Origin of the sequence: Halomonas profundus, assembly GCF_020865425.1 — a bacterium.
Taxonomy (GTDB): Bacteria; Pseudomonadota; Gammaproteobacteria; order Pseudomonadales; family Halomonadaceae; genus Vreelandella; species Vreelandella titanicae.
This window is the reverse complement of the sequence record NZ_CP086344.1, coordinates 861,713-1,323,085: the sequence shown is the minus strand read 5'-3', so window position 1 is coordinate 1,323,085 and position 461,373 is coordinate 861,713. Positions and strand designations below refer to the sequence as shown.

General features: G+C 54.3%; 382 protein-coding genes, 4 pseudogenes and 1 riboswitch (2 of these 387 only partly in view). Of the genes and pseudogenes, 155 read left to right on the top strand and 231 right to left on the bottom strand.

What is annotated here, in order from left to right; translation table 11 throughout:
• Positions 1-736, bottom strand: the 5' portion of a protein-coding gene (gene ribA, locus LMS44_RS06005; RefSeq protein ID WP_498947109.1) for a GTP cyclohydrolase II RibA. The gene continues 368 nt to the left of window position 1, outside the view; 736 of the gene's 1,104 nt are visible here — the first part of the coding sequence; its start codon is at positions 734-736; its stop codon lies off the left edge, out of view.
• Positions 737-851: 115 nt separating this feature from the next.
• Here ribA and LMS44_RS06000 point away from each other — a divergent pair, with 115 nt between their 5' ends.
• Positions 852-1,715: a RibD family protein gene (locus LMS44_RS06000; protein ID WP_476489416.1), complete on the top strand. Its 864-nt coding sequence runs from the start codon at positions 852-854 to the stop codon at positions 1,713-1,715.
• Positions 1,716-1,775: 60 nt separating this feature from the next.
• Here the strand turns inward: LMS44_RS06000 and LMS44_RS05995 are convergent.
• The 4 genes and pseudogenes from LMS44_RS05995 to LMS44_RS05980 all read right to left on the bottom strand — a co-directional run.
• Positions 1,776-2,618, bottom strand: a pseudogene (locus LMS44_RS05995) (lysylphosphatidylglycerol synthase transmembrane domain-containing protein); the annotation flags it as partial.
• Between the two features lie 85 nt (positions 2,619-2,703).
• A complete protein-coding gene (locus LMS44_RS05990) occupies positions 2,704-4,656 on the bottom strand; it encodes a glycosyltransferase (RefSeq protein ID WP_278369084.1) in 1,953 nt (650 codons plus the stop codon).
• Positions 4,653-5,051: a 6-pyruvoyl trahydropterin synthase family protein gene (locus tag LMS44_RS05985; protein WP_190373715.1), complete on the bottom strand. Its 399-nt coding sequence runs from the start codon at positions 5,049-5,051 to the stop codon at positions 4,653-4,655. Before LMS44_RS05985 ends, LMS44_RS05990 begins: the two co-directional genes overlap by 4 nt.
• 26 nt (positions 5,052-5,077) lie before the next feature.
• The gene (locus tag LMS44_RS05980; protein ID WP_278369085.1) at positions 5,078-6,097 is read right to left on the bottom strand and encodes a zinc-dependent alcohol dehydrogenase; all 1,020 of its coding nucleotides are present in this window, start codon (positions 6,095-6,097) and stop codon (positions 5,078-5,080) included.
• Between the two features lie 360 nt (positions 6,098-6,457).
• On the opposite strand from LMS44_RS05980, the gene LMS44_RS05975 reads away from it, so the two are divergent.
• Together LMS44_RS05975 and LMS44_RS05970 are read left to right on the top strand one after the other, a co-directional pair.
• Positions 6,458-7,186 (top strand): CDP-alcohol phosphatidyltransferase family protein, encoded by a 729-nt coding sequence (locus LMS44_RS05975; protein WP_041157840.1) that lies wholly within the window; start codon positions 6,458-6,460, stop codon positions 7,184-7,186.
• A 268-nt stretch (positions 7,187-7,454) separates the two neighbouring features.
• The gene (locus tag LMS44_RS05970) at positions 7,455-8,108 is read left to right on the top strand and encodes a phosphoribosyltransferase (protein ID WP_278369086.1); all 654 of its coding nucleotides are present in this window, start codon (positions 7,455-7,457) and stop codon (positions 8,106-8,108) included.
• Between the two features lie 92 nt (positions 8,109-8,200).
• Here the strand turns inward: LMS44_RS05970 and LMS44_RS05965 are convergent, their stop codons facing one another.
• From LMS44_RS05965 to LMS44_RS05955, 3 genes are all read right to left on the bottom strand, one after another.
• A complete protein-coding gene (locus LMS44_RS05965; RefSeq protein ID WP_041157838.1) occupies positions 8,201-8,530 on the bottom strand; it encodes a four-helix bundle copper-binding protein in 330 nt (109 codons plus the stop codon).
• A gap of 146 nt (positions 8,531-8,676) precedes the next feature.
• A complete protein-coding gene (locus tag LMS44_RS05960) occupies positions 8,677-9,147 on the bottom strand; it encodes a GFA family protein (protein WP_041157837.1) in 471 nt (156 codons plus the stop codon).
• A 205-nt stretch (positions 9,148-9,352) separates the two neighbouring features.
• Positions 9,353-10,312: a LysR family transcriptional regulator gene (locus LMS44_RS05955; protein WP_278369087.1), complete on the bottom strand. Its 960-nt coding sequence runs from the start codon at positions 10,310-10,312 to the stop codon at positions 9,353-9,355.
• 108 nt (positions 10,313-10,420) lie between these two features.
• On the opposite strand from LMS44_RS05955, the gene LMS44_RS05950 reads away from it, so the two are divergent.
• The gene (locus LMS44_RS05950; RefSeq protein ID WP_498947105.1) at positions 10,421-11,380 is read left to right on the top strand and encodes a sodium-dependent bicarbonate transport family permease; all 960 of its coding nucleotides are present in this window, start codon (positions 10,421-10,423) and stop codon (positions 11,378-11,380) included.
• Here LMS44_RS05950 and LMS44_RS05945 read toward each other — a convergent pair.
• Together LMS44_RS05945 and LMS44_RS05940 are read right to left on the bottom strand one after the other, a co-directional pair.
• The gene (locus LMS44_RS05945) at positions 11,353-14,535 is read right to left on the bottom strand and encodes an efflux RND transporter permease subunit (RefSeq protein ID WP_498947103.1); all 3,183 of its coding nucleotides are present in this window, start codon (positions 14,533-14,535) and stop codon (positions 11,353-11,355) included. The genes LMS44_RS05950 and LMS44_RS05945 overlap by 28 nt on opposite strands.
• Before the next feature lie 6 nt (positions 14,536-14,541).
• A complete protein-coding gene (locus tag LMS44_RS05940; RefSeq protein ID WP_278369090.1) occupies positions 14,542-15,729 on the bottom strand; it encodes an efflux RND transporter periplasmic adaptor subunit in 1,188 nt (395 codons plus the stop codon).
• A gap of 507 nt (positions 15,730-16,236) precedes the next feature.
• On the opposite strand from LMS44_RS05940, the gene LMS44_RS05935 reads away from it, so the two are divergent.
• Together LMS44_RS05935 and LMS44_RS05930 are read left to right on the top strand one after the other, a co-directional pair.
• The gene (locus tag LMS44_RS05935; RefSeq protein ID WP_022520552.1) at positions 16,237-17,196 is read left to right on the top strand and encodes an AraC family transcriptional regulator; all 960 of its coding nucleotides are present in this window, start codon (positions 16,237-16,239) and stop codon (positions 17,194-17,196) included.
• A gap of 442 nt (positions 17,197-17,638) precedes the next feature.
• On the top strand, positions 17,639-18,205 hold the full coding sequence (locus LMS44_RS05930) for a manganese efflux pump MntP (protein ID WP_159176334.1): 567 nt from the start codon (positions 17,639-17,641) through the stop codon (positions 18,203-18,205).
• Between the two features lie 121 nt (positions 18,206-18,326).
• Here the strand turns inward: LMS44_RS05930 and LMS44_RS05925 are convergent, their stop codons facing one another.
• From LMS44_RS05925 to LMS44_RS05910, 4 genes are all read right to left on the bottom strand, one after another.
• Positions 18,327-19,214, bottom strand: coding sequence for a sigma-70 family RNA polymerase sigma factor (locus LMS44_RS05925; protein ID WP_022520554.1), 888 nt, complete (start codon positions 19,212-19,214; stop codon positions 18,327-18,329).
• Positions 19,215-19,229: 15 nt separating this feature from the next.
• On the bottom strand, positions 19,230-19,658 hold the full coding sequence (locus tag LMS44_RS05920) for a RidA family protein (protein ID WP_039859290.1): 429 nt from the start codon (positions 19,656-19,658) through the stop codon (positions 19,230-19,232).
• 66 nt (positions 19,659-19,724) lie between these two features.
• Entirely contained in the window at positions 19,725-20,183 is a 459-nt protein-coding gene (locus tag LMS44_RS05915) for a carboxymuconolactone decarboxylase family protein (protein WP_498947100.1), read from the bottom strand.
• Positions 20,184-20,388: 205 nt separating this feature from the next.
• A complete protein-coding gene (locus LMS44_RS05910) occupies positions 20,389-21,954 on the bottom strand; it encodes an MFS transporter (protein WP_022520557.1) in 1,566 nt (521 codons plus the stop codon).
• 93 nt (positions 21,955-22,047) lie between these two features.
• Here LMS44_RS05910 and LMS44_RS05905 point away from each other — a divergent pair, with 93 nt between their 5' ends.
• A complete protein-coding gene (locus tag LMS44_RS05905; protein ID WP_022520558.1) occupies positions 22,048-22,836 on the top strand; it encodes a helix-turn-helix transcriptional regulator in 789 nt (262 codons plus the stop codon).
• 52 nt (positions 22,837-22,888) lie between these two features.
• On the opposite strand, the gene LMS44_RS05900 is transcribed toward LMS44_RS05905, so the two are convergent.
• On the bottom strand, positions 22,889-23,821 hold the full coding sequence (locus tag LMS44_RS05900; protein ID WP_022520559.1) for an AraC family transcriptional regulator: 933 nt from the start codon (positions 23,819-23,821) through the stop codon (positions 22,889-22,891).
• A 112-nt stretch (positions 23,822-23,933) separates the two neighbouring features.
• On the opposite strand from LMS44_RS05900, the gene LMS44_RS05895 reads away from it, so the two are divergent.
• Positions 23,934-25,151 (top strand): MFS transporter, encoded by a 1,218-nt coding sequence (locus tag LMS44_RS05895; RefSeq protein WP_190373723.1) that lies wholly within the window; start codon positions 23,934-23,936, stop codon positions 25,149-25,151.
• 118 nt (positions 25,152-25,269) lie between these two features.
• On the opposite strand, the gene LMS44_RS05890 is transcribed toward LMS44_RS05895, so the two are convergent.
• A complete protein-coding gene (locus LMS44_RS05890; RefSeq protein WP_022520562.1) occupies positions 25,270-25,620 on the bottom strand; it encodes a MerR family transcriptional regulator in 351 nt (116 codons plus the stop codon).
• Between the two features lie 80 nt (positions 25,621-25,700).
• On the opposite strand from LMS44_RS05890, the gene LMS44_RS05885 reads away from it, so the two are divergent.
• A complete protein-coding gene (locus LMS44_RS05885; RefSeq protein WP_022520563.1) occupies positions 25,701-26,516 on the top strand; it encodes an aminotransferase class IV family protein in 816 nt (271 codons plus the stop codon).
• A gap of 295 nt (positions 26,517-26,811) precedes the next feature.
• On the opposite strand, the gene LMS44_RS05880 is transcribed toward LMS44_RS05885, so the two are convergent.
• Positions 26,812-27,660 carry a LysR family transcriptional regulator gene (locus LMS44_RS05880; protein WP_190373725.1) on the bottom strand — a complete coding sequence of 283 codons (849 nt, stop codon included), beginning with the start codon at positions 27,658-27,660 and terminating at the stop codon, positions 26,812-26,814.
• Between the two features lie 139 nt (positions 27,661-27,799).
• Here LMS44_RS05880 and LMS44_RS05875 point away from each other — a divergent pair, with 139 nt between their 5' ends.
• Entirely contained in the window at positions 27,800-28,468 is a 669-nt protein-coding gene (locus LMS44_RS05875; protein ID WP_022520565.1) for an FMN-dependent NADH-azoreductase, read from the top strand.
• Between the two features lie 86 nt (positions 28,469-28,554).
• Here LMS44_RS05875 and LMS44_RS05870 read toward each other — a convergent pair whose 3' ends face one another.
• On the bottom strand, positions 28,555-29,091 hold the full coding sequence (locus LMS44_RS05870; RefSeq protein WP_230804505.1) for a YdeI/OmpD-associated family protein: 537 nt from the start codon (positions 29,089-29,091) through the stop codon (positions 28,555-28,557).
• A gap of 151 nt (positions 29,092-29,242) precedes the next feature.
• Positions 29,243-30,007 (bottom strand): SDR family oxidoreductase, encoded by a 765-nt coding sequence (locus LMS44_RS05865; RefSeq protein ID WP_230804507.1) that lies wholly within the window; start codon positions 30,005-30,007, stop codon positions 29,243-29,245.
• Between the two features lie 473 nt (positions 30,008-30,480).
• Here LMS44_RS05865 and LMS44_RS05860 point away from each other — a divergent pair, with 473 nt between their 5' ends.
• Both LMS44_RS05860 and LMS44_RS05855 read left to right on the top strand, forming a co-directional pair.
• Entirely contained in the window at positions 30,481-32,133 is a 1,653-nt protein-coding gene (locus LMS44_RS05860; RefSeq protein WP_278370788.1) for a sodium:solute symporter family protein, read from the top strand.
• A 74-nt stretch (positions 32,134-32,207) separates the two neighbouring features.
• Positions 32,208-32,339: a putative transporter small subunit gene (locus LMS44_RS05855; protein ID WP_022520569.1), complete on the top strand. Its 132-nt coding sequence runs from the start codon at positions 32,208-32,210 to the stop codon at positions 32,337-32,339.
• Positions 32,340-32,430: 91 nt separating this feature from the next.
• On the opposite strand, the gene ilvY is transcribed toward LMS44_RS05855, so the two are convergent.
• Positions 32,431-33,309: an HTH-type transcriptional activator IlvY gene (gene ilvY, locus LMS44_RS05850; protein WP_009287237.1), complete on the bottom strand. Its 879-nt coding sequence runs from the start codon at positions 33,307-33,309 to the stop codon at positions 32,431-32,433.
• 243 nt (positions 33,310-33,552) lie between these two features.
• Here ilvY and ilvC point away from each other — a divergent pair, with 243 nt between their 5' ends.
• Positions 33,553-35,025, top strand: a complete 1,473-nt coding sequence (gene ilvC, locus LMS44_RS05845; RefSeq protein WP_022520570.1) for a ketol-acid reductoisomerase — start codon at positions 33,553-33,555, stop codon at positions 35,023-35,025.
• 104 nt (positions 35,026-35,129) lie between these two features.
• Positions 35,130-36,647 carry an ATP-binding cassette domain-containing protein gene (locus tag LMS44_RS05840; RefSeq protein WP_278370787.1) on the top strand — a complete coding sequence of 506 codons (1,518 nt, stop codon included), beginning with the start codon at positions 35,130-35,132 and terminating at the stop codon, positions 36,645-36,647.
• A 49-nt stretch (positions 36,648-36,696) separates the two neighbouring features.
• Here LMS44_RS05840 and LMS44_RS05835 read toward each other — a convergent pair whose 3' ends face one another.
• Together LMS44_RS05835 and LMS44_RS05830 are read right to left on the bottom strand one after the other, a co-directional pair.
• Positions 36,697-36,867, bottom strand: coding sequence for a hypothetical protein (locus LMS44_RS05835; RefSeq protein WP_162836261.1), 171 nt, complete (start codon positions 36,865-36,867; stop codon positions 36,697-36,699).
• A 172-nt stretch (positions 36,868-37,039) separates the two neighbouring features.
• On the bottom strand, positions 37,040-37,258 hold the full coding sequence (locus LMS44_RS05830; RefSeq protein ID WP_141224352.1) for a hypothetical protein: 219 nt from the start codon (positions 37,256-37,258) through the stop codon (positions 37,040-37,042).
• Between LMS44_RS05830 and LMS44_RS05825 the strand changes: the two genes are divergently transcribed.
• The gene (locus LMS44_RS05825) at positions 37,258-38,520 is read left to right on the top strand and encodes an AGE family epimerase/isomerase (protein ID WP_498947094.1); all 1,263 of its coding nucleotides are present in this window, start codon (positions 37,258-37,260) and stop codon (positions 38,518-38,520) included. The genes LMS44_RS05830 and LMS44_RS05825 overlap by 1 nt on opposite strands.
• A 92-nt stretch (positions 38,521-38,612) precedes the next feature.
• Here LMS44_RS05825 and LMS44_RS05820 read toward each other — a convergent pair whose 3' ends face one another.
• Complete coding sequence (locus tag LMS44_RS05820) at positions 38,613-39,644, bottom strand: aldo/keto reductase (RefSeq protein ID WP_161463328.1); 1,032 nt, start codon at positions 39,642-39,644, stop codon at positions 38,613-38,615.
• A 5-nt stretch (positions 39,645-39,649) separates the two neighbouring features.
• Entirely contained in the window at positions 39,650-40,864 is a 1,215-nt protein-coding gene (locus tag LMS44_RS05815; RefSeq protein ID WP_340146784.1) for an MFS transporter, read from the bottom strand.
• Positions 40,865-40,973: 109 nt separating this feature from the next.
• Here LMS44_RS05815 and LMS44_RS05810 point away from each other — a divergent pair, with 109 nt between their 5' ends.
• Positions 40,974-41,897: a LysR family transcriptional regulator gene (locus tag LMS44_RS05810; protein ID WP_498947092.1), complete on the top strand. Its 924-nt coding sequence runs from the start codon at positions 40,974-40,976 to the stop codon at positions 41,895-41,897.
• Between the two features lie 489 nt (positions 41,898-42,386).
• Here the strand turns inward: LMS44_RS05810 and LMS44_RS05805 are convergent, their stop codons facing one another.
• The 5 genes from LMS44_RS05805 to LMS44_RS05785 form a co-directional block, all read right to left on the bottom strand.
• Positions 42,387-43,070: a DUF899 domain-containing protein gene (locus tag LMS44_RS05805; RefSeq protein WP_498947090.1), complete on the bottom strand. Its 684-nt coding sequence runs from the start codon at positions 43,068-43,070 to the stop codon at positions 42,387-42,389.
• A 136-nt stretch (positions 43,071-43,206) separates the two neighbouring features.
• Positions 43,207-43,977, bottom strand: coding sequence for an aminoglycoside adenylyltransferase family protein (locus tag LMS44_RS05800; protein ID WP_498947088.1), 771 nt, complete (start codon positions 43,975-43,977; stop codon positions 43,207-43,209).
• A gap of 537 nt (positions 43,978-44,514) precedes the next feature.
• Complete coding sequence (locus LMS44_RS05795) at positions 44,515-44,901, bottom strand: DUF6559 family protein (RefSeq protein WP_498947086.1); 387 nt, start codon at positions 44,899-44,901, stop codon at positions 44,515-44,517.
• Between the two features lie 273 nt (positions 44,902-45,174).
• Complete coding sequence (locus LMS44_RS05790) at positions 45,175-45,768, bottom strand: hypothetical protein (protein ID WP_498947084.1); 594 nt, start codon at positions 45,766-45,768, stop codon at positions 45,175-45,177.
• 161 nt (positions 45,769-45,929) lie between these two features.
• Positions 45,930-46,268 (bottom strand): low molecular weight protein tyrosine phosphatase family protein, encoded by a 339-nt coding sequence (locus LMS44_RS05785; protein WP_039859338.1) that lies wholly within the window; start codon positions 46,266-46,268, stop codon positions 45,930-45,932.
• 208 nt (positions 46,269-46,476) lie between these two features.
• On the opposite strand from LMS44_RS05785, the gene LMS44_RS05780 reads away from it, so the two are divergent.
• The gene (locus tag LMS44_RS05780) at positions 46,477-48,288 is read left to right on the top strand and encodes a DUF4153 domain-containing protein (RefSeq protein WP_498947082.1); all 1,812 of its coding nucleotides are present in this window, start codon (positions 46,477-46,479) and stop codon (positions 48,286-48,288) included.
• A gap of 343 nt (positions 48,289-48,631) precedes the next feature.
• On the opposite strand, the gene LMS44_RS05775 is transcribed toward LMS44_RS05780, so the two are convergent.
• A complete protein-coding gene (locus LMS44_RS05775) occupies positions 48,632-48,919 on the bottom strand; it encodes a hypothetical protein (RefSeq protein WP_498947080.1) in 288 nt (95 codons plus the stop codon).
• A gap of 17 nt (positions 48,920-48,936) precedes the next feature.
• Positions 48,937-49,476 (bottom strand): GNAT family N-acetyltransferase, encoded by a 540-nt coding sequence (locus tag LMS44_RS05770; protein WP_498947078.1) that lies wholly within the window; start codon positions 49,474-49,476, stop codon positions 48,937-48,939.
• Between the two features lie 275 nt (positions 49,477-49,751).
• Between LMS44_RS05770 and LMS44_RS05765 the strand changes: the two genes are divergently transcribed.
• Genes LMS44_RS05765 through LMS44_RS05755 form a run of 3 tightly spaced genes read left to right on the top strand, consistent with a single transcriptional unit; the run spans position 49,752 to position 51,251 of the window.
• Complete coding sequence (locus LMS44_RS05765; protein WP_498947076.1) at positions 49,752-50,573, top strand: aldo/keto reductase; 822 nt, start codon at positions 49,752-49,754, stop codon at positions 50,571-50,573.
• Positions 50,574-50,610: 37 nt separating this feature from the next.
• Positions 50,611-51,024, top strand: a complete 414-nt coding sequence (locus LMS44_RS05760; protein ID WP_498947074.1) for a hypothetical protein — start codon at positions 50,611-50,613, stop codon at positions 51,022-51,024.
• Positions 51,021-51,251, top strand: a complete 231-nt coding sequence (locus LMS44_RS05755; protein ID WP_498947072.1) for a hypothetical protein — start codon at positions 51,021-51,023, stop codon at positions 51,249-51,251. The genes LMS44_RS05760 and LMS44_RS05755 overlap by 4 nt, the downstream gene beginning before the upstream one ends.
• A gap of 107 nt (positions 51,252-51,358) precedes the next feature.
• Here LMS44_RS05755 and LMS44_RS05750 read toward each other — a convergent pair whose 3' ends face one another.
• Complete coding sequence (locus LMS44_RS05750; protein WP_009287227.1) at positions 51,359-52,255, bottom strand: DMT family transporter; 897 nt, start codon at positions 52,253-52,255, stop codon at positions 51,359-51,361.
• Between the two features lie 168 nt (positions 52,256-52,423).
• Between LMS44_RS05750 and LMS44_RS05745 the strand changes: the two genes are divergently transcribed.
• The gene (locus LMS44_RS05745) at positions 52,424-53,305 is read left to right on the top strand and encodes a helix-turn-helix domain-containing protein (protein WP_022520598.1); all 882 of its coding nucleotides are present in this window, start codon (positions 52,424-52,426) and stop codon (positions 53,303-53,305) included.
• Positions 53,306-53,735: 430 nt separating this feature from the next.
• Here the strand turns inward: LMS44_RS05745 and LMS44_RS05740 are convergent, their stop codons facing one another.
• From LMS44_RS05740 to LMS44_RS05725, 4 genes are all read right to left on the bottom strand, one after another.
• Positions 53,736-54,218 carry a GNAT family N-acetyltransferase gene (locus tag LMS44_RS05740; RefSeq protein WP_022520599.1) on the bottom strand — a complete coding sequence of 161 codons (483 nt, stop codon included), beginning with the start codon at positions 54,216-54,218 and terminating at the stop codon, positions 53,736-53,738.
• Between the two features lie 76 nt (positions 54,219-54,294).
• Positions 54,295-54,765 carry a GNAT family N-acetyltransferase gene (locus tag LMS44_RS05735; RefSeq protein WP_022520600.1) on the bottom strand — a complete coding sequence of 157 codons (471 nt, stop codon included), beginning with the start codon at positions 54,763-54,765 and terminating at the stop codon, positions 54,295-54,297.
• Positions 54,766-54,873: 108 nt separating this feature from the next.
• Positions 54,874-55,758 carry a DMT family transporter gene (gene yddG / locus LMS44_RS05730; protein ID WP_498947070.1) on the bottom strand — a complete coding sequence of 295 codons (885 nt, stop codon included), beginning with the start codon at positions 55,756-55,758 and terminating at the stop codon, positions 54,874-54,876.
• A 90-nt stretch (positions 55,759-55,848) separates the two neighbouring features.
• The gene (locus LMS44_RS05725; RefSeq protein ID WP_498947068.1) at positions 55,849-56,580 is read right to left on the bottom strand and encodes an AraC family transcriptional regulator; all 732 of its coding nucleotides are present in this window, start codon (positions 56,578-56,580) and stop codon (positions 55,849-55,851) included.
• Between LMS44_RS05725 and LMS44_RS05720 the strand changes: the two genes are divergently transcribed.
• Complete coding sequence (locus tag LMS44_RS05720) at positions 56,579-56,755, top strand: hypothetical protein (RefSeq protein ID WP_498947066.1); 177 nt, start codon at positions 56,579-56,581, stop codon at positions 56,753-56,755. The genes LMS44_RS05725 and LMS44_RS05720 overlap by 2 nt on opposite strands.
• A 36-nt stretch (positions 56,756-56,791) precedes the next feature.
• On the opposite strand, the gene LMS44_RS05715 is transcribed toward LMS44_RS05720, so the two are convergent.
• From LMS44_RS05715 to LMS44_RS05700, 4 genes and pseudogenes are all read right to left on the bottom strand, one after another.
• The gene (locus tag LMS44_RS05715; protein WP_498947064.1) at positions 56,792-57,325 is read right to left on the bottom strand and encodes an AAA family ATPase; all 534 of its coding nucleotides are present in this window, start codon (positions 57,323-57,325) and stop codon (positions 56,792-56,794) included.
• 82 nt (positions 57,326-57,407) lie between these two features.
• Positions 57,408-57,632 carry a hypothetical protein gene (locus tag LMS44_RS05710; RefSeq protein WP_263366086.1) on the bottom strand — a complete coding sequence of 75 codons (225 nt, stop codon included), beginning with the start codon at positions 57,630-57,632 and terminating at the stop codon, positions 57,408-57,410.
• Between the two features lie 53 nt (positions 57,633-57,685).
• A pseudogene (locus tag LMS44_RS05705) lies at positions 57,686-57,942 on the bottom strand (type II toxin-antitoxin system Phd/YefM family antitoxin).
• 796 nt (positions 57,943-58,738) lie between these two features.
• Positions 58,739-60,376, bottom strand: a complete 1,638-nt coding sequence (locus LMS44_RS05700; protein WP_190373751.1) for an alkaline phosphatase D family protein — start codon at positions 60,374-60,376, stop codon at positions 58,739-58,741.
• Between the two features lie 375 nt (positions 60,377-60,751).
• Here LMS44_RS05700 and LMS44_RS05695 point away from each other — a divergent pair, with 375 nt between their 5' ends.
• Entirely contained in the window at positions 60,752-61,057 is a 306-nt protein-coding gene (locus tag LMS44_RS05695; protein WP_190373752.1) for a hypothetical protein, read from the top strand.
• Between the two features lie 356 nt (positions 61,058-61,413).
• Here LMS44_RS05695 and LMS44_RS05690 read toward each other — a convergent pair whose 3' ends face one another.
• A complete protein-coding gene (locus LMS44_RS05690; RefSeq protein ID WP_223827998.1) occupies positions 61,414-62,298 on the bottom strand; it encodes a LysR family transcriptional regulator in 885 nt (294 codons plus the stop codon).
• 107 nt (positions 62,299-62,405) lie between these two features.
• Between LMS44_RS05690 and LMS44_RS05685 the strand changes: the two genes are divergently transcribed.
• On the top strand, positions 62,406-63,425 hold the full coding sequence (locus LMS44_RS05685; protein ID WP_498947061.1) for an NADP-dependent oxidoreductase: 1,020 nt from the start codon (positions 62,406-62,408) through the stop codon (positions 63,423-63,425).
• Here the strand turns inward: LMS44_RS05685 and LMS44_RS05680 are convergent.
• Positions 63,392-64,327, bottom strand: coding sequence for a LysR family transcriptional regulator (locus tag LMS44_RS05680; protein ID WP_498947059.1), 936 nt, complete (start codon positions 64,325-64,327; stop codon positions 63,392-63,394). The genes LMS44_RS05685 and LMS44_RS05680 overlap by 34 nt on opposite strands.
• A gap of 160 nt (positions 64,328-64,487) precedes the next feature.
• On the opposite strand from LMS44_RS05680, the gene LMS44_RS05675 reads away from it, so the two are divergent.
• The 3 genes from LMS44_RS05675 (at position 64,488) to LMS44_RS05665 (ending at position 65,386) form a co-directional block, all read left to right on the top strand.
• Entirely contained in the window at positions 64,488-64,727 is a 240-nt protein-coding gene (locus LMS44_RS05675; RefSeq protein ID WP_498947057.1) for a hypothetical protein, read from the top strand.
• A gap of 156 nt (positions 64,728-64,883) precedes the next feature.
• Positions 64,884-65,135 (top strand): type II toxin-antitoxin system Phd/YefM family antitoxin, encoded by a 252-nt coding sequence (locus LMS44_RS05670; RefSeq protein ID WP_498947055.1) that lies wholly within the window; start codon positions 64,884-64,886, stop codon positions 65,133-65,135.
• On the top strand, positions 65,132-65,386 hold the full coding sequence (locus tag LMS44_RS05665) for a Txe/YoeB family addiction module toxin (protein WP_022520614.1): 255 nt from the start codon (positions 65,132-65,134) through the stop codon (positions 65,384-65,386). The genes LMS44_RS05670 and LMS44_RS05665 overlap by 4 nt, the downstream gene beginning before the upstream one ends.
• A 255-nt stretch (positions 65,387-65,641) precedes the next feature.
• On the opposite strand, the gene LMS44_RS05660 is transcribed toward LMS44_RS05665, so the two are convergent.
• From LMS44_RS05660 to LMS44_RS05620, 9 genes are all read right to left on the bottom strand, one after another.
• Positions 65,642-66,097 (bottom strand): GNAT family N-acetyltransferase, encoded by a 456-nt coding sequence (locus tag LMS44_RS05660; RefSeq protein WP_498947052.1) that lies wholly within the window; start codon positions 66,095-66,097, stop codon positions 65,642-65,644.
• 89 nt (positions 66,098-66,186) lie between these two features.
• Positions 66,187-66,771: an HD domain-containing protein gene (locus LMS44_RS05655; protein WP_498947050.1), complete on the bottom strand. Its 585-nt coding sequence runs from the start codon at positions 66,769-66,771 to the stop codon at positions 66,187-66,189.
• 119 nt (positions 66,772-66,890) lie between these two features.
• The gene (locus LMS44_RS05650) at positions 66,891-67,253 is read right to left on the bottom strand and encodes a DUF1304 domain-containing protein (protein WP_041157803.1); all 363 of its coding nucleotides are present in this window, start codon (positions 67,251-67,253) and stop codon (positions 66,891-66,893) included.
• A 63-nt stretch (positions 67,254-67,316) separates the two neighbouring features.
• Positions 67,317-67,742, bottom strand: coding sequence for a GNAT family N-acetyltransferase (locus LMS44_RS05645; protein ID WP_236557256.1), 426 nt, complete (start codon positions 67,740-67,742; stop codon positions 67,317-67,319).
• A gap of 396 nt (positions 67,743-68,138) precedes the next feature.
• Positions 68,139-69,290, bottom strand: a complete 1,152-nt coding sequence (locus LMS44_RS05640) for an IS91 family transposase (RefSeq protein WP_498947048.1) — start codon at positions 69,288-69,290, stop codon at positions 68,139-68,141.
• Positions 69,283-70,140, bottom strand: a complete 858-nt coding sequence (locus LMS44_RS05635; protein WP_498947046.1) for a tyrosine-type recombinase/integrase — start codon at positions 70,138-70,140, stop codon at positions 69,283-69,285. The genes LMS44_RS05640 and LMS44_RS05635 overlap by 8 nt, the downstream gene beginning before the upstream one ends.
• A 418-nt stretch (positions 70,141-70,558) precedes the next feature.
• Complete coding sequence (locus LMS44_RS05630) at positions 70,559-70,747, bottom strand: tautomerase family protein (protein ID WP_498947044.1); 189 nt, start codon at positions 70,745-70,747, stop codon at positions 70,559-70,561.
• A gap of 372 nt (positions 70,748-71,119) precedes the next feature.
• Complete coding sequence (locus LMS44_RS05625) at positions 71,120-72,307, bottom strand: pyridoxal phosphate-dependent aminotransferase (protein WP_039859267.1); 1,188 nt, start codon at positions 72,305-72,307, stop codon at positions 71,120-71,122.
• A gap of 10 nt (positions 72,308-72,317) precedes the next feature.
• Complete coding sequence (locus tag LMS44_RS05620; protein ID WP_022520621.1) at positions 72,318-72,995, bottom strand: TetR family transcriptional regulator C-terminal domain-containing protein; 678 nt, start codon at positions 72,993-72,995, stop codon at positions 72,318-72,320.
• A 324-nt stretch (positions 72,996-73,319) separates the two neighbouring features.
• Here LMS44_RS05620 and LMS44_RS05615 point away from each other — a divergent pair, with 324 nt between their 5' ends.
• The 4 genes from LMS44_RS05615 (at position 73,320) to LMS44_RS05600 (ending at position 76,567) form a co-directional block, all read left to right on the top strand.
• On the top strand, positions 73,320-74,090 hold the full coding sequence (locus LMS44_RS05615) for an ABC transporter ATP-binding protein (protein WP_022520622.1): 771 nt from the start codon (positions 73,320-73,322) through the stop codon (positions 74,088-74,090).
• 71 nt (positions 74,091-74,161) lie between these two features.
• Complete coding sequence (locus tag LMS44_RS05610; protein ID WP_498947042.1) at positions 74,162-74,938, top strand: type 2 periplasmic-binding domain-containing protein; 777 nt, start codon at positions 74,162-74,164, stop codon at positions 74,936-74,938.
• A gap of 66 nt (positions 74,939-75,004) precedes the next feature.
• Positions 75,005-75,724 (top strand): ABC transporter permease, encoded by a 720-nt coding sequence (locus tag LMS44_RS05605; protein WP_027959867.1) that lies wholly within the window; start codon positions 75,005-75,007, stop codon positions 75,722-75,724.
• 9 nt (positions 75,725-75,733) lie between these two features.
• Positions 75,734-76,567, top strand: a complete 834-nt coding sequence (locus LMS44_RS05600; protein ID WP_278370766.1) for an ABC transporter permease — start codon at positions 75,734-75,736, stop codon at positions 76,565-76,567.
• A 153-nt stretch (positions 76,568-76,720) separates the two neighbouring features.
• Here LMS44_RS05600 and LMS44_RS05595 read toward each other — a convergent pair whose 3' ends face one another.
• Both LMS44_RS05595 and LMS44_RS05590 read right to left on the bottom strand, forming a co-directional pair.
• Entirely contained in the window at positions 76,721-77,488 is a 768-nt protein-coding gene (locus LMS44_RS05595) for a class II aldolase/adducin family protein (protein ID WP_278370765.1), read from the bottom strand.
• Between the two features lie 53 nt (positions 77,489-77,541).
• Positions 77,542-78,498: an NAD(P)-dependent oxidoreductase gene (locus LMS44_RS05590; protein ID WP_278370764.1), complete on the bottom strand. Its 957-nt coding sequence runs from the start codon at positions 78,496-78,498 to the stop codon at positions 77,542-77,544.
• A gap of 213 nt (positions 78,499-78,711) precedes the next feature.
• A riboswitch (TPP riboswitch) is annotated at positions 78,712-78,874 on the top strand.
• Positions 78,875-78,962: 88 nt separating this feature from the next.
• Between LMS44_RS05590 and tenA the strand changes: the two genes are divergently transcribed.
• The 3 genes from tenA to LMS44_RS05575 all read left to right on the top strand — a co-directional run bounded on the left by tenA (position 78,963) and on the right by LMS44_RS05575 (position 83,532).
• Positions 78,963-79,646 (top strand): thiaminase II, encoded by a 684-nt coding sequence (gene tenA, locus LMS44_RS05585; protein ID WP_278370763.1) that lies wholly within the window; start codon positions 78,963-78,965, stop codon positions 79,644-79,646.
• 31 nt (positions 79,647-79,677) lie between these two features.
• Complete coding sequence (gene thiC, locus LMS44_RS05580; RefSeq protein ID WP_278370762.1) at positions 79,678-81,582, top strand: phosphomethylpyrimidine synthase ThiC; 1,905 nt, start codon at positions 79,678-79,680, stop codon at positions 81,580-81,582.
• A gap of 240 nt (positions 81,583-81,822) precedes the next feature.
• Positions 81,823-83,532, top strand: a complete 1,710-nt coding sequence (locus LMS44_RS05575) for a hypothetical protein (protein ID WP_278370761.1) — start codon at positions 81,823-81,825, stop codon at positions 83,530-83,532.
• A 134-nt stretch (positions 83,533-83,666) separates the two neighbouring features.
• Here LMS44_RS05575 and LMS44_RS05570 read toward each other — a convergent pair whose 3' ends face one another.
• The 5 genes from LMS44_RS05570 to LMS44_RS05550 all read right to left on the bottom strand — a co-directional run bounded on the left by LMS44_RS05570 (position 83,667) and on the right by LMS44_RS05550 (position 87,894).
• Complete coding sequence (locus LMS44_RS05570) at positions 83,667-83,852, bottom strand: CsbD family protein (protein WP_039859265.1); 186 nt, start codon at positions 83,850-83,852, stop codon at positions 83,667-83,669.
• A 123-nt stretch (positions 83,853-83,975) separates the two neighbouring features.
• Positions 83,976-85,100 carry a DUF2955 domain-containing protein gene (locus LMS44_RS05565; protein ID WP_278370760.1) on the bottom strand — a complete coding sequence of 375 codons (1,125 nt, stop codon included), beginning with the start codon at positions 85,098-85,100 and terminating at the stop codon, positions 83,976-83,978.
• Positions 85,090-86,151: an HlyD family secretion protein gene (locus LMS44_RS05560; RefSeq protein WP_498947037.1), complete on the bottom strand. Its 1,062-nt coding sequence runs from the start codon at positions 86,149-86,151 to the stop codon at positions 85,090-85,092. The genes LMS44_RS05565 and LMS44_RS05560 overlap by 11 nt, the downstream gene beginning before the upstream one ends.
• Positions 86,152-86,383: 232 nt before the next feature.
• Positions 86,384-86,896: a porin family protein gene (locus LMS44_RS05555; RefSeq protein ID WP_027959874.1), complete on the bottom strand. Its 513-nt coding sequence runs from the start codon at positions 86,894-86,896 to the stop codon at positions 86,384-86,386.
• A 77-nt stretch (positions 86,897-86,973) separates the two neighbouring features.
• Entirely contained in the window at positions 86,974-87,894 is a 921-nt protein-coding gene (locus tag LMS44_RS05550; protein WP_027959875.1) for an EamA family transporter, read from the bottom strand.
• Positions 87,895-88,080: 186 nt separating this feature from the next.
• Between LMS44_RS05550 and LMS44_RS05545 the strand changes: the two genes are divergently transcribed.
• Entirely contained in the window at positions 88,081-89,265 is a 1,185-nt protein-coding gene (locus LMS44_RS05545) for an acetate/propionate family kinase (protein WP_278370758.1), read from the top strand.
• Positions 89,262-91,442 (top strand): phosphate acetyltransferase, encoded by a 2,181-nt coding sequence (gene pta / locus LMS44_RS05540; RefSeq protein WP_009287205.1) that lies wholly within the window; start codon positions 89,262-89,264, stop codon positions 91,440-91,442. Before LMS44_RS05545 ends, pta begins: the two co-directional genes overlap by 4 nt.
• Positions 91,443-91,530: 88 nt before the next feature.
• Here the strand turns inward: pta and cyoE are convergent, their stop codons facing one another.
• The 6 genes from cyoE to LMS44_RS05510 all read right to left on the bottom strand — a co-directional run bounded on the left by cyoE (position 91,531) and on the right by LMS44_RS05510 (position 97,469).
• A complete protein-coding gene (cyoE, locus tag LMS44_RS05535; protein WP_141439715.1) occupies positions 91,531-92,454 on the bottom strand; it encodes a heme o synthase in 924 nt (307 codons plus the stop codon).
• Entirely contained in the window at positions 92,412-92,732 is a 321-nt protein-coding gene (cyoD, locus tag LMS44_RS05530) for a cytochrome o ubiquinol oxidase subunit IV (protein ID WP_022520636.1), read from the bottom strand. The genes cyoE and cyoD overlap by 43 nt, the downstream gene beginning before the upstream one ends.
• A 1-nt stretch (position 92,733) precedes the next feature.
• Positions 92,734-93,354, bottom strand: a complete 621-nt coding sequence (gene cyoC, locus LMS44_RS05525) for a cytochrome o ubiquinol oxidase subunit III (RefSeq protein ID WP_009287203.1) — start codon at positions 93,352-93,354, stop codon at positions 92,734-92,736.
• Positions 93,354-95,330: a cytochrome o ubiquinol oxidase subunit I gene (gene cyoB, locus LMS44_RS05520; RefSeq protein ID WP_009287202.1), complete on the bottom strand. Its 1,977-nt coding sequence runs from the start codon at positions 95,328-95,330 to the stop codon at positions 93,354-93,356. The genes cyoC and cyoB overlap by 1 nt, the downstream gene beginning before the upstream one ends.
• Positions 95,331-95,333: 3 nt before the next feature.
• A complete protein-coding gene (gene cyoA / locus LMS44_RS05515) occupies positions 95,334-96,341 on the bottom strand; it encodes a ubiquinol oxidase subunit II (protein ID WP_027959877.1) in 1,008 nt (335 codons plus the stop codon).
• Between the two features lie 345 nt (positions 96,342-96,686).
• The gene (locus LMS44_RS05510) at positions 96,687-97,469 is read right to left on the bottom strand and encodes a DeoR/GlpR family DNA-binding transcription regulator (RefSeq protein WP_022520638.1); all 783 of its coding nucleotides are present in this window, start codon (positions 97,467-97,469) and stop codon (positions 96,687-96,689) included.
• Positions 97,470-97,779: 310 nt separating this feature from the next.
• Here LMS44_RS05510 and LMS44_RS05505 point away from each other — a divergent pair, with 310 nt between their 5' ends.
• The 8 genes from LMS44_RS05505 (at position 97,780) to LMS44_RS05470 (ending at position 105,727) form a co-directional block, all read left to right on the top strand.
• Positions 97,780-98,625: an outer membrane protein OmpK gene (locus LMS44_RS05505; RefSeq protein ID WP_278370756.1), complete on the top strand. Its 846-nt coding sequence runs from the start codon at positions 97,780-97,782 to the stop codon at positions 98,623-98,625.
• Between the two features lie 54 nt (positions 98,626-98,679).
• Positions 98,680-99,963, top strand: a complete 1,284-nt coding sequence (locus LMS44_RS05500; protein ID WP_278370755.1) for a NupC/NupG family nucleoside CNT transporter — start codon at positions 98,680-98,682, stop codon at positions 99,961-99,963.
• A gap of 85 nt (positions 99,964-100,048) precedes the next feature.
• Positions 100,049-100,843 (top strand): deoxyribose-phosphate aldolase, encoded by a 795-nt coding sequence (gene deoC / locus LMS44_RS05495; RefSeq protein ID WP_009287197.1) that lies wholly within the window; start codon positions 100,049-100,051, stop codon positions 100,841-100,843.
• The gene (deoA, locus tag LMS44_RS05490; RefSeq protein ID WP_278370754.1) at positions 100,843-102,198 is read left to right on the top strand and encodes a thymidine phosphorylase; all 1,356 of its coding nucleotides are present in this window, start codon (positions 100,843-100,845) and stop codon (positions 102,196-102,198) included. Before deoC ends, deoA begins: the two co-directional genes overlap by 1 nt.
• Positions 102,195-103,439 (top strand): phosphopentomutase, encoded by a 1,245-nt coding sequence (locus LMS44_RS05485; protein ID WP_278370753.1) that lies wholly within the window; start codon positions 102,195-102,197, stop codon positions 103,437-103,439. Before deoA ends, LMS44_RS05485 begins: the two co-directional genes overlap by 4 nt.
• A 29-nt stretch (positions 103,440-103,468) precedes the next feature.
• On the top strand, positions 103,469-104,194 hold the full coding sequence (deoD, locus tag LMS44_RS05480) for a purine-nucleoside phosphorylase (protein ID WP_008957683.1): 726 nt from the start codon (positions 103,469-103,471) through the stop codon (positions 104,192-104,194).
• Between the two features lie 12 nt (positions 104,195-104,206).
• The gene (gene cdd / locus LMS44_RS05475) at positions 104,207-104,626 is read left to right on the top strand and encodes a cytidine deaminase (RefSeq protein ID WP_278370752.1); all 420 of its coding nucleotides are present in this window, start codon (positions 104,207-104,209) and stop codon (positions 104,624-104,626) included.
• Between the two features lie 357 nt (positions 104,627-104,983).
• A complete protein-coding gene (locus tag LMS44_RS05470) occupies positions 104,984-105,727 on the top strand; it encodes a LuxR C-terminal-related transcriptional regulator (RefSeq protein WP_498947030.1) in 744 nt (247 codons plus the stop codon).
• Between the two features lie 20 nt (positions 105,728-105,747).
• On the opposite strand, the pseudogene LMS44_RS05465 reads toward LMS44_RS05470, so the two are convergent.
• The 18 genes and pseudogenes from LMS44_RS05465 to pigA all read right to left on the bottom strand — a co-directional run bounded on the left by LMS44_RS05465 (position 105,748) and on the right by pigA (position 131,045).
• Positions 105,748-106,483: pseudogene (locus tag LMS44_RS05465) on the bottom strand (IS5 family transposase).
• Positions 106,484-106,743: 260 nt separating this feature from the next.
• Positions 106,744-109,479, bottom strand: coding sequence for a prodigiosin ligase PigC (gene pigC, locus LMS44_RS05460; RefSeq protein WP_278370750.1), 2,736 nt, complete (start codon positions 109,477-109,479; stop codon positions 106,744-106,746).
• A gap of 64 nt (positions 109,480-109,543) precedes the next feature.
• Positions 109,544-110,809 (bottom strand): hypothetical protein, encoded by a 1,266-nt coding sequence (locus LMS44_RS05455; RefSeq protein ID WP_498947027.1) that lies wholly within the window; start codon positions 110,807-110,809, stop codon positions 109,544-109,546.
• Positions 110,809-111,576, bottom strand: coding sequence for an ABC transporter ATP-binding protein (locus LMS44_RS05450; protein WP_278370748.1), 768 nt, complete (start codon positions 111,574-111,576; stop codon positions 110,809-110,811). Before LMS44_RS05450 ends, LMS44_RS05455 begins: the two co-directional genes overlap by 1 nt.
• Positions 111,577-111,654: 78 nt before the next feature.
• Positions 111,655-112,890: an ABC transporter permease gene (locus tag LMS44_RS05445; protein WP_278370747.1), complete on the bottom strand. Its 1,236-nt coding sequence runs from the start codon at positions 112,888-112,890 to the stop codon at positions 111,655-111,657.
• Complete coding sequence (locus LMS44_RS05440; RefSeq protein WP_278370790.1) at positions 112,887-114,107, bottom strand: ABC transporter permease; 1,221 nt, start codon at positions 114,105-114,107, stop codon at positions 112,887-112,889. The genes LMS44_RS05445 and LMS44_RS05440 overlap by 4 nt, the downstream gene beginning before the upstream one ends.
• Before the next feature lie 42 nt (positions 114,108-114,149).
• Positions 114,150-114,935, bottom strand: coding sequence for an outer membrane lipoprotein-sorting protein (locus tag LMS44_RS05435; protein ID WP_278370746.1), 786 nt, complete (start codon positions 114,933-114,935; stop codon positions 114,150-114,152).
• 57 nt (positions 114,936-114,992) lie between these two features.
• Positions 114,993-117,881, bottom strand: a complete 2,889-nt coding sequence (locus tag LMS44_RS05430) for an aminotransferase class III-fold pyridoxal phosphate-dependent enzyme (protein ID WP_278370745.1) — start codon at positions 117,879-117,881, stop codon at positions 114,993-114,995.
• 14 nt (positions 117,882-117,895) lie between these two features.
• Positions 117,896-119,647 (bottom strand): fatty acyl-AMP ligase, encoded by a 1,752-nt coding sequence (locus LMS44_RS05425; protein WP_278370744.1) that lies wholly within the window; start codon positions 119,645-119,647, stop codon positions 117,896-117,898.
• Between the two features lie 88 nt (positions 119,648-119,735).
• Positions 119,736-120,437 carry a hypothetical protein gene (locus LMS44_RS05420; RefSeq protein ID WP_278370743.1) on the bottom strand — a complete coding sequence of 234 codons (702 nt, stop codon included), beginning with the start codon at positions 120,435-120,437 and terminating at the stop codon, positions 119,736-119,738.
• A gap of 428 nt (positions 120,438-120,865) precedes the next feature.
• Positions 120,866-121,657, bottom strand: coding sequence for a 4'-phosphopantetheinyl transferase family protein (locus LMS44_RS05415; protein WP_278370742.1), 792 nt, complete (start codon positions 121,655-121,657; stop codon positions 120,866-120,868).
• Entirely contained in the window at positions 121,654-121,992 is a 339-nt protein-coding gene (locus LMS44_RS05410) for a RedY/HapK family protein (RefSeq protein WP_278370741.1), read from the bottom strand. Before LMS44_RS05410 ends, LMS44_RS05415 begins: the two co-directional genes overlap by 4 nt.
• A gap of 99 nt (positions 121,993-122,091) precedes the next feature.
• On the bottom strand, positions 122,092-124,860 hold the full coding sequence (locus tag LMS44_RS05405) for a beta-ketoacyl [acyl carrier protein] synthase domain-containing protein (RefSeq protein WP_278370740.1): 2,769 nt from the start codon (positions 124,858-124,860) through the stop codon (positions 122,092-122,094).
• Positions 124,853-126,472: an acyl-CoA synthetase family protein gene (locus LMS44_RS05400; protein ID WP_498947022.1), complete on the bottom strand. Its 1,620-nt coding sequence runs from the start codon at positions 126,470-126,472 to the stop codon at positions 124,853-124,855. Before LMS44_RS05400 ends, LMS44_RS05405 begins: the two co-directional genes overlap by 8 nt.
• A 133-nt stretch (positions 126,473-126,605) precedes the next feature.
• On the bottom strand, positions 126,606-128,546 hold the full coding sequence (locus tag LMS44_RS05395; RefSeq protein WP_278370738.1) for an aminotransferase class I/II-fold pyridoxal phosphate-dependent enzyme: 1,941 nt from the start codon (positions 128,544-128,546) through the stop codon (positions 126,606-126,608).
• A 21-nt stretch (positions 128,547-128,567) separates the two neighbouring features.
• A complete protein-coding gene (locus LMS44_RS05390) occupies positions 128,568-128,813 on the bottom strand; it encodes an acyl carrier protein (protein WP_278370737.1) in 246 nt (81 codons plus the stop codon).
• A gap of 38 nt (positions 128,814-128,851) precedes the next feature.
• Positions 128,852-129,871 carry a methyltransferase gene (locus LMS44_RS05385; RefSeq protein ID WP_278370736.1) on the bottom strand — a complete coding sequence of 340 codons (1,020 nt, stop codon included), beginning with the start codon at positions 129,869-129,871 and terminating at the stop codon, positions 128,852-128,854.
• A gap of 4 nt (positions 129,872-129,875) precedes the next feature.
• Positions 129,876-131,045: a prodigiosin MBC biosynthesis dehydrogenase PigA gene (gene pigA / locus LMS44_RS05380; protein ID WP_445533550.1), complete on the bottom strand. Its 1,170-nt coding sequence runs from the start codon at positions 131,043-131,045 to the stop codon at positions 129,876-129,878.
• An 899-nt stretch (positions 131,046-131,944) separates the two neighbouring features.
• Here pigA and LMS44_RS05375 point away from each other — a divergent pair.
• The gene (locus LMS44_RS05375) at positions 131,945-132,541 is read left to right on the top strand and encodes a hypothetical protein (protein WP_278371047.1); all 597 of its coding nucleotides are present in this window, start codon (positions 131,945-131,947) and stop codon (positions 132,539-132,541) included.
• 663 nt (positions 132,542-133,204) lie between these two features.
• Here LMS44_RS05375 and LMS44_RS05370 read toward each other — a convergent pair.
• The 3 genes from LMS44_RS05370 to LMS44_RS05360 form a co-directional block, all read right to left on the bottom strand.
• On the bottom strand, positions 133,205-134,194 hold the full coding sequence (locus LMS44_RS05370) for a LacI family DNA-binding transcriptional regulator (RefSeq protein WP_278371048.1): 990 nt from the start codon (positions 134,192-134,194) through the stop codon (positions 133,205-133,207).
• Between the two features lie 87 nt (positions 134,195-134,281).
• A complete protein-coding gene (locus tag LMS44_RS05365) occupies positions 134,282-135,331 on the bottom strand; it encodes a Gfo/Idh/MocA family protein (RefSeq protein ID WP_278371049.1) in 1,050 nt (349 codons plus the stop codon).
• Positions 135,328-136,107 carry a ThuA domain-containing protein gene (locus LMS44_RS05360; protein WP_278371050.1) on the bottom strand — a complete coding sequence of 260 codons (780 nt, stop codon included), beginning with the start codon at positions 136,105-136,107 and terminating at the stop codon, positions 135,328-135,330. Before LMS44_RS05360 ends, LMS44_RS05365 begins: the two co-directional genes overlap by 4 nt.
• Before the next feature lie 272 nt (positions 136,108-136,379).
• On the opposite strand from LMS44_RS05360, the gene LMS44_RS05355 reads away from it, so the two are divergent.
• Positions 136,380-137,504, top strand: coding sequence for an aminotransferase class V-fold PLP-dependent enzyme (locus LMS44_RS05355; protein ID WP_278371051.1), 1,125 nt, complete (start codon positions 136,380-136,382; stop codon positions 137,502-137,504).
• Between the two features lie 43 nt (positions 137,505-137,547).
• Here the strand turns inward: LMS44_RS05355 and LMS44_RS05350 are convergent, their stop codons facing one another.
• Both LMS44_RS05350 and LMS44_RS05345 read right to left on the bottom strand, forming a co-directional pair.
• On the bottom strand, positions 137,548-138,237 hold the full coding sequence (locus LMS44_RS05350) for a CBS domain-containing protein (RefSeq protein ID WP_027959889.1): 690 nt from the start codon (positions 138,235-138,237) through the stop codon (positions 137,548-137,550).
• Between the two features lie 165 nt (positions 138,238-138,402).
• Positions 138,403-139,833 carry a hypothetical protein gene (locus tag LMS44_RS05345; protein ID WP_027959890.1) on the bottom strand — a complete coding sequence of 477 codons (1,431 nt, stop codon included), beginning with the start codon at positions 139,831-139,833 and terminating at the stop codon, positions 138,403-138,405.
• Positions 139,834-139,945: 112 nt separating this feature from the next.
• Here LMS44_RS05345 and LMS44_RS05340 point away from each other — a divergent pair, with 112 nt between their 5' ends.
• Positions 139,946-140,965 (top strand): J domain-containing protein, encoded by a 1,020-nt coding sequence (locus LMS44_RS05340; RefSeq protein ID WP_027959891.1) that lies wholly within the window; start codon positions 139,946-139,948, stop codon positions 140,963-140,965.
• 59 nt (positions 140,966-141,024) lie between these two features.
• Positions 141,025-141,456 (top strand): hypothetical protein, encoded by a 432-nt coding sequence (locus tag LMS44_RS05335; protein WP_022520651.1) that lies wholly within the window; start codon positions 141,025-141,027, stop codon positions 141,454-141,456.
• On the opposite strand, the gene LMS44_RS05330 is transcribed toward LMS44_RS05335, so the two are convergent.
• The gene (locus LMS44_RS05330; RefSeq protein WP_278371052.1) at positions 141,373-143,907 is read right to left on the bottom strand and encodes a mechanosensitive ion channel family protein; all 2,535 of its coding nucleotides are present in this window, start codon (positions 143,905-143,907) and stop codon (positions 141,373-141,375) included. The two genes, LMS44_RS05335 and LMS44_RS05330, sit on opposite strands and share 84 nt — an antisense overlap.
• A 127-nt stretch (positions 143,908-144,034) precedes the next feature.
• Between LMS44_RS05330 and LMS44_RS05325 the strand changes: the two genes are divergently transcribed.
• Both LMS44_RS05325 and LMS44_RS05320 read left to right on the top strand, forming a co-directional pair.
• Positions 144,035-145,045, top strand: coding sequence for an amidoligase family protein (locus LMS44_RS05325; RefSeq protein ID WP_009287187.1), 1,011 nt, complete (start codon positions 144,035-144,037; stop codon positions 145,043-145,045).
• A 74-nt stretch (positions 145,046-145,119) separates the two neighbouring features.
• Positions 145,120-145,803 carry a gamma-glutamyl-gamma-aminobutyrate hydrolase family protein gene (locus tag LMS44_RS05320; protein WP_035538585.1) on the top strand — a complete coding sequence of 228 codons (684 nt, stop codon included), beginning with the start codon at positions 145,120-145,122 and terminating at the stop codon, positions 145,801-145,803.
• Here the strand turns inward: LMS44_RS05320 and tpx are convergent.
• A complete protein-coding gene (tpx, locus tag LMS44_RS05315) occupies positions 145,800-146,300 on the bottom strand; it encodes a thiol peroxidase (protein ID WP_022520654.1) in 501 nt (166 codons plus the stop codon). The two genes, LMS44_RS05320 and tpx, sit on opposite strands and share 4 nt — an antisense overlap.
• 136 nt (positions 146,301-146,436) lie before the next feature.
• Between tpx and LMS44_RS05310 the strand changes: the two genes are divergently transcribed.
• Positions 146,437-147,153 (top strand): glutamine amidotransferase, encoded by a 717-nt coding sequence (locus LMS44_RS05310; RefSeq protein WP_278371054.1) that lies wholly within the window; start codon positions 146,437-146,439, stop codon positions 147,151-147,153.
• Between the two features lie 24 nt (positions 147,154-147,177).
• Here the strand turns inward: LMS44_RS05310 and nfi are convergent, their stop codons facing one another.
• The 3 genes from nfi to LMS44_RS05295 form a co-directional block, all read right to left on the bottom strand.
• On the bottom strand, positions 147,178-147,864 hold the full coding sequence (gene nfi / locus LMS44_RS05305) for a deoxyribonuclease V (RefSeq protein ID WP_009287185.1): 687 nt from the start codon (positions 147,862-147,864) through the stop codon (positions 147,178-147,180).
• 135 nt (positions 147,865-147,999) lie between these two features.
• Positions 148,000-149,715: a DEAD/DEAH box helicase gene (locus LMS44_RS05300; protein ID WP_009287184.1), complete on the bottom strand. Its 1,716-nt coding sequence runs from the start codon at positions 149,713-149,715 to the stop codon at positions 148,000-148,002.
• Between the two features lie 91 nt (positions 149,716-149,806).
• Positions 149,807-149,995: a hypothetical protein gene (locus LMS44_RS05295; RefSeq protein ID WP_039859330.1), complete on the bottom strand. Its 189-nt coding sequence runs from the start codon at positions 149,993-149,995 to the stop codon at positions 149,807-149,809.
• Positions 149,996-150,248: 253 nt separating this feature from the next.
• Here LMS44_RS05295 and LMS44_RS05290 point away from each other — a divergent pair, with 253 nt between their 5' ends.
• Both LMS44_RS05290 and LMS44_RS05285 read left to right on the top strand, forming a co-directional pair.
• Positions 150,249-150,446 (top strand): CsbD family protein, encoded by a 198-nt coding sequence (locus tag LMS44_RS05290; RefSeq protein ID WP_141439734.1) that lies wholly within the window; start codon positions 150,249-150,251, stop codon positions 150,444-150,446.
• Positions 150,447-150,599: 153 nt separating this feature from the next.
• Positions 150,600-151,088 (top strand): PRC-barrel domain-containing protein, encoded by a 489-nt coding sequence (locus tag LMS44_RS05285; protein ID WP_022520659.1) that lies wholly within the window; start codon positions 150,600-150,602, stop codon positions 151,086-151,088.
• Positions 151,089-151,211: 123 nt separating this feature from the next.
• Here LMS44_RS05285 and LMS44_RS05280 read toward each other — a convergent pair whose 3' ends face one another.
• Both LMS44_RS05280 and LMS44_RS05275 read right to left on the bottom strand, forming a co-directional pair.
• Positions 151,212-152,204, bottom strand: coding sequence for a glutathione S-transferase family protein (locus LMS44_RS05280; RefSeq protein ID WP_022520660.1), 993 nt, complete (start codon positions 152,202-152,204; stop codon positions 151,212-151,214).
• A gap of 89 nt (positions 152,205-152,293) precedes the next feature.
• Positions 152,294-153,217, bottom strand: a complete 924-nt coding sequence (locus LMS44_RS05275) for a LysR family transcriptional regulator (RefSeq protein WP_022520661.1) — start codon at positions 153,215-153,217, stop codon at positions 152,294-152,296.
• A gap of 435 nt (positions 153,218-153,652) precedes the next feature.
• Here LMS44_RS05275 and LMS44_RS05270 point away from each other — a divergent pair, with 435 nt between their 5' ends.
• Positions 153,653-155,350 (top strand): peptidoglycan DD-metalloendopeptidase family protein, encoded by a 1,698-nt coding sequence (locus tag LMS44_RS05270; protein WP_022520662.1) that lies wholly within the window; start codon positions 153,653-153,655, stop codon positions 155,348-155,350.
• An 85-nt stretch (positions 155,351-155,435) separates the two neighbouring features.
• Here LMS44_RS05270 and LMS44_RS05265 read toward each other — a convergent pair whose 3' ends face one another.
• Positions 155,436-157,070, bottom strand: coding sequence for a L,D-transpeptidase family protein (locus LMS44_RS05265; RefSeq protein WP_022520663.1), 1,635 nt, complete (start codon positions 157,068-157,070; stop codon positions 155,436-155,438).
• 105 nt (positions 157,071-157,175) lie between these two features.
• On the opposite strand from LMS44_RS05265, the gene LMS44_RS05260 reads away from it, so the two are divergent.
• The 6 genes from LMS44_RS05260 (at position 157,176) to LMS44_RS05235 (ending at position 164,238) form a co-directional block, all read left to right on the top strand.
• Positions 157,176-157,898, top strand: coding sequence for a murein L,D-transpeptidase catalytic domain family protein (locus LMS44_RS05260; protein WP_027959903.1), 723 nt, complete (start codon positions 157,176-157,178; stop codon positions 157,896-157,898).
• Between the two features lie 170 nt (positions 157,899-158,068).
• Positions 158,069-159,193: a CZB domain-containing protein gene (locus tag LMS44_RS05255; RefSeq protein WP_278371057.1), complete on the top strand. Its 1,125-nt coding sequence runs from the start codon at positions 158,069-158,071 to the stop codon at positions 159,191-159,193.
• 103 nt (positions 159,194-159,296) lie between these two features.
• Positions 159,297-160,316: a patatin-like phospholipase family protein gene (locus tag LMS44_RS05250; protein WP_009287178.1), complete on the top strand. Its 1,020-nt coding sequence runs from the start codon at positions 159,297-159,299 to the stop codon at positions 160,314-160,316.
• A 343-nt stretch (positions 160,317-160,659) separates the two neighbouring features.
• Positions 160,660-162,012, top strand: coding sequence for a NarK family nitrate/nitrite MFS transporter (locus tag LMS44_RS05245; protein ID WP_009287177.1), 1,353 nt, complete (start codon positions 160,660-160,662; stop codon positions 162,010-162,012).
• Positions 162,013-162,137: 125 nt separating this feature from the next.
• Positions 162,138-163,415 carry a nitrate regulatory protein gene (locus LMS44_RS05240; RefSeq protein ID WP_022520667.1) on the top strand — a complete coding sequence of 426 codons (1,278 nt, stop codon included), beginning with the start codon at positions 162,138-162,140 and terminating at the stop codon, positions 163,413-163,415.
• A 130-nt stretch (positions 163,416-163,545) separates the two neighbouring features.
• Positions 163,546-164,238, top strand: a complete 693-nt coding sequence (locus LMS44_RS05235) for an SDR family oxidoreductase (protein WP_022520668.1) — start codon at positions 163,546-163,548, stop codon at positions 164,236-164,238.
• Here LMS44_RS05235 and LMS44_RS05230 read toward each other — a convergent pair.
• A complete protein-coding gene (locus tag LMS44_RS05230) occupies positions 164,224-164,388 on the bottom strand; it encodes a hypothetical protein (protein ID WP_159176282.1) in 165 nt (54 codons plus the stop codon). The genes LMS44_RS05235 and LMS44_RS05230 overlap by 15 nt on opposite strands.
• Between LMS44_RS05230 and LMS44_RS05225 the strand changes: the two genes are divergently transcribed.
• From LMS44_RS05225 to LMS44_RS05215, 3 genes are all read left to right on the top strand, one after another.
• Entirely contained in the window at positions 164,387-165,379 is a 993-nt protein-coding gene (locus LMS44_RS05225; RefSeq protein ID WP_027959907.1) for an LLM class flavin-dependent oxidoreductase, read from the top strand. The genes LMS44_RS05230 and LMS44_RS05225 overlap by 2 nt on opposite strands.
• A 23-nt stretch (positions 165,380-165,402) precedes the next feature.
• On the top strand, positions 165,403-165,897 hold the full coding sequence (locus tag LMS44_RS05220; protein WP_022520669.1) for a GNAT family N-acetyltransferase: 495 nt from the start codon (positions 165,403-165,405) through the stop codon (positions 165,895-165,897).
• A 257-nt stretch (positions 165,898-166,154) separates the two neighbouring features.
• Complete coding sequence (locus LMS44_RS05215; RefSeq protein WP_278371059.1) at positions 166,155-167,819, top strand: methyl-accepting chemotaxis protein; 1,665 nt, start codon at positions 166,155-166,157, stop codon at positions 167,817-167,819.
• A gap of 168 nt (positions 167,820-167,987) precedes the next feature.
• Here the strand turns inward: LMS44_RS05215 and LMS44_RS05210 are convergent, their stop codons facing one another.
• Complete coding sequence (locus LMS44_RS05210) at positions 167,988-168,557, bottom strand: DUF1415 domain-containing protein (RefSeq protein WP_027959910.1); 570 nt, start codon at positions 168,555-168,557, stop codon at positions 167,988-167,990.
• A 77-nt stretch (positions 168,558-168,634) separates the two neighbouring features.
• Positions 168,635-169,330 carry a GntR family transcriptional regulator gene (locus LMS44_RS05205; RefSeq protein WP_022520673.1) on the bottom strand — a complete coding sequence of 232 codons (696 nt, stop codon included), beginning with the start codon at positions 169,328-169,330 and terminating at the stop codon, positions 168,635-168,637.
• Positions 169,331-169,508: 178 nt separating this feature from the next.
• Here LMS44_RS05205 and LMS44_RS05200 point away from each other — a divergent pair, with 178 nt between their 5' ends.
• The 9 genes from LMS44_RS05200 (at position 169,509) to LMS44_RS05160 (ending at position 180,460) form a co-directional block, all read left to right on the top strand.
• Entirely contained in the window at positions 169,509-170,078 is a 570-nt protein-coding gene (locus LMS44_RS05200; RefSeq protein ID WP_009287174.1) for a chromate transporter, read from the top strand.
• Entirely contained in the window at positions 170,075-170,605 is a 531-nt protein-coding gene (locus LMS44_RS05195; RefSeq protein ID WP_027959912.1) for a chromate transporter, read from the top strand. Before LMS44_RS05200 ends, LMS44_RS05195 begins: the two co-directional genes overlap by 4 nt.
• A gap of 87 nt (positions 170,606-170,692) precedes the next feature.
• Positions 170,693-171,643, top strand: a complete 951-nt coding sequence (locus tag LMS44_RS05190) for a Bug family tripartite tricarboxylate transporter substrate binding protein (RefSeq protein WP_190373788.1) — start codon at positions 170,693-170,695, stop codon at positions 171,641-171,643.
• Between the two features lie 27 nt (positions 171,644-171,670).
• Positions 171,671-172,168 carry a tripartite tricarboxylate transporter TctB family protein gene (locus LMS44_RS05185; RefSeq protein ID WP_027959914.1) on the top strand — a complete coding sequence of 166 codons (498 nt, stop codon included), beginning with the start codon at positions 171,671-171,673 and terminating at the stop codon, positions 172,166-172,168.
• 41 nt (positions 172,169-172,209) lie between these two features.
• Positions 172,210-173,703, top strand: a complete 1,494-nt coding sequence (locus LMS44_RS05180; RefSeq protein ID WP_230806211.1) for a tripartite tricarboxylate transporter permease — start codon at positions 172,210-172,212, stop codon at positions 173,701-173,703.
• 8 nt (positions 173,704-173,711) lie between these two features.
• On the top strand, positions 173,712-175,319 hold the full coding sequence (locus tag LMS44_RS05175; RefSeq protein WP_190373789.1) for a gamma-glutamyltransferase family protein: 1,608 nt from the start codon (positions 173,712-173,714) through the stop codon (positions 175,317-175,319).
• Positions 175,320-175,448: 129 nt separating this feature from the next.
• A complete protein-coding gene (locus LMS44_RS05170; RefSeq protein ID WP_278371062.1) occupies positions 175,449-177,311 on the top strand; it encodes an ABC transporter ATP-binding protein in 1,863 nt (620 codons plus the stop codon).
• A gap of 165 nt (positions 177,312-177,476) precedes the next feature.
• The gene (locus LMS44_RS05165; RefSeq protein ID WP_278371063.1) at positions 177,477-179,153 is read left to right on the top strand and encodes a methyl-accepting chemotaxis protein; all 1,677 of its coding nucleotides are present in this window, start codon (positions 177,477-177,479) and stop codon (positions 179,151-179,153) included.
• 140 nt (positions 179,154-179,293) lie between these two features.
• The gene (locus LMS44_RS05160) at positions 179,294-180,460 is read left to right on the top strand and encodes an EAL domain-containing response regulator (RefSeq protein WP_278371064.1); all 1,167 of its coding nucleotides are present in this window, start codon (positions 179,294-179,296) and stop codon (positions 180,458-180,460) included.
• A 7-nt stretch (positions 180,461-180,467) separates the two neighbouring features.
• Here the strand turns inward: LMS44_RS05160 and LMS44_RS05155 are convergent, their stop codons facing one another.
• Positions 180,468-182,708 carry an ATP-binding protein gene (locus LMS44_RS05155; protein ID WP_278371065.1) on the bottom strand — a complete coding sequence of 747 codons (2,241 nt, stop codon included), beginning with the start codon at positions 182,706-182,708 and terminating at the stop codon, positions 180,468-180,470.
• An 18-nt stretch (positions 182,709-182,726) separates the two neighbouring features.
• Entirely contained in the window at positions 182,727-183,245 is a 519-nt protein-coding gene (locus LMS44_RS05150; protein WP_223828005.1) for a putative pterin-binding protein, read from the bottom strand.
• A 166-nt stretch (positions 183,246-183,411) separates the two neighbouring features.
• Here LMS44_RS05150 and LMS44_RS05145 point away from each other — a divergent pair, with 166 nt between their 5' ends.
• Positions 183,412-184,125, top strand: coding sequence for a response regulator transcription factor (locus LMS44_RS05145; protein WP_009287164.1), 714 nt, complete (start codon positions 183,412-183,414; stop codon positions 184,123-184,125).
• A gap of 296 nt (positions 184,126-184,421) precedes the next feature.
• Positions 184,422-184,670, top strand: coding sequence for a hypothetical protein (locus LMS44_RS05140; RefSeq protein WP_008957723.1), 249 nt, complete (start codon positions 184,422-184,424; stop codon positions 184,668-184,670).
• A gap of 166 nt (positions 184,671-184,836) precedes the next feature.
• Here the strand turns inward: LMS44_RS05140 and arfA are convergent, their stop codons facing one another.
• From arfA to LMS44_RS05110, 6 genes are all read right to left on the bottom strand, one after another.
• Complete coding sequence (arfA, locus tag LMS44_RS05135) at positions 184,837-184,986, bottom strand: alternative ribosome rescue factor ArfA (RefSeq protein ID WP_008957724.1); 150 nt, start codon at positions 184,984-184,986, stop codon at positions 184,837-184,839.
• 110 nt (positions 184,987-185,096) lie between these two features.
• Positions 185,097-185,915 carry a 2,5-didehydrogluconate reductase DkgB gene (gene dkgB, locus LMS44_RS05130; protein ID WP_041157778.1) on the bottom strand — a complete coding sequence of 273 codons (819 nt, stop codon included), beginning with the start codon at positions 185,913-185,915 and terminating at the stop codon, positions 185,097-185,099.
• A gap of 93 nt (positions 185,916-186,008) precedes the next feature.
• Positions 186,009-187,724: a bifunctional protein-serine/threonine kinase/phosphatase gene (locus LMS44_RS05125; protein ID WP_278371067.1), complete on the bottom strand. Its 1,716-nt coding sequence runs from the start codon at positions 187,722-187,724 to the stop codon at positions 186,009-186,011.
• A 206-nt stretch (positions 187,725-187,930) separates the two neighbouring features.
• The gene (locus LMS44_RS05120) at positions 187,931-188,740 is read right to left on the bottom strand and encodes a formate/nitrite transporter family protein (protein ID WP_008957727.1); all 810 of its coding nucleotides are present in this window, start codon (positions 188,738-188,740) and stop codon (positions 187,931-187,933) included.
• A 68-nt stretch (positions 188,741-188,808) separates the two neighbouring features.
• Complete coding sequence (gene cobA, locus LMS44_RS05115; protein WP_278371070.1) at positions 188,809-189,708, bottom strand: uroporphyrinogen-III C-methyltransferase; 900 nt, start codon at positions 189,706-189,708, stop codon at positions 188,809-188,811.
• Positions 189,668-192,433 (bottom strand): nitrate reductase, encoded by a 2,766-nt coding sequence (locus LMS44_RS05110; RefSeq protein WP_278371071.1) that lies wholly within the window; start codon positions 192,431-192,433, stop codon positions 189,668-189,670. The genes cobA and LMS44_RS05110 overlap by 41 nt, the downstream gene beginning before the upstream one ends.
• Positions 192,434-193,191: 758 nt before the next feature.
• On the opposite strand from LMS44_RS05110, the gene LMS44_RS05105 reads away from it, so the two are divergent.
• The 3 genes from LMS44_RS05105 to nirD are packed head-to-tail and all read left to right on the top strand — an operon-like array spanning position 193,192 to position 197,522.
• Positions 193,192-194,517 (top strand): NAD(P)/FAD-dependent oxidoreductase, encoded by a 1,326-nt coding sequence (locus LMS44_RS05105; RefSeq protein WP_278371072.1) that lies wholly within the window; start codon positions 193,192-193,194, stop codon positions 194,515-194,517.
• The gene (gene nirB, locus LMS44_RS05100; protein ID WP_278371074.1) at positions 194,518-197,025 is read left to right on the top strand and encodes a nitrite reductase large subunit NirB; all 2,508 of its coding nucleotides are present in this window, start codon (positions 194,518-194,520) and stop codon (positions 197,023-197,025) included.
• A gap of 59 nt (positions 197,026-197,084) precedes the next feature.
• Positions 197,085-197,522, top strand: a complete 438-nt coding sequence (gene nirD, locus LMS44_RS05095; protein WP_278371075.1) for a nitrite reductase small subunit NirD — start codon at positions 197,085-197,087, stop codon at positions 197,520-197,522.
• Positions 197,523-197,692: 170 nt separating this feature from the next.
• On the opposite strand, the gene LMS44_RS05090 is transcribed toward nirD, so the two are convergent.
• From LMS44_RS05090 to LMS44_RS05055, 8 genes are all read right to left on the bottom strand, one after another.
• Positions 197,693-199,312: a hypothetical protein gene (locus LMS44_RS05090; RefSeq protein ID WP_027959930.1), complete on the bottom strand. Its 1,620-nt coding sequence runs from the start codon at positions 199,310-199,312 to the stop codon at positions 197,693-197,695.
• Between the two features lie 192 nt (positions 199,313-199,504).
• Complete coding sequence (locus LMS44_RS05085) at positions 199,505-199,903, bottom strand: hypothetical protein (RefSeq protein ID WP_278371076.1); 399 nt, start codon at positions 199,901-199,903, stop codon at positions 199,505-199,507.
• Between the two features lie 74 nt (positions 199,904-199,977).
• A complete protein-coding gene (locus tag LMS44_RS05080; protein ID WP_278371078.1) occupies positions 199,978-201,111 on the bottom strand; it encodes a hypothetical protein in 1,134 nt (377 codons plus the stop codon).
• A 28-nt stretch (positions 201,112-201,139) separates the two neighbouring features.
• Positions 201,140-202,252, bottom strand: coding sequence for a hypothetical protein (locus LMS44_RS05075; protein ID WP_249362090.1), 1,113 nt, complete (start codon positions 202,250-202,252; stop codon positions 201,140-201,142).
• Between the two features lie 28 nt (positions 202,253-202,280).
• Positions 202,281-203,393, bottom strand: coding sequence for a hypothetical protein (locus LMS44_RS05070; RefSeq protein WP_249362089.1), 1,113 nt, complete (start codon positions 203,391-203,393; stop codon positions 202,281-202,283).
• Positions 203,394-203,426: 33 nt separating this feature from the next.
• On the bottom strand, positions 203,427-206,912 hold the full coding sequence (locus LMS44_RS05065) for a toxin VasX (RefSeq protein WP_278371079.1): 3,486 nt from the start codon (positions 206,910-206,912) through the stop codon (positions 203,427-203,429).
• Positions 206,913-206,923: 11 nt separating this feature from the next.
• Positions 206,924-207,847: a DUF4123 domain-containing protein gene (locus tag LMS44_RS05060; RefSeq protein WP_138799785.1), complete on the bottom strand. Its 924-nt coding sequence runs from the start codon at positions 207,845-207,847 to the stop codon at positions 206,924-206,926.
• Between the two features lie 2 nt (positions 207,848-207,849).
• The gene (locus LMS44_RS05055) at positions 207,850-209,961 is read right to left on the bottom strand and encodes a type VI secretion system Vgr family protein (RefSeq protein WP_138799784.1); all 2,112 of its coding nucleotides are present in this window, start codon (positions 209,959-209,961) and stop codon (positions 207,850-207,852) included.
• Positions 209,962-210,205: 244 nt separating this feature from the next.
• Here LMS44_RS05055 and LMS44_RS05050 point away from each other — a divergent pair, with 244 nt between their 5' ends.
• A complete protein-coding gene (locus LMS44_RS05050; RefSeq protein ID WP_022521768.1) occupies positions 210,206-211,138 on the top strand; it encodes a cation diffusion facilitator family transporter in 933 nt (310 codons plus the stop codon).
• 157 nt (positions 211,139-211,295) lie between these two features.
• Here LMS44_RS05050 and LMS44_RS05045 read toward each other — a convergent pair whose 3' ends face one another.
• The gene (locus LMS44_RS05045) at positions 211,296-212,465 is read right to left on the bottom strand and encodes an MFS transporter (RefSeq protein WP_022521769.1); all 1,170 of its coding nucleotides are present in this window, start codon (positions 212,463-212,465) and stop codon (positions 211,296-211,298) included.
• Positions 212,466-212,602: 137 nt separating this feature from the next.
• Here LMS44_RS05045 and LMS44_RS05040 point away from each other — a divergent pair, with 137 nt between their 5' ends.
• A complete protein-coding gene (locus LMS44_RS05040) occupies positions 212,603-213,991 on the top strand; it encodes an aminotransferase-like domain-containing protein (RefSeq protein ID WP_138799782.1) in 1,389 nt (462 codons plus the stop codon).
• A 53-nt stretch (positions 213,992-214,044) separates the two neighbouring features.
• Here LMS44_RS05040 and LMS44_RS05035 read toward each other — a convergent pair whose 3' ends face one another.
• On the bottom strand, positions 214,045-215,619 hold the full coding sequence (locus LMS44_RS05035) for an aldehyde dehydrogenase (NADP(+)) (protein WP_022521771.1): 1,575 nt from the start codon (positions 215,617-215,619) through the stop codon (positions 214,045-214,047).
• A 28-nt stretch (positions 215,620-215,647) separates the two neighbouring features.
• Positions 215,648-216,403, bottom strand: a complete 756-nt coding sequence (locus tag LMS44_RS05030) for a FadR/GntR family transcriptional regulator (protein WP_171051118.1) — start codon at positions 216,401-216,403, stop codon at positions 215,648-215,650.
• 497 nt (positions 216,404-216,900) lie between these two features.
• On the opposite strand from LMS44_RS05030, the gene LMS44_RS05025 reads away from it, so the two are divergent.
• On the top strand, positions 216,901-217,218 hold the full coding sequence (locus LMS44_RS05025) for an NIPSNAP family protein (RefSeq protein ID WP_138799781.1): 318 nt from the start codon (positions 216,901-216,903) through the stop codon (positions 217,216-217,218).
• Positions 217,219-217,239: 21 nt separating this feature from the next.
• Here the strand turns inward: LMS44_RS05025 and LMS44_RS05020 are convergent, their stop codons facing one another.
• From LMS44_RS05020 to LMS44_RS04945, 16 genes are all read right to left on the bottom strand, one after another.
• Entirely contained in the window at positions 217,240-218,925 is a 1,686-nt protein-coding gene (locus tag LMS44_RS05020; RefSeq protein WP_138799780.1) for a thiamine pyrophosphate-binding protein, read from the bottom strand.
• Positions 218,926-219,038: 113 nt separating this feature from the next.
• On the bottom strand, positions 219,039-220,556 hold the full coding sequence (locus LMS44_RS05015) for a tripartite tricarboxylate transporter permease (RefSeq protein ID WP_138799779.1): 1,518 nt from the start codon (positions 220,554-220,556) through the stop codon (positions 219,039-219,041).
• On the bottom strand, positions 220,556-221,026 hold the full coding sequence (locus tag LMS44_RS05010) for a tripartite tricarboxylate transporter TctB family protein (RefSeq protein WP_138799778.1): 471 nt from the start codon (positions 221,024-221,026) through the stop codon (positions 220,556-220,558). The genes LMS44_RS05015 and LMS44_RS05010 overlap by 1 nt, the downstream gene beginning before the upstream one ends.
• 69 nt (positions 221,027-221,095) lie before the next feature.
• A complete protein-coding gene (locus LMS44_RS05005) occupies positions 221,096-222,079 on the bottom strand; it encodes a Bug family tripartite tricarboxylate transporter substrate binding protein (protein ID WP_138799777.1) in 984 nt (327 codons plus the stop codon).
• A gap of 204 nt (positions 222,080-222,283) precedes the next feature.
• Positions 222,284-223,609 carry an enolase C-terminal domain-like protein gene (locus LMS44_RS05000; RefSeq protein WP_138799776.1) on the bottom strand — a complete coding sequence of 442 codons (1,326 nt, stop codon included), beginning with the start codon at positions 223,607-223,609 and terminating at the stop codon, positions 222,284-222,286.
• Positions 223,610-223,661: 52 nt separating this feature from the next.
• The gene (gene garD, locus LMS44_RS04995; RefSeq protein ID WP_138799775.1) at positions 223,662-225,230 is read right to left on the bottom strand and encodes a galactarate dehydratase; all 1,569 of its coding nucleotides are present in this window, start codon (positions 225,228-225,230) and stop codon (positions 223,662-223,664) included.
• Complete coding sequence (locus LMS44_RS04990; protein ID WP_051051997.1) at positions 225,211-226,773, bottom strand: tripartite tricarboxylate transporter permease; 1,563 nt, start codon at positions 226,771-226,773, stop codon at positions 225,211-225,213. The genes garD and LMS44_RS04990 overlap by 20 nt, the downstream gene beginning before the upstream one ends.
• Positions 226,774-226,790: 17 nt before the next feature.
• Positions 226,791-227,234 carry a tripartite tricarboxylate transporter TctB family protein gene (locus tag LMS44_RS04985; RefSeq protein WP_138799774.1) on the bottom strand — a complete coding sequence of 148 codons (444 nt, stop codon included), beginning with the start codon at positions 227,232-227,234 and terminating at the stop codon, positions 226,791-226,793.
• Between the two features lie 117 nt (positions 227,235-227,351).
• Positions 227,352-228,407, bottom strand: a complete 1,056-nt coding sequence (locus LMS44_RS04980) for an ABC transporter substrate-binding protein (RefSeq protein ID WP_138799773.1) — start codon at positions 228,405-228,407, stop codon at positions 227,352-227,354.
• 76 nt (positions 228,408-228,483) lie between these two features.
• A complete protein-coding gene (kdgD, locus tag LMS44_RS04975) occupies positions 228,484-229,395 on the bottom strand; it encodes a 5-dehydro-4-deoxyglucarate dehydratase (protein WP_138799772.1) in 912 nt (303 codons plus the stop codon).
• A gap of 191 nt (positions 229,396-229,586) precedes the next feature.
• Positions 229,587-230,597 carry a 3-dehydro-L-gulonate 2-dehydrogenase gene (gene yiaK, locus LMS44_RS04970; RefSeq protein WP_138799771.1) on the bottom strand — a complete coding sequence of 337 codons (1,011 nt, stop codon included), beginning with the start codon at positions 230,595-230,597 and terminating at the stop codon, positions 229,587-229,589.
• A gap of 80 nt (positions 230,598-230,677) precedes the next feature.
• On the bottom strand, positions 230,678-232,186 hold the full coding sequence (locus LMS44_RS04965) for a tripartite tricarboxylate transporter permease (RefSeq protein ID WP_138799770.1): 1,509 nt from the start codon (positions 232,184-232,186) through the stop codon (positions 230,678-230,680).
• Between the two features lie 15 nt (positions 232,187-232,201).
• Entirely contained in the window at positions 232,202-232,717 is a 516-nt protein-coding gene (locus tag LMS44_RS04960; RefSeq protein WP_138799769.1) for a tripartite tricarboxylate transporter TctB family protein, read from the bottom strand.
• A 19-nt stretch (positions 232,718-232,736) separates the two neighbouring features.
• Positions 232,737-233,681 carry a Bug family tripartite tricarboxylate transporter substrate binding protein gene (locus LMS44_RS04955; RefSeq protein ID WP_171051117.1) on the bottom strand — a complete coding sequence of 315 codons (945 nt, stop codon included), beginning with the start codon at positions 233,679-233,681 and terminating at the stop codon, positions 232,737-232,739.
• Positions 233,682-233,717: 36 nt separating this feature from the next.
• The gene (locus LMS44_RS04950) at positions 233,718-235,058 is read right to left on the bottom strand and encodes an enolase C-terminal domain-like protein (RefSeq protein WP_278371094.1); all 1,341 of its coding nucleotides are present in this window, start codon (positions 235,056-235,058) and stop codon (positions 233,718-233,720) included.
• A gap of 323 nt (positions 235,059-235,381) precedes the next feature.
• Positions 235,382-236,143 carry a metallophosphoesterase gene (locus tag LMS44_RS04945; RefSeq protein ID WP_422156339.1) on the bottom strand — a complete coding sequence of 254 codons (762 nt, stop codon included), beginning with the start codon at positions 236,141-236,143 and terminating at the stop codon, positions 235,382-235,384.
• Positions 236,144-237,341: 1,198 nt separating this feature from the next.
• Between LMS44_RS04945 and LMS44_RS04940 the strand changes: the two genes are divergently transcribed.
• Positions 237,342-238,103, top strand: a complete 762-nt coding sequence (locus LMS44_RS04940; protein ID WP_022521788.1) for a M48 family metalloprotease — start codon at positions 237,342-237,344, stop codon at positions 238,101-238,103.
• 97 nt (positions 238,104-238,200) lie between these two features.
• Here the strand turns inward: LMS44_RS04940 and speG are convergent, their stop codons facing one another.
• Positions 238,201-238,752 carry a spermidine N1-acetyltransferase gene (gene speG, locus LMS44_RS04935; RefSeq protein ID WP_422156336.1) on the bottom strand — a complete coding sequence of 184 codons (552 nt, stop codon included), beginning with the start codon at positions 238,750-238,752 and terminating at the stop codon, positions 238,201-238,203.
• Between the two features lie 75 nt (positions 238,753-238,827).
• Positions 238,828-240,048 (bottom strand): NAD(P)/FAD-dependent oxidoreductase, encoded by a 1,221-nt coding sequence (locus LMS44_RS04930; RefSeq protein WP_422156334.1) that lies wholly within the window; start codon positions 240,046-240,048, stop codon positions 238,828-238,830.
• A gap of 114 nt (positions 240,049-240,162) precedes the next feature.
• Between LMS44_RS04930 and ltaE the strand changes: the two genes are divergently transcribed.
• Complete coding sequence (gene ltaE, locus LMS44_RS04925; RefSeq protein ID WP_022521791.1) at positions 240,163-241,170, top strand: low-specificity L-threonine aldolase; 1,008 nt, start codon at positions 240,163-240,165, stop codon at positions 241,168-241,170.
• Positions 241,171-241,199: 29 nt separating this feature from the next.
• On the opposite strand, the gene LMS44_RS04920 is transcribed toward ltaE, so the two are convergent.
• From LMS44_RS04920 to LMS44_RS04900, 5 genes are all read right to left on the bottom strand, one after another.
• The gene (locus LMS44_RS04920) at positions 241,200-241,814 is read right to left on the bottom strand and encodes a LysE/ArgO family amino acid transporter (RefSeq protein WP_022521792.1); all 615 of its coding nucleotides are present in this window, start codon (positions 241,812-241,814) and stop codon (positions 241,200-241,202) included.
• Positions 241,815-241,969: 155 nt separating this feature from the next.
• Positions 241,970-243,142 (bottom strand): mannonate dehydratase, encoded by a 1,173-nt coding sequence (gene uxuA / locus LMS44_RS04915; RefSeq protein WP_035538601.1) that lies wholly within the window; start codon positions 243,140-243,142, stop codon positions 241,970-241,972.
• Between the two features lie 42 nt (positions 243,143-243,184).
• Positions 243,185-243,913 (bottom strand): FCD domain-containing protein, encoded by a 729-nt coding sequence (locus LMS44_RS04910; RefSeq protein ID WP_027959959.1) that lies wholly within the window; start codon positions 243,911-243,913, stop codon positions 243,185-243,187.
• A gap of 18 nt (positions 243,914-243,931) precedes the next feature.
• Positions 243,932-245,749: a glycoside hydrolase family 2 protein gene (locus LMS44_RS04905; protein WP_233973824.1), complete on the bottom strand. Its 1,818-nt coding sequence runs from the start codon at positions 245,747-245,749 to the stop codon at positions 243,932-243,934.
• A gap of 23 nt (positions 245,750-245,772) precedes the next feature.
• Positions 245,773-246,819 (bottom strand): TRAP transporter substrate-binding protein, encoded by a 1,047-nt coding sequence (locus tag LMS44_RS04900; RefSeq protein WP_200890223.1) that lies wholly within the window; start codon positions 246,817-246,819, stop codon positions 245,773-245,775.
• A gap of 172 nt (positions 246,820-246,991) precedes the next feature.
• Here LMS44_RS04900 and LMS44_RS04895 point away from each other — a divergent pair, with 172 nt between their 5' ends.
• The 4 genes from LMS44_RS04895 (at position 246,992) to uxaC (ending at position 252,737) form a co-directional block, all read left to right on the top strand.
• Positions 246,992-247,516: a TRAP transporter small permease gene (locus LMS44_RS04895; protein ID WP_009287128.1), complete on the top strand. Its 525-nt coding sequence runs from the start codon at positions 246,992-246,994 to the stop codon at positions 247,514-247,516.
• Position 247,517: 1 nt separating this feature from the next.
• Complete coding sequence (locus tag LMS44_RS04890; protein WP_009287127.1) at positions 247,518-248,816, top strand: TRAP transporter large permease; 1,299 nt, start codon at positions 247,518-247,520, stop codon at positions 248,814-248,816.
• A 61-nt stretch (positions 248,817-248,877) separates the two neighbouring features.
• Positions 248,878-251,253 (top strand): glycoside hydrolase family 31 protein, encoded by a 2,376-nt coding sequence (locus tag LMS44_RS04885; RefSeq protein ID WP_498946987.1) that lies wholly within the window; start codon positions 248,878-248,880, stop codon positions 251,251-251,253.
• A 74-nt stretch (positions 251,254-251,327) separates the two neighbouring features.
• On the top strand, positions 251,328-252,737 hold the full coding sequence (gene uxaC / locus LMS44_RS04880) for a glucuronate isomerase (RefSeq protein WP_498946985.1): 1,410 nt from the start codon (positions 251,328-251,330) through the stop codon (positions 252,735-252,737).
• Positions 252,738-252,766: 29 nt separating this feature from the next.
• Here the strand turns inward: uxaC and LMS44_RS04875 are convergent, their stop codons facing one another.
• The 11 genes from LMS44_RS04875 to LMS44_RS04825 form a co-directional block, all read right to left on the bottom strand.
• Complete coding sequence (locus LMS44_RS04875; RefSeq protein WP_427768453.1) at positions 252,767-253,726, bottom strand: ABC transporter substrate-binding protein; 960 nt, start codon at positions 253,724-253,726, stop codon at positions 252,767-252,769.
• 20 nt (positions 253,727-253,746) lie between these two features.
• On the bottom strand, positions 253,747-256,155 hold the full coding sequence (locus LMS44_RS04870) for a TonB-dependent siderophore receptor (RefSeq protein ID WP_498946983.1): 2,409 nt from the start codon (positions 256,153-256,155) through the stop codon (positions 253,747-253,749).
• 93 nt (positions 256,156-256,248) lie between these two features.
• The gene (locus LMS44_RS04865) at positions 256,249-257,235 is read right to left on the bottom strand and encodes a FecR family protein (RefSeq protein WP_498946981.1); all 987 of its coding nucleotides are present in this window, start codon (positions 257,233-257,235) and stop codon (positions 256,249-256,251) included.
• A gap of 9 nt (positions 257,236-257,244) precedes the next feature.
• A complete protein-coding gene (locus LMS44_RS04860) occupies positions 257,245-257,769 on the bottom strand; it encodes a sigma-70 family RNA polymerase sigma factor (RefSeq protein WP_498946979.1) in 525 nt (174 codons plus the stop codon).
• Between the two features lie 133 nt (positions 257,770-257,902).
• Complete coding sequence (locus LMS44_RS04855) at positions 257,903-258,766, bottom strand: ABC transporter substrate-binding protein (RefSeq protein ID WP_278371108.1); 864 nt, start codon at positions 258,764-258,766, stop codon at positions 257,903-257,905.
• 63 nt (positions 258,767-258,829) lie between these two features.
• Complete coding sequence (locus tag LMS44_RS04850; RefSeq protein WP_278371109.1) at positions 258,830-261,292, bottom strand: TonB-dependent siderophore receptor; 2,463 nt, start codon at positions 261,290-261,292, stop codon at positions 258,830-258,832.
• A gap of 94 nt (positions 261,293-261,386) precedes the next feature.
• Positions 261,387-262,412: a FecR domain-containing protein gene (locus LMS44_RS04845; protein ID WP_278371110.1), complete on the bottom strand. Its 1,026-nt coding sequence runs from the start codon at positions 262,410-262,412 to the stop codon at positions 261,387-261,389.
• Positions 262,413-262,967: a sigma-70 family RNA polymerase sigma factor gene (locus LMS44_RS04840; RefSeq protein ID WP_190373824.1), complete on the bottom strand. Its 555-nt coding sequence runs from the start codon at positions 262,965-262,967 to the stop codon at positions 262,413-262,415. It lies immediately after the preceding gene.
• A 74-nt stretch (positions 262,968-263,041) separates the two neighbouring features.
• Complete coding sequence (locus LMS44_RS04835) at positions 263,042-264,286, bottom strand: MFS transporter (protein WP_278371111.1); 1,245 nt, start codon at positions 264,284-264,286, stop codon at positions 263,042-263,044.
• A complete protein-coding gene (locus LMS44_RS04830) occupies positions 264,283-265,314 on the bottom strand; it encodes a methyltransferase (RefSeq protein WP_278371112.1) in 1,032 nt (343 codons plus the stop codon). The genes LMS44_RS04835 and LMS44_RS04830 overlap by 4 nt, the downstream gene beginning before the upstream one ends.
• Complete coding sequence (locus tag LMS44_RS04825; RefSeq protein WP_278371113.1) at positions 265,311-267,314, bottom strand: TonB-dependent receptor; 2,004 nt, start codon at positions 267,312-267,314, stop codon at positions 265,311-265,313. The genes LMS44_RS04830 and LMS44_RS04825 overlap by 4 nt, the downstream gene beginning before the upstream one ends.
• A 119-nt stretch (positions 267,315-267,433) precedes the next feature.
• Between LMS44_RS04825 and LMS44_RS04820 the strand changes: the two genes are divergently transcribed.
• The 3 genes from LMS44_RS04820 to LMS44_RS04810 all read left to right on the top strand — a co-directional run bounded on the left by LMS44_RS04820 (position 267,434) and on the right by LMS44_RS04810 (position 269,016).
• Positions 267,434-268,315 carry an AraC family transcriptional regulator gene (locus tag LMS44_RS04820; RefSeq protein ID WP_278371114.1) on the top strand — a complete coding sequence of 294 codons (882 nt, stop codon included), beginning with the start codon at positions 267,434-267,436 and terminating at the stop codon, positions 268,313-268,315.
• A gap of 116 nt (positions 268,316-268,431) precedes the next feature.
• Positions 268,432-268,713: a type II toxin-antitoxin system RelE/ParE family toxin gene (locus LMS44_RS04815; RefSeq protein ID WP_041157732.1), complete on the top strand. Its 282-nt coding sequence runs from the start codon at positions 268,432-268,434 to the stop codon at positions 268,711-268,713.
• Positions 268,714-268,740: 27 nt separating this feature from the next.
• Positions 268,741-269,016, top strand: coding sequence for a HigA family addiction module antitoxin (locus tag LMS44_RS04810; protein WP_039860845.1), 276 nt, complete (start codon positions 268,741-268,743; stop codon positions 269,014-269,016).
• Positions 269,017-269,062: 46 nt separating this feature from the next.
• On the opposite strand, the gene LMS44_RS04805 is transcribed toward LMS44_RS04810, so the two are convergent.
• Both LMS44_RS04805 and fhuB read right to left on the bottom strand, forming a co-directional pair.
• Positions 269,063-270,724 (bottom strand): multidrug ABC transporter permease/ATP-binding protein, encoded by a 1,662-nt coding sequence (locus LMS44_RS04805; protein ID WP_233973835.1) that lies wholly within the window; start codon positions 270,722-270,724, stop codon positions 269,063-269,065.
• Positions 270,725-270,776: 52 nt separating this feature from the next.
• Positions 270,777-272,777, bottom strand: a complete 2,001-nt coding sequence (fhuB, locus tag LMS44_RS04800; RefSeq protein ID WP_230805910.1) for a Fe(3+)-hydroxamate ABC transporter permease FhuB — start codon at positions 272,775-272,777, stop codon at positions 270,777-270,779.
• A 187-nt stretch (positions 272,778-272,964) separates the two neighbouring features.
• Between fhuB and LMS44_RS04795 the strand changes: the two genes are divergently transcribed.
• The gene (locus LMS44_RS04795) at positions 272,965-273,909 is read left to right on the top strand and encodes a siderophore-interacting protein (protein WP_278371116.1); all 945 of its coding nucleotides are present in this window, start codon (positions 272,965-272,967) and stop codon (positions 273,907-273,909) included.
• Positions 273,902-274,525, top strand: coding sequence for a cytochrome b (locus LMS44_RS04790; RefSeq protein ID WP_278371117.1), 624 nt, complete (start codon positions 273,902-273,904; stop codon positions 274,523-274,525). Before LMS44_RS04795 ends, LMS44_RS04790 begins: the two co-directional genes overlap by 8 nt.
• On the opposite strand, the gene LMS44_RS04785 is transcribed toward LMS44_RS04790, so the two are convergent.
• A complete protein-coding gene (locus tag LMS44_RS04785; protein WP_278371118.1) occupies positions 274,511-276,157 on the bottom strand; it encodes a cyclic peptide export ABC transporter in 1,647 nt (548 codons plus the stop codon). The two genes, LMS44_RS04790 and LMS44_RS04785, sit on opposite strands and share 15 nt — an antisense overlap.
• 210 nt (positions 276,158-276,367) lie before the next feature.
• Between LMS44_RS04785 and LMS44_RS04780 the strand changes: the two genes are divergently transcribed.
• The 5 genes from LMS44_RS04780 to LMS44_RS04760 all read left to right on the top strand — a co-directional run bounded on the left by LMS44_RS04780 (position 276,368) and on the right by LMS44_RS04760 (position 283,755).
• The gene (locus LMS44_RS04780) at positions 276,368-277,480 is read left to right on the top strand and encodes a GNAT family N-acetyltransferase (RefSeq protein WP_278371119.1); all 1,113 of its coding nucleotides are present in this window, start codon (positions 276,368-276,370) and stop codon (positions 277,478-277,480) included.
• A 23-nt stretch (positions 277,481-277,503) separates the two neighbouring features.
• Positions 277,504-278,799 carry a lysine N(6)-hydroxylase/L-ornithine N(5)-oxygenase family protein gene (locus LMS44_RS04775; protein WP_278371120.1) on the top strand — a complete coding sequence of 432 codons (1,296 nt, stop codon included), beginning with the start codon at positions 277,504-277,506 and terminating at the stop codon, positions 278,797-278,799.
• A 65-nt stretch (positions 278,800-278,864) separates the two neighbouring features.
• Complete coding sequence (locus LMS44_RS04770; protein WP_192539498.1) at positions 278,865-279,809, top strand: alpha/beta hydrolase; 945 nt, start codon at positions 278,865-278,867, stop codon at positions 279,807-279,809.
• Positions 279,810-279,979: 170 nt separating this feature from the next.
• A complete protein-coding gene (locus LMS44_RS04765) occupies positions 279,980-280,879 on the top strand; it encodes an ABC transporter substrate-binding protein (protein WP_278371121.1) in 900 nt (299 codons plus the stop codon).
• A 527-nt stretch (positions 280,880-281,406) separates the two neighbouring features.
• Positions 281,407-283,755 carry a TonB-dependent siderophore receptor gene (locus LMS44_RS04760; RefSeq protein WP_278371122.1) on the top strand — a complete coding sequence of 783 codons (2,349 nt, stop codon included), beginning with the start codon at positions 281,407-281,409 and terminating at the stop codon, positions 283,753-283,755.
• A gap of 561 nt (positions 283,756-284,316) precedes the next feature.
• Here LMS44_RS04760 and LMS44_RS04755 read toward each other — a convergent pair.
• From LMS44_RS04755 to LMS44_RS04710, 10 genes are all read right to left on the bottom strand, one after another.
• Complete coding sequence (locus LMS44_RS04755) at positions 284,317-295,422, bottom strand: non-ribosomal peptide synthetase (protein WP_342411038.1); 11,106 nt, start codon at positions 295,420-295,422, stop codon at positions 284,317-284,319.
• Positions 295,419-301,982 carry a non-ribosomal peptide synthetase gene (locus LMS44_RS04750; RefSeq protein WP_342411037.1) on the bottom strand — a complete coding sequence of 2,188 codons (6,564 nt, stop codon included), beginning with the start codon at positions 301,980-301,982 and terminating at the stop codon, positions 295,419-295,421. Before LMS44_RS04750 ends, LMS44_RS04755 begins: the two co-directional genes overlap by 4 nt.
• Position 301,983: 1 nt before the next feature.
• Complete coding sequence (locus LMS44_RS04745) at positions 301,984-308,433, bottom strand: non-ribosomal peptide synthetase (RefSeq protein ID WP_278370933.1); 6,450 nt, start codon at positions 308,431-308,433, stop codon at positions 301,984-301,986.
• A 124-nt stretch (positions 308,434-308,557) separates the two neighbouring features.
• Positions 308,558-311,749, bottom strand: a complete 3,192-nt coding sequence (locus tag LMS44_RS04740) for a non-ribosomal peptide synthetase (protein ID WP_278370934.1) — start codon at positions 311,747-311,749, stop codon at positions 308,558-308,560.
• Between the two features lie 25 nt (positions 311,750-311,774).
• Positions 311,775-316,397, bottom strand: coding sequence for a condensation domain-containing protein (locus LMS44_RS04735; RefSeq protein ID WP_278370935.1), 4,623 nt, complete (start codon positions 316,395-316,397; stop codon positions 311,775-311,777).
• 11 nt (positions 316,398-316,408) lie between these two features.
• Entirely contained in the window at positions 316,409-317,185 is a 777-nt protein-coding gene (locus tag LMS44_RS04730) for a 4'-phosphopantetheinyl transferase family protein (protein ID WP_278370937.1), read from the bottom strand.
• Positions 317,163-317,903 carry a thioesterase II family protein gene (locus LMS44_RS04725; protein ID WP_278370939.1) on the bottom strand — a complete coding sequence of 247 codons (741 nt, stop codon included), beginning with the start codon at positions 317,901-317,903 and terminating at the stop codon, positions 317,163-317,165. The genes LMS44_RS04730 and LMS44_RS04725 overlap by 23 nt, the downstream gene beginning before the upstream one ends.
• Positions 317,893-318,138: an MbtH family protein gene (locus LMS44_RS04720; protein ID WP_278370941.1), complete on the bottom strand. Its 246-nt coding sequence runs from the start codon at positions 318,136-318,138 to the stop codon at positions 317,893-317,895. Before LMS44_RS04720 ends, LMS44_RS04725 begins: the two co-directional genes overlap by 11 nt.
• Positions 318,139-318,383: 245 nt before the next feature.
• On the bottom strand, positions 318,384-318,602 hold the full coding sequence (locus tag LMS44_RS04715; protein ID WP_223828009.1) for a FecR/PupR family sigma factor regulator: 219 nt from the start codon (positions 318,600-318,602) through the stop codon (positions 318,384-318,386).
• A 111-nt stretch (positions 318,603-318,713) separates the two neighbouring features.
• A complete protein-coding gene (locus tag LMS44_RS04710) occupies positions 318,714-319,241 on the bottom strand; it encodes an RNA polymerase factor sigma-70 (protein WP_233973851.1) in 528 nt (175 codons plus the stop codon).
• A gap of 255 nt (positions 319,242-319,496) precedes the next feature.
• Between LMS44_RS04710 and LMS44_RS04705 the strand changes: the two genes are divergently transcribed.
• The 4 genes from LMS44_RS04705 to fhuF all read left to right on the top strand — a co-directional run bounded on the left by LMS44_RS04705 (position 319,497) and on the right by fhuF (position 323,899).
• Complete coding sequence (locus LMS44_RS04705; protein WP_414727638.1) at positions 319,497-321,119, top strand: ATP-binding protein; 1,623 nt, start codon at positions 319,497-319,499, stop codon at positions 321,117-321,119.
• Positions 321,120-321,229: 110 nt separating this feature from the next.
• On the top strand, positions 321,230-322,027 hold the full coding sequence (locus tag LMS44_RS04700) for an inositol monophosphatase family protein (RefSeq protein WP_035538915.1): 798 nt from the start codon (positions 321,230-321,232) through the stop codon (positions 322,025-322,027).
• A 167-nt stretch (positions 322,028-322,194) separates the two neighbouring features.
• Complete coding sequence (locus LMS44_RS04695; RefSeq protein WP_278370945.1) at positions 322,195-322,962, top strand: ATP-binding cassette domain-containing protein; 768 nt, start codon at positions 322,195-322,197, stop codon at positions 322,960-322,962.
• A 148-nt stretch (positions 322,963-323,110) separates the two neighbouring features.
• Positions 323,111-323,899, top strand: coding sequence for a siderophore-iron reductase FhuF (gene fhuF, locus LMS44_RS04690; protein ID WP_141439808.1), 789 nt, complete (start codon positions 323,111-323,113; stop codon positions 323,897-323,899).
• Positions 323,900-323,923: 24 nt separating this feature from the next.
• Here fhuF and LMS44_RS04685 read toward each other — a convergent pair whose 3' ends face one another.
• The 5 genes from LMS44_RS04685 to LMS44_RS04665 all read right to left on the bottom strand — a co-directional run bounded on the left by LMS44_RS04685 (position 323,924) and on the right by LMS44_RS04665 (position 330,744).
• Positions 323,924-325,576 (bottom strand): multidrug ABC transporter permease/ATP-binding protein, encoded by a 1,653-nt coding sequence (locus LMS44_RS04685; protein ID WP_141439809.1) that lies wholly within the window; start codon positions 325,574-325,576, stop codon positions 323,924-323,926.
• A 170-nt stretch (positions 325,577-325,746) separates the two neighbouring features.
• Entirely contained in the window at positions 325,747-326,835 is a 1,089-nt protein-coding gene (locus tag LMS44_RS04680) for a DUF1513 domain-containing protein (RefSeq protein WP_278370948.1), read from the bottom strand.
• A 3-nt stretch (positions 326,836-326,838) separates the two neighbouring features.
• A complete protein-coding gene (locus LMS44_RS04675; protein ID WP_278370949.1) occupies positions 326,839-327,864 on the bottom strand; it encodes an imelysin family protein in 1,026 nt (341 codons plus the stop codon).
• Positions 327,865-327,887: 23 nt separating this feature from the next.
• Positions 327,888-329,357, bottom strand: a complete 1,470-nt coding sequence (locus LMS44_RS04670; protein WP_278370950.1) for a di-heme oxidoreductase family protein — start codon at positions 329,355-329,357, stop codon at positions 327,888-327,890.
• A gap of 91 nt (positions 329,358-329,448) precedes the next feature.
• Positions 329,449-330,744 carry an imelysin family protein gene (locus LMS44_RS04665; RefSeq protein WP_138799719.1) on the bottom strand — a complete coding sequence of 432 codons (1,296 nt, stop codon included), beginning with the start codon at positions 330,742-330,744 and terminating at the stop codon, positions 329,449-329,451.
• A gap of 208 nt (positions 330,745-330,952) precedes the next feature.
• On the opposite strand from LMS44_RS04665, the gene LMS44_RS04660 reads away from it, so the two are divergent.
• Positions 330,953-331,819: a LysR family transcriptional regulator ArgP gene (locus tag LMS44_RS04660; RefSeq protein ID WP_027957195.1), complete on the top strand. Its 867-nt coding sequence runs from the start codon at positions 330,953-330,955 to the stop codon at positions 331,817-331,819.
• Between the two features lie 206 nt (positions 331,820-332,025).
• Entirely contained in the window at positions 332,026-333,831 is a 1,806-nt protein-coding gene (locus LMS44_RS04655; protein WP_138799718.1) for a sensor domain-containing diguanylate cyclase, read from the top strand.
• Between the two features lie 16 nt (positions 333,832-333,847).
• Here LMS44_RS04655 and LMS44_RS04650 read toward each other — a convergent pair whose 3' ends face one another.
• Positions 333,848-334,405, bottom strand: coding sequence for a cytochrome b (locus LMS44_RS04650; protein ID WP_009286892.1), 558 nt, complete (start codon positions 334,403-334,405; stop codon positions 333,848-333,850).
• Positions 334,406-334,534: 129 nt separating this feature from the next.
• Complete coding sequence (locus LMS44_RS04645) at positions 334,535-335,407, bottom strand: LysR substrate-binding domain-containing protein (RefSeq protein WP_138799717.1); 873 nt, start codon at positions 335,405-335,407, stop codon at positions 334,535-334,537.
• Positions 335,408-335,508: 101 nt separating this feature from the next.
• Between LMS44_RS04645 and LMS44_RS04640 the strand changes: the two genes are divergently transcribed.
• Positions 335,509-336,387, top strand: a complete 879-nt coding sequence (locus LMS44_RS04640; RefSeq protein ID WP_138799716.1) for a DMT family transporter — start codon at positions 335,509-335,511, stop codon at positions 336,385-336,387.
• Between the two features lie 125 nt (positions 336,388-336,512).
• Here the strand turns inward: LMS44_RS04640 and LMS44_RS04635 are convergent, their stop codons facing one another.
• Positions 336,513-337,958, bottom strand: a complete 1,446-nt coding sequence (locus tag LMS44_RS04635) for a hypothetical protein (RefSeq protein WP_159176220.1) — start codon at positions 337,956-337,958, stop codon at positions 336,513-336,515.
• Between the two features lie 325 nt (positions 337,959-338,283).
• Between LMS44_RS04635 and LMS44_RS04630 the strand changes: the two genes are divergently transcribed.
• From LMS44_RS04630 to LMS44_RS04620, 3 genes are all read left to right on the top strand, one after another.
• Positions 338,284-338,664, top strand: a complete 381-nt coding sequence (locus tag LMS44_RS04630) for a septal ring lytic transglycosylase RlpA family protein (protein ID WP_027957199.1) — start codon at positions 338,284-338,286, stop codon at positions 338,662-338,664.
• Between the two features lie 242 nt (positions 338,665-338,906).
• Positions 338,907-339,905 (top strand): NADP-dependent oxidoreductase, encoded by a 999-nt coding sequence (locus tag LMS44_RS04625; protein WP_138799714.1) that lies wholly within the window; start codon positions 338,907-338,909, stop codon positions 339,903-339,905.
• Between the two features lie 261 nt (positions 339,906-340,166).
• On the top strand, positions 340,167-342,722 hold the full coding sequence (locus LMS44_RS04620) for a glucose/quinate/shikimate family membrane-bound PQQ-dependent dehydrogenase (protein WP_414121190.1): 2,556 nt from the start codon (positions 340,167-340,169) through the stop codon (positions 342,720-342,722).
• A gap of 91 nt (positions 342,723-342,813) precedes the next feature.
• Here the strand turns inward: LMS44_RS04620 and LMS44_RS04615 are convergent, their stop codons facing one another.
• Positions 342,814-344,877 (bottom strand): TonB-dependent receptor family protein, encoded by a 2,064-nt coding sequence (locus LMS44_RS04615; RefSeq protein WP_414121192.1) that lies wholly within the window; start codon positions 344,875-344,877, stop codon positions 342,814-342,816.
• Positions 344,878-345,031: 154 nt separating this feature from the next.
• Between LMS44_RS04615 and LMS44_RS04610 the strand changes: the two genes are divergently transcribed.
• On the top strand, positions 345,032-345,205 hold the full coding sequence (locus LMS44_RS04610; RefSeq protein ID WP_009722289.1) for a YqaE/Pmp3 family membrane protein: 174 nt from the start codon (positions 345,032-345,034) through the stop codon (positions 345,203-345,205).
• An 82-nt stretch (positions 345,206-345,287) separates the two neighbouring features.
• Here LMS44_RS04610 and LMS44_RS04605 read toward each other — a convergent pair whose 3' ends face one another.
• From LMS44_RS04605 to LMS44_RS04595, 3 genes are all read right to left on the bottom strand, one after another.
• Positions 345,288-345,770 (bottom strand): nucleoside deaminase, encoded by a 483-nt coding sequence (locus LMS44_RS04605; protein ID WP_278370957.1) that lies wholly within the window; start codon positions 345,768-345,770, stop codon positions 345,288-345,290.
• Positions 345,771-345,805: 35 nt separating this feature from the next.
• Positions 345,806-347,068, bottom strand: a complete 1,263-nt coding sequence (locus LMS44_RS04600; RefSeq protein WP_233973862.1) for a dicarboxylate/amino acid:cation symporter — start codon at positions 347,066-347,068, stop codon at positions 345,806-345,808.
• A gap of 63 nt (positions 347,069-347,131) precedes the next feature.
• A complete protein-coding gene (locus tag LMS44_RS04595; RefSeq protein WP_039858993.1) occupies positions 347,132-348,076 on the bottom strand; it encodes an AraC family transcriptional regulator in 945 nt (314 codons plus the stop codon).
• Positions 348,077-348,286: 210 nt separating this feature from the next.
• Here LMS44_RS04595 and LMS44_RS04590 point away from each other — a divergent pair, with 210 nt between their 5' ends.
• Entirely contained in the window at positions 348,287-349,027 is a 741-nt protein-coding gene (locus LMS44_RS04590) for an SDR family oxidoreductase (RefSeq protein WP_022523629.1), read from the top strand.
• A gap of 404 nt (positions 349,028-349,431) precedes the next feature.
• Positions 349,432-349,638 (top strand): cold-shock protein, encoded by a 207-nt coding sequence (locus LMS44_RS04585; RefSeq protein WP_007111402.1) that lies wholly within the window; start codon positions 349,432-349,434, stop codon positions 349,636-349,638.
• A 139-nt stretch (positions 349,639-349,777) separates the two neighbouring features.
• Here LMS44_RS04585 and LMS44_RS04580 read toward each other — a convergent pair whose 3' ends face one another.
• Both LMS44_RS04580 and LMS44_RS04575 read right to left on the bottom strand, forming a co-directional pair.
• On the bottom strand, positions 349,778-350,644 hold the full coding sequence (locus LMS44_RS04580) for a putative RNA methyltransferase (RefSeq protein WP_278370960.1): 867 nt from the start codon (positions 350,642-350,644) through the stop codon (positions 349,778-349,780).
• 36 nt (positions 350,645-350,680) lie between these two features.
• Complete coding sequence (locus LMS44_RS04575) at positions 350,681-351,610, bottom strand: DMT family transporter (RefSeq protein WP_027957209.1); 930 nt, start codon at positions 351,608-351,610, stop codon at positions 350,681-350,683.
• 97 nt (positions 351,611-351,707) lie between these two features.
• On the opposite strand from LMS44_RS04575, the gene LMS44_RS04570 reads away from it, so the two are divergent.
• Positions 351,708-352,643, top strand: a complete 936-nt coding sequence (locus tag LMS44_RS04570) for a LysR substrate-binding domain-containing protein (RefSeq protein ID WP_278370962.1) — start codon at positions 351,708-351,710, stop codon at positions 352,641-352,643.
• Here LMS44_RS04570 and LMS44_RS04565 read toward each other — a convergent pair.
• Positions 352,636-353,394, bottom strand: a complete 759-nt coding sequence (locus tag LMS44_RS04565; RefSeq protein WP_027957211.1) for a helix-turn-helix domain-containing protein — start codon at positions 353,392-353,394, stop codon at positions 352,636-352,638. The genes LMS44_RS04570 and LMS44_RS04565 overlap by 8 nt on opposite strands.
• Before the next feature lie 159 nt (positions 353,395-353,553).
• On the opposite strand from LMS44_RS04565, the gene LMS44_RS04560 reads away from it, so the two are divergent.
• From LMS44_RS04560 to LMS44_RS04540, 5 genes are all read left to right on the top strand, one after another.
• The gene (locus LMS44_RS04560; RefSeq protein WP_498946955.1) at positions 353,554-357,027 is read left to right on the top strand and encodes an acyl-[ACP]--phospholipid O-acyltransferase; all 3,474 of its coding nucleotides are present in this window, start codon (positions 353,554-353,556) and stop codon (positions 357,025-357,027) included.
• A 232-nt stretch (positions 357,028-357,259) separates the two neighbouring features.
• A complete protein-coding gene (locus LMS44_RS04555) occupies positions 357,260-357,604 on the top strand; it encodes a DUF952 domain-containing protein (protein WP_138799703.1) in 345 nt (114 codons plus the stop codon).
• Between the two features lie 340 nt (positions 357,605-357,944).
• Entirely contained in the window at positions 357,945-359,531 is a 1,587-nt protein-coding gene (locus LMS44_RS04550) for a flavin monoamine oxidase family protein (RefSeq protein ID WP_476489055.1), read from the top strand.
• Positions 359,532-359,544: 13 nt separating this feature from the next.
• On the top strand, positions 359,545-359,946 hold the full coding sequence (locus tag LMS44_RS04545) for a c-type cytochrome (protein ID WP_138799702.1): 402 nt from the start codon (positions 359,545-359,547) through the stop codon (positions 359,944-359,946).
• Between the two features lie 58 nt (positions 359,947-360,004).
• Positions 360,005-360,499, top strand: a complete 495-nt coding sequence (locus LMS44_RS04540) for a RidA family protein (protein WP_022519607.1) — start codon at positions 360,005-360,007, stop codon at positions 360,497-360,499.
• Positions 360,500-360,598: 99 nt separating this feature from the next.
• Here LMS44_RS04540 and LMS44_RS04535 read toward each other — a convergent pair whose 3' ends face one another.
• Complete coding sequence (locus LMS44_RS04535; RefSeq protein ID WP_498946952.1) at positions 360,599-360,907, bottom strand: alpha/beta hydrolase family protein; 309 nt, start codon at positions 360,905-360,907, stop codon at positions 360,599-360,601.
• A gap of 39 nt (positions 360,908-360,946) precedes the next feature.
• Between LMS44_RS04535 and LMS44_RS04530 the strand changes: the two genes are divergently transcribed.
• Positions 360,947-362,109 (top strand): IS3 family transposase gene (locus tag LMS44_RS04530; protein WP_174788252.1). Its coding sequence is split into 2 segments (ribosomal slippage): positions 360,947-361,220 and positions 361,220-362,109, totalling 1,164 coding nucleotides; the frame shifts between segments, so codons are not numbered across the junction.
• On the opposite strand, the gene LMS44_RS04525 is transcribed toward LMS44_RS04530, so the two are convergent.
• Both LMS44_RS04525 and LMS44_RS04520 read right to left on the bottom strand, forming a co-directional pair.
• A complete protein-coding gene (locus tag LMS44_RS04525; protein ID WP_498946950.1) occupies positions 362,106-362,756 on the bottom strand; it encodes an RES family NAD+ phosphorylase in 651 nt (216 codons plus the stop codon). The two genes, LMS44_RS04530 and LMS44_RS04525, sit on opposite strands and share 4 nt — an antisense overlap.
• The gene (locus LMS44_RS04520; protein WP_022519610.1) at positions 362,753-363,124 is read right to left on the bottom strand and encodes an antitoxin Xre-like helix-turn-helix domain-containing protein; all 372 of its coding nucleotides are present in this window, start codon (positions 363,122-363,124) and stop codon (positions 362,753-362,755) included. Before LMS44_RS04520 ends, LMS44_RS04525 begins: the two co-directional genes overlap by 4 nt.
• Before the next feature lie 227 nt (positions 363,125-363,351).
• Here LMS44_RS04520 and LMS44_RS04515 point away from each other — a divergent pair, with 227 nt between their 5' ends.
• The gene (locus LMS44_RS04515; protein ID WP_022519611.1) at positions 363,352-364,128 is read left to right on the top strand and encodes a glutamate racemase; all 777 of its coding nucleotides are present in this window, start codon (positions 363,352-363,354) and stop codon (positions 364,126-364,128) included.
• A 16-nt stretch (positions 364,129-364,144) separates the two neighbouring features.
• Here the strand turns inward: LMS44_RS04515 and LMS44_RS04510 are convergent, their stop codons facing one another.
• From LMS44_RS04510 to LMS44_RS04485, 6 genes are all read right to left on the bottom strand, one after another.
• On the bottom strand, positions 364,145-364,576 hold the full coding sequence (locus LMS44_RS04510; RefSeq protein WP_022519612.1) for a helix-turn-helix domain-containing protein: 432 nt from the start codon (positions 364,574-364,576) through the stop codon (positions 364,145-364,147).
• 92 nt (positions 364,577-364,668) lie between these two features.
• A complete protein-coding gene (locus LMS44_RS04505; RefSeq protein WP_159176213.1) occupies positions 364,669-366,396 on the bottom strand; it encodes a mechanosensitive ion channel family protein in 1,728 nt (575 codons plus the stop codon).
• A gap of 189 nt (positions 366,397-366,585) precedes the next feature.
• Positions 366,586-367,119 carry a GDYXXLXY domain-containing protein gene (locus LMS44_RS04500; RefSeq protein ID WP_022519614.1) on the bottom strand — a complete coding sequence of 178 codons (534 nt, stop codon included), beginning with the start codon at positions 367,117-367,119 and terminating at the stop codon, positions 366,586-366,588.
• Complete coding sequence (locus tag LMS44_RS04495) at positions 367,116-368,186, bottom strand: DUF4401 domain-containing protein (protein WP_278370969.1); 1,071 nt, start codon at positions 368,184-368,186, stop codon at positions 367,116-367,118. The genes LMS44_RS04500 and LMS44_RS04495 overlap by 4 nt, the downstream gene beginning before the upstream one ends.
• Positions 368,183-369,154 (bottom strand): DUF2157 domain-containing protein, encoded by a 972-nt coding sequence (locus LMS44_RS04490; RefSeq protein ID WP_498946946.1) that lies wholly within the window; start codon positions 369,152-369,154, stop codon positions 368,183-368,185. Before LMS44_RS04490 ends, LMS44_RS04495 begins: the two co-directional genes overlap by 4 nt.
• 58 nt (positions 369,155-369,212) lie before the next feature.
• A complete protein-coding gene (locus LMS44_RS04485; protein ID WP_230804677.1) occupies positions 369,213-370,868 on the bottom strand; it encodes an FMN-binding glutamate synthase family protein in 1,656 nt (551 codons plus the stop codon).
• Between the two features lie 174 nt (positions 370,869-371,042).
• Here LMS44_RS04485 and msrP point away from each other — a divergent pair.
• The 3 genes and pseudogenes from msrP (at position 371,043) to LMS44_RS04470 (ending at position 374,570) form a co-directional block, all read left to right on the top strand.
• Positions 371,043-372,058, top strand: a pseudogene (gene msrP / locus LMS44_RS04480) (protein-methionine-sulfoxide reductase catalytic subunit MsrP).
• Complete coding sequence (gene msrQ, locus LMS44_RS04475) at positions 372,058-372,675, top strand: protein-methionine-sulfoxide reductase heme-binding subunit MsrQ (RefSeq protein ID WP_022519619.1); 618 nt, start codon at positions 372,058-372,060, stop codon at positions 372,673-372,675. Before msrP ends, msrQ begins: the two are co-directional and overlap by 1 nt.
• A gap of 101 nt (positions 372,676-372,776) precedes the next feature.
• Positions 372,777-374,570, top strand: coding sequence for a S8/S53 family peptidase (locus LMS44_RS04470; protein ID WP_498946943.1), 1,794 nt, complete (start codon positions 372,777-372,779; stop codon positions 374,568-374,570).
• An 88-nt stretch (positions 374,571-374,658) separates the two neighbouring features.
• Here LMS44_RS04470 and LMS44_RS04465 read toward each other — a convergent pair whose 3' ends face one another.
• Complete coding sequence (locus LMS44_RS04465) at positions 374,659-375,237, bottom strand: NAD(P)H-dependent oxidoreductase (protein ID WP_498946941.1); 579 nt, start codon at positions 375,235-375,237, stop codon at positions 374,659-374,661.
• Between the two features lie 187 nt (positions 375,238-375,424).
• Here LMS44_RS04465 and LMS44_RS04460 point away from each other — a divergent pair, with 187 nt between their 5' ends.
• Positions 375,425-376,327 carry a LysR family transcriptional regulator gene (locus LMS44_RS04460; protein ID WP_498946939.1) on the top strand — a complete coding sequence of 301 codons (903 nt, stop codon included), beginning with the start codon at positions 375,425-375,427 and terminating at the stop codon, positions 376,325-376,327.
• A 9-nt stretch (positions 376,328-376,336) separates the two neighbouring features.
• Here the strand turns inward: LMS44_RS04460 and LMS44_RS04455 are convergent, their stop codons facing one another.
• From LMS44_RS04455 to LMS44_RS04440, 4 genes are all read right to left on the bottom strand, one after another.
• Complete coding sequence (locus tag LMS44_RS04455; protein WP_498946938.1) at positions 376,337-377,206, bottom strand: alpha/beta hydrolase; 870 nt, start codon at positions 377,204-377,206, stop codon at positions 376,337-376,339.
• A 31-nt stretch (positions 377,207-377,237) separates the two neighbouring features.
• Complete coding sequence (locus LMS44_RS04450; RefSeq protein WP_498946936.1) at positions 377,238-379,646, bottom strand: TonB-dependent siderophore receptor; 2,409 nt, start codon at positions 379,644-379,646, stop codon at positions 377,238-377,240.
• Between the two features lie 83 nt (positions 379,647-379,729).
• A complete protein-coding gene (locus LMS44_RS04445) occupies positions 379,730-380,704 on the bottom strand; it encodes a FecR domain-containing protein (RefSeq protein ID WP_022519625.1) in 975 nt (324 codons plus the stop codon).
• The gene (locus LMS44_RS04440; RefSeq protein WP_498946933.1) at positions 380,701-381,225 is read right to left on the bottom strand and encodes a sigma-70 family RNA polymerase sigma factor; all 525 of its coding nucleotides are present in this window, start codon (positions 381,223-381,225) and stop codon (positions 380,701-380,703) included. Before LMS44_RS04440 ends, LMS44_RS04445 begins: the two co-directional genes overlap by 4 nt.
• A 487-nt stretch (positions 381,226-381,712) precedes the next feature.
• Between LMS44_RS04440 and LMS44_RS04435 the strand changes: the two genes are divergently transcribed.
• Complete coding sequence (locus tag LMS44_RS04435; RefSeq protein WP_223828013.1) at positions 381,713-383,077, top strand: metal-dependent hydrolase family protein; 1,365 nt, start codon at positions 381,713-381,715, stop codon at positions 383,075-383,077.
• 8 nt (positions 383,078-383,085) lie between these two features.
• Positions 383,086-383,829 (top strand): hypothetical protein, encoded by a 744-nt coding sequence (locus LMS44_RS04430; RefSeq protein WP_159176208.1) that lies wholly within the window; start codon positions 383,086-383,088, stop codon positions 383,827-383,829.
• Between the two features lie 200 nt (positions 383,830-384,029).
• Here LMS44_RS04430 and LMS44_RS04425 read toward each other — a convergent pair whose 3' ends face one another.
• Positions 384,030-384,689 (bottom strand): NADPH-dependent F420 reductase, encoded by a 660-nt coding sequence (locus LMS44_RS04425; RefSeq protein ID WP_022519630.1) that lies wholly within the window; start codon positions 384,687-384,689, stop codon positions 384,030-384,032.
• A gap of 100 nt (positions 384,690-384,789) precedes the next feature.
• On the opposite strand from LMS44_RS04425, the gene LMS44_RS04420 reads away from it, so the two are divergent.
• A complete protein-coding gene (locus LMS44_RS04420) occupies positions 384,790-385,683 on the top strand; it encodes a LysR substrate-binding domain-containing protein (RefSeq protein WP_190373869.1) in 894 nt (297 codons plus the stop codon).
• Between the two features lie 9 nt (positions 385,684-385,692).
• Here the strand turns inward: LMS44_RS04420 and LMS44_RS04415 are convergent, their stop codons facing one another.
• Positions 385,693-386,547 (bottom strand): helix-turn-helix transcriptional regulator, encoded by an 855-nt coding sequence (locus tag LMS44_RS04415; RefSeq protein ID WP_190373870.1) that lies wholly within the window; start codon positions 386,545-386,547, stop codon positions 385,693-385,695.
• 143 nt (positions 386,548-386,690) lie between these two features.
• On the opposite strand from LMS44_RS04415, the gene LMS44_RS04410 reads away from it, so the two are divergent.
• The gene (locus tag LMS44_RS04410; RefSeq protein ID WP_190373871.1) at positions 386,691-387,857 is read left to right on the top strand and encodes an MFS transporter; all 1,167 of its coding nucleotides are present in this window, start codon (positions 386,691-386,693) and stop codon (positions 387,855-387,857) included.
• 68 nt (positions 387,858-387,925) lie between these two features.
• On the opposite strand, the gene LMS44_RS04405 is transcribed toward LMS44_RS04410, so the two are convergent.
• Both LMS44_RS04405 and LMS44_RS04400 read right to left on the bottom strand, forming a co-directional pair.
• Complete coding sequence (locus LMS44_RS04405; protein ID WP_027957228.1) at positions 387,926-388,822, bottom strand: NAD(P)/FAD-dependent oxidoreductase; 897 nt, start codon at positions 388,820-388,822, stop codon at positions 387,926-387,928.
• Between the two features lie 147 nt (positions 388,823-388,969).
• Entirely contained in the window at positions 388,970-389,419 is a 450-nt protein-coding gene (locus LMS44_RS04400) for an Rrf2 family transcriptional regulator (protein WP_027957229.1), read from the bottom strand.
• A gap of 265 nt (positions 389,420-389,684) precedes the next feature.
• On the opposite strand from LMS44_RS04400, the gene LMS44_RS04395 reads away from it, so the two are divergent.
• Genes LMS44_RS04395 through LMS44_RS04385 form a run of 3 tightly spaced genes read left to right on the top strand, consistent with a single transcriptional unit; the run spans position 389,685 to position 392,845 of the window.
• Positions 389,685-389,903: a DUF1656 domain-containing protein gene (locus tag LMS44_RS04395; protein WP_022519635.1), complete on the top strand. Its 219-nt coding sequence runs from the start codon at positions 389,685-389,687 to the stop codon at positions 389,901-389,903.
• 23 nt (positions 389,904-389,926) lie between these two features.
• Positions 389,927-390,811, top strand: a complete 885-nt coding sequence (locus LMS44_RS04390; protein ID WP_190373872.1) for an efflux RND transporter periplasmic adaptor subunit — start codon at positions 389,927-389,929, stop codon at positions 390,809-390,811.
• A 3-nt stretch (positions 390,812-390,814) separates the two neighbouring features.
• Positions 390,815-392,845, top strand: a complete 2,031-nt coding sequence (locus LMS44_RS04385) for an FUSC family protein (RefSeq protein WP_498946929.1) — start codon at positions 390,815-390,817, stop codon at positions 392,843-392,845.
• A gap of 107 nt (positions 392,846-392,952) precedes the next feature.
• Here LMS44_RS04385 and LMS44_RS04380 read toward each other — a convergent pair whose 3' ends face one another.
• The gene (locus LMS44_RS04380; RefSeq protein WP_498946927.1) at positions 392,953-393,846 is read right to left on the bottom strand and encodes a LysR family transcriptional regulator; all 894 of its coding nucleotides are present in this window, start codon (positions 393,844-393,846) and stop codon (positions 392,953-392,955) included.
• A gap of 109 nt (positions 393,847-393,955) precedes the next feature.
• Between LMS44_RS04380 and LMS44_RS04375 the strand changes: the two genes are divergently transcribed.
• A complete protein-coding gene (locus LMS44_RS04375; protein WP_498946925.1) occupies positions 393,956-394,792 on the top strand; it encodes an oxidoreductase in 837 nt (278 codons plus the stop codon).
• A gap of 86 nt (positions 394,793-394,878) precedes the next feature.
• Here LMS44_RS04375 and LMS44_RS04370 read toward each other — a convergent pair whose 3' ends face one another.
• Entirely contained in the window at positions 394,879-395,811 is a 933-nt protein-coding gene (locus LMS44_RS04370) for a LysR family transcriptional regulator (RefSeq protein ID WP_190373876.1), read from the bottom strand.
• A gap of 141 nt (positions 395,812-395,952) precedes the next feature.
• Here LMS44_RS04370 and LMS44_RS04365 point away from each other — a divergent pair, with 141 nt between their 5' ends.
• Positions 395,953-396,345, top strand: coding sequence for a RidA family protein (locus LMS44_RS04365; protein ID WP_071695507.1), 393 nt, complete (start codon positions 395,953-395,955; stop codon positions 396,343-396,345).
• A gap of 13 nt (positions 396,346-396,358) precedes the next feature.
• On the opposite strand, the gene LMS44_RS04360 is transcribed toward LMS44_RS04365, so the two are convergent.
• Positions 396,359-397,291 carry an AraC family transcriptional regulator gene (locus LMS44_RS04360; RefSeq protein ID WP_190373877.1) on the bottom strand — a complete coding sequence of 311 codons (933 nt, stop codon included), beginning with the start codon at positions 397,289-397,291 and terminating at the stop codon, positions 396,359-396,361.
• Positions 397,292-397,457: 166 nt separating this feature from the next.
• Here LMS44_RS04360 and LMS44_RS04355 point away from each other — a divergent pair, with 166 nt between their 5' ends.
• Positions 397,458-398,201, top strand: coding sequence for an SDR family oxidoreductase (locus LMS44_RS04355; RefSeq protein ID WP_022519833.1), 744 nt, complete (start codon positions 397,458-397,460; stop codon positions 398,199-398,201).
• 142 nt (positions 398,202-398,343) lie between these two features.
• Here LMS44_RS04355 and LMS44_RS04350 read toward each other — a convergent pair whose 3' ends face one another.
• The 3 genes from LMS44_RS04350 to LMS44_RS04340 are packed head-to-tail and all read right to left on the bottom strand — an operon-like array spanning position 398,344 to position 403,119.
• Entirely contained in the window at positions 398,344-398,910 is a 567-nt protein-coding gene (locus tag LMS44_RS04350; RefSeq protein ID WP_190373878.1) for a sugar O-acetyltransferase, read from the bottom strand.
• 28 nt (positions 398,911-398,938) lie between these two features.
• On the bottom strand, positions 398,939-402,001 hold the full coding sequence (locus LMS44_RS04345; protein ID WP_498946921.1) for an efflux RND transporter permease subunit: 3,063 nt from the start codon (positions 401,999-402,001) through the stop codon (positions 398,939-398,941).
• Positions 401,998-403,119: an efflux RND transporter periplasmic adaptor subunit gene (locus tag LMS44_RS04340; RefSeq protein WP_498946919.1), complete on the bottom strand. Its 1,122-nt coding sequence runs from the start codon at positions 403,117-403,119 to the stop codon at positions 401,998-402,000. Before LMS44_RS04340 ends, LMS44_RS04345 begins: the two co-directional genes overlap by 4 nt.
• 213 nt (positions 403,120-403,332) lie before the next feature.
• Between LMS44_RS04340 and LMS44_RS04335 the strand changes: the two genes are divergently transcribed.
• The 5 genes from LMS44_RS04335 (at position 403,333) to LMS44_RS04315 (ending at position 407,924) form a co-directional block, all read left to right on the top strand.
• Entirely contained in the window at positions 403,333-404,148 is an 816-nt protein-coding gene (locus LMS44_RS04335; protein WP_009286854.1) for a MipA/OmpV family protein, read from the top strand.
• Positions 404,148-404,834: a response regulator transcription factor gene (locus LMS44_RS04330; protein WP_498946917.1), complete on the top strand. Its 687-nt coding sequence runs from the start codon at positions 404,148-404,150 to the stop codon at positions 404,832-404,834. The genes LMS44_RS04335 and LMS44_RS04330 overlap by 1 nt, the downstream gene beginning before the upstream one ends.
• Complete coding sequence (locus tag LMS44_RS04325; protein ID WP_009286852.1) at positions 404,803-406,167, top strand: ATP-binding protein; 1,365 nt, start codon at positions 404,803-404,805, stop codon at positions 406,165-406,167. The genes LMS44_RS04330 and LMS44_RS04325 overlap by 32 nt, the downstream gene beginning before the upstream one ends.
• Positions 406,168-406,216: 49 nt before the next feature.
• Positions 406,217-406,642, top strand: coding sequence for a Rid family hydrolase (locus LMS44_RS04320; RefSeq protein WP_039858846.1), 426 nt, complete (start codon positions 406,217-406,219; stop codon positions 406,640-406,642).
• A 130-nt stretch (positions 406,643-406,772) separates the two neighbouring features.
• Positions 406,773-407,924, top strand: coding sequence for an alpha/beta hydrolase (locus tag LMS44_RS04315; RefSeq protein WP_498946914.1), 1,152 nt, complete (start codon positions 406,773-406,775; stop codon positions 407,922-407,924).
• Between the two features lie 847 nt (positions 407,925-408,771).
• Here the strand turns inward: LMS44_RS04315 and LMS44_RS04310 are convergent.
• Positions 408,772-409,131, bottom strand: coding sequence for a winged helix-turn-helix transcriptional regulator (locus LMS44_RS04310; RefSeq protein WP_138799637.1), 360 nt, complete (start codon positions 409,129-409,131; stop codon positions 408,772-408,774).
• A gap of 213 nt (positions 409,132-409,344) precedes the next feature.
• Here LMS44_RS04310 and LMS44_RS04305 point away from each other — a divergent pair, with 213 nt between their 5' ends.
• Genes LMS44_RS04305 through LMS44_RS04295 form a run of 3 tightly spaced genes read left to right on the top strand, consistent with a single transcriptional unit; the run spans position 409,345 to position 411,697 of the window.
• Complete coding sequence (locus LMS44_RS04305) at positions 409,345-409,974, top strand: NADPH-dependent F420 reductase (RefSeq protein WP_498946912.1); 630 nt, start codon at positions 409,345-409,347, stop codon at positions 409,972-409,974.
• Positions 409,975-409,986: 12 nt separating this feature from the next.
• Positions 409,987-411,006 carry an alcohol dehydrogenase catalytic domain-containing protein gene (locus LMS44_RS04300; protein ID WP_138799635.1) on the top strand — a complete coding sequence of 340 codons (1,020 nt, stop codon included), beginning with the start codon at positions 409,987-409,989 and terminating at the stop codon, positions 411,004-411,006.
• Positions 411,007-411,016: 10 nt separating this feature from the next.
• Positions 411,017-411,697, top strand: a complete 681-nt coding sequence (locus tag LMS44_RS04295) for a beta/alpha barrel domain-containing protein (RefSeq protein ID WP_498946911.1) — start codon at positions 411,017-411,019, stop codon at positions 411,695-411,697.
• Positions 411,698-411,811: 114 nt separating this feature from the next.
• On the opposite strand, the gene LMS44_RS04290 is transcribed toward LMS44_RS04295, so the two are convergent.
• A complete protein-coding gene (locus tag LMS44_RS04290; protein WP_179917458.1) occupies positions 411,812-413,113 on the bottom strand; it encodes an IS1380 family transposase in 1,302 nt (433 codons plus the stop codon).
• 145 nt (positions 413,114-413,258) lie between these two features.
• Here LMS44_RS04290 and LMS44_RS04285 point away from each other — a divergent pair, with 145 nt between their 5' ends.
• Positions 413,259-413,678, top strand: a complete 420-nt coding sequence (locus LMS44_RS04285; protein ID WP_498946909.1) for a beta/alpha barrel domain-containing protein — start codon at positions 413,259-413,261, stop codon at positions 413,676-413,678.
• Positions 413,679-414,178: 500 nt separating this feature from the next.
• Here the strand turns inward: LMS44_RS04285 and LMS44_RS04280 are convergent, their stop codons facing one another.
• Both LMS44_RS04280 and LMS44_RS04275 read right to left on the bottom strand, forming a co-directional pair.
• Complete coding sequence (locus LMS44_RS04280) at positions 414,179-414,349, bottom strand: DUF2790 domain-containing protein (protein WP_171051106.1); 171 nt, start codon at positions 414,347-414,349, stop codon at positions 414,179-414,181.
• An 89-nt stretch (positions 414,350-414,438) separates the two neighbouring features.
• Positions 414,439-414,711 carry a hypothetical protein gene (locus LMS44_RS04275; protein ID WP_138799633.1) on the bottom strand — a complete coding sequence of 91 codons (273 nt, stop codon included), beginning with the start codon at positions 414,709-414,711 and terminating at the stop codon, positions 414,439-414,441.
• Between the two features lie 94 nt (positions 414,712-414,805).
• On the opposite strand from LMS44_RS04275, the gene LMS44_RS04270 reads away from it, so the two are divergent.
• A complete protein-coding gene (locus tag LMS44_RS04270) occupies positions 414,806-415,987 on the top strand; it encodes an AAA family ATPase (RefSeq protein WP_498946907.1) in 1,182 nt (393 codons plus the stop codon).
• 71 nt (positions 415,988-416,058) lie between these two features.
• Here the strand turns inward: LMS44_RS04270 and LMS44_RS04265 are convergent, their stop codons facing one another.
• Positions 416,059-417,171 (bottom strand): MFS transporter, encoded by a 1,113-nt coding sequence (locus LMS44_RS04265; protein ID WP_022519817.1) that lies wholly within the window; start codon positions 417,169-417,171, stop codon positions 416,059-416,061.
• A 455-nt stretch (positions 417,172-417,626) separates the two neighbouring features.
• On the opposite strand from LMS44_RS04265, the gene LMS44_RS04260 reads away from it, so the two are divergent.
• Complete coding sequence (locus LMS44_RS04260) at positions 417,627-418,055, top strand: DUF2231 domain-containing protein (protein ID WP_022519816.1); 429 nt, start codon at positions 417,627-417,629, stop codon at positions 418,053-418,055.
• Entirely contained in the window at positions 418,052-419,347 is a 1,296-nt protein-coding gene (locus LMS44_RS04255) for a PQQ-dependent sugar dehydrogenase (protein WP_190373889.1), read from the top strand. The genes LMS44_RS04260 and LMS44_RS04255 overlap by 4 nt, the downstream gene beginning before the upstream one ends.
• 156 nt (positions 419,348-419,503) lie before the next feature.
• Here the strand turns inward: LMS44_RS04255 and pip are convergent, their stop codons facing one another.
• Positions 419,504-420,454, bottom strand: coding sequence for a prolyl aminopeptidase (pip, locus tag LMS44_RS04250; protein ID WP_022519814.1), 951 nt, complete (start codon positions 420,452-420,454; stop codon positions 419,504-419,506).
• A 194-nt stretch (positions 420,455-420,648) separates the two neighbouring features.
• On the opposite strand from pip, the gene LMS44_RS04245 reads away from it, so the two are divergent.
• Entirely contained in the window at positions 420,649-421,155 is a 507-nt protein-coding gene (locus tag LMS44_RS04245) for a hypothetical protein (RefSeq protein WP_022519813.1), read from the top strand.
• A 119-nt stretch (positions 421,156-421,274) separates the two neighbouring features.
• A complete protein-coding gene (locus LMS44_RS04240; RefSeq protein WP_022519811.1) occupies positions 421,275-421,571 on the top strand; it encodes a DUF1330 domain-containing protein in 297 nt (98 codons plus the stop codon).
• 95 nt (positions 421,572-421,666) lie between these two features.
• Here LMS44_RS04240 and LMS44_RS04235 read toward each other — a convergent pair whose 3' ends face one another.
• From LMS44_RS04235 to LMS44_RS04225, 3 genes are all read right to left on the bottom strand, one after another.
• Complete coding sequence (locus LMS44_RS04235; protein ID WP_022519810.1) at positions 421,667-422,656, bottom strand: virulence RhuM family protein/type II toxin-antitoxin system death-on-curing family toxin; 990 nt, start codon at positions 422,654-422,656, stop codon at positions 421,667-421,669.
• A gap of 231 nt (positions 422,657-422,887) precedes the next feature.
• Positions 422,888-425,014: a TonB-dependent siderophore receptor gene (locus LMS44_RS04230; RefSeq protein ID WP_498946903.1), complete on the bottom strand. Its 2,127-nt coding sequence runs from the start codon at positions 425,012-425,014 to the stop codon at positions 422,888-422,890.
• 292 nt (positions 425,015-425,306) lie between these two features.
• Complete coding sequence (locus LMS44_RS04225) at positions 425,307-426,506, bottom strand: Bcr/CflA family efflux MFS transporter (RefSeq protein ID WP_190373891.1); 1,200 nt, start codon at positions 426,504-426,506, stop codon at positions 425,307-425,309.
• A 210-nt stretch (positions 426,507-426,716) separates the two neighbouring features.
• Here LMS44_RS04225 and LMS44_RS04220 point away from each other — a divergent pair, with 210 nt between their 5' ends.
• The gene (locus LMS44_RS04220; RefSeq protein WP_498946901.1) at positions 426,717-427,235 is read left to right on the top strand and encodes a cupin; all 519 of its coding nucleotides are present in this window, start codon (positions 426,717-426,719) and stop codon (positions 427,233-427,235) included.
• 317 nt (positions 427,236-427,552) lie between these two features.
• Positions 427,553-428,482 (top strand): LysR family transcriptional regulator, encoded by a 930-nt coding sequence (locus tag LMS44_RS04215; protein WP_190373893.1) that lies wholly within the window; start codon positions 427,553-427,555, stop codon positions 428,480-428,482.
• Here the strand turns inward: LMS44_RS04215 and LMS44_RS04210 are convergent.
• The 4 genes from LMS44_RS04210 to LMS44_RS04195 form a co-directional block, all read right to left on the bottom strand.
• On the bottom strand, positions 428,479-429,894 hold the full coding sequence (locus LMS44_RS04210; RefSeq protein WP_190373894.1) for a YfcC family protein: 1,416 nt from the start codon (positions 429,892-429,894) through the stop codon (positions 428,479-428,481). The genes LMS44_RS04215 and LMS44_RS04210 overlap by 4 nt on opposite strands.
• A gap of 55 nt (positions 429,895-429,949) precedes the next feature.
• The gene (locus LMS44_RS04205) at positions 429,950-431,131 is read right to left on the bottom strand and encodes a M24 family metallopeptidase (RefSeq protein ID WP_498946899.1); all 1,182 of its coding nucleotides are present in this window, start codon (positions 431,129-431,131) and stop codon (positions 429,950-429,952) included.
• A 187-nt stretch (positions 431,132-431,318) separates the two neighbouring features.
• Positions 431,319-432,713, bottom strand: a complete 1,395-nt coding sequence (locus tag LMS44_RS04200; RefSeq protein ID WP_498946897.1) for a YfcC family protein — start codon at positions 432,711-432,713, stop codon at positions 431,319-431,321.
• Between the two features lie 70 nt (positions 432,714-432,783).
• Complete coding sequence (locus LMS44_RS04195) at positions 432,784-433,908, bottom strand: M20 family metallopeptidase (RefSeq protein WP_498946896.1); 1,125 nt, start codon at positions 433,906-433,908, stop codon at positions 432,784-432,786.
• Between the two features lie 172 nt (positions 433,909-434,080).
• On the opposite strand from LMS44_RS04195, the gene LMS44_RS04190 reads away from it, so the two are divergent.
• Complete coding sequence (locus LMS44_RS04190) at positions 434,081-435,016, top strand: LysR family transcriptional regulator (protein ID WP_035538973.1); 936 nt, start codon at positions 434,081-434,083, stop codon at positions 435,014-435,016.
• 155 nt (positions 435,017-435,171) lie between these two features.
• Here the strand turns inward: LMS44_RS04190 and LMS44_RS04185 are convergent, their stop codons facing one another.
• Genes LMS44_RS04185 through LMS44_RS04175 form a run of 3 tightly spaced genes read right to left on the bottom strand, consistent with a single transcriptional unit; the run spans position 435,172 to position 441,008 of the window.
• On the bottom strand, positions 435,172-436,686 hold the full coding sequence (locus LMS44_RS04185) for an MFS transporter (protein WP_498946893.1): 1,515 nt from the start codon (positions 436,684-436,686) through the stop codon (positions 435,172-435,174).
• A 38-nt stretch (positions 436,687-436,724) separates the two neighbouring features.
• Positions 436,725-439,829, bottom strand: coding sequence for a multidrug efflux RND transporter permease subunit (locus LMS44_RS04180; protein ID WP_022519779.1), 3,105 nt, complete (start codon positions 439,827-439,829; stop codon positions 436,725-436,727).
• Between the two features lie 18 nt (positions 439,830-439,847).
• Positions 439,848-441,008, bottom strand: a complete 1,161-nt coding sequence (locus LMS44_RS04175; RefSeq protein WP_022519778.1) for an efflux RND transporter periplasmic adaptor subunit — start codon at positions 441,006-441,008, stop codon at positions 439,848-439,850.
• Positions 441,009-441,138: 130 nt separating this feature from the next.
• Between LMS44_RS04175 and LMS44_RS04170 the strand changes: the two genes are divergently transcribed.
• Positions 441,139-441,912, top strand: a complete 774-nt coding sequence (locus LMS44_RS04170; protein ID WP_244317813.1) for a response regulator — start codon at positions 441,139-441,141, stop codon at positions 441,910-441,912.
• Complete coding sequence (locus LMS44_RS04165) at positions 441,909-442,988, top strand: ATP-binding protein (RefSeq protein WP_022519775.1); 1,080 nt, start codon at positions 441,909-441,911, stop codon at positions 442,986-442,988. The genes LMS44_RS04170 and LMS44_RS04165 overlap by 4 nt, the downstream gene beginning before the upstream one ends.
• A 288-nt stretch (positions 442,989-443,276) precedes the next feature.
• Here the strand turns inward: LMS44_RS04165 and LMS44_RS04160 are convergent, their stop codons facing one another.
• The gene (locus LMS44_RS04160) at positions 443,277-443,744 is read right to left on the bottom strand and encodes a VapA/VapB family virulence-associated protein (RefSeq protein ID WP_101148383.1); all 468 of its coding nucleotides are present in this window, start codon (positions 443,742-443,744) and stop codon (positions 443,277-443,279) included.
• A 241-nt stretch (positions 443,745-443,985) separates the two neighbouring features.
• Here LMS44_RS04160 and LMS44_RS04155 point away from each other — a divergent pair, with 241 nt between their 5' ends.
• Complete coding sequence (locus LMS44_RS04155; protein ID WP_233973909.1) at positions 443,986-445,617, top strand: FAD-dependent oxidoreductase; 1,632 nt, start codon at positions 443,986-443,988, stop codon at positions 445,615-445,617.
• A gap of 16 nt (positions 445,618-445,633) precedes the next feature.
• On the opposite strand, the gene LMS44_RS04150 is transcribed toward LMS44_RS04155, so the two are convergent.
• From LMS44_RS04150 to LMS44_RS04110, 9 genes are all read right to left on the bottom strand, one after another.
• Positions 445,634-448,780 (bottom strand): ATP-binding protein, encoded by a 3,147-nt coding sequence (locus tag LMS44_RS04150; RefSeq protein ID WP_022519772.1) that lies wholly within the window; start codon positions 448,778-448,780, stop codon positions 445,634-445,636.
• 750 nt (positions 448,781-449,530) lie between these two features.
• Positions 449,531-450,454, bottom strand: a complete 924-nt coding sequence (locus LMS44_RS04145) for a bifunctional helix-turn-helix transcriptional regulator/GNAT family N-acetyltransferase (RefSeq protein WP_022519737.1) — start codon at positions 450,452-450,454, stop codon at positions 449,531-449,533.
• A 176-nt stretch (positions 450,455-450,630) separates the two neighbouring features.
• Positions 450,631-451,440 carry a sulfite exporter TauE/SafE family protein gene (locus LMS44_RS04140; protein ID WP_138801317.1) on the bottom strand — a complete coding sequence of 270 codons (810 nt, stop codon included), beginning with the start codon at positions 451,438-451,440 and terminating at the stop codon, positions 450,631-450,633.
• Between the two features lie 125 nt (positions 451,441-451,565).
• Complete coding sequence (locus LMS44_RS04135) at positions 451,566-451,964, bottom strand: hypothetical protein (protein ID WP_425336965.1); 399 nt, start codon at positions 451,962-451,964, stop codon at positions 451,566-451,568.
• 233 nt (positions 451,965-452,197) lie between these two features.
• Positions 452,198-452,365 carry a hypothetical protein gene (locus LMS44_RS04130; protein ID WP_425336964.1) on the bottom strand — a complete coding sequence of 56 codons (168 nt, stop codon included), beginning with the start codon at positions 452,363-452,365 and terminating at the stop codon, positions 452,198-452,200.
• A 434-nt stretch (positions 452,366-452,799) separates the two neighbouring features.
• The gene (locus LMS44_RS04125) at positions 452,800-453,000 is read right to left on the bottom strand and encodes a LysR family transcriptional regulator (protein ID WP_171051215.1); all 201 of its coding nucleotides are present in this window, start codon (positions 452,998-453,000) and stop codon (positions 452,800-452,802) included.
• A gap of 97 nt (positions 453,001-453,097) precedes the next feature.
• Positions 453,098-454,639: an MFS transporter gene (locus LMS44_RS04120; RefSeq protein WP_212751703.1), complete on the bottom strand. Its 1,542-nt coding sequence runs from the start codon at positions 454,637-454,639 to the stop codon at positions 453,098-453,100.
• A complete protein-coding gene (locus tag LMS44_RS04115; RefSeq protein ID WP_342411139.1) occupies positions 454,633-455,727 on the bottom strand; it encodes an HlyD family secretion protein in 1,095 nt (364 codons plus the stop codon). The genes LMS44_RS04120 and LMS44_RS04115 overlap by 7 nt, the downstream gene beginning before the upstream one ends.
• 41 nt (positions 455,728-455,768) lie before the next feature.
• Positions 455,769-457,208, bottom strand: a complete 1,440-nt coding sequence (locus LMS44_RS04110; RefSeq protein ID WP_342418058.1) for an efflux transporter outer membrane subunit — start codon at positions 457,206-457,208, stop codon at positions 455,769-455,771.
• A gap of 82 nt (positions 457,209-457,290) precedes the next feature.
• Here LMS44_RS04110 and LMS44_RS04105 point away from each other — a divergent pair, with 82 nt between their 5' ends.
• A complete protein-coding gene (locus tag LMS44_RS04105; RefSeq protein WP_138801320.1) occupies positions 457,291-457,947 on the top strand; it encodes a TetR/AcrR family transcriptional regulator C-terminal domain-containing protein in 657 nt (218 codons plus the stop codon).
• 64 nt (positions 457,948-458,011) lie between these two features.
• The gene (locus tag LMS44_RS04100) at positions 458,012-458,335 is read left to right on the top strand and encodes a hypothetical protein (protein WP_159176146.1); all 324 of its coding nucleotides are present in this window, start codon (positions 458,012-458,014) and stop codon (positions 458,333-458,335) included.
• 130 nt (positions 458,336-458,465) lie between these two features.
• Here the strand turns inward: LMS44_RS04100 and LMS44_RS04095 are convergent, their stop codons facing one another.
• Positions 458,466-458,852: an NUDIX hydrolase gene (locus LMS44_RS04095; RefSeq protein WP_138801322.1), complete on the bottom strand. Its 387-nt coding sequence runs from the start codon at positions 458,850-458,852 to the stop codon at positions 458,466-458,468.
• 264 nt (positions 458,853-459,116) lie between these two features.
• Here LMS44_RS04095 and LMS44_RS04090 point away from each other — a divergent pair, with 264 nt between their 5' ends.
• Positions 459,117-459,872, top strand: a complete 756-nt coding sequence (locus LMS44_RS04090; protein ID WP_138801323.1) for an SDR family NAD(P)-dependent oxidoreductase — start codon at positions 459,117-459,119, stop codon at positions 459,870-459,872.
• A gap of 129 nt (positions 459,873-460,001) precedes the next feature.
• Here the strand turns inward: LMS44_RS04090 and LMS44_RS04085 are convergent, their stop codons facing one another.
• Positions 460,002-460,856 carry an AraC family transcriptional regulator gene (locus LMS44_RS04085; RefSeq protein WP_498946886.1) on the bottom strand — a complete coding sequence of 285 codons (855 nt, stop codon included), beginning with the start codon at positions 460,854-460,856 and terminating at the stop codon, positions 460,002-460,004.
• A gap of 285 nt (positions 460,857-461,141) precedes the next feature.
• Between LMS44_RS04085 and LMS44_RS04080 the strand changes: the two genes are divergently transcribed.
• A protein-coding gene (locus LMS44_RS04080) for an NAD(P)H-dependent oxidoreductase (RefSeq protein WP_138801325.1) crosses the window boundary here: on the top strand, positions 461,142-461,373 show its beginning. The gene runs 326 nt beyond the window's last position; only the first 232 of its 558 coding nucleotides appear in the window; it begins with the start codon at positions 461,142-461,144; its stop codon lies off the right edge, out of view.

Here is a 461,373-nt window from a genome sequence, read left to right as displayed (position 1 = left end):
TGGCTTGAATATCCGCCACGGCGTTGCGTAGCTGCTCGCCGCAATCGCAACGCAGACTGCCGAACAGGTCACCGGTTAAACACGCCGAGTGCAGGCGTAGCGGCACCGCGCCTTCCCAGCGCTCCGGTTTACCGATCACCACAGCAACGTGCTCACGCAGGCCGTCCGGCTCACGGAAAAGCACAAAGCGGCTGTCGGCAGCATCCTCGAGGGGGATATTCGCTTCGCTCACCCGCTTGAGCATGCCCGGCGCCCCAGCAAGGCATTGTGTAGCGTCTTCAGCGCTGACTTGCAGCAGGCGTCCTTCTGCCAACTGCTGCTCAATGGTCGCTGTAGCCTCTTGGCTAACAAAAGCGCAGAGCGCTGCGGGAATCAGCAGGGCTCTGCGCATCAGCGTCACGGCGCCTAGTTCGGCTATTCCGGCGGGCTTTAACCCGCTCAGTAACCCACCCGCAGGTTGTGAAAGCGTTTCCGCCGAGGCCAAGCCATTCAGCTCATTGGTGCTAATGTGAGCTACCAGCGGTAGGCTGGCGGCCTCGGCGGACAAGTTCATGCCCATCGCCGTCAGGCGGTGACGAGTAAGCACCAGCGAAGGCCGCTCGCCTGCTAGCAAAGCCAGCGCTTCGACCGATTCACTGCCTTCCAGCGCCTGCACGAGCAAACGCTGCCCACTGGCATTCACCACCACTGGCAATCCACGGCGGATGTCGAAAATAGCGCGTTCAATCTGGTACATGTAGGCCTCCTGGCTTCCTTACGAGGGGGATGGCGCACGCTCGCGCTGAGCTATTTGCTCTGAACTGAATGAATGGCTGCCCCGAACGGCTTGCTCTTAACCAAGAAGCGCCCGCATGATGAAGCGAATCTTTAAGCGCGGAGGCGTCATGCCCGAATCTCATGTCAACACGATTACACTGGCCGACGCCTGGAATTGGCTGTTGGCACTGCGTCATCGGCGTCCTAGCGATGTGGCGATTAAGGTGTCGCCAACCGGCGAGTGGCAAACGGCTAAAGCGATCACCGCTGAGGCGCGAGAGCTGCTCGATTGCCTGACCCCGCTGGCCAGTCGACCGGCGTGGGTGGTGGCGCAGCTGGGACAGAGTATGGATGGCCGCATTGCCACGGAAAGTGGCCACTCCCACTACATCAACGGCCATGAAAGTTTGGTTCACCTGCATCGTCTGCGCGCTTTGGTCGACGCAGTGGTGGTCGGCGCGGGTACCGCCAGCGCCGATAACCCGCAGCTGACCGTGCGCCATGTTAGCGGCACTAACCCGATGCGGGTGGTGCTGGATCCACGCGGCCGCATTCCCAGCGACTTGGCACTGCTGAACACCAATAACGCCCCGACGCTGCATATCATGGGGTCTGAGCTGCAGGCAACGGCGAGCGTGGCCCACGTTGAACGTTGCGTACTGCCGCTGAATGCCAGCGGTCAGTTCAATCCCAAAGATGTTGTCACCCTGCTGGCCGAAAAGGGCTTGCCGCGGGTACTGATAGAGGGTGGCGGCATTACGGTGTCTCAGTTTATCGAAGCGGGTGCCGTTGACCGTCTGCATCTGTTGGTCGCCCCGCTGCTGATCGGCTCCGGTAGGCCAGGGCTGCAAATGACGCCTATTGAGACCCTTGAGAGTGCGCTGCGCCCGCCCATGCGGACTTTCCGCTGCGGTGACGACACGCTGTTCGATCTGCGACTGCGGGATACTACCGCCTGAAGGTTGCGCTTTTTCACGACGACTCAGCGCCACCCAGATACCCGGTAGGCTCGCCAGCAACACCAGCACCCCGTAAGCCAATGACACCGCCACGCCTTGAGCGGGTGGCAGGCCGACCAGCGCCCAGACCCCGGCAGCGGCGCCTTCACGCAATCCCCATCCGGCTACCGAAAACGGGATCAGCATGGCCAGTAGCAGTACCGGTGTCAGCGCCAGCACTTGCAGCGACGGTAGCTCAACGCCAATCGCCCGAGCCGCACAGACCATTACCAGACCATAGCTCAACACAATCACCAGAGACGAAAGCAACTGCTGGGGCCACACGCCGTGCCGCAACAAACCACGCCTTACATCGCGCACCAGGGCTTGACACCAGCTCGGCAGCCTTGTCAGCCCATGGCTAAAACGTTGGCGCAGCAGCAGGCCGCTGGCGATGAGCGCCGCAAGAGCGGCGAATGCGCTTAACCCCACCGCTGTGATCACTGACTCACCCAGCGCGGCATGCCAGAGCGGTGAGAAAAGCAGCGCGGTTAGCGTTAGCATCACCACGGCGACCTGCCCCGAGGCGCGCTCAATAATCACCGCTCGCCAGGCGCGCCCCCTAGACTGCGCTTGAGTGGCATGGCGGTGCGCCCGCCCGGCGTCGCCTAATACACCGCCGGGCAACAGCTGATTGACCAGTAGGGCCAGGTAGTACTCCCGTAGCGCGTAAGCAAACCGCAGCGGTACATCAATAAGACCCGCGGTAAACTGCCAGCGCCAGGCGCAAAGCATGATCTGTAGCGTGCTGATGGCTAACGCCAGCACGACCCACTCCGCGGAGAAACGTTGCACCTCCGCCACAATCGCCTGGGGCTCCACCCACAACGCCACCGCACCCAGCAACGCTATGCTGACCACCATGCGGCGTAGCCATGGGCTTCTCCGCGCCAGCTTTTTATAACAAGCCCCCAGTCGAGTGAACATACCTTGATCAGGCCCCATAGGATTAGGCCTCTTCCCTGGGGTTGGCAAACAGAGGCGTAGCAAACAGGTCGCGGTGCCCCACCCAAATACCCCGTTCGCCATTGGCCACCGCCTGCTGGCGCTGCTGTAACCAGGTGGCAATACGCGCCGCCGCTTCCGGGGCTTGCTCGGTGGCAGCTTCGGCCCAGCCTTCGAGTAGCGCCATCATTAACGGCTGCTGTTCTTGACTGCCAGCAGCGAGCTGCCACGGTGTTTCAGCTTGTTCAATGCGATAATCAGCCCTCTCTAACGCGGCAACTAATGCCCCGTGCGCCTGCCCGCCTAGTGCATCACCTAAACCTTTATCGCGCTGCTGGTGAGCCATAAACATCGCCTGCAGCCAGCGGTCTTCGTCATCTAGCACCGGCGCGCCTTGAGGGTCAATAAAGTGCCACTCACCGGTCACGCTTAGCGCTATCAGCAGCGCCTGCTGCTGCCCAGCAATGCGGGTCACCAAGGCATCGATCCATTGTTGGGAGACCAGATCTAGCAGCGCCGATGCGGTGACGAGGTACGCGTCGTCAAGTGGCACCTCGGCAAGCGCCTCCAGCGATATGCAGTACGTCTCAATGGCCACGGGCTGCCCTTGGCTATTGCTTAATCCGGCAGCACACTGGCGCGCCTGGGCTAACAAAATGGCGTCGTGATCGATCAGCTTCCAGCGCTGGTGGCCATTCAGGCACGGCGCCAGAAAGCGCATGTTACTGCCCCGGCCGCAGCCAAGATCCGCTATCAGCGGCGCCGGAGTACGCGCGCTCAGCCACTTCGCGGCAAGCTCAGCCAAGGGCTGGCTACGGGAATCGACATCAGCCGCCTCCCGCAGCGTCAGCCAGTCGGACGCAAACTGGCTGCCTGGGCGCAAATTTGGAGAATCGGCGGGCGCAGTTAACGCCGTGGCAAACTTAGCCCCCGCTTCTTGCCAGTCGCTTAACGCATCCCGGGCCTGGGCCGCTCCCTGGCGCAGTTGGTGGCGTAGTTTGTCGTCATGGCAAAAACGGCTGAGGGCATCTTGAAGCGCGTCGACGTCACCCGGTTCAACGCTCAAACCAGCGCCTGCAGGCAAGGTATCGCGAAGCGCACCACCGGTAGTGGTAATCACTGGCAGGCCGTGGGCCAGGGCTTCGGTGACCACCATGCCGTAGCCTTCATACCAAGAGGGCAGTACCAGCGCATGGGCGCTGCGATAGGCCGCTTCCAGCGTAGCGCCATCGCACTCGCCGTGAAGCCGTACGCTGTCTTGCAAGCCGTTCTGATCAATCAGTTGCTGTACACGCTGGGTAAAAGTGGCATCCCGGGCGCCACCGTAGCAGTCGCATTGCCAGTGATCGCCGCTAACGCCCGCCAATGCCTTTACCAGAATATCCTGCCCTTTGCGCGGCGTTAACGTTGCCACACATAGCAAACGTAGTAGCTCACCCGGTTCTGCTGCGGAGCTGATCGGCGCCTGGGCAACACCCGGCTCAACCACAGTGACACTGGGATTGAGTGGCATTTCATAGTGAGCCGCCAGCTCAGGTAAGCGCCGGGCGGTAAAGTGACTGGTGACGATAATCCGCGCCACGTGGGCAAGCGCGTTTAACTCGCTGCGATGAAAGCGCTGCTGATCAGCCTCATCAAGGCCCAACTCATCGCCTAAGGGGTGGTGCAGCAACGCTGTGATTTCCAGCCGCTGGGCATGTTGGGCAACCACCTCCGGCAGCGCTCCCATGGCCAGGCCATCAATCACCACCGCCGCCTGATCGGGAAGCGACGCTAGGGCCTGAGTGAGCGCTTCTGCTGCCTCGGCATCCGCATCAGGAAACGTGCCAGCCAAGCCGACGACGTCAATTTCCCATCCCTGGTCACGCAGGGCCGAGACAATTTGGGCGTCGTAAATATAGCCGCCGGTACGCTGAGCAGGGTCACCGGCAACGATAAGGTTAAACCGCTTACTCATAGAGCGCCTTCATAGCTTGCCCAGGCTACATGGGATTCATGTAGCTTGATCTCCATATGGGTAATCCCTTTGGCGGTGATGCCCATTTTGCCCTCACCAATCGCCTTGGCGAGCTGGTCAAAGATCACCTTGGCCATAAACTCGGTGGTGGTATTTTTACCCGCGAACTCGGGCACTTCATCCAAATTACAGAAGTTGTAATCCGCCAGTACTGATTTTACCGTTTCGCTGGCAAGGCCGATATCGATCACCAGGCCGTCCTCATCCAGCTCGGGGCGCTGAAAAACTACGTCGACAACATAGGTAGCCCCGTGGGTACGCTGGGCAGGGCCAAAGATCTCACCATTAAAGCTATGGGCAATCATAAAGTGGTCACGAACACATAAACGGAACATAAAAACTCCAATGATAAGTAAATAGGTTATGAGGAGTAGCGCAGGCGGTGACAGAGCTCAACGCTACCACGGCCAAACAACTGAGGAGCAAGCGTGGGCAGTTGTGCAAAGTCGCTTTCACCGCTGATTAGCGCATCCAACCGCTCGTCTACCAGCAGGCTCAGCGCTAATTGAAGGCGGCGCTGGTAGTCCCAGCGTGGGCGTAACTTGGGCGGCAGTTGACCTACTTGGCTGGCCTTGAGCGTTAGCCGCTGGGAGTGAAAAGCTCCGCCCAATGGAATCGCAATATCCCCCTCGCCAAACCAGCTCATTTCGATAATGCGCCCTTCGCTGCCCGCTAACGCCAGTGCTTGGCGCAAGCCGGCAGACTGGCCGCTGGCGTGAATCACGCAATCTTGATCATGGAGAGCTTGTTCGGGAGTGCAGAAGGTGGCGCCCAACTGCTCGGCGAGCTGGCGACGCTCAGGGTTAATATCGACTAACTGAACGGTAACACCAGGCACCTGAGCGCACAGGTACGCTACCAGCGCACCGACGACACCGGCGCCCATAATAGTGATTCGCTCACCCAGCATCGGCTCGGCGTCCCACACGCCATTGATGGCGGTTTCCATATTGGCCGCCAAGACGGCACGTTTAGCAGGCACATTGGTGGGTACTTCCAGCACTGCCGAAGCAGGCACAATGTAGTGATCCTGGTGGGGAAACAGGCAAAAAACGGTTTTATCCAGGAGAACGCTTGGCCCCTGCTCAACGCGGCCAACGCTGCAGTAGCCATATTTGACCGGGGCAGGAAACTCACCCGACTGGAAGGGAGCCCGCATGCGCGAGAATTCGCTTTCAGGCACACGACCATTGAACACCAACGATTCGGTGCCGCGGCTGATACCACTGTATAAGGTACGTATATGCACCTCATCCTGGGCGGGAGGACTTAGTTGTTCACGCCTCATCTCGCCTTGTGCTGGGTTGGTCACCCAAAAGGCGGTGGCCCAGGTTTTTTTAGCGGCATTGGGAGCTTTGCCAACATCGTCAAGCGCCGACATGAGCGTTCCTTTTCGTTACGAGCCCACTTGATTCGGGCTCTCTTTCATTCCGTTGAATGTGGCGTGGCACCATTGCGCTGCAAGTTAGGGGTAAGAGACACGCAGTGTGTCTCAGCCCCCGAGTATAATGTGTGGCCATGCATTGCATGGCCTTAGGCAGAACAGTTTTCAATGGTTCACCATCTTCAGCGTAGCGGGTGAAAAGAATATATTCGATTAACCATTTGGAACAATTGAAACTAACCCGTCTATTTCTTGATCTTATGGACAACACTACCTTCTTCTACAAGAATGGTACATATAAAAATAGTTGCATCATTTATTTCAACTGCGGATAGCGACGCCGCTTCGTGAGCCACCATGCCGCTTTTTTCCAACGCTTCTTCTTACACCCTGCCTAAGCGTCTCTATGGCGCTGCAGAACTACTGCTGGGCAGCTTGCTGCTAATTGCTGTAGGCAAAGGCTTACCACTTTTAATGGCTACTCCGGCCAATTGGTGGGTGGCCTTTGCCTTCTACACGTTTATTTCCGCTCTGGTCATCATCTTCTGGCCCCACGGCGCACTGGGTTGGGCTAACCGGGTCACGTTGGTGCGTGCGGTTGTGGTTTCATTAGTGGCAGGTGCGCTCGCCGCCAATGCCTTTGTAGGGGCAATCTGGCAATGGCTGGCGATCGCGGTGATCGCCCTACTGCTGGATGGCGTTGACGGCTGGATAGCCAGGCGCACCAAAAGCCACACCCGATTCGGGGCGCGCTTTGATATGGAGTTGGATGCCCTGCTGATTTTGCTACTGTGCGCAGGTTTGTTGCGGCTGGAATCACTGGGGTTTTGGGTGCTGTTGATAGGCGCAATGCGCTACCTGTTTATCGCCGCCAGTTGGCAGTTCCCGTGGCTTTCAAAACCGCTGTTTGCAAGCTTTCGCCGTAAAGCCGTTTGTGTCTGGCAGGCGGTGGCGCTACTGCTAGCATTAACGCCACTAACCTCCCACCTTGTTGCCAGCCTGCTGGCCATTAGTGCATTGATCTCATTGCTCTATTCGTTTGGTGTTGACGTGTGGTGGCTGTATCGAAAAACACAGCGCTCCTAGCCCACTGCATCTTGTTAGCGAGCCGCTTGGCGACTCAGGGAAATAACGGTTTGGATAAGCTGTTTCCTCCTGACTATAGTCATTGTTAGGCTATCTTTTCGCCTTTCGTGTACTGAGAGACTCTTATGGATCACTCAGCAACAGTTCCCCACGGCCCTTCTGAATTCCGCCGCGCACGTGCCCCCATCACGCGATGACTTTGTCCCCAGGGAGAGCTAGGCACTTATCCTTTTGGAGTTTAGGCTGTTTTGGAGTTGAGAAGCCACACATGCACAAGCATCAAGAGCTTTTTGATGATCGACGCGCAGCAGGGCGAAAGCTTGCTTATGTATTATCCGACGCGCGTTATGACCTAGTGCTGGCATTACCTCGTGGGGGTGTACCAGTTGCTTACGAGGTAGCGGCAGCACTTAAACTTCCGCTTGATGTGGTCATCGTGCGTAAGATTGGTGCGCCTGGGCAACCCGAGATTGGGCTAGGCGCTGTCGTCGATGGCGACCCACCTCAAGTGCTGTGGACACCGGATTTGCTGCAGATTTTTCAGCCTTCTGAAAGTTATCTGGAAGCTGAAGTACAGCGCCAACTAAGCGAGATAACCCGCCGTCGTCAGACTTATATTGGTAACCAGGCGCCCATTAACGTTAGCGAACGTCACATATTATTGGTGGATGATGGTATCGCCACCGGTGGAACAGCTAAAGCAGCCGCCAGAGCACTACGCCAAGCAGGAGCCGCTTCCGTTACCTTGGCAGTGCCTGTCGCCCCGCAGTCCACGCTGGATAAGTTGGCTACCGAGGTCGACGATTTGATCTGTTTAGCTACTCCCGAGCCATTTATTGCCGTTGGCCTTCACTATCAAGATTTTACCCAAACCAGCGATGACGAAGTGATCTCCCTATTGCAGAAGGCTCACTCTCTTTAACGCATTCTTTGATATAGATTAAAGTACAAAAAAGCCAGCTTTCATACGCAGTGAAAGCTGACTTGTTTAATTGTTGAGGCTTTTATGCGGCCTTAGGCAGCCATCGCAGCACACTCATTGGCGCAATGTTGGCACGCTTTGGCGCACTCCTGACAATGCTTAGCATCGTGTTTGGCACACTCATTTCCACACGCTTTACAAATATCAGCACATATCCGACAGATTTCCTTGGCGTATTCACTACCCTGGGCCATAAAGGAGGCTGCCAAGCGGCATATCTGTGCACATTGACGATCTAAACGGATGCACTCAGCCATCATTTTTACATCATCTTCTTGCAAGCAGGCAGTGGCACAAGAATCACAGTAGATCGCGCAGATATTGCACGCTTCAATACATGGCTTATATTTTTCAAATTCCATCTTTCTACCCTCCTTGTCATCAAACGAGCACTCGGCCTACTCCTGCACAGGCGTGACAAGCCGTATGTTGAGTTCCTGAAGAACTCGTCTAATAGAGTAGAACAGAGAGCTTGCAACACAAGCGCAGCAAGCGGCGTCACTTAACTCTAACACTCCAACCTCAGGCGCTGGTGCCACTCAGCAAGGCTTTCATCGGGGTATTCGTCGAAGCATTTATCTTGGAACTGCCCATTGACCTCGACCCAGTCGGCCCGACTTCCCAGCATCATGTGCGTTTTCCGGGGAGGGGTCGGCAAGTCCGTATCAATCGCCGAAGCGAAAGGGTGTACCAGCTCGGGCCATTCGGGGTCATAAACCCACAGCGACGATGCACAGTGCTTGCAGAAATGCCGCTCTCCCGTGCTCTGCTCCCCCTTAATGAAGGCGCGGTAGACAGTAATATGCTCTTCGCCGCTAACGTTGAGCGTTTTGCTTTCTCCACTGAGGTTGATTGCGTACCCACCCCCGCCAGCCGTTTTGCGGCACACAGAACAGTAACAGCGATTAAAAGGATAGGGGTGGTTTGACTTCACACTGAACGTCACTGCCTGGCAGTGGCATGATCCTTTGAGCAGCATAGTTACCTCCGTTTGCAGCGGTTACCCAAGACAAATATCAAGGTGCGACTGCATGAACCGAGTGCGATCTTAAGTACTCTCTTTAGTACTCTCTTAAGTACTCTCTTAAGTTCTCTCTCAAGCTCTATCTTAATATCTTAGCTTAGCGCATAGGATCTACGTCGCTTTCAACGGGGATAATTGACGCTGTTTGTGAGTCAATGCATCAGCGTTCAGGCTTTAAGGCTTGGAGCAATTCAGCCACGGCCATCTCCCCTTCGGGCTCGTCAAACGCTTGTGCCAGCGAAGCTTGTACATAGCTCAAAAAACGAATGGCGGCGGGGGGTAAGCGGCGTTGCCGTCTGACCACAAAGTGCCAACGACTTTTCAGCGGAAAGCCCTGCAACGGCAGCTCTTGGACGCCGTTGGGCGAATCTGCAACAACGTGGCGAGACAGCACCGCTAGACCCATGTTTGACGCCACCGCTAGCCGAATAGCCTCGTTACTGGCGACCTGCTGGGTAGAGCGTAGCTCAATACCCGCACTGTACAGCCAGGCTTCAAAGGTATGCCGAGTCGCAGAGCCCGGTTCGCGCAGCAGAAATCGCTCCTCTTTGAGTGCGTCCATGCTGAGACCTTCTACGCCTGCCCAGCGGCAATGCTGCGGCCCCACCACTACCAATGGATTGCTCAGAAAAGGCGCGGCTAACACATCGTCATCAATGGGCGGGTGGCTAAATACGTAGATATCATCCTCATGGCGCTCAAAACGATTGAGCATCTGCTGGCGATTACCTATCTCCACCGTGACATCTACCTGGGGGTTAGCCTGACCAAACGGCCCTAACAGCCGTGGCAGTACATATTGCGCGGTGTTCACCAAGCCGATACTGAAGTGTCCGCGCCCTCCGCTGTTGTACTCCTCCAGGTACTGACTAAACACATCAGCACGGCTAAGCAAGTCCTGGCTGAGTTGATAAAGCGCCTGACCAACCTCAGTGGGCACCAGGCGCCCTTCCTCGTGGCGCACAATCGGTTCACCGACAATTTCTCTCAGCCGCTTTAGCTGCTGAGACACCGTGGGTTGGGTCAGGTGGAGCCGATTTGCCGTGGCCGTCAGTGAGCCTGTGCGAACCACGTCGGCATAGACCTGTAGCAAGCGAAAAGTGAGTTGTCGTACTTTCATAGCCAGCCCCATAGATAATCATCTATGACTATATAAATCTTATTTGTTTTCATCAATCTCTTTGGATCGCTAAAGTAACTGCTTTAAAACCCATCAAGGAGATTGTCCGTGCCGGATATTGTGGTGATGTTTTTTGTACTAGGTGTGGTTGCCGGTGTGGTGCGCTCCGATCTCAGTATTCCCAAAGCCGCTTATGACATATTGAGCCTACTGCTGATGCTGACCATTGGCCTTAAAGGCGGCATGGCGCTGCATGGCAGTTTGAGCATATCGCTGCTGGTCGAGTTATCTGGCGTCACTCTGCTGGGGATCATCATTCCACTGCTTATCTTTCCGGTGGTTCACTATTTAGTACGGCTATCCATCGCCGACAGCGCCAGCCTTGCAGCCCACTATGGCTCCGTTAGCGCCGGTACGTTCGCCGTGGCCCTGGCGTATACTGAAGCGCATAGCCTAATAACAGGTGGGCAGGTGACGCTTTACCTGGTACTGCTCGAACTACCGGCCATCATGCTGGGCCTGTTGCTCTACCGGCGCTTCAGCCGTAAAAAGGCCGCTGACACAACGTCAGAGCCGATCAAAACTTCCGGGCTGTGGCACGAGACTCTGACCAATCGCGGTGTAATCCTGTTGGTGGGCGGTGTGCTTATTGGCTGGCTATACGGCCCAAATGCAGGTGAGTCAGTCACCGGGCTGTATACCAAAGCCTTCCATGGCATTCTGGCGCTGTTCCTGTTGGAGATGGGCTTGGTCGCGGCAGAAACACTGCGCAGCCTGCGGTGGGGGCACAGCCGTCTGATTATATTCGCGCTCGCGGCACCTATCGTGCTTTCCTGCTTTGGCCTGCTAATGGCGTACTGGCTAGGGCTACCCGCTGGATCAGCGGTTATTCTAGCCAGTCTCTCCGCCAGTGCCTCTTACATTGCCGCCCCCGTTGCTATTCGCTCCGCCATTCCAGATGCCAACATTGGCCTTGCCATGCTGGCATCTTTGGGGCTCACCTTCCCTTTTAACGTGTTAATGGGCATACCTCTCTATCATCAACTTTGGGCATGGCTGGTAGGGTGAGGTGAAGTGTCCAATGTAGCGCTATGATGGCTGACCAATGGGCCAGACAGTTTACGCAGCGCCACGTAGAACACCGGCGTGAGGAACAAGCCAAACAGGGTGACGCCGATCATGCCGGCAAACACCGCAGTGCCCAGCGCCGCTCGTACCTCGGCGCCTGCGCCGGTGGCAACTACCGAAGGCAACACCGCCGCGGTGAAAGCGATCGAGGTCATGATGATCGGCCGCAGGCGCAACCGGCAAGCTTCCAGGGCCGCTTCCACTACGCCCTTGCCCTGCAGTTCCAGCTCCCGGGCGAACTCCACGATCAGGATGGCGTTCTTACAGGCCAGGCCAATCAGCACCACCAGCCCCACCTGCACGAAGATGTTGTTGTCACCTCCGCCAAACCAGACACCAATCAGCGCCGCGAGCATCGACATGGGCACGATCAGAATCACCGCCAGCGGTAGCGTCCAGCTCTCGTAGAGGGCCGCCAACACCAGGAATACCAGCAGGATCGACAGCGGGAAGACCACTAGAGCCGCATTACCCTGGGTGGATTGCTGGTAGCTCAGGTCGGTCCACTCCAGCGCCATGCCCGGGGGCAGCACCTCTTCCGCCAGGGCGTTGATGGCATCCATCGCCTGGGCGGAAGAAAGCACGCGGGGGTCAAATTCGCCGGCCAGGTCTGCTGCTGGGTAGCCGTTGTAGCGCAGCACCGGGTCGGGCCCGAAGGTTTGCGTGATGTTCACCATCGTGCCGATAGGCACCATTTCTCCCTGGTCGTTGCGGGTGCGCAGGCGGGCGATGTCCTCCACGCTGGCCCGGAAGGGGGCGTCCGCCTGGGCGATCACCTGCCAAGTGCGGCCAAAGCGATTGAAGTCATTCACATAGGTCGATCCAAGATAGGTCTGCAGGGTGTCGAACAGCTCGGTCAAGGGCACGCCCTGGGCCTTGGCCCTCAGCCGGTCCACTTCGGCATCCAGTTGCGGCACGTTGGATTGATAACTGCTGATCGGAAAGCCCATTCCCGGCGTTTGCGAAATAGCCCCCTGGAGCTGGTTCACCGCCTGCTGCAGCGCCCCATAGCCAAGATTGCCACGATCCTCGATAAACAGCTGGAAGCCCGACCCATTGCCTAGCCCCAGAATCGGTGGCGGCATGAAGGAGAACGCAAAGCCTTCTTTCAGGCCGCCAATGCCCTGATTAATGCGGGCGTTTATCTCCGCGGCGCTAAGGCTGCGCTCACCAAAGGAACTGAGGGTAAGAAACGCCACTCCGGTGTTGGAAGTGTTGGTGAACTGCAGCGCGTTAAGGCCGGGAAAGGCAATGGCGTGCTCCACGCCCTCGGTCTCCATGGCAATATCCACAACATCCTGAAGCATCTGGTCGGTTCTCTCCAGAGACGCCCCTTCCGGCAGGATGACGCCCGCAATCAGGTACAGCTTGTCTTGCACCGGGATAAACCCGGGCGGCACTGCCTTGAACATCACGCCGGTACCCAGCAGCAACAGCGCGTAGACCACAAACACCGCGCCACGATGCTTCAGGGAACGAGCCACGCCGCCCTGGTACTTGTTGGAGCTGGCGTTAAAAAAGCGGTTAAAGGGACGGAAAATCCAGCCGAACAGCTTATCTATCACGCGGGTGAGTCGATCTTTGGGCGCGTCATGGGGCTTGAGCAGCATCGCCGCCAGCGCGGGCGACAGGGTCAGCGAGTTGACGGTGGAGATCACCGTGGAGATGGCAATCGTCACCGCGAACTGGCTATAAAATTGACCGGTCACCCCCGACAGGAAGGCCATGGGAATAAACACCGCACACAGCACCAGCCCCACGGCGATAATGGGCCCGGAGACTTCTTTCATGGCCTGATGAGCAGCGGCCTGGGGCTTCAGGCCCTCCTCGATGTTCCGCTCCACGTTTTCCACCACCACGATGGCGTCGTCCACCACGATACCGATGGCCAACACCAGCCCAAACAGGGTGAGCGTGTTGATGGAGTAGCCCAGCAGGTAAAGCGCCCCGAAGGTACCGATCACCGATACCGGCACCGCCAGCAGCGGGATAATGGAGGCACGCCAGGTCTGCAGGAACAGCGTGACGACCAGCACTACCAGCAACACGGCTTCCAGTAGGGTGGCTATCACTGACTTTATAGAGTCATTAACAAAGATCGTAGTGTCGTAGACCGCTTCGTACTCAACACCTTCAGGGAACTGCTCGGACAGCTCCTCCATGGTAGCGATCACCTGCTCTCGGATATCCAGCGCATTGGCACCCGGTGCCTGGAATATTCCCACACCCACCGCGTTGTTGCCGTCCAACTGCGAGCGCAGCGTATAGTCCCCGGCGCCCATTTCCAGCCGGGCCACATCCGAAAGCCTGAGTATCTCGCCGCCCTCGCCGCGCTTCAACACGATGTCGCCAAACTCCTCTACTGTTTCCAGCCGCCCTTGGGCGTTGATCAGGGTAAGAAAGTCACTATCTTCAATGGGCTCAGCTCCCAACTGCCCGGCGGAGACCTGTACATTTTGTTCACGCATGGCCCCCACCACATCACTGGCCGTCAGGCCACGGGCAGCTATTCGATCAGGATCGAGCCACGCCCGCATGGCGTAGTCCCCTCCGCCGAAGATTTGCGCGTCCCCGATCCCTTCGATCCGGGCCAGCCGGTCACGGACATTCAGTCGCACATAGTTGCGCAGGTAGAGGGTGTCGTATTCACCGCTGGGCGAGGTCAGGTGAACGACCATCAGAAACGTTGGCGACTGCTTCTGGGTGGTGACGCCTTGCCGACGCACGGCTTCCGGCAGTCGGGCTTCCGCTTGGCTGACGCGGTTCTGCACCCGAACGGCGGCCTGCTCAGCATCGGTACCAGGGCGGAAGGTGACGGTCATTTGCAGCACACCGTCAGAGCCCGCCACGGACTTGAGGTACATCATATCCTCAACGCCGTTGATGGCTTCTTCCAGTGGCGTGGCGACCGTTTCGGCGATCTCCTTCGGGTTAGCGCCGGGGTAGACCGTGCGAACGACCACTGATGGCGGCACCACGTCGGGGTACTCGCTAATGGGCAGGTTGGGTATGGAGATCAGCCCCACCGCTAGAATAATGATCGACAGCACCGCTGCAAAAATCGGTCGATCCACAAAGAAACGCGAGAAATTCATGGCGGTCTAGTCCTCCCTGGCAGCAATGGCGGGTTGGGCGTCAGCAGCCGGGGCGGCGGGCACCGTTTGGGGGCTCACTTCCATACCCGGCATGAAGACTTTTTGCACCCCGTTGACGATCACCCGGTCGCCGGCAGCAAGCCCTTCGCTGATGACCGTGCGTTCATCCACCCGGCGCCCTGTGTCGACCTGGCGACGCTGGGCGAGGTTGTTCTCATCCACCACGTAGACGTAGCGGCGATCCTGGTCGGTCAGGACCGCCTTGCCATCCACCAGCAACGCTTGGTCCAACCGCGCGACCGGCATTTCGACCCGCGCAAACTCCCCGGGCCGAATGCGGCCATCCGGGTTGTCCAGCACTGCCCTGAATTGCAGGGTACCGGTGTTGGGGTTCAAGCGGTTGTCGATAAAGTCCAGGGTGCCTTTGTACTGGCGCTGAGGGTCGCCGCCCAGCTCGATATTCAGGCTGTTCGACGCGTCACCGGTGAGAAGTGTCTGGCTGGCAAACGCGGCCTGCTCGTCGGCCTCAAAGTAGACGTGGATCGGATCAATGGTGACCAGCGTGGTCAACAGACTCTGGTCGGCGTTGGCTAAGTTACCGCGAGTGACCATCGCCCGACCGACGCGGCCACTGACCGGTGCTGTAATGCGGGTGTATTCAAGGTCAAGCTCGGCGGTCTGCAACGCTGCCTCAGCAGCATCGACCATGGCACGCGAATTACTCAGGGCCGATTGACGTTGGTCATGCACTTCCTGGGAAATGGCCTGACGCCCTAGCAACACCCGGGCACGTTCAGCTTCACTGCCAGCCTGAGCCTGCTGGCTCCTGGCCTGGGCAAGATCCGCTTGGGCGGCGTTAACACGGGCCTGGTATGGGCGTGGATCGATCAAGAACAGCAAATCTCCCTGCTCTACCAGCTCTCCCTCCTCGAAAGCGACTTCCTGGATATAGCCGCTGACTCGCGACCTTAATTCAACCGTTTCAGCCGCTTCCACCCGCCCGGTGAATGACTCACTCAACACCACTGGCTGAGCGGTCACTTCTGCCACCTCGACTTCTGGGGGTGGCGGGGGCGATGCAGAAGCCGCCTCCTCACTCTTGGCTTCGCAGCCGGTAAGCAAGGCCATCAGCAGCAGGAACAGGAATATCGCCCGGCTGCTTGCAAAGCGGGTTCTTAGAGACAGACTTCCCATGATTACTTGCTCCAGTGGCTATCGGACGCCGATAGCAGCATTCGTTATATAACGCCTCACCGCGTTGGCGGTTGGCATTTAATTAGTCGGTTCAGCACGATCCATTTCGACATTGCCCTACGGCTTCCACCGTGAGGGGGAGTCTCAGACCGGTAGCGTTCTTGAAAGACGCTCTGGTCATACGGAGGGCAGGCAAGCCCGCAGCACCAGGCTGCGGGCTTAGCGCCCATCAGACGCTACCTACAATAGGCGGTACGAGCGCGAGGGAGGTATCGTGTTCCTGCGGAAAGCTTGCCTGTTTCTGTCACGGGCAGAGAGCGGCCCAATAAGCAGGCCCAATCAAACAAACGAACGATTTTCGGACTTGCACAGCATGACGGTCAGGTGACAGCTGATGCGGGTTGTCGATTTCTACGGGGTACTTGCCTGATCCTGCAGAATCAAATGAAAAAGCCTACGATTTATAAATCGAAGGCATATACTGCGAACTAATAGGGAGGAAAGCCATTGACCACTATCTTGCCTGAGCAGATTGTCCAGCTCAGCGACAACCTATCGCAACAGTTAATCAGCGTTGCCCGTCGCTGGAGCCCACTTGAAGAGCTTCAGGATACGGCGATTGCCGAAGTGCAACTGGTGCGCGCTGACGCCCCTACCAGCTTTCACTGTGCGGTATACGAGCCGTGTCTGTGTTTTGTCATTCAAGGCAGCAAGACCGTGCTACTAGGTGACAAGGAGATCGTCTACACCGGGCCCAGCTACATGGGTAGCGCCGTTTACCTACCGGTGGTAGGCAGGATTGACCATGCCACCCCGGAAAAGCCCTACTTGGCGGTAAAAGTCTCAGTGGATCCCCAGGAGGTAGCAGGACTGATACTGGAACTGGGCGACACAGCGCCGCCCGCGGGAAATGATACTATCTGCTCCGAGACGGACTGCGGATTAAAATCGGCCCCCATGGATGCACGCATGCAGGGTGCACTTTATCGATTGTTGAGCCTGCTCGACTCCCCGGAAGACATCAAGGTGCTTTCCCCCTTAGCCCGTCGGGAGTTGATCTATCGGGCACTCATGGGTGCCATGGGGCCTCACATGCGCCGGTTTGCCGCCTCCGACTCCCAGGCTAACCGGATTGCGCGGGTCATCTATGCGCTTAAAGAGCGCTACACGCAACCGCTCAAGATCCGTGAACTGGCAGCAACCGCCAACATGAGTGAATCGACGCTTTACCATAGCTTCCGGCAAGTCACACGCATGTCGCCCCTGCAGTACCAGAAGAAACTTCGCCTGCACGAGGCCCGACGACTCATGCTGGCCGAGGGGCTCGAGGCGGCCACCGCCAGCTACCGGGTAGGTTATGAAAGCCCTTCCCACTTTAGCCGCGAATACAGCCGCATGTTCGGCGCGCCACCCCGAGCTGATGTTATTCAACTGCGGGCAGCGGGAACAGCACCGCAGACTGCATGACTTCCAGTGTAATCGGCTTCTGGTTTTCCCGATGATTCTGATAACGGCTATTTAGTCTTTTATAACTTCAAGCCACTTAATATTGAATTATTGCAACTAAATCACCAACAACAATAACGCTATAGATAACTATAAACCTTTAACCTTAAAAGCACATCACAACGTCATTAAACATGACGAACACAATAGATTCACATCTTTATCACAAGTCACACAAGTATATTAAAAGCAAACAAAATCAGCTAACACACACATTGTTAGCCAAGGCTATGTTAGTTCACTATTACAAACTTTATTTTTAAAGCTCTGTCTTGTTTGTTTAATAAATCGTGGTAGGATTCATCGCTATTGAATACCCGACTTTTACACTCAAGCATAGTATTACTACTCTGCCACTGGGTACATGTGCACGGTACTTTTCCAGCGAGCGAGTTCACACTCCATGACACCAATTACCCTGCTGTTTCTAGCCGTATCCATGTCGGCAGATGCCTTCGCCGCCTCCATCAGCAAAGGCGCCGAGCTTCAAAAGCCACGGTATCGTCACGCCATCGGGATTGGCCTGGTCTTTGGTGTGATCGAAGCCATTACCCCGGTACTCGGCTGGGTAGCGGGCAAGGCATCTCAGCAGTATGTGCAAGCCTGGGATCACTGGGTGGCCTTTACCCTGCTGACGCTTATCGGCCTTCACATGATGCATGCCGGGCTCAAAAAGGAAGACAAGATAGAGCACCGCAAACAGACGCTCTGGTTATTGGTGTTGACCGCCTCTGCTACCAGCATTGATGCCATGGCTGTGGGCGCCAGCCTCGCCTTTATCGATGCCAATATCATCGCCACCAGCCTAGCTATCGGCCTCGCTACTACGGTAATGGCCTCTATAGGCACTTTTCTGGGCAATAAGCTTGGCAAGTTCGTCGGTCACTGGGCAGAACTTATCAGCGGTATTGTGCTAATCGGAATTGGCTTAGCAGTATTGGCCGAGCACACAGCTTTTTTTAATGCTTAACCAGCAATTTATAACCTTGATCTCTTTTAAACCTGAAAGTCCTTCTTAAGCGATTGAGCTTTTACACATGAAGCTGCCGTAAAAGAAAAGCTTGAGAAAAATCTATTTACTTAACTAAAGACTAAAGCTGCGGTAGCTGGTCAGCCAAGTGGCGTAATTTATCCGGATTACGCACAACGTAAAGTGCCTGGATACGACTATCCACGACCTCCAGAGTCATAACCTGAGGTAGCCCATCGTGTTCGATCGTTAACCACCCCGGAAGCCCATTGACAATTACATGACTTACCCAGCAAGGGTTGGATGACGTCGACTTGTGGGCCAAGCCTGCAAAGAACCGGCTTATTTTATCTGCGCCGATAATGAGTCTGCGTACAGCAACTCTCTTGCCGCCTCCATCGGCATGCAGCGTCGCGCTGCCGCTCAACAAAGCCTTCAATTCGGTGACGTCGCCACTGCGTGCTGCTTCAAAGAAGCGTTGGGTCAGTTGGCTGTGCTCTCCAGCCGCCACCTGATAGCGCGGGCGTGCGGCCCGCACCTTTTTTCGAGCCCGGCTGGCAAGTTGGCGACAGCTTGTTTCACTACGTTCGAGGCTGATGGCGACCTGACCAAAATCCAGCCCGAACACATCGTGCAGTAGGAAAGCAGCCCGTTCCAAAGGCGACAGCCGCTCCAGCGCCAGCATCAGGGCGAAAGAGACATCGCTGGCTAGCGCCTCGGGGTCCACCGGAGTATCCAACGTTTCCACCAGCGGTTCAGGCAACCAGGGGCCCACATAAACCTCACGTTGTCGATGAGCGACCCTAAGGCGATCAAGACAAAGCCGGCTGGTGACAGTGGTCAGGTAGGCACGCACATCGTTCACCGAAAGGTGGTCAGTATCATGCCAGCGCAGGTAGGCATCCTGTACCACATCTTCCGCTTCGCTCACCGACCCCAGCATTCGATAGGCGATACCGGTCAGATAACGGCGCCAGTGATTAAACTGGCGCGCAGACTGTTCCGTCATGGTGATTGGCTCCCGCTACTCAAGCACGGCGGTCGCGTCCACTTCAAACAGCATGCCATCCAGCGCTAACCGCGGTACCGGCACAAGTGTTTGCGCAGGCAGCGCATCGCCAAAGGTCTCCTTCACATAGCGGGTCATAACCTCCAACATCGAAGGATCATAATTGACGACATAGGTGTTAATACGAGTAACCTGTTGCGGGCTCGCATCAAGTTCTTGCAACACAGTTCTAAGGTTGCGATAAGCTTGGGCAACTTGATCCGCAAACGACTCAGGCAGTACTCCCTGGGCATTTTCGCCTCCCTGACCGGCAATGTAGGCAACCCGGCTGCCTCCGCTGGCAACCACCGCGTGGCTATAGCCGTTAGGTGCAGGATCATAAAGTTCATCAGAATTGACGATGGTTGTTGTCACTCCACCTGCGTGAGCTGTGTTCAGCGCCATAGCGATAATTCCCCATTTAAAGCGTTTGATGATGCAACAAAACATATCACTACCCCTCAGCTCTGATCACTGACGGCTTTGGGTTTCATTCGGATGAAGCGAACGAAACCCCACACTAATGCGGTTCCAGACGTTAATCGCTCCAATCAGTAAGGTAAGGTCAACGAACTCTTTCTCGGTAAAATTCGCCACGCCCTGCTCGTAATCCTTCGTAGGAGCGCCTGTGTCGGGTAGCTTTGTCAATGCCTCGGTCCAGGCCAACGCCGCCCGTTCCCGTGGCGTATAGAGAGTGGACTCGCGCCAGGCAGACAGCAGGTAAAGGCGTGCCTCGCTCTCACCCGCTGCGCGGGCATCGCTGGTGTGCATATGCAGGCAAAATGCACAGCCATTGATCTGAGAGGCGCGTATTTTAACTAGCTCAATCAGACTAAATTCCAGTCCACAGTGGCGAACGTACTCCTCTAGCTTAGTCATCGCGGTAATGCCCTCTGGAGAGGCTTTAAAGGCGTTCAGGCGTGTTTCCATTGTCTTGCTCCTCTGTTTTATATGGAGTGGAAAGCTATCCACCGGTCGTTCTACAGAGGTAGACGGAACAGCCTTAATGTTTGTGACATGGTGAGAAATAATTTAGAAAATAAAACGCCTGGGAGACGAGGAGTACGCCAAAGCATTGGCTAGTGGCCAGGGCATTTCGGATACTTATCGCTATCTCCCCTACCCTGTGGGCCACTCAATCACTCTCTTTTCCAACGGCTTTCACATGCCGTAGAGTAACGGCTGATATCAACGCAAGCGCCAAAAGGGTGGCGCCACTTACTGCGGCGGCCATATTCATACCTTGCGTAAACGCAGACTGGGCTTGCTCAAGTATCCCATCGGGAAGTCGTTCAGCAACTGACGTTGTTGCCCACAAGCTTTCTCCAAGGGCACGGGAGATATCGTCTGGCATCCCGTTAGGAATCGCACTGGCAATCTGCACGCGATACAACAGGGTCGCCATGCTGCCGAGAAGTGCTACGCCTAGTGCCACCCCCAACTCTTGAACCATCTCGGACATCGACGATGCAGACCCGGTTTTTTCCGGAGGTGCAGACCCTACCACCAAGTCTGTGCCCAGCGCGGCGATGGTACCCAGCCCCAGGTATACCAGTGAAAATCCGATTACGACCTGGAGTACCTGAACGGAGAGTGGGTCTACTTGAGCCAGAAAACCACAACCGATGCTTGAAAGCATAAGCGCTAAAGCAATAACAAACGCTGGCCGAATTCGGCGCGCAAAGATAGGGGCAAGGATACCGGCTAGTACCATCATCAGCGCTGGCGGCCCCATCCACAACCCAGCAATCAGCGGCGTGTAGCCCGCCACTAGCTGAAGATATTGGGTAACTAAGAGCATCATTCCCGCCACGCCCACCAGCCCTATCAGGAGTATAAAAAGGGCGGCAGTGAAGGTTTTACTGGCAAACAGTTTGAGATCAAGCAGTGGATCGAGAAGCTGCTTTTGGCGACGCACAAAGAACAGTGTTCCCACTACGCCTAGTGCGAGAGTAACCAATACCAGTGGCGTCAATCCTGCTTTAGAGAACTCCTTTATGGCATAGATACTTGGCAAAATTGCTATCAACAGCAACAGGACACTCAAAAGATCCAGACGGCCTGCCTGTGGGTTACGGTACTCCGGCAGGAGTAATGGGGCAGTTAACAACAGTATGATGACGATGGGCACGGCAATTAGGAAAGCGGCTCCCCACCAAAAGGGTGCTAACAGCAACCCACCGACCACCGGGCCTAACGCCATACCCAGTGCGAACATGGTTGCCCATATACCGATCGCCAGTGCCCGCTGGTGCAAATCAAAAAACATATTGCTAATCAGGGCCAACGTAGAAGGCATCAGGGTTGCTCCGGCAATACCCAGTGCTGCCCGCGCCACAATGAGCCACTCGGCATTGGGTGCATAAGCTGCAAACACCGACGCGACCGCAAACGCAGAGGCTCCCATCATCAGTAGCCGACGTCGGCCAATCCGATCCCCTAGCGTGCCCATAGTGATCAGAAAACCGGCGATCATGAAGCCATAGGCGTCCATAATCCACAGCGCCTGGGTACTGCTTGGCTGTAGCTCTACCGCCAGGGCTGGAAGCGCCAAGTAGAGAATAGTTACATCGAGCCCAAGCAGCATGGTGGGCAGTGCCAATACCGCAAGCCCCGCCCACTCTTTAAGGCCAGCCTTGTTATAAGGCCGTCCTCCTGCAACCGTATAGAGAGGGGTGTGAACATCACAATTGAATGACATGTAGCCTCCGACTTCATCATGGAAGCAGGCATTCTCAGACACTCAATATGGGGTTACAATATAGCCAATTATCCTATTACCAAAGGTAATAGCATGTCGAATCATAGGCTTGAACGAACACAGAGTGATCTCACCGAATTCATGCTGCGGCATCGTCGCAAATTGACGCCCGCGGACGTTGGACTTCCCACCAGCGGGCGAAGGCGTACACCGGGCCTAAGGCGAGAAGAGGTTGCGGCGCTTGCTGGGGTAGGACTGACTTGGTACACGTGGTTTGAGCAGGGCCGTGACATTAAGGTCTCCGAACGCTTCCTGCTCAATATCTCCCGTGCCCTGAAACTGGATGACGCCGAGTGCTGTCATCTTTTTCTGTTGGCACACCGCCGAGCGCCGCCAGCAGAAGCGTATCAAGAGCAGAGCATATCTCCCCGGATACGATCGCTGATGGATGATCTCTCTCGCCCTAGCTACGTCATGAATCTGCGCTGGGATGTTATTGGCTGGAATGCGCAGGCCGATAAGCTACTTCAGTTCAGCAGCCGAGAGGCGTCTGAACGCAACCTGCTAAGGATGGTATTTACCGCCCCCGATCTACGCCGACGACTTCCTGACTGGCAACTGGATGCCTCGCATATGCTGGCGCAGTTTCGTTGTGACTTAGCTGTCGCCCCTGAAGACCCGATCATGCAAACGCTGATCGACGAGCTTTGTCAGTTATCTCCAGACTTTCGGCGCTGGTGGGAAGCTTCAAGTATGGAAGGCTACCATCGAGGAATCAGCAGCCTCCTCGATACAGAGGGCGGGCATCATACTTATACCCATGAGACGCTAATCGTTGATGAGCACCGTCATCTCAAGATGGTTGTTTACTTCGACAGCTAAATCGTTCCTATGCCATCTTCTTTCACGGAATATTGAAGAGAAGACTCAACCGTCACACGGTCTCTGCTTCACGCGCCTCACTCGGCGGGTGGCCAATAATGCGTTTGAACGCGCGACTGAATGAGGCTTCGGAGTCATAGCCAAGCCGGTTCGCGGCCACGGCGATGCGCATATTGTCCCGCGCTATCCACTGTCGAGCCTGAAACATCTTTACCCGCGCCACATACTTGGCGGGAGTCACCCCTAACATCCGGCTGAACTTATCGTTAAAGCTTGAGCGCGAAGCTCCCATGACATCCGCTAACTCGGCGACTGACCAATCGCGCTCCGGCTGCGTATGGATGGCTACCAGCACCTTGCCGAGTTGTGGGCAGCGCACGGCTGCAATCCAGCCGCTAGAGTCGCTGCAGGCACACTCAATCCAAGCACGAATAATAGTGGCGGCCAGCACATCGGCCAAACGGGCAAGTATGCCGCAGGCACCGATTCGATCCAGGCTAATTTCTCGCTCCATTGCCTCCAATAAGGCAGGTACCGAGGGATCACGTTTAGCCAAATCGCTAGCGCGCATCATGTCAGGCATTATCGCAATCAGAGGGTGTAGCGGGTCGAGATTGAAGTGCATGGCGCCACAAAAAAGCACATCCGGCTCAATATCACTCTCTTTTGACTCACTGTTCACCAGATAAATATTCTCGGAGACCGGCCTACGAGCCAACGTAGCCTTATCCACTGCAGGCACGTCCTGCGAGCTGGCCATTACGTAGGACGCTCCACGCGGAAAGAGCACCGCATCGCCAGCGTTCAGGTATGTCCACTCGGTTGTCTCGGTACGCAACCAACACCCGCCTTGAGCCACAAAAAGAAAAAGTGCTGCTGGCTGGGCAGAGGTTGCGACGGCCCAAGGGGCGCGCAGCAGGCAGCGCCCATACTCCACGCCCTCAAGGCGCAGGCCGAGCAGAATTTCAGTTAAGGTGTCGCGCATATTAATGAACCCGGTTTGGACAAATAGTCATGCTTTACGGATTTTATATCATAGAAAAGCCAAACCCTTAATTTTACACTGCAGCTTCAACTAACACTTTAGTAGGCCTGCAATGAACGACACTACTTGCTCCGCCAGCCCGTCATTACTAACGGCAACACCCACCGCTGAACCTACCTCAGCCAATTGGATGGGCATTGTCAGCCTCGCGCTGGGGGTTTTTGGTTTAGTGACTGCCGAATTTTTACCGGCCAGCCTGCTGACGGCCATGGCAGCGGATCTCAACATCTCCGTTGGCGCCGCGGGCCAAGCGGTCACGGCTACTGCTGCAGTAGCTGCGCTTGCCGCGCTAACAATCCCACTTCTGACCCGCAATTTTGATCGTAGGTTTGTGCTGCTTGGTTTATCGCTGCTGCTCGTCGTTTCCAACGTCTTGGCGGCAACGGCGAATAGCTTTTTTGTTTTAATTTTTGCTCGAGTACTGCTGGGAATTGCCTTGGGAGGGTTCTGGTCGATGGCCGCTGCCCTGGCAATGCGCATGGTGCCCGACAATCTGTTTGCACGCGCCATGTCTATTGTTTTGACCGGCGTGTCTGTCGCTACCGTTTGCGCAGCCCCTCTGGGCGCCTATATTGGTGGTCTCTGGGGGTGGCGCAGTGCGTTTATTGCCGCTAGTTGCCTTAGTCTAGTGACGCTCGTGACTCAGCTTTTCGTCATTCCTGCCATGCCGCCAAAAGACAACCCAAGCCTGCGCACTCTCTTCCAACTGCTCACACGCACGCAGGTTCGCGTTGTGCTGTTAGCCGTAGTGCTGATGATTTCAGGCCATTTTGCCGGATTTACCTACATACGACCGCTCCTTGAAGAGGTGGCGCAGCTATCCGTCAGTGCAATCTCTGCGGTACTACTCGGCTTTGGCATTGGTGGTTTTTTTGGCAATTTCGCCGGTGCATTTATCGCGGAGCGTAGCGAGCGCAACGCCATTATGTTTGGTGGGGCACTCATTATTGCGATCACCATTACGCTACTGTTCGCGGGTAGTTTGGCCAGCGTTACTGCCGTGTCTATCGCACTGTGGGGGTTTGCTTTCGGCGCTTTTCCCATCGGATTTCAAACCTGGATAGTTCGTGCCGCGCCGGATCAAGTTGAAGCTGCAGGGGGCTTGATAGTTGCCGCCTTTCAGGTTGCTATCGCCAGTGGCGCTATAGGCGGCGGCATACTAGTGGATTACCTCGGCGCGCTGGGTGGGCCCCTATTAGCCCTGATCACTACCAGCCTGGGAACCCTGCTTGTGCTGTCATTTGGGCCACGCTCACAAAGCCCGGCCTGATAGCAAGAGAGCCGGGAGTAGTGAGACTTCCCGGCTCCTCAGTTGACTAGACCACCCAGCGGAAATGCGGTGATTCAAGCGTTACATGCCTCTTGCAGTTCCCGTTACCCACTGTTCATCACCGTTCAATATCGCACAGGAAACTCTCCAGAATGGCACGGCTTTGGGCCAGTTTGGCTGCTTTCTGGTCGGCAAACTCAATTTGTTCGTGCAAGACATTGCGTAGTTCGTCACAGGGCTCGAAGACTGGGCCCTCCCCTCTCACACACGGTAGGAATTGCTTGATGGTTGCCAGAGTCATGCCTGCTGAACCGAGCAGTTTGATCCGCTCGACAGTGCGAATCTCACCCTGCCCGTAATGACGGTACCCATTGGTGGCGCGCGTTGGCTTAAGCAAACCTTCCGCTTCATAGTAGCGCAGCATGCGAATGCTTACTCCGGTGCGTTTTGCCAGCTCGCCTATTTTCATTTCACTCTATTGACTCTTACAGCGCTGTTAGGGTTTAGGGTAGTGACTCCTCACTGCAAGTTCAATCAGGAGTTAATGCCATGTTCACTAACACCAGCACTTTTCAGGCCCATATTAATGGGCAACCAGCCACTCTTTCAGAGCTGATACCCCTGGCCTTTGCAGGGTTTGCCCATTTCACGGCCATGCAGGTACGAGATCGAGAGGTCAAAGGGCTAGATCTTCATCTTGCCCGCCTGCAGAAAGCGTCAAAAGAGTTTTTTGGAAAGATGCTTCCCGAGGAGCAACTGGTCTCCTACATCAAAACAGCTATTGATAAAGGCCCGAAAGACCAGTCATTAACGGTCACTCTCTTCTCCCGCCATGGCGAATTCACCGCGGCCAGCATGGATGCGGAGCCAGACGTGCTCGTCCGTAGCAGCGCACCGGCTAATGGCCCTAAAGGGCCGTTGAGGCTGAGTAGGGTAGATCACGAGCGACCTCTAGCTTCTATCAAGCACGTTGGTGAGGCGGGCAAAACCTACTATCTACATCAAGCTCTGCGCCAGGGTTTCGACGATGCAGCCTTTGTCGACCGCCATGGGCGATTGAGCGAGGCAACCATCTGGAACCTTGCCTTCTGGGACGGTGAGACGGTGATCTGGCCACAGGCAACGATATTGCAGGGCACCATGATGGGTATTGTTCAACGCCAACTAAACCGCCTCGGTATTGCCCAGCGCCACGAGGAGATCACCATTGAGCGTCTTCAGGAACTGCCCGGTGCCGCGGTGATGAATTCATGGACACCTGGGATCGCAGTCACTGCCATTGCTACCACTGCTTTTGCAGAAATAACCCCGTTCATCAGTCTGCTTCATAAAGCCTACCAAGCTGAGCCCAACAGTGTGTTGTAGGGGGTCTTTCCATATAGCGCGGAATCTGAGACAACACCATCGATTTTCCAGCGTTGTCTCAGCAAGCTCTTCGGCAAAGTGCATTGCACATTGCCCCCCGCCACCACAAGAGTGAACACGGCCTTTCCGTTCAAACGTTGCAATCAACAGACCAGTTGCTCGCTCAATGCTGGTAAGCGCACCTTTATTTAACAAAAGGCTTTCAAGGGCCGGCATGTAGGCTCGCTTGTATGTGTTGAATTGCCATGCCTTACTCACTCTTATAAGGGTAGATTTAGCAAACACAATGTTAAATTTAATTAACTTTAGACTTAAGCCAATCGACAAAGGCCTGCATTTTGGCGCTATGCTGCCAACTTTGGGTCGGGATGTAGTAACACAGCATTGAATCAACGCCTTGATACGACATTGGCTGCAATGTGTTAGCTTTCACAAAGTCAGAAACCAGAGTCTCTGAACAAAACACCAGCCCTTTCCCAGCAATAGCTTCATACACGCCATAGAGCTCCTGATCAAAATATCTTATTTCAAAGTTTGGAAGAGACTCCCCATTTTCCATTAACCAGCTTTCCCAAGGTGAATCCGGTAATTTACTATTCTTCCATTTAGTCAGGTAGACAATAGGAGGCTTACCCGCTGTGATAGAGTTGATAAAAGAAGAGCCTCCATACACGTTAAAACGTTCTTTTTTCAATAAGCTTGACTCATCAACACGGGTTACGTCTCCCAAACGGATAGAGAGGGCATTAACTTTAGATGCCACCACTTCACCTGTTGATATTTCAACATCAATATTTTGATAGATTTTATTGAAATCATGTAATAACGGAATTAACACCAGGGCAGCAAAGGATGAAGTGGTATCAACATTCAGTCGTGATGCCCCTGACTTTATATTATCTAGCGCAGTCTGAATTTTCTGCAGACCTGCTGTTGTTGCCTCAGCGAGCTGGTGCCCCTCTGAAGTTAATATCACTTTTCGGTTTTTTCGGTTAAACAGCCGCACTCCCAACCTACTCTCAAGGTTGCTGATGTGGTGCGACACACCTGCTGGCGTTATCGACAGCTCCTCAGCGGCATCTTTAAAGCTCCCCAGTCGAGCTGCTGCTTCAAACACCTTAATCGCTTGCAATGAAGCCTTCACCGCCAGCCCCCCATTTTGGACTCAAACCCGTTTCTCAATAGGTAAGTTTTATTCATCTATCGAGCCAGTTTATTCATTTGTCGCAGTATTGGCAAAAAGGCAGCATAGCCACTCCACATCACTATCAGTCGAGCCCACTATGCACACATTACTTCATATAGACGCCAGCGTACGCAAGACGTCCAACCCAAACCCCGACCACAACTCAATATCAAAGCGCATTGCTATGCAGTTTGTTGATAAATGGAGGTCTGCTAAAAGTACAGATAATTACATTTATCGTGATATTGGCTTAAATCCACCAGCTTTCATTGACCAAGACTGGATAGGCGCTGTGTTTACTCCGGATGACCGAAAAAGTTCTGAGCAACTCGAAAAACTGGCTTTATCAGATCAGCTATTTAACGAGTTATCTCAAGCGGATGTCATTTTAATATCTTCACCTATGTACAACTACGGCATGCCCGCCCCTCTTAAAGCATGGTTCGATCAGGTAATGCGTATAAATAAAACATTTAGCTTTGACTTGGCTCGTGGCGACCATCCTATAGAGCCACTTTTGTCTGGAAAAACACTTATTTTAGTGACCTCATGCGGAGAATTTGGGTTTGGGCCAGGAGGTGAACGTGAGCATATGAATCACCTCGGGCCACATATTAAAACATTGGGCAGATACTTGGGTGTCGAGTCATTTTATGAAATAACGTCAGAGTACCAAGAATTTGGGGACGAAAGGCATCAGGAATCAGTTGCTAATGCGCTTAAAAATGCAGGATTACTAGCGACTGATTTGGCTAGCAAAGCATAAATCCTTAAGCAGTAGCAGGGCAGTGCAATATGCGCTGCCCTGCTTAAAAGCTATTAATCTTGAACAGTAATACAGAAACTGCAACGCTAACCTGCCGTTTTAGGTGGGCTAAACGCTTTACTGTAATAGCCAGATGGATCGAAGCAGCAAACGCGGCGCTTTCCAGAAGCAAGCATGTCGCAAGCATCTAGAATCCGCTTCGCTCGGGTCTTGGACTGCTTGGCGGACATAATCCAATGAATCCAGTCCAGGCGAGCAATCGTCGTGGTATCGCTCCAAACGGCTTGAGCTTCTGGAGACGCTGCAAGGGCATCCTGCAAATCAGCGGGCACCTCGGGTTCAGGCTCCTGCTCTACGGGCGTAATCTCAAAGGTGACATCGTCGCCACTATTAACGCCTGCCGATTCAAGCAGCTCTTTACTTACCCGCAACCAATGGCTCAATTGGCCGTCCGGTTCAAGAGTAGCCTGGAAGGCATAAGTATTGAGGGTGCCCTCTACCGTTGTCCTACCTCGCCGTGGGAGCTTCTCACTCACGCTTTTGGGCAGCACGACAAAAGCCCATAAATTATCGCTATCCTGCTTGGCCGGACGAAGAAGCGTTGCATTAAACTGAGATGTCATAGCTCTTTGTGTCCTATTTTTAATGTGGCAATTAATAGCACTCCAATCAAAAGGGGCAGCCCCTCCTCCAGAGCAGGCTGCCTGTGACATGGTGCTGCTGCATAGCTCATGGCCTCCTCACTCTGATTATAGTCAGAGTGAGGCCCTATCTTCAGACGCGATTTATTGATACTCCGCCATCTGCCAACAGTGCCGTTCCGGTCGTAAAGCTTGATGCATCTGAAGCCAGGTAGAGTGCGGATTGAGCAATTTCTTCAGGCTTTGCCGTCCGCTTCATTGCATGCAGGTTGGCTACGAACGCTAACGCTTCGGGGGTATTGGCAAACTCCTTGGCGGCAGCGGTATCCGTTCCCCCCGGCAGTAACGCATTCACCCGAATGTTATCAGGGCCATACTCGCAGGCGAGCACCTGCGTCAGCCCTATTAGTCCCGCTTTACTGGCCGCATAAGCCGCCATGCCAGGCATTCCGGCGCTATAGCCAACAAATGTCGAAGTAAAAATTAACGAGCCACCGCCAGCCGACCGCATGGCAGGCAGTTGATACTTAGCGGCCAGAAAAGCGCTTGTTAAATTAGTCGTGATTACCTGATTCCAATCAGCCAATGACATCTCGGGCACCGGCCCCATCGCGCCTAAAATGCCTGCGTTGTTAAATGCCGCGTCCAGTTGACCAAACCGCGCGAGTGTCTCATCAACGAGCTTTCTGGCGAAAGACTCATCACCTACGTCGCCGGCAACCGCTAACGCTTGGCCACCCTCTTCTTTTATTGCGCTGACCAGCACCTCCAGCTCTGACTCTCTTCTGGCCGCTACCACGACAGTAGCTCCCTCCCTAGCGAAAAGCCGGGCAGTCGCTCTACCAATACCTGCGCTGGCACCAGTAACAATGGCAACTTTATTTTCGAGTGCACCCATCTTTATGACCTCCATCACTGTTCAGAAAAAGGGGAAATTCCCCCACCAACAGCGAAGATCATAAGAAGCCTTTTACCTGGCGCCGACCCGAAACTTGCTACATTGCGCAGGTACTAAAATGCTGAGCATACCTGTGGCCTTTTCAGGGCACGGCGTAGCTGACCCGCCTGCTGATTCCCGACGAGCCGGGCTTCAACCTGTACTGTTCGAGCTTAAGGGAGTAGGGTAGCCCTCCGGATCGACTCCCCCAGCGCTTTGTTGCGATTCACTGTGGAAGTCCATCTGCCTCCCTATTTAAGGCGTTTCCAGCGCCTGACACTTGCACGACCTGATCGCCAACCGCGATATCATCTCGCTACAGACATACCTAGAAAGATGTTCTGTTTTTTGCTTACGTCCTGTCGCGGCCACTCCTTCAAGGGAACTGTGGTTGCTATTTAGGATGCTAGGGCTGCAAAGCCTATGGGTATTCAATGAACGAAGAAAGTTTCTATCAATTCTCGACCGTGACTGTGCTCGCCTTGTTGGCGTTTTTTTACGGCGGCACTTACCTGCTGACCTTGCTGATCAAGAAGAAAAAGGAAAATACTGACGCCTTTATGGTGTCTAATCACCAGATCGGCTTTGGCCTTGGCGCTGCCAGCATGACCGCCACCTGGATCTGGGCAGCCTCGTTCTACGGCGCCGCCACCTCGGGTTATACCTATGGCATTTCCGGCCCTTTACATTACGGGCTGTGGGGCGCGCTGATGATTCTGTTTATCTACCCCTTTGGCCGACGTTTTCGCAAACTGGCGCCCAATGCGCACACCCTGGGTGAGCTTATCCATGCCCGCCATGGTTCTTCCAGCCAGCTGATTCTTGCCTCCTCCAACATCCTGGGCAGCATCATCAGCCTGATGGTCAACTTCACCGCTTCCGGCGCGCTGGTTTCGGTGCTTTCGCCCCTCTCTTTCCAGGCCGGTGTGGTTATTGCTGGGGTCGGGGTGCTCTCCTATACGCTGTGGTCAGGCTTCCGCGCCTCAGTGCTGACGGACTTTGCCCAACTGATGGCGATGATGGCCGTGGCCATCCTGATTATTCCAGCGGTAATGTTTGCTCTCGGCGGCCCGGAAACGCTGTCAGACGGCATGAGTCTTCTTACGCCAGAACAAGCCAACCTGTTCTCGATGGACGCGATCCTCAATCAAGGTGCGCCCTTCTTTGTAGCGGTGCTGGCATACGCCATTGGCAACCAGACCATTTCCCAGCGCCTATTCGCCGTGCGTGAAGATCATATCAAACCGACCTTTATCACCGCGACCATTGGTTATGGTGCCATTGTCATTGGTCTTGGCATGATCGGCTTGATGGCATTGATGACCGGCATGGAGCCGATCGATGGCGACATGAACAATCTGATTCCGCAGATGGTTTCAATGTACCTCTCACCGGTGTTTATCGGGTTGTTCTTTATTCTGGTGATCGGTTCGCTCTCCTCCACTGCTGACTCGGATCTTTCCGCCATGTCGGCGATTGTGATGGCCGATGTCTACGGTAAAAACATTGCCAAAAACAAGCCCGACCCGACCAAGATGCTGTTTATTGGCCGGTTAACCATGATCGTCGCGACGCTGATCGGGGTGGTTCTTGCCAGCTTCTCGATGGACATTCTGATCATGCTGGTCTTCGTTGGTGCGCTGTGGGGTGCAATTGTGTTCCCGGTCATCGCCAGTTGCTTCTGGGATCGAGTCACCAACAAGGCCTTCACCTCCGCTGTCATCGCGGGCTTGGTGATGTTCTGTGTCGCACGATTCGAGCTAGTACCGATGATTGGCGTCACTGCGGGGCTGTTTGAACTACTCGCCGCCGTCGGCGGTGGTGTGGTGCTCGGTCTGATGGCCTTCGGCTTCTGTGGGCGCAGAATTGGTTTGGTTTTCGGCACACTCTGCGCCATTGTGCTGGCCTACTTCTGCGTCGGATTCCTGCGGGACTACACCGTGCTGCTGGCTTCCTTAATGGCTTACGGCGTCAGCACCATCTTCTGCATCGCGGTCAGCCTGATGAGTTCCAGTAAGTTCGACTTCTCGCAGATCGATCAGAAAGTGATCAACTACGACCCGACCAAACCTGCGACGCAAGGCTAAGTCCAGCGCCACGCTAGATTCATCACTTCATCCGCTGGTGCGCCAAGCGCACCAGCCAGACAATAGGAAAGCGCATGCAAACCTTTATCTTGGCGTTATATGTACTGATCTGGCCGTTGATCTCACTTGTCATCTTCGCGGTGATTGGCATCGCCACCGTCAAAGACATTCGCATTGCACGACGTGATAAGCGTGAACTGGTGTGATGTAGCTCTTCATCGATGAACAGTAACAGTGGTTAAGGAAAATAGAGGCAAGGAAAAGAGATGCGGCAAAGGATTGCCGTGGTTTGTAACCCTACATCAAGCTCCAAAATGCATCGACCAGCGGGTTTTTTAAGTTTTTCTTTAACGTAAACAAGCCAATATCGTAGGGTTCCAGCTCAGGCTTCACATCAAGCACCCGAATACGATCCTTCAATGGGCTGTTATCGAGCACAATTTTTGGCACTACGCCAATGCCGAAGCCCAAGCTCACCATACTTACAATCGCCTCATTGCCCGTGACCTGTGCATAAATGCGCGGGGCAATATCGCGTTGGCGAAACCATTCGTCCACACGAGTTCTTGAGACACCGCTTTCAGATAAAATCATCGGGATATTCGCCCACTCTCCGGGTGCGGTTGGCGAGGTCGTGGGAATATTTGGCACTTGCTGCTCAAGTGGTGCGATAAATAACAAAGGCGATGTGGCAATGGGCTTGAATGCTAACCCGCGAGGTAAGTTTGCGGGGCGTGCCGCGATGCTGAGGTCTTCTTTACCGTCCAGAACATGCGCAATCGCGTGTTCTGGATCCCCCGTGCGCAGCTTTATTTCAATCGCAGGATAGGCGATACGAAAGCGACGCAGCAGCTCGTACAGAAAACTGTAGCTCGCGGTGACTGAACCGTACAAGCTGATTTCACCGCTTAATTGATCAGAGTTGTCAGTTAACTCATGGCGGATCAAGTTCCACTGGCTGCTGGTATCGCGCGCGTATTTAAGAAATTTCTGGCCTTCCTGAGTCAATGCCACGGTTCGATTGTCGCGATTAAACAGCGGTACACCCAGCTCGTCTTCTAAATGACGAATGTTGCGCGACAGCGCAGAAATGCTGATATGACACTCATCGCTGGCGCGTCCAAAATGCAGCGTTTCTGCCAGGGCAAGGAATTGTTTTAAAAGTTTAATATTCATAATAAGACCGACGCTCCGCGACTGCGCTTGTGGCGATGTCCGAATACTAACCGACAGTTGCGAAAAATGGGACGTGTTATTGCAAATATATCAATTTAAGAAAGAGTCACTCTTCTATACATTACCTCTCATCACATGCTCTTACCGACATGGCGCTAGCGTTTCCCCCTAGCGACGGTGTCACCTTTTTAATATCGGTGTACCTTACACCGACACATTGATCATAAAATTAGGATGCTAACGATGGCTAACTATTTCAATACGTTACCGCTACGCGAGCAATTGGCTCAGCTAGCGCAATGCCGCTTCATGCACACCGCTGAGTTTGCTGATGGCGTCGAAGCGCTAAAAGGCAAAAAAATGGTGGTTATCGGCTGTGGCGCACAAGGCCTTAACCAAGGTTTGAACCTACGTGACAGCGGCCTAGATGTTTCTTATGCACTGCGTCCTGAAGCCATTGAGCAAAAGCGCCAGTCCTGGAAAAACGCCACTGAAAACGGTTTTGTGGTAGGAACTTACGAAGAGTTGATCCCCACCGCAGACGTTGTTTTGAACCTCACCCCTGATAAGCAGCACACTTCAGTAGTGAACACAGTGATGCCGCTGATGAAGGAAGGCGCCTGCCTGTCTTACTCTCACGGTTTCAACATCGTAGAAGAAGGCATGAAAATTCGCGACGACTTAACCGTCATCATGGTGGCACCGAAGTGCCCTGGCTCTGAAGTTCGCGCTGAATACGTGCGTGGTTTCGGTGTTCCCACCTTGATCGCTGTTCACGAAGACAATGACCCCAAAGGCGAAGGCCTTGCGCTCGCCAAAGCTTACGCTGTAGGTACTGGCGGCCATAAAGCGGGCGTGCTGATGTCCTCTTTTATCGCGGAAGTGAAATCCGATCTGATGGGCGAGCAAACGATCCTTTGCGGCATGCTGCAAACGGGCTCCCTGCTTTGCTTCGACAAGATGGTCGAAGAAGGTATCGACCCGGGTTACGCCTCTAAGCTGATCCAGTACGGCTGGGAAACAGTCACCGAAGCGCTGAAGTACGGCGGTGTGACAAATATGCTAGATCGTCTTTCTAACCCAGCGAAGATTAAAGCGTTCGATCTTTCTGAAGAGTTAAAAGACATCATGCGTCCGCTGTACAACAAGCACCAAGACGACATCATGAGTGGCCACTTCTCTAAAACGATGATGGAAGACTGGGCGAACGATGATGCGAACCTTCTAAAATGGCGTGCAGAAACGGCTGAAACGAACTTCGAGAAAACACCCGCTGGCGATGTAGAAATCTCTGAGCAAGAGTTCTTCGACAACGGCATTTTGATGGTCGCTATGGTGAAAGCCGGTGTTGAACTTGCTTTCGAAACCATGACAGCGGCGGGCATCATCGCTGAATCGGCTTACTACGAGTCGCTACACGAAACGCCGCTCATCGCGAACACCATCGCGCGTAAGAAATTGTACGAAATGAACGCGACTATCTCTGATACGGCGGAATACGGTTGCTACCTCTACAACCACGCCTGTGTGCCACTGTTGGCAGACTTTATGAAAGGCATCAAATCCGATGTGATCGGTAAAGGGCTTTCGCTAGACGACAACGGCGTTGATAACGCACGCCTGATCGAAGTTAACACCGCCCTTCGTTCACACCCCGTAGAAGCCGTTGGCTCGGTTCTTCGCGGCTACATGGCTGACATGAAAAAAATCGTTTAATCGCCTGATTAACCGATAGACGTTTAAGCCGCCAAAAAAAGCCGAGATATCATCACGATATGCTCGGCTTTTTTGGTACCTCGAACAGCGTAAGGAAGAGAGTAATGGATTCGTTAACCCGCCTAGACAATATACGCCTATCAAAAGCGACGGTTAGCTTTGATGATCGTTTCACACTAAGCGAGATTGATTGGACCATTACGCCAGAACAGCATTGGGTTATCACTGGCCCCAATGGCGCAGGTAAATCCGCCCTTGCTGCTGCGCTCGCGGGCATTGGTGACATCCAGAGCGGAAGCATTCAAGGCCTTCCCAACAACGTGGAAATCGTCTCTTTTGAAGCACAGGCAGAGCTCATCGCCCAAGAGTTGAAAAAAGACGACGCCGACATTATGGACGTCATTTCACTCGGCACTCCCGTCAGTGAAATGATTTTCGACCATTGCCAAGACACTGAACTTGCCCAATCCTTGGTCGAAAAGTTTGGCCTAGGGAAACTGCTCGAGCGCGCGTTTCGCAAACTTTCCACCGGCGAAACCCGTAAAGTCATGTTGATTCGCGCTTTGGCCAATAAGCCTGATTTACTTATTTTAGACGAGCCCTTCGATGGCCTGGATGTCGATACCCTCGCCATGCTTCAAGCACATCTAGCGTCTATCATCGACACCGTTCCCATGGTCATGGTGCTGAATCGCTTTGATGAAATGCCCGACTTCATCACCCATGTGGCCTACTTAGATAAAGAACGTGGGGATAAAGACCGTTCGGATAACAATAGTGGGAATAAAAAGAGAGGGGATAAACAGAGTGGCGACAAAGGCCGCTTGAAGCTCACGGTAGATCGTCTGGACGACGCCGCCTTTAATGAGCTCTACCAATTACTGCATTTGAAAACCACCGACCTAAGCGTGCCGGAGGCCGACCCCACCAATAAGCTACCCGCTCTCGACCCGAGCCAGCCATTAGTAAAACTAACGCAAGCGACCATCCAATACGGCGACACCGTGATTGTCGATAAGCTCGATTGGACGATAGAACGGGGCCAGCATTGGCAACTGAGCGGCCCTAACGGTAGCGGCAAAACCTGCGTTTTATCGTTGATCACCGGCGATCATCCGCAGTGCTATACCAACGATATTTTCGTGTTTGGTTTCCAGCGCGGTAACGGCGAAAGCATCTGGCAGATTAAACAGTTTATCGGCTATGTATCCACTAACCTGCAGTGGGAATACCGGGTTAGCACCAGCTGCAAAAACGTGATTATTTCCGGTTTCTACGACAGCATCGGCATGTACACCAAGCCCACTGACAGCCAGAAAAAAATTGCCGACCAATGGCTCGAACTACTCGGCATGCAAGACCGCGCCGACCAGCCGTTTAACAAACTCTCGTACGGCGACCAGCGCCTGCTACTCATTGCCCGCGCCATGGTCAAACATCCGCCCCTGTTGATTCTAGATGAACCTTGCCTTGGCCTGGACGACATAAACCGCCAACTCGTCCTCGCCCTGATCGAGAAAATCTGCCAGGGCTCAGAAACCACCGTGCTCTACGTCAACCACCACGCGGAAGATCAGATAACAGGCATAGAGCATTATTTAGGGCTGGAGAAAAATAACTAATTTTTCAAATAGTTAAGATCATTAACTATACTGAAAAATGGCCAGCCAGCTAGTCTTTTTTGTCTATCGTTACCTCAATCGATTTGCTATCGCCAGCAAACCATTTCTGAACATACAGAGTGCCCACGATAGGCGCCGTTCCTTCATCAGGCACTTCTTTATAGCGAACGCTGTTTTTGGTTTCTTTCTCGTATTCAAACATAACTACTTTCTTCGACATGAAACATATCCAGTAAATAATAATTAGGACTTGGGCGACTAATGTCGCTCAACAGGCTTGTTAGGTTTTGGAATTAATCAGTCTCAAAGCGAACGGTTACTTTCGATCCGCACACCTGAGCGACGCAACGCGCATAGCCTTCAAGAGATCATCGACCTTGTGATGATATAGATCAAGGTCTACGTTGGATGCAGGCGCAGCCTGTTGCCGTGCCTTCACGCATCACACGGAGGTGAATATTGTTAGCAAGCTCAGGATCCACGCCCAGTCGCAGACACTGCCCGGTAGCAAGGCCGCCTTCGTCAGCGGCCAAACGATCCACCCCAACGGTGGCACCATCGTCAATGGCTGAGGCGAGCGCCCTCTTGATCACATAAAGATATGGATGCAATGAACCACGGCACAAAGCCCCATGACACCGATCAAAAGCCCCAGCGCTGGCTCGATAGCGCCACCCACCACTTCTGGCTGACCCGCGAAGGGCTCGCGCTGTTTGAGTTCCACCGCCAGGCGCGTCTGGACTCCGGCGGCTTCGCACCGCTCGATGGTGACGGGCGCATACCCGACGACGCCGTGGCCGACACCATGCTTACCGCGCGCATGGCACATAGTTGTGCCTTAGCAGCGCTACAGGGCGTGCCGGGCGCTGCCGCGCTGGCCGAGCATGCTATTCGCGCGTTGGAAGGTAAGCTGCACGACGAGCAACACGGCGGCTGGTTTGGCGCCGACCCCGCCACCAGCGACGACCGCACTAAGCAGTGCTATATCCATCACTTCGTCGCCCTCGGCGCTGCCACTGGGACCCACGCCGATATTCCCGGCGCGGCTGCTCTGCTCGAAGAGGCCATTGAGGTGATCGACACCCGCTTCTGGTCGATGGATGAGCAAGCTTTCGTCGAGAGTTTCAGTCAGGACTGGAGCGAACTGAGCGACTACCGCGGCGGTAACAGCAACATGCACGGCGTAGAGCTGTGCTTGGCGCTAGCCGATGTGCGCGACGAACCGCTGTGGCTTGATCGGGCGCTGGCCATCGTCGAACGACTGATTCACCGCCACACGACTCCCCGGGAATACCGCATCCTCGAGCATTTTCACGGCGACTGGTCGGAGTGGCCGGAACACAACGCCGACCGTCCTGACGACGGCTTCTCCCCCTATGGCGCTACGCCGGGGCACGGCTTTGAGTGGTCGCGTTTGATGCTGCACCTGGAAGCATCGCTGCAATCCCGCGGCCGAACGGTTCCTGCCTGGCTGTTCACCGACGCTGCGGCGCTATTTGACGCCAGCCTGCGCGACGGCTGGAATACCGACGGCGCCCCGGGGCTGGTATATACCGTCGATTGGGAGGGTAACCCGCACTCCCTGCGGCGACGCCACTGGACCCACGCCAAGGCGGCGGGCGCGGCGGCCGCGTTCCTACAGCGCACCGGCGAGGCCCACTACGAGCACTGGTATCGGCAACTCTGGGATGCGATCGACACCCTCTTTATCGATCGTAAACGGGGCGGCTGGTACCAGGAGCTCAGCGGTGAGTTGCAGATCGACCCCGCCGAAGGCGACGTCAAACCCGATCTCTACCATGCCTACCAGCCCACGTTGCTGCCACGGTTGCCCTTAGCCCCCAACCTAGCGTTAACCGTCCACCGGTTGTAACTGGTTGTAATAAATAGTGCAACGTTCACCCGAGGTGGTCCCCCCTCAGTCGCCGTGCCTGTCGTGGGCCCGGCTTTTTCAGTTTATTTCAGTCATACCAGTGGTGGATTACGCTCAGCGAACTGGCCGTTCCAATAGGGATAATAGGGGTAAGGTGGAGTTACCGCGCTCGCCACGTCTAATCGTGCAACCTGAGACTCATCAAGGCGCCAGCCAACCGCACCAAGATTCTGCCGTAACTGGGTTTCGTCCCGGGCACCTATCAAAACCGATGACACCGTCGGACGGCGCAGCAACCAGTTAATCGCTACCTGGGGCACGCTCTTGCCGACTTCGTCAGCGATCTCGAATAGCACGTCCAGTACCCGGTACAGTCTTTCATTCGGCACAGGTGGCGCGAATCCTTCGGTCTCGTGAAGACGGCTCCCGACGGGCAGTGGTTGGCCGCGACGAATCTTACCGGTCAGGCGGCCCCAGCCCAGCGGGCTCCACACCAGAGCACCCAGGCCTTGATCCTGCCCCAATGGCATCAGCTCCCACTCGTAATCTCTGCCCACCAGGGAGTAATACGTCTGGTTCGCCACGAAGCGCGCATAGCCATAACGCTCAGCAACGCTTTGGGACTTCATCAACTGCCAGCCAGAGAAATTGGACGCCCCCAGGTAGCGAACCTTGCCAGCCCGCACCAGATCATCCAGTGCGGACATCACCTCCTCCACCGGGGTCATGGCATCGAAGTGATGCAGTTGCAGCACATCGATATAATCGGTTCCCAGCCTTTTTAGTGCGCGCTCGGTGGCGCGGATCAAGTGGTGTCGAGAGCTGCCCACGTCATTGGCGTCATCCCCGCTGCGTAGTGACAGTTTCGTGGACACGATCACCCGGTCACGACGGCCTTTGATCGCCGCACCAAGGATCGCTTCCGATGCACCATCGGAATAAACATCTGCGGAGTCGAACAGATTGACCCCAGCGTCCAAACATATATCGATCAGCCGCTTCGCTTGCTCAACATCGGTATTGCCCCAGGCACTGAACAGCGGCCCCTTGCCACCGAAGGTGCCGGCCCCGAAACCCAATGCAGGCACCTTGAAACCAGACCGCCCTAGATAACGATATTCCATCACACTCACTCCTGTTCGCAGGAAATTGCCGGGGCGGGCCGAAGGGACTCGCCATGCTCACGTTTGATGGCCCAAACGGCCACCGCCAGTCCGGTAAGAGCAACCAGTGCGGCGGCGCCAGGCACGGCGGTAAAGCTGCCGCTGCGCTCAATCACCACACCGCCCAAGCCCGCACCAATGGCATTGCCCAGATTGAACGCACCGATATTGAAGCTGGACGCCAGGCTGGCCGCGCCTTCCGCCCGGTTAAGTACCCACAGTTGCAAGGGCGCCACCGTAGCGAAACCGGCCATGCCCAGCAGGCCGACGAAGACCACCGTTGTCCACTGATAGCCGAGCGCAAAAGGAAACAGACCCAGCACCGCCGCCAGCACTGCCAATGTGATAATCAGGGCCGGTGCCAGCCCCCGATCCGCGAGACGCCCGCCGAGCAGGTTACCGACGATCATGCCAACGCCGAATACCAGCAGAATCAGCGACACCGCATCCTGGGAGAAACCGGCGATGCCGGTCAGCATCGGCTGGATGTAGGTAAACACGGTGAACACCCCGGCGATGCCAAGCGCTGTCATCAGCAACCCCAGCAACACCGTGGGTCGACCGATCGACGCCAGACTCTTTTGCCAACCCAATACCTCTCCGTCACCGCTGTCGCGAGGCACCATGAGGGCGATCACCAGGGTCGCCAGTACGCCCACACCGGTGATTGCCCAGAAGGTGGTGCGCCAGCCATATTCGTGCCCCAGCCAAGCGCCAGCGGGCACGCCCAGCAGCGTCGCCACGGTCAAGCCGGTGAACATCGTGGCGATGGCACTGGCCCGTTTGTCCGGCGCCACCAGGCCAGTGGCGACCACCGAACCGACGCCGAAAAAAGTGCCGTGTGCTAGGGAGGTCACCACCCGGGCAACCATCAGCATCGAGTAGTTCGGAGCCAGCGCGCAGGCCAGGTTGCCGAGGGTAAAAATAACCATCAACGCCACCAGCACCTTCTTGCGAGGCCAGCGGGCACTGGCAATGGTGAGCAACGGCGCGCCCACGAACACACCCAGGGCATATCCGGAGATCAGCAGGCCCGCTTGGCGGATGCTCACATCCAGATCGGCGGCCACTTGCTCCAGCACCCCCATGATCACGAACTCGGTGGTGCCGATGCCGAAGGCACCAATGGTCAAAGCGTAGAGCGCCCAGGGGATCGGGCGCGAAGAGGTTGAAGTCATCATCAAAACGTCCATCAGGGAATGATGAGGCGAATGCTAGACCTGCATCACCCTCCTTGATACCTTTAGGATCTTTAATGACTTTCAATATTTTATTGATAATGAGACCATCATGGATCGTCTAAGCGACATCGCTCTCTTTCTTCGCGTGGTGGATCTGGGTACGATCAGCGCCGCCGCCCGCAGCCTTGACCTCTCGGTGGCCGTGGCCAGTCAACGTCTGCAGCGGTTGGAAAAGGGCCTCAATGTACGACTACTGCACCGCACAACCCGACGCCTTCACCCCACCCCCGAGGGGTTGGCGCTGGCGGAACAGGGCCGCGATCTAGTGGAGGGGCTGGAAGCACTCACCCAGGATCTACGCAGCGGCGCCGACAACGTCACCGGCACCCTGCGCGTCACCCTACCCCACTCCTTCGGGCGTCAGTACATTTCGCCGCTGTTGCCCGAGTTCCTTAACCGCTACCCCCGCTTGAACCTGGATGTCAGCCTGACGGATCAAGTGGTCGACCTGGTCGGCGAGGGCTATGACATGGGTATTCGCATCGGCATTCTGGAAGACTCCAGCCTGGTGGCCCGGCGCTTGGCCGACGACGAGCGGGTACTGTGCGCCTCTCCCGACTACCTGAAACGCCACGGCACCCCACAACACCCCGGCGACCTGGCCGATCACCAATGCCTGGTACTTTCCAGCAGTCGGCGTCGGCAGGACATCTGGCATCTCACCGACAAACAAGGGCAAAGCGAGGCGGTACAGGTAGGCGGCCGCATACGCAGCAATCAGGGTGAAATGCTCACCGAGGCGGTACTCGGCGGCCTGGGCATCGCACAGCACTCGGTGTGGCACATCCACGAATACCTGCACAGCGGTCAATTGAGCGTGGTATTGCCGGATTACCGGTTAACGGAAACCAGCATCTACGCGGTGATGCCCCAGCGCCAGTTGGTGCCACCTCGGGTGCGGGCGTTTGTGGCGTTTCTGGGAGAGCGGCTCGCTGAACATCCTGTCTGGGCGTTGCGGCGGGAAGATCAGTAAGTGTCAATAATCCGAAGAAGCCATTTCCGCGTCTCCGTTTCCTCCCTCAGTGCGATGGCTGCTAAAAATAACCACATGGTATGGAGGCTCGGGGGGCGTTAGCATTTTTTGTCATAGCTCTCTTTAGACATTTTTAACTGTCGAAAAGGCTTCAGTGAGACACGCCACAATTCGATCAGCGCACACTCCTAAGGAATCAAGATCGGGGTCATAGATGGTGACCTCCGTGCCAACGCATTTGGGTGATGAGAGGGGTTGCGTTAGGAGAGTGGTGATCACTATAAGCTATGGCCCTCCAGCAAACACTTGGCCCCCAAGCTACGGGTATTTATTGATTTTATGGTTGAAGAGCTTTTTAAGGCTTTTTTTTCGGTTCCTTATAAGATTGCAAACCGAGGTGATCAGACTGAAGCAGAACGGCCTTTGAAACGCATGCACGATCTGCAAAAAACGCCTCGCTTCAATGGTTGATTAGCTCACATATGAGTTTCAGCCGTCATACTCGTCGTGGCGGCGGTTCCACACATACGGCTTCGTCTGTGGCCAACCTTCCGGTGAGTCCTCCCAGGTTTCCTGGCGACCAAACGGCGTCAAATCCAGGTATGTCCAGTGGCTACCTAAATATTCGACGCCACGGGCACCGGTAAAGTAGGTACGATAAATGTCGTTTCCATCGCGAAGGAAGACACTCGCGCCATGCCTTTCGCCCTCTTCTGTCGTTGCGCCGACATCTTCGTTGAAGTCGCTTCCGTAAGAGGAGTACCAGGGAATCGTCCAGCCCATGCGCGTCTTATATTGATTGATTTTCTCTAGCGGAGCGCGTGACACCATGACCAGCGAGGTGTCACGTGCATGGAGGTGCGCCGGGTGCGTCATGGCATCGGCCACCCACGAGCACCCATCACACCCCGCCTTCCAATCGGGGGCAAACATGAAATGGTAAACAATCAGTTGACGTCGCCCAGCGAACAAGTCAAGGAAGGACACGCTGCCCTCATCGCCCTGGAAGACATAAGGCTTTTCCATTTTCACCATGGGCAGCTTGCGCCGTGCAGCGCTCAAGGCATCACGTGCCCGGGTGTGTTCTTTTTCTTTAATGAGCAATCGGTTGAGTGCCATCTCCCACTCTTCAGGTGAGACAACTTGCGGTAAAGGGTGTTTAGTTGTTGGCATATTTGGCCCTTCTTCTTTAAAGCCCGTTTGTTCTCGCTCCGCAGAAAGATCTAATTCATGGGTTGATACCAATAGCCGACTCAGTGCTTGAGTAGCACCATAGTCACCTCCCTTTCGGTAAGGGTCAGCGCTTCTATCAATGCGGGGTGGCAAGGCACGTTTCGATGGATTGCCGCATGGAAAAAATTAGCGCCTGGAACTCCCCCTGCTTCCCCTGCCATTGGTCGACGACCTTTCCGAGGTAGCCTTGCTTAGCGTAGTCCAATAAAGCCGCATCTTCCTTTGCCAGCTGTTCCTTTGCCCACTCTGCTGCCACATCTTTTGAAGCAATATCACCCGTTGCTACGGTCAGCCACATGCGAGACAAGGTTAAGAGCACATTGCGTTCATCACCTGCTGTCTCTGCCAGCAACGTAGGCAAGGAATCACGAATCGCTCTTTGGACATCAGCCATTGGCACTGGCTCAAACACCTCAGCGGCGTTGATCCCATATAGCGGCAGGCTGTTATCGATCACCTTTTTCAGCACAATCGCCAGATCAGGATCACAGGCTGGTTTCGGGATGTGCCCTGCCTCGAACTCATCCCGCAACCACTCACCGTATATAAGTTCCGCCCGCGGCGGGAACCGCCAGGGCACAACATCAGAGATCGTGATGACCGTCAGCTCTACTGGCCTGGTAGCTTGTGCATTGCCAATCGTGCCAGAGACCTCCATCAGCTGCGCAACCAGAGCCTCCCTCTGCTTACAGGTTGGTGAGTCGCTCACTGCCACCAGAACATCAACATCGCTGTTACGCTGTAAGCCATCGGCAACGGCAGAACCAAAAAGATAAATACCCACGATCGACTCGCCAAGCACGTCTTCCGCGATGGATTGCGCTTGTTGTGCTTCATATGGAATCACGGGTCACACCACTTTTGCTGGAATGTAGTTTCCTACACTGACGAAATGCGGCGATGGTAAAAATCGAACCAGATAGAGAGTGTTTTTGAGTTTTTAGGTGGCCCAATATCTTCATCAAACATAAGCTTATGACCTTGGGTGTTACTACCCCAAACTCATGCAGGCCCCACGGTCACGGTTTATCAGTGATTCTCTAAAAGATATTAACTCCTCGACGCTGATAGTCGTGAACAATCTCGGCGAAACCTTCACAATCTACATAGCCAAAGTAGGAATGTTCTCACGCATCACGAGCAGATAATTCATCAGGACAGTGGCCTAATGAAAAACAAGCTGGACAAGTTCATCGGCCACGGGACTGAGCTTATAGGCGGCTTTGTGGTGACCAGCACTGGCTGCTTGATGCGGCAGCACACACGACTTTTCAAACAGCTTTAGCTTTTAAGATGGCTATCGGCTTGCTGGAACAATGCATTGGCAGCTTTAACATATTGGCTAAAACAGATGCAAGTAGCCTCGCCATGGGCTATTACTGGCTCACTGACCGCCGCCATCTCCTCCGCCGCCAGAGCAATCGATGCTAGACGCGTCACCTCCAAAACTCGCTGACGCTGCTATTACGCTTGAACAGTTGAACTCAGTACTACCCGAAAAGTAGGCACCGCCGACCTCTTCACGCAGCTTTTCATAGCTGAAATTTTCATGTAGCTCGCTCTGATAAACGACAAATTCTGGATGATTGGTATACATCGCCAGCGCGTAGTGCTGATGCTGGCTATTTAGCCCCGCACGCTCAATACTCCGCCTTACCTGCAGCTGTGTGTAATATTCCTGGCGGCCATAATCGTTGACCAAAACGTTAGGTAATTTCTCTATGTAGATTTTAATAGCACGCTTCTTCTTAAAGTTATCGAGTAGCCCCACCCTTAACCTCCGTTTTTTAATAAATACCAGGAAACCTCTGGTTAACTATTACGCTTGGCCATACTCTATTAAGGATCGGCTCGTGCACGAGTCCAATCAAAGTACTCATTTACAACCCGAAAATTCGCACGCGAATCCGATTCTTTTTAATAGGCTGTGGCCTTACCTGGCCTGCGCACGCCGACTTTTCAGAAAAAGCCTAGGCATTAGTCTGACTCTATAGGCAACAGATTTTAAACGTCCCCTGTGCGCTCGTTAAGACGCTCTGTTTACTCATGGCCCAAGCAAACCCTGTGACACCGCAAAGAGTGCGAAGAGAGGAATCGCCACGACCGTTGCGGCCGCATCAAATGTAATGGCAACAGGCGTTGCGATAACACGCCCGGCTGTATCGATGGGGCCCCTGGGCATGCTCATACTGACTTGATACTCCTTTTCGAGCTTTTCAAGCGGCAAACTTCCTTCAATGGTATATCGCTCGCCTCTAATCTCCCGTATCAAGTGGAAGCTATCGGTGACGGGGTTTTTCGTAAAGCCCAATGCGGTTAATTGACTGACAAGTTCGGCTGAAGGGTTCTGTTCATGCAGTGTGAGCTTAATGCTGCCGGTCACCACATTGGAGCTAGAGAGCGAGAAGCCGCTAAATTCGGGAAGAAACTCAACTTCTCGGCTAAGCACCAGCGCCTGGCCAAGTTGCTGCTGAGAGGGAAACAAAAAAGCTTCACACCGCGTAGTGACCACTAAGTCGTTCGTTTCTTTATTAACGTAGAAGCCGTTAACGGCCATCAATCTCTCTGGCTTGGGCTCCCACAGTTTTGTGGTGCATCCCGCTAAAAAAATACATAGAACGATCACTACTCGATACATGCTTCCCTCCTGGTTATGGTCTATGGCAGTAAAAGTAAACTTTACCTGACCAGAGCTTTAAAAAACCAGGTTTTTTATAAGTATAATTTCATATAAACCTGAAATGAACGGAGAGCGACTCGTCAGCGCTATTATCAATCCTACGGCGCACCAGCTCCTCGCTATGTTTCGACTGCCGACAACCGCACATATTCAGGAACCCTTTCCTTGAGCAAGGTGATGAGTTCAGGCTGCATTAACTCGTAGTGATCGGGAATATCCAGGCAAACTAACCTTTTCCCCTTGAGTAAATCCCCGTACGTCTTGGCGACTTCATCCCGATGGCTCTTTTCCATCACCAGGACGATGTCAGCCCACTCAATTAAGCGCCAAGAAACCGGCGTTTTAGCACTCGAACTTGTTCCAGCTCCGATTGCTTGAACACCGGGGTAAGCTGAAAAGATACGTTCAGCCGTCGGACTGCGGAGTCTATTTGCGCTGCATATAAACAGAAGATTCAAAGCTCCTCCCTGGCCCGGCTTTACGACGTGCCTAAAGCACAGCATAATTAATTAGCAGTATTTCGTTCCGTCTATTTTTGCACTTTGCAACCTTTGTAACTTTCTCACGTTATTATAGTTGCTTAGGGCCAGCTAGTTACTTAGGGCTCGTTAGCTGCTTAGAAGAATTACGGCCCCCACGCCGCCACTCAACCGTAGAAGAGCTGTCATGGACGATAATCGCCTAAATACCCTGGACCGGGCCACCAGCCTGGGCTTGATTTTTCTCGCCTTTGTACAGGGTTGTGCGCTCTATGTGCTGCATTTGGCTATCGACCATGAGCACTGGCTGGTCGCCGACCAGCGCTGGCTTAAGGCGCTCTACACCGTCGCGGTCGCCTTGCCAGCTTTCTATCTGATCAGCATCGTGCGACTGCGTGATCGCATCAACTTCCTGCCGCTGCTGCTGGCTCCCCTACTGTTTTGGCTGGGCTGGCACCTTGGCTGGGTTGAGCAGGTGCCCGAGCCGCAGCAGTGGGGAGGCCACCCGTTTACCTTTGCCTTTTGCATGGCCGTAGGAGTTGCCTTGTTTATTCTTGCGCTGTTCTTTCGTAGCAGCGCCGCCAGTGGTACTTGGCCAAAAACCTATCAGCCCATGCTGGATTATTCATGGGAACACGCCCTGACAATCGCCCAGCTAGGCCTGTTCATTGGCGTTTTTTGGAGCTTGCTATCTTTGTGGGCAGCGCTCTTTTCAGCCATTGGCTTAGACTTTTTCAAAACATTGTTCCAAACACCCGCTTTTTTCTATCCAGTCACCTGGCTGGTGATTGGCATGGGGCTGGTGATGATCCGCAATCGCTTTCGCTTTATCGCGAGCGTAAGACTGATGTGCGAAGCGCTTATCAAGGCGCTACTGCCGCTGGTTGCTTTAATATTATTGATGTTCTTTGTGGTGCTGCCCTGGACCGGACTGCAGCCGATATGGGATACCGGCAGAGCCGCGCAAATACTTATGGCGCTGATGTTGACCCTGCTGCTGTTCTTCAACGCCGTTTTCTATCAAACCGATAACAAGCTGCCCTATCCTATATGGTTACGCAGCGCCGTTATGCTCGCCGTCGTATTGCTGCCGATAGGTAGCCTGCTGGCCGCCTGGGCGCTCTGGCTACGAATCGACCAATATGGACTCAGCTTGGATAGGCTCTGGGCGGCACTGCTGCAAGTGCTAACCGCGGCCTTTACCTTCAGCTATAGTTTGATTCTGCTGTGGCGACGGCAAGCAGCAGTACCCAATCTACAGCGCGCCAATGTTGGCTTGGCCCTGCTGGTGGCCGGGGCGCTGATCGTGGTTAATACGCCGCTGGCGGATATGCGCCACTGGGTGGCCCAGCATCAGGTCAAGCGGTTGATAGACGGACGCACCACCGTGGATGCTTTCGACTACCGCTATCTACGCTTTCACCTCGGCCAGCCGGGCAGTTTGGCATTACAAGCACTCGCTGACAGCGAGTTTGCCCAATCGCGACCTGAGCTGACACGGCGTATTGAGCTCTCGCTAAAACAAACCAATCGCTGGAACCAGGATCCACTCGTGGATACCCACAACCTGGATGATGTCGCCCAGCAGTTTAGCGTGAACCCTGAAGACGCCACGCTACCCGAGCCACTGCTCGCCTTGTTAATTGAGCAGGGCTCAGCTTGCCTAAGCCAGGTTGAACCCTGCCAAGCGTTGCAGGTAAGCAATGGATCAGGGTTCCAATGGCTTATCTACGCGCACTACAGCTCGCATGGACAGGTCTATACCGAGCACAATACAGGCTGGCAGCATGTAGGCACGCTGACTGAGTTAGGCGCAGCGCAGGATGAAAATGCTGACGACTGTCGACATACCAAACCGTCAACCGATTTACAGCCCATACCAGGGTCGTTAAACGCCTATCAGAGTGGTATCTGCCTATATAGCTTGCAGCCCAGCCTCGAAAGCGTCAGGCAACAAATACAAGCCCGCGCAGAGGCAAGCGATGTTTGGATTGATTAAGGTGGCTGCTCCCCGCATTGACTACGGTTTACGCGGGGGCTAAAGCCTTACCTCCACGGCTGGATCAGTGCCGGGTTCTAACTGCTCACCGACCCAGAGCCGATGCAATCGGGTTTTGAGAATATCGCCAGGTCCAGAGATGAATTTAGGTTGTCCGAAGTGAGTCATTACTTCGTGCTGGCGCTCTAGTGCACGACGATCCTGCGAGACAACTGGGGCCAGGAACAACCGAATGGCCGCTTGTTTAAGCCAACTTGGCACTGATCCCAACAGCAGGATATAGTCACCCTGTTTGGCGACACCCGTCGTGAAGTTAGCAGGGTGCGGGGGCGATTTACATTTGTTAAATTCCAGTTGCGCCGACCGTGGCGAGGCCCAGGGAAAGAGCCGACACTGCTAACAACCTAGCCCACCACAGAGTGAACTGCCTGCGAAACAGGTTTAGAACAAACAGCATACTTCCTACTATCCCAACTAAAACACCTACTCCAACGACTATCGCCCCTGGCTCGCCACCGAGGAAGTAGGCGCGCATGATTTCTGGAAACAAACTCCAGGCAAAAGGGAGGAGCAAAGCAACTGCAATACTTGCTAAACCAGTAACTAATGCCGCGACTTCGAGCCTAAACATAGAACTCCAATATGTATTTAACGCCGCTTATCTTTGGTGATTAAACCGCCGAGAAGCTGGGTGACGAACCGCACTTCCTCAAGCTGCACGCCGCCAAGCTCGAAGTTCTTTGGGGCTGCCCCGTCATGGGCAAACCCGACTGAGCGGTAGAACTTAATTGCCCGTTCATTCTGAGGGAAGACCCACAAGGTGCACGACTTGAAACCTTGCTCAAGCATAAGCTCTTTCGCCCGAAGCCAGAGCACTCGCCCCACTCCCGTTGACCAAGCCGTTGGAGATACATAGATAGCCCAAACTTCAGCTTCACTCTTGTGCGAACCGATATCTCGGCATTGTCCAAAGCTCAGCCAGCCTTGAACAACACCAGCTTTCTTGGCAACAAGTAACTCGGGATCACCTGCGGCTATGCATTCATCCCACATCGCTGCACGGCGCTCTATCGATAGCGAGTCTAGATAATCAGCTGGAACAATAGACCTATATGCGGCGCGCCAAGCTTCGATATGAATCTCAGCAACAGTGCGCGCATCTTCAGGATTGACGTGTACTACGTCCATAACGTTAATCTTTTAAGATCCGGGGATGATAAGACTCAGTTTTAACTACCTCCAAATGTACGCCTCTAAAAACGGACGTTAAGACGAGCGTGTAGTATAACGCGAGTCTCACATTAGCGAAGGTTCGCAGTTTCAGATCAATAGGCTGCCTGATAGCGTAGAGCGAACAGGTTTGCGCAAGGTGCTGACTTTGTTACATGAACTGCGATGGCGGCGGGCAGTCAAAACCCTATCAGAGCAGTATCACAGCAGGAGATACAGTAGGAGATAGCGATATGCAGACGATTGAGCTAGGTGGAGTAAGCGTACCCCGTATAGGCCAGGGCACCTGGCATATGGGCGAGAATGCCGGACAACGGCAGGCTGAGGTCAGGGCGCTGCGTGAAGGTCTGGATCTGGGCATGATGCTGATCGATACCGCAGAGATGTATGCCGAGGGCGGTGCTGAAGAAGTCGTTGGCCAAGCGATCCGTGGCCGGCGCGATGAAGTGTATCTGGTCAGCAAGGTCTACCCGCACAACGCCAGCACCAAGGGCGTTCAGGGTGCCTGCGAGCGCAGCCTGCGCCGATTGGGCACCGACACTATCGATCTATACCTGCTGCACTGGCGCGGCCAGTACCCGCTGAGCGAAACAGTGGAAGCCTTCGAACGGCTGCGCGAACAGGGCAAGATCCTGCGCTGGGGTGTGTCGAACTTCGACATTGACGACTTAGCAGAGCTCAACGAGCCAGCTTGCGCCACCAATCAGGTGCTCTACAATCCCGAAGCACGCGGCATTGAATACGACCTGCTGCCTTGGCAAGCACAACAAAACATGCCGCTCATGGCCTATTGCCCGATCGGGCAAGGCGGCGCGCTACTGCATGATGCCGCCCTGCAACGCATCGCCGGCAAACACAGCGCCACCACCGCGCAAGTCGCCCTCGCCTGGGCACTGCGCCACCCAGGCGTGATCGCTATTCCTAAAGCCGTAAATCTGGAACACCTCAAACAGAACTTTGATGCCGATAAAGTCAGACTCGACGACGATGATCTGGCACAGATCGATGCCGCCTTTCCTCCGCCAGCGCGCAAGCAGTCATTGCAGATGGTGTGAGGAAGAGCCATTAACGGCCCAGCACTGGAGCGATGTCATGTCACTGCCCGCCCCACAACCAAACGCCTGGATTCGCTTTCTCGCCCACCTGCTGTTTATTCTGGCGGCGTGGACGCTGTTCATTAAATACCTGTTTCCCATTGGGTACGCGCTGGCATACGGCGAGCCCTGGGCAAGCTATATCTATTGGGATCTTTGGCCACTGGCGCACGTTTGGCTAGGTTGGGCGCTTCTCGAACGGCCTAGCTATACGCGTGCATTGGCGGTGGGCATGTCCGTCATTGAAATCCTCATCATCTGTACCCTGTTCGTCCGTTTTCTCGCCGACCCTGAGTGGTCGATCTGGCGTACCAACTGGTTTGTGAATAAGGTATTTGTGCTGACATGCTTTGTGCTGGTGTTGGCTGCCACGGTGCCGGTTCAAAAAAACCTGAAGGAGCGACCGCTATGAAGCATCACATCAAGCATCGCATCACGCGCAGACAAAGCCTTACGCTCATCGGCGCCACGCTCACCGCCATGACTCTCCCAACCGTATCACTTCTTGCCAACACGGGCGGGATGCAACAGAAGACCTTTGCGAGCACGGACAAAACGCTGCCGTTATCGGCATGGGCACTTGGCGAACATTCAACGTTGGCAGTGATCCGAAGCTGCTCAATGTGCGTACCGAAGTAGTTAAGGCATTCTTCGAGCATGACGGCGGACTGATCGACTCTTCGCCCATGTATGTCTCGGCGCCTCCAACCACCGCAACTGAAATGCAGTGCCCTCTTTATTAGTCACTAAACAGGCTGCCGCCACCGCCAAACCAAACGATGGGCATTAAACATCAGCAGGTTGCCACTCACAATCATTGCTAACCCTATAAGTGCATCCGCATGCCACTGGTAACCCTCGAACACCGTTGACAGCGCCAGCGCAACCAAAGGAAACAATACCGTCGCATAAGCCGCCTTACCGGCACCAATACGGCCGACCAGCATAAAGTAGGCACCAAAGCCTCCCACCGATCCTATTACCGCCAAATAAACCAGGGCACCTAGATATCTCGGTTCCGCTGGCAGGCTGAAACTGGCTCCCTGAGCCCAGGCAATCAGCCCCATTAACATCCCCCCATACAGCATAGCAAAGGCGTTGGTGGTGTTGATTTTCAAGCCGCATCGCTGGTGCCTGACCGACACCATGTTACCCAGCGAAAACCCGTAGGTACCCAGCAACGTCAAACCAATGGCGCCCAGCAGTTCCCACGTAGCCTCAACTGTGACCAGATCCTGCCAGAAAATCAGCGCCATGCCCGGCAGACCAAGGGCCAAAGCCAGGTAAAATACCCGCGGAACCGGTGTGCGAAAGAACAGGTAGCCATTGGCCGCATTAAACAGTATCGACATAGAAAACAGGATGGCAATTAGGCCGCTGGGCAGATAACCCGCAGCGGTATAGAAGCAGTAGAAATTCAAACCAAAGACACAGCCCCCCTGCAACAGGCAGAAAAGATGATCCCTGGTATGCAGAGCCTGGCGTCGGCGCAACAATGTAAGCCCGGCCAACAGCACCAGCGCGGCGATGAGAAAACGATAGAATACCGAGACCGGCACCGCCACCTCGCCCACTTGCCAAGCGATAGCCAGCCAGGTCGAGCCCCAGATAAGAACTGTTGAGATATACAGAAGGCTATTCATGGCTTGCCATTCCCAGAGTGGTTAGTGTCAGCCATAGTATCGGCTCACCCCGGCTGGCTAGCTTGCCTGCGTTTGCGCCAGTTTGTCTATTCTTGCGGTTGAATGGTTCGCTGAATTGAGTTTCGTGCTGAGCCTGAGTACTGTTAACGCAGTTCCCAGGAGCCGCCCATGTTCACCGACACTTTGAGCCACTATCCCAGGATGAAACAGACGCAGGCGCGTCTAGTAAGTAGCACCCAGCTAAAAAATGGCATGGCGCTGGCCCGTTGGAGTAACCAAGAAGACCGTATTGAGAAAATTCACTCAAACCACCACACTCTGAGCGTTTATCTGAACGGCGCGGAGAACTCCCTACGCAGGCAGGGATCACAAACCATTGCCAGCGAGACCAGCAATAGCGTGTGTTTAATGCCCGCCAATCTGATCACAAGTTGGGACGTGCATGGGCCTATCTCACTACTGCATTTCTATTTCAGCGACACTCACCTGAGTCAGTTGATCGAACAGGTATGGGATAAAGATGGCCGAAGCGTGCAACTGGACGAAATCGACTTCGCCCAGGATGCCCTGCTCACTCAGCTGTTTTGCACCACCCTTGGCCAGAGCAACTGGCAAGACCCGCTGGATCAATTAGCGCTGGATTCCGCCACCCAAACGGCATTGATACACACCCTACGCCACTATAGCCAGCGCCGACTGCCAACTCTGCGCCCAACCGGTGGACTACCTGCGTGGCAATTAAAACGAGTGGTGGAGTTCATTGAGCATCACCTGAACCAACCCCTTACGCTGGCATGCATGGCGGGTATCACTGGCTTAAGTGACTACCACTTCGCCCGCATGTTCAAACAAGCCACTGGTTACCCACCACATCGCTATGTGCTGCACCGTCGTCTTATCCGGGCGCAATACTTGTTGGCGGAAACATCGCTAAATATGACTGAGATCGCACTACGCTGCGGTTTTGGCTCCAGCAGTCATTTCAGCAACCGCTTTCGCGCAGAGACAGGTGTCAGTCCTACTGAGTATCGGACGCAACAACGTAGCTAGGATTCTTACGAAGACTGCCTGCTACCCGCCCCGCTTTAGGACTTTGTCGCCGTCGCGTTTTTCTTTCAGCGCTATGCAGCGCTCAACTGGGCCGGGGGCTATATTGGAGACGCTTTCATTGCCCAGGCCATGCTGCTGGTATTGATGGCGTTAACGGGATGGGGAATTGATAACGCGCCACGCGCAACAAACTCACCAGTTGCTATAGGTATAGCCATCAGCCTCTTCGGCCTGATCATAATGCCGCTGATGGCGCCGCTAAGCGGCGGCACCTGGCGGAAGTGTTCGGCATTCATGCCGCCCCCACAGCAGTTACCACGCTGGGCCTAGTCCTTATCATATTCCAGGGTTTCGCCCTATGGAGTGGCGACGAAGAAGCCAAGGAAAGGGCGGCCACCAGACGCGAACTGCTGCGACTTGTTATATCTTGTTAACTAACTGCAAAGTCTTCAAGCGCTTTTCCTGTCAAACGGTAGCCTATCCATTCATTTTGCGGTTTTGCGCCTATTGACTCATAGAACTGGATCGCAGGTTCATTCCAGTCAAGTACGTTCCACTCGAAACGGCCGCATTTTTTCGATATTGCAATGTTAGCAAGATACTTCAAAAGTGCTTTGCCAGCCCCGACGCCACGATATTTTTGAGTAACGTACAAATCTTCAAGATATAGCCCATGCTTACCGAGCCATGTTGAGAAATTGAAGAAATAGACCGCTAAGCCAATAGGTTCGTTATTGAAATAACAGATAACGGCCTTAGTCGTCGTATTATCGCCAAACAAAGCGTTTTCTATATCCGCGACTGTCGCTAGCACTTCATGCTCTGCTTTTTCATAAATCGCAAGTTCTATGACAAATTTATGGATTAAAGCCGAGTCTTCAATGGTAGCTTGCCGGATTTCCACTTCTGACATTACCTACCTCCGTATCTTGTAATAATGTTTGTGTTCCGCTTGCTGCGTCACCAATTCGCACGCAACCGCTCTCGCGCTACTCTACGCTGGCGTTATATAAGATCACCTCATCTCCAGCCCCATAGCCGCTAATCACGGCCGCGCGGGAGACTCCCAGCGTGGATTGATACAGCTTCTCTGCGAAGTTGCCTTCCGAAGTGGTCACCATCACCGCCCCCACATCGCAGCCCTGGCGACGCACGTGGGCCTTGAACGGCGCTAGCGACTCCACAATGAGCTGCTTACCCAGCCCCCTACCTGCTGCTTCCGGGTGAATGCCGATTTGCTCCAGCTCGATGATGCTTTTTTCCCGAAAGCCGTTCTTAACGCACCAAAGGATATAGCCACGCACCAGACCGTCCACCTCCACCACGTAGTAAACGCCCCGTGGATAGGTGTTAAACGACGACTCAATCCACAGCGCGTGATTTTTCTCACGGGGGAAACACGCTTGGTACACCTCGGCGATGGCGGCAATATCGTTTTTTTCTGCTGCTCTTACGGTCATTCTAAAGTCCTTTTTTCTTTGAGAGCCCGTTGCTATCGGCTCATACCCGCCCTTTCTGGGGCTTACATCATGACTTTTTCGAATCCAAAAAACTCTAGCTTATGTACCTTACTGCCTACCCGCACCCCGATGCTTCGCGCGACCTGCGATCACAGAACCAATGACGATGAGCACGCTGGCACTCAATACGGCCACCGTGGCCTCGCCGTATCCTGCCAGGATCAGTAACACCACCGAAATGAGTGGCGCGCTGTAGGCTAGGGTGCCAAGTAGCTGGATGTTCCCGTGTTTGACGCCATAGTCCCAGGTAAAAAATGCGATTCCAACCGGCCCGAGTCCCAGCCCAACCACGCCTACCCATTGCATCAAGCCATCCGGCCACACCGTCTCTTCCCACAGCATATGGCACCCTAAAGCCAGCAGTGCCGTCACACCGCAGAACCAACCGACGGCATCGGTTGGCACTGAACGTACCAATCTGCTGAGCACGGAGTAAGAAGACCAAATCAATGCACACGCCAGCGCTACCAGATAACCGGGCAGGTTCTCCCAAGCAAATCCGCCTGCATTTCGGCTGATCAACAACCAACAACCCACCAGCGCCACCAAGGCGCCAACGATAGACTGAGCTCGCATCCTCTCGTCCGGTAATAGGGCAGACAGCAGAACGATCAGTAGCGGCCAGAGGTAAGCCAACAGGCTGACTTCCACCGCCGGTGCTAGCGTCATCGCCTTGAAGTATGCAAAGTGATAACCGAATAACCCGACGATACCGATACACCAGGCAAACGGCGACTGGCGTATATACCGAACGCCCGTATGGCCAGCCAAGACCCAACGTCCACCCATCAACAGAAACGCAATGCCGAAAGTCATGGCCATCAGCTGGAACTCTGGAATATCTCCGCCGGATAGCTTGGTCAGCAAAGCCAAAGTACCCCAAAGCAGAACGGAAATGGATCCGATCCAGGTAGCGGCATTCACGGTTGCCATATCACTCTCCCCCCCGAGATTCTCATGCGTTAGCAGTGACGGGAGAGCGTATCCATGGCATCGATGGGGATCTTTTGAATCCTGGCGGAATTATGTCGAGAAACGGCGGAAGTGGCTAGGCGGTTTGCCAAAGTGACGTCTGAAGCGGTCGCTGAAGGCCGATAACGACGAGTAGCCTACCGCATCAGCCACCCGCTGAACGCTGAGGCCTGACTGTTCCAGAAGTCGCCACGCCTCTTTCATCCGCACTTCTGTGAGGTATTGATGAGGCGTCATGCCCACCTGATGGCGAAAAAGATCGTTCAACTGCCGAATACTCAGATGGGCCACGTTAGCAACCTCTGCCATGGAAATCGGTTGGTGGAAGTGATCATCCAGAAACTGTTGCGCTGCGTGAACCCTGCGATCCAGTTTCAATTGACCTCCATGGCGCTCCTGCAGCAGCTGTATCAGTAACAGCAGCATGTGATGCTGGGTAACGTTCGATCCAGCCCCGCTCATGGCCTGAGCATGTAGGAACTGGACGTAATGGCGCAATGCCGAATCAAGCTCCACGAAACAAGGCAGCTTATCTAGCGCAGGAGCCAGCCCCTCAGGCAAATCGGCCACCAAAAACCGATTATCTTCTGTTGCAGCAAACCCATGGCCGCTTCCTGAAGGGATGATGGCCGCACGGTGCTGTGCCACCTCCCCCGCCATGGAATCTACTGACAGAAACAGCGTGCCGACCAGGGGCAATACCAGTTGATGATGGTCGTGGGAGTGACTTTTCACTTCATCATCATAGGTACGTATGTGCAGGCCAATATCTGGATATTTCATGACCTTACTCAGTAATCGTGGGCATATTCACTTCCTTGACCTGATTCCCCCAGCCTTAGGCTGTGAGCCTTTAGGCAACGTTCGCTTGGTGGATGGAAATGGCATCCAGCGAGAGGATTCTCTTGGCTCGGCGCATATCGATAGTGATGATGCTGTAGTTCAGCAGTCTTGGTAAAGCGTGGGGAAGAAAACCGTCAACAACAATGACAATTTAAAGGCTATTTACATGCTGTAAAACGAACTTCACGCGCTCATCAATAGTGTCACGCGGCACTTCCAGCGTTTTGTAACCCCATTGCGAATACCAGCTTTTCATCCCCTCGAATACCTTGAGGGACTCCTCGAACGTTTGATCACGCTCTGAATCTGTACCGTAAATGTCTTCCCATGGCGGCAGAAGAAAAACAACGGGATTATAGGGGAACAGTTGAACATAGTTGGCGATGCCCGCCCGTGACAACGCGCTCTCCGCATCAAGCATGTACAGCGCATCCAGCACCCCACGATCAAAGAACGTGGCCTGCTCGCCAACAGCGACACTTCGGTACTTTTCAATATCGGATTTCAGAATATCCTGAGCGAAAGAGACCGGGTCTGGCCGAGGTGATAGCTCCGCCGCCAACCGTTCCTTGATGATGCTTCGGGCAGACTCCGGTATGACGCGATAGCCCCGTTTCTCTATGGCATCAAGGAGCGTGGTTTTGCCACCACCGGGGCCGCCGGTGAGTACGAATCGATGGTTCATATTATTTCTAATGCTAAAGCGCAGAGGTGACTTTGACGTATCGAAGCAAAGGAACCCGAGTGACGCGACTGGTTAACTGTTCTCAAGCATGTGAGCACGAAACTGCCGCTCCTCTCGCATGACATAGAGGATGATAGCCCGCTGTCATCCTCACGATAAAAACACGACACGGTGGAACCACTAACTCCCTGTATACCGAATCAAGAAGCTCTAGAGGAATCCGCCTGGATTGGGGAAAATCTTCCAAACACTCGGTCTTATCAAAAACTTCTTGGATCAGATAACTTGCGGCAGCAGAATTATCCAGGGCAATGTACTCAGCAAGCGCATCCAGTTCCTGAAGGGCGGGCTCCGTTCAGATTACTTCAGCCATTTACTCTTTTTTCCCTGGCCTCACTCTGGCTGTACGCTCTTCCCTCAAGCACAGCACGCTCTCCGTGTGAGAGCCCTTTAAGCAATTCAAGCCGACGCTGCATAAACTCAGAATCCTGCACATCGACAAGATATGCCGATGGCTTACCATGCTCCGTGATCAGTATCGGCTATTTGGACAGATGCAGGTCAGCCAGAATCTTTGTGGCTTGGCGCTTGAGATTTGTAACAAGCTCAACTTTCATGGGTTCACCCTGAGTCAGGCTCTAATAATGCCACTATAGTATCACTTCTCAGAAGTCGCAGTCCCAGCTAACGCCGCCCAGCATGCGCGACTACGGAATGGAGGCGAAGCCGCAATGCAGTAACCGTAGCTGTGACTGGCATGGTTAGATTCTGTCCTTGTAACTCGGTAAACTTTCAAGATAGCCCCGAAGTCCGATATTGCCCTTGAGAACCTGATTCCGTTTTAGAATAGAGTCTACGTCTGCGAGATCAATAGGATCTTGCTTTCCGTCAGGCCAATTTGCGAAATCATGAATAATGATTGCAGAAGCAGGTTCAATCCCCAGTTGCCTATTGGGTTTCGGCTCGTCTCGGTAATAATTTGGCAATAGCGGGGTCGGCGTTTTTAAACATTCATAGAACCGATGCCGCCAATATTCCTCTTGATCTTCACAAGCGAGCTTATGCTCCTCGCACACAATTAACTGTTTTAGCCGCCTGTACTGTTCAATATGCCGAGCCGACGTTAACCAGTTAAGTCGATTCGATTTCGGCGGCTGAATCTCCTGACCGTTACAGGACAGTGCTTCGTATGCACGTGATAGCGTGAGAGTCGCCTGCTCTAAAAACTGTTGGCTCCCTATGGGTTCGCCAAGAAAAGAAAATGGCTGCTGCTGCCGCTAGGGCTGAACAACCTGCAAATAAGGTAGTAAGTGTAGGCACCCAGTCGATTCCTGTCATACATATTCCAAAAAATCTAATGGTAATGGTAATCGGCGCCGGAGAGCAGCGAAGAATAACCTACGCTTTCACACCCTATACTAAATTAATATATTTTTGATGTAGATCATCTCCTTCGGAACCACAGCGGTACAGGTGAGCGCCGATAGTTAATTCTCCATCCCAGGTATCTGCATTGATAAGTGCGAAATTATTTTTCCCTGCCACAGTATAGAGTTGTTCGAACTCTCCATCATAACCGCTGATCTTAGCTGAGCGCTGCATAGCTATAGTAGCTAGCGAGGGCGCGGGGGAACGTGATATAGCACTGGAGGTTACATTAAATAAATTGGCTTTTGAGTACTTACTAGAGTGCGTAATTCGATATGCACTCGCACAGTGGACATCGCCACTCAGTATGATGATGGGTATTTGATGCTTATCAGAGATTTTCAGTAGCAGGTCTAGAAATTTCTTTCGCTCATCATGGTTCGTTTCGTGTCCCCACTCGTCCATGAAGTCGTCTTTCACGCTACCTACATCAAAGATATTTGCTACCTTCTCATTCCAGTGCACAACAGGTACGGGAGAGATGATGAATACCGCTTTCTTGCTCGCGATTTTTCGTGATGTCATCCATGCTTTAAAACGCTCAAACTGTGCCTTTCCAAGCAACTTATAGGTATCCCGTTCGCAGTCATGGTGTCCTCGCAGATCTAGCGCGTAGAAAGCGAAATCTCCATGCTCGAAGCCATAGTCCCACTGTGTTTCATCCAGGTTTTCCAGGTTCAGCTTGGTTGAGGGGTTATGGGAATGCTGGTATTCCCAGTACACCTGGGAGGCAGCTCGAAACATCAGCATAACTAGCTGATAGTCTTTCTCCGGCTCGTCATCCCGTAACATTCGAGCCAGTTTCTCTTCACGTTCGTTCTGAGTCAGTGAGCCCCAACCATCCATAATCTCATGATCATCCCAAATCATGTATTGAGGAAAACGTCGATAGACCGCTCTTAAATTTTCAAAATTCCAATATACTCTATAATATGTTCGATATAACTTTACGAAATATTCTACTAACCCTTTTTCATCAAGCTTATCACTCGCATCCGAGTATTTATCAATTAATGCTTTTTTATTATCTTTCAACCATCCCCAAACATCTTGAATGTGAGTCTCCTTATTAGTATCACAATAAACTTGGTCTCCACCTCCAACAACAAAATGAGCCTTACGGTCAATTAATACATCATAAAAACTTTCCCAAGCCCCTTCGCTTGAGGGCTTAAAGCTATAGGGATCATGGCATGAATAAAATCCAAACCTCAAACTACTCATCTGTTCAGGAAGAGTACGAAAGCAGTATTTATGATCGCCTCCAAGTTCAACCCTTCTTTCACAAGTCTCATCCCCTATCAAATAATAGTAATATTTCTTATCCGGCAACAAATCATCAAAATTAAAACATGCGAGCAGGCCCTCATCTTCACGAAAAACTTTATTCTTTAGCCCCACCACATACGAGTGTTCTTTATCTATAGCCTCAGGAGATTTACCTGACAAGCTGTATACATCTTCTTTTAACTTCTCCTCACTGACAAGCATCCACCACTTTCCAGCTTTATAAGCTCGCGCCCACAATTTCACTTCTGCGCAAGAGGTATGGCCAACGATAGCCATTGAATTTATTTTTGGCTTTACTGACTCATAGTTATCTGGATCAAGAAGTATAGACATAGCATCACCCTTGTATCTCAATGTTCCCTATTTTTATTTTTAAATTAGCAATCATTGAAATTCCATTTCGATTACCATCCCCAATTCCAACTGAGATTCAAACCAGCTTTAACTTAACCTATTGCCCTACCCATAAGCAAAGGCGAAATTCATACGTATAATCTACTCACCATATTCTATAAATCGCCCTTGCATCTCTCCCTCCTCCTAGAGTCCACCAACGAACAGCTTGACGGGGTGCCGGTGAAATCCGACTGAGCTGGCTCAGGGCGTAGCAACTAATGCTGCCGAGCGCTGATCCCGCTGTACCTGATCCGGCTAATGCGCTGCTGCTTACTTGAGTTGCGGCGCGGGTACCGGCGTAGGGATCAAGCGATGGCCCCGGCGCATCTTCACACCACCCTTCCGCGCCATTTCCTCGATCTTTTCCGCCTGCCCTTCGGGTCATTACCATTAGAGGCAACATGGACTACCGCTTTACTGATCTCTACTGCTTTCCAGAAGGATTGGCACGCCTATATTGAGCACGATGTTGGCCTGTTGCGAAGCGCTGAAACGCTGCCGAAAGCGATGCAAAACTGCTGTTCGCTAACTCCAGAGATCTGTATGTATCAAGTCCTAGGCATTCAAAAAATGTCTCGTTTATTTGCTCTATTTTGCCTAGTTATTTTAAGCACCTAAGTTTGTGCGCTTATTCGAGATATTTAGTGATGCTGCCACTTCTTGCGCTGTAGCCAAAGCATTGCAACGACAGCTTGGCATGGGTCAGGCCCCACTGTTTCAGAGTATTTATAAATCACCCTTGGTCAGAAAGTTTTTCCCTCCTATGGATGGAGACTGGCAGGTAACCATCCGTTCGAACTGGCATTTGGTTTTGCGCCAGACCACAGGGCTATTGGCACTGTAGCGGCAAATTCCCAGGGTAGCTGTGCGTGGCTCGGATCGCTGACGCAAAGGAACGGAGAACGACAATCCTGGTGAGCTTTCGGCCAGCAGCCGCCGTCAAAATGGCGCTCACCGAAACGACACAAAGCTGTTCAAAGTCGTTCGATCAACATATCGATAAAGGCGCGTACAGCGGGGTTGGTGCTACGACTCTGTGGCCATAGCGCAATGATATTATGCCGCTCTACATCGAAGTCGGGCAGGATTGGTACCAGTTCCTCTCGCCTAACCCGCTGGGCAGCCATGAAACTTGCAACCATCCCGATACCTGCACCCGTGGCCATAGCAGCTATGACGGCTTCGCTTGAATCAACGATAACAGGGGAAGATGGCACTATTTCGATCTCCTTCTCGCCGATCCGGAACGGCCAGCGAAACATTTGCCCCGTACTTTGGTAGCGCAAATTGATCGTTTCGTGCCCCACCAGTTCATCTGGATGCTCGGGAGCACCATACCTAGCCAGGTAGTCTGGCGAAGCGTAGCAAGAGAGCCTGTAAGGCGAGAGTCGCCTGGACAACAGTGACGAATCCGCAAGGTCACCGATCCGCACTGCAAGATCAATGCTCTCTTCAACCATACCGACGATGTGGTCGCTCAGCCGCAGGTCGATCGTTACCTTCGGGTAGTGTCTTCGAAAATCCGTAATAGCAGGAGCAATCAGATGCAGACCCAGTGGAAGTGATGTCGCAATTCGTAATGTGCCTGCGGGCTCGGAACGAGCGGACTTCACTACCTGCTCTATCTCTTCTGCTTGGCGCAGCAGCTCTAGCACACGCCCATGCAAGTCGCGGCCCTCGGCCGTGAAAGACAGCGAGCGTGTCGTACGAGTGAAAAGAGAGACGCCGAAGTGACGCTCCAACCGCTGGATGCTTTTGCTTATCGCAGAGGGCGAAACAGACAGCGAGCGCGCCGCAGCGGTGTAGCTGCCTAAGGAGCCGGCGCGTGCAAATGCGATAAGCCCTGTGAGGCGTTCCAATCCGATTTGTTCCTTCATGGAATTATTAAAACGAATCTACGCACCATTATCAATGACAAGGAACTTCCTTACTATTTGCCATGTGACTATTCTTGAGTGAGGTTGTGATGAACGACATGATGAAAGCAGTGCAGCTGCATAGTTTCGGTGGCCCAGAGGTCTTGCTTTACGAAGATACGCCCCGACCCGAAGTACAAACCGGTGAAGTGCTTATTCAGGTTAATGCGGCAAGTCTTAACCCACCAGACCTTTACCTGCGCGACGGCTATCGGGCGCTACCTCCAGAATGGCAGCCTAGCCCACATTTCCCGTTGATATTGGGCACTGATGTGTCAGGGGTCGTTGCTGCCATTGGCGACGAGGTTTTCAAGGTCAGCGTAGGTGACCACGTCTTTGCAATGGTGCGTTTCCCCGAAGACCTGATGACGGGCAGCGGCGCCTATGCCGAATATGTCAGCGTTCCTGAAAGCCACCTAGCGTTGAAGCCAAAGGGCATTTCTCATGTCGAGGCAGCAGGTGCCCCAATGTCACTGCTTACTGTCTGGCAGTTTCTGGTTGATCCTGGTAATGACCTACCCAATCCATTCCAGGCATTTCGGCATGTGCCTGTCCCACTCGAAGGCAAGACCGTCTTGATCAATGGAGCTAGCGGTGGCGTGGGGCATCTAGCGGTTCAAGTCGCTAAATGGAAAGGGGCGCGTGTGATCGCGGTTGCTTCAGGTAAGCATGAAGAGCTTCTTCGCGAGCTGGGTGCTGACGACTTCATTGATTACACCAAGGCAGCCGCCGAAACGGTCGCTCATGATGTAGATCTGGTGCTTGACGCTGTGGGTGGCCCGAACATGGAACGCTTCCTCAGCATTATTAAACCAAGCGGCTCGCTCTTTCTGGTCAACCCCTTGGGCTTTTCTGCCAGGAATGAAGCCGACAAGCTAGGGATTACGGTTTCCTCACTACAGGTGCACTCAAACGGAATGCTGCTGGCACAGGCCAGTCGCTTGCTCGACGACCGTACCATTCGGATCGTGATCGACAGTACCTATTCGTTGGCAGAAGCATCGGCTGCACATCAGAGAGCTATGCAAGGCGGCGTTCAAGGTAAGGTCGTGCTTGTCGTTAAACAGTAACCGGCCAAGCGTTGTTTCTGAGCGCGAACCACTTCTGTCAGAAAATCCATCAAGGCATGAATCCTCACTACGCCTCGTAGATCCGGGTGCATCAGAAACCACAAACCGTATTCCAGCTCGGGGATGGGATCAGTGAGCTGGATAATGTCCGGATCTTCGTCCGCCAAATAACAGGGCAGAACACCCAGCCCCATACCGGAGCTAACAGCGCTGAGTATATTGACCAGCGTATCGACACGGTAGACACAGGCCGCTTTCAGCGCGTTGTTGTCCATCCACTGATCCAGTGCTGAGTCCTGCAATCGCGGACCAGCACCAATCCAGGGCTGGCTAGCAAGGGCCTTGATGGAAGCTCCTGGTGACAGATTGAGGCTTCGATGTCCGTAGACCGCCTGCCCTATGGCCGTCAGCGGTCGCCCAATCAGATTTTCAGGAGGAGCATTGGACGGGCGGATGGCGACGTCAGCTTCTCTGCGTGTCAGATTGAATAGCTGGTTGGATACGGCGACGTCCAGCACGATGCCTGGATATTTATGCTGAAACTGCGTGAACAGAGGAGAGAGCAGCCCCATCAACAAAGAGTCCGTTGTGGTGAGCCAGATTTCCCCTCTCGGCTCCAAGTCGCGCCCAGCGACTTTACGTTCGGCAGCCAAGGCTGCTTCATCCATGATTCTGGCGGTTTCAGCGAGCTCTTCTCCAGCAAGCGTTGGCCGGTAACCGGTTCGGCTTCTTTCAAAAAGAGAAACACCAAGGCGCTGTTCGATATCACCCAGCCGTCGGAAAACCGTAGCGTGACTGACGCCCAAGGCGCGTGAGGCACCCGATAGCGAACCTGCAGTTGCGATTGCCAGGACGACCTCAAAGTCGTTCCACGCCAGGTGACTTCTTGTTTTCTGTGTCATGGCAGAAGGTTGCCTGAGATTCTTACCTGTTCGTTTTTGCAAAGTTAATAATCACTTTCATGGAATACCTTGCAGCTTAGAACAAGCTTAGCATGCACCTGAACACATGAGATAACCCAATCGCCCCGGGAACAGGGACGATATGATGGAGGTCAGGCGCATGATGAACTCAACAAAAGTCCAGAACCTGCAACACCACGGCTCGTTACCCCGCTGCGATAACGATGCCGTGTCAGAAGGAAGTGCCGACAATTTGCTCAAGGGAAGCATCCCTTCCAGATACCGCGATGGGCGGGGAGGCGTCGATCTTGAGCGTGTGCGGCTGGATCAGCAAGAAGCTCGACGACAGGTAATCCAGGCGATGGTACGACGTATCGAAAAGCTATGGCGTCTGCGTTGAGACAACGCATTAGCAAACAAGCTGCCAACACGCGTAACTCTCCAATGGATTCGAATCCGCAAAGCGGCGGAAAACCGAGCGCTGTGCAGTTGATTGTCAAGCCTCACTACGTACTATATCCTGTACACTAACAACATCCTGTACAGGAGCAACCTTATGGATGCTATCAGCTACACAGCCGCTAGAACCAATCTAGCAAAAACCATGGAGCAGGTCTGTGAAGACCATTCACCTATGATCATCACCCGAAGCAAGGCGCAATCCGTGGTAATGATCTCTCTCGAAGACTATGAGGCGCTGCAAGAGACAGCCTATCTTCTGCGCGCACCTAAGAACGCCCGCCGTTTGCTGGAATCCGTTGCCGAATTGGCACAAGGTGGTGGTCAGGAGAAGGAACTTCTTGAATGAAACTAATCTTCTCCGAGAGCGCCTGGGAAGACTATCTGTACTGGCAGAAAACCGACAAGAAGATTCTTAACCGAATTAACAAGTTAATCAAAGAGACCAAACGAGAGCCATTTGAAGGGGTCGGCAAACCAGAGCCTCTCAAACACAGTCTCGCCGGTTATTGGTCTCGGCGAATCAACGAAGAACACCGAATGGTTTACAAAGTCACGGATGACGCTTTGCTAATTGCCCAACTCCGATATCACTACTGATTTAACGCAGCATTAAGGTGTAAGCAACGCTGCCACCTAACCTAAAACATTGTGCCGTAAAAACGACACCCAGCCTTGAGCTGAAAATGCCAAGCGTTGCGATTCACTCTTAAACGCTTTGTTATGACGCTGAGCTTTGAGTCAGTTAATTTAATCGTGTGCCATAACGTTTTGTTAAGGGGTGGGCTTTAGCCCGTCCCAGCGAGCACAGTGAACGGTTTGAACCACTTGTTGGATGGTGCCAATATGACCTCACTATTTATTAGGGAAGTATTCAAGTATCTCATCTTCCGCATCATCAAATAGACCAGTTGAACGCCAGCCTAGGTGTCGATAAAAGCCATATGAACGAGCTTTCGCATCGGATGAACACCCGAGGAAAAGTCGTTCAAACCCGAAAGAGTTGAAAGACTCAATCATTTTATTCAATAGTGCTTTGCCAACACCTTTACTTTCATATTCTGGCAATAGTGCCAAAACAACAATTTCTCCGGTTTCGCTATCACCGACGCAATAGCCAATAATCTTTCCTTCACTAACACCAACGTAACCAGGTAAGGAGCCATCGCTAATTCCTGCTTTCCAGCTCTCTAAAGTAATACCGAGTTCTTCCAATTGTTCGACAGAGAAAGCGTTTTCTCTCGTCTTTCCTCTCAAGGCAATGCATTCGGCCGCATCGTCAGGTGTTGCCATCCTGTATGCAACTTTCATTAGGAGCTCCATTTTAGTGCTTGGTTGTAGATCTAACGCCGTTCAGCACGCGCGGCTACGAAATGAAGGTGTCGCCGTGACGGACCTGGTTAGGAGTTCTTTAGCCAGCCTTGATCCACGGCGTACTCAACCTTTGAAATAAACCAGTCGTATATTTCTGAGTTTTCCTGCTCTATGAACCCATGCATTTTCAGCACTTGGCTCTTCCGTATGCCATGGTCTCTCCAGGCACGACCCTCGCTCGTTACATTGTGCAGAAAGGGTAATAGACGGTCGATGACTTTCAGAAGCCTTGCTTCCTTAGTTTCCCCAGTCTCTTGCTCTTCCCAGAGCTCTGGAAGAGCTCCGATTGGGTTACCGGGATGAGAAGCCAGTTTCTCGATATATTTACGCTCTTCAATGTGGGCATCATTGCGGTTTGCGCTATAGAGAAATGTATCTCCTGCACCAATCTCACCAAGATCATGCACCAGGGCCAGTTTGAGTAATTTTAAGAGGTCAAAGTCTTCCTGTGACTGCTCCGCAAAAGCCCAGCAAGCCATCGCTAGGTGCCACGAATGTTCTGCTGAGTTCTCAACTCGCTCTCCACCGTTGATGTAGGTTTTGCGGTTTACCGATTTTAACGCATCAAACTGAAGTAAAAATTCCGATATCTGAGTGACTTTTTTGGTCACGTACTCCTCCTAACTCCGAGCACAGCGGCGACCTTGGAATGGTGACGAAGGAGCCATGTAAAGGGTATCCGGCGGTCGCAGGCCGCGTACTGATGCGAATTGTTATGGCGAACCTGCACTTAATGATTAGCGAAAAGAACTAAAAGCAAGCCAATTGCGCCTGGCAATGCCTGCACAAATAGAATTTTCCGGCTCGCTGTTGCTGCGCCGTAGATTCCGGCCACAACAACGCACGCCAAGAAATATAACTTGAAATCGTATCCTGCCGCACCTTGAAAGATACCAACCAAAAGACCGACTGCAATAAAACCGTTATAAAGACCTTGATTCGATGCCAAAACCTTTGTCGTTGCGGCTTGCTCTTTGGAATGACCAAAGACTTTAAGGCCCATCGGCTTATCCCAAAGAAACATCTCCAATATCAAGAAATATCCGTGGAGCAAAGCTACCAATAACACTACCAAATCAGTAATCATTGCCATGTGCACTTACCTACTTTTGAGACATAACACCACAATCACGCGCTTGTCGCGTGCATTGCATTGTTAAACCGTTCGTTGGCATGACGTATCGCCAGAAAATTCGAGAGTGAGTCTCAGCATATCTTTATGCTGAACTCCATTTTCAAAGATTGGCTCAGGATAGTTCTTCAAAAAGAAACCCTTATCAATACAGTCCACTCTAAAACCCTGCCTTTGGTAGAAGGTCAGTTGGTAACCGAAAGTACCGGTTCCGACCTCTAGGCCCTTTGCACCTGACTCCTGCATTTTATCGATAACTGTTTCCAAAAGTCGCGTTCCGATGCCACGCTGTTGATGCGATGGAGAAACAGCAATATTCATCAATTCCAATATTCCTGCTCCGATTGGCTTGAGAACACAAGATCCGATCACCTCGTCGTTGGTATATGCAACAAAACACCTTGCCTGATCCAGGTACTCTTTGATGGCCTTTTCAGATGGATCTGCCAAAAGAAGTAGATCTATCGGAACCTCTGAAGGTGGAACTTCGTCTATTCGCAACGGTATTTACACCCCCGAAACTCGGTATTAGGTTTAACAGTTAAGCATTTATTCGCCGTGCGAAGCATGGCGAATAAATGCCTGTTGGACTAAGGCGCGTCCATCAGGCAGCTATTTAATAGGGGATTGTATTGATCAGCGTGCGGCCTGAGGTACCAAGCCGTGCATTGGCATGTCTGGGGTAACGCGCTCTGATCGTGAGTTTCGCCATCATTTCAGCACTTCCAAATCTAATTTAACCCAATGTAGCGCGCCTGATGGCTAAAATCCATCATCGGGACGAGCTTATCCATGACCCGCTAGCGAGCCGGTTAGCCAAGTCGGTTGTCGTCGTAGGGCGTTACATCATGCTCGATAGTGTTGATCCTTATGATTAGACGGTTGATCGTAGGTGTGGCGCTGGGGTGTGAGCGTCCCGATCATCCGCAATGTGGGTTGCTTGCAATGTGGACAGGTGTAGGCCAGCTCCGCATCGCTGGCAGCCATATCGGCATCCGGTGCTTGCTCAACCACAGCTAGCGCTCGACGAACCTGCATCAGACGTTGCCGACGGCAGCGATTGGCCAGAAAACCGTAGTGACGCACCCGCATCAGTCCTTTGGGCAGGATGTGGAGCAGGAAGCGACGCACGAACTCCTCGCCATCGAGGATGAGTTGCTTATGTCGGTCGTGGTCGCGGTAGTCCTTGTAGCGTAGGGTCACCTGGTGCTCATCGACGGTCAGAATACGCGCGTTGCTGATGGCGATCTGGCGCGTGTAGCGCGCCAAGTAGCGAACTACCGTATGAGTGTGTTCAAGGCAGTCCTTGCTGTAAACCACCCAGTCAGTGGCCATCAGCGTGTTCAGTTGAGCATCGACATCTCCGGGCCGGTTTACCCGGTGGAGATCGCCTGCATGGGCGGCCTTGCGCAGAGCGCTCACCATGTGCCCGCGAAAGTGGCGTGACAAGGCCCGCACCGGGAACAAGTAGTTGCTATGGGCTCCACGCCAGCGGCCATCGTCACCCAAGGCACCGCCTGGAACCAAACAGTGCAGATGCACATGCTGGCTCAGGTTCTGGCCCCAAGTGTGAAGCACAGCGATCATCCCCATTTCGCCGTCAAGGCGTTTGGGATCTCGTCCAAACGTGCGTAACGTCTGCCAAGCACTCTGGAACAGCAACCGGTGAATCACCTCGGGATGAAGCTGAACCCAGCCATTAAGGCTATGCGGCAACGTGAATACGACGTGGTAATAGCGCACCGGCAGGATATTGGCCTGCTGACGCTCGGCCCATTGCTCCATGGCGCGGCCTTGACACTGTGGGCAGTGACGATCACGACAGCCAAAGTAGCGTGGCTGTACATGAGCGCAGTCGGAGCACTGTAAGACCATCCCGCCCATCGCCTCCGTTCGGCAGGCCAGCAGATGGGTACACACCCGTTGACGCTGGCGATCAAGACCGGTTGGGTCGAGAAAGCGGGTCAATGCCTGTTGCAAGGTAGCGGCCTTAGTCATGGCTCACCTCCAAGGCGGCCACCAGGTCAATATGACACTGATCTCCCCCTTGCTGGCTCGGTAGCCAGTGCAGGTAGCGCATCGTCGACTGGAGGTGACGGTGGCCCAGTAGTCGCTGGAGCTGATGGACGGGCAGGCCCTGCTCCAGGACATGGGTGGCATAGGCATGGCGCAGACTATGGATGCCACCGACCCGCTCGACCCCGGCCAAGCGCTTGGCTTGGGTAAAGGCCTTCTGCGGCGCACTGGAGTGCAGTGCTTGATCGGGAAACAGAGCGCTCGGGAACAGCCATGTGACTGGCCGGTAGGCGCGCCAGTAATCGCGCAAGCGATCAAGCAGAGTCACCGGTAGTAGCACCATACGATCCTTGCCGCCCTTGCCCTGCGTCACACGGAGTTGGTAACGCTGGCTGTCGATGTCACTAACTCGCAGGTGGCAGACCTCGGTTACACGCAATCCGCAGCCGTAGCACAGTTCGAGCATCATGCGATGCTTGGCGTTTTGGCAGGCGGCCAGGATCCGCCGAACCTCGTCGCGGGTCAGCAGTTCTGGAATCCGCTGCGGTTTTTTGGGGACGGTGAGCGGCACATCAAACGAAGGCCACTGCAACACGTGCAAATACAGGAACCGCACGCCGTGCAGATAGACACGGCAACTGGCGGCGGACAAACCACGCTCCTGAACCAGGTGATTAAAGAAGTGTTGCAGGTCGTCGGTACTCAACGTGTCTGGCGGGCGGTGGAAATAACGTGCTAGTTCAGTGACCACCATCAGGTAGGTGTTGTGGGTACGTTGCGCAAAGCCACGCTGACGCATGGCCGCGATCATCTTCTGTCGCAAGGCAGTCATCGTCGTCACTCCTGTTGTATGACCCACGTGGGTCAATCAACAGTGTGGCCCGATGAGGCAAAAAACGTGGTTCGTCGACAGCTACCGCGAAGCGGTTTAGTTCAACTGTGATTATACACCCCGCTGCATAAGCTCAATAAACGTTTCGGCGCGTTCATTGAGCTTATGTAGCCACCAAAATTAACTCTACCCCATTGATTCTTCAGGTAGCAAAGAAAATTTCGGCAGTACACCCAAGATTCGGGTGCTTGCGCGTTTTGGTTAACTCGACAACGCTGTATATAAGCACACATTTTGTAGGGAGCGGCCCCTATGAAACTGATGGAGCGGGTGAAGGCTACCCTCAGAGTCAAACGCTATACGGATTCAATATCTCGACCTGCCCCACTGATCACCATTGTCCATTCGGGAAAGCTGCTCAGGAACGATCAGAATGTAGCTTCCCACCTTTGGCCCAATGCTCATCATCAAAATTTTGAAGGAAGATTGTTACTGCCTCAGGGCTGGTTCTATATGCTTCTGAAAATGCTTCGGTTATACGCTTAACTAAGAGCTCACGTTGCTCTTTAGTCCTGCCTGGAGACTGCTGAACGGTTACGATTGGCATATAGATCTCCTAATAAAATCAAAGATATATATAGGTTTAAATGAGGCACCCTGAGCAACCTTATTCAACCTGACGGCTCTTCCATTGAAGTTCTATCAACTATATCTTGACTCTACTCCACTCTTTCACAACCAAGCAAAGCCTAATTCGGCAGTATCAACCTTCCCCTTGCATTTCCCCCACCCGCCTCCTGCACTCCACCAACAAAAAGCTTGACGGGGTGCCAGTGATATCAGGCTGGGATCGCGCAAGGTGAGCATTTTGCTGCCAAGCGCTGATCCCGCTAAACCTGATCCGGCTAATGCACTGCCTGTGCAGGCACCGGAGTAGGGGGTTAAATATCACAGTCAACGCATTCTTATATCTTGTCTGTTACGCCTCAAGGTGATGCCCTTCCAGGCTTCGACAAAGCGCTGCCAACCTGTCGACCGCCTGCATCAACACCTCATCCGGCACTGTCAGCGCCAGTCGAATTAGAGATGTAGCACTCTCGCCAAAGGAAGCGCCCGGCATCACCGCCACACCCTGCTCTTCGAGAAGGCGCCAAGCGAAGGCCTCGCCGTCCATACCTGTTTTGGAGATATCGATCATCAGGAACATGCCGCCCTGGGGCAGGCTTGAAGACAGCATGGGGATTTGGCTGATAGCTTCGTGCAGTAGTTTGGCGCGACGTCCCAGCGCTTCGCGCAGACGCTCGGCGGTATCGAAATGCTGGCGCAGGGCTACCTCGGTCATATCAGCGATAAATGGCTGGTTGCCAAACAACATGGTTTCAGAGATGGGCAGCAAGCGGCGCGAGAACTCCACCGGCCCAATTGACCAACCACTACGGAAACCCGTTGCCGCATGGCTCTTGGAGATCGATGACACCACCACGGTTCGCTCTCTTAGGCTGTCGATTTCCAGCGGTGAGACAAAATCACCGTCGAAAATCAACGCTTCATAAACCTCATCACAGAGAATCCACAAATCGTGCTTGATACACAGCTCGCCCAGCTGCACCAAGGTCTTACGATCCAACACCGCGCCGGTAGGATTGTGCGGAGTATTGAGCATTAGCACCCGACTTTCCGGAGTAATAGCGTCGGCCAGATCATCGGGCTGCATGATAAAACTATTCGCCATACGCAGCGGTACTGGTTGTAAATGCGCACCTGCCGCGCGAATAACCCCTTCATAGGTGGCATAGTACGGGTCGCCACTCAACACACCATCGCCTTCACCGACCAGTGCCAGAATGACAGCGAACAATGCAGTTTGGGTGCCGGGAAAACACAGCACGTTCTCTTCGCTGATAGAAGGAAGGCGTGGTGCATAGGTGTCGATAAGCGCATCGACCAATCCCGGTTCACCACGCCCGTTAGAATAGCGCGTTCGCCCCGCCCGCAAAGCATTGATGCAGTGTTCGACAAGAGCCGGGTCTGTGGTGATATCCGGCTCACCGATGCTCAGCTCAATGACCTCTTTGCCTTTGGCTTGATGCGCTCTGGCGGCATTGTGCACCGCCCATTTGTCACCGCCAAGTTCATAAAGACGGTCGGTAATCGCTGCGTAGCGCATGAATAAATCCCTATTGTGTTGCGGGTTGAGAAGACGATTTGTCGACAGCGACATACTGCATCAGTGTGTTATTGGGCAGCGCTAGAATGCCTTCGGCGGCGCTCAACGCGATCTTAGGTAGCAACGCTGTGTCATATAGGCCGTGACCCAGCCCCCCTTCAAGCCACAGGCCATCAATCAGCGCATTCAGCGCAATAGCGTAGTGTTTACAGGTAACGGGGTCTGCCGGACGCTCCAGCGCTAAAAGTACCGGATGGATCAATGTTTCCAGCAAAGCCAGGAATTCTCGATAGCTTTCGCGGTGGATATCGGAATATTCCGGCTCGGTTCGCACGCGACCAATGAAGGTTGCCCACAGTGCGACCTTTCGAGACGACAGGTTCGGCGAGGTTACGTTAGCGACGATAAAGCGTGCCAAGCGCCGCTCTGGCACTTCGCCCGCTTGCTCAGAAGATTCCTCGGCTTCACCCGTCAGTTGGCCAATCAGGTAGGCATAAGCAGCACTCACCATGGCATCTTTAGAGCCGAAGTAATGCCTAATCAGCCCAGCCGTTACCCCTGCACGTTCGGCCACACGACGCGCGCTGGCACCATTCATTCCGTGCTCAGCAATACAGTGCAGCGTGGCTTCGAGTAAGCTGCGCCGCCGTGCATCCATAGACCAGCGCTGAAATGATTTCCTACTCATAATTCCCTTCGTTTCCGCTAAGAAACATCCGCCTAGGCATTTAATGCCACGTAAATTACTTCACAGGATCTACTTCGCATTGTTTCCAGCACATAAGTTAAGCAACTGAATAACCTTGTGAGATCGATACAAAACCTGCCTCAACAGTCGATCACCAACAGCAACCGACTCACCTTTCGTTGAACATTGATGCTTTGAATCTGACCGTACTTGGCTTACAGTTATACTGTCGTATAACAAGGAACTAATTGCAAGCGCCTGCTAAATGATGAAGATGTTTCCCCTCCGGGAGGCAGATGGGCGCCCCCAGAGACGAGACAATCAATGGCAAACGTACCTGCAATAGAGATCCGTGATCTTCACAAACAATTTGGCTCTCTCAAGGTCCTCAAGGGCATCTCCCTGACCGCACGCCAAGGCGATATCGTCGCCATCATTGGTGGATCAGGCTCGGGAAAGTCCACACTACTTCGCTGCATTAATCTGCTGGAGCACCCTACCTCGGGCGAGATAGCTATCCAGGGTGAACCCTATCGCATGAAGGACGCCCGCCATGGCGGTCTTGAAATCGCAGACCGTCGCCAGGTTCAGCGTATTCGCGCTCACCTCGGCATGGTTTTCCAGAACTTCAACCTGTGGCCACACCGTACGGTTCTGGAAAACGTGATCGAGGTGCCTATTCATGTGTTGGGCATGAAGCGCGACGAGGCCATTCATCGCGCTGAGGAACTACTCAACCGAGTGGGACTTGGCAGCAAGAAAGACATATATCCGGCCGTCATGTCCGGCGGGCAACAGCAGCGCGCAGCGATTGCTCGCGTGTTGGCCGTCGACCCGCTGGCCATGCTGTTCGATGAGCCCACATCAGCACTCGACCCGGAGCTGGTCGGCGAAGTGCTATCCGTGATTCGTGACCTAGCAGCCGAGCATCGCACCATGCTGCTGGTGACTCACGAGATGGCGTTTGCGCGTGATGTGGCCACACATGTGGTGTTCCTGCGAGAGGGCATAATCGAAGAACAGGGCCCTCCTGATCAGATTTTTGGTGACCCTCGCTCACCACATTTGAAGCAATTCATCAGTTCGGTGGCCTGACCGCCACCGATATCCCACCACTCCTGCAGATAATCTGGAAGACAACCCCGAAAACAACAGAGGTAATCCCCATGTTCAAGACATTCACTGCTACCGTCGGCCTTATCGGCCTGAGCATTTTCGCTGCCCCTGTGTTGGCAGATAGCTACAAGATCGGGCTATCCGCAGAGCCTTATCCTCCCTTTTATTCACCAGATGCCAGTGGCAACTGGTCAGGCTGGGAAATCGATTTCATCGAGGAGCTGTGTGACCGCCTGGATGCCAAGTGCGAGATCAAGCCAGTGGCCTGGGAAGGCATCATTCCGGCCCTGAAAACCGGCAAGATTGACATGATCATCGGTTCAATGTCGATCACCCCTGAACGTGCCGAACAAATCGCCTTCTCGAATAAGTATTACTCCAGCCCCACCGGCATCCTGGCGCGCAAGTCCACTGACATAGGGCCTACTCCCGAAGGCCTGGAAGGCGCCTACCTGGGCATTCAGTCGGGCACCAACCAAGAGCAGTATGCACGCAAGCATTTCGCAGATAGCGCCAACCTGAATGTCTATCAAACCCTCAACGAAGAGCTACAGGATCTGGTCGCTGGCCGTATTGATGCCATCGTCGCCGACACCCTGGCGGTACAGACCTTTATCAACTCTGAGACTGGCCAATCCTGCTGCGAATACCGCGGCGAGGTGGCCAGCGACCCTGCACTCATGAGCGAAGGCATGGGAGTAGGCCTGCGCCAGAGTGATACCGAACTTCGCGAACGGGTCAATTCAGCCATCGACGCGATGCGCGCCGATAGCACCTATGAAGAAATTAGCGCCCCTTACTTCGACTTTGATATCTACGGCAGCTAATCCCCACCAGCAAAGGCCGCCCACCCAGGCGGCCTTTGCTTTCCAATTTCACAAGGACAAGCCACTATGACGACTGTCTTCGATTTAAGCTTGTTGGCCTATGAACCTCCCGGCTGGGGCAAGGTGCTGCTCGTCGGGTTCATGCGCTCGATCCAGCTGGCGGCGGGTGGCTATTTGCTGGGTATCCTGATCGGCATCGCAGGTGCCGCTGGCAAACTGTACGGCAACAAGGTCGTTCGCGACCTGTTTGAAATCTACACTGTGGTCATTCGTGCCGTGCCCGAATTGGTGCTGATGCTGCTGTTCTACTATGTCGGCACCGATCTTTTAAGTCGTGCTTCAACCGCCATGGGGTTTGGCAGCGTCGATATCGACGGCCTGACCGCCGGGATTCTGGTAATAGGCTTGGTACAGGGCGGCTATGCGACCGAAGTCTTTCGCGGGGCCATTCTCGCCGTCCCCCGCGGGCAGACCGAGGCGGCCCACGCCTTTGGCATGTCGCCCGCCCAGGTGCTGCGTCGGGTCACGCTGCCAGCAATGACACCACATGCCCTGCCCGGCATGGCCAACCTGTGGATGATTGCCACTAAAGACACCGCCCTGCTTGCCGTCATCGGCTTCAGCGAGCTCACACTGGTCACCCGGCAGGCCGCTGGCGCTACGCAGCATTACATTATGTTCTTTCTGGCCGCGGGCGTGCTGTATCTGGCGCTAACGCTGATATCAAACGTGGCCTTGCGCCGCTTCGAACGCTACGCACGGCGTGGTCTTGTCTCTACACGCTGAACTCAAGGAATGCCTGTGTCTGACCCTCAAACTCTGGCGTCGCTTACCCGACCGTCGCGAACGCCCACGTTAACCAAACTGCCGGGCCTACTTGAGCCTCACCGTATTATCCTGCTTTTGATATTCATCGTCGGTCTGGTGGCCGCGATTCAACTGATGGACTGGAGCTGGCTACCCCGCTACTTGCCCAAGCTCTGGGAAGGCCTGCAGATGACTTTGATCATGCTGGTATCCAGCGTGGTGGTGGGCTTTATGATTGCTTTGCCTTTAGGGCTTGCGCAAGTCAAAGGTGCGTGGCCACTGAGATGGCTAGCCACCGGCTTCTGCACCGTCATCCGTGGCACGCCGCTGCTACTGCAGCTGTGGCTGTTCTATTTCGGGCTGGGAGCGCTGTTCGGTCAGTTCCCGGAAATCCGCGACTCCTGGGCCTGGGACTACCTGCGCCAGGCCTGGCCCTATGGCTTCATTGCCCTCACGGTGTCATTTGCCGCCTATCAGGGTGAGGTTATGCGCGGTGCCTTTGCCGGTGTGCCGCATGGCGAGCTGGAAGCCGCCAAGGCTTTCGGCATGTCGCGTCGCAAGGTTTTTAGCCGTGTCTGGTTTCCGCGTGCTGTTCATCGTGCTCTACCAACGCTGACGGGCGAGATCATCCTGCAACTGAAATCCACACCGCTTGTTGCCACCATCACCGTGATGGACTTGTATGCCGTAATCACCCAAGTGCGCCAGACCACTTACCTGACTTACGAACCGTTACTCTTCCTGGTCGCCGTCTACCTCTGCCTGAGCGGCGTCTTGATCGTTGGGCTGCGCTGGCTGGAAAACCGCGTACCACAACACTAATGGTCACGGGCCTGTGCGAGCATCACGTTTGTCAACGCTAATTCAGGACGTGGTATAACCGAAAAGGGGCCGTCCAGCAGCCCCTTTTTGCTTGTATTGATATTCGTATAGTTCTGATACTGGCTTGCTTGCCGTGCTGGCAACCGCGCCGATTTAGTCTTTATAGCTTGGATCCAGCGCCTCAAGCGTGCGCAGGTGCGCGGCCCATTCGAGTTCAAGATCGCCGTCTTCATGAATAGTCTGGTCGTATTGGCGCGCCACGTGGCGCGCCACCTCTTCTGGCACCAGCCGTAAGGGCTGGCCAGTAGACTGCGCCGCCACCTGTAGCTCACAGGCACGCTCAAGATAAAACATATTGTTGAACATCTCTGCAGCCGACGCACCGGTCGTCAGCAGGCCATGGTTACGCAACACCAATGCCGGGTTGTCGCCAAGGCTTGCCACTATTCGCTCACGCTCAGCCAGGTCCAGGGCAATGCCTTCATAATCGTGGTAAGACACCCGTTCGTGAAACTGCAGCGCAATCTGGTTAAGCCGTGTTTCAAGGCCCGACTCCAGCGACGACACCGCCACGCCAGCGCGCGTGTGAGTATGCATCACCCAGGCCGCATGGTGGCTAGCAGTATGAATCGCGGAATGGATGGTGAAACCAGCCGGATTCACTTGTTCTGGGCTGTTATCAATCTTATGGCCATAAACGTCAATCTTCACCAGCGAAGAAGCCGTAATCTCCTCCCAACGCCAACCGTAAGGGTTGATCAGGAAACGTCCCTTCTCACCAGGCACCCGCGCGGTAATATGGGTGTAGATCAGATCCGTCATGCGATAGTGGGCGGCCAGACGATAGCAGGCTGCCAGCGCGATGCGGGTTTCTTGTTCGGCGTTGCTCGTCGTGGTGCGTTGAGGCTTATCGAGACTCATCAGGTGTTCCTTTGCAGCAAAGTGATTGTCATGCAACGTGTTTAGCGTTTACGTCAGTAACCGCGCGCCCGATCAACGCCCATGGCAAGCGGCTGCCCATCGCGAAGGGCGCGGGCGGTGTCGACAACCTGCCCTGCGACCACCTCTGGCAACGAATCACTGGCAATGTGTGGCGTGATGCGTAGGCACTCATGCTGCCAGAAGGGATGATCCGCAGGCAGCGGCTCTGCACGGAACACATCCAGGCTCGCCCCACCCAAATGGCCGTGTTCGAGCGCTAGGAGAAGATCGTCCTCGACCAAGTGCTCACCCCGACCGATCTGCACCAACCAAGCGTCTTTGGCGAGCTTCGCGAACAGCGCCTTGTTAAGCACGTTTTCAGTGGTAGCCGTCAGTGGCAGCACATTGATCAGATAATCGGCGCCATCCGCTGCCGCCATGACAGCCCCGTCACCTGTCAGATAGGTCACGCCTTCAACCGGGGCTTGTGGCTCGCTGCGGCAGGCTACGTGTATAGAAAAGCCAAGCGCGGCCACCGCTTTCACCACGGCGCGCCCCATGGTGCCGTGTCCCAGCACCGCCACCTTTCTTGATGCTGGCGCGCGCATCGTCAATGGCGCCCAATGCGCCTTGGCAGCATTTTGCTCCAGGGTGGTGAACTCACGCTCACGATGGAGCACCTCATGCGCGGCAAAACCCGCCATCAAGTCGGCCTGATGTGGATCCCGCACCCGGGCGATATGTACTTCATCGCTCAGGCCAGGATGCGCCAGCAGGGCATCAACACCGGCACCGATAGACATCGCCAGCTCAAGATTAGGATAGCTCTCGAAAGCCTCGTCATTGGGCAACCAGCAGATCGCAAAACGCACATCTTCGGGGTTATCGATCTCATGGGGATGGCGCAGGACGACATCACTCGCTTCATCGCGCAAGGCGTTACCATAAATGGCATCAAGGTCGAGCGAATCACTGAGATAGACGCCTAAAATCGAGTTCGTGTTGGTCATGCAACTTCCTACGGTTCACATTCGAAATAGCAGTGGCTGTAAAACAGCCCCTTGTTACTCAACTGTATAATAATTCACGTACCGATGCCATGAAACGCCATTACAGCACCTAAACTCTCATCGCTGTAATGATGCTAATAAATTGTTTCCCGATAACTTTCCATGTCATACACCCTTGCATCTCCCTCACCCGCCTCCTACACTCCACCAACGAACAGCTTGACGGGGTGCCGGTGAAATCCGGCTGAGATGGCGCAGGGCGTAGCAATTAATGCTGCCGAGCGCTGATCCCGCAGAACCTGATCCGGCTAATGCGCTGCTACTTACACAAGTTCGCAGCGAGGGTACCGGCGTAGGGATCAAGCGATGGCCACGGCTGCTCTCTCACGATCGCACGCCGCCCTTCTGCGCCACTCCCTCGATCTTTTTCGCCCGCCCTCCGGATCATTACCACCGGAGGAGTCATGGGCTACCGCTTTACTGATCTCACTACCACTTGCCAGAAAGATTGGCGCGCCTATATTGAGCACGATTTTGTGCGCCAGCTAGGCACCGCCACGCTGCCCGAGGCGTCGTTTCGCCACTATTTAAAGCAGGACTACCTGTTTTTGATTCACTTCGCCCGCGCCTATGCGCTGGCTGCCTACAAAAGCCCCACCCTCGCCGATCTTCGCCAAGCCCATGAAGGCTTGAAAGCCATTGTGGATGTGGAGCTGGGCCTGCATGTGGGCTTTTGTCAGGAGTGGGGGATTTCCGAGCAAGAACTGGCCGAACTCCCCGAAGCCAGAGCCACCCTGGCTTACACCCGCTATGTTTTGGATACCGGCAACCGCGGCGACCTGCTGGATTTGCACGTGGCGTTGGCCCCCTGCCTGGTGGGCTACGGCGAAATCGCCAACTGGCTAAACGCCCAGCCTTCCACCCTGCGCGGCGCGCAAAACCCTTTTGATGCCTGGATTGCCATGTACGAAGGCGAGGAGTTTCAGGCCGCCATGCAGGCGGAGCTTGAATGGCTGAATATCCGCCTTACCGACATTACCCCCGCCCGCTTTGCCGAACTGAGCAAGATCTTCCGCGACGCCACCCGCCTGGAAATCGACTTCTGGCAGATGGGCCTAGAGCTGATAGACCAAGACCTCACCCACTAATTCAGCAAAACAACACAAGGAAACAACCGTAATGACTAAGACCGTAACAAGCAAAACCAGCCACTTTTTAGCCGAAACCGCCCAGGTCGATGCCGCCGCCATTGCGCCGCTGCCCGGCTCACGTAAGGTATATATCGAAGGTTCGCGCCCGGATATCCGTGTGCCGTTCCGGGAAATTTCACTGTCGCCGACCAAAACCACCGGTATTGATGAAGAGAACCCGCCACTGCTGGTGTACGACACTTCAGGCCCCTATAGCGATCCGGATGCTAACAATGACCTGCGCCGCGGTCTGCCGGAACTACGCCGAGCCTGGATTGAAGAGCGTGACGATACCGAATTTCTATCAGGCCCCACGTCTGATTACGGCAACCGCCGCGCCAACGACCCGACGCTTGCCCAGCTGCGCTTTGATCTAACCCGCACACCACGCCGAGCAAAACCGGGCAAGAACGTGACCCAGCTGCACTACGCCCGCCAGGGCATTATCACCCCGGAAATGGAGTTTATCGCCTTGCGCGAAAACCAGCGCCGTCAAGCGCTAGGTACCGCTGAAGTAGAGCGCATTCTGGGCCATCAGCACAAAGGCCAGAGCTTTGGCGCCAGCCTACCGGAAGTAATCACCCCTGAGTTTGTGCGTGATGAAGTCGCCAGAGGGCGGGCGATTATTCCCAATAACATCAACCACCCAGAAAGCGAGCCGATGATTATTGGCCGTAATTTCCTGGTCAAAATTAACGGTAATCTGGGTAACTCAGCGGTGACTTCTTCTATCGAAGAAGAGGTAGATAAGATGACCTGGGGCATCCGCTGGGGCGCGGACACCATTATGGATCTCTCCACTGGGCAGAACATCCACGAAACCCGCGAGTGGATTTTGCGCAACTCTCCGGTGCCGATTGGCACAGTGCCTATCTATCAAGCGCTGGAAAAGGTCAAAGGCGTGGCCGAAGACCTCACCTGGGAAGTCTTCCGCGATACGCTGATCGAGCAGGCCGAACAGGGCGTGGACTACTTCACCATTCACGCGGGCGTACTGCTGCGCTATGTGCCGCTCACCGCCAAGCGGGTCACCGGCATTGTCAGCCGCGGCGGCTCGATCATGGCCAAATGGTGTTTGTACCATCACCAGGAGAGCTTCTTGTACACCCACTTCGAGGAGATCTGCGAGATCTGCAAGCAGTACGATGTGGCGTTCTCCCTCGGTGATGGCCTGCGTCCTGGCTCAGTGGCCGATGCCAATGACGAAGCACAGATGGCGGAGCTAAAAACCTTGGGCGAGCTGACCCATATTGCCTGGAAGCACGATGTGCAGGTGATGATCGAAGGCCCCGGCCACGTGCCCATGCACCTGGTGAAAGAGAACATGGATAAGCAGTTGGAATACTGCGACGAAGCGCCCTTCTATACCTTAGGCCCGCTGGTAACCGATATAGCCCCCGGCTACGACCACATTACCTCGGGCATTGGGGCGGCAATGATCGGATGGTTTGGCTGCGCTATGCTCTGCTACGTCACCCCCAAAGAGCACCTGGGCCTGCCCAATAAAGACGACGTCAAAACCGGCATCATTACCTACAAGATTGCTGCCCACGCGGCGGATCTCGCCAAGGGCCACCCTGCAGCACAGCGGCGGGATAATGCGCTCTCTAAGGCGCGCTTCGAGTTCCGCTGGGAAGACCAGTTCAACCTGGGGCTAGACCCGGATACTGCTCGGGAGTACCACGACGAAACCCTGCCCAAAGACTCCGCCAAGGTGGCGCACTTCTGCTCCATGTGCGGACCAAAGTTCTGCTCCATGAAGATCAGCCAGGAGGTGCGCGATTACGCCAACGAACATGGCCTAAACGGCGATCAGGAAGCGGTGATGAAAGGCATGGAAGAGCAGGCAGAGAAGTTCCGCAACAAAGGCAGTGAGCTGTATCAGGAAGTTTAAAATAGCGACTTACTGAACAGCATTGTGACTATATGTGGCCCTTGAGTCTTAGCAAAACTCAAGGGTCACATTAATATCTAATCGCCACAGGCCAGCCACTGAATTTGCTCTAACAGTATTTAAAAGTAATTACCGTCCAAGTAGATTAATTATACATTGCTCGTGTATGATTCTCATTTGCGCAGCGCTCTGTTACGGCGTTCTATTTAAAACCAACACCATTCAAAGAACCGATTCCAGATGAAAACCAAACTTTCCTTGGCGGTAACCGCGGCTCTGCTCAGCGCAGGCTTATTAACCGGCTGCAGCGATGATAACGAACCAACGGCCGCAGGCACACAGGAGGAGGCGCCGAAAAATAATGCAGCTCCCATGCTGAAATATATTCCGGCTGACTCTCCCTACTTCATGGCAACACGTGAAGCAATGCCTGAACAAGATGCTTTTGATCGTTATCAACGCATGCAACCCAAGGCTAGCATTGAGTCTAGTCTGGATGAGCTACGCGAGACACTGCCCGAGATAGACGATGAAGTGATGCATTCGTTGATGACGGTATTGATCGCCATGAGTGAAGAGCTGGTCGATGTTGAAACGCTGGACGATGTCCATGCGCTGGGCCTGAAAATGAACCCTCAGGCCGCCCTCTATGGGTTGGGTATCTTGCCTGTTTTGCGTATGCAACTGCAGGATGAAGATGCCTTCCGCGAAACGCTGCAGCGCATTTTGACCAAAGCAGACATTAACCTGAGTACGGCCACCACCAACGACACCGAATACTGGGTGCTGACGCCTGAGGGGCCCGTCAAGGCGATTCTAGCCATTGACGACCAGCAACTGCTGGTGTCTGTGGTACCACAGAATGCTAGTGACGAGCTGCTAGCACAAGTGCTGGGTAACACTCTGCCCGACAGCAGCATCGGTGATACCGATGCACTGGCAGAGCTTGAAAAGCGCCATGGCTTTACACCTTACGGCGCAGGGAAAATCGACTCCTCACGCCTACTTAATGAGCTGAGCACCCCCACTCACTCAGGTACTCAGGCACTGATGGAAGCGGTTGATGCCGAGCAATTGGATTTATCCGCCTGCCAGGCAGATATCGACCGTATCACGAACCGCTTCCCTGGCCTTGTAATGGGCTCGCGCGAGAACGATCTTGACCGCATGGAAATGAACCTGATTCTAGAAACCGATGAGGATATTGTCAGCGACCTGCGCACCCTGACGACTCAGGTGCCGGGCCTAGGTAGCACAGAAGGTATGGCCAGCTATGGCTTAGGTCTGAACATGCCGCTGTTGGTTCAGACCGTTCAGAAATATGCTCAGGAAGTGCGCCAGAACCCCTTCAGCTGTGATGAACTACAAGATCTGAACAGCTCCTGGAATGAGATCAACATGGCGATTAACAACCCGATCACCATGATGATTGGTCAGTCACTATCTGGCTTCAGAGCTCGTATCAACAGTCTGACAATGACAGACGGCGAACCTACCATGACGGGGCTCCTGACGCTTGCTTCACAAAATCCTCTTTCCCTGCTTTCTGCCGCAAGCTCTTTCGCGCCGGAGTTAGGGACTCTAGGGCTTGAACCCGGTGGGGAAGCCAAGCAAGTCGAGAGCATGATGCTGCCCCCTGAGGCACCGGAACTCTACGCCGCCATGTCTGACACGGCTATTGTACTGGGCGCTGGTATCAGTGATTCGGCGACACTGCAGAAAGAGCTGGAAGCCCCTGCCTCAGAGCGCAATCTGCTTGTTCATGGACACATAACAGGCGAGTTCTACCATTCACTGGCCGACTTTGTGGAACAGATACCATCAGATGATTTGTCAGCGTCCGATATTGATATGCTCAAGCAATATGGTGACATCTACAAAAACATGGAGTACTGGTTCAGAGTAGATGACGCTGGCGTGGAAATGAGTTTATCGCTGGAATTAAACTAAGATCAGGCCGCTTCAATAATGCGAAAAACCTGCTAGTGGGTTAGCGGTTTTTTCGTTTGAGCAAGACAACTGTTTAAAACCACTTAAACGCCAACAGGGGGCCGAAGCCCCCTGTTGGTATCAGTGTTACATAACTAGCGCTGTTTTTTCTGGCTCTCCTTGGCGTCGCCTTTGCCTTTTTGCAGTTCGCCTTTAGCCTGCTGGGCCTTACCTTTGGCTTCAGTTTTAGCGCTTCCTGTTGCCTTGCCCGCGGCTTCTTTCACTTTTCCCGCTGCTTTGTTGGCCGTTCCTTTCGCTTTATCTTCTTTACCAGTTGCCATGACGAACACCTCTAATCCGTTAGTAGGGAAAACGCCGTGTGTGAAAGGTGCGAGTAGCACGGCTAATCACACGTCGACACATTCATCAGAGTAGCCTTTATTAAAAAAGTTGCGCTAATTAATTTAGGCCGGGTTGTTGGCGGGTAACCGCGTTGGTGCCCAGCGGTTCAACACGAAGTGCAGGGAAGCCATAGCCAGAAGCGTAAGAACCAGTGCCACACTCATGGAAGAGAAGCGATAGAGCGCGCTATACACCAGATCCTGCTGCGGGCCTAACGACTGGCCAAACAGAATCCCCAGAGTGGTCAGTCCACCAAAGCCAATCCCTGAACCGCCCCCTTCATGGATATGCTCCCGAGCGAAAAGCATTAACCCCAGCCAGTAGAGCAACACCACCAGCAGGAAATGGTGGCTCTGGGTATATAAGAATAACTGCATTAATAGAGCCAAGTTGCACCCTAGTAGGGTTCCTATGGCTCGCTTACCGGCTGATACTTTCGCTCCAGAGTACCCCAGCGTAAACAGCACCAGGATGGTCGCCATCTGCGCAGAGAGCGACCCTTGCAAGTCGAACATCTGAAACACTACAAATGAGAGCGTGGCGGTTAATCCACCGATTAAAGTTTCATGGCGAATTTGCGAGGGTGTTTTGGTAACCCTGGGCGGCGGTTTGCGGGCTTCCACGTCGGGAAACAGCGTATGCATCAGCATGGCAATAAACACCGCCAAACCACTGGCGACGAGATTACAGGCCAGTAAATCGCTCAAGTCCACATTGGGGTAGCTGGCGAAGTGAAGCAGAATGCTGAGCGTCAGCACACCGTTGGCGCCAAACAGAAACAACGGCCCTTTCGCCATCAGGTTAAAGCGAAACAGAAAAATGCCCATCACCACCAGGGTCATCACTACCGGCATATGTTTGAGCAACCCCACCACCAGGCTGACTTCAAGTACGTTAAGCGATACATTGGCTAAAAACTGGCGAATAATATGGCCATTAAGAATCGGTACCATGCCCAGCAAGAACATCGGGAAAACGGTAAAAAACACGCCGTAGTTCCAACCCATGAGCTGGCTGACCACAAACCCCAGCGTGCCACCACCGGCCACCCGCAAGCACTGACGCAGGCCGTTTTGGGTTAACACCGGGCGAGCAGTTCCCTTGGCATTAGCCCGGTCACGCTTCCCCCACCAACCTTGAAACGGGGTCAACAACAGGCGCTTAATATGCGGGCTCTTAATAAACATAGTGCAACCAGCTGATCAGATGTGCCTGTAACCATACAAATGGTTTGGCCAAAGCAGCATCTCCTGGCTGAAGCTGCACCGTGGCGCGGGCGCCGCTGGGTAATAAATTCGCGATTGGCTGAGTTAGCACTAGGTGTACACGCATCCGCTGGGCATCGCGTATCCAGCGGTCGGTGGTGGGAATATCAGCCAGTTGACCATCGGCAGCCAACTGTCCTTCACGAACACCGGCATCCATGGCGAGCACTTGCGCATCAAATACCTGACCTGGCCAAGCATCAAACACTACTTGCGCTGCGTCACCAGGTGCCGCATGGCGCAGGCTCTTTTCGCGAAAATCGGCAATGACATCTATCGCATCCGCCACTACTGCTACCGCTGGCTGCCCCGCCTGAACGTAGTCGCCTACGTCTAGCTGCAGGTTGGAAACACTTCCAGCTTGCGCGGCGCGCACCTGGGTATGAGCAAGATCCAACTGCGCCTTGGAAAGCGCATTGTCTGCTTGGCGCAAACGCAGATTCGTCTCGCCGGCCTCGCCCAGTTGCACTTCCAGACTGACGATTTTAGCCCTGGCTGCTGCCACACTGGCCTGTGCGGTACGCTCAGCAGCCACCTGCTGTTCGTACTGTTGGCGCGATACGCTCTGCTGCGCCACAAGGGTTTCAGCACGCTGAAGTTCTCCCCGACGCTCGGCAGCCGTCGCCTCAGCGGATGCCAACTCCGCTTGAGCAGAGGTAAGCTCTGCTTCCAACTGGGCATTCTCCCGCTCGGCCTGTTCGCGATTAAGCTGCGCCTGCTCAACGGCTAATCTAAACGGCGTCGGGTCGATCTGAAACAGCACATCGCCTTTTGCTACATGCTGGTGATTACTGACCAGCACCTCACTCACTGGGCCGCTGAGTTCGGGCGCTATTCGCGTGACCGGCCGCATCACCCTCGCCTCCGGCGTCATAGGCATAAAGCTATCGGCCACCAGAAAATAGATAAAAAGCAGTACAAAGGTAGCAAGGGCTACCCTCACCCATCGGGCAAATATTTGATCGGGGGTCATGCAGAGCTCACTTGTTAGCCACCAGGAAACCACCTGGCCAGCGCCTCTCAACGGGCGCGCATCGTGTAGGGAATCACATAGGGGACTTTAGTCTAACAATCAATTAGCGCGCTAACAATATATCTATGTCTATCTACTGCTACATAAACGCTCTCTACAAGCCTATAAACAAAAACCCCATGGCATAAAGGCCATGGGGTTTAGTCATTCGCTACGCTGTTACGCTAAGGATTTAGAACCGGTAGCGTAAACCTACGCTTGCAGCATCAAAGGAGTAAGCTGATTTATCCAGGTAGCGCATATAGTCCGCGCTGAGGGAGAGGTTTCTGGCCACATCCATCTCAGCGCCTGCGCCGTAGGAGAAGTCGCTTTCGCTGTCGCCGCGGTCAAACTCTACTTCCGTAAAACCCGCCAGGCCATAAAGACGTACTTCAGGTGCTATGGGAATAATCCCTTTAGCATAAGCACCCGCTACATAGTCTAATTCGGCACCACCGTCGGAACCGCCCGTACCTAAATGACCTTCAATGCCAAAGTAGTCATTGAACTGGGCACCGCCGCGCAGGCGTAAGCCTACGTCATCACGGGACGAGCCTCTGTCTGGATCCAGACTCCAGAACATGGCATCAGCGCCCAGGTAAGCTTGCGGATAACCGGTAGACTGTTGTGCTTGAGCAGTGGTTGCAAATGCGCCTGCACCCACCAGGAGTACCGCCGATGTAAGTGACAACATGGACATCTTCATAGCTTGCACCTCAGTTAAAAAACAGTGTTTCCTTACACATTTGTATTGTGATTCATAACTATGAAGAACGCAAACATTTACCGCCCCTTGGATAAGCTCAGCACGACAATACCGCCAACGACGACTGCCCCACCTACCAACTGGCCGGGGCTAAGCATTTGCCCCAACACAAAGTAACCCAGCACCAGGGAGGCAACCGGTTCGATATTCATCACCGGTGCGTTGCGTGCCATATCGAGTCGCGGCACAAAAATAAACAGCGTCGAAAACGCCGAACCATACAGCAGACCAAGCAGCGTCAGCCCTAGCCAGCCGGTACTGTTATCCGGCAGGCTCATACCCCCTGGCACTACACCGGCGATGCCGCCAATGATCATGACAATAAACACGGTCTGCATGGTCAACAGGCTGCGCAGGGTACTGCCCACTCCTGCAAGGCGGTGCTCGGTAACCCACAGCGCGCAGGCAAATACGAAGGCCGCCATTAATCCAAAACCAATGCCTGCTATCCACCCCGGCCCCATGCCATCGGCGCTGGCAATCCATGAGGGAATATCCAGCACCACCAGTAAGCCGATTAAAATCGTGCCCATGATCAGACAGCTACGCAGAGTAGGACGCGGGCCGCCCAACGCCCAACTGAGCAGCGCCAGCTGAATAGGAAAGGTATTGACCAATAGCAGTGCGATCACCACAGGCAGCCTGGCCACCGCCGAGTAGAGGCTAACGCTTTGGATCGCAATCAGTAGCCCCACGGTCAGTTGCCACGGCCAAGATCCCGCGGGCAGCCACAAGCGCTTTTTCTGCACGATGACTAGCGCCACTAAAATCAGGCAGGCAACCCCCGAGCGGGTTAATACCGCCAGTAACAGACCGGTGCCATTATCAAACGCCAGCCGAGCTGAAACGTGATTGGCGGCGAACATGGTGGCCACGGTCATCATTAACAGAATGGCCAAATGGCGCGGCAGTAGTTTCGGCAAAGAGGACGCTGACATAAGAACGGTACGGCTCGTTATAGGGGTGAAGGTGTAAGATGGCGAGTAGCCAGGTAGGCAAAGATCCCAGCATGCCAAGCTTTTGCCTAGAAGGCTAACGAAAGCCTGACGCTGCTTTTGCGCACTGCAACATGTTAAACTAAAGTCTACCCCTTTGCTCAATAACCTCCTAGCGAAAAGGTTTTTATGAACGCACCGGTGCTGGTCATTAACTGCGGTTCCTCCTCTATTAAATACGCGTTGATTGATTCCGACCCTCAGGCACCGCGACTTGAGGGCATAGCGGAACGCTTGGGTAGCGAGGATGCACGCCTCAAGGGCAAAAACAGCGCCGGTGATCGTTTCAACCAACCACTTCCTGGCGCTGACCACACCCAAGCACTTAACGCGATCCTTGAGCGTATGGAGGGCCGATTACCAGCGGCGGTGGGCCATCGCATCGTGCATGGCGGCGAGCACTTCACCCAGGCCGCACTCATCGACGCTAGTGTCATTGCGGCTATCCAAACCACCGCAGCACTTGCCCCCCTTCATAACCCAGCAAATTTAGCAGGTATTGCGGCGACCCAGAACGTCTTTCCAGACCTGCCCCAAGTGGCAGTGTTCGATACCGCTTTCCACCAAACCATGCCGCCGCGTGCTTACCGGTACGCACTACCAGAAAGCCTCTACGCTGAGCATGGCATTCGCCGCTACGGCTTTCATGGCACCAGCCATGCTTATGTTAGCCAGCGGGCGGGCGAACTGAGTAGCCGTGGCACAGGCGGCTGGCTGACTGCCCACCTGGGCAATGGCTGCTCCACCAGCGCGGTGTGGAACAATCAAAGCCAGGATACCAGCATGGGCCTTACCCCACTGGAAGGCTTGGTGATGGGCACCCGCAGTGGCGACGTTGACCCTGGCCTGCACGCCCACCTGCACCGCCAACTGGGCTGGTCGCTAGACAAAATCGACGACGTGCTCAATAAAGAGAGCGGCCTACTGGGCCTTTCAGGCTTAACCAACGACATGCGCGAAATTGAGGAGGCTGCTGAACAAGGGCACGCCACCGCACAGCTGGCGGTAGAGGTATTCTGCTACCGGATCGCTAAATCTCTGGCGGGGCTCTCCTGCGCCCTGCCCCAGCTTGATGGGGTTATTTTCACCGGCGGTATCGGCGAAAACTCGCCGATTGTACGTCGCCGTGTGCTCGCCCTATTGCCCCACTTCGGCTTTGCGCTGGATAACGACGCTAACGAAGCGACTATCCGCGGCAAAGAGGGCAAGCTGGATAGCGCCAGCCATGAAGGCCCCCAGGTGTGGGTGATCCCTACCGATGAAGAAGGCCGCATTGCCATGGAAACCCGCCACTGCCTAGAGACACGTGTATGACTCACCCCGACCAGCCACAAGCGATTCTGTTAGTGCCTACCAGCCAGGGCGTCGGGCTTACCTCCGCCTGTCTGGGGTTAATTCAAGCGCTGGATACAATCGGCCTGAAAGCCGGGTTTTTAAAGCCGTTTATGCAGAACGAGCTGAACGGCCCAGGCCTGGATCGATCCACCGCATTGGTTTCCCGGGCACTCAATCAGCGCCCGCCTTCGCCGATTTCCCAGGCACGCCTTGAGCGCTTGCTGCGCGACGACCAAATCGATGAGCTGATGGAAAATGCCGTCGAGCTCTATGAACAGGTTGTTCAACAGGCCCACCGCGATGGCAGTACCCTAGACCTAGTCGTGGTAGAGGGCGTAGTGCCCACCCAGCACACCACCTACGCCACCCAAACCAACGCCCAACTCGCCAATGCGCTTAACGCGCGGATTATTCTTGTCGGATCCGGTGATTTAAACGAGCCCCAGGCGCTGGCCGAGCAGCTTGATATGCACGCCCGCAGCTTTGGCGGGGTTAGCTCCAGCCGCACGCTGGGCGGCATTTTGATGCGCATGAAAAATCTGCCCTACGCGCAGGAAGATGATCTTTCTGCAGCACCGGGCACCTTCAAACCGCAGTTGGAAGAGTCAGTGCTCGCTGAGCTGCGCCAGTACTCCCCCGCCCTGGCGACCGATAAATTCCACCTGATTGGTGTGGTGCCTTACAGCAAAACGCTTAGCGCCCCGCGCACTCTGGATGTGGCCCGAGCGCTTAATGCCAAGTTGTTGAACGAAGGCGAGGCAGCCAGCCGTCGGGTACTCTCCACTAGCCTCTGCGCCCGCAGTGCTGCCAACGCACTGCATATTTTCACCCCGGGTAGCCTGGTAGTGGCCTCCGGTGACCGCGACGATGTGGTGCTGGCCTCAGCGCTGGCGACCATGAACGGTATTCAGCTAGCGGGCGTACTGTTGACCAACGGCTTTATGCCCAACGACAGCATGATCGAGATGTGCCGCCCCGCGCTCAAAACGGGTCTACCGGTCTTGGCAGTAGAAACCGACAGCCTGACCACAGCACAGCACCTCAGCCAGCTAAGCAGCGAAATCCCTATGGACGATTTCGAGCGCGCCGAACAGGTGGCCCGTTACGTCGCAGCCCATATGGATCTTGAGTGGTTGAAAGCCCACCTGAGCAGCGGTTATACCCGCCGCCTTTCACCTTCAGCGTTTCGCCACCAGTTGGTTAAACTTGCCCAGTTGGCTAAAAAGCGCGTAGTGCTGCCGGAGGGGGATGAACCGCGCACCGTAGAAGCGGCAATAATCTGCCAGCGCCGCGGCATTGCCGACTGCGTACTGCTGGGTAAGCGCGACGATATCGAAAATGTAGCGCGCAACCGCGGTCTGACACTGCCAGAATCGCTGACGATTGTTGACCCTGAAAGCACCCGTGCGAACTATATTGGCCCGATGGTCGAGCGTCGTCGTGGCAAACTCAACGAGCTAACCGCCGAAGCGCAGTTGCAAGATAACGTGGTGCTCGGCACCATGATGCTGCAGTTAGATGAAGTCGACGGACTGGTTTCCGGCGCCGTACACACCACCGCCAACACCGTGCGGCCCGCCTTCCAGTTGATTAAAACCGCGCCGGAGTATAATCAAGTCTCGTCGATCTTCTTTATGCTGCTGCCCGAGCAGGTGGTGGTCTACGGCGACTGCGCGGTGAATCCCGACCCAGACGCTGAAACCCTGGCCGAAATCGCTCTACAAAGTGCCCGCTCCGCTGAAGCCTTCGGTATCGAGCCACGTGTCGCCATGATCAGCTACTCCACCGGCGACTCCGGCACCGGCGCGGATGTGGATAAAGTCCGCGAAGCCACCCGGATTGCTAAAGAACGCGCGCCGCACCTGGCCATCGACGGCCCGCTACAGTACGACGCCGCCGCTATCGAGAGCGTGGGCAAACAGAAAGCCCCCGACTCGCCAGTGGCAGGTAAAGCCACCGTGTTTGTGTTCCCCGACCTCAACACCGGCAATACCACCTACAAAGCAGTGCAGCGAAGTGCCCGCGTCGTGAGCGTTGGCCCCATGCTGCAAGGGTTGAACAAGCCAGTGAATGACCTTTCCCGCGGCGCACTGGTCGACGATATCGTTTACACCATTGCACTAACCGCCATTCAGGCCAGTCAGCGGGAAAGCTGAGTTACAGAAACTTTCCCTAGCCAATAAAAACGCCCCAAGCAGATAACTGCTTGGGGCGTTTTATTAACGGCTTAACGGTATGTGAGGGCTAAACCCACATCGGCACCATCGATTCCAGCACCATGACTAAACTCATCGCGGTGATGGTAAGGATAGAGACGCCAAACACCTTTTTGGCCCAGCGCACATCGTCATCTAAACGGTAGCCGCGCAGTGCCAAGTAGAGCCAGTAGCCGCCCATGGTCAGCGCCACGCACAGATATCCCGCGCCCGCTTGGCTGGCCAGCCCTAGCGCCAACGAGGCGGGTATAAACGCCACGATGTAGCCCAGGATATGGTGTTTTGCCATTTTCACTCCGCGCACCACCGGCAGTACCGGAATCGACGCGCGGCGGTAATCGGCGTAGCGGAAGATCGCAATCGCATAGGAGTGCGGCATCTGCCACAGACAGAAAATCACCAGCAGCATAATGGCACCGCTGTCGAACTGACCGGTCACGGCGCAGTAGCCTACCACCGGCGGCATGGCGCCGGAGAGGCTGCCTACCAAGGTGCCGTACTCCGAGCGGCGCTTCATATAGAGGCTATAAAGCCCCACATAAACGCCCCAGCCAATCACCGCCAAGGCAACGGTTAACCCGTTGGTGCCCAGCGCCAGACACACCACTCCCGACACACCCAGCAGTGCCGAAACGCCCAGTGCCTGGGTAATAGAGATGCTGCCTCTTACCAGGGGGCGATGGCGCGTACGCGCCATCAATGCATCAATATCGCGGTCAATAACGTTGTTACACGCACAGCCCGACGCGATGATTAACGCAATCCCCACCATGACCGAGACAAAGCTGAGCCACTCGAACTGGCCTTGGGCGGCGAGAAAATAGCCGCCTAGGGTGGCAATCAGGTTGCCGCCGATAATGCCCGGCTTGGTCAGCTCGAGCAGATCCCGCCAGCGGCTGGGCGCTGAGATTAGCCGATCATCATGTTGAGATGCAGATGCTGCATGATCCACAGCGAGCCTCCTACCACTAGGACGAGAATCGTCAGTGTGAAGACGAAGGACATCAGATTCCAGCCTTCGTCGGCTTTGGTACTCATATGCATAAACATGACCAGTTGCACCAGTATCTGCAACACTGCGGTCACGGCTATCACAATCACGGTAGCCAACACGCTAAAAGCGCCACTCATCACCACCGCAAAAGGGATAATGGTCAGTATCAGCGACAATACCAGTCCTGTCACATACGACTTAACGCTGCCATGGGCATTGGTTGAACTTGCACTCATCTCACAACACTCCCATCAGATAGACGAATGAGAAGACACAGATCCAGACAATATCGAGGAAGTGCCAGAACAGGCTTAGGCACAAAATCCTCGGCCGGGTCATATCGTTCAACCCTTTGGTGTAAAGCTGTACCAACATCACCAAAATCCAGATCATGCCAAACGTAACGTGCAACCCGTGAGTACCGACTAGGGTAAAGAAGGCCGATAAAAAGCCGCTACGGTCCGGACCGTACCCTTCATGGATTAGATGCTGGAATTCATAGACTTCCATCCCCAGGAAGCACAAGCCCAGTAGAAAGGTAATAATCAGCCACACTTTCACTTGGCCAACACGGTTGGCATGCATTGCCAAAACGCCCATACCGAAAGTGAAACTACTGATCAGCAGTGCAAAGGTTCCGAAAAGGATCAAAGGTAATTCAAAGATATCAGCGCCAGTTGGCCCACCCGCCGTGCCCTTCATCAGCACGGCGTAAGTGGCGAACAGTGACCCGAAGATCACCAAATCGCTCATTAAGTAGACCCAGAAACCAAACAATTTCGTGCCCGAGGCATCGTGATGCTCTTCTTCGTGCTCTACCGGGTGGTGCGAGCTATGATTTAGCGTATCAGTCGACATTACGCTTGCGCCTCCACGCGTTGTTGATGCTCACGTTCGATTCGCTCAACTTCAGCAGCGGGAACGTAGTAGTCGATATCGTCGTTAAATACCCGTGCCATAAAGCTGATGAATACACCCACGGCGCCGACGCCGGCTAACCACCAGATATGCCACACCAGCGCAAAGCCGATGACCAGCGCAAAGAAGCTGATAACTGGCCCGGCCACGGTATTACGAGGCATATGAATATCGGTATAGGGGGCTTCTTCAAGCTGCTCTTCGCTACGCTGCTTTTGCGACCAGAAGCTGTCGATATCGCCCACTTCCGGCAGACGTGCAAAGTTGTAGAACGGCGCTGGAGAAGAGGTTGACCACTCCAAGGTGCGGCCATTCCAGGGGTCGCCGGTGACATCAGCGTTCTGTTTGCGGTCACGAATACTCACCCAGAACTGGATGATGGTGCAGACAATGCCCAGCATAATGATTACCGCGCCTACCCAAGCCAGAATCATCCACGGCTGCCATTCGGGGTTGGCGTAGGACTGCATGCGGCGCACGGCACCAAAGAAGGCCAGTACGTAAAGCGGCATAAAGGCGACGTAGAAGCCGATAAACCAGCACCAGAACGACCGCTTGCCCCACTTTTCGTTCAAAGTGAAACCGAACGCTTTGGGGAACCAATAGGTAAGCCCTGCCATCATGCCGAACACCACGCCGCCGATAATAACGTTGTGGAAGTGCGCAATAACGAACAGGCTGTTATGCAACACAAAGTTAGCTGCGGGCACCGCCAGCATAACGCCGGTCATACCGCCTAGGGTAAAGGTGATAATAAAGCCCAGCGTCCATAGCACCGGCGAAGTGAGTTCCAGGCTGCCGCGGAACATGGTGAACAGCCAGTTGAACACTTTCACCCCGGTAGGAATGGCGATGATCATTGTCATAATGCCGAAGAAGGCGTTGACGTTGGCGCCCGCCCCCATGGTGAAAAAGTGGTGCAACCAAACCACAAACGAGAGCAAGGTGATCGAAATGGTCGCCCACACCATGGTGGCGTAGCCGAACAGCCGCTTACGGGCAAAGGTCGCAATCACTTCAGAGAACACGCCGAAGGCTGGCAGAATCAGGATATAAACTTCCGGGTGGCCCCAGGCCCAGATGAGATTGACGTACATCATCATGTTGCCGCCAAAATCATTGGTAAAGAAGTGCATACCCAAATAGCGATCCAGCGTTAGCAGCGCGATGGTCGCGGTCAAAATTGGGAAAGAAGCAATGATCAGCACGTTGGCGCACAGCGAGGTCCAGGTGAAGATCGGCATGCGGAACATCGTCATGCCTTTGGTGCGCATTTTAATGATGGTCACGAAAAAGTTAATACCGGTCAGCGTGGTGCCTATACCGGATATCTGCAACGCCCATATCCAGTAGTCGACCCCCACCCCGGGACTAAACTCGATCCCCGATAACGGCGCGTAAGCGAGCCAGCCGGTTTTGGCGAATTCGCCCACCACCAGCGAGATATTGACCAGTATCGCGGAGACCGCAAACAGCCAAAAGCTTAAGTTATTCAGGAAAGGGAAAGCAACGTCGCGGGCACCAATTTGCAGCGGCACCACCAGGTTCATCAAGCCGATGACCATGGGCATGGCGACAAAGAAGATCATAATCACGCCGTGGGCGGTAAAGATCTGGTCGTAGTGTTCGGGGGGTAAATAGCCCGCTGCATCCCCGGCGGCCATCGCCAGCTGGGTGCGCATCATTATCGCATCCGAGAAGCCGCGCAGCAGCATCACCAGAGCGACGATGAAATACATAATGCCGAGCTTTTTATGGTCAACGGAGGTAAACCACTCGTTCCACAGCCAGCCCCACTTACGGTAATAGGTGATTAAACCAAACAGTGCGATCCCACCAATGGCCATAAAGGCCGCGACGACCATGATGATCGGCTCGTGGTAGGGAATTGACTCTAACGTGAGTTTTCCAAACACGGCTTAACCTCCCACTTCTACGCTAGAGGAGTGGCTGCGCATGGCATTATCCTGACTAGCATGGTTGTTAGTGACATGACCTGATTCGGCCGCGTGATCGGCAGTCTTCTCATTTTCGCCATCGTAGGAGTCAGCATGATCGCCGCCCATCTGATGCTCGCCGCCGGTATGGAAGCTTCGTAAGATGCTTTCATACAGCGATGGTGAGATGGCTGAGAAGTACTCAACCGGATTCGATTCGCTAGGTTCCGCCAACGCTTCATAACCTTCTGGGTAGGTCAGCGTTTGTGGAGCAGCGCGTACCGTTTCCACCCAGGCGTCAAAATCCTCGGGGTTGGTCACCTTGGCTTCAAAGGTCATGCCAGAGAAGCCCGCGCCACTGTAGTTGGTGGAACGACCAGGGTAGCTACCAATTTCATCGGCGATGAGATGGACATCGTTATCCATGCCCGCCATGGCATAAATCTGGCTGCCAAGATGGGGGATAAAAAAAGCGTTCATCACTGAGCCTGAGCTGACCCTAAAGCGCACCGGTGTATCTACCGGAAAGGCCACTTCGTTAACACTGGCAATACCCTGCTCGGGGTAGATAAACAGCCACTTCCAATCAAGCGCCACCGCCTGTATTTCGATCGGCGCCACATCGCTTTCCAGCGGTTTGTGGGGATCAAGGCTATGGGAGGTCTTCCAGGTCAACAGGGCGAGCACCGCGATAATCGCACAGGGCACGATCCACACCACCGCTTCAATCACGTTGGAGTGCGCCCAATCAGGCGTGTATTTAGCCAGGCTATTACTACGCCGGTAACGCCAGCCAAACAGCAGCGTCATGACAATCACAGGAATAACTACAATCAACATTAGGCCAAAGGCGGTCAGAATCAGTGTGCGCTGCTCAGCGCCAATCTGGCCTTTTGGGTCTAGCAGCGCTGAACTACAGCCTGCTAGAAACAGACACAGCGCAAGGAGCACTAGAGTGCCTCGCCTGCGCCAAAGTGAGCGTCGTTGCATGGTGTGATCTCGTCAGAGGTTGTTTAAAACACTAGCTAGCCATGTCGCCCTTCTACATAGCAGGCTAACTACCACCCCATACTCTTCCCAAAACATGCTCTGCATGGCGCTCTTGAAAACGTGCTAGGAAAACGCTCTCAAGGACAGTGCACACGTGACGCTGGGCGCCATTGCTCCGGGAAAAATATGCGTCGCCGGATGGGAATTGGCGACGAGCCTCGCTGGCCTAAGCACTAAAGGCTTAAGCAGTTAAGACTAAAGTATTTTCTATTGATCGAGATCATGAAAGAAGTGGCGCATTGCCGCACCCAAGGTATTGACTGGGATGAGCAAGGGGGAAATCGCTTACGCCACTGTGACGGTGGGAACCACTATCTCAGGTACAACGCGGCCATTTTTTTTAAGCAACTGCGGGGCGCCCTCTTCGTCGGTAACCACCACATCAAAATCGTCCAGAGCAGCGAAATAGGCCGGGCGAACTACGCTGAACTTACTGGCATCTACCACCAACAGGCGCTGCATAGCGGTGGCAATGGCAGCCTGTTTAGGCGCCACTTCGTGAAAGTGAAAGCAGCTAACACCACGCTCTAAATCCACCCCTGCAGCGGAGATCAGCGCCTTATTAATGCCTAACCGCTCGATAGCAGCAGTCATATTGTCGCTACCGAATGACTGCGAGGTGGCATAAAACAGCCCGCCTAGTAGCACCAAGCGCACGTTGGGCAGGGCGGCAACGGCATTGGCAACATTAAGCGCATAGGTCACTACCGTCAGCTCTCGGAAATGACTTAACTGGCTCAGCAGCGGCATTAGCGTTGAGCCGCAGTCGATAAACAGCGTATCGCCCTCTTCTATGTAAGCTAACGCCCGCTGACAAAGCCGATACTTGGCCTGGTAGTGGCTAGCCTGCTGTTCGGTCAAGTCATAAATAGGCGTTACGCCAGGGTAGTTTGCCATCACTAGGCGTCCACCCAGCAGGCTAATGGCAGTATCCTGAGTCGTCAGATCGCGACGGATGGTCATTTCGGAAACATCGCATAGCTCTGCGGCATCGCGCAGATGAAGAGTACCGCCACTGGCAAGCGCTTCCTGAAGCTTGGCAAGGCGCAGCGCACTACGGCCATTCATGGTGGGCATCTCCTGGCAAACCCCTCTTGTTGTGATTTTCGCAACGAGAGCATCGGTGTTGCGTCCATTTTCATTTCTATGCTGAGCGAGCGGCGGCGTAATTTCCACTGCTACGACGGCTATTGGTGCTATTAGTGCCACAATGAGAGCCATATGACATTTAAATAGCGTTGATGTGACAACTCTTGCAAATCAACGTTAGAAAAATAACACTAAATGTTATAATTTTAACATTAACGCCAGCCCGCACGACTACAACCTCGGATAGCCACACCCAAGTGGCTCCGCGACAACCAATGTTGAGGCTCTCATGACTGCTCGTACACACTCTCGCCCCCCTTCGTCTAAGATCGCGCTTGGCGCTGGCGTATTAGGGGCCATACTCACTACGCCGCTAATGGCAGACGAGGCTGCTCAGTCGCATCCTCTAGATCGACTGTGGTCATTCGCCAACGTTTCGGTTAACTACCTGGACTGGTCAAACGGTACCGAGGCGCGCACCGCTTCCAACGCGGCGAAAAGCGACTTTATGTTTCTCGAAATCGAAGGCGGCGCTGGCTTTAGCTGGGGCGAGTTCTACGGCTTCTTTGATTTCGAGAACCCCACCAACGACCAGTTCGACGAGTCCAGCGGTGGTAAAGACAACTTCCGCACCGCGGGTAAAGTGACCTCACACATTTACCTGGGTGACAGCCCGCTGTCGATTTACGCCCACCTGTATGACTTCCGCGATTACGGTTATAACAGCCGCGAGCAGGATCAGATTCTTGGTTTGGGTTACCGCACTACCTTCGACAATGGCCTGTGGTTCAAGCCTTTTATCGGTGCTGCGAGGGTACAAAGTAACAGCTATACCGGCATGAACGGCTATATGGCAGGCTGGGTCGCGGGTTATGATTTCACTGCACTCAACCAGAACTTCAGCGTCACCAACTGGCACGAACAGACCTTTGGTCGCGACGATGAGTATCTGGAGCAGAACTACGTGGGCGATACAGCGGGCAGTGTAGGCACCAACGGTGCACTGAGCCTATGGTGGCATCCGAGTGATTTGATCACCACTGGCATTCAGTATCGCTACTCTGACAATAAGTTGGGCACCCCCAACAATTATCAGAATGCGATGATCTACTCCGTCAAGCTCAACTTACTTTAAACGCGTTACTGTCTATAAAAACGTTACTTACGCGCTGACGCGAAGGATCCCCATATGACACTCCTTATGAGCTTGGTGGGTATGGTCACTCTGGTGGCCATTGCCCTGATCTTCTCCTACGACCGTAAATCGATCCGGCTGCGTACCGTGCTGGGCGCCTTTGCTATCCAGGCGGGTATCGGTGCCTTTGTACTTTACGTGCCGTTTGGCCAAGCGGTGCTGCAGGCCATTTCGTCCGGTGTTAGCCAAATATTGGTGTATGCCAACGACGGTATCGGCTTTCTGTTCGGTGGCTTAGCCGATGTGGATAATGTCGGCTTTGTATTTGCGATCAAAGTACTCCCCGTCATTATCTTCTTCTCCTCGCTAATCGCCGTGCTCTACTACATCGGCATTATGCAGTGGGTGATTCGCATCTTAGGTGGTGCCCTGCAAAAAGCCCTGGGCACCTCACGGACTGAATCACTTTCTGCAACGGCAAATATTTTCGTCGGCCAGACCGAAGCACCGTTGGTGGTGCGTCCGTTTATCGCCCGCATGACGCCTTCGCAGCTGTTTGCCGTTATGTGTGGTGGTCTGGCATCGGTCGCCGGTTCAGTATTGGCGGGCTACGCCGCGCTGGGTATTCCCATGGAGTACTTGGTAGCGGCCTCCTTTATGGCGGCGCCGGGCGGGTTGCTGTTCGCCAAGCTGATCATGCCGGAAACCCAAGACGTTACCGACAGCGACAGCGTTACCAAGGTGGAAGAAGAGATTGAAGCCCTGGAAGATAAACCTGCCAACGTCCTGGATGCTGCTGCATCGGGCGCTACCTCGGGTTTAATGCTGGCCGCCAACGTGGGCGCGATGCTGCTGGCATTTATCGCCCTGATTGCCCTGATCAACGGCATCCTGGGTGGCATTGGCGGCTGGGTGGGCTTTGACTCGCTGAGCCTGGAGCTGATCCTGGGCTGGCTGTTTGCCCCGCTGGCCTTCCTGTTGGGTGTACCCTGGGAAGAAGCGACGCTGGCTGGCTCATTCATTGGCCAAAAATTAGTGGTCAACGAGTTTGTCGCCTACATCAACCTAGCGCCTTACATTGATGGGGAACAGGTGGTAGCTGCGACGGGTCAGATGATGACACCGCACACCATGGCGATCCTCTCTTTTGCGCTGTGTGGCTTTGCGAACCTCTCCTCCATTGCGATTCTGCTGGGTGGCCTGGGTAGCATTGCCCCTACCCGCCGCAAAGAGATTGCTCGTTTTGGCGTCAAAGCCGTATTGGCCGGTACACTGTCCAACTTGATGTCGGCCTCGATTGCTGGCTTCTTTATCGCCCTAAGTAACGCCACTGCTTAACGCAGCGGGTTTTACTGAAGGTGGCGGGCACTGCGGCTTTATCCGCAGTGCCCGTTTTTATCTTTTACTGATTTGTGAGAATTCCATGACTGCGACCGCCTCCCCCCATATCGTCCAAGCCGCCCGCCAAGCACTCACCCTCATGGATCTGACGAGCCTGAACGACAACGACACGGACAGCACCATTGAAGCGCTCTGCCAGCAGGTGAAAACGCCCTTTGGCACCCCTGCCGCGGTCTGCGTATACCCACAGTTTATTGTCACCGCCCAGCGTGCCCTTACGGCTCACAAGCTAAACGAGCAGGTGAAGATCGCCACGGTCACCAATTTCCCTAATGGCGACGACGACATTATGGCCGCCGCCCGTGAAACCCGCGATGCGGTTGCCTCCGGCGCCCATGAAGTTGATGTGGTATTTCCCTACCGCGCGTTGATGGCAGGCGACGAAGAGACCGGCCTTGAGCTGGTAGAAATGTGCAAAGCCGCCTGCGCTGGTCAAGCACTGCTCAAAGTGATCATTGAGTCCGGCGAGCTCAAAGAACCTGCGCTGATCAAACGCGCCAGCGAACTGGCCATTGAAGGCGGTGCGGATTTCATTAAAACCTCGACCGGCAAAGTAGCCGTTAACGCTACACTGGAAGCCGCAGAAATTATGCTCAAAGCCATCAAGGCCAGTGGCCAAGACGTTGGTTTTAAAGCAGCAGGTGGCGTCAAAACCGCCGAAGACGCAGCAGAATATTTGGCTCTTGCTAACGATATTATGGGCTCAGGCTGGGCGACGCCCGCTCACTTCCGCTTTGGTGCCTCTAGCCTGCTGGGCAATCTGCTGGCTACGTTGACCGGCAACACCAACGCGGCCACCACTGACGGAGGTTACTAATGTCTGCCAACGCCACTCAACACACCCTGCTCCCCCAGGAGCTGATTCGCCTAAAGCGTGATAACCAGCCGCTGCCCGCGGAAGAGATTAAAGCCTTTGTGCAGGGCATTGCTGATGATCGCATCAGCGACGCCCAGATAGGCGCCTTCACCATGGCAGTATTTCTCAACGGCATGAGCCGTGAAGAAGTCGTTGCGCTGACCACCGCTACCCGCGACTCCGGCCACGTGATGCAGTGGAGCGACCTCAACCTGCCCGGCCCGATTGTCGATAAGCACTCCACCGGCGGCGTAGGCGATTTGGTTTCGTTGGTGCTCGGCCCCTGGGTGGCCGCCTGTGGTGCCTTTGTACCGATGATTTCCGGTCGCGGCTTAGGTCACACTGGCGGCACCCTGGATAAACTCGAATCGATCCCCGACTACGACCCCTACCCCGCACCAGAGCGTTTCCGCGAGGTGGTTAAATCCACTGGCGTAGCGATTATTGGCCAAACGGGTGATCTCGCCCCCGCCGACAAGCGCATCTACGGCGTGCGTGATGTGACCGCCACGGTGGAATCGATTCCGCTGATTACCGCCTCTATTCTAGGCAAGAAGCTGGCTTCCGGACTGGATGCGCTGGTGATGGACGTTAAAGTCGGCAGCGGTGCCTTTATGCCCACGCCGGAAAAATCCCGCGAGCTGGCCAAAAGCATCGCTAATGTAGCGACTCAGGCAGGCACGCCCACCACGGCGCTGCTCACCGATATGAGCCAGCCGCTAGCCCCCTGCGCCGGTAACGCCGTTGAAATCGTCGAGACACTGGCCCTGTTGCGCGGCGACCGCCCCAACAGCCGCGTGATGCAAGTCACCCGTGAACTGGCCGTAGAAATGCTGATTGCCGGCAAGCTCGCGGGCTCCCGTGAAGAAGCGCTCACTCAGCTTGAGAAGGCGCTAACCTCCGGTGCTGCTGCTGAAGTCTTCGCCCAGATGGTGCGTGAGCTTGGTGGCCCCAGCGATTTTATGGAGCGCTCTGAGCACTACCTGGCCAAAGCTGAAGTGATTAAGCCGGTATATGCTGAGCAAGCCGGAGTGGTTCAGCGTATTGATACCCGCGCCGTGGGTATGAGCGTGGTGGAGCTGGGCGGTGGCCGGCTGCGTAACGATGCCAGCGTCGATCACAGCGTCGGCTTCACCGATATCGTCGAAATCGGCGAGAGCGTGGACAGCCAACGCCCCATCGCCATGGTACACGCCCGCAATGAAGCCGCCGCTGAACGTGCCGCCGAGCAGCTGCGCGCGGCGTTTACGATTGGCGAAGGCGCTGCCAACGCCGACACTCTGCTGCAAGACACCTTCCGTGGAGAAACCTTATGAGCCGCGCGATTTTACTGGTACTCGATTCGTTTGGGATTGGCGCCGCCCCGGATGCCGCCACCTTCGGCGATGAAGGTTCCGACACCTTGGGTCATATCGCCGCCGCCTGCGCCCGTGGCGAGGCGGATAACGCCAATCGTTCCGGCCCACTCAAGCTGCCCAACATGGCCAAGCTGGGGCTATTTCACGCCCACCGCGATGCCACGGGCAGCGTTGCCGAAGGCGTCACGCTGCCGGAAAACCTGGAAGGCGCTTACGCCCATGCCAAAGAAATTTCCAGCGGCAAAGATACCCCCTCCGGCCACTGGGAAATCGCTGGTGTACCGGTGCGCTTTGAGTGGGGCTACTTTCTGGATAAAACCGACAGTTTCCCCCTTGAGCTGCTCGACGCCATCGTGCAAGAAGCCGACCTCACCGGGGTGATTGGCAACTGCCACGCGTCAGGCACCGAGATCATCGCCCGCCTGGGTGAAGAGCACATCGCTACCGGCAAACCCATCGTTTATACCTCGGCGGATTCGGTGTTCCAAATTGCCGCCCACGAAGAGCATTTTGGCCTTGAACGGCTTTATAAGCTGTGCGAAACCGTCCGAGAGCTGCTGGAGCCTTATAACATTGGCCGCGTCATTGCGCGTCCGTTTATCGGCGAAGACAGCAACACCTTCGCCCGCACCGGCAACCGTCGCGACTACAGCGTTGAGCCGCCCTCTCCCACCGTGCTGCAAAAGCTTGATGATGCCGGCGGCGAAGTGGTCTCGATTGGTAAAATTGCCGATATCTACGCCCACTGCGGCATTACCCACAAGGTAAAAGCCAGCGGTCACGATGCATTGATGGACGCCACGCTCAAAGAGATCGAGCGCACCAACCAACGCGACGAAGGCGAGCGCGCCATGATCATGACCAACTTTGTCGATTTTGACTCGGTCTATGGCCATCGCCGCGACGTGCCGGGCTATGCCGCCGCACTGGAAGATTTCGACGCCAAGCTGCCTAAGCTGCTGGCTGCGCTAAGCGAAGATGACCTGCTGATTCTCACCGCCGATCACGGCTGCGACCCCAGTTGGCACGGCACCGAGCACACCCGCGAGTACATCCCCATTCTGATACATGGCCCCGGCTTTACCCCCGGCCCGCTGGGCGAGCGCGGCACCTTTGCCGATATTGGCCAAACCCTGGCCGACTTTTTCCTGCTACCGGCCATGGCCGATGGCAAAAGCTTTCTACCCGACGCCGCTTAACGACTAGCGCCGCTTAAAGGAGACCTTTGATGGCAACCCCACATATTAACGCTGCTCCCGGTGATTTTGCCGATACCGTACTGATGCCCGGCGACCCGCTGCGCGCCAAATACATCGCCGATACTTACCTGGAGAATGTGCGTCAGGTCAACGACGTGCGCAACATGTTTGGTTATACCGGCACCTATAAAGGCCGCGAGATTTCCGTGATGGGCCACGGCATGGGCATTCCGTCGGTCTCCATCTATGCCAAAGAGCTGATCACCGACTACGGCGTTAAATCGCTGATTCGTGTGGGCTCCTGCGGCGCGGTGCGCGACGATGTCAACGTCCGCGATGTGGTCATCGGCATGGGCGCCAGCACCGACTCCAAGGTCAACCGCATGCGCTTTAACGACCACGACTTTGCTGCTATTGCCGACTTCGAACTGACTCAGCACGCGGTGGCTGCCGCCAAGGCCAAAAACGTGCCGGTCAAAGTGGGCAACATCTTCTCTGCAGACTTGTTCTACAACCCGCAAACCGAAATGGCTGAAATGCTCAAGCGCTACGGCATTGTCGGCGTCGAGATGGAAGCCGCAGGTCTTTACGGCGTCGCCGCTGAGTTTGGCGCCCGCGCCATGACCATCTGCACCGTATCGGATCACATCCTGAAAGGCGATTCGCTCTCCAGCGCAGACCGTCAAACTACCTTTGACGACATGATGCTGATTGCTTTGGACACCGTGTTACGCGACGACGCAGCCCGCGCTTAAGAGGAAGTTGTGATGAGTCAGCAAACGGATGAAGTATCAGAAGAGATCGTTGAGAAGTTATTCAGCGCGCGGGCTAACGCCTATGTGCCCTACTCTAATCACCCGGTGGCGTCGTTGATGGTGACCCCTGACGGTCAGCAGTTTGCGGGCGCTAATGTGGAAGTGGCGCACTACAAAGGCCTGTGTGCTGAAGCCTCGGCCATTTCCGCCATGGTGACCGCAGGCCAACGCCAGCTGGCGACCGTCTACGTCATGGGCCCCGCTGATCACCTCTGTACGCCCTGCGGCGATTGTCGTCAGCGCATTCGCGAGTTCGCCACGCCAGAGACTCAGATCAAGGTGCTATCCGGCAGCGGCGAATTGATGAAAACCTACACCATGGAAACGCTGCTGCCCGACGCCTTTGGGCCGGAGCAACTGCCACCGCTCTAAGCATTAGCCATAAGCGACTGAAGACTGATTTTTAGTCACTTATGGCATTAATACTCTTCAGTTTTAAAATCCTATCTTTATAGCCTTATCAAATTTACTCGAAAAGAGACGGGCTCAGTTTTATTAACATCTATATTTACAGCACAAAACCATCCTGCTATGTTTAATAATAATCAGTTCAATTTAAGTGGATTGAGTTTTTTTGACCTGTCGAGACATTAAGACAATGCGCCGGTGTCCACTGTTACTGAGCAAGATCATATCAATTATTTAATGATCGGAGCTCATTCACATGATGGTCACCTTAGCAAACTCCGGCAGGTGAATGAGAGTACACAGGCAGTGCAAGGAGATTCCATGGCCAAAGTATACTCAAAGACGAAAACACTGGATCCATATAACACTCAGCTTTTATTGGGACACCTTTCAAACTGTCTTCGGGGTGGGAGTGAAACCTCCATAACCAAGGCGATCCAGTGGCTTCAAAGCCTTGCTGATTGCGATAAGGCTATCGCAGCCCAACTTTGCCAGCCCCAGAAACTCCCACAGGTTCGTCAATTCATCAACCTTGGATACCCTCTCGAATGGATCAATCTATATAAAAGGGAGCAGTTTCAAAAACACGACCCAGTAGTCATGCATGGCATCAGATCTTCTCGGATATTTTCATGGTCCGACTCGTTTGACTCAAGGGAGTGCAACAAAACTTTGCTCGATGCCTCTATTAGCCACGGCCTAGACAATGGGTTTGCTTGTAGCTTTATAAGCCCCGATCACAGCCAAGTAACGTTTTTATCCCTCTCCAAGCCGAGTAGAAAACTGGATGCGCCACTAGAGTTCGCTATCGACAGCCTGATTCCTGCTTTACATTTCGCGTTCTCAATGTCACCTCCAGTGACAATGACCAAGCTGACAGCACGAGAAATGGAAGTAATTAGTTGGTCGAAGGAAGGAAAAACTGTCTGGGAAATCAGTGTTATATTGAATCTGTCGCAAGCAACTATTAAGTTTCATTTTAAAAATATCTATAAGAAACTTGAGGTCTCCAACAGAGCTCAAGCAATATCAGTGGCTATCGCAGCAGGACTGATAACACCATAGGCTTAGGGTATGTTGACGTTTCACATGAGTAGCCATAAAAACCACAGCCCAATGCCACCATACTTTCGTAGTTCCGCTTGAGCTTGTCGTAGCGCGTCGATATGATGCGATACGGCTTCAACCGCGCAAATGCATTCTCTACAAGATGACGATAGCGATATAACCCTCTGTCTAAACTGCTATTTTCTATCTTTGAATTGCGCTTGCGTGGAGTCACCGAGTCCTCCCCCTTGGCGTCGACTTGCTCACGGGTACGCTCACGGTCATACCCCCTGTAGCCACTAATGCTCCTCCTGTTGGCAGCTCAGCAACTGTGCCTCGGTGTTGTCATTTACCCCACCTCCGGTGATCCTGAAGGCAAACGGTAGCCCATAAGCGCCAACGGCTAGGTGAATCTTGCTTGTGTTGCCCGCGCGGCTTTTACCAATGGCTTGTAATTCTTCTGTCGCAGCCCCTGTGCTGTCTTGATGGGCCTTGATATAGGAGCCATCAATGAAAAACCACTCAGTATCTGGATCTTCCACTAACCGATTAAAAACAGTCATTGCCCGCGACTGACCAAGCATTAAAGCGCTTATTGACCGTATTCCAGTGCCCAAAGCCGTCGGGTAAATTGCGCCACTGGCAACCGGTACGCATTCGGTAAAGGATGCCTTCTACCATAATTCGCAGGTCAGGCTTGTCATAGATACTTTGTTGAAGCAGGATAGGTTTCAGCTTCGACCAGTGTTCATCCGTGAGCCTCAGTCGGGGTATGGCAAGCTCGCAGTCTGTTGGTGTCGGAACCTGTATTCTGCGAGTTTACCCTATCCTGCCAATGCTATCCCTCCAAATGTTAGCAGGCCCTATTACAAAATCTCGAATTTGCTAAGGATCACCTGTGTCCCAGGAACACAGGTGACCCATGGAAGGAAGCTACGAGATCTGCGACCAATGTCGCAATAGATGCATTCAAATGGCCAAATCTCACATGGTGTATGATCGATACGAGGAATCATTGACCTTCATTCACTTTGTCACCCTACTTTCTTTGGTCGTGCCGAGAGCTCGTCTTGAGCAACAGAGGACTGCTCGGTCACCCTAATCACCCCAGAGTTACCGTCCAGATACACAAGATCTCCAGTCTTGATCTTTTGAGTCGCATTTTTGACGTTCACAACCGCAGGAATGCCGAATTCGCGGGAGACAATGGAGCTATGGGACAGCGTAGAGCCGATATCAGTTATCACTCCGGCCGCAAGTAAAAAAAGAGGTGTCCAGGAAGCATCAGTGTACTTTGTGACTAAGATTTCTCCTTTCTGAAGTTCTTCCGCCTGCCGATCTAGATCAGTGACCACCCGCGTACGCGCGACAACAACACCGGGGCTGGCCGCCAGACCATCCAGAACTTCACCTTCGGCAGCCCCCTCACCTGCCCCCTCGTTGTATTCGGGCATATGACCGCCGATAATCGACATCGGGGGCTCCTTCATACGTTGATTGAGCATATGCTCGCGACGGTTATGCTCAATGAGTGCGGGGCTGAGGGCTTGCTCCGCGGATTTCTCACCGGCGATGTAGGCACGAAACTCATTGAAGTCCACATATGGAAGGTCATCGACAGATACCAAGCCATGCTCGCTGAGACGCTGCAGAACCTCCATAATGATCTTTCGGTAGAACCATGTCTCCGCGATGAACGTCGGCCGTGTAGCTTCCCGCCGTTCTGCCGTTCTGCCGTAGGCGGAGATCACGAACCGGAATGCCATGCGAGCTTTTAGGGGAAGTCCCGATAGGCACCTACGGGTTTCTTCCGCACGCTCGTCGCCTACCTTAACGAGGCGGGACTCCAGATTTATCTCGTTCAAAAGATACATGCGAATGATTTTTAGCAAGTAAACCGGGTCATCATGCCAACGCGGTATACTGAGATCGAACTCTTGCCGTCCACGAGAACCGAATTCGAACAAGAATCTCGCGAAAGGCCCTTCCCAGAAGAGTTTTCCTTTCGAATCGCGCTTCAATGCATCGGGAAGCTCTTCTGCCGATACCGATTGAAAGATCCTCCTCAGAGACGACGAGTTCCGCACATGCTCGGCCAAGTCTCGCAAGCCACGCGTTATCTCGATGGTTCGGAGGTTGTTCATTGATGCCTTGATCCGGTTCTGAAGGCCAGTCCCCTTCTGATCCAGCCAGCGCTCGCAGAGGTCGGAGAGTGCGTCATAAAGGGCGAAGGACTGTATGAAAAACGGCATATAAGCTTTACATCCGACCAAGAAATTCTGGTCAATTCGCATCAGTTCCGCATTCAACTGCGGAAGGGTCATCGATTGGAGGTCGAGCTTAAGGAAACGCTCGGTTTCCTTCTGCCTTAACTCAACGATGCGCCGCACCGTACGCCTCGCTGACACCATGTTGTAACCCTGAACACCGAGCCAATAGAGGCTACTCTTCAGGTAGGCCAAGCCACGCACCGCCGCCCCGTAAGGGTTCCGATAACGCGTCAGATCAACTTCGTCGGTCGCATGCCGCTCCGTGAACGTCACCGGATCGCGGGTTGGCGGGCACTGTGTCAGAAGCCGAGCCGAAGACGAAATATTCAGATAGACGTGGCCCAGAATGTAGCCCATGGAATGAGCAGGATCACCGATATCCAACAGGCCTATACGCTTGATCGCCGGACCGTGGATATTGTGCTGGTAGAACCGACAGAAGGATAGACCGAGGGGGGACATCAAGCCAGTCACAATCTCACCCGTATCCATCCGAGAAAACATCGCATTCTCGCGCACTGACTCGGTAGTTTCTTCAGAGTCGGCGTATAGACGCTTGCGCGACGAGGGCGCAACGAGTGTAATAGGCCTAGCTTGCAGTATCCACAACTTATCTTCCATCCACGCCCATTCCACGTCCATTTCGCACCCATAGTGCTTGCGAATCCGGTCGGCCTCGCGCGCCAGTTCCAGAGCCTGAGCGTCAGTTAACGAGGGAGCATCAATCGCCGCCGTTGGCACCTCTCGCAGCTCAGCACCTCCGTTTACGGCGTGCCCATACATCCATTGTTTACTTCGAATGTTTGCTTCCCGAACGACTTGGCGCGCACTATCTATCACGTAGGTGTCAGTTGTCACCTGTCCGGTGACAACGCCTTCGCCAACTCCCCAACAGGCTTCAATCACAAAGCGCTCAGAGTTCCCGCTGACAGGATCCGCAGTGAAAACCACACCAGCCACATCAGCGTCGATCATTGACTGAATCACAACCACGATTCCGTCGTCAACTGCTCCGGAATCGCCGCAACGATCGCGATAGACACGGGCTCGGGCGGACCATAGCGATGCCCAGCACCCCTTAACCGCATTACACAGAGCGTCATCACCCTGAACATAAAGGAAAGTATCATGCTGTCCGGCATAGGAGCGTTCAGCGCCGTCCTCTCGCAATCCCGAAGAACGGACTGCCACCTGCCCCCGCCCTAAGCAATCGTAAGCACTCACGATTTCATCCCGCAACGTTTCAGATAAAGGGCTGTTTACAATCCGAGCCTGTAACTCAAGGCAAACATCCTCAGTGACTTCCGAGAAGCTCTCTAGCCAATCCCGCAATCCCGATTCAACAAGAAAAGTATAGTAGGCGTCCGCTGTCACACACCACGCTTTAGGCACAGCAAAGCCGGCGGAAGAAAGTTTATTCAGCCCATCCCCTTTCCCCCCGAAACAGCGAGCATTCTCGCCCTCAACCCTTCCAATCTCACACACATGCCGATAGTCCATAGTTCTGCCCCCTCCTAATGCCTGACTGCGGCGCTACGCCGCGCTGATGTGTTCTAGTGACAGATCAGAAGAACCATTCAAAACGTAGATAGGCGTCCTCGCTATAGCCTTGCGGCGCCAGCTCAGGCCCCAGCGGCACTCCCGAGAACTCATCCTTTTTGCCCCCTGTCGAAAACCCGACCCCAGCACTCAGCAAGAAATCCTGCCTAACTTCCTGTTTCAGCCTGATCCGGTTAAAGTTGCTGCCATCATTCAGGTTCCACACCGCGTCCAGCCCAAGGCTCAACCGCGGTGTCCACTCGATAGAGCCCCCAAAAGCTAAGTAGTCCCTTCCTATAGCGAACAGGTCTCCCCGCTCCAAGCGCCGCAGCACATCCTCATCAAGCCTCTCGTAACTACCATCGGCAACGCCGAAGCCATTGCGATAGTACTCCACGTAGCCGTAGCAGGTGCGCTCCCAACAAGTCCAAAACCGATCTAGATTAGCGAGCCCACTGAAAACTGTTTCCTCGCCGTCGGTACGCGACGCGTTCGCTTCCAATCTCCATACCGCGCCGCGCCAGTCCCTGGCGACACTGGCACCGAACACTGGGCGCCCGTAGTGATGAGCAGCCATCAGGGTGGCCTCACTTTCGAGACCTATCCATTGTCGTCTTGCCGCATACGTCGCCGCTGCATGACTGACTGCCTGGGTATCCAACTCCCGCCGTGCCACCGCAGCGGCTTGAACTTCCCCGCCATCGGCTGTCATGTACTGACTAAACAGCATGTCTTCGCCAGGTTTGTAATCTTTGTCTAGTGCTCCCGGGGCGAAAGGACTAACCAAGTCGTTCACCTGAAAAAACAGCCCACTACCCCAGGTAATCGCCTGTCGGCCGATGGCACCGGAAAAGCGCATAGTCCCCCCCCCAATAGCCAAGCGGTCCAACCTTTGAACAACCTGGTGACGGCCGTTTTCGCTGACGGTATCGCTGAGTCGAAGCAGGCGGTGATCGTCTTCGGGGATAATGCGGCTAGTTTCGAACAAGGGCACGTCCTGCCGCGAAAGCTCCTCTCGACGCTCGACCGTGCTGCCATATTCACCGAGCAATTCATAGTGAACTCGGAAATCAAAGTGCCGACTACTTCCCTCCAGCTTCAGTCGCAGATTCGAGGTTGCCTCACTGCCCCCCCCCCTGTCCTCAGCAGCTCGGATATCTTCTGCATGATAGCGCTCGACTCGACCACTGCCTTTGAGATGGCCGCCATAATTCCAGGTCCACTCCGCAGCGGCCGGGCAAGCCACAGTTGCAAATGCGACAGCTATCAAAACAACAATCCAGCGCTCCATCACTGCTGCTCATCCGCTTCCAATCGCCCATCGCATAACCGCACCACCCGTCCGGCATAAGACATAACTTGAGGGTCGTGGGTAGACAATACGAAGGTCATTCCATGAGTGGAGTTGAGATCCCGCATGAGTTCGAGCAGCGATTCCGATGTTTTGGAATCTAAATTGGCGGTAGGCTCGTCGGCGAGCACGAGTTTGGGACGGGACGCCATTGCACGCGCTACAGCCACTCGCTGCTGCTGACCACCGGAGAGCTCGCCAGGGCGTCGATCGGCCATATCTCCCAACCCGACACTGCCCAAGGCATCCCGGGCCCTGCTCTCGCGCTCCGCCTTGGGTACGCCCTGAACCTGAAGCACCATCTCCACATTCTCCTGTGCGGACAGCACGGGAATCAGGTTGTAGGCCTGAAACACGATCCCGACGTGGTACAAACGCAACTCCGCCAGGCGATCCTTGTCGAGTCCCTCCAGTGCCTGGCCCGCAATTGCAACGCTTCCAGCGGTCGGAGTATCAAGGCCGCCGATAAGATTCAGGAGCGTCGACTTCCCGGATCCTGAAGGTCCGCACAGACACACGAACTCTCCATGAGTCACCATCAAATCGACGCTGTCTAACGCTTTGACTTCAATTTCACCGGATATGTAGATCTTGCTCAATCGTTGACAAACCACGATCTCCCGAGACGGAGTCTGATCCACGGAGACGGGAAAAATCTTTCTCTTTGAAGCCGTTTTAGAGACCATATTTTCTGTATCCGTCGACATAAACATTCTCCTTTTGCTGGAGGCAGGCACCTGCCTTAAACTTATGTTGCAATTTCGCTTAAGACTGTCGATTCACTGTTATTGGTTGAGGCCTTCGATGGGGGTACGGCGGGTCGCCCACCAAGCAGGATACAGGGATGCTAATAATCCCAGCGCCAGAACCAGAACTACCGCGAACAACTGATCGTCTAGCGCCAAAACAGGTACAATCAGGTTTCCGAGCCCTGTCAGGTCACCGCTTCCCGCGAATATGGAAAGATTGATCCCGTTGGGCATTGCCGCTAACGTCAACAAAACCAATACGTTGCCTGCCACCACACTGATTATTAGCAACAGCATGGATTCGCTCAGAACAAGCGCCATCAACTTTCTCCGTCCGAGACCAAGTGCTTGTACCAAGCTGAATTCCCGCGCACGTTCAGTTACAGCCATGGTCAAGGTGTTTACCACCCCGAAAGCCATCGAGATAACCACTACACCGAACCAAATGGACGTTATGCCTTCGACAACCTGCAGACGGGCCATAGTTAGCGGCAATGCTTCCTGCCACGTTCTAGCTTCCAAGTGCGGAACCACGTTCGCAAACGCTTCGCCAAGCGCATCGATATTGATCCCCGAAACTGGCTTGACCGACACTTCCGAAATACTTCCATGCAGTTCAAGAAAATCCTGTGCGACCTGTCGTCCAGCAAACACAAACGCTTCTTCCGTGGACTCTAGCTTCGCCGAGAAAATACCGACAACCCGGAATCCTCGATCCACTACTTGGTTATCTGGGTTTTGGCTCAGTAGGACGATACGTCGGCCAACGCTGGTTTCGAGACGCTCGGCCAAGCGCTGCCCTAGGAGCACTCCGACGTCGTTCTCTCCCTCCAGATAGCGTCCCTGCACGACCGCATCGGCGATAAACGACACTCCCCGCTCCGACTCAGGATCGACCCCCACTAGCGACACACGAGCAGAGGCGTGCTCGCTGCTTATAACAGAAGGCACACGTATCCGAGCCGCCCAGCTGTCGATCATTTCGCCATCAAGCAGTTCCCTGAGCGCGCCCTCTGGGTATGGGATGCTGTGATCAATACTCATGTCATTCCAGTACGCAGAATCCCGGACTTGGACGTAGCCAGTAAGCGTTGCAACCGCGTCCTCCACAAGCTGTTCGTTCCAACCGCGCATAAACGAAGCCACAATAATCATCGACCAAATACCGAGACTGATGGCGAGCAATAAAATCGCAGTTCGCCGAGGATTACGCCAAAGGCTGCGCCAAGCCATCGTCAAAATTAACTTTGAGGTACCGCTGAATATTTTCATACTGCACTCATTGCATCGACGGGTTTTAGGCGGGTGATACGCCCGGCCGGATAAAGCGCTGCCAGTAGAGTTAGCACTGACACGATTAACGGCCCGGCAATCACCGACAGAGGAGTAAGCCTGGGATGAATCACAGACGGCAGGTGGAATTGCGATGCAAGCTCGCTTGCCCCGGGAATGGCGAGCCCGTTAAGACGTAGATATTCCACCGCAGCACTACCGAGGAGAAGTCCGATCGATACTCCAAGGCCGACAAGCAGCGTTGTTTCCAACATGATGAGGGAGGCGATACGCCGGGTGCTGACACCCAACGCCAGCATCACGCCAAACTCACGGATCCGTTCCATGACCGACATTAGGAATGTTGTGAGAATGCTCAACACCACGATAATCACCAGTACCAAGTACATGATCCAGGCGCCGGCCTGATCCAATGCAATAGCCTGTTCGAGCCCGGGTATGAGACGCTGCCACTCGACAACTTCTAGAACTCCTCCGTTCGGCAATAACGCCTGAGTCGCAGCGCTCGCGGCCTCTAGTTGCGCCAAAGGAATGTTGCCGACCACAATGGCATGCACATCATCCCGCAAGTCGAAAGTGGATTGAAACGCGGGCAGCGGCATGTGCACCGTGCCTTGATCAAGCTCTTCGGCGCCGCTGTCAAAGATGCCCACCACCTCAATAGCAGCAACCGCGAGCGATCCGTGCCGCCCCTGCCCCAGAAAGATAAGCTCTTCGCCTACCTCCACTTGAAGATTGCTCGCCAGTGGTTTACCCAGCACGGCCTCCATGGCCTCAGGCTTTTCCAGATAACGGCCCTCGACAATAAGATGAGGAACGGTGGACACCCGCCCCTCTTCCGTTGGCATTACGCCAACGACTTCAACCCCCTGAGAGCGTTGCTTCGAGGAGATCAATCCCAGCCCATACGCACGAGCGGCAACCGCGTTGGTATCGAGCCGCTCAGAGATTGCTGCCAGCAACGAATTCGGATCAGCTATAGTGTCATCCATGCGACGGTCGTCTTGATATCCGATGCGCTGGACTTGGAACGATCCGGAAAACACACTAAGAGTATTCTCAATGGCAATCGCATAGGTGCTATATTGGATTGCTAGCATGAATACCAAAACGAGTGTCGCGAAGGTAATGGCGCTTACTGTCAATAGCGTACGGCGACGTTGACGCCATACATTGCGCCAAGCAAGACGCAGCATCATTATCTAGCTCCTTTTTCTAGTTATTCCTAGATTCACGCGTCACAATCTTGGATTACGCAGGCTCGCGACCGAGAATAGACGGGGAGATATCTCCATATCGAACTCTGCTTCTTCGATGATTATTTCGGTCCACTCCCCCGGTTGATCCGAGCTCTCCATCCGCTGCCTTGCCGCAACCATTCTGCCGCCCATAAACACCACCTCGTTGGTTTTCATCTCCTTGACCAACTCCCCTTGTTGATCGAAAAAGGCTTGCCTCATCAGTATGAAATCGTCCCGGATGTCCAACTCCACATGGCCCCATACGACCGGAGAATGCTCATGGGGTGTGAGTTCTAAACGGAAGATCCTATGATCTCCCTCCATCGATTCACCGACGAGCTTGTGCGAGTAGTCCTGCAAAATGCTATCGGATCGAGAGATCTCATTGTTCGAGAAATCCGACCCCATCCATTGCTGGCTCATCATGGAGCCTGGCACCCGCACCACCCGGCTCACTTTCGGCGAGAAGCTCCACATTGCTCCATCCATTAACAGAGAACCCGCACCAGCGTCTCGTTCTGGAGCCAGAACGCGAACGAGCGATTTATCATGCCCGGCTGTCCAAACCCGTACTGCCATCTCACGTTGCCAGTCGGGACGAGTGACGATCATGCGCAGAGTCGACTGCGAGGTATCGCCGCGCCACTGCTGGAGCGTGGCTTCAACCAGTTCTCTTGCCACAGGAACGGATGTCGCTTCATCGTCTGCCGCTGCGGATACTGCAATAACCCAGAAGCCAACCAACACGAGTAGGCGGCACCAAAAAGTGTTTACGGATTTCATGAAACAACTCCCTTATCGATATTTCGCTCGCAGCCGAGCTCGAGTAGTACTGCTTGCTTAAACAAAACGGGTAAGCTCCCGTCCACTGCCGAAGCCTTCGGGCGGATTCAAGTTTGAACTCCGATGCAAGAAGTCACGCAAGCGCCCCGATGAAACTAAGCGTCCAAAGCTTCTAGGCGCCGCCGCAAATACTCCGTGCTTCTTCGCGAAGAACTCCAGATCGATTACGCTCTGAATCCCCGGCCGCTGGAGCGAAGCAAGTCCCAAGGCCCCTTCCAAGCCGATGAGGATGGTTTCCGCCATGCACGCATAAGCCTCCCCGTGAGCCAGTCCGTAATTGCCGATATTCGGACTTCCTGGGAGCTCCACCACGCCGCCATCAATTAACAGCACATCCAGGCGATCCAGGATCCGTTGCGATACATTCCGTGGCCGAGACAGGTCGCAAACAATAGTTCCGCTTTTGAAGTGCTCTGGCTGAAGAAAGGGCTCCGGAGAGTTAGTCGAGACAAATGCAACGTCAACGCCAGCCAGTTCTGTAAGTCGCCGACCGATGACGATCAAGCCATACTGTTCGGCATATGAGAGCAAGTCTTCAGGATCGGTATCACGTGCCATGCGTTGATAAAGAACATCCAGAATGCTGCCTTTTTGAGGAGGTTCCCCGACACCTGCCAACGCTTGCCATGAGCGAAGCACATCTTTCATAATCAAGCGCAAATGGGAGGACATAACTTCCGGTGCTGTGCTCGGATTACCTGTTAACAGCAACGAACCGGCCCGTGTCAGCAGAAGCGATACAAGTGCCGAGCCTACAGAGCCGCCGGCCCCCACCACCGCGACTTTCATCTTGGGCCACCCAGCACCCAAGGCGAGCAAGGCTCGTTCCGCATTCTGAACACCAGCTACCGCGGTGTACGCATTACCCGTGGTGACAGCTAAACCACCCTGGGCAAACTGCTCCCCACCGTTGCTTAAGATAGACGTGTAGGCCCCTAGACCGATCAAGTGAGCGCCCCTAGTTGCGGCAAGGTCATAGGCTTCTTTGATTGCCGCTTGACTGTCCCTACGTGGCATCTCTAGCAACTGGGTCGTGGTATACGGAACCATGATAAAATCCACATCGATATCTTTGCCCGCCAAGCTTCTAACGTGCGCCTGCGAGGAGACGAAGCTGCCAAAGTTCCCGGACACACTTCGTTCAAAGGCAGTTAGCGCAGTACTATTGAGACTACGCAACGTCGGATCGTAGTCAGCGTAACTGTCTGAGGTTAGCGGGTGGAGGAGAAATGCGACGGTATTGCCGGACGTATGACTCAAAGGCCTACCCGGTACAGTCTGGTTCGGACTCGCACCGGGATCTTGTCCAGCCAGCAAGCCTTGATAGAACCGGCCCGTGTCCCCTGTGCTCAGCACTGCCAAGGCACGATCTAGCGCGGCTATCGCGATATCGCATTCTTCCCTTGTAGCCATCAGCGGGGGCTCGATGCGCAATACGCTGTCGGAATTCAACGTAGCTGCAAACCGGACTTTTTCAACATTGAGGATATACGCCGCCAGAAACGAGACCAGTTCTTCCTGGTCGGCGGCAACGCCGAGCAGATTACTATCCCATCGGGATCGCTCAAGTCGCAGCGACAAGCCGAGCAATAATCCACGGCCGCGAACTCCTGCAATAAGCCCCGGGTAACGCGCCTGCAAAGCACACAGCTGGGCTTTCAGGTACTCACCGATCTCACGCACATGAGTTAGCAGTGCATTGTCGTTTTCGGTCAAGAGCTCAATCGTCGCAAGACCGGCGGCCATCGCGAGGGAGTTACCGGCAAATGTCGACGAATGGCGGCAGCCGAACTCCCATGTATAATGCTCCGCTCGGCAAAGGCATGCGCCGACAGGCACCAAACCGCCGCCGAGCGCCTTCGAGAGCGCGATTATATCCGGATCGCTTTCTGCGGAAGCGAACAAGGTTCCAGTACGACCAAGTCCGGTCTGCACTTCGTCAGCGATATAGAGAACGCCGTACCGGTAACAGAGCTCACGCACCGCCTGAAGATAACCTGGCTGTGGCTCGACTACGCCTCCCTCGCCCTGAATAGGTTCGACGATAAAAGCAGCGAAAGCCTCCGGTTTGCTAGCAAGTACCGCTTCCAGCGCTAGGATATCCCCATATGGTACTCGAGAAAATTCTGAGCTCGGCAGATGAAACGGCTGCTGGTACTTGGCACGGCCGGACGCCGACAGCGCTCCCCGGGTTTTCCCGTGAAATGCACCATCGGTTGAGAGGATAGACGGGCGCCCAGTGGCACTGGTAGCAATCTTGATTGCTACCTCTAAACTTTCAGCGCCGCTATTGCAGAAAGTCACGCGTTCCAGTCCGGGAGGGGCGACCTTGACCAGCTCGCGAGCCAAAGCGCCTGCCAGACCCAAGAGGGAGGGCTGAGCCATCGCCGGCTCCTCTCGCTTATAACAAGACGATAGCGCCTGCCATACGCGATCTGGATTATGTCCGAAAGGGAGGGCTCCGAACTGAGCTATAAAGTCGAGATAAGATTGGTCGCCCTTGTAGAGATAACTGCCTTTGGCACGAGTGAACTCATGATCGATGTAAAACTGCCGCATTAGATTGGCGAGATGCGGGTTAACGTAGCGTGCGAAATCATGCTCGTCCACATTCGTGGAAGCGCTCTCTTCCGGCGACTCGCCGTGCAGCCGTTCGGTAACGTAATCAATCAGTTGCTCCACTGACTGTATATGCCAAAGATCGTCTTCGTTGATACAACACCTCATGCTCTCCTCTATCTGCCCGATGAGGCTAAGTGCAGTTACCGAATCAATCCCAAGCGCAAGCAGATCCTCATCCGTATCAATTGCCCCCGGAGAAACTCGGGCTGCTTGTGCAACAAGCCCTATCATCGTTTGTCTCACGGAAGGGGGGAAGTTATTCATCGTTAATGACTCCCTCAAATGTCAGCCGTGGCCAACTTTGGTTTCAAGAAGTCCTCCACGTACAGCGCTTCGTCCGAAGCGCCTGCGAGATACATTTCGCAAGCCTGCTTCCGCTGCTTTTTGCCGCTTGTTGTGCGCGGTAGAACCCCGCGCCGGATAAATACCAACTGCGCCAAATCGACCTGAATGTTTCTCAGAACCTGCCTACGCATTCGTTGCGCAGCCTTGGCATAATCCTCCGGTTCGAGGTTCCTTTTCGTGACTTCCTGCATGAGCACAATGTGTTCCTGCGAATTATCGCTTATGGCAAAAGCCACACCATCACCCATGAGTTCGGCGATATCGCTATCCTGGAGAGCTGAGTGCTCCACATCTTCTGGACTGATGTTTCTTCCGTTATAAACAATCAGATCCTTCAATCTGCCAGTGACATATAGCTGCCCTTCCAAGATAAAACCCAGATCTCCTGTTCGGAGATAGGAGGGGGCTTCTTGACCGTGGAGGGACGCATGAAACGTTGCCACGGATAAGGCTTCCTTACCCAAATAACCACGCGCAACACTAGCGCCGGCCACCCAGATCTCGCCTATTCGCGCATCCGGCAATTCACGTCTCGACTCGGGGTTTACGATTCGCACATCCAGGGCGGGGGCGGAAACATCTCTCACGGCTCCACATGCAACGAACGCTCGCCCTTCCGCTGCGGGGCGAGCCTCATGGACTTCGGTTAGCGAGCGAGGATCTACGGTAATGGTGCGATGCGCGGAGTTTGCGTCATACGAGGAGACACAAAGTGTCGCTTCGGCCAGTCCATAAGCCGGGACATGCGCCTCCGGGCGAAAACCGAAAGTTATGAAACGCCGACTGAAGCGCTGCAGCGTGGCATGCCGTACCGGCTCGGCACCATTAAACGCCACTCTCCAACTGCTGAGATCCACCCCGCCTATTTGTTCGTCAGAAATTTGCTTGACGCAATGTTCGAAGCCGAAGTTTGGTGCACCAGCAACATCGCAACGATAGTCGCTGATCATTTGTAACCACAGGCTGGGCCTTTTCACGAACGTCTGGGGGGATATGATTATTGCTGACGCGCCCGTGTAAAGCGTTTGCACGATGACGCCGATCAAGCCCATATCGTGGAAGAACGGCAACCAGCTTGCGAATACGGAGTCTTGCCTGATATGCCAACGCGCCTGTAGGATACGGCTGTTATGAATAAGGTTAGCATGGTCAACCATTACACCTTTAGGATTACCCGTAGATCCGGAGGAGTACTGAATAAACGCGAGATGCGACGGATTCGAGTCAATCCATAGATCGTCGGCATCACCATCTAGCTCTTCGACACAGACCACGACTACGTCGTCCATGCCTTCTTCCGATAGGAACCCCTTAATACGTGCCTTCCAGGCAGTGCTGACCAGGATGTGTGAAGCACCGGAATCTCTAACCAGATGCTTAACACGCAGGAGATGATGTCGGCTCCCAGCCGGTAGTGTGGAGGGTACCGGGATCGCCGCAGCGTATTGGCAACCAACAAACGCCTTAATGAACTCCCCGCCGGTTGGAAACAATAGCAGGACAGGCTTCTGTACCAGCCCCCGGCTCTCAAGCCAGGCAGCTATTGCTCTTCCCGACCTATCCAGATCCCCAAACGTTATGGATTCAGTCAACTTCCCGTCATATCCAAGAAAGCTAAACGCACGCTTTTCTTCTAATTCAAAGGAATTCTTAATCAATAATTGAACAAGCGTCATGATCGGCATCACTCCTTCTCCTTCCTGGTATCAGCCGCCGCGGCAAGGCCATGCCCAGCTTACTTTCAAGCCTGGATCGACATAAAAAGCTAGTGCTCTAGCCCGCCGCCCAAGCGCTCCTCGTGAAATCAACAATACTGTCGGCACTTCTTCTTGGATTCGTGCCACATCCACCTGATCCACGACCCAAGCGCGCGAAGAAAATGACTCGCCCAGGTGTCGACAAACTAGCCTGTAGTGCCTGACGCGCATCCTCGTGCTGCAACATCACACTGATCGGATGGATTGCCAGCCCTAGCTCCTCGGCACGAAGCCATACTTCAAGGAGCCGACTGCCAGCCTGGAAGAGTTCTTGTTCCTGTGACCGAGCACAAGGCAGAGCGGCAACCAGCAGGTGAGGCGAACCGGCTACCAGATCCGCTAACTGCGAGGCCATTCGGCAAGGAGTCCCAAACAAGCGCAGGCACTGCATCACGGCGGGGTCGAGAACCCACCGCATTAGTCGCTGGCGAGCTTGAGACATTGGCCCCATCAAACTTCTGAGAAAGAAACCGTCATCCGCAGATTTGTTCTCGTTGAAATGGATATAGCGAAAGGTCTCCCTCCAAGCGGAATAGCAGGAGAAATCCCTCACGGCAAACCGGCGCACCAGGGCGGCAACCGCTTCGCGCTTGCGACGATCCGACTCTATGGCGATATTCAGGTCAAGTTCAGCATCTGTTGGGGCAATCAGCCGTGCCACTTCCTCAACCGTGCAAGGACGCCCAAGGTATTGCTGCCGCTGTGTCCGCCTGGACATTGCGATCCTCTTTAAGCGATCAAGCTCAAGCTTCTTCCCCTGACCGGAACGCCTCAGGGCAATCAAAGCCAGCGCTCGAATTTGCTCAGTTTCCTCAATACTTGCCGTATCGGCGTAGCGGTTACGCTTGTCTAGCCAGGTAACATCGCTTTCGATCCCCTGCGCTCTCAAAGCCGCACACAACAGCTGAGAGAACATTCCGCAGCTGATTAACATTTCCGCGTCCAAAGCGGGGAGTGCTCGAAGCTGCCTCCTGCAATCAATAGCCAGCAAGACATACACTTCCTCCTGCCTCGGTCGAGAATCTAGTATCCTCGCCGCCAAGCAGGGCGACACACCGAGCAGACGCCAAGGCTGCGAATTATGCGAAGACGGAGACCAGCGCGCCACGTCAACCGCCTCTGTCAGCAAGGAAGCCCACTGGTATGTCATCGCGCGCCCCCCGCCAAACCAACTGTAAGAGGCGATATCGGCGTCCCAACGACGACCACACCATAGCCATCCACAGCTACGCCATAACCAGCCAATCCCATCGCTCGCCCCAGTTGCCGGTGCAGTCGAGGAGAACTCTTCCATGTTAAGCGCCCCTCCTGATCGATTCGCTGCAACTCTAGATCATGGAACCATCCAAACACCCCACGCCCATGGGCTTTCATGAAGGCTTCCTTGAAGCACCACGCCAGCGTCAGCCAACGACGCTCTCCCCCAGGGCTGATTATCGAATCACGACCTTTTTCACTAGCAGTAAATGCCATGTCTTCGGCCGCGGGGCTGAAGGCGCGAAGTTTCTCGACATCTACTCCGACCGGCGCCGCGCTCACCACCGCCACAGCGACATCCCAAGAGTGGCTAATGCTGACATATGCTTCTTTTATAGAGGCAACAGGCTGGCCTTTATTGCACGCCCTATTGCTGTTTTCGATCGTGATAGCTGATAACTCATCTACCCGGTCAAATGTCTGCCAGGATCGCAGTGCAACCTTTGCCGCATAGCGTCCCGCAAGCCATTCGTGTCTGCGCTTATTCACGGGCATCCCCTCTGCGCGTGCTAGCTCACGCTCGTTGAATGCCTCCCAAGGCGTATCATTTCCGGAGAACTGCTCAACTGCTACCATCACAATCCGCCATGATCCAAGGGCAAGAGTTCGATACCTAGCGCATTCCAAGCCGCTATGGACATGGGAAGTGGCGACATCCAGCCATACACTTGTTTGGTTCATTCAGCCACCCCCTCGTCCACAGCATGCGGATAGCCGTCGCCAAGCTGTTCGCCAGCCACCTCTTCCACCACATCGGCCATCGTAGAAAACTCGCTTTCGAGCGATTTGAAGGTCGGCGTTGACATATCGGCATCGAATGCACTTCTGCTGCTTACTCTGATGATCTCGACATAGTGAAACGGAGCCGTCGAGGCCTCACTCACCCGATGCACGTCGAATGCAATAACGCTCGTAAGCTTGTGGCAGGCAACATAATCCGAGTTGACCACCCAGCGCTCGAACTCGCGGCGCAGAGCTGGGTCGCGAAGGCGAATCTTATGGATCACTACTTCCATGGGATTTGCTCCTTCATCACGTACAAACGATTTAAGCCTAGACTCTCGAACCATGGCGCCCAGAGAAGAAACGAGCGATGCGTAAACTGCTTCAACCCTTTACGACGAATCATCCACGCTTTCCAACAGGAGATGAAAATTGATTCCGCCCGTTCCGAAAGAACTGACTCCAGCTCGCCGGCGGCCATCGCACGGCCGCCAGGGCTCGGCGGCCGTGACCACCTGTGCCGGTACCTTGTCCAACGGCAGTTTGTTATTCAACGATCCGCGCAGAATAGTCGGTGGCAAAGTGCCATGGTGCATAGCCAACACAGTTTTGAGCAGCCCGGCCGAGCCGGAGGCGGCGAAGGTATGCCCGATATTCGATTTCACTGAGCCAATCCTTAGCGGCAGATTACGTCTACCGACCTTGTAGACGGAGTTGATAGAGCTGACTTCCGCAATATCCCCTAACCGTGTTCCGGTACCGTGCGCTTCAACGTACTGAACCGTTGCGGGCGTGTAACCCGCCTGCTTGAAAGCGCGGCTGATGGCCAAGGATTGACCATCAACATCGGGCGCTGTCATTGACACAGCATCCGCGGAAGCGCCGATGCCTGTGATACAGGCATAAACGTGATCGCCGTCGCGCGTAGCGTCGCTAAGGCGCTTCAGAACGAACATGCCGGCTCCATCGCCAGGAGAGAACCCATCGGCTCCTTCAGCGAATGGAGCAATCCGCTCGCGCGAGAGCATCATCTGTGAAGCGCAGAGAACTATATCTCTGGCGTTAACCGGCAGCTCGACCCCCCCCGCCACGATCAGATCGTAGCGACCCTGCCGCAAGGTCAATATGGCGTTGCTTAGTGCCGCCATCGATGAAGCGCAGGCCGCCTCCACCGCGACAGGCACCGCATCGAGCGAGAAACAGTTAGATATCAATGACGCGGCACCACTCGCCAGGCAACCATCTAGCGTGAACTGGTCGATCTCGATGCCATTTCTAGCAGCGTCCGACTTGACTTTACAGCGGCTTGAATTCGGCGCGTCTCCTTGCAGCACATTCACCAGCTCTCGCCGATGTAGATCGCAGACTAGCTGACGTTCGCGGTTCAAGGTAAGGGTGGTGCCGATGAAAACGCCCACACGCCCCACCCGATCACGCTTGTCCTCAAGGCGGTAATCCGCCAATGCCTCTGCTGCGACTCCAAGCGCATGTTGCTGCGCTCTGTCCATGGCGGCTGCCCGTTTAGGGAAAATACGGAAGCTCGCAGCCTCGAAATCCCTGTACCTGAGATCAGAGCCATACTCGGCGTAGCTGGACAAAGCACGCGCGGAGCCACCGCTAAAGTACAATGCCCGAGGTAAAACGCTGTCGGGCACAGGGCGGATCGAATCGACGCCATTACGCAGCAAGTTCCAGAACTCAGCGCTATCGGCGGTCGATCCAAACGCCCCCCCCAAGCCCACAATCGCAATCGGCTCCGGCTTAGCAACCGGATGGCTAGTAAGATTTGCTTGCTTGACGAGTATTTGCGAACGCACCCGATCAAGCAGAACAAGCTGCCAGTTCAGGCCGGTCACGCTGGAACCGATGATTCCCGCTGTTCGCCCCGACTCGCTATCCGACTTCCAAGACCTCTTACCATCGCAATAGCTTAGGCCGCCTGGAAGCGGCAAGCGTGTCCGCGGCCCGGATGTCATACCGGGAAGCTCTTCGCGTTCCATCGCAAGGCTCACGGCAGCAACAGCAGTCAGCGCCGAGTTCGCCAGCGTGTAGCCGAATGCCGTAACGCTGGAACCAAGATAGGTCGAGGAAACGCCCGCAGCTCGTGGCTGGGCTGCCAGCGCCTCAACCACGTGTTTACCGATATCACCAATACCCGGCAATACGCAATCTACGTACTGCAACTCGCCCACCGAGAGTCCAGCCTGTCGGCAGGCTTGCGAGAGAGCACATTGCGCCCGTGTTGTATCTGCGGAGTACCGAAAACCGTTCGCAACCCCGCCCGGTGCTGCCGCAATGCCCCCTAGTACGCTGTAAATCCGGTTACCATCGCGCTCAGCGTCAGATAAACGTTTAAGCAGCAGCGCTGTGGCGCCTTCGCCGATAGGTACCCCTTGAGCTTCCTCATCGAAAGGTCGCGCGCCTGGGCATCCCAAGAACCCCTTTTTCTCCAGCGCAAGCGGTAACAAAGGGCTTTCCAGTCGCTGACCGGCAGTGACAATTGCAGCATTACACTTCCCACTCCGGAGCCCAACCAGAGCGGCCTCCAGTAGGGCATAACCCGTAGCGTCAGCACTTTCCATGCACTGAACCTGCCCCCGCAGCGATAAGAGAGAAGCGATTCGAGCCGGCATGCTGCTCGCCATCTCTCCCACCTTGTCGTGAGAAGACGTACCGAAGCGAACCTGTAGCCTCATCAACAAACTCTCCAACGACTCGTCCGCATTGGCCGCCTGGATTAGCTCGTGCGCGACTCGTACGCCCTCCACTTTCAGTGCATTGGCGAAAGTGCTATCGAAACCGAAACAGCTGCCGCAATAGACATCGACGTCATCGCGCGGCCAGTCGCCTTCTTTGTAACCGGCGTCATGAACGCACTCTTCCACCGCCCGCAAGAGCGTTAACATCATTTTGGAGACTGCTTTGCGATAGGCCGGAGGAATACGAAAACGTTTGTAGTCGAAAGAGAGCTCCTCGAAGAACGCTCCGTGCCACCGAGCGAGCGCTTCTTCCACGCAAGGTTCTGTCAGCCAGTATCGCTCCATCGGAACCGGTTGGTAGCACGGATCGCGATCTACCAAGCGCCGCCAAAAAGCCTCTTTACCGGCAGCCTGGGGATACATGCAGCCAAGGCCTACAATAGCAATAGGCTCCTCACGCATTAGTGGCTCCCTTGACTCTGGCCGTCACAGGGTCGGCGTCGTTAACAACTCGCGCTCGGCGTTCCTCCGCCCATGTTCTCGCAAGTCCGCGGTAGTCAATCTTGCCGTTAGCGTTGCGTGGAAGCTCAGCTAGACGGTGCGCGCGCCGTGGGATCATGTACCTTGGCAGTCTGTCGCGGCAGAACGTTTTTATGTCTATTACAGTCGGTGCATGCTCATCGCTCTGAGCAACAAAGTAAGCGACGATCACATCCGACCCCCACTCAAACTCAGCCACTACAGCAACCTCGGCGAGTCCAGGCATACGCTCCATGGCCGACTCGATTTCACCCAGCTCAACGCGGTTGCCCTGAACCTTGATCATCCTGTCTCGCCTGCCATGATATCTGATCAACCCATTTTCAAGGCTCACCAAATCGCCCGTCGCGTGGCGTCTGCATCGGTGATAAGCGCGGTTCTCCGAAAACTCCATCTGCCAATAGCCAGGTGTCACGCATGAACCCGAAACAACCAATTCGCCAAGTTGCTTGTCACCTGCCACCGGGCAACCGTCACTATCGACAATGGCCGCCTCCACGCCGGGGAGAGTACGGCCAATGTAAACCGGTCGTTCTAGCAAAAGATCCTCTGGGCGAACCTTGTGGTACAGGCAGACGTTCGTTTCGGTAGGCCCGTACAAGTTGTAGAGCTGACAGGACTCCGACAACAATGACCTCAATGTTCGCAGTTGCTTGATAGGGAACACCTCGCCTGCGAATAAGACGTAACGTAAAGAGCGAGCCGACCTCGAACAGAAGGCTTCGCGATTCACTAACAAGGTGAGCACTGAGGGCACGCTATACCACACGCTCACGTTGTACCGCCTAATGCCTTCCAGCAACCCGGACACGTCGCGTTGCTCGGACTCGGGTATTATCCAAATAGCGCCTCCTGAGGCCGCAGCGGCAAAGACGTCGAAAGTACTCAGGTCGAAATGGAATCCGGCATGATTGGCAAAGACGTCATGCTCCGACAGGGAAAACTCTTGCTGCGCCCAGCTCAAAAAGCAGTGGAGATTGCCGTAACTGATCTGCACTCCTTTCGGAGTCCCGGTTGAACCCGAGGTAAACAAGATAGCAGCAAGATCCTCTGAGGCGGGATAGCGAGGTGTCACGAAAGCTCTGCTTTGATCCAAGGTCGCCACACTGATCACGGCTGGCGCGCCTTTTCCGACAGTTAGCGTGTGCGAAGGATCATCCAGCACGACAATCAGCCTGAGAGAGCTTAGCTGTAAGTCAGCGAGCTCTTGAAGGTGCGCATAGTCAGTGACGAGCACTTGGGGATTAGCGCTCGCTAGTATCTTTTTCGCCCGTTCAGCCGGCTGTGCCCCATCCAAAGGCACATAAACGCCTCCTACTTCCATAGCGGCATACAGCGCAACCAGATATTCTGGGCACTTCGGGAGCCAAATCGCGACCCGCTCTCCCGCCTCTAAGCCACTCGACGCAAACTGAGCGGCCCAACGCCGAACGCGCAAGTAGAGCTGGCTATACGAAAGGGCTGCATCGCCAACGAGCGCCGGCCTTTCAGAAAAGCGTCGAGCAGCAAACCTCAGGTAATCTATGACCGACATATGCGAGTTGTTGTCCATGCTTCTGTCCTCTAGCTCGTGGCTCGCTAGCCTCGTGACTTTTCTTTTCCGTTTCGATGCAGTAATGAGTGGGCAAAGCCCGCCCGTTCTCCGAATTACTCCGCTACATTACGTTCTAGGCAGCAACAGGAACCCCTACCTCCTGTGCAGCGTCAACCAATATTTCCGCTGCAAGATCCAGATCCTCTGTTGTGTGTTCACTGGTCACGCTGATCCGAAGCCGGGCGTCGCCCACGGCCACACCCGGAAACACCACCGTCTGGCAGTACATCCCGCGAGCTCTGACCGCTCGGCCTAACTCCAGCGTTACCTGATCGCTCCCCACCACAACGGGAATAATCGCACTCGCCGATTGCTCCAAGTCAAAGCCTGCCTGCTGTAGCATGGAACGTAAGTGGTGAATATTTCTCCACAGTTGACTCAGACGTTGCGGCTCGGCCTGCATCACGTCGATGGATGCGATAACACCCGCCGCAACGGGCGCTGGAATCGTGGCCGCGAAGACGTACGAGTTCGAATAGAACCTAAGGTACTCAACAACTGCCTCATCCCCGCAAACAAAGCCTCCGACACCCGCCAAGGCTTTACTCATCGTTCCTAGTTCTAGATCCACCTGCCCCTTCAAGAAGAAGTGCTCAGTGGTTCCCGAGCCAGTTCTCCCGAGTACCCCCGTCGAGTGGGCGTCATCAATCAACACCTTCGCCTCGTAGGCCTTGGCAAGCTCGACCAGCCTTGGCAGATTTACAATGTCGCCATGCATACTGAACACGCCGTCCGTAACAATCAGCTTCCCGCCCTGATGCTCACGACTTTTCTCCAGCGTTTCCTCAAGGCTTTCCATGGTATGCTGATAGATTCTTCTACCCGCACCAGAGAGTTTGCAGCCGTCCTGGATGCTCATGTGATTGATAGCGTCGGTGAACACTAGATCACTAGGGCCTGCCAGTGCCGATATGCAACCGAGGTTGGCGGAGTAGCCGGATGGATAAACGATACAAGACTCACGGCCTTTCCATTCTGCGAGGCGTCGCTCTAATTCCTTATGCAGAACGTTCGTTCCGCCGATTAATCGACATCCGGTATTAGTAGAACCATAGGCACGAGCCGCGTCGGCTATGGCTTCAACGACCTGCGGGTGGTTCGCCAAACCCAGATAGTTATTGGAAGCGAACATAAGAAACTCACGAGACTTGCCTGCCACCTCATCGTAAATAACCGCCCGGTTACGACAGGTTGATTCTAAAGCCATGCCATACCAATACTGCTCGCTTTTCTGCTTGTGGCGGTAGAAGCGGGAAAACTCTCTCGTCTTATGAAACAAGTCTCGATCTACCAAACCAACGAAATCTCTCATCGTTCGGTCGTCATAATCGACGGGATCCGTCGTGGACTCGAAGGTATGAGAAGGCTGCGGACTCTCCAAATATGCGTCGTCGGGTACGGCCACATCGTTGTCATATAGCGCTGGCTGGTCAGGGAGCGGATGCCCGTCCAGCAGCGTCCGCAAGTGCTCAACCACATCGTGAATGGTCACCGAATCACCAGGAAAATCGGCCGGATTTTCAAGCCCGGCGACCTTTGCAAGATCGGCGGTTATACTGGCGTACGTGATCGAATCAATACCTAATTCACCTTCAATATCCGCTTCCATTTTCAGCTCCGCCGAACCGTATCCCGTATGGTGACGAAAGACTGTCAGCACACGAGATATCACAGCATCACCTTCGGATAGGAGCCCCTCAGCCGTATGCTGCAGGCTGTCTGCATAAACCGATTTACCCTCGTCGCTAAGACGCTGATAGACGTGCCTCACAACCTGCGTTATAGATGAAAGCCCTGCAGGGATATCTCGCTTAGCTATCCCGCAAGCCTCGTACACATCTGTCAAAATGCTCGCCAAGCTAACTGAGTCAATGCCAAGCTCTGCCTCCAGATCAGCATCAGCTTGAAGATTTTCCTCCGCGTACTCGGTATGTCGCTCGAATGACGTCATAACTACATCCCAGACGGCCTCATCCGCTTCAATCCGATTCACCTCTGTAGTAGTCGCGCCCATACAACTTCTCCTTCCTTAGTGTTACCTGGTTTTCCCGATCCTTTCCGCCAGCGAAATCATGCTTCGGACGTCGCCAAAATTTTCTGGCGTTACTTCACTAATCGGGACTTGAAAACCGGTTTCTCGACGAATAAGATCCACTATGTCGAATAAGCAACTTGAATCAATTATGTTTAATTCGAGCAGCGGTGTATCTAAAGAAAGATCCAGACTTTCTCCGCCGAGATAGTTTTTCTCAATATGGACAACAATTTTTTCTCCGAGCACAATACCCCCAGCATGTTATTGACTATTATCGTATTCGCTTAAGGCTTCTGGCCTACAAAGAGAGTTCTCGAGCCGGATATATCCACCACCCTTACATCCACGAAGCCTGCATCCTTAAACCTCTCAATATACTGACTACGTGTGGATTCTATACCGCCGTCAGTGGATACCAACATATTGATTGACAACAAGGAGACAAATGACGGCCCCGCCTCGTCGTCGTCAAGTGGCGTCTCACTTGCCACAAACACTCCCCCCGAAGGCATTGCCTTTAAGACATTTTTCAATATCTTAATCTGCAACTCGGGCGCGAAGTCATGCAACATCCACCCAAGATGTACGAGGTCGTAATTATGCTCGCGCAAAGTACCCAAAATAACATCGCCTTCGATCACACCGATTCGATCGCTATAGCCTCGTTGCGCAAGCTGCTCTCTGACGAAATTCGCCGCTTTAGGTAATTCACAGATATCGATATCAAGATGCTGGTTGGCATCCGCAACCGCCATCGGCAAATTTCCTATGCCACTGCCTATATCTAGAAAGCGTTTATAAGGAGTTATATCAAACCCCTGAACGAAACCCTCAACAAACGGTTTCGCTAATATCCCAAGGAACCGTTGAAAGTCGACGACATCCCTCGGATCATTGTAAAGAATGTCGAACCAGCTTCGATTATCCCCAAACACCGCTTCGCGCTGATCGAGACCGCTGCGCACCGCCGCAGCCAAGTTGGCCCAAAGCGGGTAGAGGAATATGTCAATGTGCCGTGCCAACCACCCCAACCACTCCGAGGAGTCGCTGACTAGGTATTTCGATGCAGTCTCTGTCAGCGCGTACGCTTCACCCTCGCGTGTCAGCAGCCCCATCGCGTGCAGCGCGATAAGCAAACGTTTACCGGATTGCTCCGGAATATCCGCACATGCGCAAATTTCCCGAATCGTGGCAGGCCTTTCCCGAAGCGTATCGAAAAGCCGGAGTTCAAGCGCTGCGGTGATGGCCTTCGCCTTAAAGAACCCCATCATCAAATCAACGATTTCATCCTTGCTCGGTTCCATGTTGCTATCCTGCTAACGGTGAGTGACTGCGAAGCCCCATATGCCTCGCCAAAACTTCCCTCTGTATTTCAGAGGTGCCGGAAAATATTCGTGCAGGAAGAGAGTCTAGAAGTAGGCGGTCAACTCCGGCCTCACGGAGCACACCGCCCCCCCCAAACAATTGAATCGCATCCAAGCCACCTTGAACCGCACTCTCTGATATCCAGAGCTTAGACTGCGCGACGGCCTCTTCGTAAGGCTCACCCTGATCGTAAAGCCAGCCTGCTCGATAAAGTAATAGACGTCCCGCCTCAAGACGGAGCTTATAGTCGACAAGGCGATTGGAAACTGACTGGTTGTGACCAATAGGACGCTGATACTGTCGTCTCGACTGGGCATAGTGAATGCACTTTGCTAGGACTCGCTGCATGTAACCGACATAAGCCGCAAACAAGCACGCCCGCTCCCACGTCATTGAATCGTGAAAAATCGAAGCCCCCGCCCCTTCCGGCCCCAGTCGAGATGACTCGTCCACAATGCAGTCGTCCAAGTAAAGCGAGCCCCATGGACTAGTCACCAAACCAGTTTTCGAGCCTTCAGGTACAACCTTCAGGCCTGGATTATCAGCCTCGACCAGGAAAGCACTGATCCCGAAATAGGATTGGCTTGGATCCGTAGCAGCATAGACGAGGAATAAATCAGCTACCGGTGCGTTTGTGATAAAACACTTCTGTCCGTTCAACACATAGCGCCGTCCATCGCGCTGTGCATGTGTCCGCAAGGCGTAGGCGTCGGATCCGGATTCAGGTTCAGTTATAGCGTTTGCTGCGATAAGTCGCCCCGACGTAACTTTAAGTAAGTAGTGGTCACAGATATCATCGGAGCCATGGCGCCATATCGGAACAGCACACGCGAACATATGAGCGCATAAGGAAAAGACTAGGCCCATATCAGCGCACCCCTCCCCCAAGGCCTCAATGGCAAGCATTGTATCGAGCGCCCTCAGACCAGACCCACCCCACTGCTCCGGAACCGGAAGACCGGCCAAACCAAACTCCGCTGCCTCGTGCCAAACAGCCCGATCGAAGCGACCTTCGGCCAGCCTAGCCTCTGCCGATACCGAGAGGACGTCTTCAGCGAATCCCCGAACGTGCTCGGCATATCTCCTTTGCTCCTCGCTCACTCGAAAATCCATCTTTCCCCCAAATGATTTGGCATACTAAAGACGACCCTACAATTCCCACGAAAAGCACAACCACTACCGCCCTTGGTACAAACTCAACCCCAAAACATCAGCAGTGACTCGGAATCCGATCATCGATAGTTAAGTAGCTTTATTAAGCATTAAGACTTCAATATTCATTAACAATAAAGGTAATAGCTGCATCCTAGACTGCCTAGCTACCCGTTCGGATAGGTACAACCCATCGCGCCCGACGAAGCTTTATGGATTCAGAACCCGCTAGGGGAGAACGCCCTCTCACAGCGTGACAGCCCCCATTTCAATGGGCGGCAATACTGGTATCTCCACTTTTTGGATTCATCACATTTTGCCGGGAACCGCAGCACGGAGCTTCAGAAAGAAGTACGCCGTGTACTGATCTCTAATAGGCCATTCGCTAGCCGAGAGAGGATCCCGGCCAACTCACTACACCTGCTGATTAACCGCTCTTTCCATTTGGTGCGAGATCGCGATATAACATTTTTAGTCATCTTTTTTTATTAGGAGTCTAGTGTTAGCGTTAAACACCATGATGGTCACGGGTAGGGATAGATTTCGTTGGCAGCGCAGCAAAATTCTATTTGTTACGAATATCAAGCACTCTATAAATCTGCCACTGGCTCTCACCCAGGTCTTGACGAGCGTGAATCTGGTATCGTTAACTTGATGTCAGCTGTAAGCATCCCAAACTCTGCTTCATTTTGGACAGTAGCAGAAAGGGTATCGGCACTTCCCCTGATTCTTACAAGGGTTCAAAGTGCTGCCATTATTCTATGAATCCAGGGTATTAGGAAACCAGCATGAGAAAGAGGGAAGATGCTAGGCTAAACTAGCTTCTGCCTCACCACTCCAATGATAAAGGAATTTCGTGGATGAAGATCGAATGGGAAGCTCCTAGACCGAGGCGGGGATTCGCTGGTGTGGTCGATAGAGTTTTAGGGCCCGGTGCGACGCCTGCAGAGCTTATGTTACAACTTACATTTCCGCTCATCGCGGCGATCGCTGCTCCAATCTATGCCTACCAAGTAACCAGAGACTGGTCGCTTTTACAGTATGCTGTCTCTGCTTTGCTTGCCTTTGATATAGTGGGTGGTGTTGTTACAAATTCAACTTCCTGTGCCAAGCGCTGGTACCACCGCCCCAGACAAGGACTAAGAAAGCATCTTCAGTTCATTTTTATCCATTTTATTCATTTGTTTATGTTTTCTTGGCTTTATTTGCCCCTGAGAATCGACTGGTTTTTTGTTTTCGCCGGATTATTGATTGGTTCTGCTCTATTGATTCTATTGGTTTCTCAATACCTTCAGCGTCCGATCGCACTTATAACCTATTCCGTCGCCTTGCTCCTTTCATTGTACGCTCTCCCTCAGCCAGTAGGTATGGAATGGTTCCTGCCATTATTCTATCTGAAACTTCTTGTTGCCCACCTCCCCAAGGAGGAACCTTACAGACCGGATACATTGGTCTGAACTATACCGGCCTCCCTTGTCGGCTAAAGAATACTAGCAACCTGCTAGCGGCTTATGGGGAGGGCATTATCCCCAGCGAGCTTCTATGGCTCTCTATCGCTTTTCGACACGATTTAGCAGCCCAGCTCGGATCGACCAACTTGAACTGATATCAACTCTAGGATCTGGCGGCGCTGATTTTGCTTGTATCCTACCCTGCTTACAAATAGAAGAGCGCTTTGCCCAGGGCCACTATTGATGTCATATTTCTGCATGCAGCGGCCATCTTAGTCGTCGGGGCTTTGGCATGCTGACGTTTCTGTTTCTAGCGCTTCACCTTCACTGCTCTTTTGTACTCGTAGTAAAGGCGCATTTGCAGACCGAAAATCTCGAAAAACAACTTATACTGCTGCCATCACTCACGGGGTTAGCAAGAAATCCGCGTGTGATGAACTGGGTATTAGCTGCGGACATCCCATCGCTGGACAACAGAGAGCGCAGTAAGGCCCGACGGATGCACAACCACTCGTCGCCCAACACCAGCGAATACGCTGCCTGAGGCTGAACGTCAGGCTATGTTAGCACTCTGTAACAGCTAGGAAATTGCCCATTTGCCACCGACGAAATAGTGCCACTTCTAGCGGATCAGGGCCGTTACCTAGGGCCGGAGCAACTACCACCGCGCTAACTCGTTTCCCGTAGCACCAGCGCCACCGGCAGCGATACGTGCCGGGGCGCTTCTCCCGCCCTTGCTTCCGCCAGTAGTGCCATGCTCGTCGCCGCTATCTCGGCAATATCCTGCCGTACGGTGGTGAGCCCGGTGGCGAGGGTGGGCAGGTCATCAAACCCCGTTACTGCGACATGAGCAGGCACCTCGATCCCGCGGTCTTCCAGCGCGGCCACACAGCCCAACGCTAGTTCGTCGGTGGCGCATACCAGCGCATCAAAAGGCAGTGGTTGGGCACCCTCTTGATCTAAATAGCGATTTAAATAGCGATAGCTGTTAAGAGAGTCTGACGCCAAGCGGTGCGGTAGGCTGATCAAGCGTTCGGCAAGCCCAGCCTCTGCCAACGCCCGCCGGTAGCCCTCCAAACGGCTATGGGGACGCGGCACCTCTAGCTCGCCGCCCATAAACGCCAGCCGCCTGCGACCCTGGGTAATGAGGTGGTGGGTCATCTCATATAGCCCCTGCCGATCGTCCGGGGCGACGGAAAAGCCTTCCCCGGCATCACCTATGCGCACAAAAGGAATAGCAGCGGCCTTAAGCAGTGCCGGGCGCTCATCGTCTGTGGCTTCACCAAGCAAAATAGCTGCCCCCGCGCGTTCGGGTAATTCGGCGGTTTGCTGGTGATTAAAGAACACCGGCACCATACCCTGCTGATGAAGGGCCACGGTAAGGTGCTGGTAGAGCAAGATATAGTAAGGGCGCAGCTCGATATCCTGACGGCCGAGAGAGATGCCTACCACCGCCGTTTTACCGCTTATTAGCTGACGAGCCGCGGCGCTGGGTTGGTAGGCCACTTCTTGGCTAATCGCCAAGATTTTCTCACGCAGGGCGTCACTGAGCCCTGGCTTGCCGTTCAGGGCCCGGCTAACCGAGGCAATCGATACCTCGGCCCGCCGGGCAATTTCTCGAATGGTGGCCGTTTGGGCGCTTTGTTTGCTCTTTATCACCGAATCTCTCAACGACTATTTCCCCGCCCTATCACTCATCTGGAAGGCTGTCAGTGTGCCGAAAAACGCCCTGTGTTGCGACGCTGATTACACTGCAATTTCCAGGCTGCGATCTTCCTGACTGGAGATAACACAGGCATCAAGAACGGTTTGAATCGCCGCGCCGCGGGCAAAGTCCGGCTGGTCGTTTTGACCACTGCGGATGCTTTCCACAAAACGCTGATAGATACTGGGTGTTGGTGGTGCCTTCACTGTGCTCCAGCGCGCCGGGTGAACGTCACCGTCCAAACACACCTGCACGTCGTCTTTTGAGGCGTCTAAATCGACGCGAATAGCACCTTTATCGCCGTGTACGCTCAAGGTTAACGAGTTATGGTGCCCGGTCGCCCAACGGGTGGCTTGAATGGTGCCCTTGGCCCCATTGGCAAACGTCACTCGCATTAGCGCGGTGTCGTTGGCATCCAACAAATAGTCACCAATCCGGTTGTCTGGAGCTTTTTCAAAACAGGTCAGTTCGCAGTTAACGCGAGTAATATCGCCGACCGGAAAGCTGGCAAAATCAACAATGTGAACGCCCACATCGCCCAGTACACCTTTGCTGCCATGGGCTTCCGAGAGCCGCCATAGCCACTGGCTCTCCTGATCCCAGCGCCCCCACTCATTGCTGACCAGCCAACTTTGCCGGTAGCTGGCATCTACGTGGCGAACTTGACCAATCGCCCCAGCGGTAATCAGCGCACGAGCGTGCTGAATGGCCGGGGCATCGCGATAGCTAAAATTGACCATATTGATGACCTTGGCGGCCTGCGCCGCTTGGGCCATTTCATGCGCATCATCCGCATTCGTCGCCAGCGGCTTTTCGCACAGAATGTGCTTACCTGCGGTGATCGCGGCCAGTGACGTGCGCTTATGAACACCATCTGGCGTGACATTGCTAACGGCTTGGATATCTTCCCGCGCCAGCATAGCTTCCAGGTCGTCATACGCATCGGCGATACCAAAACGGCCAGCAAAGTCGCGGGCCTTGGCCAGCTCCATATCGCACACCGCCACTACTTCCACCCCCTCGATCCGGCTAAAGTGCTTGGCGTGTTCCCCCGCCATACTGCCAGCGCCAATTATCGCTAAACGGATCATTTGAAGCCCTCCTCGCCAGGTTTATGCAGCCCTTCGCCTTTGATTTCCACCGGGTTGGGGGCCTGGTCGGCAGGAATATTAGGGCAGCTATCGATCCAGCGGGAGCCTTCCGGGCGCGCCCATTTCACAGCGTTCTTCAGCACGGTTTTTACTTGTTCGTTGTAATAGATCGGATAGGTTTCGTGACCTGGGCGGAAGTAGAAAATCTTGCCGTTGCCGCGCTTGTAGGTCAGCCCTGAACGGAATACCTCACCGCCCTCAAAGGCGCTGATAAAAATCACTTCATCGGGGTTTGGCACCGCAAATGGCTCGCCGTACATTTCAGTATGCGGCAGTTCGATATAGTCGCCCAGGCCCTGAACGATAGGGTGACCAGGGTTAACGACCCACAGCCGCTCGCGCTCTCCCGCTTCCCGCCACTTGAGTGAGCAGGTCGTGCCCATCAGGCGTTTGAAGATTTTTGCGTAGTGCCCAGAGTGCAGCACTATAAGTCCCATCCCCTGCAACACGCGCGCCTGCACGCGATCGACGGTCTCTTCCAGCACATCGCCGTGAGCAGCGTGGCCCCACCACAGCAGCACATCGGTATTCTCGAGAGTCTCTTCACTTAAACCCTGTTCGGGATCTTGCAAGGTAACCGCGTTGGCGTGGATACCCTCCGCTTCGTTTAAACCTTCCGCGATGCAGTGATGCATACCTTCTGGATAAATTCGCGCCACGACTTCATTGGTTTGTTCGTGGACGTTTTCACCCCAAACGGTAACGTTAATGGTCATCTATTCTCCTTAGCCGTAGCTGGTTAACAGCACAAAAGCAGCTTAAAAGTGCTGCATCACCCACAAAGTAAACGCTTACCCCGTCGACGTAAACGTTTACTCGCGTGCAACTTTAGTCGCTATCCCGTTTATAGTGCCTAGACCATCATCATTGGCATCGCGACGAAGTTATCCGTATTCTGAAACGCAACCTCGCGCTTTAGCGTGACTCACGATGCGTGTTTAATGATTTGCTTCTAACAACAGGCTGTTTCTAAAAACAGGAGAACGCCATGGCTGGTTTACTACCCAACGTCGACCCCGACGGCTTGCTTGAATACTCGGTGGTCTACACAGACCGTTCGCTGAATCACATGTCACAGCAGTTTCAAGGTGTGATGCGGGATATTTCAGCCACGCTGAAAGAGGTGTACAACGCCCAAGCGGCCGTTATCGTGCCCGGTAGCGGCACCTTTGGCATGGAAGCGGTGGCGCGCCAGTTTGCCGTTGACCAGAAAACCTTGGTTATTCGCAACGGCTGGTTCAGCTACCGCTGGACGCAAATTATTGAGATGGGTCGCTTAACCGACCAGCACACGGTGCTTAAAGCACGGCGTCTAAAGGCCGATGACCCGCGCTCGCCTTTTCAGCCAGTGCCCATTGAGGAGGCCGTCGCGCAGATTCGTAGCGAAAAACCTGCCGTTGTGTTCGCCCCGCAAGTCGAAACCTCTGCGGGCTTGCTACTTCCGGATGACTATATTCAAGCGCTCGCCGAAGCCACTCACGAGGTAGGTGGCCTGTTTGTACTGGATGCCATTGCCGCGGGCACTCTGTGGGTGGATATGCAGGCACTCGGCATTGATGTGGTGGTAAGCGCGCCGCAAAAAGGCTGGAGCGGTTCGCCCTGCTGCGCCATGGTAATGCTCTCGGAACGTGCCACGCAGCGCTTGAGTGAGACCCAGAGCAACAGCTTTGCCTGCGATTTGGGCAAGTGGCACAGCATTATGCAGGCCTATGAAAATGGCGGGCACGCCTATCACGCCACCATGCCTACCGATGCACTGCGGCAGTTACGGGACATTATGCAGGAGACCCGTGCCTACGGCTTTGCCAAGGTAAAAGAGGAGCAGCAGGCGATTGGCCGGGAAGTCCGCGCCATGCTTAACCGCCACGGTTTTGTGAGCGTTGCTGCGGAAGGTTTTGAAGCCCCAGGTGTGGTGGTGTGCTATAGCGACGACAGTGGCTTAGTGGGCAAGCTTGCCCAGGCGGGCGTGCAAGTGGCGGGCGGCGTACCATTAATGTGCGATGAGGGCGATAACTTCCAAACCTTCCGCATCGGTCTATTTGGCCTCGATAAGCTGCACCACACAGAGCGCAGCGTGAACAGCTTAGAGCAGGCGATTAAAGCAGTGGTGTAAGGTAAAGAAGGCAGAGCCCGCTATTTTAATAGCGGGCTTTAGGTCACATATAGCCCACGCCCCGCGGCATCATGCCCAGATGATTTTCAACTTGGGTAACCCCAGGCACGTTTTCCGCAGCAACGGTTACCGCCTGCTTCTGTTCAAGGGATTCGACTAGTCCCCATACCTCCACAGCACCGCCATCCACAATCACGCTAATGCCTTCAACTTGTACGCCGGTATTATTCTCAACTTCTTTGAGAATAGCCTCACGAATTTGACGATCATCCGTGGGCGACTGGGTTGGCGCCACTGCGGCATTGGCGATACCCTGGAGCAAGTTAGCACGGCTAACAATACCCACTAACTTGCCATCACGTAGCACAGGCACCCGCTTGATATGATGTTTTTCCAGCATTCGCGCAATGGTATGCAGCGGCGTGTTCTCTTCCACGGTCATTGGATTCGGGGTCATGACCTCGTGGGCTTTACGACCATGGGACTTAACATAGTCGCCAGCATCCTTGCCGCCGGTAAACAGCGATAACCACCAGGAGTGTCCGTGATCACTGTCACTTTTTACCCGGCGCATTAAATCACCTTCGCTGACAATGCCAATCACCCGCCGCTCACTATCTACGACAGGCACCGCACTAATACGGTGCTTGAGCAGCAGTTGCGCAATTTCACGTACTTCGGCGTCAGGCCCCACACTCACCACTTTGGGCGTCATAATATCGATAGCTTGCATTGTACTCCTCCTTGAGCTCAACCTTTAAAGACTGAGCCGCAGATGCAGATTATCCTGCTTGTTCTTTGAGCCTAGCTCGCTGCTGAAGATTTGCCCATGCTGGCTAGCGATCTCAAAGAACGCATTGAGGCTGCGTTGACCTGGCGCAGTTTATTGGCACTTTTGTTATTCGCTTTCCTTCACCACGCTGCTCTCTTCGACTTTCTCGACATCGACAATGCCCGAGCGGCTAACGACAACCTTCCAGCGGGCCAAGTAAGGGCTATCCTCACTGCCCGTCTCCCGAACCACTAAGTTAAACAGATGACGGCGCTCGACGCCCTCGCGAACTGCTTGGCCATCTTTTAAACGGTAGATGTGATGCTTGCCCTTACTCATTAGTCGCGTAAGCATCGAGATATCCAGATTGAGCGTTTCGCGGGTATGCTCGTAGCCGCTCAAAAAGCGCGTAGGCGACATACGTGAGCTTGAACGATAGTGCAGCACCACTTCTTCACGCTGGGCTACCGTACGGCGGCGCATCTGCTTGATATCATCGCCCAGCGATGCGTAGCGCTTGTAGTCAAACCACTCCAACTGGCGGCCCACCACGGCGTTGCGCGTGGGGTCTAAATACTGGCGCCGCCACTTGGGACGGCCTTTACGCAGCCAGCGCCACAGGGTATTGCGCAAATCATCCTTAAACACTTCGCGCAGGGCGTAGAGCAGCGCCATGGCTAATACGAACAGCGCGGTGATATCTCCCAGAGCATTACGCAACTGCAGCACGCCTAACGATACAAAGGCCATTACCACGGCGGTGGCAAGCGCTTTGACCGCTTTTTGCTCGCCGCCACCCAGCTCCAATGCCTCTTGTTTCAGGGTAATCGGGTGCTCAATCAGGCGCCGCAACAAGCGCATTTTATTCGACATCCGCGTGGGATCAGCCATCACGCGCTCGGCGTTGTACTGCTGTTCGCGGCGATACTCGCCCTCCCGGTGACACACGCTAATAAAACGTCGGCGAATATCGGTAAACTCTCCGCCGCGGGGCATGTGTGCCACCAGCGCCAGCAGCTGTTGTTCGGTAAACCAGGAGAGGTAGTTATCGATATTGGCAAAGTACTTATATAGACTTTCGTCATCAGGCTGGTGGCGACGCAGCCGCTTGAGAATACCATCGCTCAAGTCGATCATCTCATGCAGTTGGTCACGTAGGGCAACGGCACTCTCTTGCACCTCACTGTTCTCTTCGCGCTCCTCTTGGCGAGCATGGCGCAGCTTATTGGCATTCACCAACATTGCTCGAGTAGTGCGCTCCATCGCTTCCACGTATTGATAGGCGTAGAGACTCAAGCTCAACCGATACGAGTCGCTGCCGAGCCGATTACGGCTGGCCAGCCGACTGTGCACCAGCGGTAAGAGATACTCGTCACTGTAGTAGGTGCGCGAGACATTGATAGCGGCATGATAAAAGGCTTCTTCTGAGATAAGCTGGGTGCTTAATCCCAAATCGCCAGGCACAAAAAGATAGACGTCGAGGTTATGCGATGTCTCTTCCTTGAGCCGCCGGGTAAGACGCAGCTGAAAGCTGTTTTTACGCTCAACGTTGATCAACTCATCAATCTCCTACTCCTTTGCCTAACGCGATGATATACCATGGCTAACTTGATCATGGCGCTATCTAAAGCCACCCCTCTGCTCACCTCTTCACCTATGGAGCTAGGAAATGTCCATTGCCCGTTTTTCACCCTTTGAGCTGCTGCTATTAAAGAGCCGCAGCCAAGTGGATACGGCAACCCTGCTGCTGTTGGCCTGGGTGCTGGTGCACCGTCAACATGTTTCAGAGGGGCAGCGGCGCCGCCGCCTGGCTCAGGTGACCGCACAGTTTCGCCACGGGCATGAGCTGGGGCCAGTAATGAGTATTGCCCGTAGCCAAGACTTGCAAGCGATCCAACTAGCTGCCGAGGTGGTTCGCAAAGAATGCGGCACAGAACGCAGCCTGAGCGTTATTCATCAAGCGATTACCGTCGCCACTGACGACGGCGAGCTGTCCCTGGCCAACCACTATATTTTGCGTTTTTTGGCCGACCTGCTAAGTATCGCACCAATGACCTTGAATACTCTGTTTAAAGAGCTCACCGGCACACCCCTTGCCACACCCGAAGACCCCAGCCGTGATGCTTACTGGCAGGCACACGACCCAGATTATCATGCCCGAAAAGCACGCGAAGCCGAGGCCGCTGAGCAGTACCACCAACAGGCCAATGCTCGGGCCGAACAGCAGCAACAACAGAAAGAGCGACGCCACCAGCAGAAGCAACAAAAACAGCAGGAGAAACAGCAACGCCAGGAGCAGGCTCGCCAAGCCCGCGAACAGGAACAGCAGCGCCAGCGTGAACAGACGCGCCAACAGGAGCAGGAACGGCAACGGCAACAACAGCAGCGCGAACAGGCCGAGCGCGAACGGCGCCGCTCTCGCCAGCAAGATTCTCGTCACCAGCATCGCCAACAAGAGCATCGCCAGCAGCGCGCCTCACCGCCGCCCGATCGCACCACGCGGGCGCTTTCGGTGCTGGGACTTACCCCAGGTGCCACCCGGGTAGAGGTTCGCCACGCCTATCGGCGGATGGCGCAGCTCCACCATCCAGACCGCTTCTATTCGGAAAGTGAACAACAGGTCGCCTTGGCCTCAGCGCGGTTTCAGCGTATTAAAAACGCCTATGATTATTTGATGCAAACTTACTAAGACCATGTAACGCTAGACGTTTCGCAGGATGCACTGGCCCATGAGAATAAATTGACCCTATGCGCGATTTGTACCAGCGCCTCGCGGTTTCCCCCGAGGCCAACGAACAAGAAATCAGCCAAGCCGTGGCTAGCTGCCAGCATAGCGCGCTACGCCAGGATGCCGAGGCGGTGTTCGCGGTTGCCGAACGCCGCGAAACCTACGATACGCTGCACGACACCGTCAGCGATATCGGAAAGCTACGAGCGCGCCTGGGGCTCAGCCACGGCGCCCACTGGCAGGGCGATGTCGCCAACGACTTTTCGCTGCCGCCGGATCACGCCATTTCCCGTCACGACGAACTGGTCGACCGCGTTAGCCACGCGGTCTCGTTGTACAACCGTTGGCGCCGCTGGCGGGGCCCGTGGCTACTCATCGCCGTGTTCGCCACCGGGGCTGGCATAGGAATCGCTCTGGGGCTTGCCCTGTGCCTGGGGCTTTTGCCGATGTGACGCAGTACGATTATTCGTATTATCGTGCCTGCGTGCCTGTTCATCCTGGCGAATCTCAGCTTTTGTCGGACGCGGCGCGGGCTTCGGAGGTGTTGGTTTCTTATGCTCCTGTGGGTTGAAGTCACTTGCTTGCGTCGCGCTATGCTTGCCTTGTTCACTCTCAGGCGAAGTGTTTTCTTGCCCAGCTTGTTCTTGCGAGCCCTCTTCTAAAGAGAATGAAGTACCCGCGGTCGCCTCCATGCGGTCTTCAGCGCGTGCTTCCATACTGACACTAAGACGCGGCACGCCCAGGTCAATCTCTTGAGCTTCCATACGCTGCTTCAGCAACAGGTTAAACGCCCGCGAGACATCCCACTGCATCTCCGGCGCGGTGCGAAAGCGCATGCGTAAAATGGGGCAGCCATCTTCAAAACCCTGAACGCCCTGCATCTCCAGCGGCGACCAGATGTAGTGGCGCATCATCGGATCACGGCGCAGCTCCTGGGCAGTCTCCTGCATCAGCGTAATCGCATCGTCGATTTTCATATCAAACGGAATGCGTATTCGCATCAGCGCGATGCCGAACTGGCGGGACATGTTATGAATCGACTCAATGCGGCTAAAGGTGATGATGTGCACAATGCCATCCAAATCGCGTAGCCGCACAGTGCGCAGCGTCAGCCCCTCGACCGTGCCCATATGGTTATTGATCTGCACGAAGTCATCGACCGCTAACGAATCTTCGATCAAGATAAAAATACCGGTAATCAAATCCTGCACTAACGTTTGCGCACCAAAACCGATCGCCAGACCGATCACACCAGCACCCGCCAGCAGCGGTGTGACGTTGACACCCAAATTAGCCAACCCGGCGATAACGGCAATAATCAGAATTGTTACAAAGATGACGTTGCGGATCATCGGCGTGATGGTTTGCGCCCGGGCCTGATTGACCCGCCGCCCACGTGAACGGGCTGACGATGTTAGCGCTCGCTGAATGGCGGTATCGGCAAATATCCATACCAGCCATGCAAGCAATACCGTGGCCCCCAAGCTAACCAGCGCTTGGCCAATCCGCGCGCTGGCCACGGCTTGTTGGCCCAAACCGAAGAACGAACTGCCCCACACCTGCATTGAGAGTTCGGCAAACACCATCCACGAGCAGATGTGCGCCAACACGAAGCCGAAGCGCTCTAAACGTTTGCGATATTGGCTATAACGGCGGCGGTGGCGACGCTTGCCCATCCGTTCCGCTTGGCGGCGCAGCAACCCGGTGACTACCAGTGTCAGTACCAGCAGGCTGGCGGAAATAATCGAGCGCGCCAGAGCAGTGCCCACATCGCCCACGGTGATAAAAATCGCCAGCAGCGAACCGCTCACCAGCAGCAGCGCGGGTATGTGCCATAGCCCCCCCAGGGAGCGAATCATTTCGACCGCGGTGCTGGCGTCACGCCGCTGCTTGAAGGGCCGGTTGCAAATCAGGTGGCGCACGGGGCGCTTAAACTTGAGAATAAACCGCGCTGCAAGCAACGCCGCGAGCATATTGGAAAGCACAGAGGCTAGGCTCGACAGCTCGCTACCCAGCATTTCAACGAGACGAGTGGAGTTGACCGCGTCGCCAAGCGCAATCAAAGCACCAATCACAAACAGCCCGCGCAGCGCACGCTGTTGAAGCAGTTGAACCGCAGTAAAACGATGGCCACGGCTAAAGAACGCGATGACTGTTTCAAACACCACCGATAGCGCCCTGCCACACAGGCAGATATAGGCCACTACCAATACCAGCGTACGCCCAGGGCTATCGGGCAGCACCTGGCCAATCCCCAAGGTAATGGCAAACGACAGTGCCCAGGGCAGCATGCGGCGCAAAAAGTGCACTGCCATCAGCCAGCCCTTGGGATCCCGAGGCAGATCCAACGGCCACTCACGCCGGGTAGCGATCATGCGCCCAAAGGCAATCATCAGCACCAACAGTACGCCCCAAACCAAGGCCAGCACCGCCCCTTCGGCAACCGCTCGAATCGCCTCCCCCTGGTCGGCATCATCGTTAAGCGCGCGCAAATCATCTACGCCCTGAACCAGCTGGCGTGACCACTGATCAACCGGCGAATCCCCCGCCTGGGCCTGATCACCCAGGTCACTTAAGGTATCGGCGAGAGCACCCAGTAATCCCTGGCGTACTACGCCCTCATCTGCGCTGGCAGCGTCTGCGGTTACTTGCAATTCGCGTAGCGATTTAAGCAACTCTGTGCGCCGCTCTTCGTTTTCAAGCATGGTGATGACGTCAGTGAGCGACTTCTGAAACTCTTCACCGCTAACGTCAGCGCTTTCCTCTTCGGAACCGCTGCTCAGGCCGGGCAGCGACACCGTTTGCGCCTGGGCTTGAGTGATTGCCATGCTCGTCATTGCTAGGCTTGCCAATACAAACAAGACAAAACCTATTAACGAATTGATTAACCAGTGCTGTCGCACGCCTTACTCCTGAAAATTAGCTTAGATGGCGTCCTGCTTATCATTTGCCGCCGCTATTAATACGCTCAGTCTCAACGCGTGACTATGATAGGCTGAAGACTTAAACGTTCACCTCAAGGACGCCGAGATGACGCTACAAGCTCCACCTAACCGCTTAAACAGCCAGGGGAAAATTCGGCACGTTGGCATTGAAATCGAGTTCGCTGGCCTGCCGCCCCGAGACACGGCGATGATCGTACGTGAACTGTTTGGCGGGGAGCTTAACGTGGTAAGCCCCCATCGGCTACTCGTTGAGGATACCCGCTGGGGAGAATTTGGTATCGAGCTCGACACCCAATACGCGCATCCCGACAAATCGCTGGCCGACGACCCTCACCCAGAAGATAGCGAGTGGGCGCGCCATCAGCATCAACGCCGGGTCGAGTTCCATCACAAAACCCGCGAGCTGATTGGCGACATGGTCACAGGCCTGGTGCCTACCGAAATCGTTTGCCCACCGATACCTTGGAATGAGCTGGAAGATTTAGACGCGCTGTTCGAGACACTACGAGAGCATGGCGCTAAGGGCACCGATGCCAGCCTGCTGTATGGGTTCGGCTTACACCTAAACCCTGAAGCGGAGCGTTTCGACGTTGACTATTTGCTAGCCATGCTGCGTGCGTACCTGCTGCTAGCTGGCTGGCTGCGCGACGAAATTAAAGTCGATATTACCCGTGAGATGCTGCCCCACGCGAATCCATTTCACAAAGCCTATGCGTTAAAAATACTGGATAGCCACTATTCGCCTGATCTCGACACGTTAATTGACGACTACTTGCACCATAATCCCACGCGCAATCGCGAGCTGGATATGCTGCCGCTATTTGCCTATCTACGCCCCGACCACTCTCATGAATTGCTGCATACGCAGCTTACCAAGCCGCGCCCCACCTTTCACTACCGCTTACCCAACGCTCAGCTTTCCCAGCCGGGGTGGGGCTCAGTGACCGAGTGGAATCGCTGGGTGGAAGTCGAGAAACTTGCCGCTAATTCTGAGGTGTTACTCGCTCGCTGCGCTGAATATATCGCCGACCATAACCGACCGATGCTGACCCGCGTAAAAGAAAAACTAGTTCGTTTGCTTCGCCGCGAACACTGATTGTGTTGTAGAGCCCAGCTATATAAAACCCGTTTAGCATTCTTCATTTCCTGTCACAGTGAGTAACTATCCACATGACTCGGCCGCTTATCGGAATTACTACCTCTGACCAAAAAAGCCACTTAGCGTGGTGGTTTGATTGGTTCGCCGTCTGGCGGCATGGCGGCAAACCGTTGCGGTTATCGCCTTCGCGCCCGCAGCCGGAAAGCCTGGACGGCTTGATCATTGGCGGCGGCGACGATATTCAGGCCCACCTCTATGGTGGCGAAGTACAATTAGATGTTCGTTTAGACCCTGCAAGGGATGAGCTGGAGCTAGCCCTGCTTGAACGTTTTATTCCGCTGCATACACCGGTGCTGGGTATTTGCCGAGGGGCACAATTAATCAACGTGCATCTTGGTGGCACACTGGATCCTGATATCTACACCACCCACGAAGGGTTAAAACGGCGACGCACCGTTCTGCCGCGCAAAACCGTTGATATCGTGGGGGCAAGTAAGTTGCATCGCCTGCTAGGAGTTACCTGGTGTCGGGTTAACAGCCTGCATCATCAAGCCGTTTATCAGGCAGGCAGAGGGATTGAAATCGTTGCACGCGACCGGGATGGCCTAGTGCAGGGCATTGAGTCACCGGAGCACGACTTCTTGATTGGCGTGCAGTGGCACCCGGAGTGGCTGATTTTCAATCGCCCCCAGCAGCGCTTGATTCGCGCGCTGGTGAGGGCGTCAGAGCGGCATGCTACACGGCATACGAGCTAGCTCAGCACCGCCAAGGCAGCATCATAATCAGGCTCGTTCTTCAACTCGCTCACCAGCTCGCTGTGCAGCACCCGGTTATCGGTATCCAGTACGACGACTGCACGGGCGCAAAGGCCTTCCATGGAGTTGTTGCACAGTGCTACGCCCCAGGCTTCGCGAAACTCGGGGTGGCGGAAAGTAGACAGCGTTTCGACGTTATCCAATCCTTCCGCGCCACAAAAGCGTTTGGCTGCAAAGGGTAAATCCGCTGAGACGACCAATACCACGGTGTCGGCAAGGTTAGACGCCAGCTCGTTAAAGTGACGCGTGGACATGGCACAAGTGGGCGTATCCACACTGGGGATGATATTGAGCACTTTACGCTTTCCTGCGTACGTATCGAGCGTAACGTCTTGCAGATCGGTGTTGGTCAGCGTCATCGCCGGTGCCGCCTGCCCTTTTGCTGGCAATGTGCCAGCCACATCCAGCGGTTCGCCTGCGCGGGTAACCTGTTGCATTATTGTCTCCTTATGATGTTCATAATTAATGCGTTCTTACCATTTAAGCAGCCATGGTAGGCTATCTTCACGCCTTTGCGCTCTTCCTGAAAGGCCTTTGTTCAATGTTTGCGTTTCATCATACCGAGGGAGTGATATGGCCTGTGTATTGATCGTTAAAACCGGCGACGCTTTTCCGGAAGTCGTCGACCAGCACGGTGATTTTGAAACGCTATTTATAAAGCAGCTTAGCACCGCGCTGTCCGCGCATTTAGAACTACAGGTGTGGGATGCAACCCGCCAACCCAGTGCTCCTGAACTTAATACACTCGCGGGTATTGTGATTACAGGTTCGCACAGTATGGTCAGCGAGGCCGAACCCTGGAGCGAAGCACTGAAGCCGTGGCTGAAGGAGGCGCTGGCAAACGACATTCCCATGCTAGGCGTTTGCTATGGCCACCAGTTAATGGCCGCCGCTTTTGGTGGCGTGAGTGACTACCATCCGGCAGGCCGCGAATCGGGCACGCGCACCGTGCGACTCACCCAAGCGGGCCAGCAAGACCCGCTGTTTAGCCAACTACCGGAAAGCTTTGCCGCCCACCTGACCCATGCCCAGTCGGTGATGCAGGCGCCCCAAGGGTGCACGGTGCTGGCCCATAACAGCCACGACGCCCACCAGGCGCTACGCTACGGCCCGCGCCAGTGGAGCGTGCAGTTTCACCCGGAATTTACGGCGCCGGTGATGCGTGCCTACCTTGAACGCCAACGCGCCACCCTACGCGACCAAGGCGAAGAGCCCGACACCCTGCTGGCGAACATTACTGACTGCCAAGAGGCCTCCAGCCTACTGCGACGTTTTTTGGCGTTTGTATAGCCCTTAGCCATTGGCAATCGAAAGCTACTTACGCTGATCACGCCGAGAGGCCAGCCGATCTGCCAGCCGCGTTGGCTCAGGTAGCTTGGTACGCCCCAAGCAGCGCAACACCCAGGCCAGCGAGGTTTCTAAAGTGATCCGGTGGCCAGGTGATACGTACACGGGCTTGACCTTGGTGCGGGAACGCAAAACGGCACCAATGGTTTCCTGCCCCGCGGAGAGTGGCACCCAGTCGCCGCGCTGCTCGCCCACCTCGGCGTGTTGGCCATATAGGCGTGACTTGGCAATACCGATGGTAGGTAGATCGAGCCATAGCCCTAGGTGAGCCGCCACGCCTAACCGGCGTGGGTGTGCAATCCCCTGGCCGTCGACCATCACCAGTTCAGGCATCACGCTGAGTTTTTCAAACGCGCCTAGCGCGGCGGGGATTTCTCGAAACGAAAGCAAGCCGGGGATATACGGCATTCGGGTGGGCTCGCGATGGACGACCTGTTCCACCACGCTTAAATCGGGTGCGGTGGCAGGATCCCATTTCAATACCACCACCGCTGCCCGAGTGATTTCGCCGCCCTCTTCGAACCCAATATCCACCCCGGCGATATGCGTTATCGGCGCTAGGCGATCAGTAAGTTCCAATCGCCTCGCCAACTGCAACTGCAGCGCCATCGCTTCCTTGGGTGCCAGATTCCATTCGTGTAGTGGTGCGGACATGGTTTCCTCCTTGAAACGGTTAATGGTGAATAAGGTAGCAAAAAAACGCCCTCGCGCCAGTAACGGTACGAGGGCGTCGAGATCTTCTCAGTTGCCGCTTGGCGGCAGCTGATTAATCCTTACAGTGGTGAAGACTTAGGCGCGTTCGCGACGACGAACCGGCGCATCGCCTTCGTCGCGACGGCGGCGCGGTGCACGCTCTGCCGGTGCGCTGTCTTCGCTGATTTCCAACGGACGACCGGCCACACGGGCACGGGCCATCTTGGTCAGAATCGTCGAGGGCAAGCCGCTCGGCAGTTCGACCACAGAGAAAGCGTTGCGAATATCGATACGACCGATACGCGCGCCTTCAATGCCGCCTTCGTTGGCGAGGGCACCGACTAGTTGGCCAGGCTTGACGCCATCTTTATGACCAACCGATACGCGGTAGCGCGTCATACCTTCAGTTGGTGCACCAGTGCGTTCGCGGCGTGCTCCCGGCTTACCGCCAGACGCTCCATCACGCGAGGGCTTCTCTTTGCGCGGCGCCTGAAGGCGACCGATCGGCGCTTCGTCAGCACGCGCCATAGCGGCAAACGCACAAGTCAGCTCGATCGGGTCATGGCCTTCTTCGATCAGACGCTCAATCAGCGCACGCTGCTCTTCGGCGCCCTTCGTTAAGGAGGCGATAACACGCTGATAGAAGACGTCATCGCGATGGGCACGAATAGCGGCTTCATCAGGTAGCGGCATTTCGGTCATTTTCTGACCGGTTGCCTGCTCCATCCAGCCCACTTTGCGGCCTTCACGGAAGCCAGCAAAGGTAATCGCGATACCGCTACGGCCCGCACGACCGGTACGGCCAATACGGTGCGTATAAGCCTCTGCATCTTGAGGCAGATCGTAGTTGATAACGTGAGTGATACGCGACACGTCAAGACCACGGGCAGCTACATCGGTAGCGATCAGTACGTCGACTTTGCCACGCTTCAAGCGCGTAATAGTACGCTCACGCAGGCTCTGATCGAGATCACCGGACAGGCCAGCAGCGTTAACGCCACGAGCAGTCAACTGCTCAACGAGCGTGGTACAAGCGGCACGGGTACGTACAAAGACGATGGCCCCATCGACCGGCTCGACTTCAAGAATACGCGAAAGAGCTTCAAGCTTAGCGCCACCATCAACACGCACAATGCGCTGTTCGATGTTTTCGCCGGTCGTGGTGCCCGACTCAATCGCGACTTTCACTGGGTTAACCAAGTAACGGTTAACGATGCGCTCGATTTCAGTGGGCAGTGTCGCTGAGAAGAACACACGCTGAGCATCTTTCGGGGTATCGGCAACCACGCGTTTTACGTCGTCGATAAAGCCCATGCGCAACATTTCATCAGCTTCGTCCAGCACTAGGGCGGAGAGGCCATCAAGCTTCAGGCTACCGCGGTCCAGGTGGTCGATAATCCGGCCGGGGGTACCGACAACCACTTGCGCGCCACGCTTAAGGGCGCCCAGCTGTTCACGGTACTCTTGGCCACCACATAGGGTCGCAACTTCGAGACCTTTCAGGTTTTGGCCATATTTACTAAACGAGGCAGCTACTTGCTGAGCCAATTCGCGGGTTGGCGCCATAACCAACACTTGGGGCTCACGGCGAGTCAGCTCTAAACGTGACAGTAACGGTAATGCAAACGCTGCGGTTTTGCCGGTACCCGTCTGGGCCTGGCCCAGCATATCGCGGCCTTCAAGCAACGCAGGAATAGTTTGTGCCTGAATCGGCGAGGGAACGAGGTAGCCCTGTGATTCAACAGCAGACAGAACGGCAGGCAAAAGAGCCAGATCGCCGAAGCTCGGCGAGGCGACAGAAGTCGAGGTCATTAATCACACCTTGGTAGGCCGGCAAGTACCGGCAAAAAACATCATAAGCGTCTCTGACTCAGTCATCGCACAACGACATGAAGAATGGTCATTATCGATAACAGGCACCGCCGTAGCGGTCAAAGCCATCAGTGGAGTCGGAGACGCCGGTCGCACCTAGCATCCGGTTGGCAAACAACGCATTAGCGGGCCAACCGTTGTGGCGACCTTCTGCGCCGATTTCACCCGTTTGGTGAAATACTGGAGGCGCGCCATCTACACAGCAATGAACATCTAGCAATTGGCGAGATGTTCCCGCAAGCGACACTACAAATAACTATTAACATCTACTCATTAATAACTATGCAGTTAAACGCTTACCGTCGTGATGGAGGGGTCAACACATGCGAGGAGCGCGCATCCTACCATTGCATTTGGCGTCTGACCAGTACTTTTAACTTACACCACAGTGAAACAAGGACTTGCGCTCATGCACATATGGTCTAACCTGAAAAAGTGCCTAATCAAGTTCACTATTCTCAAGGAGCGATGCAATGAACTGGGATCAAATTGAAGGCAAATGGAAAGAGATGAAGGGTAAGGCACGCTCAAGCTGGGGCGAGCTCACCGACGATGAGTTGGATCAGATCGGTGGTAAAAAGGATCAATTGATAGGCAAGCTTCAGCAGAAGTACGGCCTAGAGCGCGAAGAAGCAGAGCGTCAAGCCGATGACTGGGCTGATAAGCAGTAATAGCCTTATAAGCCCCCTTTAATTACACCATTTCCGTTTTGGTAGGTCGGTTTTTTAGCAACACAATGTGCTGGTGGTTCTGGTTATGTTATCCCCTCCAGTACCTGCAGCCACACAGATCTATTATCTATCGTAGCCACATGGAGAGATGCTATGCGTAAGACAATCCTCACAACCGTTATCGGTACCGCCCTTATGGGCAGCGTTGCCATGAATGCTCACGCACAGGATGAGCCCCAGGGCATGTATTCTGCCGACGACATTCTTGATGCAGAGGTCTATTTTGCCGGCGGTTCCGGTGAAGAGATTGGTGACGTCGATGACATCCTGTTTGATGAAGAGATGCGCATTACCGCGATTGTGATCGAAAGCGGTTCAGTACTGGGCCTCGGCGGCCGCGAGATCGTTGTTGATACCGACTACTTCACCCTCGAAACCGAAACGGACGCCGATGGTGATACAGAACATCGCATTATGGTCGAAGCCAGCCAGGAAGAAGTCGAAGCCTTCCCGGCTTACAATAACGAGTGGTGGGAACAGACTAAAGCCAACGCTCGCGATGCCTGGCAAACTACCCAAGAGGGAGCTGAAAGCGCTTGGCAGCGTACCCGTGAAGCGTTAGATATCGATGATAATGGCTAACGGTTCCCCATTGTTTTTAATAGCAACGTTTTTAATAGCAACGAAACGCTAGCAGTAGAATCTCAGCATTAGAAAAAGGGCTGCCCAACTGGGCGGCCCTTTTTGCTAGCTAGCGATACGCATCTATTTACGCCGCACGCCCTGCCCCGGTAAACGCTCCCGGTCGTGAGACCGTTCAAGGTCGAGTAGGGGCCCAGCAGGTACGATTCGCGTTGGGTTAATCGTGTCGTGACTATAATAGTAGTGGCGTTTGATGTGATCCATATTGACAGTCTCCGCCACTCCCGGCCACTGATAGATTTCCCTCACGTAATTGGAAAGATTGGGATAATCTTCAATGCGCTTAAAATTGCATTTGAAGTGGCCATAGTAAACCGCGTCAAACCGGATCAGCGTGGTAAAGAGACGAATATCCGCCTCGGTTAACCACTCCCCCGCCAAGTAACGATGCTCGGCCAAGCGTGCTTCCATACGCTCTAGACCGTCAAACAACGCCTTCACGTGCTTCTCATAAACCGCCTGTTCGGTGGCAAAGCCTGATTTATAAACGCCGTTATTAATGTGGTCGTAAACATCGGCGTTTACGTCATCAATGACACCGCGCAGATCTTCTGGGTAAAAATCCAGGTCGTTGCCGGTCAATTCATCGAACGCACGGTTAAAAATACGTAGCAAGTCTGCAGACTCATTATTAACGATGGCGCTGCGCTGTTTGTCCCATAGCACGGGCACGGTGACACGCCCGGTATAGTGGGGGTCGGTCATGGTATACAGCTGGTGATGGTAGTCGACGCCGTTAACGGGGTCGCCACTGGCACCTTCGTCCTGACGGTACGTCCAGCCTTGGTCGAGCATCAAGGGGCTAACATGGGACGTGCCGATCAACGGCTCTAGCCCTTTCAACTTACGCATAATCAGCGTGCGATGCGCCCAGGGGCAGGCTAGCGAGACATATAAATGATAACGCTCTTTTTCCGCTGGGTAGCAGTCACCGTCAGTCTCCGGATGGCTGCCCACCCAGTCGCGAAGCTGAGCGGACTCACGAACAAATTCGCCGCCGTGTTTTTTAGTGTCATACCACTGGTCTTGCCACTTGCCATTTACCAGTAATCCCATTGGGCGTCTCCTGAAAGTCATTAGAGGTGCTAACAATTACGTTCTTTTCTTCAGCATACGCCCGCTTCAGGAACGCTCAAGCGGATGTTTTACGGCCTTTCATTCGAGTCAGTCGAATCATTCAGCGCGCATTCGCTCACCACGGCCTGTTTCAGTGCGGCGGCCATCGCATGAGCCGCTGGCCCTGCCCGGTCTCGGTCGCGAAAAATCATCTGAATCGGCACTTCACGAATACCGCCCGCGGGTAGTGGCAGCGGCTTTAATTGCCCGCTGTTTAACTCCTCCGCAATTCGTGTTTCCGGCATCCAGGCAAACCCCAAGCCACGCCTTAGCATATCCAGTGAGGTATTGAGGTGGCTGACGGTCCAACGCTGCTCGGCTTTCAACCAGCCAGCATTGGTTGATTGGCGCAGCGCTGAATCACGCACCACCAACTGCCGATACTGGGCTAGATCGCGCAAATCCAACGAGCGGCCCAATTTATGTAGCGCATGCTGGGGATGCGCCACGGCAACAAAGCGCACCGTGACCAACGGCTCGCCCAAGAAGCCCTGCGCCTCAATGCCGGAGACTACCAAGTCTGCGCGGCCATCATAGAGCATCTCAATGCCGCCATTGAGAACACTCTCGTGCAACTGCACGCGCACCTGCGGGTACGTTTCAGAGAATCGCTCTAGCGCTTTAGCTTGAGCAGCAGCGGGAAACACCTGATCGATTGCCACTACCACTTCCGCTTCTAAACCAGCGGCTAGCCGGGTGGCGACATCTTCAAGTGACGCTGCGCTCTCTATTAATTGACGCGCGCGCCGAAGCAGCAGCTCGCCCGCTTCGGTTAACCGTACTTGTCGGCCAATAGGCTCCAGCACCTGCACGCCTAGCTGCTCTTCTAATTTATGAACGGCATGGTTCAGCGTGGAGGGGCTTTTATGTACCGCCTCTGCCGCACGCGCAAATCCACCGTGGTCAACCACGGCGGCCAACATTTGCCATTGTGAAAGTGTTACCCGGGACATTTCGATTTCCTCAACGCAATACAGCGAAACAATGCGCTTAATGTTCGAAAAAACATGGCTAGAATGCCAGGAAACAGCTAACACTTCCGCCCATGCTTACAAAATGCTTGAGATTAACTGCTGGTCGCAGGTAAAAGAGCACGTCATTTCTATCCAGCGGGAAAATATTTGACACAGATTATACTTTAGCTTTTAAAAGCGTAGTTTTCGTCTATAGTTAACACAGATTATTTAGTTAGCACGCCTCACTGGTTACATTTGTTAGCAAACGCTGTTTATAAATAGTAATCTCTGTCTGTTAGTGCTATTTTTGTATTTAATTACGCTTTATGTATAGATATACAGTCTATGCACCCCTGCCTCCATGGGGTATGGTTTCCGGGTTTATTCGCTTAATAGTTACTTTTAATCACGAACTCGGCGGTCCATTTACCCATGTTGCGAATCCTCCATTCGCTGCCCCGTACGCACAAATTATTACTGTTACCCGTGGCCACAATGGTCACCGTGCTGGGCACACAAAAGTTATTGACGACATACCAAGATTTAACTCAACTAAACACACCGCTTGAAAGCGTGCTAGTACCGCTCCCAAGCGACTCTACTCCGGGCGTCCCTTCCCTGCATCAAGAACGCACCCCGGTAGCAGATGCGATCGATCGCGCCTCGCGCGCCCTCGACGCGACCCGCGAAAATATCCCCCTCAGTGAACTCACCGCAACCGAGATCGTTGATCTTGACGTCATTGCCAGCGCAGAGGCCGACATGGCGAACCAGCCGGCTTTGGGCGGCGACGTCACGGTACCGAATACCGCAGCACTGGAAAGCGGTGGTCTCGATGACGGTGCGCTGCATATGGCAATTGTGCTAGGCACATTGGCTAGCGGCATGCTGGATAATAATGTAGACAACAGCTCTTCCGTCGAAATTGCCGACGCTACCTCTTATGAGGATTATGGCGTTGAGCTATTCGATGATATCTCCTTTCTGGATTTAGAGCTGGCAGCTGAAGAGCCCTTTGTACCTGAGTGGGAAACCCACATTGTTGAATCCGGCGAAACTTTTGCCGTACTGGCACAAAACGAATTAGGCCTAGGCTATAGCGAAGTGATGGCTCTGCTGGAGGATTTACCTGACCCGCGCATGCTAACCAATTGGCGCGCCGGGCACAGCTTTGATTATCAGCTGGATGAAGATGGGCGTTTATTGTCGCTACGCATGATGAAAAACACCCGTGACGGCATACTGCTGGAGAAGGACGCAGACCACTTCGCCATCACCACGATTGAACGCCAAGGAGAACCTGTTCAGCGCCTCTATGCCGGTAGCGTCAGCGGTAGCTTTGCGCGCTCCGCCCAGGCGACAGGTTTGAACAGCGGCTCGGTAACAGAACTGACGAAACTACTCGAAAAGAAACTCGATTTTCGGCGTGACAGCCGCCGCGGCGATCGTTTCCAGGTACTGGTCGAGTCAGACATGATCGATGGTGAAACTTTAGATTCCCGTGTATTGGCTGTTCATTACAACGGCGAACGCATGGACTTAACCGTTGTGCGTAATGCCAGCGACGATAACTTCTATACACCTGAGGGTGGTAGCCTGGATCCTGCCTTTGCGCGCCACCCGTTTGAAGGCAACTACCGTTTAAGCTCTAGCTTCAATCCGCGCCGTAAGCATCCAGTAACCGGCCGCACTAGCCCGCATAACGGTACCGATTTTGCTATGCCGATTGGCACGCCGGTAACGGCTCCCGCTAACGGTGTTGTGGAACGAGTGAGCAACCATCGCGCCGCAGGACGCTATGTCGTCATCCGTCATGACAATGGCTACCGGACGCGCTACCTGCACCTCTCCCGGCCGCTGGTGAAGCAAGGTGAACGTGTAACAATGGGCGAGCGTATCGCGCTATCAGGCAATACAGGCCGCAGCACCGGCCCTCACCTGCACTACGAAGTCATCGTCAACAACTCACCGGTCAATGCGATGACGGTTCCCCTGCCCGAAAACACCAGCTTGAGCGGCGATACGCTTATTGCGTTCCAGAATCAGGCAGCACCCATATTGGCGGCGCTGGAAAGCGGCGAAACAGGCCCGGTTAGCGTGGCTAATTATCGGCAGGAGAGCGACGACTAGCGACCGCTATATAGCTACCGTGTACTCAAACGCAAAACACCGCCACTGGGCGGTGTTTTGCGTTGGCTTACGTATTTTCAACTGTCTAGACTGACCGCTGCAGCGCGACCAGTAGCGTTGCATCCCGGCGGTAGATATCAGGTCTAAACTCCACCTCGCCTTCGGCATTTGGCCACGCGGTCAAATAATGCAGCGCAATGGGAATACGCTGAGATAAGCTCACATTGCGATCACTCCCTCCTTTTAACAGCGTACTCATTTGATAACGACTGCCGGTGTCTTGCAGCAGCATTTGCGCCAGCTCAGTCACACCTTCAACCCGAATACAGCCTGAACTAAGTGCACGCTGATCACGCCGGAACAATCCACGCGCGGGGGTATCGTGCAAATAGATCATGTCATCGTTGGGAAACCGTACCACGACGCGACCTAGCGGGTTACCTGTACCCGCTACCTGACGCAACATAACGCCGCCAGGACGCTGCCAGTCGATCTCCTCCGCAGCAAGCGGTTCGCCCATGGGGCTAATCACCTGGATGTTTTTACGCGCCAAGTAGTCGATATCGGCACGCACCTGGGGCAACACATCCTCGCGCATGATCGTCGGCGGGATTGTCCAGGAAGGATTAATGGTTAAATGGCTGATCGTAGAGTGGATAATCGGCGTCTCGCGCCGCGGGGTTCCTACCACCACACGGGCGTCCCAGTGCTGGCCGTTAGGGCGCACGTAGTGCATCCGGTAGCCTGCAATATCAACCCATACTCGTGGCTCAGCAGATTGCATCGGACGGATCCACCGCGCGCGCTCTAAATTGACCCGCAGCTGGTCGATTCGCGACGCCACTGAGGTGTTCAACGCCAAGCGAGTTTGTTCGCCCACTACACCATCTTCCTGCAGCAAATGACGGCGCTGGAAACGCCTCACAGCGGCTTCCAGCGGTGCATCAAAGGCACGCCGATTCGACCCGGCTTGTACACCGATTAATGGATAGGCGCTGCTATCCGCCACCTGTAACTCAGCCTCTCCCCATAGTGCCAGGCGCTGGCGCAGCACGCTCACATCGTCGGCTTCATCGCCTGGCCGCAACGACTCTTCTCGCGCAGCCAAGTAGGGCACGCTGCCCAGGTTAGCCAACTGATAATGCTGCTTCAAGGCATCGCGCAGTTGCTGATATTCAGCAGACGAGGGCCGAGCCAGCGCGATCGCGTTATCAAGCGAGCGGTCATCGACGGCATGCACCACACGCAGCAGTGAGTAGCGACGTTCAGGGCGCGGCGCATCCCACTGGGGTTCGACATCGCGCGGGTTCACCTTACCGCGTTCTAAATGATCCAGCGCCAGCAGCAACGCTCGAGTTGCTTTAATATCAAACGACGCCTGAGCGGCTTGACTGCTTGCCTGACTGCGCTGGAACTCATCAATCAGTGTATCAGCGTGGTAATCCTCGGGTGTTAGACCATCGGTTTCCAAGCTATTCAACGCAGCAACCAGAGACTCAACCGCCACGGCTGCCTGCCAGGCGGGCTGCCCATCGCGCAGTTGATAAAACTCAGTAACGGGTAGCCGCTGCGCCTCAACCGCGCTTAATTGCTGGGCTAACGCCTGTTGTAACGGCGCTGAATCCGCATTCGCATAGCTAATGCCTAAAGGGCTGTGGGTAAGCGTGAGACAAAGAGCGACCCCTATCGCCCATTGTCTTAGTGGCTGTATCTCGTTCATCGCCCTCTCCTTGCGTTACTATAGTCTTCCACATCGCCGACCCTGTTTTTTATATTAGTCGGCTAATCTTTATAATGACTTATATTGCTCGTAGGATCGACTTTTATGGCTCTTCGTTTAAATGTTGCCACGTTATTATTTTCTCTCCCTTTTACATTATTTACATTACCGCTCCACGCTGCCAGTTTCTTCGCCCAAGTTGATTCAACGCCACCTCGCGGCATACTGCCTTTACACCATCAGTTGCTGCAGCTCGCCCCCCAGGCCTCGCCCGATGCGCTGCGTTTAGCCGCCCAAGCGCTTAACTGCGCCGAGCCTAATGCCGAGCGCTTGGCAGTGATCGATTACTCGCTGCCATCTACCGAGCCGCGCTTGTGGGTATTTGATTTGCGCCAGCATAAGCTACTCTTCGAAGAGCTGGTCTCCCACGGCCAGGGGTCTGGCGACGCCCAAGCAGAGACGTTTTCCAATACCCCCGATAGCCATCAATCCAGCATTGGCCTATTTCGCACTATGAACAGCTACTATGGGCGCAACGGCTATTCACTGCGCCTGGAGGGTCTGGAACCCAACGTCAATGACTTGGCGTTTGAGCGCGCTATTGTGATCCACGGCGCGGACTATGTAAGCGACGCCTTTATCACCCAAACGGGGCGGCTCGGGCGCAGCCATGGCTGCCCGGCGGTACGCGAAGACGTCACTTACCCGCTGATCGACAGTCTAAAAGAGGATCAGTATGTGTTCGCTTATTATCCCGATGCCGAGTGGCTGGCCACCTCCGCGTTTTTAGGCTGCACGGCCACCGCCGCACAGCTAGCCCGGCGCTAATGTTACCCAGACTCTTAATGAGGGGAACGTTAACAACCTCAGTCTTACAGGCAATCAGTAGCTGAATTTTATCATTTTCGGCCGCTAAATCAGGCGCACAGGGGAACCCTCTGCAATACTTTGTGACAAATTAACACAAAATATTGCTATCTGCCGTAGGTGTCTCTGCCATGTTCACCTTTATGCACCCGTACCAAAAAATTCGCCGCCTGGAACAGGAAGTTGCCGAGTTACGCACTCAGCTTGACGCTGCTACCCCCTCCCCCAGTTGTCGATTATTGAGCCTGATGAAACCGGCACAATCCATCGGCATGCTGCAGGCAAGAGGCGCGGATATGCTGGCTTCTCTCAATAGTGGCATACAGGAGTACGCGGATCAGCTTGCCGGCGAGCGGGCCACCCTAACGGAAACGGTTAATTTAATTGCCACCGCTGAACAGGCGGTCAGTAGCCTTGACCAACGCTGCCACGACACTGAACGTACCGAAGCGTTACCCCCATTAGTGTTAGCTAAAACTCTGCACGCCTTAAGCCAGCTACAGGTCGCTCTCGCCCGTAGTGCAGGCCACGCCCAGGCGTTAGCGGTAAGTACGGCCCTCGAAACGGCCCATAGCCAAGGTCTGCTTGGCAGCACCGATGCCGCTAGCCAGCAATCTCCAGGATTGGCAGCCATTGCAGACGATGTCCACCGCTTAGCGTTGACTATGCACAGCTTGAGCCATCAGCTCAGCCTACTGATGGAGCAAATTAATAGCCAGGTAAGAGAACACTCGCAGGCCGTAGTGAAAAAACGTCTGGCCGACGAGGAGATTACCCATTCCGCGCAAGCAGCCAATCAGGCAGTACATCAGCTTGCTGACCAAGCTCAGCATATGCACAAGGTGATTCATCACAATGCCACCGCTGCGTTTTTACACTCCGCGAAGCTTGATCATGCGGTGTGGAAGTGTCGGCTTTATAAGCAGCTCCTCTCTGCCAACACAGACACTCCCCTAGAAGACCATCACCAATGCCGTTTAGGGCGCTGGCATCAACATGGAGAAGGTCACCAACGTTACGCCCGCACTGAGGCCTATCGAGCGCTGGCGGCACCCCATCGCCGTATGCATGACAGTGGCGAGGAAGCACTTAAGTTTGCCCGCCTGGGCGACCGCAATGGTCAACTGGCCGCCTTGGGAGTCATGGAAGAAGCCAGCCAGCAGCTCGCCCTGCAGTTGGACAACCTCATGGAGCACGCCATGTATGAGGCGCCCTATTCAACCAATCATCACTCACCGCTTGCGGGCGCACCTTAAATAGCCGTTGTACGCTAAATAGCCTTTCGTCTTATCTAGCCGCCTATGCCATGCTGGTTGCAATAAAACCACTTTCCTCACCAGCAGCAATGGGAAAAAGCATATGGCACAGGTCAAAAAGCTAGATCTCGCGTTACAAGGCGGTGGCGCCCACGGGGCTTATACCTGGGGTGTCATTGATCGCCTACTGGCAGATGACCGCATTGAGATTGAGGGCATCAGCGGCACCAGCGCCGGAGCAATGAATGGCGTGGTAATGGCCGATGCGCTCACAAGAGGCGATAAAGAGACCGCTCGGCAAGCACTGCACGACTTTTGGCAAGCGGTGAGTCGCGCGGGTATGGCCAGCCCCATCCGCCGCTCTCCCTTGGACATATTGACCGGCAACTGGAGCCTGGATCACTCGCCCGGTTTTATTGCGATGGACCTATTAAGCCGTGTGGCCTCCCCCTACCAACTCAACCCACTCAATATAAATCCGCTGCGCGATATCGTGGCCGAACATATTGATTTCGAGCGGGTTAGGCAATGCCAACAGCTTAAGCTGTTTGTCGCGGCCACTAACGTACGCACGGGTAAACAGCGGGTGTTCCGCCGTGAAGAGATGAGCGTTGACGCGGTGATGGCCTCCGCTTGCTTGCCCTTTATATTCCAAGCAGTGGAGATCGACGGCGAAGCGTATTGGGATGGTGGCTACATGGGTAACCCCGCCCTGTTTCCTCTCATGGAGGAGTGCAGCGCACGGGATATTCTGCTGATACAAATCAACCCAATCAGCCGTAACGAAGTCCCCACCTCGGCATCGGCCATTATGAATCGCCTCAACGAGATCACCTTTAACTCAGCACTGATTAAAGAGATCCGTATGATTGCGCTGCTTAAGCATACCCTCGATGAGCAAGGCATTGAAAACTGCTACCAGCAGGCGTTGTTCCACCGCATTAGCGGCGAGCAGGCACTTGAGGGCCTCTCTGTCTCCAGCAAATCCAATTCTGAGTGGCCTTTTCTATGCCATCTTTTCGAGCAGGGACAAGCTGCCGCTGAACGTTGGTTAAGCGAACACTTTGAAGCGATTGGTAGCCACTCCACACTGGATATTGATGCCGTCTATTTACATGAATAATGGCTGCACGTTCAGTCCGCCCATTGCACCCTTCTAGCACCAAGATGCCGCAAAATCGGCGTTGCATGCCCAATCATGCAGCATAGACTTGATCACTCATCTCTAACACGCACAACAAAAAATAAATTAAGATATTGATTTTTAGCAATAAATATTCAGCTGGCAAACTACCTGCATAACTCCTACCAGTGGTGGTAGGCGTGGACCAGGCCCAACTGGGTACGAGTGCGTCGAGCCTGACCTTCAACGATGAAGGCATGTTCTCGTCAATTGTTTGCGTAACGCGCTAACTTGTTTGCGTTGCGTAGCGACTAACTCGTTTTATGCCCCGTGAGGCCATCCCATGGACATACGCAACAAAGCCAACCGTATTCGGCTGCTTAACTTCTCGACTCCTCAGATGCGCGCTTTCCACTTTTCATGGTTCGCGTTTCATATCTGTTTCTTCGGCTGGTTCGGCATCGCCCCTCTTATGGCGATTGTTCGAGAAGACCTTTCACTGACTCAAACACAAATCGGCAATACGATTATCGCTTCGGTAGCGATTACGGTCATTGTGCGCCTTGCGATTGGCGTACTGTGTGACCGCATCGGTCCGCGTAAAACCTATACCGGGCTACTGATATTAGGCGCTATTCCGGTGATGGGCATTGGCTTGGCCGATAGCTTTGAAACCTTTCTATTGGCGCGCTTAGCCATTGGGGCCATTGGCGCCTCCTTCGTGATTACCCAGTACCACACCTCGATGATGTTCGCCCCCAATGTGGTCGGTACCGCCAACGCTACTAGCGCAGGTTGGGGAAACCTGGGGGGTGGCACCACGCAGATACTGATGCCACTAATCTTCTCGGGCATGCTGATGCTGGGCGTTAACGAAGCCTTTGGCTGGCGTTTAGCGATGATGGTGCCTGGTGTAGTGATGTTCTTTACCGGCATTGGCTACTGGTTCTTTACCCAGGATGCCCCCAACGGCAACTTCAGTGACCTGCGCGCACGCGGCGAATTGCCTGAAGCTTCAGGAGAAAATGGTGCCGCGCAAAGCTTTCTAGCCGCCGCCAAGGATATTCGTGTTTGGGCGCTGTTCGTTGTCTATGGCCTCTGCTTTGGCGTGGAACTGACGATCAACAATATTGCCGCCATCTACTTCTTTGATAAGTTTGATCTTACCCTGGCCACCGCGGGTCTGATTGCCGGTCTGTTTGGTTTAATGAATATTTTTGCGCGTACTTTAGGCGGCGTCTTCTCGGATCTTTTCGCTAAGCAAGGGGGCTTGAAAGGACGCGTTCGCTGGCTGTTTATTGCCTTGGTTTGCGAAGGTATTGCGTTGGTAGCGTTTTCGCAGATGCACGTATTAAGTCTAGCGATAGGTATAATGCTGGTGTTCAGCCTGTTTGTGCAGATGGCGGAAGGCGCTACTTTTGGCGTGGTGCCGTTTATCAACAAAAAGGCGCTGGGTGCCGTGGCGGGCATAGTCGGCGCTGGCGGTAATGTGGGCGCGGTAGGCGCTGCCTTTCTGTTCCGCAGCGAAAGCCTGACCTATCAGCAAGGTCTGTTCTATTTAGGCCTCACTGTACTGATCCTGGCTTCATGTGTGTTGGTGGTACGCTTTAGCGATGCTACCGAAGCAGAAGAGGCCAAAGCGTATAGCGACGCAGTAGGTGATGATGTAGGCGCGGGCGCTCTGTCGTTACGCTAAGCGCTTTCCAGTACACTCATACTTCCATAACGTTCCTGTTCACTCCCATACGCTTCGGCATGGTATGGGAGAATAACGGTATGGGAGTGTTCACATTTAGGCGGCGAGTCACCAAGGAAATTTCTATGTCTTCAGCGCAGCAACTGCTCTTAACCGCCATCCGTTGCGATATCGACAACCTTACCCACCTTGCCACCACCGCCGATATTGTCGGCGACATCAGCCGCTTTATTCATATGCTCCAGCGTGAACGGGGCGCATCGACGATTTACCTTGTTTCCCAGGGGCAGCGCTTCAAAACCCGCCGCGACACCTACCGGCAACACAGTCAGCAGGCCGAAACACTAATGCGCCAACGGCTGGAAGCGCTCAGTGAGGAGGCCCGCCCCCAGGCCGCCGCGCGCTTACTGCGCCGGATTGCCGCCGTCTGGTACGCGCTTGACGAACTTGGCGCGCTTCGCCAGGCCATTGATACCTTTGCTATCACCCCCGATGCAGCGACCCAGGCGTTTAACCAGTTGACCAGTGGTCTACTAGCCATTGTGTTTGAGGCCGCAGATACCTCTATCGATCCCGATATTACCCGCACGCTAGTAGCGATTTTCCACTTAATGCAAGGCAAAGAGCTGGCGGGCCAGGAGCGCGCCTGCGGCGCCTTTGGCTTTACCCATGGCCACTTCGACGAGCCTCACCGTGCCCTGCTAAACCAACTAATGTCGGATCAACAGCGCTGCTTCGACACCTTTGTAGAGTTTGCGACACCCGAAGCGCAGCAGGCATGGCAGAAGGAGCTTTCACCGCGAACGCTGTCGGGTATTTGCCATCTGCGCGATATCGCCTGCCAGCGCTCGTCGGCAAAACAATCACCACCCAAAGAGACACCCGATAAGCTGGGTGAAACCTGGTATGAACTCACCACGCTGCGCATCGACTCAATGAAAACGGTTGAAGATGCGCTGATTGAACAACTGAGCATGCTCTGCCACCGCAAAATCGGCCAGGCTGAGGAGGCTTTAGAAAAAGCCAAGGCACAGCCCTGCCACCCTACACCCGCCCCCTGCGAGCAGCTGTTGGCGCTGAATGGAGCGCAACCATTAGGTGACCTGACCGCCAACGCTCTCACCTCCCCCCTGGGCCGCTCGCTGATCGAGCTCACCCAAGCCCAGGCCAGCCGCTTACAAGGGCTCAGCGATGAGCTTGAAAATACCCGCAAAGCGCTACGAGAACGCAAGCTGATTGAACGCGCCAAAGGTCTCATCATGGCCCACCAGGAGATGAACGAAGAGGAGGCCTACCGCTTTCTGCGGAAAACCTCAATGGATCAAAGCAAAAGCATGGCAGATATGGCTCAAGCGATACTGGATCTCTCAGCGATGCTAAAACGCAACGATGCTAAAACATAAAGTAGATGGGCTCCTCGTTAGCAGTCAGTTAGCAGCACAATACCAAGCTGCTTAAGCCTATATTTGCAGGATGCTGTCACCTTAGCCATGCTAAAAGCTCACTTGACTGACCAAGCAAGGAGCGCACCCCATGCAACACCGCGTGCTATTAATTACCGGCGCATCTAGCGGCATCGGTGCGGCCACCGCTCGCGCAGCTGCACGTGAAGGCTATAAGTTAGTACTCGCTGCACGTTCTAGCGACAAGCTCACCGCACTGGCGCAAGAGCTGGGGCCGGAAAACGTACTGACCTGTGAGCTGGACGTGATTAACATGGAACAGCAGCAGGCCATGGTTGAGCAGGCGCTGGAAACCTTTGGCCGCCTGGATGGCGTCTTTGCCAACGCTGGCCGTGGCGGTTCACCCGGCGGCTTTAGTGAAGCCGACCACGACGCATGGCGTGAGATGATTCTCACCAATATCTATGGAGTGGGCCTCACTATTCAAGCCTGTTTGCCCGCCCTTAAACGCAGCAAAGGCCATGTATTGCTCACCGGCTCAGCCGCAGGCCGCACGACTATTCCAGGCTCGATGTATAGCGCGACCAAGTGGGCGGTCACCGGAATTGGCTACAACTTACGTGAAGAGTTACGTGGCACCGGCATGCGTGTGACGCTAATTGAACCTGGAATGGTCGACACCCCCTTTTTTGATGAGCCGCCAACTCATGCCTTAGAAGATCGCGATATCGCCAATGCGGTAATTTACGCACTAGCGCAACCTGCCCATGTAGATGTGAATGAAATTCTTATTCGCCCCACTCCACCTTTAAGTGAGGAGTGAGGAGTGAGGAGCCAACGAACCTGTATATCCGCCACCTGGATAGTCGGCACCTTGCAATTCATCTGCAATGGCCGCATAACGTGTAATTACCAAGCGCGCTAAGTAATTTTTCACCCGACGCGCCCACGAATTAATTTGCAGGTGATCCATGAGCCAACTCGCTTCCACGGCACTTTCCGTTCTTGACCTGGCACCTATTCGCCAGGGCGGCAGTGCCGCAGAGACCTTTCGCGATAGTGTTGCCCTGGCGCAATTAACCGAGCGGCTAGGCTATACCCGTTACTGGCTTGCCGAGCACCACAATATTGCCGGTATCGCCAGTGCCGCAACCGCCGTGTTGATTGGTCATATAGCCGGGCAAACGTCCACCATCCGCGTGGGTAGCGGCGGCATTATGCTGCCTAACCATCCACCGCTGGTGATTGCCGAGCAGTTCGGCACACTGGAAACGCTCTACCCTGGCCGTATTGATCTGGGATTAGGCCGTGCGCCTGGCTCGGATGGTGCCACCATGCAGGCTATGCGCCGCAACGCCCACGCCGGGGTCGATGATTTTCCACAACTGCTGAATGAGCTGCGCAGCTACTTAGCCGATGCAGAGCCCCAGCAGCGAGTGAAAGCGGTGCCTGGCCAAGGTACCCATGTGCCTATTTGGTTGCTGGGTTCCAGCGGTTACAGCGCGCAGCTGGCAGCCAAACTGGGCTTACCCTTCGCGTTTGCGGCTCAGTTCGCGCCGGGCTATTTATTTGAAGCGCTGCGTTTGTACCGTGATAACTTCCGCCCTTCGGAGCACCTGGATAAGCCCCATGCGATGGTCGGCCTTCCCGTGATGGCCGCAGAGAGTGACGCGATGGCTCACTACTTGGCCACGACAGCGCAGCAGAAGTTTTTAAACCTTATTCGCGGCAAGCCGACTCAGTCACAACCGCCGGTTGAGCAGTTGGATTGGTCGCCGATGGAACAGGCCCAAGTCAGCCAATTTTTAGGCGCGGCGATTATTGGTGGGCCCGAGACAGTTAAAGCCGAGCTTGAGGAATTCCAAACACGCACTGGCGCCGATGAACTAATGATTAATAGCGATTTTTACAACCACGCCGACCGTCTACGCAGCTACGAGATTGTGGCTGAGGTCGCCCGATAAGCGCTTAGCTGCACAGGATAGTTATGACCACACTCGCTTTCTCTCCAATAACGGATGACGATTTTGCTGCTTTCTGGCCCACCTTCCAAGCCATTGTTGCAGCGCAAGAGACCTATGCGTTTGATCCCGATATCAGTTTTGAAGCTGCCCGTCAGTTATGGTGTAAAACGCCTAACGCCAGTGTGGTTGCCAAAGATGAAAACGGACAAGTGCTGGGCGCTTACTACTTAAAAACCAACGCGGCTGGCCCCGGCGATCATATATGTAACTGTGGTTATATGGTGACCCCCGCCGCACGGGGCAAAGGCGTAGCGCGAGCCATGTGTGAGCACTCCCAGCAACAGGCCCGGGAACTAGGGTTTCTGGCCATGCAGTACAACGCCGTGGTGGCCACCAATGAGGTGGCCGTCGCGTTATGGCAGAAGCTGGGGTTTAGTATTGTGGGTACCGTTCCTAACGCCTACCGCCATGCGCGCTTCGGTTTTGTCGATACGCATGTGATGCATAAGACGCTTTAACAATCATCCATTTACCAAAGGGTTCTTTACCAGACGACTATTTACTAAGCAACTCTTTATCAAACAATTATTTCCCAAACAACTCTCAAACAAGTTTAAAAAAACATTTAATTATACGGCTTTATTATGATTTAGCATTTAACAATCTAACAAACTAAAGATAACTTAATCAAATCATTATATTAACGAGAAATTGATACCTTTTAAAACTCCCCTATGCACCAATTCAGGTGCGGGGAGTATTAGGAGAAGTATCAATGCAAAACATATCAGTTAAGAGAGTGATTGCTGGCGCACTGATTGTGCTTTTAGCCATGCTTATCATTTTGGGTAGCATGGGTGCTATGGCAGAACGCGAAGGTGCACAGCTGCTGGCAGAAATTAATGAAATCAGCGCTCAACAAGCGAGTGCTGCTAACCGTGCAGAAACAAATCTAATGGAAGTGCGGGTCAGGCTAGAGCGCATGTCACAGCACTACCGCAATGGCAACGAAAATTACGCTGAGCGGGCGCTGGGAGAAGCATTGGAGAGTTTGGAGAAATCTGACCAGCGTATTGCGGAACTCACTCACCTTGAACTCCCGGTTGATTCCGAGCGTCGCCCACTAGTCGATGCAATTGTCGATAGTTACCACCTTATTGTCACTGACGCCTTAAGAAGTGATTTAGCCAACGAGCGTTATGAGGCACTGGACGAATACCGTGATCCCATGAATCAGAAGTTCTCCGGCTTTAGCACTGCGATCAGTGATTTTAATAATTATGCACTGAGCAGAGGCAGCCAAGTTCTCTCGGAAGCACAGCGCGACAGCGTCATTTTTGGTATTACCGTAGGTGTTCTCATTTTAACCGCGATTGTACTCTATATTGTGGTACAAATAATGATTAACCGGCTCATCATCAGCCCTCTACAGCGGGCAGTCAGCATTTGCGAAAACATTGCAAAGGGGGATTTGACCAGCCATATCGACGCCCTAGGGCGTAACGAGATCGGCCGCCTTTATAGTGCCATGGAGGATATGCAGGAGCGCCTGGAAGAGATGATCGGTACGCTCAATCAAAGTAGCGAAGCCGTCGCCTCTAGTTCTACGCAAATCGCTAGCGGCAGCCAAGACCTCGCTTCGCGTACAGAGCAACAAGCCGCAGCTTTGCAGCAAACCGCCGCGAGTATGGATGAAATTTCATCGATTGTGCGGCAAAACGCAGATACTGCCGGTCAAGCACAGCAATTGACCCAGGACGCCGCGCAACAGGCGAATAGTGGTAAGCAGGCATCTGAACGCACCAGCCTACTGATGCGGGAATTAGAAGAGACCTCGCACAAAGTCCATGACATTATTCAGGTGATTGACTCGATCGCCTTTCAAACCAATATCCTGGCGTTGAATGCATCGGTAGAAGCTGCCCGGGCTGGCGAGCACGGCAGAGGCTTTGCGGTGGTGGCCAGCGAAGTTCGTTCATTAGCAACAAAGACCTCCACCTCATCGAAAGAAATACGCACCATGATTGAAGATATCTCACAGCGTATTGTTGTCGGTGCGGAACAAGCAGCGAAAAATGGCCATGATATGGCGGAGATCAACGAAGCTATTCGTAAAGTGACGGAAATGATGCAAGAGCTTGCTCTCGCCGCAAAGGAGCAGGAGTCGGGCATTAGCCAAGTCAGCACAGCGGTATCCCAGATGGACTCGGCGACCCAGGAAAATGTATCGCTGGTTGAAGAGACCAGCACCGCGTCAGCCTCACTCCAGGATGAAGCTACTCGTTTGGCCGAGTTAGTCACGACCTTCAAACTTAAGCGCGTAACGCACGGTGGCTCGGAATCCCCCACCGCCTCTTCATCACCGCAGGCACTTGCAGCGTCTAACGCTTACTCAACTAGAAAACTGCCCAATGCCACACCTGATTGGGAAGAGTTTTAATTCATGTTTTTGGGCCAGCTTGACTGGCCCTTTTTCCATTGGTCTTCCGCTTCAGGTCATAAAAATTAGCGGCTCGTTAAATGCGAATATCGACATAATACAACTTGCGGATGGCGCCCTGTATGCCGCTAAAAGCAAAGGCAAGCATCAGCGAGCGATTCACAAACCTTAGTCGCTCACGTCAAAACAGTGCTGCAACTGCTGCTCAGCGACGTCGCTGCCCATCGCCGTTAACTTAGCGATATTGCGCTCAGGAATCGCGTCGGTATCGCCGTAAAACTCGATCGCCTTTTCAACACTCTCTTCACGTAGCAGATGCACCATGGCATAGGGAGAGCGATTGGTATAGTTGGCAGCGTCATCGGGCTCAGCCCCGTCGAAGCAGTAATCGGGATGAAAAGTAGCGAGCTGATAGACCCCTTCATATCCCTGATCGACCAAGATACTTTCGGCCAGCTCAACAAAATCCAGGTAGTGATCAAAGCTTTTAAAAAGCGTAGGAAATACCAGCAGCGTCGTTTCAGTTTCAGGGTGTTCGTCCAGCCACGCTACCTCGACCATCAGCTCTTCAAGCGCCACTTCAATTTTTTTAGAGCGCACAACCTCAACGCGGATGGCTTCACGCGCTAGCTCCCGCTGAGCGAACGGGCAAATATCGTGGGCGACAATGAAGGTGCGCACCCAGTTCAGCGTTTGCGCGGCTACTTGGTCATCTGCGTGTTGGTTATCTGTGTGCATAGCACCCTCATGATCATGGTTAGGTCGGCGATGGCCGACGCTTTATGCGCAGCAGTTTACCAACTGTTCATGACCAACTACACGTGCTCTTGGTAGCGCTTCAGGGCGACTTCATAGGATTTATGGATATGGTCGTCCATTAATTCACGCGCTGCTTTAGCATCCCGCTGTAGCGCCAGCTCCACCAGCTGATGATGCTGCTCGTCCAGCTCTTGACGTATCGTCGGCATTTTTGGCCCCAAACGACGGTAGCGATCGAACTGGTCGTGTAACTGCTCAATAAAACGCAATAACCAGACTGAACCACACGGCGCCACCAGGGTGCGGTGAAACTGTGTATGCAGATGCTCCCACTCTTCGCCTTTATCCAGGGTTATATCGGCCCGTTTCAGGCGATGTGCGGCGGCAAGCAAATCGGCCTCCCAAAGCGAGTCACCGTTAGCAATAGCTCGCTCTAGCGCCATCCCCTCCATTTCCAGGCGCATTTGGGCAATATCGTCCAGTTCATCCCGCGATAGCTTCGGCACCCGAAAGCCGCGCTGATTCTCCTGCACCAGCAACCCATAAGCCGCCAATCTATTGAGCGCTTCTCGCAGCGGGCTCAAACCGACTTGATAGCGCTCTTTGAGGGCATTGATAGCGAGCTTTTCACCGGCCACAAAACGCCCACCCACCAAATCCTTGCGTAAATGATCAAACACGCGACTTGATGCGGTACCCGCTGGCCCCACTGGCCCTACTGACTTGGCTGACGTAGGTAGAGAATTATTCATCACGATGTCCTTTGTTTATCTCAGTTCCCGCTGTCCATTCTGTTTTGACTGTTGACGTTGGGTCAGGCACTACCTATATTCTATTTTAGACAAGATAATCGATTTTTTAACCTACAAACGATAAATAAGGTCTAGGTATGCTTCTGATCTCTTCTTTGGCTTCGCGGGATATGCATCAATGACACCACCCGCCACCTCCTGGCAACTTTTCTGGGCCTTTTTCCGCATCGGCATCTTTGGTTTCGGTGGCGGCCCCGCCATGATCCCATTAGTGCGCGCCGAGGTCGTCACCCGTCACCATTGGTTAACCGATGAAGAGTTTGCCGATGTACTGGCGATTGGCAATACCTTACCCGGCCCCATTGCCACCAAGATGCCCGGCTATATTGGCTATCGTGTAGGTGGAGTCGTCGGCTGTATTGCGGCCGTCATTGCTATTATCGTCCCGATGATTGTGGCGATGATTGTCATGTTAGGCATTTTCAGCCGCTACCGCGATGTGGCTTGGATTCGCGGCATGGGCCAAGCCGTGGTGCCGGTGGTCATGGTGATGATGGCGCAGCTCACCTGGGACTTTTTTGATAAATCCCAGGCCGCTCTTGGCTGGCTGGTCAGCATTGCCATGGCCATCATTGCCGCCGGGCTGATCTACTGGCTTGGCATTCACCCAGGCTGGGTGATTGGCGCCATTCTACTTGCCGCCCTCCTGCGCCCTGCCGGTAAGAAAAAAGCGGAGGGAGCGGCATGATTTATTGGGATCTCTTCCTAGCCTTTTTTATCCCAAACATTATCGGCTATGGCGGCGGCCCGGCCATTATTCCACTGATCGAAGCCGAAGTGGTTGGCCGTTATGGCTGGATGACCGCACAAACCTTCGCGGAAACATTAGCCCTCGGCAACGCATTACCTAGCCCTATCGCGACCAAAATGGCCGGCTATGTGGGCTATGAAGTAGCGGGTATTGGCGGTGCCTTCATTGCCGTAGCTGCCACAGTGATCCCTACGCTGCTACTCATGTTAGGCGCGTTAGGGTTGCTCTACCGTCATCGTGATTCCCCCCGGGTTAAGCGCATGAGCCAATGGGTGCGCCCAGTCATCGCCATGATGATGGCCTGGCTGACCTTGGGGTTTCTGCTCGAAAGCCTTAATACCAGCGGGGCGATTCATACCCTGATCATTGGCATAGTCGCCGCTATAGCACTGATTCGTTTTAACACGCACCCCGCCTTTGTGGTTATGGGCGCCCTGGTTTATGGAGGGCTTATTATTCCGTAAAGATAACTCAAACTTTACAAAAACTTATAAGTAACACCACTCAACACGCCAAAACTCACAACAATTCATGGATCAATGGGGTAAACAATGACACTTAAATCGCTATTCACTACCACCGCCTTAGCAGCAGCACTTTCTATACCCGCCTTTGCAACAGCTGCTGATAATTATCCTGAAAAGCCAATCGAATTTATTGTGCCCTGGGGGCCAGGTGGCGGCAGCGACTTGCTAATGCGTTTGGTAAGCAAACATCTTGAAACAGAGTTAGGCCAAGCGGTGCCTGTGATTAATATGCCTGGAGCAAGTGGAACGGTAGGACTGCGTGAAGCCTCACGCCGAGATAGCGATGGATACACTATTTCGCAAATACATGAAGGTTTGCTGATCGCGCACCATTCGGGGGTGACAGACCTCAACTGGGACGATTTTGATGTCGTTTCCATGATGACCAGCGATAACTCGGTCATCGTAGTAAATGCCGATACTGGTTGGGAAACACTCGATGACATGCTCGAAGATGTCATCTCAAACCCAGGTGAGTATCGGATGGGCGTTACATTAGGTGGTATTCCACACTTATGGGCAGTGCAATTTGAAGAATCCACAGGCACTCAGTTTGGCTATGTGGGGTATGAAGGGACTGGAGAAAGGTTACGTGCGCTCGCGGGTGGGCATATCACAGTGGCTATAGAGGACTATTACTCAGCACGCGCCTTCGTAGAAAATGGCGATTTGAACGTGTTAGCAGCGGCTACTTCTGAACGCATTGAAGAACTACCTGATACACCCACACTTAAAGAACTGGGGCATGATCTTGAGTTTTTAGTTACTCGTGGGGTTGTTGTGCCCAAAGGAACACCCGAGTCGGTCGTTTCAACACTGGAAAGTGCGCTTAAAAATGTCGCTAATAGTGAAGGGTTTAAAACCGACATTGAGAATGTAGGCGGCACAGTGCGTTACCTTAACAGAGAAGACTATACCGCTTATTTAGAGCGTAATAACGAGTTCATTGAAAACAACGCCCACCTCCTTAATTAAGGTAACGTTGTGCTTTAGGAGGTTTTTATGGAGCGCAGAAGCGCAGAGACAGCTCTAATCCCGGCGTTACAAGTGCTGTCTTACCTTATCATCGCCCTCGGTGCTTTATTCATGGCCTTCAAGGCCGGCTCATTGCCGGCCTCTCGTTGGGAACCCATGAGTGCAGGTACTTTCCCACAAATTATCTTTTTCAGTATTGCAATTTTATGCGGCATGGCAGTTATCTTTGAACTCTCCAAACACGGCTTACCGCGTACAACCTTTTGCATTGCCTGGAGAAGACTAACCGCACTTAAAGCCGTCATCATCAACCTGGTGCTATTTACTGTGTATATGATAGCAATGCCTATTGCGGGATTTATTATCAGCACTTTTGTATATCTGCTTACTACACAGCTTTACCTAGCCCCCAGGAAGGCTACTACCGTAGCGATTGCCATCTTCGTCGCCATTCTCTTTTCTGCTGGGCCTTACTATTTATTTTCTGAGGCCTTCAACATCTATCTTCCTCGTGCTCAATGGTAACGTAACCTATGACTGATGCTTTCCTCGTAGCGCTAGGGGGCGTGACCGAGCCCTATACGCTATTACTCATGGCAGTAGCGACTTTTGCAGGTATTGTTGCCGCCGCAATACCCGGCTTTACGATTACCATGGCCATAGTCCTTACGTTGCCTCTTACATTTGCCATGCCCCCCATGCAGGGCATTGCGGTCATGCTATCTGTCTACGTAGGTGGACTAAGCGGTGGCTTATTTAGTGCCGCTCTGCTAGGCATCCCAGGCACGCCCTCATCAGTTGCAACCACCTTTGATGCCTTCCCTATGGCTCGACAAGGTCATCCTGGGAAAGCACTATCCTTGGGATTATTTGCTTCATTCGTGGGCTCTATTATTTCTATTGCTGTGCTGATCGTGGCCGCGCCTCCACTCGCACTTCTAGCGGTTAAGTTAGGGCCCTGGGAATATTTTGCGCTTATTATTTTTGCTTTGACTGTCATAGCAAGCCTAGTGGGTGACTCTCTTATCAGGGGGCTAATCGCGGGTCTAATCGGTATCGGCATCGCCACTATTGGGCCTGACCCACTCATGGGGCGCGAGCGTTTTACCTTTGGCTATGAAATCCTGACCGCGGGCATACCGTTCCTGGTTGTATTAATAGGCATGTACGCCATGAGCCAGCTACTCTCCGAATTAGAGCCTGCCGCCGGAGACAAACAGCCCTCTTCTGGCGCATTAATCAGTGGAGATATGCGCCCTCACCTTTGGCAAACCATAAAAGACATCTTATTGAAGCCCGCCAATGTTATACGCTCATCATTGCTCGGTGTGTTTATTGGTGCAGTACCCGGTGCAGGTAGCTCAATTTCTAATCTATTAGCTTACGACCAAGCTAAACGAGCGTCTAAGCACCCAGAAACTTTTGGTAAGGGTGAACCACAGGGCGTTGTTGCTTCTGAGTCAGGCAACTCATCAACGGTAGGCGGCAGCTTAATACCATTGATAGCGTTAGGCATACCAGGGTCTCCCGCCGATGCAGTTCTCATGGCAGCCATCATGGTACACGGCATCAGCATTGGCCCGCGCTTAATACTTGATCATCCCGACTTGGTTTACAGCATGTTTATTGCCATGGCGATAGCTTCTGTCTTCATGCTGTTAATAGGCGTTATTTTAATGAGGGCTTTTTTACGCCTACTAAATGTACCTAAGTATATTGTTGTTCCCGTTGTATTAGCTTGCTGTGCAATTGGTACTTACACCCTGAACAACCGCTTATCCGACCTTTATCTACTTGCCTGCATTGGTGCAGTGGGATATCTGCTTAAAAAACTGGATTATCCGCTAGCACCTCTTGTACTTGGCGTTGTATTGGGCCCTATAGCAGAAACCAACTTAAGACGGGCCTTCCAGACAAGCACTGACTGGACGCTCTTCTTCACTCGGCCAATATCAGCGCTGCTGCTTACACTGGCGGTTGTTTCTGTGATTTACAGTATTTATAGCTATATGAAACAGCGCCGCCTAATGGCTCGCCGTCTAGATGCCACATCTAAATAGGAATCACAATGCATACTGACCCACACTATTACCCTTCCGCCTCACGCCGTATGGTCACGTTTGGAAAACGTGGAATGGTCGCTACGTCTCAGTCGCTTGCTGCACAAGTCGGCATAGATATGTTACGAAAAGGTGGCAATGCCATTGATGCTGCCATTGCTACAGCTGCTGCTTTAACCGTCGTTGAACCAACCTCTAATGGTATTGGTAGCGATGCTTTTGCTCTTGTGTGGGTAAAAGGTGAACTACATGGCCTCAATGCTAGCGGCCCTGCGCCAAAGAGTATTTCATGTGATGCCGTCAAGGCCCTGGGTCATGAGGAAATGCCCGCCCATGGATTAGTGCCAATCACAGTACCCGGTGCGCCAGGCGCCTGGGCTGCGCTTTCAGAGCGTTTTGGTAAACTGCCTTTTGAGCAGCTGTTAGCGCCAGCAATAGAATTAGCTGACGAAGGTTTTGCTGTATCAGCAGTAGCCAGCCAACTCTGGAAAAGTGCAGAAGAGCGTTATGGAAAATACGGGACAGATGAATTTGCCTCCTGGTTTACGCACTTCACTCCCAATGGGCAGGCTCCCAAAGCAGGTGACATTTGGCGCTCTCCTGATATGGCAAAAACGCTGCGTGAAATTGCCAATAGCCATGCGGATGCGTTTTATCAAGGCAGCCTAGCGGATGCGATGGATGCCTTTTCACGTCAGCATGGCGGCTTCTTACGCAAAGAAGATTTACAAGCTTTCAAACCAGAATGGGTCAAACCCATAAGTGTCCGATATCGCGGCCATGATATTTGGGAAATTCCTCCCAACGGCAGCGGATTAATTGTGCTTCAAGCCTTGGGTATTCTTGAATCTTTAGGCGAACAGTCAAATGATCAGATAGACACTATCCACCGCCGGATAGAGGCTACAAAACTTGGTTACGTAGACGGCTTAAACTACATTACTGAGCGCTCATCTATGCAGCCGAGCGTTGAGCAGATGCTATCGAATGAGTACCTTTCGCAACGCGCAGAGCTTATTGGCCAAGACGCCATTGACCCCATTCATGGCAATCCATTAAGGGGGGGCACCGTTTACCTGGCAACCGCTGATGATGAAGGTAATATGGTGTCATTCATTCAAAGCAACTTTGAAGGCTTTGGCTCTGGCATCGTAGTACCGGGCACCGGCATTAGCCTGCAAAACCGTGGCTGGTCGTTTTCCCTCGACCCGCAGCATCCCAATGCTCTAGCACCCAGCAAACGCACCTACCACACCATCATCCCAGGCTTTATCACCAAAGATAACCAAGCCGTTGGGCCGTTCGGTGTGATGGGTGGCTATATGCAGCCCCAGGGCCATGTGCAGGTGGTAACGGCGATGCTTGAGGATCAACTGAATCCTCAGGCGGCGCTCGATATGCCGCGTTGGAAATGGACCAAAGGCAAAACCATCGAAGTTGAAGCCGACTTCCCCAATCACTTAGCGCTTGCCCTGGCACGCCGCGGCCACGACATCGTTAAAGTCGCCGATTCAATCAGCTTTGGCCGTGGCCAAATCATTCTGCGCGATCCTGACACCGGCGTACTCCAAGGAGGCACAGAGCCACGCACCGATGGGGCTGTGCTCCCCTGGTAATATCTCACCTCTAAACTGGGTCTCCGCCGTGTTGCCGTTGAAGGCAACCGGCGGCTGAGCTGGCTATCCACGCTCAACCACCGCATCATGGCACTCTTTTTTTCGTCGGTACTTTTTGCCAGCCTAACTATGTCTCCACCACCTTCTGAATCGACTTCCTCACCACTAAGCGGCTTTTTTGGCGTATTTCGCTATAGCCGACGTGCACTTGGCTTAGTCTGGGAAACCTCTCGCTGGATGATGCTTGGGCTGGCGCTGTGCACGCTGGTCGCAGGGGTTCTGCCTGCCGTGGCGGCCTGGGTGGGTCAATTGATTGTGGATGGGGTGGTAAGTGCCATGGAGGCCCATCAAGCAACCACTGATCCCAATCTACTAGCGTCCATCACACCGGTGCTAACGCTGGTGGGGATCGAAGCCGTGATTATTGCGCTCATTGCCCTGGCCCAGCGCGGCCTCTCAGCCCAACAGTCACTGCTGCGTGCGCTGCTGGGGCAGAAGGTCAATGTGATGATTCTGGAGAAAGCGGGACAACTGTCACTTAGCCAGTTTGAAGATTCAGAGCTTTACGACCAGCTCACGCGAGCGCGCCGTGAAGCATCTACGCGCCCGCTTGCACTGGTGAATAAAACCTTTGGGCTGCTGCAAAACGCTATCTCGCTGGGTAGCTTCGGCGTGCTACTGGTGCAGTTCTCCCCTTGGGCGCTGCTGATTTTGGTAGCAGGCGCCTTGCCGGTATTTATCTCAGAGGCCAAATTCTCGGGCGATGCTTTCAGGCTGTTTCGCTGGCGCTCGCCGCAAACCCGTATGCAGATCTATTTAGAGACGGTGCTGGCAAGGGAAGACAGCATTAAAGAGGTCAAACTGTTTGGCCTTGAAGGGCTGTTTCTCAAGCGCTATCGCGACATTTTTACCAAATTGTTTGCAGAGGATCGCCGCCTAACTTTGCGTCGTGAAAGCTGGGGGTTTCTGCTCGGCCTGCTTGGCACCTTAACCTTTTACGCCGCCTACGCCTGGGTGGTGATTGAGACGATTGCCGGGGCACTTACCCTGGGCCAGATGACCATGTACCTGATGGTCTTCAAGCAGGGTCAGGCCGCGCTCTCCGCAAGCCTCACCGCGATCAGCGGCATGTACGAGGATAACCTCTACCTCTCCAATCTTTATGAGTATCTTGAGCAGCCAGTGGAGGGAGAGAGCGGTACACTCACTCAGGGGGCACTGCCCGGTGACGGGCTGCGCTTTGAGCACGTTAGCTTCTCCTACCCTGGCGGCGACTCTGTTCTCCAAGATCCGGTTCTTCACGATATCTCACTGCACCTCTGCCCTGGGCAGAGCCTGGCTTTGGTAGGCGAAAACGGCTCGGGTAAGACGACCCTTATCAAGCTGCTCACGCGGCTCTACCACCCAACCCAAGGCCGAATTCTGTTAGATGGTAGCGACCTGCGGGATTGGAGTACCCAAGCACTACGTGAACGCACCGGGGTGATTTTTCAGGACTTCGTGCGCTATCAGTTGCAGGTGGGCGAAAACCTTGGTGTCGGCGATACTCATGCCTTTAACGACCAAGAAAGGTGGCAGAACGCCGCTCGTCACGGTATGGCGGATGAGTTTATTACCCGCATGGCCAACGGCTACAAAACCCAGCTTGGCCGCTGGTTTAAAAATGGCCAAGAGCTCTCTGGTGGCCAGTGGCAGAAAATTGCCCTCTCCCGAGCGTATATGCGCGAAAACGCGGACATTTTGGTACTGGATGAACCTACCGCTGCCATGGATGCTGCGGCAGAAGCCGAAATATTTGCCCGCTTTCGCGAGCACAGCCGCGATAAAATGGCGATATTGATCTCTCACCGTTTTTCCACAGTACGCAGCGCTGATCTCATTCTGGTTATTGATCAAGGGCATATCGTTGAACGCGGCACCCATGAAGAACTCCTGGCCACTGCAGGCCGCTATGCGAAACTATTTCAACTCCAGGCAGCGGGTTATAAATAGCCACTAAAATATTAATAATTCTTATTATAATTATGTTTAAACTCTTACCACGCTAATTAAAACCTCGAACGTGAACAAACGTCACAAGCGTTACAAATCTGTCGACCGTTCTAACGCTTTAAAGGTAATGTGCTCTCATGGTTTGACACTACAGGAGTGGCACATATGAACCGTCTTCATCAGATAAGAGTTAAGTATGCTCTTGCCTTTATCAGCGTTGCGTTAGCACTACTGGTTATTGTGGTAGCCGATGCACTGCTGGTTAATATGGTAAAAAGCCGTTTAGATACGTTTATCACCAACTATATTCCGGCGACTTCAGCCACACTCAACGGCGACCGAGACCTTTATCAAGCACGCGTTGCTGAGATTGAGTATCTGTTATCTGACCCCAGCTCCGAGCGAGCAACAGCGTTAATCGCCGAGTTTGAAGAGAATGCTCAGCAGGCTTATGACCGCATGGGGCTCTACGCCGAACTAATGCAGAACTACCCAGAGCTAACCACGCAACTAGCTAACTTTGAAACGCTGTATAGCGATTGGAAACAAGAGGCAACACGTGTTTTTGAGCTGCACCAAAACGGCAATACTGCAGCAGCATTAACGATGCTATCCGGCTCATCATTAGACGACTTTAATGCACTACGTGACATATATGATGTATCGGGAATAAATATTGAGACAGCCACTTATCAAGCAGAAGCAGCGGTGGTAGATAGAATCCAAGTACAGCAAACATCCACTATTATTGTTGCTTTAATCATCTTTATTGCGGCAACGCTTATTGCGCTACTAGGGCCGCTAATGATGTCTCGGGCTATCCGCCAAATCAGTGGACGTATTAAGGAGATCACCGAAGGAGATGGCGATTTAACCGCGCGGATTGAGAGCCAACGCCGTGATGAAATTGGTGAATTGGCACAACAGTTCAATGCCTTTATTAAACGCATTGACGATACGCTTCAGTCAGTTAGCAGCAGTACCGTTAGCCTGCAGCATGCATCTACTGAAATTGCCAAAGGCAGTCAGGAGCTTGCGGCACGTACTGAGCAAGCAGCTGCGAATTTACAGCAAACCTCTGCTTCGATGGAGCAAATCGCAGCAGTGGTCAACAACGCCTCTGATTCTGCCCAGCAAGCTGACCAGCTGGCACTTTCAACCCGGGATCTCGCTCAACAGGGTTTGCACTCCATGCACAGTGTTGAGCAGACAATGGATACGATTAACGACTCTTCCTCTGAAATCAGCAGCATCGTCAACCTTATTGATAGCATCGCTTTTCAAACCAATATCCTGGCGCTGAATGCGTCTGTAGAGGCCGCCCGCGCAGGCGAGCATGGCCGAGGCTTTGCGGTAGTTGCCCAAGAGGTACGTATATTGGCCAGCCGTTCAAGTGATGCCTCCAAAAACATTGCCACTCTGATCAATACCTCGTTAAGCCGCACAAAATCGGGCGTTGACCAAGTGAAACAAACCGGCGCCACCATGCAGGAGATGGTAAAAAGCATCGAGCGTGTGGCGGACGTGATTGCTGAGATCAGTGCTGGTGCTAAAGAACAGAGTGTAGGTATCGGTCAAGTAAATAACGCAGTTAACGAGCTGGATAGCATGACCCAACACAATGCCTCCATGGTAGAAGAGTCCAGCGCTGCGGCGGCGGAGCTAAGGGAGCAAGCTGACCGGTTAGGCGTGCTAGTGGGCGCCTTCAAGCTCAGTAATGCTAGTGAGCAACCAGCTCTTGGCAAAGCAGCGCTTGCCCCTACAGCTAATAAGCCCTCACCTACGCCTAAGAACCTGCGTCGTTTGGCGAGCTCACAGCAGCCTGAATGGGAGTCGTTTTAAGCAATCCCCCTTAGTCTTCTAAGTTTCCTTGGACTTATACTGAGTCCAAGGAAGTTTCGTTACCGGCTTATATGCTCATCCATTTCAGCAAGCTCTTCGTCTAGCCGCAGCCGCTCATCGTAGTCATCAAAGGTATATGTATGCTGTCTGGTGCTTTAATTATTGATGATGATTGTAATGTCCAACTATTGGGCAGAATGCTACTACGCCAGCACGGTTATCAGGTGGTGACGGCAAGCAGTTTTGGCGAGCTGGTGCGCCAACCCGACCTACTCAATGTCGAACTGATCTTGCTTGATCTCGGGCTAGGTGAATTTACGAGCCTTGATATTCTGGAATATCTTTATGATTTACGCTTAAACGCTTCAATTTTATTAATTAGCAATTATGCGGAAGAAACTGCCGCGCATGCGCTTGCAGCAGGTGAAGCAAAAGGTTTGAAAATGTTAGGTTTCCTATCTAAATCCAAGCTACTCACCGGTCTAACGACATTTTTGGGGCCATTAAAAAAAGCGCCCAAAGCGCCTACAAGCGTTGAATTGGCGAAGGCCATTCGTGAACAACAGCTTTTTCTAGCTTTTCAACCCCAAATAAGCCTGCAACAAGGCACTCAACAAGGGCAGGTTATTGGCGTTGAAGCGCTGGTACGCTGGCAAGACCCTCAACGCGGCGTGCTATACCCCGACAGTTTTATACCTCTAGCAGAGCAAAACGACCTGATGCTTCCACTCACTTGGTACGTTATTGAGCTTGCCATGAAGCAGCAAGCCCAATGGTTGTCACAAGGGTGGGACTTAGACGTCTCGATAAATATACCGGCGGCCTTTATTCAAGCAGAAGGCGTACTAGACGCGTTTGATCAACTCACCCAAGCGCATCATGCTGTGCTTAGCAAGATCACCCTGGAACTCACCGAAACAGCGGGGGTTGAGTGCTTGGGCTACGCTAGCTACGTGCTCAAAGCGTTGCGACAACGGGGCTGCAAACTGGCGTTAGATGACTTTGGTACCGGCCACTCTTCGCTGACACAGCTCTATCGGTTGCCTTTCAGCGAGCTCAAAATTGACCGTAGCTTTGTCTCACTGATCGATCAGGACAAAGAAGCACTGGTGATAACAGAGTCGATTGTCGACTTAGGCAAACGCCTGGGACTGACTGTTGTCGCCGAAGGTATCGAAACGTCGGCACAATTCACTCGGCTTGTTGAAGCCGGGTGCACTGTTGGACAAGGCTACGGTATTGCACACCCGTTAACCGCCGACGCTTTCAACACCTGGTTACGCGAGTACTCACCGTCCGCACCCTAATAACGCATCAAACGAACATGCTTTCTTGCTCCAAAGCCAGCTTAGTAGTGGCCTCAAGAGCAACTAAACGCTCCAGATAGATCATCAATTCGCTTAATGGGGCTTCTAGCGCTGCTTGCTCCAATTGGCTTGCTTGCTCAGCAATCGCAGCACAGCCTAGAGAGGAAGCGGCACCCTTTAGTGAATGGGCTTCTAGGCACAAGGCTTGTCGATCCTCTGACTGCCAGTAGGCATTCAAGCGAGCGATACGTTCACCAAGCCGTGTTAAAAACGTGGTCAGCAGCGCATCCAGTGCCTTGGGTTCAAAGGTACTTTGCAGCTCTTCGCAAAGACGCTTATCGAGTACTTGAACTGCCCCAGCGCTATCACCCAGCGATTCGGGGCTTTTAATAGGAACGGTAGCGTGAATACTGACAGATTCAACGCTTTCATCATTTAACAGATAGCGGCCAATCACCTGATGCAACTCATCGCGCGTAAAAGGCTTGTGAATCATATCGTCCATGCCGCTTTGAATGCAGCGCTCTCGGTGCTCAGGCATCACATTGGCGGTCATCGCCACTATGGGCAACTTAGGCAGTTGATGCACAGCTTCATAATCGCGCCAGCGTTGGGTGGTTTCCGTGCCATCCAGCTTAGGCATCTGCATATCCATTAACACCAAATCAAATCGACCATGGTCTGCTTTCAACTGATCGAGCGCTTCCTGGCCGTTCTCTGCAACCGATACCTGCTGGCCAAGGCGCTCAAGCATGACGCGTGCCACCGTTTGATTTAGCGGGTTATCCTCTACCACCAAGATATGGTGATGGGAGGGCATTGCTGGCGGGTGTTCACCGCTTTGGTAAATGGCCAAAGGTTCGGTTTCCGGCAGGCTGACGGTAAACCAGAATCGACTGCCGAGCCCCTGCTGGCTGTTAACACCTATCTCGCCCTGCATGGCATCGACCAACCGCTTACAGATTGCGAGCCCAAGCCCCGTGCCTTCGTGACGACGCGCCATTGAGGTATCCACTTGCGAGAACGCCGAGAACAGCTGTGCTTGATCCGCTTCCGCGATACCACAGCCAGTATCGTGTACCTCCATAAGAATATTATCGTCTCCAAGAGGTTTTATCTGGCATTTGACGAACCCCTCTTCCGTGAACTTCAAGGCATTATTGATTAAATTCATCATGACTTGGCGCAGCCGCGCGATGTCTCCCAGCACATAACGGGGCAGCGCCGGGTCGATAGCGTAACTAAAGGAGACCTTCGCCTTTGGTTCGCGGAGGGTATAGCTTTCACAAAGCTGGTCGATGCATTGGTGAAGATCAAACGGCTGGATATCCAGGTCGAGGCGCCCCGACTCAATTTTGGTGTAGTCGAGAATATCGTTGATCACCGCGCGTAGACTCTCCGCACTGCGCTTAAGAGCGGCTAAATAAGTCTCAGCACTTGTTGTTTTAACCTCTTCGCTTAACAAATCCGCCATACCCACGACACCATTTAACGGGGTTCGAATTTCATGACTCATCACCGCCATAAACTCAGATTTTGCCAGACTCGCTTTCTCTGCTTGCCTAGCTGCCTCATTTAGCTCTTGGCTCTTGGTTTCTAACGCCTGAGCCTTACGATGACTGGAGCGCCCTTCTAGAATCAGCGCGCGAACCAACATACCACCTGAAAGCATTAACAGGACAATAAGCAACAGCACCAATCCGTTGAGACTTGTCAATGCGCGGTGTTCCTCACTATGCATATGGGAAACATGGGCGTTGGTTTCGATCAAAATGTTACCGCTGAGTTGCTGTAGCTCAGCCGCTTGCTGCAGGAGGATAGCCGTTAACTCGCTATTTAACTGGGTAGGGTGGTCCCATACCTTTTCGAGTAGGGTTTCCATCTCTAGAATGCGGATGTGAGCTTGTTGAATGACCGCCTCAATATCCTCGAGTTTCGCCACGACTTTTCCTATTTCACCTTGAAAAAAAAGTGATTGTCGGCTGAAGAGAATCTCAAAACGCAGCAACACATCATCAACCGTAGCCTTCCCAGCACTCGTTTCGAATAGCGACAAGCGCAATTCGCGCACCTCTCGATCAAACTGATACCCGGCCCATAACACATTTTCGAGCAACCGCTCCTCCTGCGCATGCTGACGGTTATAAATAACCCCACCGGTGGTTAGCGCTGAAAGAAAAAAAAGGATCGCCGAGAATGTAGCGACCCTGGTACGGCGGGAAAAATAGAACTTAAAAAAAGCCAGCATGATTGCTACTCGGTTATATTACTCAACGTCGATTCGTGTCACCTGCCACACAGAGCGCGAAAATATCTCTTCATCTAGCAGTTCGGGGTGCTGGTCAAAGGGGTAAATGACAAATAGCGGCCCCTGATCACGAATTCGCAGCGCTTTGCCGTTTGCCTGCATAGCCAGAATGACATCGTAATTCTCAAAATCGCTGATAGGCACCGTCGCGGCGTACTCATTCAACGCTACCACACGAATATTCTCCCCCTCAGCACCGACGGCTTCCAGGATAGCTCGCCCCAATGGGCCAGAGAAGCGCATCACGCCGTCGTGCCAGGGCGTGCGGGTAATCGTTTCGTGCTGCGCCAAGCCTTCTAGCATCGCTTTATCAAAATGGGCTTCGTCACCCACATTCGTCTGCCCCACCTTTCCACTCACCACCAATATCACCGGGCCTTCAGGTACTTCCAGGGCGATAGTGTGGGTCGACAGCAAGGCAAGTCCTACCGCGACGATGAAAACCACGAATTTAACAACCATAGGGCGACGTATCATGCTGCACCTCGGTGCTGATCGTTGAAAGTGCAGAAATTGTATATCGGCCGTTGGCGGGCTAACTGTGAACCTTTGTGTCAACGCATCATCATCCACTAAACTTAACGCGTGAGCTTGCCGCCTCTACACGGGTGACATTTATAAGACGACAATAAGGGAAATTAGCATGCATATTGGCGTACTTGAAGATGACCTCGACCAACAGGCCTTTATTGAGCAGTGCCTACTAACGGCAGAACACCAAGTCTCGCTGTTTAGTCGCTCTAGCGAGCTTCGCCGGGCGACGCAGCAGCACACCTTTGACCTGCTCATTATCGATTGGCGCCTGCCCGACAGCGACGGCATGGATGTGGTTGCTCATCTTCGCCAGCACGACAGCTGGCATGGGCCAATCCTGTTTATTACCGCCAGCCAGGGCGAAGACGATGTTGTTAAAGCCCTGGAGCGAGGCGCCGATGATTTTCTCGCCAAGCCCCTTCGCCCCAGTGAGCTGATTGCCAGAGTGAGTGCGTTAGGTAGACGCTCTGGCTATGCCACATCGCGCCCTGCACCGGCCTGTCCCGAGATATTTACCCTGCATACCGATGAGCACTACATCAGCGTGGCGGGCGACGCCATTGATTTAACCGAACGTGAATACCGGTTAGCCACGCTGTTTTTCTCTAAAATGGGTGAGCTAATTACCCGTGCGCACTTACTAGAGCTGGTGTGGGGCATTAAAGGGGATATTTCGACGCGTACCGTTGACACCCACGTAAGCCGCCTACGCCGCAAGCTGGAACTGGATGGTCGGCATGGCCTGCGTCTACGTAGCGTTTACCAATCGGGGTATCGCATGGAAACTTGCCAGCCCCCCCACCTTGAACAAGTCGCTAAATAGATTGACGCTCATATAAGCATCGGTTAAAACATAAGAGCTCCCCTTTAAGGGGCAGTTCTTTTTTATTAACGAAACTTTTTCAGAGACCTTCTCATGCGCTGGCAAATCCCCGCGACACGAATGAATAAGCTGCATCGCATTATTAATAATGCGGTATCAGCTTATTATTGTCGCGCGCCAGAGATGTAAAGAGGAAATTGGCCGCGGCAAGTGTCGCGGCCATGTTGTTTTATCGTTACCTTTGAGACTCCCTGATCGCGATGTTGCCCGGCCTCCTAACCCAGGAGACCGACCCCATGGCAATCGCAACCATTACCCGCAAACTACTCAGCGCTTTCACCCACTATCGTACCCAGCGGCGCTTTTACGAAGACCCGCGCTTTCATGACCCGCACCTGTTAAAAGATATCGGTTTACGCTGGGAGCAGGGCCAGCTGGTATCCATTCATGGTGTAGAGGAACCAAGTCAGCGCAACCAACGCCATCAGGCTGAAACCCGCGATGCCTACGAAAAATGTCCACACTGTGGGAGTAGGTTGGCATAGCCAACGCCCCGGTCACAGGAAGTGGCCGGGGCGTTTTCAGTGGCGTGCCACGCCTGGCGCGCAATAAAAAAGCCGATCCATTGGATCGGCCAAGCTGATGGGATATTGCACAGCATGGGGAATACTGTGCAGAGATGCCTGGGGAAGGCATCGCCAAAACGCCGGGTTAGGCGGCTTGGCGATGCCCTCCCAAAGAGTTGCGTCCTTTCCGGGAGTAGCTGCCTTTACCTTTTTTCGGGGTTTGCTGCTGCATTTTAAACATCGGCGTTCGCAGCTGCGCTTTTAAAGCGTTGTCTTTTATCTTGCGCTGTTTCATCGTTTTCTCCATTCTTTTAAAGATGCCTGCCTGGGCAGGCACCCACTACGACACATACTATTAATTGAAGTTCATCGTTTAGCGTTTCAAGTCCTGGTTATTCATTCCTCTTACTCATCCCAGAGCGGCGCTATTTCAGGGTTGGCGATACGCTCTTTACGATCCAACTTGGCGATTTCCGTCATCTCGCTGTCGCTCAAGACTAAGTCAAAGGCGGCAATGTTGCTTTGAATATTTCGCGCCTTGGTCGATGAAGGAATCGTAATCATATTGCGCTGTTTTACCCAAGCAAGGGCAATTTGCGCGGGCGTGGCGTTATGCGCGTCGGCGATCTGCTTAAGGGTTGGGTCATCCATGACTTTACCCACGGCCAGGGGCATAAAGGCAGTAATTTGAATGCCATGCTGCTCGCAGTGATCGACCAGTTTACGGTTCTGTAAGAAAGGATGAACCTCGATCTGATTGGTGAGAATTTCACCTTTACCCAGAATGCTAACCGCTTCGTCCACCTGGGCGATGGTAAAGTTGGAAATGCCGATATTGCGCGCTTTACCCTCGGCTTTGACCTCTTTTAGCGCCGTCAGGTAATCGACCATTGGCACTTCATCCTCTGGGGACGGCCAGTGGATCAGCAGCAGGTCAACGTAATCGGTGCCTAATTTCTGCAGGCTTTCGTCCACGCTGGCTTTAAGCATTGTGGGCTCAAGATTATCGAACCACACCTTGGTGGTTAGGAAAATATCGCTGCGTGGCACGCTGCTGTCGCGAATCGCCTCCCCTACCCCTTTTTCATTGCCATAAAACTGTGCCGTGTCGATGTGTCGATACCCGACCTCAAGCGCTGTGTGGATACTCTGCTTGAGCGTATCGCCTTCCAGGCGAAAAGTACCGAAACCGGGGTTGGGTATCACAGTCTGCATCATTAACATCCTTTTCTATTGATAGCGTGTTAACTAATATGGGGTGGAGACCGCCCCACTTCAACCCCGTTGTTTATTGTTCCCTGATCAACAGTAGTGCCATCAACGCAATAAAAGAGCGATAACCACTACCGCCAACACTAGCGACACCCCCTTCCAGAACAGCACCGGATCACGTTCCAGCAGCGGTAACTGGGCGCGCTTCAGCATGTCTGGGCTTGGCGAGCGTAGCTCGAAGATAAACTCCGAAAGCGCCGGAAAGCGTTTGTGGGGAGTGGGATGTAATGCCTTTTTGAGCACCTCATCCACCCAGGCGGGCAGTTCACGGTTCTCGCTAAGCGCCGATTGGTAGGCAAGCTTATGCTGCGCTGCCCGAGTGCGAGTTTTGGCCACCTCGGTGCCATAGGGCAGCGTGCCGGTTAGCATCTGATAGGTAATCACTGCCAGTGAGTACTGATCCGAACGGGGCGTGCCTCCTTCACCCAGAAAATACTCCGGCGCGGTGTACTGGGCAGTGCCTAGAATATCGTCGCTAGCCGCCCCGACCTCTTCGGCAAGGCCCGCCACCTTGGCAGCGCCAAAATCGATCAGCTTCACCGTTCCGTGGCTATCGATCATGACGTTATCGGGGCGTAAATCCTGATGCAGCATTTCCAGGCGATGAAAGGCGCGTAGCCCCTTGGCAATCTGCTCGACGATGGGACGAACGCTGGCTAATTCGGCGTTGGGGTGGTCACGCATCCACTGGGTCAGGGTTTGCCCTTCGATATACGCCAGCACGGTGTAAAGGTAGCGGCGAGGGCGCTCTTGGGCGGGGGCTTTAAGCACGTGCTGATTATCGATGCGTCGGGCAATCCACTCTTCGCGCACAAACCGCTCGATACTCGCCGAGTCTTGGCTTAGCTCGGTTGAGAGGGTTTTAAGTGCCACCTTCTCGCCACTCGCTACCTCTTCCGCCAGGTAGACATGGCTGCGGCTGCTGGCATGCAGTTGACGCACAATGCGGTAGCCATCCAGCTCACTTCCTGCGCGCAATTCAGACGGTGACGGCAGTGTGCCCAGCGCCGCGTAGAGTTCATTAGCGTGGCGCTCAGGCAGCGAATCAATGCGCACAATTTGCACGGTGAGGTTGTCATCGCTGCCATGATCGATGGCAGCCGCGATTAGCGCCTCAGCCGCCGCATCGAGATCGCCCCAATGGGCATGAATCAGCGCGGCCATTTCAGCGCCGGTTAGCCACTCATAAACACCGTCGGTAGTGAGTACAAACACATCGCCCTCACTCAGCGATACCGAGCAATAATCCAGCTCCAGGTGCTGGCTGGCCCCCATGGCGCGGCTTAAATGACTGACTTCCCGGGATGCCCAGAAGCGATGATCCTCGGTCAGTGGCTCCAGCGTATTGCCGGCGAGCTGATAGATACGGCTATCGCCAACGTGAAACAGGTGCGCAGTGGTGGATTTAATCACCATCGCGCTGAGGGTACACACATAGCCACGATCCAGGTTATAGCGATACTGGCTCTGCCGGGTTTGGGCATAAAGCCATGCATTGGTGGCCTGCAGCACCCGCTGGGCGGAGGTTTTAACCGCCCAGGTGGCGGGGGTGGCGTAGTAGTCTGTTAAGAAACCGCCCACTGCTGCTTCGCTCGCTTCCCGGCTCACTTCGCTGCTGCTGATCCCATCCGCTAACGCGATCGCAATCCCTTTGGTGGCGCGCAGGGAGTCGCTGGGTAGATAAGCGCCGTAAAAATCCTGATTGCTTGGCTTGCGCCCTTTATCAGAGTGCTGGCCGAGCGAAATGGTCAGCGCTGCCATTATGCTTCCCCTAAAAAAAGCCTCCGCCGGAGCGAAGGCTTGGTTAATGACAAACTCTATTGCAACTTTATCGAGGTCTGAACCAACCCGTAGCGGGGGTCTTTCGCCATGGATGGCGAAAGTAGCGCCCAAGGATGGGTCTACAGCGCCCCCGCATAGGGTTGTTCAGACCGTTTGAATGCACAAGGCTCGCTCACCGTAGTTAATCATAGGGCTTTCTGGGGCGCGGTACGCACGTGAGTGGTGTAGAGCGTGAGCCCCGTTAATGCCAAGCCACCGATCAAGTTACCCAGCACTACCGGAATTTCGTTCCAGATCAGGTAATCCATAATCGAGAAGTTACCGCCCATCATCAGCCCAGATGGGAATAGGAACATGTTGACCACCGAGTGCTCAAAGCCCATACCGAAGAACAGCATAATCGGCATCCACATGGCAATCACCTTACCGCTCACCGTGGTTGAGATCATCGCACCCACAACCCCCAGCGATACCATCCAGTTACACAATATGCCGCGAATAAAAATCGTCGCCATGCCGCCAGCGCCATACTCTTTATAACCAACCGTGCGTCCTTCACCTACTTCACCAATGACCCGCCCCACTTCGCTGGGTTCGGTGCTAAAGCCGTAGGTGAACACAATCGCCATGAGAAAGGCGACCGTTAATGCCCCACCAAAATTACCGATAAACACAATGCCCCAGTGCTTGAGAATACGATTAATCGTCACCCCAGGCCGTTTATCCAGCCACGCCAGCGGCGTTAACACAAACACCCCGGTCAACAGATCAAAGCCCATTAGATAGAGTATCGAGAAACCCACCGGAAACAGGATGGCGCCGATAATCGGGTAGCCGGTTTGCACCGCTACGGTCACCGCAAACACCGCCGCGATGGCCAAAATAGCCCCCGCCATAAAAGCGCGAATCAGCGCATCACGGGTAGACATGTGAAGCTTGGCTTCGCCAGCATCGACCATCTTGGTGGCAAATTCAGCAGGCAATAAGTAGGACATAGAGAGCTTTTCCTTGGTAGCTGGTTGTAAGGGTCAGAAGAATAAAATGCGCACCGCAAACCCTGCCGTTAAGGCGTGGTTTGCTGTGCAAAGCAAAAATTGGTGGCTAGGTTAGCGGGCGTCGTGGCGACTCTTTGCACCACACTGCCCACCACAATCAAACAGGGTGACGGTAAGGGAGTTGCGGAGAGTTTTTCGGGCATATCCGCCAGCGAGCCCACCAGCGACTGCTGATCACTCTGGCTGGCGTTAGCCACCAGCATGACCGGCCACTCATCCGGCAGGCCTGCTTGGCGTAGGCCGTGGCAAATTGCACTCACTTTTGAAAGCCCCATATAAAACACCAGGGTTTCATCCTTGCGCGCCAGCGATGCCCAATCCGGCGTACCGTCTTCGCGGCATAGCTGGGCAGTCACAAAGCGCAGTTGCTGCGCATGGCCGCGATCGGTGAGCGGAATGCCTATGCAGGCAGCGGCGGCAGAGGCCGCGGTAATCCCTGGTACAATGGCAGCGGGGATCTCGGCAGCGGCCAGGGCATCTAGCTCTTCGCCCATCCGCGCGAATACCGCCGGATCACCGCCCTTCAGACGCACCACCGATTTACCTTCCCGGGCGAGTTTTACCATCAGCTCGCCGATCTCCGTTTGGGGTACACTGTGGTGGCCGCGGGCTTTGCCAACGTAGTAGCGTTCGCTGCCGCTAGGAATCAGCGCCAGAACGTCATCGCCCACCAAGCGGTCATATACCACAGCGTCCGCCTGCATAAGTAAGCGTGCGGCCTTGAGGGTTAACAGCTCTGCATCGCCGCTGCCTGCGCCAACCAGGTAAACCTGCCCGGCGCGGCACTCGCCACGCAGTGGCAAACGTATGTCTACAGCCTGCTGAACCCACGGCGTTAGCGCGCGGTGCGATAACCGCATAAAGGCGTTAAACCACTTCTGTAGCAAGGGGTTGCTTAGTGCGGGCATTGGGCCGCTCCTCTTCAATGAGTGATTTCAATTCGGGAATACAGCTACCGCACTGGGTGCCGCAGGCGAGCCTGGCGCCCAGCGCTTCTACGCTGGTGTCGCCCTCTCGGATAGCGCTGACGATGGTGGTTTGGCCCACTTGGTGGCAACTACACACCACCGGGCCGGTATCCGCAGCACCGTCGTCGCAGCCGGCCAATAGGCGCCGGCGGTGGGTATCGCTCAGCGCCGCCTCGTTAAAACGCGCTTCCAGCCACGCCAACCCTGGCAACTCTTTGGGCGGGCCAACCATCAGCCACCAGCGCAATTGACCATTTTCCACACAGGCGGCGCGCAGACGTCCGTTAGTGGGGTCTTGGCTGATAACCGATACATCGCCGGGCAGCCACATTTTTAACTGCGCTAGCCAGTCATTAACCGACTGCGTATTGGCAAGCTGCCAGCGCTGGCAGCCGCGCATGGGAATACGTGTCCAGTAGGCACTGGTGCACCAAGGCGTTGATTCCGTTGTCCCTTCGGCGATCAGTAGAGTGGCCTGCCAATCAGTAGCAAGCGGCGCCAGCGCCACGGCACCGTGCTTCGATTCTGGCTGCCCAGAGAGCGGATCGGTAATGCTGTCGATCAGCGCGCTGCTTCTGGCCTGCTGGGTGAAGCAGTCAGTCCAGTGGATGGGCACGAAGACCTCACCACGGCGTTGAGCATTGGAGACCCGTACACGGGCGCGAAACTCCCCTTTTGCGGCGGTTAGCACCGCCAACCCCTGATCGGTAACACCGGCGGTGTGGGCATCGTCCGGGTGCACGTCCATAAAGGGTTCGGCGCGGTGATTCATTAACCGCGGTGAGCGAGCGGTGCGGGTCATGGTGTGCCACTGATCACGAATTCGACCGGTGTTCAGCCGCAGCGGGTAAGCGGCGCTCAGCGCCTGCTCAGGCCCTTGGGGCTTGATCGCCAGCAGCTTGGCGCGACCATTGGCGGTGGCAAACTCGCCATCCTCAAACAGCCGCGCAGTGCCATGGGGTGCGGCCTTTGTGACCGGCCATTGAATGGGGGCTAAGGCGTCGTAGCCATCCCGGCCCAGGCCCACCAAACCCGATATATCAAACAACCGCTGCGGGTTGCCGGGCACCGTGCTGTTATCAACTCCGTTTTCAAACCCAGAGAGCTTGGCGTGCTCGTCGAAAATCTCCCAGGGGTGCGCGTAGTTAAACGCCTCAGCAAACCCCAACCGTTTCGCCACCTCACACATTATCCACCAGTCGTGGCGGGCTTCACCCGGGGGCGGCAGCATGCCCCGCTGGCGAGAAATGCGCCGCTCGGAGTTAGTCACGGTGCCATCTTTTTCCGACCACCCCGAGGCTGGCAGCACGATATCGGCATAAGGCAGCAGATCGGTATGGGCAGCGCACTCGGAAACAATCACCAGCGGACATTTTTCCAGCGCAGCACGCACCCGCGCAGCATCGGGAAGGCTAATCGCGGGATTGGTGGCCATCACCCACAGCGCTTTTATTTCGCCACGCTCAATGGCCTCAAACAGCTCCACTGCTTTATAACCGGGCCCTTCCGGCAGGATCGGTGTAAGGCTGTCGGTAGTCCAAAAGCGGCTGACTAGATCGAGGGCGCCTGGGGTGTGGTAATCCATATGCGCGGCTAGCTGGTTGGCCAGCCCGCCTACTTCGCGCCCACCCATGGCGTTGGGCTGGCCGGTAATCGAGAACGGCCCTGCCCCCGGTAAACCGATTTTGCCGCCAGCCAAGTGACAGTTAATAATCGCGTTGCACTTATCGGTACCACTGGCGGATTGATTAACGCCCTGAGAGTAGAGGGTAACCACATGCAGCTGGCTGGCAAACCAGTAGTAGAAGGTTTCCAGTCGCTCGGGGTCGACATCACAGGCTTCCGCAACCTCTGCCACCGAGTTCGCGGTTTGCTGGGCCACCGCCAGGGTATCGTCAAACCCTTCAGTGTGGCGCTCAAGGTAGAGGGTATCGAGCTTGCGGCGCTTCGCCATCCACGCTAGCAGGCCGTTAAACAGGTAAGCATCGCTGCCTGGCTTAATCCCCAAGTAAAGGTCGGCGATTTCGCAGCTGTCGGTGACGCGGGGGTCGATCACCACCAAACGCATCAATGGATTGCGCTCTTTGGCCACTTTGATGCGCTGGTAAAGTACCGGGTGGTTCCAAGCCAAGTTGGAACCCACCAACACGATCAGTTCCGCCTCTTCCAAATCTTCGTAGTTACACGGCACCGCATCCGCACCGAAGGCGCGCTTGTAGCCAACCACCGCTGAGGCCATGCACAGCCGCGAATTAGTATCTAAATGGGGCGTGCCTAAAAAGCCTTTAAACAGCTTATTGGCGACATAATAGTCTTCAGTCAGCAGCTGACCTGAAAGGTACGCTGCAACTGTATCATTGCCATGCTCGGCCCGCAGGGTGTTTAAGCGTTCGGCAGTAGTGCTTAGGGCAGTGTCCCAGGAGACCTCAACACCATCAACGCGAGGGTGAGTCAGCCGCCCCTGTTGTCCCAAGGTTTCATGTAGCGCAGAACCTTTGACACACAGCCGCCCGAAGTTCGCCGGATGCTCGCGGTCGCCTTCTACAGCGCTCAGCGTGCCCGCTTCAACGGTTGCCGTTACACCACAGCCAACGCCGCAATAGGGGCAGGTGGTTTTGGCTTGCTGCGTCGTTGTGGACTGCTGCCCTGCTTTTGCCCCTCGCATAACACCTCCTCGGGTCGAACCTGAACGCCGTATATACGTATATAAATGCCGGGCATAAAAAAACGCCCAGTCCCATTCTCTAATGCGCTATATAAACGCATTAAGAGAAGAGGGCTGGACGTCGTTGCCACAGCGCACCTTCATCGGTGCATTACTTTTTACAATAGTCTCTTCAAACAAATGAAGATTTACTAACAGCTACACATTTTCTAACGGCTACTTATTTTTCTAACGGCTTTGGAATTGTTCGCTGCCATCGCCAAACAATGAGCGCTTATCCCTTGTTAACTTACTTATTGCCTTGGGAACTGCAAGAGCCAAGCCGACAACCGGCCATATAAAATTTAATCATTTAAAAACAGATAGTTAAAAAATTAAAAATCATCACACAACGCTCTTTTTCGCACTGTGCACACGCTAAATGGTGCTTGAGAGTGCAGGCCACCTCTCTTTTCGCACCATCACCGTGCAGTCTATCCGAAGAGCCTGGCCACCGCTTCCCCATCACCTAAACATAAGCAGCTGAAATTATTTAAAAAAATATGCTATACGGCCAGTTGGCTAGCTCCTTGCTTGTTACAGGGTAAGGTTTTTAATCAGCTGGCAGCCAATGGCGGTTGTCGCGTATTTAAAACGACGCTATCGGGCAACGACGCCCCTGTTACGCACGCTTTTGCGATTATTTGCAAAGAGGTGCGCGACAGGGGCGTTTTTTTGTTTGGTGCTCAAGCAGCCGCAAAGACACAGAGGAGCCCCCCATGGAAACTACTTCCCGGTGCTCATCCAACGACCATCTGGTGGTCATTGGCAATGGTATGGCAAGCCACCGCCTAATTGAGGCGTTGGTAAAACAGCCCACACGCCCCCAGCACATCACGGTGATTGGCGCAGAGCCAACCCCTGCCTACAACCGTATTCTGCTTTCGCCACTGCTGGCCGGTGAGATGCAGCAGGAGGCGCTTACCCTGCGCGATACCCAGTGGTACGCCGAACAGGGCGTTACGCTGATACTGGGTGAAAAGGTCGAGACGCTTGATCGCTCACGCCAAACATTGACCGCCGATAGCGGCCGATCGCTTGATTACGATCATTTGGTCATCGCCACCGGCTCGCGCCCAGCGCTGCCCGATGTTCCTGGGATAGAGCTTGAGGGCGTACATGGCTTTCGCGACCTGCAAGATGCCGAATCACTAGAAGCCATTGCCCAGCGTGGCGGTGACGCTGTCGTGATTGGTGGCGGCCTGCTGGGTCTTGAAGCGGCTGAGGGGTTACGTAAACGCGGCAGCGACATCAACGTAAGCGTGCTCCAGCGCAGCGAGCGGCTGATGAACCGTCAGTTGGATACCACCGCCGCCCACCTGCTTAAAGACACCCTCACTCAACGCGGTCTACAGATCATCACCGGCGCGCAGTTAGCGAGGCTAGAGAGTGACGCCCTGGGCCGGGTAGCTAAGGTGCATCTTGCCGATGGCCGCCAGTTGAACGCCTCCAGTGTGATCGTTGCCGCGGGCATTACCCCTAATGCGGAACTTGGCCGTCAGGCAGGTCTGCGCACGGATCGAGCTATTGTGGTGGACGAATGGCTCACCACCAGCGACCCGGCGATCTCAGCACTGGGCGAGTGCTGCCAGTTCGATGGCATCACCTACGGCCTGGTGGAGCCGATCTGGCGTCAGGTAGAAGTGCTCGCCGCGACGCTGTGCGGCACGCATACCCAAGGCTACGCGGATGCCCCCAGCGCTACCAAACTCAAAATCAGTGGCGTAGCGCTCTACGCCTTTGGCCCCACCGAGGCCAGCGCCGAGCATGAAGTACTGAATTACCACGACCTTGAACGCGGCGACTACCGCCGCCTGCTGCTACGCGACGGCCAGATTGAAGGCGCGGTGCTTTACGGCGACACCAGCCAAGGCCCCTGGTACTTCGAACAGGCGCTCGCGGGTACCGATCTCAACGCTTACCGCCAAGCCTTGTTGTTTGGTGGTGCTGATGTCGAGGTGCTCCGCGAAGCATCTCAACACAGCCCTGATTCTTCTGAGCTCTCTTCAAAACACTCTTCTCATACAACGTCGGAGGCGGCTTAAATGTCTACCCAACAGCAGCTTATTATTATTGGTAACGGCATGGTCGGCCACCACCTGGTCGAGCAGTTAGTCGATAACGGCGCCCTTGAGCGCTATCAGGTCACCGTGTTTGGCGAAGAGCGCCACCGCGCCTACGACCGGGTGCACCTGTCTGAATACTTCAGCGGCCGCGATGCCGATTCGCTAGCGCTTTGCGAAGCGGATTACTACGCCACCAGCGGCGTTGAACTGCGCACAAGCGAAGCCGTCATTGAGATCGACCGCAACTCACAAGAGGTGGTCACCGAACAAGGCCGTTACCCTTACGACCGCCTGGTGCTGGCTACCGGCTCGTTCCCCTTCGTGCCGCCGATTCCCGGTAACGACCGTGATGGTTGCTTGGTTTACCGCACCCTGGACGATTTAGACGCCATCCAGGCGGCCGCCGAAAACGCCACCACCGGCGTGGTCGTGGGCGGCGGTTTGCTGGGCCTTGAAGCGGCAAATGCCCTGCGCGGGTTGAACCTGGATACCGCTGTAGTGGAGTTCGCCTCACGCCTAATGCCCATGCAGGTGGATAATGAAGGCGGCGAGCTACTGCGGGAAAAAATCGAAGCGCTGGGCGTACAGGTGCTTCTTGAACGGGCCACACAGCGTATTGAAGATGGCGAGGCAAGCCGCCACCGCATGGTCTTCCAAGACGACAAAGTGCTGGAAACCGACCTGATTGTGTTCTCGGCAGGCATCCGCCCCCGCGACCAGTTGGCCCGTGACTGCGGCCTGGAGATTGGTGAACGCGGCGGCGTGGTGGTGGATAACCAGTGCCTCACCAGCGACCCGGCCATTCTCGCAATTGGTGAAGTGGCGCTGTGGAATCAGAGCATTTTTGGCTTGGTCGCCCCCGGTTATCAAATGGCCAAGGCGGCGTTTTCGACGCTAACTGAAGGCGACACCCAGTTTGGCGGTGCGGATATGAGCACCAAGCTCAAACTGCTGGGCGTGGATGTGGGCTCGATTGGTGATGCCCACGGCAACCAAAACCCCAGCGCTCGCATGTTCCGCTACCTAGACCCCATCAAGCAGGAGTACCGCAAACTGGTGGTCTCCAGCGACGGTAAAAAGCTGCTCGGCGCCATGCTGGTGGGCAATAACAGCGTTTACGACACGCTGCTGCAGTACTACTCCAACGGCATTGAGTTGCCCGACGAGCCTGCCTCATTAATTCTGCCCCAAAGCAGCGGCGGCGCACCCACTCTCGGCCCCGGTGCGCTGCCGGAAACCGCCTCCATCTGTTCTTGCCACAACGTCACTAAAGGCGATATTTGCGCCACTATTGACGCTGGCGCAGTAGATCTAGGCGGTGTCAAAGCGGCCACCAAAGCCAGCACCGGCTGCGGGGGCTGCACCGCGCTGCTCAAAAGCGTGGTTGACCATGAGTTGGAAGCCCGCGGTGTCGAAGTCGATAAATCGATTTGCGAGCACTTCGCCCATACCCGCCAGGAGCTTTACGATATCGTGCGCGTTGAAGGTATTAAAACCTTCACTGACTTGATTGAAAAACACGGCAACGCCGACACCCACCGCCTGGGCTGCGATATCTGCAAACCCGCCGTGGCGTCCATTTTGGCCTCCTGCTTCAATGAGCCGATCACCGACGCGGCGCATATTCCCCTGCAAGACACCAACGACACCTTTATGGCCAACATGCAGAAAAACGGCACCTACTCGGTAGTGCCGCGTGTTGCCGGTGGCGAGATTACCCCAGACAAACTAATCGTGCTGGGTGAAGTGGCCAAAAAATACAGCCTCTACTCCAAGGTCACCGGCGGCCAGCGTATCGATCTGTTCGGCGCCCGCCTGGAAGACCTGCCGGATATCTGGGGCGAGCTGATTGCCGCAGGCTTCGAGACCGGACACGCCTACGGTAAATCGCTGCGCACGGTGAAATCCTGCGTAGGCAGCACCTGGTGCCGCTACGGCGTGCAGGATAGCGTCGGCATGGCGATTCAGTTAGAGAACCGCTACAAGGGTCTGCGCTCACCCCACAAGATTAAGTTTGGCGTTTCCGGCTGCACCCGCGAGTGCGCCGAAGCCCAGAGCAAAGACATCGGCATTATCGCTACCGAAAACGGCTGGAACCTCTACGTTTGCGGTAACGGCGGCATGCGCCCGCGACACGCCGAACTGTTCGCCACCGATCTGGACGACGAGCAGCTCTACCGCACCATTGACCGCTTCTTGATGTTCTACGTGCGCACCGCCGACCGCTTGCAGCGCACCTCAGTATGGCGCGAAAACCTCGACGGCGGCCTGGACTATCTCAAAGAGGTGATTCTGGAAGACAGCTTAGGCATCAACGACGAGCTAGAGCGCCAGATGCAAACCGTGGTGGATACCTACCAGTGTGAATGGGCCGACGCTATCAGCGACCCGGAGAAGCTCAAGCGCTTCCGCAGCTTCGTCAACGACGACCGCCCGGATCCGTCAATCATTATGACCTCCGAGCGCGGCCAGCTGCGCCCCGCTTAAGCGACGCTGGGCCCTGACACTGACAACGACACTGATACTGAATAAAAACGAGGCAACCCATGACCGCAACGGCAATGAAAAAAGAGATGGATATGGCGGATGTGCACAATAGCGAGGCTTTTGAAAACCACGCTTCTGAAAACAACACGGCGTGGCAAAAAGTCTGTACCAAAGATGATCTGGTAGCGTTCTCTGGCATCGCCGCCTGGCTGGAAACCGCCGAAGGCCCCGCCCAGGTAGCTATTTTCTACTTGCCAGGACTGGGGCAAGGAAAGGGTGATGAGCTTTTCGCCCTCGACCACCATGACCCCTTTTCAAACGCCAACGTGATCGCTCGAGGCATCGTTGGCGACCTTAAAGGCTCGGCGGTAGTCGCATCGCCTATCTACAAGCAGCACTTCCGCCTTGAAGACGGCCAGTGTTTAGAGGATGAGGACGTTAAGCTACGTACCTGGAAGGTTGAATTTAAAGGTGATGAGGTGTGGGTTGAGGGGTGATAACGCTGCTTAACACTGTTAAGGGCGGCCAGAACCGCTCTTAACATTATTGAAACACACCTCAATCGCAGCTTGCTTTAGAATCGACTGCATCTGGCTATCGAAAACCTGATTGCCTGATGCAGAATCTCCTTACGCTTAGGTGACGGAAGCTCTACTTTTGACGATCGTTATTTTTTTGAAGGGATTACCATACCGCACCATTTTAATATTTTCTTAAAAGAAAAACGTGAGAGTAGCGTCGTTGTTGAAGAGTGCTGAGTAGTGTCAGGATGACATAGCAACGTTTCACCTTGAATAACCGCGCAAGTTTTAGGCATTGGCTGCCCACCCTGCTCTGGCGGAAGGCTGATAACTTCATCCTCAATAAACGCTAACCACCACTGCTTCAGGCGGCGCCCAGGCTCACTGGTTAAGGGAAAGGCCTGTTCAACCAACAGCAGCTGAGAGGCAGCATGATCATACTCTGCATGATCCAATAAAAGACTGTTTACCATAATAAAAAGCGTATGCCACGCTTGCAATTGGTCTTGTTCGGAGGGGCTCTGTTTCAGGTATTCGATAAATTCACTAAAGAAATTATTACTAAGCGCCATGGGGCTGCCTGCTTTTTCAAGGCGAGCATCATGTTGTCTAATATCGTTTAGGAAATCTTGTCGCCCTCCCCCTCTTTGCATAGAGCTAGGTTCATATTCATCGCTAGTCAATGGTGCAGTCATATACACATAGAGTTCTTGTATCAAACGTGCGCGATCCAACGCATCAGGCGCATCCAGAGCGACTTCTAACGCCAGGTTAACCAAGCGCTCGTTCAGTTCTTTGAAACAAGTGCAGATTGATGAACTAAGGTTTGCAGAACACTCTGAAACAAGCCACATTAAATGCTCATGGGGTACAAAACGACTGCCCGCTCGGTTATGAAATGCTACTAATGGCTGAGCAATAGACACCCAGTTACGGGCTTTATTTTCAGCGGTAGCGACATACTCAAAAAGCTCTTTTTCAGACTCACTTAGCTCATTCGACATTGTGTCCTCATAGGACAATCTTTGCTCTGAACTAACCGCTTGATAAATTTCAGTAGATATAGACTCAAGACCTTCTTCTAACTCTGCTAGCAAACCAGCAACATTTTCATGATACGTATCATATAAAAAAACGGCTAACTTATTGTTAGCAATATCAATTTTTTCATTTTTACTTATTGCCATTAAGACACTGCCCAGCACAGAAGCACCGTGCTGTTCAAAGGCGTTCACTACAGCATGAGTAATGCGCTTTGCATGCCATTCCAGGGCGTATTCAAGCTCTATCATTGACACTTCACTGAAGTGCCCGGCACGCCGCTGCTGGTTAATACTATCTAATAAGGTAGATTTATTAAGTTGCTGCCACTCGTATAATACATTGTTAACCGTATCAGGCTTTAACATACTTTCGGCTGTTAAATTGTGAACCGACAAGTTAAACCTAGCAAATGGTGGGCTCAGCGAATCCTCATCAAGCTGCCCCTCAACCGCTTGGAGGGCTTGGGTAAAACCAACACCTGGCAACCACGCCACCTCTGCTTTCAAACGCATAGCAGAGTCCACTAGAGCAGACTCGATCATGTTGGCCTCTTCAGCATTTAAGCAGGATTGCTGAACGTTATGCCGCAGCCGATGCTTTAAATCCGTATGGCTATTACTGGGCGAATAGTTTAGAAGGCAAAAAAGATTGTCATTTAATGAAAATGAGGAAATTTTCATTTCTCGAAGAGCGCTGACTTGCGCCTGCATACGGCCATTCATAGTACGTCCTAAATTAAAAGAGAGAAAACATTAACATCAGAAAATATAAAAACAACAACTAATCAACAGCAAGTCCTTAAATACAACCACTTCTTTTTAAAATGTGGCATAGGTTAAGAAACTGACTCCAAAACTCAGCCGCACTTCTAACATCCTGATCAACCCTCTACCAAATAGACAACATCACCATCATCAGGCTTTATTCAGACCAATTGTCAAATCAGTCTGGTTATCAACGAGCGCCTTCAGTAAACCAAAAACCCCCAATCCGACGGGCATATAAAGAATAAACCCAAGTCCGCCAAAGTAGAGAGACACGATTAGCCCCCCGAGGGTGTAGAGCAGCATAAAGACAACCATCGCCTTCCCGAATCGCTCTCTTTTCTTCATAACACTCGCTAGGCGATTCTTGTCTTCAGTCCCAATCAGCAACTCACCTTCACAATTTGGGCAAGTAGCCTTATTGGCTTTCAAAAGGTCGGCAATCCATGGTGAATCTTCGCAGAAACAAGAGCTGCATGAGGGACACTCGAAATCAATGTTTTCAACTAAGGCTTTCTCTTCTTTTGTGCAGGCTTCTTTTTCACTCAATGCTGTACTCTCCAATACTGGGTTATTGATACACTATCGCTAAGCGACCTGGTTGCGCACCCACTCTCGGTTCTTCAGGCTGAGAGTAGCGTTTCCTCTGCATAAACCTCGGCGAAGATAGCCGTGATCGGCCGGTTTGGCTGTTGCGCATGGCGCTGCTTGACTTCTTTTGATAGGCGCGTGAGCTCTTCGCTGGGCTTGGCCCACTGTTCTTCGGGCAAGGGGTGCGACCACTCATCAAGGCTCGCAGGCAGGGTCTTCTGACCGGCTTTTTGGATGATGTTTATCTCCAATTCGGCAAGATGAAAAGGTATCGTCCATAGGTCGAGAATGTGCCACAGGTACCACATGGTGACCGCGAACAGGCCTATTTCGCCCTCGCGGTAGCGGCGATGCAACCGGCGCCGGGCATTGTGGAAGGTGTGCACGCCCTCGTAGGGCGGATCACCGGGGCGATGCAGGCCATGGGGATCTTGAATTTCTTCGCGAGTATTGACCTCGTACTCCATATAAGCCCGCACCGCTTCCCAAAGCCCCAATGCCAAGGGCATGCCCGGCTGTGATAATTCCAGGAAGTGCTGCTGCCCGGTTTCAGGCTCGATAAAGCCTATCCCCAAGCCATACTTACGCTGCACACCGTATTGCGTTACCCCTTGCGCCTGGGTCACCCAGGCTGCCACGTTTTCCCAGGGCACGATGATGGGCGGTTTTCCGCCACCCGGCGCAAAGGCCACCTCACGGCGCTGGCGATGAAAACGGGTGGGGACAGCCTCGCGAAACTTGAAGTGGTAGTGGGCTTTGATAAACAAGGCGAGAATCAGTATCAAGGTGCAGATCACAGAGGCCTTGGCAAAGGCTTCATTAAAAAGCCCGGCAACCCCTACATAAAATAGGGCAATATCCTTTCCAATGAACCACATTAGCCCTCCCCCCAACATTGGAATAACAAAAACAAACATTAAAAAACTAATAAAAGGGCCTCCCAGTACTACTTGCCATGTAAATGGAGTAGGGAGACTTCCACCAAAGTCCAGATAAGCGTCGTTCACTTCCCCAATAGCTTGGTTGAAATCCAGAGGTGCGTAATTCGTGGGCAAGGGAGTCGGCGACAGGTAAATAACCTTGCCACCTGGAAAGGACTCAATATCACCAGCCCGGTGGGGCTGGAGGATATCGGGCTGAGGCAAGTCCGCTGCCTTTTGGCTCATCTCTGACGTCCTTGTCGCGTTAACATGATCAGGCTTCGAGCCCCTGACGCCGGTAGGCTTCGGTGAATACCATTTCAATAGGCAAGGCAGGGTCGTGTTCGCGAATACGGCGCACCTCTTCAGAGAGTCTGGTCAGCTCCTCACTAGGCTTGGCCCACTGCTCTTCAGGCAAGGGTTTCGACCACTCCACCATATCAGCAGGCAATAAGTTAGGCCTCGTTTTGCGCAGGCGCTTGTTATCCCACTCCGTTAAGTAACCCGGCAGATTCCAGAGCTGAATAATGTCAATCGCGTACCAACAGCTCCAGTACAGCCAACCGATTTCACCGTTGGCCCGGCGCTGATTGATATGGCGGCGTGCATTACGCAAAGTGTGCACGCCTTCCCAGGCTGGGTCATTTTTGCCCCTGACCACTTGCGGGTCTTGCACTTCGGCAAGTGAATTAACCTCGTACTCCATATAAGCACGCACTGCTTCCCAGTGACTGATGGCCAGGGGTTTTGCCATGGCCATAAACTCCAGTTTGAGCCATTGACCCGTTTCCGGGTGGGCGTACCCCATGCCCATGCCGAACTGCTGCTGAACGCCGTATTGGGTTACGCCACGGGCTTCTACCACCCAGGCCATCAGCGACTCCCAGGGGACGATGACGGTTTCCTGGGTGCCCTCCAGCACAAAACACACCTCGCGGCGCTGGCGATGAAAGCGCACAGGCGGGGTATCACGCAAACGCTTAAGTCCTGTCCAGTGACCAGAGTACATGGCTAAAAAACCAATCCCCCCTCCCCCTAGACCTGTCAATAAAAAAGCGCTGTAAAAAAACAGGATGAACTCGTACGAAGAATCCAGCATTGTTAATAGAAAAAGACTTGGAACAAGCACGCCGCATAATAAAAAAAAGCCAAACGTCACGCTGATCAATAGCTGCCACCCAAAAGCATCCATATACCCCCCTCCCATATCCAGCCAGGCCTCGTTAAGACTGCTAATAGTTCCGTTCAGATCCAGCGCCTCATGCGCCGTTGGCAGAGGGCTTGGGGCCAGGTAGGTAATACGGCCACTGGGGATGGCTTGGGTTTCCCCCGCCTGATGGGGCTGACTCGAATCGGGCTGAGGCAAGTCCGGTGCCTTTTGACTCATCTCTGACGTCCTTGTCGCGTTAACATGATCAGGCTTCGAGCACCTGACGCCGGTAGGCTTCGATGAATACCATTTCAATAGGCAAGGCAGGGTCGTGTTCGCGAATACGGTGCACCTCTTCAGAAAGTCTGGTCAGTTCCTCACTAGGCTTGGCATACTGTTCTTCAGGCAATGGTTTAGACCACTCCAACATCTCGGCAGGCAATAAATTAGGTCGCGTCTTCATTAGCCGCTTGTTGTCCCACTCCGTTAGATAGCCTGGCAGATTCCAGAGCTGAATGATGTCAATCGCGTACCAACAGCTCCAGTACAACCAACCGATTTCACCGTTGGCCCGGCGCTGATTGATATGGCGGCGTGCATTACGCAAAGTGTGCACGCCTTCCCAGAGTGGGTCATCTTTCCCCCTGACCACTTGCGGGTCTTGCACCTCGGCAAGTGAATTAATCTCGTACTCCATATAGGCACGCACTGCTTCCCAGTGGCTGATGGCCAGGGGTTTAGCCATGGTCATAAATTCCTGTTTGAGCCACTGGCCGGTTTCCGGATGCGCGTAGCCAAATCCCATGCCAAACTGTTGTTGAACGCCGTATTGGGTCACGCCACGAGCCTCTACCACCCAGGCCATCAGTGATTCCCAAGGAACGATCACCGTTTCTTGGGCGCCCTCTAATACAAAGCACACCTCGCGGCGCTGGCGATGGAAACGTACTGGCGTCGTTTTCTTTATGCTTTGAATACTGAAGTAATGTGTTGGTAATGCAATAAGTAAGCCAGCCCCTCCCCCCCCCAGCCCTGCCCATAAAAAAAATTTATAAGTCTCCCAAATGAACTCGAAGGGTGCATCCAGCATATTTAACAGAAGAATAGTTGGAGCAAGGACTCCAAGTAATAGAAAAAAACCAAATATCCCCCCCGTGATTAACTGCCAACCAAAGACAGACAAATATCCTCCTCCGATGTCAAACCAGGCATCGTTGAGCGTGCTAATGATGCCGTTTAGATCCAGCGCTTCATACGCCGTTGGCAGAGGCTTTGGGGCCAGGTAGGTAATACGCCCACCGGGGATAGCTTGGGTTTCCCCCGCCTGATGGGGCTGACTCGAATCGGGCTGAGGCAAGTCCGGTGCCTGCTGACTCATAATTGATACCCTGTTTGCATTAACATAAAAAACTTAAACCTCAATTAGCTGCCAGCGACCAGGATCGCCGCGCCGCGAAAAAGTGGAAGGCGTGTAGCGCTTGCCACTGCCGACCCCGCCACGGGGATCAATATAGATATATGCTTCGCTTGCTTGGTAGTCGCCTTCACCATCAAGTTGTTCAAGCTGGATACCGATAACCCAGTGCTCGGTGGTATAACCTCGCTCCGTGGGGCGGTGCGCGGGCGTGCTGCCCGAAAAAATGGCATGGTTATCTTTCTCGGCGTTTATTATTAGCGCCTGCGTCAACTCCGCTGAAGCATCTAACCAGCGTTCTGCGGCTTTGAGTGCGCCATCTCGTGGTCTTATTTTGACAGGTTGTACCTGCCATGCTTTAAGGGACAGGCGCACTGGGGCTTTGCCAACTAGAGGGGGCTGCAGCGCCCCAGGGGTTATCCCTGGCAAATGCAGCGCCAGAATATAGTGATCTGGGTCGCGTACAAAATTGGGTACCCAGCTATCTGAATAGACTTCTTCCAAGGTGATATGCGCCGCTTGGGTAATTCGCTGCAACTCTTGCAAGTAGTACTCCAAGCGCTCATTTCCGCCTTCTACGCCCCACGGTGAATTTAGCAACCACTGGTCATGTTGGGATATATTGTGGCGGTTATAGAACCAAGTGGCGCCAAGCTGTAAAACTGTAAAGGCCAGCCCGACGACATTAACGCGCCAGAAAACCGAGCCAAGGTAGGAGCCGGCCATCGACCATGTAGTGGCTTTGCTTAACATTACGCTAGCCCCCGTACGGAGAGTTGAAGAGAGCCCATAACCGTAAGTTCCCATCAACCCTGCATCGCCTACCATAGACACTGCCGCTGCAATTTGAGCGTTATCGTTACCGCTACGCACGGCACTCTGCCAGTTATTATGGTTGTTATTTAGGCTAAAGGCTGCTGCTGCAAAACCAGCTAGATAACCAACAAACCCAAACCCAAAATGCATCTTACCTAACTGAGCATATACCCCGTTTGATTGGCTTGTGCTCAGCGCTCTAGCCAGAGTTTGAGCGCGTGCCTCAAACGCCGTATTGCCGATACTTTGTGCTGCCATAAAGCCTGCTGCGACAGTGGCAGTAAAGGCTCCAGCGAAATCTATTCTCGCTTTGCTTATTTCCTTATCATCACCACTACGTGCGTCATTCCATGCTTTGGAGGCAGCCCATAAATTTACCGCTTGCCCAACGAAAACCAATAGCCCAACGCCATCTCCCAACAACGCTACGGGCGGGGCTCGATAAATGCCCTGCCGAAGGTTGCTGGTAACCCTGCCCACCGCCACCGCATTTGCTGCGTCATCAAACTCCAGTAACAACCCTGCGCTACCGGCCCCACCTTGCGATAACACCAGATCATTGGCACCCGCGTCGCCAACCGGGCTGAGTGCCGCGGCAAGTTTATGCTCGCTCGCCGCAAGGCGGCTTTGCAGATCTCTACGTTGAGCACTTAGCCTGCTGCGCTCACGACCTGACGCCTGCTGGCGCCTATTATTTAGGCTAGTCAGTTGCTGGCGCATACGAAGTGTTTCTTTGATAAGCGCCATTAGGTCATCCAGGCTGGCGGCCGACACCACAAACCTTGCCTGGTTGACCCTGGCAGCATCCACAATGCGTGCCCAGGTAGCCGGTGGATTGAGTTGGCGAAATAGATCTTCCAGAGGAGGTATTTCAACACTGCTTTGACCAGTTACTTGCGTCACCTGCTCCATGATCTTCGCAAAGCCAATACCCATCGCAGGTGAGAGGTTAGCTTGAACAGCATTGGCAAGCGCCTGCACCGAAGCAGGCAACTCGGCCACATCAGGCAACTTACCACGCTCGGCTTGTGTTAGCGTTTCTATCCAGCTTTGGATATTGGAAATAACACCATAACCAGCAGCAAAAAGGGCAGTGTAGTCTTTTATCAGCGTCGCCTGCTCCTGCAGGCTACGGGTATGGAATAGCGGCCGGTCATAGTGGGAGTTTTCGGTCAACCACTGATGGATCTGTTCGATGACGTCATCATCTCGACAGATATCGCGGATACAGGCATATTCAGTGGAAAAGGCAGCTTCAACCTGGGCTTCATCATCTGCATCGAAATACCACGCGGCGAGATGAAAATAGCTAGAGCACAGCATCTTGGAGCGATCCTGGCTGATTTTGACGAGCAGCTCGTTCCAACGGGCTAACTTTGGTCGCTGCTCCGCTAGGAAGGCATCCATCTCTGAACGATTAACTAGGTCATTGATACCTCGTTGTCCAAAAGAGGCCCCTTCTAACATGTCGCGTACGCGCCGATTATTGCTACGCTTCAGGTCGATTATCGTATCTAAATGCTTGTCAATGTAATCAGGATCGCCATTACTCATACTTTGTTTGGCGTAGTAGCGGCGGATAGCGTCCTGCTGTTGCTGCACTATTTCATAGGCATTTGTTCGACTGGGCTTTTGCCCAATATGGTCAATAGATGCTTGTAGGTCTTCAGGTAAGTCAGGGCTATAGGGCTGAGGTAATTGTTCATCTTCATTTAGGTAATCAAGTATTGCGCTTCTTGTACGCTCTCGATCTTCGTCATCCAACGCTTCCAAATCTTGCCACAACGCATGCTCAGGAGAACCCTCCTCGCCAGGCGCTAGCTGCTGCATGTTCTCAGCAGTTAGCTGAGTAATCGACTCTATATAGCAGCCCAACACATAGTTGCGCTCTGTGCGGCCCTCATCCTCTTCAACCCATTCGTCCAGCCAATCCACCACGTTATCCTGAAACTGCGCCAAATCACGCATCACGCCAATATCATCACGCGCAATCAAGCAAAGGCACTCGTCACGATCCTCCACCTCATGCTGAGCTAGCAGCTTGCCTAAACGCGTTTTGTGGTAGTAGTGATCATTTTCCCAGAGATAGGGCTCCGCCTCATGCTCGTAACCTTCTTCCGGCACCTCTAGCTCGGCGTCTTCTGCAAACTCGGCTACCCACTCTTCTGCCTGGGCTGTCGTGATCAGGTGCTCGCCACCACCGGTGGCCGGGTTGGCACTGGCAAGATTGACCGCTTGCATAAAGGCATCGCGATCCTCTTCGCTTTCCTGCACCTGGGCGCGTTTTGCGCCCGTCCACTGGATCTCCGAAAAGCAGACATAAAGGGTGCGGTCGGTCTCATATTCGAGCTTGCCGCCATTGTGCCCCTTAAGGGTGTCCCCTTGATCGCGATACTCGTACTCGTGCAGTTCGTTGCTTTCGCCATCCAATACATAAAGAAAGCCATTGCGCAGCAGGCGTATCCCTAGCGGGCGAGCTGTCAGTGAGTAAGGCATGCTTTTTTCTGGTTCAAGCTCTTCTACAATGCCGTAACGAAGCGGCACCAGCCTCACTTTGCCGGTGAAGAGAGGGCAAGTAGCGGCTTCTTCGCTATCCCGCGAGGAGAGTTCGTGGGCGGCAAATTCGGCATTGTCACGGTCATCTGAGGGACGTTCAAACGCAGACATCGTTAGCTTCCTTATATCGCCGCAGCGGCGGTGTTTGGTGACCCAGTTTTTGGTGAAGTAGTGGCTAGCGCTTGCTTTAGGCGCTGCAGGGCTGAATCGCTGCTGGCGATTAACAATGGATAAACCGAATGCTGTTCTAGCGCTTCCCAGGAGGTGAGGTTCAAACGAGCCATTAAGGTGCACAGCAGCGCCCACTCTTTAGGCGAGTTAAAGCCGTAATGACGCGCGTCCTCAACTAATAACGCGAGTAACCGAAAACGCTGTAGGGCTGAGTCGGCACATGGCCATCCGTCATGATGCTGTTCTACAAATGTCATCAGGTGGCGAATGTCGCGGCGTCTATTGCAGGCCTGCAATCGTTGGTGCTGCTCTTCGCTCAATTGATAGCCACTAACATCAATCATTAGCGGTGCCGTGGCGGAGTGCCCGGGCTCTGGATGCTGCCACGCGCTCTTCACTGCATCCGGCAAATGTAATTGCTGTATGGGCCCCCATGGGGCCGTGGCCGTTGAGCTATTATTCGGCAGCATGGCGGCAATAACAGCGGGGTCAGCCACTCTTAGCATCATGGGTGTTCCCAAGGGGTGTAACACGACCAATAGTTGGCGGTAGTGTTTTGCCACGTCGGTTAGAGAGGCGTCACTTTCGATTAAATAGCCCCACTCAGGCAGCGTTCCTTGAGCCAGATAGCTTTTCAATACCAAATCCTGGGGCCCCGAAAGCTGGATTAGCCATGGTGAAATGTCATTCAATGATGACAAGGGCGTGCCTGCATAAAGTAATTCAGCGTTTAGGTTGCCGTCTGACCAGGTATATAAGCGCTGTGCGATTTTTTTGACCCTTACGCCATCTAATATAAGAAAAACGTTTCGGTTACGCGGCCATTGCCAACTTGTGGCGTTGAGCAAGTGGGTAGGCTGATTAACAGTGGCCATGGTTACTTCGCCTCCTTACGAGGGGAGCACAGTGGGCATAACGCACTTTCTTGCAACAGCGCGGCGTATTGCGTAGCTGGCTCAATATCACTACTTAATAACGGCGAGTGCCCTATCGCTTCTGCCCGGTCATGATCTTTACCTTCTAACACCGGTGGCAGTTTGGGCGGCTCGGCCGCTTGCCCGGTGCCGTTACCGGGGCTGCCACCGGCGTTGATCTTGACTTGGGGGCCGACGATGGTGATACCGCTGGCGTCGAGCTTGATAAAGCTGCCGCCTACCTTGAGGGTGATTTCGCTACCGGCTTCGAGTACCGCTTTTTGGCCTGACTTGATATGCAGTTCCTGACCACTTTCGCTTAACCAGGCCTGCCCGGCACGCATATGCATAGTGCCTTCAACATTTAAATGTTGGGCGCCTTCGGTGTGCTCAAAACGGTGGCGATGCACCGTGTGGTGCTCGTCGTTATCGATCTCGCTGATGCGGTCGTTATGCACCTTTAGGTGGCTGTCGCGTTTGATCTCTTCAGTGCGGTCGTTAAGCGTCAATAACTCCAGGTCTTTTTGAGCGTGGAGCCAGATCTGCTCCTGGTCGGTGGCGTCCTCAAAGCGCAGTTCGTTAAAGCCTTCCGACTTATGGCTTTGGGTGCGGATCACCGTGCGGGTTTTGTGTTCCGGTAGCGTATACGGCGGGGTGTTCACCGCGTGGTAGGTGCGCCCGGTGACCAGCGGCTGGTCTGGGTCACCCTCTAAGAACGACAAAATTACCTCATGGCCGATCCGGGGGATCGCCATGCTGCCGTAGCCACCGCCTGCCCAGCCCTGGGCCACCCGCACCCAGCAGCTGGCGGTCTCGTTGGGTTCGGCGTAGCGATCCCAGGGAAACTGCACCTTGACCCGGCCATGTTCGTCGCAGTAAATCTCTTCGCCCTCCGGCCCCACCACAAAGGCCACCTGGGGGCCATCCACGCGCGGTTTGGGATTGGGCTCAGGGCGGAAGGTCTGATCCTTGGGCATGATCACCACGTCGTTGTGGTAACGGGTCATTAGCTCGCCCGACTGGGCCGAAGGTGCACTGCTCCCATTGTTCCCCCGGGCCATACCGTCCTCTTCCAGCGCCTGGGGCTGCTCGCCGTGGTGAACCACCGAGACCACCTGCCACGCTTGGTTAAGGCTATCGATATCGTGGTCGGTGAGGGTAAAGCAGATGCCGGGAGCGAGTTCAGGCAAATCACTTTCCGCTTCGGCGGTGGTGGCGTCAGCGCGCAGGGACTCTAAGCGGTGGCGGGTAAACGGCTTGCCGGAGGCGTCCTTCTTGTAGCGGCCGGGGTAGTCAAAGTGTTCGTAATCCTCCCGCTGGTCGTGTTCGCCCAAGTTGGGAGCGAGGTGCTCATGGATCTGCGCATAGGGCGGGTTTTTAAAGGTGTAGTCCTTGAGCATCGCCGAGGCGGGGCGCACCCGGCTAACCTGACGCAATTTACGCAGGTGGCGTCGGGGCGGTGTGCCCCCGGCGCGACTGTGGTAGGTGCGTTCGCCCACGCTGGGCAGCACCACGGTGGCATCGGCAAATACCAACTGGTGTTTACCGCCCTCGGTGTTCTCAAACTCATGAAAATAGAAGCAGCCCTCTTCGGCGGCTAAACGCTCGATAAAGGCCAGATCGGTCTCGCGGTACTGAACCAGAAACTCCCGATCAAGGGGCGTGCGGGTGGTGGCAAAGCCGATATCGGTGAGGCTACGCTCATTAGCGAGGGTGGTGATGGCATCAAACGGCGAGGTGTCCTGAAAGATACGCGAATTATGGCGTAGCGATAACCGCCACAGCGCCGGACGAATCTCGACACGGTAGAAGCTGCGGCGGTGTCCCCTATCGCCGCGGTGAAGCTCTGCGATTATCCCATGCACGCGGCGTAGCGGCTCGCCATCCTGCCAAATGGTCAGGGTGGCGTTTTGATCCAAGCAGTCGCTGGGCGACAGGTCGTGGGTGCGGCTGGCAAACTCAACCGAGAGCGCAAACGGCTCCGACAGCGCCTCGCGATGGGTAAAACGCACCACGGCGGTGTCATCGGCCCCGGGTAGGGTCAGGGTAAACTGTAGGCCCGTTTTGTCCGCCATCGCTCCGCTCCTTGGATCATCAACTGCTAATGAGAGGCAGTCAGGATAGCGAGCCAGGGGCAGAGGGCAACCCCTTGAGGGCACGAAGCGTCAATGTCTTACACGCTTGTAAGAGATCTCTTACAAAATAGAGCCGAAGACTCATCAAACAGGCAGCCAGCATTCAATAAGCCACTGACGTTGTGACCAACAAAGTTGCTATGCTTATTGGCTATTTTGACTATGTACACTGGAAGAAACCTTCGTGAAGACAGAATCAAGCACTTTAGCGTTCTCCGCTTTTATGGCGCTGTTAATTGGTTGTGCAGGCATCGTGGCCACACTCGCCTCCAACTCCCAGGCGATCCTACTGGATGGGCTGTTTAATCTGATCTATTTCAGTGTTGCCCTGGTGACGATCAAGGTGAGCAAGTTAGCCAGCCGCCCCGATAGCGAATCCTACCCGTTCGGCTATAGCTACTTTGAGTCGCTGGTGAATTTGTGCAAAGGGCTGCTTATTTTAGGCGTGTCTATTTTTGCCTTGGTCGATGCCATTGCCGCCCTGCTCACCGGCGGCCGTGAGATCGCGGCAGGCTTGGCGGTGCTGTACGCGCTATTCGCCACCGCGGCTTGTTCACTTACGGCTTGGGTGATGCACCGCAGCCAGCGCCACGTAAGCAGCCCACTGGTGGCGGCAGACAAACTCAACTGGCTAGTCAACAGCGTTATCTCTGCCGCTGTACTCGTCGCCTTCTGCCTGGTGATGCTGTTTGAGCGCCTAGGCTGGCAGACTATTCTGCCTTACGTGGATTCGGTGTTGGTCATTGCGGTGGTGTTGCTGTGTTTAGGCGTGCCGGTGCGGATGGCCTCCCAAGCCTTGAATGAGCTACTCAACAAAACTCCGGAAGAGGCTATCGCGGTGCCCATTCGCCAAGCCGTGGCGAATGCCCTGGCAGATACCGACACTCAAGAGGTGCGGGTGCGCATGGTTCGCCCTGGGCGCCTGCTGTATGTGATGGTGCATGTGGTACTGCCCGACGCATCCGATGTTTCGGTCTCCACTCAGGATTTACTCAGGGCACGCGTCGATGACGAAGTGCGCCGCTACTACTCTCCCGTGGTGTGTGACGTGGTGTTTACTGCCGACACCCGCTGGGCAGCGCCCTCTTGTGGTCTATTGGTAGAGAAGCAACCCTAGGCTCTGTCTGAAAACTGGCTGCGCTCGACCATACGGCGTTAAAAATCGGCTCAAAGTACTCATTTACAACACGTAAACTCCGTCTTTTCGCCGATTTTTGCCTTGTCTGGCCTTCGCTCGCCGACTTTTCAGACAAAGCCTAGACCCGCTATCCAGATTACCGAGCCTTGCGCAATAGAACTAGCGTGGCGATCACGCCCACCAGTAGCGCAAGGCCAAATAGCGTTAACGCCAAGGTATGCCCTACAGCATCAATGAGTACCCCAGTAGTGATCACCGGGATACTGAAGCCCAGATAGGCCATCAGAAAATAGCCCGCGCTGGCTTGGGTGGCTTGTTGGCTAGCCGAGCCGTCCGCAATCGCCAACACGCCGCTTAATCCCCCCAGGTAGATAAACCCATAGCAGGCGCTGCTTGCAGCTACCGTGCCCAGCAGCACCGCCACAAGATTTCCGTGAACAGCGCCCCAAGCGATCAACCCATAGGCAATTGGCAAAATCACCAGACCCAGTTGGGTAGCGCTGCGCGGCGCAAGTCTTCTCGCCCAGGGCTGAAACAGCACCCCGCAGCTGCAGATACCGAAGGTGGCGAAGCCACTCCAGGCGGATAAACCGTGTTGGCTTAATGCCGAAGGCAGAATCGCAATCACTAGCCCCACCAACGCCCAGGCCAACAAAATCGCCAACCCATAGGAGATAGCCCCTTGGGGATAGCTGGGCAAACGCAGCATAGGACTTTTAGTGGTGCTCGGTGCACGATCCTTAAGCGTGGTGACCACCACCAGCGCCAACGAAGCGGTAGCCAAATAAATCCACAGGCTGGGTGGCGATACGCTTGGGGTGTGGAAAACAAACAGGCTAGTCACCGCGGCCCCTAGCCCAAACCCGAGAGCGGTACTGGCCGTTACATAGTTAGTCGCCACACGGTTGTCCTCACCACCCAACAGCATCTGCATATAAGCGGGAGCTACCGCAGACGTTAGCCCCGTACTGATACCCAGCAGAAAGCGTGCAACACCCAGCGCCAGCAAACCGGGCGCTATCAGGGTGATCCCGGTCGCCAAGAGACATAACAACAGCGCAGTCATAATTAGTGGCTTGCGCCCTACCCGATCGGCCAAGCCATTTAACCCCAGCAGCACCGGTATAATACCCACCACATAGCAGGCAAAGGCGATGCTGGTGGCGCCAACGCCCAAACCATCCCGCGCCGCCAGCGCATCGTAAAGTGGAGCCTGTAAATTAACCGCCGTGGTAATCATACATAGCGCAAACGCCAGGCAGGCTGCGCTCCTTCTATTGATCGCGCGATTGACAGTGCGGCTCATAGCTAAGTCCTAAATAAGTACGTCATTGAACCGCTACCCTCCCACGCTTACCTCGCGGCGGTAAGGTACACTTAACCTCCACTTTCCAGACACTGTTCCGCCCTTTTAGCGAACAGTTGAAAGCCATAGGGAACGTTATGAAACTAGAGGTTAATCGGCACGCCACGACGCCCATCGCCCAGCAGCTCGATGTGGGTATTCGCGCTTGGATTGCAGCGCACGGTGCAGGTGGTGGCCGTCGTTTACCCTCTATTCGTCGCTTAGCCGCCACCCACCACATCAGCCGTAATGCGGTGATTGAAGCCTACGAACGGCTTGTCGCTTCTGGCTTAGTGCGCTCACGACCCGGTTCAGGTTTTTATGTGGCGGATAGCGCGGCAGCACTGGTATCACAACCCGCAGCTACGAGCGGATTGGAAGAGGTCACCAACGGGCTATGGGGGCTTTTCAGTGCAAACGAGCACGCGCTCAAGCTGGGCTGCGGCTGGCTGCCCAGTGATTGGCGCGAAGGCGATGACCTCACTCACGCCATTCGCCAAGTGGCACGTAAAAGCCGTTCGGGGATTTTCGAGTACAGTACCCCTCAAGGGCCGCAGGATTTACGCGGCTTAATCCAGGAACGCCTGCGCCCACTGGCGATTACTGCGGAAGCCCAGCAGATCGTGATGACCGGTGGCGGTAGCCATTCGCTGGATCTACTAGTGCGGATGCTTCTTGAGCCTGGCGATGTGGTCTTCGTGGAATCACCAGGCTATTACAATCTGTTCGGCCTGCTGCACTTACAGCGAATCCGCGTGATTGGCGTGCCGCGATTAGCCGATGGGCCTGATATCGAGCGCTTGGAGGTGTTGTTGGCCGAGCACCGCCCAAAGCTGTTCTACATCAATAGCGTTTTTCACAACCCCACGGGCAGTACGCTCACCCCGGCGGTGGCGCACCGAGTGTTACAGCTCGCCGAGCAACACGATTTTCAGATTATTGAAGACGATATCTACGCGGATTTTCAGCACACCCCCACCACCCGCTTGGCAGCGCTAGACGGTTTGAGCCGGGTGTTCTACCTGGGCAGCTTTTCGAAAAGCCTCTCCTCTTCACTGCGAGTAGGCTTTGTCGCCGCCCCCGTGGCTTGGGTGCAGCGCCTTGTGGATATCAAGATGTTGACCAGCATCTCCGCTTCGCGGTTTGCCGAGCAAGTGGTCACGACCCTGCTGCAAAACGGCAGCTACCGGAAGCTTACCGAACGGCTGCGCATCAAGCTCGCCAATCAAATGGCAATGGCACTAACGATGCTGAAAAATGCCGGCTGGGAGGTGTATACCCAACCGGCTGGTGGGATGTTTGTGTGGGCAAAACCACCGGTAGCCATCGCCCCTGAAACCCTGAGTGAACTGGCTAACCGGTGGAAAATCACGCTATCGCCGGGGCATCTGTTTTTCGCCGACCACCAGCCAACGCCCTGGCTCCGGCTTAATGTAGCCTATATACAAGATCCCAGAGCCAAAGGGTTTATTGAGGCGGCAAGTTAGGATTAAAGCGGCTCTTCTGATATCGCTGAAGGGGGCTGGTAACCCCCCGTTAATTACAGCTCGCGTTTGCCGTCAACTAACCGCGACACCTTCAGCGGGTTGCCCTCTTTCAGCGCATCGGGCAGTAAGCCTTCTGGCAGGGACTGGTAACAAACCGGACGTAAGAAGCGGTGAATGGCCGCCGAACCGACGGAGGTCGAGCGCGAATCAGAGGTGGCCGGGAACGGGCCACCGTGCACCATGGCATGGCACACCTCGACACCCGTGGGCCAACCATTGGCGAGAATACGCCCTGCCTTGCGCTCAAGCGTAGGCAGCAGCGCTTTAGCGGCATCCAAATCGGCGTCGTCCATATGCAGTGTGGCGGTGAGCTGGCCTTCCAGCTGTTCAGCAACACGTTTTACTTCCGACGCGTCTTCGCACTCAACAATCAACGAGCTGGCACCGAACACTTCCGCTTGCAGCGCTTCAGATGCGAGGAAATCGCTCGCTGAAGCGGCAAACAGGCCTGTCTGGCACTGATAGTCGCTGCCCGTCTGGCCGCGGGCGATTTCGCGCACTTTAGCTGCGCCGCTCAGGCTGGTCACGCCCTCTTGATAGGCGCGGTGGATACCCGGTGTCAGCATTGTCTGCGCGCCGCTGGCTTCCACGGCGCCTCGCGCTGCCTCAATGAAGGCATCCAACTCAGGACCTTTTTCCGCAATGACCAAGCCAGGATTGGTGCAGAACTGGCCCGCGCCCATATTGAGTGAGCCAACAAAGGCTTCGCCCAGCGCTTTACCGCGCGCTTTAAGTGCCGCCGGTAGCAAGAACACAGGGTTAATACTGCTCATCTCAGCGTAGACCGGGATCGGCTGAGGCCTTGCTTGCGCCGTTTTCATCAGCGCCATACCGCCACTGCGCGAGCCGGTGAAACCAACCGCTTGAATACGCGGATCATCCACCAGCGCCTGGCCAATTTCGTTACCGGCACCAAACAGCAGCGAGAAAACGCCTTCCGGTAAATTGCAGGCTTTTACGGCTTTTTGAATCGCCTGGCCCACTAGCTCAGAGGTGCCTGGGTGCGCAGAATGACCTTTCACCACCACCGGGCAGCCAGCCGCTAGGGCCGAAGCGGTATCACCACCCGCAACCGAAAATGCTAGCGGAAAATTGCTGGCGCCAAATACAGCGACAGGCCCCAGGGCGATATGGCGCTGACGCAGGTCAGCACGCGGCAGCGGTTGGCGATCCGGCATGGCCGGGTCGATGCGTACATCAAGCCATTCACCGGCACGCACTACTGAAGCGAACAGTCGCAGTTGCCCGCAGGTTCTACCCCGCTCACCCTCGATTCGTGCCTGGGGCAGGCCCGTTTCAGCCATGGCACGCTCAATCAGCTCACTACCGATCGCTTCTATTTCACTGGCGATGGTTTCTAAAAACGTAGCGCGCTCTTCGAGAGACGTTTCGCGGTAGATGGCATAGGCCGTTTCAGCCAGCTCGCAGGCTTGTTCAACATGGGCTCGACTGCCGCCAGTATAGACAGGCTCTAGTTTTTCACCGGTGGCTGGGTTAACAGCTTGAATATTGGCTTGGGTGCCGGTCACTGATTGTTGACCTATCAGCATTTCGCCTCGAATCGTCATATGTTGCTCCTTATATGGGTCAGTGGTATCACTGGTCGCGATACTGGGCGTATGTATTGCGCGCCCGATTAAGGTGCTGGTACATGGTTTCGCGAGCTGCTTGAGCATCACGAGAAAGAATAGCTTCGAGAATGTAGGCGTGTTCTTCCTGAACTCGCTCTAAATAGCGCTCTGAGGAGGTCGGGTTAATATCAATACTCAGCAGCTTGGCGCGGGGAATCACGCTCTGGCTCCACTGCTTGTAGAAAGATTGAAAGAAAGGATTTTTGGTCGCCGTGGCAATAGCAAAGTGAAACAAATAATCCTCTTCTCGAGCTTGGGTTTTTGCAGCATACGCATTGCTAAAAGCAAGGTGCTGCGCTTCGAGCCGTTGACGATCTTCATCATCATGGCGTAAGGCAGCCAGTTCAGCTGCCGCTGGCTCTAAGGTTAGCCGCAGTTCCAGCAGGTGCAAGATATCTTCCACGGTGGTCGGGTTTATGCGCTCTGCAGGCCGCGCCTCTACCGTAGAAGAGCGCAGCACCGAAGTGCCTACACCACGTCGGGTCTCAACAAGCCCCAGGGATTTAAGGTGTGTGATGGCCTCACGTATGACTGTGCGGCTAACGCCAAAGGAGTCACAAAGACTGTTCTCAGTGGGCAGTTTTTCTCCCACACCTACTTTCCCCTGGGTGATCAACGCTTCCAACTGGTCGGCCACGTGCACGGACAAGCTTCCCTGCTGTGTCACTTTACTTATTTGAAGCGGTTTTAGGGCAGATGCCGCTGCGCTGGTTTTGACCATGGAAGCTATCCTTCATTAATATCCAAGTTGTATTATATCGTACAACCTAGGTCTTGGAAGTGCCAATAAACGGCTTCTGAATGACCCCAGACAGCCTGTTTTCTATTTTTAATGCCATCACGAGTAATAACAAATATTTTTTCATACCAGATATAACACATCATACAAGAAAAAAGGTAGGCCTGGTTATTGTGCAAAGCAAGCATAACTAACGAAATCTAAACCAAAGTTAAAGTAGCACTTTGATAAAATCAGCTCATCAACATTACGGTCTCACATACCTTACCCCCCCTTGCTTATGGCGCAATCGGTGCATGCTTTTTGTTGCAGCCTTGTATGATGTAATACAATATGTGGTTCATAGAGGAATCCAAAGGCGATAAGACTTAACGCAACCCTCATACCGGCGAGATCACACAAGGTTCTTTACTTGCATAGCGCCACCTTGGGTGGATAACCCGCAGCCCTTAATAGAGTAATCATCAAGGAGTATCACCATGCTTTATGATCACCGCACTTATACCTGCATGCCTGGCACATTGAAAAAACAGATGGCGCTTTATGAAGAGCATGGCTGGGCTATCCAAAAGCGTCACCTTGGCGAGCCTCTGCTGTACGGGCCGGTCGAAACCGGCAATGTGAATTCATATGTGCATATCTGGGTATTCAAGGACGTCGCTGACCGTAGCCAGCGACGCGCCGCCATGCAGAGTGACCCTGAGTGGGCTGCCTATCTCAAGAAAAGCGGAGAGGCAGGTTATCTAATCAGCCAAGAGAACAAGATTGTGGTGCCCGCCCCCTTCTTTAAAGACTGACCTCGTTATTGATGAATATCTTCATGAACTGGCTTTCACTGAACGCAGTGCCGTGACGGTAGTGCGTGTCGAAATCCGCTCTGGGTCGGTGACGAGTTCAATCACGGCAGGGCGACCCGACGCCATAGCCCGCTCCAGAGCGGGCTTGAAACTGACTGTGTCACTGACGCGCTCAAAATGCGCACCAAGCCCTGCTGCCAGCTGGCCGAAATCCGGATTCATTAGATCGGTTCCCGAGACGCGGTTGGGATGTGCACGCTCCTGGTGCATGCGAATCGTACCGTAAGTACCGTTATTGAACAGCAGTACGATGGGCCGTCCGCCATGCTGTACGGCGGTGGCAATCTCAATACCGCTCATCATAAAACCACCATCGCCGACAAACGCCAGCACACACTTTTCGGGTTCACGTAAAGAGGCCGCCACGGCGGCAGGAACCGAATACCCCATCGCACCGCAGGTTGAGCCAATAATCCGCCCAGGACGCTGGTAAGCCAGAAAGCGCTGCGCCCATCCGGTGTGGTTTCCGGCGTCTAGCGTGACGATACACTCCTTCGGCAGGCTGTCGCGCAACGCATGCATTGCCGCGCCCATATCGAGTGGGTAATCGTGCGGTGGGGGCAGCGTATCGGCTAGGTACTCATCGCGAAGCGTTTTGCACCACTCACTCCAGCGGCTGCGCTGCCCCCAGTCGTGAGTTGCTAACGCTGCGGCCAGCTTATCAGGGGCCGAAACTACGCCCAGCGCTGGACTAAACACGCGGCCTATCTCATCCGGGTCGATATGCACGTGTATCAGTGTCTGGCTAGGGTTAGGAGAAGCTAGCGTAGTATAGGTTCTGGTAGTCATCTCGCCGAGCCGGGCACCGACGACCAACACTAGGTCAGCCTCGGCAAGACGTTTAATCAGTGAAGGCACAACAGCGGTGCCGAAATCGCCCACATAGCAGTCTGAGGCGTTGTCCAAAATGTCCTGACGTCGAAACGAGCAGGCCACTGGAATACCGTTAGTTTCAGCGAAGGTGCGTATCTGCCCACAGGACTCATCCGTCCAGCCCGACCCGCCTACCAGCATTAACGGACGTTCGGCACGAGAGACCAGGGCAGCGATTTTCTCGATTTCCTCCACGGCAACGCCCGGCCTTGACGGCGTGTAGGGAACAGCGTCTTCGACTTCGACGATATCGGTTAGCATATCCTCAGGTAGCGCCAGCACCACCGGGCCTGGGCGGCCTGACGTCGCTACCCGGAAGGCGCGCGCCATGTATTCGGGAATTCGGTGAGCATCCTCTATCTGTGCCACCCACTTGGCCACACCGCCGAACATCACCCGATAGTCAATTTCCTGGAATGCTTCCCGATCCATCGAGCCACGGTCGACCTGACCTATTAGCAGGATCATTGGCGTCGAATCCTGCTGGGCAATATGAACGCCAATAGCGGCATGGCAAGCGCCAGGCCCGCGTGTCACCAAGCATATACCGGGGCGTCCCGTCAGCTTGCCATACGCTTCGGCCATGTTCGCTGCCCCGGCCTCATGCCGCGCATTGTAGAGGGTGAAGTGCTCACGCTGATCATAGAGCGCATCGAGTACTTCCAGGTAGCTCTCTCCGGGCACACAGTAGCCACTATCAGCCCCATGGATCAGGAGTTGGTCAACCAGTACTTTTCCCCCGGTACGCGGTAGTGGGCGAGTTTTTATTGTCATGTTGGCATCCTAATGGCAGAGAAGAGCGCCCCCAGCCGTTCGTGATGATCAATACAGGAGGCGCATAGCGAGTAACAGAAACCAATCTTGTTGTGTACAAATGTTTATTAAGATCACGGAATGGCATCAAGCTTCGACTTCTTGCGCAGAATCAGATAGGCGAAAACGACGGTTAATGCCAGGAAAGCAAGGCTGTCTAAACTCGTCAGAAAGACTATCGGGTTACCGTCATTGAACGATAAGGAGCGTCGCAAATACTGCTCCAGATCCGGCCCCAAGATGAAGCCTAGCAACATGGCCACAACCGAATAGTTATGTTTGCGCAGGAAGAAAGCCAACACACCAAACACTAGGGCTAAAAACATCTGAAAAACTGAGTAGGTCGCCACATAACTTCCGACGAGCGCTACCACGGCGATGGCGCTGTAGAGCAAACCACGGGAGATTGAGACGATGCGAATAAAGTACGGCCCGAACAGGAACAGCGTCAGCGGGATGAGGATCAAGGCGCTCACAAACAAAGAGGCAAACATGGGCGCTATTAGATCAGCCTGCTGCTCAATGAGACGTGGCCCTGGCTGTAAGCCATTGATAACCAAAACGCCTAGTACAATAGCCGTGGTAGGGTCGCCCGGAATCCCGAACATCAGCATCGGCACAAAAGCACCGCCGCACATGGAGTTATTCGCCGATTCAGCCGCGGCAATACCTTCTCGACTGCCGTTGCCATACTCCTCAGGCTTCTTCGAACCGCGTTTGGCATCAGCATAAGCCACAAAAGCGGCCATCGAGCCACCCGCGCCGGGAAGGATGCCAATCGCATAGCCAATGAAGGCGCTCTTAATATAGGTAAAGAAGCCCACTTCGCGGATTTCAGACCAGGGGGGGATAAAATCGCGCCGACGTATTTTTAAGCCCTTCGCCCTATTCAGGGAGCCTTCCAGAGAGAGGTTCCAGTTCTGCGCCTGTACCAGCAGCTCACTGACCGCAAACGCACCGATGACCACCGGCATTAAGCCGATACCTTCGACCAGCAGTTCGGTGCCGAACTCAAAGCGAGGAATCGGCTGAAGTACATCGATGCCTACGGTGGCCAGCATGATACCCAGCGTGGTGGCGACAATTCCCTTGGCGATAGCGCCCTTATCGACAATGATGATCACCACCAACGCAAAAAGCACCAGTGAGAACTTCCCTGGGGTGCGGATCAGCAGCGCCAGCTCACCGGCAATGGGCATGAACGCCATGAGCAGTAACGCGCCGATTGACCCACCGATCATCGAGCCCAGCGCCGCGTGCCCCAGCGCATTGGCGCCCTGCCCTTTTAACATCAAGGCGTTGCCTTCCACAGCGGTCATCATCGAGGACGGCGCACCGGGAATATTGATGGTCGTGGCCGTGATACTGCCGGAGTACATCCCCGCCATAAAGATCGAGGCACACATGACCAGCGCGGGTACTACGTCGATCGTATAGGTAATAGGTAACAACAGCGCAATGGCTAGCACTGATGTGAGGCCTGGCATCGCACCGAAAAAGGTACCAATCAAGAAACCGGCAATCATGAAGCCAAGCACTTCCCAACTCAGCAATGCTTCGAAACCGCCCAGAAAACTGACAAAGGTCTCCATCAGAACCCTCCTAACAGGGGAGGTAACCGCACCCCGAAAATACCGGCGAACAACCCATAAAAGAGCGCTGTGACGGCGATCACATAAAATACAAACAAGGCAGGGCGCTGTTTTTCAAAGTCAAAAATAAGGAAGAGTGCTACCAGGAAACCCAGCGTAGCTGGCACGTATCCCAAGGGACGAAACACGCCGATGTAAATGCCTGTCGCTACCACAATCAGCAATGGCCTTAGCAAAGAGCCACCAGCAGCCGCCTCTGCTTCTTTGCGCCACTCCCCTACAATGACCACAACCAGCGCTGCATACATGATGAATGCCATAAGGATAGGCATAAAGCGTGGCCCCACGATGGTGTCACCACCAAACTGAGAGCGTATGCTCAAGGCTTCCGCCAGGTAGATCGTAGTCAATATCAGCAAGAAGACTGGAAACAGTAGTGCCGACCTTCTAAAGCGTTCGACGTTGTTCATTGACTCAAAATCCTCTGCTTGAGTTAGCCGTGGCACCGGTAACCGGCGCCACGCTCTTTGAGTAGCGAGTTACTTGGACATCACGCCTGCTTCTACCAGCGCATCCATTTCGCTGAACAGTGACTCGGCCGTTTCATCAGCCCAGACAGTCACCTCATCGGTACCCAGCCAGTTCGGCGTAACACCAACGTTGGCAACCCACTCTTGAAACTCATCACTGTCGTAAGCCGTTTTGTAAGCGCTTTCCAGTACGTTAATGGCTTCTTCCGGGGTGTCTGCTGGTGCGGCGAAGACAATAAAGCTGCCAATCTGGAGGTCGATCCCCTCGTCTGCGGTGGTAGGCACATCGGGATACGTCGGGTTTTGCGTATCGGAGAACTCAACGAGACCGCGTACGGTGCCATCTTCCAGGAGATTGGAAAAATCGCCCAGGCTGGTAAGTGCAACATCGACCTCATCGGACAGAATGGCCTCTTTCTGAGGAGCAGCTCCGCCAGGATAAGAGACGATTCGGAACTCCGTACCGGTCAGCTCTTGAAGCTGTAGAATCGCTAGATGGATACGCCCGCCAAGATTCTGAATGGCTACGCGAATCTCACCAGGATTTGCCTTAGCCGCTTCAATAAGGTCATGAATCGTTTGATAGTCGGAATCGGCGTCAACAACGATAGCGTCGGGCTCGCTTGTTACTCGTGCAATCAGCTTCAACTTATCAATATCGTAACTGGGCAGCATGGCTTGCCAAGGCACGGTCACCAGGCTGTCGTAGGTTAACGCGCCAATGGTATAGCCGTCGGGCCGGGCGCTCATAAGCTGGCCAATACCAGTGGCACTCACGCCACCCTCGATGTTTTCTGCATACATGGAAACATCAAGATTTTCTTCAGCGATGGTGGTCAGTTTTCGAACGATTCCATCGGTACCCCCTCCGGCCCCCCAAGGCACAATCACGCGAATATCGCGCTCGGGGTAGTCAGCAAACGCCACGCCAGTTAGTGAGGATAAAGCGACGGCAGCGGACAGTGTTAGCAGGGCTTTGTTGTTTTTGTACATTGTGTACTCCTTGGTTTAAAACCTATCAGCAAACTATTTCTTATGATCAAGTCATACATCATACAACCTGAAACTTAGTGTGTTCTTGTTAGCGCTACAATAGAGAGATGTAAAAACTAGACCAAAGTCGAGCGCTTACCTAACTGACCACATCTCTCTATCGGTAATACGTCTGGCTAAATCCATCATCATCGAGAAAGTACTTTAACGAACGAGTGCGGGACGCTTAGGATCAAACTCCCACCCAGGAATCAAAAACTGCATCGCCATAGCATCATTTCGCTGTGTGGTATCCAACGATTTATAAAGACTATGCGCCTCCATAAGCTTCTCTTCATCAAGCTCAACCCCCAGCCCTGGGGTGGTGGGCACCTTGAGTTTGCCATTGCGAATGAGCAATGGGTCTTTAGTGATTCGCTGCCCGTCTTGCCAAATCCAATGGGTATCAATCGCGGTAATCTCACCCGGGCAAGCCGCTGCGACGTGGGTCATCATGGCGAGCGAAATATCGAAGTGGTTATTACTGTGAGAGCCCCAGGTCATGCCCCACTCGTTGCAAAGCTCACCCACTTTTACCGCACCTTGCATGGTCCAGAAATGACAGTCTGCCAAAGGTATATCCACCGAATTGAGCTGAACGGCGTACTGCAGCTGTTTAAAATCGGTCGCAATCATATTGGTAGCGGTGGGTAGGCCGGTTCGCTTCTTAAACTCGGCCATAGTCTCGCGCCCTGAATAGCTCTCTTCCTGGCCACAGGGGTCTTCAGCATAGCTGAGCAGATGCTTGATAGGCTCCAACACGCGCACCGCTTCATCCAGTTTCCAGGCACCGTTGGGATCAAGCGTCAATCGAGCATCGGGAAATGCTTCATGGAGCGCCCGTATGCAATCAGCCTCCTCTTCCCCACGTAATACACCGCCCTTTAGCTTGAAGTCTTTAAACCCATAGCGCTCATAAGCGGCTTTGGCCAACTTAGCCACGGCCTCGGGTGTTAGCGCTTCTTGGTAGCGTATTTCATCCCAGCTATCCTGTGGGTTATACGCGTTAGGGTATGGCAGGTCTGTCTTGCCCGGGTCACCCAGTAAAAACAGGTAGCCCAATGCCTCGACTTCATCACGCTGACGGCCGTACTGCCCCAGCAGGTCGGCGACGGGTAGCTGTAGTGCCTGCCCATAGAGGTCTAACAGCGCCGACTCAATTCCGGTGATCACGTGTACCGCTACGCGCAAATCAAACGTCTGACGCCCCCGCTCTTCGCGTCCGTTCTGAGCCAATCGCAGGCGAACCTGATTGAGGGTGTGCTTGATGTTATTGATTTGCGAGCCTTCCACCAGCTCACGGCACTGCTCCAGCCCCTTAAGAATGCCGCCACTGGAAGGGATCTCACCCACGCCTTGATTACCTGCATTATCCTCAAGGATGACCACACAGCGGATAAACCAGGGGGCATGACCGCCACTGAGATTTAATAAGAAACCGTCGTAACCTGCGACAGGTACCACTTTCATTGATTTAATTTTTGGAAACATATGTCGTACACCTCTCTTATTATTGACCCAAGTTGAAACTTTATTCAGGTGATCAAGTCACTGGCGCAGGATTAAACAACACCAAATCGTTATGAATTCCCAGCCGGTCGGCAGCGGCCTGTTGGCGCCCACTGGCCACCTCAAGAATGAGATGAAAAAGCTCCCAGCCCACCTCTTCGATACTGGCATCGCCGGTGGCAATGCGACCGGCATCGAGATCGATAATGTCGTGCCATCGTTTTCCCAGCGCTGAGTTGGTGGAAACTTTCAGCACCGGCACCATGGCCAGGCCATAGGGTGTACCCCGCCCGGTGGTGAATACCTGCAGATTCATGCCCGCAGCTAACTGAAGCGTGCCACAGATGAAATCGCTGGCCGGGGTCGCGGCGAAGGTCAGCCCCTTACGGCGTAGCCTTTCACCAGGGCCGATGACATCGACAATCGGCGAGTTGCCCGACTTGATCACCGAGCCCAGCGCCTTCTCAACGATATTGGAAAGCCCCCCCTTCTTGTTGCCCGGTGAGGTGTTGGCGCTACGGTCTGCTTGGCCTTGAGCCAAGTAGTTGTCGTACCACGCCATCTGCTCAATCAGTGCCCTACCCACGTCTTCGTCAATAGCCCGCGGGGTTAACAGATGTATGGCGTCGCGCACCTCGGTAACCTCTGAGAACATCACACTGCCACCCGCTCGCACGATCAAATCGGTCGCAAAGCCCACTGCGGGGTTAGCTGTCACCCCCGAAAAGGCATCGCTGCCGCCACACTGCATGCCGACGACGAGCTCGGACGCCGGGCAGGTTTCACGCTGGCGTCGATTGAGTCGCTCAAGTTGTCGTTCGGCCATGGCCAAAATACCCTCAACCATCTCGCCGAAGCCCTGAAAAGAGTCATCCTGAAGGCTCAACACGTTGGCTTCCGGGTCGGCCGCCTCGGTGTTTTCATAAATTTTCACCGGTCGATCGGAAAGCAGTGTCGAGGGTTGCAGCTTCTCGCACCCCAAACCGATGATCATTATTTCGTTGCCGAAGTTGGGATTCAGGGCGATATTTTTAAGCGTTCGAATGGGCACAATAGCCGCAGGCGCATTAATGGCGACCCCACAGCCATAAGAGTGATTAAGCCCCACCACATCATCCACGTTAGGAAATCGCGGCAGCAGCTCGCGTTTGATCCGCTGCACGACGAAGTCGACGGTACCCGCGACACACTGCACGCTGGTGGTGATACCCAGTACATTTTTGGTGCCGACGCTACCGTCAGGGTTACGAAAGCCCTCGAAGGTATAACCTTCAAGCGGCTCGGTTTTCGGTGCCGGCCGAGTCGCCAGCGGTAGATCCGCAAGCGGCGGTGGTGTCGGCATGTGCAAGTTGGTCTCACTGACGTGGCCGCCTTGGGGAATAGGCGTAGCTGCCGTACCGATCACTTCACCGTAGCGAATGATGCGCTCACCCTCCGCCAGATCGACAAGGGCCACCTTATGCCCCTGCGGGACAGCCATTGTGGTGGTAACTCCTCCCTCAATGACGGCACCCTCAGCAAGACCGCCCGGTTCAACCACGATGGCGACATTATCGTTGGGGTGTATGCGAATCACGCGCGTATTAGTCGTTGTCTGTTTCATGACCCTTTCCTGAGGCTGTGCGTGTACTGCCAGTTACCTGGGTCAGCTCCATTTTTTGCCTGGCGCGGGATTTGAAGCCCATGACGATGGCGAACATTACCGAGGCGACAATCAACCCCCACAGCACCATGGCGATGGGACTCTTGGTGAAAAAGATCGAGAAAGTGCCGAACGACTCCAGGCTCTTGACGAAGTAGACCTCGGCTTGGCTGCCCAAGATAAAGCCAATAATTAGCGGGGCCACTTCCAAACCAATTTTCTGCACCAGGTAGCCTAAAATGCCGAAAATAAGCAGCGTCCAGACGTCAAACATAATGCCGTAGTTGATGGCATAGGCCCCCACTACACACATCATCACAATGATGGGGAAGAGAATATGCTTTGGCACCATCACCACTTTGGCGATGTACTTAATGGCATAGAACATTAAGAAGAACATCACGATATTGGCGAACACCAAAGCCGTCATCATGACGTACCAGGTCTCGGTATTCTCAGGAATAAATAGCGGCCCTACCTGGATGCCCTGCAGGGTGAACGCACCAATCAGTACCGCCGTCGTCGAGTCGCCAGGAATACCTAGCGATAGCAGTGGAATCAAAGCCCCACCGGTCAACGCATTATTGGCGGACTCCGAGGCAATAAGCCCCTGAGGCGCCCCTTTACCCATTTGCGATGAATCACGGGTTAAGTTTTTCTCTTGGGTATACGCCAGCACGGAGGCAGCGCTGCCACCGACCCCTGGCAACATGCCAACAAAGGTGCCAATAAACGACGAACGCACCAGATTGGTCAGGCGTCCATTAAAGATTGAAAGCGAAAAGCCGCCTCCTTTGCTGATCTTTATGCGTTCGTTGACTAGCCCGCTCTTTGCCCCCTTTTCCGCCTCAAGCAGAATCGTGGAAATACCAAAGACACCGATCAGCACCGGCAGCAGGGAAAACCCTTCAAATAAGTAGGGTTCCATAAAATCGAACATCAGCCGGGTCTTGCCATTTCCGCCATCAGATATGCTGTAGTCGCCAATCAGGCTCAACCAGATGCCGATAACGCCACTAAAGATGCCAATCAGCATGCTGCTGGACAGCGAAGCAATGACACTCAGCGCTAATAAAATGATCAAAAACTTCTCTACATAAGAGAACTTGATCGAGAAATCGGCCAGCAGAGGCGCAAACAAGAACAGTATAGCGGCGCTAATAAGCCCGCCGACGACTGAAGCGATGACACAGATCTTCAGCGCTTTCTCACCCTCACCCTTTTGAGCCATCGGGTAGCCATCAAAGGTGGTGGTAATGGAAGAGGGAGTGCCGGGAATATTGAGCAGAACGGCGGGCACCATACCGCCCGAGATACCCCCCACGTACAGCCCCAGTAGCAGCGCCAGACCGTGGTGTAGCCCAAGGGCATAGGTGAGCGGTAAGCAAACAGCGACTGCCATGGTGGCGGTCATGCCGGGGATCGCGCCGAAGATGATGCCGACCAGAGCACCGAACCCGGCGAGTAAAAAGAAGGTTATATCGAGAAGTGAGAGGAATTCCATGGTGGCACTCGCTCCGGTCACGGTAAGGTGATAGTGAACAGCTTGGCGAGAACGAACCAGGCCAGACTAGGTGCGACGATGGCATTGACTACCACAATGGTAAGGCCCTTTTTCGTCCAGTCATGCAAATAGAGCAGTGACATAAGGAATACGAAAGTTATCGAAACCATCAGAAAGCCATAGCCGGTATAGGGGAATAGGTCACCTACCACTGCCATTAAATAAAAATACGCCGCGATCAAGACGAGCGTGCCCAAGAAACGGAAATTATCCCTAGCCTCACCCACAATGGGCAGTGTGCGCTCTCCTCGTTTCACTGATGCCATGAAGGGAGCTACCTTTGTCATTAAAATCAAGACAAAGAGTCCCGCCATGATCCAGTGAATAATCCTCGGGAAAAACAGGTGGGAGGTCTCGAAATCGATGGAGACACTAAGCAGACTTGAAAGACCTGATTCCATAACAGCTCCGGGCATTAGCAGCAGATACCCTGCTTACTATTGTTCTTTCTATAGCGGTTCTATAGCGACTCACGCATAGGTGAGGCAGCCGCCGCTCACGCAGCGGGCGCCATACCTTTACTTGATGTTGCTGATGATTTCTTCGTAGCGAGCCATTTTCTCGGCAAGATACTCAGAGGCTTCATCAGAAGGCTTGAAGTTGGGGATAAAGAAGGCGTTCTTCTGAGTCTCCTGTATTTCACCTTCCGCATAGATATCCGTTAGCGCTTCATCGATTTGCTCAACAATCGCTGGATCCATGTCTTTGTTGTAGAGGAAGAAGAACTCCTTATCGAATGTAAAACTCTCGTCATCGCCCATTGTGACGTGCACGTTTGGCTCTACATACTCCAGCAGTTGCTCACGAGACGTTTGGCCAAGCCCCTCTTCCGGAGCCTGTTCAATGGTATCTTGACGGGCCGTCAACCAGACAAAACGCATCGCTTTCTGGTCATCTTCAGGTAACCGCGTGTACTGCTCGTTAGCCTGCACGGTGCCATTAATCACATCGGCTTGGCCGTCAAAAAGTTGCTGGTTTTTGTCGGATTGAGAACCGGTATTGACAGCGACCAGGTTGTCTTCCTGCCCAGGATGCTCAATAGCGATGGCATTTTTCAGGGCACTGAAACCAATTTCAGAGACGCCACCTGGCTGGATTGCGACACGCACAGTGTCGCCATTGCCTACGGCAGCAATGATGTCGTCGAGAGTTTGGTAAGGTGAATCTTTAGGCACCAGGTAGGCATTGCCTGGGTTGATTGCAAGCGTCGGCCCGACGGTATATTTCTCAAAAATATCGTCGTAGCCCTCAACCCCATACAGATGGCCAAGATAGGACTGATCGTGGAAGATCATCAGCGTATTGCCACGAGAGTCCCGATCGAGTGTGCGAAAAGCAGAGCTTGCACCAACGGCATCCACCTTCATGTTGAGATCCAGCCTTTCAGCTAGCTGATCCACCACAATAGTAGAGTTTTGATACGTATCCCCGCCGGTGGACGTTGAACCGATAACCACACGGATATTGCCGCGCAGCGGGCCATCCTGCGCCATGGCTACCCCAGCGCTGACGCTCAATGCTGCCATCAGCGCTGCGGAACCGACACTTGTCATTAATCTATTGGAAATGCGCATACTTTCACCTCTTTCGCTCGTTATTAAATTGTTATAGCTCAGTGGTTTAATGGCTTAGTGAGTTGGCGCTTTATTACTATTTAACGCGATCTATCAACTTTTTAAGCTCCTGACACTCCGCCTGGGTTGGCATTGTCAGCGGCGCACGAACACTGCCGGCGGGACGGCCAGCAATGTCTGCGCCTGCTTTGATCAGGCTAACGGCATAGCCCGCTTTTCGATCCCGGAGGTCTACGAAAGGAATAAAAAAGTCGTTAGTGATCTGTTTCACAACGTCTTTATTACCTTTTCGCAACTCCTTGTAGAACTTCACTGCCATCTCCGGCACGAAGTTGAAAACAGCCGATGAGTAGGTATTTACGCCAATGGAGACATAGGCCTCGGCAAAAATTTCAGCCGTGGGAACGCCGCCGATATACACCAAACGGTCACCCACGGTTTTGACGATTTTGTTGAGCGCCTGAATATCGCCTTTGCCATCTTTTAGCCCCACCAAGTTAGGGCAGTGGTCGGCGAGCTGCTGAACAGAATGAGCATTCAGGATGCCATTACCGCGGTTGTAATAAATCACGTTGACTGACGTGGCATCACTAATCTGGCGGGCATACTCCACCAAGCCATCCTGCGGGCACTCGGTAAGGTATGGCGGCATCAGTAGAATGCCGTCAGCGCCCACTTCTTCGGCCGCTTTTGCAAAGGCCTTGCCGGTTTCAACGCTTAAGCCCGCGCTGGCAATGACGGGCAAGCGACCGTCGATTACTTCGACGGCGACGCGAACAATCTCGCGATACTCATCAAGTGACAGGTTAAAAAACTCCCCCGTGCCACCCGCGACGAAGACCGCCGAGATCTCGTGGCTGATGAACCACTCAAGCCGCTTGCGGTAGCTCGCTTCATCGAAACGACCTTGACTATCGAAATCGGTAATCGGGAACGATAGCAGACCATCGCCGATGGCTTTTGTTACTTCTTGTCTTGAAAACGTCACTTTGCGCCCTCTTTAAAATGTGTTGACCACTGAATGAGCAGACATCATTTGCTAGCCAACAACCTTATGTCATACATCATACAACTTAGAAGATAAGTATCCTGCTAGCAGGGTGCAAGCAGAACTATCGAAATTTAAACCAAAGTAGCAGCCATACTCTGTAAACCTGTTGAGGATTAAAACACCTTTAGCTAATCACCCGCCAGCTCGCAAACAGAGCGCCATAGCATGTCATCGACAACAATCGGCCTCTCTCCATATCGCTGATTAGCGGTGGACTCGCCCGGCCAGCGCACTGGGCGCCCCGGCTCGGCAGGCGTGGTGGCGGCCAGATGAGACTGAATGCCTTCGACAATGCTATCGCAAGCTTCGCGACCGCCGAGTTGTACCGGGTCAAACACCATAAACACCTGACTGCAACCACCACCACTGCCGCGCTGAACCTTATCAATGGCATGGCTAGGACGCCCTTGAGCGAGCAGTGCTGCTAACGCATCCAGTAGGATCGACAACCCAGAGCCTTTCCAGTACCCGGTCGGCAACAAGCGACGCGTCGCAGCGATCGCCGCAGGATCACGGCTCAACACTCCACGCTCATCAAAACCGCCGTCAACGGGCAAATGCTCGCCCTTCAGCTGAGTCGTCTGTAGCTTCCCATAGGAGAACTGAGACATCGCCATATCAAGCACCAGAGGCCCGGTACTATGCGGTACGGCCATCACCAACGGGTTATTGCCAATCGATTGGGAAGCACCACCCCAGGCAGGCATGCACGATTCGGTATTGGTCCACATAATCGTAGCGAACCCTTGCTCAACCGCATGCCAACCATAGCTTCCGCCCCGCATCCAGTGGGTTGTATCGCGTAACGCCACCAGCCCCATACCATGCTCACGCGCCAACGCCATGGCACGCTCTGTGGCATGAAGTGCATTGACCACACCTATTCCAAAACCTCCATCAAGCACCTCAATCGCGCCCAATCGTTGGACAAGGCTTGGCCTAGCGTCGATATCGACCCAGCCTTTCCCGACGTACTCAATGAAGCGTGGAACCCGCCCGATACCATGCGAATGTACGCCGTCGCGGGTACTTTCAGCATGGATTTGCGCGCAGGTCTCAGCATCAGCGGGCTTTAGCCCCGCCTTCAATAGTGATTTCTCAATCGTACTGCGCAACGTCTCAAAATCGATATTAGCCATCACTTACCCCCACCATTAAAAAAGCCCACTCCGCGAGTGGGCTTCAACACCCCAGCCGCCTCGAATGGCGGCCATGGACTTCAAGCAGCGTCAGACGCCGCGTCTTGTTGACGAGTACGGTAGTTCTGCCACAGTGTCAGCGCCAGCAACCCAAAGGCGATGACTAAAAAGGTAACGCTGATGGGCCGGGTGAAAAACGGTGTCCAATCACCACCGAAGGTCTGCAGCCCCCGTCTCAGATTAGATTCCGCTATAGGCCCCAGAATTAAACCCAGTATTACCGGAGCGGTTCCAAAGCCATATCGGTTGAGAAAATAGCCGAGCAATCCAAAAGCCAGCATTATGTAGAGGTTAAACACATCCCCATCAACTCCGTAAACACCGATAAAACAGAAAACAATGATAGCCGATATCAACTGTTTTCTTGGCACTAGCAGTACACGAACAAACAGCTTGATACCTAAACACATGATGATAAGCATGAAGAAGTTAGCGACTAAGTACGCTAAAAATATCCCGTAAATGATGCCGCTCTGGCTTTCAAATAGCATCGGCCCCGGTGTAACGCCTTGAATCATTAAACCACCCAATAGAACAGCAGTCGCGGCCTCGCCAGGGATACCCAGCGCAAGCGTAGGAATTAACGCCCCACCTAACAAAGCATTGTTCGCACTTTCAACTGAGACAATGCCAGCACTATGTCCTGTGCCAAACTTTTCAGGTGTTTTAGAAAAACGACGTGCTTGGTCGTAGGCTACCAGTGAGGCGATACTGCCCCCAGCGCCAGGCACTGGGCCCACGACAGAACCAGACACGATACCGACGAGAAGAGCGCGCCAATTGCGCAGCGTTTCAATAAACCGCGGGCGTGCAATATCGACCTTATGGGGGCTATTCTGAAGTTTATTGGAGGGGTCATATTCGAAGGCATCTTTCAGCACTTGTGATACAGCGAATAATCCAATCAGCGCCGGTAAAAGGTTAATCCCGGTCAATAAAGACAGCTGTCCAAACGTAAAACGGTCGACCCCCGCAATAGGATCTGTACCGATGGTAGAGCAAAAGAAACCTATCAGGCCTGCAATCAAACCTTTCAGGAGGGACTTGCCCGCAACAGAAGCAATAATGACTAGCCCGAAAATGCTCAGCGAAAAATACTCCGCAGCACCAAATCGCAATGCAAACTCAGCGATAGGTGGTGCGAGAAGACTTAACACCACCATACTAGCTACACCGCCAAAGAAAGAGGCAACAATTGCCAGCCCCAGGGCTCTCCCCGCTTCCCCCTTTTGAGCCATTGGAAAGCCATCGAACGTAGTCGCGACCGAGGATGGCGTTCCTGGAATATTCAACAATATGGCGGGTATCGAGCCACTGGCACCAGCACCACACAGGGTACCCAGCAGCATACCAATACCCATCACAGGCGGCATTCCAAAGGTTACCGGCAATAATAGGGCTATCGCCATGGCCGATGTTAAGCCTGGCAATACCCCCATGATAATGCCTAGGAAAGTCCCACCGGCAATCGCCAATAATGTACCCAACTGGAAGACCAGCCCCAAACCATCAATATAACCCGTTAGCATCTCACTTCTCCTTCTTCAATCCGGCAGTGGGATATTGAATAGTTCGGTAAATACATAATAGATAACCAATGATAAAGCGAACGCAAAAACTGTATACGCTGCTAGGTTTCGAAGTTTTCGACTATTGCTTAATTTTTGAAATTCACCGCTAGTTATGACAAGGCAAACGACATTTAAAAAGCAAAATATCGCTGTGCTTGCGATATACCCCAGCCGCTCGAAAGAGTTGATATAAACAATAATCAAAGCCACGATGGTCAGCCATTGCAAAATGCCTTTCTTCGGAGCAGTGGCACTAAGGGCTGTTGTGTCTTCCCGCACTCGCTTTGCAACAAGCCATTCGTAAGAATCACGTATTAAGCAGGGCACGGCACACACAAAAATCAAGCCAGAAATCAACTTTGGAAAAGAAGCGGGGGAAAGCCCCCCCGCCATGCTGACTGCTGGCAGCGTAGTGGCCATATAAAACCCAATTGCCGATGCCACCACAAGAAACAGATCAAAGATCGGTTTACCTATATCCTTTGCCATCAGTCACTAACTCCTTATTTTATTTAGCAGCTAAGTCGCCAGCACTGTCTTTCATCACTTCAGCAGATTCAGCGATAAACGCCTCTAGCTCATCTCCATACAGCGGTACCATATCCAAGCCCAGATTCGAGGCAGTCTCTTCGAAGGATCCTTCGTCTACAATTTCTTTAATGGCGTTGACCCACGCTTCCTTAGCCTCTTCCGGTAGGCCATCAGGGCCCGCGATGCCGCGCCATACTGTCAGAGACAGGTTGTAGCCTTCCTCTTGGAAAGTAGGCACATCAGGCAGCGACTCGCTACGCTCTGCGTAGGACATACCCAAGGCTTTCAGACGACCTGACTCTAGCGCCGATCGAAGTTCCGCCCCACCTAGCACCACGGCATCCACGTGCCCGCCCATAGCAGCGGAGATAGTCTCAGAACCGCCGGGATAGGGAATGAAGTTAAAATCGACTTCAGCGGTATCAGCAAAGGCCACCGCCGCGATGTGAGCTGATGACCCTACCCCCGAAACCCCCACTTGCACCGAGGTGCCTTCCTTCGCAGCCTCGACCATAGCGTCCAAGTCGGCGTATTCACTGTCTTCACCAACAGCGATGACGTAGGGCTCTTCAAGAATCTTGGCGACAAAATCAAAATCTTCGTAGGTAAAGTCAACATTACCCAACGCCTCCAAGGTCAGCAGTGCATTGCTGGCGGCAGCTAAGGTATAGCCATCTGAATCTGATGCCTGAGCACGCGTCAGCCCCACGGCTCCGCCGCCGCCCGAGATATTGCGAATGACCAAGTTGGTATCGAGTTTTTCTTCCAGAAGCGGCTGTAGTGCGCGGACGAAGGTGTCGTTGCCGCCACCGGCTGAGAAGGGCACGATCATATCGATGTTTTGCTCAGGATATTCAGCAAATGCACCAGCACTGGCCATCATTGCTGTTGCCACAGATAAGCTTAGCGCTAACTTTTTCATTGTAATGTCCTTCTTTGTCATGTTTAGAGTATTCACTCAGCGCACTAACGCTGGCTTTTTCGGATCAAACTTCCAATCATCTATCAAATATTGCATTGCCATCGCATCATCCCGAGCACCAGCAGGCAGTGAACGATAGAGCTTATTAGCCTCCTCTATGGCCTTCATATCGATGTCGACCCCAAGCCCCGGCGCATCGGTTACGGCCACTTTGCCACCCACAACCTCCGGCGGATTGCGAGTCAGGCGAGCATCGCCCTCCTGCCATATCCAGTGGGTATCAAGCGCGGTTGTGCGCCCCACGGCGGCGGCCCCCACCTGGGCGAACATGGCAAGCGAAATATCGAAATGGTTGTTGGAGTGCGAGCCCCAGGTCATACCATGATCCTGGCAGAGCTGGGAGACACGTACAGCACCGGAAAGTGTCCAGAAGTGCGGGTCGGCTAATGGAATATCGACTGAGCGCAGCATCAGCGCGTGGGCCATTTCCCGCCAGTTGGTGGCTACCATGTTGGTGGCGACAGGCAATCCGGTGGCATGGCGAAACTCAGCTAAAATCTCGCGACCGGAGAAGCCTTGTTCCGCCCCGCATGGATCCTCTGCGTAGGCAATCACACCGTGGAGATCCTTGCACAGCCGGACCGCCTCTTCTAGCGACCAAGCACCGTTAGGGTCAATGGTCGTGCGCGCATCCGGAAACGCATTGTGCAGCGCCGTGACGGCCGCTATTTCTTGCTCGCCAGCCAGAGCCCCGCCCTTTAACTTAAAGTCTTTAAAGCCGTATCGATCGTGCGCCGCCTGAGCTAGCTCAACAATGTGCTGAGGGGTCATGGCCGCCTCGTCGCGCAAACAGTACCAGTCGTGATCCAAGCCCCCGGTGCCACGGCGGAAATCCAACGGCGTAGCGTGCCCATCACCGATAAAGAATAAGTATCCCAGCACGTCAACGCTGTCACGCTGCTTGCCGTTGCCTAGGAGCTCTGCCACCGGCACTCCCAGAAATTTCCCCATCAAATCAAGTAACGCCGCTTCAAGCGCGGCAACTGCATTGATGCGCAGTTCGAATGTCCAGGAGCCTTTGCCGAAATCTTCAAAATCGGCACTCCGTCCGATATTGTGTAACGACGCAATCATGGAGCGCATTTTCCCGATCGACTGACCGACCACCATCTCTCGTGACTGCTCAAGAGACGTTTGAATCGTCTCGCCACCGGGGGCTTCCCCTACCCCTACATTACCGTGGCTATCTTTGAGAATAACCAGGTTGCGGGTAAAATACGGCGAGTGCGCTCCACCGATATTGAGTAACATGCTATCGCGCCCTGCCACGGGAATGACCTGCATATCGGTTATCGTGGGAGTGTCGTGACTCGACATAAACAATTCTCCATTAGGCGGTGTTAGCGCGCAGATCAGCATCCCGCTCATTGCCGCATTAAAATAACGAAGGCGGACAAACGCAGCCCTTGTTGGTCAATCAAAGACTTTTAAACTCAAACCCACTCTTCGCTGCTTGGCATAGGCGATCTAATTATCCGGATCAATATGTCATACATCATACAAATAAGAAGATAAGTAGCATGACTTTCAGACGCAAGCAGCAGTAGTGAAAATTAAACCAAAGTAGCACTGGCTGGCATGACTGCCAGCAAGTGATTAACAATCTAAAAAAGACTTTAAATAACTGATTTTATTTATTTTTATACTTCAACCACCCAGCCTGGCTTAAATATCGCTGGAGTAAACTCATCAGGGTATCCACCAGGGTTGGCAATGATACGCGTGCCGTTACGCAGAATATCCACGGGTTCGTGAACATGTCCGTGCACCCATACATCCATATTGCCCATTAAATGAGGCAAATTGGAGGCAAACGCGGGGGATAACGCGTCGCCCAGATATTGGCCTGGGATACAGTCGTGTAGCGGGGCATGATGGCTAACCACCACCTTAGGGCCATCAAACGGCTGGGACAGCTCTTTTTCGAGCCAAGCAAGCGCTTCAGCATGCACCTGCTGGCTTGCCTGAGGTGTGAATGTCTCCCCTGGCGAGGTTTGAACGATTTTAAAGTCGGGCATGTAGCGCAACGCCTTAGACTCAGTATCGGCGGGGTTTTGCGTTGGGTCACCGGCGTACAACGCAAAGTCAGTCCATAGCGTTGTACCGTAAAAGCGTACGCCATTGAAGGTGACAGCACGATTATCCAGAAGCTCAATGTCGAGCCGCTCGGCTTCGAGCGCCAGCTCATCACGCAGCAGCGGCATGCAGGTACCGTAGAACTCATGGTTGCCTGGTACATAGATAATCGGCGTGTCTGGAAACTGGTGGCGCGCCCAGGCAAGGCCTTCGCACTTACGGTGAATATCCCCCGCCAGAACCACTACATCTGCCTCCACCTCAGGCAGCTCGCGGTTCCCGTCAAAAAACTCCAGGTGCAGGTCAGACAAAATACGCAGACGCATAGGGCTCCTCGTAACAAATACCTATTTAAACGATCTTACCCGGCCTAGGACACGTTGTCGCAGGGCATCGGTGTCACGTCAAGGCATGCTGCATTGCAGCAAAAATAGGCTATAATAACGATGTAGTCCCAATAGGAGGACCGCACAATGACTTTTTTAATAACCCCCCCTGCACGCGATAATGAAGTTCTAGAGTTCTGGAGCTTGAATGCTCAATGGCATCGTGCCGCAGTTGAAGCGCTGAAAGCCTATTTAGGCTAATTCAGGTGCTTTTGCGCCCTTTAGACCAAAAGCTAATCACCGAAGCCGGAATATTTTCCGGCTTTTTTATGACTATGAAAACCTTTTCCATTCAAAGACCTAATATCGTCATTTCAGCATTTGTAAGCCATGGCTTACGAAAAATGGCAAAACACCTACATCGTTAGGACTAGCCCTTCGCAAAAAAAGCTCTTAGTATCCGACCACAGCTAAATTGCTGCTATGCACAACACAGGCTGTGTACAACATAAGCTTTCTACAACTTGAAGGCTTTACAACATAAGTTTTACAACAAGGTCTCATCGCATTCCCTGTCCCCTGAAAGAGGAGTGAACGCCATGCAACACTTAGTCACCCCAACACAAGCGTTGGAAGTAGATGTTATGGAAGTATGGGCACAGCGTGCCCGCCAACAACGTGCGGCACTTGACGCTATTAAAGCTTACCTGCGCTAAGTCCCCAAACGTCATATTGGTTCAACGCCGCTCAACGCCTCGTTTCAGCGAGGCGTTTTTTACCTAGTTAAATGGACAAGCATCACTATCAGGTCTAAATATACGACCTCCAGGCTATAACTATGCTTTACGCAGCCATGCATTACCCTGCAACATAGTCTCTTGACACAAGACGCCTGTATAAGATAACGCTCTTCTGCTTACCCGCACCCCTTACCAGATGAACCGCTTTAATGCTTGCTACCATTAGGCTTAATTATATTTGTCACCTCTTTAAAAAACAAATAGTATTGCAATACCTAGTGGATTAATGATAACCACCTCGACGCTTCAGTATACATAGTCCCCCCAAATCATTTACTTCACGGCTGGGTATGGAGTTATATAAAGAAATAGTCTAATATTAATTCGGCTGATAAAGGCGCAATACTCAACGTGCAGACTCTTCTTGTTATGCACGCACATTGACGAAGGAACGGACGATGCAAACACCTTTTTTGGTTCGCAAAACATCTTATGCTTTAGGTTTAGTGGCGACACTCGCCCTTAGCGGCTGTCAATCAGGCGCTGATCTCGGAGGCTTAATGTCTGCGGGCTCCAGCTTAGCCGGCGCTGCCACGATGTCAGATCAGCAAATGCAACAACTAGGCGATCAAACCATCGCCCAGCTTGACTCCCAGAACCACCTTGTTGCAGACGATAGCCAGTATGCAAAACGCTTGGCCGAGTTAACCCAAGGCTGGGAAACAGTCGACGGCCATACGCTTGACTATAACGTTTATCGAATAGAAGAAATGAATGCTTTTGCGGTACCCAACGGATCCATTCGACTGCATAGCGGGCTGATGGATGAGATGACCGACGATGAAGTGCGTTACGTTATCGCCCACGAGATCGGCCACGTCTCGTTAGGACACTCCAAGCGTGCTTTCCAGGTTGCCTATGCTGCTTCCGCTGCACGTGAAGCAGCTGCGGCCAGCGGCAGCACTACCGCCGCCGCACTATCAAGCTCTGAGCTTGGTGACCTGGGCGAAAAACTGATCAATGCTCAGTTCTCTCAAAGCCAAGAGAGTGCAGCTGATGACTATGCCATTGAGCTAATGCAGCGCCACGACATGAATGCAGAGGCTTCAGTTGCAGCTCTACGCAAAATGGAAGCCAAATACGGCAACAACAGCAGCGTCTTCTCAAGCCACCCAGCAGCGGGTGATCGTGCAGAGCGCCTAGAAGCTTCGTTCCAGTAAAGCTCAGACACTGGTACTGGTACTCCTGCCAAGTTAGTCTTGATAATGAATGGCAGGAGTATCGGTTGCTTAGGTTTACCGATTTTTCTTACCCCCACTAAGCCCACTCGCCACCCTCTTCTTGCTGTTCGGACAGTTGCGTCAGGTAAGTGCCCTGCAAGATATACATCCGCTTTACATCGCGGTATTTGCCATTGATAAAGAACTCCTGCACCAAGTGGCCCTCTTCTGTAAAGCCACTCTCCTCGTAAAGATGAATCGCTTTGACATTATCCACCGCCACAATGAGATATACCTTGTGCAGGTTTAGAATGGTGAACGAGTAATGCAGCGCTTGGCGAATTAACGTGCGCGCAAACCCTTTGCCCTGATGCTCCGGGGTAATAATGATTTGAAACTCGCCGCTGCGATGGATGTAGTCGATCTCGATCAGTTCTACCAGACCGATGGCATTTCCATGGCTATCTTCAGCGACAAAGCGCCGTTCGGCGTTGTCATGGATATGCTTGTTATACAGCTCCTCCAGCTCATCAAATGACTCGTAAGGCTCTTCAAACCAGTACGACATAATACTCTGGTTATTATTTAGCTCATGAACAAAGCGCAGGTCGTTGCGCTCCAGTGCACGCAAATAAAGTGTATGGCCCATTGCCCGCTTTCCTTATGAATATCCGTTAAGAATACTCGTTTTAAACTTGCCCGCCACTCGGTTCTTGCCTTTAGGTTAGGCCATTTTGGCCAGGCGTCTAAATGAAAACAGCTCCGCCAAAGGGTGTTCTCTACCCTCTATAAGCGCTCGCAGCAGTTTGGCGCCTATCATGCTATAGCTAATGCCGTTGCCGCCGTAGGCCATGGCAAAATGAACGCGTGGGCCTAGGGCGTCATGTGGGCCGAAAAAAGGTAGACCGTCGTCGGTTTCAGCAAAGGTGCCACCCCAAGAGAATGTTGGGTTGATATCGAGCTTAGGCCATAGCGTTGCTATTTTAGCTGTTAGCCCTTCGGCCTTTTCTTCTACCCTCGCATCGCGGCGCTTGGGAATATCTTCATCGTCGTCGTCTCCCCCTACGAGAAGTCGTCCATCGCAGGTAGTGCGCATATACAGGTAGGGGCGCGATGATTCCCACATCATGGTGTGGCGCAGTTTGCCCAATGCCTCTGGCGGTAGTGGGTCGGTAATCAGCGCATAGCTACTGCGATTGACGGCCACCTTTTCTGGCAGCCAGGCTTGAGACTCATACCCTGCGGCCATCACTACGTACTGGCAACGCAGCTTGGCGCCATTGGCCAGAGTGAGCGTGACGCCTTGATCATCCGGCGTCATCGTCTCCATCTGTGTGCGGTCATATACTTCTCCCCCACGCGCGACCACTCTGGAAAACAGCTGATATGCCATGCGATAAGGATCAATAGTGGCGGCTAGCTGAGTAAGAATAGCGCCGGGTGCCTCAAAGCCGTACTCCGCCAAAATAGCCTTGCGCTCAAGCCACTCGGCTTCAAAACCGTGTTTTTGGCGCAGCACCAATTCCTCCCGAAGTGATGCGACATCCTCTTCGCTACTGGCATAGTAAAGGCTTTGCTGACGCTCAAAGTCCACATCGCCCAGCCCTGCCGCCAGGGACTCAAGCTCGCCAATGGCCTCTGCACAGGCGCGGTAAGCACGCACTGCATCGGCTTCGCCATAGCGCTCGGCTAGCTCTGTCATATGGGTGTCAATTTCGTACTGCAGCAAAGCCGTACTGGCGGCTGAACTGCCCCACCCAACATCCCGGCGTTCAAGCACCACCACATGGTGGCCACTGCGGCTTAGCTCATCAGCAATCAACGCCCCCGTAATACCGCCACCAATCACAACAGCCTCGCATTGGTGATCGCGAGTCAATTGAGGAAAGGTTTTCAACAGGCCATTTTTGACTGCCCAAAAGGGATAACCACTTTTCAGATCCATCTGTTTGCCTTTGCTTGAGAGACTTGCAGTATGCTGTTAACCATAGATGGTTCCCCAGAACTTGCTTGAGAAAACGCTTCCGAGTGATTGCTCCACACAATAAAGGAGATGCGCATGATTGATTTACGCAGTGATACGGTGACCCGTCCGACCTCTGCCATGAAAGACGCCATGATGGCCGCCCCGGTTGGCGATGATGTGTGGGGCGATGACCCAACGGTCAACGCGTTTCAAGCCAACCTGGCCGAGCAGGCAGGTAAAGAAGCGGCGCTGCTGTTTCCTAGCGGGACTCAAAGCAACCTGGTGGCGCTAATGGCCCACTGCGAGCGCGGCGATGAGTACATTGTTGGGCAGTCAGCCCACACTTATCGTTATGAAGGCGGTGGCGCAGCGGTGTTAGGCAGTATCCAGCCACAACCCATCGAGAACGACGCCGATGGCACGCTGCCACTGGAAAAAATCAGTGCCGCGATTAAAGCCGACGATTTTCACTTTGCGCGTACTAAGCTGCTGGCATTAGAAAACACCATTGGCGGCAAAGTGCTGCCCGTAGACTACGTATTAAAAGCCACAGAGCTTGCTCGCGAGCGTGGCCTGGCAACGCATTTAGACGGGGCGCGCTTATTCAATGCCGCTGTCGCAACCGACACCTCGCTCAAGCAGCTCTGCCTACCGTTCGATAGCGTGTCGCTGTGCTTCTCAAAAGGCCTGGGTACGCCAATAGGGTCGGCGCTGGTGGGCTCACAAGCATTGATCGACCACGCTCGGCGCTGGCGTAAAGTGGTGGGTGGTGGCATGCGCCAATCAGGTATTATCGCCGCCGCCTGCCAGTATGCGTTAGATCACCACGTGGCAGACTTAGCCGACGATCACCGCCGTGCAGAGCGCCTTGCAGCGGGCTTAGCAAAGCTGCCAGGAGTCGAGATCAGCGCTCAGGCAACCAATATGGTATTCGCGCATTTTCCCGACGAGCATGTAAAGCCACTCTCCGCTTGGCTAAAAGAACACGGCATTTTGATTGAGCTGCTTTACGCCACGCGTTTCGTTACCCATCGTGATCTTGATGACGCAGATATCGACAAAGTCATCGCGGTGATGGAGGCCTATTTTAGTCGCCATTAAAAACGAGTCGTCATTAACCAGTAAATAGCTTAGCTAAGAGATGACGCCCCTAAAGCAAGATGCACGGCGATGCCTGCCATCATCAAGCCAATCAGGCCATCGATAATGCGCCATGCGATGGGTTTTGAAAGCCAAGGCGAAAGCGCAGCGCCGCCCCAGGCCAGCAGGCTGAACCAGAGGATGGAGGCAGTCGAGGCTCCCGCCACAAAAACACCGGCGCTCTCCTGCTGGGCGCCAATGGCGGGTATCAGCAGCAGCGTATCCAGATACACCTGAGGGTTAAGCACGGTGACGGCAAGGGTGGCGAAAATCACTTTGGTTAAGCTGCGCGCTTTGCCCGCTTCGGCACTTAACCCTTGCCGCCCGCTAAAGGCTCTAAACAGCGCCTGAGCCGCCAGCCAGCTTAAAAACACTACGCCCACCCAGCGCATTGCCTCCAATGCGTTGGGCATCGTCAGCAGAAAAGCACTCACCCCAAACATGCCCGCCGTGAGCAGGATAATATCCGCGCTGATGCACAACCCTGCCGACCACCAGTGGTACTCACGACGAATAGCCAGCCCTAGGATATAGGCGTTTTGCGCCCCAATCGCCATGATAATCCCGCCGCACACCACTAGCCCGGTGATATAACTTTCCCACATTGCCCTGCCCCCATTGCCGGAATTAGCGTCGCGTTAATTAATCTGGCAATAAAGTAACCGGGAATGCTGATTGCTAAAAATCATCCTGCTAATGGGGTATTAGTTTTTCTTATACTCACCCTCTTACACACAGCCTATCTATTATGATTCCAAGGCTATGGTTTGTTGGAACGTTTGAACTGAAGCGCACGCTCAACACCACGAATTTCCGCCATGCCGCGCAAACGCCCGATTGCCGGGTAGCCAGGTTTAAAGTCGCTGCGCAAATCACTCAACATCGCATGACCATGGTCTGGACGGAAGGGAAGTTGTTCGCCCCTTTTTGCTTCAATGTCCAGAATGATATCGACCAGGCGAACCATATCGGTATCACCCTCTAAATGGGCATCTTCGTGGAAACTGGCCCCATCTGCTTCCAAGGTAGTATTTCGTAAGTGCAAAAAGTGCACTCTATCCGCCTGTTCTTGCAATATTGCAGGCACATCGTTATCAGCTCGTACGCCCAGTGATCCAGAGCAGAGCGTGAAACCATTTACCGGCGAATCGACCATATTCGCAATATCTCTTAAGTCCTGGGCGGTTGAGACCACTCTCGGCAGCCCGAACAGAGAATACGGTGGATCGTCTGGATGAATCGCTAATCGAACGCCTGTATGCGCTATCTTTGGAATGACTCTTGAGAGAAACGAAGCGAGGTTTTCTCTCAAAACCTCGGCGGTAATGTCTTTGTAGGCAGCGAGCCGCTCGCTGAAGCTATCGAGACTGTAGCTTTCTTCAGCACCTGGTAGGCCAGCAATAATAGTATTCGTTAATTCCTCAACCTGATCTGCGTTCATTTCAGATAGGCGAGCCCGGGCTGATTCCTGCGTTTTCTCGTCATAATCTGACGCTGCGCCGGGGCGCTGCAGTATAAGCAAATCAAAAACGACGACGCTAAGCGCGTCATACCTTAAGCATAAGGCCCCATCAGGTAACTCATGGCGCAAGGACGTCCTGGTCCAATCAAGAACCGGCATAAAGTTGTAACAGATGGTTTTTATGCCAGCCTCGGCAAGATTAATGGCACTTTCTGCCCAGGCATCAGCCAGTGTTTCCCAACCATGGGCGTGAGTCTTTATATCCTCATGTATCGGAATGCTTTCTGCCACTGTCCACTCAAGCCCAGCAGCTTCGATAATAGCTTTACGCTCCATGATTTCATTCAAGGGCCACACACAACCGTTCGGTAAGTGATGCAGAGCCGTCACAACACCAGTCGAGCCAGCTTGTCGTACATCCGACAAGCTGATTGGATCGTCCGGCCCAAACCAGCGCCATGTATGTTTCATCAACCTTCTCCCCCGTATTATTAGTGTTAAATAATGCTCTTATTAAATCGTGCTCTTGTTAAACAGATAACCGTCAAAATTCGGGTCTTCAACGTCGGAAAGCTCCATTAGGGTGTCTCGGACGTTATCTAAATGAACCCACATCGCCTTACGCGCCCCTTCGGCATCTTTTAGCTGCAGTGCAGAGAGAATATCCTGATGATCCTTTAGCCATTTTTCTCGGTAGTTGGTATCAAATATCCGCTCATGTAGTCTGGCCCACATCAAGCTCTGGTCTCTTTTGGCCCACAGTTCAGAGACCATATCGACCAATACACTGTTTTGCGTCGCCTCCGCTATCAGGCGATGGAATAGCTCATCACTGGAGTAGTCGTTATTCTTTTCTTCAATGCCCTTGCGCTCCATATCAAGCGCTTCCCGCATACGTACAATATCGTTTTTGGTGACTGACACCGCGGCAAAGCCGGCGATGCTGCTTTCCAAAAGCTGCCTTGCCTGTAACAGTTCAAACGGTCCTATATCATCCACAACAGGCTGTGCTACCGAGCGACTGTCGGAAAGCAAATAGATGCCAGACCCTTTTCTCACTTCAACCAGCTCTTCAATTTCAAGCATGAGTATGGCTTCGCGCGCTGCGGATCTGCCCACGTTTAAAGCCTCTGAAATCTGACGCTCAGTCATAATACGATCGCCGACTTTATACCCTTTCTGCTGAATCAAAATCTTCAAGTCGCGAGCCAGCTCCTGGTAACGCCGTAAACCTTTATGCATTAGATTTCATTTCCATTTTTAATCTTTTATAGAGTGGTAAAAAGAAGCTAGAACATTAAATGCTTCTTTTTTTGTAGATTTATCAGCAGCAATTAACCCTTTTCGATTGAATCCTCTCTGGAAGATATTTTGTCTTCGCTCAACTCTAAAATCGTATAAAATCCAAGGCGACATACCTTTGATATACGCTAATTTTTGCAGCGTATCGATCTGCCGCCGGTAAACATCCGCCATATACTTTTCGCTGAACAGGCCTTCAGATGGGCCTTGAGACGAGTTATCGCCATCCGCCCCCGTTTCAGAAATGATGACGGGGCGATCAGGATCGGAATTTTTTCCGATGGCGTACAGGTCGTCGAAGTTTTCATCGTACCAACCGTAGTACTCATTAATGCCTATAACGTCTAAATGGTCGACTAACCGATCCTCAATTTTCAATTTTGCATGATTAATTAGGCACGCTGCGGCGACTAAGCGCGTGGGGTCATACAAGCGTGCAGTTTCAGCCAGGTCTCGCATAAAAGAGAGACGACTATCCGTATCTGGATTCTCGTTACCAATCGACCAAATAATGACGCTAGCCCTATTGCGATCACGCTTTATTAATTCAATGAGTTGGTTTTTAGCGTCTTTAAGCGTGTTGTGATTATCAAAGTCAATGGCCCAGTAAACGGGAATTTCTTGCCACAGTAAAAAGCCCATCTCATCGGCTAGTTCAGCTGCGCGTTCATGATGGGGGTAGTGCGCGAGGCGAAGAAAATTGCACCCAAGCTCTTTCGCATGAGCGAGCCGTCTGCGAATGTCTTCGTCGGACGTCACTTTCCCTAGGATGTCGTCGTCTTCATGGACAGAAATGCCGCGTAGCCAGATAGGCTCGCCGTTTAGGAGAATATCTACCCCTTGGCGAACGATGGAGCGGAATCCGACATTGTCAGTGATACGGTCTTCACCAGCCGTCAGCACCACTTTATATAGGCGTGGGTTTTCAGGCGACCATCGCTCTGGCTCTGCTGCTATTCGGCAAGTACCTTTGCCATGTTCAATGTTAATCTTTTGAGCAATTCCTAATTCAGGTATCTCAAGGTGAGCATGATGAATGCTGGGGCCATCAACAGCGCTATCAACAGCTCTATCAACAACTACATCAACCTCTATCGCCCTTCCATCCTGAGAAAGGCGAATGAACATATCGCGAATGAATTCTCTGGGTAAGCTAAAGAGCTCGACCTCGCGGTAAACGCCACCGTAATTAAACCAGTCTGTATTGCGCATCGGGACGCGATCCAGCGTACGGGTATTATTGACACACAGCATCAGCCAATTGGTTTCTTCGGCAAGGTCATCCGTCAACTCAACGTAGAAGGGAGTCGAGCCGCCATAGTGATTGCCCAGGAATTTTCCGTTCAGAAATACTTTACAGTCGTACTGAGCCGCACCGACCCTAAGGATGTAGCGTTGGTCTGATTCAGCGGCGCTATCCCGTTTGTTAGCCAGCTTTTTGGTGTACCAAGCACTGCCCTCAAAGAAGTACCATTTTTCCTTTAACATGGCCCAGTTTGAGGGCACCGGGATGGACTCACCCATAAATGGGTCGTAGTCCCAGGGTTCAACGCGGTCGACAGGGTTGGCCGGCTGCATTTCATACCACTTTTGACGCAGACCTGTATCAAGCAAATCCACGCAAAAATTCCAACTGCCGTTAAGCGACGTTGACGTGCGGCCTTTCGTGAACACCATGGTGGAGTGGTTCAGATTTTGCAGATTCAACGGCACGTCGTACTCTTCGTCATGTAACGACGTTAGGGCATTCTCAGCCAAGGATGATCGCTCTAGCATCTCCCACCTCCCCTGCAGCGGTTTTAGTTAGCCTCTGCCTTGATTCGGCTGATTAGGTCGGCCAATTCAGCAGATTGGTTGGCCACTTCATCGTGCATAGGCATGACCGCTTCAATAAAGGGCGCTTTATCTACTTCATTAATCTCAACCCCCATCTCAGTCTCTGCGGTTTCCAATGCTGCCATTGCCGCTTTATTCCAGGAATCGGAATGGAATGCCTGAGCCTCTGATGCCGCCTGTCTCATCGCCGCTTGCTGATCCTCCGACATACGATCCCAGGCGCAGCTGGAGATGACGACCACGGATGGGATGATGGTATGTTCATCAAGCGAAAAATGGCTTGCTACCTCGCCATGACGCGCGTTCGTCAGGGCCGTTGGGTTATTTTCTGCCATCTCGACCACCCCTTGCTGCAGCGCACTGTAAAGCTCGCCCCAATCAATAGGTGTCGGATTGCCTCCCAACAGCTCAACCATTCTTACCGCTGATGGGCTTGGTTGTACTCTTACATTCAGACCCTCTAGGTCTGCTGGCGATTGAATGGCCCGGTCACCATAAAAGGAGCGAGCCCCCTCGGTTAAAAAGGCAACCCCTATGAATCCTTTATCACGTGACGCGTTAAGAATATCTTGGCCAATATCTCCGTTAATGACCCGTTCAAAATGCTCTTCGCTTTCAAAAATGAAAGGTAAATTCATGGCGCTGTACATTGGCTCGAATGCTTCCAGTTCGGCCGTATTGCTGCGCGCCATATCCAATGTACAGTTTTGTACCAACTCCATGGATTCACGCTGCGAGCCAAGCTGTGCGTTGGCATAAATGCGGATATCCAGTTCACCATCGGTGAGCTCTGAAAGACGTTCACTCATGTACTGCATGCTGACATGAGTAGGATGGTCTTCAGGATTATTGTGGTTCAGCCGCAGTGTCTGGGCTTGAGCTGAGGCCGCTGACATGAACAGCGCCGCACTGATTAGAGCCGTGTGTCGCAAGGCTTTTGTTGTCATCAGCTGTTTCTCCTGCTTGTTATGCTTGTTGTTGTGATTGTTGTCGTGAAAGCCGACTGTCATTGAGGCACTCACTTTCTAAGTTACAGATGCAAGATGGCTTACCGACTATATCATGTCAACCAATAAAACAAATTGGTTGACATCTTTTAGAGTAGAAGCGACTCTCTGCACAATGACTAGGGAGTAAGAAGCTAGTCACCAATACACAAAAATAAAACCAGAGGTCTTACGTATGAAACGCACAATGGACTATGTGCTTGGCACGTCTGTGTTTTTAATACTGTTGATCATCGTCGTCAGTGTGACGTGGCAAGTATTATCCCGGTACGTACTAGGCACCCCAAGCACAGCGACAAGTGAAATCGCTCGCTTGTTGTTCATGTGGTTAGCGCTACTTGGAGGTGCTTACACCTTTGGCCAAGCTCGACATCTCGCCATTGATATATTGCCTCTTGCCTTAAACGGCCGCTCACGTCAGTTACTTAATACACTCATACTGTTAATCGTGGCTGGCTTTGCCTTCTTTGTAATGGTTTGGGGTGGTTGGCAAATGGTCTCCCGAACGCTGGCATCGGGCCAAATCACCCCCACGTTGAGACTCCCCATGGGCTATGTATATGGTCCCATTCCAGCTTCCGGGCTAATCATCATTTTTTACTGTTTTATCTTTTTAGGGCGGGTTTGGCTCAACCCTAAGTCGGAGGGCGGCTTCACTATCGATCCGCAACAAGCACCTGCTCCACAAGAGAGAGATTAATATGAATATAACCGTCCTGGTGCTTTTTGGATCGTTCGCGCTTTTAATGGTCTTAGGCATACCCATTGCGTTCGCGATTGGCGTATCTGCGACACTCACCTTTCTGCTATTCATGAGCGTCGACCAATCCCTCAGCATTGTTGCCCAGCAAATAGCGTCGGGGCTTGATAGCTTTACGTTAATAGCCATCCCCTTCTTCATTTTGGCTGGCAACATCATGAATCGAGGCGGCATCGCACTTCGCCTTATCGATTTAGCGAAAGTGCTTGCCGGAAGGCTTCCTGGCTCGCTTGCCCACGTCAATATCATTTCCAATATGCTGTTCGGCGCTTTATCCGGCTCAGCCGTTGCGTCAGCGGCGGCCGTTGGGGGCGTAATGGCTCCTATCCAGAAGCGGGAGGGTTATGATCCTGCTTTTTCGACAGCCGTTAACGTCACCTCTTGTCCTACGGGTCTGTTGATTCCTCCCAGCACAACACTCATTGTTTACTCGCTGATTACTGGCGGCACGTCGATAGCCGCGCTTTTTTTGGCAGGTTATATCCCCGGTATCATCATGGGCTTATCCCTGATGGTGGTGGCAGGGATCATATCTAAAAGAAAGGGCTACCCCGTCGCGGAGAAACCCTCCCTTGCTGAAGTTAAATCAGCAGTACGCCGGGCGATATTACCTTTAGGCCTTATTGTTGTGGTGATTGGCGGGATTATTAGTGGCGTATTTACGGCAACCGAAGCCTCAGCGATCGCTGTTGCTTATTCACTTTTCCTGTCTTTATGTTGGTACAGAGAAATAGGGGTAACGGATCTTCCCAAGATCTTTATCGACTCGGTCGTCACAACGTCTATCGTATTATTTTTAATCGGCTGCTCCATTGCCATGTCCCGCGCCATGGCGTTCGGCGACATACCTTTAACGATCTCTTCTTTTATGATCGGTATATCCGATAATCCGATCATCATTCTACTGTGCATTACCGCCGTACTGCTGGTGATTGGTACTTTTATGGATATGACACCAGCACTGCTTATCTTCACCCCTATCCTTATGCCAGTGATGCAGGATATCGGTATAGACCCGGTTCACTTCGGCATCATCATGACGATCAATCTCTGCGTCGGTATCTGTACCCCGCCAGTGGGCTCAGCACTGTTTGTCGGCTGCTCCATCAGTGGCGTGAGTATTGGTCAAGTGATGAAACCCATCCTGCCATTTTATTTAGTCTTGATAGCCATTGTTCTACTGGTGACCTTCGTTCCACAAATCAGCTTATTTTTGCCCCAGCTTATTTTAGGTTATTAACGAGTTGGTTCCAGGTGATGACCACCGTTAAATCCTGAATTCAGGAATCAAAGGATAAACAATGAAAACCTTAAAAAACTGGCGCCTGGAGCACCACGACGACACGACAGTGCAACTGAGAGTGCACGATAGACATTTAATCTGCATCAACATTCTAGACAACAAATTGTTCCGAGTGCGGCTGCTAAAAGATGGTGCATGGCGCCTTAACCGCTCATGGACGGTAAACCCGGATGGCCACACCTTACCAAAGGGGCGCTCACGTGATTCGGTGACGGGGTTCAGTTGTCCCCAGTACAAGCTTGGGTGGTCGGATGGGCAGTTGCAGATCGAGACCGATGCCTTACGGCTCATCGTCTCTCAGCCGCTGCATTTTAGGTGGGAAGCCTTCGTGGATGAGGGCTGGAAGTATTTAACTGAAGACAGACCCACCGGCGCTTATATGCTGGGCGTTAAGAACCATGCCCACGCCCACTATTTACGTCGGCACCCCGATGAGCGGGTTTATGGCTTGGGCGAAAAAGCCGGGCTGTTGGAGCGGACGGGGCGGCGTTTCGAAATGCGCAGTTTAGACGCTATGGGGTATGACGCAGAGCGCACCGACCCGCTGTATAAACACCTGCCGTTCACCCTTACCCAAACCGCGTCCACCGGTAGTTTTAGTATCTTCTACGACACCTTGAACACCTGTGTGTTGAACATAGGGCAGGAGCTTGATAACTACCACGCCCCTTATCGCTCCTTTACGGCCGATGATGGCGACCTGGATTACTATTTCCGCTGGTCTCCACAGCTTCTAGACCTGGTGAAGAGCCAGTTGGCCTTAACCGGGGGGATGGCATTTCCGCCACGCTGGTCGCTGGGCTATTCCGGGTCAACCATGGCCTATACCGATGCACCCGACGCTCAGGATCAGCTCATCGGCTTTTTGCGAAAGCTGGAGAACGAGGCTATCCCCTGCGACAGCTTTCATCTTTCTTCGGGTTACACCTCCATTGAAGATAAGCGTTATGTGTTTCATTGGAATAACGACAAGGTGCCCAATCCAACCACGTTGACGAAAGCCTTTAATGATTCCGGGGTGCGATTGATCGCCAACATCAAGCCCTGCTTGTTAAGGAACCACCCGCGCTACGCAGAAGTGGCAAACAATAAATTATTTATCCAAGACAGTGAATCTGACACACCGGAGCTTTCAAGCTTCTGGGACGATGAAGGCTCTCATCTCGACTTCACCAATCCCGATACGCTCAGTTGGTGGAAAGAGAACGTCACTCAACAACTGCTGAACCTCGGCATCACTTCCACTTGGAATGATAACAACGAATTTGAAGTGTGGGATCATGGCGCTCGCTGCGTTGGTTTTGGTGAAGAGATCGAAGTGGGGCTGATACGGCCCTTGCATTCGCTGTTGATGGTTCATGCCTCTTGGGAAGCACAGTCTCAACACGCGCCTCAACATCGGCCCTATGTGGTGACCCGATCAGGCTGTGCTGGCCTACAACAGTTTGCCCAAACCTGGACGGGAGACAACAAAACCAGTTGGGAGAGCCTGCGTTGGAATATCCGCATGGGGCTGGGCCTGTCGCTTTCGGGTATCTACAACATTGGGCATGATGTCGGTGGGTTTGCTGGCCCCCAGCCTGGCCCCGAGCTTTTACTCCGTTGGGTTCAGAACGGCATCTTTCATCCCCGGTTCTCCATTCACAGTTGGAACAACGATGGCTCTGTGACCGAGCCTTGGACGCACCCCAGCGTTGCCGACGGCATCCGTGCCGCTATCCAATTCCGCTACCGCTTGTTGCCTTATTTTTATACCTGCCTTTGGCAGGCGGTAAACAACCACGAACCCATGCTAAGACCCACCTTCCTCGACCATGAGAATGACGCACAGACTTATGCAGACACCGACGATTTTCTTCTAGGTCGAGACCTACTCGTAGCGTCTGTGGTTGAGCAAGGCGCAGATAAGCGGCGCATCTATCTGCCCGACAACCATGCAGGATGGTGGGACTACTGGACAGGCCAACTGCATGCCCCAGGAACATGGTTAGAGAAGCCGGTTTCATTGGCGGATATGCCGCTGTTTGTTAAGGCTGGATCAATACTGCCGCTTGCTAATGAGGCCATAAAAGCAACGCCGGAGGCGCAAGTTGGCCGAACGTTGGCACTGTTTCCACAGCCTGGATCGTTTTCCTGCACCTCACTGATTTACGATGATGACGGCGAGTCCAAAGATGGCCCGCACTGCATCACCACTCTGCTGCTTACCGGCGATGAGCATAGTTTGGAACTGCAAATCAGCCATGCTGGGGATATGCCTTTTCCTTTTTCACAACTCAATATAGTGCTACCAGCAGGTGAAAATCGCCCCTTGCACTACGGTGGTCGCGTCATAGAGCATGGCGGGCTAATCACCGTGGGAGAAGCGTCGTGAGCAGCGATAACACATTACTTTGGCGCTTTTGCACGAGCCGCTATCGCTGAAATGGTAAACCAGAAGGCTTTTCTATGAATAATTACCTACACACTGATTTCTTGCTGGATACAGAAACAGCACGCCGCCTCTACCATGATGTAGCTGCGGACTTGCCGATTATTGACTACCACAACCATCTTCCGCCCGAAGAAGTGGCTCACAATCGCAGCTGGGACAACCTGGGCGATCTATGGCTGAGCCATGACCATTACAAGTGGCGTGTCATGCGCTGGGCGGGCGTCCCTGAATCTCACATTACCGGCAGCGCAACAGATAAAGAGAAGTTTCTGGCGTTTGCCCAGATTCTGCCTAAGGCAATTGGCAACCCCATGCACCACTGGAGTCACCTAGAACTGTGGCGCTACTTTGGTGATGAAGGCAAGTTGATCAACGGCGATACCGCAGAGGAGATTTGGCAAAGCACGCAAGCAATGCTGAGCCAGCCTGAGTTCCGCGCCCAGGGCTTGCTAAAAAAGATGAAGGTCGAACTCATTGGCACCACCGATGACCCGCTCGACAGCCTTGAGCACCACCAAGCATTTGCTGCCTCGCCACACAAAGGTGGGCTTTCCATGGTGCCTACCTTTCGCCCGGATCGCGCGCTGGCAATCGAAGGCGCAGGTTTCAATAACTACCTTGAAAAACTGGAGACCCTGACCGGACAACCCATCAGCACCTTCGAGCATCTGGTAAGCGCACTCACGGATCGCCTGGAGTACTTCATTGCCAACGGCTGCCGTGCCGCCGACCACGGTATTGGGCAGCTAGAACAGGCCGATGAGCTAAGTGCTAGCCAGCTTGATGCCATTCTGGAAAAAGGCCGCCAAGGCAAAGCCTTAGCGCCAAAGGAAGCAGAGAGCTTCCGTATGGCCGTATTGGTAGCACTTGGCCGTGGGTACGCGCGGGCTGATTTGGTGATGCAACTTCACATAGGGCCACTGCGTAATAACAGTACGCAAATATTCACGGCGGCTGGTAGCGACTCAGGTGCTGATTCCATTCAAGATAAGCCCATTGCCGAGCCGTTAAACAAATTGCTGGATCGCATGGATAGCACCAATGAGCTGCCGCGCACCATTCTTTATGCGCTGGATCCCAGTAAAAACCCCATCATCGTCACCACGGCGGGTAACTTTCAAAGCGGTGGCATAGCAGGCAAGGTACAGGCGGGGACTGCATGGTGGTTCAATGACCAACTTGACGGCATGGAAAACCAGATGAGCCAACTGGCGCAAATGGGCCTGTTGTCTACCTTCACCGGCATGTTAACGGACAGTCGCTCCTTCTTGTCCTTTCCTCGGCATGAATACTTCCGAAGGTTGCTATGCCGTATCGTCGGGCGTTGGGTTTCTGAGGGGCTGGCACCGAATGATCACAAGCTGCTTGATGAGATCATTGCGGATATCTGTTACCACAACGCCCACCGCTGGTTCATTGAATGAATTAAATACATGATGATTTAGTAGTGCGATTAGCCAGCAGCATTAGGGGGCGCTTGCGCCTCCAAGGCTTCAACAAGCGACTCGGCGAAACGGAGGGCTGAGGGGAACCCTCCCCATGGCCAATAATTTACTTCTATATTGACCGGGGTATCATCCAACCAATGCTGCCATAGCCCCGACGTTGGCAAGGCTGAATCAGTTAAGTATTGAGAGTAAGTCGGGTGAAGCAGAATGAACCTACCTTCTAATTGAAACGCCTCTGAAATGGTTAATGTGCTGAAGCCCCAGTCGTTAGTAGGGCCTTGCCAGGCATTTTCCAATCCCAACTGAGTGATAACCATATCTTCCAGGCTTCCATGCCCATAAATGCGAACATGTCGGTCGTCTCGAATTTCTACAACCAACAGGGGGTCTACAGGCCTTGCAATCTGTGCCGCTATTACTGCCAGCCTAGTTTGGACAGACTCAATTAATTCTTGGGCCTGCTGTTGCTGATCGTTCAGCTCCCCTACTTTTCTAGTAAGTTGTTCAAGGTTCTGCCAAATATTTAAGTTTTCTCCAAATAGCGAGATTTTTATTACATCAGCAATACTGGAAAGTTTATTCTCTAAATTCAAATGGGCCGGTGGCGATATTAGAATAGCATCAGGCTCCAACGACGCTAGGTATTCAAAATTGGGCTGAAACCTATTCCCGAGCTCCCGGGTGTCAGGCAGTAAGGGCTCTCGGTAGAAGCGCCTATATTGTGCCAAGCCCGCCATCGCTAAAGGAGGCTGTTGCAAAGCAGAAAGTGTATCTGCAATGGCATAGTCAAAAGCGACCAGCTTTTTGGACTCTTCAGCGTTAGCGAATGAGACGAGTAGCGGTAAAAATATAACTAGGAGAAAAATTATACGGCCTGATGGTAGAAAATTACCCATATAGATCATCAATATATTTTCTATTTTGGCTCTTATAAAACAATGACAGGCGGTGAAGCCGCCTGCCATTGTCACTCTTGGTAATGACGTTACCACTGATAACTTACTGAGCCTACAATGCTTCTCGGTTCACCATAGAAGCATCCATAAGTGCAGGACTCGATATAGGTTTTGTCAGTGAGATTGGTGGCATTCAATGCATACACCCAAGATCCGGTTTCATAACTCACTCGCGTATCGACAAGTGTAAACGACGGCACTTCTCCCTCTACCCAAGTCGCCCGGGTTGGGCCTACGTAGCGAACTCCACCTCCTACCTTCAACCCCGGCAGGCCGAAATCGCCAAAGCGATAATCACTCCATAGCGAGAATTGGTTATAGGGTGTATTGGCCGTTCTCCTGCCCACCTGATCTGGCGTAACGGGGCTGCTTTTCGTTGTACGCGCATCAGTGTAGGTGTAGGCTGCTACCAAGTTGGCGTTGGGGCCTAGTGCCGTCTTCGCTTCCAATTCGACACCACGTGAACGTACTTCCCCTATCTGTGTCTGGAAGCTGGTGTCCACCGGATCGGTGACGCTGACGTTTTCCTGTGTCAGCTCATAGGCGGTGGCGGTGAGCATGGTATCCCACCCTTCCGGCTGAAAGCGAACGCCCAGTTCATATTGCTCTCCTCGCGTGGGCTCGAACTGATTGCCGTTACGGTCGGTGCCGCTGGTAGGTTCAAACGACTGGCTATAGCTAATGAAGGGCGCCAAACCGTTATCGGCAAGATAGACACCCCCTACACGTCCAGTGAAAGCATTATCCGTTTCACTACTCCACACTGTGGGGCCAAAGTAGGGAGAGGTCTCAGATTCAGTCCAGTCCTGACGCCCTCCTAACATGAGAACCCACTTGTCGGCGACTTTCATCTGATTTTGAGCATACAAGCCAACCTGCTCGCTGCGTTGCTTGGATGACCATGCAAAAGGCACCGGTTCGCCGAAATCTCCACTGCCGTAAACAGGATCAAAGAGGTTAAGCGGTGGCGCTGTGCGGTTGTAGCGCTCGGTTTCGTGGCGTTGTCGTATGTAGTCTATTCCGATCAAGCTGGTGTTGGTGGTATTTCCAGCCTCCCAGTCGTATTGCAAGGAGGTATCTGAGGTCAAGGCCGATGACGCATCACGGCGATCCTGGGCGCTCCGGGCATAAATCCGCTGATCGCTACTTTGGCCGAGACTTATAGAATCGTAAGTCCGGTCGGATCGGAAAGTGCGGAGGCTATGTCGAAGGTGGAGGTTGTTAGAGAAGTCGTGCTCGAGTAAGTAGCCGATCGAATAGCGCTCGTTATCGTATTCATCATAGCCGGGCTCTCCGGTGAAAAGCTCCAGGGGAATGCCACCATTCGGGTTAGTAAGAATGGTCCCGCTGGAGGGTAGCCCATACACATAGATTGTTTGATCGCGCTGATACTCGCTCAGCAGAGTGAGCGAGGTATCCTCATTTGGCTGCCATTTCAACGCTGGAGCAATATAGGTGCGGTCATCCGGCACATGGTCGATAAAACTATCGCTATCCCGATGCAGCATGGTCAGGCGATATGACCAAACACCATTCTCATCCAGAGCATCGGAGAAATCAGCAGATATTTGGCGACGGTCGAAACTGCCCGCCTCAACATTCACTTCGCGCAGAGGGGAGCTAGTGGGGCGTTTACTGACGGCGTTGATCATGCCTCCGGGGGCAGCTACCCCATAAAGAATAGAGGATGGGCCCTTTAACACCTCCAGTCGTTCAAGGCCATAAAGCTCTTGCTGACCATCATAAAGATTAGCTTGGTATTTGCTGCCGTCACGATAGGATCTATCAACGGTGAACCCGCGCACTCTTAGTGATTCAGTAGTGCGATCAGCACCTTCCTGCCTTGATACACCAGCTGTGTAACTCAATGCCTCATTGAAATTTCGAGCACCATAATTTTGAAACTCTTCGCTACTTACAACTGAGATGGACTGTGGCGTCTCAATGATAGGCGTACCGGTCTTGGTGCCTGTTGCGCTACGAGTGGCGGCAATACCCTCTACTGGCCCTCTGGCCGTCTCACGTATCCAGTCGGCTTGCACCTGCATCGTCGTCAACGCCACATCAGCCGCCCGCTTTTCTAACCGATAACTACCCTCAGCGCTGCGCACTGGTACAAGGCCGGTATCTGCCAACAAGCGCTCCAAACCTTCGTTTATTCCATAGTTACCTTGCAGCCCTGCGGTTTGCTTGCCAGCGGTCAAAGTGGCATCGAAGGCAATCTCGATGCCTGCACTGACCGCGAAACGGTTTAAAGCCGTATCGAGCTGTCCTGCTTCGATGGAATAGCGTTGCTGAGCGGCGGCACTCTGCCCTGCTGCTTGCTGGGCAAGCGCCGTTGCGGGTAGGCCAGCCAAACAGCTGGCGAGTAGACTGTATTGAATGGCGCGGGCCAAAGGCGTCCGGATAAAGCGTGAGTGCGCTTGCTGCGTCGTCATGAAGATCCCCGTTGAGTGATGCATTTTTTATGTCTACATCTTCTCTTCCGAACGAGAACGAGAATCCCTCAATGTTTTCTGACATTTTTCTTCTTAGCTTTCGCCGTCGCTGTGCGGTATGACCGTGACCCAAAATGGCGTTCGGTAGACCACCTTTAATGACAGTGCATCGGCAAGACTAGCCAGGGCGCGATCGGTGTCTTGCAGCGAGAACACGCCGCTCACCCGCCGGTCGGCTACCTCCGGCGCGCAGCGCACCACGCCATGGCGATAGCGGGCTAATATTTCGACCACCTCACTAACTCGCATGCCTTCGGCCACCAGCCGCCCCTGAAAACGGGCCAATCCAGTGGGTTCCAAGGGCGCAGGTGGAGTTACCCCACCGGCGCTCATGGCAGCCTGCTGGCCAGCATCCAGTGTCGTCCGCTCATCACTTCCACGCCGCTCCAGAGCCACCCGTCCTTCATAAACGGCCACTTGGGAGCTGTCAGTATGCTGTTGCACGCTGAAGCGGGTTCCCAGCGGATAGGAAAGCCCTTCCTGGGTCATAACGCTGAATGCTCGGGCATCCGGTGTTTTTGCCGTGGTGATCAGCACTCCGCCACGCAGTAGATGGAGTCGCCTTTGGTGGGCATCGAACCTTATGTCGATGGCGGTATCGGTATCCAGCACCAGATGGGTGCCATCGCTCAGCGTGAGTTCGCGACTCTCGCCAATACCGGTGGCGTAGTCGGCGAACTGACGCTGCCACTGGGGCGTACGCGGTAGCCCAAACCCCAGCCCGCCTAACAGCACGGCCAAGCCGCCCCACTGCAGCAAGCCCCGCCGGGAGACCTGGGAAGACGAAAACAGCTCGCTACGGGCAGCGTGACGCGGCAACGCAGCCAGCCGGCCATCAATCGCCTGCAACTGCTGCCAGGCTCGCTCATGTTCCGGCGATGCTTGTCGCCAGGCCAGGCAAGCCTCGCGCTGGGCCTCGCTGATGTCGTCGCTCCATAGTCGTGCCATCCACAGGCTGGCCTGCTCCAGCACGGCAGGATCAATGGCCTCATGGGAAGCGTCGGCTGACGTGCGGCTCATAGCATTCACTTAAGGTTGAGATTCGCTTATCGCGCGGTGGCAGGCCAGCAGCGCCCGGGCGATATATTTCTCTACCGAAGAGACAGAGACACTCAGCGTCTCGGCGATGTCTTGATAACTCTGGCCGTCCAGGCGACACATAAGAAAAGCTCGGCGAGGCTTGTCGGGAAGCTCATGGAGCAGCGTATCGATCTCTACCAGCGCTTCGATAGTGAGTGCTTGCTCCTCGGGAGAAGGCGCGATTGTCTCTGGAAGCAGACTAAGAGTTTCCAAATAGGCCGTTTCGATTCGCCGACGGCGGTAATGATCGACGACCAGCCCTTTGGCGATCTGGGTCAAAAAACGGCGCGATTGCTCAGGCGCTGGCGTAGTGCCCCGCGCCAGTATGCGCAGGTAGGTATCGTGCGCGAGATCGGCAGCAGTATGGGAACAGCCCAGCGTGGCGCCCAACCAGCGCCGCAGCCAGCTATGATGATTGTGATAGAGGGTGTCGAAAGGAACCTCGCTTCCGCCCTGTTGCTTTATCGATACCATCGCCCGTTGCCATTGATTGCCTGTGCCAAATGCCCCCAAAAAAGGGGCAAAACCAGACACAAACAATAAGTGATAATACTTATCATTACAAACAATATGGCGATGTAAAGCACCTGCAGATAACAGAATGGCGCTAGGGGGTGGTTGGCTCCTCCAGAGCCTCGACGAGGGATTCGGCGAAGCGGAGGGCTGAGGGGAGAGCACCAAAAACCCAAAAATCGCCCGGGATGTAACTGATTTTACCTTCTCGCTGGCTAATCAGCGTTTGCCAGATGTCACTACTTTCTAAGCTTTCACGGATCCACTCTTTGTAAGCTGGACTCTCTATAATAAATAAATGACCTTCTGCTCTAGCTAGCACATCAATAGTAACGACTGAAAGACCTGTAGCACTTGCTGATGGCTCCCACGCGTTGGTTAACCCTAACTGATCAATAATTCCATGTAATATATTGTTTTTCCCGTATACCCAAGCATGGCGATCATCTCTGAATTGAGCAATAAGAATGGGTGTTTCCTTGTTTTTTATTTGATCTCTTAAGATAGCTAACCGTTGGTTTGCTTGTGCAGTCACAATCTCAGCTTCTTCCTTAAGATTAAGCTGCTCTGCAATCTCAAAAGTAAAGTCAACAATTGCCCCCCATGGATCATGCTTAAAAGGGTAAAGTGAAGTGTCAATAGTGGGCGCTATTTTTGATACGTGCTGTAGCAAAATTGAATTTTCACCGAGCAAGAAGTCAGGCTCATAGCTTGAAATTAGTTCCATGTTCGGCATGGATTTTAAACCTACGTCAATGCCATCTTCCTTTTCTATAACTTCGTTTCCAGTCCACCCCTGGTAGTTTCGAAGCTGGGCAATAGCTATCGGTGAAACTCCTAGCATGCTAAGAGTTTCAGCGGCAGCCCAGTCAGATGTAACAATTGACAGTCTTTCATAACTTATCGCGTAGTTTGAGAAAAGAAAAAAAATGGATATTAATAAAATCTTATTTTCCATGGTCTTATTGAAGCCCAGAATATTAACTGAAAATCCCCTAAAGTTAACTTTAGGGGATTCATTCTACCAAGCGTAGGATATCGTTCCTATCACATTTCTTCCAACACCATACTTACACGAGTCACCGAAATATCCACAGTCACTTACGTACTCTTTGTCGGTGACATTATTTGCATTAACTTGTGCATGCCAGCCATCAAAGCTAGCATCGACTTTTGAAAAGTCATAGCTCAATGATGCGTCAAACAGTGTCGTAGAGGGAAGTGAGTTTTCGTTGGCACTATCGTAGTAGCTTGAGCCTATATAGCGTACGCCAGCCCCAAGGCCTAATCCACTTAACATGCCATTTTCGAACTGATAATTAGTCCATAAATTTGCCATATTCTCGGGCGTCCCCGTTGGCCTTTTTCCTAGATCATCTCCGTTGCTTTCGGTGACTTCTTGGTTGAGATAGGTATAGCTGGCAACTAAGTCTACGCCAACTGGTAGACTCGCTCTTGCCTCAAGTTCGAGGCCTCTGGAGCGCCACTCTCCTGTCTGCTGGTTAAAGCCGGGGTTATCTAAATCAGCCGTCGTAACATTCTGGCGCGTGAGGTCAAAAACTGAACCGGTAATAGATAGATTGCCATCACGAGAGAGGTACTTTATACCCGTTTCATATTGCTGAGCTGTTTCTGGCTCAAAAGTGGCACCCCCAGCACCTTGGCCTACCACTGGCAAGAATGATGTAGAGTAACCAATATAGGGCGTGAGGCCGTTATCTGCAGTGTAAGCGAGTCCTGCTCGATATGTGAATTCGTTGTCAGATACTTTATTTTTTGTATCTGCAGTCCGATCACGATTTGTTTGACTGCTCCAATCATGACGACCAGCAAGCGTCAAAGCCCAACGCTCATCAATTTTAATTTGATCTTGCAGATATATACCTGTTTGCTCAAGCTCTTGTGAAGCGTGAGCTGAAATTTCCTGTATGGGGATGCTAGCCCCATAGATAGGATTAAAAACATCTAATGGAGCAAGACCCTGAACGGAGTAATAGGTGAGATCATTGTTTGCTTTTTGCCAATCAACACCTACTAATACTTTATGGTCAACTCCTTGAGTATCTAAATCAAACTGTAGCTGGTTATCAGTTGTGATAGCGTCAATTTTTTCATCGCGTGCTAACCCAAAGCGGGGTATCGTGCGTAGGTCATCCATTATTTGGCCAGCATAGATATTTGTAATATCTGTTTCCGCTTCCCTATAACGTGTGTTTTGTCGAATTGTTACTGTATCGTTAAGCTCATGCTCGAATAAACTGGCTACCGAAAAATAATTTTGTTCAAAGTTGTCAGCACCAGGTTCACCGACATAACGTGAACGTGGAATTTGGCCATTAGGGTTACTGTCTAGTGTACCAACCCTAGGAAGTACGATATAAGAACCAACTGTATCTATTTCTTTATATTCTGCTAGTAATGTAAGAGATGTTTTATCATTTGGTATCCAAGAGAAGCTTGGTGCAAGATAAGTGCGATCGTTTTTTGTATAATCAATTTCTGCATTTGCATCTCTTAGCAAGCCTACAAAGCGATATTTAAGCTCCCCTTGATCATCTAGGTAACCGCTTACATCAGTATTGACTTGATGATGGTCGTTACCTCCTGTGGACACTCGTACTTCGCCTTGAGGTATTTCTGTAGGCTTTTTGCTGATCAGGTTGACAATCCCACCTGGGCCACCTTGCCCATAAAGGACTGATGAAGGCCCCCGCAGGACTTCAATGCGTTCAAACCCATAAGGTTCAGAGACGGTTCGACCCTGATTGTTAAACCCTGTGAGCCTTAAACCATCGCGATAAAAGTATTCTGTTCCGCCAAAACCGCGTATCGAAATAAAGTCACGTCGAGGGTCAAGCCCATTAGAATGACCAATCACCCCCGCTGTATAATTCAACGTATCACCGATTGATTGCGCCCCCCGCGCCTCAACTTCATCGCTGGTAATGACAGATATTGACTGTGGCACTTCGTTAAGGGGAGTGTCAGTTTTTGTGCCTGTTGCAGAGCGAGTCGCCACGTAGCCGTCTACAGGCCCTGTAGCTGTCTCTTGAACCCAGTCGGCTTCCACCCGCATCGTCGTCAACGCCACATCAGCCGCCCGTTCTTCCAACCGATAACTACCATCACTCTGCCGGGCTGCCGTTAAACCCGTTCCATCCAATAGCCGCTCCAGCCCTTCATCGACTCGATACTGGCCTTGCAGGCCGGGGCTTTGGCGCCCTTCCCCCAGCTCGCCAGCTCCGCTGATAAAAACTCCCGCTTCGGCGGCGAAGCGGTTGATGACGCTGCTTACCGGGCCGCTAGCAATATCATAGTGGCGCGCTTGCTGCTGGGTGACTTGAGCTATGGCGGGCTGCGATAGCAGCGGCACGGCTAATAGTCCGGCGGCGGCAAAATGAACCGCCAGCGCCAAGGCGCGGCGGTTAAGCGTCGGTTGGTGCTTGGCAGTAAGCGGTTGAGGTGCAGTGCGCTGTTGGAGCATGTCGGTTCCCCTTGCAGATACGTTTTAAGTGCTTATAAAGGGGAATCGAACCAGCGCGAAAAAGGGGAACCAGAAAAACCAATTTTTGCTCTTTTTATTCCTCGCTGGAGCTTGCTTCGCCTGCCTCTATTTTGATCCACCAGGGCATTACCCGGCGCACCTTCACCGGCAGCGTGGTCTCTACCATGTTCAGGGTGCGCTCTAGGTCATCGAGCGGGAAAGCGCCGAGCAGCGTGAGATCCGCCACCGACGGGTCGACCTCAAGGCGGCCACGGTGATGGCGGCTAAGCGCCGCGGCGAAGGTTTTAAGCGACATGCTCTCGGCCAGTAGAATCCCGTTGGCCCAGGCTTCCCGACGGCCTTCGGCGGGGGTGAGTTCCCCGATGCGGTCAGCGGCGTAGTGGGCCTGCTGCCCGGCAGTGACCACCTGCCGCTGGCTCGCATGCTGAGCATCGCCCAGGGTCTGGATAGACACGGTGCCGTCAAACACCGCTAGCAGTTCGCCTGATGGCTGCTCACCCACGCTAAAACGCGTCCCCAAGGGCGTGAGTCGCGCACTGCGGGTATCCAGGTAAAACGGTCTTTCAGTGTCTTTGCCGGTCTCTATCAGTATCTCGCCGGTCACCAGCGCCAAACGGCGCTGCTCTTGGTCGTAATCGACGTTCAGCGCCGAGGCGCTGCTCAGCCAGACCTGGGTACCATCCTCCAACACGATGTGAGTGATTTCGCCGGTGGCGGTATGATAATCAGCGCCCCACTGCTGTACTAGTCGTGGCAGTGGTGTGCTTTGCCAGAGCGCTGCGGTGAGTAGAGAGACCAGCGCGAGGCTTGCCAGCCCACCCAACAGGTGACGACGCCCCCGCCGCTGCTGGCGCGCCAGGCTAATCACGCTGTCAGCGGTTTGCCGCTCATCCTTGCCTAGATTGTCAGTGAAGCGGCGGCTGACGCCTTCCACTTGATGCCAAGCCCAGCGATGGGTGTCGTTGGCATCCCGCCATGCCTGCCAGCGTTGACGCTCTGTTGCCGACAACTCCCCCGCTTGCCACTCGGCAAACCATTCGGCGGCCTCCGCCAACGCACGACGCCTGGCGGCTTCATCGGAGCTGGCGGCAGAGGCCATTTAGAGACTCGCCTCGAAGCCCGCTTCGATCAACGCGCACTGCAGCATGGCCTGAGCCATATATTTTTTGACCATGCGTTCGGAAACCCCCAGCTCCTCAGCAATCTGCCGATAGGGTTTACCGTGTAGCTGCGAAGCCAAAAAGGCGCTAGCGACTTTCTCGGGTAGCCGCGCCAGCATGCGGTCGATTTCGCACAGTGTTTCGATGACAATTTGCTGGTGTTCGGCAGAGGGCAAATGCGCCTCAGCACTGGCCGCCAGGGCTTGCTGCCAAGCGCGCTCGATATCCTGGCGGCGCCAATGATCCACGCACAACCCTTTGGCCATGCGGCTAAGATAGGCTCTGGCACCCTCGAAACTATCCAGGTGGCGGGGCGTTTTCAGTAACCGCACAAACGCATCCTGTGCCAGATCCGCCGCCGACTCACTGCACCCCAACCGATGGCTGAGCAACTGCTGCAACCAAGGCTGATGGTGGTGATACAGCTCACCGAGGGAGTCTCGACAGCCGGTATGGTAAGCCGCAGGCTCGGCTGATCGGGGTGCCGCCGCCATATAAAAAGTGCCTCACTTCTACGAAAATGATTCTTATTCTTTTTCAATTCACAAACAGTGTCAATGCACAGTGCTCAACGAACCTCTCCACTTTTTGATATGGCACCCTGCAAAATACTACCCCTCAGCAGCGCCATCACCGTCACCGCCGCCATGCCTAGCGCCAGCGCCGTGAACATAGCCGGGTAGCCCAGCCGGTCTAGCAAAATACCGGCTAGCACAGGTACAGCCAAACGCGACAGAGTAAACAGGCTCGCCTGTAGGCCGTAATCCAGCGCCTGATACCCTGACCGGGCGAAGTGCATCATCAGGCCGAACATTACGCCCGATAGCGCTCCCATGGCACAGGCCAACAGTCCCGCTCCCACCAGCCACAGGGCATGCCCCGCAGCCATGTAACCCACTCCCCCCAGGCTCGCCAGGGCTAACGTTGCCAAAGCGGCTAGCAGCGGCAAGGCTCGGCCAAGCCCAATACTCCGTGCCAGGCGTTGCCCCGCCAGACTCGCTAGGGCGCCCGATATGCCACCACCAACCCCCACCCACCAGGCGACTTGCTCCGCTGGCATCCCCAGGTCGAGCAACAGCGGTTTTAGATAGACCCAACCGGCGCCAACGAAGGGAAAGAGTAGCATCAGCAGGGCTACCCAAAGACCTGCGGCTGGCTGACGGACAAAGCCCATTACCCCCTTATGGCTCACAGGTTGAACCGCTTCCGTTACCGAGACATACCGTTGCCTGCCGGTCTCTGGCGGTAACGATATCCAGCGTAATAGGAGTCCTCCCACGGCCAATAGCAACGCCATCAGTACGAAGGGCACTGCTCCCCCTGCACGCTCGTGCACGACCAGCAGTAGGCCGCCACCCACCACCGCGGCTAGAAACAGCGCCGCCGAACGAATTCCCCCGGCGCGTAGTCGCTCTTCGACGGGCAGACAGCGAATCGCCAGCGCGTTCACGGGCACATCAGCCCAAGTCGCCAACCAACTGATCAGCAGCACCCAGGCATAGAAACGCGGCGGCTGCGCTAGTGGGAAGTCGTACGCTAACCCTAGCAACGCCAAGCCCAACAGCAATCCGAGCAGACCAGCCCAGGCGCGATAGCCTCCGCCACCCAGGCGGCAGCGCTCAACGGGAACCGCCATCACCAGTTTGAGCACCGCTGGCAGGCCCGCCAGTTGCAGTAGGCCAATCTGGGTACCGCTCCAGCCCTGCTCGCGCAGTACCAGCGGCATTCCCAACAGCAGATAGATACTGGGCAGCGCCAGAGCAAAGTGGAGCCAGCCGAACGCCAGTTGCCGGGCGGTCAGGCCGCGCATCATTTCGCCCTCCTACGCGCCACCAGAGCCGTGGCAGGCGCCATGGGAAGCGCAATCGGCTGCGCCTCACACACCTCGAAACCCTGCGCCAGCAGTGCCTGACGCAGATCACCGGCCTGAGTCACCCGGCGCCCCTGCCACAGCAGCGGCAGGTAATAGGACAGCATGCGGCGGGCCGCCTCGGGTTCTGCGGGAATTTCAGCGTGCACGCAGATCAACTCACCGCCGGGCTTTAGTGCGGCATGCAATTTGGCTAGGCTGGCCGAAAGCTCGGGCACGAAATGCAGTACCGAAGAGCACCAGATCAGGTCGTACCCGGTGCCGAGGTCATCCCTCGCCAGATCGCCGCCCCGCGTATCAAGACGCGAGGCCAGGCCGGCTTCGGTAATATGTTGCGCCGCCACATCGGCTGCTTCGGGCAGCTCAAAGACCACGCCGTGCATATGTGGAAACGCCTTCGCCAGGGCGACAGCGACCAGCCCTGGGCCACCGCCTAGATCCAGCAGCCGCCAGGCTGATTCAGTCGTCCTCCGTTGTGCCACCAATTCACAGGCGGCAGGCGCCGTTACCGCCGCCTGCTCGCGTGCCAGATGGCCGCGCGCTGCCACGGCCCAGCGCTCACCGTTGGCCAGCGGTGCTGGCCGGTTTTGTCCGCGCAAGCCATTGGCTAGCCCGGCACCGAAATCGCGCAGGGAAGCAAGTCGAAAGCGCCAGGCATCACTACAGTCTAACGCTGAGGAAGACGCCAGATAGCGCCGCGCCACCTCGCTGCTGGTGTAGTGCCACTCACCCGCGGCATCGCGGCTTCGGTCGAGCAGTTGCATGCTCCATAACAGCGTCAGCCAGTGGCGCGTGGCTTCGGGCTGCCATGCATGCATTTGTGCCAGTGCCTCAGGGGTGCAGGGTGACGCTAGCGTCTCAAATAGATCCTCTGCTAAGGCAAGCTGTAGGGCCTCGGCCTGTACAGCGGCCAGCGATAGATCCCAATAGGGCTGCAGCGCATGGGGAAGCGCATCCGCGGGCCGGCTCATAACGATACCCCCACACGCAAGCCAATCTCACGGGGCGGGCTGTACTCCCGTATCGTGCCGTTGAGCAGGCCCACCGCATCGTACTGTCGGTCAGCGGTGTTGTTCACATAGACCCCCAGTTGCCATGGCCCCTGTTGATAGCCGCCAGCCAGATCGAGCAGGGCATGACCAGGACGACTGAAGCGGTTGGCCGCATCCAGGTAGGTCTTACTCATGCCACTCAGGTTGGCCTGGGCATACCAGCCCTGGGGTGAGTCGTAGCGCAGCCCCAACCGACCGCTAATATCGGGCGCAAAGGGGTTGTGGTGGCCGGCGTGGTCACCGCTAAGATCGTTGAACTCGCGAAATCGGGTACGATTGAGCGCCAGGCCCGCCTGGAGCGTCCAATGTCCGCCCAGCAGGTAGTCAATATCCAGCTCTACGCCCTGGGAACGCGCCGCGGCAGCATTGGTGATTTGCACACTACCGGGCTGAATAACTTGCTGGACTTGCATGTCGTCAATGGTCATCCAGTAGCTGGCTAGCCCATAGCGTAACCGTTGCGAAAGCGCTGTTCCCTTGATACCCAGCTCGTAGGAAGCCACTTGCTCAGGTTCGTAGCCGGGATAGTCACTCTGAGCAGAGAAGGCGTTGAAGCCACCGGCGCGAAACCCTTCGGCATAGCGGGCATACAACCAGTCGTCGTCACCCAAGCGGTACTGCAGGGCCAACTGCGAGGTAACATCATCCCAACGCTCGCTGCGCTGCCCGGCTCCCCGGGGCGTCAACGCCACCCGGCTCTGCTCTATGCGCAGGCCTGGTGTTAGGCGCCAACGCTCGCCCAGCGGCAACGTCCACTGCCCGAACAGCGCGAGGTTCTCAGCCTCCAGCGTCGCCTCACTGCGCTGGGTGCCCATCGGGTTGCGTTGCTCGAACTGCAGTTGATGATCATCACGGTCACCGTACAGGCCCAGCACCCAACTGCTCTGCCCCTCATCACCCTGACGCTCCAGACGCAGTTCCTGGGATAAGGTGGTCAAACGCTGGTCGCGCCCGACGGCAAAGCGCTGAGCTGGCGTTAAATCGGTATCCTGGGTGACGCGATCACGGATCTCCCGCCGCGCCGTGATGGATCGCAGGGTCAAATCAGGCGCTAAGGCATGACGCGCATCCAGGGAAATATCCCGCCCGCTTGAGCGGTTACTACCGGGACTGGGGGAGTCAATGCGACGCGTATCGTGACCGTTTGCCCCGACAGGCCCCCAAGGAGCCGCACCGTCGCGGTAGTGTAACTGCCCATAGCGCAGAGTAACGTCCGTATCCGCGGTCGGCGTCCAGAGTAGACGTAGCCGCCCGCTCTTGCGCTGGCGGTCATCTGCCTCACCCGCACGCGCCAGGTTATCCACGAGGCCATCCTGCTGGCGCCACTCCCCGCTGACCCCAAAATAGAGCTGCTCGGGTACGAGTGCCTGAGCGGCATCGAGGCGTAGCGCGTTCAGATCACGGCTGCCCAGCGTAGCCCCCAGTTCGGCATAGGGGCCTGCATCCGGCTGACGGGTATGCAGGCTGACCACGCCTGCCTCGGCGTTGCGGCCATAGAGCGTCGACTGGGGCCCGCGCAGCACCTCAACCCGTTCCACACCCTGCAGGTTGTGATCAAACCCTTGGCCAGCCACGACGGGCACCCCATCCACCAGCATTAGGACTGATGAGGAGAAAGCGGTAGCACCTGAGGTTAGCCCACGCATTACCGGCAGGGCGGTACCCGACTGGCCAAAAGGCTGAAAACTCAACCCAGGCGCATAGCGCGCCAAGTCGCCCATATTGGAAGCACCGGCATCCACCAGCGTCTCGCCGGATATTACCGCTAAGCTCGCCGGTACCTCTTGCTCAGTCTGCGCGACTTTGTTAGCCGTTACCTTCACCACGGGTAGTACTTCCCCTTTAGCGATGCTGCCCACGCTGCATCCCCCCAGCAGAAGCACCACCACTGCATTTCTTTTCAACCCCTTGCTCTGCATCGCCCCCCCCTTAGTGCTGTTTCTGGCTCCCGACTAGCGCGGGAACCTTCAAGGGAGTAGGCTAGCTATAAACGATAGCAATTATCATACTCATTCATATGCAAACCAATTCACTTCTTATGCGTAGCGATGCATCACGCCCCATTGGCGACTCTCTGCAAGGTTCTCAATGCTGCGTGCTGGATGATGGCCTCTCGGTAGTGTTAACCCGCTACCGTACTAAACAAGCGCTCGTCGAAGAGAGCCGCACACCCCATTCGGGCGCAGGCGTGATTGTGACCTTTGGTCTACAAGGCCACTCTGATTACCGAGAGCGCTGGGGGCCGCGCATCGATTTCGGTCACGGTCACACCACGGTAACCACCTTTAACCACAGCCAGGGGGAGCGCCATATACCGGAAGGGGAAACAGTGCTTCAGTTACGCCTTGTCGCCAGTACTGGCTGGCTAACGCGCTACCTGGGCGAGCGATATCAAGCAGCACTCCCTGCCTCTGGGGGTATTCGACCGCTGGCTTTTCAGCCTACGTCGCCGGTCAGCCGGGCACATCTGCAGGCGCTCCAGGTATGCCTCCAAACAGGCAGCGCTCGGCTCCAGCAACACATTCACGCCTTGAGCTTATTGGGGGAACAACTTGAGATGCTGCTGCCGGAACCCTGCCCTACACAGACTATCGCCAGCGCAGACGCCGAGCGCATCGTTCAGACCCGTGAGATCCTTCTCAACGAACTGGATCGCCCCTTGCCCCTGGCCTATCTAGGAGCACGAGTGGGGCTAGGAGAGCAGAAGCTTAAGCAGGGATTTCGTCGCATGTTTGGCACGACGCCTCAGCACTTTCTTCATCAACAGCGCATGCGCCACGCCCATACGCTGCTGGAGAGCGGTCAACAGGTCGCTCAGGCCGCCTACGCCACGGGCTATCGGCACCCAAGTAACTTTAGCTTAGCCTTCACACGCTTCTTCGGTTATGCCCCTAAAGCCATCAAACAGCGCAAAAGTTGATAACAAGTATTGCGAGTACTGATGCAGCTGTCCGAGCGAGTTCCGGCGGAATTGCACACTGTCGCGCGACACACTACAATAAATAAAAGCCAGTTAGGCATAAGCCGGTACGATGGATGATTAAAAGCATCAAGCATAAGGGACTAAAACTGCTTTTTGAAAAAGGCAGCACCAAGGGCGTTCGTGCCGATCATGTCGACCGTCTCCGTGATCGTCTGACCGTACTGGACGCAGCCACAAGTCTCGACGATATAGCGGCTGGCAACTGGGGCCTTCACCCTCTAACTGGAAAACTGGACGGCCAGTATGCCATCAAGGTGTCGGGTAACTGGCGACTGTTCTTCGAGTTCCGAGACGGTAATGTTTACCTGCTGGACTATTTACCTTCTGAACCATGACGATTATCACTGATGGGAGAAGAAACAATGGCGATGTATAACCCCTCACATCCGGGTCGCATTATCCGGCAACGTCTGATTGAGGATGAAGACGGCCACAAGATTGGCAGCGTGGCATCGGTCGCTGAACAACTCGGCTGCCACCGTAACACCCTGAACCGGGTAATTAACGGCAGCGCCTCCGTCACACCTGAAATGGCATTGGCTCTAGAAAAATTGCATGCCGGAAGCGCCGAATTCTGGCTATCCATGCAAACCAATTATGACCTATTTCAGCTTCGCCATAACCAGGGCGCAGCTTAGCTAAGCGATATCACTCACTATAACTAATTATTCTAAGCGACTCACATCAATGACTACCCACCCGGGCCACCGCATCGCGGCTGGCGGCTTCTCGCTGTTCGCCGGTGAGCTCTACCAACTGCCCCTGTCGCATTTCCAGCAGCCGGTCGGCTTGGTCGAAGTAGTGGTCGTCGTGGCTGATCACCACCAGCGTCTTGCCCAGCGCTCGCAACTGCGGCAAGAGCTCACGGTAAAAGACCCGGCGGAACTGGGGGTCTTGGTCGGCGGCCCACTCGTCTAGCAGCAATAGGTCGCGCTGTTCAGCGACCGCTAATAGCATCGCCAAGCGCTTGCGCTGGCCCTGGGAGAGGTTGACGTTGGTGATGCGATCGCCGTCGAAGTCGAGCTTGCTATGCATGCCCAGCGCGGCAAGCCACTCCTCCACCAGCGCCGGGTCGGGTGGCTCGCCCGCTGGGCCCATCAAACGATCAAACAGGTGCAGATCGGTGTAAATGGCCGAGAAGTGCTGGCGATAGCGTGTCCAGTCTTCCTCCTGCAGCGGCCTGCCATCGACCCGTACGCAGCCACTTTGGGGCTGGTAGAGCCCAGTCAGCAGCCTCGCCAAGGTCGATTTTCCGCTGCCGTTACCGCCGATCAGAAACACTACCTCGCCACGCATCAAGGTCAGGTCGATAGGGCCGATGGCAAAACCCGCCCGAGACTCCTCATCCGGGTAGCGATAGCTAACCTGCTCCAGGGTTAGCTCTTGCCAGTCGTGGCGCAGCGCAGAGTGGCCGAATGCCTCGCGATGCTCGGCCAGGTCTAAGCTGCTGATTTTTTCGAACGCCACTCGGGCGTTAATCAGCGTCGGAAAAGCGCCAATGGCCTGCATCAACGGCGCACGCAAAAACAGCAGCGTGAGTGAAAAAGTAGTGGCTACCTGCACCGATGCCCAACCCAGGCCGTTGGCCAAAAAGAACGCGACGCCGATGGCGCCCAGCATCATGATGTTGAACCAGTTCACTGCGCTGAGATGATAGGTATCACCAAGAATAAAATGACGCCGACAATCCTGTGCGTTAGGCGTATAGACATCGCGATACAGCCATTCGGCGCGGTCACGGTTGAGCGCCAACTCTTTGCGCCCCTCGATCACCGACTGGTAATCCGCGTAGAGACGATCCTGTATGTCGCGCAGTTTGGCCATATGCCCATAGACCCGAGCTACCAGACGTATGCCAATTAAAATAGTCACGATCACCCAGAGCGCGGTGACACCCAGCATGGCAGGCGAAAGCCACGCCAAGTAGAGCGTAGCGCCTATCGTCAGCACCCCGCCCTGCACCAGCTCCGGCAAGCGTATAAAAGCAACGGTCACTGAACTCACATCGGTGGAGAGGCTCGCCAGCAAACGCGCACTGCCAATCTGCTCGGTGCGTTCGATATCGGTATCCAGAATTCGCTTGATCAACTGCCCCCGCAGCCGGTAAACGAAATGGTGACCCAGCGTGGTCAGCGCTAACTGTGATGCCAGGGTAATGACCAGCAGCAGCGCGATCAGTCCCAAGAATTCGGGTAGGATGCGCCAGGGGTCAGTGAAGGTACCCAGCAGCCGTTGATTGATAAAGGCGATGACACCGATGCCCAGGCCAGCGCTTGTCAGGCTAAGCAGTACCACGGCCACAAACGGCCAGCGATAATCACGCCATACAATCTTCAACAGCTCCATGACCACAACTCCCCGGCATTCTGTTTTCTTTAACAGCTAAAAGCGCTGGTGATTACAAACGCCGCAGCCCCCACATAAAGTAGGCACCGCCGATCAGTGAAGCGACCAAGCCTGCCGGTATCTCATAGGGGAAAATAATCTGGCGCCCCACCCAGTCAGCCAGCACCATCAATAACATGCCGATCAACGCTGCTCCCAGCAGATGCTGACCCGCCCGGGAGAAGCCGACCAAGCGCGCCATATGCGGCGCCAGCAGGCCAATAAACGAAAGCGGCCCCACCACCAGGGTGGCGCAGGCGGTTAACAAGGCCACCAACAGCAGCAACGCCAAACGGGCTCGATTGAGGGTTACCCCAAGCGCCTTGGCCGTTGGAGCGCCTAAGGGCAAGATATCCAACCAGCGGGTGAAGGGCAGCGTGATCAGCGCCAATACAGCGGCAATGCCCCCGACCACCACCGCATTGGTGATATCCACGTAGTAGGTGGAGCCCGCCAGCCAGGCAATCACCTGCTGGCCACGAGGGTCGCCGCCCGCCAGCATCACGCTGCGCACTGCATCAAACAGCGCGCTGACCGCCACCCCGGTGAGCAGTAAACGCTCGGGGAGATAACCGCTCTTGCGGTTGATACCCACCAACACCAGCAGCGTCGCGAAAGCACCCAGGGTACCCACGCCAATCAGCATCATATTGGTGGGCGCAGGCAGCAGGAAAATCCCCAAAATCAGCGCAATGGCACAGCCACCACTGATACCCAGTACTTCGGGGCTGGCCATGGGGTTGGCGGAAAGGCGCTGGAGAATAGTCCCGGCAATCGCCAGCATTAACCCGCTGGCGGCTGCCGCCATCACCCGGGGCATGCGCCACTGCATGACATTCCAGTTATTGGGCGCCAGCCAGTACCAGCCATCTACACCCTGGCCAAACAGCAAGCCGAGAACCGTTGCCCCCAGTAACGCGAGGATTAAACCAGTGGCTAAACGTGAAGGCGCTGGGTGACGACGGGCGAAAACCCCCGCCCCTTTCGGCGGCTGGTCGCCCTGCAGCTTCAGGCGCGGAATCAGCCACATTAACAGCGGTGCCCCCAGGGCACCGGTAATCGCCCCGGTAGGAATAAAAGCTGCCACCATGCCACCGAACTGCTGCAGCAGCAGATCCGTGGTAGCCAGCAGCACGGCCCCTAATAGCGTCGACCAGATTAGCCGCGGCCCTAAGCGGCGCGCACCGGCCATGCGCACGATATTCGGCGCTGCCAAGCCGATAAAACCGATGATGCCCACCACGCTGACAATGCTGCCGGTAATAAACACTGCCAACCCCATCCCCGCAAAGCGCAGATAAGTCAGCGAGACTCCCAGGCTCTTGGCACTGGCATCGTCCAGCTCCAGCACCGCCAAGGGGCGAAGCAAAAACCACGCGGCCACGCAGCTAATCGCCAGCCGAGGCCAGAGGATTGCAACGCCGTCCCAACCGTTTTGCGCCAGCGAGCCCGCTCCCCAAATCAGTAGCCCGGAGAGCGCCTCGTGGTTGAACAGCAGTAGCGCGGTGGAGAGTGCCCCCAGGTACAGATTGACCACCAGGCCCGCCAGCACCACCACGATCGGCGCCAGCCCGCGCCGCCAGGAGAGCAGAAACACTAATCCAACCGCTAGCGCGCCACCCAATAAGGCGACCCATTCGCGCCCGGCGACAAGCAGCCCCGGCGCCAGCAAGGTGGCAGTCATCAACGCCAGGTTAGCGCCCGATGCCACCCCCAGGGTGGTGGGCGAGGCCAGCGGGTTGCGCAGCACCTGCTGCATCAGCACGCCTGCCAACCCCAAGCCGCCCCCGGCTAGCAGCGCGATAGAGAGGCGCGGCCACCAAGCGTAGTAAAGCAGCAGCTCGTCAACGTTCTCAAAAGTGGGGGCCACTAATGCCTGCAGGCCCAGCGCGAAACCGCCTTGGCCCTCTAGACCCACCCAAAACAGCACCACCATCGGCAGGCTAAGCAACAAGCAGGCTTTAGCGGGCGACATTCCCCCCATTCTTTGGGTAAATTGCGCGGCGCCTAACATAGCGAGCACCCTTTTGTGATAACCGGACAGTTCGCCAAAAGAGACGTGATAGGCAGCAGCGTCATTTTCTTAGCCTTACTATTTATGCAAACGAGTTTATGGAAATTAGCGATTGAATTACTAACAACGATTCTAAATGATAATAATTAGCACTACAATTGACTCCTTATATAAAGGAGACATCACCATGGCAGCCAAACCGAGCTACCGGCTTTTCGATATCACCCTAGCCCGGCGCACCCAAGTCAGCGCCTCATTAGTCAGGTTCACCTTTACTGGCCCAGAGGTCAGCCAAATGGCGACCTACGCACCGGATCAGCGCGTCAAGCTATTCTTTCCCGAAGGCGGTGGTAGTCTCGACCCGCTGTTTGAAATTGCCAAGCTGGAAGAACACGACTGGTACGGCGCCTACCGCGCACTGCCGGATGCCCAAAGGCCCTCAGCGCGCACCTACACCATTCGCACCCTGCGCCCGGAGAAGGCCGAGGTGGACGTAGAATTTGTACTCCACGGCGACAATGGCCCCGCATCGCGCTGGGCGATGCACGCTCGTCCCGGTGACCGCCTTGCCATGACAGCCCCCGACGCTAACGCGGAAGGCCCAAAGCTGGGCTACGAGTGGAAGCCGCCCCAAGGCGTGCGCCGTATTCTGATTATCGCCGATGAAACCGCCCTACCCGCTGCTGCCGGCATTCTGGAAACCCTTGATGATTTGCCGCTCAAACCCAAAGTCGAAGCGCTATTCGAAGTGCCTCGCGGCGACGACGTTCAGCCTCTGCCCCAGGCCGCCAAGCTGCGCTGGCTGGCACGTGACGCTGAGTCCGGCTGCCAACATGGTGAGCTACTAATGAGAGCAGTACGCGATATTGATTTACATAGGGAAATTCAAGCGCTAGGCGGCATTCCTACTAACGTCACTACCAGCGCCACGACCAACGATGAAAGCAACGATGAGGACGGCCCGCTCTGGGAACCCGCCACCCTGGATGACAACGCGCCTTTCTACGCCTGGATCGCCGCTGAAACCAAGGTCGCCATGAAGCTACGCCGCTACTTAGTCAACGAGTGTGGGCTCCCCAAGCAGTACGTTACCAGCATGGGCTACTGGCGCCTGGGCAAGGCCAATGGTTAAAGGAACGGCAAACAACACGGCGTTAAACAGTGATCTCACAAGCAAGCCAGTTCGAACGCCTATTGGCTGGCGAGACAGCCCCAACTGCTATGGGCGGATCAGCCGTACACTTCACTGGTTGACCGCCGCGCTAGTCACGCTGCAATTTACCGTGTTGCTGGCCTGGAGAGGAATGGGCGAAAACGCTATCACGCTGTTCTTGGCGAGCATCGGGCCTCACGGCTCATTAGGATTTATGATTTTGATCGTGACGCTGGCTCGCCTTGGCTGGGCATGGATAAATCGCAAACAACGCCCGCCCCACACGCCAGGGCTAGGTGGGCGCTTGGCGCGCTTTGTCCATATCACCTTTTATGGGCTACTAATGTGGCTGCCCGCTTTCGCTATTTTGCGCCAGTACGGCCGCGGCGGGGCGCTACGCTTTTATGGCATGGAGCTGCTGCCCGAAGCGGAACGCGATATCACCTGGATGATCGCCCCAGCCGAGCTCCTTCACGGCCCGCTCTCGTGGCTGCTATGTGGATTAGTCATCGGCCACATCACGATGGTGCTGATTCACCGCTTCTGGCTCAAAGATCGGGTACTGGCGCGTATGGTGGGGTCAAGAGGCCGGTGAGGGTTCCGCTAGCGGCTCTTCGGCAGTCTCAGACTCAGCAGCCAACAGCTTGCCACTCTCTAGCCGCACCAAGCGATCTGCGAGGTGGAAATAGCGGTCATCGTGGGTGATGACCAGCACCGCTTTGCCCATGCGTTTTAACTCGGGCAACACCTCGCAGTAAAACACCTCTTTGAATAACGGATCCTGATCCGCCGCCCACTCGTCAAACACCAAGAAGGGCCGATCCTCGAGGTAGGCAACCACCAGCGCCAGACGCTTACGCTGCCCCTGGGAGAGTGCTTGGGTGGTGAACGCACCGTTTTCAACCCGCACCTTGTGCTGCAGGTGCAACTTGGCCAGCAGGCGGTTGCCTTCCTCGTCCAGACCATCACGCGGTGCCTCTAACAGGCGTTCAAAGAGATGGAAGTCCGAGAACACCACCGAGAAGAGCTGCCGGTAGGCATCCCAGCCATCCGCTTCGACCCGCTCGCCATTGAGCAATACCTCGCCACCTTCCGGCGGGTAAAGCCCCACCACTACTTTGGCCAGCGTGGTCTTACCGCTACCGTTGCCCCCCACCAGAAACACCACTTCCCCCGGCGTAAAGCTCAGATTAATCGGCCCCAACTCAAAGAAGTCATCGCTCTGCTCGTGGTAGTACTGATGGGTGACGTCGCGCAACTCAAGACGCTGCAAAGCAGGCACCTGAGGTGACGCTTGCCTCTCCTGCCCCTGGGGCATCTCTCGTGTGATGTCATCAATTCGGCTAGCGGCTACCCGCGCCATATTGATCCGCGGAATATTGATCAGCAATCCTTCAAGGGGGGTCACCATAAACACAAACACCAGGGCAAATCCGGTCATTACCTGGGTTTGATTAGGCCCATCGCCCGCCAACACAAACAATACCAGACCGATAAAGGCGTACATCAGGAACTGCCCCCAACTGGTCGAGATCACGAACAGCGACATGCCATAGGTGCGCAGCCGCCGCACGCCTTCAACCGACTCCCCCAGTATCTGATCCATAAAGACCCGGCTCTTGCGCTGGTGTAGGCGTAGCTCTTTTGCACCATCGGTCAGCGCGCGGAAATGACCAAACAATCGATCCTGCTCTGACGAGGCATCCTGGAGGTAGTGAATAGCGCGTAAGTGCACCAAGTGGTAACCGACAGCACCCAGCCCAATCACCCCAAGTGCAAACAAAAACACCTGCCATGAAAGCATTGCCAGGTAGCCCAAGCACCCCACCACGATGACCGTATTGGTCAAAATCACCGGCAAGCTAACGAACAGTACCGCCACATTGTTGCTGTGCTCGGTGAGCGCCGACTGGATCCGCGCGCTACCAACACGCTCGAACCGAGCAAAGGGGGTCTCGGCCACGCACTGGGCGACAAAACTGCGCAACTCGGCCAGAGCACGCTGCCCCAACCGCTCAAACAGCGCCGTCGACACCATCCGACAGACCATTAGGGCCACAGCAATCCCCGCGAAGCCCCAAGCCGCATTGGCACGGCTGGCGGCATCACTGTTTAACGCCGCATTGATTTGGGCAATCAGCAGCACGCTGAAAAGCCCCGAGAGAATGCTGGCCAGCGCAGCAGCGGTCATCAACCCGCGGGTTCGACGAATCAGATAGGGAAGCACATTCACCTCATTGGAAAGCGATTAGAAAAAACGACTGGAAATCGAGACCTATCTCTAATGACGAACCGCTCACGCAAAAAGTTAACCAATATTTATGTAAACAAGCCTCATTCTCATTCGTCCTTAGATAAGGAAGTCAGTAACGCCGCCCTCCGGCGGGGTGATTTTAATTCGTTTCTTTGATTCGTTCTTATTGATAGGAGCTTAGCGGTGTCCAGTTCTATCCAGGCACAACCACAGGTACACGCACCAACTGAAAGCCACGCGGTGGCCTCGCTGCTCTCACGCCCCGAGGGCTACGACTATCAAGTCACCTACGACCTTACCACCCAGTCACTTCACGTGAAGAATGACCAAGAGCAACTGGAATGGGCACTGGTGGATGATAACCACAGCTTGGCGCTGCGCTGGCCGCATCGCTCCGCGCCACCTCGCACGGCATTGCTTGCCGCTATCGAAGGGGCTTTTGCCTTTTACCCGGCCAATGTTGCGCTACGCCTTCAGCTACCTAGTGTTTTGCACGCTAACCTTTGTGCCGCCGGCATCGCGGTTAAAGATAGCCATGGGGAACTCTGGGCCTATGCCGAGTTAATTTGGCAGTTACCCACACTTTGGCTTAACTCGCCCCCCACGCGCCCTTACCCGCAGCAGCCCATATTGGAGAATGGAAAGCGACACCCACGCCGCCCACCGCGCCCCAGTGGCACGGTCTATCAGCGCCATATTCCCTGGCTGGATGCCACCCTGAGCTTTCGAGTGCTTGACCTGGAGCTTGACCTTGAACGCTTCAACCGCTGGATGAACGACCCGGTTGTCGCTCACTTCTGGGAAGAGCAGGGTGATTTGCAACAGCATCGCAAGCGGCTGGAGAGCACGCTCCAGAACCCCAGCGTTGTGCCATTGATCGGCTGTATCGACGGCGAGCCCTTCGGCTATTTTGAGACCTACTGGGCCAAGGAGGATCGCATCGGCGCTTATTACGATGTCGGTGACTTTGACCGCGGCTGGCACGTGCTGATCGGCGAGGCTGCTTTTCGTGGGCAACCCTATGTGGCTGCCTGGATGCCCTCCACCTCGCACTATCTGTTTCTGGATGACTGCCGCACCCAGCGCTTGGTGATCGAGCCCCGCGTGGATAACGCCAAGATGCTGCGCAACCTTGCCCAGTGCGGTTATGCCCATGTTAAGGCGTTCGATTTCCCCCATAAGCGGGCCATGCTCGGTATGCAGCTTCGCGAACACTTTTTTAACGAGCGCAGCTGGATCCCGCTGCCTCCGCACCCTGGGTCTGCGCCACGACCCGACCCACGTTTCACCCCATAAACACGTCAGCCACGAGGACTCTTATGCATATTCACGACTTGATCGGCATCGGCTTCGGCCCCTCCAACATTGCCCTGGCCATTGCGCTTGATGAACAGCGCCAGGCAGGGCAAGCGAAGGATGCCTTGTTTATTGAGCGTCAGCCCTGCTTTGCCTGGCACCCGCATATGCTGCTGGAAAATGCCCATATGCAGATCTCCTTCCTCAAAGACCTGGTCACGCCGCGCAACCCAGGCAGCCGTTTCAGCTTCCTCAATTACCTCCACAGCAAAGGCCGCCTGCAGGACTTTATCAACCTGCAGACCTTCTTCCCCAGCCGCCACGAGTTCAATGACTACCTAAGCTGGACGGCCAGCCACTTTGAACACCAGTGCACCTATGGAGAGGAGGTGTTTGAAGTGCTGCCCGAAACTGATAACGACGAGGTCGCCTATCTCCGCGTGCGTTCACGGGATGAGAGTGGCGCGGTGCAGGAAAGGCTCACCCGTTCATTGGTAATCAGCGTGGGGGGTGCGCCTAATGTGCCTGAATGCTTCGCTGGGCTAAAAGGCGACCCGAGGGTCTTCCACTCCAGCCACTACCTCAGAGAGTTGGCAAAGCAAGACGCTCCTAAACGCATCGCGGTGATCGGCGCCGGCCAGAGCGCCGCTGAAATCTTCCTTGATCTGCACAACCGCGAAGGCATTCAGGTGGATTTGATTAGCCGGGCATGGGCCTTTAAACCCTCGGACGATAGCCCCTTTGTCAACGAGATTTTCAATCCCGAATACACCGACTACGTGTTCAACAACCCCACTGGCCAGCGGGAAGCGCTGCTGCAGGAGTACAAAAGCACCAACTACTCGGCACCTGACTTGGCGCTGATTCAGGAGATTTACGATGTGTTCTACCAGCAAAAAGTGACCGGTCAGGCCCGCCACCGCTTCCGCCGTCGCCATGAGGTTATCGGCAGTCAAGCAAGCCCTGAAGGCGTCGAGCTAAACGTGCGTGATTTGGAGACTGGCCATACGGATATCACCCGCTACGACGCCGTGGTGTTAGCCACCGGCTATGTACGCGACACCCATAAACGGCTACTGGCCCCCGTTGCGGACTACCTGCCTGATTTTGCCGTCAACCGCCACTATCAGCTTTACACCAAGCCTGAGTTCAAACCGGCTATTTTCCTGCAAGGCAGCTGCGAACCCACCCATGGTTTGAGCGATACCCTGCTATCGATTTTGGCGGCACGGACGAGTGAGATTTGTGAAGTACTTAATGAGGCGTTACCAGCAGCCCAGTCAGAGGCATCAACTCCATCACTGGTAAGCACGGACTAACCAAGCACTATCAACGCATGGCCGCTCTCCCAAAGCGGCCCCTAACACCGAGACTTACGCCCATTATGTCCTTACATCCTGATGTCGCCGCTTTCTTAGACCTGATCGCCGATAGCGGCAATCCGCCTTTCCACTCGCTCTCACCAGAACAGGCACGCGCTGCCTACGAGGCATCATCACAGATGCTTGATGAGCCAATAGCTAACGATGCAACGGCACTGAGTATCACCTGCCGAGATGGATATCGCCTTGAACTACGCCACTACCAAGGCGAGGAGTCTTTATCGCCCATCCTGCTCTACTTCCATGGCGGCGGCTACCTACTGGGCAGCCTGGATTCCCACGATTCGCTCTGCCAGAGCATCGCTCAAGCGACTGGTTACACAGTGTTGGCTGTCGACTATCGGTTGGCTCCCGAGCACAAGTTTCCGACAGCGTTTCACGACGCTGAAGATGCCTATTGCTGGCTGCTGAAGCATGGCGAAGAGATGGGGCTCAATACCTCACGTATCGCCGTGGGTGGTGACAGTGTAGGGGGAACCCTAGCCACGGCTCTTTGCATGTCAGCGCGTGATAATGGTTGGCACCCTCCACGCTGCCAGATTTTGCTCTACCCCTGCACCAGCGCCTGGCAGGACAGCGAGTCTCACCGCCGATATGCACAAGGCTACCTGCTAGAAGCAGACACCCTGCAGTGGATGTTTGGCCACTATCTAAATAGCGATGAGGAACGCCACGACTGGCGCTTTGCGCCGTTGGAGGCGGCAGAACTCAAAAACCTACCGCCTGCGTTTATCGCCCTGGCCGAACATGATCCCCTGGTCGATGAAGGCATTGCCTACGTGAACCGCTTACAGGAAGCGAACGTGGATACCCAACTGACCATATACCCCGGCATGGTGCACGACTTCGCACGCCTGGGCAGCATCGCCCCCGAAGCCACCGATCAGGTACGCGCGGATATTGCCAAGGCGCTACGGCTCCATCTCCCCAAAAGCCACCAGACCTGATCGATCTATAATATATTGATAAAATTAGATTATTAATTTATTTGTCTTCTGAAAACGTCAGAAGACAATTTATCAATCACTGCTATCCCTCAAAGCTAGGGAAGATCCAAGGAGTAGATAAAGCCAACGATTATCGTTTACACTACGGCGATAGTTGAAAAGGAAATGCAATGTCTAACTTTTTTGCGATCATCCGTCACTCATTCTCATACTTGATAGCCACTTCTTTGATATTTTCCTCATTTATATCATCTAGCCTTTATGCAGCTTCATCGCCCACTACAGCAATAACAGCCCTAGACCTTCCAATCGCAGAGACACTTATCGAGCTAGGAGTATCTCCAGTCATAATTAGCCAGAGGCAGTCTTTCAACTTTTGGACAGGTGGCACCTACGAACTTTCTAAAATTATTGAGGCTGGCTCTCCATTACCAAACATTGAGCTCCTTCAGCAAATCAGGCCAACCCGGACATTACTTGCTCCTTGGCAAAGCAATCTAGAACCTCGACTTGCTTCAGTATCGCCAGTGACTATTGTTGATAGCTACCCCTACTCTGGCGATGGAAATTTGTGGGAACGCCTATTGATCTTCACTTATAGACTTGGCCAGCTAGTAGGGCAGCAGGGAGAGGTTAACCACCTCATCAACCAAACTGATACGCACTTAGATAGTCTGAAAGAGCGCCTTCGCAATGATGGTACGCCGCTTCTTTTCGTCCAGCTCTGGGGGGAAAGACATGTTCGCGTTTTTGGCGAAAACAGCCTGCCACAGGCCGTGTCTCAACGCTTGGGAATTGACAATGCATGGCACGAAACAACAAATCAATGGGGATACTCATTGGTAGGAATTGAAGCCCTATTAGGTATTGATGCAAGACTGGTAATTATTAGCTCTCGTCATCCGACAGATTTCGAAGGTCAACTGACACAAAACTCTATGTGGCAGCATCTCCCCAGTGTTCGGCGTGGTGACTTTATCGTGCTACCTGGTACTTTCTGGTTTGCTGGAGGATTGCCTTCAGCACAACGTTTTGCAGATGCTTTGGTCGAGGCAATCGATGAGCCTTAATTCATAAAATAGCTTCAGCGTCTTGCAGCATCAAAATCGATCGCACTAACGCGAGGCCCTGGTGCCAGGATAGTTGTCGCCTGATTGGGCTGCACCTGTTGATACAACACTGAGCATCAGCACAGCCGGATACGCCGTCTCCCCAGACAAAGCGCCACCAGGGCCTTGATAAAGCATTCTGCCCAAGCTACATACCTTGTATTGCCCTAGCTGCACAATCGGAACGCTGGTCAGAAGATACGAGAAAGCGGCAGCCTGCTGGGCCTGAGGTAGCGCAGAAGGAAGCTACATAAATGAATGTTCTTCACAAAGATTACGTTGACAAAAACCTCCTCTTGAAAGGCTTCAAAAGCTGCTCCTAAGTAGTTTTTCCCTTTAAGCAGCAAGATCGTTAGCGCAATAATTACTTATTGATTCAAGTCTACCCCTTCATAAAGCTGTCTACGATGGCCTTCAAGCTATGATATCTGCAAGGCCTTGAAGCGTATAGGCTGGGGTTTCCCCCTCCAATAGCCCCTGACAACGAAGTGCAGCCTAATGTTACCTACTCACAGCTTGACAAAAAGGTTCAACAATCATTAAATCTAAATGATAACAATTATATTTCAAATACGCATAAAGCAAAGGGTATCATTTCCATGTACAAATCGTCGCTGCAAAAGAGAGCGCTAGCAGTTGCAATTGGCTCCATAAATTGCGCCTTTGTTCTAACGCCACTACTAGCTACTGCACAAGACAGCCCAAGAAGTCCCGAAAGCCCTTCTACCTCACAGAGTAGACTGAACGCTTCGCAAGCGCCGTCAAAAGACGTGTCAGAGCTGTCTACAGTAACCGTGATCGGAGAAGCTGTTAGAGAAGCTACTACCGAGGGCAGCAATTCTTTTACCACTGATCGCAGCACTATCGGTTTGAGCGAACAGGCCATCAAGGATATTCCGCAATCTGTCAGTGTATTGACCCGCGAAAGGCTCAACGATCAAAACTTAACCTCTCTCAAAGAAGCGATGGAGCAGACTACTGGCATTAGTGTAATGTCATACGGAACAAATCAGTATCAACTCAGATCCCGCGGCTATGATATTGATTCTCTTATGCTGGATGGAAGCCGTGTTGAAGCACCTTATGGCTCATTAGCCAATACGGGCCTCTACGACACGGCTCTCTATGATCGTATTGAGGTTATGCGGGGACCTACGGGAATACTCACGGGTAGCGGCGAACCCAGTGGCACTGTCAACTTGGCACGCAAACGCGCCCGGCGAGATTTCGGCTTCGATATGTCGTTGTCTGCCGGCTCTTGGGACGCCTATCGAAGTACAATTGACGTCACAGGTTCGCTCAACGAGAATGGTAGCCTACGCGGCAGGATTGTGGGGGTCTACGATGAACAAGAGTCGTTCGTCGATGAGGTTAATGCACAAAATGCTATTGGCTACGGCACGCTGGAGTACGACTTTACCCCTGATACCACATTATCGGTCGGCGTCGCTAGACAAACAGAGGACTCCCGTCCGCATTCTGGTTTGCCCGTAGCCAGCAACGGCAACTTATTCGATGTTGACCGCTCAACCTATCTCGGTTCGTCATGGGATCGTTCGCACGCAAATGCGACACGCTATTTTGCTGATCTAGAACACTATCTTAATAATGGTGGCTTCTTTAGTTTAAAAGCTAACCAGATCGAAACATATAGAATGAATGTCACAAGCAGTGAAGGTGCTCTAGTGCTTGATGAAGATTCAGGCGATATGTTGACACGTAATAGCTCCTGGTCTAATCGAACTAAGAGTGAATCGCTGGAGGCGAGACTAACGACTCCATTCAATCTATTCGAGGCCGAACATGCTACCACTCTGGGGGCCAGCTACAATAAGAACGACAGCTACACCCCGTATGCTTACGGAGAAGGTGACTATTTTAATCAGCACTCCCTCCAAAACATTTATTCTCCCCACGAACTGCCAGAACCGGATGAATATTCTCTTTATCCTGGATATGTCAGTTCTGACTTGAGCCAAGAGAGCCTGTATGGGCAAGTTAACTGGTCTGTCACACCACGCCTGACACTCGTTACTGGCGGACGCCTTGACTGGTATGACATCACATCAGACCTTGCTGAGGGAGATTGGGGGCGACATAGAGCTGGCAGTGGTCGCGAATTCACTCCTTATTACGGGGCTATCTATGAAATAACCCCAAGCATTAACTTTTATACAAGCATGTCAAAGATCTTTCAGCCGCAAACAGAGATCGAATCTAGCGGTGAGATTATCGAGCCACGCACAGGAGAACAAATTGAAGCGGGTATAAAGGGTGGATCACCCGACGGCGAACTCAATTGGCATCTTGCTATATTCAATATTGAGGATCAGAACCGAGCCTACACAGACCCCGATAACTCTGCCTTCTCTATCCCGCTTGGAGAGACGCGCAGCCGTGGCTTTGAAGCAGAGATCTCCGGCAGTCCATTACCACGTTTAGATGTAAGTGCCAGTTACGCATATACGGATACTGAGTATACACGTGATGCAAGTCTGGAGGGGTTATCGCTATCACCTGATACACCACGGCATAACTTCAAACTTTGGACACGTTATCGCTTCTCTGACGATGCCAACCAAGGATGGCGTATTGGTGCTGGTGTTAACACTGTCAGCAGTATTTATGCCGAAGATGGCACTAATCGCTGGGAGCAAGGTGGCTATACCTTACTTTCAGCTCAATTAGGTTATCGCTTCAATGAAAACTTTGATGTTAGCTTTAAGGGGAATAATCTTACTGATGAAAAATATTATTCGACGGTTCGAGTTAACACTAGACACAATTACTATGGAGATCCTCGTAACTTTACATTTAACCTAAATTATAGTTACTGAACTGAAAGGGAGGTCAGGACTATGTGACCTCCCAGGTTCATTCTACACAGATTTTTCTGTCAATATTATCCAATCTTAGCATCAGCCTTCTGTCCTAATTATTGGCACAGGCCATACCAAAAATAAATGCTAGAAATATCCTCCAGCTAAATACATTGCCACAACTTACATATCGCTGACAGCAACATTAAAACACCCACCAGCCACCTCCAAGTAGTGGATAAAAAAAACGCAGACGATAGTATGCTGCTTCACTTTCATGGTATTGATTACATATTAGGTGATATGGAGACTCACGAATAGCCTATATCAAACTGGCTTTGCTAGCCGAAAACCCCAAGCACAACATTAAGAATATTAAAGCTCCATTTGCCATTGAACGTTACCATTTGCCCGAGTAGCACATAGTACTTTATTAGCCACAATAATATATTAAGGCCTTGGTTTTTCCAAGATCGTATCCACTAAAGCCACCTTTGCCAAGTATCAATATGCAGGAGTCTAAAGAGTTGGCAATCCAAAGGATCACCAACTCTCAACAACCATCTTAAAGGCATATAACTAAGTAGAAGGCTCGACGCTCCTCACCACCTTAGCACAGTGATCAACGATCAAGGCCAGCTCTTCATGGTAGATCGACTGCAACCTTGCCACAGTAACATCATCGAAGACACGAGTACTGTAGATCCACTTGCTGGTGAACACACCCTTATGAACGTGTGAAACCAGCTCCAGCCAGTTTGCAAGTGGCATTTCATCGCTACGCTCTCGTCCCTTAAGCTCGCCGCCGTACACCTCCCAAAGTGGGTTCTCGGTGGCTTCGCCGCTGAACTGGCCCAGATAGTTGACGTTGATCCGTGCCCGGTTGTCGGGCAGCTCGGGAACACAGTCCTGACTCCGCAGATAGCGTAGTATCCCGTAGCCCAGCCCCTTGCGAGGCACCGCCTTACGGCGTTCCCGAATCCGGGCGATGGTTTCGGCTGGACTCTCATCGTCGGCCGTCAACCTCAGCGGATAGATAGCGGTGAACCAGCCCACCGTACGCGACAAATCAATATCGGTCTCACCAGCCTCCCGACCATGCCCCTCCATATTGACCAGGAAGTCGCACTCGCCAGTCCAGCGCCGCAGGGTTCTCGCCAGCGCCGCCAATAGCAGGTCGTCGATTGTCGCCGCATAGACATTAGGTGCGTCCCTGAGCAGCCACTGCGTGCGCTCAGCACTCAGGCGGCTTTCGTGATGCGTCACATCGCCGATAATGCCCGGCGGCGTATCACCATCCACGGGCAAATCGGCAACATCAGTCAGTTGCGTCCGCCAGTAATCGGCCTCAGCAGCCAGCACCGGCGACGCAGCCAGCTCATGCAAGTGACGAGACCAGTGGGACAATGGTGAAGTCCGTGGCGGCAACTCGACTACCTCGTCACGACTCAAAGCCGTATAGACCTTCGCCATATCCTCGAGCAATATGCGCCAAGACACGCCATCAATGACCAAGTGATGAGCAACGACCAGCAGGCGTTCCTCGCCCCCTTCAATGGCGATGTGCACGAAGCGCACGACACACCCCCGCGCAATATCCAGGCTACGCTGCGCCCCATCGGCGATGGTCGTAATCTCCTCGACATCCGCCACCTCTTGATAGCTCACTGGTTCTAGGGTCTGAGCATCGCTATACGCCTGCGACCATTCACCATCATCGTCCGTGCGGAAATATAAACGCAGCGCTTCATGATGAGCAATGATGTGACTCGCCATACCAGCCAGCGCCTTGCGGTTGATCGCTGCCTTAGGCCGCAGCATGACGGACTGGTTGAAGTGATCACGGGAGGTGTTAATGGCTTGGAAGAACCACTGCTGGATCGGCGTCAATGCGAAAGGACGATCATTGTCGACCACTGCTTCATCGGCCGAAACCGAATCGGCCGTCTGTTCGCCGCAGTGTTCGAGCAGCGCCCGAATGGTCTGATAACGCATCAAATCGCGCAGCCTGAGGGCGATCCCTAGATCCACCTGACGGATCCGTGAGATCAACTGCAGACTGAGGATCGAGTCACCACCCAGCTCGAAGAAATTATCCGTCTCACCGACGCACTCAATCTCTAGTAGCTCTTGCCAGATCGCGGCCAGCCGCTCGGCTCGAGGCGATGCCGGAGCGACGAATTCGCGCTGCGTATCAGCCTGCGGTTCGGGCAGCGCAGCGCGGTCAAGCTTACCATTGACCATCCGCGGCAGACCGTCGAGCGTCATCAGGTGCGCCGGCACCATGTGCTCGGGTAGGGTGTTGAGTAGATGACGTTTGACCCGTTCGCTTAGCCCATCAGCAGCGCTTTCCGTTCGTGCCACCAGATAGGCGACCAAACGTGGCGCCCCTTGTGCATCGTGTAGAGCGACGGCAACATCGGCAACGCCGTCGATACTGCGTATCGCTGATTCGATCTCGCCCAGCTCGATGCGGAAGCCACGTACCTTGACCTGATCATCGAGGCGTCCCAAGTATTCGAGGTTGCCGTCTGCCAGCCAGCGCACCCGATCACCAGTGCGATACAGTCGCCCGCCATCAGCAGCGAAGGGGTCAGCCACGAAGCGTTCCGCCGTCAATGCACTACGCCCCAAGTAGCCACGCGCCAGTCCGTAGCCGCCGATATACAATTCTCCCGCCATACCTCGCGGCACGAGGTTCAGATCAGTATCCAGCACATACAGCGCACGCTCACCTACTGGGCGGCCGATCGGAGCGTAGTCTCCGTCAAAGCTCGCCTCAGCAGGGGACTGCCATAGCAGTGGTGTAACCACCGTCTCGGTAGGGCCGTAGCCGTTGATGAAACGCTTGGCGGAAAGCACCTTACGCGCCTTGTCGAAGGCCGCCTTGGGCATCGCCTCGCCACCGAACACATAGAGTTCAACCATGGGCGCTACTGCTCCGCTGTCGACCCAATCAACGAGCTGATTAAGATAGGCCGGAGGCAAGGCCACGTTGTCGACGCAATGTTCACGCAGCGCAGTGCAGGTCTGCTCAGGGGTCCACAGCTCGTCGTCGCGCAGCACCAAACTTGCGCCACTACATAGTGCAGTCAGCCAGCGCTCGTGAGCACCATCAAAGGCAAACGACATAAAGTGCAGCTCGCACGCGCTGGACGGTAGCGCATAGCGCTCAGCGATAGCTTGACAGTGCATGGCCAGAGGCCCGTGGGTGACGCCAACGCCCTTGGGCGTCCCTGTAGATCCGGAAGTGTAGATCACGTAGGCCAGCGCCTGTTCAGGAACTGCTAGGCACGGATCTCTGTCAGTGTAATCAGCCAGGCGCAGACTATCCCACGTCAGGCACGCTACCGCTGGTTCGGGCAGGGCGGCCAGCACCTCCTTCTCACTGATCAGTAGCGCCATCCCGCTGTCACGCATCATGAATGTCAGCCGCTCGCTGGGATAGGCGGGATCTAACGGTAAATAGGCGGCTCCTGCCTTGAGTACCGCCAGGAAGCTAACCAGGATATCCGGAGTACGCCGCATGGCCACACCAACGATGTCATCACGCCCGATGCCACGCTCAAGTAGGCAGTGCGCTAGGCGATTGGCCCTGGCATCGAACTGAGCATAATCTAGCCTCCTCTCACCCATCGACACGGCAAGAGCATTAGGGCGTTCTGCCGCATGTCGGGCGATCCAGCGGTGCACCCGAGCGTTGTCGTCAGGCGCAGCACCCGTCGACCCCCGGCCCAACTCAACGAGCCGATGACGATCCGCGTCGGCCTGCCAGTCGAATGTTCCAACCCGCCTCATAGGATCGGCCACCATTTGCTGGAGCACTATTTCCAGGCTGCAACGCATGTTCTCAGCGACTTCATCAGCGAATTTTTCACGACTGTAGCAGTACTCTATTTCGACAGAATCACCTATCGTCACCTGCAGGTCCATGGCGTAGCCCGTGATTCCTTCACCCTGCACATTGCCAAACTCCAGGCCATAGCGCTGAGTATCACGCAGCGCCTCATCAACAGGGTGGTTCTCAAAAACAATGATGCTATCGAATAGAGCACGCCCCGACTGTCCTCCCCAACGCTGAATAGTCGCCAGTGACACGTGCTCGTATTCGCGCACACGGAGATTGGTACGCTGCACACTCTGTAACAGGCTCGCTACGCTATCCTTCGCTTCAATTTTCAGGATGATGGGTACCGTGTTGATGAACAGCCCCAGCATCTCCTCCACTCCCTCCAGGTCAGGTGGTCGCCCAGAGACGGTGGCACCGAAGACGATATCTTCACGCTCGCCGTATAACTTCAGAACCAGTCCCCACGCCGCCTGCACGAGCGTATTCAGCGTCACGTGCTGATCCCGCGCGGCATCCATCAGCGTTCGTGTCGTGCCACGATCGAAATGCGTATAGATCTTGGCGAACCCGCGCCGATCACTGGATGTTTTCTGTGCATCCGCCAGTAGCATCGGCCCGGACAGACTCTGCAGTTCCTCTGCCCAGAAGCTCCGCGCGGCCTCCTCGTCTTGATCATACATCCAGCGGATGAAGCGACCATACACTGATCCCAGCGGAGATAACGACTCACCGGCGTACAGCGTCAACCATTCCCCCAGCAGCCGAGAGTCCGACCAACCATCCGAGAGAATATGATGTTGCGTCCATATCAGCCGGTAGCGATTATCCTCCAAATGGATCAAGCGGATTTTTGACAGAGGTGGCTTCAACCAGTTTATTTCCCTGGCAAGCTCCTGTCGTGCATAGTGGTTCAGATCCTCCTCTACAGTGTCTCCCGCATCACGCCAGTCCATCACCGCTACATCGGGGGTGGCTTGTTTGAAGACGATTTGCAACGGGCGTTCCATGCCCGGCTGCCACAGAAAACCAGTGCGCAGTATCGGCTGCCTGGTGACCATCTGCTGCCAAGCTTCGATAAGACGGTCAACATTCAGGCCAACAACATCGACATTGAGTTGATTGACGTACAGCCCTTCTCCTTCCGCCTCGAGCGAATGGAACAGCATGCCCTCCTGAGTGGGTGACAGCGGATAGACGTCCTCAATCTCTTCCGGTGCGGGGGCGTCGATATTATCCAACTGCGCGCGATCCAGGTAATCCGCCAAGCTCTCGTGCAATGCCTCGGCATGTTCGGGCGGCGTAGCCTCGACGGGATCAGCGACCATCGCCAGCTTCGTCACGCTCTGATACTCAAAGACTTGACGAGGAGTAATCATCCAACTGGCCCGGTGTAACCTAGAGACGATCTGCAGGCTGAGAATCGAATCCCCGCCCAGCTCGAAGAAGTTGTCGTGACGGCCGACTCGTTCAACGCCCAATACTTCTGACCAAATTACCGCTAACGCTTCTTCCACCTCACCTTGAGGCGGCTCGTACTCCGAGCCACTGACCAAATCCGGTGCAGGCAAGGCCTTGCGATCCACCTTCCCATTAGCATTCAGCGGCAGCTCATCGAGGGTGACCACAACTCCCGGTACCATATAATCCGGTAGCTTTTGGCCCAGCGATTCACATAGCGAGCTGGTGTCGAGTTCACTGTCGGCTTGGGGAACCACATAGGCCACCAACCTGGAACCATTGGGGCCTTCTTGAGCGACCACTACTGCCTCGCGAACTTCCGGCTGAGTTAATAGTTCGGCTTCGATCTCACCCAATTCGATCCGCAAGCCACGGATTTTCACCTGATGATCAAGGCGACCCAAGTACTCGAGCTGGCCATCCGCCCGCCAGCGCACCAGATCACCCGTGCGGTAGAGGCGTTCGCCCTGCGCAAACGGATCAGCGACAAAACGTTCTGCGGTAAGGTCAGGCCGGTGCAGATAGCCCCGCGCCAAACCAATACCCCCGAGATAGAGTTCACCTGCGACTCCGGGCGGCGCCAAGTTAAGATCGCCATCCAATACGTAAGTGCGGATACCGGCGATCGGTTGGCCGATAGCTACCTGGTTACGCCCATCGTCTTGGCAAGTCCAGTGGGTAACATCAATGGCCGCTTCGGTGGGGCCATAAAGGTTGTAGAGTGCCACTTGAGGTAAGCGGGCAAATACCTGATTCTGCAGCTCCGCAGGCAGCGCTTCACCACTGCATACCAAGCGTGTCAGGCTGGTGCAAGCTTCTACCTCGCCATGGGTCAGGAAGGCTTGAAGCATCGATGGTACAAAGTGCAGCGTGGTGATCTTGTGGGTGCGAATCAGCTCAACCAGCTGTGCCGGTTCGCGATGGGCGCCTGGTGGCGCCATCACCAGCCGTGCCCCCTGCATCAGCGGCCAGAAGAATTCCCATACCGACACATCAAAGCTGAATGGTGTTTTCTGTAGCACCGCATCGTCGGTTGTTAACCCATAGACCTCCTGCATCCACTGTAGGCGATTGGTCAGTGCATGGTGACGGTTGGCGGCGCCCTTGGGTCGCCCGGTGGAACCGGAGGTGTAGATCACATAAGCAAGATTTTCGCCGTGCAGGGCCACGTTCGGATTGGTAGGCGCGTGGTGAGCAACCTCCAACCGATCCAAATCAATGACGTTCAGCCCATCTGCCACCGGCAACGCATCGCGCAGATGTTGCTGGGTAAGCAACAGCTCAATGCCACTGTCCTCGACCATATAGGCCAACCGATCGCTCGGATAATCTGGATCTAGTGGCACATAGGCACCACCCGCCTTGAGAATAGCCAGCAGCCCTACCACCATCTCAATGGAGCGCTCAACAGCAATACCCACCCGGGTCTCAGGTTTTACGCCTAGACCGATCAGATAGTGAGCCAACTGGTTGGCGCGGGCATTGAGATCGTTGTAGTTGAGCGACTGATCTTCAAATACTAGTGCCATGGTCTCTGGGGTTGCAGCAGCCTGCTGCTCAATCAACTGATGGATTGGTTGGGCATTGAGATGCTGGTATGAGCTCACCCCCCACTCTCTCAACAGCTGCTGCTCGTTCTTTCCTAGCAGGCTAATCTCACTGATCGCTTGCTTAGATGCATTTTGCAAGCTATCCACTATGCCATCCACAGCAGCTCTCATATAAGCACAGAGCCGCTGCCCACCAATCGTGCGGTTTACCTGCCCTACCAGTTGGAAGCCATCTCCCAGATCATCTACCGCCATAGTGATTGGGTAGTTGGTGCGCTCCTGGCCGCCTAGAGTCTCCATCCCCTCCCAAGTAGGGGCGATACTCTCGCCCCGTTGAGGCGCAGCCTGGCGGTAGTTCAGCAAGCTCGAGAACAACGGAGCGCCGCCAGGTAAGCCACTGCAACGCTGCGCTAGGCCAAGACTGGCATGTTCATGGTGCAGTAGTTCAGAGAGAGCATCATGAGTTTGCCGTAAGCATTCATCGACAACTTGAGAACCCAGTGTAATGCGCAACGGCAGCGTATTAATAAATACCCCTAGCGCTCGCTCAGCGCCTTCGATGCCTTGCATACGTCCGGAAAGCACCGTGCCAAACACCACATCGTCCTTGCCGGTGGCTTTGGCAATTACCAGCGACCAGGCGAGATGGAAGAAGGCCGCCGCGCTGACGCCGTGGCGCCGAGCCTGATCGCGAATCGCCGCCGCCAGTTCGCCGTCAATCACCAGGCGCTGCTCGTCGATGTCATCACCGTTACCCATAACGTCGTTGAGACCGAAGGGCAGCGTACCCTCGTCAAGATCGCCAAAGCGACGGTGGAAGTAAGCCTGGTGTTCGCTGTCAGACACACCCAAGCGAGCCTGAGCGATGAAATTGCGGAATGGCAGGGGCTCGGGCAGCTCCGCAAAACGCCCCTGTTCAATCAGCGCGATCTCTTTGACGGCCTGCTTGACTGTCATGTTGTCATCGATTAAGTGATGGATAAGTAGCTGCAGTAGGCACTCGCCATCGGTCGTGTCCTCGATAGCCACGGCTCGCATCAAGGGCGCCTGGCGCACATCGATCCGGCAACGACCAGGATCGGCGGCGTGACGCAACCGTTCCAAGGTAGACAGCATTAAGTCTTCAGTGTCGTCTCTGCTCTTCTTGAGCCACTCCACCACCAGCGGTGCTTGGCGGAGAACAACCTGTACCCGTTCGTCGAGCCCTTCCCAGAAAAAAGCAGTGCGCAGGATGTCGTGACGCGCCATCACTTGGTTAAAACCATCGATGAAACTCGCCATGCGGGCGCGGTCGTCGAAACGCATGGTGTATGAAGTGATGTAAGCGTCACGCTCGGCGTGCAGCAGATGATGAAAGAGGATGCCCTCCTGTAGCGGCGCTAGAGGATAAATATCCTGAATGTTGGCGCCACCACCCGGCACCGTCGATTCAATGCGCGCGATCGATTCCCGGTCGAGCGATACTAGGGGGAGCATCCAGGGCTCGATGGTTTCACAGTGCTCAGGAATTAGGTTGGGCGGAACCTCCACCTTACGGAGGTTGTTCGCCGCTTCTAGCACTTGCGCGAAATCGCTTAGACGCGGGTGCTCAAACAACTCACGGATGGCGATGTCCCGGCCACGTTCTCGCAAACACGCAATCAGCCGCAGCGCGAGCAGCGAATGCCCGCCCAACTCGAAGAAATTATCGTGGCGGCCGACACGCTCGATTTCCAGCACCTCACACCAGAGCGCTGCCAGGCTGACTTCCCACTCGCTGCACGGTGCCTCGAACTCGCCATTCCCGGTGCCAATGTCGGGATCGGGCAGCGCAGCACGATCAAGCTTGCCATTGGCGGTTAACGGCAGAGCGTCCATGGCGACTAGCGCGCTGGGTATCATATGGTCGGGGAGATGGTGACTCAGCCGTTTGCGCAGTACCTGAGTGTCGACTTCAGCCACGGCCTCAACTATATACCCAACCAGCCGGTCACCTCCCGGCCCTGAACAAGCCACAACCACAGCATCACGAATTTCCGGCTGGGCCAACAGGCAGGCCTCGATTTCGCCGAGCTCGATACGGAAACCGCGGATCTTAACTTGCTGGTCGCCACGCCCCAGATACTCGAGTTGGCCGTCATCACGCCAGCGCCCTAAGTCGCCGGTGCGATATAACCGCCCACCTTCACTATCGAAAGGGTTGGCAACAAAGCGTTCGGCACTCAAACCGGCGCGCTTGAGATAGCCACGGGCAAGTCCTGCGCCCGACACGAAGAGCTCGCCGACAACGCCGATCGGCACGCGATTAAGGTCGTTATCCAGCACTTCGATACCGAGGTCGGGGATGGCGACACCCACCGGACTACGCTGACCCTGCAGATCTGCGGCGATGATCGGGCGATAGGTAACGTGAACCGTCGTTTCGGTGATGCCATACATATTGATAAGGCGCGGATGCGTATCGCCGAAGCACTCGATCCATGGCCGCAACATTGCAGGCTCCAGAGCTTCACCGCCGAAAATGACAACCCGCAGAGCGAGATCCTTACGTGTTTGGATGCCAGGCACGTTGATCAATTGACGGAAGGCAGATGGAGTCTGGTTAAGTACCGTCACTTGTTCCCGACATAGCAGTTCGAAGAAATCTTCAGGGGAGCGGCTGACCCAAAACGGCACCACGACCAACTTGCCGCCCGTGCAAAGGGCACCGAATATCTCCCATACCGAGAAGTCGAAGGCGTAGGAATGGAACAGTGTCCAGGTGTCTTGCCCGGAAAAATCGAACCAACTCGCCGTAGCATCAAGTAATCGCGTCACATTGGCGTGACACAGCTGCACACCTTTAGGCTGGCCGGTAGAGCCTGAGGTATAAATGACATAGGCGAGGTTGTCACTACTCAGCACTAACCCTGGGTTGTGCCCCGGTCGCTCTATAACGTCCAGGCTATCTAACGCAATACTTGTTAGCCATTCGCGCTGAGGAAGCTTCGTCGTCAGCTCAGACTGAGTAAGCAGCAGTTCAATACCGCTGTCCTGAATTATGTAAGCCAGACGTTCAGTGGGGTAATCCGGATCCAATGGCACATAGGCGCCACCCGCTTTGAGGATACCCAGCAGCCCCACCACCATCTCGACGGAACGCTCAACAGCGATACCCACTCGGTTTTCGGGTTTTACGCCTAGACCAATCAGATAGTGAGCCAAGTGATTGGCACGAGTGTTGAGTTCGGCGTAGCTGAGTGACTGATCGTCAAATATTAGTGCCGTGGCCTCTGGGGTTGCCGTAGCCTGACGCTCAATCAGCTGGTGGATAGGAGGAGCATTGGGATACCGTTGAGAGCTTTCCCCCCACCCCTGCAATTGACGTTGTTCGCCTTTACCAAGCAGATCAATATCTCCCAGCGCACACTCAGGCATTTCTGCCAACGCCTCTAGAATGGCAGCATAGTGCTGCGCTAAGCGTTCAATGGTGGTTGAGTCGAACAGCTCTTCCGCATAAACGAAGCTTACCTCCAAACAGCCATCTCTTCGTTCCATCACGTTCAACGTGAGTTCAAACTGTGCTGCCTGTCCCTTCAAAGACCAATTATCTAGTGTTAGTCCAGGCAACGTTTTTAGCGCACTAGGATCCTGGCGTTGGTGGTTAAACATTACCTGGAAAAGGGGCGTGTGACTCAAACTGCGTTCCGGCTGCAGCGCTTCTACTAACCGCTCAAAAGGGAGATCCTGATGCTCTTGTGCGCCCAACGCCGCACGTTTGCTCTGTTGCAGCGCCTCGGCCAAGCTCAAACGACCATTCAACTGGTTACGCAGTACCTGAGTATTAACGAAGAACCCAACTACCCCTTGAGTTTCCGCCCGGTGACGATTGGCGATCGGTACCCCAACCCGGATATCTTCCTGCCCCGTATAGCGATATAGCAGTGACTGGAAACCTGTCAGTAGCGTCATAAACAGGGTGACACCCTGAGTTTGGGTTCGCTTGCGCAGCCCGCTTATCAGTGATTCTGGGAGCACCATGTGATGGCGCGCAGCATGATAATGTCCGTCGTTATGACGTGGACGGTCGGTCGGCAGCTGCAATATCGGGTGCTCATCTCCCAGCTCCGCCAGCCAATAGGCGAGTTGGCGCTCCTTCTCGCCTGCCTCCATCCATTGGCGTTGCCATAGCGCATAATCAGCGTACTGAATCGGCAAGGCTGGTGGCTGCCAGGCCTCCCCTGTCACTCTAGAAGCGTAATCTGCGGAAAACTCATTGATGATCAACTGCATCGACCAGCCATCGGAGACGATGTGATGCATGGCCACGACCAGAAGGTGCTTCTCTTCTGCTAAGCGTAGTAGCCCCACCCGTAACAGCGGCCCCTGTTCTAGATCGAAAGGGTCATTGCAAAGCCGATCAATCTGATTGTCTATCGCTGCTTTTCGCTCTCCCTTGGGCATATGAACTAGATCAACTTCGTGCAATACGAAGTTGCTCTCGGCCTGCAGCACTTGCATTGCACCACCCTCGCCATCGTCACGGAACACCGTGCGTAATGCCTCATGACGAGATATCAAAGCGGCGAAGCTACTCCGCAGTGCCTCAGGATCCAGCGAGCCATTGAGAGTCAGAGCACCAGTAATATGATAGGCACTACTTTGAGGATCAAGACGCCAAAGAAACCACTGGCGAAGTTGGGCATAGGAGGCTGAGCAAATGTTCTGTTGCGATTCAGGGCGGTCAAGAATGGGAAACTGACCGATGCCCAACCCTTGAGTACGAATTTTGTCGTAAACCACGCGGCGTTGTTCGACTGACAATCCGGTAAAACGCTCCGCAATACGACGGGTATCGATGTGACTCATTGAACGGTATCCATGCTGTCGATGAAGGAATCAATGTCGGAGAGCGACTGCTCAAAGGAGGATTCACTGTTTAGTGCAGCAATACATTTTGCTAAGTCGCGAAGTAGTGGGTGTTTAAACACTTCAGAGATTTTGAGCTCAACTTGCATGTCAGCTTGAACGCGAGCCACCATCTGCACAGCAAGTAGCGAGTGCCCCCCCAGCTCGAAGAAATTATCGTGACGGCCAACACGCTCTACGCTCAATACTTCAGACCAGATCTCTGCTAAGACTTCTTCCACTCGACCCTGAGGTGGCTCGAACTGCGATCCAATAGCTAAATCCGGCTCGGGCAACGCCTTGCGATCCACCTTGCCATTGGCATTCAGCGGCAGTGCTTCAAGCCTGACCACAACACCCGGTACCATATAGTCCGGCAGCCGCTGCCCCAGCGCTTCACGTAGTGAACTAGTGACGAGTTCACCGTCAGCCTGGGGAACCACATAGGCCACCAGCCTAGAACCACCGGGGCCTTCTTGGGCGACAACCACCGTCTCGCGAACCTCCGGCAGAGAGAGCAGTTCGGCTTCGATCTCGCCCAGTTCGATACGCAGGCCGCGAATCTTCATCTGGTGATCAAGACGGCCCAGGTACTCAAGCTGGCCATCCTCCCGCCAGCGCACTAGGTCACCAGTGCGATAGAGGCGCTCTCCCTCCGTGAACGGATCGGCGATAAAGCGCTCCGCTGTCAGATCACTGCGATTGAGATATCCACGGGCAAGGCTTATCCCGCCGAGATGGAGCTCTCCCGCAACGCCCTGTGGTACTAGGTTCAGTTCACCATCCAAGACGTAGGTTCGGGTACCGCTAATGGGCCGCCCAATGGGGATCTGGCGATGAGTCTCATCTCGGCACCACCAGTGAGTAACATGGATGGTGGTTTCGGTGGGGCCATAGAGATCATGCAGGTGGACACCATCAAGGCACTCAGCCACATCTTGCTGTAGCGTGGCTGGAACGGCCTCGCCACCGCACATAATATGCTTGAGCCGCGTCTTGGCCTTAATATCAGGATAAGCCAGGAAGGCCTTGAGCATTGAGGGCACAAAATTGAGCGTAGTAACGCCGTGCCGCTGGATGAGCTCGATGATACGCTCGGGATCCCGATGATCGCCCGGCTGAGCGATCACCAAACGTGCCCCAACACTCAGCGGCCAGAAAATCTCCCATACAGAGACGTCGAACCCGAATGGCGCCTTATGCAGTACGGCATCACTATCGGTGAGCTGGTAGGTCTCCTGCATCCAGACCATGCAGTTGGTCAGGGCATCATGGCGGATGGCAGCGCCCTTGGGCCGACCAGTAGAGCCCGAGGTGTAAATTACATAGGCGAGCTGCTCGCCATGCAACGTCACCGCTGGACTGGTAGAAGCGTGATGTGCAACGTCCAGCCGATCTAGCTCAACAACGCTTAGACCATCAGCTACCAGCAATGATTCGCGCAAGTGCTGCTGAGTCAGCAGCAGCTCGATGCCACTATCGTCGGCGATGAAGGCCAGTCGCTCCGAGGGATACTCGGGATCCAGCGGCACATAGGCGCCCCCCGCCTTGAGAATCGCCAGCAGCCCTACCACCATTTCGATGGAGCGTTCCATGGCGATGCCCACTCGAGTCTCGGGTTTCACGCCAAGACCGATCAAATAGTGGGACAGACGATTGGCTCGGGTATTGAGTTCGGCGTAGCTGAGCGACTGATCTTCAAATATTAGCGCCGTAGCCGCTGGGATTGCCGCGGCCTGGCGCTCGATCAGTTGATGAACTGGCTTAGCATCGGGATGCTTGTGGGAGTTCACCCCCCACTCGCTCAACAGCTGTTGCTCGTCCTCCCCTAACAGGCTAATCTCGCTTAGCGACTGCTGCGGCGCATTTTGTAGGCTTGCTACGATGCCGGACACAGCCGATTGCATGTAATCACATAATCGCTGAGCGCCTATCAAACGGCTCACCTGTCCTACTAGCTGGAAGCCCTCTCCGAGATCATCTACCGCCATACCAATTGGGTAATTGGTACGCTCCTGACCACCCAGTACTTCCATTCCCTCCCAGACATGATTAGAGCTACCGTCGTACTTAGGTGCGCTATAGCGATAGTTCAGAAGACTGGTAAATAGCGGCATGCCACTAGACAGCCCACTACAGCGCTGCGCAAGGCCAAGGCTAGCGTGCTCGTGATGCATTAACTCAGATAATGCATCGTGAGTACGCCGCAAGCTCTTATCGATACTTTGAGAGCCCATCTTGATACGCAAAGGGAGCGTATTGATAAACATACCCAGCGCCCGCCCAGCACCCTCGATGCCCTGCATACGGCCAAACAGCACGGTGCCGAATACCACATCATCTCGCCCGGAGGTTTTACTCAGCACCTGCGCCCAGGCCAGATGGAACAGGCTGGCCGTACTTACGCCACAGCGCTGGGCCTGTTGCCGCACCTGCTGGGCCAGTTCCGTGTCCAGAGGAACGCGCACTTCTTCGATATCGTTGCCATCACCGCGAACGTCTAGTAGTCCGAAGGGTGCGGTCGGTTCTTCAATATCGCCCAACTGTTCACGGAAGAAGGCCTCATGCTCTTCCTGGCTTACCCCTAGTCGGGCCTGTGCCACGAAGTTGCGGAATGGGATCGGTTTGGGCAGTTCGTCCTCGCGGCCTTGCTGGATCAGAGCGACCTCTTCCACCAATAACTCAAGGGTGGTGTGATCCATGACTAGGTGGTGGCTAGGTAGCTGCAGCAGCCAACGCTTTTGTTCAGGATCATGAGCTGCTACCGCTCGCAGCATAGGCGCTCGACGTACATCGAGGCGATGGTGCTCAGGATCCACCTCGGTGTATAACCATTCGGCCACACGGCCGGTGGCCTCATCCGGCACCGTTGACCATTCGATATCTAACGCAGCATGACGGCAAACCATCTGTACCGGTTCACGCAGGTTCTCCCACAGCACAGCAGTGCGCAGAATATCGTGGCGGGCAACCAGCTGGTTAAAACCATCAATAAATGCTTCCAGCCCCTCCCTGCTATTAAAGCTCAGCAGACGCGGAGTGACATAGGCATCGCCCTCTTCCTGCAGCCTATGGTGGAAGAGAATCCCCTCCTGCAGTGGTGCCAGTGGGTAGATATCCTGAATATTGCTAGCGCCACCGGGCACAGCGGCTTCGATCTCACGAAGCTCTTCGGCATTGAGCTCGATTAGCGTCAACATTTCAGGCTGGAGAATCTGGCAATCCTGAGGGATCAGATTGGGCGGGATGGTAACCTCCGCTTGATCGGGCGCTTGCATCAACGCTTGAGCCAAGGCTGTTAGTTCCGGGTGTTGGAACAGAGTACGTACCTGCGCCATCAAACCCCGATGCCGCATTTTCTCAAGCACCTTCAGAGCCAACAACGAATGCCCCCCCAACTCGAAGAAGTTGTCGTATCGGCCCACACGTTCGACGCCAATTACCTCTGACCAGATCTCTGCCAGCGCTTCTTCCACCTCACCTTGAGGCGGCTCGTACTCCGAGCCACTGACCAAATCCGGTGCAGGCAAGGCCTTGCGATCCACCTTCCCATTAGCATTCAGCGGCAGCTCATCGAGGGTGACCACAACTCCCGGTACCATATAATCCGGTAGCTTTTGACCCAGCGCTTCACGTAGTGAACTGGTGTCGAGTTTACTGTCCGATTGGGGAACCACATAAGCGACTAACCTAGAACCACTGGGGCCTTCTTGGGCGACCATCACCGCCTCGCGAACCTCTGGCTGAGAGAGCAGTTCGGCTTCGATCTCGCCAAGCTCAATACGCAGGCCGCGAATCTTCACCTGATGATCAAGGCGACCCAAGTACTCGAGCTGGCCATCCTCCCGCCAGCGCACTAGGTCACCGGTGCGGTAGAGGCGTTCGCCCAGCACAAATGGATCAGCGACAAAACGTTCTGCGGTAAGGTCAGGGCGGTGCAGGTAGCCCCGCGCCAAGCCCACGCCACCAAGATAGAGTTCACCCGCGACTCCGGGCAGCGCCAAGTTAAGATCACCATCCAGTACGTAGGTATGGATACCAGCGATCGGTTGGCCGATAGCTACGTGGTTGCGCCCATCGTCTTGGCAAGTCCAGTGGGTAACATCAATGGCCGCTTCGGTGGGGCCATAAAGGTTATAGAGCCCCGTGTGAGGTAATCGAGCCAATACTTGGTTCTGCAGCTCAGCCGGCAGCGCCTCACCGCTACATACCAAGCGTGTCAGACTGGTGCAGTCTTCAACCTTGCCATGAGCCAAGAAGGCCTGAAGCATTGAAGGTACGAAGTGCAACGTGGTGATCTTGTAGGTACGGATCAGCTCGACCAGTTGTGCCGGTTCGCGATGGGCGCCTGGTGGCGCCATCACTAGTCGGGCGCCCTGTATCAACGGCCAGAAGAACTCCCATACAGAAACATCGAAACTGAAGGGTGTTTTCTGTAGCACCGCATCGTCAGCCGTTAGGCCATAGGCATCCTGCATCCACTGTAAGCGATTAGTCAGTGCATGGTGTCGGTTGGCCGCCCCCTTTGGCCGCCCGGTGGAGCCCGAGGTGTAAATCACGTAGGCGAGATGTTCACCGTGCAGTGGCACCTGTGGGTTGGTTGACGCATGATGCGTCACATCCAACTGATCCAGCTCAATAACGTTCAGGCTCCCCACGACCGGCAAGATGTCGCGCAGGTGCTGTTGGGTAAGCAGCAACTCGATACCGCTGTCCTCGGCCATATAGGCCAACCGCTCGGTGGGGTAGTCTGGATCCAACGGTACGTAAGCACCACCTGCCTTGAGAATCGCCAGCAGCCCCACCACCATCTCGATGGAGCGCTCCATGGCGATGCCTACTCGCGTTTCGGGTTGAACTCCCAGGTCGATGAGATAGTGTGCTAGACGATTAGCGCGAGTGTTGAGTTCGGCGTAGATGAGTGTCTGGTTTTTGAATACTAGTGCCGTAGCCTCTGGGGTTGCCTCAGCCTGCCGTTCAATTAGGTGATGGATTGGCTGGGCAGCGGGATGCCGTTGTGTGTTTACACCCCATTCCTTTAATTTTAGCTGTTCATCTTTATCTAGCAGTTCGATATCGCTCAACGCGAGCTCCGGCATCTCTGCCAGCGTCTGTAGAATGACAGTATAGTGCTGAGCTAGACGTTCAATGGTGGTTGCATCAAACAGCTCTTCTGCATAAACGAAGTTTGCCTCCAGGCAACCATCCTTGCGCTCTACCACATTTAGCGTCAGTTCTAACTGAGCTTTTCCCTGCTCCAGCGGCCAGGTACTCAACTCCAGTCCTGGTAGCGTCTGCAGCGATCCATGATCTTGCCGCTGGTGATTGAACATCACCTGGAACAGCGGCGTGTGGCTCAGGCTACGCTCGGGCTGAAGCGCTTCCACTAATTGCTCGAACGGCAGATCCTGATGTTCTTGAGCCCCTAGTGCTGCCCGTTTTCCCTGTTCCAGCGCCTCGGTCAAGCTCAGGCGACCATATAGCGTATTGCGCAGTACCTGGGTGTTGACGAAAAGCCCTATCACACCTTGGGTTTCCGTCCGATGACGGTTGGCAATTGGCACGCCGACCCGAATATTTTCCTGCCCCGTATATCGATACAGCAGCGCTTGGAAACCGGTCAGTAGCGTCATAAACAGGGTGGCGCCCTGAGCTTGGGTTCGCTTGCGCAGCTCGTTTATCAATGACTCAGGGAGCACCATGTGGTGGCGCGCAGCGTGATAATGTCCATCGTTACGGCGCGGACAATCGGTCGGCAGTTGCAGCACTGGGTGTTCGTCGCCAAGTTCCGCCTGCCAGTAGGCAAGCTGGCGCTCTTTCTCGCCAGCCTCCATCCACTGACGCTGCCAGAGTGCATAATCAGCGTACTGAATCGGCAGGGCTGGCGGCTGCCATGTCTCACCCGTTACCCGAGCGGAGTAGTCCGCAGCAAACTCATCGATGATCAACTGCATCGACCAGCCATCGGAGATGATGTGGTGCATTACCACTACCAACAGGTGCTCATCTTCAGCTAAACGCAGTATCCCCACGCGCAAAAGCAGCCCCTGCTCCAAATCGAAAGGATCATTGCAAAGCAGAGCAACCTGATTATCTATCGCCGCTTCGCGTTCAGCCTTCGGCATGTTAACTAAGTCAACTTCATGACATGCGAAGCTGCTCTCGGCCTGTACCACTTGCATCACCTCGCCTGCACCATCATCACGAAACACCGTGCGCAATGCTTCATGACGAGATATCAAAGCGGCGAAGCTACCCCGCAGTACTTCAGAGTCAAGAACCCCCTTAAGGGACAGAGCACCCGTAATGTGGTAAGCGCTGTTTTGGGGATCCAGACACCAGAGAAACCATTGGCGAAGTTGGGCAGAGGAGAGTTCGCAGCTCTCTTGACTCTTTCGAGGAATGATGGGCAACTTCGAGAAGTCGATACCTTGTTGCTTTAAAGCCTTAAGAAATATGCTCTGCTTATCTCGTGTCAGGTGTGCAAAGCGCTCAGCAATCGTGTGTTTATTGAGTTCCATATCAGCTCTCCATACCGTCTAATAGCGCCGCCATCTTTTCAAGCTGTGCGCCTTCTTCCTCTTTCGCGTCTTGACCCCATTCCTGAATGGACTCACACATTGAGGCCAAGGTAGCGCGCTCGAAATAACTGCGAAGAGGGAGCTGTATATCAAAGTTTTCTTCCACTCTGGACTGCACCCTTAAAGCCGACAATGAGTGCCCCCCCAGTTCAAAGAAGTTGTCGTATCGACCCACCCGTTCGACGCCAAGTATCTCTGACCAGATTTCTGCCAGCGCTTCTTCCACTTCACCTTGAGGCGGCTCATACTGCGCGCCACTTGCCAAATCCGGTACAGGCAGGGACTTGCGGTCTACTTTGCCGTTGGCATTCAGCGGCAATGCATCGAGGGTAACCACAGCTCCCGGCACCATATAGTCCGGCAGTCGTTGTCCTAGCGCTTCACGTAGTGAACTGGTGTCAAGTTGAATGTCGTCCTGGGAAACCACATAAGCGACTAACCTAGAATCACTAGGGCTTTCTTGAGCGACCACCACCGCCTCGCGAACCTCAGGCTGAGAGAGCAGTTCGGCTTCGATCTCGCCAAGTTCGATGCGTAGGCCGCGTATTTTCACTTGGTGATCAAGGCGCCCCAGGTACTCGAGCTGACCATCTTCCCGCCAACGCACTAGGTCACCGCTGCGGTAGAGGCGTTTACCCTGCTCAAATGGATCCGCGACGAAACGCTCTGCCGTTAGGCCACTACGATTCAGATAACCACGGGCCAACCCCATCCCCCCCAGATACAGCTCACCCGCTATGCCAGCCGGCACAAGATTCAGATAGGCATCCAGCACTAGCGCCTTACGTGCCCCGATTGGCTGCCCGATCGGCACTTGGGATGATGGCCCAAGTCCAGCATCATCTGACCATAGTGTCGGAGAAATAACCGTCTCAGCCGGACCATAAGCGTTAAACAGGCGTCTCGGCTCACAAGTTCTTCGAATGCCATCGAAGTCTTCACGTGACCAAGCCTCGCCACCAGCAATACAAAGACGCACTGGAAGGGAGCCGACGCTTAAGCTTTGGTAGAGGTGGCGTAGATAGGCCGGTGGTAGATACAGCACGCTAATGGCATGCTGTCGCACCAATGTAGCTAGCGTCTCGATTTCCAAATGACGCCCCTGCGGAAGCACTAGGGCTGCCCCTGCCAATAGTGGAAGTAACCACTGTTCGCCAGCGGCGTCGAAACTGATTGAAGCGAATTGCAACAGCCGGTCTTCGGGCGTCAGACCATAGCGCTTTCCAACCGCTTGGAGATGCATCGAAAGAGGGCCATAGCTCACTCCAACGCCCTTAGGTCGCCCAGTGGATCCGGATGTATAGACCACATAAGTAAGGTGCTCACTGTGCAAGGCCACCGTCGGATTGATTGAGCTGTAATGCGTGACGTCCAAACGATCCAGCTCGATAATATTTTGGTTTTCCACCATCGGTAAAACATCGCGCAGGTACTGCTGGGTAAGCAGCAGCTCAATACAACTGTCTTCGACCATATAAGCCAACCGCTCGTAGGGGTAGCCGGGATCCAGAGGGACATAAGCACCTCCAGCTTTGAGAATCCCCAGCAGCCCCACCACCATCTCAATGGAACGCTCCATGGCGATGCCCACTCGAGTTTCGGGTTTTACGCCTAAACCTATTAAATAGTGTGCCAAGCGATTGGCTCGAGTATTGAGCTCGGCATAACTGAGTCGCTGCTCAGCGAAGATTAGTGCCGTAGCCTTAGGCGTTGTCATGGCTTGGTGCTCGATCCGTTGGAGGATTGGCTGACCATCGGGATGCTGGTGTGAGTTTTCTCCCCACTCACTCAACAGTTGTCGTTCGTTTTTCCCTAGCAGGCTGATCTCGCTCATCGATTTCCGGGGTACCGCTTGTAAGCTTTTCACGATGCCAACCACAGCCAAAATCATGTAATCACATAACCGCTGAGCACCGATTACGCGGCTTACCTGCCCCACTAACTGGAAGTTTTCCCCCAGATCATCTACCGCTATACCGATGGGATAGTTAGTACGCTCCTGACCACCCAACACTTCCATCCCCTCCCAGGTATGAATGGGATTTCCCTCATATTGAGGTGCGCTGTAACGATAGTTCAACAAACTAGTAAACAACGGTGTCTCGCCAGGTAAACCGCTGCAGCGCTGTGCCAGACCGAGGCTGGCATGCTCGTGGTGCAGTAGTTCCGATAATGCAGCATGGGTCTGGTGCAAGCATTCAGCGACACCTTGTGTCCCCGTTTTGATGCGCACAGGAAGCGTATTGATAAACATCCCCAGTGCTCGCTCGGCACCTTCCACTCCCTGCATGCGGCCGAATAGCACGGTGCCGAACACTACATCGTCCTGCCCGGTGGTTTTGCTTAGCACCAGCGCCCAGGCCAGATGGAACAGGCTGGCCGTACTCACACCATGGAGCTGGGCCTGCTTGCGTACCTGCTGTGCCAGTCCCGCGTCAACAGGAACACTCACTTCTTCGATATCGCTGCCATCGCCACGTACATCCACCAGTCCAAAAGGCGCCGTAGGTTCCTCAATATCACCCAACCGCTCACGAAAGAAGGCTTCATGCTCTTCTGGGCTTACTCCTAATCGGGCCTGCGCCACAAAGTTGCGGAAGGGTAGCGGATTGGGTAACGCTTCCTCACGCCCTTGCTGGATCAGGATGATCTCCTCCACCAGCAGTTCAAGGGTGGTGTGATCCATGACCAGATGGTGGCTAGGCAGTTGTAACAGCCAATGTTCTTTTTCGGCGTCGTATGCGACTACCGCTCGAAACATAGGAGCACGGCGTACATCAAGGCGGTGATACCGTGGATCTACTTCGACGCTCAACTGTTCAGCAACGCTCTGTGATGGGTCACCATCCAAGCCCAGCCATTCGAGTACCAGTTCTGCATGCCTACAAACCACCTGCACCGGTTCGCGAAGCCCTTCCCAGAGCACTGCGGTACGTAAAATATCGTGACGGGCAATGAGCTTATTAAAACCGGCAATAAAGGCTTCCAGCCTCTCCCTGCTATCAAAGCCCAGCAACCGAGGCGTCACATAGGCATCTCCCTCTTCTTGCAGCCGGTGATGGAATAGAATTCCCTCCTGCAATGGCGCTAGTGGGTAGATGTCCTGAATATTACTGGCACCGCCAGGCACAGCAGCTTCGATCTCACGAAGCTCTTCAGCATTGAGTTCAATTAGCGTCAACATCTCAGGCTGGAGAGTCTGGCAATCGTGAGGGATCAGATTAGGCGGAATGATGACCTCTGCTTGCTCGGGCGCTTGCATCAACGCTTGAGCCAAGGCTGTTAGTTCCGGGTGTTGGAACAGAGTACGCACCTGCGCCGTTAGCCCCCGATGCCGCATTTGCTCCAATACCTTTAGAGCCAACAACGAATGGCCCCCCAGCTCGAAGAAGTTGTCGTGGCGGCCCACCCTTTCGACGCCAAGTACCTCTGACCAAATCTCCGCCAGCGCTTCCTCAACCTCGCCTTGAGGCGGCTCGTACTCCGAGCCGCTGACCAAATCCGATGTGGGCAACGCCTTGCGGTCTACCTTGCCGTTGGCATTCAGCGGGAGTCCATCGAGTTCTACCATAACGCCCGGCACCATATAGTCTGGTAGCTTTTGGCCCAGCGCTTCACGTAGTGAGCTAGTATCAAGCTCACTATCGGCTTGGGGAACCACATAAGCGACTAGCCTAGAACCAACGGGGCCTTCTTGTGCCACCACCACCGCCTCGCGAACCTTCGGCTGAGAGAGTAGTTCGGCTTCAATCTCGCCAAGCTCGATACGTAGGCCGCGGATCTTCACTTGATGATCGAGACGGCCCAGATACTCGAGCTGGCCATCGTCACGCCAGCGCACCAAGTCACCGGTGCGGTAGAGGCGTTCCCCCTGCGCAAATGGATCAGCGACAAAACGTTCTGCAGTAAGGTCTGGGCGGTGTATGTAACCCCGTGCCAACCCAATGCCTCCAAGATAGAGTTCCCCCGCGACGCCAGGCGGTGCCAAGTTAAGATCGCCATCCAGTACATAGGTACGAATACCAGCGATCGGTTGGCCGATCGCTACCTGGTTGCGCCCATCCTCTTGGCAAGTCCAGTGGGTAACGTCGATGGCGGCCTCGGTGGGGCCATAGAGGTTGTAGAGCGCCGTGTGAGGCAAACGGGCAAACGCTTGGTTCTGCAGCTCTGCCGGAAGTGCCTCACCGCTACACACCAGACGTGTCAGGCTGATACAGGTCTCAACCTCGCCATAGGCAAGGAAGGCCTGCAACATTGAAGGTACGAAATGTAGAGTGGTGACCCCATGAGTACGTATCAATTCGACCAGTTGGGCTGGCTCGCGGTGAGCGCCTGGTGGCGCCATCACTAGTCGAGCGCCCTGCATCAGCGGCCAGAAGAACTCCCACACAGAAACATCGAAACTAAATGGCGTCTTCTGCAACACCGCATCGTCAGCCGTCAGGCCGTAAGCTTCTTGCATCCACTGTAGGCGGTTAGTAAACGCGTGGTGGCGGTTGGCCGCCCCCTTGGGCCGCCCAGTAGAACCCGAGGTGTAAATGACATAGGCGAGATGCTCACCGTGCAGTGCCACCTGTGGGTTGGTTGACGCATGATGCGTCACATCCAACTGATCCAGTTCGATGACATTAAGGTTTTCAGCTACTGGTAACAATTCGCGAAGATGTTGCTGGGTCAGCAGCAACTCGATACCGCTGTCCTCGGCCATATAGGCCAGCCGCTCGGTGGGATAATCCGGATCCAGCGGCACATAGGCACCTCCCGCTTTGAGAATACCCAACAGCCCTACCACCATCTCGATAGAGCGCTCAACCGCAATACCCACTCGAGTTTCGGGTTTTAAGCCTAGACCGACCAGATAGTGGGCCAGACGATTTGCACGGATGTTAAGTTCGGCGTAGCTGAGCGACTGATCTTCGAATACTAGTGCTGTGGCCTCTGGGGTTGCTTCAGCTTGGCGCTCTATCACGTGATGAATAGGTTCGACCAGATTATCGATTGCTGCGCGGCTTCCCCAGTCGAACAGCAATGCTTTTTCCGCATTATCAGGTAGTTCGATAGAGGAGAGCTGTGTTTCGGGCTTTTCTAATAGAGTTTTCAGTACTTTCTGGTAGTAACCGATTAAACGATGAATTGTCTGTTCATCGAACAGATCGGAATTAAACTCTAGCGCACCAACAACTTGATCCTGTTCGATGACAATATCCAACGACAGCTCAAATTTTGCACTCGTCTGAGGAAGATCGATCAATTCGACAGACACACCATCTAGCTGAAGCTGTTCCTCGTCAGATCTGAATTGGAGACCAAACATGACTTGAAACAATGGCTGTCGAACGGGATCCCGCTTTACTTTCCGGTGTTCGAGCAAGACTTCTAACGGCATATCAGCATAGTTGAGCGAGCCCACTGCATCCTTTTTAACCTGCCGACATACGTCACGCAGGGTCATGGCTGGATTCACTCGAACTCGAAAAGGCAGTGTCGTGATGAAAAAGCCAACGACCTCCTGAAATTCCTCTTGCTGGCGACCTGACGACGGTACGCCAATAGCGAAGTCTTGCTGCCCACAGTAGCGGGCCAGCACTACTTGCCAGGCAGCGAAGAGTGGCACGAAAGGAGTAAAGCGCTGTTGTTGGCAAAAGGCTTTTAGGGAACTGGCGAGGCTGCTATCCAACACGAAACGCTTTGCGACCCCCCGAAATTCTTGCTGTTTGGGATAGACTCGATCCGTGGTGATTTCTAACGGTGGGACATCATCCCCTAGGTGTTCATTCCAATACGTAAGTTCCTTGTCAATATCGCCCGCTGCTACTCTCTTGTGCTGCTGCAGAACATAGTCACCATACTGTACGGGCAAGCTTGGAAGCTGTGCATTTCTGTCTTGGCTCAACGCCTGACGATAGGCTTCACTCAGATCGGATTCGATGATGCGGTTTGACCAGGCATCCGAAATGATGTGGTGAAGGCAAACAACCAGAACTTGTCGGCGCTCCGTCATCTTGATTAACCGAGCCACTAGCAGCGGTGGCGCACCAAGATCAAAAACATGCTGCGCGACTTCCTCGATCGAGCGCGTCCGCCTTTCGTCCTGCTCTGGTGCAGCCAGCTCAGAGAGATCTTCTTTACGAATAGAAAAAGGGACGCTAGGGAGCACGGACTGGTGTGGTACACCGTTGCGCTCAAAGAATCGCGTTCTCAATACGCTATGGCGTTGAATCAGTGCTTGAAAGGCGCTTTCTAGGGCCCCTGCATCCACGTTTCCGGTAAGCTGATAAGCACGCGGCTGGTTATAGGCAGTAAGATCCGGCGAATAGCGATGCAGGAACCAAAGCTGCTGCTGGGAGTATGACAATGACAATACATCACCTTCACGTATTGCTTCAGACATTCCATCCTGCCCTTCCCTGTCATTACCATGTGATGTTGCGTCTTGTGAATGAGCCACTTCCTTCATCGATACCCCCTCTTCCTGAACTGCATTACGAATGATGTTGCGAGGCAAACTTGGCATCTCAGTTAGTATCAAGCTCAGCTAGCCCGCTCGTACTAGCCTCAGCACAACTCTCACGTAGAGCTGCGCCCAGCTCGGCAGCGTTGGGATGATCGAATACCACGCCGGGGGCTATCTCGATCCCGAACTGCTTACGGATGCGGGCCACCAGTTTGATCACCAGCAATGAGTGCCCACCCAGCTCGAAGAAATCGTCATCAATGCCTACCTCATCGCGACCAAGCAGCTCAGCCATGGCTTGACACAGGTTGGCTTCCACGGCATCCCGGGGCTTCACCAAGGTTTTTCTTTCCGCAGTTTTTTGGGCCAAGGCTTCCAGCGCGGAGGTGTCTACCTTTCCGTTACCTAGGCGAGGGAAGTGCTCAACAGGGATAAAACGAGAAGGACGCATGGGTTCAGGCAGTAGCACAGCCAGTTGCTCGCGAAGCTGAGTCTGGCCTTCAGCAGACATCGCCTCGGGTTCTCCAATCAAAAACGCTACGAGCTCCTGGGTATCACCGCCCCGCCCCATCAGGCGAACCAGGCTCTGTTTAACCCCTGGCTGTGCTTGCAACACGCTTTCGATTTCCGCAGGTTCAACACGAAAGCCACGCAGCTTGATCTGGTCATCGGCTCGCCCAATAAGGCGTACGCCTCCCTCGGGCAGCACGCACGCCAAATCACCGGTGCGATAGAGACGCTCACCGGGAATAAAGGGATCTTCGACAAACGCGGAAGCATCACTATTGAGATAGCCGCGCGCCAGTTGGGCGCCGCCCAGATACAGTTCACCTACGGCACCGGTGGGGGTCGCGTGCAAGTTTTCATCAAGTACTCGATAGCGGCAATTCGGCAGCAACTGGGTTAACGGCAGCGGGCCTGCAATATCTTGCGACAGCAATATCCGGTGCACCATAACGCCCACCGTGGCTTCTGTGGGGCCATAATGGTTGTATAGTTGGCACTCGGGCGAGATCCGCGCAATGCTCGAAAGTAAGGCAGGTGAAGCTGCCTCGCCGCCTAGAATCACTGTTTTCGGCAACCGGGGAGCTTCGCACTCCAGCAGGGCCTCCAGATGGGACGGCACTATCTTGAGTGCATTGATATCGGCCGCCGACATAAAGCTCGCAAAATGGTCGCCATCCTGCATATCGTCAGGTGCGGCGATCACCAAGCCGGCACCATTGAATAAGGCGCCGAACAGTGCAGTATTGCCCAGATCGGTGGCCAGCGAGCCGGTCAATGCCCAGCGCTGGCATGCCGATAGACCCATGGCCTTTGTGGCCCCGGCGACGTAATTGAGCAGTTGACCATGCTCAATTACCACGCCTTTTGGCGTGCCGGTGGAGCCAGAGGTATAGAGGATATAGGCCACGTCGTTGAGGCCAGGTTCTGGAAACGACAATGCGCCACTAGCCGACTCTTCGATGCCTCTTGGTAGCCCTAAACTGCGGATACCAGGCAGGGCCTGTGCTGTGAGTTCCGCCTCGTCGTTTTCAGCGCTGACCACTAGCGCGGGCTGGGCATCCTCAAGCACTCGCCGCTTACGCTCTACGGGCCACTCCGTGTCGAGTGGCAGGTAGGCGGCACCTGCACGCCATACTGCCAGCAGCAGCACGACCAAATCGGTGGAGCGGAACAGGTTGAGAGCAACATAATCCCCATGTTTGACGCCCTGGTTATCCAGCCACTGCGCGATACCATTAATGCGGGTTTCTAATTGGGCGTAACTCAGCGTACGACCCTGCTCCTCAATGGCAATGGCATCCGGCGTCGAGGCCACCCAGGCAGCGATATGGGCCGCTACGCTACGCTCACCCACGTCGAGCTCACTGTCCTCAATCGACAGTAACCCCTGCTGTTGCTCAGGGGAGATAAGCGGCACCGAGAATAGCTTTTGCGCGGGTTCGGCTAGTCCCGCCTGTAGCAGCGTCTGGTACTGACCCAGCAGACACTCGGACGCCGCGCGGCTATAGCATGATGGGTCGGTGTAGAGCGTCGCCACTGCGCCGTTCTCACTGCGGTCAATGTGCAAGGCAAGCTCAAATTCTGCTGATGGCCCTGGCAATTCTCGCAAGCGCCACTGCAAACCCGCCGACTTTAACTCACTCACCCCCTCTGAAAATGCGAACCCAGCGAATAGGTGGCGCTTATCGGGCAGCGCATCAATCAACCAATACTCCTGGGCCTGGGTATGCGCCTCTAGCTGCTCTGCTAAACGGGTAATCCAGCTAGAGAAGTCACTATCAGCGACACCTTCAACCAGCACCGGCAGCACCTTATCGAAGAGGCCGATCGCCCCTTGCATCACCTCGTAATCCTGACGGCAGTCGTGTTGCCAACCACCTAGCACACGCTCACTGCCGCTAATCCTGGCAAGTAACGCCCACCAAGCTGCCTGTAACACTGCCTCGGCAGATACTTGAAGCTCATCTGCCAGGCTATCAATACGCGCCACCAGGTCTGGTTCGAGCTGCAAGGCTACATATTCATGCTCTGCCCGCACGTCATGGCGATGCGCTTGCCTTGCAGGTAAACGGCATGCGCCTGCCTGCTCGGCATGCTGCTGGTGATTTTGCCAATACTCACGACCCTCTTCGGCGTCATCGTCGTTTTCGAGCGAAGCGCGCCACTCGATAAACTGGGAATACTGCAGCGCAGACTCCTCATCGGCACCTCCGCTCTGATCGTAAGCATCCGCCAACGCCGAGAACAGCGACTGCAGACTGCCGCGATCCGCCACCAACGCCGAAACAGCCAGTACTAATACCCAGGCTGCTTCACCAGTACGCAGCAGCACTGGACGCAGCAGCTCGCCACTCTCAATGGCCATGGGCCGGTGCTTCAGTGACTCGCTAAAGTTATTAAGAAAGTCGTTGAGCAGCGCATCCTTGTCATCGCTGCCACGTAAGTCCTCATGCCGCCACTCGATGGCAGGCAGCTCTTCAAGTGCTTGGTGACGCAGCCCGCGGTACCCGGCCACGCTCTTTAAAGTCGTCGCTAGGGCTTCATGCTGTTGCCTAAGGCCGCTCAGTGCACGCTCCAACCGTGAGCTATCAAGCGCCCCTTGGATATCGGCCACCATGACATTAGCCTGCGCCGATGCTGCCTGCTGGGTATCACTTTCACTAGTTTCCGCCGCCACCAACACTGCACGCTGTTCAGGGCTAAGCGGCCAATGGGCAAGGCTCTGCTGTTCCGTTATTGCATTCATTTATCGACTCCCAAACCCCGTGACGTTATTGACCGACCAACTCGGCATCGGCACTTGCCCCTTGAGCCTCTTCCAGCGCCGAACGCTCATAGATGTCCCCCATCGCTACCACGATCTTGCGTGGCCCCTCGTAGGGATCCCGGGCATGGGCCGCTAACATGTTGTCGACCATCACCACATCGCCCCGGCGCCAGTCGAAGCGCACGGCACAGGCTTCGTAGGCTTCGCCGACCACCTTCATCATCTCGTCGCTAATCACGGAGCCGTCGCCGAAATAGACATTGCGCGGCAGGCGCTCCGGGCCAACCATGCCAAGCAGGTCTTCTTTCACATCAGGCTCAAGGCAACTGACGTGGTGGAGTTGCACCTGATTGAAGAACACTCGGTCACCGGTCACGGGATGGGCGACTACCGCTGGGCAGCGCGTACGCGTCTGCAGCTCGTCATCACCCAACCACTGCCACTCAATTCCCCCTTCTTTGAGCCGCGCTTCAACCTCCTCCCTGCTATCGGTTTTGAAAAAGTCTCGCCAGCTCACGTCCAGGTTGCGGGTGAAGGTGCGCACATAAAGCAGCCCTTTGCGCTCGAACTCCTCCACCACATCGGCGGGAAGGTGGCGTAGCATCTCGCGGCAATCAACGATCGGGGTGGCGCCTCCCACGGGAGAGGGGAATTCGCAGAAGAACAGTTGCTTGCGCGGCCAGCGCTCCAAATGCGAACTTTCGTTGTGGTAGAGAATCATCTGGCGCTCGGGATAGGGGGTTGAACGGTAGGTATTGCGCCCCCCTTCTTTCTTGGGCAGGTCACCATAGTTGCCGTAAAGGCCCGGCTGGATAGCCTCGGCAAAGGCTTCAAACTCTTGCGGTGTGGTCAGCCCAAAGTTACGGAACAGAATGCCTGCATGCTTGCGTAAGTTTTGCTCGATGAAGTCACGCTGGGAAGTTGCCCACGCCACCGCATCAAGGTCAGCGTCCGCCGCTTCGATCACGAGAGGAAAGACTCTTTTTTCATCGAGCAGCGCCGTTCGTATCGGTGAATCACTATTGGTCGAGGGGCGCGCACTTGGCTGGGATTTCAGGCTGCCAAGCTTGTTGAGTTTGGAACCTTTTGAAAGCTTGTTTTGCATAGCGTGTTTCTCCATTAGGGGTAAACGAAACTCCTCGACGGGCATGTTGGGAGCTTCCACGATCTGCGCTAGTAGCGACTGCCAGGCACCGGTTAAGTGCTCAATGGTTTCGCGTCGGTACAATGCGGTGGCGTAGACCCACTCGACTGATAGTCCGGTATCACTCTCATTGACGAATATCGCCATATCGAACTTCGACTCTTGCCGAGGCTGAGGCATTACCTCCACTTCCAAGCCCGGAATTGAGAACCGCTCGGTTGGCGTGTTTTGTAGTACGAAGAGGGTTTGTATCAGGGGGGAACGGTCGCGCTCACGACCAATCCCCGAAAGCTCGACAATTTTGTCGAAGGGAACATTTTGATGATCGAAGGCATCCAGCACGCTGGTCTGTACTTGCTCAAGCCAGTGGCCGAAATCAATCTGGCCATCAGACAAACGAGACCGCAGCGGGATTACATTGACAAAAAAGCCAATCAACGGCTCAACATCGGGATGGCTACGGCCAGCGACATCGGTTCCCACAATCAGGTCGTGCTGACGGGTCTGGCGATGCATCAACAGCTGGAAACTCGCCAATAGAAGCGCAAATAGCGTGGTGCCACGCTGTGCGGCAAGCTTGTTCAACGCTTGTGATAGGTCTGGAGTCAGTGTCATGCTCAGGGCACTACCGGCATGCGATACTTGGCTAGGCCTAGCGAAATCCCCCGGTAGCGTTGAGAGCGGAGGAGCATCACTTAGATAGCGACGCCAGAAGGTTGCGCTTTGCTCGAAGGCCTCTCCCGACAGTGCTTTCTCATGCCAAGCGGCATAGTCCACGTACTGAATACCAAGCTCGGGTAACCCAGACTCCTTCCCTTCCAACAATTCCCCGTACAGAGAGGCAAATTCCCGGACGAATACGCTCGTGGACCAGCCGTCGAAGACAATGTGGTGAATGACCAGGACCAGGGCATGCTCTTGTGCGCCAAAACGCAGTAAGCCCGCCTTGATTAAAGGGCCCGTGACAAGATCAAATGGTGTGTTCGCATACTCGGTGAAGGTATCTTGCAGATATCGCTGTTGCTCCCGTTCAGGAAGATCACTGCAATCCAAAACAGGAAGTTCGATGTTTCGCTGATCCTCGATAACCGCGATGGGTTCATCACTCTCGCTTTCGGGGTAGTGGGTACGCAATGCTTCATGCCGCGCAACGATGGCATTAACGGTTCTTTCTAGAACCTCTATATTCAACTCCCCTTTCAGGGAAAACAGCGCTGGAAGGTTGTAGGCGGCACGCTCACGGTCGCCCGCCTGACTTGCCAAGCGATCAACCAGCCAGAGCCGGCGCTGGACAGGTGCCAAAGGTAGTTCCGAAGACCGGGAAATCGGCATCAGTGGATTCTGGATAGCTCCCTGACGAAAAGCCGAAGGCTTCGCTAACCGGCGCTCTACTTCATCAACCACATCACTAAAGCGCGGCTTTTCCATGACCGATCTGGTCGGGAAATCAATTGCCCAATGATCGCTAATGCGTGAAGCTAACTGCACCGCCGCCAGAGAATTACCCCCGCTAGCAAAGAAGTGGGCATCTTTTCCCAACGGCTTTTCCTTGCCGTCCCCCAGCACCTGGTGCCAGAGCTTCGCCAACGCCTGCTCCGTTTCGCTCCCTGCTTCCGCAGTAGATTGCGATGACTTTCCTCCGCCCTCAGCGTCACCACCGCTGACAAAACGCCCAAAGGCGTGAATGGCGTAGGCATCCAGGCTACCCGCCTCCCAGCCTTGGCGGCAGGTGCTGCGCTGCAATTTACCGCTGGAGGTTTTGGGAAGACCGCCTGGGTTAAGCAGTAGCACTACCGAAAGCGGCTCGTGGCAAGCGGATCCCACCGTCTCGCTTAGTGCTTCGACCAGCTTCTCGGCGGGCACTAGCTTCTGTATGCCGCGGGAGACCTCTGCCGCGACGCCAATCCCCTCGGCGCCTTCAGGGGTGGTCACTGCAAAGGCCGCCACGCGCCCTTTGCGCACTGCTTCTACTTCCGCCTCAACAGCGCTCTCGATATCCTGGGGGTAGACGTTATTGCCGCGCAGAATGATCAGGTCTTTAATACGCCCGGCGATATACAGCTGCCCTTGGTGTAAAAAGCCTAAATCGCCGGTGCGTAGCCAGCGATCGTCTCGGTCGTTATGGCCTTCTGCTTCGGGATTGTGAGCGTCGCTATCGTGAGCCCCGGTACGTTGCCAGCTAACGCCATCACGGGTAACAAAGGTTTTGGCCGTGGCTTCAGGGTTGTGCCAATACCCATGTGCCACGCTGGGCCCATTGACCCAGATCTCGCCGACGTTACCTTCGGGCAGGGATTGAAGCCCCTCGGGATCGACAATATCAATAGCATGATGGGGTTGCGGCGTGCCACAGCCCACCAGGGTATTGCCTTCGGCTGTTGAGGACGCCTGCCCCTGAGCCAGCAATTGTTGCGAAAAAGCCGTGCCCACCACGCCCGTACCGCGCGGATTACAGCTAACCAGCAGCGTGGCTTCAGCTAGACCATAGCAAGGGGCTGCGGTATCAGCAGAGAAGCCCGCCGGGCGGAAGCGTTCAATAAAGCCAGTGAGGGTTGCGTGGCGTACCGGCTCGGCGCCTGAAAACGCGACCCGCCAGCTGGATAAATCGAGTGTCTCAATCTGTTCGTCGCGAATACGATCAAGGCACAGCCGGTAGGAGAAATCGGGGCCACCACTGATGGTACCCCGGAAGCGCGAGATCGCCTCTAGCCAGCGTACCGGCCGCTGCAGAAAGAAGGTCGGGCTCATCAGCACGGAGGGAATGCCACGATAGATGGGCTGCAGCAGGCCGCCAATCAGCCCCATATCGTGGTAAAGCGGTAGCCAACTAACGAAGACATCGTCAGCACCAATCGAGAAGCCTGTCTCGATAGCGCGCTCGTTGGCCATTAGGTTGCCATGGCTCACCATCACCCCTTTGGGCGTGGCCGTGGAGCCTGAGGTGTATTGCAAAAAGGCGATATCACCACGCTTTGAGCGATGCTCGACCCAGTGTTCAGCGCGGCTCTCATCGACGGCATCCACGGGGATCAGTTCAGTGCTGCCGAAGCCTTCGCTTGCAGATGCGACCACATCGATAATCGTTGTAGAGGTGAGCACACAGGCCGCCTGGGAGTCGGCGGCAATGGCGAGCAGACGTGCCAGATGTTGCTGCTTGGCCGACTCCGGAGGAAAGACCGGCACGGCAATCACCCCGGCATATAGGCAGGCAAAGAATGCCACCACGTAGTGCTCATCGTTATCCAGCAGGATTAAGGCACGCTCACCAGCCGGGAACCGCTGCTGTAGCTCGCTGGCCAAAGCACGCGAACGCTTCTCCAAGGTGGCGTAATCAAGGGTGGTATCACCTTGAGCGTTCACCACAATTAGCGCCCTATCATGGGGCCTTTCCTGGGCTAAGCGAATTAAATGCTCTACAAAGTTGTTAGAAACACCGTTGTGGGGCGAGCTACTGCAAGTTGTCTGGGCGTGCCTTGTATCCATATGCGTACCTACTAAAAGTTCGAATCCTGGAGATAGTGAGTCAGTAAATGACGTTGGTAATTTGGCAGTGCCGCGGGGTACTCACGCTTTATAGTCCCAACCCCGCAGGCAACATGCGCCATATCGACATAACCCAGGGCAGCGGCATAGCCGTTCGGCGCTGGCAGCGGCCATGCTTGCAAAGGTGATGAAATGGGAAGCGAGTGCTCAAGGTGATAGGTGCCTGGCGACCCTAAAGAGGAAGTGATCGAGAGCGCCTGCAAATGATCAGCGATGCCCAGGCCCAAAGCTTTGAGTACCGCCTCTTTAACCACCCAGCGCTCCATGAAGGGCAGCGCGGAGCTGTCGCGTGCGTGGTCGAGCTGCTCACTCGGAGATAGCACCAGGCCTTGCAGCGGCGCCAGTTCGGCCTCGGGTCGGCAACGCTCAATATCGACCCCCACCGCGCCGCCGGGAGCAATCGCGATCAGGGCGACATGGCCAGAGTGGGAGACATTGAAAGCAGGCCCATCAGCGTTTTCCAACGCTGGTTTGCCGTAAGCGTTCTGAGTGAACACCAACTTTTCTGGCGCTATACCGGTGTGCGCTGATAGCAGTCGCCGCAGGGCCGCGCGAGTCGCCACGGCGCGTACGACATCGGCGTGATGGCGAAGCCGCTGGGCGCGCTGCCACTCGGCTCGGCTCAGCAACCGATCATCGTCGTCGGCCACCGGGGCGTTCAGGTCGAGCGATAAACGCCAGACTTCAAGCCCCTCAGGAGCCCCTTCAGCTAACTGCAGGCGCTGCATGGGGCACCTCCTCAAGCCGTCGAGTCAGCGCCCGTTCGATAGTCTCCAGCACTTGTGCTTGCTGCTGGCGAATAAAGAAGTGCCCTCCTTCGAACCAGTTCAACGAGAACGCCCCGCCCGCTTCTCGCTGCCACGCCTCTAGACGCTCTCTTTCGATATCGTCATCGCGCCCAGCGAACACCTGTAAGGGATAACCAAGCGGCGACCCGCCGCGATAGCGGAAACTGCGGCAAAGGCGATAGTCCGCCGCCAACACATCGAGAGTGAGGCGCAGCAGTTCCGGGCTTGCGAATACCTCCTCTGGGGTGCCGCCCTGCTGGCGTAGATCCGCAATCAGGGCTTTGTCGTTATCAAGGCTCGCCAAGCGGTCTGAATCGCGTATTGAGGGCGCCGCGCTGCCTGAGGCGAACAGCATCCGCGGCTGAGGTCGCCCTACATCGCGCAAGCGAGCTGCCATGCCGTAGGCCAACAACGCCCCCATGCTGTGACCGAACAGGGCAAAGTCGCCGCGCATCCGCGTTGCCTGCTCTTCGCACAGCCGCACGACCTGGGTCTCGAAGTCATCGATGAGCGACTCACCCAGGCGCTCACCACGCCCAGGCAGCTCGACGGGATATACCTCGATCCAGGCGGGCAACTGACGCTTCCAGCGCAGATACATGGTGGCGCTGGCCCCGGCACAGGGCAGGCAGAGCAGTCTTAAACGCTTAACCTGCATCCACCTGCTCCGCCTCGCTTTTGGCTTGCGCATCCATCCACTGGCGCAGCGACAGTGGCCGCATATCAGTCCAGGTCTTTTCGACGTAGGCTAAGCAGGTTGGCTTATCGCCGAGTACGCCGGTATCCGTCCAGCCAGCGGGAATCGCTTTCCATTCTGGCCAGAGGGAGTACTGCTCTTCGTGGTTGACTAATACGCGGAAGACACCATCTTCACGATCAAAACAGCTTGTCATGGGACTAACCTCATCGTTGCCAAAGGAATGAGAAATAAAATGCAATTACTTCTCATTACTCAATGACGAGTGAGGCGTCAGAAAATTTAATGCTGGGGGAGGAAAAGAGGAAAAATAAGGGGAGGGGCCGCTAGGGCGTCGGTATAGAATTACTTATGCCAGGCTAAGAATTGCACAGTAGGAGGCAGCTTTAGCTCGCGATCATTTAGAACAATCGAAGGAGGGGAATAAAAAACAGGGACTGATCAACTGCGCTCATCACCACTTGGAATCATCCCCGTTAGCAGCCATAGCTGTTCGGCTTCACGAAATACACGGCGGTGCTGAGAAGAAGCCGCTAACCACGCATGAAGCGCCTCGCGATCAGCGTCGCTCAACGTCTCTTCATGCTCGCGCATCAGCCAGTCTAGCGCCGTTTGCCAAACGGCATCATCGCCGCTGTCGTTATCCATCGTTACTGTCAAACCTCTCTACTGCTGCCTGCTGAACACCTGTCTCGGGAAGCGTGTAATATTATCAACGCTATCTGCTGACAGTGTAACAAAGCGACAACAAAGAAGGGACGGAACGTGGGCTTACCGATCTGGCAACATCTGGCCTTGTAGCGACTGGCGGCAATGAGTCAATGCATCGCGAATCATAAAATTAACTAACGTGGTGGAAATACCTAACAAGTGGGCCACTTCCCGCTGCGTATGACTTCCCGAACGATAGAGCTCAAAAGCGCGACGCGTACGCTCGGGCAGCTCGTCCAGCGCGTCCACCACCTGTGCCAAGGCCTGGCGGTCAATCGCGATCACCTCTGGAGAGTGTGACGCGTAAGAGGCGGCCTCCCCTTCCTCTTCTTTTGCAAACAAAGTTGACTCAAACGCCGAACGGCGGCAGCGGTCAATGGCGAGGTTGCGCACCACACGTGACACGTAAGATATGGGCTGCTTCACCTCAAAAAGCGTGGTTGCTTCCGAAATTTTTAGATAGGCGTCCTGCACGACATCATCGGCTTGATCAGCATTGCCCAATACTCTTGCGGCGACACAGCAGAGCCGGGGCCGCTGATTAACGAAGATATCTTCTAACTCAGCGCTCCAGGTCTGGGTATCCACAGCTCGGCCTCCTGCCTTGATTAACACCACGGAATAAATGGCAATAATTATTATTTGCGTTAGAGCCTGACAAGTCAACTGGTGAGAGCTAACTCACTTTTTATAACGATATGCTTGTTGGCAGCACTACTTCATGAGATGTTTCTCGTTTCCTATCCAGCCCTTGTTACTTCGTTGCCACCAACGCCTTTACCTTAGCTGCGAACAACACTCGGCGCGCTGACAACTCGTGGCTAGGCATTTCAGCCCCTGAGCATGCTAAACTACTGCTGCTCGTATCGCTGTTTCTTGCTCTGGAGACCCACCGTGACGGATGCCCACCGCCGTAAGTTACCCATCGGGATTCAGACGTTCTCGGATATCCGCGAAGGGAACTATTACTACGTCGATAAGACACCGCACATTGAGCGTTTGGTTAACCAGAACAAATACTACTTCCTCTCGCGGCCACGCCGCTTCGGCAAAAGTCTCTTGCTGGACACCCTGCGCTGCCTGTTTGAAGGTCGCCAGGCGCTGTTCGAAGGGCTGTATCTCCACGACAGGTGGGACTGGCAGCAGCGCTACCCGGTGATTCGTATTAGCTTTGCCGATGGCGTGATGCAGGGCCGTGAAGGGCTGGATGAGCGTATTCGTGAGCAGCTACGCGTTCAACGAGAGCGACTCGGCATTACCCACCACCATAAAACCGATATACCGGGTGAATTTTCCGCCCTCATTCGTGCCGCCCACCAGCAGAGTGGTCAGCGGGTGGTCATCCTGATTGACGAGTACGACAAGCCGATTCTGGATAACATCCTGGCGCCGGAGCGTGCCCGGGAACTGCGCGAGGGTTTGAAGAACCTTTACAGCGTGCTGAAAGACGCCGACCCGCACCTACACTTCGTGCTGCTTACCGGCGTTTCCAAATTCAGCAAGGTCAGCCTGTTTTCGGGCTTGAACAATCTCCGCGATATTACCCTTTCGCCCGACTATGCAACCTTGTGTGGTTATACCGATGACGATATCGATACCGTATTTGAACCTGAACTTTCTGGGTTAGACCGTCAGGAAATCAAACAGTGGTATAACGGCTATCGCTGGGGTGGTCGTGAGGTTACCTCTGTCTACAATCCCTTCGATGTACTATTGCTGTTCCAAGAGCAAGAATTCGGCCCGTACTGGTTTGAGTCCGCGACGCCAACGTTTTTGGTCGATATTCTCAAACAACGCGGGGTGTTTACCCCTCGATTGGAGACCTTGCAAGCAAAAGCACAGTTGCTCGGCCGCTTTGATGTCGACGATATCACCACCGAAGGGCTGCTGTTCCAAACCGGCTACATCACCATTAAAGACGTGCAGGAACCCATGCTGGGTTATCGCCTCTATACGCTGGGCTTTCCGAACAGGGAGGTAGAAAGCAGCCTTAACGATTTATTGCTGCCAGTATTGGGTATTAACACAAGCGATGCGCAAACCTACCAACTGGCGTTATTTGACACTTTTCAGCGCCATGACCTTGCTGCGTTGGAAGCTCACTTAAAGGCGCTCTACGCCGGACTCCCCCATGACTGGTACCGCAACAACCCCATCGCCAAATACGAAGGCCACTATGCCAGTGTCTTTTACAGCCACTTTGCGGCCTTGGGGCTGGATGTAACCGTGGAAGACGCCAGCCACCACGGCAAGGTGGATATGAGCGTGGACTTTGGTGGGCATATCTACCTGTTTGAGTTCAAAGTGGTGGAACAACTGCCGGAAGGTAAAGCGCTGGAGCAGATCAAACATAAAGGCTATGCCGATAAGCACCGCGTTTCGGGCAAGCCCATCCACCTGATCGGCGTGGAGTTTTCCAGCGTTGAGCGCCAAATTGTGGCGTTTGAGGTGGAGACCTTGGCTTAGCTACCAATCTATCCGCCACTGTCATCTCCGCGTCATGAATGGCTAGTTACATTGAATGCATACAGTTTTTGCCATTCACTAAGGCACGATGAATGCCCAGGGGAAATACAATGCTCGATAGCAGTAACGACCTACTCGAAACGGTGAAGCAGGCGGCGTACGAGGCAGGTGCGCTGTTACGCGAGGGATATTCGCTAAAGGGCAGAATCGCCTTTGAGCAAAAGGGGGCGTCAGACTTTGTCAGCTACTACGATACGGCCGCCGAGAACATCATTATCGACTGTATCAATAGCGCCTTTCCCGATATCGCTTTCCTAGGTGAAGAGAGCGGGCTTACACCCACCGATAGTGACTATACCGTCATCATTGACCCTCTCGATGGCACCAGCAACTTTTTGCATGGGGTGCCTCACTTCTCAGTCTCCATCGCGGTTACTAAGGGCGATGAGCTGATCATCGGCGTTGTCTATCAACCGCTGCTTGATGAAATGCTTTGGGCCAGCCTTGGCACCGGCGTCTTCCTCAACGACACGCCGCTCACTACGCCTGAACCTCGCCCACTGAACGAGATGCTTATAAGCACCTGCCTGCCCTACCACGCTAAAGGCGACTGTACGACGGCCCTAGATCAACTCGCTGCTCTAATGCCCCAGGTGGCCGGTATCCGCAGCCCAGGATCGGCGGCGCTGGAGATCGCCTACACCAGCCTGGGCCGGTTTGATGCTTTTTGGTCTCAAGGCGCTAAGCTCGACTTTTGGGATATCGCCGCCGGTATTGTGATTGCCAGAGAAGCTGGCTACACCGTCACGGATCTCACTGGCGAGCCGAATCCCTCTCAATGGAACAGTTTACTTGCGGCGCACCCCGAGAGGCATGGACAACTGCTAGCGTGTTTAGCGTCTTGCTGATAAACGACCAACGTCATCTCTAACCACCTGAGACCTACCCCTTGCCTGCTTTCCCCAAGCGGCGTTTGCCATCTATCACGTAAATCTTTTCATTTTTTTGTTAAAAATGAGAACCATTAGCACTAGAATGGAGGCATTATCATCAACCCTATCTCCAGGAGTCATTCATGTTCGAGGTCAAAGGCGCCACCTTTGAAATCAATGGTAAGCAGATTTTAAATCCCATTGACCACAGTTTTCATGAGGGCAAGGTTTACGGCCTGATTGGCCATAACGGCTCGGGCAAGTCGACGCTGATCAAGCTCATGGCCCAGCAGCAGCCGGTAAGCCAGGGGGAGGTTCACTTTGATCAACGCCCGCTGAGTGACTGGGGAAATCGTGAGTTCGCCCGTCAGGTGGCTTACCTGCCCCAGCATTTACCAAGTGCAGAAAGTCTTACCGGACGCGAGCTAGTCGCCTTTGGCCGCTACCCATGGCACGGGCTGCTGGGCCGCCACACCCAGAAAGACAAAGATGCCATTGATCGCGCCATTGCCCTGACCCACACAGAGGCCTTTGCCGACCGCTTGGTCGACACGCTCTCTGGTGGTGAACGTCAAAGGGTCTGGTTGGCGATGCTACTCGCCCAGGGCAGCCGATTCCTGCTGTTGGATGAGCCGCTAGCGGCGCTGGATATCGCTCACCAAATCGAAGTGCTGGCGCTGATCCGTAAGCTGTGCGATGAGCTAAATCTTGGAGTCATTATTGTACTGCACGATATCAACATGGCCTCGCGCTACTGCGACGAGCTGATGGCACTGCACAGCGGTCGCTTGTTAGCCCATGGCAGCCCGGATAATTTGATGTGCGGCAGCACCTTAGAGGCTATTTATGGCTTACCGATGCAGGTCATGAAGCACCCCAACGGAGAGCACAATATCGCCGTGGCTCAATAGCGCTATTCTCCGAGGTCAGACACTTTTAAAAGCACTCATTCGCAATCAAAAGCTTCAACTGATACGCATTATCGATTAAGCTGAATGCCATATTTTACCTGTGTGCTGTGTCAAAACCTTGTGTTAAAGCCCTGTGATGGAGCCCGCGATGCCCTCTGCTCTGCGTCAGCCGCAACTGTTCGAGCCTTCGTTAGCGTCCTGCTACACCGGGCCGTTGGCGAACTTTACGCCGCCGTTAATAGGTGGAACGCCACCGCTGGAAGCGTTCAAAACAGCCCGTTGGCGGAATGCCGATTGGCTCAAAGAAGATCTCTCCCGTTTCGCTGAACAGTACCCAGACGGAGACCAGCGGGCAGTGGTATCGATCTGGTCGAAATGGCACTTAAGTGCGCTAACCGTTCCCACACTGACTGCCAACCTGCTGCTTAACCGTGACCTGCCGGTGGGGCTGGACGACATGCAGGTTATCTTTAACGACAAGGGCGCCACCTCGCGGCTGTGGTTGCCCCACGAAGGTACGCCGATAACCACACAAGATCCGTTTGAGCGTTTTGCTACCCTGATTGAGCAGCACTGGGCACCGTTGATTGAGCAATTAGCGGCTATCTCCGGCGCTGCACAGCGGGTGTTCTGGAGCAATGCCGGTGGCTATCTGGACTTTTACGTCAACGCGCTGGGCGAGCACCCGCTTGCCAATAGGCAGGCGTTTGAGGCCGCCAAGGCGTTGCTGGAAGCGCGCAACCTGCCCAACGGCAAGCGCAACCCGCTGTTTCAGCCGGTGCGTTACTTTACGCCCAAGGGTAGTGAGGAAGTTAAGCGGGTGCGCAAGCTTTGCTGCCTGCGCTATTTACTGGATGAGTTTGATACCTGCGGCACCTGCCCGCTAGAGGGCTGCGACCTGGAAGCGCGAAAGCGGGCCAAACAGGTCGCCCGTTAAAACGTGAGCTATTTTTAACACGGTTTAGATATTAATTTGCGCAACAGCATCTTCGCTTGCCCGCGCACGCTGCTCGCCTTTCAGCTCGCTAAGCTGCCCCTTCGACATCTCCAGCAACCGATCAGCGTGGACGAAGTAGCTGTCGTCATGACTGATAGCAAACACGGTTTTACCCATCGCTTTTAAGTGCGGTAACAGCTCGCGGTAGAACAGCCGCCGGAACTGCGGGTCTTGATCCGCCGCCCACTCGTCGAGGAGCAGGATATCGCGTTTTTCGGCAATCGCTAGTAGCAGTGCCAGGCGCTTACGCTGCCCCTGGGAGAGCTGGGTGTTAATAACGCGATCACCCTCCCACTGCAATTTATGCTGCATCTGCAGTCGCTCAAGCCAGGTATCAACGACCTCTGGGTCAGCAGGCAGGCCTTCAGGGCCCATGGTCTGATCAAACTGATGGAAATCGGTAAACACGCTGGCAAAGCGAGCGCGAAACGCTTCCCACTGAGCAGCGGTGACCACCTGTCCATCAATCTTAATAGTGCCGCTTTGGGGGCGGTATAACCCCGAGAGCAGCCTTGCCAGAGTCGACTTACCGCTACCGTTGCCGCCGATCAGAAACACCTGCTCACCACGCTCTAGGGTCATATTAAGAGGCCCCACCTGGAAGCCCTCACCCTGGGCAGTGTCCGGGTAATGATAAGTGACTTCCTCCAGCTCCAGACGCTGCCAATCGGCCAGCGTATCGTCGACGGCAAAGCTTGATTGGTACTCGGCTAGCTCCAGGCTGCTCAATTTATCAAACGCGACCTGGGCGCTGATCAGTGTTGGCCAGGCGCCCACCGCCTGAATCAGCGGCGTACGCAGGAACAGCAGCGTCAACGCAAAGGTGGAAGCCACCGTGGTATTCGCCCACCCCAACCCATTAGAGAGGAAAAACACCACCCCGATGGCGCCCAACATCATAATGTTAGACCAGTTGTTAGCGCTTAAATGGTAGGTATCGGCGCGGATGATGTGATGACGGTAGTCGCGGGCATTGGCGGTATAGCGCTCATCATAAAAGCGCCGGGCACGGTCGCGGTTGAGCGCCAGTTCTTTGCGCCCTTCAATGGCCGCCTGGAAATCTTTATACAGACTGTCTTCGCTTTCACGCACGAGGCGAAAATGGCGATACACCCGCGACACCAACACCCACCCCACGCCCATGGTGAACGCGATCCACAGCACCGTGATCACCACCATTTGCGGCGACAGCCAGGCCAAATAGGCCACCGAGGCAAGCGTAAGCACCACGCCCTGAATCAGCTCCGGCAGACGCACAAAACCAATGGTGATGTTACGCACATCGCTGGACAAACTGGCCAGTAAGGTGGCGTTGCCCAGTTGCTCCAAACGCTCAATATCGGTGTCGAGAATCCGCTTCACCAGCCGCGAGCGTAGGTCAAACACAAAGTGGTGCCCCAGCACGGTCAGCGCTAATTGCGTACTGAGTGTGACCGCCAGGAGCACCACCAGCAGGCCAAGAAATTGCGGCAGCGCCGCCATACTGCCTACTTCGATAAGCCGCTGGTTGATAAAGGCAATTACCCCGACCCCTAAGCCAGCGCTCAATAGGCTCAAAGCAATGGCGCCTAAAAAGGGCCAGCGGTAGTGATGAAATACTAAGCGCAGCAGTTCCATGGGGCTCCTTGCCTTCCTGTAAAGAGCGCTGAAGTCTAACAGCAGCGCCTCTCACCAAGAAGACGTCATTCATATTGGGTGGCAAACGAGCAGCGACAGAGGCCTGACAAAGAGTAGTCTGAACCGGAACGCTATTCCTAAGAGCTATTCCTAAGGGCGATTCCGAAGGGCTATGTCAGATGGTTATCCCAGCGGAGTTCCAGACTGGCGACCAGTTGGGGTGTTGCCGAGCCAGGTGTTACTCGGTAAAGCCCGCCCTGGCCGGAGGAGACCAGAAAGCCGCCGTTGCCGTCGCAGCGGGCGCCGGCGGCGTCGGGCAGCGCCAGGCTGACAATAAGCTTGCCTTGCGCGGTATCCAGCAGCAGTACCCGGTTGCCGCGGGGTGCGGTGACTAGCACAGTGTTAGAGATACGGCTAAACGCCACGCTGGCGGTGTATTGGTTCAAGCTGGCAGTGACGTCCTCGGGCAGCGCCAGCTCAGAGAAGTGCCCGTCGGCAGCCAGACGACAGATCAGCGGATGGGTCTCCCACTCGGGCCCTTCAAACTGGTAGCCAGCGATCACGGTACCGTCCGCCGCTACATCCAGATGACGACAGCTGAGCTGGTGGTGCGAAGGTTCGTGACGGGCCAGAATCTCACCACTGTGGCGATCCAGCAGCATCAGCGCTGGTGCCATGGTATCAAGATTGAGTTTAACCCGGCCATAGTCAGGATGAGTCTTGATCCCCCCCAAACCAATCACCAGTGTGTCACCATCCGGCATCAGCCTAAGCTCATGAGGCCCGATACCACCCAGCGGCATATCGCGCACATGGGCGTAGTCGTTGGCAGCGTCGTAAACGCGCACTAGCCCGGCGCTGTCCTCCAAACGATTGGCGGTGACATACAGATAGCGCCCGCTCAGGTCGAAAACGCCATGCCCGTAGAAGTGGTAGCCCTCCCCGGCCGCAATGGTGTGGGCTAATTGGCGGCTGTCCCCATCGATCACATGCATCCGTGTGCCAGGGCGGCGAGCAAACAATACCGCCTGGCGAGAGTCGGGCCGCAGACAGCCTCCATGGCAGCGCTCGGGTACTTCGATCATAAAGCGGGTCTGACCATCCAATGCCACCCCGGCGATGTAATGCCCTCCTCTGGGGTCGTCTACCGCGCTGAACAGCCAAGCGGCTTCCTCCCGCGCGGGCAGCGCCCAACTCAGCGGGGTCAGCGCCATGGCGACGCTGCCCAACCCTACTTTGAGTACTTGGCGTCGCTGCATGGTTCAATCCCCATCGCTGGAGTTAAAGCCTCGTACCAGCCCCAGTTCACCAGCGATCTCGTTACCCAGTAGATGGCGTAGCTGGCTGATGTCGAGGTAGAGCGACTGCAGACCGCGAAACGCCTCTTCGTCTTCAAGGGAAGGCACCAAGCCCGGTGGCAGTTCGCTGGCCTGAACGAGTGTCTTATCCAACTGATCACGAAACGCCTCGGCGAGCGGCAGCGCATCGGCCTCGCGCAACAGCGCGGTGAGCCCCGGCAAGAAGCCGGTACGCAGACCCTCCAGGCTGCTCTCTACCAACCGAACCGTTTGTTCGCTACGCCAAGCTTCCGCCAAGTAGCCGTTGGCGGGTGCGCCTTTAAGGCCCATGGGCTCACCGAGCCGTTTATCTTCGAGTATTTCGAGGGCCTGGATGGCGCTGGCCAGTGTTGTTTCGGTGTAGTCGGCAGTATCAAGATAGTGCTCACCAAAGGCCTGCCAGTCGCGATGCAGCGCGCTTGTGGTATCCGCAAGATGCGTGGTGATGGCCTGCATCAGCGAGCAGGCTCCAGTGTCGCTCAGTGCCTGTTCGTCCATGGCGTCGTCATAAAGCAAGTATTCAAGGGCGGGAAAGCCTTGGATCGCCACGCTGTCACTGGCGATATCTTGGGCATCCGGGGCTTCGGCTGCCTTCAGCCAGCCGCGCACCTTACTGCCCACCAGGTTTTTACGGTCTGGCCAGAATTGCAGTTGCCAGCCTCGGCTATTCTGCTCGACCGGGCCGAACTGAATAAAACGCACCGCCTGCCAAGCTTGATAGGCGCTCAGCCAGTCATTTTCCAGCCGCTGTCTGAGAGCTTCGTCTGGGCTCTGGCAAAAGCGTGCGGCGCTAGCTTCCAGGCGCTCGGAGGCGGCGCTCAGCTCAGCATACTGAAGTTCCACCGCGCCGTGCCACATTTCCCGCGGCACAGGGGTGTCCGTAGCAAAAGAGAGCGGCGTCGCGAGTAGCGCGCAAGCCAGCAAACTCAGGCGGCGAAGAGATGCGATCACGTTAACTCCTTAACAGTAATGACTTACAGGGATTCAAGGAAACGTATAAGTTCCGCTCGCTGGTCAGCGGGCAATGCGCGATAGCCCTGGGTAGCGCTTTCTGCCTCACCACCGTGCCAGAGTATCGCCTCTTCCAGAGTGCGGGCGCGACCATCGTGGAGAAAACCAGCCCGGGGGTTAACCGTTTGCGCCAAGCCGATGCCCCACAGCGGCGGGGTGCGCCATTCTCGGCCATCGGCCTGGAACTCGCTGCGATGATCAGCCAGGGCATCGCCCAGATCGTGGAGCAGTAGGTCGCTATAGGGCCATATTTCCTGATTGGCTAGCGCCGGACGGGCAGTATCCGCAGCGGTGCGATGGCGCGGCGTATGGCAGCTCGCGCAGCCGAGCGCGTTAAATCTCTCAGCGCCCTGTTTCACCGCTGAGTCATCCATATTGCGTCGCATCGGTACCGCCAAGCTGGAGGCGTAGAAGGTCACGAAGTCGGCCACGTCATCGCTGACCTCAGGCGTGCCACCGTTAGGAAAATCATCGCACCCCTGGTTCTCCATGCAGTCGGTTTGTGGCACCAGACTGGAGGTCAGCCCCATATCCCCGGCGAAGGCATGCAGGCCCTGCTGCTCAATGCTGGGCTCTCCGGCTTTCCAGCCGAAACGCCCTAGCACCGTGGTGCCACTGCGCACATCCCACACTTGGTTGTAGCGGCCGGAAATTCCGTCGCCATCGTCGTCTGCAGGGTCTGCGGCAGCGATAAGGTCAGCTTCAGGAATCGCTTCTAGCAGGCCCAGGCCAATCATTGGCGGTGCCAACCGTGGCGAGGTTTGCAGTGACTCCGGCAGCTCTCCGTAAGCGGGCTCGGCAATCGAGTAGAGCGGCTCCTGCAAGGTGACGCTGGTGCCATCGGTGAAACTCACTTCCCGAGGACGATACTCAATCACCAGCTTGGCCTCGGGCTTGGCACCGCTAATCGCCGCGGTTTGGAGCTGCAAACCGTAGTTAGGTACCGGAAGCGCGCCCCGCTGCTCCAGTGTTTCTGGATCCGCTTGGCTTGCGGGTAGCGAGAGGCGCAGAAACAGCGCGATGGGGTTTTCGTCGCCGGTGGGTGGGTGCCCCCGACCATCTTTAAGGTGGCACCCCTGGCAGCTATTGGTATTGAGCAGCGGCCCCAGGCCATCCCGGGCCTCGGTGCTGGCGGGCGCCGCCACCCAAGGGTTGCGAAAGAAGCTGTTACCGACGCTGAAATCCAGCCGCTTGGTCATCGACATATTACCCAACGGCAGCGAATAGGCGTTATGGTCAAACTGCTCCACCGAGCCATTGCCACCACTCATGGGCGTCGTTTGAATGGGATAATCTTGGCTAGGTGGCACATTTTGTATAGGTGATTCGGCTGCCTGCAAGGGCACGGCCAACAAGAACAGTAAGAAACTGCTGTGGGCTAATGTGCTGGGCACCCACTTGGCTAGGACAATAAACCGGGGTAAGCGGTACATGGTGATACCTTGAGAAGGAAGATACTGACAAAACCAACAGAGCCGCGCGATAGCAACACTATCGGCGGCTCATGGTAGACGCTAGTCCGCTCTAGAACCGGTGACCGGCATCATCAGGCTGTAGGGAGGTCACGCCCAGTTCACCTGCGGCCTGTTCGATAGACCCTGTTTGCGCCACCAGGGAGAGAATCGCCTCGTTGATCAATTCACTGCCCTGCTCGTTACCCGGCGCAATCATCATATCGAATGCCATCGGCGAGCTTTCCGCTTCAGCCGCCTGCTTGATAGCATCAAGCCTCGCCATGGTGGCTTCAAGCTGCGCACCAAGGGTGTCGGCTAGCTCGCTATCTGCTTGAGACAGTAAGTCTTGCAGCGAAGGCCCCTCTACCACACTGCCATCAAGGCGTTGATAGCTGCCGGTGTAGATATTCTGAACACCCTGGCCGTTGTAGTAGTGAGAGTTGTGGGTATTGTCACTGAAGCAGTCGTGTTCATCCTCAAAAGAGTTGGCTTCCAGCGCTACCTTCATGCGCTCACCCGCCAGCTCGCCAAGCGACAGCGAGCCCATGCCAAACAGCATGCGGCGCAGGCCTTCCTGATCGCTCTCCGCCAGCAGCTCCTGGCGATAGTTGCCTTCAGTTTCCGGCGCCCACTGGGCCACCATCCACTCAAGGTCGTCAACGAGCAGGTCGGACACCGCGTCCAGATAGCTGCGGCGGCGATCGCAGTGGCCATGAGTGCAGTCATCGCCGGTTTGGTAATCACTCACCGGTCGTTCGCCGTTGCCTTCCTCAAAGCCATGCAGATCCTGCCCCCAGAGCAGAAACTCGATGGCGTGATAGCCGCTGGCGACGTTAGCCTCCGAACCGCCAATTTCATTCAGGTCGGCGAGTAATGCTGGGGTAATGTCGCTAACGTCCAGAGTTTCGCCGCCGACAGTGATTTGCTCGTTGGCAATAATATTAGCAGTGGCGCCTTCGTTACCCAGCTCATGCTGGTAGTCGTCGCCTTCGACATAATCGATCATGCCTTCGTCCAGAGGCCAGGCGTTGAGCTGTCCTTCCCAATCGTCCACCACCGCATTACCAAAACGAAACACTTCGCTCTGCTGATAAGGCACCCGCGCCTGCAGCCAGGCTTGCTTGGCTGCGCTCAGGGTTTCGGCCGTGGGATTGGCGAGCAATTCGTCGATACGCTCGTTCAATGCTTGGGCAGCATTCAGTGCATCGGCGTAATTGGCATGAGCCAGATCGGCGTAGTGTTTAACCACGGCGTCAGCGCTAACGGTGTCAGCAGCAGCGGTGTCGACAGCAACTGGGGCAAAAGGCATCAGCGCGCTAAGCGCAACGATGCCAGCAAGAGGGCGACGGAGCATGATGGCGGGCATTACAGTGTCCTTTAGGCTGTGGCATTACAGAAACTACTCACATAAAGTGCTAGGCAACCCGAGAGGGTTTTGGTGCTCTAGCCCTGCCTGAAATGTAATTCATTGACCTATGAGATTCAATCCTATTTGATCTTAAATAGAGAGCACTACGCCGTTTCATCACCATTTTTTGCTCTGTGTCACTTTTTGCTGCCTTGGGAAAACCGACATGCTGGATTATAAACTGCTTCATGCCTTGGCAATCGTGGTGGAGTGCGACGGTTTTGAGCGCGCAGGCGATGTACTGGGGCTTTCGCAGTCAGCTGTCTCCCAGCGCATTAAGGCACTGGAGGTTCGCCTTGGGCAGCCGGTGCTTATACGCTCTCCTCATCTAGCGCCGACCCCTGCGGGCCAGCGGCTGTTGACCCATTACCAGCAAGTACAGCTATTAGAGCGCGATCTCCGCGGCTCCCTACCCACGCTGGATGACCAGGCGCCGCGTCTGCGGATTGCTATCAATGCGGATAGCTTGGTCACTTGGTGGGCCGAGGCCGTTGCCACGATCTGCCAAGAGGAGGGTTTACTGCTGGATTTGGTGATTGAAGACCAGGATGTCGGACTCAAGCGCTTGCGCGATGGCGATGTAGCGGCCTGCCTGTGCGCCACACCACAACCGATAGCCGGTGCACGCAGTGTTGCGCTGGGAGAAATGCGCTACCACCCTTTGGCGACACCGGCTTATATCGAACGCTACTTTCCAGAAGGCCCTTGCAAAGAGAGCTTTCAATCCGCGCCAGCCATCGTCTTCGGCCCTCACGATCAGTTGCAGCATCGCTTTCTTGCTCAGTGCGGCTATCACGGCCACTTTCCTTATCACCTCTGCCCATCTTCAGAAGGGTTTGTGCGCTTAGCCACAGCCGGGGTCGGTTACGGCATGATGCCTCAGTTGCAGGTCGGCGAATTAATGGCCAGTGGCCAACTAGCCAGTGTTGCTCCCGGTCATTTTTTAGCAGTGCCCTTGTACTGGCATTTTTGGCGCCACAGCGGGCAACTCATTCAACGACTTACGCAACATTTAAGTCGTGCTATGACTTAAGCATGAGAGTTTTCAACGTTTCCTTTCACCAAAGCCAACTACACTCAAAGAGCTTATCGTACGGCACAAGGAAATTTGAGCTGCTTTTGAGCGGGGTGGCATGCAAACCGCATCTGAGCGCTATGCCGACGAATTAGCGGCCCCCGGCGGGTAAGGGAACCCAGGGAACAGCGAACGGGGTAAAAAAACGAAAAAAGCGATACCCTATGCATGCACAACGTTTAACAGCGGGTGTTTACACCGGCTTATTACTGCTGCTTGCGGTTTGTTTTATGCCCTGGGCGCAGGCAAATACTCTCCTATCCGCATCGCCAAGCCAGGCGAGCTATTCACTTGCCCCTTATAACGAGTTCTGGCACGCCGACGAACAGTCTGTAACGCTTAACGATTTGCTCGCCCAATCGCGTACTTTTACACCCACGCACCAAGCCCAAGATTTAAATTTCGGCTATACCCGTGGTGATGTGTGGCTGCGCACTCAGGTGCGCAATGATTCGTCGGAACCCCAGCGTTGGATGGTGGAGTTTGAATACCCGTTCTTGGATTACGTTACCCTTTATACGCTTCGCCAACAACTCCGCGATGTGCAGCAAAGCGGCAGCGCGGTTCCCGTTGAACAACGCGCGCTCGCCCACCGGCAGGCGGTTTTTCCACTGGAGCTGGCCGCCTTTGAAACCGTCACGCTGTATACCCATGTGGCTGCCTCAGGCAGCAAGATGCTTAATTATAACTTATTAACGCCAGAGGTGTTTTATACCCAAAATGATCGTCATAATTTTTGGCTGGCGACCTACTTTGGCATGCTGCTGGCGATGGGTTTATATAACTTACTGCTATTTTTCGGCTTAAAAGAGCGCATATTTCTTCACTACTCGCTATTTGTCGCTGGCTTTGGACTTGCCATTCTGGCGTTTAACGGCATTGGCACACTCATGTTTTGGAGTTTTCTGGGTGAGAACACATCTCGCTTGGTGGCGCTCGGTTTCACCTTTGCCTCTACCATGGCCACACTGTTTGCGCAGAGCTTCCTAAACACAGAGACGTATTGCCCACGCTGGCACCAGGTATTAAACACCTTTCGCAGCTACTGTTGGCTCGCCGTCATTGCCTCGCTGCTGCTGCCCATTCCTGCGGCCCTCCACCTAATGGATGTGACGGGGTTTATGGCGGCTTTACTGCTCCTGATATGCGGCAGCTACTGCAGCTTTCGACGCATACCCAGCGCTAGACTCTTCGTGTTTGCGTGGTCGCTATTTCTGCTGGGTGCAGGTGTCTTTGCACTCCGCAATCTGGGCATACTGCCGGCTAATTTTATTACCCTACACGGCATTCAAATTGGCTCAGCGCTAGAAATGTTACTGCTTTCGTTTGCACTGGCATCACGCTTTAACAAACTTAAACGGCAAAAAGAGCGCGCTCAAGCCGCTATGCTAGCTGCGCTAAAAAAGCAGGAAGCCGTGCTGGAACAAAAAGTCGCTGCCCGAACTAAAGCGCTAGAGCATTTAGCCAACGGCGATATGCTGACCGGTTTATTAAATCGCCATGGCCTGGCGCGCTGCGCCGCAGAAGCTCTGGAGCGTAATCGTCAAAACGGCCATCGCTTGGCGCTCCTGATGCTTGACCTGGATCGTTTCAAACCCATTAACGACTGCTACGGCCATGAGGCAGGTGATTTTGTCTTACAACAAATTGCCAAACGTATTGCCCATATGGCGCGTACCGGTGACCACTGTGCACGCTTTGGTGGTGATGAGTTTATTATTATCATGGAGAACATCGAACCTCACGATACGCTTGAGAATATACAGGCACGTATCGACGAAGCCATTCGCTCACCCATAAAACTCCCCTGCGGCGAGCGAGTTAGTGTTAGCGTGAGCATTGGGGTAAGCACTTGCCAGGGAACAGAGGGCGCCACTCTTGAGAGTTTACTGCGTGAAGCCGATAGCCATATGTACGCTGTCAAATCACGCCAAGCGGTAGAGTTCTATCGCTACGGCTCGGCGAGTTAGGTATTAACCTTGGTCATTAATCAAACAGGCTCATACGTTTCATAACGTTATCGCGTTTGATTTTCCAATGGAACATGGCACCGGCAACGTGCAGTACCACCAAACCTAAAATGGCCCACCCCAGGCGCCCATGCCACATAAAGAGTTGTTCAGATAGTTGCTCGCGCTCGCCAATCAGACCGGGTAAATGCCAGTGGAAAAACTCCACGGGAAAGCCGCCGCTTGCGGTAGCCGCCCAGCCCAATAAAGGCATAACGACCAACGCCAAGTAGAGCAAATGGTGAACGCTGGTACTCACCACCCTCTCGAAGGCATTTAGAGGCGGTTCATGGTCAGGCACCACAAAGGCCAGGCGGGTAATAATACGTAGCGTCATTAGCAACAGGATCAGCACACCCAGCGTCTTATGGCTGGTATACAGCAAGTTCGTCAACATATTGCCGACTAGAGCGAGGGTGCGTTCATAGCCCAAAAAGCCTAACGTTAAACCGCTGGCCAAGGAGAGCAGCACCGCGCCAGCCACCAGCCAGTGCAACACCCGATGCGGGTAGATATAGTGATCCAGTTCGTGCATGCAGTGCTCCTAACAGCCAATTCATTTGCTCTTCATTCTAGTCAGTAACGCTCCCTTACGCTGATTAAAGCACTACACGGCCATCAACGCTAAGCATTACCTAGGCTCTACTTGGTCTCAAAAGCCACTTTATAACGCTTGTTCGGGCACTGCCAGTTGATCGCGTATTAACTCTGCCAAACGGCGCGCAGGCTCCGAAGGTCGGTGCGGCGCCCGGTGCAGCGCCAACTCAATCATCGGCAGCGCAGGCAGCCCACTGCTCTCATCCAGCGGTCTCAGTGCAGGGGTTAGCATGCTGCGAGTCACCACCACGATGGCCAGCCCAGCGGTCACAATTGGCGCCAGCCCTGCCATGGATTGGCTGGTATAGGCCACGCGCCAGCTGCGCTCCGCCGATTGCAGCGCCTGCTCGGCCACTTCACGGAATACGTCAGCTCCCGGTGAGTAGAGCGCCAACGGCAACGGGTCGCTTAGCAGCGGCTGCTGGTTCATACCGACTGCCCACAACAGCGGTTCCCGGCGAATCACATCGCCGCCCGGCGAGTTGCGCTGCCGGGTCACCAGAGCGAGATCCAGCTCTTTAGCTTTAACCTGCTCAACGAGATGCGCGCTAGTGCCGCAGATCACCTTTAACCCCACGGCGGGGTAGAGCTGATGAAAGTAGGCAAACACCGAAGGCAGCAACGAAGCGTAATCTTCAGGAATGCCGAGGGTAAGATCGCCTGTCACCTGGCGCGCCTGCATATCGCTCCACGCGTCATCGTTAAGTGCTAATAGCCGTCGGGCGTGGTTAAGCAAGCGTTCACCTTCTGAGGTAAAGCGTATTCGCCGCCCTTCCCGCTCGTGCAGCGTGAGCGAGAGCTGCGCTTCTAACCGCTGGAGCTGCATGCTCACAGTGGACTGGGTATACGCCAACCGTTTAGCAGCTGCGGTCACACTCCCAGTGTCCGCAATCGCCACCAGGGTGCGTAGCAGGGTTAGGTCTAACGTGGGGGCACGCATATATCACCAAGCTTGATGAAAACGATCACAAAAGATCGATATTGTGATGCATTGATGATGAGTATGCTGCTCGGTACATGCTCAAATCAAGGAGAACTCTTATGCATCCCGTTCACTCCCCTGCGTTATTCCCACGTTGGTACAGTGTTGGTGCGGCGCTGGTGGCCGTGATGCTTTGGAGTTCGGCACCGCTGCTGGCTGAGTTTGCCAAAGCGACACCGCCCTTGCAGTTAACTGCCGTTACCCTGTTAGCGGGATCATTGGCGACGCTACCATTAAGCCGCCGCGTAAACGTCGCTGCCAGCGGCGTGGGTTGGCAACTCAGCGTTTGGGTGGGTATCCCACTGCTCATCTTTGGCGCCGTCAGCACCTACTTTATTGGTATGCGGCTAGCCCCCGCCGCCGAAGCGGCGCTAATTACCTACACGTGGCCTGTGCTGTTCGTGCTGCTCAGCCAATGGAGCCATTTTGGCCGCCTACGCATCGCAGGGGTGGTCGGCGCTCTGATTGCGTTTTCAGGCGCTGCGCTACTGCTGGTTCCTCAAGCCATCAGTGGAGGGCTGGGTGGTGCCACCACGGGCTACGCGCTAGCACTGCTGGCCGCCTGCTGCTGGGCGATCTATTCATGGTTAAGCCAAGCTGCACCAGTGGCCTTAACACCCCTGCTGCCGCGGCTACTGCTGATTACCTGCGCTATTGCCGTGGCTGCCAGCTTAATACTGGAAGGCACCCTCGCCCTCCCCAGCGGTGAAGCGTTACTCGCGGGCATCGCACTGGGTTTAGGGCCTTACGGAGTAGCCATGGTGGCCTGGGATAAAGCATTGCGCTGGGGGCACGCGAGCCTTGTGGGCAGCTTGGCGTATGGCGTGCCGATTCTAGCCGCCCTACTGCTGGTGCTAGCAGGCATGAGCGTGCTCGACTGGCGCCTACCCGCCGCGACCGTGCTGGTAGTGGCAGGCTGCCTCAAAGCTGGCCGTTAACCTCCTCACGCCTAACTATTTACGTCTCACGCCTCACCATTTACTCCTCACCATCGACCAATAAACCAACGCCCCTATCACGATAAGCAACAGGGGCGCTGGGTATTATCGATTAACGCTAACAATTAAAGCTCTGGGGGAATGTCCGTCGGCTCCATGTCGAGGCTTAGTTCAAATAAGCCGCTACCGGTAGCGCTAAACCCGCGTGCGCTTACCGTGTAAGTGCCGGGCAGCAACTGCTCTTGAAGCCGTGAGTCGGTACCGCCCGCGCCGTCGTCATCGCTGGCGACAAAACCCTGGCCACTGATCTCAATAAAGGTATCAAAATCGTCAGAGCGCATTTCCAACGTCACTAACGAGCTCTCTTCTACTTCCAACTGATACGTCAGCGGTTCACCGCTATACCAACCGTTAAGCGCTTCACCAGGGGTAAGCGTGCCTTCATTACGCAGATTAACATCTGGCATATCACGCGGTGCCATGGAGAGCGTAAACATGCCACTGCTCTCGCCATAGGCAGTACGTGCCGTTAGCTGATACTCACCGGGAGCAAGAAAATCAGCGATGCTAGCATCCAGATTGCCGGCACTGTCATCATCTTCGCGGTAGTAACCGTTAGGCCCTTCAAGCACCAGGTAGGAATCGATATCGCTGGAGCGCATCTCAATTTGGTACATGCCTGCTTCTTCTACTTCTACTTGGTAACTAAGCCCCTGGCCACTAAACCAGCCGTTGAGAGAGTCATCGGGAGTGAGCGCTCCATCATTACGCAGCTCACCATCACCCGGTAACTCGTGAGGCTCTACTGAAAGCGTATAAACGCCATTGCCATCATCGTAGGCGCTACGTGCCGTCAGCGTATATTCACCGGGTTCAAGGAAATCAGCGATGCGCGCGTCTAAATCACCGGCGCTGTCGTCGTCTTCGCGGGCGTAACCGTTCGGCCCTTCAATCTCCAGGTAAGCGTCGAAGTCGTCAGAGCGCATTTCCAGTTGGTAGAGGCCTGCCTCTTCTATGTTCAAGGTGATTTCACGGGCATCCCCTTGCAGCCAACTATCGATGGGCTCGCCCACTGCCACTGTGTCAGCATCCGTCAGCTCAACGGTTCGGCTGACAACGGTAAACGGGCCATAACTGTGGGCATCGGCACCGCTAACCACCACTACATAGTCGCCGCTCTCTTCTATACGGTGACGAACGATAGGGGCATTATCGAGCAGTTGTAGCTGATCATCATAAAGCGCCACAACACCTTGCAAGGCTCCGTTGAGAGAAATCTCAACAATCTCATCCTCTTCCAGTGCGATGGCGTAGCGCATGAAGCGGCTGCCATCGTTACCGTTCAGCTCGCTGGCCGAGGTTATTTCGCCACGCATGCGCTCATCAAGCGTGAGCTTTTCAAGGCCAACAATAGCCTCGGCAACGGACGGCTGATCAGTTGTCTCAGCAGTTTCGTCAGGCGCTTCATCGGCGGTTTGCCCCGGTAAGGGAATAATTTGAGCAGCGAGAAAACCAACGGCTGCGCCACCGATCGCCACCAATACAAACGTAAACGAAGAAGATCTAGCCATGAGCGGTTCCTTGTTGAGTCGCAATGACAATCATTAATTAGATAAGTGTCAGTGATTATAAGATGCTTACTCAATTAAAGTGAGCGTTTCATGAAGAATGCTGCTTTGCACAAAGTGCTTTCTCTATTCATTTCATACCTGGGTTGATAAGTCACTGAAACCCAAGGCCACATAAGTAGAGATTTAAAAATCTTGAAATTGAACCTATTTGCATCGATCTTCTCAAAGCTTGCTGACTCGTTGCGACAAGGGTAGTATCGAAAAGCCTATTCAGGCACCTCATCAAGAGTGCGGGATTCGCAACAAGCAAAACCGAGGTACTCCCATGGGAGCCGAAAAACGACTGATCCGAACGATTTGTTTGGCAGCGATAGTGGTAAGTAGCGCTGCTAATAGTGCTTTTGCACATGAAACAGAAACGCAGGAAGGCGTCGCCTCCTTTTACAGTGACCGCTTTCAAGGAGCGACCACTGCCAGTGGAGAGCCCTTTGACCAGCAGGCGTTGACCGCCGCCCACCCGAGTTTGCCGTTTGGCACCAAGGTGTTGGTGACACGCCCGGACACGGGGCAAGAGGTAGAAGTACTGATCAATGATCGTGGCCCTTTCATTCAAGGACGCATTATTGATTTATCTAAACGCGCGGCAGCGAAGCTTGGCATGATTCGCCGCGGTACAGCTCCAGTGATGGTAACGCTGTTGGATTAACGGATAACACATCCTTGGTTGTTGTGTGATACCCATTAGCCTAATCAATGCGACAGCACACGAAGCATCGTTATCTTAAAGTAGTCAACAGACAGGGTGACCAGCAATGGTCACCTTGTTTCTTTATATGGCTTACCTCTTGTGACTTACTTCCCGATACATTAACGAACTTGCAAGCAGGCTAATGGTCTCTATGCTGCAAGGAGTTCGATACACGCTCAGTATTCGCAGGAGACAAATCCATGCAGTCACAATTCTATACGCTTACCGATTATCCCAAAGGCCTACCCGATCGCACGCTCTTCAAGCTGGAAACACAAACCCTACCCGACCTAGCCGAAGGTGAAGTGCGTATTCGCAACCGCTGGCTTTCCGTAGATCCCTATATGCGTGGTCGCATGAGCGGCATTCGCACCTATGTGGAGCCGTTTGAACTCGGCAAGCCGATGGAAGGCGGTGCCATTGGCGAGGTCATCGAGACCAATGATTCAAGCTTAAAAGTGGGCGACAAAGTGAGCCATATGGGCGGTTGGCGGGATATTGCCCAACTGCCTGCGCAGGGCGTCACGCCGCTACCCGATATCGATGTTCCCGAACAAGCCTATCTGGGCGTACTCGGTATGCCTGGCATGACCGCCTGGACTGGCCTCAACCTGATTGCCGAATGCAAGCCGAGTGACAATGTGTTGGTTAGCGCGGCTAGCGGTGCCGTAGGCTCCCTGGCAGTACAGTTGGCCAAAGCCAAAGGTTGTCATGTGGTCGGTATTGCCGGGGCTGCGCATAAGCTGGCCTGGCTTGAATCATTGGGCGTTGAACCGGTTAGCTATCGTGACCGTCCCGCACAGGAGTTAAGCGACGCCATTAAGCTCGCCAGCCCCAACGGCATTGATGTGTATTTCGAAAACGTCGGCGGTATCTGCCTAGAAGCAGCATTGAACCAGCTAAATGAAGGTGCGCGGATTGCCGTATGCGGCATGATCGACAGCTACAATGCAAAAGAGCCTACCCCCGGCCCGAGCAATCTCTCTCAGTTAGTAGTGCGCAAGGCCAAAATGCAGGGCTTTATTGTGGCTGACCATTGGGCTAGCTACCCCTATTTCCTGAACGAAGTAGCCCCCCAAGTAGCGGAAGGTAAGCTGGTATATAAAGAGACAGTGAAAGAAGGCCTGGAGAACACCCCCGATGCATTCCTGGCCCTGTTTGACGGCGGCAATACCGGTAAAATGCTGGTCAAGCTATAAACCTCACGCCTTCTGGCTAACCCTACCGCGACATTAACTACCCTGGCGGTAGGGCACCCGCCTTAGAAAAAAACATCAAATCGTTAGACCAATAGCGAATTGATTATTAAAATCATCCACCATAGCGGTGTGTTTTAACCCATCGGCGCCGCCGATGGGTTAAAGCGCGTTGCGGGTTCGCCGCTTGGCACTTATTGCTTGAATTTAGGGTTTAAGCGGCATGCATTAACGTATTAAGTACGTTTCACTAGGGGAAATCTCATGGAAGAAAGCACGCGCGCTCACAGTAAATGGCCAGCTATTATAGTTGGCCTGCTACTATTTATTATCGGCTTGGTGCTTGCTTTTGGCGGCAGCAAGCTCGTCAGCGTAGGCGGCAGCGCCTACTACCTAATTGCCGGGCTTAGCATTATTGCTTGCGGCATTCTATTTGCCCTGCGCAAAGGCGCCGCTCTGTGGCTCTACGCGCTGATTCTTTTTGCCACATTAGTGTGGGCTCTGTGGGAGGTTGGTCTCGACTGGTGGCAGTTAGTGCCTCGCGTTGCCATTCTCTGTTTAATAGGTATTCTGCTGCTCCTGCCCTGGTGGCGTAAGCCACTACACTCAAAAGGCGGCAGTCTGGCGCTTGTTGGCAGCATTACTGCCGCTGTTATCGTGGCCATTGCCAGCCAGTTTAACGATCCCGGTACTATCGAAGGGTCGCTAGCCGCTAACAACCAATCAACGACCGATAGCGTAAACCCTGCCCAAGTGGCGGGCGATGATTGGCCCGCCTATGGCGGCACCAATGCAGGCACCCACTACTCTTCCCTTGATCAAATTACGCCGGAAAACATCGGCGAGCTTGAAGAGGTATGGCGGATTCAAACCGGTGACAAAGCGGGCCCCAATGCGCCCCCGGAGATCACCAATCAAAATACCCCGCTGAAAGTGAATGACAGCCTGTATATCTGTACCTCTCACAGCCGGGCAATGGCGCTGTCACCCGAGACCGGTGAAACCCTCTGGGCATTTGACCCCGAGATCAGCACCATGGGGGCGGATGACTTTTCTGGCTGGGCACATATGACCTGCCGCGGCCTCGCCTACTATGACGCCGCAAACTATTCTACTGACACTAATGACTCTGCAACCGATAGCACAGAAGTGACGAACAGTGACGCTGCCCCGAACAGTGCAACGGCACTCTCTTTTGATATCTTCGATGACAGCGATATTTTCAGTCTGGATCTCTCCTTCTTGTCACTGCTGTTTGGTGTTGAAGAAGAAAACGGCGCCCCGCAGCAACCCATGCTCAGCGAGACCGACGTCATGTGCCCACGCAGGCTCTACCTACCCACGGCGGATGCACGCTTGATTGCGCTGAATGCGGATACGGGTGAGCGGTGTGCCAGTTTTGGTAATAACGGAGAAATCGATCTCACCAACAATATTGGCGATTTCTCACCGGGCGGTTACTACTCCACCTCCCCTGCGACGGTAACCGAAAATCTGGTTATTCTGGGCGGCCACGTCACCGACAACAGTTCCATTGACGAGCCCTCAGGCGTTATTCGTGCCTTTGATGTGCATACCGGCGAGCTGGTATGGAACTGGGATAGCGGTAATCCCGACGACACCGACCCGCTACCAGAAGGCGAAACCTACACCCGCGGCTCCCCCAACGTATGGGCACCGATCAGCGTTGATGAAGAGCTAGGCCTGGTTTACCTGCCAATGGGTAACGCCACGCCTGACCAGTATGGCGCTGACCGCACCGAGAACGATGAAACCTACAGCGCGGGTCTAGTGGCACTCAACCTGGAAGATGGTCAGGTTGAGTGGGTTTACCAGTTCGTACACCACGACCTATGGGATATGGACTCACCTGCGCAACCGGTACTGATTGACCTGGCCACTAGTGATGGCACCCAGCCCGCGGTTATTCAGCCGACCAAGCAGGGCAGCCTATATGTATTGAACCGTGAAACCGGTGAACCGATTGTGCCCATTGAAGAGGTTCCTGCACCTCAGGGCGCCGTGGAAGGCGACTGGACCGCCGAGACTCAGCCGCGTTCAGCGCTTAACCTGCTGCCATCGCCGCTCACCGAGCGCGACATGTGGGGCGCTTCACCGTTTGATCAAATGATGTGCCGCATTCAGTTCAACTCTTTGCGCTACGAGGGCCAATACACGCCACCTTCGCTGGAAGGCAGTATTGTTTATCCAGGTAATGTCGGTGTAATGAACTGGGGTGGTGTGGCCGTTGATCCCGAGCGCCAAGCGCTCTTCACCGGCGCTAAATACCTGGCGTTTGTGTCTACGTTAATTCCTCGTGAAGAGGTAGAAGAAGGCCAAGGCTCTGCCAGCGAACAGGGTTTACAAGCCAATGAAGGCGCACCTTATGCCGTTGAGCTTGGCCCGCTGCTTTCAGTGCTCGGCCTGCCCTGCCAAGCGCCCTCCTGGGGCGATGTAGCCGGTATCGATCTGCAAAGTAACGAGGTGGTGTGGAAGCACCGCAATGGCACCACACGCGACAGCATGCCGTTTGATCTACCGATTGGCTTGAACGTCGGCGTTCCTGCGCTAGGCGGCCCGCTGACGACTGCTGGCGGGGTGTCGTTCTTAAGCGGCACGCTGGATCAGTACCTGCGCGGCTACGACATCACTACTGGCGAAGAGCTGTTTAAAGCACGCCTGCCAGCAGGTGGCCAAGCCACGCCGATGACCTACACCGGCCAGGATGGCCGTCAGTATGTGGTCGTCACGGCAGGTGGACACGGCACCTTTGGCACCAAGATGGGCGATTACGTGATTGGTTACGCTCTGCCTGAGTAAACGGCTAACTTAGTTATCACCCACGAGAACGGGCGGCCTCAGCAATAATGAATGAGCGCCGCCCGTTTTTATTTACTTGCAGTATTTCGACTTAAAAGCGTACTTCTAAACCGCCATACACACTGCGCCCCGGAGCAGGTTCATAGAAGCGGCCAAAGGTGCCGTTCAAGCGCACGTTGGCGTAGCGCTCTTCATCTAAGAGATTGCGCACGCCCACATACGCATTTAGCCGTGTATCGCTTCCCAACTGCCAACCATCACCCACCCGCAGGTTCACTAGCCAGTAGCTATCGACTTCTGTCTCATTGGCGTTGTCCGCCACCATATCGCCTACGTACTGGGTTTCCAGCGTGGCAAAGCGCTCATCCAGACCCTGCCAAGTGAGTTGATTGACCCAGGTTTGCTCGGGCAGGCCAGGAATGCGATTCCCACCAAAGCTTTCAGTTGGTGTAGCAAATTGATCAAACTCATAGCTCGCCAGCGTAAAAGCGCTATCCAACCGCCATTGGTCGGCGAGCTGCCAGCCTAGCGCCAGCTCAATGCCGTCGCGGTCGGTGTCGCCTGCGTTTTGGTAGAAGGTGCGGCCGCCGTCATCATACGGCACGAGCTCGTCACGCACGCGCACCGAAAATAGCGCCAGATCGTAATCCATGGCCAGCGGTTCAACGTAGCCCCGCAGCCCCACTTCACGATTCCAGGCTTTTTGCGGCGACACCGACGGGTTAAAACCACCGCCCGCCGGATTGGCAAACTCGGAGAACGTAGGCGTTTCAAACGCCGTACCGGTATTGATATAGGCTTGATGCTGCGGACGATAACGGTAACTTAACCCCGCCGAACCGCTCCACTCATTGAAGGTCTGGTCACCGCTTTGATCGCCATCGTCCTGATAGCGATCATCTACTTCTAGCTCCACTCGGTCAAAGCGTGCGCCAAGCGAGAGCGTTACCTGCTCGGTCAGCGCTAAATCGCCCTGGGCAAATACTCCAGCGGAGGTCGCCGTTTGGGTCTCTTCCGCCAACTGCTCACCGACAACGCCTTGGCCATTTACATCGTTCCTAAAGCGCTCGTCGTCTTGACGCGCCACATCGACACCGGTGATATAGCTCAGCGGCAGGCTGCCCAAGCTGACTTCATGGTGATACTCAGCACTCGCGCCCAGATAATCACGCTGGTAGCCGATACGGCTATCGCCCACGTAGGGTAGCTGCTGCTCAAAATCACGCTGCGCAACAAAGCCTTTTAAATAGAACTCACCAGGGCCGGCGGATAAATCTTCGTACTGTAAGCCAAGAAGCTGCTGATCTACGTTCTGTCCTGCATCCAACGCCAATGAGTTCGGCGCTGCTTGATCACGGCCACTGGCCACTTCACGCGCGTTCAGCGCGCCAGGGTCTTCGGAACGGGGATTTTCAAGCAGGTTGATAATCGCGGTTAACGCCCGATCACTGCCTAACTCTCGGCGCAGTTTGGCATTCAGCAGGTATTTCTCCGTAGAGCTCTGTTCCCGATAACCATCCACATTGAGTGCCGAAAAGCTCACATGGTGCGACCAATCACCCTGGGCTCCACCGGTTTGTACGACCGCCTTACGGTAGCCATCACTGCCCACCTCGGTTCGCACGCTTGAGCCAGGGTTATCGCGGCCATCGGCGGTGGTCACATCAATTACCCCACCCGCCGCGTTGCCGTAAAGTACCGAAGAGGGCCCGCGGATAACTTCGATGCGCTCAGCGCTGTCCAGATCAATGGCATCTAACTGTGCCTGGCCATCGGGTAACGTATACGGAATGCCATCCACCATCACGGTAATACCGCGAACGCCAAACGGCGCCCGAGCGCCGAAGCCGCGAATGGAGATTCGCTGGCCTTGGGCAAAGTTATCGCGGTTTTGCAAAAACATGCCAGGCACGCGCACTAACGCCTCATCCAGCCGTGTGCGCTGCTGCCCCTGAGCAATCGCCTCACGGTCGAGCGTTGAAACCGCAGCGGGCGTGGCGTAAAGCTCTCGCGATAGTCGTGGCGCCGTCACTTGAAGTGTGGCCAGCGTGTTGTCAGTTGTCGGGCTCTCTTGCGCCCAGCTTTGGCCTGCGCCAAGACAGCTTAATAAACAAAAAGACGTGGTGGTTACTTTTAATGGCACTTTGATGAACACAGAGTCCCTCCCAAACAGCGTAGAGCGGAAATAAATGGCGGAATTGAACGATTGCCTACTTGGCCAGTCACAGGAAATTAGCCAAGGCATGGATAAATAAGTTGATCGTGCCTACACTTGTACAAGTTACACCAATGAAAGCAAAGGAGGCTTCATGGCGTTTACAGCGACTGATCCAATCAAGATGATTTTTGCCGTAATACTTCCCCCACTCGGCGTATTTTTTGAGGTCGGTTTTAAAGGGCATTTCTGGCTGAATATTATTCTAACGCTATTTGGCTTCGTACCGGGCATTATTCATGCGTTTTATGTGATATTGAAGCACTAGGTTTTAATAGCCGGTTTTTAAGAGCCACGTATAGTCAAAACGATGCCGCCCAAGTTAACGCTTGGGCGGCTTTTTTATATCATCACGATAGGCGGGCATGGCGCCGCTTATGCAACGCATGAACGCGCTCATCCAGCTCCGCTATCGGGCCTTCCACCTTGAGCCCAGGCACCACCTGCTGAATAGGCAGGGTCGCGACTGGCGACGGGGCCACACCCAAATCGGCCAGCCAGCGACTCAGCTGCTGAGATGAACTGACGTAGACAATACGCCCAAGTCCTACCCAACCGTGGGCAGCGGCACACATAGGGCAGTGTTCACCCGACGTATAAACGGTCGCCGTTGCTCGCTCCGCCGGCGTCATATGCTGCGCTGCCCAGCGCGCCAGGAAGAATTCAGGGTGCTGAGTAGAATCCCCTTCAGCAATGCGGTTACGATCTTCTGCCAACACATCACCTTCGGCACTTACCAGCACGCTACCAAAGGGTTCATCACCCGCGTCAAGAGCCTCTTCGGCTAGCTCAACGGCAAGTGTTAAGTAAGCGAGCTCTCGATCATCCAACATGGGCTCTCCTTATAGTCGTCATTGGCCTACTGCATTTACCCCTTTGCCGTCGCTGGTGCTTCTTCGACAAACTCCTCTTGCAACTCCCCTCCTTCACTACGGGCTATCACAGAGGTGCCGACCAAGTCGCCTGTCACGTTCAGCGCCGTACAGCCCATTCCCACCAGTGCATCGATAGCGGTGAGCAACGCGACGGTTTCAATCGGTAGGCCCACCTGGGCAAACACCGTGGCGATCATTATGATACCGGCCCCCGGCACCCCTGCCGTGCCCACCGACACTAGCGTGCCGATCAACACTATTTGCACCATGCTGATGAAATCCAGCGGTGCACCAATCACGTTGGCGGCAAACACCGCCGAGATGGCGATACGAATCGCCGCTCCATCCATATTTAAAGTAGCCCCTAACGGCAGACTAAAACCATAGATGCTTTTGGGAATTCCTAAGCGGTGGGCAGCATTAACCGTTAGCGGTAACGTACCCGAGCTACTTTGGGTAGCAAACGCCGTGGCCATGGGCGTACGGGCTTCGCGAAAAAAGGTGCGCAGCTTCACGCCAAACAGCCGCATGATGCCGCAATAAATCAGCAGCTGGGTTGCCAGGGCGATATAAAGCACAACCACCATATCGCCCAATGAGAGCAACGTTGCCAAACCCTGCTGACTCACCGTTTCGGCGACAATCGCAAACACGCCGATGGGCACATAGTGCAACACCCCCGACATCACTTTTAGAGTGACCTCGTTTAGCGCTTCAATCACCTCATAAAGACGCTCACCCATAGCATGTTGGCGCTCCGACTGGCGCATTTTTAGCAGTGCGATGCCAAACACCAGCGCCGTAAAAATAATGCCCAACATGTTGAGTTCGGCAAACGCACCAATAATATTATCCGGCACTATATTCAGCAGCGTATCGACAACGCCTGGATTCTCGGGCACCGAGAAACTGGCACTCTCATCCAACGTCATACCGCTGCCGGGGCTAAACAACGTGGCAACCGCTAAGCCCACCATGATCGCCAGCGCTGAAGAGGTAAGGTAATAACCAAACACCTTGCCGCCCACGCGGCCAGCTCTTCCCTCCCGGGACTGATTCACCCCCACCATCAGCGTAAACAGTACAATGGGGACAATCAGAAAAGTAAGCAGCCGTAGCAGCAGGTCACCCAGCGGCGCTAGCCAGGCAGCCACTGTCTCACCACCAATAAGCCCAACGACAACGCCCAGAACAAGCGCAACAGTGACGCGTAAAATCAACGATGCCTGAGCATAGGCCTTCCATATACGAGTCATTTGCGTCCCTACAGATTTGAAGAAGTTGGTAGGTCTAATTTGATAAGCGTACATCACACTCTATTAGTGTGGCACAGCGATATCTACCAGGTGAGTAGGCGGCAATAAATCAAGGCTTGCCTTCATGGTACGCACCTCCTCTGCTGGTGGGCGGCCAAAGAAGCGCTTGAATTCACGACTAAACTGGGAGGGGCTTTCATAGCCCACTCGGCTAGCGGCCGCGGCAGCCGTCAACCCATCACGTATCATTAACAGCCGAGCATGGTGCAAGCGGGTGGATTTAATGTACTGGATAGGTGAGGTCTGGGTGACCGCCTTGAAGTGTACGTGAAAGGCTGGCGCACTCATGCCAGCTTCATTCGCCAGGCTTGCTACTTCCAGCGCATCGGCATAGTTAGCATGAATACGGTTGAGCGCCTTAGCAATTTTACCAAATTGCCCATAATGGGAGAGCGCTGTTCGAACACTGCCGCCCTGCTCTCCCGTCAATACCCGATAGCAGATCTCCCTGACAATAAAAGGGGCAAGAATATGCGCATCCGTTGGTGAGGTAAGCGCATTCAATAAACGTAATGTCGCATCTGCCAGCGGCTCTTCCAGCAGGCTTGAAAGCATGCCGCGCGGCGCCTCAAACCCATACTCGCCTGACGCCTCCAACATCGTCACCAATTCGGCGATTACCACCGCATCCAGGCGGATAGCAATACCCAGCATTGGCTCGTCAGGGCTGGCTTCTGTTTCCGAAGTAAACGGCAAGGGTACTGATAGCACCAAATAGCGCTGCGCATCGTAGATATACACCTCATCTCCCAAATAGCCACGCTTTCGGCCTTGGCAGATGATGACGATACTCGGCTCGTAGAGCACAGAGGTGTTTTTAAGCGGGCGATTGGAACGCATAAAGCGTACGCCGTCCAATAGCGACTGGGTATACCCCTCGTGTGGTGCGAGTTGGTATAAGCATTCGACGATATTGCTGTAAACCACAGAATCGCTCTTCAGTGTCATGTTAACCACCTTGGTCATGCGTGCCGCACCTGAATCAACCCTAAGAGCCAATAACACCATAAGAGCAATATACATGCTGTGTTGCTTGCCTCGCCGCCCACCTTTAACAAACAAATAGGATTAGGCAAGCATGCAATAGGATCGCCTATACAGATGCCAGCCGCAGCAGCTTAATCTTCTCTGGGTACCCACCACCCTTAGGATTATCCAATGACTGCTTTAACAACCCCATCTTCCAAAGTCGTTTTACTGACCGGTGCCAGCAGCGGCATCGGTGAAGCCACTGCTCGCTGGCTTGCAGGTCAAGGGCACCGTTTGATTATTGGCGCACGCCGAACTGATCGGTTGGAAGCATTGACCCACTCCCTTCGCGAAGAGGGCGGCAGCGTGGATTTCCAGGCGCTGGATGTCACCGACCTTAAAGACATGCAGGCGTTTGCGGATTTCGCGATCAAAACCCACGGCCGCATAGATGTCATCGTCAACAACGCGGGCGTCATGCCCCTATCGCCTTTGGCAGCGCTCAAAGTAGATGAGTGGAACCGCATGATCGATGTCAACATTCGCGGCGTACTCAATGGTATCGCCGCTGTTCTGCCTACTATGCAGGCCCAGGAAAGTGGCCAGGTGATCAACATCTCCTCCATCGGTGGCCTCACTGTTATGCCCACCGCAGCAGTCTATTGCGCCACTAAATATGCGGTGCGCGCTATTTCCGATGGGCTACGTCAGGAAACCGACAAGATACGCGTGACCTGTGTCTACCCCGGGGTAGTGGAGTCAGAACTGGCCAATACCATCACCGACTCTGAAACCGCAAAGGCAATCGACCTTTTCCGCCAAATTGCCCTCAAGCCCGAAGCGATCGCCTCCGCCATTGCGCATGCCATCAACCAGCCCGATGACGTAGATACCAGCGATATCGTCGTACGGCCTACAGCGAGTCACTAACTGCGCGTCAGGTGCTGTCCGAGCTTTTGGCCAAACGTAAACATTAGCCCGAGCGACATTCATGTAAGAAAACAAGCTTCCCATTTACTGGAAACGTGCCCTGATGGTCGCTGGCATTATCACTACTTTCCAGCGACCACCTCTAATAGAGGCTCTCACTGCGCCCCATAGGCAAGACAATCCAGAAAGGCTTTGACACGCGCTACAATTCATGACAATGTAGCGCCAGTTGGTTAGCAAGCAAGCATGGTTTCAGAAGTGTACGAAAAAGATTTAGAAATGTACGAGATAGACGTGTACAAAATCTTTCGGCAAGACTGTAATTGTATTCCTTGTTTTATCCGCTATTAATCTGGGTGATACCAGGAACTTTACAAAGCGCTTTGCGCGAAAGGATTTTTACTATGTCTACTGGCACAGTTAAGTGGTTCAACGATACTAAAGGCTTCGGTTTTATTGCTCCTTCTGACGGCGGCGATGACCTGTTTGCCCATTTCTCTGAAATTCAAGCAGACGGCTTCAAAACCCTGCAAGAAGGCGCTAACGTTTCTTTTGACGTTACCCAGGGTAAGAAAGGCCTCCAAGCTTCAAACATCAAGCAAATTTCCTAAGCCCTAGCGCTTAAGAATTTGCTCGAACCTTCTAAGGTTCGGATAACAAGGCCCGCTTATGCGGGCCTTGTTGCGTTTGGGCATATTAAAACTGCGCGTTTAGAGCAGACTAAAGGGAAGCTGCGTTTGCACTACCCTTCTATATTCGCATGTACATCACTATTCGCACATCCACCGTCACCACCAGCACCTCAAGTGCCGCTGCTCGATCACGCCCCTCAGCGCTGGCTCGGTAAAGATGCGGCGTCATCGCCAACAGATCGGCAATTTCCTCACTTCCATTTAGTGCAATTGAGTAGCTTACCCTCTCGCTGCCATGGTGAATAAAGCCATCGGGCACTACCGTCTCACTCGCACGTTCAGCTTTTAACGTGGGGTAGATAATCTCCCGCAGCTCCCTCAAGTGATTAGGCCCCGCTTCAACCTGCAGTAGTACGCCACCGGTTTTCAACACACGAGCAAACTCGCTTACCACTGGAAAGCCAAACATGCACAGCACGCTATCCAACGTTCCCGTCTGCACCGGCAAGTGTGCATTACTCCCCACGACCCAGCTGCTTAGCGGTGCCTGCTTAGCATCCTGTTTTGCTGCGGCCAATACCGCCCATTTAGAGATATCCAGCCCCATCAGTGAAAGTGGCTGCGCGTTAGTCGCCGCGTCAGCTAATTGGCGAAGGTAATAACCTTCACCGCAGCCCGCATCCAGGCAGCTAAAAGGCAGTCTGTCTGCCTTTTGAACCTCGGCATGGCCCAACACAGCATGACGGACTGCCTCCGCAATGGGTTGATAGTACCCCGCGTTAAGAAAACGCTGGCGAGCAGCTACCATCGCCTTGCTATCCCCCGGATCGTGGGAACGCTTTTGCTGCACAGGCAGTAAATTAACGTAGCCCTGCTTAGCAATATCAAAGCTGTGGCCATCAGAGCATCGCCAAACACTAGCCGACCAACTGAGTGGTTTTCCGTCTAGCGGGCACGCCAGTGCTTGAAAAGGGGTGATGCTCATATCGGTGTCTTCGCAAAGGTAGATGGGTGCATGCGTTTAGCGAGTCACCAGAATGATGCCAACTAAAATAACGCCACCGCCGATTATAAAATTAATACTCAGCGGCTCATTGAGCAGCAGTGTACCAAACAGAATACCGAAAAGCGGCGCCAAGAAAGAAAACACGCCTAACTGCGAAGCGCGGTAGCGGCGCAGCAAGGTAAACCATAACAGCAGCGCAGCAAACGAAATGATCAGCGTCTGAAAGCCAAGGCTGGCTAACGCCATTGGGGTAAACTGCGCGCTCATTAGCTGCCCGGATATAGCCGCCAACGGCAGGAGCAACAACGCCGTCACGCTCAATTGATAGCTCAGAGTGAGCTCTGCTGGCGCCTCAGAAAGCGAAGTCTTGCGGATCACAACGGTCGTGGCCGCCCATGAGAGGCCAGCGAGCAAGCCCAGCGTATCCCCAATAAGAATCTCGATGCTGTAAGCACCGCTTGGCGCCATGGCAATCACCATTCCCAGAAATGCCAAGCCAACGCCCCACCACTGGCGAATGGAGAGTTGCTCGCCAGGTACCCAAAGATGCAAACCCAGGGCAGCGAAGATGGGCGCAGTATACAGAAAGACCGACATGTGGGACGCCAAGGTATAGGTTAATCCCCAGGCGATAAAAGCGAACTCAGCCGCAAACCCCAGGCCCACCAGCAACCCAGGGCCCCAATGATGACCCACATCCGCCCAGCGAATACCGCGCCAATAAGCCAGCCCGCCGACCAGACACACCGCCAAGGCTGAGCGCAGAGCCATCTGCACCACGGGTGAGATATCCTCAGCCACACCCTTGATCGCTACCTGCTGAAAACCCAACACCAGGCAAAATAGCAGCATCAACGATGCTGCCGTTGCGTCCACTGATTTTCGCTGCGTTCGACCAACCATGCAGACAGTGTGGTTGGTGGCGGCTATTCTTTGATTACTCATTGCGGGCTCCTATAACATATAGGTGCCCATTGCAGCAGTAAGCGTCATTGCATACAAACGATTACTTATCGGCCCTAGGCTTAGGAAAACTCACGCTATGAGAATAGAAAGGCTACCGCTGAATGCATTGCGCGCGTTTGCCGAAGCCGTGCGAGAAAATAGCTTCAAAGCCGCCGCTTATCGCCTTGGGGTGACGCCTGGCGCCGTTAGCCGACAGATCAAACAGTTGGAAGATCACTTAGGCGTGGTGCTGTTTGAGCGTCATGCCAATGGGGTATGCGTTACCGAAGCAGGCCGGGTACTGGCTGAAGATGTGCAGGCAGGCCTTTTGCGCATCGCCAGCGGCGTACAAAACGTCACCGAGCGCTCAGAAGAGGCCTTTCGATTGCTACTGAGTGCACCACCCTCCTTTCTACAACTCTGGCTACTCCCCCGCTTACCCCACTTTGAAGCTAATGAACGGCAAATAGAAATCTCTCTGGATGCCGAGGCGCGCTTAACGCCACCGCTGTGGTTGCCCAACAGGGCACGCTTATCATTGCGCTATGGCCAGGGCCCTTGGCCCGGTGTCACCAGCCTGCGCCTGTTTGAAGACACGTTATTTCCGGTTTGTTCGCCCTCTCTATTAGCGCAGGCAAACATGCAAACCCCCGACGATTTGCTGGCACAGACACTGCTCACCGTGGATTGGTGCAGCCACGCAGGCCACCCCATTCCAAGCTGGAGCGATTGGTTTAAAAGCGCCGGGGTAGCGCTAAACAAGATGCCCAACCAGCGGCAATACTCGCTTTACAGCTTGGCTCTCGATCAGGCCATTGCCGGGCAAGGCGTGGTACTCGCCAGCTACCCATTGGTGGCTGACCGGCTAGCGAGCGGTGTTTTGGTACGCCCCTTCGCGGAACACTATCCACTCGCTTCTCCGTTCGCCTACGAACTGATTCTGCCTAGTGATGGAAAAACGCCACCAGCGGTAGCACGCTTCGTCGAGTGGCTAGAACAAGAGGCCACTCTCTTCCGGAACACATCTACGTAGCGTTGGGAGCTATTTGGCCACCCCGCTTGTAATCCTGAAACAGCCCATACTGCCACTGCCGTACCGCCAGCACAGAGGTCGTGCCAAACCGCTGATGGATCGGCAGCCCGCTCTCCCGTTCGCATAGCGCATGAAACTCTTTCGCCAGGCGCTGCATGGTCTGCTGCCATTCAGCATTACCCGCAGAAGATAATAGGCCATTGAGGACAATGAGCTTTTCGCTGTCACTATCAAAACGGGAACGGAAAAACTCGTTGGCGATATGCTGTTGAAAGAAACGCTGTATCGGCCCATCCGCCCGCCAGCGGAAATTAGCAGCGACCCGCCGCCGGATCCGGTTATCGGGAAGTAGCTCTACAAGCTTAAGCCGCTCAAGCTTCAGTAACTGCCGGATACATTCTGCTTCACTGAGCTGGTACTGGTGATGAATTTCGTCGAAGCTATAGCCATTGATGACGCAGACAGCCACCAGAAACAGCTCACGGTCATCCACAATACTCTGCTCTTGGCCATGGGTTAGCTCCTGCAAACGCTGCTCGTCCGCTTGCATGGTCTGCACCAGTTCAGCGAATTCGATATTTAGCTGGTCGCAGATGCACTCTAACCGCGATAGCGTAAAGTGTTTTTCAGCAAACAGGCGCTTCACGGAGGCCTCGCTCAGTGCCAACCACTGAGCAACATCGGCATAGGTTTTACCCTGAGCGCGGAGCTGGCGCTTTAGCGTTTCAATCAGCGAATCGGCTTGGGACATTGAAATCTCATCAGTGAAATGAAAGAACAGACAACATAAAAGTAGCAAATAACGATACCAACCAGCACCCATAACACAACTTTGTGCAAATGAGTTGCAACCAGTAAGCCTCACAGAGAAAGTGCTACGACTTCCAGGGATTAAGAAGGCTAAACAACGATGCATCGACTACTGCACTTGAAGGGCGCTTTGCCCTATTTGATCGCTATTTTTCTCAATGCCTTTGTGGATCTGGGGCACAAGATCGTCATTCAGAACACGATCTTCAAAAGTTACGATGGCGAAGCACAGATCGTGCTCACCGCACTGGTCAACGGACTTATCCTGCTGCCGTTTATTTTACTGTTCAGCCCGGCGGGCCATGTGGCTGACAGCTATCCCAAGGTACGTGTTCTGCGCACATCGGCCTGGGCCGCCGTCGTGGTCTCGCTGGGCATCACCGCCGCTTACTACCAGGGCTGGTTCTGGCTGGCATTTTCCATGACGCTGCTGCTGGCGATTCAATCAGCCTTTTACTCACCGGCCAAATACGGCCTGGTAAAAGGGCTATTCGGCAAGCCGCGCTTGGCGGAAGCCAACGGGCTGATCCAGGCCGTCACGATTGGAGCCATTCTGGCGGGCACCGTGGCGTTTACCGCACTGTTTGAAACCTGGATTACCCCTGATGATCAAACCCCAGCACAGCTGTTGCGCCAAATAGCCCCTCTGGGCTGGCTGCTGGTGCTCAATAGCGCCATCCAGGTCGTAACGCTTTACCGCCTTCCGCTTGATGCATCCAATCGATCAGAGTCGCCGCTGACCTGGCAGCGCTACATCAAGGGTGCTGCCTTGAAAGACAACCTGAGAATTATCGCTCGCCAGCCTGTCATCAGGCTCTCCATTATCGGCCTTGCCACCTTTTGGTCAGTGGGCCAAGTGCTGCTGGCGGCCTTTCCTGCTTATGCCAAAGATGCCCTGAGTATCGATAACACCTTAGTGCTTCAGGGAATTCTCGCCGCTAGCGGCATCGGAATTGCGCTTGGCTCGCTATTCGCCAGCAAACTTTCCCACAACCGTATTGAAACCGGCTTGATCCCCGTAGGCGCTATTGGGGTGGCCGTGGGTTTATGGTGCTTGCCGCTGTTGACCACACCCGTTGGCCAAGCGCTGAACTTTGTGTTCATCGGCATCATGGGTGGGCTGTTCATCGTGCCGCTCAATGCGCTGATTCAGTTTCACGCCGCCGATAACGAGCTAGGCACCGTGCTGGCCGCTAATAACTGGATTCAAAACATCGCCATGATGGGCTTTTTGGTGCTCACGGCGCTGTTCGCGTTGGCGGGAGTGAATAGCCACTACCTGCTGCTACTGATCGCTACCGTGGCCATGGTGGGCGGTGGTTACACCATTGTTAAGCTGCCCCAAAGCTTGGTGCGCTTTCTGTTGAGCTTCCTGCTGACACGCCGCTATCGTGTAGACGTCCATGGCTTGCAGAACCTGCCCGCCCAGGGCGGCGTACTGCTATTGGGCAACCATATCAGCTGGGTGGATTGGGCCATGGTACAAATCGCCAGCCCCCGCCCAGTGCGCTTTGTAATGCTCAGATCGGTTTACCAGCGTTGGTACCTGCGCTGGTTCTTCAAAGCCTTGGGGTGTATTCCCATCGAGCGCGGCAGCGGTGCCGAAAAGGCCTTGGCCGATGTCGCTGAACAGCTCAACGCAGGCGAGGTAGTGTGCCTGTTTCCTGAAGGGGCGATCAGCCGCACTGGTCAACTGGGCGAATTCCATCGTGGCTATGAACGCGCCTGTGAGATGGCGAATCCAGACGTCAAAATTGTGCCTTTTTATCTACGTGGGCTGTGGGGCAGCCAGTTCTCCCGCTCATCCAGCAAGCTTAAAGAATTGCGCAATTCGCCATTCCACCGCTCGGTAGTGGTCGCTTTTGGCAAGCCGCTGCCCAAAGACACCTCTGCCGATGTGCTTAAACGGCGTATTTTTGAGCAGGCTACCCGCTCTTGGCAGCGGGCCATGGGCGAGCTCCCGAGCCTGCCTAACGCCTGGATTCAAAGCGTTAAGCGCCGTCCTAGCGACCTTGCCTTAGCTGATACCCTGGGCCGCCCACTCAACGCAAGCCAAGCGCTCACCGCCAGCCTGCTGATGGCAAAACGACTTCGCAAGCTCAACCCAGGGCAGAACGTTGGCCTACTGCTACCAACTAGCAGCGCCGGGGTTATCACTAATATGGCCACGCTGCTGGCGGGTAAAACGGTAGTGAACCTTAATTACACCGCCGACCACGAGGCGCTGACCTCTGCCCTTTCCCAGGCGGAAATCGCTACCGTATTCACCTCACAGCGCTTTGTGAAGAAGCTTGAGCAACGCGGGCTCGACGTTAGCCAATTGCTTCGCGAGAAACAGGTGGTCTTTTTAGAAGACCTGCAGGCCACGATTGGCCGTGGCGAACGCTTGAGTACCTGGCTGGCGGTGAGAATACTGCCGACTTGGCTGCTACAGCGCTGCTTCTGCCACGGCCACGATGCCGACGCCACCGCCGCCATCCTGTTCTCCAGCGGAAGTGAAGGCGAACCCAAGGGCGTGATGTTGAGCCACCGCAACCTGATGGCCAATATCAAGCAGACCTCTGACGTGCTCAACACCCAGAGCAACGACGTTGTAATGGGCTCACTGCCGCTGTTCCACGCCTTTGGCCTTACGGTCACCCAGCTGCTACCGCTGATTGAAGGGCTGCCGTTGGTGTGCCACGCCGACCCCACCGATGCCCCCGGCATTGCGGGCGCTATTGCCAAGCACAAAGCCACTATCATGTTCGGCACCTCCAGCTTTTTAAGACTGTTTATACGCAGCTCAAAGGTGCATCCGTTAATGCTGGAGAGCTTGAGGGTGGTGGTTGCCGGAGCTGAGAAGCTCGACGAAAACGTGCGTAGCAGCTTTGCGCTAAAATTCCACAAGCCTATTTATGAAGGCTACGGTGCCACGGAAATCGCCCCAGTCGCCTCAGTGAATCTGCCCGACGCCATGGGCGTTCACTATCAACAGGTGCAGCGGGGCAGCAAAGCAGGCACCGTCGGTATGCCTTTGCCCGGCACCAGCTTCAAAATCGTCGACCCTGACAGCTTTGAAGAGCTGCCGACCGGTGAGGCCGGTATGATATTGATTAGCGGCCCGCAAATAATGCAGGGCTATCTCAATGACCCCAACCGCACGGCCAAGGCACTCCACGTGATCGATGGCCACCGCTGGTACATAACAGGGGATAAAGGCTTTCTCGATGAAGATGGCTTCTTAACCCTGCTTGACCGCTACGCTCGCTTTGCCAACATAGGCGGTGAAATGATCAGTCTCAGTGCCGTTGAAACGGCGGTTAAGGCGGCTCTGGAGGATACAGACACCGCGCTGATGGCAGTGAGTATTCCCGATAGCCGCAAGGGCGAGCGCATTGTGCTGCTTTCAGAAACAGCGTTAGACGCCAAAACCGTCAAGGCCACTATGCTCGCTAACGGTACGCCACCCATGATGATCCCCAGCCATTGGTTTACGGTAGAGACCATCCCTCACCTTGGCTCTGGAAAAGCGGACTTTGCAGGGGCGAAACGTTTGGCCAAAGAACTGATAGAGGAAGAACTGAAGCATTAAAAGCTGATGTTGGAATGAGATACTGTACAGCAAAGCCCAAACTCAATGTGCGCTGTGCAGTATCGCGCTCTTCTTAATAAATCAGTTCTAAAATCAGCAGGCCGCTTAGCTTAGCCATTGCTCAATCAGCAGCATGACTCCATACCTGATATTACATCTTCAGCGCCACTTGACCTCAAGTTAACTTTAGGTTTTAGGCTACCTTAGTCGGAAAAAAACCACTGGAGCTCTTATGCGCTTATTCAGAGTCGTTAGTAAAACTATTTGGGATCAAACTCAGCAACTTGGCTATGTACCCCGCTGCGGAAACGATCATAAGCTCGACTGCGTTCATTTGAATGTTGAAGAAGCTGTTCTTTTTATCGCCAACAAATACTTCGTCTATGCAGAAGCACCGTTGGTGTTAGAGATTGATGATGCGCTATTTAGCGACCGTATTGAGTGGTTGCCACCCAGTGACGAGCAGCCCTGGCTGCAGCCGAGAGCACATATCGACAACCTGCCCCAAGCAGCCATCATCACCGCCACACCTCTTAGCTACCAAGAGGGGCTTTTTGGGTGGGGAGAAAATATCTAGAAGATTATGCGGAATATAAGGGAAATCAAAAGCAGATATCCGCTTACCAATACACCCTCTTTCGCACCAAAAAGGAGATCCCCCTAGAAATGCGCACTAAGTTGGACGTTTTTATCAGTGCGTGTTTCCTTAAAATCATGTATAAACTTTTACTTATATAATAAAAACAAAGGGTTAATTTAATTTGGCACATCACCTGCATACGTTCAGATATTACGTATATTGGCCGGATAATTAGAGCCCTGAAGATTAATTCAACGCAGCGCCTGCTGCAGTAGGACGACATCACGTTACTGAAAGGACTCTACTTGCCTGCCTATGACTTCATAGTGAGGTAGCAATGTCATTCAATCCAGAAGGTGTAACGCGTCGATCTTTTTTAGGCATGGTGGGCGCGGTGGCGGGAGCTGCGGCCATGTATTCCGCAATGAGCACAATGGGCTTTGCATCTCAGTCTAATTGGCGAGGGCGCTTAAACCTACAGGGAGCCCCTGACAATACCAATATATTAATCTTAGGGGCTGGCTTAGCCGGTATGACGGCAGCCTTTGAACTGCGCAACGCTGGTTATAATGTCAAAGTGCTGGAGTATCGCGATAAAGCAGGTGGCCGCTGCTGGACGTTACGCGGTGGAGATAGCTACACCGAGTTAGGCGGTTTTACCCAGCATATCGATTTTGCTGAAGGCAACTACTTAAATCCTGGCCCATGGCGAATCCCTTCGGATCACTTCGCCGTATTGGATTACTGCAAACGCTTTGGAGTGAAACTAGAACCCTTTATTCAGGTCAATTACAACGCTTACTTACACGACTCAGAAGCCTTTGATGCTCAGCCTCAACGCTTCAAGGAAGTGGCCACCGATTTCAGAGGTCACGTTGCAGAGCTACTTGCCAAAGTCGTTGATCAACAGGGGCTAGATGAGGCAGTTAGTGTTGAAGATGCAGAAAAGCTCGTTGCCGCACTTAAACGCTATGGCGCATTAAATGACAACCTAGATTATATAACGGGCAGCGAGTCCTCCACTTTCCGAGGTTGGAGTCACCCTGAAGGCGGCGGTGTTGATGGAAAGCCTGAGCCATCTCAGGTCAACTCACTCTCAGAAATACTAAACTCAACGTTATGGCGTAACCTTACCACTGGCGATAATTTGCACATGCAGTCCACCATTTTCCAGCCGGTGGGTGGAATGGACATGATTGCAAAAGGGTTTGAAGAACAGGTTGGCGAGCTGATTACCTACAACGCGAAAGTGACTCGCATACGCCACGAAGGCGACCAAGTAACCGCCTCTTGGATATCTGCCGATAGTGGTAGCAATGAGCAGACAGAAACGGCCGATTACTGTATCTGCACCATTCCGTTTTCCGTGCTTAGCCAGATTGACCATGACTTTTCACCTCGCATGAGCAAGATCATTGATTCAATGCCCTATGCATCAGCCTTCAAGGCTGGAATTGAGTTTAAGCGGCGCTTCTGGGAAGAGGACGAACATATCTATGGCGGCATTAGCTATACCAATCTTCCCATTACTTTAATTTCTTACCCCCCCTACAACATGTTTAGCGATGGCCCAGGAGTCCTTTTAGCGGCTTACCCCTGGGGCGCCTACGCCTATCAATTTAACGCCCTCTCCCCCGAAGAACGTATCGACAAAGTGATGGAATACGGTTCGCAGATTCACCCTCAATATTACGATGAGTTCAAAACCGGCGCTTCAGTCGCATGGCATCGTGTTCCATGGACCTTAGGCTGCTATGGCCTGTGGCAAGACCGTGAAGCGGACTACCAGGATGCCACTGCAATGGATGGACGAACGCTAATGGCAGGTGAGCATATTTCGTATCTACCTGCGTGGATGGAAGGGGCCGTACTCTCCGCTCTGGATACAGTCGAACGCCTACATACCACCATTACTGAGATTTGAGGAGTCTGTGATTATGAAAATGCTATTCACATCAATGGCAGCACTCTTTCTCTCAATGCCGGCCATCGCCCAGGAGACCTCTATTGATATCACCACTTGGTTCGATGACCCTTCTACGTTAACTCAAACCGACGGGGCTTCCATCTATGCGGGCGTTTGCGCCGGTTGTCACATGCCCAATGGGCAAGGCGCCAAAGGGGCAGGAGAATATCCAGCGCTTGCTAACAATCCCAGCTTAATGGCGACCGCTTACCCTATCAGCCTTGTTATTCACGGACATAAAGCCATGCCCCCGCTAGGCGGCTTACTGGATGACGAGCAAGTTGCTTCGGTGGTGAACTTTATCCGCACCAACTTTGGTAATAACTACACTGATAACGAAGCCAGTACAGAACTGGTTAAGAACATGCGCTAAGGCTTTTCGCTAAGCCTTAAGCAACGCAAAACGCGTTCTTACTCCCAAAAGGAAATATATGATGAGTTTTAAAAGCACGATTATTGGCCTAACACTTCTTTCTGCTTATGCGGGCTCGGCTCTTGCTGAAGACATTATTCGCCACCCCATTCCCAATTCAGATTTCCCTATACTGCAGGCGGTTGAAATCCCTTCCGATAGTACAACGGTTTATCTCAGTGGCACTGTTCCTAGCATCATTAATGAAGATGCTGATCCAAATAGTATGGAGGCGTTTGGAACAACCGAAGAACAAACGGTCACGGTTATGAACCGCATTAAGTCGAACCTGGAAGGTCTCGGTTTAGGTGTCGGCGATATCGTCAAAATGCAGGCGTTTCTTGTAGCCCCTGAGGGTGAGACCGTCGATTTCAAAGGCTTCATGGCGGGATATACACAATTCTTTGGCACCGAAGAGCAGCCTAACCTCCCTGTGCGCTCCGCCATGGTCGTCGATGCGCTGGTCAACCCCGGCTGGCTGGTAGAGATCGAAGTTACCGCCGTTAGGCCATAATTTAAACAGCAGGACAGCAAAACAGCCGACTACATTAATGTAGTTGGCTGTTTTGTGATGGCACCGCTAGCAACTATGGGGCTGTTCGCGCTTCTATTTTTAAGGTTTTATCAAATGCTTTGAGAAAAAATCTAGCAGTAGTTGGCAGTGTGCATTCTGCCCAGAGCTACTGGGTATATGATCTTCACCTTCGTAGTAGTGAACTTCTGGGGAGCGACCATGCTCGCGCAGGCGTTGTTCCAGGCGCTTGGTCATTTCCACCGACCACATGCGGTCTTTGGTGCCATGGGAAAGCAGTAGCGGCCCAGGGTAGCGTCCGATTTCGATCGGCGTGGTCGGCAGCAAGCCTTCGTGACTATTACGCCATGTCCAGGCGCGTTTGAAGTGGTTATAGTTTCCCGGACACACAGACGCAGATAATATTATCTGCCCATCAAGGTGTGTGCCATGAGTCAGAAAAAAAGCAATTCGTATACAGCCGAGTTTAAAGAAGCCGCCGTCAAACTAGCGGTGGAATCCGATCAACCGATCGCCCAGTCGGCGCGCGAGTTGGGCGTTAACGTCAACACGCTGCATACTTGGATCGATAAATTCCATGGCAAGCAGACGAGTGATTCGAGTAGTGCGGTTGACGACAAGCACCTATATGAAGAGTTGAAGCAACTCCGGCGTGAGAATGCTCGGCTGAAGGAAGAGCGGGAACTGTTAAAAAAGGCGGCGGCCTTCTTCGCCAAAGAATCGAACTGAGGTACGGCTTCATCGAGGAGCATCGGGGCACGTTCAGCACTGCCCTGATGTGCCGAGTGTTTGAAGTCTCTCGCAGTGGCTATTACGAGTGGCGAACTAGACCGTCCAGCCAGCGAGTCCGGGATGATCAGGCGTTGAAGGCCAGTATTCGTGAACATCATAAAAAAAGCCGCTCAACCTATGGAACACGGCGTATTCAAAAGCAACTGGCTGAAGACGGAGAAACCGTCAGCCGCCGTCGAATCGGTCGATTGATGGGTGAAGAGGGCCTTGAGTGCAAGATGCGGCGCAAGTTCAAAGCGACGACCAATTCAAAGCATAACAAGCCGGTAGCCGCGAACCTGCTGAATCGTAACTTCACGGCATCAGAGCCTGATCAGGCTTATGTCGGTGATATCACCTATATCCCGACACGGGAGGGCTGGCTGTACCTAGCCGTCTTCATTGACCTTTGCTCACGAGCGGTCGTCGGATGGTCCATGGATAGCCGGATGCCGGCAGCGTTGGTGAACGACGCGCTGACCATGGCGATCTTTAAGCGTCGGCCAGCAGCCGGTCTGCTGGTTCACAGTGACCGTGGCAGCCAGTATGCCTCGGATAGTTTCCAGGGCTTGCTCAAGCAGCATGAGTTCAAGTGCAGCATGAGCCGCAAGGGTAACTGTTGGGACAACGCCCCGTCAGAAAGCTTCTTTCATACTCTAAAGACCGAGTTGGTGTATCACGAGGACTTTAAGACGCGAGAGGAAGCGAGGCAGGCGATCTTCGAGTATATCGAGGTATTTTATAATCGGGTGCGGCTGCACTCCAGCAACGACTATATGAGTCCAGCGGACTATGAATCGAGGCTACGTGCAGCCGCTTAAAAAAGTGTCCGGAAAACTGTTGCCAGATCACACTCATGCTGGGCAAGCGCATCAGGGGTAAACAAGCCCACGCACGCACCACCCTGAATATCTCTTGCGGAGGCATACTCAAACGCCTCAACGCCTGCCCCACGCATTGCGCTACCCAATTGCTGACACGGGGCGTAATCAACTGGATGTTTCAGTACCGCAAGGTGGTCGACAAAGAAGCCTGCGTATAGCCTCACTCCCCGTTTAGCGGCATAGTCTACAGAAAAGAGTGTGTGCTCTGAGCGCAGCGAGGCAGTAACGGGATCACCTTCCATGGAGTACCAGAAAACCAGTCGGTAGTAGGCAGATTCAGCGAGAGTGGTAGCAATGCCCTTACCACCGTAGAAAATGCTTGGCTCAAACACACGGCCAAAACGTGACCCCCATTTGAGAGGGGGATACCGAAAAGGGGTTTTTAGAAGATAGTGCAGGTCTCGCTCCTGTTCAGGGTAAGGCGGTTTAGCAGTTTCAAGCAGTGCTTCAAGCATCTCCTGCTCTTCTAACGTGTCGACATAGCTAAGCGTTGCGACTTGCTCCTGACTTTCCACCAGTCGATAAAGGGTTCCGGAAATAGGTTTAATATTTCGCGCGCCGCCACAGGCTTCCCACACACTCACACTTTACCCCGCATACCATCCACGAATCTCAGTACCGCAAACAGCCCCTCCAAACGTGTTACCTGCTCGGCCGGGATGCCACCAGTAACACGATTGGATGTTCGCATAAAATGCTGAATCCATGTTTGGTCGCCTCCGGTAAGAGCGAATAATGCTCGAGCCAAGCGGATAAGCAGCAGAGCTAGTTCACCCTGCTTAGAGTTCGGGTCAAGCTTCAGGCTTTTTTTAAGTTGGGTAATAGTCGTGCGGTGTACGCCTAGCACCTCTGCCAAATCAGACTGCGATAAACCCAATTGCTCAGCAGCACGCAAAACTGCTTTAGCTAGCACCATTTCGGGGGTGGGCTTTGTTTGAGTAAGAGCTGGCATGGCGCACCTCAGAGAGATGGATTTTCATCAATGATAGCAAAAAAGTTCTTTATTCACACACTGAGCACAATTTTCCTATTTATCTAGGTGGCCAGGCGAATGGTTTCATTTAGTGCCGTGCCCCAGCATCGTATAAAGTTTAACTAGCATAGTAGCTAAAAATGACGCTTCCATCGCATTAGAATATTATGGATCATTAGACTTTAGCCGACACCCAGGATATTACTATGCACCAGCCAATCGCTGTTTTCGACGCTGGCATTGGCAGCTATGCCATTGTTGCCGAGATACATAAACGCCTTCCCAAACAGGATATTGTTTATTTCGCTGATCGGGCGAGCTTTCCTTATGGGAGCAAAGGGCGTGAAGAGCTACTCGCTGTCATGCATCGCACACTGCGTTTTCTTGAGGGCTATGCACCCTCTGCCATCGTCATCGCATCGAACGCACCGTCTATCATGGTGCTGGATGATGTTCGCCAAAGCACCTTGGTGCCATTGTTCGGCGTCTACCCGCCCATCGAAGAAGCACTCGCTATGTCGGCGAGCGGCAAGATCGGCATCATGGGGGTGCATTCACTCATCGAAAGCTCGCCGCTCAAGCAGTTCATAGCTCGCCATGCACCCCACCCGGAGAATGTCAGCCTGATCAATGCTTCGTCCATGGTGGAGCTTGTCGAGAATGGCGCCTTTCTATTCGACCCAAAAGCGACGCAGAAAGCGGTCACTGCTTTTATCGACGGCGTCTTCCGGCAGCACCCCGATATCGACACGCTGACACTTTCCAGCACGCATTTACCATGGCTTCGCTCCTTCTTCGAAGCGGCGAGACCCAGTTGCCGATTCCTCGACCCCGCCGAATCTATTGTCGCTGGATTAGGCGATGGCACGCCGGGCACAGGCCAAATTCAAGGTCTGGTGACAGAAAGCGAGGCCTATGATGTTGAGACATTCCGACGTATGTTGCAGCAGTTCGGCATCGATATACCGCTAGAGGTAGTCTAAGCGCCATAAGGCTTTATCAGGTCAAAACGCGTAGTTTTTCCCTGGGTTCTTTAAACGAGTCGGTAGCGATGCCAAACCGTTCCGAAAGCTCGCAGATTTGGCGCCAGTTCAGCTTGCGGCGCCCACTGAGAACTTCAGACACCACTGATTGAGCGCCAACTTCAGGTAGCTCGCTCTGCGCTATCCCATGCTCTTGCATAAGGTAGCGAAGTACCTCACTTCCAGACACCTCAGGCATCGGGCGATGTGCTTCATCATAGGACTCAATGATATCACCCAAGCGATTCGCCAGGCCGACAAGTGGGTGTGTCTCATCGTCACCGACAAGATCAAGAATTTCATCAAGCGCCTCGACCCGGGCATCGTATTCAGCTTCGGAATGTGGATCGCTAAGAAGAGGGGCAAGATAAACCCAGTGTTCCGTCGCTTGCTCAACGAGTGCGTGCATAGTCACTCCTTTTTCCACTTACCCTTGTCATAACAAGACTACTTTATGGGTAAAATACGCGAAAGCGTTATCTGCCGCTGCACAAACACCCTTTATTCAAATGGTTTGACCTCAACACTACCCACTCCCTCCGAGCTTTTTCCTTGCGCCCCTCGGGCGATATCGTTGTGGCTGATAACCACAATTTCACGTGGCCACCACTCTGGATGGTTATCGCGGATAAACGCCAGCAGCTTCTCGCGCACATTCATTTCCGCTGTCCAACCCGCCAAAGGGTCTGAGGTCATGAGGTAACAAGTGACGGTTTGCGCCGTTCCTGTTTGTGCCGTTACGTAGCAGAGCAGCTTATGGTGTTCGATAACGCTGTCTTCTTCTTTGGCGACCTCGATAAATTTCTCTCTTAACAGTCCTATATCGGCGCTTAAGTGAAGCGTCAGCGTCAATGACCGGTACATCTTGGTACTTTTTACCGACAAATTGTCGAATGGCTTAGAAGTAAAATAGGTAACGGGCACAATCAAACGCCGCTCATCCCATGACCTCAACCGGATAAAGGTATAAAAGATACCTTCGACATAGCACCACTCGTCTTCAAAGATCACCAAATCGCCAATGCGAATGGGTTTAGCAAACGATAACTGAAATGAAGCGAGGATATTGCCAAGTACCGTTTGGCCCGCCACACCCACTAATACGGCCAATACACTGGCAGACGCCAGAATCGATAAGCCAAGAGTTTCGAAAAGCTGAACCTGACCCAGTATGTAGATGGACACGCCAGTAACGGTGATCAGAATAATGACCCGGCGCAACGCGTAGAGCGACGTTAGCAGTCTGCGTTCGTCTCTGGGCTTGGTATCATCGATTTCACCCACAATACGCCGCGTTAAACGCAGCATAATGGTATCCACTAAGCGCAACGCAATCGTGCCGACTCCCCAGGCCATAATACTGATTAACAGCACCCGAAAGGTTGTGGTGGCAACCGCAGAAAACGACACCACATAATCCAGCACCATCTGGGTAACCAGCGACATTGCAATCAGCGCCCCAGGCATACCGATTTGGCTGGCAAAAATGCTCGACACTCCTGAAGGTAACCATTTCGACATCAAGCTGATCAGACGGTGAACTCCCCACCCTACGAGCCCGATAAATAGCACAAACAAGGGAATCGCGATCCATTCCCAAATTCTCAGGACGCCAAACGAGGCCTGGAAGCGTTCGGGAATATAGCTTTCCAGAGCTGAGGGGCCGTACTGTTCATACAGCGCCGGAATATAAGACACACTGATAGGCATGATTAGCCAGACTGGCTCCTGGTCACCCACGCGGTATCGACCCAAGCGGATATCGTAGGTTTCGCCATCGGCTTTTAAAGAGGAGACCTCAACGTTGCGACGGGTCTCGCCAACGCGGGGGTTTTGGCCTGCGGGATCTTCAATCACCGCGTCTTCGCGACCGGGCAGATCGGAAACGCTCAACCACTCGCCGCGTTGAAAAATCTCTGCCAGTTGCCGGGCGAGCTCACCCCCTTGCTCGCGTTGCTCATCCTCTGAGAACTCGGAAAGGTTGAGCATATGGGCAGCGGCTGCATACTCTTCCTGGCCCGTGAGGTGCAAAAAACTCCTGATCGATTCTCGCGGTGTTACTCGGTTTGCCTCTTCAGGAGGTTCACCAAGCCCCGTATTTAACGCATCGATAGTAAACCACCGCTCACTTTCGCTCTCTCCTCCTTGAGTTTGTGCCGCGCATAGGTTGGAAAAGGTCAGTGCCATCACCAACAAAACCCATGCGAGCCACGAGCTGTTTGCTTTCATAAATGCCTTATTCATTGAAGTGGGTCAGTTTGACTACCCACCGACCGGCCCTATCGAGCCAGTCCAGCGTCATTACTGGACTATCCATGTCAGTGGAGGAACAAAGTACAGCCTACCTTACTGAATGAAGCAAGACAGAATGCAATAGTGAAAAGTGGAGTGAGAACAGCTCGCCAGATAAAGTAAATTTTACTTAACACTTTCTCCTAACTTAGTTAATTCTGCATTGTATAAAGCCACCAGCAAGGGCTCGCCCTTGGTATTCACCCTAAACTGACCATAACGCGCTGGCTCATAGCGCTCACCGTGCCCCTCCTGAAAGAAAAACGCATCGGTGGCAAAGCGTACCTGACCATTGCGTAGCCGGTAGCGAAGGCGCCGTTCGTCGTCGCGTAAAGAAGTACCTTCATCCAAGCGCTGAAAGTGAGCGATACGCTGTTCATCCAAACGCACCACTACATAGCCGTTAAGAGCTTTCAGCGAGTCTTCATCACGCTCACTCTGATAAAGCGCGCTTTGAATTTGGTTACCCAGCGCAAAGTTTAGCGCCATATAGTCGCCCTGCATCAATGAGCGCGGGTCGACAGGCGCCAGCTCCAGGTAAACAATTTCTCCCTCGGATAAATGACGCTCTTTCTGCCAAACGGCCCAGTTCACCGCCACCAACACAACGACGGTGGTTAACACTATGATCCAGCGATTTCGCTTGGCTTTCAGCATCATTTCCCATGTCCTTCCACAGAGGTCGACGGACTATTTTCCGCTACGCTCAACCACTTGAGCAGCGTCCAACGTAGCGCCAGCAGCCCTCCCCCCAACACCAGCAACGTTAGAGCCTTGGTTAACAGTGTTGCGTCCAGCCAGTAGTAATAGCTGCCAATGCCCATCAGCAGAGAAAGCACTCCAAGCCCCAGCACTAGGCGATGCCCGATCGCGAACCCTAACAGTACGACGACCAAACCTTGGCCCACACTCGGTGCATAAAATGAGACCAACAGCAGCGCTAAAGGACTGAGATACAACCCCCAATGGGTTTTGGAATGAGGGATGGTATAGAGCAGCAACGCCAGAGAGAGTGCCACGAACACGGCGTTCAACCAGGGTGCTGACCATGCAAAAGCGTTAGTGCTCTGTGCGTCAGACCAGAAGGCAAAGGAGTGGCCGCTATGCGCTAATCCCTGCATCACCAGCAGGCCTATCAACAGGCCGTAGCCCCATGCTTGCACATCTTGAATACGGCCAGAACAGCGAAACTCATTCAGCCAGAGCAGCGCCAGTGCCAACAGCACCAATCCACCCGCTGCTGGCGCCATAGCGTTCACTGCCAAAGCCATATAGAGCGCCAAGCTGGCGGCAAAGGCTGAAAAGGTGCGATGTACCTGGCTTGGCATTACCAGCGCCAGTGCGCACTGTAAGGCCAGCAGCGACCACCACAAATAAGTGGACACATTCCAGAACTCGACCAGCGCCCACGCTATTAGCAGTTGCCCGGCTAAGCTAACCGCAAGTGCCAAGTGCTCGAGCACATCACCGCGAGCTTTGCAAAACAGCCCATAAGCCGCGCCGATCATCACAAGCCCCAGGCCCAACGACGCGGCGGGGCTCTCCACCACGAACACCACGCCCATAGCGATAAAGCCGAGCAGAAATAGCGCCGCTAACCAGCCTGAAAAGGCCTGCAGCGCACGTACAAACCAAGGCGTTTGCAACTGCGCTGGGGAGGTAGGCTCGTTTAACGGAATACCCGCTTGGCTCAGCCTAACGCTTAAATCATTAACGTTGTTCGTCACTGGGAAATCTCCCGATGTAGCCGCTTTAGCCATACCACGGCCCCAGCGCCCATCGCCAGTACCGCGATGGTGATCAGCAGCAGACTTCCCTCCTGCCAATCGCCTTCCCAGAGCAACAGCCTGGCAAGCAGCAGTGTGGTCACCGTTAACGCCGAGACACAGCCGCCCGCGATCATAAACAGGTCAGGCCGCCAATAGCGATAAACGCCATACAGCACCGCCAGCCAGAGTGAGTAAATCGCCAGCACTGGCGACCATAAGAGGCCTGCATCGACTATCAACCTCATCGTTAACAGCGTCATAGGCACCCCGCTACCCACCGCCAGCAAGCGTAGTACCCACTGCTGTGACCAGTTCCGACAACGGGCCCCCCATTCCCATGTCGCCAGGGCAAGGGTATTGAGCCCAAACAGCCCCCAAAGCGCGGCATCGCTACTGACCAAAACGCCAAACGGCCCGCCCCAGGTACGAAAATAGAGCCCGACGACCAAATTGAGTAACCCCAGCCACAACACCCAGAGCAGCTCAAAGCGCGCCACCCAGACCCAGGGCAGAGCAAGCAGCGCCCAGGTAAAAAACAGTTGCCAGGGGTCGGCACCGGTTTGGTACACCTGCCCGAACAGCGCTAACAGCACCCCCAACAATAATGTGGCCGAGGTTAGCGCCACACGCTGAACCATCGGGCTGTACTTGGGCCAAATGGCGACAACTACCGCCAGCACCATCGCTGCCTGCACCACGCCAAAGCGCAGCCAACGGCCCATCTCAGCCCAGTTATAAGCGATGAAAAACAGCACCGCGAAGGCCAGCGCCAGTCCGCCTAGCCACAGCAGTAAGCGATCAATAAACAGAGCCCAAGCGCGAGGCGAAGGGTGCAGCCCAGAAGCTTGCACTGCGCGCGTCACCTGTTCAGGCGGTATCACGCCCTGCTCAATCAGTGGTATCAGTTCACGGCGGGTAGATGCCATGGGGGCTCCCTTCTAAACGGCGCAGTGGAAACAAAGTAATCTAGGCTAAGCGCCACGATCACTCCAACTTAGTAAAGCGCAACCGAGCAACCTGCGCAGGCGGCTGGAAGGAGTCGGCTCGGGCATTTTCCCAATAGTGCTTGAATACCGTGTGCTCGCACTTTGCATTGAGCAGTTCATTGGGTTTTAAGAAGGTGAATATCTGATCGTAGGACTGAATCTCGTTTTCCGAGACACGCCGGATAATGTGCTCGGGCCCCAGCTCACTAGGGTGGCTAAGCCCTGCGGCACCTAGCATTTCCGCCAGCGCTTTTAAGGTATTGCGGTGGAAGTGGTAGACCCGCGCTGTTTTATCGACAATGTCCAAATGGCGGCTGCGGTTAGGGTCTTGAGTAGCCACGCCGCTGGGGCATTTGTCGGAATGGCAGTTAAGCGCCTGAATACACCCTAATGAAAACATAAAGCCCCTGGCCGAATTGCACCAATCAGCCCCTAGTGCCATGGTTCGGGCAATGTGAAAACCGGACATAATCTTACCCGCCGCGCCGATACGAATCTCCTCGCGCAGCCCGGCCCCCACCAGGGTATTGTGAACCAGCGTAACGGCTTCTGTTAAAGGCACACCTATACGATTGATAAACTCCAGCGGTGCCGCACCGGTTCCTCCTTCGCCACCGTCCACCACTATAAAATCAGGACGCTCGCCGGTTTCTAGCATTGCCTTAACGATCGCAAACCACTCCCAGGGATGGCCAATCGCCAGCTTGAAGCCGATCGGTTTACCCCCAGAAAGCGAACGCAGGCGGGCAATGAATGCCATCAGTTCCAGCGGCGTCGAGAAAGCTGAATGGGCAGCGGGTGAAATCACGTCCTGGCCCATGGGGACTTCTCGCGCTTCGGCAATTTCGGCAGTTACCTTAGCCGCTGGCAATATACCGCCATGGCCCGGTTTGGCGCCCTGGGAAAGTTTGATTTCGATCATTTTCACCTGATCGGCACTGGCGTTAGCTGCAAAGCGCTCCGCATTAAACGAGCCATCGTCGTTGCGGCAGCCAAAGTAACCAGAGCCTATTTCCCAGACGAGATCACCTCCATGCTTGCGGTGATAGCCGGAAATAGAGCCTTCACCAGTATCGTGATAGAAACCACCTTTACCAGCGCCCGCATTCAGCGCCTCGATAGCGTTGCCCGAAAGCGAACCGAAACTCATGGCCGAAATATTGAAAACACTCGCCAGGTAGGGTTGGCTGCAGCGGCTACCGCCCACCCGAATCCTGAAGTCACTGTTTTCGATAGCCCGGGGAAGTAGCGAGTGGTTGATCCACTCATGCCCCGGCTGATACATATCCAGCAGGGAGCCAAAAGGCTTTTTATCACTCTCATTTTTAGAACGCTGATAGACCACAGCGCGCTGCTCGCGGGAAAATGGTCGTTCGTCAAGATCGGACTGGATAAAATACTGACGTATTTCCGGCCCAATAGACTCTAGAACATAGCGAAAATGGGCCAGAACAGGATAGTTACGGCTCACCGTTCGCCGCGTTTGGCGTAGATCATAAAGCCCCAGCCCAGCGAGCATGCCAAAAATCGCCACGCCCCAAAGCCATGCTAAAGAAAACACCACCCCCACCAGCGAAACCAACAGCAGAATCAGGCAGGCAACAAAGACGGCATTACGCAGAGGAATACGGGTCAATCCCCGGGCTTCGATCATCTGAACACGAACTCCTTATCAACAGTTCACCACAGGGGCGACCAGCTACCCCGACAGGCTCAATTTAAATCGTAAGGGTTTTGTGTAAGTTTTGGCGAACTTACTACACCCATTAATATCGAATGCTGCACTCACCTCGTATGCTACCCACAAAGGCCTTAGTGGAGACACCCAATGCTAATAAAGATTGCCAAACCGAGTGATTTACACGAATCCGATGTCACGCCGGAATCTATCTACCTCTCCCGGCGGCGCTTTATGGGCGGTGTGGCAGGCCTAGGTGCAGGGCTTGCCCTATCCGGTCACGCCGGTGCCAACGCCGACTACTCGGACGTGCCTGAAGGCGATGCGCCAGCCTGGTTAAAGGAGAAAATCAGCGAGACCCAATGGCGGGCCATTACCCCTAGCGATCCAGACAAAGATAAAATCGCCCCCTTTGATGACGCCAGTGGCTACAACAACTTTTTCGAGTTCGGCACTGACAAGGGCGACCCCGCCCGCCATGCGGGCAGCCTACAAACAGAGCCATGGAGTGTGGTAGTTGATGGCGAAGTCAATAACGGCGGGCGTTTTGCCCTGGAGGACTTCGCCAAGCCTTCGCAGTTTGAAGAGCGTATTTACCGCCTGCGCTGCGTCGAGGCGTGGTCGATGGTCATCCCCTGGCTGGGCATTCCGCTGGCGGAAATCATCAAGCGCGCCGACCCCACCAGCAAAGCCAAGTACGTACGCTTTGAAACCCTGGTAGACCCGGATCAGATGCGTGGCCAGCGCTCCTCGTTCTCAATCATCGACTGGCCCTACGTGGAAGGCTTGCGCCTGACGAAGCCATGCACCCGCTAACGCTGCTGGCCATGGGCATGTATGGCCGCGAACTGCCTAACCAAAATGGCGCGCCCCTACGGCTGGTAGTGCCCTGGAAGTACGGCTTCAAGAGTATCAAATCGATTGTGCGCATCTCGCTGGTAGAAGAGCAGCCGGTCAACTCCTGGCAGCAGATTGCCGCCGATGAGTACGGCTTTTATGCCAACGTTAACCCAGAGGTAGACCACCCCCGCTGGAGCCAAGCCACCGAGCGGCGTTTACCCAACAGTCTGTTCAACCCCAACACTATCGATACCTTGATGTTTAACGGCTACGCCGACGAAGTTGCCGAGATGTATGCGGGGTTAGATTTGAGGAAGAACTACTGATGGCAACGCAGCACAAATGGCTAGCCTGGCGCGTCGCGGTATTTCTGGCGGCGCTAGCACCGCTACTGTTTTGGAGCTGGCAGGTGGCGAATAACGCCGCGGGCCCCGAACCGGGGCGCTACCTGCTATTGAATATCGGCATTGGTGCGCTGTGGTTGCTGCTATTCACCCTTAGCCTTACCCCACTGACCAAGCTTACCCGCTGGAAAGGCTTTGCGCTGATCCGGCGCCAGTTAGGGCTTTGGTCGCTGGCTTACGCCACCCTACATATGCTCAGTTACGCGTTGTTTATTCTGGGGCTTAACTGGGCACTGCTTGGCAGCGAGATCATCAAACGCCCCTACATCATCGTCGGCATGATCGCGCTGATCGGCCTTGCTGTGCTGGGTGCCACGTCCAACCGCTGGGCAATGAAGCGCCTGGGCAAACGCTGGAAACCGCTGCACAAATTTTCCTACGCCATTTTAGGGCTGGTGCTGCTGCACTTCTTCTGGGTGGTGCGCGCGGATATGCAGGAGTGGGCAATGTATGCCGCTATGGCTGCGCTGATTATGGCCACCCGCCTGCCGCCTGTTGCCCGCTCCCTGCCTAAACTGCGTTATCGTTTTAGCCGTTAAAGCCTCAATAGATCCCCTTTCGTACCAAACGGGTTCATGTTCTGTTCAGTTAATGCGTTTATGCTGCGTGCAGTCAATCGGATAGCGTTTGGAGTAGTCATATGGCAGCAACGTATTTGGGCGCTGGTCGGCTGGTTTCAGCGCTGGCATTAATGTTGATTGGAACTGTCGCGGTTGCAGAGCAATCTGCGCAAGCTGAACAGCCGTTGCGAGTCGAACAACTGCAGCGCTGTCGCAATCTACTGACGCTGGATATACAAGAGTTCTGTCTTAGCGTCAGTGGGCTTGAGAACAACGACTTTCAGATAAAGCTGAACGGTACAGCACTTCAGCCAAAGGAGATCACCCGCGACAACGACCGGGTGCGTGTAAGCATCAGCAGCGCTGATGCGCAAAGCGGCCCACTGTGGTTTGAGCAGCGTGAGCAGTCCAGCAACCCGGTTTGGCTCAGCCTTAACGGCAGCCACGTAGTAGCCGCCACCGACCAAGAGGTGGCGAAGAACATGGATGGCATCACCACCTACGTGGATCTGATCAGCCTGATTATTGAAGAGAGCCACGACGGTGCCGAGGAAGCCCAGCGTTTGGCAGAGAAGTACGACGCCGAAGTCGTCGGTATGATCCCACCGCTCAATACCTATCAGTTGCGCTTGCCCGCCCGCAACCTGGAAGAGCGCGACGCGCTGGTACTTAGGCTAGGCAGCGAAGTGAGCGTGGATGCGGTGGTGGTCGAAGAGTCGGGGGCAGAAGAGAGCATTGAGAGCGAAACGGAAAAGCCGCCCGCTGCGGATAATCAGGAGTGGGCGTCGAATCGTTTTCTGGATGCCGTGAACTATTACCAGCGACGCTTATCACGTCAGGGGCACGGCGGGGATATCGAGACGCAGCCCATCCGTATTGGCGTCATCGAGCGGGAGGTGGACTTTGACGCCCCGGATTTTGCCGATTACCTGGGTGACTGCCGCACTGATTCCACTAGAACCTGCGTGTACGCCCGCGATGCGGCTAAGCCCGACGGGCATGGCACAACGGTCGCTGGCGTATTTTCCGCGGCCTGGAACGAAGGTGGCAACAGTGGTTTTTTACGCGGGCTGGACGATGTGGGCCCTGGCTTCGACGTGATTGTGGATCGCAACTCAGATGCAGGCATAACGGCGAATGTTGCTGCTTCAGTCAATCTGGTAGAGGACGGAGTACGCGTACTCAATTGGAGTTGGGGAATTCACCGCGTAGGGGCAATCGACGTTAACGGGAAGGAAATCGATTCACTGGTGCGTTCCGGCATCGCCATGAGCGGTTACGAAGAACTGCTCGAAGAGTTCTTCTTATGGCTGCGCCGCGAACACCCCGATGTAGTCGTCGTGAACTCTGCAGGCAACGCGTCGTCATTTTCGGGAAGTGACGATTATCGCCTGCCCTCTTCTTTTATTACCGACCAACTGTTTGTCGTGGGTGGGCATCAACGCAGCGATGAGGATGTGCAGGTTGAAGATCCCCGCTATGTGGTCAAACGGAATGCATCCAATATCGATATGCGGGTGGATATAACCGCTGCAGCCTGTGTGCGGGGTTCTTCCCTGGTAGAAGGTGAGCAAGGCGAAGCCCATTGCGGAACATCCTACGCGACCCCGCTGGTGGCCGGCCTATTAGCGGCAATGATGTCGATTGACCCCGAGCTTACCCCGGCACAGTTACGCATGCTACTTCGCCGCAGCGCCATGACGATCGGTGAAGAGTATGATTTCGAGCCAACAGACGCGGATGATCTGACCGCGCCGATATTGCCATCGGAACGCGCCAACGAGCTGAATCACCCGGATATCGGCCTTTCCGCCCGGTTGGATATGTACAAAGCGCTGGATTTGACAGTGCAGAGTTTGAGCCGAGATCGCTAGGTCAGATAAATCAGCCAAACAAAGCCCACTTCGCGAGGTGGGCTTGTCCGAATTAACTACGTTAAGCCAAATCCTTTAGCCAAGTACTTTAGCCAAGCACTTTGCGAAGATGGGCACGATAAGCCGCTTTATCGCGATCGACATCCGGCATCTTCATTACATCGTTGGCGATAAAGGTCGGCAGCGCTTCTAAGCCGATAAATTCCTGAGATTTGTGGAACGGGAAGTAGACACCATCCACACCGCGCCCTTCGAAGAAGTTGTCAGGCTCATCGAACGCTTCCAAAGGCGCGTTCCAGGTCAGCGATAGCATATAGCGACGGCCCTGTAGCAGGCCACCACTGCCGTACTGCTTGGTCGGGTCTTGGCGGCTGCGGCCATCGCTGGCGTAGAGCGAACCGTGGCCTTCTGTGAATACCTCATCGATGTAGCGCTTAACGATCCAGGGCGTTCCCATCCACCAACCCGGCATCTGATACACAATGGTGTCCGCCCATAGGTAGTTCTGCACTTCGGTCTCAAGATTGTAGCCTTGATCAACCACCGTCTCGCGCACCTCATACCCCATTTCCTGCAACGTACTCACTGCCACGCCGTGCAGGGTATTGTTGAGCTCACCGCCAGAGTGAGCAAACGCTTTACCGCCGTTAATCAACAGAACTTTCATCAAAACAACCTCTCACGATAGCTAGCACACCCATGCTCAAAAGCTTTTGCATGGCGCTTAATGAGCGGTATTGTGGATTCAATGCATGCGAAAAAATAGCGACATTCAATCAAGACACTTTTGACTTAAAATCAACAACCCTATTATTTACCATTAAGGCAACTGATAGCGTTATGAAAAGCACTCCATGAAAAGCACCCTTGAAGAGCAGCAGGCCTTTGTGACGGTCGTCGATAGCGGCTCCATCACCGGTGCCGCCGAACGGCTTGGTATTACCGTTTCAGGGGTTAGCCGTGCGCTCAATCGTCTGGAGCAAAAACTTGGCGCCACTCTGCTGCGCCGAACTACTCGTCGCTTGGAGCTGACCGAGGAGGGAGAGACGTTTCTTAGTCACTGCCGCCATATTTTAGCCGCCGTGGATGAAGCCGAAGAGGCAATGCTGGATCGCCACAACCAGCCTCAAGGCAGGCTACGAGTTAACGCCGCCCCTAGTTTTATGCAGTTCGTGATTGTGCCGGTGATTGGCGAGTTCCGCGCCCGCTACCCTGGTATTACGCTGGAGCTGGATACTCATGATCGCTTTGTCGACCTGTTGGAACAGCGGGTTGATTTGGCCATCCGCATTGGCAAGCTTGAAGATTCGTCGCTGCACGCCCGCCTCCTTGGCTACAGCCCGCTGCGCCTTCTGGCCAGCCCCGCCTACCTTAAACGCCAAGGCGCGCCGCAAAGCATCGACGACCTTCAAGATCACAGCTTGCTAGGCTTCAGCCAGCTCGATCATCTCAACCGCTGGCCACTGTTCCGCGCCGATGGTCAACCCCTGCACATCACCCCAACGCTGGCGGCTTCCAGCGGCAGTACACTAATCGAGTTAGCCGTTGCGGGAGAAGGCATCGCTTGCTTAGCCGACTTTATGACCATCACTCCCCGTCAAAACGGCACACTGGTGGATGTACTACCCGACTGCACAGAACTGCAGACCCAAGCTGTGAACGCCGTGTACTACCGCCAAACCACGCTTTCACAACGCACCCGGCTGTTTATGGAGTTTTTAGCTGAACAACTGCCAGGGAAGTATTTGATCGCTTAAAACACTCGGTCAGCCGCCCCGAGTGCCCAGAAGCTGTTTGAGAACACGCGACTCCAGCACAAAGGGAACGGACATATGATCTTCGCCCTCTACTTTGTGAAAACTGCTACGCAAACCATATGCCGACAGGTCTTCAAGCCGCTGATAAAGCTGACTAGCATCCTGCTGGTTCTGGAGTGAGTCGTTGTCGGCCACGACCAATGAAAGGCTGTGATGGATGGCATTAACCTCCCCTGCCTCCACCTGCTGACTGAAGTCCCTTTCATGTTTCAACAGGTAGCTATTGTTCCACCAGAGACTGGGGCTGGCCGCGACAATGTGGTTAAACAGCTCCGGCCGAGTAAATAAGGCATAAATCGCAAACATACCGCCGAAAGAGTGGCCATAAAGACTCTGGTGATTAGCATCTACAGGAAAGCGCTCGGCAATAGCAGGCATCAAGCTCTGCTCGATAAAATCCAACAGCTCATCCTGTCCGCCCTGAGGTGGCGTGTTGTGCTCCTCGGCCACCGGCGGTGATAAGTCGTAAGAGCGGCGCAAGAAGTTATGCGGCGCTTCGCCCGGATAAGCGATGCCCACAATAATGGCCTGGCGGAACGGCTCCTGTGCCCGTTTGGCCTCATGCAACGAAGCGAAATAAGCGTTGCCATCCAACACATAGATCACCGGGTAACCGCCGCTGTAGGGTACCTCGCCTTCCGGTTTGCTGATCAGGATACGATAGACGGCACCTTGCTGGTTTTGCATCGTCCATTCCAGCGTCTGATCAAGGGTCACTTGACGCTCAGCCGCCACGTCTGGCTCATCTGCGTATGCTGCCCCTGAACCGGCCATTAAAACCAACCCAGCAAACACTAAACTACTCACAAAAAGTTTCATGACTCGTTGCCCCCGCGACGCTGCCACTTCATCACCACTGGTAAGCGATGCTACCAATCAGACTGCGACCGGCACCGCGATAGCAATAGATGCCCTCACAGGAGATATGCTCTTCATCCGTTACGTTAGTGGCGTTGAGGCTGGCACGAACCCCCTGTAAAGAGCCCGCGAAATCATAGTGAGCCGCCATATCAAACAGGCTGTATGCAGCGTTTTTATTGCTGTTGGCATTATCAATGTACTCACTACCGATATAGCGCACCCCACCGGAAAGACGCAGCCGTTCCAACGCAGGAACGCGATAATCCAACCACAGGGACGCCAGGTGACGCGGGGTATTCGCCAGGTCACTGCCCTCGTTGCCATCATTATCTGCGGTGATTTCGCTGCGGTTGTAGTTGTAGCTTGCGGTCATGCGCAGGTCGTCGGTGACATTCCCAACGGCCTCAAGCTCCAGCCCACGGGTACGCACTTCTCCGGTTTGTACTTGAAATAGCGGGTTCTCGAGATCAGTGGTTTTACGATTGGCCTCATCGATCTGGTAGATCGCCGCAGTCAGCATCGCGTCACTGCCCGCTGGCTGATATTTCAGCCCCAGCTCAAACTGCTCACCTTCAGTAGGATCGAAGTCATTGCCGCTCACATCGGTACCGCTCTCAGGCAGGAACGATTGCGCATAGCTGAAGTACGGCGACAGCCCCGAATCAAATGCGTAGAGTGCGCCAAAGCGCCAAGTGTTTTTCTCATCCCGGCTTTCGCTGGCAGTACCGGTGAGGTGGTTGCGAGTCTCGTCACGCGCCCAGTCGCGGCGGATTCCTGCGGTCAAACGCCAGTTATCGAGCTTGACCTGATCCTGTAAATAAAGACCTCTACGGTGGGCTTTCCCACTGTCGTTTGTCCACACGTTACTCGGCTGGGCTACAGGCTGACTGTAATCCGGGTTGTCGATATCGATCGACGGCGCGCTGCCGCCCGCATAAATGACATCGTTCTCGAGATAGGCGTAATCGGCGCCTAGCATCACCTCATGTTCCACCCCGCCCTGATCAAAGGTTGCCATCAGCCTAGTATCAGTACTAAGAGACTCCATCTCTTCGTAAAGGCCGACGCTGCTGCGGCTCAGCGTTGTACCGGATAAGGTGCCTGCTGAGAGGTACTGGTTGGTGGTATCCACCTGGCCGTAGCGCACATTTTGCTGCAGTTGCAGCTGGTCACTCCAATGGTGGTTAAATTCATAACCTAGTGCCCACTGCTCTTGATCCAGCTTGTCAAAGTCTTCATCGCTGGACCAAAAATGAGTCAGGTTATCGCCGTCCTGATAAGGACGCGGTGAAGCAGAGGTCTGGCGTTCCTGATACTGGGTAATAAAGGTAATGTCGGTACGATCGCTAATCTGCCAATAAAGAGATGGCGCCAGCAGCGAGACGTCATTATCCACCTGTTCAATGTCCGTTTGCGCATCGCGCATAACGCCCACCAAGCGGTACTGCACATCGCTGCCCATATCACCACCCACATCGAACTGGCCTTGCAGATGGTCATGGCTGCCCACCTGCAGTTGCACTTCCTGTGGCGCATCAGCACTTGGACGTTTGCTAACCCGGTTCACCAGCCCACCCGGTGATAGCTGACCATAGCGCATCGAATCAGGGCCTTTGACTATCTCAATTCGTTCCAGATTATAGGGCACTGTGGAGTAGTAGGAGAGCCACCCGCTATTGGGTTGGCGCAAGCTATCAAGGAAATCGCCATGATATACCGTCGGATACCCCCTCACCGATATCAAGTCAAAGCGCGGATCCATCCCCGCTGCTTCAACCCGAACCCCAGCCGTATAAGCCACCGCCTGCTCTACTGACGACGGCTGCCGGTCACGAAGCTGCTCTTCGGTGACCACACTGATACTTTGCGCAAGCTCTATCAGCGGTGTGTCGGTTTTGCTGCCCGCTGAGGTGCTGTAAGCCAAATAACCGTCACTACTGATTCGGCTGCCTACCACTGCCACGGTATCCAATACCATGTTTTCTGCAGTACCTGCTTTTTCCATTACATAGTCCGCGGCCCCCCGCTTGACCACTCTCAAACCACTACCCTGAAGCAACTGGGCAAACCCCTCCTCCACGCTATAACGCCCATTCAATCCAGCGCTTTGCAGGTCATCAGTGAGGTCAGCGGGGAAAGACAACACAATGCCCGCATGGCTGGCGAACTTGCTCAATACACTGCCCAACGATCCTGGTTCGATGCTGTATGCCTGCTGGCTAGCAGCCTGTTGCGCCTGCACGTCCGCTGTTTGTGCTTGCGCTGCTTGTAGGGGCAACAGCGACATCGAACTCATCAGGGCACAGCCTAGTGCGATACCGCCAAGCGCGCACGAGGGTTTGCCATGATGGTATCGAAGGGATATGAGTGTCTGCTTGGGGTTAAAGGGTTTGGTCATCTTTATCTCGTTAATTCCAGAATCGGTTGCTTTATCTCTGGGTCGAACGAGATCGGAAAAGGGACAATAAATAATCCAACTTTTTATTCGCTAGATTTGAGAGTTACCCAATATTGGGTCAGTCGGTCGACGCTAACCGGCAGCGCATTGGCAATGGCTTGCAGCGCCCGGTCGGTATCATCAATAGGGAAAGCGCCTGATACCCTCAGCCCGGCAATGGCGGGATCACAACGCAGCACGCCTGTACGGTAACGACTCAACTCTGCTACCAAACGGCTCAACGGCCAGTCCACCGCTACCAGCAGACCGCGTGTCCAGCTATCCGCCTGGGCGGTGGCGGTGGCAACCTCTACAGAGCGTGAGCTCATCTGCGCCTGCTCTCCAGCAACAAGGCGCTGGGTCTTGCCACCAGCCAACTGCGGAATCAACTCGACCTCATCCTCCAGCACGGTGACTTGGGTAGACGTGCCCTGCTTGCGCACGGTAAACACGGTGCCCAACGGCACAACAGTGCCTTGCTCGGTATGCACCTGCAGCGCTTTAGCGGCGGCAACGCCTTTCGCCCCTTGGCCCGTGCGAATAAAGATTTCGCCTTCATAGAGGCGAATCAACCGCGTGGTCGAGGTTTCCACTACATCCAGCGCGGTGGCCGTGTTAAGTACCAATTGCGTACCGTCGGCCAGGGTATATTCACGGCGTTCTCCCCGTGCGGTGCGGTGGCTGGCCATCCAGCTTTCTACTGGCGCCTGTTGCCAGGCCAACGAGCCCAGCGCGCTTCCTGCTGCCAATAAAGCAAAGCCGCGCAGCACTGCTCGTCGGCTATGACTCTGACGTTGTTTGATCTGCAACGCATTGAGCGAAGGAGTACCAGGAATCACCTGCAATTGCTGACGCAGTTTTTCTACCTGTTGCCAAGCCTGAATGTGGGCCGGATCCTCCGCTAACCAAGCCGCATGTGCGTGTTTTTGCTGTGCAGTAACATCTTCCGAGCACAACAGTGCGTACCAGCGGGCCGCAGCTCTGAGGGTATCTTTGCGGGTTGCCTGGGTATCGCTCATAGTGGTTCTTCAAACATCAGCAGCAAGCAATGTTCAGTGGCTTTGGCCATGTACTTTTTCACCGAGCTGACGGATACCCCCAAACGTTCGGCGATCTCGGCATAACGCAGACCCTCCAAATGGCAGAGCAAAAACGCCTGGCTTACCTTGTTGCCTAACCCTTCCAACATTTCATCGATCTGAAACAGGTTTTCCAGAATCAAGGCCTGCTCTTCCGGCGAGACGACCACCGGCTCAGGTTGATGCTTTAAGGCTTCCAACCAGGCTTTTTCCAAGGCATCCCGACGCACAAAATCCACCCACACCCGGCGAGCAATGGTGGTCAGAAAGTTACGCGGTTCATGGAGTTTGCTAATTTGGTCGGCGTTACTCGGAGAGGTGAGAATGCGCAGAAAGGTATCCTGAGCCAGATCAGCCGCCTGCCAGCTACAGCCCGTTTTGCGCTGCAGCCAACGCTGTAACCAGCCATGATGTGCATTATACATCTCGGCCAATGGCGTATTCTCAGCTGAAACCGGCATCCCCCCTCCCAAACGATCAGCAAACGGAGGGATATTCTAGTAACAGCTGCCAGTTAATACAAATCATTATTATTTTCTTTAACCACACTATTGTCCCTCGATAGCTGCCGCTGAAAAGTGGACGTACAGCCCGCTCTTATTGAACTGCAGACCCAAGCTGTGAACGCCGTGTACTACCGCCAAACCACGCTTTCACAGCGCACCCGACTGTTTATGGAGTTTTTAGCAGAACAGTTACAGGGGCAACTGCATGGAAGCTTATCCAATCACTGATTACAGCTTGCGCGATTCACTCCCTCATTCTAATTTACTTATATGCAAGGCTATTCAACGTCGCTCCAGATGTCACTTACCACATCGCTACTGAGACAAGGTGCCGCCTATGCCTCCCGCCGCCGCCCACTCTTTATTGCAGTCGCCACTAAATCACTCACACGGGGCTTGCTGTTGCGGTTCACCGTTACTACAACGCTTTCATGAGCGTGTGATGGCAGATATTACCCGCCGCCAATTCATGGGAGGAGCCGCTGCAGTAATGGCACTTTTCTCTGGTCTGCGCGCACCCACCGCCATAAGTGCTCAACCTAAACGGGCTGATGGCCCACTATTATTGACCAATCTAAGGCTCTTCGACGGCAGCGGCGCGGCGTTACGCGACAACGTTTCAGTACGTATTGAAGAGCAGCGTATCCAGGCTATTTTGCCTGATGATGCCGCACCTGAAGGCGCAGAAATCATCGACTGTGGTGGTAGCGTATTAATGCCAGGCTTGATTGATGCCCATTGGCACACGACGCTGGCGGCTATTAGCCAAGTAGACGCCATGACCTCCGATCTAGGCTATATCCATCTAGTGGCGGCTCAGGAAGCAGAGAGAACGCTGATGCGTGGCGTTACTTCAGTGCGAGATGCGGGCGGGCCATCCTTTGCACTGAAGCGTGCTATTGATGAAGGAATTGTGGCTGGACCGCGAATACTTCCAGCAGGAGCCATGATCTCCCAAACCTCCGGCCATGGTGATTTTCGAATGCGCTACGAAATCCCACGGGCCAACAACGCACCGCTTAGTGAACAGGAACGCCAAGGCGTAGCCGTCATTGCCGATGGGGAAGCAGAAGTATTACGACGTACCCGTGAACAACTCATGCTAGGAGCTTCACAGATCAAATTGATGGCGGGTGGCGGCGTGGCGTCTACCTATGACCCATTGGATAGCACCCAATTCAGCGAGCGCGAGCTACGCGCAGCGGTGGATGCAGCAGAAGACTGGGGTACCTATGTCATGGTGCATGTTTATACCTCCCGAGGTATTCAGCGTGCATTAAGGGCAGGCGCTAAATCCATCGAACACGGGCAGCTCGCCGATGAAGAAACCGTAAGGATGATGGCAGGGGAAGGCGCATGGTGGAGCCTTCAGCCTTTCTTGCAAGATGAAGATGCAAATGTTTATCCCGATGCCGCTCGCCGCGAAGCACAACAACAAGTAGCCGAAGGCACTGTGCAGGCCTACGAGCTAGCCCAACGTTTTGATATCAAGACAGCCTGGGGCACTGATATTTTATTTACCCCGCAAAATACCCCCAACCAGCTGCGTCAATTAGTCAAGCTGACTCGCTTTTATGACCCACTTACCGTGTTGGCCATGGCGACTGGCCGCAATGGTGAGCTTCTTTCACTATCAGGATCACGCAACCCCTACCCTGGCACGCTCGGTAAAATAGAGCCGGGCGCGATGGCCGATCTACTTTTAGTAGACGGTGACCCTAGTAAGAATCTTGATTTCCTTCATGACCCTGAACGCAATCTGCGACTGATCATGAAGGGCGGACGCATCTATAAAGACAATGTATAAGGATTTCTGTGATAGCCAAATTACGCCCGTTTATCACTGCCTTCAGCATCTTAGCGATAGGCTTTGCAACGAATGCCAATGCCCAAGAGGATGCTTGGCGTTTCCAGCTTACCCCTTATGTCTGGATGACGGGTTTAGCTGGCGATGTGCGCCCTCTGGCGACTGCTCCTACCATTAGTACATCGCGCTCATTTAACAATGTACTTGATGATCTTGATGGTGCCTTTTTCATGGCTGGCAGCGCACGCCGCGACCGCCTAGTGCTGTTTGGTGACATTACCTGGGCATCGCTTAGCCACGAGAGCACGCTGCTTCCTGGCGTTGCTATAGAGGGCAAGCTGCGCCAACGCTCTTTAACTGCAGCAGCAGGTTATCAAGTGGTCAATACTTCGAGCCAATACTTAGATTTACTGGCGGGCGCTCGCGCTTGGCGGATCGAGGCGGAAGTGAATGTGCCCGCGCTGGGAGTTGGTGCAAGCGAGACCGAACGTTGGCTCGACCCGATTTTAGCCGCTCGACTGCGTTCCACCTGGAGCCCCCAGTGGTCAACATTAGTGCATGCCGATATTGGTGGCTTCGGAATTGGTTCTGATAGCACCTGGCAGGTAGTGGCTACCGCTAATTACCAAATCAGTAAGGCGCTCCACTTATCAGCAGGCTATCGCCATTTGGCAGTGGATAGAGACGAATCGGGTACACGCATCGATATATCGATGAGCGGTCCTTTGCTGGGTGCTACTTGGCGCTTTTGAGTAGGCCAATTCTTCCCTCTTAAACCTCAGAATCATCTCTCCTGCCATAGTCCACCCACACCCGGCGGGCAATGATGGTCAGAACGCTACGCGGCTCATGAAGTTTGCTAAAGGAAGGTGTCCTGGGCCAGATCAGCCGCCTGCTTTCACCTCCAGTCTTTGGATTTCAATACACAGCCAATTTTCTCATTATTTGTCTTTCACCGACGCCATGATCCTTCCGGCATATCAATGTCGCGTTGAGCCTCATCGAGCGCCTGACGCACCCCCTCCCGATCAAACGGTATACAGTAAGCTGGTTTGGCGCGCTCAAAACGCCAGCTTTCCGCCAGCGACCCAGCATCGACAACGTCGAAGCCGAACTGTCGCACCAACCTTGCGACGCTCTCCTTAGCCGCATCGTCATCTCCCGCTATCGGTAGGGCGCGCCGGTTTCCCGAAGGCAGCGTCTGCCCACCCTTCTCCAGATCGGAGGCCAGAATCGCGTTGAATGCCTTCACGAGACGGGAGCCTGTCAAATGCTGCGCCAGCAGTCCACTCGTCGTCGCCCTGCGCTCATCCAGTTCGGGGATCGATCCATCTCGATCTGGATAGTAGTTATTGGCGTCCAGCACTATCTTGTCACGCAGTGGCTCAACCGGAAGAGTGGCATATTGATGAAAAGGAATGGCGATCAGTATAATTTCGCCGAAGCCTATGGCTTCATGCAGGCTGCCAATCTGTGCTCCAATTTTCGGCGGAATGCTGCTGAGTGTCTGCGGCCCCCGCGAGTTACTGATCATGACGTCATGGCCTGCCGCAATCACCTGGCGTGCAAAGGCTTGTCCGATAAAGCCCGCACCAATAACCCCAATCCGCATGTCTTTCTCCCGACCGTTTTAAGATAAGCAGTACTTTATTGCGTTACTCAAACGTGATAAACAGGTCTTTATTGACTTAATAATCCACTGAGAGTTGATAATGCTGGATCGGTTAACGAGCATGGCTATTTTTGTGAGGGTTGCCGATCTTGGCTCTTTCACAGCCACCGCCGCAGAATTCGGCCTATCGACGCAGATGGTTTCCAAACACATCATGGCCCTGGAGCAGCTGCTTGGGTCGCGGCTCTTGCACCGCACCACGCGCAAACAGAGCCTGACCGAGATCGGACATCTCTATCACGAACGATGTCAGGTTATCCTTGCAGAAGTCGAGGCGGCCGAAGCGCTGACGGAACAGGCCCGGGCCGTTCCACGGGGTCGCCTCAGAATCAACGCGCCCGTCACATTTGGCAGTCAAAGCCTGGTGCCTCTTGTCACCCGCTACCTTCGTAAGTACCCAGAGGTGGAGGTCGACCTCACCTTGTCGGATCGTCTGGTCGATCCTATCGAGGAAGGTTACGAAGCTGTCATTCGCCTCGGGCTCATCAGCGACAGCACCACATTGGTGGCACGTCCGCTTGCCCCCTACCAGCTCATCGCCTGCGCCTCGCCTGCCTACTTAGCGAAGCATGGAGAGCCGGAGACGCCTGCGGATCTGGTTGAGCATGAGTGTCTGGGGTTCGCCTATTGGTTCGGCACCTTGGGCAGGCAGTGGCGCTTCAGTCGCGACAACTGCAATTTCGACGCTTCCGTGAACGGGCGGCTACAAATCAACGACTGGAAGGGGCTGCTTCGCGCAGCATTGGAAGGATTCGGCATTACATTGGGCTACGAAGCTGCATTGACGGAGGCGTTATCCACTGGGCGGCTGGTGCGCATCTTGCCAGACTATGCTGGGCCATCAAGACCAATGCACCTGCTCTACGCCGCCGATCAACGCATGACGCCGAAACTACGTCATTTCATAGACGATGTTGTGGCCACGTTCGCTTAACTTCCACCGTTACCTCGCGCCTTTGTCGTCACTCACCCAGCGGGTAAAAGCAGCGACCTGAGGATCCGCCTCCTTTACGGCATAATAAACCAACCGTAGGTGGCGCTCTTCATCAACGGTTAACGTCGTGTGCTCGAACGCTACCTCGCCTAACTCCTCAAGGTGAAGATGACGTACTCCCTGGCAAGGGGCGTTGACCTCCTGGGTTTTCCACAACTGCTTAAACTCAGGCGAGACCTTGGTTAACTCTTCGACAAGCTCATCAATGGTGGGGTCTTGCGCCGCTCGGGCAAAGTCGCGGCGAAAACTGGATAGCATTTGGCTGACCTGCGTTTCCCAGGGTGACAAGCGCTGACGCATGGCAGGGTCGGTAAATAACAACCACAGCATGTTGCGACGCTCTGGTGCATGGCAAGAGAAGTTGAACAGCTTATTGGCCGCGCTGTTCCACGCCAGCACATCCCAGCGCAAGTTCAGGATATACGCAGGTCGCGTAGGCAGGTCGTCCATCAACCTTTGAACCAGCGGCGGCACGCTGCACCAGGTTTTGCCTAGCTCAGAGGGTAAGCGCTGATGGGTAAGCAAGAATAGATGTCGGCGCTCAGCCGCATCCAGCTTGAGCGCTTTGGATAGATTGTCCAGAAAAGTGGCCGATACGCTGATATCGCGACCCTGCTCCAACCAAGTATACCAAGTCAGCCCCACGCCTGCTAAAGCGGCGACTTCTTCACGCCTTAACCCCGGCGTACGCCTTCGGCGGCCACGAGGAAGCCCCACCTCTTCTGGTGCGATTTTCTCTCGGTGCATGCGTAGAAACGCAGCCAAGTCTTCCCGTGTTCGAGTCAGCGTCCGTGGAGCGGTCATTTTATTACCTTGAATAACTTATCACTTTTAGTAATAGCATAAATAGTTAAATTGTACCCCCTTTAAAGCCTCTCCAGAATAGCCCTTCGCTGGCAAAACAGCGCTGGCGGATTCTTTTCTAATGCTTATGCCTGGAGTGCGTTATGGCTGACCAATCTCGTCTATCGGTATATCTCGTGGCACTGGGTGCGTTTGCACTTGGGATGGCCTCTTATGTGACTGCGGGGCTAATTCCCCTCATCGAAGACGCCTTTAGTGTCTCTGCGGCCACGGCTGCTCAGTTAGTCACGGCATTCACCTTAGCCTATGGCTTAGGCTCGCCTGTCGTCGTTGCGCTACTACCTGGCAAGCACCAACGCCTGGGTTTACTACTAGCGTTAGCCGTTTTTATTGTGGCAAATATCGCCAGCGCACTAGCCACCAGTTTTATATCACTCTCGATATGGCGGGCGGTCGCTGGCGTTGGCGCAGGGGTTTACCTTGCCATGGGCATTGCCGCCTCAGCCGCCATAACGGCTGAGGCCCACCGCGGTAAAGCGATTGCCATCATTATGGGCGGTATGGCGAGCGGCACGGTACTGGGGGTGCCTATCAGCCTGTTGCTAGCAGAGCGTTTAGGTTGGGAGTCAGCGATGTGGCTTATTTCAGCACTTGGGTTAATCGCCTACGCGGGGCTACAGGTAAAACTACCTGCTCTTCCATCCGCACCAACGCTTTCACTTGTTCGCAAGCTCGCTATTTTGCGAAGCCCTCATGCCATGGCCATTCTGGCGGTTTCCTTATTGGGCGCTGTGGCCAGTTTGGGGATGTATACCTTTATTGCCCCGTTTATGGCGGCCACCGAGTCAGGTGCTGTTCAGTCAATTACCGGCTATTTATGGGTGTGGGGGATTGGCGGCGTCGTGGGCAGTTTTCTGATTGGGCCTCTGGTGGACAGGTTTATCGGCCCTGTGATTACCCTGGCGATTATGTTGCTGCTCTTTTTGGCGCTCATTGCTCTACCTTTCACGGCGTCGGTTCACCCACTGCTGACGTTACTTCCAATTGCGCTTTGGGGTGCTGTGGGCTGGGCGCTTCAAGTGCCACAAAACAATGAACTCGTTCGTGCACGCCAAGCCCACGGCGACGGTAACCTGGCGGTCGCACTCAATGAATCAGCGCTCTATTTAGGCAGTGCGATAGGCGCGGCGTTCGGGGGCGTTTTGCTGGCTTTCCACCTTCCCGTTTCGACATTAGCCATTGGCGCGGGGGTTATTGCCGCTGCAGGTGCAGCAACACAGCTAATCATCGTCATGCGCATGAAGCGCTAGATCAGTTAGTGCACGCCAAGTGGCACTCTTCATGCCCCTTGGCGGCTCTGCATAGATCAGTCTTTTGCTTAACACCCAAACATCAGCGACCGGTGTGTAGAAAGCCCGGCCATAGCGCCATCAGCCACGGCAAAGGTGACCGACCCTGCGGCGCGGGCTACATCACCGCAGGCGAAAACACCGGGGATTGAAGTGGCCTGCATTGCATCGGTTTTAACAATGCAGCCCATGGGAGACTCCTCTAGCTCGCATCCCAATTGAGCTGCTAACGGGCTAAGGTGAATGCGCGGCGCGACAAATAAGCCCACCAATGGAAACACCCGACCATCCTGCATTACCAGCTCAACGCCAATCTCTGTTTGGGAGACTAGCCGTGCCGCTGCGCCATATTCGATATGAGTACCGCGCGCCTTAAGCTGAGCCAGTTGCTCAGCAGTGGGTTCAAAGGCATCGTTAACAAACAGCGTGGTTGCGCCCCAGTCGGGCAGCATCAAACCATGGTGCATCGCGAGTTCTGAGGTTGCCAGCACACCGATACCCTCTTTGCCCAGCTCATAGCCGTGGCAGTACGGGCAGTGGAAAACGCATTTTCCCCACTGCTCGGCGAGCCCCGGTAAGCCTGGAAGCTCATCGGTAACACCCGCGGCCAGAATAATGCGCCGTGCCTGATAGGTGCTGCCATCGGCCAGCGCCACCAAGAAATTATCAGCCGTCCCCGTTACTGCCTCCACCCGCCCCGTGCGCCACTCAACCGTTGGGTACTCCATCAGTTGGCTACGGGCCTCTGCTGCTATCTCTGCGGGTGGTGCACCATCCTGGGTTAAAAAACCATGGGAGTGAGAAGCAAAACGGTTACGGGGTTGTCCCGCATCTATCAGTAATATTTTCCGCCTTGCTCGGGCTAGCTGTAGCCCTGCCGCCATGCCTGCGTAGCTGCCACCGATAATCACTGCATCAAAACTCATTGCCCTTCCTCCGTGTACACCCAGTCTTTTAAGCCCATGGTGAATAAACTCATTTAATGTATCTTTTATTGATACATTAAAAAGCGTACAGAGGTCAATGGCAATGTTGAGAATGCCGATTAACGCTAATCGGGTTGGTGGTGAAGATTAAGGCGTCGGCAGCTGGTAGCCTTTGCGCGTCGCAATATCGTCAAACTGAGTGGCTAGTTCCGCCAGCGTGACCGCTCCCAAGCGGTCGATCAGTAGCGCTTCTGCTTCGCGCATGGCATCAAAAAGCGCCGCATTAACCACCTGCTCTACCGCGCAGTCCGGGTTATCACGGTCGGTGCCGATGGCGAAAATGCGCGGTCCGCCTACGGCGTTGTGTATATCCAGCAGCGTTACGCTGTGCAAATCACAGGCGATGCGCCAACCGCCGTTGTGCCCCTTTTCAGACTTTACATAGCCCGCCTTACGAAGGCCCGCCATAGTGCGCCGCACCACGGCAGCATTGGTGCCCAGCATGGCGCCAATCTGCTCTGAAGTAATCGGTTGGGATTCCCGCGCGATGTGCAGCAGCACATGCAGCATACGAGAGAGGCGGCTATCTGTTCTCACGGGCAACAATCAACTATTCAGAGGATAAACAAAGGAAAACAACGAAGCTGCACTTTAGCACACCCGCGAGCGGGGCTGGGAATGAACCCAACCAGGGCCACCGCACACGAACCTACACCTCGTTCGCCGTTATAAGGCAAACTATGCTCTCGCTCTCTATACTGGTGCTGAATCACTTTCACTGGCAGGGGATAAATGTCTGGCACGTCATTAGCCCCATTTAGCGCCTCCCATTGTCGTTACTTCCAGGCCACTTAAGGATGTTATGGGTCTTCACGAAATCGCTGTCGGTGGCATCTACTTAAGCCCTCTGTTGATCTACGCGCTGATCGGCTTTGTGGCTACGCTGACCATTCGTTCACTACTGCACTGGGTGGTCGGCGAGTACGCGCTCTGGTACGAGGCGTGGTTCGACATTTCATTATTTGTCATCCTCACCGCTGCCACCACGTTCATTTTTACTGTTTTGCTTCAAAGCCCTTAAGACAGCCCTTGAGAGAATCGCCGATGCGCCCTTCGCTCCGTATTTTGCTCACCCTCGTTATTGTCGCCATTGCCGTTGCCGCTGGTGCATGGCTATGGCACTACTACCTCTATACCCCCTGGACTCGTGACGCTCGGGTTCATGCGGAAGTGGTGACGATTGCCCCCGATGTCTCTGGCTGGGTACGCACACTTGAAGTAGTGGACACCGACCATGTTGCCCAAGGCGATACGCTGTTTGAGATCGATAACACGCGTTACCAAGCGGCGGTGGACAGCGCCCAGGCCACGGTTGACCATCGCCAGGCGACCCTGGAGCTAAGCCGCGCCGAGGAGAGTCGACGTAACCAGCTGAGCAACAATCGTGCGATTAGCGCAGAAAATCAGCAGATTGCCCAGATCAACTCGCGCATTGCCGCTGCCGATTTACAGCAGGCTCAGGCAGAACTAGCCAGCGCTCAGCTTGATTTAGCGCGCACCCAAATAACCGCGCCGGTAAGCGGCCATATCCTCAATGTCCACCTTACCGCTGGCACTTACGCTAATCGCGGCACGCCGGTAATGGCGCTGATCGCGGATAATTCCTTCTATGTCGTGGGTTATTTCGAAGAGACCAAAATGACGTCGATCGACATGGGCGATCCGGTGGATGTGATTCTGATGAACGGCGACACCCATCTGGAAGGCCGAGTGGCGGGTATTGGCCGAGGCATTGCCGATAGCAACACAACCCTTAACCAGCAGCTGCTACCGCAAGTGGAGCCCACCTTTAGCTGGGTGCGCTTGGCGCAGCGTATTCCGGTGCGCATTACACTAGAAGACGTTCCTGATGACACCCTGCTGAGCGTCGGCATGACGGCAACGGTGCGCGTCCGCCCTGCTAAAAACGCTGCCGAACAGTCTGAGTAACCCATGTCGCCGTTTGTTAGTACCTACCTGACGCCCAACGCTACGGCGGTCAAGTTTGCGATCAAGACCACCCTGGCGATGATGCTCGCGCTCTATATCGCGCTTATGTTCGACTTGGAGCGCCCCTACTGGGCGCTGATGTCGGCAGCGTTTCTGCAGATACGCCCAATGAGCGGCATGGTGGTAGAAAAAGGCATCTGCCAACTTGTCGGCACCTTGATTGGCGCCATGGCGGGTATCGCGATCATGGCACTCTTTGCCCAGGCTCGCGTGCCTGCGCTTATCGTGCTGACCGCTTGGATTATGCTATGCACTTACGTGGGCTCGCTGTGGCGTAATAACTACACCTACGGCTGTCTGATGGCCTCCGTAACCGCCATGCTGATCGTGGTCATCTCCAGCGGCAGCACGCCCGCCGGGATCTTCGATATCGCCGTGGCGCGCCTTACCGAACTGGGGCTGGGCGCCATCTGCGCCATGCTGGTCAGCTCGCTGCTCTGGCCATCCCATGTGGGCGCCCACCTTGCCACTCAGGCCGACAGCGTGATCAACGAAGCCTTCGAGCATGCCGCCCTGCGCTTAGAAGCCAGCGACGATATTCCAGCGATGCAGAAAGCCCTGCGCAGCAGCCTCGTGCCGTTAACCCTGCTGGAAACTGACAGCCAGGCCGCCCGCTTTGAAGGCCCGGTAGGCCCCGGCCGAGTTCGGGCAGCCCATGTACTAACCCGCCGCACGCTGCGCTTTTTCGCCAACCTGCAGGCGCTGCACCAACTGATGCACGACCACGCTGACCGGCTCGCCCCACAAAGTATCGAACTCGCGGGCGAGGTCGCAAAAGGCTTTCGCGATGCTGAACACGTCAAAGGGGTCATTGAGGCCAGAAAAGCTCTCCAGTCGCTACGCCACCGGGTTCATGAAAGCGAGGAAGAGGCCAGCTTAGCTCCCCTTGATCGACGTCTGCGGTTGGGGCTACGTGAATCGATCGGCCACGCCATGATCATGCTCGATGCCCGGGAGGCGATTGCCTCGCCGGAGAGCCATAAACTGCGCTCATCGCCACTGGCCTGGCACCGCGATCACCTCGCCGCCGGTATTAACGCCATTCGCTCAGGGCTAGTATTTTCGCTACTGGCGACTTTCTGGATCGTCACCGCCTGGCAGAGCGCCATGATCGCGATGATGCTGGGCACACTGTTTTCCGCCTTTTTCGCCAGCCGTGATAATCCCCTGGCGATTACCATGATGTTCTACAAGGGCATGCTGGCGGCAATCCCCAGCGCCTTTCTGTTCGGCCATGTGCTGCTCTCACAGGCCAATGGCTTCCCGATGCTAGCCATGCTGTTTGGCACGCCGCTGTTTTTAGGCCTGCTGGGCGCCACTAACCCGGCGACCATGGGTTACTGCCTGGCCTTCACCATTTTCAATATTCTGCTCACCATGCCCGGCAACGGCATGGATTTCTCGTTCGACAGTTTTGCCAACCGGGTGGTGGCCGTAGTGATTGGGCTAAGCTGCGTGGTAATGAGCTTTCGCTTGCTGCCGGGGCTGGGCACCCGACTTCGGCGGCGGCGTTTAATCAATGCGATTTCCACCGATATCCATGAGCTAAGCCAGCGCTCGATTCGCGATGCCGAAACCCGCTTCAGCGGCCACATGGCGGATCGGCTTCTGCAACTGGCTCAGCATGACGACATGCTACCCGAAGACCAGCGCCACCTGTTTATTCTGGGTTTGACCGGACTGGATGTTGGCACCGCTACGCTGCGCCTGCGTGATCGGCTTGATGATGCACCTCACCCGAGCATCCGCGAGGCGCATCGCCACCTACTAGGCACGCTAGCTAGCGGGTTTGAAGAGAGCGCCAACGGGCGGCCGCCCCAAGGGATTCGTGAAGCAGGTAAACAGCTGGACGAAGCGATAAAGGCTTACGGCGACGTGCCCGCTGACCGCCGTGTACTGCTGGAGGGTTTGATTGAACGACTCGAACTGGCCCTAGAGCGCCTTGCGAGCATCATGGCGGAGCGGCCTAGGTAGGCGGAGGCTTCTGGCAACTGGTAAGGGAAAGCAAAGCTTAGGCCGAGGTGTTAGATGAACACTCAATCCGGGACACTTTCCTCCAGTTTAAACTCGTCTCATCCAGCTTAAACTCGCCTCTCTTGCAGCAGATCGATGAAGGCACGCAGGCTTGGCGGCACAAGCCGGTTATTCGGGTAATAGAGAAACAGCCCAGGGATCCGTGGACACCACTCATCGAGCACGGTAACCAGCCTTCCATCGCTCAAATAGGCTTGAGCGTAAGACTCCGGTACATAGGCAATGCCTAATCCATCCGCGGCGGCTTCCACCATAAGTGGGCTGCTATCCAAGGTCAGAGCGCCGGGCACATCAACCGCCACGTCCTGGCCATTCTGGTGGAACTCCCAGCGGTAGAGCTTGCCACTCGGCAGCCTCTGTCTTATGCATTGTTGAGACGCTAGGTCGCTTGGCGTTTCGGGTATCGGACGGCCCTGTAGATAGCTAGGTGAGGCAACGGCAAGAAAGCGCAGATCATGACCCACGGGGATGGCTATCATATCCTGAGGAACTGCCTCTCTCAGCCTGACGCCCGCATCAAACCCCTGCCCGACGATATCCACAAGCCGCCCCTCTGCCACAAGATCAAGCTCGACACCTTCATGAAGGGTGAGAAACTGCGGCACAACAGTTTGCAGCAACAAGCGAATGGCCGCTTCGCTACCGTTGATACGCAACCTGCCCGTGACCTTTCCTTCGAAGCTTGATGCATCTTCGAGAATCGTGTCCAAGTCACTCAATAGCGGACTCAAACGTAGTAGCAGGCGCTCACCGCTCTCGGTCAAAGAGACGCTACGGGTGGTTCGGTGCAGCAGCCTGGTTCCCAACCTTTGTTCCAGCGTACGTACGGTGTGGCTAAGTGAAGAGCGGCTGACGCCCATTAGGTCGGCTGCTCGGCGAAAGCTGCGGTGTTCGGCCACTGCCTGAAAGGCCTTGAGGTCGGCTAACGTTGGCTTACTCATTAGTGAATTACTTTCACCTCCTCGTGCCAATTGTTGAGTATTCTTTAACCAGTGATACTGCCCTAGCCTATGTCTTGCAACATTTGTTTAATGACTTAGGGGATTTCTTATGACTAAAACCTGGCTTATCACAGGCACATCCACTGGCCTCGGCCGCCTACTTACTGAACGGCTGCTCGAACGCGGCGATCGCGTTGTGGCCACGCTAAGACGCAAGGGTGCGCTGGACGACTTGTTAGCCCTACACGGAGATCGGTTGCGGCAGTTGACCTTCGACGTAACCGATACATCAACGATGAGAGATGCCGTTTCACGAGCGTTCACGACATTGGGTCGAATTGATGTCGTTGTCAGCAATGCGGGGTATGGACTCTTTGGCGCTGCCGAAGAAGCCAGCGATGAACAAATTGAGCGGCAAATAGCGACGAACCTCACCGGCTCCATTCAGTTCATCCGCGCAGTACTGCCTTATCTTCGCGAACAAGGGGGCGGCCGCATTGTTCAGGTATCGTCGGAAGGCGGCCAGATCGCCTATCCAAGCTTCAGCCTTTATCACGCCACTAAGTGGGGCATTGAAGGGTTTGTCGAGTCAGTGGCGAAAGAAGCCGCACCTTTTGGTATTGACTTCATTATCGCCGAGCCTGGCCCCACGGCCACCAACTTCGCGGAAGGGCTAGACCGCACACACCCCATGCCAGCTTATGAAAACACCCCTGCGGGGGAGCTACGTAGAGCACTGGTATCAGGCGCCTTTGCCATTAAAGGCGATGCGACCAATACCATTGATGCCATTATTAAAGCAGCGGATATGCAGAACCCGCCATTACGCTTGGCTTTGGGAAGCACCGCCTATGACTCAATTAGTCATGCGCTAAACGAGCGGATTGAGTCGCTCGAAAAGTATAAGGACGTTGCCCTATCTGCCGACAGAAACGAGGCAAACTGATATGCGGTGAAGCCTTTGGTTATGCCTTTTATTGGGGATACCCGAGCTGACCGTCGGGTACTATTTAAAGAGGAAAGGCTTCACCGTTAGCGTTTATGCATCTGTCGATCAACGATAGGCGCATGCTGCGCCATCAAATCTACCACCCAATCAATGAACACACGCAGCTTGGCGCTGACGTGCCGATTCGGTGGAAAAGCGACGTACATCGGCATTGGGTCGAGATGCCAGCCATCAAATAGGCGAACCAGTTCGCCACGCGATACGTGCTCTCTAGCCATGTAATCCGGTAGCCAGATTACGCCGAGTCCCGCCAAGCCCGCTGCAAGTCCAGCGTTCCCATCGTCGACCGAGATCACATAACGCCCCTGCACGGTGACACGCTCTGCATTGCAGTGCAGGGCATAGGGAAAGGCCAAGCCAGAACGTGCCCAGCGGAAACCAACAATGTAGTGAGGCGGAGCTGAGAGTTCTTGTGGGTGTGAAGGAATACCAGCTCTCTCCAGATAGCTCGGTGCAGCGTAAACACCCAGCGTCAGATCACCCACGCGACGCGCCATCAACGATAGGTCGGTAAGCTCACCGCCACGCACCACGCAATCCACGCTTTCACCGATCAGATCCACCATGCGATCACTTACCCCCATATCGATTTGAATATCGGGATATTGAGCATGGAAAGCAGGCAAAGCGGGGATCAAAATCATGCGCGCGAAAGGGCTGGGCACGTCTACCCTTAGTCGGCCGCGAGGCAGCACAGAAGCATTGGAGAGGCTGGTTTCAGCATCATCCATATCGGCTAATAGCTTTATAACGCGCTCGTAATAGGCGGCACCGTCCGCCGTGACGTTAACCTTGCGAGTGGTGCGGTTGAGCAGCTTTACACGCAGCCGTGCCTCTAATTGTTGCACCAGTTGCGTCACGCTGGTCTTGCTCATGTGCAGTGTATCAGCTGCCTTGGTAAAGCTGCCCGTCTCCACGACTCGGGCGAATGCCTGCATTGCGTTAAAACGATCCATGGCTAAGTCAAACACCTTGTGATTGTTTGAAAACTACAAACAATGTTGAACAGAATTCGCCGTTTATCCACCACGAATGCAGGCTTAAAGTGACTTCATCGTAAACAACGGGTCGGTTCCGGCCTACTGATGGAGATACCCATGGCTAAGCGTGACGTCGTTTTCCCCCAAGGCCGCCAAGCGCTTTATGAACAAAACACCTATTCCGCTGCTGTCCGCTCTGGCGATTTTCTGTTCGTGTCGGGCCAGGTCGGCAGCCGTGAAGACGGCTCGCCCGAGCCAGACTTCGCCGCTCAGGTACAGCTCGCGTTTGATAACCTGCAGCGTGTTCTGGAGGCAGCAGGCGCAAGCTTCGACGATATCGTCGATGTGACAAGCTTCCATACCGATCCGGAAGCCCAATTCCCTATCTGGTTGGAAGCCAAGGCGCGCGCGTTTCCGGAAAAACCTTACCCTAACTGGACAGCGGTCGGCGTCACTTGGCTGGCGGGCTTTGATTTTGAAATCAAGGTCATTGCCAAACTCCCCGAGTAAGCAGCCATGTACCTCAAGCGCCTATTCGTTGCGCTTCAGGAACGTCTCCATTAACGGCTTGGAGAGATTTTTGATAGCGGAGAGCATCGCGCTTCGGTGGTGTTTGAAAAAGACGGCCGTATTCGCGAGTGAATTGCGATACGCTCTCGTAACCGACCTCAAAGGCAGCATTACTCGCGGAGCATCCTTCGTCGAGCATGAGGCGGCGCGCTTCAATCAAACGCAGCCGCTGTTGATACTGTCCCGGCGTTAGCGAGGTCATGTGCTTGAAGTGTTTGTGAAACGAGCTGAGGCTCATGCCTGCCTTTGCCGCTAGTTGCTCCACCGACACCCGAGACGTGTACTCGGCTCGCAAGAGTGCAATGGCGTCAGCAAGGCGGCTCGCGTAGCTATCCGGGTCGGCGATATCCCGTAAAGCGGCCCCCTGAGGGCCCGACAGCAGCCAGTAATGCAACTCCTGCATGATGCCTGGGCGAAGAAGCGGCGCTGAATCAGGGCGATCCAGCAGTTTCATCAGCCTTGATACGCAGTCAATCACCTCGACTTCACTATCTTCGGCAAATAAGGTCGGTATCTCGGGTAGTTGCTGGGCATGGGCACTCCCTATATGAGCGGCTAGCTCACGCAGGATCGCCCTATCCAGCTCGACCGCAACGGCTAGATAGGGCTCCTCCGTACTTGCCTGCACAATCCTACCCACCACGGGCATATCAGCGCTGACGATCACCGACTCCCCGGCGGACAAGACCGCTTGTTGTTTCCCAACAAGAATGCGCTTGGCGCCCTGGAGAACCAAACATACCAGTGGCTTATAGACCGATTGCAGATCGCCAGCTGGCGCCTCGACGCACATCATTCGCAGGCCCGGCACGGATGTTAACGCCAAACCATCGCTATTGGCGTGACGTTTGGCATACGTCTGAACCGCCTGTTTGAGTGAGTTCATGAGCTTTTCTCTAGCGTTTCGGCTCAACGTTAGCATGGCGATGAAGGCTTTTCTTCTCGCCTACAGGATCAGGCAAGTTTTTTGTAGATGCTGGCAAGCCCCGCCGCCGCCAAATTGGTAAAAAGTGAGTGGCATTCGCCTCTAAAAGTAGACGGAGAGTTAAACCATGAAAATGTCAGGAAACACCATACTTATCACCGGCGGTGGCTCCGGGATTGGTCGTGAACTTGCCTTACGTTTCAATGCGCTTGGCAACACCGTGATCGTCGCCGGTCGGCGCATGGAAACGCTGGAGGAGACCATTGCTGGCCAGCGCGACATGCACGCGATGGTTGTCGATGTTGAGGATCCAGAGGAGATCACCGCCTTTGCTGAGCGTGTCATCGCCGAGCACCCCAACCTCAATGTACTGATCAACAATGCGGGCATTATGCGGCGCGAGGACTTGTCCCGCACCCGCGACCTGAGCGATGCCGAGCAGACAGTCGTTGCCAATCTACTCGGGCCGATCCGGCTAACGAACGCACTGACCGACCATCTGGTAAACCAGCCAGACGCGGCGATCGTGAACGTCTCCTCGGGGTTAGCGTTTGTGCCGTTAAGCGGCACGCCCACCTATAACGCCACCAAGGCAGCCATCCACTCTTACACAATCTCACTACGCGAGCAGCTCAAGGGTAAGGTCGAGCTCATCGAGCTTGCGCCCCCTGCGGTGCAGACGGAGCTGACGCCGGGCCAGTCGACCCGTGAAGGCTATATGCCGCTCAATGATTACATCGAAGAGGTCATGACACTGTTTCAACAGCAACCGACACCCAAGGAAATTTTGGTGGAGAAAGTCAATTTCTTACGCTGGGCAGAGCGTGACGGACACTTCGATCAAGCGGTCGAGATGCTCAGCAAGATGTGAGCTCCCCTATCCTCTAGCCTTCTAACTCGCACATGCACTGTTTGCTGATGGCCACAGTGCATTTGTCCATTCACGTCGGTCAACCATTCTCAGAGCGAATAAAGGATAGAAGACAAGCCCTTACCTCAACGCAAGCTAACGATTACCCACCCTTCACTGCAATATTTTTAATTATGCGAGCAGGATTACCGCCTACCACCACATTATCGGGTACATCCTTGGTTACAACAGCGCCCGACGCTATGACCACGTTATTGCCTACTCTAACGCCTGGATTAATGATGGCGCCGCCACCAATCCAGACGTTATCGCCAAACGTAATCGGCTTTGCGTATTCTTTACCCGCATTGCGCTCATGCGGATCAAGCGGATGGGTCGCCGTATAAATCTGCACATTCGGCCCAAGCATGCAGTTATCGCCAAAGCGTATTTCACAAACATCTAGCAGGATACAGTCGAAGTTAGCGAAAAAGTTTTCGCCTACATGAATGTTATACCCGTAATCCAAGCGTAAATTAGGTTCTATATAGAGGTTTTCTCCCGTCGATCCGAACAACGATTTCAAGGCTTTCAAGCGCTGGGCGTCAGTTTCCAATACGTGATTGTAGAGCCTCACTTGTCGCCTTGTTTCTTCACGCTCTTTTAGCAGTAGCGGATCAGCAGGGTTATAGAGCTCTCCTGCTAGCATCTTGTCTTTTTCTGAACGCATTAGTCACCCTCCTAGATTTTGCCCAATATTAATCACTCTCAGCCGTTGTTATCACCCTGCAGTTTTCCGTCAAGCGTCGCAGCCAGTTCACAAAATCGTCAATACAGCTGTAAACAACAGGAATGACCAGCAGGCTCAACAGCGTCGACGTGATCAACCCGCCAATGACCACTAAGGCCATGGGGGCCCGAAAGCTGGGATCGCCAGCCCATCCTAGGGCGATCGGCATCATGCCCGCCCCCATGGCAATGGTGGTCATCACGATGGGCCGGACACGTTTTTTGCAGGCATCAATAATGGCGTCCACGCGTTCCAACCCATGCACCCGACGGGCAATAATGATGTAGTCCACCAGCAGGATTGAGTTCTTGGTGGCGATGCCCATCAGCATGATCAATCCGATCATGGCAGGCAGCGACACGGGCGTCTGCGTGAGGAACAGCGCCAGGAAAGCCCCAGGTACGGAGAGCACCAGCGCCACCAGAATAGTGACCGGTTGCATGAAATCCTTGAGCAGCAGCACCAACAACATATAGATACACAGCACGCCGGTCAGCATGGCAATTCCGAAGCTTGAGGCAAGCTCCTCCATTTCCTCTGCATCGCCTTCTGCTTTCTGAAACACGCCGCGCGGCAACTGACGTAAACTGGGCAGTGCCTGCACGGCCTGTTCGATTTCTCCCAAAGGCTGCCCTTGCAGGCTCACCTCGAAATTGACGTTGCGCAGACGATCATGCCGGGTGATTTCCGAAGGACCGCTGCTCCACTCAACGTTAGCCACGCTCTCCAGCGGCACTGGCCCGTTCGCACCAGGCACTGGTAGCCGTTTAAGGGTCGCCATATCCTCCCGAGCGGCATCCGCCAGCCGAACCATCACCGGCACCTGACGCGAGCTGAAGTTCAACTTAGGAAGGTCCTCGGCGTTATCGCCCACGGTCGCGATGCGCAGCGTATCGGCGATGGTCTGAGCCGAGACCCCAAGGTCGGCGGCGCGGGCAAAATCAGGGCGTACAATGAGTTCAGGCCTGACCAGGCTGGCCGTCGAACTCACCGCGCCGATGCCGGGAATGGCGCGCATCTCCCGCTCGACTTGGCGGGCATGCAGTTCAAGCACTCGGCTATCCTCACCGGCGAGCACCAACTCATAGCCATCCCCCTCGTCGCCTACGCGAGTTCGCACGCCGGGAAGCGTGGCGAGTGCAATGCGTAACTGCTGCTCTATGTCTTGCTGCGTAACGCCCGCGCGGGTTGCGCGATCCGCCAAACCAACGGTCAGTTCCACCGAGGTCACATCAGAGTCACTGCTGCCGGAGTCCTCACCGACGGCCGCGAAGACGCTGACTACATGCTGTTGCGTCTCCAGTCGTGAGCGTGCCTGCTCGGCAAGCGCCTCCGCTTCAGACAAGGTGCTACCGGGCGGCAAGGTGAGCGTCGCCTGCGTCTGGGAATTATCATCGGGGGGTATGAAGGTCCCCGGCAGGGTCGAGGCCAGCCAGATACCTCCTGCAAAGCAGGCCGCCGCCGCGAGGAGCGTTGTCTTACGGTGGCGCAGGCACCCGTTAGCAACGATCAAGTAGTAGTTAATCCACGTTGGATCGCGCGAGGGATGTTGGGGTTTGCGCAGCAGATACGCAGCCAGCATGGGCGCGAGAAGACGCGCCACCAGCAGCGAAAACAGCACCGCTACCGAGGCCGTCCAACCGAACTGAACGAAGAATTGCCCGACGGTGCCACTCATAAAGGCCGTGGGCAGAAAAACGGCAATCAATGTAAAGGTGGTGGCGACAACGGCCAGGCCAATTTCCGCCGCCGCGTCCATGGCGGCCCGGCGCGGGGGCTTGCCCATCAGCAGGTGCCGTTCGATATTCTCAATCTCGACAATGGCATCGTCCACCAGCACCCCGATCACCAGCGAGAGCGCCAGCAACGTCACCACATTGAGCGAGAAGCCCACCAGGTGCATGAAAGCGAAGGTGGGGGTGATCGACAGCGGAAGCGTGACCGCCGCTATCAGTGTGGCCCGCCAATTGCGTAGAAAGCAGAACACCACCAGCACCGCCAGCGCCATGCCCTCGAATAGCATGTGCATGGAGCCCTGGTAGTTCTCCAGCACCGGCCCAACAAAATTGAAGGCTTCTTCGACCTCGACATGGGGATATTGCGCCTGCAAGTCGGCAACAGCAGCCTGCACCCCCTCGGCCACATCTACCTCGCCGTACCCCTCGGCACGGGTCATCTCGACGCCGACGACGGGCGCGCCATCAAGCAATGCCATCGAGCGCCGCTCGGCCACGGTATCGGTAACCGTCGCCACCTCATCAAGGCGAATACGCCGATCGTCGCTGAGTGCCAGCTCCATCGTCGCAAGCTCAGCTGCGGATTCAGCGTTGGCGATGATGCGCACGGCCTGTTCGGCTCCGCCGACATCCACGCGCCCACCGGGCGCCTCCAACTGCGCCTGGCGCAGCTGGTGTGAGATATCCAACGCTGTCGTGTTCATCGCCAGCAGGCGGTTCGGATCCAATGCCACGCGGACTTCGCGATCGACCCCGCCGATACGCCGAACCGAGCCAACGCCTGGCACCGACAAGACGGCCTTGGTCATTTTGTCATCGACGAACCAGGAGAGTGCCTCATCGTCTAGATCGGAGGAGCTCACCGCGTAGCGTACAATCGGCTCACTGAAAAACTCACCCTTCCGAATCACTGGATCACGCAGGTCGGCGGGTAGATCCGAGCGGATGCGAGCAACAGCGTCGCGCACATCCTCCAGAGCCTCTTGCAAGGACTTTTCCAGCCTGAATTCAATAGCAATGTCGGCATTGCCATCCGTCAGCGTTGTAGAGATGTTTTTGACGCCGGAGACGGTAGCGATGGAGTCCTCGATCTTGCGGGCAACCTCGTTCTCCATTAAGGCGGGAGCCGCCCCCGGCAACGAGGCGGATACCTCTACGAGGGGCAGCTGTACATCCGGCAAGTCCTGAATAAACAAGCCTCGGAAGGAGATGAGCCCCCAGAAGGTCAATAGGATGAAGAGCAGAACAACCGGAATAGGGTTGCGAATCGCCCAGGATGAGGTATTCAGTGTCATACCCCCTCCTCGGCGTCGGTCTCAACCACCCGCACCTGATCACCGTTGCCAAGAAAAGCACCGCCCGAGGCGACCACCAAGGCGCCAGGTTCAAGGCCGGAGAGAATTTCGATTCGATCCTCCGTGTGCTGGCCCAAGGCAACTTTCTGCTCCGTTATCTGGCCTTCACCGCTGACGCGATGTACATAGCCAAAGCCGTCGCGTAGTTGCACCGCGGCACGGGGAAGCGTCATCACTTGGCGGCTGCCCAGTTCAAATTCACCCCGTGCAAACATTCCCGCCCGGGCAACGTCGCTTAACGGTAGGTCGACATAAACCAGACCATTGCGTGTAGCGGTGTCCACTAGCGGCGCGATGGTGCGCAAGCGCCCTTCGAGGTCGTAGCCGCCAGGCAGGCTTATCCTGGCAGTCTGGCCGGGTCGCAGCTTATTCAGATCGGACGCGGCGACCTCGGCCCGCCACTCCAGCCGACCGTGGCGCGTCAATCGGAACAGCTCCTGATCGGCACTGGTAACGGCGCCAAGCGTGGCCGTGCGCGAGGTAATCAAACCGTCGTCCGGGGCGACAACCTGCGTCTGATCCAAGCGTAATGCTTGGGCGTCTTGTTGCGCCTGCGCAACGTTGAGCCTCGCCCTGGCGGTGAGCTCGGCGGTTTCGTATTGCTGAATCTGCTGTTCTGAAAGCGACCCGGTGGTTTTCAAACCCCGGGCACGTTGGGCGTTAGCCGTTGCCTCCGCAAGCGTTGCTTCGGCTTCCGCCACGGCGGCGCGGCTTCTAGCCAGCTCCGCGCGCACGGTCGTGTCGTTATAAACGGCCAGCACCTGCCCTTCCGTGACCTCATCACCCACGTCTGCCTTGACGTCGACCAGCCGCAGGCCACCGATTTCGGTACCGATAATGATCTCCTGCCACGCAGCAATATCACCATTGGCCGCAATCGTCGTTGGAAGCGTCTGAGGTTCTAATGTCGTCACGTTGACTGATAGTGAGGGCTGCGCCGTCGGTTCGGCGACGGCATCACTTTCCGACGACACCGCCTGCATACATGCCAGCGCGGCAGCGCTAGCAATCACGACAAGCATAATGCCGAAACAACTTTTTCGTTTTGGAAATGGCATAATCCAGGCCTGCTTCAAAGGGTTCAATTCATTGATGAAAAAGAAAATCCAAGAATTTCAGTTGAACCACTATCGGCCTGCCTTCCTTTCTCATTTCTTACTGACGTCACGTTTTAAATAAATCCGGCACCAGTAAGAAACGCGTAAGATAGCGCTCCTGATGATGGCACTTTCATACCACTCTCACTTTCAAACCATGCTAGGAGTGCCACCATGAGTTATCATCAGTCGCTATTACTGAACGGCCGCCTCATCACTATAAGATTGGCGACAGCCGCATGTATCGGTGGTCTTGTTATTGTCTCTCCGTTGGCGTTCGCCGACGAAGAGGACTCAGACGAAACCACTTGGGGATTGGGCGTAGGCGCAATAAGCGAACAGGATCCCTATGCCGGTATCGACAGGGAAAACACCCCATTTCCCTTGTTCCTGATCGAAAACCGGTACATTAGTGTCTTCGGACCGGAAATCGAATTTAAACTGCCGAGTCTTGTCATCAACGACTCACAACAGCTCAATTTCGGCATCGTCGCCCAGTACGATGAGAGCGGCTACGAGCCAGGCGATGCCCCGATTCTCAACGGCATGCGTGAGCGCAAGGGCGGATTTTGGGCGGGGGCCAAAATGGAATGGGAGACCGACTTCGTTGATGTTAGTGCCGAATGGCTCACCGACGTCTCCGGCAACAGCGACGGACATCGCTTCGATCTTGGCCTGGAGAGAACGTGGGAATTCGGCGAACATATAATGGTAACCCCACACGTGGGGGCGTCCTGGCAGGACGACAAGAACGTCGATTACTACTTCGGCGTTCGCGATAATGAGGTTCGCTTCGATCGCCCCGCCTATAAGGGAGAGTCGGCTACCAATATCGAGGCGGGGGTGCGCGGCGTGTACCAGTTTGACCAGCATCACTCTGTGCTGTTAGGTGTTGAGGTCACGAGCCTGGCGAACGAAATCAAAGATAGCCCACTGGTGGATCGTTCGACCCAAAACGCCGTGTTAGTTGGCTATCTTTATACATTCTGATGAGCCGCATACTACTGATCGAGGATCATGACCGGCTAGCCCACTTGATGTGCAAAGGGCTGGTGGGCGCCGGTATCGGCGTTGATGTGGTCGACCGCATCGATTCGGCTTGGGCTGCCGTTCAGCAGATGCCCTACCAGGCACTGGTACTCGATCGTGGCTTGCCGGATGGCGATGGGCTGCTATTGCTCAAGAAGTTGCGCAACGCGGGCCTTAGCGTGCCCTGCCTGGTGTTAACGGCTCGCGATGCGCTGCATGACAGGCTAGAAGGCCTCGAAGCCGGTGCCGACGACTACCTCCCCAAGCCGTTTGCCATGGATGAGATGGTGGCACGTGTCCGTGCCTTGCTACGCCGCCCTGCGAAATTCCATTCAATCGACCCCATTCACGGCGACCTGAGGCTGCATACGGAAAGCGGCGTTCTGTTTAGCGGCGACAAGAGCATTACCCTCGCCCCGGCGGAGCTGCACATCATGCAGTTGCTGTTATATAAGCACGATGAGGTAGTTCGCCGCAGCGCGCTGGAAGCAGCGGCCTGGGGGCTAAGCGAGGCGGTGACACCGAACGCCTTGGATGTCGCCCTGCACCGTTTACGCCGCAAGCTGCTTGCCATCGGTTCGCGCCAGCAGATCGCCAACGTGAGAGGGATGGGATATGCGCTTCGTCAAGCGGATGACGCTCAATAGCCTGAGGCTGAAGGTGCTGCTGGCCTATTTGGCAGGTATGGTGCTGAGTATCACACTGCTGGTAATTGCCGCAGCAGTGGTGCTTCAGAGCGATCTACTGCCTCGTATGGATATGGCCGACGCGGCCGATGGGCTGGTGGACAATGTCGAGTTCGACAGTCGTGGCCGGCCCGTTGGTTTCGACGCCAGCATGGACGACCGCGCTTGGCTATACGAAGGCCCACAACCCGAAACGGCGTACCGTATTCTGGATGATGCCGGGAACGTGGCGGTGGCCTCGAGTGCCAGAGAAGCTTTCTGGCCAGCCGACGGCGAGGTTCTGCGTTTGGCGCGGGGCACCTTTTCCTTTGAGTATGACGACAGAACTTTCTACGGTGCCACGGAGCCCTTTGAGCATGGTGAAAGAACGTGGTATCTGCAGTTCGTCGCCAGTTCAAGATTCGTTGATGTCCTCTATCTCGTCGCCTTTCCACTGGTGGCAGCGGGCGTACTGGTGTTTGGCTTTGTCATGTTCGTTGCCTTCGGTCTATGCGCCTACATTACCTTGCGCTTAACCCTCAAGCCGCTGCGCGATGTTTCCAAATCGGCGGCGGCTATCTCGCCGCGCTCTATAGACGCCCGTCTCGATACGGACGCCGTGCCTGTGGAAATTGCCCCGCTGGTACATAGCTTCAATCACGCTCTGGAACGCCTTGAGCGGGGTTATCGCCTGCAGCAGGAGTTTCTCGGCCACGCGGCCCACGAGTTAAAAACGCCCCTGGCGCTGATCCGCGGGCAGGTTGAGTTGCTCGAGGAAGGGCGAAATGACCGCAAGGCGCTATTGAGCGATGTCGAGTACATGACCCGCCAGGTGCAACAACTGCTACTTCTGGCCGAAGCGAGCGAGGCGCACAACTACCAGTTTAGCGTTGTTCGAATGCACGACATCGCCCACGAAGCTTCCATCTACTTGCAACGCATGGCGGAGTCCGCCGACGTGCATTTAACGGTGCTTGCCGCGGATCAAGGGGTGACATGGAAGGCTGATCACGGGGCATGCTTCACTCTGCTCAAGAACTTGCTGGAGAACGCCATCCAGCATGCCCCCGCGCAGACTCTCGTCAGCATGGAAATCCAGAGCAATACGATAACCGTGCGTGACCGAGGGTCTGGCGTCGAGCCTGAACAGCTGTCTCTGCTGTTCTCTCGTTTCTGGCGAGGTGCACATCGACGCGACCATGGTGCTGGTTTGGGGCTGGCCATCTGCCAGGAAATCGCCATGGCACACGGCTGGGTGCTTTCGGCTCACAACGCCCATCCCGGGTTGATCATGACGCTACGCAAAGAAGCCTAGGGTTAATCCCTGCAAACAGCGCCCTACATCACTTATCAACGAGGTGGTCATGCAAATTTTAAGACGCAAGCCCCTAAATCCGCCCAACCTGCCCGATACCTTGATCGAAGGTCACAGCCAAGCCGTATTAGTTCAGGGAGGCTCCCGGGTGCTGATGTCCAGCCAGGTAGGGGTCGATGCCGAAGGCCATTTAGCGGGCCCTGAACTTCCCGAGCAGACCGAAGCAGCGCTGAACAATATCGAACGATTGCTATCAAGCCTCGGCGGCGATCTCTTGCGGGTGGTGATGTTGAGAATCTACTTAGCCGAATCCGCTCGCTACGACCAGCAAGTGGTAATGGAGGCGCTGAAGCATCGTTTCCCCACCGCCCCGCCGGCTGCTACTTGGTTGATTGTGTACGGCCTTGCCGAACCAGAATGGTTAATCGCTATCGAGGCCGAGGCAGTGCTGCCGGGGTTTGCCTTAAACAGTTAAATAACCGTAACAGTCGAAATAATAACGCTGCTTGTTAAACACTACATAGCCCGCCTGCCCGACCATTCTAAGTAAGAGGGAGCACATTTGTGACTCTCTGTTAGAGGCAAGCACCGACAGAGAGGGTTCCATGATTAGCCGCCTTAGCGTTCTACTTTTCACACTCTTTCTGCTGACTTCCTGCGCCGTGCCGCCAGATTTCCCTGGTTTTCAACCCTCAGAAAATCTGCCTCGCTATGATCAGGAGAGTTTCGACCAATATGTGCACGATACACGTGCATGGATTGCGGATAACCGCGCTTTCATCAGCGAAGATCGCGACCTTGAAATAGAGCTCAATACGCCGTTCGAACTCCGCCCTGATAAACCGGCGAAACGCGGTATCCTGTTAGTTCATGGACTGGGCGCAAGCCCGTGGTATTTCATCGATATCGCCACAGCCATGGCGAATGACGGCTGGCTGGTTCGCTCCATTCTTCTGCCTGGCCACGGCACACGCCCTGCCGATCTTATGCTGCCTGATAATGATGATTGGGAAAAAATAATTGCCCATCACGCCAAACTGCTGGCAGCCGAGGTCGATGAACTTTGGCTTGGCGGTTTCTCAACCGGAGGTAACCTGGTCACCTCTCATGCGTTCACAGACGACAATGTCGATGGCCTGCTGCTGTTTTCTCCTGGATTTTACCCCGATACCCACTATCTATTTCTCGCCCCGACCATTGCCTATTTATGGGACTGGCTCGATATCGATGATGAAGACAATATCGTCACTTACCAATCATTTCCTGCGCGAGGGGCCTCGCTCTATTATCACTCGGTCAGTACCGTGCAAAAAAATCTCAAAACCTCACACTTTAATAAACCTGTCCTGATGACGATGAGTCAACATGATAGTGTCCTTGACCCCAACGCGACGCTCATTGCCTTTCAAAACCGCTTTCTCAACCAACAATCGCGCTTCATCTGGTACGGCGATCCACCACAGCACCTTGACGACCCCCGCGTCACCGCCTTTACCAGCCACCTTCCCGACCGGCGAATCAGCAACTTTTCCCACATGAATGTGCTGTTTGCGCCCGAGAATACCTATTACGGTCAAGCGGGTAGCTACCTCATGCTGGAAAACGGCCAGGATGGCCTCGCGCCGCCCGACGACCCGGATGCCCTGTGGTTCGGCGCATGGGGTCAGAGCGACGCGGAAAAATACCACGCTCGCCTGACCTGGAATCCCTATTTTTACGACCTCCTCGATGGTATTCGCGAGGTAACAGGAGACTAATCGACGTCCCTCCCCGACTGAGCTTTTCGGGGCTCATGGAGAATAGGTGCAATAAAATGGTTATATCTATACTTTCACTATCCAAGCATTTTTTTGTAACGCTATACATGAAAGAGAAAACGTCATTCTCAAATATTTGGTTCCCGGAATCCCCTGGAACACTAAGCCATTCACAGTGCTTTGCTTTACGCATTACAATAACGTTAACTGCTGATGCTTCTTAATGCTGGATCAATTGAAAGCGTCATTGCCGTCTTCAGCGTTGAAGCTAGCACTACGGCCTTAATCTTTTCCAAAATAAAATCAAAAAGCACTACAGCTTGGCTACTGAGTGATATTGAGGATGAGATACTAGAGTGCACCAATACAATAGGAGTGGCAGGCGTAGGGGCTCTTTTAGTTATATTTTTGTTGGCCTAATCCACTTCTTAATTGCTGTGCTGAATATCAAATGACGAATTAATCATTAATAACGACTTGGCCGCAGGCTCTGAGAAAAGCAGCCCCCGATAATACTTGCTGGCAGAAATAAGCAGCGTGTATATGGACTCCTCCTCGTCTACAAGCACAGAAGGTCATAGCGGCACAGTCGACTGCTAGCGTATATCCGGTCTCGTAAAGAATGCCTAACGTGTGGGCATCAGAGCTTAATGGGCTATTCGCACGTCGGTGCTACCGCTTTCCGCGCTGGCCGACCTGAACGAGTCTGTCAACACGGACAGCATTCGGCGGCTGGACGGGCGCCATACGGTGACGCTGAATATCGTGCCACCACGCTCGGTGGCGTTGGAAACGGCGTCGAATGAAGAACGATATGTTAGACAACATGCCATTTTTTGATCTGCAATCAGGCTTCTCCACGCTTGGCGAGAGCTGAAGCGATCATGTCCGAATTCTCTGTTCCCCATTCGCACAGCGGAACCAGAGCGCGTGAGAGGCTCCGACCGCTTGACGTCAGAGCATAGTCCACGCGCGGCGGGATCTCCTTGTGATCGGTTCTTGATACGACACCATCGGATTCCAGCTCTTTGAGCTGCTGGATGAGCATCTTGTCGCTAACCCCCCGAACGCAGCGCTTCAGCTCGCCATAACGCTTCGATCCATCATGCAGGAAAAAGAGGATCAGCGGCTTCCACTTACCTCCTATTACGCGAAATGTGGCGTCCAGACCACACGTAAACGGAGGAATAATATTGGCTGTTTTCATTTCGATCTCCCTACTTACCAAAAGGTGCATACTTGTATTAAGTATACTGCCCGACCTACAGTGCTTACGTCAACATGAACGACAGCGGCCACTTCATCGCTGAAGAAAAACCCGACGCGACCATCCAGCTTCTGTTCGGGTTCTTCAGCTCGGTGGCTCGTCGTTAGGCACATCAAAACCGCATTGACGGATCTAACCATGAGAGGTGGAAACATGAACATCGGCATCATTGGCGCGGGTCAAGTGGCTCAGGCGTTCGCCCGCAAGGCGATAGGAGCCGGGCACACCGTCGTCCTCAGCAGTCGTCGCGGCCCAGACAAGCTGGCTGCTCTGGTAGATGATCTCGGGCCGTTGGCGAACGCCGTCACGCCTGAGGATGCGGTCGAGAATCCGATGGTACTGCTTGCGGTGCCCTGGCCGGGAGTCGATGCGGCTCTGGGATCGCTGCCCACATGGCATGGACAGATATTGATCGATGCCACCAATGGCTTCGAGGATGGGGGGCTCGTCGACTTTGGTGACGGAAGCTCCAGCGAGATGGTCGCATCACTCACGCCTGGGGCGCGTGTCGTCAAGGCGATGAACTCGCTCTTCATGACGAACTTCGAACTGGATCCCACCTCTGGCGACTTTCGTCGGGTGGTGTTCGTCTCGGGCGATGACAGTGCTGCGAAGACTGAAGTCGCGGATCTCTTCGAGAGTTTCGGTTTTGCCCCAATCGACCTGGGAACCCTGCGCCAAGGCGGACGCATACAGGCGGTGGGCGCACCGCTTGCTGGCCATGACTTTTTCCTGCCTTGGCCTGCACCGCGTTCCTTTCCTGCCTTCAATGGCGAACGATAGCAAGGCAATGATATGGACACTCAAAAACGTACAGGACAGCGCATCATCCAATACCGCTACGGCGATCCCAACGAAGTACTCCAGGTCGAAGATGCGACTTTTGACCAGCCCCTCGGCGCCGGTGAGGTACTCGTCAGGGTCACCCGCAGCATGATTCATCCGGGGGATTTGCAACTGATCGCGGCACGTTATTCGAATCCATCCGAGCCGCTTCCCAGTGGCCGCGTCCCAGGGTTTGAAGCCGCTGGGATCATTGAGAAGGCCGCGCCAGGCGCGCTGGAAGGGACAGGACTTGCCCCTGGAATGCGGGTCGCCTTCTTTGCTCCGGGTGCCTGGCAGAGTTATGCGGCCGTACCGGTGACGTCGCTCGTCGCGCTGCCGGGCGAGCTCTCGGACGACGTGTCGACTCAGGTCATTATCAACACCATCATCGCACGCCAAGTGCTCCGTCTCGGCTTGCGAGATATGTCGCCAAGGCCGCGTCTCATTCTTCAGTCAGCCGCAAACTCGGCAGTGGGTAAGCTCATTACGATTTTTGCATTGCAAGAAGGGTTAGAACCGATCCGCCTAGTGCGCGAACCAAAGAGCGCGGATTTGCTCCGAGGCATCCTGCCCGGCGGCCATGTGATCAGCACCAATGCCGAGGGGTGGCAGTACGAGGTGCGCAACGTGGCGCGTGGCGATATTGCACTAGCTGTGGATGGGGTTGGTGGCCCGATGCTGACTGACCTATCTCGCCTCCTAGCCACCAAGGGACGCGTCGTATTGTACGGCACCCTCGCAGACGCACCGTCGGATATGACGCTCTATTCGCATAAGGCGCTTACCGTGACCGGTACGACCATTCTGACCTGGCAGGACGACACAACACCGAAAGAACGCGATGCCGACATGCGTGCTGCGATCGAGGTCGGCCTGGCCCAGAAGAACGTGTTCGGCGGCAGCAGCGAGTTCACTCTGAAAGAGCTCGACAAGGCGATCAACGCGGTAACGGCACCGGGTAAGAGCGGCAACATTATCCTGAAATTCTGAGGAAAATCTAATGAATAACCACGACAGCATATTGTTCAATCCGGTCAAACTCGGCGAGGTCGAACTGCAAAATCGCATCATCATGGCTTCCATGTCACGGGCGCGAACCAGCAATCCCGAACTGATCCCGATCCCGCTGCAGGTCGAGTATTACAAGCAACGGGCGTCAGCCGGGCTGGTCCTCAGCGAAGGAACTTGGCCGAGCCGCGAGGCAGTCGGTGCAGTCAATGTGCCCGGCCTCTTCAACGACAAACAGATGGAGGGCTGGAAGCCGGTAACCGAGGCGGTTCATGAGGCCGGTGGTCGGATCTTCGTGCAACTTGGGCATTGCGGCGCGGCCTCGCATCCAGACTTGCTTGGCGGTGCGTTACCTCTAGCGCCTTCAGCGGTGAACCTGAATCACCAGGTGTTTGCTGGCAGCTTTCAGCAAACGACCACGCCAGGAGCGATGACGCTCGGGGATATAGAACGTACGATTGAGGATTATGCTCGCGCGACCCGTCTCGCTCAGCAGGCAGGGTTCGACGGTGTCGAACTGCATGGAACCGTCGGCTTTCTGATTCCTCAATTCCTGAGTGACAAGTTTAATCTTCGTGATGATGAATACGGTGGAAGTGTCGAGAATCGGATCCGCTTTCCCCTAGCCTGGATTTCTCATAGTACCTCAGCCAGTACCGCACTCAGGCTGTAACACCGCTAAACACCTACTGGCTCGACTTACATCGGCTACTTTTTAACCACTTTCCGTCCTTCAGACACACTTCCCCCTTTCCCCCATTGCGTCGGGCCGGGGGCGCCCGAGCAGTCAGTTCGGCACCAACCGCCTGACCAGATCGGATAGCGCCGTTTTATAGGGGTAGCTGTCACTCATCAACACCCGGATGCGGCGCGTATTGCGGAGGATGACCGCGCCTACTTTGATGAGCTTGAGCCTCAGGTTGCTTGGACTCATGCGCGCGAAGGGCGTGTGCTTCAGGTAAGTCCGTAACCGCTCGAACAGCGTATAAGCGAAGCCCGACAAGATCAGCCGCCACTGATTGGCCCACCAGTGCGTGCTGGAGGTCCGGTCAGCAAACAGGCTCAGTTGTTGATCCTTGATCCGGTTCTCCATGTCACCCCGGGCACAGTACTGCTCGTAGTAAAGCTTGAAGCCGTCATCGTAACGAGAGCTGATGATAAACCGGGGATTAGAGCCTAACTCACCTTCTTCTAGGCGGGCCACCACCCAGCGTGGGTATTTCCAGGAGCGGGCTTGATACTGGAAGCGGAACGTCCCCGCTACTTTCCCTCCCACCTGCCATTGGGTCTTGCGCACCAGCATCATGGGGACGTCCACTTCCTTGAGCAGCCGGCTGTTCTTTGCGATTCCCACGATGTAGTCGACGTGATGCCGATCACACCAGTTCAGCATCCGGGGACGACAAAAGTGGCTATCACCTCGTAACACGATGCGCGTATCGGGCCAGTATTGACGGATAAAGCGTACCAGTAAGGCGAGGATCGCCCAGCTATGGCGGCTGTCGCTGCGGTCACTGGTGCGCAGATAGCTCACCAGTAAGTGGCGCCCACAGAAGACATACAGTGGGAAGTAGCAGTGGTGATCGTAATAACGGTTAAAGAACTTGCCGGGTTGCTCGCCATGCACGGGGATGTCGGTGCCATCAAAGTCCAGCACGATCTCCTTGGGTGGTTCGTCATGCTGTTCAATGAAGTGATGCCACAGCAACTCATGGGCCTTCACTATTGCTTGCCGATCGGCGTTCTGCTCCACCCGGCACAGCGTCGACTTGCCTGCCAGCGTATCCTCTTCACCGAGCGCTGTCTGAAGGGCCTGATCATAGCGCAGGGCCTCATGGTCGTTGAAATCTTCATAGCCAGCGGCGACACCGAACACCCGCTGACGAACCAACGTGTCGAGCTTATGACGAACCTGTTCCGGTGAGCGGGGATCATGAAGCACGGCGGCCAAGCGGCGTGTTAGGCGATGCTGTTTATCGACTTCACGAAGCAGGAGTAATCCGGCGTCCGACGTAATGTGGCCCCCGGAGAAGTCGGCTTCAATTTGGCGGCGAGAGAGTGGCGAGAAGGTCAGCTTTTCAGGTACCATTTTGGAAGCGGCTGTTGGTGTTGGTTTTTGGTGTAAGGCCCTGAAACGTTAACACTTTCAGCCGCTTTCTTTTATACCCTGTGAGAAATCCGGGCTAGAGGTTCTGGAGGCCATGATTTCTGAATGGCGCCCGGGAAGAGTTGGTTTGAAGCTGAGTCCAGCGGTTGGTATGGGAGACCTGCAGCCCACGGCGGCAACGCTGCCGACGTACGAGCGCCTTGTATCCCGGGTTTCCGCATTGAAGATCGCCTATCTCCAGCTCCAGGAGTCGCCCGAGGATTTGACCGGAACGCCGGCCGAGGCGTTGAACGAAGGAACCGCCAGACATTTCCGCCCGTTCTTCGATGGCTCCATAATTGCCAATGGCGGGCTGGACAAGGCTAGAGCTGAGGGGGTGATTGCGTCAGGTACCGCAGATGCAGCAGCGTTTGGGGGACTCTATTTATCTAGCCCTGACCTTGTCGAGCGACTACAGCGTGGTGTTCCACTCGCGCCCGTGCCCTCACGAGAAACCTGGTATGGAGGTGGCGCGGCCGGATATGTGGATTACCCACGTGAAACGTGATGGTCGATTCGGTGATGGATTGGACACGGCAAGCCCATGCGTTGGCCGCCATTCATCACACAAACGAGAAAGGTAGCGTAAAACCTCAATCCTATTGAATCAAATAGAAGTCTGAAAATAAACGGGCGAGCCTAGGATTACTAGGCTCGCCCGTTTATTTTCCATATCAAAATCAATAGTTCGCTTTAAATTTTATAACCAGCGCATCAGATGATAAAAAAAACTTTCGCTTGCTGCGAAGACATTAACTCGAGATAAGCAATCTCTTTATCTTCACCGGAACCTCTCTCAACGGATGCTACACCTTAGAAAAGCACCAAGGTGAAAATTTAGGCTGCTTTTGAAATCTTCATAATTCACTCCTTATCCTTAAATAATTAGCCATCTCTCAATAAACCCAGTGACATGTGAGAAATTTAAATCTACATGCCACCGAGTAGTTTCAATGACTTTAAGTCACTTTAGAACACACTACCTACAACCGCCCCTATTAGGTTCGTTCAAGGGTTGTCAGAAAGTACTTGGGAGGCCGGAATATCCTGTGTGCCGCTGTCTGCAGATGTCGATCCAGAATAAACAATTCTATTATCTTCATCCGAGCCTCTTTCAGCAAGTGCTACGCCTGAAGAAAGCATTAATGCAATAATTAAGGCCGCATTTAAAAATTTCATGATTCACTCCTTACGTTTAACTATTCGATCAACCTACTGAGCTAAAAGCAACTCATGGATCGCTTCCCCTCTAACTTCCTACATGTGAGTTAATCAGCTCTTTTAGAGAAGAAGGCTTGGTTTGCTAGTCGCATCATCAGCACATGAATGATAGATTCAAAATGAACGAATAAGAATGCCAAATACTCTTCCTTTCTTGCCTGATCCAGTCTTTCTATATATTTCCGAGAATCTTTTAATATTGAGAAGAAGTGATGCCCGCCTGACACTCTCGTCAGACAGCTCATACAGAATAAAGGCAACTGCCGACCAAAACCCTCGCCGAAATCGCGGACATGAGCATTCTGCCCCTCAAGCGGCACTTAAAATCTCCAACTATCGATGTCTTCTAGTGAGGGTGCACTTGGGGCTAAACTGGTATTTCCACGATGCTAAGAGCAGCCAGCCCCCAACGCTATGATCAACACCTTTGCCGTATCCAACTACCGCAGCCTGAAAAACATTGTCTCTCCCCTGTCGAGTCTCAATGTAATGACTGGGCCCAACGGTTGCGGCAAGTCCAATTTATACAAAGCGCTGCGATTATTGGCAGAAACAGCCAAAGGCAATCTTATCTCATCGATTGCTCAAGAAGGCGGGCTTGATAACACCTTCTGGGCTGGCCCGGAAAAACTCACCAAAGACATGAGAGAGGGCTCCACGGCCATTGAGGGCTCTGCCAAGAAAAACAGCCCCCGGCTTAGGCTGGGTTTTGTGGGTGAAGATTTCGGCTACGCCATTTCATTGGGGATGCCCGCCTCTCAGGGCTTTGCGGGCTACCAAGATCCCTCTATGTTCCAGTTCGACCCCGAAATAAAACGGGAATGCATTTGGGCAGGCGATGTTTACCGACCCAGTAGCTGTTTGGTTGACCGCGTTGGGTCTGTGGTCAAAGTGCGTGCAGGTCGTAAATGGCAGGTTTACGATGCCCACCTTAATAGCTACGAAAGCATTCTGAACGAAATCAGTGATCCGGTCGCCGTGCCTGAAGTCCATGCTGTTCGGCAAGCCATTCGTCATTGGCGCTTCTACGATCAGTTCCGAACCGACCCACACTCCCTCATCCGCACACCGCAAATCGGTACCCGCACCACGGTGCTGGATCACGATGGCCACAGCCTAGTGGCCGCATTGCGCACCATACACGAGATTGGCGACCGAAAGGCCTTGTATGAGGCAATTGAAGACGCCTTCCCCGGAGCAACGATTGATTTTGGGGCCGATGCGGGTAACCGTTTTGTACTACAGTTTCGACAGAAAGGCCTGTTGCGCCCCTTAAATCAGTCGGAACTATCAGACGGCACACTTCGCTACCTATTGCTGGTGGCGGCACTGCTCACACCCAGGCCGCCTTCCTTGCTAGTGCTAAATGAGCCGGAAACCAGCCTACACCCGGATTTGCTGCCCGCCCTGGGGCGCCTGATTATCCGTGCATCGCGGGAAACCCAGGTGTGGGTGGTCTCCCACGCACCGCGCCTGGTGGCGACACTGGAGCAAGATCAGGCCTGCAACTCTATCGCGCTGGATAAAGAGTTTGGCGAGACCGTTATCCTCGGTCAGGGATGGCTGGACGAGCCGCCCTGGCAGTGGGCGGATTAAGCAGAACGCTAACGAACCGAGGACACTAGCGTTTCGTCTTTTCCATTTAGTTTGCCTAGAAGCCCTTTTCGCTAACTAAAGTGTAGCTGTTGGGGTGCTTTAGATTGATCAAAACGTAGGCTCATCACTATCAGCCCAATAAAAATCACCCCAAGCATCAGCCATGCCTGCTCAAACCCTCCCAGTAAGTCTTTTATCAACCCCGCCGCGATAGGTGCTAAAGAGGCGATGAGATAGCCGATCCCTTGTACCCAAGCAGCAAGCTGACCAGATAGCACGGGGTCGTCTGAGTGATCCATAGTGATGATCAAGCTTAAGGGAAAAAGGCCTCCAATTCCTAACCCCAGCAGCGCGGTTGCCAACCAAGCCATTGTTTTAGGCATTAGCCCAAGAAGCAAAAAGCCCGCCACCGATAACAGAAGCACCAGCAATAACACCGGGCGACGGTCTTTCATCTGTTGAGCCAGTATGGGAAACGTTAGGCCAGCCATCACCTCAATGGCAGTTAGCCAACTAAGCGCCAGCCCCGCTTGCGTTTGAGACCAGCCTAAATTGATAAAGGTGGGCGGAATCCAAGCCAGAAGGCAGGTATAACCCGCCGTACCTAAACCAAAGAAAATCGCCAACGACCAAAACCGAGGCTGCCGAGCCATCGCTGAAAAAGCGATGCTAACACTGTTGTTTTGACTAGGGGCTGGCAGTATTCGCCTGCGCATCACCCAGCAAACGAGCCCTGCAAGTGCTAAAAGTCCCCATAACGCCAAGGCGCTCTGCCAGCCAATATAATCACTCACCACAGGCGTAATGGCAGAGGCTAGAGCCGCGCCCCCCATGATGGAGGCAATGTAGAACCCCATCACCATCGGGGTTTTCTCGCCTGCCGCCTGTTTTATCACCGCAGGAAGTGCCGCCTGGATAAAGGCTATGCCAATGCCGGCGCCCAGCGCGGCTGCCCATAAGCCTGTATACCCGAAGCCAAACCAGTGTAACGCGTCCGATAAAGCAATCGACGCAAGCGCCAGGGTAATCACGCTATTAAAGCCGATCCGCTTTGCAAGCAACGCGCTAACAAAACACCCCAACCCCATCGCTAGTACCGGTAACGTGGTTAAAAGCGACAGCTGTGTAAATGAAAGACTCACATCATACCGGATTGCCTCAACCAGCGGGCCAATAGCCGCCATGGATGGCCTCAGGTTGAGCCCAATCAGAATGATCAGAAGGATCGTTCTTACCAACGGTATTGATCTCGAATTGCTATTGCGCATACCCACTGCCCACCCTTTATCGGCCATTGCTAAAATAAGAATCGGCGCTTACTTTAAAACCTCAGGTTAACTTGAGGTCAAGATAAATGATGAACTGGCTAATTAGGCCTAAAGAAGAGAGTGTTAAGCGTGGGTGCAGTGGCTAAAAGAAGCAGGTTTAACGTATCGACGATGTATTATTACGGTGCAGAAGGGTTATAACGAGCTGGCAAAAATCGCGGCGACCAGCGCCGCTTCGCTTTGGGCAAGTTGTTTATCGTCAACTATACTGCGCCCTAACGAACATGATGTCGTTGCCTGAGTTGGGGCTAGCGTGCAGCGCCAGCCAACAAAGGTAAATTAGTCAGCTTGAACAGCATAAGGAGTTTGCCGTGACAGCCACTAACGATCGCACTTATCGAAGCGGACCAAACCCGTTTCATACCGTAATGCTTGCAGGGACTACGCCACTCTTTCTTGGCACCATGCTATGTGATTACGCCTACTCAACCACCTACCATATTCAGTGGGCCACCTTTGCTTCTTGGCTAAATTTGGGTGGGCTTATTTTCGCGGGACTTGCGCTTTTGTGCGCAATTATTGGCTTTTTTCGTTCCCAAGACCGTCGTTTGGCTTTTCTGATGTATCCAGCGCTGCTATTGCTCACCTGGGTACTGGGTCTTGTCAATGCGTTAGCCCATGCACGAGACGCCTGGGCCATGATGCCAGTTGGCTTTGCTCTTTCGATCGTCGTTGTTTTGCTCGCAGGCACGGCGACGTGGGTCGGTTTTTCCCGCTTTGGTATCGGAGATAAGCCATGAAGTTTTCCCATTTCTTCGCCGCTCCTCTCTCGATACTTCTGGTGGCAGGTGTTGCTCGCGCTCAGGACTCTCAAAAGTATGGGCCAAACCCTGACCTTCCTGAACCACAACGTGGGCTTCTGCCGGATATGTCAGTTCCCGAGCCCGCAGAATGGGGCGACCAGCTACCGACGGTTCCCGACGGTTACACCATTACGGCCATTGCTACTGATCTTAAGGTGCCGCGCCAAACGCTGGTGTTGCCCAACGGCGATATTCTGGTGGCAGAGGGAAGCGGCGGCAACGCACCGCCCCTGAAGCCAAAAGATTTTATTGCTGGCTACATAAAAAGCCAGGGCACCACCTCCGTTGAAAGCGGTAACCGATTGACCCTTTTGCGCGATAGCGACGATGACGGCAGCTACGAAGAGCAAACGGTGTTTGCCGAGAACCTCAACGCGCCTTATGGGCTGGCATTGGTTGATAACAACCTCTATGTCGCTAACCAAGATGCGGTTGTACGCTTCGATTACGAGGAAGGCCAAACCGAGGCCAGTGGGTCGCCAGAAATAATTACGCTGCTACCCTCGGAAATCAACCACCACTGGACCAAGGCGATGACCGCGAGCGCTGACGGAGACTACTTGTACTTGGGCATTGGCTCCAACAGTAACATCACCGAACGTGGCATGGCAGCGGAGGTTAGTCGAGCCGAGGTATGGGAAATTGATGCCGACACCGGCATGCATCGGCCTTATGCCACCGGCCTGCGCAACCCCACGGCGTTGGCTATCCAACCCGATACTGAGCGACTTTGGGCAGTCGTTAATGAGCGTGACGAACTAGGCCCGGACTTGGTTCCAGACTACCTAACCACCGTACAGGACGGCAGCTTTTATGGCTGGCCATTTAGTTATTGGGGGCAGCATGTTGACCCCCGCGTACGCCCGCAGAACCCTGAAAAAGTGGAGTCAGCAGTGGTACCCGACTACAGCCTAGGCTCGCACGTAGCACCACTGGGTCTCGCCTTCTCCATACCGGAAATGGGAGATGAGTTCGCTGAAGGCGTGTTTATCGGCGAACATGGCAGTTGGAACCGCTCAGACCCTGTGGGCTACCAGGTTGTCTTTATCCCTTTCCGCAATGGCGAGCCCGACGGTGACCCAATTGATTTCGTTTCCGGGTTTCTTACTGAAGACGGCAAAACTCGCGGTCGCCCAGTCGGCGTCACCATCGATCCAGAGGGCGCCCTTATCATCGCTGACGACCTGACGAACGCCGTTTGGCGCGTGACCTACGATGGCGATGAGTAAACACTTAACCCTCCGCGTAAAAAAAGGCGGCAGCCTGTTGTACTGCCGCCTTTTCCGTTTGTTCTAAAGAAGCCTTTATATGAACAACTCATACCAGGTTAACTCATGCACTACTTCAATTAACCGCGCAGTAGCAAGTATTGTCATGGTTAAGATTTATGATACAAAGCGATCTGTCGCGCGTATCAACTGATCGAGAATGCCGGGTTCGCTCCAGGCATGCCCTGCCCCTTCGATCAAATGGAATTCGGATTCTGGCCAAGCGTTATGCAGTGCCAGCGCATAACGAACAGGGCATGGCATATCGTACCGCCCATGGACAATGACGCCGGGAATGCCTTTTAGGCGTGAAGCGTTAGCAAGCAGTTGCCCCTCCTCCAGCCAAGCGCGATGAGTGAAATAATGGTTCTCTAACCGCGCAAAGGCTAACGCAAAATGCCCCTCTCTGTAGGGAGCCGATAAGGCAGGGTCTGGTAGCAGGGTGATGGTTTCACCCTCCCATATCGTCCAGGCCTTCGCCGCCTCAAGCTGAGCGATAGGGTCGTCACCCATCAAACGATGATGGTAGGCGGCCACCATATCGTGTCGCTCTGCTTCAGGAATAGGCGTCTGAAACGCCGCCCACTTATCGGGGAACATTTCAGACACACCAAACTGATAGTACCAGTCAATCTCCGCTTGAGTGACCGTATAGACGCCTCGCAAAATCAACTCACTGACACGTTCAGGATGCGCCTGGGCGTACGCAAGGCCCAGGGTAGAACCCCAAGAGCCGCCAAAAACCATCCACTGGGTTACGCCAACATGCTCACGTAGCCTCTCGATGTCTTCGACTAAATACCACGTAGTATTGGCTTCGATACTGGCATGGGGCTCTGAACGTCCACAGCCACGCTGATCAAAGAGAAGAACATCGTAGTGCTCAGGGTTAAACAGACGTCGATGATCAGGCGAAATTCCACCGCCGGGGCCACCATGCAGGAACACCGCAGGCTTACCGCCCGGTTTGCCAACACGCTCAAAATAGACCGTATGGCCACCCCCAACATTGATCATGCCTGTTTCGTAGGGTTCGATCGGTGGGTATAGGGTTCTCAAGTTCGTCATTCAAGCCTCCCGCTTCAGTTTCACCTTTCCAAACACCGTTTGACACTTCCACCTTCGCCGACGACTTTACTACAGGCGATTCTCAAATGACCTCGAAGAACGGTCAGGAATGCTAGTATCTAGGAAAGGAAGTGAACCCGGAAGTGGTACAGCCAGCACTGGATCAATCTGGCAATAAATGAAAGGACCTCATCATGATTGAATCAATAGAAGAACTCGAAGCGATTAGAAAAACGTGTCATTCGATGGTCACCAAGAGTTCGAGCCTCTCTGCGGGCGCAGCGGTTATACCCATTCCAGGGGTGGATATAGGTTCAGACGTTGCCATATTGATGCGGCTAATTCCCAAAATTAACCAGAAATTTGGTTTAACGCCTGAACAAATCGACAGCCTGGATACAGAATCCAAGCTCTTTGTGATGACGGCCATCTCAAATACCGGCAGCAAAATGGCCGGTAAATACATCACGAAAAAACTTATCGTGATGCTGTTAAGCAAGATGGGCGTCAAGGTAGCGTCTAAAGGTGTTGCTAAGTTCGTGCCCTTTGTAGGTAGCGCTGTGGCAGGTGGCATTAGCTTCACCGCCATGAAGTACATGGGTAACAGCCATGTTGAAGATTGTTATCAAATTGCCTTGGCGGCACTGGAAAAAGAGCGTCGGGAACATGAAATCGTGATTGAATCAGAGCCAGACGTATAACCCGCCCCTCACTGCAGAGATACTCAGTAAAGCTGAATAGCGGTCTTTCTAATGTGGCTCCGCTAGTGGGCGGTGATATGCTCTAGTTGATTTCTTAACGATTACATCAGGAGAATTTAATGCCCGCTTACGTCGTACTAACCCGTGAACATACTCACGACGCCAAGGAAATGGAGCGCTACGGCGAGAAAGCAAAAGCTGCTCGCGAAGGCCACGATCCGCAACCGCTCGCTTTTTATGGCGATTTTGAAGTGCTTGAAGGTAGCGCTATGGAAGGTGCGGTGATTCTGCGCTTTCCGGATATGGCTGCCGCCCGCGCCTGGTATCAAAGCCCCGCCTATCAGGAAGCCCGCAAGCATCGCTTCCAGGGCGCCGACTACCGCGTTTTTATCGTTGATGGCCTAACAGAAGCCTAAAGAACCTCACCTGCAAAGGCGATGGAACCCTCGCCTTTGCGGGGCCGATTTTCCCTATCCCAATCATGACGCAACGATTACCCCCGCGTTAGCGCTCAACTTTCTTTAAGCAGTACAAAATGCTCAATCAATCGAATCATCAGCGTTTTCTGATCGGGCAGACTTTCCGCCACTAATAACGCTAACGCGACCAACGTGTTGTCATTAATAAGCTGCTCAACAGGGCGTGCCAGTAACGCGGCGTTGCGGCGCAGGTACCACAAAAACAGAAAAGAGCCACAGCGCTTATTTCCATCAGCTAGGGGATGGTTCTTGATAACAAAATAAAGCAGGTGCGCCGCTCGGGTAGCCACATTGGGGTAAAATAGCTCATCACCAAAACCTTGTTCGATGGTGGCGAGAGCTGATGTCAAACCATCACCCCGCACCTGTCCAAAAAGCTCGGTTGCTTCGCCTTTGCTAATGAGAGTTCGCTTCAACTCACTAATGGCTTTCAGTGCCTCTTCTAACCCTAGCGAATGCATATCAGGCTGCTTGATGTTTAACTCAGCTAATTGCTGTTCATCGTAGCCCTGCAGCAAACTCCAGGAGCGTGCGTAGTCGCTAATAACACGCGCAACGGCTTCGCCCTCGATAGATACCAGCCCTTGGTTGGTCAAGGTTCGGCTGAGCAGATTGACTGCCTGTTCAAACTCGATACCGCGCTCGGTTAGTCGGCGTTGGTTAAGGGTATAGCCTTGAACCAGATATTGTTTGAGTACATCGGTAGCCCACTTGCGGAACTGTACACCACGCTGAGATTTCACGCGGTAGCCAACTGAAATAATGACATCAAGATTGAAGTGATCAACCTGATAAGCTTTGCCATCTTCGGCAGTATGTGCAAATTTTGCACATACTGAATTTCGCTCCAGCTCTCCCTCGTTAAAAACGTTACGAATGTGCTTTGTAATAACCGAACGCTCACGCCCAAACAGTTCACACATCTGCGCCTGACTCAACCACACGGAGTCCTGTTCCAACGCCACTTCCAGCTGCGCTTTGCCATCTTCGCTGGTGAATATCTGTATTTGCTGGTCATTCATCGATTGCGCCCCCGTTTTTATCCCGATCTACCTGTCGCTAAAGCGACTTTCTTAGTTAGCTAAGTATAAATCGCGACTTAAACTGTACACCTATACAGCAAAAATCCCAAAAAATGTTTGCTGTTAAACATCCACGAACGCTCTGGGGGATGGAAAACGCGATACCAAAACGCCCCGAACCAAGTCGGGGCGTTTTGCCGTTGCTTTACCTCTGGGATAGGCGGAATTACATCACCAGCGATAGCTCACTTTCGCGCTGATTTCGCGACCCGGATTATAGTAATCGGCCGTGCTTGAACCGACCACGTGCTGCTCGTCGAGCAAGTTGCTGACATTGACGGCTAGGTCGGCGTCTTTAGTGAGCTGGTAGCTGAAGGCCGCGTCAAACAGCGTTGCCGCACTGCTCTTTGACGTATTGGCGACATCAAAGTAGTAGGAGCCAATGTAACGGGCGCCGAGACCAACGCTCATATCCTGGCTTGGCAAGGTATAGTAGCCCCACAGCGACGCCGTATGTTTGGGTGCTGCGGTGAACTCGTTACCCTCTCTGGCTGCGTTGCTGTCGCGTACCACCTCCGACTCCATATAGGAGTAACCACCGGCCACGCTAAAGCTATCGGTCAACTCAGCCTTCGCTTCCAGATCAAGACCCCGTACGCGGGACTCACCCACGGTTTCCCGCTCGATAACGCCATTGTCCTGTACAACCGAGATGGTGACGTCGTCCCTGGTTAGGTCATAGATGGCCGCCGAAAACAGCGCATTGGTACCAAAGGGGGAATATTTCGCACCAATTTCGTACTGCTCACCCCGTTCGGGGTCGACACCAATCGTGGGCGGTGCGACCGACTCCACCATGCTGACATAGGTAGAAATTTCGTCGGTGACCCGATAGGTCAGCGCACCGCGAAGTGAGGTCTCAGAGAAGTCATCGGAATCGGTAACGCCCGCCATGTTGGTGCTTGAGACATCCATCGAGTCGTTGCGCACACCCGCTGTCACAATGAATCGGTCATAGAAGGACAAATTCTGAGTCAGGAAAACAGACTCAGTGGTGAAGTCCTGCTTGTTGCTGCTGTAGACGTTCAGGCTACTCGGGGCACCGCTAAAAACGGGATTTGCGATATCAATGGAGGTCGCATCCCCGTAAAACGAACGGTCTTCGGTTGAAGCTTCGCCATACTCGACACCCACGAGCGTGCTGCTATCGACCTGATCAAAGCGGGCGTCGTATTGCAGGATAGCGTTGCCGATCAACTCCTGGGCTTCGTTGTCCGTTCCAAAATAGTCGCGATCCACCACGCTACCAACTCGCGCCGCGGAGTCAGTGATATAAACGTAGCCGAAGTCATCAGTCAGGTCGCTATAGCGCAGATTACCCCGCAGCGTCAGCCCGTTGTTGAAATCATGGGTGAGCTGTCCGGTAAGGCTGGTACGCTCAACATCGTGATAATTAAAATCAGGCTCACCAAAGAACTCGCTGCGATCGTACTCCCGGTCGAGTGGATAACCGCCGCTGTTAGGGGTGTCGTCACGCTTCAGGTAATCGAAGATAACGCTTGCTGAGGTGTAATCTGTCGGCTCCCAGGCCAAGCCCCCCATCAGGAAACCATTGTTGTCTTTGGAGTGATCGTATTCGCGATCGCTGTCTCGGATGGTGCCGGTAAAGCGGTAGGCCACTGTCTCGTCAGCGTTCAGCGTGTCACCCACATCAACACCGGCTTCTTTTGCGTCAAATGAACCGTAGGAGAGATAGCCCTCTCCAAAACGCTCAAAGCGTGGCCGCTTGCTCACGAAGTTGACCGAACCACCTGGATCCGCCGGGCCAAACAGGGTGGAGTTGGCCCCACGCAACACTTCAACGCGTTCGTAGGCGTAAGGCTCTTCGCGTACACCGCGCATTGAGCCTAGCGTAAGCCCGTCACGGTAGGTGGTGGCCTCGAATCCGCGAATTTTAAAATAGTCGTTACGGTCATCGGTGCCGTAATAATCAGTGAGGACGCCTGGCGTATATTGCAGCACTTCCTCGGTGGTAGAGGCGTTGCGCTGCTCAATCTCCTTCTCAGTGACGACCGACACGGAAGCGGGGGTATCAAGGATACTGGTAGCCACCTTACCGCCGACCCATAGCTCTTGGGCCACTATCGAGTTGGCATCATCATCAGCGTAAGCCTGAGCATTGACGATAATGGGAGCAAGGCGATAGCCCTCATTACCTTCACTGCTCTCGCCGGTTTCCTGGGCGTTCCCAATCATGGGAATAGTCACCAGCGTGGTGCCGCACAGAATGGCGGTAGTGGTCTGCTGCCACCGTAACCAACTTGCGTTGCGCCGGACTGTGCTACTGCTATCAGTCATGTTGAAGATCCCTTGAAATGATTAAACCGGCCCTGCTCGCCTTATGGTTTTCTTTTAAAAGGCCGTGAGAGTATCCAAAGGTGGCAGCACCTAGTCAATAGTAATAACACAAATCATAATCATTTATTTTGAACTTTAGTTCATGATTGCAATACACGTATGAGGTCATGCACCAACCGACTACCCGTCCTATATCTGCAGCGCTCGTGTACCAGCGGCATCTGATCAACAAATAAAAAAAGCCCCGTGTTATCCAAAACACGGGGCTTTTGACAAAGGAGTGTGGCCTGGCTCAGTGTGCCTCGACAGCGGCACGCCCTTTGATGATAGAGCGGGCAAGCATCAGATACGCCACCGAGCCACAGGCGGCCATGGCCAGAATGACCGCTTCAAGCGTATGCGGCAACATGGCGGACAATGCGCTCAGCAGCCCGGCGACACCGAACTGTGCTGCGCCCAGAAGCGCTGCGGCCGTCCCGCCACTGGTGGGAAAGAACTCCAAAAAGCAGGCCTGAATATTCGGAGAGATCGCCCCCACCGCGCCGATGGTCAGCATCATGGCGGCGAGGAAGGCGTAAAGCGACCAATCCATAAAGGCAGCCATCACCAGCAATACTATACCCACTGCCTGACAGCCCGTTGCCAACTGCAGGATACGCAGTGACGGTAGCCTGGAAAGCAACACTCGATTGAGAATGTTGAAAATAAGCATCGCGACGATATTCGCCGCAAACAGCATCGAAAAGCTTGAAGGCGACTGGCCGAAATGCCCCTGATAGATAAATGACGCATAGGTGATGAACATCATCAGAGTAGAAAACGAAGCAGCCTGCCAAACGATGAACGGCAGCGCCGGTTTTGTCGACAGTACCAGTTTGTAACGCGCCAGCAGGCTCATCTTAGGGCTTTTCGCGCGCGACACCTTTCCCGGGCCGGTAAACAGCACCCGCACCAGCAACGGCACCAGCAGCACCGCGTACACCGCCAAGGCAAAAAAGATATAGTGCCAGGAACCCAGCGCCAGAATCGCGCTGCCTACGCTCGGAGCGATTCCAGGTGCCAGCACCATGATAAAGCCCATCATCGAGAACAGTTTCGCGGCGTCGCGGCCCGCCACCCGGTCGCGCACCAGCGCCGGCACAGATACCAGGGTAAAACCGGCGCCAAGAGCCTGAACTGCCCGCCCGCCGAGCAGGGTGTTCAAAGAATCCGCCATACCAATGACGATGCTTGAGAGCGCAAAAATCGCCAGCCCGCTCATCAGCACCCGCTGGCGCCCGAAGCGGTCTGAAAGCGCACCGCCGATCAACTGGCCAAACGCCAACGCGAGTACATACACTGAAACGCTCAACGATACCGCCTGCTGAGAAATCCCCAGCGATTCACCAATAACCGGAAAAGCCGGCAGATACGTATCCATGGAAAACGGGCCCAGCATCATGGTCATTGCCAGGCTCAGCACCACAGTGAAGGGCGTTTTAGATTGGGTCATAGAAGCTCGCGGTAAAAGGGCGTAATGATGGACAACATCAACGATATGATACCGACTGATGCTATCAAGGCAATCGAACAGAAAACGAGGGATACGCTGCCGGGCGGTAATTGACAAAACACACAGCCAGTTTGTTATCGGTTAGCGCGGCTATGCAAAAGAGTGTGCTCAAAGCTATTTTAAAAACACACCCCCAACGAGGAGACCAGGATGTCTACCCCTCAGCCAGAACGACTCCATCTCGACAGCGATGCAGCGACCGGCTACCCCAACTCCCCTCTACCAGTGCTGGTTTATCGCCAGGTTCTCGATATCAGCAATGCAGAGGAGCGGGCCGATGCCTTTGAAAGCATGTTCAAACACCACGGTTGGCTGCCTGCGTGGCGCTACCACCTGTATGACTTTGATCACTTTCACTCCACCGCCCATGAAGCACTGGGCATCTTCCGTGGGCAGGCCCGGGCACGGCTAGGTGGCCCTAACGGCCAGGAGCTGATGCTTTACCCGGGCGATGTGCTGGTGCTGCCGGCAGGAGTTGGGCATGCCAGCCTGGAGGCGGACGATGATTTCTGCATGGTAGGCGCCTACCCACCAGGCCAAAAGCCGGAAATAGAGCGCGGTGATCCCGCACAACTTGCAGCAGCAAAAGCCCGAGTCGCTGCCGTTGCCTTACCCGAGGATTCCCCGGCAGGAGGTTCACTAGCGGAGCTGTGGCGGGAAGGCTCTTAGCAGGTGGAAGGCAATTGGCAAGCTCGACGATTAATTAGCTTTTCGACGAACCGGAGCAGTTTTTAACTATTTATGCATAATCTGACGCTTCACCTGAGGAGTTTTAACAATGTAAGTAATATCTTGGGGAAACGACCAATGTAATGTGTGAAATATCATTAAATAGGTCGTCGGAAAAAGAGTACTCTATAGCACCATATATTGCTAACATGGCTTATTCTCTGCATTTATACTATTTTTTTCTACATAAAATCGTGGTTTCTCAGCCAATACAGCAGCCTTTTTCAATAAATAAAAACCAGCACTAAAGGGAGCTCATGGAACTCAGACACTTAAGATACTACATTGTCGTCGCCGAACAACTTCACTTCGGGCGCGCGGCTAAATTACTTAATATATCGCAACCACCCCTAAGTAATCAGATAAAAAACCTTGAAGAAGAAATCGGCGTTCAGCTTCTTATTAGGAATAACAAGGAAGTCCGCATCACGCCAGCGGGTCAGCATTTTCTCGAAGCGGCAAGAAAGTGCATTGCGACGCTGGATAAGGAAATAGCCTTTACTCAAAGAATAGCACAAGGCAAGGAGGGATCTATTTCAATCGGATTTAGCGGTACTATGTCGTTTCACTTGATTCCATCTATCGTTAAAGACTTTAAAAGAAGCCATCCAGGTATCGACATACGTTTGCAACAACTTACCACTCACAATCAGATTGTCGGCTTGATACATGGGACAATTGATGTCGGATTTCTTGTCTCTCCTGTCTCAGACAAACGAATAGACAATATCACGATACTAGAAGAGCACTTCGTTGCCTGTCTTCCTAAAAGCCATTCACTAGCGACCACTAACCAGGAGGTCGACGTAAGTAAACTCAGTAATGAAAACTGGGTGATGACACCCCGAGAAGCAGGGCACGGTTACTATGATGCGATAATGGCTCTGTGTAAAGAACATGGCTTCAAGCCCAATGTCATTCAGACAGCTCAGGAGCAGCAAACACTGGTGGCACTCGTGGCCGCCGAAATGGGCGTTACGCTACTTCCCCACTCGGCCACCTACATAAAAAATGACCATGTGGTGTACAAGTCGATTAATTCAGATGTGCAAAAGGTCAGCTCGATGGCGTGGAATTCCAATTTATTGACTGATACGGCACGTTTCTTTATTCAGTATATTGAATCGAAGATAAATGAAGGCACGATCGAAAAGCCGATCGTGCCTAAAACTTATCTGCTTTCTTAAAAAGGGCCTAGGTTGATGGCCACCGCAATGCTTAGCGCCGCAGCCCCAATGGCTATCCAGATTAATAGCAAAGGGATCACGAACTTAAGCCATTTAAGCCATGGAACCCCACCGATCGCAATACTGGCCATTAAAATTCCCGACGTAGGGGTAATAATGTTAGTAAAACCATCACCAAAGTTATAAGCCAGCACGGCAACTTGCCGGGTCAAACCGATAGTGTCTGCTAATGGCGCCATCACGGGGACAACAATCGCCGCCTGACCGCTGGCAGAACTAATGATGATATTGAACGCCAGATTGAACCCGTACATACCTAGTGCCGCCAACACATTAGGTAATGGCTGAAGTACCATCGCAATCGAGTTAACAATGGTGTCCAGAACGTAAGCGTTTTCGAGCACGACCACAATTGCCCTGGCAAGGCCCACAATTAATGCTGCGTACAGCATTCCTTGCGCACCTCTGATGAACAGATTCACATACTGGTTTGCGGGTACCTTTTCAATCGCCGCCGTTCCCAGGCTTATTACCAAGAACAGCGCGGCCATTTCATGCAACCCCCATCCTAAGTTAAAAACGCCCACTACGTAGCCAATCATACAGGTCGAAAAGTATCCCAATATCACCTTATGTTTCCGAGTAAACTCGGCGGGGATTGTGTTAGCGTTTTCAACCTCTGTGGGGAAAGGTGTAGCGCCCAGCACAGATTTACTTTGATCTTTTGAAACTTTGGAAATGTAATGACAAAGATAGGCGATCGTCGACGCTAAAATGCAGAGGTAGACGGCAAAACGAAACCATAGGCCGCTGAAAATGGGGAGCCCCGCGATCTCTTGACCAAACCCGGTGGTAATCGGATCCAAACCGCCAATCGTGTAGCCTGCATATGCTCCCAGGTAAATAATCGCCACGCCTGCTACCGCATCTAGCTTAAAGGCTCTGGCGATAATGATGCCGATGGGGATAAATGCAATAACAGCCGTTTGTAACGCGCCAATAAACCCCGCTGCCGAAAAAGCGATAGACACCGCCACTATCAACGCATATTTTTTATCCTGCGTTTTCTTGATCAGCTTCATAATGCCAGCCTGAATGGCTCCTGTGTGATCCAGGATGGCGAACGAGCCGCCAATGGTCAGCACAAGAAAGATAATGCTGGCAGAATCGATCAAACCAGACTGTATCGAAAGAAAAAAATCATAGAGCGTGGTGGGACTTGCAGGCAACGCTTCATAGCTACCTGGCACCACCATAGCAGTGCCACTTTCTGTTGTACGCTCAAAGCTGCCTGCTGGAATGAACCACGTCGCTATTGATGCAATCATTAGCATCGCGAACAGGATGACATAGGAGTCAGGTATATTTTTCTTCTTTTTAACAGCTGAGGCATTCGGGTCTATTTTTTTCATTTTTACCTCTCTAAAACTTATAAGGGCAAGGTCAAAGGCCTCACCCTATTGTGAATTAACCAATGATTAGCGACTCGAAGTCTCTGGGAAAGTAAGTGACCATATCCATACCCTTTTCCGTTACCACGATAGTGTCGGAGTGTCGGAAAGCGCCCAGGCCATCGACATACAGCCCCGGCTCAACGGAAAAGACCATGCCTGGTTCAAGCAGAGTGTGATCTCCCAGGTCGAAAAATGGGGCCTCGTGGTTTAAAAGTCCCATGTTATGGCCGGTATGATGTTTAACGTATTGCGTTAAGCCATTATCCTTAAAGTATCGTTGCACCTCTTCCTCTACTTTAGAAGCGGGAATACCTGGTTTAATAGTTCTAAAAGCTACTTCCTGCGCTTCATACATATGATTGAAGAATATTTCCTGTTCTTTTGTTGCTTCTTCAATAAACATGGTACGTTCTAGCTCGCTCTTGTAGCCCCAAACATCGCAAGCCGCCTGCGAGACAACATTGAACCCTTTCTTGAACATGGCGTTCTGGTTTTGCGAATGAGGGAAAGCCGAATGCGGGCCAATCTGACCGCGATAGAATGCATGCGCTGGCGATCCATAGGAACGATAACCTGCGCCCAGGGTTTCGAACATCGCCTTGGTCGCTTCCTGGGTAGCGCGGCTTTCCGCCTCCATTTCACGGCCACCCGCATGGGTATACTTAGTCAGCAGGTTGTGCGCCAAATTACCCCATCGGGCAGACTCTTTAATCAGCTCTATTTCCGTCGATGATTTAATATAACGCTGCTCTTCAACGAGCCCTTTGATAAGCACCTTATCGGCAAAAGTGATCAGTGAAGTAATTGCCGGCCCCGCATAGCCCTTTGCTGACCCATACCCCTCGGCATCAATGCCAACACTTAAAGAACCAAAGTTCTTATCCTGAAGTACCTTTTTGAGATACTCCATCGGATGAGTAATGCCAGGGTATTCAGGGTAATCGTAAGAAGTACTTATAACGGCGTATTCTTGTGCATGCTCTACCTCCATGCGGGGCACAAATAAACTGAAAAAGCCCTGTGCATCCACAATAAGAGCAATCGGCCTTTCTGAAGGGCGGAAGTTAAATCCTGTAAGATAGAAGATATCGGTAACACTAAAAAGCAACGCTGCGTCGCAGTGCTTATTTTTAAGATTAGTTAAAAAAATTTCTTGCCTTGCTTTAATTTCTGAAACAGAAATTTTCAAAATCATGTTGCTAGCTCCTGAGTTAACCACCTCAGGAAGCTACCAGTGCCCTCACGTGAGGGTAAAATACTATATAAATGTCATTCGATATCTTATAAATATCATTAATGGAGAACCAAACCGCTCAACTTGAGCGGTTTGGTTGTTTATTTCCAATGTATTGCATACTAACCGAGCGTATTCTTACGCTTGATTAGAAAGGCCCGTAGTTAATCAACACAGCGGTAACTACAAAGGCGATGCCCACTAGCGTCCAGAGGCATACCAACGGAAACGCGAAACGTACCCAGTTACTCCATGGCACTCCGCCCACGGCGAGCACAGACATCAACACACCCGATGTCGGCGTAATAATATTGGTAATCCCGTCGCCAAGCTTGAAGGCAATCACCGCCGTTTGACGAGTGATATCGAGCATATCCGCAAGCGGCGTCAAAATCGGCATTACCACCGCTGCCTGACCGCTCCCAGAAGGCACCAGAAAGTTGAAAAAGAGGTTGAATACAAAGACAGCAAGCGCACCCAACATGGATGGAAGCGTACTTAAGGGCACAAAAATTGAATTCACGACCGTATCAAGAATCATCCCCTCGGCCATTAGCACCGTAATGCCTTTGGCAATGCCAATAATAAAGGCACCATACAGCATACCTTTGGCCCCTTTCATGAACATCTGCACAAACTCGTTGGGCGAGAAGCGAGCGAGAGCTGCGCTGCCTATCCCATTGATCATGAAAATGGCAGAGAGCTCATTAACGCCCCACCCCAACCCTAAAGAGCCATAAATAAACACCGCTAAACAGGCAACAAAGAAGCTTAAAATGACCAGATGCCGACGCGTAAACGTTAAGTTCTCATCATCTGATCCAATGGCTTCAGTGCTAAAGGGCTGACTCCCCATTAGACTTCGGCCGGGATCGTCGCTAATGCGTTTGATATACCGACACACATAAGCAATTGTCACTGCCAGTAGCACGAAAAATAGCGCCACCCTAAGCGGCGCGCCAGAAAATAGTGGCAGCCCTGCTATAGATTGCGCGATACCCAGCGTAATAGGATCGAAAACAGCCGCCGCTGAGCCCGAAAAATAGCCCAGATAGACAATGGCGATCCCCGCGATCGCATCTAACTTAAGCGCTCGTGCCAACACGATACCCAGCGGAATAAAGGCAATAACGGCATTCGACCCAACGCCAATGGCAGATACCACGCCAAATACAAAAGACACCACAATCGCGAGCAGATATTTACGCCCCCGGGCTTTATCAACCAGGCTTTTGATACCCGCATTGATCGCACCGGTGGACTCCACCACAGCAATCGCACCGCCCATTACCAGAACTAAAGCAATTAGGTTTGCTGAGCTGATAAAACCGTTCTGAATCGAAAGAAAAATGTCGAAAAAATTAAGGCCACTAGACTCCACCAGATGAAAACTGCCAGGAATAACCGTCGGCCGCCCCTCTGTGGTTCGCTCAAACTGGCCCGAGGGAATAAAGAAACTCAATAGCCAAGCCACCAGTAATAACCCAAACAGAATCACAAAGGCATCGGGCATGGCCATTCTTTGTATTGATCTAGTTTTCACGTTGAAATTTCCTGAATATTTTTTCATATAGTTATTTATTTAACGCACTGACAAACGGCTGAATGGCGTATCAGACCTGCCGTATCAACGCCGCCAGGATCGCCGCACGCGGTACAATTGAGGCTATTTCAATGTGCTCATATTCCGCATGGGGGGCAGCGCCAGTTGCACCCAGCCCATCAAGGGTGGGAATACCTTTGGCTGCAGCGAAATTGCCGTCGCTTCCTCCACCTACCGAGGCTTCCGTAAGCTCAATGCCGAATGCACCGGCAGCGTGCTGGGCAAGTTCAAACAGACGAGCCGTAGCATGTGTTCGCTCCATCGGCGGGCGCGTCATGTCACCGCTAACGGTTAGCGTTACGCTGGGATGAAATGGGGTACTTTGATAAATGGCATTGTAGAGCCGCCCGGCTTCTTCCAGCGTCGTTACCCGAACATCAATACCTAACTCAGCTTCCTCCGGCACGACATTAAGTGGGCCACCGCCACGTACCATCCCAACATTCACTGTGGTTCCCAGGCCGGGGTCGGCCAGACTATGTAAGTACTGAATCTGGTGGGACAACTCCTCAATCGCACTCACCCCTTCTTCAGGGTTATTGCCCGCATGAGCTGCTTTACCCGTTATATGCATGTAAAAGCGTCCAGAGCCTTTACGTGCCGTTTTCAAAGCGCTGCCATTAGCCGTGGCAGGTTCAACAACCAGCACCACATCGCTCGCAACCGACTCCTCCTCAATTCGTTGTCGCGAGGTAGGGCTACCTAACTCCTCATCACTGGTACATAGAAAACGAATGCGAGCATCGGGAAGCGCATCGAGTTCAACGAGTGCTTTGATAGCCCAAATGGCTTGAACAATGCCTGCTTTCATATCCAAGATGCCGGGGCCGTAAAACTTGTCTGCCTCACGGCGGATATCGAGCCGGCCGATATCCCAAACCGTATCGAAATGCCCCAAGATAAGAATCTGACGATCCCCCTCTCCTAGCGTGAAGCCAAGATGATCGCCCTTTTCAGTTTGTGGGAACGTTTCCGCCTGACATTGGAGCCGGTCTTGAAATAACTGGCGCAACATTTGACCACAGGCGTCCACTGCGGCTTTATCATTGGATGGCGATTCAGCACGTACTAACGCTTCAATATCATCGAGAATAGAACGCTGATGCTCTTGCAGATAAGTGTGAAGGGTATTCATATAGCCTCTCGAGTAAGAATGACAGCCTCTAAACAGCAGCAACTCAGAACAGCGTTGTGCTATTAGGCGCACGGTCAGTATGTGAGGGGCGTAACAAGGAAAGAATAAGAAGCGCGCAGCCGAATCGTTGCGTTCAAAGCAACGGTTAAGAAGCCGGTGAAGGATAGAGAGAATGGTGCAACAACGCATAGACCAGGGAATTACCGAGCATCGACTGGCTTACCTTTACGAGGTTGCCATGCAAGGAGGTGTTAGAGCGGCTGCCGAGTCAGTCGGCGTTAACCCTTCGGCCATTAGCCGGCAAATAGCACTGCTTGAGCGCCATCTGCAAATTCCCTTGCTCGAAAAACAGGGAAGGAACGTCACGGTGACCCAGGCGGGAAAGCTACTGATCGAGCACCACCGGGAAATGCTGTATCGGCGGCGTCAATTAGCCGAGACACTGCAGGATATGCGCCACTTGCGTCGAGGCAGTGTCAGCCTACGGGTCGGGCAGGGTATGATCAGTGAATTTGTGGAAGGGCCTCTCCAACAGTTCAGTGCAGATTACCCTGATGTGTTTGTCGATATTCACTCTGGCAACATGAGTGAAACAATCAACATGATGCTGCGGGGCAAAGTGGACATGGCGATCAGCTTTGGTCCATTAGGCGATCCTCCGGTCATGGTTCGCAGTTTTAACCGCGGCCCCATTTGCGCCATAGTGCCGCCACATCACGCTTTGGCAGGCCTTGAAGCCATTACGCTTGAAACCCTGGCCTCCCAGCGATTGATCTTTATGGCAGAACAATTCGGCATCCAACAGTACATCAATGAAATGTTCAGCAGCCAACACCTAGCCCCTCTGCCCGCTTACCAGTGCAATCATTTTTCAACGGCTATTGCGCTCGCAATATCAGGGCTAGGTATTGCCTTCATGACGCGGCAGTCTGCACGCCCATTGGTGGATCGTGGTGATATCGTTGCGATCCCTGTCGAGCACTCTTTATCGCATACCGCTACCTGCCATCTCATCCGTAGCCAAGGAAGAAGGTTCACTCCTGCCGCTGAACACCTATGGAAAGTACTCGCGAGCTCAATGCAATCACAGTCTGCCGGGAAGCGCTGAGCTTAAATCAGGTAGCGCTTTTACTCGTTAAATTTGGGGAGTAATTCGCGTCCAGTAATGCCCCCATATGAGGCAGCCAAGGCAACCCGCCACGCTTACCTTAACAGCTAACACCGGGGCTAAAACCGCATGGATGTGCCAGTGCACGGCCAGCATCACTCGTGCGCCCCCACCTTTTCTGGGTGGCTACCCAGCATCAGAAACACCACAACCGACAGTAAAGCGATGAGAATCGCAGCAGTTGTTAGCAAGATCGAGTGCGTGGTGGAGAATGCCGCCTTCGCGGCCATGATGAGTGCATCCGCCTGATCTGCAGCCAGTCCTTGTGCCACAACGATGCTGTCGCTGATCGAGCGCACAGCTTGTGCACCGAGGGCTGGATCCAAGTGTGACGGCAGCACGATGGTGTTGGTGTACACGCTGGCCATGAAAACCCCGAACAGGGTAATGCCGAGCCCGCTGCCCAATTCATAGCCGGTGGCTTCCAAAGAGCCGGCAGCCCCTCCTTTACTGGCATCCACTGCCCCCATAATGGCAATTGAGGAAGCGGTCAGGCCGATGCTCAGGGTGAGCCCCAGCACGGCCAAAGCTGTTGGCACTGTCCAGTCAGGCGCGTGGAAGTCAGCCTGCGCCAAGTAGCCCAACGCTGCAGCCGCTAACGCCATCGACATACTGGCCACCAGCCGTAAGCCAAACCGGTTGGACAGGTAACCTGCAACGGGCCCACCGACTGCAGCGGCCGCCATGATCGGCACCATGAACAAACCGGCCTGCAGCGGCGTCTTGTCCAGCACATATTGCAGCTCTTGCGCCAGCGTCAGTTCGACACCTGCCAGTGCGCCGGAAGCCACTAGCGCCATCACCATGCCAACGACAATGGCCGGATGGCGAAATAGCGATAAGTCCAGCATCGGCTCCGTCGAACGCAACTGGATACGTGCAAACCAGGTTAGCATCGCTAGTCCCAGGAAGAGCACCAACCCTGCACGCCACAGCGGCTGCCCCGCACCCACCCCAGACTTGATGCCGTAGACCACCGCGATGATGCCAACAAGCAGGATCAGGGCCTGACCGAACGCCCATTTGCCTGGCGTCGTCGCCTCGCGGCGCGGCAGCAGCGCATAGGCGACCGGCGCCACCACTAGCATGATCGGCACATTGATCAGGAATACTGAGCCCCACCAATAATGCTCAAGCAAGGCGCCACCAATCAATGGGCCCACTGCCGCACCTGCGGCCCCCACGGTTCCCCATAGGCCAAGCGCCATCGCACGCTCGAGCTCGTCTTCGAAGGTTTTGCGGATGACACCCAGTACGCAGGGCATGATCATCGATCCGCCCATGGCGAGCAGCACTCGGGCACCGATCAACATGGCGGGTGTCGTCGAGAATGCCGCCAGTAGTGACGCCACTCCGAACACCAAGAGCCCGGTCAGCAGCACACGGCGCGTACCAACTCGGTCAGCCAGAGTGCCCATCGGCACCAGCAGGCCCGCCATCAGCAGCGGATAAATATCGATGATCCACAGCACCTCAGTACCCGTGGCACCCAGCGCTGGCGTCAGTACAGGTACCGCGACGTGCAGAATCGTCATGTCGATGACAACGGGCAGAAACGCCAGCATGACGGCAAACAGAACTAGCCAACGTTGTGGGATAGCAGCAAGCATTAGCCATTTAACTCCTGAAGAATGGATATAACTTCCCGTTATGAGGCTCGCCGGCCATTAACGCGCTCCTGAAGCCCCATGACGAAAACGAAGAACACCGGGACGAAGAGAATTACCAGCAGCGTTCCGCTAACCATGCCGCCGAACACCCCCGTGCCTATCGCATGCTGGGTTTTGGCACTGGCGCCAAACGCCACCATCAGCGGCACCACCCCCAATCCGAAAGCGAGTGAAGTCATAAGGATCGGGCGCAGGCGCAGGCTGGCGGCTTCCACTGCGGCCTCCATCAGCCCCTTACCTTGCTCACGCAACTGTTTTGCGAACTCAACGATCAGAATCGCGTTTTTCGCAGACAGTCCGATCACGGTGACCATACCGACTTTGAAGAAAACATCGTTAGGCAGGTCACGCAGCAACATAGCAGCCACCGCACCCAGCAACCCCAGCGGCACAACCAGGATGACCGACAGCGGAATAGACCAGCTCTCATAAAGAGCGGCCAACACCAGAAATACCGCCAGGATGGATAGCGCCACCAGCATGGGTGCCTGAGCAGCGGACTGGCGCTCCTGAAGGGACTGCCCCGTCCAGGCCACTGCGAAGCCGGGCGGAAGTTGCTGCGCCAGACGCTCCATTTCAGCCATGGCGTCACCAGTGGAAGCCCCCTTCGCGGCACTGCCGGAAATACTGGCGGCGGGATAGCCCAGGTAGCGCACCATTTGTAGCGGTGTTTCGTCCCACACCGGAGTCACCACCTCTGACAAAGACACCATGCCACCCCTGCTATTACGCACGTGCAGCTTGAGCACGTCGTCGACCTGCATGCGTGCCGACGCATCCGCTTGCATAATCACCTGCTGCATCCGGCCCTCATTCGGGAAATCGTTGATGTAGGACGACCCCATCGCGGTAGACAGGATTTCGCTAATGTTGGCGAACGACACGCCGAGCGCTTCGGCTTTCTGGCGATCGATGTCAAGACGAATGCTCGCCCCTTCCGGAAGGCCGTCGGAATAGACGTCACTAACTACCTTGCTCTGCGCCGCCAGTTCCAGCAGCGTTGTCTCGGCAGCCTTAAGGGCGGCCGGCCCCTGGTTGCGTCGATCCTGCAAGAACATCGTAAAGCCGGACTTGGTACCCAATTCATCAATGGCCGGCGGCAACATACTCATCACCGTCCCTTCGTTCAATTGACTCATGGCTGCCTGAGCTCCTTCCGCTTCACTCGCCGCCGTGGCACCGTCGCGCTTCCCCCACTCCTTTAGCGTGGTGAACGTCAGCGCTGTATTCGCGCCAGACCCAGAGAACCCGAAGCCCAAAATAGACATATTGCCGTCCACTGCAGGGCGCGCCATGACGTACTCCTCATACGCCTTGACCACATCCAAGGTACGCTCGGTTGTCGCATTGGCAGGTAGCTGGATACTGGTCATGAAATAGCCTTGATCCTCTTCCGGTAGAAAAGCCGAAGGCAACTGGCGGAAGGCGAACACCAGCACGCCTGCGATGACCACAAACACCAGCATGACCCGACCGCTGCGGGCGACCAGTCTCCCCACACGCGATTCGTAACGGGCGGTCATACGTTTAAGCGACCGGTTGAACCAGCCGAAGAAACCGCCTTTGTCGTGGTGCCCCGGTTTAATGGGTTTGAGAAGGGTGGCGCATAGCGCCGGTGTCAGCGTCAACGCCAGAAACGCCGAGAACAGAATCGAGACCACCATCGCCAGCGCGAATTGCTGGTAGATCACACCGACCGAGCCACTCGAGAAGGCCATCGGGATAAACACCACCGTCAATACCAGGGTGATGCCCACCACCGCACCAGTAATTTCCTTCATCGCCTTGATGGTGGCGTCCTTTGGCGACAATCCCTCTTTGGCCATGATGCGCTCAACGTTCTCGACCACCACGATAGCGTCATCGACGATGATGCCAATCGCCAACACCATGCCAAACATCGTCAGCACGTTGATTGAGAAACCTGCCAGCAGCATCACCGTGAAGGTCCCCAACAACGCAATCGGCGCGACCAGTGCGGGAATCAGCGTGTAACGGATGTTCTGTAGAAACAGCAGCATCACCAGGAACACCAATACCATCGCCTCGATAAGGGTATGGATGACCTTCTCGATAGAAACCTTAACGAACGGGGCCGTATTAAAGGGGACCGATGAGCTCATACCCGCGGGTAGCGCCTGGTTTAACTCAGCCAAACGCGCTTGCACACTTTCCGACGTGCGGACAGCATTGGCACCGGGTGCCAGCTGTATGGCTGCCGCCGTCGCTGGCTGGCCATTCTCACGATTGGAGAAGCCGTAGGATTGGGCGCCCAACTCGACTCGCGCCACATCGCCCAACACCACTTTGGAGCCGTCGACATTGGCGCGAAGTACGATAGCGGCGAACTCTTCCGGCGTGCTCAATTGCCCCTGTGCGGTCAACAGCGAGGACACCTTTTGGCCGGGTAAGGCCGGAGACGCGCCGATGCTGCCCGGCACAATCGGTGCGTTCTGCTCCGTGATCGCGGTCGAGAGATCATTCACCGACAAGCCGAAAGCAATCAGCTTCTCCGGCTCTATCCAGATTCGCATTGCTTGCTCAGCACCGAACAGCTGCACACGACCAACACCGTCAATGCGGCGCAGCTCCTCGACGATATTGCGCGCCATATAATCGTTCAGGGCGATCTCATCAAAGCGCCCATCATCGGAATTCAGACCTACGATCATCAGAAAACTGGATGACGCTGACTCTACGCTCAGCCCATCCTGACGAACCGCCTGGGGTAACCGGGGTTCGACTGCCTTGAGTCTATTCTGTACATCCACTTGGGCCAGTTCCGGATTTGTCCCTGGCTTGAAGGTGGCGGTGACAGACGCCGACCCCGAAGAGTCCGCCGACGACTCGAAGTACAGCAGGTTCTTGACGCTGGACAGTTCTCGTTCGATGAGACTGAGCACGGCGTCATTCATGGTCTGCGGTGTGGCACCCGGATATGTCGCGGTAATGGTCACCGAAGGGGGCGCTACCGAGGGGTAGTGAGCGACCGGCAACTTAGGAATCGCGATCACACCCGCCAAGATAATAAACAACGCGACCACCCACGCGAAGACTGGGCGCTGGATGAAGAACTGAGGCATTGCGGAGACTCCTGAAGCTTAATAAGAAGATGCCACTGAAGACTCAAGAGGCGATGACCTATGCCAATCAGTCGCGCTGACTTCGACGCCATCAGAAAGTCGCTCTATACCCTCGACGACAACCTTCTGCCCCTCTGTCACCCCCGTCTTAATCCGATAATTACCGTTCGCCAATTCACCAAGCTCCACTGAGACCATCACCGCCTTGTCGCTGTCACCAATCAACCACACGTAGGGCTTACCGCCGATGCGCACCACGGACTGTTGCGGCACCGTCAACGCGTTGTCATAGCGTGCGTAGGGCACGCGGGCGCGCACAAACATACCGGGCAGCAGGCGTCGATTGGGATTGTCCACGAGTACACGCAGTAAAAGGTCACCCGTGCTGGCATCCACATTGATGCCCGAAAAAAGAATGCGTCCGGTGACATCGTAGGGTGTACCGTTGCTGCCGAGGATGGTGACCGGTAAACCATTATCTAGCGAAGGTTGCGCCGCCATCGCATCTTGAAGCGATTCAAGTGAGGAAGCCGAACGCTGAACATCGACATAAACTTTATCGATCTGCAGAACACGGGCCATGGGCGTGCTATCGCTGCTGCCGACAAGCGCTCCCACCGTTACCAACTCTTGATCAATTCGGCCAGCAATGGGAGACGCCACCGTGGAAAACTCTAAGTCAAGGCGGCGACGTGACAGCGTGGCACGCGCTTGAGCCACCTCAGCAGCGGCCTGCTGACTTTTGGATACGGCGTCGTCATAGGCCTGGCGGCTCACCGACTGCCCCCTGACCAGCGACTCCAACCGAGCGGACTGCGCACGGGCATTCGCAAGCTCGGCTTCGGCTTTCTGCAAAGCGGCTTCTGCCGTTTCCACTTCAGCTCGAAACGGCGCTGGGTTGATTTCGAATAATGGCTGCCCCGCACTCACGTCGGTTCCCTGTTCGAAAAGTCGACGTTGGACAATTCCGCTGACCTGCGGACGAATTTCCGCCACTTGAAAAGGAGCGACCCGGGCCGGTAAGTCTTCGGTCAGCTCCAATCTAACGGGTTCCAAGGTAACGACAGACACTCGGGCAGGAGACGGCGTTACTTCTTGCTCAACTGGCCCGCAGGCGGTTAGCACGGTTAGCAGCAAGGCACAGAGGCCACCATTGCGGTAAATATGTCGGATCGTCATGCATCTTCCCTTCAGGCATCGTTCTTTCAGACCTAGCTCATTGAGAAATAGGTAAACATTTGCCTAGCAATAAAATTGAAGGGGACTATATCGCTGTAGCGTGGTATTAACGTCGACGGTATGTGTAGATATGATGGAGAACACAATTAATGTTTCATTAGGCACTTACATGTCCACGACTCAACAGTCGCCAAATTCTTCTTCTGGCCTGCAAGCACTGGTTCTCATCGCCGAAGACGAGCCTGAGATCGCTGATATTCTGCAAGCATATCTGAGACGAGAGGGCCTTCGAACCATCCACGCAGAAGATGGACGCAAGGCATTGGAAATGCACTTGTCGATGAAACCCGATCTCGTCTTACTTGATGTAAAGATGCCTAAAATGGATGGTTGGCAGGTGCTGTCGGAGGTTCGCCATCGTGGTGAGACGCCCGTCATCATGTTGACCGCGATGGATCAGGACATCGATAAACTCATGGGCTTGCGTTTTGGTGCCGACGACTACGTCGTCAAGCCGTTTAACCCTGCTGAGGTCGTCGCACGCACTCAGGCAGTGTTAAGGCGCACCATGGCTGATGCTAGCCATCAACCCCGTGTCCTCCGGGTGCCGCCCTTTGAGATCGACCTGGAACAACACGAAGCCTTTGTTCAGGTGGGAGGAGACTCGCATAGCCTTGCGTTGACGCTCACCGAATTCAGGTTGTTGACGCACCTTGCACGCGCGCCCAAAAAAGTTTGCACCCGCGCAGAGTTATTGGCCGCCTGCCTCCCCGAGGGTGAGGCGCTTGAGCGCACTGTCGACAGCCATATCAGCAAGCTGCGTAAAAAACTGGAAGACGTCGATGTGAGAGGCATACCCGTTGGCATACGCGGCGTTGGGTACCGGCTGTGGGGAACAGAATGAAACTCATTGGATTGAGCCGGACAATCGCGTTAACAATGGCAGCAATGGCGTTTGGGATAACACTGCTAGTCGTGGTGACCTCTTATGTGTTCTATTTCATTACCTTCCATTTTTGGCAGGGGTCGATTAACGAACCCAACATGTTCCCGTCGGGGCTAGAGTGGGCTTGGCTCGTTGGCACTACGTTGGTTGGGCTGGCGTTCGCCGTGATAGTGGGTATTCACTTGGCACGTCGCATTCTGGTGCCGCTAAACTCCGTCACAGAAAGCATGCGTCGCGTCGCGCAAGGCGACCTGGACGCACGCGCCACGACGGGTGATCGCTCTTTAGGCGAGGCCGCCGTTTTGGCAAACGACTTCAATGCCTTGGCAGACCAATTACAGCGAATGTCCAAGGAAATGACGTTCTGGAATGCGGCTATTGCCCATGAGCTGCGTACGCCCGTTACTATTTTACGCGGACGCCTGCAAGGCTTGGCAGAAGGCGTATTCCCCCCCGAAAAACCCCAGTTTCAAAGCCTCCTTACCCAAATCGACGGTATGGCACAACTGATTGAAGACCTTCGCGCCGTAAGCTTGGCCGAAAGCGGCCATCTGAACCTTGAGATCAAACAATGTGATCTTTCTGCTGAAATTGAATCAGTTGTTGAATTTTGTAGACATGCCCTAGATGCATCAAATCATTATCCAACCCTTGATCTGCAATCTGGCGCCGCGTATTGCGATCCTGTCCGTATTCGTCAGGCATTGCTTGCGTTGCTGGAAAACGCTCGCCAGCATGCATCCCCAGGGACACTCATCATCCAAACGCGCCAGGACGACGGCTGGTGTGTTTTGCGTGTTATAGATACCGGCCCAGGTATTCCTCAGGAATATGCTTCTCAGATTTTCACGGCATTCCGGCATGCGCGGGACGCTGACAGTGGTATGCCAGGAGACAAGCGAGGAAGCGGGCTAGGATTGGCGGTAGTCGCGGCGATTGCACGAGCCCATGGTGGCGAGGCTAAATGCTACCCCTCTGATGAGGGTGGCTCTTGTTTCGAGTTGCGCTGGCCTTCTCAATCACATAGGGGGTGATGAAATAGCGCGTTTACCCTCTTGGCGAACTACTAAGAAAAAATCCTTCGTGGTTGCCTGCTCGCGCAATTGGCGCTGCTCCCAGAGATACACGAGCCGAATAGAGTTCATATTCGGCTCATAGGTTAGTCAGAAAGCTAACTGGGATGGAGAAGTATAGGTGGAGGGAAATCAGGGGAGAAGAGTGGATTGTGAAGAATGGATTGAGAGCATGCTGACGTTCTTGCTCGCGGTTACCCGGGAACGCCGAGGGCGCCCCCAGGTTTAGAATCAGCATACGGCTAAGACTCAACTCCAGCTGCCTGTGCCACCGCCAGCGCCGGTAACGGTGGAGACGGCACCCGACTGGAAGTGGCCCAATAGATTACTGTCGCCGTCGAAGAACAGGATGCTCAGATAGACTGGCGTACCCTGAAATTCGAAACTTACCGTATCACGATAGAGCCGTTCGAGATCTTTGGTATAGACATCCCCAAAGAGAGCGCCGCCGCCCGCTGAGGAGATGCCGCCAGCATTGCCATCGAAGGACTTGCCATCGGTGATGTTAACCTGAAACCTAAGATAGAAGATCAGGCTGGCTACGCTGCCGGTAGCAGGATAGGCCTTCTCGGAAGCCATCAAAGCGTCGGCAACGTCATCGATCTGCTCAGGCTCGAGTTTTTCATGCATGGCAACACGAAAGTCGTGGGCGATCAGTTTTTTATCAATGGTTTGAGGAGCATTGTTTTGAGGAACATTGCTTTGAGGAGCATTCATGGTTAGATACCTCATGCGGATGTTGTGAATTCGGCGGCCGGTCATCGACCGCGGCTTACCTGCCCTAAGCATTTCAGCTTAGATACTGCGCAGTCACAGCATCAGCTCGGCATCACCAATATTGCTAACAATAGCCATACAAAGCACAACGGATCACTTCGGTATCAGCTTCTCTTGCGCCCTTGGCAGCAACGAACTCTTGGAAGATCCTGGAGCAAACGACTGCATAAGGAGAATAACGATGGACACTTCAACGCTTCGGGTTGCCATTATCGGCGGCGGCGTCTCTGGCCTGTCACTGGCCTACTACCTTCAGAAGCTCGGTGGCAAAGCAGCCCAGCAGATAGAAATCACCCTATTCGAGCGCAAAGCCACGCTTGGCGGCAACGCCGAAACGGTGTGGGTCGACCTCGGCAATCGGCGGCAACCGGGCAAGCCCGAGTCGCCCTATCGGCGCTGGGCCGACCTGGGGGTCAATGATGTCAACTTGGCCACCTATCATCGCCTGCGCACGGTGCTTAGCGAGATCGGCGAGCTAGAGCGCATGAAGCCGCTAGAGAATACCGAGAGCTACTTCAGCCGTGACGGAGCGATAGCCCTGACCGATGATAGCGACCTGGCCCGCGGTGTCAGCGACCCCGCCCACGAGCTAAATCAGGCCGAAGGGGGCAAGCTAGCGCCGTTGATCACCGTGGTGCATCAAAGCGCCATCGACCTAGTGGAGAGTGGACGCATTACGCCCCGCTATACGGTAGATGACTTCTTCGACAGCTGTGTCGCCACGCCCGTCGAGATGCTGGCAGCCGCAGCGGATCATTTGAAAATCACCATCGACTGGCAGGACCCGGCGCTGCCAGCTCGGCTGGAACGCATCCGCCACACCATCTACTATCCACGCATATCGGCCATGTACTTCGCCGACGATCGCGGCCCGGGCGGTATGCCACTCCAAGCTCCCTTCGAGTATTACCGCATTCAGGAAGGTGGCTCGCCCCCGGACCGCCGCTACTTCGAGCATGGCTCCCAGCACTGGCTTGAGGCCTTGGCCGCTTATATCGCCAACCCCGAGACTCAGGGCCCAAGAGTCAAAATCCTGCGCGGCATCGACGTAGAGGCAAGGCTCTCGCCCCAAGGCGCAACGCTAGCCGAGCGTACCGCTTCAGGTGAACGCCGCTGGCAGGCAGATATTCTAATCATGGCCACCCATGCTGAAGATGCCCTGCCGATACTGACCTTTGGCGACGGCCTGACTGAGATCCAGCAAGGCCTTCAGCATATTCTTGGCAAGGTGCGCTACACCCGCAGCTTCAGCGTCTGTCACACCGCTGCAGCCCGCCTGCCACCCAATCGCAACCTATGGCGTACCTACAATATCGAAGTACGGAACCCTGAAGACACCTTCTTCCCCTACCGTATCGACTATGTAGCCAACCGCCACCAGAACGATGCAGAGAACAGTGATTACAATCAGGCAGGCCTACCGCAGTACTTCGTCTCTCTGGTGGATGATCTCAACAAGATTCCCCACCGCGAGATGCTCGAGCGGCGCCCTTCGCCCCTGAACGACTCCATAGCCACCGATCCAAACGAAGCTGGCTACCGAGACCGCTTGCCGCCACTGGGCAGCGCTCTGGAAGCCAAAGCCTGGACCCTGTTCAAGCACAATGTACTGGATGCCAACTGCCTGGAAGCTCAAGCGGAAATCGAGCGCTATAACCGAACCACCGCCCAAGGACGCTACGAGGGAAACCAGAACGTATGCCCGCTGCTGTTCGCTGGCGGTTGGGCGCGCGGCGCGGGCCTTCAGGAGCAGTGCCTGGAACAGTCAGAGCATCTCATCGCCCTGCTGCTGGGGGATACCGGATCAACGTAAAGATAACGCGCGACGACTAGTAACGGCTGGCAGCCAGACAAGGCATCGTCATCAGCAGACCAGCCGCTTCGCCCTGGCGCCAGCAATCCCGTAAAGCTTCCAGAGCGCTAGACTCGCCGTTCTCTTCGCAGCTCTCCAACCAAACAGCGTGAGCCTCAATCAGCGCTCGGTGATGCTCGCCCCAGGCACAGGGCTCCGCCGCCATCAGCTGGGTCAAGCGCTGAGCATAGTGGCGGGCTGCGGAAGGGCGATGGTCAAGCAAGCTAACCTCCGCCGCCGTGACCAAAAAACGGTAGCCGTTGTGCCCCACGCAGCCAGCATCCAGCAACGCTTCACCCTGTTGCAGCGTCTCCAAGCGAGCCTCTGGATCCTCTTCCAACAGCGCCCGAGTGCCGAGCACCCAAGGGCCAATAAAGGCCGTCAGACGGTGCTGTTCCACCAACTGCCAGGCACGCTCGATACTGGCTCGCGCCTCAGCCTGTCGTCCGGTGATCAGCTCGATACGGGCACGGCTCTCCAACAGAAAGGCCTCGAAGCGCCCTGACCCCAGGCCGCGAGCCACTGCCAGCGCCTGTGTAACCTGCTCGTCGGCCGCATCGGGATTGCCCTGGGAAATCAGAACCCAAGACGCCGTTAGCCGAGCCACCACTTCAGCACGCCGATTGCCAACACGCTTGCCCAGCTCAGCAGCATCGAAACAGTCGGCCAACGCCGCCTCGGTCTCGTTAGCATAAAGACGAGCCGTACCCAGCATGAACAAATTAGAGGCCTCTAGGTCAGCGTGGCCGTGAGTTCGGCAGAGTGCCACACAGTGGTCGAAAAGCTCGTAGGTGCTGCGCATCTGCCCCTCGGCATAATGCGCATCGCCCAGCCCACTCAGGGCCTGGATTTCGGTATGCACATCGCCACCCAATCGGGCCTGCTCTAGTGCCCGAGTGTGGTAGGCCCGGCTGGTGGCAAAATCGCCCCGGGGGAAATAGAGATTACCTTTTAGATAAAGCACTTCAGCTAGGGGCAAAGGGTCTTTCAGCATCTCGGCCAGGGGCAACAGTCCATTGAGTATCGCTTCTTCTGCCTCTAGGGCATCGAGCATGTTCAGCACCCGGGCTAGCCAAAGATCCGCGGTAATGCGCTGACACTCCTCTCGGGCGAACGTGCGCGCCGTCTCGAAGTGCTCGCGAGCCGCCTGGATGCGCCCGGTCGCCATCGCCACTTGGCCTTGCAGCAGCACTAACCGGTACTCATCCTTCGGCGCATAATCGATGGCTCGGCATTGTCTCAGCAGCGCCATGGCTTCCTCATGCCGATAACGCAGCATTTCCGCTGCCACCGCCTCCAGGAACGCATTCGGTGCTTCCAGGGAACGTGCACGGTGAAGATGGCGCGCACGTAGCCCCAGTTCCGTTTCACCATAGAGCTCGGCCAGCCGGAGATGCAGGCGGTCGCGTTGTATTTTTGGAATCCCTTCGTAGATGCCCTGCAGAATCAGGTCATGCACAAAGCGATAGCTCCCCTCTTCCAGCGGGCGTACCAAACTGTAGCGCTGGGGGAGTTCAGGTCGATAATCGGCCTGCCCCACCACTTCCTGCAGCAACGCTAGGGAGAAGCGCTGCCCCATAACGGCGGCGACGCACATGGCCCGACGATCCAGATCGGTGAGCTGATCCAGCTTGGTCTGTACCAGATTAGCGAGGCTGGCTGGCAAGCTGCAGTGGGGATGAAACAGCAGCAGTTGAGTCAGAAACAGCGGATTGCCCTGGGCCTGAGTGACAAGGCGGGAGGCATGCTCGGTGGGAACCGCTCCGAAGCTGGCTACCAGGGCCTCGGCCTCTTGGGGGCGCAATGGAGGAAGTTCGATCAGGGTTAGCGGCGACTCAGGCAACTGTGGCCTTAGACGGGTCTCTAGTGGGTCCTGCTCTAAGCGTGAGGTAAACAGCCAGATCACCGGCGCTTCCAGGGTCTCCTGGAGTAGCCCAGTCAGGGTTCCCAGCAGCGCCTCATCGGCCCAGTGAAGGTCTTCCACCACCAGCAATTGGGGGCGATGAATAGACCGCGCCAGGAGAGTGTCGCGCAGTGCCAGAACCAAACGCTGGCTGCGGGTCTCCGGGGTCATGGCCGCATAGAGACGCTGCGCATCCTCTGGCTGAGCCAGCCCCAGCAAGGGGCGCAGCAGCATGGCATGATCCACGGGCAAACGCAGCGCCGAAAGGCGAGCGAGCAGGCTCGCTTCGTCTATCGTTTCACCTTTCGTCTCATCGGACGTTTGAAGCAGCGAACGAGTCAGCTGCATCAACGGGCCTTCATCGGCACGCGTGCCGAAGTCCAACACCTCGGCCTGATGATGATCGGCATGCGCCGCCGCCATCTCGGCAAACTCGGCGCTGAGACGCGTCTTGCCGATGCCCGCCACGCCGCGAATATAGATCAGATGGCCAGCCTGATAGTCACAGGTACTCTCTAAAATGGCCTGCAGCTGCCCCAACTGCACCCGGCGCCCTACCAGTTCGAAGCGGGCCTCCTGAGATTCGTCTCGGGGATGGCGGTAGCGCAGCCAATCCCCGCCTTCATCATCGAAGATAAAGCGTTCCGCCAACTGCACCGCCACCCCGCGCTCAACCCAGACACCGCTCCGCTCCTCCGCTATCGAAGGGGGCGTAGCGGACGGCCATTGGCCAGCCTGGAGATATACGACCTTCGCCACTCCCTGTTCCACCAGGGTCGCGGCGCACAACAGGCCCCGCTGGGCATCGCTACGGTAAGCCCGGGGCAGCCCAAACAGAGCCGTCCCTTCTTCCGCCAGGCTGCCGCCGAAATGCTGAACCCAGGTCGCCAGGGTTGGCTGGTCAGCCACCACGGCATGCAATTGAATCAAGACACGCGCGCTTTCCATCTCCTCGCTATCAGCGGCAGGCACAGCGGCGGCCTCTTCCGCATCCACTGACAACGCCTCAACCTCGACGCCGTAGATCTCAGCCAAGTGGCGAGCGGTGCGATAAAGCACCGCCCGCCCACTCTCGGCCCGTTTAATCGAAGCAATAGAAACGCATAGGCGCTGGTCGAAGCAGTACTCGGCCAGCGCCTCCTGACTAAAGCCCAGCCGTTTGCGGTGCTGCTTCAAGCGCTGGCGATCCAGCCGCAAACGCCCATCTTGGGGAGCGATCATGATTGCCTTCCTTTCTCGAACACGCGGGAAATGTCGACCATGGCACTGCATCACGCTTTACATGAAAAATCGGCGTGCAAAGACTGGCTAGCTTTTGTGCAAGCCTATGGTTTTTTAGTATTAGATGGAACTAAGCCTAGCAGATTACGAGCTAGTGCAGAGCAAGCGGCACTAGTTTTGAGGAAAGATGAGCAGAAATACATAGACCTACCACCTCGCCCATTCAGCTCACAGGATGAGCCGATTATGGTTTATATTCGGCTCATAATATAGCCAGATACTAACTGGAATTTGGTAGAATAGAATCAGTAGCAGAAAAAGCTTGATGCAGCTATGGCTGACGGTCATGCGTAGCGCTAAAACCAACATTAAAGAGGCAATTAGATAGCCAAAAGACTCACCCCGTTTGTTATTGCCTATGATTTTGATGGTACTGAAGGCCGTTACTACACGATTTATCTTCTCGACTGGCTCCCACTAGTGCTATCCATTCTGGAGGTAATCCTGGTTATTCAGGGGCCTTCCAGGCCAGCCCAGGAAATCGGCGTATCGCATAAGATGATTTACGTTCTTTACGTGCAGATTTTACATATACTGACGTGCGGGCATTCGTGGATTGGGTCATTGAACGCATACAACTTGCCGAGCCACGGTGGCAAATTAGCAATATCATTTAAAGGTTTGCGCTCGCCCCCTGTTGTCCGGCATACGGCCTTTACCTAGGCAAAGCGATGCTTCGCAACGTGGGTACTACAGCTCACGGCTCCACACCTGACCGACAAGATCCTTGCCGAAGCTGTGATGGGGCGTTTCCTCAACCAGTTCGAAACCCGCCCTTTCATAGATTTTTCGCGCACCAATAAGAACGCTGTTGGTCCACAAGATGATTTTTTTATAGCCAGCTTGGCGGGCGAATCTTAGGCATTCATCGACAAGACGGCCACCTATTCCAAGACCTCGGGCGCAGGGATCGACATAGAGTAACCGCAGCTTTGCGGTCGCTTCGTCCTCCCTAACGACGAACACGGAACCAACGACACTTCCTTGCTTCTCGACGACCCAGCACCGTTCCCATTGCGGGTCATAATCACGCAGATACTTGGCGACGATGTCTGCTGTCAGTGCTTCATATTCACTGTTCCAGCCGTACTCTTGGGCATAAAGAACCGCCTGCCGATGGACGATCCATCCCATATCGCCCGGCTGCGGGTCGCGCAGCAGGTAGTTCGAATCGGTATCGCCAAGCAGGCTCTCAATTTGATGCATCGCCTCGATCAACTGGTGTTGCTCAGGCTCCGAAAGCCGCTTGAGCATGGCAACAACTTCGCGCTGGGACGCATCACTCAACGGCAGGTAAGTTTCCCGCCCATGATCAGTCAATTGCAGTTGCGCCGCCCGGCGATCGGAGGGCAAGGGGATCCTGGTGATGAGCCCCTTCTTCTCGAAGCCTTTCAGCACCCGGCTCACGTAACCGGCATTGAGCCCCAGCTCCCGGCAAATATCCGAGCTGGTAAGCATCGGCCGATGCGCCAGCTCATAAAGAATGCGAACCTCCGTTAGCGAGAATGGGCTTTCCAGCAAATGCTCGTGCAGCACACCGATCTGACGCGTGTAGAAACGGTTAAAGCTTCGCACCGTTCCAGCTCGCTCATGCAAGCGTTGTTCTGCGGCCATGGAAGAGGCCTCCAGTTAGTTGCCTTAAGCACATAATTAATTGCTTTTGGCAACCATGTCAACAAGATCTCATAAGAAACTACTGACAAAATAAACGAAGCTCACTCGACTGCGCGACGACCTGAATATCAAGCGCCACACATCTCCCAAACAGGCATCTCCCAAGCAAGCAACACTCAATGAACAAAAACCATCACCACAAGCACCATGGTCAGCAATAGCAGGTACACCCTGGCATGAAGACGGTCAGGAATGCGTCCGATCCAGGTCGATGCCAGGCGGATTCCGAGCCATGAGCCCACTGCGAGTACCAGCAAGGCGCGCAGATCCACATAACCGGCATACCAGTCCCCCAACGCTGGGTGATTTGCCGACAGCAACACATACGTCGCGGTGCCACTCACCGCCATGGGCAACGACAACGGATTGGCCATGGCAGTAGCTGCCGTCATACTTGCGCCTCTACGGCGCATGAGCGGTACGGTCATCACACTGCCGCCAACGCCCAGCAAGGCGGCCACCGCACCAATCAATGTCCCCGTCATCGCCGTTACCCCACGCCCTATAGGACGCACATCACTCCCCGCCTGATGCAGAAAACCGGGTCGCAGAGCGGCATCCGCAATCGTGATGCCCAGATAGCCGATGAACGCCCAGCGCACCCACTCCCCGCTCAACGACACGGCAGCCGCCGCGCCAAGCACGGCGCCCACGGCGATATAGCCCACCAGCGGACGCACCAGGTGCCACTGCACGGTCTGCCGTAGATGGTGGCGCCATGTGGACAGGGAAGCAGCAAATACCATCAACGCCGTCGAGGTGGCCACCGCGATATGCATGGCCGCCTGACCGATACCACTATCCGGCCCATGGACGGAAATCAGCAGGGTATACAGCAAGGGAACCACCACAAACCCACCACCGAAACCGAACAACACGGTAGTCACTCCCGCCAACCCGCCACAAAGAAGCAATACGCTATACACCGGCACTCTCCTGATGAAACGAAACAGCAGGCACTATATGCTGGCGAGGATTGGCCGACATTCGTCACTCGGACAACCATCAACGCGTTTCAGCCAGGTTAACGCTAATGCTCAATACACCTCTTTCAGATGTGGATCATGTGGCACGGCCCATAGTGGCCATCGTTACTGACTACCGCCCCGGCACCCTCCTCGATTTTCATACCCATCGGCGTGCCCAGTTTCTCTATGGCATGAGCGGCGTGATGGAAGTCAATACGGATGACGGCGACCAGACCACTGCTACCCGCAATCGCGCCGCCGATATCGAAGACCTCCGGCGCATAAGCGCCGAAGAAGAACCACCAGTCAAAGAGTCGCCAAGGGTGATAGACCGGCGTGCCGAAGAGATCAAACCAAGGAGAACCGAGGCGTAGCTGATAGCCCAGGGCGGCGGCGGTCCACTGTGTGGCGCCCCAAACACCGACAATCACGATGCCGAAAATGGCAGTGACCTGTCCGAACAATACGCCCTGAGAGTGCATTCACCGACCTCCGATATCTTCGCGCTAATGCCTCGTTCCATCGCGACACAAGAACGCCGTATAACGCGAGGATCAGTGCCGAGCCGGTGCCGATCAAAGATCTATTATCGGGATGGAGTTGATGAAAAAAACATCTTTTCATACCGGAAATAACACAATAAAAACGCCGCAAGCGGGAGCGCGTTGCGGCGTGTCAGTAAAGAAAAGAGGAATTTGTTGTCAGTGGTCTGACATCAGAACTTAGGTGACTCCTCCGGTGGTGTATAGGGCGTTTCCCCATCGCCATAGAATCGCTTGCGTGTGGCTTCGGCGACTCGGTTGCATAACACATCGGCCCGCTCCGCCTTGCACTGCCGACGCAGCTCCGTCAACTGTTTGGAATCGCCGGACAGCTCGTCCACGGTCGGCTCTTCGGACCTTGCTCGGCGCTTTCGATGGGCCGCAACCGGACAGCGCTGCAACCAGCAGTGATGGGATAACCTGCTTCATAGCTCGACATCCCCCTAGCCAAGTTCGGGTGGAGGGACAAGCCTTATACCCTCAGATGATGCAAGGCCCTGCACCCGCTCAATGAAGCGAATCAAGACATCCGATATCTCCGCTTCCCGACGCAACAGATACGTTGTCAGCATCGGCGATCGCCCTGACAGCGGATGGGCCACCACGCCACACATCACGACTAGCCGTGATGTGTGTTGCACCAGCTAATCCCAAGGCAAAACCGGCCGATACCAGCGCCATCATCAGGTCGCAGGGCGCGATCAATCTGGCGCGCATGGCCTTCACAGACCTCAGCACCAAGGGATAACGCAGCACTTCCTCCAGAAGAATACGCTTATGTGAGAGCAATGGATGCCGCGCGGGTCAGCCTTGTGCTGCGGCTGGTGCGGATGAACAACTGTTCTCTCAGGTTTTCTTCTAGTTTCTTAATCGTGCGTGACAACGGTGACTGCTCAATGTGCAGTCTTTCGGCCGCGCGAGCGAAGTGAAGTTCTTCAGCGACAGCCAAGAAACACCTCAGGTGACGGAGTTCCATACCACTCCCTCATAGCCAGCGTGCAAGAATGCCACGGCATGGCATCTCCCCGGCCATGCTTCCTCCCCCAACACCATTACTTGTCAATGAAAGTGAACTATATCCTTTCTGCAACGGCTCTCGGAGGAGTAATTGGGTTAGGAGGCGATGAACGTAGCAGTGTAGCCAGAGCAAGTGACAAAACACTCACCCAAAATACCAAGTGAAATCCGCTAATATAGCCAAGCACATGTGATTCTCGAGTCAGCCCTTGTGCAATACCCGACAACCCTATATTGGATAGTCTTTCAACGACGACAGGATCTCCTTCCTGCAAATACATACTTAGTGAAGCACGACTCGTATCCCCTGCCATCCGTAGCCAAGTCGACATAACAGTACCTGCCACTACTGGGGTCATTACACGAGCGATCGGAATATAAGCACCCAACGCTATCGTATGCTGCAGGTTAATATTTGTGACAAAAGCAGCAATCAAACCAATCAACATAATGCTTTCACCCAGCGCTTGAAAAACAAGCATTGAGATAAACTGTTCCGTTCTCCAGCTATGACTGATGCCGCCTCCCATCCATGCAACAACGGCAATCACCGTGACCCCTAGAATAATCAGCAGCCGAGCCTCTATCCGTCGAGCCAGGAAGATAGCCAACGGTATCGAGGCCAGATAAGCGCTGAATGCAACGAAAGTGGCAGTACTAACCTGCAGTGGCTTGAGACTTCCCATTTCTTGAATAAATGTCGGAATAAGCAGCGAAGTAGGTGTCATCAAAACGCCAAATAAGCAGGCAATCACCATGCAGATTCTGACATTCCAGTTGCTCAGTCCGATAAGCTCGCCAAATCTGTTTCTCTTCGTTATTACTGCACGCATAACGGCTGAGGAAAAGAGCACTCCCCCACCTGTCAAAGAGGAAACGACAAGCCCAGAATCCCACCACCCCAAGCGTTCGGCTGATTCAAGACCAATAAAAATCAGTACCAACCCGCTGCAGAATAGAGCCATGCCTCCCCAATCCACCTCATACCACTTTTCACGCTCTACAGGTGCCAGAGGTATCGCTTTCCATGTTAATAGAGCAATGATTGGTGCGACAATGCTCGCTGTCCAGTAAACCCAGTGCCAACTGATCTCTTCCACGAAAAATCCCGAGATGCCAACCCCTGCATCCATTCCCGTTGAGACACGCAGGCTATAGGCGGCCATGACCATGAGCCAGAATTGTGGCTGTAGATTGCGTAGTGCCAGAGAAACCGTCAGAGGGAGGTAAATCCCCAGGCAAAGCCCTGTGATGGAGTGCAGAATCAGTAACATTGGATAGTTTTGCGCGGATATGGGGATCAACAAGGTCACCAAGCCAAGTACGAGACTGGGAGCGACTAACACCCGCGTCGGACCGATTACCGTGGCCAGCCAGGGGACAATCGGCATGGTGATCAACTGGGCACCATTCAGTGCCGTACCCAACCACGCAGCCTCCAGCACATCCAACCCAAATTGACCGCGCAGGTCGGTCAGCGCCATCGAAAACAGCCGCCCCTGCAAGGTCGTCAGGACCGCTCCCAGGAAAATCGCCATTACGGTCAAGACGGGCCGCGGCCGGACGGTATTGGAAAGCATGTCCGGGAGCTTCACCATTGACCCGCTCCCTTACGAGAGGCGGAACTCACCATCTCTAACGAAGAGGGCGGATAAGACGCTATCAGCTTCCCCTCGGTATTGATGGAAGTTTCAGCCGACATACCCGGCCGCAACTTCGAGATGGATTCCTGCCCTGGCTCCAGTTCAATACGAACCGGTATTCTCTGCACGACCTTGGTAAAATTGCCTGAAGCATTGTCAGCTGGCAATAATGCGGTTTCACCACCACTCATAGGAGAGATTTCCGCCACACGGCCTCGGAACGTCATCTCAGGCAACGCATCGACGGTCAGTTCGACCGGCTGACCAGCCATCACATGGGCAAGCTGCGTTTCCTTATAATTGGCTATGATGTAAGGCCGTGCTGAGGGAACGAGAGAAACAATTTGCGTTCCAGTGGTGACCAGGCTGCCACGCTGAACTTTCAGCTTGCCAATGACACCATCGAAAGGTGCCACAATTCGCGTATAGTCAAGATCATGGCGAGCAGCTTCGAGATCAGCGGTGGCTGCATCCAACTCGGCTCGACGGACGGCTCTTTGGCCTTCTAAAACACTCAACGAAGTATTTGCCAGCTCTAATTCTGCAACCGCCTCATCATGTTGACTTTCAGCGTGATCCAAGTCTGCCTGGGCTCTTTCAAACACTTGACGGGATAGCGCCCCCTCCTGAACCAGCCCAGACTGGCGTTCTGGGCTAGTTTGATACTGGTGCACCCTTACCTCGGTCCCGCGCACTTTGGCCTGAGTTTGCTCAATGCGCGCACGCTGCTGAGTCACCTCTCGATCCAGGTTCTCCAACTCAGCCTGGGCCTTGGCTTGGGCCGCTTCTCTGGCAGAGATCTTGAGCCGAATATCGACATCATCAATCTGAGCAATAATGTCACCCGCCTGGACGGCTTGATAATCACCGACTGGTAATACGTTGATATACCCTGAGACCCTGGCACTCAGTATCGCGAAGTTCGATTTTACAAAGGCATTTTGAGTCGTTTGTATCGTTCGATTACTTGTCCAGTGACGCCAATGTGTCGTTGCCAGCACTACCAACACGCAAATGGCAACACATCCTACCCATGGTGCCACACGCACAGTCCAGGACCGCCGTTTACCTACTTCAGACGTGCTCATGATGACTTACCCGTAAAATGTATGGTTGAGTTTGAGGTATCGAAACCACCACCCAAAGCGCGGTTGAGTTCGGCATCAAGCACCAAGGCGCGCGACCTTATATCCGCTTGCTGTTTGCGTGCTTGAAGTAAGGCATTCTGGGCATTCAACACGGTCAGATAGTTCGTCAAACCAGACGCGTATTGCCGCTTAGCTAGATCAAATGCTGTACGTCTAGCAGACAAGGCTCGCTCTTGAGCCTGAAGCTGTGGTTCCAGTGCGTCCAACGAGACCATCTGATTCGCTGCATCGCGAACAGCCGCCAGCAACACTTGGTTGTAGATTTCAACGGCGGCATCAAGGTCCGATACTCGCTCTTTTAGCTGGGCACGCAATTGGCCAGCATCAAAAATTGGCAAACTGATGGCAGGTTCAATACTGTAGGTGCGGCTACCTGCATCAAACCAGTCAGACAACCCCACAGAAAGACCTTGTCGAGCCACACCTGCGAAAGCACGTAAGTTAATATTTGGATAAAAATCGGCTTTGGCCACTTCAACGCCCTGAGTGGCCACCTCCACGCGCCAACGCGCCGCCACGACATCGGCGCGCTGGCCAATCAGTTCAGCGGGTATTGATGCTGGTAAGAAGGATTCCCGTGCTGGCTCCACGTTTGGCACCGCATCGGCCAACGCCTTCATCGGTAACCCTGCCAAGGCTGCCAACGTATTTCGTTGCAAGCTGATCCGTTCATCGAGCTCAGCAATATCGCGTTCCGTGGCGGGCAGATCACCCTCGGCTTGCCAGCGCTCAACCTCGGTATCGAGCCCCGCCTTAACCCGAGACTCGACAATACGCAGAGTTCTGGTGCGCAATTCGAGAGCGTCCTCAGCTAACTTTTTTCTCTCCAGCAATCTGGATAGCTCAAACCAACTCTCGGCAATCTGACTGGTGAGTAAAATCTTTGCATCTTGCACCTCGGCTTGCCGTGCTGCCTTTTCTCCCAGCACTACATTTAAGGCAGCACGCTGCCGCCCCCAGAAATCGAAGGTATAGCGAGCTTCAGCCCCAAGAACAAAAGTCGATCCATAATGCCCCGCCAAAGGCGCGTCGGCATCGTATTGCTCTGCATAACGTTTACGCGTTGCACGAGCACTCCCGTCCACCTTGGGCCCACGTTCCGCACTGGCTTGATTGGCGACAGCAGCCGCTTGGGAGACGCGTGCTTGGGCCAACCGTATGTCAGGACTCTGGGAAAACGCTTGATTTATCAGCGCATTCAAACCGGAATCATGATAACGCTCCCACCAATGCGATGATGGCCGATGCCACTCTATATCCACGGCCCCAAAAGATTCCGGGGTATTCAAAGTGGACTGGGAGTTTTCTACGTCCCCCATGCTGGCACAGCCCGAAAGCGTGACTGCGAACATAAAGCTACAGAGGTATTTCATCATCAACACCAACCTAACACTGTTAGTCTAATAACACGCATGCTAGACTAACAATGTTAGATGTCAACCTCTACAGAGAAAGAACATGGCGACAAAAGCACCTCGAATCGAGCGATCCAAGGTCATCGAGACCGCACTGTCACTACTTGACCAATATGGAATTGAAGGGCTTACGATGCGCAAGCTGGCACAAGCGCTCCAGATACAAGCACCTTCGCTGTATTGGCATTTCGAAAATAAACAATCACTTATCGACGGTATGGCCGATGCCCTGGTTGACGGTGTTGCAAAGGATCTACCCGAAGCACAGCCATGGGAGGATCGTGTCCGCCAAGTCGCCGTAGAACTTCGACTAGCGCTGTTACGACACCGTGATGGTGCACGAGTGTTCGCAGGCACCTATGTCGTCACCGACAACGTGTTGCGTACCGGCGAAGCTATGATCTCAGCTTTTATGCAAGCAGGTGCAGATGCGGAGCTAGCTGCCACCTCCAGTTTCACTGTGACCTACTATCTCTTGGGCCTCGTGATGGAGGAGCAAGCACTGGGGCCCGAGAGCAATTTGGATCTGGCTGCACGCAAACAGACTTTTCTCGACTCAGCGCGAGAGAAACATCCACACAGCTGGGCCGCACGCGAAGCGATCTTTTCAGAAGATTTCGACGGTCGTTTTGCAACTGGCCTGGATTTGCTCATCGCAGGAATTAAACAACAAATCACCGTACCTCATCACCGGCTTTAATCATTCCTAGGGTTGTTATATGCATATCGACACCAGCCACTTTCCAAGGGTTTGGATATCTTCTATGGGATCATCCAATTGGGAATCGCAACTGAATAGTTTGCTGCACCAGAGTGAACAGTTCGTCCTGTTGACACGCGAAGTCCCTGGCCGGGAACAGGAATCCACTAAAGAAGAAAGAAAGCGCCTGGCTCTATGGCTCAAGCGTAACCGGGCACAACTCAAGCGTGTGTGCGCAGGTAGCATCGTCGTCGCCACAAGCCCAACCGTGGCGTTATCGCTGCGGATCACCTTAGCACCTCTTGGCAAGGCATTTGGGTTCCCTATTCGGATCGTAGAAGAGAGTTCTATCGACACTGAAACGAATAGTTTGCTTGAGGTGCATTAACTATAATTTACCTAAAAATAACAGAAAATAAGTGACTTCGACGACTAACGCTAGGCAGTCTCAATCTCCAAACCAGGCTTTAAAAATAAAAAGCAGACTCCTTAGTTGAAATAAGTCGAGAATTTTCATCCTATGCTGCAAGCATTAAGCGCCATGCATGGATAGACCTCACATAACCAGCAGGCAAGTTAGCAGGGAGGTCATCAACAGGAAACGTTGCAATTTTTTCATGCTCATGACTCACTACTGGCTTGAATTCACCTAACAGGTCACAACCATAGGTAGCAATAAAAACGTGTTTATTCGAAATAACTTCGAATAGATAAGTGTCAATGATTGCCTTTACATAAACATCTATACTCAGCTCTTCCCTAAACTCCCTTGCCAGACAAAGCTCGGAAGTTTCCCCAACGTCTATCCGTCCACCCGGCAACTCCCACTCATCACGCGAATTTAATGCCAACACCACTTTCTCGCCCGGCAAAAATAAAACACCCTTTATCGATACTGGAAACATAACTCCCTCCGAAAGCAACTAAACCAAAAACCGTCAACACAAGGCATTAAAAGTAAATCTCCTCCTCCTTCACTGATCTATAATCACTCAGTCTCCAGCCCCCCACAACTACCTACGAGTTGATCTTTCGTTCAGAACCTAATTTTAGCGGTGCTGGAAAATTTGGAGAAATAGGCAACATTCTTCGAGATTCAGGCTGCGCCTTCTTTCACTGTATTCGCAATAATTGCGAGGTGTTACATAAATACATAGTGGAGGTGAAGCATGTCGAGTATAGCTATCGTTACAGGTGGGAGCCGAGGCCTCGGTCGAAATACTGCGCTCAGCATTGCCCACAAAGGCAGCGATGTGATCCTGACCTACCATAGCGGTCGAGAAAACGCCGAGGCAGTTGTTCAGGAAATTGAGAATCTAGGGCGTAAGGCAATTGCTCTGCAATTGGATACAAAGGATATTGCCGGTTTCCGGCAGTTTTCCGAACAGCTACGAAAATCGTTGAAGGACATATGGCAACGCGAGACATTCGATCACTTAGTAAACAATGCCGGCCACGGATATATGGCGCCTATTGCCGACACCACCCCAGAACAGTTCGATCGACTGGTTGATGTACATTTCAAGGGTGTTTTTTTTCTGACACAGTGTTTATTGCCATTGATTGCTGACAGGGGAAGAATCGTAAACCTATCTTCTGGACTAACCACGGGTACATTCTCGGGCTTCTCTGCATATTCAGCAGTAAAAGGGGCTGTGGAAGTACTCTCCAGATATATGGCGAAGGAGTTTAGTGAACGAGGAATAGCGGTAAATACCGTTGCGCCCGGCGCTATCGAAACCGACTTTCTAGGGGGGGCCGTAAGGGATACCCCGGATCTTAACAAAGTGTTCGCTGATATGACTGCACTTGGCCGCGTCGGAGTACCCGATGATATCGGGCCTATGATTGCTAGCCTACTATCCGACGACAATCGCTGGGTGAACGGGCAACGGATTGAAGTATCCGGTGGGCAAGGTATCTGATCAGAATAGCTTCGCTAGGTACATGCATGTAGCTAACCAACAGCCTGCCTTTACGGCAGGCTTTTTATGTTAGTGTCCGGATTGAAAAATCGTAATTTTTTCTCTGTGAGCACGGCCGAACTAGTAATTTTATTTGGTATGAAGCACTTTCTTAGCGGATTCCTTATCCCGGCTTGGTGACAAGCCAAACAGGCGTCGATACTCCCTTGAAAATTGAGAAACGCTCTCGTAACCCACGTCAAAAGCGGCACTGCTTGCAGACAGGCCTCTCGACACCATAAGTCGGCGGGCCTCAATAAGTCGAAGTTGTTTCTGGAACTGCAATGGCGAAAGCGACGTCACTGCACGGAAGTGCTGATAAAAAGACGAGATGCTCATCCCCGCTTCAGAGGCAAGCAGTTCCACTGGTAGTGTCTTCCTGAAATCGGCGCGAAGAATAGCAACTGAACGGGAGATGCGCTGCTCACGACTTTCCGGAGCTCCAAGGCGACGAATGGCTTCCCCATGGCGGCCAGACAACAGCCAATAGTGCATCTCTCGCACCAGTTGGCTATGTAGCACCGGCAGAGACTCAGGGCGATCCAGAAGTTTCATCAAACGCAGTGCCGCATCCTGCACATCGGTATCAATCGCATCGTAACGTACAGCGGCTCCGCTCACCCTAGGTACCATTTTCATACCCAGTACCAAATCACTAATCACCACCGGTTCAAGATCCAGCACAAGTGCCATATAGGGCTTATCAGTACTGGCGTGCGTAATCTGGCTGACCGTTGGGACATCGGCCGTGATCAACAGCGAACTTCCTGCCGCGAACTTGTAGGTCTCCTTTCCCAATGTGACGAGCTTCGTGCCTTGCAATACTAAGCAGATGAGCGGGTTGGGAATAGCATGTTGCAGATCGCTTGGCTGGGTTGAACGAATAATTGTCAATCCGGAAACCGGTGTTTGCGCGAGGCCTACAGTATCTGCATGTGCATCCAAATATCGACGCACTGTATCTATAAGGTTTGTATTCATGAATCGATAATAGTGGGGGCGATAATCAGGGCCAACCGGCTTGTAGGGTTAGCAAAGTCGGTGAACCAATGCTCACAGACTTCCGCCTAAAATAATATTAAATTCGGTATTTTCCTAGGCTAATTGAGGCAAGCACTATTACATGCACCATCAATTCACCAAATCAATAGACAGACATATCAACTATCCATTAGACAAATAATGCGTACAGGATAAAGCTACTAGGGTAACCCCAATCGGAGTATTCCCATGTCGAAAACACTTGTACTACTTTTCCATCCTGATATTGCGCGCTCGCATGCCAACGCTGCCCTTTCCACTGCCGCCTCCCAGATCGATGATGTCGAAATCTTCGATGTACAGCGAGCTTATCCCAATGGCGAGATTGACACCGGTGCCGAGGTGCATCGTTTGTTGGCCGTGGACCGGGTCGTCCTGCAGTACCCTATGCAATGGTACGCTACCCCGCCGATATTGAAAG

Bases quoted from the DNA above. Each gene is read 5' to 3' on its own strand.
- LMS44_RS06000 (WP_476489416.1), top strand. From the start codon at position 852: ATGATGAAGCGAATCTTTAAGCGCGGAGGCGTCATGCCCGAATCTCAT.
- LMS44_RS05990 (WP_278369084.1), bottom strand. From the start codon at position 4,656: ATGAGTAAGCGGTTTAACCTTATCGTTGCCGGTGACCCTGCTCAGCGT.
- LMS44_RS05985 (WP_190373715.1), bottom strand. From the start codon at position 5,051: ATGTTCCGTTTATGTGTTCGTGACCACTTTATGATTGCCCATAGCTTT.
- LMS44_RS05980 (WP_278369085.1), bottom strand. From the start codon at position 6,097: ATGTCGGCGCTTGACGATGTTGGCAAAGCTCCCAATGCCGCTAAAAAA.
- LMS44_RS05975 (WP_041157840.1), top strand. From the start codon at position 6,458: ATGCCGCTTTTTTCCAACGCTTCTTCTTACACCCTGCCTAAGCGTCTC.
- LMS44_RS05970 (WP_278369086.1), top strand. From the start codon at position 7,455: ATGCACAAGCATCAAGAGCTTTTTGATGATCGACGCGCAGCAGGGCGA.
- LMS44_RS05965 (WP_041157838.1), bottom strand. From the start codon at position 8,530: ATGGAATTTGAAAAATATAAGCCATGTATTGAAGCGTGCAATATCTGC.
- LMS44_RS05960 (WP_041157837.1), bottom strand. From the start codon at position 9,147: ATGCTGCTCAAAGGATCATGCCACTGCCAGGCAGTGACGTTCAGTGTG.
- LMS44_RS05955 (WP_278369087.1), bottom strand. From the start codon at position 10,312: ATGAAAGTACGACAACTCACTTTTCGCTTGCTACAGGTCTATGCCGAC.
- LMS44_RS05945 (WP_498947103.1), bottom strand. From the start codon at position 14,535: ATGAATTTCTCGCGTTTCTTTGTGGATCGACCGATTTTTGCAGCGGTG.
- LMS44_RS05940 (WP_278369090.1), bottom strand. From the start codon at position 15,729: ATGGGAAGTCTGTCTCTAAGAACCCGCTTTGCAAGCAGCCGGGCGATA.
- LMS44_RS05930 (WP_159176334.1), top strand. From the start codon at position 17,639: ATGACACCAATTACCCTGCTGTTTCTAGCCGTATCCATGTCGGCAGAT.
- LMS44_RS05925 (WP_022520554.1), bottom strand. From the start codon at position 19,214: ATGACGGAACAGTCTGCGCGCCAGTTTAATCACTGGCGCCGTTATCTG.
- LMS44_RS05920 (WP_039859290.1), bottom strand. From the start codon at position 19,658: ATGGCGCTGAACACAGCTCACGCAGGTGGAGTGACAACAACCATCGTC.
- LMS44_RS05915 (WP_498947100.1), bottom strand. From the start codon at position 20,183: ATGGAAACACGCCTGAACGCCTTTAAAGCCTCTCCAGAGGGCATTACC.
- LMS44_RS05910 (WP_022520557.1), bottom strand. From the start codon at position 21,954: ATGTCATTCAATTGTGATGTTCACACCCCTCTCTATACGGTTGCAGGA.
- LMS44_RS05905 (WP_022520558.1), top strand. From the start codon at position 22,048: ATGTCGAATCATAGGCTTGAACGAACACAGAGTGATCTCACCGAATTC.
- LMS44_RS05900 (WP_022520559.1), bottom strand. From the start codon at position 23,821: ATGCGCGACACCTTAACTGAAATTCTGCTCGGCCTGCGCCTTGAGGGC.
- LMS44_RS05895 (WP_190373723.1), top strand. From the start codon at position 23,934: ATGAACGACACTACTTGCTCCGCCAGCCCGTCATTACTAACGGCAACA.
- LMS44_RS05890 (WP_022520562.1), bottom strand. From the start codon at position 25,620: ATGAAAATAGGCGAGCTGGCAAAACGCACCGGAGTAAGCATTCGCATG.
- LMS44_RS05885 (WP_022520563.1), top strand. From the start codon at position 25,701: ATGTTCACTAACACCAGCACTTTTCAGGCCCATATTAATGGGCAACCA.
- LMS44_RS05875 (WP_022520565.1), top strand. From the start codon at position 27,800: ATGCACACATTACTTCATATAGACGCCAGCGTACGCAAGACGTCCAAC.
- LMS44_RS05870 (WP_230804505.1), bottom strand. From the start codon at position 29,091: ATGACATCTCAGTTTAATGCAACGCTTCTTCGTCCGGCCAAGCAGGAT.
- LMS44_RS05865 (WP_230804507.1), bottom strand. From the start codon at position 30,007: ATGGGTGCACTCGAAAATAAAGTTGCCATTGTTACTGGTGCCAGCGCA.
- LMS44_RS05860 (WP_278370788.1), top strand. From the start codon at position 30,481: ATGAACGAAGAAAGTTTCTATCAATTCTCGACCGTGACTGTGCTCGCC.
- LMS44_RS05855 (WP_022520569.1), top strand. From the start codon at position 32,208: ATGCAAACCTTTATCTTGGCGTTATATGTACTGATCTGGCCGTTGATC.
- ilvY (WP_009287237.1), bottom strand. From the start codon at position 33,309: ATGAATATTAAACTTTTAAAACAATTCCTTGCCCTGGCAGAAACGCTG.
- ilvC (WP_022520570.1), top strand. From the start codon at position 33,553: ATGGCTAACTATTTCAATACGTTACCGCTACGCGAGCAATTGGCTCAG.
- LMS44_RS05840 (WP_278370787.1), top strand. From the start codon at position 35,130: ATGGATTCGTTAACCCGCCTAGACAATATACGCCTATCAAAAGCGACG.
- LMS44_RS05835 (WP_162836261.1), bottom strand. From the start codon at position 36,867: ATGTCGAAGAAAGTAGTTATGTTTGAATACGAGAAAGAAACCAAAAAC.
- LMS44_RS05825 (WP_498947094.1), top strand. From the start codon at position 37,258: ATGAACCACGGCACAAAGCCCCATGACACCGATCAAAAGCCCCAGCGC.
- LMS44_RS05820 (WP_161463328.1), bottom strand. From the start codon at position 39,644: ATGGAATATCGTTATCTAGGGCGGTCTGGTTTCAAGGTGCCTGCATTG.
- LMS44_RS05815 (WP_340146784.1), bottom strand. From the start codon at position 40,864: ATGATGACTTCAACCTCTTCGCGCCCGATCCCCTGGGCGCTCTACGCT.
- LMS44_RS05810 (WP_498947092.1), top strand. From the start codon at position 40,974: ATGGATCGTCTAAGCGACATCGCTCTCTTTCTTCGCGTGGTGGATCTG.
- LMS44_RS05805 (WP_498947090.1), bottom strand. From the start codon at position 43,070: ATGCCAACAACTAAACACCCTTTACCGCAAGTTGTCTCACCTGAAGAG.
- LMS44_RS05790 (WP_498947084.1), bottom strand. From the start codon at position 45,768: ATGTATCGAGTAGTGATCGTTCTATGTATTTTTTTAGCGGGATGCACC.
- LMS44_RS05780 (WP_498947082.1), top strand. From the start codon at position 46,477: ATGGACGATAATCGCCTAAATACCCTGGACCGGGCCACCAGCCTGGGC.
- LMS44_RS05775 (WP_498947080.1), bottom strand. From the start codon at position 48,919: ATGTTTAGGCTCGAAGTCGCGGCATTAGTTACTGGTTTAGCAAGTATT.
- LMS44_RS05770 (WP_498947078.1), bottom strand. From the start codon at position 49,476: ATGGACGTAGTACACGTCAATCCTGAAGATGCGCGCACTGTTGCTGAG.
- LMS44_RS05765 (WP_498947076.1), top strand. From the start codon at position 49,752: ATGCAGACGATTGAGCTAGGTGGAGTAAGCGTACCCCGTATAGGCCAG.
- LMS44_RS05760 (WP_498947074.1), top strand. From the start codon at position 50,611: ATGTCACTGCCCGCCCCACAACCAAACGCCTGGATTCGCTTTCTCGCC.
- LMS44_RS05755 (WP_498947072.1), top strand. From the start codon at position 51,021: ATGAAGCATCACATCAAGCATCGCATCACGCGCAGACAAAGCCTTACG.
- LMS44_RS05750 (WP_009287227.1), bottom strand. From the start codon at position 52,255: ATGAATAGCCTTCTGTATATCTCAACAGTTCTTATCTGGGGCTCGACC.
- LMS44_RS05745 (WP_022520598.1), top strand. From the start codon at position 52,424: ATGTTCACCGACACTTTGAGCCACTATCCCAGGATGAAACAGACGCAG.
- LMS44_RS05740 (WP_022520599.1), bottom strand. From the start codon at position 54,218: ATGTCAGAAGTGGAAATCCGGCAAGCTACCATTGAAGACTCGGCTTTA.
- LMS44_RS05735 (WP_022520600.1), bottom strand. From the start codon at position 54,765: ATGACCGTAAGAGCAGCAGAAAAAAACGATATTGCCGCCATCGCCGAG.
- yddG (WP_498947070.1), bottom strand. From the start codon at position 55,758: ATGGCAACCGTGAATGCCGCTACCTGGATCGGATCCATTTCCGTTCTG.
- LMS44_RS05720 (WP_498947066.1), top strand. From the start codon at position 56,579: ATGACCTTACTCAGTAATCGTGGGCATATTCACTTCCTTGACCTGATT.
- LMS44_RS05725 (WP_498947068.1), bottom strand. From the start codon at position 56,580: ATGAAATATCCAGATATTGGCCTGCACATACGTACCTATGATGATGAA.
- LMS44_RS05715 (WP_498947064.1), bottom strand. From the start codon at position 57,325: ATGAACCATCGATTCGTACTCACCGGCGGCCCCGGTGGTGGCAAAACC.
- LMS44_RS05700 (WP_190373751.1), bottom strand. From the start codon at position 60,376: ATGTCTATACTTCTTGATCCAGATAACTATGAGTCAGTAAAGCCAAAA.
- LMS44_RS05695 (WP_190373752.1), top strand. From the start codon at position 60,752: ATGGCCCCGGCGCATCTTCACACCACCCTTCCGCGCCATTTCCTCGAT.
- LMS44_RS05685 (WP_498947061.1), top strand. From the start codon at position 62,406: ATGAACGACATGATGAAAGCAGTGCAGCTGCATAGTTTCGGTGGCCCA.
- LMS44_RS05680 (WP_498947059.1), bottom strand. From the start codon at position 64,327: ATGACACAGAAAACAAGAAGTCACCTGGCGTGGAACGACTTTGAGGTC.
- LMS44_RS05675 (WP_498947057.1), top strand. From the start codon at position 64,488: ATGATGAACTCAACAAAAGTCCAGAACCTGCAACACCACGGCTCGTTA.
- LMS44_RS05670 (WP_498947055.1), top strand. From the start codon at position 64,884: ATGGATGCTATCAGCTACACAGCCGCTAGAACCAATCTAGCAAAAACC.
- LMS44_RS05665 (WP_022520614.1), top strand. From the start codon at position 65,132: ATGAAACTAATCTTCTCCGAGAGCGCCTGGGAAGACTATCTGTACTGG.
- LMS44_RS05660 (WP_498947052.1), bottom strand. From the start codon at position 66,097: ATGAAAGTTGCATACAGGATGGCAACACCTGACGATGCGGCCGAATGC.
- LMS44_RS05650 (WP_041157803.1), bottom strand. From the start codon at position 67,253: ATGGCAATGATTACTGATTTGGTAGTGTTATTGGTAGCTTTGCTCCAC.
- LMS44_RS05640 (WP_498947048.1), bottom strand. From the start codon at position 69,290: ATGACTAAGGCCGCTACCTTGCAACAGGCATTGACCCGCTTTCTCGAC.
- LMS44_RS05635 (WP_498947046.1), bottom strand. From the start codon at position 70,140: ATGACTGCCTTGCGACAGAAGATGATCGCGGCCATGCGTCAGCGTGGC.
- LMS44_RS05630 (WP_498947044.1), bottom strand. From the start codon at position 70,747: ATGCCAATCGTAACCGTTCAGCAGTCTCCAGGCAGGACTAAAGAGCAA.
- LMS44_RS05625 (WP_039859267.1), bottom strand. From the start codon at position 72,307: ATGCGCTACGCAGCGATTACCGACCGTCTTTATGAACTTGGCGGTGAC.
- LMS44_RS05620 (WP_022520621.1), bottom strand. From the start codon at position 72,995: ATGAGTAGGAAATCATTTCAGCGCTGGTCTATGGATGCACGGCGGCGC.
- LMS44_RS05615 (WP_022520622.1), top strand. From the start codon at position 73,320: ATGGCAAACGTACCTGCAATAGAGATCCGTGATCTTCACAAACAATTT.
- LMS44_RS05610 (WP_498947042.1), top strand. From the start codon at position 74,162: ATGTTCAAGACATTCACTGCTACCGTCGGCCTTATCGGCCTGAGCATT.
- LMS44_RS05605 (WP_027959867.1), top strand. From the start codon at position 75,005: ATGACGACTGTCTTCGATTTAAGCTTGTTGGCCTATGAACCTCCCGGC.
- LMS44_RS05600 (WP_278370766.1), top strand. From the start codon at position 75,734: ATGCCTGTGTCTGACCCTCAAACTCTGGCGTCGCTTACCCGACCGTCG.
- LMS44_RS05595 (WP_278370765.1), bottom strand. From the start codon at position 77,488: ATGAGTCTCGATAAGCCTCAACGCACCACGACGAGCAACGCCGAACAA.
- LMS44_RS05590 (WP_278370764.1), bottom strand. From the start codon at position 78,498: ATGACCAACACGAACTCGATTTTAGGCGTCTATCTCAGTGATTCGCTC.
- tenA (WP_278370763.1), top strand. From the start codon at position 78,963: ATGGGCTACCGCTTTACTGATCTCACTACCACTTGCCAGAAAGATTGG.
- thiC (WP_278370762.1), top strand. From the start codon at position 79,678: ATGACTAAGACCGTAACAAGCAAAACCAGCCACTTTTTAGCCGAAACC.
- LMS44_RS05575 (WP_278370761.1), top strand. From the start codon at position 81,823: ATGAAAACCAAACTTTCCTTGGCGGTAACCGCGGCTCTGCTCAGCGCA.
- LMS44_RS05570 (WP_039859265.1), bottom strand. From the start codon at position 83,852: ATGGCAACTGGTAAAGAAGATAAAGCGAAAGGAACGGCCAACAAAGCA.
- LMS44_RS05565 (WP_278370760.1), bottom strand. From the start codon at position 85,100: ATGTTTATTAAGAGCCCGCATATTAAGCGCCTGTTGTTGACCCCGTTT.
- LMS44_RS05560 (WP_498947037.1), bottom strand. From the start codon at position 86,151: ATGACCCCCGATCAAATATTTGCCCGATGGGTGAGGGTAGCCCTTGCT.
- LMS44_RS05555 (WP_027959874.1), bottom strand. From the start codon at position 86,896: ATGAAGATGTCCATGTTGTCACTTACATCGGCGGTACTCCTGGTGGGT.
- LMS44_RS05550 (WP_027959875.1), bottom strand. From the start codon at position 87,894: ATGTCAGCGTCCTCTTTGCCGAAACTACTGCCGCGCCATTTGGCCATT.
- LMS44_RS05545 (WP_278370758.1), top strand. From the start codon at position 88,081: ATGAACGCACCGGTGCTGGTCATTAACTGCGGTTCCTCCTCTATTAAA.
- pta (WP_009287205.1), top strand. From the start codon at position 89,262: ATGACTCACCCCGACCAGCCACAAGCGATTCTGTTAGTGCCTACCAGC.
- cyoD (WP_022520636.1), bottom strand. From the start codon at position 92,732: ATGAGTGCAAGTTCAACCAATGCCCATGGCAGCGTTAAGTCGTATGTG.
- cyoC (WP_009287203.1), bottom strand. From the start codon at position 93,354: ATGTCGACTGATACGCTAAATCATAGCTCGCACCACCCGGTAGAGCAC.
- cyoA (WP_027959877.1), bottom strand. From the start codon at position 96,341: ATGCAACGACGCTCACTTTGGCGCAGGCGAGGCACTCTAGTGCTCCTT.
- LMS44_RS05510 (WP_022520638.1), bottom strand. From the start codon at position 97,469: ATGAATGGCCGTAGTGCGCTGCGCCTTGCCAAGCTTCAGGAAGCGCTT.
- LMS44_RS05505 (WP_278370756.1), top strand. From the start codon at position 97,780: ATGACTGCTCGTACACACTCTCGCCCCCCTTCGTCTAAGATCGCGCTT.
- LMS44_RS05500 (WP_278370755.1), top strand. From the start codon at position 98,680: ATGACACTCCTTATGAGCTTGGTGGGTATGGTCACTCTGGTGGCCATT.
- deoC (WP_009287197.1), top strand. From the start codon at position 100,049: ATGACTGCGACCGCCTCCCCCCATATCGTCCAAGCCGCCCGCCAAGCA.
- deoA (WP_278370754.1), top strand. From the start codon at position 100,843: ATGTCTGCCAACGCCACTCAACACACCCTGCTCCCCCAGGAGCTGATT.
- LMS44_RS05485 (WP_278370753.1), top strand. From the start codon at position 102,195: ATGAGCCGCGCGATTTTACTGGTACTCGATTCGTTTGGGATTGGCGCC.
- deoD (WP_008957683.1), top strand. From the start codon at position 103,469: ATGGCAACCCCACATATTAACGCTGCTCCCGGTGATTTTGCCGATACC.
- cdd (WP_278370752.1), top strand. From the start codon at position 104,207: ATGAGTCAGCAAACGGATGAAGTATCAGAAGAGATCGTTGAGAAGTTA.
- LMS44_RS05470 (WP_498947030.1), top strand. From the start codon at position 104,984: ATGGCCAAAGTATACTCAAAGACGAAAACACTGGATCCATATAACACT.
- pigC (WP_278370750.1), bottom strand. From the start codon at position 109,479: ATGGACTATCGGCATGTGTGTGAGATTGGAAGGGTTGAGGGCGAGAAT.
- LMS44_RS05455 (WP_498947027.1), bottom strand. From the start codon at position 110,809: ATGGAGCGCTGGATTGTTGTTTTGATAGCTGTCGCATTTGCAACTGTG.
- LMS44_RS05450 (WP_278370748.1), bottom strand. From the start codon at position 111,576: ATGTCGACGGATACAGAAAATATGGTCTCTAAAACGGCTTCAAAGAGA.
- LMS44_RS05445 (WP_278370747.1), bottom strand. From the start codon at position 112,890: ATGAAAATATTCAGCGGTACCTCAAAGTTAATTTTGACGATGGCTTGG.
- LMS44_RS05440 (WP_278370790.1), bottom strand. From the start codon at position 114,107: ATGCTGCGTCTTGCTTGGCGCAATGTATGGCGTCAACGTCGCCGTACG.
- LMS44_RS05435 (WP_278370746.1), bottom strand. From the start codon at position 114,935: ATGAAATCCGTAAACACTTTTTGGTGCCGCCTACTCGTGTTGGTTGGC.
- LMS44_RS05430 (WP_278370745.1), bottom strand. From the start codon at position 117,881: ATGAATAACTTCCCCCCTTCCGTGAGACAAACGATGATAGGGCTTGTT.
- LMS44_RS05425 (WP_278370744.1), bottom strand. From the start codon at position 119,647: ATGCCGATCATGACGCTTGTTCAATTATTGATTAAGAATTCCTTTGAA.
- LMS44_RS05420 (WP_278370743.1), bottom strand. From the start codon at position 120,437: ATGTCCAGGCGGACACAGCGGCAGCAATACCTTGGGCGTCCTTGCACG.
- LMS44_RS05415 (WP_278370742.1), bottom strand. From the start codon at position 121,657: ATGAACCAAACAAGTGTATGGCTGGATGTCGCCACTTCCCATGTCCAT.
- LMS44_RS05410 (WP_278370741.1), bottom strand. From the start codon at position 121,992: ATGGAAGTAGTGATCCATAAGATTCGCCTTCGCGACCCAGCTCTGCGC.
- LMS44_RS05405 (WP_278370740.1), bottom strand. From the start codon at position 124,860: ATGCGTGAGGAGCCTATTGCTATTGTAGGCCTTGGCTGCATGTATCCC.
- LMS44_RS05400 (WP_498947022.1), bottom strand. From the start codon at position 126,472: ATGTCGGTCATAGATTACCTGAGGTTTGCTGCTCGACGCTTTTCTGAA.
- LMS44_RS05395 (WP_278370738.1), bottom strand. From the start codon at position 128,546: ATGGGCGCGACTACTACAGAGGTGAATCGGATTGAAGCGGATGAGGCC.
- LMS44_RS05385 (WP_278370736.1), bottom strand. From the start codon at position 129,871: ATGGAACCGAGCAAGGATGAAATCGTTGATTTGATGATGGGGTTCTTT.
- pigA (WP_445533550.1), bottom strand. From the start codon at position 131,045: ATGGATTTTCGAGTGAGCGAGGAGCAAAGGAGATATGCCGAGCACGTT.
- LMS44_RS05375 (WP_278371047.1), top strand. From the start codon at position 131,945: ATGAAGATCGAATGGGAAGCTCCTAGACCGAGGCGGGGATTCGCTGGT.
- LMS44_RS05365 (WP_278371049.1), bottom strand. From the start codon at position 135,331: ATGATCCGTTTAGCGATAATTGGCGCTGGCAGTATGGCGGGGGAACAC.
- LMS44_RS05360 (WP_278371050.1), bottom strand. From the start codon at position 136,107: ATGACCATTAACGTTACCGTTTGGGGTGAAAACGTCCACGAACAAACC.
- LMS44_RS05355 (WP_278371051.1), top strand. From the start codon at position 136,380: ATGGCTGGTTTACTACCCAACGTCGACCCCGACGGCTTGCTTGAATAC.
- LMS44_RS05350 (WP_027959889.1), bottom strand. From the start codon at position 138,237: ATGCAAGCTATCGATATTATGACGCCCAAAGTGGTGAGTGTGGGGCCT.
- LMS44_RS05340 (WP_027959891.1), top strand. From the start codon at position 139,946: ATGTCCATTGCCCGTTTTTCACCCTTTGAGCTGCTGCTATTAAAGAGC.
- LMS44_RS05335 (WP_022520651.1), top strand. From the start codon at position 141,025: ATGCGCGATTTGTACCAGCGCCTCGCGGTTTCCCCCGAGGCCAACGAA.
- LMS44_RS05325 (WP_009287187.1), top strand. From the start codon at position 144,035: ATGACGCTACAAGCTCCACCTAACCGCTTAAACAGCCAGGGGAAAATT.
- LMS44_RS05320 (WP_035538585.1), top strand. From the start codon at position 145,120: ATGACTCGGCCGCTTATCGGAATTACTACCTCTGACCAAAAAAGCCAC.
- tpx (WP_022520654.1), bottom strand. From the start codon at position 146,300: ATGCAACAGGTTACCCGCGCAGGCGAACCGCTGGATGTGGCTGGCACA.
- LMS44_RS05310 (WP_278371054.1), top strand. From the start codon at position 146,437: ATGGCCTGTGTATTGATCGTTAAAACCGGCGACGCTTTTCCGGAAGTC.
- nfi (WP_009287185.1), bottom strand. From the start codon at position 147,864: ATGTCCGCACCACTACACGAATGGAATCTGGCACCCAAGGAAGCGATG.
- LMS44_RS05300 (WP_009287184.1), bottom strand. From the start codon at position 149,715: ATGACCTCGACTTCTGTCGCCTCGCCGAGCTTCGGCGATCTGGCTCTT.
- LMS44_RS05290 (WP_141439734.1), top strand. From the start codon at position 150,249: ATGAACTGGGATCAAATTGAAGGCAAATGGAAAGAGATGAAGGGTAAG.
- LMS44_RS05285 (WP_022520659.1), top strand. From the start codon at position 150,600: ATGCGTAAGACAATCCTCACAACCGTTATCGGTACCGCCCTTATGGGC.
- LMS44_RS05280 (WP_022520660.1), bottom strand. From the start codon at position 152,204: ATGGGATTACTGGTAAATGGCAAGTGGCAAGACCAGTGGTATGACACT.
- LMS44_RS05275 (WP_022520661.1), bottom strand. From the start codon at position 153,217: ATGTCCCGGGTAACACTTTCACAATGGCAAATGTTGGCCGCCGTGGTT.
- LMS44_RS05270 (WP_022520662.1), top strand. From the start codon at position 153,653: ATGTTGCGAATCCTCCATTCGCTGCCCCGTACGCACAAATTATTACTG.
- LMS44_RS05265 (WP_022520663.1), bottom strand. From the start codon at position 157,070: ATGAACGAGATACAGCCACTAAGACAATGGGCGATAGGGGTCGCTCTT.
- LMS44_RS05260 (WP_027959903.1), top strand. From the start codon at position 157,176: ATGGCTCTTCGTTTAAATGTTGCCACGTTATTATTTTCTCTCCCTTTT.
- LMS44_RS05255 (WP_278371057.1), top strand. From the start codon at position 158,069: ATGTTCACCTTTATGCACCCGTACCAAAAAATTCGCCGCCTGGAACAG.
- LMS44_RS05250 (WP_009287178.1), top strand. From the start codon at position 159,297: ATGGCACAGGTCAAAAAGCTAGATCTCGCGTTACAAGGCGGTGGCGCC.
- LMS44_RS05245 (WP_009287177.1), top strand. From the start codon at position 160,660: ATGGACATACGCAACAAAGCCAACCGTATTCGGCTGCTTAACTTCTCG.
- LMS44_RS05240 (WP_022520667.1), top strand. From the start codon at position 162,138: ATGTCTTCAGCGCAGCAACTGCTCTTAACCGCCATCCGTTGCGATATC.
- LMS44_RS05235 (WP_022520668.1), top strand. From the start codon at position 163,546: ATGCAACACCGCGTGCTATTAATTACCGGCGCATCTAGCGGCATCGGT.
- LMS44_RS05225 (WP_027959907.1), top strand. From the start codon at position 164,387: ATGAGCCAACTCGCTTCCACGGCACTTTCCGTTCTTGACCTGGCACCT.
- LMS44_RS05230 (WP_159176282.1), bottom strand. From the start codon at position 164,388: ATGGATCACCTGCAAATTAATTCGTGGGCGCGTCGGGTGAAAAATTAC.
- LMS44_RS05220 (WP_022520669.1), top strand. From the start codon at position 165,403: ATGACCACACTCGCTTTCTCTCCAATAACGGATGACGATTTTGCTGCT.
- LMS44_RS05215 (WP_278371059.1), top strand. From the start codon at position 166,155: ATGCAAAACATATCAGTTAAGAGAGTGATTGCTGGCGCACTGATTGTG.
- LMS44_RS05210 (WP_027959910.1), bottom strand. From the start codon at position 168,557: ATGCACACAGATAACCAACACGCAGATGACCAAGTAGCCGCGCAAACG.
- LMS44_RS05205 (WP_022520673.1), bottom strand. From the start codon at position 169,330: ATGAATAATTCTCTACCTACGTCAGCCAAGTCAGTAGGGCCAGTGGGG.
- LMS44_RS05200 (WP_009287174.1), top strand. From the start codon at position 169,509: ATGACACCACCCGCCACCTCCTGGCAACTTTTCTGGGCCTTTTTCCGC.
- LMS44_RS05195 (WP_027959912.1), top strand. From the start codon at position 170,075: ATGATTTATTGGGATCTCTTCCTAGCCTTTTTTATCCCAAACATTATC.
- LMS44_RS05190 (WP_190373788.1), top strand. From the start codon at position 170,693: ATGACACTTAAATCGCTATTCACTACCACCGCCTTAGCAGCAGCACTT.
- LMS44_RS05185 (WP_027959914.1), top strand. From the start codon at position 171,671: ATGGAGCGCAGAAGCGCAGAGACAGCTCTAATCCCGGCGTTACAAGTG.
- LMS44_RS05175 (WP_190373789.1), top strand. From the start codon at position 173,712: ATGCATACTGACCCACACTATTACCCTTCCGCCTCACGCCGTATGGTC.
- LMS44_RS05170 (WP_278371062.1), top strand. From the start codon at position 175,449: ATGTCTCCACCACCTTCTGAATCGACTTCCTCACCACTAAGCGGCTTT.
- LMS44_RS05165 (WP_278371063.1), top strand. From the start codon at position 177,477: ATGAACCGTCTTCATCAGATAAGAGTTAAGTATGCTCTTGCCTTTATC.
- LMS44_RS05160 (WP_278371064.1), top strand. From the start codon at position 179,294: ATGCTGTCTGGTGCTTTAATTATTGATGATGATTGTAATGTCCAACTA.
- LMS44_RS05155 (WP_278371065.1), bottom strand. From the start codon at position 182,708: ATGCTGGCTTTTTTTAAGTTCTATTTTTCCCGCCGTACCAGGGTCGCT.
- LMS44_RS05150 (WP_223828005.1), bottom strand. From the start codon at position 183,245: ATGATACGTCGCCCTATGGTTGTTAAATTCGTGGTTTTCATCGTCGCG.
- LMS44_RS05145 (WP_009287164.1), top strand. From the start codon at position 183,412: ATGCATATTGGCGTACTTGAAGATGACCTCGACCAACAGGCCTTTATT.
- LMS44_RS05140 (WP_008957723.1), top strand. From the start codon at position 184,422: ATGGCAATCGCAACCATTACCCGCAAACTACTCAGCGCTTTCACCCAC.
- arfA (WP_008957724.1), bottom strand. From the start codon at position 184,986: ATGAAACAGCGCAAGATAAAAGACAACGCTTTAAAAGCGCAGCTGCGA.
- dkgB (WP_041157778.1), bottom strand. From the start codon at position 185,915: ATGTTAATGATGCAGACTGTGATACCCAACCCCGGTTTCGGTACTTTT.
- LMS44_RS05125 (WP_278371067.1), bottom strand. From the start codon at position 187,724: ATGGCAGCGCTGACCATTTCGCTCGGCCAGCACTCTGATAAAGGGCGC.
- LMS44_RS05120 (WP_008957727.1), bottom strand. From the start codon at position 188,740: ATGTCCTACTTATTGCCTGCTGAATTTGCCACCAAGATGGTCGATGCT.
- cobA (WP_278371070.1), bottom strand. From the start codon at position 189,708: ATGCCCGCACTAAGCAACCCCTTGCTACAGAAGTGGTTTAACGCCTTT.
- LMS44_RS05110 (WP_278371071.1), bottom strand. From the start codon at position 192,433: ATGCGAGGGGCAAAAGCAGGGCAGCAGTCCACAACGACGCAGCAAGCC.
- LMS44_RS05105 (WP_278371072.1), top strand. From the start codon at position 193,192: ATGGAAACTACTTCCCGGTGCTCATCCAACGACCATCTGGTGGTCATT.
- nirB (WP_278371074.1), top strand. From the start codon at position 194,518: ATGTCTACCCAACAGCAGCTTATTATTATTGGTAACGGCATGGTCGGC.
- nirD (WP_278371075.1), top strand. From the start codon at position 197,085: ATGACCGCAACGGCAATGAAAAAAGAGATGGATATGGCGGATGTGCAC.
- LMS44_RS05090 (WP_027959930.1), bottom strand. From the start codon at position 199,312: ATGAATGGCCGTATGCAGGCGCAAGTCAGCGCTCTTCGAGAAATGAAA.
- LMS44_RS05080 (WP_278371078.1), bottom strand. From the start codon at position 201,111: ATGAGCCAAAAGGCAGCGGACTTGCCTCAGCCCGATATCCTCCAGCCC.
- LMS44_RS05075 (WP_249362090.1), bottom strand. From the start codon at position 202,252: ATGAGTCAAAAGGCACCGGACTTGCCTCAGCCCGATTCGAGTCAGCCC.
- LMS44_RS05070 (WP_249362089.1), bottom strand. From the start codon at position 203,393: ATGAGTCAGCAGGCACCGGACTTGCCTCAGCCCGATTCGAGTCAGCCC.
- LMS44_RS05065 (WP_278371079.1), bottom strand. From the start codon at position 206,912: ATGTCTGCGTTTGAACGTCCCTCAGATGACCGTGACAATGCCGAATTT.
- LMS44_RS05060 (WP_138799785.1), bottom strand. From the start codon at position 207,847: ATGGCCACTGTTAATCAGCCTACCCACTTGCTCAACGCCACAAGTTGG.
- LMS44_RS05055 (WP_138799784.1), bottom strand. From the start codon at position 209,961: ATGGCGGACAAAACGGGCCTACAGTTTACCCTGACCCTACCCGGGGCC.
- LMS44_RS05045 (WP_022521769.1), bottom strand. From the start codon at position 212,465: ATGAGCCGCACTGTCAATCGCGCGATCAATAGAAGGAGCGCAGCCTGC.
- LMS44_RS05040 (WP_138799782.1), top strand. From the start codon at position 212,603: ATGAAACTAGAGGTTAATCGGCACGCCACGACGCCCATCGCCCAGCAG.
- LMS44_RS05035 (WP_022521771.1), bottom strand. From the start codon at position 215,619: ATGACGATTCGAGGCGAAATGCTGATAGGTCAACAATCAGTGACCGGC.
- LMS44_RS05030 (WP_171051118.1), bottom strand. From the start codon at position 216,403: ATGGTCAAAACCAGCGCAGCGGCATCTGCCCTAAAACCGCTTCAAATA.
- LMS44_RS05025 (WP_138799781.1), top strand. From the start codon at position 216,901: ATGCTTTATGATCACCGCACTTATACCTGCATGCCTGGCACATTGAAA.
- LMS44_RS05020 (WP_138799780.1), bottom strand. From the start codon at position 218,925: ATGACAATAAAAACTCGCCCACTACCGCGTACCGGGGGAAAAGTACTG.
- LMS44_RS05015 (WP_138799779.1), bottom strand. From the start codon at position 220,556: ATGGAGACCTTTGTCAGTTTTCTGGGCGGTTTCGAAGCATTGCTGAGT.
- LMS44_RS05010 (WP_138799778.1), bottom strand. From the start codon at position 221,026: ATGAACAACGTCGAACGCTTTAGAAGGTCGGCACTACTGTTTCCAGTC.
- LMS44_RS05005 (WP_138799777.1), bottom strand. From the start codon at position 222,079: ATGTACAAAAACAACAAAGCCCTGCTAACACTGTCCGCTGCCGTCGCT.
- LMS44_RS05000 (WP_138799776.1), bottom strand. From the start codon at position 223,609: ATGTTTCCAAAAATTAAATCAATGAAAGTGGTACCTGTCGCAGGTTAC.
- garD (WP_138799775.1), bottom strand. From the start codon at position 225,230: ATGAAACAGACAACGACTAATACGCGCGTGATTCGCATACACCCCAAC.
- LMS44_RS04990 (WP_051051997.1), bottom strand. From the start codon at position 226,773: ATGGAATTCCTCTCACTTCTCGATATAACCTTCTTTTTACTCGCCGGG.
- LMS44_RS04985 (WP_138799774.1), bottom strand. From the start codon at position 227,234: ATGGAATCAGGTCTTTCAAGTCTGCTTAGTGTCTCCATCGATTTCGAG.
- LMS44_RS04980 (WP_138799773.1), bottom strand. From the start codon at position 228,407: ATGCGCATTTCCAATAGATTAATGACAAGTGTCGGTTCCGCAGCGCTG.
- yiaK (WP_138799771.1), bottom strand. From the start codon at position 230,597: ATGGCTAATATCGATTTTGAGACGTTGCGCAGTACGATTGAGAAATCA.
- LMS44_RS04965 (WP_138799770.1), bottom strand. From the start codon at position 232,186: ATGCTAACGGGTTATATTGATGGTTTGGGGCTGGTCTTCCAGTTGGGT.
- LMS44_RS04960 (WP_138799769.1), bottom strand. From the start codon at position 232,717: ATGGCAAAGGATATAGGTAAACCGATCTTTGATCTGTTTCTTGTGGTG.
- LMS44_RS04955 (WP_171051117.1), bottom strand. From the start codon at position 233,681: ATGAAAAAGTTAGCGCTAAGCTTATCTGTGGCAACAGCAATGATGGCC.
- LMS44_RS04950 (WP_278371094.1), bottom strand. From the start codon at position 235,058: ATGTCGAGTCACGACACTCCCACGATAACCGATATGCAGGTCATTCCC.
- LMS44_RS04945 (WP_422156339.1), bottom strand. From the start codon at position 236,143: ATGCGTCTGCGTATTTTGTCTGACCTGCACCTGGAGTTTTTTGACGGG.
- LMS44_RS04940 (WP_022521788.1), top strand. From the start codon at position 237,342: ATGCAAACACCTTTTTTGGTTCGCAAAACATCTTATGCTTTAGGTTTA.
- speG (WP_422156336.1), bottom strand. From the start codon at position 238,752: ATGGGCCATACACTTTATTTGCGTGCACTGGAGCGCAACGACCTGCGC.
- LMS44_RS04930 (WP_422156334.1), bottom strand. From the start codon at position 240,048: ATGGATCTGAAAAGTGGTTATCCCTTTTGGGCAGTCAAAAATGGCCTG.
- ltaE (WP_022521791.1), top strand. From the start codon at position 240,163: ATGATTGATTTACGCAGTGATACGGTGACCCGTCCGACCTCTGCCATG.
- LMS44_RS04920 (WP_022521792.1), bottom strand. From the start codon at position 241,814: ATGTGGGAAAGTTATATCACCGGGCTAGTGGTGTGCGGCGGGATTATC.
- uxuA (WP_035538601.1), bottom strand. From the start codon at position 243,142: ATGAAACATACATGGCGCTGGTTTGGGCCGGACGATCCAATCAGCTTG.
- LMS44_RS04910 (WP_027959959.1), bottom strand. From the start codon at position 243,913: ATGCATAAAGGTTTACGGCGTTACCAGGAGCTGGCTCGCGACTTGAAG.
- LMS44_RS04905 (WP_233973824.1), bottom strand. From the start codon at position 245,749: ATGCTAGAGCGATCATCCTTGGCTGAGAATGCCCTAACGTCGTTACAT.
- LMS44_RS04900 (WP_200890223.1), bottom strand. From the start codon at position 246,819: ATGACAGTCGGCTTTCACGACAACAATCACAACAACAAGCATAACAAG.
- LMS44_RS04895 (WP_009287128.1), top strand. From the start codon at position 246,992: ATGAAACGCACAATGGACTATGTGCTTGGCACGTCTGTGTTTTTAATA.
- LMS44_RS04890 (WP_009287127.1), top strand. From the start codon at position 247,518: ATGAATATAACCGTCCTGGTGCTTTTTGGATCGTTCGCGCTTTTAATG.
- LMS44_RS04885 (WP_498946987.1), top strand. From the start codon at position 248,878: ATGAAAACCTTAAAAAACTGGCGCCTGGAGCACCACGACGACACGACA.
- uxaC (WP_498946985.1), top strand. From the start codon at position 251,328: ATGAATAATTACCTACACACTGATTTCTTGCTGGATACAGAAACAGCA.
- LMS44_RS04875 (WP_427768453.1), bottom strand. From the start codon at position 253,726: ATGGCAGGCGGCTTCACCGCCTGTCATTGTTTTATAAGAGCCAAAATA.
- LMS44_RS04870 (WP_498946983.1), bottom strand. From the start codon at position 256,155: ATGACGACGCAGCAAGCGCACTCACGCTTTATCCGGACGCCTTTGGCC.
- LMS44_RS04865 (WP_498946981.1), bottom strand. From the start codon at position 257,235: ATGAGCCGCACGTCAGCCGACGCTTCCCATGAGGCCATTGATCCTGCC.
- LMS44_RS04860 (WP_498946979.1), bottom strand. From the start codon at position 257,769: ATGGTATCGATAAAGCAACAGGGCGGAAGCGAGGTTCCTTTCGACACC.
- LMS44_RS04855 (WP_278371108.1), bottom strand. From the start codon at position 258,766: ATGGAAAATAAGATTTTATTAATATCCATTTTTTTTCTTTTCTCAAAC.
- LMS44_RS04850 (WP_278371109.1), bottom strand. From the start codon at position 261,292: ATGCTCCAACAGCGCACTGCACCTCAACCGCTTACTGCCAAGCACCAA.
- LMS44_RS04845 (WP_278371110.1), bottom strand. From the start codon at position 262,412: ATGGCCTCTGCCGCCAGCTCCGATGAAGCCGCCAGGCGTCGTGCGTTG.
- LMS44_RS04840 (WP_190373824.1), bottom strand. From the start codon at position 262,967: ATGGCGGCGGCACCCCGATCAGCCGAGCCTGCGGCTTACCATACCGGC.
- LMS44_RS04835 (WP_278371111.1), bottom strand. From the start codon at position 264,286: ATGATGCGCGGCCTGACCGCCCGGCAACTGGCGTTCGGCTGGCTCCAC.
- LMS44_RS04830 (WP_278371112.1), bottom strand. From the start codon at position 265,314: ATGAGCCGGCCCGCGGATGCGCTTCCCCATGCGCTGCAGCCCTATTGG.
- LMS44_RS04825 (WP_278371113.1), bottom strand. From the start codon at position 267,314: ATGCAGAGCAAGGGGTTGAAAAGAAATGCAGTGGTGGTGCTTCTGCTG.
- LMS44_RS04820 (WP_278371114.1), top strand. From the start codon at position 267,434: ATGCGTAGCGATGCATCACGCCCCATTGGCGACTCTCTGCAAGGTTCT.
- LMS44_RS04815 (WP_041157732.1), top strand. From the start codon at position 268,432: ATGATTAAAAGCATCAAGCATAAGGGACTAAAACTGCTTTTTGAAAAA.
- LMS44_RS04810 (WP_039860845.1), top strand. From the start codon at position 268,741: ATGGCGATGTATAACCCCTCACATCCGGGTCGCATTATCCGGCAACGT.
- LMS44_RS04805 (WP_233973835.1), bottom strand. From the start codon at position 270,724: ATGGAGCTGTTGAAGATTGTATGGCGTGATTATCGCTGGCCGTTTGTG.
- fhuB (WP_230805910.1), bottom strand. From the start codon at position 272,777: ATGTTAGGCGCCGCGCAATTTACCCAAAGAATGGGGGGAATGTCGCCC.
- LMS44_RS04795 (WP_278371116.1), top strand. From the start codon at position 272,965: ATGGCAGCCAAACCGAGCTACCGGCTTTTCGATATCACCCTAGCCCGG.
- LMS44_RS04790 (WP_278371117.1), top strand. From the start codon at position 273,902: ATGGTTAAAGGAACGGCAAACAACACGGCGTTAAACAGTGATCTCACA.
- LMS44_RS04775 (WP_278371120.1), top strand. From the start codon at position 277,504: ATGCATATTCACGACTTGATCGGCATCGGCTTCGGCCCCTCCAACATT.
- LMS44_RS04770 (WP_192539498.1), top strand. From the start codon at position 278,865: ATGTCCTTACATCCTGATGTCGCCGCTTTCTTAGACCTGATCGCCGAT.
- LMS44_RS04765 (WP_278371121.1), top strand. From the start codon at position 279,980: ATGTCTAACTTTTTTGCGATCATCCGTCACTCATTCTCATACTTGATA.
- LMS44_RS04755 (WP_342411038.1), bottom strand. From the start codon at position 295,422: ATGAGTCACATCGATACCCGTCGTATTGCGGAGCGTTTTACCGGATTG.
- LMS44_RS04750 (WP_342411037.1), bottom strand. From the start codon at position 301,982: ATGGAACTCAATAAACACACGATTGCTGAGCGCTTTGCACACCTGACA.
- LMS44_RS04745 (WP_278370933.1), bottom strand. From the start codon at position 308,433: ATGTCTGAAGCAATACGTGAAGGTGATGTATTGTCATTGTCATACTCC.
- LMS44_RS04740 (WP_278370934.1), bottom strand. From the start codon at position 311,749: ATGAATGCAATAACGGAACAGCAGAGCCTTGCCCATTGGCCGCTTAGC.
- LMS44_RS04735 (WP_278370935.1), bottom strand. From the start codon at position 316,397: ATGGATACAAGGCACGCCCAGACAACTTGCAGTAGCTCGCCCCACAAC.
- LMS44_RS04730 (WP_278370937.1), bottom strand. From the start codon at position 317,185: ATGCAGCGCCTGCAGTTAGCTGAAGGGGCTCCTGAGGGGCTTGAAGTC.
- LMS44_RS04725 (WP_278370939.1), bottom strand. From the start codon at position 317,903: ATGCAGGTTAAGCGTTTAAGACTGCTCTGCCTGCCCTGTGCCGGGGCC.
- LMS44_RS04720 (WP_278370941.1), bottom strand. From the start codon at position 318,138: ATGACAAGCTGTTTTGATCGTGAAGATGGTGTCTTCCGCGTATTAGTC.
- LMS44_RS04705 (WP_414727638.1), top strand. From the start codon at position 319,497: ATGCTAAACTACTGCTGCTCGTATCGCTGTTTCTTGCTCTGGAGACCC.
- LMS44_RS04700 (WP_035538915.1), top strand. From the start codon at position 321,230: ATGCTCGATAGCAGTAACGACCTACTCGAAACGGTGAAGCAGGCGGCG.
- LMS44_RS04695 (WP_278370945.1), top strand. From the start codon at position 322,195: ATGTTCGAGGTCAAAGGCGCCACCTTTGAAATCAATGGTAAGCAGATT.
- fhuF (WP_141439808.1), top strand. From the start codon at position 323,111: ATGCCCTCTGCTCTGCGTCAGCCGCAACTGTTCGAGCCTTCGTTAGCG.
- LMS44_RS04685 (WP_141439809.1), bottom strand. From the start codon at position 325,576: ATGGAACTGCTGCGCTTAGTATTTCATCACTACCGCTGGCCCTTTTTA.
- LMS44_RS04680 (WP_278370948.1), bottom strand. From the start codon at position 326,835: ATGCAGCGACGCCAAGTACTCAAAGTAGGGTTGGGCAGCGTCGCCATG.
- LMS44_RS04670 (WP_278370950.1), bottom strand. From the start codon at position 329,357: ATGTACCGCTTACCCCGGTTTATTGTCCTAGCCAAGTGGGTGCCCAGC.
- LMS44_RS04665 (WP_138799719.1), bottom strand. From the start codon at position 330,744: ATGCCCGCCATCATGCTCCGTCGCCCTCTTGCTGGCATCGTTGCGCTT.
- LMS44_RS04660 (WP_027957195.1), top strand. From the start codon at position 330,953: ATGCTGGATTATAAACTGCTTCATGCCTTGGCAATCGTGGTGGAGTGC.
- LMS44_RS04655 (WP_138799718.1), top strand. From the start codon at position 332,026: ATGCATGCACAACGTTTAACAGCGGGTGTTTACACCGGCTTATTACTG.
- LMS44_RS04650 (WP_009286892.1), bottom strand. From the start codon at position 334,405: ATGCACGAACTGGATCACTATATCTACCCGCATCGGGTGTTGCACTGG.
- LMS44_RS04645 (WP_138799717.1), bottom strand. From the start codon at position 335,407: ATGCGTGCCCCCACGTTAGACCTAACCCTGCTACGCACCCTGGTGGCG.
- LMS44_RS04640 (WP_138799716.1), top strand. From the start codon at position 335,509: ATGCATCCCGTTCACTCCCCTGCGTTATTCCCACGTTGGTACAGTGTT.
- LMS44_RS04635 (WP_159176220.1), bottom strand. From the start codon at position 337,958: ATGGCTAGATCTTCTTCGTTTACGTTTGTATTGGTGGCGATCGGTGGC.
- LMS44_RS04630 (WP_027957199.1), top strand. From the start codon at position 338,284: ATGGGAGCCGAAAAACGACTGATCCGAACGATTTGTTTGGCAGCGATA.
- LMS44_RS04625 (WP_138799714.1), top strand. From the start codon at position 338,907: ATGCAGTCACAATTCTATACGCTTACCGATTATCCCAAAGGCCTACCC.
- LMS44_RS04620 (WP_414121190.1), top strand. From the start codon at position 340,167: ATGGAAGAAAGCACGCGCGCTCACAGTAAATGGCCAGCTATTATAGTT.
- LMS44_RS04610 (WP_009722289.1), top strand. From the start codon at position 345,032: ATGGCGTTTACAGCGACTGATCCAATCAAGATGATTTTTGCCGTAATA.
- LMS44_RS04605 (WP_278370957.1), bottom strand. From the start codon at position 345,770: ATGTTGGATGATCGAGAGCTCGCTTACTTAACACTTGCCGTTGAGCTA.
- LMS44_RS04600 (WP_233973862.1), bottom strand. From the start codon at position 347,068: ATGACTCGTATATGGAAGGCCTATGCTCAGGCATCGTTGATTTTACGC.
- LMS44_RS04595 (WP_039858993.1), bottom strand. From the start codon at position 348,076: ATGACACTGAAGAGCGATTCTGTGGTTTACAGCAATATCGTCGAATGC.
- LMS44_RS04590 (WP_022523629.1), top strand. From the start codon at position 348,287: ATGACTGCTTTAACAACCCCATCTTCCAAAGTCGTTTTACTGACCGGT.
- LMS44_RS04585 (WP_007111402.1), top strand. From the start codon at position 349,432: ATGTCTACTGGCACAGTTAAGTGGTTCAACGATACTAAAGGCTTCGGT.
- LMS44_RS04580 (WP_278370960.1), bottom strand. From the start codon at position 350,644: ATGAGCATCACCCCTTTTCAAGCACTGGCGTGCCCGCTAGACGGAAAA.
- LMS44_RS04575 (WP_027957209.1), bottom strand. From the start codon at position 351,610: ATGAGTAATCAAAGAATAGCCGCCACCAACCACACTGTCTGCATGGTT.
- LMS44_RS04570 (WP_278370962.1), top strand. From the start codon at position 351,708: ATGAGAATAGAAAGGCTACCGCTGAATGCATTGCGCGCGTTTGCCGAA.
- LMS44_RS04565 (WP_027957211.1), bottom strand. From the start codon at position 353,394: ATGTCCCAAGCCGATTCGCTGATTGAAACGCTAAAGCGCCAGCTCCGC.
- LMS44_RS04560 (WP_498946955.1), top strand. From the start codon at position 353,554: ATGCATCGACTACTGCACTTGAAGGGCGCTTTGCCCTATTTGATCGCT.
- LMS44_RS04555 (WP_138799703.1), top strand. From the start codon at position 357,260: ATGCGCTTATTCAGAGTCGTTAGTAAAACTATTTGGGATCAAACTCAG.
- LMS44_RS04550 (WP_476489055.1), top strand. From the start codon at position 357,945: ATGTCATTCAATCCAGAAGGTGTAACGCGTCGATCTTTTTTAGGCATG.
- LMS44_RS04545 (WP_138799702.1), top strand. From the start codon at position 359,545: ATGAAAATGCTATTCACATCAATGGCAGCACTCTTTCTCTCAATGCCG.
- LMS44_RS04540 (WP_022519607.1), top strand. From the start codon at position 360,005: ATGATGAGTTTTAAAAGCACGATTATTGGCCTAACACTTCTTTCTGCT.
- LMS44_RS04520 (WP_022519610.1), bottom strand. From the start codon at position 363,124: ATGCCAGCTCTTACTCAAACAAAGCCCACCCCCGAAATGGTGCTAGCT.
- LMS44_RS04515 (WP_022519611.1), top strand. From the start codon at position 363,352: ATGCACCAGCCAATCGCTGTTTTCGACGCTGGCATTGGCAGCTATGCC.
- LMS44_RS04510 (WP_022519612.1), bottom strand. From the start codon at position 364,576: ATGCACGCACTCGTTGAGCAAGCGACGGAACACTGGGTTTATCTTGCC.
- LMS44_RS04505 (WP_159176213.1), bottom strand. From the start codon at position 366,396: ATGAAAGCAAACAGCTCGTGGCTCGCATGGGTTTTGTTGGTGATGGCA.
- LMS44_RS04500 (WP_022519614.1), bottom strand. From the start codon at position 367,119: ATGATGCTGAAAGCCAAGCGAAATCGCTGGATCATAGTGTTAACCACC.
- LMS44_RS04490 (WP_498946946.1), bottom strand. From the start codon at position 369,154: ATGGCATCTACCCGCCGTGAACTGATACCACTGATTGAGCAGGGCGTG.
- LMS44_RS04485 (WP_230804677.1), bottom strand. From the start codon at position 370,868: ATGATCGAAGCCCGGGGATTGACCCGTATTCCTCTGCGTAATGCCGTC.
- msrQ (WP_022519619.1), top strand. From the start codon at position 372,058: ATGGCAACGCAGCACAAATGGCTAGCCTGGCGCGTCGCGGTATTTCTG.
- LMS44_RS04470 (WP_498946943.1), top strand. From the start codon at position 372,777: ATGGCAGCAACGTATTTGGGCGCTGGTCGGCTGGTTTCAGCGCTGGCA.
- LMS44_RS04465 (WP_498946941.1), bottom strand. From the start codon at position 375,237: ATGAAAGTTCTGTTGATTAACGGCGGTAAAGCGTTTGCTCACTCTGGC.
- LMS44_RS04460 (WP_498946939.1), top strand. From the start codon at position 375,425: ATGAAAAGCACCCTTGAAGAGCAGCAGGCCTTTGTGACGGTCGTCGAT.
- LMS44_RS04455 (WP_498946938.1), bottom strand. From the start codon at position 377,206: ATGAAACTTTTTGTGAGTAGTTTAGTGTTTGCTGGGTTGGTTTTAATG.
- LMS44_RS04450 (WP_498946936.1), bottom strand. From the start codon at position 379,646: ATGACCAAACCCTTTAACCCCAAGCAGACACTCATATCCCTTCGATAC.
- LMS44_RS04445 (WP_022519625.1), bottom strand. From the start codon at position 380,704: ATGAGCGATACCCAGGCAACCCGCAAAGATACCCTCAGAGCTGCGGCC.
- LMS44_RS04440 (WP_498946933.1), bottom strand. From the start codon at position 381,225: ATGCCGGTTTCAGCTGAGAATACGCCATTGGCCGAGATGTATAATGCA.
- LMS44_RS04435 (WP_223828013.1), top strand. From the start codon at position 381,713: ATGGCAGATATTACCCGCCGCCAATTCATGGGAGGAGCCGCTGCAGTA.
- LMS44_RS04425 (WP_022519630.1), bottom strand. From the start codon at position 384,689: ATGCGGATTGGGGTTATTGGTGCGGGCTTTATCGGACAAGCCTTTGCA.
- LMS44_RS04420 (WP_190373869.1), top strand. From the start codon at position 384,790: ATGCTGGATCGGTTAACGAGCATGGCTATTTTTGTGAGGGTTGCCGAT.
- LMS44_RS04415 (WP_190373870.1), bottom strand. From the start codon at position 386,547: ATGACCGCTCCACGGACGCTGACTCGAACACGGGAAGACTTGGCTGCG.
- LMS44_RS04410 (WP_190373871.1), top strand. From the start codon at position 386,691: ATGGCTGACCAATCTCGTCTATCGGTATATCTCGTGGCACTGGGTGCG.
- LMS44_RS04405 (WP_027957228.1), bottom strand. From the start codon at position 388,822: ATGAGTTTTGATGCAGTGATTATCGGTGGCAGCTACGCAGGCATGGCG.
- LMS44_RS04395 (WP_022519635.1), top strand. From the start codon at position 389,685: ATGGGTCTTCACGAAATCGCTGTCGGTGGCATCTACTTAAGCCCTCTG.
- LMS44_RS04390 (WP_190373872.1), top strand. From the start codon at position 389,927: ATGCGCCCTTCGCTCCGTATTTTGCTCACCCTCGTTATTGTCGCCATT.
- LMS44_RS04385 (WP_498946929.1), top strand. From the start codon at position 390,815: ATGTCGCCGTTTGTTAGTACCTACCTGACGCCCAACGCTACGGCGGTC.
- LMS44_RS04380 (WP_498946927.1), bottom strand. From the start codon at position 393,846: ATGAGTAAGCCAACGTTAGCCGACCTCAAGGCCTTTCAGGCAGTGGCC.
- LMS44_RS04375 (WP_498946925.1), top strand. From the start codon at position 393,956: ATGACTAAAACCTGGCTTATCACAGGCACATCCACTGGCCTCGGCCGC.
- LMS44_RS04370 (WP_190373876.1), bottom strand. From the start codon at position 395,811: ATGGATCGTTTTAACGCAATGCAGGCATTCGCCCGAGTCGTGGAGACG.
- LMS44_RS04365 (WP_071695507.1), top strand. From the start codon at position 395,953: ATGGCTAAGCGTGACGTCGTTTTCCCCCAAGGCCGCCAAGCGCTTTAT.
- LMS44_RS04360 (WP_190373877.1), bottom strand. From the start codon at position 397,291: ATGAACTCACTCAAACAGGCGGTTCAGACGTATGCCAAACGTCACGCC.
- LMS44_RS04355 (WP_022519833.1), top strand. From the start codon at position 397,458: ATGAAAATGTCAGGAAACACCATACTTATCACCGGCGGTGGCTCCGGG.
- LMS44_RS04350 (WP_190373878.1), bottom strand. From the start codon at position 398,910: ATGCGTTCAGAAAAAGACAAGATGCTAGCAGGAGAGCTCTATAACCCT.
- LMS44_RS04345 (WP_498946921.1), bottom strand. From the start codon at position 402,001: ATGACACTGAATACCTCATCCTGGGCGATTCGCAACCCTATTCCGGTT.
- LMS44_RS04340 (WP_498946919.1), bottom strand. From the start codon at position 403,119: ATGCCATTTCCAAAACGAAAAAGTTGTTTCGGCATTATGCTTGTCGTG.
- LMS44_RS04335 (WP_009286854.1), top strand. From the start codon at position 403,333: ATGAGTTATCATCAGTCGCTATTACTGAACGGCCGCCTCATCACTATA.
- LMS44_RS04330 (WP_498946917.1), top strand. From the start codon at position 404,148: ATGAGCCGCATACTACTGATCGAGGATCATGACCGGCTAGCCCACTTG.
- LMS44_RS04325 (WP_009286852.1), top strand. From the start codon at position 404,803: ATGCGCTTCGTCAAGCGGATGACGCTCAATAGCCTGAGGCTGAAGGTG.
- LMS44_RS04320 (WP_039858846.1), top strand. From the start codon at position 406,217: ATGCAAATTTTAAGACGCAAGCCCCTAAATCCGCCCAACCTGCCCGAT.
- LMS44_RS04315 (WP_498946914.1), top strand. From the start codon at position 406,773: ATGATTAGCCGCCTTAGCGTTCTACTTTTCACACTCTTTCTGCTGACT.
- LMS44_RS04310 (WP_138799637.1), bottom strand. From the start codon at position 409,131: ATGAAAACAGCCAATATTATTCCTCCGTTTACGTGTGGTCTGGACGCC.
- LMS44_RS04305 (WP_498946912.1), top strand. From the start codon at position 409,345: ATGAACATCGGCATCATTGGCGCGGGTCAAGTGGCTCAGGCGTTCGCC.
- LMS44_RS04300 (WP_138799635.1), top strand. From the start codon at position 409,987: ATGGACACTCAAAAACGTACAGGACAGCGCATCATCCAATACCGCTAC.
- LMS44_RS04295 (WP_498946911.1), top strand. From the start codon at position 411,017: ATGAATAACCACGACAGCATATTGTTCAATCCGGTCAAACTCGGCGAG.
- LMS44_RS04290 (WP_179917458.1), bottom strand. From the start codon at position 413,113: ATGGTACCTGAAAAGCTGACCTTCTCGCCACTCTCTCGCCGCCAAATT.
- LMS44_RS04280 (WP_171051106.1), bottom strand. From the start codon at position 414,349: ATGAAATTTTTAAATGCGGCCTTAATTATTGCATTAATGCTTTCTTCA.
- LMS44_RS04270 (WP_498946907.1), top strand. From the start codon at position 414,806: ATGATCAACACCTTTGCCGTATCCAACTACCGCAGCCTGAAAAACATT.
- LMS44_RS04265 (WP_022519817.1), bottom strand. From the start codon at position 417,171: ATGGCGGCTATTGGCCCGCTGGTTGAGGCAATCCGGTATGATGTGAGT.
- LMS44_RS04255 (WP_190373889.1), top strand. From the start codon at position 418,052: ATGAAGTTTTCCCATTTCTTCGCCGCTCCTCTCTCGATACTTCTGGTG.
- pip (WP_022519814.1), bottom strand. From the start codon at position 420,454: ATGACGAACTTGAGAACCCTATACCCACCGATCGAACCCTACGAAACA.
- LMS44_RS04245 (WP_022519813.1), top strand. From the start codon at position 420,649: ATGATTGAATCAATAGAAGAACTCGAAGCGATTAGAAAAACGTGTCAT.
- LMS44_RS04240 (WP_022519811.1), top strand. From the start codon at position 421,275: ATGCCCGCTTACGTCGTACTAACCCGTGAACATACTCACGACGCCAAG.
- LMS44_RS04235 (WP_022519810.1), bottom strand. From the start codon at position 422,656: ATGAATGACCAGCAAATACAGATATTCACCAGCGAAGATGGCAAAGCG.
- LMS44_RS04230 (WP_498946903.1), bottom strand. From the start codon at position 425,014: ATGACTGATAGCAGTAGCACAGTCCGGCGCAACGCAAGTTGGTTACGG.
- LMS44_RS04225 (WP_190373891.1), bottom strand. From the start codon at position 426,506: ATGACCCAATCTAAAACGCCCTTCACTGTGGTGCTGAGCCTGGCAATG.
- LMS44_RS04220 (WP_498946901.1), top strand. From the start codon at position 426,717: ATGTCTACCCCTCAGCCAGAACGACTCCATCTCGACAGCGATGCAGCG.
- LMS44_RS04215 (WP_190373893.1), top strand. From the start codon at position 427,553: ATGGAACTCAGACACTTAAGATACTACATTGTCGTCGCCGAACAACTT.
- LMS44_RS04210 (WP_190373894.1), bottom strand. From the start codon at position 429,894: ATGAAAAAAATAGACCCGAATGCCTCAGCTGTTAAAAAGAAGAAAAAT.
- LMS44_RS04205 (WP_498946899.1), bottom strand. From the start codon at position 431,131: ATGATTTTGAAAATTTCTGTTTCAGAAATTAAAGCAAGGCAAGAAATT.
- LMS44_RS04195 (WP_498946896.1), bottom strand. From the start codon at position 433,908: ATGAATACCCTTCACACTTATCTGCAAGAGCATCAGCGTTCTATTCTC.
- LMS44_RS04190 (WP_035538973.1), top strand. From the start codon at position 434,081: ATGGTGCAACAACGCATAGACCAGGGAATTACCGAGCATCGACTGGCT.
- LMS44_RS04185 (WP_498946893.1), bottom strand. From the start codon at position 436,686: ATGCTTGCTGCTATCCCACAACGTTGGCTAGTTCTGTTTGCCGTCATG.
- LMS44_RS04180 (WP_022519779.1), bottom strand. From the start codon at position 439,829: ATGCCTCAGTTCTTCATCCAGCGCCCAGTCTTCGCGTGGGTGGTCGCG.
- LMS44_RS04175 (WP_022519778.1), bottom strand. From the start codon at position 441,008: ATGACGATCCGACATATTTACCGCAATGGTGGCCTCTGTGCCTTGCTG.
- LMS44_RS04170 (WP_244317813.1), top strand. From the start codon at position 441,139: ATGATGGAGAACACAATTAATGTTTCATTAGGCACTTACATGTCCACG.
- LMS44_RS04165 (WP_022519775.1), top strand. From the start codon at position 441,909: ATGAAACTCATTGGATTGAGCCGGACAATCGCGTTAACAATGGCAGCA.
- LMS44_RS04160 (WP_101148383.1), bottom strand. From the start codon at position 443,744: ATGAATGCTCCTCAAAGCAATGTTCCTCAAAACAATGCTCCTCAAACC.
- LMS44_RS04155 (WP_233973909.1), top strand. From the start codon at position 443,986: ATGGACACTTCAACGCTTCGGGTTGCCATTATCGGCGGCGGCGTCTCT.
- LMS44_RS04150 (WP_022519772.1), bottom strand. From the start codon at position 448,780: ATGATCGCTCCCCAAGATGGGCGTTTGCGGCTGGATCGCCAGCGCTTG.
- LMS44_RS04145 (WP_022519737.1), bottom strand. From the start codon at position 450,454: ATGGCCGCAGAACAACGCTTGCATGAGCGAGCTGGAACGGTGCGAAGC.
- LMS44_RS04135 (WP_425336965.1), bottom strand. From the start codon at position 451,964: ATGCACTCTCAGGGCGTATTGTTCGGACAGGTCACTGCCATTTTCGGC.
- LMS44_RS04125 (WP_171051215.1), bottom strand. From the start codon at position 453,000: ATGGAACTCCGTCACCTGAGGTGTTTCTTGGCTGTCGCTGAAGAACTT.
- LMS44_RS04120 (WP_212751703.1), bottom strand. From the start codon at position 454,639: ATGGTGAAGCTCCCGGACATGCTTTCCAATACCGTCCGGCCGCGGCCC.
- LMS44_RS04110 (WP_342418058.1), bottom strand. From the start codon at position 457,208: ATGATGAAATACCTCTGTAGCTTTATGTTCGCAGTCACGCTTTCGGGC.
- LMS44_RS04105 (WP_138801320.1), top strand. From the start codon at position 457,291: ATGGCGACAAAAGCACCTCGAATCGAGCGATCCAAGGTCATCGAGACC.
- LMS44_RS04100 (WP_159176146.1), top strand. From the start codon at position 458,012: ATGGGATCATCCAATTGGGAATCGCAACTGAATAGTTTGCTGCACCAG.
- LMS44_RS04095 (WP_138801322.1), bottom strand. From the start codon at position 458,852: ATGTTTCCAGTATCGATAAAGGGTGTTTTATTTTTGCCGGGCGAGAAA.
- LMS44_RS04090 (WP_138801323.1), top strand. From the start codon at position 459,117: ATGTCGAGTATAGCTATCGTTACAGGTGGGAGCCGAGGCCTCGGTCGA.